Below are 455657 nucleotides of genomic sequence, written 5' to 3' on the forward strand. Positions count from 1 at the left end.
CGCAGGAGGGACGAATCAGGGGTGGTGCGGGGGAACATGGGACTCCGATCGGAATGCGGATGCTCGGCGCTCGCGTGGCATGGTCACACAACAGAACGCGGCTGTTACAAGCACATCAGGATCCAATGGTACGGGTCACTCGCGGTCCCGGGCGGTGGTCCGAAATCAGTTGATGTGGCGCAGTCTCACTCGTTCCGGCGCAGCCTGTGGCGTAGCTGGTGGGTCAAATGATGTGGCGCATCCGGTGTGCCGGAACCCCGGCCGCGGTGAGCCGATTCGCCACCTCCGGACGCGGGTGGTCGAGGAAGACGGCGACCTGGTGGTCGTCACCGAGATGGCAGGCCGCAGCCAGCGTCCCCAGGTTGATCGGGTCGAGTTCGCCCACGTCACCGAGGTCCAGCACCAGCCGCAGCGGGCGGGTGTGGCGGATCGCCTGAATCAGGGTGCGGCGCAGATCGACCGCGTCGTCGTCACCGAGGTCGCCGTGCGGCGCGATGATGACAGTCCCGTCGGAATGGGTGCCGATGTCGACCGTGGCTGCGGTCATTTCGTTACCTTCCGTTACCCGAGGTTTCGTCGAGCGGCCAACGTTAAAGCTACGGGTGAAGATCCGTCGAGGCTTGTGAAAGAAAGTTCATCTGGTCACAGCGCGATCACGTTCACAGGTACTCGAGCTTCGTCGAACATTGCGGGGCCGTACGGTGAACATTGCATTTCGGTCAGGCGACTCAATCGGATCGACAATGCCATGACGTGCTGATTCGGATCGCGAATGCCAGAAATTGGCCGGAATGACGTCCCCTGTGAGAGGGCAATGCTCGATATTTTCGATGGGTGACCTCCAGCAGTGTCGCGGTGCACGAACCGCCGCGGCTGCCGATCCGACACCGGCGATTCTGGTCGCCCTCCTTCCTCAAGGTGTTCGCGCCGCTCGCCACGACGGCCGCGACAGGTCTGGTACTCCTGCTGATCTCCGGCAACCTGGCCCTGCCCTTCCAGCAGGAGCTGACGTTGGAAGGCAAGACCGGCTCCAAGGGTGAGATCTTCGAGGACCCGGAGATGCGGCGTCTCCTGCTGCGGCACCACATCCGCGTGCACATCACCAACACCGGCTCGCGTGAGCTGGCGACCCACGACTTCACCGGGTACGACTTCGTGTTCCCGTCCGGCCGGCCCGCCGCGAACATGGTCCGCCAGCGTCTCGCCCAGACCAGCGGCGGTGTGCCGCAGACCAGCAAACCGTTCGCCACACCGCTCGTGCTCGCCACCTTCCGCCAGTACGCCGAGACGCTCGTCGCCGCGGGTGTGGCCACCACCCAGCGCAACACGCTCGGCGGCACGCCGTACTACTACATCCTCGACACCGCCAAGTTCCTGACGCTGATCAAAGAGGGCCGGACCTGGAACGATCTGCGGCTGGAACGGCAGGCCGACGGTCAGGGCAGCACGATCAGCAACGGCAACCGGGTGATCGCGCACAGCCCCAGCCCGTGTCACGCCAACGCCGGTGAGTCCTTCCTCGCCCTGACCGCCTTCGTCGAGAACGGCACGAATGCCCCGCCGAACGCGGCCGAGGCCCCGGCCGTCACCGCCGCGATCAAGCCGCTGCTCGGCATGCAGGGCATGCACGACCAGGAGTTGTTCGCCTCCTATGTCACCCCCGAGGGCAAGGGCAAAGCCCCGATCGTCGTGGTCTACGAGCATCAGTACCTCGCTTATCAGGTGCGTCAGGCCGAGGCCGGTGGCGCGCCCGACACCGACCGTGTGTTGCTCTATCCGCAGCAGGGGATGCTCACCGACCCGGAGTTCATCCCGCTCAACGCCGGGGCCGACCGCCTCGGCCGCCTCCTCGGCAGCGACCCCGAGCTGCGCCGCCGCGCCATGGAACTCGGCTATCGCGTGCTCGACCCGACGAGCGCAGCGAGCAGCGACCAGCTCTGGAAGTACCTGGCCGAGCGCGGCATCCCCGCGCCGGACAACAGCGGCAACCTCACCAAAGCCGAACTGCCCGTCCTCGACGTGCTGGAGAAAATGATCGGCGAGGTCGGAGGATGCCCCCGATGAGGTGGCGCCCGGCCGCTCTCGCGCTCGGGCTGGTCGTCGCCACCGCGACCGCCTGCACGGCGGAGGAACCGGAACCGATCACCCTGAGGGTGCTCGCCAGCTCGGAACTCGCCGACATGACGCCGATCCTCGCCGACCTGCGCCGGGAGACCGGCATCGACCTGGTCATGGACTATCAGGGCACGGTCGCGGCGAACAGGGCCCTCGACCCGGTGAAATACCGGCACGACCTGGCCTGGCTCTCCGATGACCGGTACCTCAAGCTGACCCTGGACGCCGCCGGATACCACGGCCCGATGCCGCTCTCCACCAAGATCATGGGCTCGCCGGTGGCGATCGGTGTGAAACCGGCGGTCGCCGCCCGGCTCGGCGATCCGACCTGGGCGGACATCGCCGACGAGGCAGCGACGGGCGCGCTCACCTTCGCGATGGCGGATCCGGAACAGGCCGCCAGCGGGCTCGCCGCCCTGATCGGCGTCGCGACGGCGGCCACGGGGGAGGGGCGCGCGCTCCGGCCCGAGGACGTGACATGCGACCGGCTCGGCGGATTCTTCAGCGGGCAGACCCTCACCGCGCCGACCACCGCCGCGCTCGCCGACACCTTCGTCGCCGCGCCGGCCGATGTCCTCATCTCGTACGAGTCGGTGCTCCTCTCCCTCAACGCCAGCGGACGGCTCGCCGAACCCCTGGAGATCCGCTACCCCCGGGACGGGATCGTCCTCTCCGAATATCCGCTGATGCTGCTGCGTCCCGAGCACCGCGCCGCATACGACCGGGCGGTCACCTGGCTGACCAGCGACGCCACGCAGCAGAAGATCATGCGGCAGACCCTGCGCCGCCCGATGAACCCCGCCGTGACCCGTGACCCGCGGCTGACCGCGCCGATCGGCAACTCGCTGTACTTCCCGGACCGGCAGGACGTCATCGACCGGCTGCTGGCGAACTATCGCGCCGAACCCGGCCGGCCCGGACACGTCATCTTCGTCCTCGATTTCTCCGGATCCATGAAGGGGGAACGCATGAACCGGCTCCGGTCGGTCTTCAACGGCCTCAGCGGTGTCGACCGGACCCCGTCCGGCAAGTTCACCCGTTTCCATCGGGGCGAGAAGATCACGCTGATCCGTTTCGGTGAGGGCGTCCTCGGCGAACGCACGTTCACCGTCGACGGCGACGACGACGTCCGGGCCATGCGGGCGTTCCTCGCGGCGGAGGAGTACGACGAGCGGACCGCGGTGTGGTCGGCACTGGAGCACGCCTATCAGAAGGCGCGGGCCGAACCGGATCGCCCGACGTCGATCGTGCTGATGACCGACGGCGAGAGCAACGCCGGCATCGGTCTCGCCGCCTTCCTGTCGAAGCACCGAGCCCTGCCCGGACCGGTGCGCGCCGTTCCCGCGTACATGATCGGTGTGGGCGAGGCGGACGGCAGCGCCCTGCGCACCGCCGCGGAAGCGACCGGAGGGCGCGCCGCGGCGGCGACCACCGACTCGCTCGCGGACGCTTTCAAGGATGTGCGCGGCTGTGGATAGCGCGTGGTGGAGCGTCTGGTGGCCGTGGATGCTGATCTGGGCAGCCACCGTGATCACGCTGGTCGCGACGTGCTGGACCCTGTTCGCCCGCTGGCGGATGCTGCGCGGCCGTGGACAGCCGGTCAGGGGAATCACCTTCTATCTGCATGACGATTCGGTGATGGACCTCTATCTGGGCGGCACCTACAAGAGGGCGCTGCGCGAAGAGGTGCGCGAGGAGATCTCCAGCACCAAGGAGGCGAACGTCAACGCGGCCTTCCAGAACTTCGGCGTCGGCGGCGGCCGGACCGTCGACCGCAAGGTCTTCCGCGACTACATCGAGACCGCCGAGCCGATCACCGTCATCCGGATCATCATGGAGGTGTTGGAGAAGGCCGACGACATCGTCTACATCGACCTGGTCAACGGGGCGATCGAGCCGGGGCGGGCGCTGACGAAGGCGCTCAGGACCACGGTGCTGACCGATCCGGCGTCCTTCACCGTCCGGGAGCTGGGTCAGCTGGAGTCGTATGTGTCGGTCCGTGGCACGTTCCGGATGGCCGCGGAGAGCGGCGACACGGTGATCTTCGAGGCGCCGTGCGGGGAACGCCAGGACGGGGGCGTGGTCCAGGCGCTGTTCCGGTGCTCGGGCAGCGGCATCCGGCGTGACGTGCCGGAGGGGGAGTTCCAGGCGCGGTGCCTAGGCAAGGTGCAGACGTGGGACAGGCAGCGCGAAAAGCTCATCATCGATCCGATCGCCATCTTCCAGTGACGTGTTGCCGGCACTGACCCGAGCTCGGCCCACGCCCCGACGATCCCTGACGCGTGGCACGCATCGGCCAGCACCACGCCGGCCGACCTGGCGCCCTTCACGAAGGAGGACCTGGAGGAAGCCCACAGCCGCCTGACCCGGCTCGCCCAGATCTTCGAGCTCCGGCTCGGCGGCCTCTCCGCCACGGACCTCGACCGCCGCGACGGCGAAGCCTGGTCGGTCCGGCAGATCGCGTTTCACCTGGAGAGCTCCCTCTACTACGCGGAGGCGGTGGGCCGCCTGAGCTGACTCAGCGGCCGAGTGTCATCGGGTGAAGGCTCGGCTCATGCAGCGGGCGGCCGCGTTGCGGGCAGCCAAGCCGGGACGGGTGGCGGGCACGAGCAGCGCGGACGCCCGGCGGACGTTGCGCTGTTTCGGGTCGACCAGGGTGCGGTGGCGTGATTCGTACCGCCGGAAGGCCGTTTTCGGGTCCTCCGGAGTCTCGGCCAGTGCGGTGGCGAGAGTGTCCGCGCCGGTCATCGCCAGCGTCGAACCGTCGCCGAAGAGCGACACGCACGACGCGGCGTCGCCGAGCAGAACCACCCGGTCGCTGCTCCACGACGGCAGGCTGACGCGGCTCACCGCGTCGAACCAGAGGTCGCCGTCGCGCGAAAGCCGGTCCAGCAGCTCGGGAACGCGCCAGCCAACCTCCGCATACGCTTCCATGACCGCCTCGCGGGGAGAGCGGTCCGCGGCCGGCGTCTGGCGGAAGATGAACGCCGCGATGGCCTCACCCCGAGCGGGATGGATCGAGACGAGCCGGCCCGGCGTATTGAAGAGCAGCACCTCGTCGTGCACCTCGGCCGGGCCACCGAGTGGCATGGTGGCGACGCGAAGCCCCAGATCCTCGACCCACGCGGACTCCGGCCCGAACGCGAGCCGCCGGACCGTCGAGTGCAGACCGTCGGCGCCGATGACCACATCGAACCGGCGGGGCGCGGCATGCTCGAACGTCACGTCGACACCTGTCGCGTCCTCGTGCAGGGTGGCGATCGAGTCGCCGAAGATGACCTCGATGTCGTCGCCGGCGACGTCGAGAAGGATCGCGGCGAGGTCGCTGCGACCGATCTCGACCTCGTGGCCGCGCGACGCGGGCATCGGGATGCGGGCGATCCGGCGGCCGGCTCTATCGATCACCCGCATGGCGGCGGCGTGTGTGGCGGCGGCGCGCAGGCGGGGCATGACCCCCATCCGGCCGGCGACGGGCACTGCCGGACCACGGATATCAACAGGGCTCCCGCTGGAACGCGCCGCCGCAGCCCGCTCCACCAGCGTCACCGACCATCCGTGCCGGGCGAGCCAGAAGGCGACTGTGGGACCGGCAACGCCGGCTCCGGAGATCAATGCGGTGTGGTTGGGCATGCCGCCACGCTATCCGCACTGAGTGCAGAATTGCAATGAGTGCGGACTCGCGTTTAATGCTGAATCGCAGTGGGTGCGTATACTGGCGTCGTGTCACTTCGTGATCGCAAGCGGGCCCGCACTCGTGAGGCGCTGATCGCCGCCGCCGCGGAGTTGTTCGAGGAGCAGGGCTACGAGGCGACGACCGTCGCGCAGATCGCCGGCGCCGCCGACATCGGCACGCGGACTTTCTTCAGCTACTTCCCCGGCAAGGAGGACGTGCTCTTCCCGGAGGCCGATCAGCGGGTGCACGCCGCCGTCCACTCGATCGAGGCGCGCGGCCCCGAGGACGGGCCGGCCGAGGTGTTGCTCCGGGCGTTGCGCCAGGTGGGTGACGACAGCGACGACCTCGCCGGCCGGCTCGCCGCCCTGCGTCTGCGGCTGATCCGCACGGTGCCGGTCGTGCGGGGCCGAGCCCTGCAGATCCAGATGGACGCGCAGCGGGAGATCGCCCGGCACCTGGCTGCCGCCTTCCCGGAGCGGCTCGACGAGGTGCGCGCGGCGGCCCTGACCGGCGCGTTCGTCGGCGCGGTCACCGGCGCGCTGCAGGTGCTGCTGGAGGATGAGGGAAGCGCGGACGACCCGGCAGCCGTGCAGCGGGCCGTGGAGGTGGCGGTCGACGCGGCCCTCGAGCCCTGGTTCCGCTGAGCCGCGCCCGGCGGCCCGGCCCGCCGGGCGCTGTCTCGCTCGGCCGGGCTAGGCCGGCAGGCCGGCCGCTGTTTCGGTGAGCCGGATCGGCCTGGCCGCTGACCCGGCTCAGACCCCGACCGGCTCCCGGTGCTCCGCGGCCTGCGACGTGTTCGCCCGGAATGTCCGGAAGCTCACCACCGCCAGCAGCAACCCCGCCACGGTGAGCCCCACGCCCAGCCACGCCGACGACAGATAACCCCAACCGGCCGCGATCGCCGCCCCGCCCAGAGCCGCCCCGATGCTGTTCGCGATGTTGAGCGAGGACTGGTTCACCGCGGCGCCCATCAGCTGGGCGTCGGGCGCGGCGGCGATCAGCAGCGCCTGCAGCGCCGGGACGATGAAGAGGCTGGCCGCGCCGGTCAGGAACGCTCCCAGGAACAGGCCCGCCGGGTGGGCCGCGGTGAGCGCGAAGACCACGACCGAGGCCAGCATCGCGACGAACCCGATCAGCACGGTACGCCGGAGATTCCAGTCGGCCGCCACTCCGCCGATCGCGATGCCCGCGGTCATGCCGAGGCCCATCACGGCCATCACCCACGGAACCGTCCCGGCGGACAGTTCGGTGATCTGCGTGGTGACCGGCGCGACGTAACTGTTGACCGCGAAGAAGCCGCTCGTGCCGATCGCCACGGTCGCGGCCACCAGCCAGACCTGCGGGGAACGGAAGGCGCGTAGTTCGGCGCGGGGCGAGCCGCCGGGAGCGGCCGCCACCGAGGGTACGGTGACGAGCACCGCCACAAGCGTGAGCGCGAAAACGGCAGCGACCGCGAGATAGGCCGCCCGCCACCCCTGCGACTGGCCGAGCGCCGTGATCAGCGGGACGCCGAGCAGGTTCGCCGCGGTCAGGCCGCCGATCACCATGGCAACGCCCTTGCCCTGGTTGCCGGGGCCGAGGATCGTCGCGGCCAGGATGCCGGCCGCGCCGAAGTACGCGCCGTGGGCGAGCGCGGCCACGAACCGACCGGCCAGGACCAGCTCGAACGTCGGGGCGAGCGCCGACGCGGCGGTGCCCGCGACCATGAGGCCGAGCAGGCCGAGCACCAGCCGGCGGCGGGGGGCGCGGGCGGTGAGCGCGGCGATCGAGGGCGCGCCGACGACGACGCCGAGCGCGTAGATGGTGATCATCCAGCCGGCGGTCGCCACGGCGTCCGGCGCGGAGTGGGCGTAATCGGCCGGAAGGAGGTCGCGGGCGATCTCGGGGAGCAGTCCCATGGCGACGAACTCGGTGAGGCCGAGTCCGAAACCGCCCAGGGAGAGGGCGAGCAGGGCTGCCCAGCGGCGGCCGGCGGTCAGGTTGTCCACGGGATCCGACTCTAGAACGTTCTAGTGGGATGTCGGTATAGAACGTTCTAGTCGTCACACCGTACGATCGCGTCTATGCAGTCTGGGGAACGACGCACTACCCTCGCCGACGTCGCGGCAGAAGCCGGTGTGTCGGTCGCGCTCGCGTCGATCGTCATACGCGGCGCCGCGGGCGCCGGGGCGGCCACCCGGGAGCGCGTGCTCGAGGTCGCCCAGCGCCTCGGCTACCAGCCGGACAGCCGTGCTCGCCTGCTGCGCAGCGTACGCACCCGGCTGCTCGGCGTCGTCTTCGACGTGCGGCACCCGTTCCACACCGACCTGCTGACCGGGCTCTACGACGCGGCGGGCGCGGTGGGGTACGAGCTGACGCTGAGCGCCGTGACCCCCCGGCGCGACGAGCGCACCGCGATCGGCGGACTGCTCCAGGACCGGTGCGAGGCGCTCATCCTGTTCAGCCCACGCTCACGCACCGCCGACCTGGCCGCCCTCGCTGCCCGGCTGCCGGTCGTCGCGATGATGCGCACGGTGCGGCAGCGAGCCGTCGACGTGGTGCGCACGGACGACACCCGCGGTTCCGAGCTGGCCGTCGATCACCTGGTCGATCTCGGTCATCGCCGCATCGTGCACATCGACGGCGGGGCGCTTCCCGGCGCGGCCGAGCGCCGGCGGGGATACCAGGATGCCATGAGACGTCATGATCTGGGCGATTTGATCCGGGTGATCCCCGGCGGATCGGGGGAGGACGACGGCGCCCGCGCGGCGGAGCGGCTGCTTCCCGATCCGCCGACCGCAGTGACCGTTTTCAACGATCTGAGCGCTACCGGTCTGCTCGACGTCCTGCGCGGCCACGGGCATCCGGTGCCGGGCGGCGGCGGTCAGCGGTTCCACGGAGGCGTCAGCGTGGTCGGCTACGACGACAGCAGCTTCAGCCGGCTCGCGCACATCAATCTCACCACTGTCGCCCAGGACGTCGCGGCCCTGGCGGCGGGCGCTGTGCGACGCGCGGTCGCGCGCATCGAGGGCACGGACGTCGAGCACCGCGAGGTCGTCATCGAACCCCGGTTGATAATCCGCGGCACGAGCGGCCCAGCCGTGCCGGGGTGACCGCGTCGTGAGGTGCGAGCGGCCTTAGGCGGGCCGCGGTGACCGGGCCGCGTGATTATGGTGCGCTCAGCGCCGTCCGGCCCAGCGCCGCCAGCGTCCCGGTGTCCCGGGGACCCGCCGTGATCACCGCAGCGTGGCGGAAAGCGATCGTGTGCCCACCGGGCGAGCGCAGCGGCGGATGATGTGGGTTCGCGTCATCGTCGACCAGAACGACCGTCGCCGGAGCCGGCACTTCCGCTGCCACTTCCCACGGGCCGTCACCCGTGTAAGAGAGCGCCCCGCGCCAGCGAAGACCGCCGCTCATGGCACCCGCGGCGCCGAACGTCAGGGGTGCGCCGGAGACGTTGGTGAGCGTGTTCTCGAACATCAGCACCCAGCTGTCGTCACCGGTCAGCGCCGCCGTGATCGCTCGCCACTCGTCGAGGACTGGAGCGCCGTCGTGACCGGTCCAGACCAGACGATGGGCCGCCGTCGCGGTGGTGCCGGTGGCGGAGAGCTCGGACAGGGTGTGATCCCCGGCCGGGTGCAGGCGGGGATGCTCGTCGATGTGCGGCGGTGACCAGGTGACGCCCGGCACCGGCTCGTCGGCGAGGGTGCGGACCATGCTCAGCGTGGGCGACGGCCGGTAGGTGTAGGTCAGCAACGGCACGTCACCAGCGGAAACGGTCACCGAGCGTCCCGGATCGTGGCCGACCCGCAGGTCCGGCGTGAGGTCGCCGAGCCAGGCCTCCATCCGGGCGTCGTCCGGGTGAGGGCCCCGTTTGCACGTCCAGGCCTCGCCGCCGGATCGCATGCCCGTCGGTGCCTCGGCGCTCGATCGCATGCCCGTCCCCTGCTCGAATTCAAACAGATCCAGACGGAATTCAACGCCGAAGAACCCATCCCGTCAACCGGACCGCACACGCGCCGGCCGAATGTCGAAGCGCCAACCATAGTGATCTTTCGAATTAAGGCATGCCTATCCTTATGCGCATGCGCGTGCTGGTGCACCTGGACGGGATTTCGGTCCGTCACGAGATCGACGGCGAGTGGGGACCGCCTCGCCCACGGAACGTCACCGCGCGACTGCACGCCGGTGAAGTGGTGCTACTGCTCGGCCCCTCCGGCTGCGGCAAGTCCACCCTCACGCTCACCGTCAACGGGTTGATTCCGCAGGTCATCGATGCGCACATGGACGGTGCCGTCACGGTCGGCGGTCACGACACACGCGCGACTCCGGTGCCCCGGCTCGCCGCCGAGGTCGCCATGGTCTTCCAGGATCCGGATGCTCAGATCGTCACCGCGACCGTTTTCGACGAGGTCTGCTTCGGACCGGAGAACCTCCTGCTCCCGGCCGAGGAGGTGGAGACGCGCGCCGAGGACGCGTTACGCCGCGTCGGCCTCTGGGAGCGCCGCCACGACGAGCCGGACAGGCTCTCCGGAGGCGGGCGTCAGCGCCTCGCGATCGCCTGCGCCCTCGCGCTGCGCACGCCGATGCTGGTCCTCGACGAGCCCACCGCGAACCTCGACCCGGCCGGCGTCGAGGAAGTCTTCCGCACGCTGCGTGACATCACCGCCGACCGCGACCGTGCCGTGCTGCTCGTCGAACACCATCTCGACGCCGCGATCGACCTGGTGGATCGCGTGATCGTTCTCGACGCGGCGGGCCGGGTCGTGCTCGACGGCCCCGCTAGGAGCACACTCGCCGACCACGCGGACCAACTGGTCGAGCTGGGCGTCTGGCTACCCACCGCCGCGCTCGCCGCCCTTCGATTGCGCACGCTGGGCATCGAACTCGACCCCCTGCCGCTCACTCCCCGTGACCTCACGTCGGCTCTGGACGCGATCTCCGCGCTACCACCGCTCCGTCAGCGCGCCGCGCGCGCAATTGATCCACAAACCGCCATCCGGGTACGGGGTCTGAGCGTCCTCCGAGAGTCCACCACGATCCTGCGCGACATCGACCTGGACATCATGTCCGGTGAGTTCGTGGCGATCGTCGGCTCCAACGGGGCCGGCAAGACCACCCTGGCCCAAGCCCTGGCCGGCGTGACCACGGCCCGGCGCGGCACGGTCGTCGTCGACGGCCTGGACCCGGCCACCGCCGATCCGCGGGTGCTCGCCGAGCGGGTCGGTTTCGTCTTCCAGAACCCGGAACACCAGTTCGTCACGAGTCGCGTGGAGGACGAACTCGCCTACGGCCTGCGGGTCCGCAAGACTCCCGAGGACGAGGTCACCACCCGGGTCGAGGAACTCCTGCACCGCCTGGGCCTGCGCGAACTCCGCAGCGTGCACCCTTTCCTGATTTCCGGCGGCCAGAAGCGGCGACTCTCGGTCGGCGCGGCGCTCGTCACCCGCCCCAGCGTGCTGGTGCTCGACGAGCCGACGTTCGGTCAGGACCGCGAGCGCGCCGCCGAGTTGCTGGCCCTGCTCGACGACTTGCACGCGGCCGGCACAACGATCGTAGTGGTCAGCCACGACATGACCCTGGTAGCCGAACACGCCACCCGCGTCATAGTCCTCGCCAGCGCCAGCGCCCACGGCGGCATCAGCGCCAGCGCCCACGGCGGCGTCAGCGCCAGCGCGAGCGCCATCCCGAGCGGCGGCGTCAGCGCCGGCGGGCGATTGATCGCTGATGGACCGCCCGAGCAGATCTTCGCCGACGCAGATCTGCTCGCGGCCGCCGACCTGCGCCCACCGCCGCTCGCGCTGGCCGCCCGGGCGCTGGTCAACCACCCGCAGTGGCACGGCCTGACCCGCCTCGCCGACCTGCCCGCCCTGGAGCCGTCGTCGTGAGCCTGGCGGACGTCACCGACCTGCGCACCTACAACCCGGTGGTGAAGGTGCTCGCCCCGGTACCGGCCATGGTCGTCTCGATCGGGTCGCGCGACCTCCGTACCCCCGCGATCTTCGCCGTGATCGCCCTGACCATGCTGCTCGCCTTCGGACGGCTGCGCGGACGCACCCTGCTCTGGCTCACGCTGGGCCCGATCGGCGTGGTCGCGCTGATGACCGTGTCGTTCGGGGTGTGGACCGATCCGGATCGGGTGAACCACACGACGGCCCTGATCACGGCCGGGCCGTTCACGCTCTGGTCCGGCGCGCTCGTCACCGGGCTCGCGACAGGTCTGCGGGTCGCGTCGGTCATGCTGCTCGCCCTGATCGCCGGCCTCACCACGGACGGGCCCGACCTGGTCCGCTCGATGATCACGCACCTGCGGATGCCGTACCGCGTCGGTTACGCCGGGTTCGCGGCCATGCGGTTCGTGCCGAGGTTCCGTCACGATCTGGAGATCATCCGCCTCGCGCACCGGGTTCGCGGCGCTGACGGCGGGCGCGGGCCACTCGCCGCCGGACGACGGTACGCGGGCTACACCGTACCCCTGCTTGCCGGCGCGATCCGGCACGGTGACCGGGTCTCGCTGGCCATGGAAGCGCGGGGTTTCGGCGCGCACCGCACCCGGACCGAACGTCGCAGCGTGCCGTTACGCCCCCGCGACGCGGTCCTCGCCGCCTGGTTGATCTCCCTCTGTTACCTCGTCCCGCACGTGTCTGGAGTTTGAGATGAAACGAATGACCACCCGCTTCCTGATGGCGTGCGCGGCGATCGGCGCGGCCACCGGCGTCCTGTTGTTACCCGCCAACTTCATCTCCGCGGCCATCGCCGCGGCTGTCCCGCTCGCTTACGCCGCGATGCTCGGCGTCTGGCTGCTCGGCCCGGTCGTGGCCCTCGCGGTGCTGCGGCGCCCCGGTGCGGCCCTGCTCACCATGCTGATTGCCGGGATCATCAACATCCCGTCACCGGCCGGCCCGACCGCGATCGTCACCAACCTGATGATCGGCGTGGCGATGGAACTGGGCTTCCTGGTCACGCTGTACCGCATCTGGAAGCCCTGGCTCTTTCACGTGACTGCTCTCGTCTTCGAGACCTGGTATGCGATCACCGCCTACACCTTCTACAACATCGACGACATGGCGATCGCCGTGCAGGGCGTCTTCTTCGCCCTGATGGCGGCGAGTGCCATCCTGTTCACCTGGCTCGGCCTGCTGATCGCGAGCCGGCTCGAGGCGACCGGCGTGGCCCGGGGAATCGCCCCCGGACGGCGCCCGGCCACCCCACCGCCTGCTCCGGCGGAGAGCTGATCAGCTGCCATCGCTGACCGCTATCCGGACCGCCGCCGGCAGGCCGGCCGCATCAAGATCGAGATGAACGGGGAAGACCCCGTCCCCGATCGACGTCATCGCCATCATGATGTGCGCGCCGCCGACCGCCACCGTGGCTGCCTCGTGCTCGGCCGCGCGCACCGCGGCCATCACCTGCCAGTGGTCCGAATGCGGCCGGAAGTCGAACGCGAACATGACCTCGGGCTCGGCGTGCTGCCGGTGCTGCAGGGCGACGGCTCGCTCATAGGCCTCCTCATCCGGCATGTTCAGCCACCCGAAGACGTCGTCGCCCGGCGTACCGGTGCGGGTGGCGCCGAACTCGGCCGCCACCACCTCCTCGTCGCGGCCCCAGAACACCAGATCGGCCAGGCCGTCCCGGGTGTTCTCGTGCTCCCACGAGCCGAGCGCCTCCACATCGGCGAAGACGAACCGTGCGAAGTCGACGAACATGCTGCCCAGCTGGCGGGTCCGGGCCACCGGCGCCACACCGAACCCGATCTGGATCTCCCGCCAGCCGTGCGCGCCGCGGGTCGCCGTCACCGGCAGCGGACGGTCGGCGGGCACGTTGCCGATCGGCACCACCGGGACGCCCGTGATCAGGAAGTCCGGGTCGCCGGCCGCCAGCGCGCGCCGGAACCGCTCGAGGTGCGGGACCCGGCGTGGGAACAGGCGCAGCGAGGCGTCGTACCCATGGCTCTCGCAGTGTTCCTCGAAGAGCGCGTGGATCTTGGCGACGCCGTGCTGTGGGATGTCGTAGAGGAACAGCCCCGACTGACGGTCGAACGACCGGGCCGCAGCGGCCGCGTCCGGCCCGGCGATCTCGAAGTCGGCGGCCGCGACGGAGCCTGGCTCGGCGGTGTCGTCCGGTGACTGCTCACCGGACCACAGGCCGAGATAACCGCCATCCATCAGGACGAGCTCACCGGACGGGCAAGTGATCTCGCCGAGGCGCACACGTTCCTCCATGGGCGCGGAGTCTAAACAGGCCGAGCCGTGCGAAGCCAGGTCAACCTGTGGGGACGCCCGGGCAAGAACCTGATCGGGGTATCGAACCCCGCCGGTGCGATCGTGGAGACCTGCGGGTTTCGATATCACGGGTGTCCGGCGGCATCGATCCGGCGCTAGCATGGTCGTGGGTGGAGCGCCCGCCCGAGCCCGGCATCTCCGATGTGCCAAGAGTCCCCGACTCAGCGCGTTCCTTGAGTCACTGTGCTTATGAGGGACGTGATGGGGATGTTCGAGCGGTTCACCGACAGGGCGCGGCGAGTGGTCGTCCTGGCGCAAGAAGAAGCGCGGTTGCTCAACCACAACTACATCGGCACCGAGCATGTCCTGCTCGGCCTGGTCCGCGAGGGTGAGGGTGTCGCCGCCCGATCGCTGGAGAGCCTGGGCATCACCCTCGACCGGGTGCGTGAGCAGGTCGAGGCGATCATCGGCCAGGGGCAGTTGCCGGCGAGCGGGCACATCCCGTTCACGCCGCGCGCCAAGAAGGTGCTGGAGATATCGCTGCGGGAGGCGCTCCAGCTGGGACACAACTACATCGGTACGGAGCACATCCTGCTCGGCCTGATCCGGGAGGGCGACGGTGTGGCCGTCCAGGTGCTCACCCGGATGCAGCCCGACCTCAACCGGATCCGCCAGCGGGTGATCCAGCTGCTCAGCGGTTACCCGGAGAAGGAGCCGACCGCCACCGGTTCCGCCCAGCCGACAGGCCCGTCCACATCGCTGGTGCTGGACCAGTTCGGCCGCAACCTGACGCAGGCCGCCCGCGAGGGCAAGCTCGACCCGGTCATCGGCCGGGAGAAGGAGATCGAGCGGGTCATGCAGGTGATGTCCCGCCGGCTGAAGAACAATCCGGTCCTGATCGGCGAGCCCGGCGTCGGCAAGACCGCCGTGGTCGAGGGCCTGGCGCAGTCGATCGTCCGGGGCGACGTGCCGGAGACGCTGAAGGACAAACAGCTCTACACCCTGGACCTGGGCGCCCTCGTGGCCGGCTCGCGTTACCGCGGTGACTTCGAGGAGCGCCTGAAAAAGGTGCTCAAGGAGATCCGGTCCCGCGGCGACATCATCCTGTTCATCGACGAGATCCACACGCTGGTGGGCGCCGGGGCCGCCGAGGGCGCGATCGACGCCGCGTCGATCCTCAAGCCGGTGCTGGCCCGCGGCGAGATGCAGGCGATCGGTGCGACGACCAACGACGAGTACCGGAAGAGCATCGAGAAGGACGGTGCCCTGGAGCGCCGCTTCCAGCCGATCCGGGTCGAGGAGCCCACCCTCGACATGACCATCGAGATCCTCAAGGGGCTGCGCGATCGGTACGAAGCGCACCACCAGGTCAGCATCACCGACGCGGCCCTGGTCGCCGCCGCGTCCCTCGCCGATCGGTACATCTCGGACCGCTTCCTGCCGGACAAGGCGATCGACCTGATCGACGAGGCCGGTGCGCGGATGCGGATCCGGCGGATGACCAGCGCGCAGGCCGGGGGAGAGGTCGGCGAGGAGCAGATCGCCGAGGTGCTGGGGAACTGGACCGGCATCCCGGTCTACAAGCTGACCGAGGAGGAGTCGACCCGGCTGCTGCGCATGGAGGACGAGCTGCACCGGCGGGTCGTCGGCCAGGACGACGCGGTTCGGGCGGTGTCGCGAGCCATCCGGCGTACCCGCGCGGGGTTGAAAGATCCGAAGCGCCCGTCCGGTTCATTCATCCTGGCCGGCCCGTCCGGCGTCGGAAAGACCGAGCTGTCCAAGGCGCTCGCGGAGTTCCTCTTCGGCTCCGAGGACGCGTTGATCCAGCTGGACATGTCGGAGTTCCACGATCGGTACACGGTGTCCCGGCTGGTCGGGGCCCCGCCCGGCTATGTGGGCTATGACGAGGGCGGTCAGCTGACCGAGAAGGTGCGGCGCAAACCGTTCTCGGTGGTGCTCTTCGACGAGATCGAGAAAGCCCATCCGGATGTCTTCAACACGTTGCTGCAGATCCTCGAGGACGGCCGGCTCACCGACGGCCAGGGCAGGATCGTCGACTTCAAGAACACGGTCGTCATCCTGACCACGAACCTCGGCACGAAGGACGCCACGAAAGCGGTGTCGCTGGGATTCCAGGCGTCGGAGGCCTCGGAGAGCTCCTACGAGCGGATGAAGAACGGGGTCAACGACGAGTTGAAGCGCAGCTTCCGGCCGGAGTTCCTGAACCGGATCGACGACACGATCGTCTTCCACCAGCTGCGGGAGGACGAGATCCTGCAGATCGTGGACATCTTCACGGCGCGGATCGAGGCGCAGCTGAAGAACAAGGACATGGGTCTGGAGCTGACCGATCGCGCCAAGAGACACCTGGCGGAGAAGGGGTTCGACCCGGTGCTGGGCGCGCGGCCGCTGCGCCGGACGATCCAGCGGGAGCTGGAGGACACGCTGTCCGAGCAGATCCTCTTCAACGAGCTGCGGCCCGGCCACACCGTGATCGTCGATTGTGAGGAGGGCCGGCTGACGTTCCGGGGAGCCAGCGACAGCGTCCCGGTGGGGTGAATCCCGGCCGATCCCGGGACCGATCGCTCCTGGGATCGGCCGCACGCGGGGACAGCCCGTGCGCGTGGGTGGCCGGTGCCGCCCGGAGGCCGGGTGAGGTCCCACGGACGGCCGTGTGTCGGTGCTGCTCGCCTGGGCAGCGGCGGGCGGCGGGCTCGGTCAGCCGGGGAGCGACTCCTGGCCGGGCGGGACGGCGAGCTCGCCGGCGGCCATGCCGAGGGTGCCGGTGGCGCCGTCGAGCTGGATGCGGTAAGCGATCGGCGGGCCCAGAGCGCCCCAGACCGCTCCGACGATGGTGGCCGTCTTGCTGGTGTGCGGGCCGGCCAGGACGCGCACCCTCGTTCCCGGGGCGTGGCCGTCGTCGGCGACGACCAGCAGGGCGTCGAGGATCTGCCGGACCCCGTCGAAGGGCGGCGACAGCACGAACGGCAGCGTCAGTCGGACGGGTCCCCCGTGCGGTGGATCGAGCGCCTCGGGCGGCGGCGGGGTGGCTGTCAGCTCGGTCGCCACCACGCGCAGGTGGGGATCGGGGCCGGATGCTGCCGCTGCCAGCGCCTGCGCCAAGCGGGGCCGCAACTCGCTGGTGTCGCCCTCCAGCATGGACCTGGCCTGCCGGTCAAGCAGGGCGCACACCATGTCCACCGCCGTCTCCTCGCCCATCTCGGCCACCCACGCGACGTCGGCGGGGTCCGGGACCATGGCCGGGAACTCGACGGCGACCGCGAGGTACAGCATGGTGAGCAGCTCGGGACGGCCCTCGCCGTGGTAGAGCTGGCCGACCCGGCCGCGACCCGGCGGGAAGCGGCCGACGAGATGCTGGGCCCGGCCCTCCGGCAGGACAGCGGCCCGCCGGGTGTCGGCCAGCCGCTCCGCGAACGAGCGGCGGCCGCGCTCGTCGACCACCCGCTGCCGGACCGGGTCGCAGGGGTAGATCGTGCGGCCGTGGGAGGCGATCGACTCGCCGGGCTGCAGCCCGAGCTCGGCGATCACGCGAGCGGCCACCGAGTAGGGCACGCCGGTCCGTGCGGCCTGCTCACGGATGGCTCGTTTGCGGGCGCGGCCGGGGCGTGGATTACGCCGCCGGGGATGGGTGTCGTTCATGATCGCCTCCGAGGCAGCCCCACGCCCTGCACACCGACGGCAGCAAGGACCGGAACGCTGAGTCGGTGACTCTTGGCCCGAACGGGCGGCCAGGCGTGGGCGGCCACCCGAAGGCTCCGGCGGGCGCGCCGCCTGGACTCGACTATAACGCCCGGACGGTGCGCCCCGCGTACACCCGAACCGCGATCAGCGGGGCCCGCCGACGTCGCGGTGGCGTTCTGCGGGGCGCAGCCCCAAAGGTCCACGGAGCTGAATGTGCTTTCCTACTCGTTCGAGGGCGAAACGGGGGAGCGGTGTCGGAGTTCGGTGCTCACCTGCGGGGACTGCGCCAGGCGGCTGGGCTGACGATGGAGCAGCTCGCTGAGGCGTCGGGGGTGAGCGCCCGGGCGATCAGCGACATGGAGCGCGGGCACAGCCGGGCGCCGCAGGCACGCACGCTCGCGGCGCTGGCGGACGGGCTCGGGCTCGACGCGGCGCAGACCGGCGCGCTGCGGGAGGCCGCGCAGGGACAGCGCACGAGCAGCGCCGGCCGGCCACGGATCTGCGAGTTGCCCCGGTCGATCGGGGACTTCGTCGGCCGTACCCCCGAATTGGCTCTTCTGACAGCGCGCGCCGGCGGCGATGCGACCGGGCCCGCACCGGTCGTGGTCGTCCACGGCCAGGCGGGACTCGGCAAGACCACGCTCGCTCTGCGGGCCGCCGAGGATGTGGCCGGAGACTTCCCGGACGGGCAGTTCTACCTGGATCTGCGCGGCACCGACCCGGAGCCGGTGGAGGTCGGCGAGGCGTTGCTGCGGCTGCTGCGCGCGATGGACGTGAGCCCGCGGCGGATCGCCGAGACCGACGAGGAGCGGTCCAGTCAGCTGCGCGCGGTGCTGCGGGACCGGCGCTGCCTGCTCGTGCTGGACAACGCGGGCAGCGAGGCGCAGGTGCGGCCGTTGCTGCCCGACGCGGGCGCCGGTTTCACCATCGTGACCAGCCGGCGGGTGCTCGGTGGCCTGGAGGGCGTGCTGCGGATCGCCCTCGGCCCGCTGCAACCGGCCGAGTCCGCGTCGCTGCTGCGCGGCATCGCCGAGCAGGCCGCGGCACCGAAATCCTGGCACGCGGTCGACGCGGTGGCGCGGCTCTGCGGGCATCTGCCGCTCGCGCTGCGGATCGCCGGCACCCGGCTCGCGACCCGTCCCACCTGGACCGTGGAGACCCTGCAGGACCGGCTCGCCGACACCGACCGGCGGCTCGCGACGCTGCAGACCGGCGATCTCGGGGTGGCGGCCGCGTTCGCGCTGTCGCACGCGCAGCTCTCCGCGCCGGCGAAGGCGCTGTTCCGCAGGCTGGCGCACGTGCCCGGCGTCGACTTCGCGCCGCCGCTGGCGTCGGTGCTCACCGGCACCGGTCTGGACGAGGTGACCGACGGCCTCGACGAGCTGGTCGAACTGGGCCTGCTGCTGCCCGAGGGCGTCGAGCGGTACCGCTTCCACGACCTGATCCGGCTCTTCGCCGAGCAGCAGCTGCGCAACGAGGAATCGGCAGGCGTGCGCAGCGCGACGCACCGCAGCATGGTCGACTGGCTGCTGCAGACGGCGATCGTGGCGGGCCGCTGGTTCGAGCCGGCCTACGGCAGGCTGCCCGACGGCTGGGCCGGGCTGGTCCCGCTCGCCACCATGGAGCAGGCCAGCGACTGGCTGCGGGACGAGACCGACAACTGGATCGGCGCGCTGCGTTCGGCCGCCGCGGACGGCCGTCACCAGTTGGTCGTCGACGTGGCCGAGGCGTTGCACTGGTACTCGGACAAGACGGTGCGCCGCGCGCACTGGTACGACGTGTACCGCCTCTCCCGTGCGGCGGCGAGCGCCCTGCCGGATCGGCGCCAGGAGGCCGTGCACATCAACTACCTGTCGTGGGCGGCCACGCACTGCGCCCGCCGGCCCGACGAGGGCGCCGACGTGGCGATGCAGGGCCACCGGCTCGCCGTCGAGCTCGGTGACGTCAAGGAGCAGGCCTGGGCGCTGCGTTATGCCGGTGACGCCTGGCGCAACGGCGGGCAGAGCGAGCGCGCGCTGGGTGCGTACCGGCAGGCTTGCCGGTTGGCCGATCAGGCCGACGACCACGACGGGTACGTCCAACTGCGTCCCGCCATCGCGATGATGCTCAACTTCCTCGGCCGGCACGACGAGGCGCTGACCGAGTGCGCGGCAGCGCTGCGGGAGATCGACGCCCGGCCGGTCGCGCCGCGTCCCGCGCTCAGCGCCCGGATCTGCGCCCACGCGGTCACGGCGCGGGCCCTCGCCGACGCCGGCCGGTGGACCGAGGCGCTGCACGAGGCGGAACGGGCGATGCCGATGGCGACCGAGTTCGGGTACGGCGGGTACCGCGGCGAGCTGCACCTCACGATGGGCCGCGCCCGGGTCGCGCTGGGACTGATCGAGCAGGCCCGCCCGGACCTCACCCGGGCGGTGGAGCTGCTCGCCGCCGGCTCGTTCCGCAACGACGAGAAGCTGGCCCGGGCGGCCCTGGCCGCACTCGACGCCTAAACCGGCCGGTCGAGCCGCCGCCGTATGCCGCTGAAGTGCTCGGTCAGCGCGGCGACCGATTCCGCCACGTCACCGGCGCGGACCGCGTCGAAGACCCGCCGGTGCCGGGCGGCGATCTCCACGGGCGTCTCGTCGGCTTCGCCGAGCTCGGCGTGCAGCGCGTGGTAGACCTCCCAGAACGCTGAGAGCAGCTGGATGACGAGCGGATTGCCGAGCGGTTCGTAGAGCAGCTCGTGGAACCGCTTGTCGGTCTCCGGGGTGACGCCGCCGGCCCGGGCCTCGGCCTCCATCCGCGCCATCACCTCGGCCAGCTCGTCGCCGCCCGGATCCGTCTCGCCGGTGTCGCGCCGGATCACCTCCTGGATCAGGCCGCACTCCAGCACCTCGCGGATCTGCACGAGATGCCGCAGGTCGTTGCGGCCGGCCTGCAGGGACATCAGGCCGTGGAAGGTGAGCTCGTCGACGAGCGAGACCAGCGACATGGTCCCGACATACATCCCGAAGCCGTGGCGGATCTCCACGATGCCGACCGCCTGCAGGGCCTTGAGCGCCTCGCGCAGCGAGTTACGGCTGACGTTGATCTCGTCGAGCAGGTCCAGCTCGGTGGGCATCGGATCGCCGGCGGTCAGCCCGCGCTCGAGGATGAGCTGCTTGATCTGCTGCTGCACCTCTTCGGTGCGGCTCGGCCGTCGTGCCGTGCCGGCCGCCGGTGGGGTGGCGCGGCGCTTCGCGGGCGGGTTGCCGCGGCCGTCCTGTCCCCGCAGGGAGCGGTTTGCCGAGCTTGTGGCCGCGCCGGACGAGTCGGGATGCCAATCCTGGTTCACGGTGAGGCGGTGCGGCTTGGTCACGGATCGTCCTCCGGAGCGCTCTTGACCCTCTGCGGGCTCGCTTTTAAGGTACCCCATACACGGTACGTCGGACGTAGGACGTCCTATAAATTTATGCGACGTGAGGAAGACTGATGGATAACAAAGGCGTGTCCCGTCGGAATCTGCTGCGCTACGCCGGCATCCTGAGTGCGGCCACGGCCGTCACCGCCGGCCTGGGCGCGTGCGGGGACGGCTCGTCCTCCACCCCCGACACCAAGTCCATCGAGGCCACCCTGGCCTTCACCCTGTCCAGCGGCTTCGACCCGATGAACGCGTCGAGCGCGGTCGCCACCACGGTCAACCAGCACGTCTTCGAGGCCCTCGTCGACCTCGACCCGATCACCCGCGAGCCCTATCCCGCCCTGGCCGCCGCGCTGCCCACCCCCGGCAGTGACGACCTGACCTGGACGGTCACCCTGCGCGAGGGAGCAAAATTCTCCGACGGTACGGCGGTGACCGCCGACGACGTGGTGTGGTCCTTCAACCGGGCGCTCGACCCGGCGAACGCCTCGCTGATGGCCAGCTTCATCTCCTTCGTCGGCTCGGTGACCGCCAAGGACGCGAAGACCGTCGCGTTCACGCTGAAGAGCCCGTTCAGCCTCTTCCCGCAGCGCATCGCCGTCATCAAGATCGTGCCGAAGGCGAAGACCGGCGACGCGGCCGCGAACAAGGCGTTCGACACCGCGCCGATCGGCTCCGGCCCGTTCACCGTGGTCAGCGCGAACGCCACCGCCGGTGTGGTGATGGGCGTGAACACCCACTACAACGGCCCGCGACCGGCCAAGGTCGAGAAGATCACGCTGCGGACCACGCCGGACAACACCGCCCGGCTCAACGACCTGCAGGGCGGCTCGTCCCAGGCGATCGAGGCCGTGCCGTACCTCGACGTGAAGTCGGTCGGCGCGGACCGGACCGTCGATGAGAAGCAGGCCTTCAACCAGCTGTTCCTGATGTTCAACTGCACGGCCGCGCCGTTCGACGACAAGCGGGTGCGCCAGGCGCTGCACTACGCCGTCGACACCCAGAAACTGATCACCACGGCGCTGCAGGGTTACGCCACCCCGGCCACCAGCTACCTCGACGAGAGCAACGCCGGATACCAGAAGGCCGCGACCGTGTACGGCTACGACCCGGCGAAGGCGAAGGCGCTGCTCGCCGAGGCCGGCGTCTCGAACCTCTCGTTCGAGCTGGTCACCACGGACACGGCGTTCGTCAAGGACAGCGCCCCCGTGCTCATCGACGCCTGGAAGGCGATCGGGGTGACCGCCACGCTCAACACCAAGCCCTCGTCGGCGGTCTACGGCACGATCGTGCCCGGCGCCGGGTTCCGGGTGCTCGCGGCCAGCGGCGACCCGACCGTCTTCGGCCCCGACGTGGACCTGCTGCTGCGGTGGTTCTACCTCAACGAGACCTGGACGAAGAACCGGCACCGCTGGGCCGCGTCGCCGGCCTCGAAGCAGTGCGCGCAGCTCGTCGAGGCGGCCGCGAAGACCTCCGGCGCGGAGCAGACCGCCCTCTGGAAGCAGGCCCTCGACCTGGTCGCCGACGAGGTGCCGCTCTACCCGGTCTTCCACGCCAAGATGATCACCGCCTTCGACCCCGCCAGGATCAAGGACTTCGCCGGCGCGTCCACGACCGGCCTCTACTTCCTCGACGCGTCTCGCGCCTGATCCCTCGCCGTCCCTGCGGTCCCGTGCCACGGCCGTCTCCGGGCGGCCGTGCACCGACATGGAAAGGAGCATCGAGTGGACGCGTTTCTCGGCATCATCCTGCGCCGGTTGTCCGCGCTCATCCCATTGATGCTCGGCATCATCCTCTTCATCTTCCTGGTCATGGCGCTGTCACCGAACGACGCCGCCCTCTCGGTACTCGGCGACCAGGCCACCCCGGAGCAGATCGCCGCGTTCAACCAGGTCAACGGGCTCGATCAGCCGCTGCTGGTCCGCTATGCCGACTACCTGTGGGGGCTGCTGCACGGCGACCTCGGGCAGACGTTCTCGCTGAACGCGCCGATCACCGGCATCATCGGCGACGCGCTGCCGGTGACCCTGCAGCTGACCGCGCTCGGCGTCGGCCTGGCCGTGGTGCTGGCCCTGGTCCTCGGCATCACCGGCGCGCTCTACCGGGACCGCTGGCCGGACCAGGTGATGCGGCTGGTCTCGATGGCCGGCATCTCGATCCCGTCGTTCTGGCTGGCCATCCTGCTGATCCAGCGACTGTCCACGATCGGCGGCGGGTCCCTGCCCAGCGGGCACTACGTGGCGCCGTCCGAATCGGTCGGTCAGTGGTTCCAGCACCTGATCCTGCCGGCGATGGCGCTGGCCGTGCCGACCGGCTGCGCGCTGGCCCGGGTGGTGCGCACCTCGATGGTGGAGGAGCTGGACCGGGACTACGTGCGTACCGCGATCGGCGCCGGCCTGCCGCCGGTCGTGGTGGTCGGGCGCAACGTGCTGCGCAACGCCCTGCTGACCCCGCTCACCGTCCTCGGGCTGCAGGTCGGCTACCTGATCGGCGGCGCGGTGATCATCGAAACGATCTTCACGCTGCCCGGCATGGGCACCCAGATCATGAGCGCCGTCCAGCAGAACGACATCGGCCTGGCCCGCGGCGTCGTGATCACCATCGCGCTCGGCTTCGTCGTGGTGAACCTCGTCGTCGACCTGCTCTACCTGGCGGCCAACCCCCGCATGCGAGGAGCCCACTGATGATCGACGCAATCCGGCGGCTCCCGGTGACCGCCAAGATCTGTCTCGGCTTCCTGCTGCTGGTCGTCGCGGTCGCGATCGCGGCGCCCTGGCTGGTCCGCCACGACCCGACCCAGGTCGCCCTCGCCGCCCCGTCGACCGGCCCGAACGGCGACTACTGGTTCGGCGTCGACCGGCTCGGCCGCGACATCTACTCCCGGCTGGTCGCCGGCACGCCCCGCTCGCTGATCGTCGGGTTCGGCTCGGCCGGTCTGGCGCTGCTGGTCGGCGCGGTCCTCGGGGCCGTCGCCGCGACCAGCCGCAAGGCCGTCGACGAGACGGTGATGCGGCTGCTGGACATCGTGATGGCGTTCCCGACCATCGTGCTCGCCGCGATCCTGGTCGTCGCGTACGGCAACGACAGCCTCACGGTCCTGGTCGGCGCGATCGGGTTCGTCCTGATCCCGCAGATCGCCCGCCTGGTCCGCGCCAACGTGGCCGCGCAGTACCAGGAGGACTACGTCGCCGCGGAACGGGTGATCGGCGCCGGCCGCCGGCACATCCTGCTGCGGCACGTGGCCCGCAACTGCGCCGCCCCGATCCTGGTCTACGCCACCATCATGGTCGCCAACGCGATCGTCTTCGAGGCGTCGCTGTCGTTCATCGGCGGCGGGCTGCAGGCCGAGGCGGGTCCGTCGTCGTGGGGCAGCGTCATCGCGTACGGCCAGCAGCTGCTCGCCAGCGGCGGGTGGTGGGCGACCTTCTTCCCCGGCCTGCTGATCCTGCTGACCGTGCTGTGCCTCAACATCCTGGCCGAGGGCATCTCCGACGCCTGGGCCGCGCCCGCCACGCGGCGGCGCTCCGGCGCGGGCCCGGCCGACTTCGAGCCGGCCGGCGGCGACGAGCCGGTCACCGCGCTGCCCGGCCTCGGCGAGGCCGCCGCACGACTGGCGGCCGCCGCGCGGCCGCCGGTCACCGAGGCGCCGATCCTGTCGGTACGCGACCTGCGGGTCGGTTTCGCCGCCAGCCACCGCGGTGTGGACATCGTCGACGGCATCAGCTTCGACGTGCGTCCCGGCGAGGTGCTCGGCCTGATCGGCGAGTCCGGCTGCGGCAAGTCGCTGACCGCGCTCACCGTGATGGGCCTGCAGCCGCGCGGCGCCCGGGTCGGCGGCACGATCGGGTTCGGCGATGCCGACCTGCTCACGATGAGCGCCGCCCAGCGCCGGCAGGTGATGGGCCGCCGGATCTCGATGATCTACCAGGACGCGCTGTCCGCGCTGAACCCGTCGATGACGGTGCGTGCCCAGCTCAAGCAGGTCATCCGGCGCGGCGGTGTGCGTACCGCCGAGGAGCTGATGACGCTCGTCGGGCTGGATCCGGGGCGGACGCTTCCGTCGTACCCGCATGAGTTGTCCGGCGGGCAGCGCCAGCGCGTGGTGATCGCCATGGCGCTGGCCCGCGACCCCGAGCTGGTCGTCGCGGACGAGCCGACCACCGCGCTCGACGTGACAGTGCAGGCCCAGGTGATCCAGCTGCTGCTGCGGCTACGCGCCGAGCTCGGCTTCGCCCTGATCCTCGTCTCGCACGACCTGGCCCTGGTCAGCGACGTCTGCGACCGGATCGCCGTGATGTACGGCGGCCGCATCGTCGAGGAGGGCCGCACCGCGGACGTGCTCGCCGCGCCGACCCACCACTACACCCGCGGCCTGCTCGGCTCGGTGCTCTCGCTCGAGGCGCAGGCGCCCCGGCTGGTGCAGATCCGCGGAACCGTGCCGTCACCCGCCGACTTCCCGGCCGGATGCCGGTTCGCCGACCGCTGTCCCCGGGCCACCCGGGTGTGCGCCGACGAACGGCCCCCGCTGGCCGACGTCAACGGCCACCCGGCGGCCTGCCACCATCCCGCACTGGTTCTCGAGGTGACCCGCCATGACTGAGCCACTGACCGAGCTCACGGGCGTCAGCGTGGAATTCCGCGCGCCCGGCAGCTCGCTGCTCAACCGCGACCGGGTGCACGCGCTCACCGACGTCGACCTGACCGTCACGGCGGGCGAGACGCTCGGCGTCGTCGGCGAGTCCGGCTGCGGCAAGTCCACCCTGGTCAAGGTCCTGGTCGGGTTGCAACGGCCGGTCCGCGGCACCGTGCGCCTCGACGGGGAGGACATCTGGGCGCTGAGCGCGGCCCGGCGCCGGCGTCACGTCGGCAGCCGGATCGGCATGGTCTTCCAGGACCCGGCCACCTCGCTCAACCGCCGCCTGCCCGTCGAGCAGATCATCGTCGATCCGCTCGACGTGCAGCGCTGGCGCTCGCCGCGGGACCGGCAGGCCCGGGTCACCGAGCTGATGGACCTGGTCGGCCTGCCGTCCTCGGCCCGCGACGCGCTGCCCAGCCAGATGTCCGGCGGTCAGCGCCAGCGGGTCGCCATCGCTCGCGCGCTCGCGCTGGAACCGGCCCTGCTGATCGCCGACGAGCCGACCTCGGCGCTCGACGTGTCGGTGCGCGCCCAGATCCTCAACCTGCTGCTCGACCTGCGGGCGCGGCTCGGACTGGCCATGGTGTTCGTCTCGCACGACCTGCAGACGGTGCGCCGGGTCTCCGACCGGATCGTCACCATGTACCTGGGCCGGGTCGTCGAGGAGTTGCCCGCCGGGTCGATCCACGAGGGTCGTCACCCGTACACCCGGGCGTTGTTCTCGGCCGCGCCCGGCCTGCTGCATCCGATGCGGCCGATCCCGCTGAGCGGCCCGGTCCCGTCCGCGGTGCGGCCGCCGTCCGGCTGCCCGTTCCGGACCCGCTGCTGGCGGGCGGCCGACGACTGCGCGGCGGAAATGCCGCCGTACGCCGCCGACGGCCGTTACCGCTGTTTCCACCCCGTCACCACCCCTTCCGATCTGCCCGTTCAGGAGCTCGCATGACCAGCGTCACCGCCACCGCCGCCACCCCGGCCGGAACCCTCGGACCGGCCCTGACCGGAGTGGTCCCGCCGGTGTGCACCCCGCTCACCCCGGATCTGGAGGTGGACGTCGCCTCGCTGCTGCGGCTCGTCGACTTCCAGATCGCCGGCGGCGTCGACGGGCTGTTCATCCTCGGCTCCTCCAGCGAGGTCGCCTTCCTGCCCGACGCCCACCGGGCCGTCGTGGTCGACACCGTGCTGCGGCACGTCGGCGGGCAGGTGCCGGTCCTGATCGGCGCCATCGACATGACCACGCTGCGGGTCCTCGACCACGCCCGGCGCGCGGCCCGCGCCGGGTGCGCCGGCATCGTGGTCACCGCGCCGTTCTACACCCGGACCCACCCGGCCGAGATCGAACGGCACCTGCGCGGCATCGCCGAGCAGTGCGAGGCCCCGCTCTACGCCTACGACCTGCCGGTCTCGGTGCACAGCAACCTCGACCACGAGATGCTGCTCCGGCTGGCCGCCGACGGGGTGCTGGCCGGGCTCAAGGACTCCACCGGCGACGACGCCGGCCTGCGCGACCTGATCGTCGCCCGCAACGACGCCGGACTGACCGGCTTCAGCGTGCTGACCGGCTCCGAACTGACCGTCGACAACGCGCTGCGAATGGGCGCGGACGGCGTCGTGCCAGGTCTGGGCAACGTCGACCCCCATGGGTACGCCACCCTGTACGCGCACGCCCGCGCCGGTGACTGGGACCGTGCCGCATCGGAACAGGAACGGCTCCTGCGCCTGATGCGCATCGTCCGGGCCGCCCCGGCCGGCCGGATGGGCCGAGGCTCGTCCGCGCTCGGCGCCTTCAAGACGGCCCTGCACCTTCGCGGCGTCATCGACCACCCGGTCACCGCGCCGCCGCAGATCCCGCTCGACGAGGCGGAGACCGCGTACGTCCGGCAGATCCTGGTCACGGCGGGACTGCTGTGAGCCCAGCTATGACGACACCGGCCGGGATCGCGGCGGTCGACATCGGCGGCACGAAGATCGCCGTGGCCCTGGTCGACGACGCCGGCGTGGTGCACCAGCGCGTCGACGTCGCCACCCCGCCCGGCGGCTCGGCGATCCTCTGCGTCGTCGCCGAACTCGTCGCCGGCGTGTGCTCACGCGCGGCGGTGCGGGCCGTCGGCGTCGGCGCGCCCGGCGTGATCGACCCGGTGACCGGCGCGGTCCGGTCCGCCACCGACATCCTGCCGGGCTGGGTCGGCACCCCGGTCAAGGAACGGCTCGCCGCCCGGCTCGGCCTGCCGGTCGCGGTCGCCAACGACGTGCGGGCCGCCGCGCTCGGCGCCGCGCACAGCGCTGACGTGCGGGAACACCGGGACATCCTGCACGTCTCGGTGGGTACGGGCATCGGCGGCGCGCTGATCCGCGACCGGCAGATGGTCACCGGTCCGCATGCGGTCACCGGGGAGATCGCGCACCTGCTCGTCCCGGCGACCGGGGCGGTCGCCTGCGGCTGCGGCCGGTTCGATCACCTGGAAGCCGTCGCCGCGGGGCCGGCCATAGCCGCCGCGATCGCCGCGTCGGCCGGTGGTCCGGTGCTGCCGCTCGATCGGATGGCCGTCCTGCCGGAGGCGCGGCCGATCATCGGGGCGGCGGCGAGTGTGCTCGGCCGTACCCTCGCCGGGCTTGTCGCAGCCGTGGACGTGGACGCGATCACCCTCGGCGGCGGCGTCGTGCACGGCATCCCCGAGTTCGCCGGCGTGGTCCGGGAGGCCTTCCAGGCAGAGGCGCTTCCCCCATTGCGTACGGTGCCGGTCCTGGTGCCCGCCGCCGGACCGGATGCCCCGTTGCTCGGCGCCGCCCACCTCGCCCGCCAGATCCTTTCCCGCCAGATCCTCGCCGACCCGGTCCTCGCCCTCCGGATGGGAGCCCGCGCATGAACCTCGACCAGTTCGCCGCCGTGATCAGTGGCCGGCTCATCGTCTCCTGCCAGGCCGGGCCGGACCACCCGCTGCGGGACACCCCGACCATCGCCCGGATGGCCGAATCCGCGGTGCTCGGCGGCGCCTGCGCGATCCGGTGCGGGGGAGTGGGCGGCCTCGACGACGTCCGGGCCGTCGCCGAGGCCGTGTCCGTCCCGGTCATCGGGCTCACCAAACGAGGCCGCACCGGGGTGTTCATCACCCCGACCGTCGACGACGCGCTCGCGGTCCTCGAGGCGGGCGCCACCGTCGTCGCCACCGACGGCACACGGCGTACCCGGCCGGACGGGGCGCCGCTGAACCGCACGATCGACGCGGTCCACACCGCCGGGGGCCTGGTGATGGCCGACGTCTCCACCGAGGCCGAGGGCATCGCGGCCGCCGAGGCCGGCGCCGACCTGATCGCCACCACGCTGTCCGGGTACACCCCGGACAGCCCCGGCCGGCCCGGACCCGACCTCGCCCTGGTCGCCGCTCTGGCCGCCGCGCTGCCCTCCGAACTGATCGTCGCCGAGGGCCGGTACCACGAGCCGGCGCACGTCCGGGCCGCCCGTGACGCCGGGGCGACGGCCGTCGTCGTGGGCACCGCCATCACCGACCCGGCCTGGATCACCAGCACCTTCGCGGCAGCCGTCTGACGATGAGTGCTCGAGACCTGATCGACCCGGAACTGCTTCCAGCGCTGACCGCACGCCTCACCGCCATGCCCGGTGGGGTGCACGCCATCCCGGACCTGGCCCGGCGCCGGGCCGCCGTCGCGGCGATCGGCAGCGACATACCGGATGAGCTGCGGGACGCGGTGCGATGGCACGACAATTCCGTACCGGCGGGGCCGGACGTGCGCGTCTACGTCCCGGCCGGGGCGAGCGGAGCGCTGCCGGGCATCCTCTACATCCACGGCGGCGGCATGGTCGTGGGTACGGTGGGCGGTGCCGATGCCGATGCGGCGGAGCTGTGCGCGCGGGTCGGCGCGGTCGTGGTCTCCGTCGAGTACCGGCTGGCGCCGGAGCACCCCTACCCGGCGGCCGTGGAGGACTGTTACGCGGCTCTGCGCTGGATGGTGTCGAACGTCGACTTCGATACTGGGCGGCTGGCGGTCTACGGTCCCAGCGCCGGTGGTGGCCTGGCCATCGCCACCGCGCTGATGGCACGGGACCGGGGTGGGCCGGCCATCACGTTCCTGATGCCGATCTACCCGATGATCGACGATCGGAACGACACCGCCTCCAGCCGGGAGATCGTCGACGTCGGGGTCTGGGACCGGGCCACGAACATCGAGGCCTGGGCGTGGTACCTCGGCGGGCGGGACGCGGATGCCTATGCGGCGCCGGCTCGGGCGGTGGAGCTGGCCGGGCTGCCACCCACGTTCATCGACGTCGGCACCGTGGACCTGTTCCGGGACGAGAACATCGTGTTCGCGCAGCGGCTGATGGCGGCCGGTGTGCCGACTGAGCTGCATGTTCATCCCGGCGGTTATCACGGAGCCGAGGCGCTGGCGCCGGAGGTGGCCCTGTCCCGGCGGATGAGGGAGCTCAGGTGGGACGCGTTGCGGCGCGCTCTCGCGGCTCCTGCTGCCGCTGTGGCACGCGGTCCGGAAATACGATAAATCCTGGCGCGAGGTCAGGGACTGAGGCGTGCGGTCAGAAGCTGGCGCGCGTGGTCAGGGGCTGGGGCGTGCGGTCAGGAGCGGGCTCGGGCGGCGCTCGCTGCCCGCAACAGCGCCGGCAACTCCGCCATGTCGGTGAAGATGTGTGTGGCACCCGCCTCGACCAGGACCCGCGGCTCGTTGTGCGCGAGGCTGCCGGGTGGGCAGTACCCGTAGACCGTCGCACCAGCCGTCACCCCGGCGACCACCCCGGTCGGCGTGTCCTCCACGACCGCGGCACGCGCCGGATCGACGCCGAGAGCGGCCGCCGCGGCCAGGTAGACGTCCGGCGCTGGCTTGCTGCGCGCCATCTCCATGCCGCTGAAGATCTTGCCGGCGAAGACACCGTCCAGGCCGATTTTGGTCAGCTGGAGCTCGATCTTCGGGCGGTCGGCGCCGCTCGCGCAGGCCACGTTGCCGCCGAAGAGCCGGTCGACCTCGTGCACCGCGGCCACCGCGCCGGGGATCGGCTGCACGCTGCTGGCCAGGGCGGCGTCGCGGCGGCTGCGGAACTCGGCGATCCACTCGGGGGTCACCACGAAACCGGTGTTCGCGGTGATCACGCCGACCTCGTCGGCGAGGGCCCGGCCGACGAAGAGGCGGAAGCTCTCCGCCTCGGTGAGTTCCCAGCCGAGCTCGTGCAGCATGGCGCGGAGGACTCCGTTGGTGATCCGCTCGGAGTCGACGAGCACCCCGTCACAGTCGAAGAGAACAGCGTCGAAGAGCCCCGCGTCGATCGGCATGCCGGTGACCCTATTCGTCGTGACGGCGGCGGCCGCTCTCAGCACCAGCGGCAGCGACAAGCGCCACACCAGCGCCGGAGCCCACACCAGCGCCGGAGCCCACACCAGCGCCGGCGCCCGCATCAGGGCCGGGGTCGGCATCAGCGGCGGAGTCAGCACGCGACGTGGAAGCGGTCATCTCCTCCAGAGTGCCGTCATACGGCCCCACCGCTGACGCCAGCAACTGCGAGTTCGGGATGTTCAGCGGCCCGTCGTCGGTCTCCAGCACGGTGTAGAGCAACCCGGCCGAGAGGATCACGCCGACGTGCGGCCCGTTCAGCGCACCGGACATCACCCGGATCCGGCGCCCCGGCACGTACGGGCGGGCGAAGAGCAGCACCAGACCGGCGAAGAGGTTGCCGAGCACCGGCTGGGCCGCGAGACCCACGACGATGCCGGTGACCGCGCCGCCGACCAGCAGATGCTGGAGCCCGACGCCGAACATGTCGCTCACCGAGGCGATCACCAGGACGTATCCGGCGAGCTGCACCAGCATCCGCAGCGGGGTGCCTGCCTCGTTGCCGGCCCGGGCGACCGCGATGCGGTGCACCTCACGGGCGGCGGAACGGGTCGCGGCCACCCCGAGCAACGCGACGAGCAGGCCACACCCGTACCCGATCCAGGTGTTGCCGGTCTGTGTGCCGAAGACCAGCGCGACCAGGGCGCCCAGGCCGAAACCCACCGCCTTGCGGAAGTCGGGACGGATGTGTTCCTCGATCAGCCGCTTGCGCCACATCGTCAGGTTCCTCCGTGCTGTGGATCTTGCGCGCAAGCGTAACGAGCAGTCGTGTGACGGACGGCAGCGCGGGCTGTGAGTTGAAGACTCGATGGCATAGCCCCCCAACAACGGAGGAAACACCCATGTCGACCACTCCCACCGTCGTGCTCGTGCACGGCGCCTTCGCCGACGCGTCCAGCTTTGCCAAGCTCATCCCGGAACTGCTGGACAGCGGAGTGAAGGTGGTCGCCCCGGCGGTGCCGAACCGCAGTCTGACCGGTGACGCCGCCTACATCGCCTCGGTCGTGCGGCAGATCGACGGCCCGGTCCTGCTGGTCGGCCACTCCTACGGCGGCGCGGTGATCACCGTGGCCGGCACCGAGGAGAACGTGACGGGCCTGGTCTACCTCTCCGGGTACGCCCTCGCGCAGGGCGAGAGCCTCGGCCAGCTGCAGGGTGGCTTCCCCGACTCGGATCTGGCATCCGCGCTGGTCTACACCAAGTTCCCGGTTCCGGGCGCGGAGGACGGCACCGACGTGTCGGTGGACATCGAGAAGTTCCCGGCCGTCTTCGCGCACGACATCGACCCCGAGCTGGCCCGCGTCCTCGCCGTCTCGCAGCGTCCGCTGACCGGTCTTGCCTTCGGTGAGCCGGCGCCCTACGCGGCCTGGAAGACCAAGCCGTCCTGGGGTGTGGTGTCCAGTTCGGATCACACCATCAACCCGGAGGTGGAGCGTTTCGGCTACCAGCGGGCCGGCGCGAAGGTCACCGAGATCGACTCGTCGCACCTGGTGATGCTCTCGCACCCGGTCCAGGTCGCGGACATCATCCGCGAGGCCCTCGCGGTCACGACAGGTTTCCGAGCTGCTGCCGCCGGCTGATCCCGGTCTTGCGGTAGACCCGGGACAGGTGGGTGCCGACGGTCCGCGCGGAGATGAACAGCTGCTCGGCGATCGCGCGGTTGCTCAGCCCCTGCGCGGCCAGCGCCGCCACCTGCCTCTCCTGCGGGGTCAGCGCGGCCGGGCCGTTCTCCGGCGAGGTCGTGCTCTGCACACCCACGGCGATCTCGCGGGCGGCGAGCTCGGCGGCGCCCCTCGCGCCGAGTTCCTCGAAAACCTTTCCCGCGTACGCGAGGACGAGTCGCGCCTCCCGCGGACTGCGATGCCGTCGCAGCCACACGCCGTAGTGCAGGTGAGCGAGCGCCCGCTCGTAGGGGTAGTCACTCTCGGTGACCGCCTGCTGGAAGAGCGCCTCGCCGTCGTTGTCGGCCAGCACCGCCTCGCTGAGCTGCAGCAGTGCCGTGATCCGGCCGCTCGGCCCGGCGCCGGCCGCGTCGCGGACCCGCGCCACCACGGTACGGGCGTCGGCCTGCTGCCCGCAGCGGACCGCGGTGATCGCCAGCTCGGCGACCGCGCGGGACGACAGGTGCGGGTGCAGCGGCCGCCCGTCCGCGTCGAACATCGACCGCAGGTAACGGTAGGCGTTCTCCTGGTCACCGCTGTCCGCCGAGGCCAGCCCGGCGGCCCGCAGCAGCCGGATGTGCGCGGCCCGGTTGCCCTGGATGTCGAGCCGTTCCCAGGTCTCCCGGGCCAGCCGCAGCGCCGCCTCGCTCTCGCCGCGCAGCGCGTGCAGCTGGGCGCGCATGGCGGCCAGCGTGACCCGCATCGCGGGCAGGCCGGTGACCGGTCCCGGGTCGGCGAACCGGTCCGCCCGCTCCCAGTCGCCGGCGTCGATCAGCGCGCTGACAAGCGTGGGAAGCGTCCCGAACGAGGGCGTGGCCGCCGGATCGCCGGCCACCGAGGCGGTCAGCAGCGCGACGGCCAGCGGCGCCCGGTCCTCGACGTAGGCGATCGCCCCGAGCAACCCGAACCGCTGCCGGTCGGCCGGGAGCAGCGCCTGCCCCGGTTCCGGCAGGACGACCGCGTCCAGCAGCTCCCGCCCGGCGTGCCCGGCCGGGTCGATGACCTCACGCACATACGCCGCGGTGGCGCGCTCCGGGTCCGGTCCCGCCGCCGCGAGCAGGGTGGGCAGGCCTCGCCGGTGGTCCTCGTCGCCGGTCACCCAGGCGATCTGGGCGGCGATCAGCGCGAGCTGCGCGGCGACCGCGGGGTTCGCCGGCGGCCCCGCGCGGTGCGCGGCCGTCACCATCGCGTACGCCTCGTCCGGACGTCCCGCCCAGTGCATCGCGGTGGCTGCCGGCCGGGCTGCCGCGGCGAGCACGTCCGCGTCGTCGGTGAGCCGCCACACCTGCGCGTGCAGCTCCGTGGTCCAGGCGGTGTCGCGCAGGTCACGGGCGTCGCCGACGGCCTGGGTCAGGCGCCGGGCGGCGGCCTGCGGCGACGGGGATCGCTCGGCGGCCTGCTGCATCGCGGCCGTCGCACGGTACCGCAGGCCCTGCCGCCGGAAGATCGCCGCGGCGGTCTCCAGCGCGGTGGCGATCTGCTCGTCCGGGCCCGGTTCGGCGGCGGCCAGCTGCAGCGCGTAGTGCTCGGGCCGGTCGGTGAGGGCCGCCGCGAGGTCCCGGTGCACCCGCCGGCGCAGGTGCGCGGAGGCATAGCGGTAGGCAGCCTCGGCAGCGAGCGGATGCCCGAAGAAGATCAGCCCTTCGGTACGGGTGATCAAGCCGCTCTCGACAGCCGGAAGCCAGTGGTCCGCAGCGGCGTCGGAGCCGCCGGCCGCGTCGGCGGCGTCGCTCGGTGGCCCGGCGTCGGCGGGGAAGCCGGCTGCCCTGCTCAGCAGCGCCGCCTCGGCGGGGAAGCCGGCCGCCGCCGCGTAGAGCAACAGTGTCCGGGCCGGCGTGGGCAGGACGGCGAGGGCGTCGGTGAACTCGGCGAGCAACCCGCCCGCCGGCGATCCCGCGCTGCTGAACTCGACGAGCGCGGCCGGATTGCCCGCCGCACGGTGCAGGATCGTCGCCCGGTCCCGGGCGGACGGCATGCGATCGCGGTCGTCCAGCAGCCGCGCCGCGTCGTCCGCGCCGAGCGGCGCCAGCTCCAGCACCGCGAACCCGGCGAGCGCCTCCGGCACCGGCATCCGCCCGGCCGTCAGCACCGCCACCCACGGCCCGGCGGTCAGCTGAGACAGGGTGGCCAGGGCGGCCGGGGGGAGCTCGTGCGCGTCGTCGGCGACGACCAGGATCCCGGTGGTGGCGGCGACCGCGGTGATGGCCGCGCGGACCACGGCGGGCAGGTCGTCGAGATGTGGCGGGGCGTCCGGGGTGAGGCCCAGGAACGCCAGCGCCGGCCCCTTGACCGCCGGCGGCAGGCCCGCGAGATCGTGCCGGATCGCGAGCAGCAGCTGACGCAGCGGCCACGGCCCGTCGCCGCCTCGCAGCAGCAGTACCCGGCGGCCGGCCTCGCGGGCGGCCGCCGCCGCGGCGGTGAGCAACGCGGACTTGCCCGAGCCGCGGGCGCCGGTGACGAAGAGCGACAGGTCACCGCCGGGTTCCAGCAGGCGACCGGCCCGGGCCAGCTCGGCGTCCCGGCCGACGAGCTGTGCGAACGGCATTCCTCAACTCCTGATCAGCGTGCGCAGCTGGTGGCGGCTCCCGACGCCCAGCTCGGCGTAGATGCGGTACAGGTGGGAGCCGACCGTGCGGGGCGAGAGGAAGAGCTTGTCGGCGATCTCCCGGTTGCTCATTCCCTCGGCGGCCATTCTGGCGATCATCTGTTTCTGGGCTGTCAACGCGGCGAACGCGTCCGCCTCGGGCGCCGGCTCGCCGGCGCCGCGCAGGCCCACCGGCAGGCCGCGGTGCGCCTGGTCGGCGTGGCTCGCCGCACCGAGCCGCAGGAACGTGTCGCGCGCCGCGAGCAGGTGCGGGCGGGCGTCGTGCAGCCGGCGACGGCCGCGCAGCCACAGCCCGAGGTTGAGCTGGACCTCGGCGTACTCCAGGGGCCAGCGCAGGGCCCGGCTCGGGTCGGCGAGCGCCTGGTGGAAGTGGTCCTCGGCCCGGTCGGTCTCGTCGATCAGCGCCGCGGCGTGCGCCAGCAGCATCCCGAGCCGGCCGGTCCGCCCGGATTCGCCGGCCGCCGTGGTGGCGAGGGACAGGATCCGCTCGGCTTCGGCGTGGTTGCCGGTCCGCGCGGCGCTCAGCGCGAGTTGCGGCAGGCTGCGCGGGCCGAGGAAGTAGTGCCGGGGCACCCCGTCGTCGTCCCACATCCGGCGGAAGTGCCGGTAGGCCGTCGGGTGGTCACCGGCGGCCAGGGCGGTGAGCCCGGCGGCCCGCTGCCGGAGACTGTCGATCAGCGTGGAGCGGGGCTGGTCGCCGGGCAGGGTGACTTCTCCGCCCGTACCCTCGTGGCGCAGTGCCCGGAGAACGGCCCGCAGGGCCGGCAGAGCCGCGTCGAGCACCGGAACGCGCACGTCGGCGCACTGCTCGGCGCTGTCCAGCAGCCGTTCCGCCTCGCCCCACTTCCCGGCCTCGATCAGCGCGAGCGCCATCGCCGGGAACGAGCCGAGCGCCGCGCCGTGAGCGCCGTACTGCGTGCCCATCTCCCAGACCCCGTGCAGCTCGGCGCCGGCTTTCGCGGACTCGTCCAGCAGGTACGCGATCATGCCGGTGAGCAGCATCCGGGTCACCCCGCCCGGCCCGGTCCCGGTCGGCTGCGGCGCGTGCCCGGACACGGCGAAGGCGGCCGGGTCGGCGATCGCCAGGACGGCGTCCCGGGTGAGCGGGTCCTCTGCCTGGGCCGCCTCGCCGGCCAGGGCCAGCATCCCGGGCAGCTGCTCACGGTGGGCGGGCGACCCGGAGTGCAGCGCCGCCGCGGCCGCGACCAGGGTGGCGGCCAGCGTGACCTGGGAGTTCCGGGCGCCGCCGCGGACCGCCCGGGCGGCGACGTCGAAGGCCTCCCACGGCCGGGCGGAGTGGACCAGGGCGTAACCGGCGCCGCAGGCAGCGAGCCCGGTCACGTCCGGGTCGCCGGTCAGCGCGGTGGTCTTCTCGTAGAGCTCGATGGTCCACTCCGGATCGCCGCTGCGGTGCGCGGCGAAGACGGCTCGGGCGTACCGGCGGGCGGCGGCCTCGTCATCACCGCTGCGCTCGGCCGCCGACTGCAGCGCGCCGGCGGCGGCCAGGTAGTCGCTGCGGGCGATCGAGCCGTCGGCGGCGGCTTCGAGAGCCGCTGCCACGGCCTCGTCACGGCCGGGTGTGCCCTCGGCGAGGTGCCGGGCTCGGTGGTACGGATCATCGGTCGCCACCGCCAGATTGCGGTGTGCCCGCGCCACGTCGCCCGGCGTCTCGACGACCGTGCAGGCCGCCCGGTAGAGCGGGTGGCGGAAGTGTGCCTGCCGGTCCCGCACCGTGATCAGCCCCGCCTGCTCGGCCGGCATCCAGTGCCGCAGGTCCAGGGACATCCCGGCGGCCCGGGTCAGGGTGCCGATGTGCTCGGTGGCGCCGGCCAGCGCCGCGTGCAGCAGCAGCCAGCGGGTGGCCGGCGGCAGGGCGCGGATCGCGGTGGTGAACTCGTGCGGCGGCTGCTCGCGCGGGTCGCTGAGAACCCGCAGGGCCAGCGGGTTGCCGTCGGCCCGCCACAGGATCTCGGCGCGGCTGCGGGCGCCGGGGCGCAGCGGGTACGTGTCGAGCAGCCGGGCCGCCGCCTCGTCGGGGAGCGGGCCGAGCTCGTACCGGGGGATGCCGGGTGTCGCGGTGTCGGGCAGGACGCCGTCGCGGGCGGCGAGCAGTATCGCGATCCGCTCGGTGGAGGTGTTGCGCAGCGCGGAGGCGAGGATCCGCAGTGAGGCCTCGTCGGCGTGGTGGACGTCGTCGGCCACGATCAGCGCCGGTCCGTTGCGGGTCAGCAGGTCGAACGTGAGCAGCAGGGCGGTCACCACCGCCGGCTCGTCGGGCGGCAGCTCCGCGGCCTGCGGCGACCAGAGTCCGGTGATCTGGCGGCGCAGGTGCTGCGGCAGTCCGGCGAGGTCGTTGTTGCCGACTCCGAGCAGGTTGCGCAGCAGGGCGTAGGGCTGGTGCGCGGACGTGGTGGCGTACCGGATCCGGTAGCCGCGGCGGCGGGCGTCGTCCGCGGCGGCCTCGAGCAGTGCGGTCTTCCCCATGCCCGCCGCACCGCTGAGCAGCAGCGACGCCGATCCGTGCCCGGCCGCGCCGACGACTGCGGTGAGGTCGGCCAGCTCCCGTGCCCGGCCGATCAGAACCTCGTCGCCCATATGTCTGCTGCCCCTTTCCTCGAAGGAACAGTGAACTACCCAGTTGCTCTGTTCACCAGGCAGGAAACATGAAGTCTCACGTTTCTGCGTGCCCGGGTACGCGGACTGCGAGCATCGCCACATCGTCGCTGCGCACCCCGGTGAGCAGGCCCGCAGCGGCGGCAAGCACCTCGTGCGGCCGGCCGCCGGCCCGCAGGCGGCGGTAGAGCGTGGCGAAGCTCTCGTCGATGTGCCGCTCCCGGTCCTCCACCAGACCGTCGGTGTGCAGCAGCACCGTCGAGCCGGGCGGCAGGTGGTACGTGTACGTGTGCCGGGGCGAGTTGCGCCGCATCCCGAGCAGCATGTCGTTGCCGGTGAGCGCGTGGACCGTACCGTCGGGGTGAATGACCACCGGTGGTGGGTGACCCGCGTTCGACCAGCGCAACCGATGTCCGCCGCTCGCGGCCGGCTCGACGATCGCGACGACGGCGGTCGCCATGGTCGGCTCGCCGAGCGCGTGGTTCGCGGCTTCGAGGCGGCGCAGCAGCACCGACGGGGGTTCCCGGCGGTCCACCAGGTACGCCCGGAGCATGCCCCGCAGCTGACCCATCTCGGCCGCCGCCCGCAGACCGTGCCCGACCACGTCGCCGATCACGCAGGTGAGGCGGCCGTTCGGGCCGGGCAGCACGTCGTACCAGTCGCCGCCGACCGTCGTGGTGGCGTCCGCCGGCAGGTAGCGCGCGGCCAGCTCGTAGCCGTCGACGTGCGGCAGCTGGGAGCCGATCGCCCGCTGCAGGGTCTCGCTGGCCGCGATCGTGGCGTCGTTGCGCATCGCCCGCTGCAGCGCGCGGGTGACGTAGAGGATAAGGGTGACGATGAAGGCGCGGTCCGGTCCGGTGAAGGCGCGCGGCTGTGACCAGGCCAGCATCAGCGCGCCGGGCATCCCGGGCAGCGGCGCGCAGACCGCGGCCTGCCAGCCGAGGCGCGCCACGTCACCGGCGAGCGCGGGGCGGGCGGCCATCAGCTCGGCCGGTCCGGCGTAGAACCGGGCCAGGCCGTCGCGCTGCACCGGGGCGGTCAGCGCCGCGGCCACGCCGGACGCCGGGCCACGCCCGATCCCGGCCACCACCACCTCGGCGTGCGTGGCGGTGAGCATCTCGCGCATCAGCGCCGGCGCGGCGGCCAGCACGTCGGCGGTGGTCTCGGTGGCGGAGAGCTGTTCGCTCGCCGTCAGCAGCTGGCGGCTGCGCAGGAGCGCGGCATCCGGGGGCACTGTAGTCGTCGGCATGGTCCAGAGACTTCCTGTGCGACCTCCCCGGGTCATCCGTCGAATGACTGCCGCCGCCGCAGGAGCAGTCATTCGACGGATGGCACCGCCTCCGGGGGTGGGCAGTTTTGGTGGCGAGCCGATGCGGGACCGTTCCGCATCACCGGCGCTCACACACCGAGGAGCCAGCCATGCCTTTCATCACCACGGACGACGGAACCGAGATCTTCTACAAGGACTGGGGCAACCCGGACGGGCAGCCGATCATCTTCAGCCACGGCTGGCCGCTGAGCGGTGACGCATGGGACGTCGAGATGAAGCTCGCCGCGGACAACGGTTTCCGGGCCATCGCCCACGACCGCCGCGGTCACGGCCGGTCCACGCAGACCTGGTTCGGCAACGACATGGACACCTACGCGGCTGACCTGGACGCCCTGGTCCGCGCCCTGGACCTGCGCGACATCATCCTGGTCGGCCACTCGACCGGTGGCGGCGAGGTCGTGCGGTTCGCGGCGAAGCACGGCATCGGCCGGGTTGCGAAGATCGCCACCGCCGGCGCCGTCCCGCCGGTGATGGTCAAGTCGGAGACCAACCCGGAGGGCACGCCGATCGAGGCGTTCGACGGCATCCGGGACGGCGTCCTGGCCGACCGCTCGCAGTTCTTCAAGGAGCTCGCGGAGCCGTTCTTCGGCGCGAACCGTCCGGGCGCCAAGGTCTCGCAGGGCGCCAAGGACCAGTTCTGGCGGCTCGGCATGCAGGCCGGCTTCGCCGCGGTCTACGACTGCATCAAGCAGTTCTCGGAGACCGACTTCACCGAGGACCTCGGCAAGATCGACGTGCCGATGTTCATCGCGCACGGTGGCGACGACCAGATCGTCCCGATCGCCGCGGCCGCCGAGAAGACCGTCAAGCTGGTCAAGGACGGCACCCTCAAGGTGTACGAGGGCGCGCCGCACGGTATCGCCGGCGAGTACCAGCAGGAGCTCGACAAGGACCTGCTGGAGTTCTGGAAGAGCTAGTGGTACCGGGTGACGACATCCCGCAGGTGACGGTTCGGTTGGGGGACGAACAGACCGCGGATCTCGGTGAACGGGTTGTTGCCCGGCGGGATGTCGTCCTCGTAACCGGCGCCGGGGTCGTCGGGGAGCTGGACGAACGGGGTCTTCGGCTGGTCCGGGTGCGTGGGCTCGACGGGGTTGCGGTGCCACGAGGTGCCGCAGTTCCGGTTCTGCACCTCGCCGATGTACCAGCCGGGGACCATCACGTCCGGATCCTCGGCCTCCTCGGCGGCGAGCATGTCGTCCCAGCCGCCGAACCGGTCCAGGAGCAGTTTCTCCAGCCGGTCCAGCGACTCGACGGAGAAGTCCCACTGCTGCCCGGTCGCAACCGACCAGGCCGGGAAAGCAGCCTCCTGCCTCGCCAGCCAGGAATTCAGCCTCGGGTTGTCCGTCCAGTCGCTCATGGGAGTCCCTACGTAACGGATTGATATCCATAATCGTCTATCGACCGTATCGGGCTGCGCCGATACGGTCCCGTTCCATATGGTGCCACACGGCGTCGGGAACCAGACGACTACAAACGGGGAGACATCCGGCGTTTCGCTCCCCGGACGGGGACCCACATGAGCTACCTGATGCGCGCGCTGGCTGCCGCCTTCTGCGCGGTGGTGCTGGCCTTCGGCAGCGCGCCGGTCGCCGCCGCGCCGGCTCCGCCGCTGCCGTTCACCGGGCAGCGCTGCGACTCCAAGTTCGACCTGTCCGGCGCCCCGAAGAAACCGGACACCATCCCGGTCGGCGACGCCGGCCGGCTCAAGGCCAACTGGGACACGTACGACTTCACCAACCAGCGCCAGTCGATGGACGGCCTGCCCGCGCCCACGCCCCAGGACCTCGCCGACGCCGGTGACAACCCGGACATCTGGAAGGAGGGCGACAAGCGCAAGGTGTACGCCAGTTACGCCCGCCGCCAGGGCAGCAGCAACCCCTACGGCGGCACGTTCAAGGACTGGCTGAACGAGGTCTACATCGAGAACGCCGCCCGCAACGCCCGCGGCGCCGCGTACCGCAGGAAGGTCGCGTTCGACTTCGGCATGGTCGGCCCGCACTGGCTCTGCGAGGTCCAGATCAAGGACGCCAACGGCAAGGTCATTCGTACCTACGACGCGGTGAACACGAAGACCAAGGAGTTCATCGAGTTCAAGTCCGGCGGCGCGCACACCGGCAACCAGATCCCCGGTGACCGGGCGGTGATGAGCGACAGACGGTTCGCCGAGTACAAGCTCCGGTACATCTTCGGCCAGGAGCAGGAGAAGAAGACCACGACGGCGCTGCGCAACCTGGGCAAGGCCGCCGGGAACACCGCGAACGGGCTTCCGCGGGTCACCGCGTACGAGCACCGCTCCACCCCGATCGTGCGGTTCACGCCCGGGCAGTACACCAAGTTCGACCCCACCCTGAACCCGAACCCGGGCACCGGCTCGGGGTCGCGCGGCGGCCTCAACGACATGCTCAACCAGTCGAAGCCGACCCCGGAGACGATGCGCCAGCAGATCGAGCGGATCCGCGCGAACGACCCCACCGGCCAGCGCCTGCGCGGACCCGGCGGCGTCGACTTCTCCACGCTGGAGCTGCGCTTCGTCGGCGCGCCGGCCAAGGGCAAGGGCCTGGACTACTCGTTCACCGCGAAGAAGATGCCCGACCCGGACGAGAACCCCGGCTTCGGCGGCGAGGCGAAGGCCCAGCTGATCTCCGACTCGTTCTTCACCTGGCTCGCGCTCACCCCGGACAAGTTCTGGGTGAACCTCAACCCGGACGAGCCGAACCGGATCATGGACGCCAAGTTCGCCAAGACCGACGCCGGCCGGGTCCTGCTCGAAGCCGACCTGCAGATGAAGCACGACTTCGCGCAGGCGATGAACCCGGAGAAGCCGCTCGGCAAGAAGTTCTGGGACGCCACCCAGCTGACCGACGGCCTGCCCTGCCTGCACAGCTTCCGCAACTGGATCGAGCCGGCGCCCGCGCAGGTGCGGGAGCAGGACGGCGGCATCTACATCCTGGACGCGCCGCTGAAGGTCAGCTCGGTGCCGCAGAACTACACCAACCTGCCGCCCGGCTCCGACCGGGCGTGCAAGCCGACCGAGGCGCAGATCAAGCACAACCACAAGGCCGTACTGGATGTGATCGTCCCGGAGATCGAGCGGAAGATCAACGAGGACCCGTACTACGCCGACCTGCGCCGGGTCTACACCTCCCGGGTCGCCGCGGAATGGATCCGCCAGCAGGACGCGAAGAAGGCCACCGACTACCGCGCGATCATCAACAGCAACAACGTGGGGAAGTGGCCGATCCGCGACGGCAAGTGGACCACCGACGACCTGTGGAAGCGGTTCCTGAAGTCATGGAACGAGGGCGACTACAAGTTCGAGTGGAAGGCCGGCGGCGAGGTCTACATCTACCAGATGGGCGGCGTCGACTTCTCCAAGTCGCCGAAGAAGAACGCCACCAAGCAGCAGTTCACGGCGAAGCACCAGTACCTGCCGCGCAGCACCAAGGTGTCGGTGCAGACGATGACCGACGACGCCGAGAGCGAGGAGATCCTGCTGCTCGGCGGCAACACCGACGCCAAGCCGACGACCGGCGCCACGAAGCCGCCCGGTGGCGACGGTGGCGACGGTGGTGACGGCAACGGCGGTGACGGCAACGGCGGCGGTGACGACGACGGCGGTGACGACGGGGACGGCAGCGGTGGTGGCGCAACCACGCCGCCCGCCGACGACACCGCGGGCGGTCTGCCGATCACCGGCGACAGCGTGCCGGTTCCGGTGCTCGTCGCCCTGGCGGTCACGTTGATCGCCGCGGGCGCGGCCCTGGTCTGGTGGGCCCGCCACCGGCGCCGCACCTTCGTCAGCTGACCCGTCAGGGGAACGGCGGCGGCACCGGATCTCCGGTGCCGCCGCTTTTCGTCCGGTGGGGCTGACACGTGTACTCCATCCATCGAGGAATCCCGCTCCACGGCGGACGCCGCTAGCCTTTTCGGCATGAGCGAGGAGGAAGAGCTGATCGAGCCCCATCCCGATCTGGTGCGCCTGTGCGAGGCACTCAACCTGCCCAAGCCGGGCCCCTGGACCAGGGCCGAGATGGACGAATTCTGGGAAAAGGAGAAACGCGCCGATGAGGTCGTTGCCGAGATGATGGCTCGCCGGGCCAGGAGAGCCGCGTGAGCATCTCGACGCCGCCGCGAATTCTCGACGCATCCGCGGTCGTCGAACTTGCCGGTGGTCACCCGGAATTGATGCTGTTGTTGCAGCGCGCGGCCGCTGAGCACGTGATGCTCGCCATGCCTGCGCTCGCGGTTGCCGAGGCGAATGCCGTGCTGCGTCTGGAGGAGAACGTCTGGTATCACCTTTTCGCATCCACCAACCTCCACGAACAGAGTTTGTCGTGGTCGGGTGCCGTCGCAGCGGGGGCGATTGCCGCACCTCGCCTCGAGCACCACCCGATGCAGCCTGCCCTGATCGGTCCGATCATGGTGGGGCAGGTTGTCAATGAGGCAATCTCAATGAACGGTGTGATCGTGACCCGTATCCCAGAGGCCTACGGCGCCTATCACGTAAGTGTTCTCGCGCTGGAGTGAATTCACGGGAGCCTGATCCAGGTCTCGTGCGTTGTTCCTGGTGATCGAGAGGGGCGCGCATGCGGGTGGGCATGAGGGACGGACAGCTGGTGGCGTGGGACCAGGTCACCGGCGCCTGGGTGGTGGTCGGGGACGACCTGCTGACGTTTCTGGGTGGCGGGATCGACGCCGTACGGGATGCCGAGCGCGCGTTCGGTGACCCGTACCGGAAAGAGGCCGGCGGCGGACCGATGGGCCTGCCCCTGGAAGCAGCTTCGCTGCGGTGTTTCGCGCTCTGGGAAGAGCACATGATCAACGGCGCGCGCGGGATGGTGGAGCGGTTCGGGTCGCCGGGGATCCGGCGGTTCGCCCGGAGCTTCGAGCGGGTGACCGGACGGGTGCCGCCGCCGATGCGGCCGAGGCCGAACTTCTACCGGGATCCGCAGTTCTACATGGGCAATCATCGGGCCATGCACGCGGACGGGGCGACCGTCGCGTGGCCGTCGTTCGCCTCGGTGCTCGACTTCGAGTGCGAGATCGGCATGATCATCGCCCGGTCGGTGACGGACTGCGACACCACCGAGGGACGGGCGGCGATCGGCGGGTTCGTGATCCTCAACGACTGGTCGGCGCGGGACACCCAGTGGGACGACACCCGGCGCGGGACATTCGGCGGGGTGGTCAAGGCGAAGACGTTCGCCAACTCGATGTCCGCGGTCGTGGTGACGGCCGACGAGGTGCTGCCCCGCTGGCGCGAGCTGACCGGCCAGGTCACCGTGAACGGCGAGATCTGGGCGAAGAGCCAGACCAAGAGCCCCATGTACGACCTGGGCGCCGTCGTCAAATACGCCGCCCACGGCGAGCACCTGCGGCCGGGTGACGTGCTGAGCAGCGGCACCATCCCCACGCTCTGCGGCCTCGAACTCGGCCGTTTCCCGGCCCGGGGCGACGAGGTCCGCCTCGAACTCGACCTGGCCACCGGCGAACCGGTCACACTGACCAACAGAATAGAGGGGTGACCGACGTTCCAGCCCGGGCCCGGGGACGCCGCCCGCCCGCCGGTGACCCGGTCGTCGACCGGGCGCTGTCGCTGCTCTTCGCGTTCGACGCGGCCCACCCGACGCTCACCCTGAGTGAGCTGAGCCGCCGCAGCGACATCCCGCCGAGTTCCGCGCTGCGCCTGGCGAACCGCCTGCTCGCGTGGGGCGTGCTGGAACGCGACACGAGCGGCCGATTCGCGATCGGGTTGCGGCTGTTCGAGGTGGCGTCGCTCGCGCAGCGGGGGCACGGGCTGCGCGAGGTGGCGCTTCCCTACCTGGGCGACCTCGCCGAGGCGACCCACCAGCACGTGCTGCTCGCGGTGCGGGACGGTGACGAGGCGGTGCTTGTCGAGCGGTTCAGCGGGCACGACGCGATCCCGGTGCTGTACCGGGTGGGTGGCCGCCTGCCACTGCACTCCACCGGCGTCGGGCTGATCCTGCTGGCCTTCGCGGACCCGGAGTTCCAGGAGTCGTACCTGGCCCGGCCGTTACGGCGGGAACCGGAGCACGCGGTGATCCCGGCGGCCGAGCTGCGCCGTACCCTCGCCGACGCCCGCCGGGAACGCGCCGTGACGCTGCGCCGGCTGGTTCCCGAGGCGGCGATCTCGGTGGCCTGCCCGGTGCACGGGCCGGGTGACGCGGTGGTCGCCGCGCTCTCCGTGATCGTGCCCGAGGGCTGGCCCGATCCGCGCTCACTGATCCCCGCGCTGCGCACCTCGGCCCGCGCGATCTCCCGCGCCCTCGGCGCTCCCTGACACCGTCTTTGCCGCCCAATGGCAGAGCGGTTGGTTGCGCTCCGTCGCCGGCCGCAAGGTGAGGACCATGACGATCACCACCATGGAGTACGGGGGAATCGACGGGTTCCGCCCCCTCCTGCTCGACCTGCACCTCCCCGAGCCGGCCGAGGTCCCGCCGCCGATCGTGGTGTTCGTGCACGGCGGCGGCTGGCGGCGCGGGTCCCGGCAGATGTTCTGCCCGACCTGGCGTGACTGGCAGCCCGGCCCGTTCGCCCGGCTGGTCGCCGAAGGGTTCGCGGTGGCCTCGGTGGACTACCGGCTCAGCGCGGAGGCGCTCTTCCCGGCCCAGCTCGACGACGTGACGGCGGCGGTCGGCTGGCTGCGCGCACACGCCGGGGAACTGGGCGTCGACGCCGGGCGGATCGTGGCCTGGGGCGAGTCGGCCGGAGGGCACCTGGCAGCCCTGCTCGGGCTGACCGTTCCCGGACTCGCCGGCGTCGTCGACTGGTACGGCCCGTCGGACCTCCGATCCCATCGGGGCGAGCGGGAACTCCAGCTGATCGGCTCACCGGACCGGGCCGCGCAGGCCAGCCCGGTCACCCACGTGCACCCCGGCGCGCCGCCGTTCCACCTGGCGCACGGCACGGCCGATCAGCTCGTCCCGGTGTCACAGAGTGAGCAACTGACGGCGGCTCTGCGGGCTTCCGCCGTACCCGTGGATCTGAAATTGATCTCCGGGGCGGGTCATCTCTGGGTCGACGCGCCCGATCCGGAAGCGATCTTCGCGGCCGCCGTCCGGTTCACGCACGCGGTCACGGACGCCTGACGTGCCACCGCGCTGGAAGACGTTCGTGCTGACCGCCTCGGTGATCCTAGTCTTGCAGAACCTGGTGTCCGCCCTGCTCACGCCGCTGACGACGGGCTGGCCGCCGGTGCTGCGCTCGGCCGTGGTGATCACCGGTGTGGTGGCGCTGATGACCTGGGTGGTGATGCCGCGGCTGACCCGATGGCTGGCCGGCTGGCTGCGACCTGCGCCACAAAAGCCGTTTCATTCAATGGCAAGCCGCTGTGCCGGGGACCACCCCGATGGCGAACCTGTTTCCCATACGTTTCGTGACGGGAGACACCGATGAGCATCCAGTACCTGGCCGGCGACCACCGGGCGCTGCCGGGCTCGCCGCAGCCCTACTTCCTCGCCGCCGGTGAGGGCGAGCACGCCAAACTCTTCGCCGACACGTTCACGGTGTTGCTCAGCGGCGACGAGACCGACGGGCAATTCGGGATGTTCACCTCCCGGTGCGCGGCCGGCGACGTCATCCCGACACATTCACACGCGGACACGCACGAGACCTTCTACATCGTCGAAGGGCTGGTGCGGCTCTTCGTGGAGATGCCCGACGGGCAGAAGGTGAACCGGCTGCTCGGTCAAGGCGACTTCGGATTCGTCCCGGCGGGGGCGGCGCACGCCTATCAGGTGGAGAAGCCGGCGCTGATCCTCGGGGCGGCGACCGGCGGGTTCGAGCGGTTCTTCCAGCAGATGGGCACGCCCGTGGCGTCGGCGTCGAACGACGGGGAGCCTTTCGTGCCGCCGTTCCCCCGGATGCGGGCCGCGGCGGAAGCTCACAACATGAGGTTCATCCCTGACGCGCAGTGGTGATTTGTTCCGGCTGCTTGTTCGGTCAGTTTTCGAGAAGCGGGTGCCGGGGCCGGGGTTTTAGCGTGGCCGGCATGAATGCATGGATTCGGCGGTCTCATCGGTGGTTCGCTGTGGCTTTCACCGTGACGGTGCTGGTCACGGTCGTTGCGTTGGCGCAGGAGGATCCGGTTGTGTGGATTTCCTATCTGCCGCTGTTGCCGCTGGCGCTGCTGTTCTTCTCGGGGTTGTATCTGTTCGCACTCCCGTATCGAGCCCGCCGCCGGGCGGCGCGGTAGCCGTTCCCGTGACGGCGGCCGGCCGGGCGGGTGGGCCGGCGGGGTGGCGTGACGGCTGGGCGGCGGGGTGGCTTGGCGGCGCAGCCGTGGATCTTGGAGTGGTGGACGTCGGCTGGTGCTCAGTGTCGTCTGATCCGGCGCTCAGCAGCACTGTGCGCCAGCCGGTCGGGGCGAGCTGGTCGTGAGTGCTGCTTGCGGGGCGTTCCGGGAGCACTGTGCGCCGGTCGGTCCGGCTGGTCGTGAGTGTTGGTGCTCTGTGTGCCGGCCGGTCCGGCTGGTCGTGAGTGCGGATGCGCTGATTCGGCTGGCGCTCGGTGCTGTCAGGGGAGCGCACCGGTTCGAGGCCCGGTCCATGCTGGGCCAGCGGACCCCCCACAACCTTCCCGGACCGTCGGTGCGCCATCTGAACACACGCCCGGGGAGTAACCACACGGCTACCTTCCGGTAACAAACCTCGGTACCGTGACCGGAGACGAGGGTCAAGGAGGGCACGCCCATGACCACGACGCACGTCTCCGAGAAGCAGGCCCGGCAGACCGCCGAGGCCGCCCGGGAGTCCGAGTGGCGGAAGCCGAGTTTCGGCAAGGAACTGTTCCTCGGCCGGCTCCGGCTCGACCTTATCGATCCACGGCCGGAGATCCCGCCGAGTCCCGATGCCGAGGATTTTCTGGCGAGACTCGGCTCCTTCCTGCGTACCGAAGTGAATGGACCGCAGATCGAGCGCGACGCGCGCATCCCGGATGAAGTGTTCCAGGGCCTCGCGCGGCTCGGCGCGTTCGGAATGAAGATCGACAGGGAGTACGGCGGGCTGGGCCTGTCGAATCTGCACTATTGCAAGGCGCTCACGCTGATCGGTTCGGTCAATGCCTCGGTCGCGGCGCTGCTCTCCGCGCACCAGTCGATCGGCGTGCCCCAGCCGCTGAAGATATTCGGCAGCGCGGAGCAGAAGAAGGCGTTTCTGCCCCGGCTGGCGGCCGGTGAGGTGTCGGCGTTCCTGCTCACCGAGCCGGATGTGGGTTCCGACCCGGCCCGGCTGGGCACCGTCGCCGAGCCGGTCGAGGGCGGTTACCGGCTCAACGGGCTGAAACTGTGGGCCACCAACGGCACCCTCGCGACGCTGCTCGTGGTGATGGCCCGGGTGCCGGAGAAAGGCATCACCGCATTCGTGGTCGAGGGCGATTCGCCGGGGATCACGGTCGAGCGGCGTAACGCATTCCTCGGGCTGCGCGGACTGGAGAACAGCGTCACCCGGTTCCACGACGTGTTCGTACCCGAAGCGAATGTCATCGGCGGACTCGGCAAAGGCTTGAAAATCGCGCTCACCACGCTGAACACCGGCCGGTTGTCGCTGCCCGCGATGTGTGTCGGCGCCGGGAAACGGGCGCTTACGATCGCCCGGGAATGGTCCGCGGACCGGGTGCAGTGGGGCCGTCCGGTCGGCGAGCACGAGGCGGTGGCCACGAAGATCGCCTTCATCGCCGCGACCACGTACGCGATGGAGTCCATGCTCGACCTCTCCTGCCTGATCGCCGACGACGCGAGCAACGACATCCGGATCGAGGCCGCCCTGGTGAAACTGTTCGCCAGCGAGATGGCCTGGAAGGTCGCCGACGAGCTGATCCAGATCCGCGGTGGCCGGGGTTACGAGACCGCGGACTCGCTGACGGCCCGTGGCGAGCGCGGCGCGGAGGCCGAGCAGATCCTGCGTGACCTGCGCATCAACCGGATCTTCGAGGGTTCGACCGAGATCATGCACCTGCTGATCGCCCGGGAGGCCGTCGACGCGCACCTCTCGGTCGCCGGCGACATCATCGATCCCGACGCCGGCCTCGGACGCAAGGCCCGCGCGGGGGCGCGAGCCGGAGCGTTCTACGCACGGTGGCTGCCGACACTCGCGGTCGGTCAGGGCCAAAATCCCACGGGGTACGCCCCATTCGGTCCCCTCGCGCACCATTTACGGTACGTGGAACGCGCGTCCCGCAAACTGGCCCGGTCCACGTTCTACGCGATGTCGCGCTGGCAGGGACGCCTCGAGCGCAAGCAGGGTTTTCTGGGACGGATCGTGGACATCGGCGCGGAGCTGTACGCGATGGCGGCGGTCTGTGTCCGGGCCCGCGCCGAGGGCCGTCCCGAGGGCCGTGAGCTCGCCGACCTGTTCTGCCAGCAGTCCCGGCTGCGGGCCGAGGCGCTGTTCGCGGCGCTGTGGGAGAACACCGATCGGCTGGATGTGAAGGCGGCGTCGCGGGTGCTCGGCGGCCGGTACACGTTCCTGGAGGAGGGTGTGATCGCGCCGGAGGCGCCGGCGGACCAGGCGTGGGTGGCGGCGTGGCAGCGCGGGCCGGCCGAGGTCCCCGACGTTCGCCGTCGCGTCCCGCCCCCGGACTGACCCGGCGCGGGTTCCAAGATCTGGTGGGCGCGTCCGTGTGTCAGCATGACCGCGTGACGACGGACGCGACCTCCAGCCCTGACCGCCCCCGCCGCCGCGACGCCGAGGCCAACCGGACCCGCATCCTGCAGGCCGCCCACACCCTGCTGATCACCGATCCGAACGCCAGCATGGATGACTTGGCCCAGGCGGCGGGCGTGGTCCGCCGTACCCTCTACGCCCACTTCCCGACGAGGGACGCGCTGATCACCGGCCTGGGCGACAAGGCCGCGGCCGACATCCTGGAGGCGCTGAGCCACACCGACCGGACGACCGTGGAACCCGCCGTGGCCCTCGCGGACTTCTCGCTGACCATCTGGACGGCCGGTGACCAGTACCGCCTGCTCATCTCGCTGGCCGAATCCGAATACGGCACCGCCCGTCTCCGCGACCTGCTGGGCCCGATCCGCGCGCAGGGCTTCGACCTGCTGGCCCGCGCCCGCGACACCGGCCGGTTCGCCACCCACCTGCCGCTCGAGGTGCTCAGCGACGCGCTCCAGGCGCTCACCCTGTCGCTGCTGCGCTCGGTGAACGACGGCCTTTGGACGGACTCCGGCGACCGCGCCGCCCGGGCGATTCTGATCGCCGCCGGCCTGCCCGGAGCGGACGCGGACGCGGCGATCGAGCAGGCTAAGCTAACTCGCACATAGCTGTGCAGGTTAGTGGAGGTGGCACGGTGAACTTCACGTTCGCGATCCTCGCGATGGGCGCCTTCGGCGTCTCCGGCACGTCCAAGGTCAGCGGCGCCCCCGACACCCGTCACACCGCCGGCCACCTGGGCTTCTCCCCGGGCGAGTTCCGCTTCATCGGCCTGATCGAGCTGTTGGGCGTGCTCGGCGTGACGGCCGGCCTCTTCGTCACCGGCATCGGCGTCGCCAGCGCGATCACCCTGCTCCTGCTGATGGCCGGCGCCGTCGCCAGCCATCTGATCTGCGGCGACGGCATCCGCGGCGCCCTGCTGCCCACCCTCGCCGCGACGGTCCTGACCGGTTACCTGATCACCCTCACGTGAGCGCCCGCGGGGACGACGACTCAGAGCGTCGCCGCGAGCAGGACGAGGACGCTGGCCCCGATCTCGACGAGCCCCACCCGCTTCGGGGTCAGCGACCGTCCCGGCAGCGACCAGGCCCGGACCAGCAACGCCGTGAACACCACACCCGGCAGGACGCCCACCACGAACCCGCAGAGCGCAGCCACGGCGTGGAAGACCACCGACGCCCGGAGATAGCGGGCGTTCCCCCGTTCCCGGATCATCGTCTTCACGTAGAGGACCGTGCCGGTCAGATACAGCGCCACCACCAGGAACGGCGTGACCACCTCCGCCGCCGGGCGCCCCGCGACGACCGCCACCACGAACACCATGAGGCAGCTCTGTACGACCGACGCCAGATCGTTGATCAGGGCCCGTTCCCGCCGCCGGTAGGCGTACCAGGCGTTCACCGCGAGCAGCGCCGCATACGCCGGCGCGAAGACCAGCAGCCGCGGGCAGGCCAGCAGGACCGGCGCGGCGAGCACCACGGTGACCGGGGCGTACAGCGTGATCTGCGCCCGGTATCGCTGCGGACGCCGTGACTTGATCGCCTGCATGACGAAGTAGGAGAGCAGGTACCCGGCGAGCCAGGCGCCGAGCAGCGGCACGTCCGGCCACCGGAAACCGGCGACGATCGTCCCGGCCAGGTAGGGGAGGAGCAGCATCGCCCAGGCCCCGTGCTGCGGGGGAACGTACTGCCGGCGGACCGGCCGGCGCACAGCGGTGGTCACTCCCGCACGGTATCCGCCGATCGGACGCGCGATCAGGGCCTTAATGCCCCACTACGGCGGCGGCGGTGCTCGCGGGCCAGCTGCCACGTCGCGATCGGAATCCCCACCAGGGCGAACAGCGTCATGCCGGTGGTGAACCAGGCGATCCGATGGTTCTCCGGGACGCGCGTATCCCGTACCTCGGACGTGGGTTTGCGGGGGTCGTAGGTGATCGGGATGGTGTCGCGGACCCGGGTGCCGTCCGCCTCGTCACCCTGACCGACCAGGGTCGAGATCGGCCGGCCGTCGGTCGTGGTGAACTCCACGTGCACCCGGCCCTTGCCGCCGACGTCGGTCACCCGCGCCGTGGTCTCGACGCCCCGGTCGGACAGGGCGAGGTCGTTCGTCCAGTTCTGATAGGTGAGCCAGGAGAAGACGGCCACGACGACCACCCCCATCCCGGCGAAGAGCCACACCGGCGGAAGTCTGCGCGATCTCATGGCCGCCGATTGCCCGGTATCGCCGTTGATCAATCGACGGGAGGGGGTCAATCAGCGAGAGAGGATCAATCAGCGAGAGGGGGCAATCGATCAGAGAGGGGATCAATCGGCGGGATAGGCGCGCGTCTCGGCCGCCTTCACCGCCACCCAGATCTCCATGCCGGGCTCCAGGCGCAGCTGGGCCGCGGCCGCCGGCGTGATGTCGGCGGCCACCGTGATCGGCCCGTCCAGCACCACGCGCAGGTTGTCGCCGTGCCGCTGGATGTCGGCGAGCACGGCCGGCCAGGTGTTGCGCGGGCTGCCGCCGGGCTGCGCCGGGTGCAGCGCGACCGCGGCCGGCGGGAACGCCACGAACGCGTCACCGTGCACGGTGTCCGTGGTGGCGAGCGCGAACCCGTCGACGAGCGTGACCGTGTGCCCGTCGCCGCGGCCCTGGTAGAGGTTGAGCCCGACGAGCCGGGCCACGTAATCGGTACGCGGCCGGGCGGTGATCGTCGCGGCGTCGCCCTCCTGCACCACCCGGCCCTGCTCGACCACCACGAGCCGGTCGGCCAGCACCAGCGCGTCCAGCGGATCGTGGGTGACGAGTAGCGTAGCGCCCGGATGCGCGGCCAGGTGCCGCCGCAGCTCACCGCGGGTCTCCAACCGGGTACGGGCGTCCAGCGCGGCGAGCGGCTCGTCGAGCAGGAGCAGCACCGGGTCGACAGCGAGCGCCCGGGCCAGCGCCACCCGCTGCGCCTGCCCGCCGGAGAGCTGGCGCGGCTTGCGCCGGCCGAACGAGGCCAGCCCGACCCGGTCCAGCCAGCGGTCGGCGATCTCGTGGGCGGCCCGCTTGTCGACGCCGCGCCTACGCGGGCCGAACGCCACGTTGTCCCGGGCGCTGAGGTGCGGGAACAGCAGATAGTCCTGGAACACCACCCCGATCGGCCGGTCCTCCGGCGCGGCATCGCTCAGGTCCTGGCCGGCCAGGCGTACGTGCCCGCCGCTCAACGGGGTGAGCCCGGCGAGGGCGCGCAGCGCGGTGGTCTTCCCGGCGCCGTTCGGCCCGAGCAGCGCGACGGTCTCGCCGGGCGCGATGGTGAGCGCGATGTCCAGGCGGAACGTGCCGCGTTCCGCGACGAGCCGCGCGTCGAGAAGGCTCATGCCGAGGTCAGCCAGCGGTCGCGCAGCGTGGCGAGGATGGTCACCGACACGATCAGCAGGATCAGGCTGAGCACCACGGCTCCTTCCAGGTCACCGCTCTCCATGGTCTGGTAGACGGCGAGCGGCATGGTCTGGGTGATCCCCGGATAGTTTCCGGCGAACGTGATGGTGGCGCCGAACTCCCCGAGCGCCCGCGCCCAGCAGAGCACCGCCCCGGCCGCGATGCCCGGGGCGACCAGCGGCAGCGTGACGTGCGTGAACCGGGTCCAGGGCGCGGCGCCGAGGGTGGCGGCGGCCTCTTCGTACCGGGTGTCGGCGCCGCGCAGCGCGCCCTCCACCGAGATCACCAGGAACGGCAGCGCCACGAACGCCTCGGCGATCACCACCCCGGCGGTGGTGAACGGCAGCGTGATCCCGAACGTCGAGTCCAGCCATTCGCCGATCAGCCCGCGCCGGCCGAGGGCGAGCAGCAGCGCGATGCCGCCGACCACCGGCGGCAGCACCAAAGGCACCGTGACCAGCGCGCGCACCACCCGGCGTCCGGGGAACTCGACGCGGGCCAGCAGCCACGCGAGCGGCACGCCGAGCAGCAGGCAGACCCCGGTGGCGATGGTCGCGGTCACCAGCGACAGGCGCAGGGCGGTCATCACCTCCGGCTCTGCGAGCCGATCAAAAAGAGACGACCATGGGGTACGGGCCAGCAAGCCGATCAGTGGCAGCACCAGAAAGGCGAGCCCCAGCCCGGCCGGGAGAAGAAGAGCCAGGGGTACGCCCCGGCGACCGTTGGACACGATGATCAGGGTGCCTGGAATCCGGCCTCGATGAGAACCTTCGTGCCCTCGGCGGAGAGCACGTAGTCGACGAACGCCTGCCCGCCGGCCGGGTTTCTCGCGGTCTTCAGCACGGCGATCGGGTAGTCGTTCATCGCCGTCGCGGACTCCGGGAACTCGATCGCGTCGATGTCGGCGGCCGAGGCCTTCGCGTCGGTGCGGTAGACCAGGGCGGCGTCCACCTCGCCGAGCTTGACCTTGGCGAGCGCGGCCTTCACGTCCTGCTCCAGCGTGACCGGGGTGATCGTCACGCCGGCCGCCGTGGTGGCGGTTTTCGTGGCGGCGCCGCACGGCACCGCGTCGGCGCAGAGCGCGACCTTCAGGTCCGGCTTGGTCAGGTCGGTCAGCCCGGTGACGCCTTGCGGGTTGCCCTTGCCGACCGCGATGACCAGCTGGTTCCGCACGAACGTGGTGGGCGTGCCGGCGTCCGTCACGGCCTGCATGTTCTTCGGGGCGGCGGAGGCGAAGACGTCCGCCGGTGCGCCCTCGTTGATCTGGGTGGCCAGCGCCGAACTGCCGCCGAAGTTGAACGTGACGGTGCTGCCCGGGTGTGCCGACTCGAACTGCTTGCCCAGCGTGGTGAACGACTCGGTCAGGGAGGCGGCGGCGAACACGGTGACCGGGCCGCCCGCGGATCCCGGCCCGGCCGCCGCCGTGCCGGCGGAGTCGGTGGTCTCCCCGCCGCAGGCGGCCAGGCTCGAGGTGAGAAGCACGGCGAGCCCGGCCACGGCGAAACGAAGGCTATTCACGGTGAGCACTCTAGCCGCTCCGCAGATGCTGCTGAAGAATTCGTTCCGTGTCCGCAGACACCAGGGTGCCGGCGTCGGTGTCTATCGCATCTGCAAACTGTGGGTGATCTGCTCGACCTGACGGCGGATCTCCGGGATCGCGGTCGCCTCCCAGAGCCGGCCGCGCCGCAGCGGGCCGACCAGCCAGAGTCCCGGCGCGACGGCGCCGTCCACGCCGATCGCCCGGCCGCCGGTGTCGGTGTCGATGCCGAGGCCGTGCGGTCCCGGGCGGAGCAGTCCGGCGCGCAGCAGGTCCGCCACGAGCGGGCTGGCCGTGTCCGGAAGTGATCCTGGTCCGGTGCAGTTCACGACGGCGCCGTACCGCTGCGGGGCGTCGCCCTCGACGGTGACGGTCAGGCCGCCGTCCGGGTGCGGGACGATCGAGGTGAGGCGGCCGGCGCGGGTCTCCAGCAGGCCTTCCGCGCGCAGGGTGGCGACCCGGGCGGCGATCGGCGGGGCCATGCGGTGCCGGTGGACCTCCCAGAAACGGTGGCAGTGGCGGAGGAATCGCTGCTGGGCGGACGGGTCGAGGGCGGACCAGAGGGCGTCTGCTCTACCCCGTACCGAATCCATCACCGCGACCCAATCGGCGCCGGCGGCGATCTGCTCCCGGACGCGGCGCAGCAGCGGCCCCAGGGCCGCGGCAGCCGGGAGGTCGAAATCGGTCGTGGCGGGAGGGATTTCCGGCTGCGGGCGGGGCACCAGGCCGCGGCGGGAGATCGCCACGAGCGGGGTGCGGCGGCCGTTCGCGGTGAGCGTCAGCGCCACGTCGATCGCGGTCAGTCCGGTGCCGATGAGCAGCACCGGGAGGTCCGTGGGGATGGCGTCGAGCGCGCCGAAGGCCCACGGGTCGGCGACGTACTCGACGCTGCGGGCGGCCTCCGCGGTGACCGCCGCGGGACGCCGTGACGCGGGGTTGCCGACCGCGAGAATGACCTGGTCGGCATGGGTCTGGCAGCCGTTGTCGTCGGAGATCAGATAACCGCCGGGCCCGCGCTGGATCGCGGTGGCGCTGGCGAGGTGGTGTCGGAATCGGTCACCGGCGGCCTTCGTGGCCTCAGCGAACTGGTCCGCCAGATAGTCGCCGTAGAGCGACCGGGGGAGGAAGTCGGCGGGCTCGGCGGGCAGGCCGCGCTCACGGCACCAATGGACCAGGTGCAGCGGATCCGCGGAATCCACGGTCATCGCCGCGGCGCGCGAGTTGAGCACGTGCCAGGGCTCGGCCGTGCCGTAGGCGACGCCCCGGCCGGGCTGGGAATCCGGCGCGACGAGGACCGTCCGCCATGTGGGATCGGCGAGCAGGGCGCGCGTGGCTAGAGCCCCGCCGGCGCCGCCGCCGATGATCGCGACGGTTCTCGTCTGCGTGCCGGGACGGTTGCCGGGCGCCCGTCCGCGAGCGACGGTGCTGGTCACCGCTCATCCGTCCGGGTCGATGGCCGCCTGGTACAGACGCTTGACATGGTGTCCTCCCGTCGCCGTGGTTTTCCTAGAGAACCATAAAACCTATAGTTTTGGTAGGTTATTCAGCTCTGTGTCGCGGGTATGACGAAGGCTGTTAGGGCGGTGTCATGGGGGCTTCGCCATGATGATGGCATGGCTCGCGCATCTCATGATCACTCAGTCGGCCCTGGCTCGCTCATGCCCTGGTCACGGGCGCATTCGCTGGGTGGTGAGGCGGTGCGGCGATCGGGTCGAACGGTGGTCGCCCCGGCGGCGCGACCCGCCGATGTCGCGGCGGCGACCCACGCGCACGGCCGATCCAGGCGGCTTGGGCCGTGGTGCGAGATTGAAGGTCTTGACGAGAGTGTCTCTACCGGATTACGTTTCTGAAAACCTTTTCGGCGCTGTTAACAGGACGTCTGCAAGCTTCCCACCTGCAATGACCATGCCATCAGCGTCTCTGAGGGCCGACCGCCACCGAAACATGTGAACCGTCGATTCCGGCTGTCCGGGGATCGGTGGAGCTAGGGGAGTGAGCGCGCACATGACCGACAACTCCATCTCCCGCCGGCGACTGCTGCAGTACAGTGCGGCCGCCGCCGGCGCGACCCTGATCGCCGCCGGGACGCCGGCCGAGGCGCACGGCGGGACCGGTGCGCACGGCGGGGGCGGGCATCTGCCGCACGGCGGGACCCGGCCTGTCACGGTCAACGGTTTCCCCGTACCCCCATCGTGGAAGGCCGTGCCCTTCGGCCTTGACCAGGTCGATCTGCTGCCGAGCATCTTCACAGAGAAGCGGGATCGGATCCTCGCCTATGCGCGGGCGTACGACGCGGACCGGATCGTCAGTAATTTCCGGACCGCCGCGGGGCTGGACAACCGGGGCGCGCAGCCGCCGGGTGGGTGGGACGACGCGACCGGGAACCTGCGGGGGCACTACAGCGGGCATTTCATCTCGATGCTGGCGCAGGCGTGGGCGGACACCGGTGAGGCGATCTTCAAGGAGAAGCTCGACTACATCGTGACGGCGCTCAAGGAGTGCCAGGACGCGTGGACCGCGCAGGTCGGCACGCCGGGCACGCCGCCACCGCCCGCGACGTGGACCGCCGGGAAGAGCGGCGGGGGCCTGCAGCTCAGTGGCGACGGGCAGTACGTCGGCCTGCCGGACGCCACGATCGACGGCCTGACCAAGGTGACGATCGCGATGTGGGTGAAGCTGGACGAGCAGCGCACCTGGTCACGGGCGTTCGACTTCGGCACCGGCACGGCTGCCAACATGTTCCTGACGATTCACGACGGCGTCGGGCCACGGTTCGCGATCACCACCGGCGGCAGCGGCGGTGAGCAGCGGATCGGCAGCACGACCCCGCTGCCGATCAACCAGTGGGTGCATCTCGCGGTGACGCTGGACGGTCAGGTCGGCACCCTGTACGTCGACGGGCAGGCGGTCGGCACCAATCCGGCGATGACGCTGACCCCGGCGGCGCTGGGCGCTCCGAAGAACAACTGGATCGGCCGTTCACAGTACGGCGACGCGCACCTGAAGGGCGTCGTCGACGAGTTCCACCTGTTCGACCGGGCGCTGACCGCCGAGGAGATCAGCGGAGAGCTGAGGGGCAACCTCGCCTGGTACCGGTTCGACGAGACCGAGGGCACCACGGTCGCCGACGCGAGCGGCCGCGACTGGGACGCCGCAGTCATCACCGGAGTCGGGGGAGCGCCCGGTCCCAGCCACGCCGGCTTCCTCGCCGCGTACCCGGAAACGCAGTTCGTTCTTCTCGAACAACTCACGACCTATCCGGCGATCTGGGCGCCGTACTACACGTGTCACAAGATCATGCGCGGGTTGCTGGACGCGCACACGCTCGGCGGCAATGCGACGGCGCTCGATGTGGTGCGCGGGATGGGCGAGTGGGCGCACAGCCGGCTCAGTAAGTTGCCCCGTGAGCAGCTTGACCGGATGTGGGCGCTCTACATCGCGGGGGAGTACGGCGGCATGAACGAGGTGATGGTCGACCTCGCCACGCTGACCGGCAACAAGACGTTCCTGGAGACGGCGCGCTTCTTCGACAACACGAAGCTGCTCGCCGACTGCGTGGCCGATATCGACAGCCTCGACGGTAAGCACGCCAACCAGCACATCCCGCAGTTCCTCGGCTATCTGCGGCTCTACGAGAACGGCGCGGACAAGACCTATCGGACCGCCGCGGCGAACTTCTTCGACATGGTGGTGCCGCACCGGACGTACATGCATGGCGGAACCGGTCAGGGCGAGGTGTTCCGCAAGCGGGACGTGATCGCCGGCAGCATCGTCAACACCACGAACGCCGAGTCGTGCGCGGCCTACAACATGCTCAAGGTGGCCCGGAACCTGTTCTCCCACGCGCCGGACGGCCGGTTCATGGACTACTACGAGAAAGCCCTGGTCAACCAGATCCTGGCGTCGCGGCGGGACGTCGACAGCACCACGGATCCGCTCGTCACGTACATGGTCCCGGTCGGTCCGGGCGCCCGCCGCGGCTACGGCAACATCGGCACCTGCTGCGGTGGCACCGGCCTGGAGAACCACACGAAGTACCAGGACACCATCTGGTTCCGGTCGGCGAAATCGGACACGCTCTACGTCAACCTCTACATCCCGTCGACGCTGAACTGGGCCGCGAAGAAGCTCACCGTCACGCAGACCGGCGACTACCCGCGCTCCCCGGAGACGACGCTGACGATCACCGGTAGCGCCCGCCTCGACCTGCGGCTGCGCGTCCCGTCCTGGGCGGACGACGATTTCTCGGTGACGGTGAACTCCAAGATCCAGAGGGTTCGTGCGGGGCGGGACGGTTACGTCAGCCTCGACCGGCACTGGCGGTCCGGGGACACGATCACGGTGAGTTCCCCGTACCGGTTGCACGTCGAGCGCGCCCTGGACGACCCGTCGTTGCAGGCGCTGCTCTACGGTCCGCTCGCCCTGGTCGCCAAGTCGACGAGCACCGACTACCTGCCGATGTCCTGGTACTCGTCCCTGCCGCTGACCGGTGACCTGGCCGGCGTCGTCAAGCCCGGCACACGGCCGAATACGTTCACCGCGGGAGACGTCCCGTTCGAGCCGTTCTACATCGGTGACACGGCCGCCTACCACGCGTACTTCCGCCGCCAGGAGCCGACGATCGTCTTCGCCGGCGTCGACTCGGGCGTCCCGAACCGGGCCGGCGACGACGGAACCACGTTCCTCGACGAGCTGTGGTCGCGGGCCCCGTTCCGTTCCAAGCGCGAGTTCCAGCGGGCGGTTTCGGACACGGCTCGCAGGTGGGAGCGCGCCGGACTGCTCAGCCGGGAGGAGGCCGCCGCGGTGCGAAAGGCCGCGGCCTGACAGGGAGGGGCGCCCTCACGAGGGGCGCCCCTCGCCGCGCTCACCGCATCAGTGGCGACGGGTGTCCGGAGGTGTTGCCGCGCTGAGGCAGGATGGGCCCGGTGAAACGGCTGCTGGCCCTGCTTCTCGTGCCGCTCGTCCTGTCCGCCTGCGGCGCGCCGGGAGAAGGCGCGGCAGGAGAAGCCGCGGCGGGAGAAGCCGCGCCGGAGTCGGCCGAGCGCGCGCCGGGCGTTCCCTATGCGACCTATCCGGAGATCGGGACGCCCGGCCGCCCGGGCCAGGCTGATCACGCGAAGCCGCCGGTGGCCGTCACCTGCCCGCCCTCCGGCGCCGAACTGTGGTTCGGCGAGACCAACGCGGCGATGGGCCTGCGAGCGGTGACCCTGTTCATCGCCAACTGCGGCGACACGACGATTCGCCTCGACGGCTACCCCGCGGTCCGGCCGCTCGACGAGGACAGGAACCCCGTCGCGGTACGGATCACCCACCGTACCGCCGAGATCTCCGCCTCCCTGGAACACTTCGACGTCTCGCCGCGCCGCATCGACCTGCGTCCCGGCGACGAGGCCGCGGCCCCCTTCGCGTGGCGCAACACCTATGACGACATCACGAACCCGCCGGTCACCGTCCCCCTGATCGAAGTCGGACAGCCGGCGCAGCGCGTCATCCTCGACGCGCCGTTCGACCTGGGCAGCACCGGCCGTCTCGGCGTCGGCCCGTGGCAGCCCGTCGAGCCGGCGCCCAGGCCCACCCGGACCGGCGGCGGCACCATCAGCGAGCCGCCGGAGCTACCCCTGCTCTGACGCGACCCGGGCGAGCCGGTCCAGCGAGGCCCGCAGGTTGTCCGCGGTCGTGGACCGGGCCCTCGGGAGGCGGCGCTCGTCGGTGAGGTTCGTCCAGTCGTACGTGTGGGTGACCAGCGTGCGGCCGTCGTCGAGCGGCTCGAGTTCCCATCGCCACAGGTGGCCGGGCGGTGTCTGGCCGGGCTCGGCGGGCGTCCACGCGACGCGGCGGCCCTCGACGAACTCGACCACGTGGTTCTCCCGTACCTTGCCGCTGGTGTTCGTCATGACGAACATGTCCCCGCGGCTGCGGATCCGCTGGCCGGCGGCGGCCTGCGACAGGTTGTCGTTGCCGTCCCAGCGCGGCTGCTGCGACGGGTCGGCGATCAGTTCGAAGATTTCCGGGGCGGCGGCCGCGATCTCGCGACTCGCGCTGACGACACGTTCGGTCATTCCCCCATCCAACACGATGTCACTAGAGTCCAGGTGATCACCGTCGAGCTCGCCACTGTGGAGATCCGATGAGCGTCCTTCAGTCACTTCTTTCCGGAATCAGCGGTGGCACGATCGAGGTGGTCGACCTCACCGCGCCGCTCTCCAGCAGCACGCCGATCCTGCAGCTGCCGCCGCCGTTCGCGAACACGATCCCGTTCCGGCTGGAGGAGATCAGCCGCTACGACGACCGGGGTCCCGGCTGGTACTGGAACGACATCCACACCGGCGAGCACACCGGTACGCACTTCGACGCGCCGGTGCACTGGGCGACCGGGCGGGACGGCGACGACGTGTCGCAGGTTCCGCTGACCCGGCTGATCGCCCCCGCCGTGGTGATCGACGTGACCGGAGAAGCCAGCAAGAATCCGGATTTCCTGCTCGAGGTGGAGCACGTCCGCGCCTGGGAAGCCGAGCACGGGCCGCTCCCGCAGGGTGGCTGGCTGCTGCTGCGCACCGGCTGGGACGCGCGCTCGGGTGACCAGGAGGCGTTCCTCAACGCGAACGAGACCGGCCCGCACACCCCGGGCGTCTCGGTGGAGTGCGCCAAGTGGCTGGCCGAGGAGGCGCCGGTCATCGGCATCGGCGTGGAGACGGTCGGCACCGACGCGGGGGCCGCGCACTCGTTCGACCCGGCGTTCCCGTGCCACTCGTATCTGCTCGGGGCGAACAAATACGGCCTCACTCAGTTGCGCAACCTGGACACCCTGCCGGCCACCGGCGCCGTGGTGATCGCGCCGCCCCTGCCGATCACGGGCGGTTCGGGCAGTCCGGTCCGAGTGCTGGCCCTCGTCGAACGGTGAGGGACAGCACGGGTACGTCGGCTGACGGCGCGTTTGCGGGCGGCGCGGTCGCGGTGGGCACCGTCGCTGACGTCGTCGGGGCGGCCCTTGTCCGGCTGGGAGCCGATCACGTCTTCGGCGTGGTCGGCAGCGGCAACTTCCACGTCACGAACGCGCTGGTCAAGCACGGTGCGCGGTTCGTCGCGACCCGGCACGAGGGCGGCGCCGCGACCGCTGCCGACGCCTACTCCCGGCTCACCGGGCGCCCCGGCGTGGTCACGGTTCATCAGGGTTGCGGGCTCACCAACGCCATGACCGGAATTGCCGAGGCGGCGAAGAGCCGTACCCCGATGATCGTCGTCGCTGCGGAGCCGGCGGCGAGCGCGCGGCTGTCGAACTTCCGGGTGGACCAGGAAGCGCTGGCGCGAGCGGTCGGCGCGGCCAGTGAGCGGGTGCACGGTCCGGCGACGGCGGTGTCCGATACCGCACGGGCGTGGCGGCTCGCTGTGGCGGAGCGGCGCACCGTCGTACTCAATCTGCCTATCGATGTTCAAGCCGCGTCCGCCGAGTTCACTGACCCGCCGGCGGCGCCGTCGATCGAGCCGCCGCGTGCGTCGGACGCTGCGGTGACGGCGCTCGCCGACCTGCTCGCCAACGCGCAGCGACCGGTTTTCATCGCGGGTCGGGGAGCGTTGCACGCGCGCGCCGAACTGGAGACCCTGGCCGCCCGGTGCGGTGCGTTGCTGGCCACGTCGGCGGTCGCGAAGGGCCTTTTCGCCGGCAACGACTGGAACCTGGACGTCTCCGGAGGTTTCGCCACTCCGCTCGCCGCCGAACTGATCTCCTCCGCGGACGTCGTGGTCGCCTGGGGCGCCTCGCTGAACATGTGGACCAGCCGCCACGGCAAGCTGATCAACCCGGCCGCCACCGTCGTCCAGGTCGATATCGATCAGTCGTCGCTCGGCGCGCACCGCCCGGTTCACCTGGGCGTGGTCAGCGACGCGAGGCTCTGCGCCGTCGCGGTCACGCCGCGCTCACGCGCGCCACTCCCGGTTTCCGGACCGATTCGGTACGGGGTGAGCTCCACGCCCGCCGCCGCTGGCGTGACGAGCCGTTCACCGACGACGGCACCGCCGCGCACATCGACCCGCGAACACTCAGCATCGCCCTCGACGACCTGCTCCCGCCGGAACGCGTGGTGGCCGTCGACTCGGGTAACTTCATGGGCTACCCGTCGATGTTCCTGTCCGTTCCCGATCACCGAGGGTTCTGTTTCACGCAGGCCTTCCAGTCGATCGGTCTCGGACTCGCCACCGCGCTCGGCGCCGCCCTGGCCCACCCCGGCCGGACCCCGGTCGCGGCGTGCGGCGACGGCGGTTTCCTGATGGGCATGGCCGAACTCGACACCATCCGCCGGCTCGGTCTCGGCATGCTGATCGTGATCTACAACGACGAGGCGTACGGCGCTGAAGTGCACCATTTCGGGCCGGGCGGCGATCCGCTGGACACGGTCGTCTTCCCGGAGACCGACCTGGCGGCGATCGCTCGCGGTCACGGGTGCGAGGCCGTGACGGTGAGGTCGGTGGATGATCTGGGTCCGGTGCGGGGGTGGCTGGCCGGTCCGCGCGAGGTCCCCATGGTGATCGACGCAAAGGTGACCCGGGACCGCCCGTCGTGGTGGCTGGAGGAGGCGTTCCAGGGCCACTGACGGGGTGAGATCGTCGCGGGTCCGAGCGCGCCCGAATCCGAGCCGTAGCGGACGCAGGTTTCCGGCCGGCCCGACCTGCGCCAGCTACGGCGGGGCGGTCCGAGCCGTAGTCCGTGCCGGCTTCCGGGCCGTTTGAGCTGCGTGGGCTACGGCTCGCGTGCGCTCCGCGCTCCCGGGGCGCCCCAACGCCGTGCCTCCCGCGCCGCCCGTGCCTCCCGTGCCGCCCGTGCCGCCCGCGCCGCCCGTGCCTCCCGTGCCTCCCGCGCCGCCCGTGCTTCCCGCGCCGCCCGTGCCGCCCGCGCCGCCCCGCCGTGCTCTCGCCGCGCCGCTCTGCCTCCGCGCCTCCCCCGCCGGGTGGCGGGGGTGGTGGGGCCGGGTGGCGGGGTTGTGGTGGAGGGGCGGAGGGTGTTCGCTGACCGCCGCCCGACGGACCTTGGGGGCATGATCTTGAACGGCGGCGACGAGGAGGCGTTCCGGGACTTCGTGTCGAGCCGGATGGACGGGTGGCGGCGCGCCGCCTACGCCTTCTGCGGCAACTGGCACACCGCCGAGGACCTGGTCTCGATCACGCTGACGAAGGTCCTGAGGCACTGGGCGACCGTCGCGGCCACCGGCAATCCGGACTCCTACGTGCGGCGGATCCTGATCCGGACCGCCATCGACGAGCACCGCCGCACCTGGCGGGAGAGCCCGATGGGGATCCTGCCGGAGCAGCCCAGCGAGAGTCGCGGGCCGCAGGCCGTCGTCGACCGGCAGGCGATGGTCGGCATGCTGCGGACGCTGTCGCCGGCGAAACGGGAGGTCGTGGTGCTGCGTTACGTCTATGACCTCTCGGTCGAGGAGACCGCGGCCCGGCTCGGATGTTCGTCCGGAACCGTAAAGAGTCAGACCGCTCGGGCCCTGGCGGCGCTGCGGGTACACCTGAAATAAATTCAGGCATGCGTGGAGCGGGGCGGGAGCGGCAGAACATCATCTACCGGGCCGGTGTGCTGGGTCGGCGGCCGGCGGTGCCGACCGATTTCGCGGAGCTGGAGCGGCGGGCGCGCAAGGCGAGCAGCGCGGCCGGCTGGGCCTATGTCGCCGGTGGCGCGGGGGAGGGGCGCACGATGCGCAACAACCGCGCCGCGTTCGACAGGTGGGCGATCGTGCCGCGGATGCTGCGTGACGTGGCGGACCGGGACATGTCCCGTGAGCTGCTCGGCACCCGTCTGCCGGCGCCGCTGCTGCTCGCCCCGATCGGCGCCGGTCAGCTGATCGCCGCGGACGCCGACCTGCACACGGCACGGGCCGCCGCCGCGGCCGGTGTGCCCTACATCTTCACCAATCAGGGTGGCACGCCGATGGAGGAGACGGCGGCCGCGATGGGTGCGGCGCCGCGGTGGGTTCAGCTTTACTGGAGTACGGACGAAGCGCTGGTCGACAGCCTGATCGCCCGCGCCGAGGCGGTGCAGGCGGGCGCTCTCGTGATCACGCTGGACACCACGGTGCTCGGCTGGCGGCCGCAGGACCTGAATCTCGGATCCCTGCCGTTCGCGAAGGGGCTGGGGATCGCCCAGTACACCTCCGACCCGCGATTCCACGATCTCGTGACCAGCCGCGCACGGGAAGGGACGAACAAAAGCGTGGAGATCACGCTGGGCGCCATCCGCTCCCTGATCGAGATCACCCGCAATCACCCCGGGAAGTTCCTCGCCAACCTGCGCAGCCCGCGCCCTCGCGCCTCCGTCGAGACTTTCCTCGACATCTACTCCAACCCCCGCCTGAGCTGGGATCACATCGCCACCTTGCGGACCCGTACCCGATTGCCGATTGTTTTGAAGGGCATCCTGCACCCCGACGACGCCCGGCGCGCCGTCGACGAGGGCGTCGACGCGATCGTGGTGTCCAACCACGGCGGCCGCCAGGTGGACAACGCCATAGCCTCGCTCGACGCCCTGGTGCGTGTCCGCGACGCGGTCGGCCCGGAGCCGACGATCCTGATGGACAGCGGCATCCGTACCGGCGCTGATGTGTTCGTGGCGCTCGCGCTCGGCGCCGACGCGGTGCTGCTCGGCCGGCCGTACATGTACGGGCTCGCGATCGCCGGTCAGCGCGGCGTCGAGGAGGTGATCGCGAACGTGATCGCCGAGCTGGACCTCACGATGGCGCTCTCCGGCGTGCAGAACCTCTCCGAGATCACCCGGGATGTGCTCGTGCCGCAGGGCACACTGAGCGCATGACCAATCACGTGTACCGGCTCAGTGAAGTCGTGGGCAGCAGCCCGGACAGTGTCGAGGACGCCATCCGCACCGCCATCGCGAAGGCGTCGCGGACCGTGCGCAACATCGAGTGGTTCGAGACCAAGGAGATCCGCGGGCAGGTGGTGGACGGCGACGTCGCCCACTTCCAGGTGCGGCTGAAGATCGGTTTCCGGGTCGAGGACTGAGTCCTACTGCCCGACGCGGTCGCCGTGCGGGCCGAACAGGTGCAGGATCTCGGCGGGCTTGTCGTCGGCCGGTCCGAACCAGTGCGGCTCGCTCGCGTCGAAATCGGCGACGTCGCCCGGCCGTAACAGCCGTTCCGTGTCGCCGAGCAGCAGGCGGACCGTCCCGGCCAGCACATAGAACCAGGCATGACCGGCATGGCTCACGCGCACCGGCTGGTCCGGCGACGGCCCGAGGATCTGCTTGAAAACCTGCAACCTTCCCGGGTACGTCGTGAGCGGCACCACCACGGCGTTCAACCGTGTCCGGGTGTCCGCCCGGTGCGGCGTCAGATGCGCGCGGGGGTCCCCGGTCGGCGGGGCGCCGATCAGGTGATCGAGGGCCAGCCGGTAGACCCGGGCCAGGGGGATCAGCAGGTCCAGCGTGGGCCGCCGCTTGCCGGACTCGAGCCGGGACAGCACGCTGACCGACAGCCCGGTCGCCTCGGCGAGGTCGGTCAGCAGCAGGCCGCGGTCCTGACGGATCCGGCGCAGCCGCGGTCCGATGCCGTCGAGCAGCTCTTCCACGTCATCGTCCACCCGACCAGTTTGCGGTTTCCGCAAGTTCGCTGGTCGGGTGGGGTTGACGACCGTGACGATCGTCAACCATGAAGGAGACACGTCCCTGGCTGGTGCTGGCGATCTGCTGCACGAGCATCTTCCTGGTCGGCATGGACACGACCGTGGTCAACATCGCGCTCCCGTCGATCGGGGCGGATCTGGGCCTCGACACCGCCCGGCTGCAGTGGGTCGTCGACGCGTACACATTGGTCCTCGCCAGCCTTTTGATCACCTCGGGTGCGCTGGCCGACAGGCTCGGCCGGCGCCGGGTCTTCCGGATCGGTCTGGTGCTGTTCGCGATCGGCTCGGCCGCCTGCGCCCTCGCGCCGAGCGCCGGGACGCTGGTGGCGGCCCGGGTGATCCAGGGCGTCGGCGGCTCGATGCTCAGCCCGGTCGCGCTCGCCATCGTGGTCAGCGCGATCACCGACGCGCGGCAGCGGGCGCAGGCGATCGGCGTGTGGGCGGCGGTGTTCGGGCTGAGCATGGCGGCCGGGCCGGTGCTCGGCGGGCTGCTGACCGGAGGGCTGGGCTGGCGCACGGTGTTCTGGGCGAACCTGCCGATCATCGCGGTGGTGCTGGTCCTGACCGTCTTCTACGTGCCCGAGTCCCGGTCGCCGCAGGCGCGCTCACTGGACGTTCCCGGACAGTTGCTGCTGATCGCGATGGTCGGCGGGACGGTCGCGGCGCTCATCGAGGGGCCGCTGTTCTGGTGGGTCGCCGGCATCGCCACCGTGCTGTTCCTCCGGGTCGAGTTGTCGCGGGCCGAGCCGCTGATGGACCTGGCGCTGTTCCGGCGGCCGGCGTTCGTGGCGGCGGTCGGCAGCGCGGTGCTGATGTTCCTGGCGCTGAGTGTGACGCTGCTGCTGGGAAGCCTCTATCTGCAGCTCGCGCGGGGGATGAGCCCACTCGTGGCGGGGCTGACCACGTTGCCGATGGCGGTGGCGGCGACGGTTCTCGCCCCGTACTCGGGGCATCTGACCGGTCGGATCGGACCGCGCCTGCCGCTGCGGCTCGCCGGGATCTTCACGTTCGCCGGTGGAGTGATCCTGATCGGACTCGGCGACCGGACGGGTGTGCCGGTGCTGCTGCTCGCCTATCTGCTGCTCGGTGTGGGAATCGGGTTCGCGAACGCGCCGATCACGAACACCGCGGTCAGCGGCCTGCCGCCGTCGCGCTCCGGCGTGGCCGGCGGGATCGCCTCCACATCGAGGCAGGTGGGGACGGCGCTCGGGGTGGCGCTGGCGGGCGTGGTGATCGGCCACGTGGCGCCGTCCGGGGTGGCTCTCGGTGACGTCGCGCCGGACGTGCTGGCCGCGGCGACCCGGCCGGGCTGGGTCCTGGTCGCCGGATGTGGCCTGGTGGTGGCTTTGGCCGCCAGGCTGGCTCCGGTCGCGGAGCGGGCTCCGGTCGCGGCCGCTCCGGCGTCGGCACCGGCGGCGGAGTCGCGCCCCAGCCGGTGACGAATCGGTCGCTGGGGCAACGGTCCACGGCAGCGGGCTCGCGGAGATTCGTCGTTCAGCAGCGGTCGTTTGCTGCCGATCGGGTAAACGTGAACCGCGCGCAGATCACCGATCAGCTCGCTGCCCGCGGGTGGAGTAGCCGTGAGCGAACCACCAGCGGGCAGCGCCCGGTGATCGCGGCCCTGATCGAGGCCGGTTGGGCGACGCCGGGTTGCGGACTGGCCTGGAAGCAGCCGAACGCCGCCGGCCGGGGCCGGCTGAGCCAGCGACAGGGGAAGCAGCTGGAGACATCACGGACCCGGCTGGTCACCTGTCCGGCGCCGCATGCCGCATCGGGTCGCTGAGAGATCGTCTCGTGATGGTTGACACGGTGAGCGAGGCCGACTCGGCGGGGCCGATAGGGCTGTTACGCGACAAGAGGATGCGCCGGCATCTGCTGATAAGCGCCAGTGTCCTTGTTGCCGCGCTGGCGACGTTCCTGCCTCTCTGGTCGCTGACCAGCAGTAACTTCGACGAGGTCGAACATCGTGACGCCGTCCGGCAGGCGGCAGGGTTGCAGGCGGCGTTGAACGCCCAGGCGCAACGGCTGATCGACTTCGGGATCACCAACTCGGTGTGGACCGGCGCGGTCGACGTGATCCGTACCGGCGACTCCGACATGGCGCTGACGAACTTCCCGCCCCACCTGATCGGCGGCGCCTACCATTTCGCCGGACTGATCGCGGTGAACCGGGCCGGGCGGATCCGCGGCGGCGGCCTGGTCGTCGGCGGTGTTTATCAGCGCCTGCCCGGTCAGTTCCCCGAGGCGCCGATCCTGCAACTCATGTGGCAACCCGACGCCGCCGCGGGGACACCGGCGTGCGGTCTGGTCACCGTCGCCCGGGAACCGCACCTGTACTGCGGATTCCCCGCCTACCACACCCACGGCAAAGGCAACAGCAACGGCGGCTTGATCATGCTGAAACCGGTCGACGCCGCCCTGCTCGCCACACTGTCCGAGGCAGCCGACGCCCAGGTGTATCTGAGCACGGACCCCGGAAGGGCCCAGGTAACGCACGGGGAACTTCCCACTCTGCTCGGCCCGATGACGGTCAACACCGACCTTTCCGGACACGCCATGACCGCCCACGCCGTCGTCACCGGCGTCGACGGGCAGATCGTCAGGCTGCACGCCGTCCGGGACCGGCCCATGCGCGAGATGGCCTCCACCACCTTGAGCATGATGTTGCTGGCCGCTGCGGGATTCACCATCGTCATCGTCGTGTTGATGATCGTGTTGGTGCGCAGCAGTGTCCAGGTACAGATCGGCCCACTGCGGCACACCACCGAGAGGATCATGAACTCCGGTGACCTGAGCTTGCGTGTGCCGGCCCTCGGCCGGGGCCACATCGCCGGGCTCGGCAGAACCATCAACGCGATGTTGGGCGCCCTGCAACAACAGGAGCAGCAGATCGTCCAAGCCCATAAACGGGAGGAGCAGCAGCTGAACAACCGCCGGCTGGAAGGTCTCGGCCAACTCGCCGGTGGCGTCGCCCACGACTTCAACAACATCCTGGCGGTGATCAGCAACTACGCAGAAATGATCTCCGAGACCCTCGACTCGCCAGTACCGGATCCGCAGGACCTGGCCGACGCACGTAAAGACATCGGCCAGATCAGCCGCGCCGCCGAGCGCGCCGCCCGGCTGACCAAACAACTACTCGCCTTCGGCCGCCGCGACATCACCCAGGTGGAGGTCCTCGACCTCAACCACGTCATCGGCGACATCGAACCCATGCTGCACCGCACCATCGGCGAGCACATCCACCTGGTCACGAGCCTGGACCCACAGCTGTGGCACACTCAAGCCGACGTCGGCCAGCTCGAGCAGATTCTGCTCAACCTCGTGGCCAACGCCCGTGACGCGATGCCTGGCGGTGGCACGCTGTCCATCGAGACCAGCAACGCCGAGCTCGGCGAATACGACGTCCGCGACGGCTCGCCCCTGCAGGCCGGACGTTACGTCCGGGTACGCGTCAGCGACACCGGCAGCGGCATGCCACCCGAAGTCATCGAACGCGCCTTCGAACCCTTTTACACCACCAAACCGAAAGGCTCCGGCACCGGCCTCGGACTCGCCACCGTGCACGGCATCGTCGCCGCAGCCGGCGGCGACGTGAACCTCTCCTCCGACAGCGGCATCGGCACCACCGTCACCGTCACCCTGCCCGCCGTCGACACGCCGGCGGACACCCTCACACCCGACACCGGCAAACCCGTCGAACCGGTCACCGGTCGCCCGCCGCACGAGACCATCCTGATGGTCGAAGACGAGGGCGACCTGCGAGTCATCACCGGCCGCATCCTCACCCGCGCCGGCTACCACGTGCTCACCGCCCGCGGCGGCGAACAAGCCCTCCACCTTGCCCAAACCCACCCAGGCCCCATCGACCTGCTGCTCACTGACGTGATCATGCCGGAGATGACCGGCAACCAGGTAGCCGCCCGCGTCGAAGCGCTCCGGCCCGGCATCCCGGTGCTCTACATGTCCGGCTACGCCGAACCCGTCCTGGCCGAGAACGGCACACTTCCCGAAGGTGTCACCATCATCGAGAAACCCTTCACCAGCAAGGAACTACTCGACCACATCAGCACCCGCCTCCACCGAGCCGACAGGCTGCCGGGGCCCGCAAACGGCTCCTTCGTCAACCAGTGAAGGCGCTGTCGACGGGCGAGGCCCGGTGGACGACGAGCGGCTGCGGTGGCGGCGGACGGCGTTGCGGTAGTGCAGGTGCCAGCCGCCGGACACGACTGGCGCGTTCACCGCGTCCTGGCTGCTGCTGGCCGGGCTGGCCGGAGCGGCGTTGGCCGGCTCGGCGGGAAAGCCGCCGGGGTCATGATTCCGGAAACGTCCGCGTGATCAGCGCCGCCCTACCTATGGTGGTGCGGTGCTGACCCGTGCTGTCCTCGTCCCGTTCCTGGCGGCCGCCCTGCTCGGCGGATCGGCGACCGCCGCGGTGGCCGTTCCCGCGCCGCCGCCGCTGCTGCAGGGCTGGCTGGTCACCGAGCGCAACCCGGCTCGCTGCCTGACCGGCGGGCCGATCGGCACGGTCCTGTTCACGTCCCCGTGCAAGGCCGGTGATCAGGCGCAGGACTTCTTCCAGACCAGTGAGGGCCGGTTCACCGCGAACGGGAACTGCGTGCAGCCGGTCGGCTCGCGGCTGCGGGTGACGGCCTGCACGTTCACCGGCGACCAGGACTGGTGGTTCACCGGCACGCTGCGGGCCGGGCGGAACGGCAGATGCGTCACCGAGGTCGCCATCGACCGGGGCGGGGTGGGTACGGTCCGGCTCCGCGAGTGCAGCGAGAAGCCGAACCGGAAGTGGCGCAACCACACCCCGTGGTGACGGTCGTCAGGCGCGTCCGCTGATCAGGAACTGCATCTGCACCTCGTGACCGGGCGATACCCCGTACCTCTGATCGAGGTCGTAGATGGTGGTCAGCGGGGTGACCTTGATGTCCTTCAGGCCACCGGCGGCGAGAACCAGGGCGGTCTCGTCGATCGACTTGGCGGTGGCGAGCGGCAGCAGCGACCGCACCTCCTCGTCGTAGAACGCGGTGACGCCCGGCTGGGTCTGTTCGTCGAGACCGTCCGGGAACCAGGTGCTGTCGACCATGGCGACCAGGCCGCCGGGACGCAGCAGGCGGATCCAGTTCGCGACGGCGGTGCCGGGCTCGCGCAGCGTCCACGTCACGTAGCGGCCGACGACGGCGTCGAAGCCGGCGTCCGGGAAGTCCGGCGCGACGGCGTCGCCGAGCCGGAAATCGGGCGCGTTCGTCACCTCGGCGGCGTGGCGGCGGGCCTGCTCCAGCATCCCCTCGGACAGATCGATTCCGGTCACCCGGTGGCCGAGGCCGGCCACCGACATGGCCACGTGCCCGCTGCCGGTGCCGATGTCGAGCACGTCCAGCGGCGCGGGCGGCAGGGCCTGCTTCCAGATCTCCGCCCAGGCCGCCCGGTCGTCGTCGAGCCGTTCCGCCCGCTGCTGGTAGGCGTCGTAGGCGGGCGCCCGTCCGGTCCAGTAGGCGTTGATGCGGTCCTGCGCGGTCATGCGGAGATCTCCTCGTGCTCGTGCTCGTGCTCGTTTTCGTGCAGCGGGTGGAACAGCAGGTGCAGCGAACCCTCGATCTCCAGCCGCCGGATGCCGATGCCGTAGACCGGTTCGAGGATCTCCGGCCGCAGCACGTCGCTCACCTCGCCGGCCGCGACCACCGCGCCCTGGCCGAGCAGCACCAGGTCGTCGCAGTACCGGGCGGCCAGGTTCAGGTCGTGCAGCACCACCACCGCACAGGTGCCGAGGCCGCGGACCAGGCGCAGGATCTCGTGCTGATAGCGGATGTCCAGGTGGTTGGTGGGTTCGTCGAGGAGCAGGTGGGTGGCCTGCTGGGCGAGCGCCCGGGCGATCAGCACCCGCTGCCGCTCGCCGCCGGACAGTCCCGCGAACGAGCGGGCCGCCAGGTGGGTTGCACCGACCCGATCCAGGCAGCGGGCGGCCACCTCGTGATCGGTGGCGCCGGTGCGCTGGAACGTCGACAGGTGCGGGCCACGGCCGAGCAGCACCATCTCGGCGACGGTCAGCGCGGTCTCGCCGCCGGACTCCTGCACCACGACGGCCATCCGGCGGGCGGCCTCGCGCGGGTTCAGCGCGCCGAGCGCGTCGCCGTCGACGGTGACCGTGCCGGTCGGGCTGCGCAGCGCGCCGTGCAGCAGCCGCAGCAGGGTGGTCTTGCCGCTGCCGTTCGGGCCGATCAGGCCGAGCACCCGGCCGGGCCGGGCGGTCACGCCGACGCCGTCGATGACCGGGTTCGCGCCGTAGCGCCAGGAGACTCCGGCGGCTTCGATCATGAGAAGCGCTGCACGATCTTCTCGAGGCCGTCGACGGCGAGCGGGGACGGCGGCTCGGTGAAGTTGAACAGCTGCGGCATGACGTCGCCGTTCGCGACGGCCTTGAGCTTGTCGGCACCGGGCAGCCCGGTGACGGCCTGCTCGACGGCCTTGGGGTCGCCGTCGCTGTAGAGCAGGATCAGCACGTCGGGGTTGCGGCCGAGCAGCTCCTCGAGGGTCACCTCGAAGACGCGCTCCTTGCTGTCGCCGAACACGTTGGTGAACCCGGCCGCCTCCAGCTGCGGCTGCGCCATGCTCGTGGACCCGTAGGCGTAGGTCACGCCGCCGCCGACGGTCGGATAGAGGACCGCAGCCGTACGTACCGTGGACGGCTTTTGAATCTTGGCGAGACGCTCCCGGAGCTGGGTGATCGCGGCGGTGGCCTCAGTCTCGCGGTCGAAGACCGTGCCGTAGGACTCCATCTGCCGGTAGACGCTGTCGAAGCTGGGGACCTCGGTGGCGCCGGGGCACATCGCCGGTTCCTCCAGCAGCGGGATGTCGACCGCGTCGAGGGTCTCCCGGGACAGGTTGTCGACCTGGCCGAGCACCAGGTCGGGCTGCTGGCTGATCACGACCTCTTTGGAGATCTGCAGGTGGCCGCTGGTGTCGGTCTTGTCGGTGAGCAGCGGGATCTTGTCGATCTCGGCCTGGGTGGCGCCGTCGTAGTAGTCCTTCGGGTACTGGCCGGCCCGGGCGGTGACCCGGTCCATGACGCCGAGCGAGTGCAGGTACGGCACGGCGGCGCTCTTGAGCATGACCACGCGCTCCGGGGCCTTGTCGAAGACCACCTCGGCCCCGCAGTTGGTCAGCTTCAGCGGGTACTGGCCGCCGGCGGGTTCGATGCTCGCCTCGGGGTCGACGCAGGCGGCGGTGAGGAGCAGGAGCATCGCCGCAGCAGTGATCATCCGCATGGGGGTGTGCCTTTCAGGAGGCGGTGGCGTACAGACGCCGGATCAACAGGAGCAGGAACGGGGTGCCGACCAGGGCGGTGATGATGCCGATCGGGATCTCCTGCGGGGCGAGCAGCACCCGGGCGATCACGTCCGCCCAGACCAGCAGGATCGCGCCGAGCAGGGCGGCCACCGGGACCACCCGCACGTGCGGGGCGCCGACGATCCGGCGAGCCAGATGGGGTACGACCAGACCGACGAACCCGATGCTCCCGGAGGCGGAGACCAGCACCCCGACGCAGAGCGACACCACCACGAGCAGTCGCAGGCGCAGCCGGTCCGGGGCGATGCCCAGCGTGTGGGCCGTCTCGTCGCCGACGGCCAGGGCGTCCAGGCTGCGGCCGATCACGGTGAGGTACCCGATGGTGCCGCCGATCACCACGGCGGCGACCGCGAGCAGCGCGTCCCAGCGGGCCAGGCCCAGCGAGCCGAGCAGCCAGAACATCACCGATCGGGCGCCTTCGGCACTCCCGGACGCGAAGATCAGGAAGCTGGTGGTGGCGTACAGGGCGTAGCCGACCGCGACGCCGGCGAGCAGCAGGCGGATCGAGGTGACCCGGCCGCCGCTGCGGGCGATCAGGAAGACGCCCAGGGAGGCGGCCATCGCGCCGAGGAAGGCGCTGGTGGAGAGCGCGTACTGGCCGAAGCCCGCGCCCGCTCCGAAGAGGATGGCCGCCGCGGCGCCGCTGGACGCGCCCGAGTTGATGCCGAGCAGGTAGGGGTCGGCGAGCACGTTGCGGACCATCGCCTGCAGGGCCACGCCGCAGACCGCCAGGCCCGCGCCGACCAGGATGCCGAGGATCACCCGGGGGAGCCGGACCTGCCAGACGATGGCTTCCTGCGGCGGGGTCCAGGTGACGTCGCCGATGCCGAGCAGCTGGTGGGCGATGATCCGGGCCACGGTGGCCGGGCTGATGCCGATCGCCCCCGTGCCGACGGCGACCAGCCCGGTCACGACGAGGGCCGCAGTGAGGACCGTCAGCCAGATCGTGGTCCGGCGTCGCTGCACGCCGACGCCGAGCACGTCGGTGGTCACGTTGTTCTTGCTCCCCGGTTGTTGCCAAATATTGGCAACAACCTAACAGCAAGATCTTCAGGGGGTCCAGCCCAGGGCCTCGTCCACTCTGCTCAGCACCGCGTCGTCGTCCTGGCCCACGCCGCGCAGCAGGTCGACGGCTGTCGTGCGGATCTGACCGACGATCATCGTGACCGGCAGCGGCGGCGCCTCGTCCAGAAGCTTCCCGGCGATACGTACCGCTTCCAGCGCGTCCGCGTCGGCCTGCCCGGCGTGCCGATCCGGGTCGTCGCGCCCGGTCAGGTCGGTGGCGAGGGACTCACCGGCCGACCGCACCGCCCCGGCCAGCGCACCGATCGCCCGATTCAGATCAGGCGGGGTCTCGCTGTGCAGACGGGTCAGCGTCACCGCGTTCCGGGCCAGCATCCACACGTTGCCGACCACGTGATCCAACTGGTGGGTGGTCTCCTCGACGTTGCGCACCTGACGCAGCCGGCGCCGCTTGCGCACCCGCAGCCGCAGCGTCTCGCCGGCCGCCAGAGCCGCCGCATGCAGCCTTTCCACACAGACATTCAATTGATGGGTACGGTCGAGAACCGCATCCGCCGCTTTTTCGTCGTGCCGGGTCAGCGCCTCGTTGAGGTCGTCCAGCAGGTCGGCGAGGTCCGCGTAGGTGCGCCGCGCCTCGGCGACCAGCGGAGCGAGTGGCTTGCGCGCCACCAGCAGCTGACTCGCCGCGATCGCCACCGCGCCGCCGATCAGCGCGTCGGCGAACCGGAACGGCACCAGCCGGCCCTGCGGAGCGGCGACCACCACCAGATAGATCGCCGAGATCGCGGAGTTCGTCACGAGGGTGCTGCTCGCCCCGGCCGCGATCATCGGACCGACGGTGAGCAGCAACACCACGAAGAGGCTGAGCACCCCCGATCCGAGCCCCAGCACCACCAGCTCGGCGACCAGCACGCCGGCGGCCACCCCGAAGACGATCTCGGTGGTCTGGCGGAGCTGCCGGCCCCGGGACTCGGCGAGCACGATGAGCGTGGCGGACGGCGCGAAGAGCGGGTCCGGGTGGCCGATCACGTGCGCGGCGAGAAGCCAGGCGACGGTCGCGGCCGTGGCGGCGACGCCCGCCGGCAGCAGTGCTTTGATCTTGAACACGGGAAATCGATCTACCCGAGGCCTCGAAGGGCCAACCATGGGTATGAGATGGCGCATGACAACTCTGCGTGCCGTGGTGCTGGTCTGCACCCTCAAACCGTCGCCCGCCGAATCCAGCGCCGAGCTGCTCGGTCGCGAGGTGCTCACCGCCCTGTCCGACCACGACGTCACCGGCGAGGTGATCCGGGTCGCCGACCACGATGTGAAGTTCGGGGTGTCCACGGACGAGGGTGACGGCGACGAATGGCCGGCCATCCGCGCGAAGATCCTCGACGCCCAGCTGCTGATCATCGCGACGCCGATCTGGATGGGTCAGCCCTCGAGCGTCTGCAAGATGGTCCTGGAACGCCTCGACGCGGAACTGTCCGAGGAACCGCCGACGATTCCGGGCAAGGTGGCGGCGGTCGCCGTGGTCGGCAACGAGGACGGGGCGCATCACGTCACCGCCGAGGTGCTGCAGGCGCTCAATGACGTCGGGTTCACGGTGGCGGGGAGCGCGTCGACGTACTGGGTGGGGGAGGCCATGGGCGGTCTCGACTACAAGGACGCCGGTCCGAAGGCGGACACCACGGGGGCCGCCACCACGACGCTGGCAGCCAACGCGGCGCACCTGGCGCATCTGCTCGCGCGTGAGCCGTACCCTGCTTCCTCGTGACCGATGGTCCGTCCGCTTTGTGCCTGCCGGAACTCGTGCGGCGTTCGTCGGACCAGCGCTGACCGCCAGCCGAGCGCATCGGGCTGGCGGTCAGTGCTGTCGCGGAGGCTCCCGACAGCACTCAGCGCCGGCTGGTCCGGCTGGGCGTGAGTGTCGCTGGTGAGGGGTGATCATGTTCGCGAGACGTTCGCTCCTTTCGGCGCACACGCAACGCCGGCGCCGCGGAGGCGAGGTCACACGCAACGCCTGCGTGGCGATTCATCAACGCCAGGGCCGGGATGGCGGCACACGAACCGCTTCGGTGCGACCTCATCGTGGCCGGCGCGAACGTCGGCGCGCCGCCGGCTGTGCGGCATCCTGCGAACGGGCTGAGCGAATCCCGCACCCCGCACCCCGCACCCCGCACCCCGCACCCCGCACCCCGCACCCCGCACCCCGCACCCCGCGACGAACAGCCGCAGCTCACCCTGATGATCAACTCGAGCTGAGTGGCATTGCGGCTGGTCCGGCTGGTTGTGAGTGTCGCTGGTAAGGGGCGCGAGCAGCACTGGGCGCCGGCTGGTCCGGCTGGTGCTCAGTGCTGTTCGCGCTGCGGGACTGGGCGGGGCCCGGCCCGGCCCCCGTCGCCGGCGGTCGCCGGGCGGCCCTGCGTTGCAGGTGGTCGCGTGGCTTCTCGGGGACTGGTCCGGTGCGGTTGGGGGCGGGGTTATGCGTACAGGATGTGTTCGGAGGTTCGGGAGGCCAGGGCCATGATGGTGATCATCGGGTTGGTGCCGGACGGGGTGGGGAAGGCTGAGGCGTCGCCGATCCAGACGCCGGGGGTGTCGTGGAGTTCGCCTCGCGGGGTGGCGACGCTGGTGGCGGGGTCGGCGCCCATGCGGCAGCTGCCCATCTGGTGTGCGGCGAAGAGGGTGGCGCCGCCGGCCCGGAGCGGGACCGAGGACGCGCGCGCGATGTAGGCCTCGAGGTCCTCGCCCCGCTGCCACGCGGAGAGGCCGTGCGCGAACAGCTGGATGCGGCGGGCGCCGGCGGCGTGGTGGAGGCGGATCTCGGCTTCGATGGCGCGGCGGGTGTTGCGGACGTCGAGGTCGTCGGTGAGGTCGTAGAACGCGACGGTGTTGCCGGACTCGTCGAGGGTGACGCGGCCGTGGCCGTGGTCGCGGATCAGTCCGATGTAGGAGCCGTTGTTGCGGAACGTGGACATCGCCTGTTTGTGGTCCTCGGGCGAGGTGAACGGGATGGAGCCGGCGGCGAGGCCCGTCGTGTACTGGACGCTCTCCATGAGGAAGCCGTAACCGTCCTCGATGGTCGCGAACTCGTTGACCAGGCCGGCCTGCGGGGCGCCCCACCAGGCGCGCATGTCGGTTCCGTAGTCGCCCATGGTGACCGTGCACGGGTGCAGGCGCAGGTAGTCGCCGACGGCGGGGCCGCCGATGCCGGAGCGCAGGAGCACGCCGGGGGATTCCAGGGCGCCGGCGGCGAGGACGACGATCGGCGCGGTGACGGTGACGGTGTGTTTCCCGACCTGTCCGACGGCGCCGGCGGCCCGGCCGTCGCGCGTGAGGATCCGGTCGACCCGGCAGTTGTCGACGACCTGAGCGCCGTGCTCCAGCACCGCCTTCTCCAGGTACACCTTGAGCGTCGACTGCTTCGCCCCGGACCGGTCGCCGAAACCGAGATGCCCGGCGATCGCCGCGTCGTGCCGTTTCTCGTCCCAGTTGCGCTGCACGGTGGCGAACGACCAGCCCAGCTTGTCCGCGCCACGCTGCATCGCCTCGTGGACCTTGTTGAACTCCGAGCACCGATCGTTGACGGACATCTCCCGCCACACGGTGTCGAGGTGCCTGTCGAACTCGGAAGTCGCCACGTCGGTGAGGCCGTGTTCACTGGCCCACTGCTCGCGGACGTGGTCCTTGGTACGCAGGCAGTTCGTCCAGTTGATAACGGTCCCGCCGCCCACTCCGGCGCCCGCCATCAGCGTGATGTTGCCGTCGCCGGTCGGCGTGGGACCGCCGCGCCAGTACGAGCGCTGGTACGCCGGCAGCTCCAGCTGATCGAAGTCGGACTCGGTGCTGTAGCGGCCCGCCTCCAGGACGATCACCCGCTTGCCCGCTGCGGCGAGCCGCCCGGCGATCAGGCCGCCGCCCGCGCCGGAACCGATCACGACGGCGTCGGCGTCCAGTTCGAGGTCGCGGTCCGGGCGCAGCGGGGTGATCCTCCGGTCGTCGGCGGGCACGCGTGCGTCGACGGGTCCGGGGTAGCCGATCGTTGTCCAGAACGGGTTGTGCCCGTTCTCGTCGGTGATCCCGTAGGTGACGAGCAGGATCACCGTGGTCAGCGCGGCGATCCCGGCGGCCGCCTCCGGGGAGGCCTGGGTGACGCCGGCGAGGACCTGCTCGGGCGCCTGGTGGAAGCCGTTCGCGGCGAGCGCGTCGAAGAGGGCGGCGAGCCCGGCCTGCTGCTCGGGTGGCATGCCCGAGATCATCGCGAGGACCCCCTGGTCGGCGCCGACGTCGGTGGCGCGGCGGGCCCAGAAGCCGTCCGGGTCGTCGGGGCGGTCCAGGGACGGGACGATGGTGTCGCAGAGAAGCCGGAGTGTCTGAATCTGGTCAGGGGTCACGGAGCGGTCCTCCTACGTCGCGGTGGTCATCAATCTATGGCTTTCGCTCCATGATTCAGTCAGCCGTTCGTTCATTACGTGATTTCTCGTTAACTTTCCCGGTATGCAGTCGGGTAGTTCTGCATATTCTCCTGCGTGGTGCGCGGGCCGCGGAGCGGGTGGAATGGGGGAACACTCAACGAGAGGGAGCACATGAAGCCCACGATCGTCCTCGTCCACGGCGCCTTCGCCGAGTCCGCGAGCTGGAACGAGGTGATTGCGCAACTGCAGGCCGAGGGCTACCCGGTGATCGCCGCCCCGAACCCGCTGCGCAGCGTCTCCGGCGACGCGGCCGTCGTGTCCGCGCTGCTCGCCACGATCGACGGCCCGGTCGTGCTGGCCGGTCACTCGTACGGTGGTCAGGTCATCTCCAACGCCGCCGTCGGGCACGACAACGTCAAGGCGCTGGTCTTCGTCGCGGCGTTCGCGCCGGAGGCGGGGGAGAGCATCGGGTTCCTGTCCGGCAAGTTCCCGGGCAGCACGCTCGGCGAGACGCTGCGCGAGGTGCCCCTCGCCGACGGCAGCGTCGACCTGTTCATCCGGCCGGAGAAGTTCCACCAGCAGTTCATCGGTGACGTCTCCGCCGAGGTGGCCGCCCTGGCCGCCGCCACGCAGCGCCCGCTGAACACCACGGCGCTCAACGAGGGCTCCGGCGAGCCGGCGTGGAAGAACGTCCCGTCCTGGTTCATCTACCCGGAGCTGGACCTCAACATCCCGCTCGCGGCGCACCGCTTCATGGCGGAGCGGGCCGGCGCGCGGACCACGGTGGAGCTGCCGGGCGCCTCGCACGCGATCCCGGCGTCCGAGCCGGCGGCGGTCGCCGAGACCATCCTGCGGGCGGCGCGCTCGGTGGCGTAACGCGTGACGTAGCGATCTTGGCGATTTCGGGCAGAACGGGGGTGCCGAAATCGCCAAGATCGGCGCAACCCCCGGCTTTCGTCCGGAACGACGAAAGTGTGGACACGTCCATCGAAAGTCATTAACGTCTCTGTCACCAAGCGGAACCCTCCCTCGGTCCCGCTTCCCCGGCCAGGGTCGGTGAGTAGGCGCAGGTCCCGCACCTGGCATCCGTCCAAGAAGTGGACCTGCCATGCGCCTTTTACCGATCGTCGCAGCGTTGCTCCTCATCCCGTCGCCCGCGCTCGCCCACCCGGTCGATCCGGCCGACTTCCAGCAGGTCACGCTCGCCAAAGGTGTCGCCGAAGTCGGTGAGCCGATGGCCATCGCGGTCCTGCCCGACCGGTCCGTGCTGCACACCGCCCGCAACGGGACGCTGCGGCGCACCGACGCCGCCGGCACCACCACGGTGATCGGCACGCTGCCGGTTTACACCCATGACGAGGAAGGTCTGCAGGGCGTCGGGGTCGACCCCGGCTTCGCGACCAACCGCCAGATCTACCTGTACTACGCGCCGCCGCTCTCCACACCGGCCGGTGACGCGCCTGCCACGGGAACGGATTTCTCCGCCTGGAACGGGGTCAACCGGCTGTCCCGGTTCACCCTCAACGCGGACTACACGCTGAACACCGCCGGCGCGGTCACCGTGCTCGACGTGCCGGCCACCCGGGGCATCTGCTGCCACGTCGGCGGGGACATCGACTTCGACGCGGCCGGCAACCTCTATCTCTCCACCGGCGACGACAGCAACCCGTTCGACTCGGCCGGGTACTCGCCGCTGGACGAGCGCACCAACCGCAACCCCGCCTACGACGCGCAGCGGACCGCCGGCAACACGAACGACCTGCGCGGCAAGGTGCTGCGGATCAAGGTCAACGCGAACGGGACGTACTCCATCCCGAGCGGCAACCTCTTCCCATCCGGTACGGCCGGAACCCGTCCCGAGATCTACGCGATGGGTTTCCGCAACCCGTTCCGGATGAGCGTCGACAAGGCCACAGGCATCGTCTACCTCGGTGACTACGGGCCGGACGCCGGCTCCACCGATCCGAACCGCGGTCCGAGCGGGCAGGTCGAGTTCAACCGGATCACCAGTCCCGGCAACTACGGGTGGCCGTACTGCACCGGCACGAACACCACCACCGAGACGTACAACGAGTGGAACTTCAGCACCGGCACGACCGGCCCGAAGTACGCCTGCGCGGGCGGGGCGGCGAACAACTCGTTCCGCAACACCGGGCAGGCCACACTGCCACCGGCCCGGCCCGCCTGGATCCGGTACGCGGGGGACGCCGGAAGCCCGCCCGCGTTCGGCACCGGCTCGGAGTCGCCGATGGGCGGCCCGGTCTACCGCTACGACGCCGCCAGCACCTCGGCCACGAAGTTCCCGCAGTCGCTCGACGGTCACTTCTTCGCCGGTGAGCTGGGCCGGGGCTGGATCAAGCCGATCCACGTCGGCGCGGACGGCGCGGTCGGGGAGATCTCGGACTTCGGTTGGGGCGGCAAGCAGGTGATGGACATGGCGTTCGGGCCGGAGGGCTCGCTCTACGTCCTGGACTACGGCACCGGCTATTTCAACGGGGACGCGAACTCGGCGCTCTACCGGTACGACTACGTCGCCGGCGGCAACCGGGCGCCGACGGCCGTCGCGGCGGGCACGCCGACGTCCGGCCAGGCGCCGCTCACCGTGACGTTCTCGTCCGCCGGGTCGTCGGACCCGGAGGGCGGCGCCCTGACCTACTCCTGGGCCTTCGGCGACGGCACGACATCGACAGCCGCCAACCCCACCAAGACCTACGCGTCGAACGGCACCTACAACGTGACCCTCACGGTGACCGACCCGCAGGGCGCCACCGGCACGGCGAGCGTGCAGATCGGGGTCGGCAACACGGCGCCCGCGGTCAGCATCGGCACCCCCGGCAACGGGCAGCTCTTCTCCTACGGCGACACGGTCCCGTTCACGTTCACCCCGTCCGACCCCGAGGACGGCGCGATCGACTGCGGGCGGGCGAAGATGACCTACGTGCTCGGCCACGACAGCCACGGCCACCAGATCACCTCGGCGACCGGCTGCACCGGCGTGATCACGATCCCGGTCGACGGCGAGCACGACGCGGCGGCCAACATCTTCGCGGTGTTCGACGCCGAGTACACCGACGCGGCCGGGCTCACCACGCACAAGCAGCACATCCTGCAGCCCCGGCACCGGCAGGCCGAGCACTACAAGACGTCGTCCGGGATCAACACGTTCACCAAGACCCCGGCCGAGGGCGGGAAGACGGTCGGCGACATCACCAACGGGGACTGGATCGCGTTCGAGCCGTACCAGCTGGGCAACGTCACCTCGTTCACCGCGCGGGTGTCGTCCGCCGGCGTCGGCGGGACGCTCCAGGTCCGGGCCGGATCATCGACGGGTACGGTCCTCGGCTCGGCCACCGTGCCGGTGACCGGCGCCTGGGACTCGTTCACGAACGTCACCGGCACGATCACCGGCGCGCCGCTCGGCACCACCACGCTGTACCTGACGTTTGCCGGGGCGGCCGGGGCGCTCTTCGACCTGGACTCGTTCACGTTCAGCACGCAGAGCTCGGGGCCGGTCAAGGGCCTGGCGGGCAAGTGCCTGGACATCGCCGGGGCGGCCTCCGCCGACGGTACGAAGGTGCAGCTCTACACGTGCAACAGCACCGCCGCGCAGCACTGGGCGCGCACCGGCCAGACCTTCCGCGCCCTGGGCAAGTGCCTCGACGTGGCGGGTGGCGCCACCCCGAACGGCACCAAGGTCCAGCTCTACACCTGCAACGGCTCGGCGGCGCAGAACTGGACGCCGCAGGCCGACGGCACGATCCGCAACCCGCAGTCCGGACGCTGTCTCGACGTCAGCCAGAACAGCTCCGCGGACGGTCAGCAGATCCACATCTGGGACTGTCACACCGGGGCCAACCAGAAATGGGTGCTGTCATGAGAAGGGCTCTACTGATTTTCGCCATGGTCGCCGCTTCACTCGGCGTCCCCGCTGCCGCGCACGCCGACACCCCCTATGACGTGCTGGTCTTCTCTCGCACCGCCGGGTTCCGGCACGACTCGATCGCGGCCGGCGTGCAGGCCGTCCGCGAGCTCGGCGCCGCGAACGGCTTCACCGTGACCGCCACCGAGGACCCGGCCGTGTTCACCACGGCCGGGCTGGCCGGGTACGAAGCCGCGATCTTCCTGAACACCACCGGCGACGTGCTCAACGCCGCCCAGCAGACCGCGTTCGAGACCTGGATCCGCTCCGGGCGCGGCTTCGTCGGGGTGCACGCCGCCGCCGACACCGAGTACGACTGGCCGTTCTACGGCGAGCTGGTCGGCGCCTGGTTCGCCTCCCACCCGGCGATCCAGCCCGCCACCGTGAAGGTCGAGGACCGGGCGCATCCGGCGACCGCGCATCTGCCGCAGACCTGGAACCGCACCGACGAGTGGTACGACTACCGCACCAACGCCCGTGCCGGCGCGCACATCCTCGCGACGCTGGACGAGACGTCGTACTCCGGCGGCACGATGGGCGCCGACCACCCGCACGCGTGGTGCAAGCCGTACCAGGGTGGCCGGTCCTTCTACACCGGTGGCGGGCACACCGCATCGTCGTACGGTGAAAGCTCTTTCCGTTCGCATCTTCTCGGTGGCATCCGCTATGCCGCCGGCCAGGCGAAAGCGGACTGCCGGCCGGAGACCGGGTACACGCCGCTCTACAACGGATCGACCACCGGCTGGTCACAGGCCGGGCCGGGATCCTTCACCAGCGCCGACGCGACGCTGACCTCCACCGGGGGCATGGGCCTTTTCTGGTACGGGGCCAAGCAGTTCACCAGCTACTCGCTGAAACTGGACTGGCGGCTCGCCGGGGACGACAACACCGGCGTCTTCATCGGTTTCCCGCCCTCGAGCGACCCGTGGTCGGCGGTGGACAACGGTTACGAGGTGCAGATCGACGCCACCGATGCGGCGGATCGCACCACCGGCGCGGTCTACGGGTTCAAGTCGGCCGATCTCGCGGCCCGGGACGCCGCGCTGAACCCGCCCGGCGCGTGGAACACCTATGAGCTGCTGGTCGAGGGGGAGCGGCTGCGGGTGTACCTGAACGGTGCCCTGATCAACGACTTCACCAACACCGATCCGGTACGGTCGCTGGCCGGCCACATCGGCATCCAGAACCACGGTGACGGGGATGAGGCGTCGTTCCGCAACATCCGGATCAAGGAGCTCGGCGGTCCGGCCGCCGCCGGTCCGATCCGCGGCCTGGCCGGAAAGTGCCTGGATGTGGCGGGTGCGGCCACCGCCGACGGTACGAAGGTGCAGCTCTACACGTGCAACGGGACCGCCGCCCAGAACTGGGCCCGCTCCGGCGCCACGTTCCGGGCGCTGGGCAAGTGCCTCGACGTGGCGGGTGGCGGCACCGCCAACGGGACGAAGGCGCAGCTCTGGACGTGCAACGGCTCCGGCGCGCAGAACTGGGCCCCGCAGGCCGACGGCAGCATCCGCAACCCGCAGTCGGGGCGCTGCCTGGACGTCAGCCAGAACAGCTCCGCCGACGGCCAGCAGATCCACATCTGGGACTGCCACGGCGGCGCCAACCAGAAGTGGGCGCTGCCGGCCTGACCGGCAGGTGCTGCCGGCCTCGCTAGCGCAGCTCGCTGAGCAGGGCCTCGACGCGAGTCCTGATCTGGTCGCGGATCGGGCGGACGGCGTCGAGGCCCTTGCCGGCCGGGTCGTCGAGCTTCCAGTCCTCGTACCGCTTGCCGGGGAAGACCGGGCAGGCGTCGCCGCAGCCCATCGTGACGATGACGTCGGACTCCTGCGCGGCGTCCCAGGTCAGCTTGGTCGGGGACTGGTCGGTGATGTCGATGCCGACCTCCTGCATCGCCGCGACCGCGGCCGGGTTGATCGTCTCGGCGGGTGCGGAGCCGGCGGAGCGGACCTCGACGTCGTCGCCGGCGAGGTGGCGCAGCCAGCCGGCGGCCATCTGGGAGCGGCCGGCGTTGTGCACGCAGACGAACAGGACGGTGGGCTTGGTCTCGCTCATGACGGTTCCTCGCGGTGGTGGGGTGGGGCGGGTCAGCGGGCGGTCGCGGGGTGCTCGACGACGATGTCGTCCGCGGCCTCGCCGGCGTCGGGGTAGAGCGCCAGCAGCAGGGCGACGCCGATGAGCAGGCCGACGACCTGGAAGGCGACGAAGCCGGGCACCGAGCCGGGGGCGATGCCGGCGAAGGTGTCGGTGAAGGCGCGGCCGATCGTCACGGCCGGGTTGGCGAAACTGGTGCTGCTGGTGAACCAGTACGCGGCGCCGATGTAGGCGCCGACCGCCGCCGGGGCGACGGCGGCCCGGCCGGACCGGCCGAGCGCGAAGATCAGCAGGAGCAGGCCAGCCGTGGCGACGACCTCACCGAGCCAGAGGTGACCCGCGGACCGGTCCCTGGCCGAGAAGGTGATTGGGGCCAGGTCGAACATCAGGTTGGCGAGGATCGAGCCGCCGATCGCGCCCAGCGTCTGTGCGACGGCGTACCCGGCCAGGTCGGCGCCGGTGATGCCGGTGCCGGTGCGGCGGCCGAGGAACCAGTCGGCGGCCGAGACGACCGGGTTGAAGTGGGCGCCGGAGATCGGCCCGAAGGTGAGGATCAGCGCGCCGAGCGCGAGCGCGGTGGCGATCGAGTTCTCCAGCAGTTGCAGGCCGACGTCGCCCGGCGAGAGCGTGGTGGCCATGATGCCGGAGCCGACGACGGCGGTGACCAGCAGCGCGGTACCGAGGAACTCGGCCAGCATCCGCCGCCCGAGTGTGGTGGTGGGCATGAGGGCGGCTTACCCCCGCGCCGGCTCGTCGACCGCGAGCAGCGTGGACAGCTGCCGCATCAGCTCCCGGCGGGGACGGTAATAGACCCAGCTGGCGCGGCGCTCACCGTCGATCAGGCCGGCCTCGCGGAGCACCTTCAGGTGGTGCGAGATGGTCGTGCCGGAGACGGTGAACGCGGGGGTGAGGTCGCAGACGCAGATCTCCCCGCCCTCGGCGGACGCGATCATCGACATCAGCTGCAACCGGATCGGGTCACCGAGCGCCTTGAACGCCTGCGCGAGCGTGGCGGAGGCCTCAGGCGGGATGCGCACGTCCGCCATCGGCGCGCAGCACGGCGCCCCGTCCGCGGCCGGTGACACGGTCGGTGGTTTCGACATGCGTCGAGGTTGACAGATATCGAATCCGCGTGCAAGTTTGGCTTCGATGGTTGTCGAATCCGCTTCTGTTTCCACGAGGAGTCACCAGCATGATGAGCAACGTTTCCGCAGGTGGATCGATGGATGACCGGCCGGTGGCCGTGATCGGCGCCGGGCCGGTGGGCCTGGCCGCCGCCGCGCACCTGCACGAACGGGGCCTCCCGTTCGTCGTCCTGGAGGCCGGCGACCGGGTCGGCGCGTCGGTGCGGCAGTGGGCGCACGTCAGCGTGTTCAGCCCGTGGCGCTACGACATCGACGCCGCCGCTCGCCGTCTGCTCGACGAGGCCGGCTGGGCCGCCCCCGACGACGAAGGCCTGCCCACCGGCGGTCAGCTCGCCGACGACTACCTCGAGCCACTGGCGAAACTGCCCGCCATCGCGCCGCACCTGCGCCTCGGCGCGCGCGTCACCGCGATCAGCCGCCTCGGCGCCGACCGGGTGCGCACCGCCGGTCGCGACGGCCTGCCCTTCGTCGTGCGGCTCGCCGACGGGACCGAGATCGCCGCGAGGGCGGTCATCGACGCGTCCGGCACCTGGCGCACCCCGAACCCGCTCGGCGTCAACGGCCTGCCCGCCCACGGCGAGCCCGAGGCCGCCGATCTGATCGACCACGCCCTGCCCGACGTGCTCGGCGACGCGCGGGAGGCCCACGCCGGGAAGCACACGGTCGTGGTGGGCTCCGGGCACTCGGCCGCGAACACGCTGCTCGACCTGGCCCGCCTCGCCGAGACCGAGCCCGGCACGCGGATCACCTGGGCGGTTCGCGGAGGGTCGGCGCAGCGGGCGTTCGGCGGCGAGGAGGCCGACGAGCTGCCCGCCCGGGGCGCGCTCGGCAGCGGGCTGCACGCCCTGGTCGACGCCGGCAAGCTCACCCTGGTCACCGGGTTCGGCGTGCACACCGTGCGGCGCGACGGCGACGGGGTCACCCTGATCGCGGCGGACGGGCGCACCCTCGCGGCCGACCGGGTGGTCTCCGCGACCGGATTCCGGCCCGATCACGGCATCACCGGTGAGCTGCGGCTGGACGTGGACCCGATTCTGGGTTGTACCCGTACCCTCGCGGATCTGATCGACCCGAACGAGCACTCCTGCGGCACGGTGAAGCCGCACGGTCACCGCGAGCTCAGCCAGCCGGAGCCGGGCTACTACGCGGTCGGGATGAAGTCCTACGGGCGGGCGCCGACGTTCCTGATGGCCACCGGTTACGAGCAGGTGCGCTCGATCGCGGCCGCGCTCGCCGGGGATCTCGCGGCCGCCGACGACGTGCGGCTCGACCTGCCCGAGACCGGGGTGTGCAGCATCGACGCCGTCTCCTCCGGTGGTGGCTGCTGTTCGTGACCTCCGCCGGCCTCGTCCGGGCGCTGGCGATCACACAGACCATCGGGTACGGGGTACTCCACTACTCCTTCGCCGTGCTCCTCATCTCGATCGCCGCTGATCTGCACACCTCCGTCACGGCGGTGACCGGGGCGTACACCTGCTCGGTCCTGACCTCGGCCGCGCTGGCCATCCCGGTCGGCCGGTGGCTGGACCGGCACGGCGGCCGCCTGCTCATGACCGGTGGCTCGCTGCTCGGCGCCGGGCTGCTCGTCGCGTGGTCGCAGGTCGAAGCGCTGTGGCAGCTGTACGCGGTGCAGATCGGGATCGGGGTCGCCTCGGCGGCCAGCCTGTACGAAGCCGCGTTCGCCGTCGTCATCGCGTGGCATCGGCCGCAGCAGCGGTCGCGGGCGCTGCCGGCGGTGACGGTGGTGGCCGGGTTCGCCAGCACGGCCTGCTCGGCGTGCTGTCCGTCGCCGGGCGGTTGATCACCACCGGGCTGCAACGGCGGTACCGGGCCACCACGATCACCGCCGGGGTCTTCGCCGTCCAGGCCGTGGCCGTGCTGCTGCTCCCGGCCCTCGGTGCCGGCACCGGCGGAGCGATCGTGGCGGTGGTCGGATTCGGGATCGGGTTCGGCGTCGCCACGATCGCGAAACCGGTCATCCCGGCCGAACGGTACGACACCCGCCGCTACGCCACGCTCGCCGGCATCCTCGTCGCCCCGACCACCCTCGCCAAGGCGGGCGCCCCGCTGGCGGCCGCCGCGCTGCATGCCGCCACCGGGTCGTACACCGGGGTGCTCATGGGCGTCGCCGCCTGCTGCGCCATGGCCGCGGTGTCCGTCGCGGTGGTCGGCCGGCAGAGTTCACTTGCGGGACATATCCGGCGTCGGGTGGGGTAATCGCGCTGCTCCAACGCGGGGAAGGAGAGCGCGATGACCAACGTCCAGCAGCCCGAGATCCGGCGCAGCGGCGAGTCGCCGACCACCAAACAGCGCACCGAGGACGCGAATGCGACCGAGGCGCCGCACGGCAGCCACGACAAGACGGGGAACCGGCCGACGCCGGAGGACCAGGTGTCGCCGTACGACCCGTCCGAGAAGTGATCGATCCGGCGGCGGGTGGCGTGGCGCTGCCCGCCGCCGCGGGTCACGGCGCCATGGCTCGGATGCGGCTGGCGATCATACGGCGGCCGCTCGTCGGCGGGCCCAGGTCCGCCTCGTCCAGGGCTGCGCGGAGGGCGGCCCGGTCGGCGTCGGTGAAGTGGCGCAGGTTCTTCTCGGCCAGCTCGAGCGCGTGGTACTGCTCGTTGGCGGTGACCGGCATGGCGATCGCCGAGGTGAGCGTCGTCGCGTCGATGAGTCTCGGGTCGCCCTTCATCAGGCCGAGGAGCAGAACCCGTACCCCCGCGGTGGCTTTGGGAAAAAGCTGTTTGATCTCTTCCGGGTCGAAGTTGCGCTGGCGGGCGAACGCCGACGCCCGGTTGACGAGCTGATCTTGGACCTGCGTGCGGGTCTCCTTGAAGGCGTCGCCCGCGAGCTGGGTGTGCACGACGCCGTAGGCCTCGGCGATCTCGGCCAGCTCGGTGTGGTTGAGCAGGCGGGCGGTCTCCGGGGCGCCCTGGGCGGCGATCTCCCGGACCAGGCGCAGCTCGAAGCCGTCGGCGTTGACCGCGATCGCCTGAAGGTACGGGAGGACGAACGGGCTGATCAGCAAGACCGCGCCGATGATCACCAGGGCGATGAGGGCGGCGCCCGGGTCGGCAGCGAAGTAGATCTTCCAGCCGGCGGCTACCAGGGTGATGAGCCCGATGACGGCTATCGCCCAGAGCAGCCAACGTTTCTCGCCGGAACTCGCCTCTGCGGTCATCACGGCAATCTATCGGTTCGAGCGTCGCGGCGGGGGCGGTGCTTGTGGATCGTGGAGCGCTGCGGGCCGGCTGGTCCTCAGCTGCGGGCCGGCTGGTCCTCAGTGTTGCTGGAGGGCACTCGTGAGAGCACTGGGAGCCAGCCGGGCGGGGTGAGCTGGTCGTGAGTGCTGTGGGTAAGGGGTCCAGACAGCTCTCACGACCAGCCGGTCCGGCTGGTCGTGAGGGCAGTCGCGCTGGGCGCCGGCCGGACCGGCTGGTGGTGAGTGCTGTGGCGCTTTCGGGGCGGGGCGTCGGCCGGGTCGCGGTGGGGCAGCCCGGCCGGCGGGTGGGTCAGGAGGCGTAGGTCTGGAACTCGGCGATCGACGGCGTACCGGAGGAGGTTTTGATGGTGAAGGTCAGCTTGGTGAGGGACGTGGCCGGGAAGGTGATGGCGCCCGTGCCGGTGCCGGACTTCAGGATCGCGCCGGTGGAGCCGTTCCGGAGCTCGTAGGAGCCGATGTTGGCGCCCACGATGGTGACCTTGGAGACCTTGGTGGCGGTGCTCCACTTGATCGAGATGTCGCCGGTGGCGCCGTTCGGGGACCAGACGGTCGCGGTCTTGCCGTCACGGACGTTGCCGTAGCTGGTGCCGGCGGCCTTGCTGGAACCGTCCGCGCCCGCGCCAATGCTCAGGTTGGTGCCGGACGGAGCCGGCGGAACCGAGGCGGTGGGGCCGGCGGACGGCGACGTGGCCGGGCTGGACGACGGCTTCGCCGGGCTGGACGACGGCGCCGCGGTCGGGGACTTGGTGGCGCTGGAGGAGGGAGCCGCGGTCACGGCGCACTTGCCGTCGGAGACCTTCAGGCCGGTGCCCGCGCCGGCCGTCTGGGCGATCACGGTCGGTACGCACGCGGCGGTGTCCAGGGCGAACGTGTACGGCACGGTGACGCTCGTGGTCGACGCCATGGCCGGGCCTGCCGGGTTGTACTCCGCGCTCTTGGCCGACCACGTCACGTTGTCCAGCACGTTGCCCGAGGTCTGCCAGGTGCCGGCCGCGTCGGTGTAGAACGTGCCGAGCACGTCCTTGGAGTCCTCGAAATAGTTGTTGTCCACCTTGGCCTTCGCGCCGGCGCGGGAGTTGATGCCCGACTCGTTCAGCTTGAGGTAGTGGTTGTTGAACATGTGGGCGACACCGCCACGCAGCAGCGGCGTACGCGAGTCGATGTTCTCGTACTTGTTGTGGTGGTACGTGATGAAGCTGTTCCCGGTGTCGGTCTCGCTGGAGCCGACCAGGCCGCCGCGGCCGGAGTTGCGCAGGACGCTGTAGGAGAGCGTCACGTATTGGACGTCGTCCTTCATGTCGAACAGGCCGTCGAAGCCCTCCGACTCACCGCCGGACGCCTCCAGGGTGACGTGGTCGACCCACACGTTGCGGACGGTGCTCTCCATGCCGATCGCGTCGCCGCCGTTGGAGAGCGGCGAACCCGACTTCTTGACGTTCTTGACCGTCACGTTCTGCACGATGATGTTGCGGGCGTCGCGGAGGTGGATGCCGAGCTGGTCGAAGGTGGCGCCGCTGCCCACGCCGACGATCGTGACGTTGCTGACGCCCTTGAGTTCGATCCGGTCGGCGGCGGTGTTGCAGCTGTCACCTGTGACCTTGGTGGTGTTGCCGTGGTTGATCGTGCCCTGCACCTCGATGACGATCGGGGTGTCGACGGCCGCCCGCTTGCACAGCGCCTCGTGGATCTGGGTGCCGGTGGTGGCGCGTACCGTCGTGCCGCCCGCGCCGCCGGTGGTGCCGCCGTTCGCACTGGCGAAGCCGGACGCGACGTTGGTGGCGGCCGAGGCGTTCTCCTGGGGGAGGCCGAGGGCGATGCCGCCGCCGATCGCCGCCACGCCGGCCACCGCGGAGAGCCGCAGCGCGGTAGATCGCTTCATCGTGTTTCACCTGTTTCGTCGTGAAGTACGGGGGAAGTGGGGACGAATCAGAGGTGTGCCGGGATGCCCGAACGGTTGCCCGCGAGCCTGTGTGACCGTCGTCACGGCCGTTGATCGGCTAGCGTGGTCGCGATGACTCGAGACCTGCACGCGGCCCGTGACCTCGCTGCCCGGCTGGCCGTTCGCGCCGGGCGGCTGCAACTGGAACGACGCGACACGCTGGTGATGGGCGCACCCAAGGCGCACGCCAACGACGTGGTCTCCGATGTCGACATCGCCAGCGAGCGCCTGATCGTGGACGCGATCGTGGCGACCTGGCCGGACGACGAGATCCAGGCCGAGGAGGGCAACGGCCGGCCCGGTACGAGTGGCTGGTCCTGGGTCATCGATCCGCTGGACGGCACCCGCAACTACGTGAGCCGGACCGGCCCGTGGTCGGTCTGCGTCGCGCTCTACGACGGTGACCAGCCGCGGATGGCCGTCGTGCACGATCCGGCCGCGGACGAGACGTTCACGGCTGTCGACGGCGGCGGGGCGTTCCTCAACGGTGAGCCGATCGCGGCGTCGAGTGGCCCGCCGCTGGGCGAGGCGCTGATCGGCGTCAGTTTTCAGCCCAATCCCCGTACCAAGGAACGGGCCGGCCGGGTGGTCCGGGAGCTGCTGCCGCTCTCCGGTGACATCCGCCGGGTGCCGGCCGCGCTGAACCTGGTCTATCTGGCCGCCGGCCGGCTGGACGGCGGGCTGGCCCTGGACACGAAACTGTGGGACATCGCGGCGGGCGCGCTGATCGCCCGCGAGGCCGGTGTGGTGCTCGGCGGGCACGGCCCGGATTACTCCACCGAGCTGACGATCGGCGCGGCGCCGGCGCTGTGGGACTCGTTCGCCGAGCGGGTCCGCGCGATCGCCTAGGCCCTTGTGAAAAAAGGCCTAGCGCTCCAGCAGGGTCTCCAGCAGTTCGAGCAGCTGTGTGCGCTGCGCGGTTCCCAGCTGTTCCAGTGACGGTGCGAGGGTTTTCTGGACCTCGCCGTACAGTCGTTCGGTGAGCTCGGCGCCGGCCGGCGTCAGGAACACGTCGACGGCCCGGCGGTCGTCCGGGTTCTTGCCGCGCGCCAGCAGTCCCCGGCGTTCCGCGCGGTCGATCAGGCCGGACATCGTGGACTTGTCGAGCCCCAGGTAGGCGGCCAGTTCGGTGACGCGGGGACGCCTGTCGCGCAGGATGCCGAGCACGCGGAGCTGGGTCAGCGACAGGTCGTTCTCGGCGCCGATGCGGGTGAGGACGCCCGTCACGTGGAAGGTGCTGCGCACGAGCGCGTCGACGAGCGGGTCCTCGGAGGTCATGCCGCCATCCTAGTTGACATGGTTGGTATTACGAACCATTCTCAAGGTAGTTGGTAATACAAACCATCTACCCGGAGGTTTCCCATGCACGCCGCAGTCCTGTCCGCGTTCGACGCCCCGCCCGTCTACCGCGATCACCCCGAGCCGGTTGCGAAAGGCGACAACGAGATGATCGTGGACGTGCTCGCCGCCGGCCTGCACCATCTGACCCGGTCCAAGGCGACGGGCGCGCACTACAGCAGCACCGGAGCTCTGCCGCTGATCCCGGGCGCCGACGCCGTCGTGCGCGATCAGGCGGGGCGGTTGCGCTACGCGGCCCTCGACGACACCACCATGGGTACGTTCGCCGAACGCACCGTGATCGACCTGCGGCGCAGCGTCCCGCTGCCGAACGACGCCGACCCGGTCCGCATCGCCGCCGCGATGAACCCGGGGATGTCCTCCTGGGTTGCGCTGCGCCGTCGCGTCGCGTTCACGGCCGGCCAGCGGGTGCTGATCATCGGCGCGACAGGAAACGCCGGACGGATGGCCGTGCAGATCGCGAAGCTCTTCGGGGCGGCGCACGTCATCGCCGCCGGGCGTGACGAGTCCCGGCTCGCCGCGCTGACCGCGCTCGGCGCCGACGAGACGTGCACCTTCGACCGGATCGAGCGGGCCGCCGACGTCGACGTGGTGATCGACTACGTGTGGGGCGAGCCCGCCGCCACCGCCATGATCCCGATGCTGACCGCCCGCGCCGACCGGGCGGCGCCGCTGACCTGGATCCAGATCGGATCGATCGGCGGGGCGACCGCGCCGATCCCGTCGGTCGCGTTGCGCTCGGCCCGGCTGCAGCTCGTCGGCAGCGGCATCGGTTCCGTCCCGGCCCGGGACTTCATCGCCGAGCTGCCCGCCCTGGCAGCGGCGGTCACCGAGGGCGCGATCGACGTGCGGGCGCGGGCGGTGCCGCTCGCCGACGTCGAGCGGGCGTGGACCACCGACGCCGACGAGCGGCTCGTCCTGGTGCCCTGATCAGCGCTTCCAGGTGCGGACGGCGCTCCTCGTCACGTTGCCGGCGCGGTCGTACACGCGTACCTGGACCTTGATCTTCTTTCCGAATTTCTTGGTCTTGACGGAGAAGGTGTGGGGCGCCTTCACGTCCTTGGCGACGACCTTGCCGTTGATGAGCAGCTCGACCCGGTTGATGCCGTTGCGGTCGGTGGCGGAGACCGCGACCTTGACGGTCCCCTTGACCTTGGCGCGGTCGGCCGGCGCCTTGGTGATCTTCAGTTTCGGCTTGGTGTTGTCCACGACGACGGTCCGCCGGGCCGTGGTTCGGTTGCCGAGCCGGTCGGTGAGGGTCCAGGTCAGCGTCCGCACGCCGTCCGGGCCGGCCGAGGCGAGGACGGTGAACGGCGCCGTGGTCACGCGGTAGGCGTCCAGCAGGTACGCCTCGCGGATGCCGGACGGGTCGGAGCCGCTCACGGTGGTCCGGAACTGGCCGCCGCGGACGAGAGCCCGGTGGCCCGGCGTCATCGCCGTGATCCTCGGTCCGGTGTTGTCGACGGCCACGCGGCGGGTGAGGGTGGTGTGCTGGCCGAGGATGTCGTAGGCGCGGACGTCGAGCACCGCGGTCCGATTCTGACCACGGGTGTCCCAGTCGAAGAAGGGTGCCGGGTACAGGCCGGTCTCCGGGATCCGGTACGTCGACCGCAGCGTGCCGTCCACTCGCCATTCGACCCGGTCCAGCGGTGAGCTGCCGTAGGCGAATGCGGTCAGCCGGGATCTGCCGCTGACCCTGCCGTCGACGACCGGGAACTCCACCCGCGAAATGGTGGGCCCGGTGTTGTCGAGGGCGTAGAACCCGTACAGGAAGGAGGTTTTCCCGGTCTTGTCGGTCAGCTCGAAATGGACCTGCGCGCCGCCGGTGCGGCCCCTGGTGTCCCAGGTCAGCGTCCAGGGGGCGGCGGTGGCCCGGGCGACCTCGCGGCCGGTCGCGTGATCCCACAGGGAGATCAGCGCCAGGTCGCCTGAGACGTCGGTCGCGGTGAACGTGGTGACGCCGCTGATGAAGGACTCGAACGGCGGGGAGATCGTGGCGTGCGGGCTCGCGGCCCGGACGGCGGTGATCGGAGGGACCGGTGCGGCGGCCAGGGCCGGCGCCGACGCGACCGTCGAGGCGAGCAGTGTTGCCACCGTGAACAGATGAACCGAACCCATTGTCGTGCGACCCCCCGAAATATGAATGCGTCCAGATCCTAGGGGGTGATGTGCGCGATGATGACGCTATGGACGATCAAGAGCTGATCAGTTACTTGATCCGGCGCGTCAATGAGGACAACCACGCCTATGCGTACGTCGCACATCAGTTCGGTGGGGAAGCGCTGCTCGACAGCCACCTTCCGATGCTTGACCTGGTCGAAAGCCTTGCACAGGAGTGGCAGGGCATGGACCCCGCTGACGACCGCTACGCCGGCATCACCCACGCGCTGCGCGTGATCGCGCAGGCTTACCCCGGGCCATGTGTTCCCTGATCAGATCAGGGCGCGCGATCGAGTCCCGGGAACTCGAACACCTCGGCCTCGGCCGGGTCGAACCAGGCCGCCGGAGCAACGATCAGGCCGGCCGGATGCTGCACCCAGCCCAGGCTCTCGTCGACCGGCCCGGCGCCCGCGCTGGTCACCGTCGTGAGGGGACGGTCACCAGTCGTCGTACGTGTGGCCACAGGTTGTCGAGCGATCTCGTGTCGCCGGCGAGTTTCGCCAGCAGCACGGCGCCTTCGATCTGGGCGACCACGGCCCGTGCGGTGGCCAGATCGGCGTATTCGGCCGCGACGCTGCCGTCCTGGGCGCCTTCGGTGAGGTTGGCGTGGACCAGTTCGGCTTGTTCGTCGAAGGCGGCGGTGAGCCGCTGCTGAACGGCGGTCTCCTGATTGCTCAGCTCGATCGCGAGGTTGCCCAGGAGGCATCCGTCGATCCGGCCGGTTGCCTGCTGCGCCTCACGTTGGGTCTCGACGAGCCACATGATGAGCCGCTGAAGGCGTCCGGCAGCCGGTTCGGGTCCACCGAGCCGTTCGCGCCACGCTGCCCGCTGCGCCTGCCAGTGGGTGTCGATCACTTCGATGGTGAGCGCCTGTTTGGACTCGAAGAAGTGGTAGAAGCTGCCTTTGCGGACGTCGGCCCGGGCGCAGATCTCGGCCACGCCGACGGCCGCATAGCCGCGGGTGTGCAGCAGCTCACAGGCGCTGTCCCGGAGCCGGTCACGGGCGGTGCTGGTTCGACCCATGCCACGAGTATACGGCCGGTCAACTATCTTTTAGTTGACCGGTCGTCTACCTTCGGGACATCACCTCTCGAAGGGAGAGCGACATGTCCATCACTGTCGCCATCGCGTACCACAGCGGTTACGGGCACACCGCGCGCCAGGCTCAGGCCGTCGCCTTCGGCGCGGCATCGGTGCCCGGCGTCAACGCCGCGCTGCACGACATCGCCGCACTGGACGAGCCGCTGTGGCGGGCGCTCGCCGACGCCGAAGCGATCATCTTCGGCACCCCCACCTACATGGGCAGCCAGTCCGCTGTCTTCCAGACCTTCGCCGAGGCCAGCGGGTCGATCTGGGCGCAACAGGGCTGGCGCGACAAGATCGCCGCAGGGTTCACCACGTCCGCCGGCGTGAACGGCGACAAGCTGAACACCCTGTCGTCGCTGGCGGTGTTCGCCGCCCAGCACGGCATGCACTGGGTCTCGCTCGGCCTGCCCCCCGGCTGGCTCTACACCACGAACGGCGATGCGGAGGACCTCAACCGGCTGGGCGGCTTCCTGGGAGCGATGGCGCAAGCGCCGTCCGACGCGGGCCCGGACGAGGCGCCGACGACAGGCGATCTGCGCACCGCTGAGCACCTCGGTCGCCGGGTCGCGCAGGTCACGGTCGAACTGTGCCACGGCCGGCTGGTCGGTGTGGCATGAGCGCCGCCAGCCTGACCGGTCTCCTCGGCATCGACGTCCCGATCATCCAAGGGCCGTTCGGCGGTGGCCTCTCCAGCGTCGCACTCACGGCCGCGGTCAGCGGCGCCGGCGGTCTCGGCTCGTTCGGCGCCCACCACCTGGACCCCGGCTCGATCACGGCGCTCGTCGCCGAGCTCACGTCGGCGGTGCCTGACGGCCGGCCGTTCAACGTGAACCTGTGGGTACCGCACCCGCAGGAGGCGCGTCTGCGCCCGGCACCCGCGGAGTTCGCCCGGCTGCGGCCGCTCTACCAGCGGCTCGGCACGCCGGTGCCCACCTCGTACACGCCGCCGCCGGCCTTCGAGGATCAGGCGGCAGCGCTCCTGGCGGCGCAACCACCGGTGATCAGTTTCGTCATGGGCGTGCCGCCCGCCGACGTGGTGGACGAGGCACGCCGCCGCGGCATCGTGACGATCGGCACCGCCACCACCGTCGACGAAGCAGTGGCGGTGGAAGCCGCAGGACTCGACATCGTGGTCGCCTCCGGCAGCGACGCCGGCGGGCACCGGGGAGCCTTCCTGCGGCCGGTCGCCGAATCGCTCGTCGGAACCTTCTCGCTCGTTCCCCAGGTCGTCGACGCGGTCAGCATCCCCGTCGTCGCGGCCGGCGGAATCGCCGACCGACGCGGTGTGGCCGCGGCACACGCGCTCGGCGCCGCCGGCGTACAGATCGGCACCGGCTTCCTGGCGACGACGGAGTCCGGAGCCAGCCCTCTGCACAAGGCTGCCCTCACCGGCCCGGACGCTCGGATCACCGTACTCACCCGGCTGTTCTCCGGCCGCCACGCCCGGGGGATCATCAACCCCCTGATCCGGGAACTCGCGGCGGAGGAGAGGAACGTGCCCGAGTACCCGGTACAGAACGCCTTGATGCTGCCCCTGCGCCGAGCCGCCGCCGCACGCAACGACCCGGGATATGTCAACCTCTGGGCGGGACAGTCGGCAGCGCTGTCCCAGCCGGTCACCGCGCGGGAGTACCTCGCCATGCTGACGGCCGACGACGCCAACCGGTTCACCGGCGTCTGATCTGAACGGGGGGACGGAAGGGCCGTTCTCGGTATGCCGCTACGGTGGCTACACCCGCTATGGGTGTAGCCACATCCGCGGTGGGTGTAGCAGCAAAAGGGACGTATCCCGCGAGCTCCATGTTGAGCCGGGCACTACTGCGCCGCGGTCCGATGGCACCGTGAGCAGCTGCTGATCGCCCAGCCGTGTGGAGCAATGAGGACAACCACGCCTATGCGTACGTCACCCACGCGCTTCGCGTGATCGCGCAGGCTTACCGCGGTCCATATGTTCCTGATCAGATCAGGGCGCGCGCCGGGGCGCGGACCTCGGTGACGCGGAGCTCGAAGCGAGGGTGGTCCCGGGGCTCGGCGTCGTCGGAGCGGGCGGCCAGGATCAGGCCCCACTCCTGGTCGAGCCAGAGCAGCATGCGCCGGGAGCTGTGCCGGGAGTAATTCACGGCGAGGGGTACGCAGGGGCGCGCGGCCACATACTCGAGTCCCGGAAACTCGAGCACCTCGGCCTCCGCCGGGTCGAACCAGGCCGCCGGAGCAACGATCAGACCGGCCGGATGCTGCACCCAGCCCAGACTCTCGTCGACCGGCCCGGCGCCCGCGCTGGTCACCGTCGTGGTGTCGCCGGCCAGCAGCGGGATGCCGATCGGTTGTTCGAGCAGCCACCGACCGTGCCCCTGGTGAGCTAGCAGGAACGTGCCACTCTGCGGTTCCCCCAGCGGCGGCCGATTGACCCATGATCCCCGAAGCGTGACCGGGGGCGCGGTAGTGGCCGTCCCGGCGCTGGTTCCGATGAGGGCCCTGTCCGCGCTGTCCACCATGTACACGTCCTATGGTCCCGCCCGTGACCGGAGTGAACCCTGTAGCCGTGGTGCGCGCGGGGTGAAGTGGTCGGGCCGGCACGCGTGACGCCAAGCGGGCTATCAGGGTTCATACACGCCATCAGTTCGCTCGGCCTAAACGGGTGAATGACAGCGCGAAGACAGTCGAGGCAACCCAGCCCAGGATTGTGCACAGGTTCAGTAGCCATTCGAGTAGCCAGCCCCGTTGCTCGGAGATCGGATACCAGGTCGACCTCTGGTGCAGATCGATCAGCGGCACCACGGTGTCGACTGCGTAGAAGAACGGATTGAGGCAGCGAACCTTACCGTCGCCGCAACGACCCGGCACGGCGGTCTCCCCAGGCCTTGGCCGCGCACCGGCCGGCATGAAGACCAGCGCGTTCTGGTCGGTGGCGCGCATCTGCGCCTGGACAACGGGGAGGCTCACCGCGAGGGTGACGGCGGCGATCAGCGCGATTAGCAGGTAGACGGCTCGTTGCGGCCGGAATCCGTAGCGGACGGTCACATCTTGGAGCAGATCGAAGAGTTGGTGCGGCACGGCGCGGGCGGATCGGGCATGCCGGCGCTGCGCGATCAGCACAGTATCCGCGCCGTCCTGATCGCCGGCCGAGCGGAGTACCGCGGCCAAGTGCTCCCAGGCTCGGGGATCGTAGGACCGCATGCGCGACAACCAGGCGATTCGGTCGTTCGCGTTCCAGATCGCCTCTCCGCTCTGAGTACCCGCAAACCGTTCATAGGCGAAGCCGCCTACGTACGAGTCAGCCGGCCAGTCATCCACCGGATCATCTCCGAGGTATGAAGTCGTCGTGCCGGTGAAGTCGACTGACCCCTCGACGAGCCGCCAACCAAGGTCAACGCCGCCCCGGATATCGGCGAACCTGGCTTGGAAAGCAGCACTGCGCGCTGTCGGCGCGACCAGGGGCAATGTTCGCCAGATCATGGTGGCGCCATCGGCACGCAGTCTGCCGTCGACAACGGCGCGATTCAGGTCGACCAACCCGATCGAGTGGAACCGGCCACACAGACGGACATTTCCGGTTGCCCGGGCCATGTAAAGGCTGACCGTGCTGCCACCCGGATTGGTGAGGAATGCATCCTCCAGATTCACCACACCGGTGACCGACGCTCCCCGAAGGTCGAAGGATCCGCTGAGCACCGACAGGCCGCGGCACTGCACGTCACCGGCTACCTTCAGGTTGACGGCGCTGATACAGCGCCGATCAAGCGGCTTCGCGACAGTGGTGTGCTCCATCGTCAGTGGTCCGCTGATGCGGGCATTGTCGAGGCGGACTGTTCCCTCGATCGAAAGCGCGGATGCATGCAGGTCGCCGCCCAAGATGGATTGCTTCAGGTCGAGAGCGACATCGTCTGCGTTCCAGACGGCGCCGGCTAACCGAACGCCGCCGTCGAGCTGGGCACCCGGCATCAAGAGACCGCCGCGGACCACAGTGTCACCCTCCATCACCAACGCTCCACGTACGGTGAGACGCGGGGCGAGGAGGAAGATGCGACTGCCAGTCGGCTCGATGGTGTAGAACTGTCCGCCCTGGCCGGTTGGCGGAGCAGTGAGGTCCGCATTGCGGATGAGAAGCTGCCCTTGGATTATCGAATGCGACATCTCGATACGGCCGCGGATCCGGCAGCGCCCACGCGCGCGGGGCATGTTGAGAAGGAAGAGGCTGTTGCCAATATTCGCCTCGTTTATGTCCAGCGCCCGACCGTCCAGGGGCATGAGCTCCGTGCCGATCAAACCGAGCGATCCGGCCAGGTGCATGGCCGGTAGACGAACTTCGCCTGTAGCCTGGACGCGTTCGAGCCGTATGTTCCCGGCGATCCGGATCCGGTCCGCATGAATCGCACGGCCGTTCGTCGGCAAGATCCACGTGCCGACAACGAGGAGGTTCCCACCGATCTCGGCACCGGTAAGCCAGATACTTGCGGGACGGTTAGCGCTCCCGCCAGCATGGTGATCACCTGAGATCACCATGCCTGACAGGACGAGGTTGTGCGCGACTTGGACGCCTAGGGCAATTAGCCCGGGCAATTTGTCCGGGTGGCTCTTTGGGCGTTCGGCAAAGATCGCCAGCTCCTGCAGACGCGCCCCTTCCACATTGACCGGATCGGTAAAATCGCAGTCTTGAAAGTGCACGGCCACCGGGATCGTGGACGCCCGCAGGTCGAGTGGGCCGACAATTCGAGCGCCAGCGAGTCGCAGGCCGAATTGATCCGCTTCACCTGCGGCCAGACAGGCGGCCCGGACGTCGGCCGCCGCCACCTCCGCGTCCGCACAGTCTAGGCCCCGCTGAGCACGCGACGCCGCGAGCAGTTGCGCGGAGAAGTTCTCATCAGGGCGTAGCGGCACCCATCCAGACTGGTCCACTCGGACCACAGTAAGGGCTGCTGGCACATAGGGTGGCCGGCCACAGGAGCGGACCATCCGCGGGTTTAGCGAGACGCTCAATGGACCGACGCATCGGCCTGGGCGCTGTCGGCGCGTGTCAACCAACCGGCGTCATGCCACCATGGGTGCGGATGCGGCGATGGGATGGAGGAACGGCTGGTACTGCCAGGTGGGGCCGCCTCGCAGGTAGGCGAAGAGGACGGCGTGGAGGGCCGCCGGTGGGCCGGTCAGCATGAGGGGCTCGGTGCCCGGGAAGGTCATCACGCAGCTGGCGTTCTCGAGGTAGTACTCCATCACGGCCGCGTGGTCGAAACGCAACCATCGGCCGTCGATACAGCACCAGGTGGTGGAGGCGGTGACGATCACCCGTACCGTGCGGTGCTCGCGCCATTGGGTCTGCGCCATCGCCGCGGCCCGGGATCGGGCGAGACTGTTGCTGACGAGGTTGCCGATGGCCGCGCCGGCGACGAAGCCGGGGGAGCCGACCGCGACGGTGAAGCCCGGCTGGAACGTCACGTTCATGCCGTAGTAGCGGGCGTAGCCCATCACGGTGTCCAGGTAGACCGGCTCCGGGCTGACGAAGCCGCCGGCGAGGACCTGCTGCGGTGGCAGTCCGCGGCTGAGCGCCGTGTACGCGTTGACCGCCGACTCCCAGCCGAGCTGGTGGGCCTTCATGATCTGCGGGACGGGCAGGGCTCGCCCGATCCCGTAGCCGAGCGCGTACACCAGGAGCGTCGGCGGTGAGCACACGCCCACGACCACGGCGCTGATCCAGCGCCCGGCGGCGAACCGGTAGCGGCGACGGCCCTCCATGATGCCGACGAACAGTGCGACAGCGATGGTGGACAACAGCGGCAGCAGGGCGAGGCCGGCCAGCCCGAACAGGCCGTACTCGGTGCCGCACGGGCCGTCGTACTTCTGCTGCTCCGCGCCGGGATGGGTGGCGATGCACGCCTGCCAGCGATGGATGAGGTACCAGACCACCGGGTTGAGCGGCATGACGACCGCCGTGAAGATCCAGTACCGGCCCGGCCGTCGAACACTCCCCGCTGTCATGGTCGTCGATCATTCCAGACATCGCGGAGCGCAGGGCACTCAGTTGCAGCCGAGGGCGCGGCCGAGTCGGAGACTCCGCCGCGCCCTCGGGATTCCGCCGGATGATCAGTGCGTGCGCGGGTCCACATCGCTGCTGCGGCTGCCGGCCTTCGCCAGGCCGCGGCTGATCATGTAACCGATGGTGAGCAGGGTGATGTACCACCACGCCTTGTCGGCGGCGAAGTAGTCGGCGCCGTTATTGGCACTTCCGTCGCCGACGGTGTAGGAGGCGATCAGTACGCCGATGACCGCGAGCACGTAGACGATCAGCTCAGTGGTCTTGAAAGAAGGCTTGGTCTCCTCGCCCCGGAACCGGGTGCCCTTCACGGTGACGTTCTCGTTGTGGGCGTGAGTGCTGGTAGCCATCGTTATCTCCTTGGGGGGCTTACTGAAAGCTGTCTGGTTCGGACCGTCCGTGACCAGCAACTACCCGGGGTCGCAAGGCGCAATCAAAGCCACACAGCGCGTTTTCAGATTGTTACCAGAAACGCAGGTCCCAGCGTGCGGAATCAGGACGGTGCCTCCGGGCCGGAATCTATCGACTAGCGTCGTTGGGATGCCGACCCCAGTGCGTTATCGCTCGGAGGAAGAGGACAGCGGCCGGTGGATCGATTTCCGGTTTCGGCCCGGGGACGTCGTCATCAGCACCCGGTCGAAGTGCGGCACGACCTGGATGCAGATGATCTGTGCGCTGCTGATCTTCCAGACCGCTGACCTGCCCGCGCCGCTGGCGAGCCTGTCGCCCTGGCTCGACTGGCTGACCAGTCCTCGGGAGCGAATCTACGATCAGCTCGCCGCCCAGCAGCACCGGCGCTTCATCAAGACCCACACACCGTTGGACGGCATCCCGGTCGAGCCCGGCGTGGCGTACATCGTGGTGGCTCGTCACCCGCTGGACATGGCGGTGTCGCTGTACCACCAGGGCGACAACATCGACCGGGAACGGCTGCGCCGGCTCACCGGGCGGCCCGAGGCCGTCGAAGCGCCGCGGCCGCGCCCCGACCTGCGTACCTGGCTGACGCGCTGGATCGAGAGCGCCAGTGATCCGCGTACGGCGCTGGACTCGCTCCCCGGCGTCATGTGGCACCTGACCGGCGCCTGGCAGCGGCGGGCCGAGCCGAACGTGCTCCTGGTGCACTACGACGATCTGCAGACCGATCTGCCGGGGCAGATGCGGTCGATTGCCGCCCGGCTGGGCATCACCGTTCCCGAGGAGCGGTGGCCGGAGCTGGTGCGGGCGGCGACGTTCGGCGCGATGCGCGAGCGGGCCGCGGACTTGGTGCCGGACGCCGGCGGTGTGCTCAAGGATCCGCGGGCGTTCTTCCGGCGGGGCCGGTCGGGGAGCGGGGCGGCCTGCCTGAGTGCCGCGGAGCTCGCGCGCTATCACGAGCGGACCGCGGAGCTGGCGCCCGCGGATCTGCTCGCCTGGCTGCACCGGCTTGCGCGCTAGATCGTAAGCGCGCATACTAGTTTCATGAAGACGATCGCCACCGCCCAGATCACCTCCGACGTCCGGCCCCAGGCGTTCTTCGACCGCTGGGCCGACGTCGGCACCTGGCCGGAGTGGAACACCGACACCGATTGGGTACGCCTCGACAGCCCCTTCCGTGCCGGAGTCACCGGCACGATGAAGCCGAAGGGCGGCCCGGTCACCCGGTTCGTCGTCACCGAGCTCGTCCCGGACCGCGCGTTCACCGACGTCTCCCTGCTGCTGGGCGCGCGGTTGACGTTCCGGCACCTGGTCGAGTCGCACGCCGGCGTCACCACGGTGACGGTCCGGGTCACCATCGAGGGCCCGCTCGCCTTCTTCTGGAACGTCGTGCTCGGCAAGGACATCGCCAAGGGCCTGAGCGGCGACCTCGCCCGCCTCGAGGAGGCCGCCCGCGCGGCCGGGGTGCCGGCGTGAGGCACTGGCTCGGCGTGGTGTGCCGCGATCACGTCCGGCGGGGCGTCGACCGGGGGATCGCCCAGCTCGGTCACGGCAAACGCGCCGGGCTGGCCCGGCTCGCCGCCGGTGACCGGCTGGTCTACTACTCGCCGCGGACCAGCCTGCGCGACGGCGACCCGCTGCAGGCGTTCACCGCCCTCGGCGTGATCGCCGACGACGAGATCTGGCAGGCTGACGAGGGCGATTTCCAGCCCTGGCGGCGCCGCGTCGGCTACCTGCCCGGCGCGGTCGAGACGCCGATCCGGTCGCTGGGCCTGGACTTCACCGCCCAGCCCGGCTGGGGTGTCCAGCTGCGCCGCGGTCTCGTCCCGCTCGGCGAGGACGACTTCGGCCGGATCCACGCGGCCATGCGGGGGTAACGATGAGCCTGGACACCCGGCACGACAGCGCCGACGAAAGCCCCGGTCTGCTGCTCTGGCAGGTCACCAACCGGTGGCAGGCCGCGCAGCGGGCCGCGCTGAAACCGTTCGAGCTCACCCACGTGCAGTTCGTGCTGCTGGCGACGCTCACCTACCTGCAGGAGTCGGGGGCGGTCACCCAGAAGGCCCTGGCCGGCATGGCCGCCACCGACCCGATGATGACCTCCCAGGTGCTGCGCACGCTGGAGGGCCGCGACCTGGTGCACCGGCCCCCGCACCCGACCGATCGGCGGGCGCGGGCGGTGGCCGTCACCGAGTCCGGGCGGGAACTGGTCAACCGGGCCGTGGTCGCGGTCGAGGAGTGCGACGCGACGTTCTTCGCCGCTCTCGGCAGCGGCCTGCCCGCGTTCACCGCGGCTCTGCGCACGATCGCCGGGGCCCGGCGCGCCTAGCGACCGGGGGAGAGGCCGGGCGGGCGCGAGATCAGGCGTCGCTCGGGCCGGGTTCCCAGCCGGTCCGCTGGGCCCACTCGTCGGCACGCTGGATGATCTCCCAGCAGAACGGGGCCTTCGCATCGGTGTAGGCCTGCCCGTCGTGGCGGTGCTGCGCCGCCAGCGCCCGTTTGACGCGCGCGTAGCCGGCGGCCGCGCCCTGATCGACGCGCAGGAAGTCGCGGAACAACAGGGCGAACTGTTCCGAGAAGCTGCCCATCCGGCGCACGTGGATGTGGGTGCGTGGCCGGCCCGGCGCCTCCCTGAAGTAGCGCTTGGTGCGCTCCGGGTTCTCCGCCCGGTAGACCAGGCCCATGCCGACGAGCCGATCACGGAACGGGCTCACCGGCTCCAAGCGATCGACCGACACCTGGATGTCGATGATCGGCTTGGCGGCGAGACCCGGCACCGACGTGGAACCGATGTGATCGATACGCAGCGCCACGTCACCGAGGGCGCGGCGGAGCGCGTCGCCCATCTCGGCGAAGCGTGCCGGCCAGGCCGGATCGTGGTCGGCGATCCGGATGACCCGCCTGCCCAATTCATCGACGTCAGCGCTCATCGAATCATCGTAAGGGGCTAAGCGCACCCGGACGGCTGCCGAACGGTGAGGCATGGCGAGGCAGGGGCGTTTGCGAGGACGGCAGTTCGGCGGACCGGCGTGGACCGGGTACCTCACCGGTGTCGGGGTGCTGATGCTGGTCGGGGTGGTCGCGTACCTGTGTGTCGGCGCGGCTCTGGCACCGCGACAGGCGATCGACCGCACGCAGCACACCCTGGCCCTGCTCTCCGAGGTGCGGGGCGAGTTGGCCGACGCTCAGCGCGGGGAGCAGACGTTCGCTTTCACCGCCGACGAGCACTACCTGCAGCCCTACACCGACGCGGCGGCGCAGCTGCCGGCCTCCCTCGCGGCGCTGCGGGGCAGCGTCGGCGACGGTGCCGCGCAGCAGGCCACCGTCGACGCGCTGGACGCGGCGGCCACCGGCGCGGTTCAGGACCTGGGCAGGGCGGTCACCATGATCCGCACGAACGGCGCCGTCGGCGTCAGCCCCGTCGTGCTCGGCACGGCCGGCACCGAGCTGCTCGCAAACGCGCGCCAGCACCTCGACGTGCTGCAGGGCGAGCAGATCGCCCAGCTGCGCGCCCAGCAGCAGCGAGCCGCCGACGAGACCGCGACCGCCACCGCGGCGGTCGTCGGCGCCGCGCTGCTCGGGTTCCTGCTGCTCACCGCGCGGGCCTGGTGGAGTGCCCGGTCCACGACGGTCCCGGCCGCGAGCGTCGACGCGGCCCCGTCGGTCGTTGCCGACGAGCTGTGGCACGCTCCGCTGCGCGTGCTGCTGGCCGAGGACGAGCAGGTCAACCAGCAGGTGGCCCAGTTCATGCTGGGCAAGCTCGGGCACCGGGTGGACACGGTCGCCAACGGTCTGGAGGCCGTCCAGGCGCTGCGCACCACGGAGTACGACGTGGTGCTGATGGACGTGCAGATGCCGGTGCTCGACGGCCTGGACGCCACCCGCCTGATCCGCGCGGACCTGCCGGCCGACCGGCAGCCGCACATCATCGCGATGACCGCCAGCGTGCGCGTCGAGGACCGGACCGCGTGCCGTGCCGCCGGCATGAACGACTACCTGTCGAAGCCGATCCGGTGCCCCGAGCTGACCGCCGCGCTGACCCCGCTGCTGCTCACCGGCTCCGACGAGCCGGCGGCCGAGGCGGAATCGCCGGTGGCCGGCGCCGATCGGGGCGCCGACATCCGGGCGCGGATGGCCGACATCAGCGACGGGGAGCCGACCGGGGCGGAGCGGCAGTTGCTGGCCCGGCTGCTGACATCGTTCAACCGGCGGATGCCGGGCGGGATCGACGAGCTCGCCGGCCACATCACCGCCGGGGACGTCACCGCCGTCCAGCATCAAGCGCACGCGCTGAAGGGATCCGCGACGAACATCGGCGTCACCGGTCTCGCCCACCTGTTCGCCGAGGTGGAGGCGAACGCCCGCGTCGGCCACCTGCCGGCCGGCCCGGACACGGTCCGCGCGATCCGCGCCGAGTTCGGCCTCACCGCCCCGGTGTGCGAGGACATCGCCCACCAGCTCGCCACGACCGGCTGACCGAGCCGGTCGCGGGGGCGGCGCCGGTCGGTTTCATGTCCACGAGCAGGTGTCGCCGGCCTGGACGCGGCCCTGTCGTTGCACGGTGGCCATCACCCCGAGGGTCATTCGCCCGGTGTCCCGCCGGGTCGTCGGCGGCGAAACGGCGGCCGTCGGGCAGCTCCACGACCGGAGCCGGGGCAGCGGCGTACCCCCGGAATTGGAACAGGCCCGGCATCCGCCGGAATCGGCGGGTGTTCTTGCCGCTGCCGAACTTGCCGTCCGGGTCGCGCACCGCCCACAGCCGATCGCCGTCCAAGCCCCGCTCACCCACCTGGGCAGCCGGTACCCTCTCGCCGAGCATTGACTTCACCGGATAACGACGGATCTCTGCGACCTTCACGAGCCGACAGTAGGAAACCGTGTAAAGCCGGGGTGCGCAATCATCCATCTGACATTGATGTTCGGCTATAAATCGTCATGATGGATCCATGTCGGGTGCCCCTCAGCAGTTCATCACGCTCCTGGGAGTTTTGATCGGTGCGCTAGCGACATTCGCTGGGACGACCTGGATCGAGCGGCTCAAGTGGAGAAGATCCGTTCAGACGAAATGGGATGAGAAAAGGTTCACCGCCTACGTCGAGTATGCGGCGGCCGTCAAGCGATACATAACCGCCCTCCGGCGAGTGGCGGGCGGTATGGGCCTGGACTCGATGGCCCACCCTCTCGATCGTTCCCGTGGCCTCCCCGAGATCGAGAACGCGGAGATGGAGAGGGCCGCGGCCTTCGAGAGCATCCTCCTTCTCGGCGATCAGCCTGCGGTGGATGCCGCACGCGCCTGGCACAGGACCGCGTGGGAGCTGGCCTTCATGATCCAGGGGATAACTCCGGCTGGAACCGAAGAATGGCGGAATGCGATGCAGAAAGTGTGGGCAGCGAGAGCCGAATTCTATAAGTGTGCGAGGCGGGATCTAGGGGTGCAGGACGTTGCTGTATACGACGACAAGAATTGATTGGTTGAAGGATCGTCACCTCTGCGGCGCTTGCCAGCGCTCTTTCCGAAGATCATGGCAAACGGTGGTGTCTCGCAGCCTCGACGGCGACGCAGGCGATTCGCAGAGCTTCAGGCGCTTGCCACCGGAGGTGCTTCGAGGCCTTTGACTAGGCTGATCGGCATCGTCAGCCATCTCTGGAATCGAGGCCGCGTGAACTCCGGTGCCTTGCCCGCTACCGCCGACCCGTCCGCCGCGGACGATGCCCTGGTCGCCCAGCCGATCGGTTACTGGAGCGGCGCCGTGCACAAGGCCGTCATCAAACGGCTGCGCGACTCGATGGCCGGCATCGACGTCACACAGCCGCAGTGGTGGACGCTCACCCGGGTGGGCGCCGGTGGTGGGCTCACCCGTGAGGATGTCGTCGCGCAACTGGCGGACGTGGCGGACGGGCCCGATGAGGTGCCGCGCGCCGTCGACCAGCTGCTGCACCGTGGGTGGATCGACGCGGACGAGAGGGGCCGGCTGCGGCTGACTGACGCGGGACGGGCGGCGCAGGGCCGGGTACGGGACCTGGTGGCCGGACTACGAGCGCAGATTCACCAGGGAATCGCGGACGACGAGTATGTCGCCGCGCTCAAGGTCATGCGCCGGATGATTTCGAACATCGATTCCATGACCGGCTGAACACGCGTTGACGCCCGTCACTACGCTGGCGCGATGATCAACGGGGTGGATCTCGTCATCTTCGATTGCGACGGCGTGCTGGTCGACAGTGAGCGCATCGCCGTGCGCGTCAACGTGGACATCACCGCCCAGCTGGGCTGGCCCCTGACGGCGGCCGAGGTGATCGATCGTTTCATCGGCCGCTCCCACGCGTCCATCGCTGAGATCATCGCTGCGGAACTCGGCGCCGAGGCGGCGGCGACCTGGACAGACCGGTTCGAGACCGAGCTCCGTCAGGCCGTCGACGCCGAGTTGACCGCGGTGGACGGGATCGAGGAGGCGCTGGGCCGGATCACCGCACCGACATGCGTGGCGTCCAGCGGTACGCCCGAGAAGCTGCGCCACACCCTGGGCCGCACCGGCCTGTATCCGCACTTCGCCGGCCGGATCTTCAGCGCCACCGAGGTGCCCCGCGGCAAGCCGGCCCCCGACCTGTTCCTGCACGCCGCGGCACGGATGGGAGTGTCGCCGCAGGGATGCGTGGTGGTCGAGGACAGCCAGTACGGGGTGCAGGCGGCACGTGCTGCAGGCATGCGGTGCCTGGCGTACGCGGGCGGACTCACCGCCGCTGACCGTCTGCAGGGTCCCGGCACGATCGTCTTCGACGACATGCGCGACCTTCCCGCCCTGCTCGACAAGATCTGACACGGCTCCGGAAGAACATGGGCGAGCCTGGGACTGCCACTATGGACCCATGGCGAACACGACTTCGGTCTACGAGCGCACCCTGTCCGGCAGCGTGGAGAGGCTGACCGTCATGGCGTACCTCGGCCATGAGGAGGGTGACGCCGACGAGATCCGGGTGATCCACGACCGTGGTGGCGTCACCGTCGAGGACGGGATCGCCTACCACGGCCGGCAGGGCGTGGCCTGGCTGGAGGACCACCGCCGCGCCAGCCTCGCCGGGGGATACCGGCCGGCCCGACTCGGCTAGCCGGGCCGGATCCGGGCGCGGGCGGTGACCACGGTCCCGCCCGGCCTCCGGATTCTGCTGCCGTCACGCGACCGCCGTGGGGGCGCCGCGGCCGAGTGCTTCCGCCTTGAGCTGCTCGAAGTCGGCCGTGGTGATCGCGCCGGAGTCGAGCAGGGCCTTCGCCGAGGCGATCTGGTCGGTGGCGCTCTGCTTGCCGTCGCTCGTCGCAACCGACCGGATGTACGCCTCCTGCCGGCTCTGCATATCGGCCGCCGAGGCCAGCGCCCGCTCGTGCATGCCGGAGCCCCGGGCGATCAGGTAGACCAGCATGCCGATGATCGGCAGGACGATGATGAACAGCGTCCAGAACGTCTTGGCCCAGCCGCCGATGTCGCGGCTGCGGAACAGGTCGCCGAACAGCCAGAAGAGGCACATGAACCAGGCGCAGAAGATGAAGAACTCGACAAGCGCCAGCAAGAATGATCCGTTGTCGTCGAACATGTGAGATGTCCTCCCGGGGAGCAGTGTTTCCCCAGTACATCGCCGACGGCCGATGGCGGCCTCATCCGCAATGGATTACTTCTCGGCTGTCTGTCAGAACGGCCTGATGGAGATCGCCGCCCGGGTCACGGTCTGCTGAACCGGGTGCTGCGCGAGACCGCCGGCGCGCCGCGGTGAGCTCGGCGCATCAGGTCTGGTGCGCCGCGGCGGTCTTGGGCAGGGCTAGCATCGCCGCCGCCGCCAGGAGATAGGTGGCGACCTGCCACGGCATGACCTTGGCCAGGGCATGCCCGAACACCTCGGCCGGGTCGCCGCTCCCGGTCGACGACAGCGCGTTGAAGAAGACGGTGCCGAGGACGGCGACGCCGACCGCTCCGCCGATCTGGTTCACCGTGGACAGGACGCCGCCCGCCGCGCCGGCCTGCCGCCCGGGGACCCCGGCCAGCACCACGTTGACCAGGATCGGGGCGCTCAGTCCCAGGCCGAGTCCACCGACGAACATCGCCGCGGCGAGCGACCAGTAACCGGGCGTGGCGCCGTCGCGGACCAGCCACCAGAGCAGCGCCTGGGAGGCGGCCAGGGTCAGCGACCCGGTGACCAGCAGGGCGCGCCCGGCCTTGGCCGCCAGAGCGACCCCGGCCCCGGAGGTGATCATCGATCCGATCGCGTACGGCAGGATCACCAGGCCGGTGTCCCACGCGGACCGGCCCGTCCCGGCCTGCAGGTAGATCGACAGCGCCAGGAAGAACGACGCCAGCCCACCGAAGAACAGCACCGACGCGGCGAGTCCCGAGGTGAACGGGCGCACCGACAGCAGCCCGGGGTCCAGCACCGGCTCGCCGCCGCGACGGGCCACGGCCCGCTCGTAGCCGAGGAACCCGGCCAGCAGGGCGACGCCGGCGACGAGCAGTGCCCATCCCCATGCGGGCCAGCCCCAGTCGCGGCCCTGGACCAGCGGCAGCAGCACGAGCAGGACCCCGGCCGCGGCCAGGGCCGCTCCGACCAGATCCAGACGGGCCCGCACCGGGGCGTGGGACTCGGGCAGGACCCGCGCCCCGAGGGCCAGGGCCACGACGGCGACCGGGATGTTGATCCAGAAGATGGTGCGCCAGCCCAGCCCCCACAGGTCGGCGTCGACCAGCGCGCCGCCGAGCAGGGGACCGGCCACCGACGCCAGGCCCTGGACCGCGCCGTAGGCGCCGAACGCCTTGGCCATCATGGCCGGTGCGAAGGAGGACCGGATGATCCCGAAGACCTGCGGGACCATGAAGCCGCCCGCCAGGCCCTGAACCGCGCGGACGGCGATCAGCACCCCGGCGGTCGGCGCCAGCGCGCACGCCGCGGACGCCACCGCGAAGCCCGCCAGCGACACGAGGAAGACCCGGCGGCGGCCGTAGTCGTCGCCGAGCCGGCCACCGGTGATCAGGCCGGACCCCAGGGCCAGGGTGTAGGCCGCGAGCATCCACTGCAGTTGCGCCTCGGAAGCGCCCAGGTCCCGGGCGATGTCCGGGGCCGCGACGGTGACGATGGTGACGTCGAGCAGGTCCATGAACGAGGCGAACAGCACCACGAGCAACGCCAGGGAGGCGGCACGCCCGGCCACGCGCGGCGGATCGGGGGAGTCCACCCGGGGAAGATTCTGCTGCGAAGAGGTCATGACGGCACTCTCGCAGCGGTAGCGGACACCGACTGACCGCTACTTCTGACAGCCTCGCATCATGGCCGACACGTCCGCGCGAATCCTGCGCCTGCTGTCCCTGCTCCAAGCGCGCATCGAATGGGCCGGACCCGACCTCGCCGAGCGGCTCGGCGTGTCGCCGCGGACCCTGCGCCGCGACGTGGACACCCTGCGCGAGCTCGGCTATCCCGTCGACGCGGTCAAAGGCCCCGGCGGCGGTTACCGGCTCGGCGCCGGCGGGAAGCTGCCACCCCTGGTGCTCGACGACGACCAGGCCATCGCCATCGCCCTGGCCCTGCAGACCGCCCCGGCGACCGTGACCGGCATCGACGACGCCGTCACGCGCGCTCTCACCACCCTGCGGCAGGTCATGCCCGCGCGGTTACGGGCGGCCAGCGAGGCGTTCGAGGTCACCAGCCTGCGCAACTACTGGGAGTTCTCGGCGCCGCCGATCGACGTCGCCACCCTGCAGGCCGTCGGCTCGGCGATCCGCACCCGACGCACGCTGAGCTTCGACTACGCGGACGACCAGCCCGGTTTCCGGCCGCCGACCGAGGTCGAACCACACCACCTCGTCGTCTGGGCCGGCCGGTGGTACCTCATCGCCCGGGACCGCGCTCGCCACCACTGGCGGACGTACCGCGTCGACCGCGTCCGTCCCCGGATGCCCACCGGGGTGCTCTTCACCCCGCAGCCCCTCACCCGCGACGATTTGACCAGGCTCGTGGTCCAGAACCCCGACCGCGGCGACACCCCCGGCCGATGGCAGTGCGTCGGCACCGCGACACTGCACCTGCCCGCCGACGTGGTGGCGCGCTGGGCGCCCGGCGGATCCGTCGTCACCCCCGCCGGCCCGGACCGATGCCGGCTGACGATCGGCGGCTGGTCCTGGGCCGGCGTCGCCGGGCTGTTCATCACCTTCGACACCGACCTCGACGACGTGACGCCACCGGCGCTCGCCGACGCCTTCGCCGCCATCCACCACCGGCTCCGGCCGGTGAACGAAGATGGACGGGGTGAGAATCAGATCGGCGACCGTGGATGACGCGGACATGCTTGCCGTCGTCCAGACACGGACCTCGCAGCAGGCGTACCGCGGGGTGATGCCCGACCACCACCTGGCCCGCCTCGATCCCGCCCGGCGCAGCCGGGTCTGGCGGCAGCTGATCGAGTCCGACGTGTTCCCCGCCGGGACGCTCGTGCTGGAACACGAGAGCGACGGCGTGGCCGGGTTCATCAACGTCGCCGCGCACCCCGATGGGGTGGGCGAGGTTCGCGCCGTCTACGTGCTGCCGGAGCACTGGGGGAGCGGCGCCGGCCGGCTGCTGATGGCGGCGGGCCTGCAGCGGCTCGCCGACGCCGGATACCGGGAGGTGGTCCTGTGGGTGCTCGAGGCCAACGAGCGGGCCCGGCGCTTCTACCAGGCCGGCGGCTGGTTCGCCGACGGCGCCACGAAGACCGACGACTCCCGGGGCACGCCCCTGGTCGCCGTCCGCTACCGCTACCGGCAACCGTGAGCACGCGGCGGCCTCCCGCCCTCAGCGCCGACTGTGACGTAACGTCACAGTCGACTGTCGTCCGGACCGGCGGGAGAGCCGATGAGAAGCCTGGTGATCACCGCGCCGTTCCGTGCCGAGGTCGCGGAGGTGCCGGATCCGGTGCCGGGGGAGGGCCAGGTCGTCGTCGAGGTCTCCCACGCGGGTGTGTGCGGGACGGACCTGGAGATCTTCTCCGGTCAGTTGCCGTACTTCGCCGACGGGACGGCGTCGTTCCCGATCCGCATCGGTCACGAGTGGTGCGGGCATGTCGTCGATGCCGGCTCCGGTGTCAACCCGGACTGGCACGGCGCGTTCGTCACCGGGGACACCCAGATCGGATGCGGCACCTGCCGGCACTGCCGTCGCGGGCAGCACAACATCTGCGCCGACCGGTGTGAGATCGGCATCCGTGGTGGCTGGCACGGCGCGCTCGCCGACCGCCTGCTCGTCCCTGAGCCGGCTCTCTTCCGGCTGCCGGCAGGGCTCCCACCGCCCGCCGCGGCGTTCGCCGAGCCGTCCGGCACCGCGGTACGGGCCGTCGCCGTCGCGGATGTCGAGGCAGGGCAGCGGGTCTGCGTGTGGGGACCGGGGACCATCGGGTTGCTCGTGCTGCAGGCCGCGCGGGCCCGGGGCGCGATCGTGGACGTGGTCGGCACCAGGCCTGAGCAGTTGGACCTCGCCCGGCGGCTGGGCGCCCACCGGACGTACACGCCGGACACCGCACCGGACGGCGAACATCTCGTGGTCGTGGACGCCACCGGGGCCGCGGGAGTGCCGGCCCGCACGATCACACAGGTCGACGCTGGTGGGGTGGTCGTGCTCATCGGCGTACCCGGCAGCGCGGCTCTGTCGGATGCGCGCGACGTCGTCCTCAAGGACCTGCGGGTGATCGGCATCCTCGCCGGCTCCGCGGGGCTGGGCTCAGCGATCGATCTGATCGCCGGCGGCGAGATCACTCCGGAACCGTTGATCGGCGAGGTGATCCGGCTGGACGACGTGCCGCGATACCTGCTCGACAAGGGGGCCACCTATCCCAGCGGGGCGACGAAGACCCTGGTGAACCTGCGACTGGGCTAACCGAGCGCCTCGGCCAGAGCGTCGTCGAAAGTGCGGAGCACCCGGGTACGCATGTCGCAACTCGTCTCTGTGATCTCGAACCGGCAGGGGTCTTCCTGACCGAACACCGAGGCACTGACCTGGATCCCGGCGTGCGGCCGACCGGTGTGCAGCGAGACACCCCAGGCCAGGACGTCCCTGGTGAAGGCGCAGGCATCCCTCGGCCCGCCGCCGATGTCTCGTTCCCGCAGCACCTGCGAGGAGCAGAAGCAGCCGTCGCGATCCGTCTCGATGATCGTTCCGTCGACCGAGACCGGCGACACCGCCTGTTTGAGCTGGGTGTCGTGCGGGATCTCTCGGCTGTGCCGGACCAGGTCGCGCATCGACCGCATGGTGTCGAGCGTGTGTCCGGCCCGGCGGGCCTCGTGGCCCGCGCGGACGAAGTCCGGCCACACCGACATGGCCTGGGTGGCGATCCATGCCCAGTACAGCTCCTGCGCGTTCAGCAGGTCACTACCCAGGGAGAAGTTGAACATGTCGAAGAGCGCCGGCTCGGTGTCGTCGGTGAGCAGCCCCTTCTCTCGGCAGATCCGGAAGTCCTGCGAACCGGGGATCGGGTAGAACGGATTGGTCATGAACGGCACGCCGCGCTCCAGCATGGTCGCCGAGTCGTACGCCATCTCGGCCATCTCCTGGCCGGGCAGTCCGACGATCAGTGACGCCGAGGCGGTCACCCCCTCGCTGCGGAACCACGACGCGCCCGCCTGCACCTTGTCGGCGGAGGTGAAACCTTTCTTGATCTGCCGGAGGCGGAACCCGCTGGTGGTCTCCAGGCCGAAGAAGAGCCGCTTGAATCCGGCCTCGGCCATGACGGCGGCGATTTCCCTGGTCATGCCGATGACGGTGATGCCGTTGGGCAGGAACAGCTCCACGTCCATCTTCTCGGCGATCAGTGCGTGGCACAGGCTCAGGACACGATCCATGTCGAAGGTGAAGTTGTCGTCCTCGATGTGGAAGCCGCGAACACCGTACGCCGCCACGGCGTGCCGGATCTCCTCCACGACGCTCTGCACACTCCGGGCGCGGAACGCCTTCCCGACGGTCGCATGGACCGTGCAGAACGAGCAGGAGAACGGGCAGCCGCGGCTGGTGATCAGGGTGCCGTTGCCGGCGTAGTCGGCGAAGTCCACCTGATCGAAAGCGGGCCAGGGCAGCCCGTCCAGGTCCTGGATCCAGGATCGATTCGGCGTGATGTGCCGGCGATGCTCCCCGGCCGGGCAGTCGCAGTAGCCGTCACCGCACCGGAATCCGACACCGTCGAGGCCGGCCGGCTGTTCGCCCCCGGCCAGTGCCAGCAGCAGGCGGGGGAAGGTGCGCTCGGCTTCGCCGAGCACCACCAGGTCGGCTGCCGAGTGGGTCAGGCAGTGCTCCGGCATGGCGGTGGGATGCTGCCCGCCGAGCACGACCGTGGCGTCCGGGACGAGCCGGCGGGCCATGCCGCACGTCTGGTAGGCCGGCTCGTAGTAGGGGGTGAACATGCAGGAGACGCCGACGACGTCCGGCTGCGCGGCCGCTATCGCCGCTGCGATCCGCTCCCAGGACGCCCCCCAGTGCACCAGGTGCTTCCAGTACGGATGGGCGTCCAGCTTGACGCGGTCGGCGACGGTGAGGTCCTCGTCGGCGACCACATGGTTGTCGTCCAGGTAGGCGAGTGAATCGAAGAGGGATACCTCGTGGCCTTCCTTCTTCAGCGCCGCGGCGAGATACATCAGCCCGATCGGCAGGTGCCGGCCGATCTTGACCATGAATGCGCGTACCGGCGGCTTGACGAGCAACACCTTCGTCATCGGTCGCCGGCCAGTCTGCGACGCAGCTCGGGAAGGGCCAGGGCGAGAGCGAAGGCGCTGCCCGGCTGGTATTCGGCGCGCTCGTGCCAGGCGCTCAAGCGCGAGTCCCGATGGTCGATGAACTGCACCGGCGGGGATCCGGGGGTGGGCATGGATACCTCCCAGTTCGCGATGATCTTCTTCTTGAGCGAGGCGCCGAACAGGGCGTCCTCGACGTCGACGAGGACGGCGACCGTGGTGGTGCCGCTCAAGCAGTCGATGCCGATGCCGAGGCAGGTCAGGGTCAGCATCCCGTCCGGTTCGCGGTCCAGCAGGTCCCGGGCCTCGGGGAAGTTCAGGAACCAGTCCGGATCGTGCCGTCGCTCCAGCACCTCGCCGATCAGCTCCTCGTAGTCGAACAGCTCTTCGAGGTACTCCTTGACGAGGTTGTAGCCGATGATGCCGAGCTTGCTGCGGTGGCCGGCCAGCTCGTTCTCCGCCAGCCCGAAGTTCGGGATCACCGCCTTGGCGTTCGGCGCGGTCAGCACCTCACCGCTGCGGGACTGGATGGCGATCTCGTACGAGTGGGAGGTGCGCACGGCGAAGACGGCGAGCACACCGACGGAGAACGGGGCCGGCCGTGCGACGCCGGCTTGCGGAGGACCCGGCAGGAATCGGTCCCGTACCGGGGTCCGGATCCTCCGCCACCACCCGCCTGCCGCGCCGGCGAACGTCTCGTCCTCGAGCGCGATCAGGGACGACGCGAGGGCGAAATAGCGGCAGGGCCGGGTCGCCAGGAGGGTGTCCTCGTCCGGCTGTACGACGTCGAGGTAAAGCGATCGCTGGGATGTCTCGTAGAGCTTCGTGCCCAGCCGCAGGCGCCGTCTGATGGCTCGCATGTCCGGCTGTGGCGGTGACGCGGGCGCCGGTCGCTGGGTGAGCGGCCAGTCCGCCGTCATCTCCAGCCGCCGATTGAAGATCCACTCGTCGGGGGCGATGACCGGGATCGTGGTGGTCGTGCCGTTGATGTCGGCGGTGAACAGCGCGACGCCCCGGCGCGCGTAATAGGTCAGCAGCCAGTCGCGCACCCGCTGACTGCGTAGAAGGTCTCCGCGTCTGCGGGCTGCCCGGCTGCTGCGCAGGGCCCGCAGGCGCCGGGCGGCGGCCGGGACGAGTGCCAGCGCTGCCCCGAACAGTGCTCCGATGAAGGCGAACAGGATCTCGGTCCACACGGGCCAGTCACTCCTCGCGGCGGGGCGGCTTCGTAGTGTTACCCACCCCGAAGTGTGCCGAGCATCGGCAAACTTGGAAAGACGCTCGCCTCGCGAGATTGCGGGGACTGCTTCACGCCGTACTCAGAAAAGGTCTTCCTCCCGGAATTCTCCGGTGGCGTCGGGGCGCTCTCGCAACTCCACCCGGCGGATCTTGCCGGAGATCGTTTTCGGCAGCTCGGCGAACTCGATACGGCGAATGCGCTTGTAGGGCGCCAGATTCTCCCGGCAGTGCAGCAGGATCGCCCGGGCCGTCTCCGCGGTCGGCGACCAGCCCTCGGCGAGCGCCACATAGGCCTTCGGCACCGCGAGCCGCACCGGATCCGGGGACGGCACCACCGCGGCCTCGGCCACCGCGTCGTGCTCGATCAGCACGCTCTCCAGCTCGAACGGCGAGATCCGGTAGTCCGAGGCCTTGAACACGTCATCCGTGCGTCCCACATAGGTGACATAACCGTCCGCATCGCGGGAACCGATGTCGCCGGTGTGGTAGTAGCCGCCGGCCATCGCCTCGGCGTTGCGGTCGGGGTCGCCGTGGTAGCCGAGCATCAGTCCGAGAGGGCGTTCGCGCAGGTCGAGGCAGATTTCGCCCTCGTCGCTCTCGGCGCCGGTCGCCGGGTCGACCAGCGCCACCTTATAGCCGGGCGTCGGCCGGCCCATCGAGCCGGGCTTCACGGTCTGACCGGGGGTGTTGGCGATCTGCACGGTCGTCTCGGTCTGCCCGAACCCGTCCCGGATCGTCACACCCCAGGCCCGCTGCACCTGCTCGATCACCTCGGGGTTGAGCGGCTCCCCGGCGCCGACCACAGTGGCCGGCGGGTTCCGCAACTGCGTCAGGTCGGACTGCACCAGCATCCGCCACACCGTCGGCGGCGCGCAGAAACTCGTCACCCCGCATCTGTCCATCTGTGTAAGCAGACTCGACGCGTCGAAGCGTCTGTAGTTGTAGATGAACACGCATGCCAGCGCGTTCCACGGCGCGAAGACGTTGCTCCACGCGTGCTTCGCCCAGCCGGGGGAGGAGATGTTCAGATGCACGTCGCCGGGGCGCAGCCCGATCCAGTACATCGTCGACAGATGCCCGACGGGGTAGGACGCGTGGGTGTGCTCGACGAGTTTCGGCAGCGCGGTGGTCCCGGAGGTGAAATAGAGCAGCAGCGAGTCGTCCGCCCTGGTCACGCCATCGGGGGTGAACGCCGCATCGGCGTCGTCGGCATCCGCGTATGCGATCCAGCCGGCCTGCGGGGCGCCGACCGCGATCCGCGTGTAATCACCCTTCACGTCCGCGAACTTGCCGGTGTCCGCCGCACCGACGATCACGTGCGCGGCTCGCCCCCGGTCGAGGCGGTCCCGCAGGTCAGCCGGCCCGAGCAGCGGCGTCGCCGGGATCACCACGGCGCCCAGCTTCATCGTCGCGAGCAGGCACTCCCACAGCTCCACCTGGTTGCCGAGCATCAGGATCACCCGGTCGCCGCGCCTCACCCCGAGGCCGCGCAGCCAGTTCGCCACCCGGCTCGACCGCGCGGACATCTCGGCGAACGTGTGCCGCTGCTCCGAGCCGTCCTCCTCCACGATCCACAGCGCCGTCCGCGGCCCCGCCTCGCCGGCCGCCTCCGCGTCGAACCAGTCGATCGCCCAGTTGAAGGTGTCCAGCTGCGGCCACCGGAAATCCCGATAGGCGGTGTCGTAATCGTCGCGGTGCGCCAGGAGGAACTCACGGGCCTGCCGGAACGTGGTCATGGCCTCACCTTATTCGCCGCGGAAGACCGGTGGGCGCCGCTCCAGGCTGGCCCGGATCCCCTCGGAGCTGTCCGCGGTCGCCCACAGCACCTTCTGCTCACTGAGTTCGTGCGCCAGCGCGTCCCGCACCCGCGCGGCCAGATCCCCGCGCAGCGTCGCCCGGATCGACCGCACCGCCAGCGGCGCCGCCTCGGCGATCTGCGCCGCCAGCTCCATCGCCGCCGCACGCACCCGCCCCGGCTCGGCCAGCCGATCCGCCAGCCCGAGACGCAGGGCCTCCTCGCCGCCGACCCGCCGCCCGGTGAGCAGCATGTCCGCCGCGGCCTGCCGCCCGACGATCTCCGGCAGCGTCACGCTGATCCCGAACCCCTGATGGAACCCGAGCCGCGCGAAATTCGCGACGAACCGGCTGGACGGCTCCGCCACCCGGAAATCCGCTGCGCACGCCAGCCCGAGACCACCACCCACCGCGGTGCCCTGCACGGCCGCGATCAGCGGAGTCCGGATCTCGAACAGCTGAGCGGCCTTCTCGTACAGCCGCCGCGCCGCCGTGACATGGTCGGCCGCGAACTCGCCGCTGCCGAAATCCGCGCCACCACAGAAATGCTTGCCCTGGGACGCGAGAACGATGACCCGGCACTGCTTGTCGCCGTCCAGGTCACGCGCCGCATCGACGATCCGGCCGATCAGGGCCTCGTCGAAATGGTTCGCGGGCGGCCGCCGCATCTCCAGTAGGGCGATCCCGTCACCGACGGTCACCGACAGATCAGAACTCACGGCTGATCTTATCGTCGCCGCGGCGGGCGGTCGCTAGCCGCCGCCGGTGCCGGCGCGCTCGACCAGGACGAACACCAGCGCGCCCACGGCCACGATCGCCGCCGTCGCGGCGATCACGACAAGGAGGATCGCCCAACCCCGGTCCTTCGGTTCCGGCTGGTGCCGGGTCCGGGCAATGGAGGGGTACGCGGTGAGCATGCTCGCGGCGGACCGAAGGAGTTCGTCGTGGTTGTGGGGCGGGGGAGGGAGCCGTGAGGTCGGCGGTTTCGTGACGACGGGTGGTGGTGGTGCTGGTTCGGGGGTTGTCCCGGGTCGTTCTGGTTCGTCGGGTTTCTGGGTTTCTTCGGGTTCGTCGGGGGCTTCCGGGTCCCAGAACGGCTCCACGTAGCGGGACTGTGTCCCGTGCTGCGGAGGTGGTTCCGGGTCCTCCATCTCCGGTAGCCAGGCGGGCTCGACTTCCGGTTGCGGGTCTTCGAGCTGAGGGTCTTCGAGCTGAGGGTCTTCGAGCTGCGGGTCTTCCAGCTGGGGATTCTTCTGCTGCGGTTTCTTCTGCTGAAGGGGCGGTGGCTGGGGCGGGACCCGGTACACGCCGGGTGGATCGAGGAGTTGTCGGTTCGGCGGTGCGGCTTCCACCCGTACCGGGGAAGGGTCTTGGAGATAAGCCCGCGCCCGGGCGACCGCCTGGTGTTGCGCGCCGAGGGCCGCCGGGCCGTGCTGGGCGACCCGGGTGAACGCCTTGCGGGCCTCGTGGCGGTTGCCCAGCTCCTCCGCGACCTGGCCGAGGTCGTAGGAGACCCGCAGCATGATCGGGCTCGCGTCACCGTGCCGAGGCCGGCCGGCGGCGTAGGCTTCCTCCAGCACCCGGCGCGCCCCGGCCGGATCACCGATGCGGCGCGAGAGGGCCGCCAGGTGCAGCTGCGTGCTGAGCACCTCGGGGTGATCCTCACCGAGCCGCGTCTGACCCAGCTCCACGGCACGCTCCAGCAGCAGGCGAGCGCCATCCGGATCGCCCGAGGCGACCAGCCGGCGAGCCCGCTCCAGAGCCTGCGTCAGCGGGGGCACGCCCTCATGCTGCCCGTTCCGCCGCGCCCCGGCCACCCCTGCTTTGGGCGCCGTTCAGGGCCGTGTACAGTTCTGACCTGTGCGGCACGAGGGGCAAGCCCCGCGATAAGCTGCATAAGTGCAGGTCCGGGTGGCGGAATGGCAGACGCGCTAGCTTGAGGTGCTAGTGCCCTTTATCGGGCGTGGGGGTTCAAGTCCCCCCTCGGACACGCGTTATACACAAGGCCGAAGTCGTCATTGACGACCTCGGCCTTCAGTGTTTTCAGGCCTGGTTGGTAGGTCATGCAGGCCGATGCGGCTGTACAGCTCGGCGCGGTCGCGGGAGCCTGGCATGTCAAAGCCCACAGTCTTCCGGTACGCCCGGCGAACACTCCCCGGGCGCGCCCGCGACCGTCTGCCTGCTTCCGGCCATGGCGATTGACACGTCCTCATCCCCGGCTCGATCACCGTGGTCCAGCAGCTGCTCGCGGCCGGCCCGATCGACGAACTGCGCCTGCTCGTCCACCCGGTCGCCGGCCGCAAGGGCCAGCGCCTCTTCGACGAGGGCGACAGCGCGTACCACCTCAAGGTGATCGCCACCGAGGCGTACCCGACCGGCGTCATCCGCGTCGTCGACGCCCCGTCTGAGCCGCCCGCGCCGACCGGCTACGACAAGGCCGCCGGCACCGTCAACGAGGGTGCATGACCGCCAATCGATCACCAGTGTCAGGTCGATGACCAGGACCGATCTGTGCCGGGAAGCGCTTCGCGGATCGGTCCCCGGGGCACAAGTGGCCACGGCGTTGTCAGCCAGCGCTCTATATCTCGACAATCAGGACGACCACGCTAAATCCGTCGCTCGCGCTCCCGGCCACCTCATATCCATCGGAGAGCGCGATCGGCGGTGAGTCCGACGCATCGCCGCACGACTACCACGACCTCAGCGCGGGTCGCTGTCCTCGGCGGGCTCCACGAACTCCGGGCTCTCGTCGGCGGCGTCCTCACTGGCCAGTTCGGGGACCGTGCTCTCGTCCCGGACGGCGGCCGCCACCTCGGGCGTCTCCTCGATCGGCGTCCACTGCTGCTCGCTCATACCTCTCCCTTACCCAGGAGGACAGCGTTGCCAACGGCTATCTTGCTCCGACGATTTTCCCCGGTCATGGGGACATGTTCTCGGACGAGGCCGCCGGTGGAGTGCCCGGTGCTGTCAGGCAGCTTGACACGGCGAGCGGCCGGCCGGCCTCCGTGCTGGTGAAACGGGAAGCCCTGGACGAGGGTTCCCATGACGCACATGGGACCACTTCGGCGCAAGACGGTGCTGACTGATGTCGGCCCGGTCGAGATCGTCGTGCCGCGGGATCGGGACGGCTCGTTCGAGCCGCAGATCGTCAAGAAGCGGCAGCGGCGGCTGACCGGGGTCGAGGACATGGTCGTCTCGCTATCGGCGAAAGGCCTGACCACGGGCGAGATCAGCGCTCACCTGGCCGAGGTGTATGGCGCCGAGGGTTACACCGCACCGACTGAGGCCGCTGCGGAGCAGCGGTTCTTGGAGTGCGCCGTATCCGTGCCCTCCGCTAACAGGAGTCTTGTCGGGCAGCCTGCCACGGGCAGACCACGCCGGCCGTCGTCGCGCCCGCCAGGATCCGGCCTGGTAGGGCCGTCCGGTCGTATCGGTCCTGGCTGGTGTGGGGGCGCTGGTGTTCCTGCTGGACATGAACTTCCAGTAGGCGGGGAAAACGCCGTTCGCGATTACGGCTCGCAGCAGGCACGGCCTCTGCGCCGGGCCTCCTCAGTCGCGGCGAGCGTGAGGGGTCAGCAGTGGAGGGCGTCGTGGAGGCGTTTCGCCTCGCGTACCACCCGGGTGCCACCACCACGGTGGGCGACCTCCGCCAGCCCGGGAATCTGCTGTCGTACGCCGACCGCCGAGGCGACCTGTGCGGCGAGCATGAGCAGATCCGGCAGCCCCCGAGGGGCCGGTGCGAGTAGGACCGGAACGGCTGCCGTTAGCAGTTCCCACACCGCGGCGGACGCGCCCGCGGCGTGGGCGTCGCACAAGCCGGGCACCACCCGGGTCAGTTTGACGCTGCCGTCGCCGCACAGGTCGCCGAGGTCGGCGCCGAGCCGGGCCGCGAACGGGGCCGGGCCGGCGGCCAGAGTCAGGAAGGCGTCCACGGCGGCGACCCGGTCGGTGTCGTGGCGGGCTCCCAGCCCGTAGGCGACGGCGAGCGACATCGCCGGGCCGAGTGGGCCGCCGGCGGTGGCGAGCAGTGGCAGCAGGCCGCCTTCCCCACGATTGTCCAGGTCGGCGAGGGCCGCGGTCCGGGGTAGTCCCCACGCGGCGATCACTTCACGGTGGTGGGGCAGCACCATGGTGCGCAGTTCTGCGGCGAGGGTGGGTTCGCGGGCGAACCAGTCCGGCTCCGGTGGGTGGGTCAGGGTGACGAGCCGCGGTTCGAAGCGTAGGCCTCGCATGGCGGTGGCAGCGAGGTTGGCCAGCACCCGGCGTGGTGCGAACGGTGACGTGGCGGAGAGCCGGAACGTCGGCCCGGAGCGTTGTTCCCAGCGGGTGCTGATCGGGTCGGGCAGCCCGCCGGCGGCGATCCAAGCGGCGAACCGGTGGCCGGCGGGGCTGGTCAGCCTCGCCGCCCGGGCCACCAGGCCGCCGGCGACGGTCCGGGGCGTCCGCAGCAGCGCCTGTTCCAGGTCCAGCTGCCAGGGCTGCCAGCCGTCGGCTTCGGCGCGGCACAGCCGGTCGAACAGCGTCTCGGCGGCGAGGTTGCCGTCGACGTGGGTGGGGGTGGACACCAGCATCGGGACCGGTGCGGCCGCGATGTTCATCGCGATCTCGCAGACGCGCAGCGGCAGCACGCCGTCCGGGCCGGTCGGCAGCACCGGTGTGTTCGCGGGGACGGGCCCGCCGTCCCAGGCCGCGCGGACGGCCTCGGTCATCCGTGCCCAGCCGGGGCCGCGCTGGCCGGGCCGCAGGACGGCATGGATCACCTCGCCGAGGAAACCGGCCGGCGCCTGGTGTCGCAGAGGGCCGACCCACAGCTGTGCCGAGCATCGTTTCAGTACCGGTTCGAGGACCGCCGCCAGGTCGTCGCGGGCGACGGTGGCAGCGAGACCCACCAGACCGGCGAGCACCCGTTCCCAGCGCACCGCCGACTCGTGGTGCACGATCGCGACGATCTCCTCGGCGAGTTCGGCAATGTCGGTGATCGGCGGCGGGAACCGGGCCGGCGGTGGCGGTGAAGGCAGCGCCGGCATCCCGGCCGGCGGCAGGACAACGGGCAGCGACGACGGCGGGGCCTGGACGGGAGAAGGGGTGGCGGCCAGCACAGGCCCGAACAGTGCTGCCGCTCGGGCGGCGGCGTCACCGGTGAGCACGGTGGCGGCCTGGGCGAGCCGGGCGGTGGTGGCGGTGTCGAGGCGGGTGCGGTGGCGTGCGATCGCCGCCAGGGCCCGGTCCTGGATGTCGAGGGCCGGGTGTTCGAACGCGGCGGCGGCCGTCTCAAGCACCTCACCGGCCCGGCCCGGCTCGCGGGCGGCCACCTTACCCAGCCAGGTCAGTTGCGCTTTCACGAGGGCTTTCTCCGGGCGGCGCAGGGTGCCCCCGCTCGCCTCGATCAGCGTGTCGATGTCGAGCCGGCCGGCGGCGTCGACGGCGAGCAGAGCCCGCTGCGCGACACCGGCGACCACCGACGGGGCCTCGGCGAGCATCCGGGTGAGCTCGGGCAGGAAACCGGCCAGTTCATCGACGGTGGGTGCGAGGGTGTCGAACTGCACCACGAAGGGCCTCAGGGCCGCCGCCCGGTCGCCGCGGGCGAGCCTGTCGACGGTGGCGGCCAGGATCCGGCGCCGGTCGAGGCGGCCCTCGGCGACCAGCTCGGCCACCACGAGGGGCAGGACCGGCCGGGGATCGTCGCGGTCGGCGGTCGCGTCCCACGACTGCTGGGCCGCCGCGTCACCCAGGCCGTCGATCTCGAAGACGGCGGGCAGCAGCAGGTCCAGCCACGGGTCGTCGCGCAACCGGGTCGCCAGCGGCGGGTGCCGCACGAGGCCGCGGGGCCGCAGCAGGTCCTGGAGCCAGCCCCGCACGACGCCTTCGGTGACCGGTGGCACCGCACCGGACTCCAGCAGCAGCGCCGAGGTCAGCCACCAGCCGCCGCCGCGGGCCGGCAGGCGCTCGGTGAGCCGGACGGCGAGCTCGCCCAGCCACGGAAGCGCGCGGGCCCGGAGGACCCGCAGCAAAGGCTCAGGGTCGTGGACGGCGGAGTTCCACGCGGTGTTCAGCTGCGGCCGGGTCAGCAGGGCGACGACGCGGGCGGTGGACGGCATGCAGGCGAGAGCGGCGAACACGTGCAGGGGCGCCGGGTCGCGGTCGAACGACAGCCCGTTCGGGCGGGTCAGGATCCGGTCCTGCACCTGGTCGGCGAAAGCGAGCCGCTGCTGCTCGCCGGCGGCGACGAACACGTCGGCGAGCTTGCCGAACGCTTTCCGCAGACCGAGCTCCTCGACCGTCTCCCACTCCAGGCTCACACCGTCACCCACCCCATGTCGACCATGACGCCGACCGTAACCGGTGCGTACGACATTTACTTTGATGTAGGGCCTTGAAGATCGATTCGGGGCGTTGCGCCGGGCGCGCATCAGCCAGGACAGTGACCGTTCCACGATGTAGCGCCGTGGCAGCACTGTGAACCCGACGTGCTTCGGTGGCTTCTTCACGACTTTGAAGGCAGGTCTACAAACTCAAACCGCTCCAACCAGCCACGTATCCGACTGCCTCCGTCGGCACGTCCAGCGGATCGGCGAGGAACAAGCCCAACGCCCGCACCACCGGGCGGCCCGCGGCGACCGCTACCTTGTGCGGCATGAACTACAGCTACTTCGCCGCCCGTTCCGACGCTGCCGCCATTGCGGTCCTGGACCGGCCCGGGAGTCCGGGTCAGTCGTTGGCGGACGCCGGCCTGCTCTCCGAGCTGGTCGACGGGGTGGGATTCTCCCAGGCGCTCGGCTACTACGCCGATCTCATCCTGGGCAGCGGCACCGACGTCGACCTCGAAGACTGGGAGCATCGCATCGACGCCACCACGGACGAGCGGAGGGTCATTCTCCGGGTGCCGCCGATCCTGGTCCGGGCCGTCGCAGACACCGACATCGAGCACCTGCACAGGCTGGTCCCGGCCTGGGCGCAGTTCCCGCACTTCGCCGAGCGGAACCCGGACCGCCTCCGCACCTTCGCCACCGACCTGCACCGCCTGTGTCGGACAGCCACCGAGGCGAACGGCGGCGTCTATTCCTACGGATGGGCCTGACCCGCCGGCCCCGTCACGGCGAACGCGCGCCAGCTAGTCGAGTGGACGGTCGAGCACCGCGGCGGTGACTACCTCGACCAGATGCCCTTCTTCGAGAACATGGACGCGTTCCCTACATCGGCCGTACCGAAGCGGTGGGCTTTGATCGACATCGACGGTGAGCCCCTGCCAGGGCGGTACGTGTTCGGTGAACCGGCCGCTCTGCACGCGTTCGGCGGGCGGTTCGGTATCACGTTCGAGGTCTACGCCGCTGGGTGAGGCCACGGCGCGGTCTGGTGGTCCCCAGACGCGAGCGCACCTCGGAAGGTCGTCCGGCCGGTCCGGGGTTGAGGAGGACCGGTACAGCGGTCAGCCCTGCGAATGGTCTTGTGGCGGTGAGATCTCAAGTTGCCGTAGCTGTCCGCGTCGCCGCTGACTGTCCCGACCCGCCGCAGGTCGAGATCCACACGTTCACCGTCGGCCGGATTACATCCACGCCAGCGACCAGCGCCGGGCGCGGATGGGCAACCAACCGTTCGACCGGCGTGGCGACCAGGGCCGGTGCACCGTCGCAATCACCGTGTCGCGGTACCGGTTTGCGATCAACAAGCGTCGTGTACCACGCGCCGAGGCCCTCGCTGCTCCGGTTCCGCATCACTCAGGATCCCCGGTCCGTCGCCGAAGTGGGAGACATGCCGGAGCAGATGTTCTTGCTGGCGAGTATCGTGATCACGTTTGCGTACGCGTCGATCACGGTGGCGATCCTGGGGCCGGTTTCCCGGGCCGGGCAACTGCGGACGAACAAGCTGGCCGTGGCCACCTCGATGATCTTCTTTAGTTGCGCCGTCGGGCATGCTCTCCACGCGATGATGGCCTACCAGGCCATTATCGCAGGGCCGCTGGCGCATCACCTGGCCGGTGAGACGGTCGGCTGGTCGTGGACCTCAGCGCTGTGGGACGCCACTACCGCCGCAGTCGGTGTCTACTACTGGACTTTGCGCCGTGGCTACGGGGTGCTGCTCGGTCCCGGGGGCATCTACGTCGACCCGTGGGGCCAGCACCGCCTCGATGAGGCTGCCGCCCGGGAACGCGCCGCCCGCGATCTCGCCGAAGCGCAACGCGCGACCTTGGCCACGGTGGTCGAGCACAGCGACGACGCGATCGTTGGGCTCACCCCTGAGGGGATGGTCACCGCCTGGAACCGGGGGGCCGAGAAACTGTTCGGCTACACCGCCGAGGAGATGCTGGGCCAGCGCGCCACCGTGCTGGCCGACGCCGCCGGCGCCGAGCACCAGAACGAGGTTCTGGCCGGCGTCCGTCACGGCGAAGGCGCCCGGTCGTACGAGGCACGGCGGTTGCGCAAGGACGGCACCCCGATCGACCTGGCCCTGACCATCACCCCGATCCTCGATCAGGCCGGCACGGTGATCGGTGTCTCGGCGATCGCCCGGGACATCACCGCCGCCAAAGAGGCCGCCGACCACCAGCGCGCGGTGGAGGAGCGCAGCCATCAGGCACAGCGCATGGAGAGCCTCGGCAAGCTGGCCGGTGGTGTCGCGCACGACTTCAACAACATCCTGGCCATCATCGGTAGCTACACCGACTTCGCGATCGAGGAGACCGCCGACCGGCCGCAGGTTCAGGCCGACCTGCGACAGGCCCGCACCGCGGTCGAGCGGGCGAGCAACCTGACACGGCAGCTACTCACCTTCACCCGCGGCGACGCCATCCAGCCTCAGGACGTCGACCTGAACGCTTCGCTCGCCGAGGTCCACGCCATGCTCGATCGCACCATCGGTGAGCACATCACCCTGATCGCCATACCCTGCGAGCAGCCGCTGACCGTGCATGCCGACCCCGGCCAGATCCAGCAGATTCTGCTGAACCTGGCCATCAACGCGCGTGACGCGATGCCGGAGGGCGGCACGATCGTGCTGGAGGTCAACCTCGCCACCCTCGACGGCGATGAGATCAACATGCAGCCGCCGCTGGCTGCCGGCACCTACGCCCGCCTGCTGGTCAGCGACACCGGCCACGGCATGTCGCCCGCCACCGCCGCCCGCATCTTCGAGCCGTTCTACACCACCAAACCCCACGGCAAAGGCACTGGACTCGGCCTGGCCACCGTCTACGGCATCGTCACCGAAGCCGGCGGTAGCATAAACGTCTACTCCGAGATCGACATCGGCACCACCTTCCGCATCTACCTGCCGCTGGTGACAGCACCTACCCGCGCCGGTACGGTCGTCAGCCGGCAGGCGCCATCGCCCGGCGACGGACGTACCGTGCTGATCGTGGAAGACGAACCGGCGCTGGCCCGGGTCGTGGCCCGCATCGTCGGCAACAACGGCTATCACGTCATCGTCGCCACTAACGGTCCCGAAGCCCTGGAACTGTACGAGCAGCACGGCTGCGACCTGCTGCTCACCGACGTGATCATGCCAGAGATGTCCGGGCCCCAGCTCGCCGAGATCCTGCACCAGCACGACCCGGGCCTGCCCGTGGTGTACATGTCCGGCTACAGCAACGGCCTGCTCGGCAAGACCCACGTCCTGGACGAGGACATTACCTTCCTGGAGAAGCCCTTCACCGCTGGCGACCTGCTGCACAAACTGGCGTCGGCCCGGCGGGCGAGCAGCATCGACCGGTAGAAGACACCCATTCCTCAAGGAACAGGACGGGGTGTTCCCCACGGCCCTGACCAGCCTCACCGGCAGCGACTGGGACACCGTCGACGCGGTACGCGAACGCGTCGGCATCCGTATCTCTCCAGCTGGAAGCCGATAGACCGCCGGAGAGTACTGGCGGGGTGCCCGAAACGTCCAGCCGATCGCCTGCTCTGCCGGGACGCGACAGTATTCACCGGCGGCCCGGTATCGGTGGTGATGGCAGTCCGGTGTGGACATAGGCTCGGCCGGTGCGTGGTGATGGGAACACCCGGGGCGGACTGCTCTCGTTATCGGTGAAGATCTTCGCTCTCTGGTTCGTGGCCGCGTTGCTCGCCTGGCCGGCGGTGGTGCTGGTGAGTCCCGGCGGCGCGGATGCTGCCGGTGAACGGCCGGGTACGGCTGTTCTGTGGCTGTCGGTGTCGGCGGCGCTCGCCGTGGCGGTGGCGTGGTGGTATCGGCCGGTGTGGCCGGGTCTGCGGCTTGTTCCGTTGCTGGGGCGGGCTGTTGCGGTGCTGGCGGCGGCCTCGTGCACGGTGTTCGCCTGGCACGCCGCGGGAATGCCGTCCTGGGGAGTGGCGGGACCCGCCGGCGGGAACGCACTGGTAGCCGTGCTCGGGTGTGTGGCGGTGTGGGCGGCGCTGGACCGTCTACCGCCGTCCTGGCTCGCCCTGCTCGGCGCGCTGACGTTGGGTGCCGGTATCGGTCTGGCTCTCGCCGTGGACGCGCGTGGCGCCATAGCGGTGCTGACCGGCGGGGGAACCGGGCCGCAAGCGGGGTTGCGGTGGGGAATGGTGCTGACGACGGTGCAGATCGCGGCGGTGGCGCTGCTCGTCATCGCCGGATGGCGGTTGTTCGATCAATGGCGCACGGGAACACTTGCGCACGCCGGAGACCGTAGTCAGGGCCAGTGGCCACCGAAGGCCGGTCAGGTCTGGTATGCCGATGTGCCGTTCCGGGAGGGTGACGGCGAGTCGAAGGATCGGCCTGTGCTCGTGGTGCGTACCGGCCGACGGCAGGCCGAGGTCCTGAAGATCACGAGTCAGGACAAGTCCCGGTATCCGGAGCACTACCTGTTCCTGCCGTACCCGAAATGGCGGCGGGTGCTGGACAAGAACAGCTGGCTGGAGTTGCGCCCGGTCACCCTGGACTATCACCGCTTCCACAACCTTCGAGGGCTGGCCCGCTACGGCACGGTGCGCACGGTTCGTGAACGGGTGAAGCCGCGTGCCACTTCATGAGCCTGCCGTCCAACAAGCTCGGCAGGGCTTGGTGCCCTAGCTGTGATGGCTCGACGACCTATCAGGCGGGCCGCCCGCCACCGCCGTGCCGACGGCGGATCAGTCAACTCGCGGCGTGGCGACCGGACGTCGATACGGACGTGATGGAGCGCGCTATACACGGGGCCGCGGCCGCGACGGTGCTCTGGTGCCAAGTGGCAACACGGCCGGCGTCTTGACCGGCCCAGCGGCTGTTGCCATGGATCAAGCCACGTGCCGTAGCTGACTGCGCCCTGCGGTGCCGGTCGGGAACCGCCGCAAGCGGGCCGACTGTGTGTGGCGACGTCGGTCCGGTGTTGCAGGCATGAAGCCGATGAGCCGGGATCGCGGTTTTCCTTGGCGGTGGCTTCCGAGGGGTGTTCCTCGCGGGCTTGGCATCCGTTGGTGCGGGGACGGTCGTTCAGTTCGGCGTGGTCCGGCGGCGGTCGGACGCGGCGACTTCCTCGGTGCTGCTGACGGTCCACCGTTCGGTGCGGCTGTTGTAGAGGATGATGCTGCCGTCGTGCAGGACGATCCGGTCGCGATAGCCCTCGGGGTCGGCCGCGGTGGTGGCGTCTCGGTCGTATTCGGCCAGGGCGGGGATGACCTCGGCGAGCAGGATCGTCATCGTCATGGCGGGCTCGTCGAACGCGCGGTTGAGTGTCTCGGCGACGTCGGTGCCGGTGGCGCTCATGTGCGTGACCTTTCCTCGTACGGCCGGGGAGTCGCTGGATCGTCAGGGAAGACGCGGGTTGGTTCGCCCGCTTTCCCTGAGTGCATCGTGCGCCATGCCGTGGCGTGGGGCGTGATGCCTCGCGAGCCCGAATTGCTGAAGGCGCCCGGGAACGCCACGAATGTTCGCCGCTTCACCCGGGCCCGCCGGCGTTGTGACGATGGCGTCGCGGCGCTCGGCTCTGCGGCGGCTGGATGGTCGTGAGCTGCGGACTCAGCGGACCGTCGGCGACACGGCTGAAAGCCTCCACGGCTCGCCGAGAAAATCTATGGCGACGGGACTAGACATTCTTGCCGGGCCTGGTTAGTGTTTCTCTCGTTGACAGCAGAGATCGTTGAAGACGCAGACGAAGACCGAGCGTCAAGCAGGGCCCGGATCGTTTCGTGGCTCGCTCGGCACGGCGGTGGCACAGCATCACCGCACACATGTCAGTAAGGCAGGCGCACGACAAGACCTTGACGTAACTCCAGGTCAGGGCAGACGCAGGTGGGGCCGGTGCAGGTTCAGGGCTCGACCTGATGCAGGAGATCAGCCGTACGTGTGCGGGGCCGTGAAGTTTGCGTGGGGCTCCGACACCGGCAGGTAGTACGACAGCACCACAGGAAATGGAAGCAGAGGAAAGGGAGGGACGAGCACCGTTGGATCGCCCGCCGTCAGAACAGTTCTCGGGTTCTGGGGTGGACACCGCAGTCTCCATCGAACGTGAGGTGGTCTCCGGTCACGCTTATGCGATCCTCGCACCGCAATCCGCGAGAGGCGGCAGGTGCGGAAAAGGCAAGCCGACGAACCTGTCGGTAGATGGTGTTGTGATTCCGTAACCCTGGGCCCCGGCGCTTCTGCGCCGGGGCCCTCGTCATGGAGAGGTGTGTGTGGATGGCCCAACCCGATGACATGCTCGACGACGAGCACTACCCTGCCTACACGATGGGCCGCGCCGCGGAGATCACCGGCGCCTCGCAGGATTTCCTGCGCCGCCTGGAGAAGGCGAAACTGTTAAACCCGTCCCGGTCGGCCGGAGGCCACCGCCGCTACTCGCGTCACCACCTGCGTCTCGCCGCACGGGCCCGGGAGATGGTCGATCAAGGCATCGCCATGGAAGCCGTCTGCCGGATCATCGTCCTCGAGGACCAGCTCCAGGAAGCTCTTCAACGAAACGGGAACCAACCACACCGACAGCAGGCGGACGCCGCCTAATCCGATCGCCTTCACGGTCCTTCTCCGATCATGAGAGAAGGACCGTTTCGCATGGCCCGCGTTCCCCTGACCGTACGTATCACCGACCGAGCGGCTGTTCAGGCGGCAGTGGCGCGCAGCGCGATGGCGATGCCGATGCAGTGGGCGGTGAAGGCTGCGATGGTCAGGGCGTGGAAGATCTCGTGGAAACCGAACGGCGAATCGAACATTCGCTCCCATCGATACGCTCTTGGATGACCGTAACCACTGAAGGAGCCGCGCGAATGGTGGATGCGACTCGGGAGCTGCGCTGGTACTCAGGTCTTGCTCTGATTCTCTTCGGTCTCGGGCCGGCATTCGGCCTGTGGCTGGTGGCCGCGGACGGCGAGAAGGCCATCGAGTGGCTTCCGGTTCTGCTCGCCGCACCGATCAACCTGGCGAGCTCCGTTTTTGTGGTTCTGAGCATGCGGACCAAGGCCCCGAGCAAGTCTTCGCGCCGGCTCGCGCTAGCCGCCGGCCTCGTCTTGCTCGGTGACACCCTGCTGTTCGGGCTCCGCGCGTTGGTGACCTGATGATCGCGACACGGGGAGAAGCCGATGCCCAACCTTCGGTTCTGGTATCGCGTCGGAGGCGTGGATGGAGAGCGCCGGCTCCCGATCGAACGCGTGACCTTGGCTGTGAGCGCTCAGGCTCACCGGGTTCGGCGGGAGCGGGGTCGTTCGGTCGGTGCCCGCCCGGATCTACGAGGCTGCGTCTCCGGGTCGGCGGGCGCATCGACGGCGCCGGGGCTGGAGAACACCATCGGAGTTACGGTGGGGCGCACGTCCGCTGGCGGCGGCCATGGCGACGCCACCATCGCGGCTGCGCTGACGGGCGCCGATGGCGACACCAGGTCCAGTAACTGCTGGGCCTGGCCGGCGTCGATGCCTCGAGCCGGGTCGATTCGCACCCCCGCTGAATCGGCCAGGTCCTCGACATCATGCCTGGTCACGTTCTCGGGGCCCAGATCGCTGAGTCGCCGGGCGAATTCCTGCACACTGATCATGCGTTGTATTCCTCTATAGCTGGTGACACGACAGCGCCGAAAGTTGTCACTCGTTCTCCTCGGCGCGACTGGATCAAGTTAAGGCAGCGATCGAACCTCCTGCGCACTGGCGAGGCGAAGCCGCGGCGACGCTGATCGAGGTAATTGCAGCGCTGGTCCAGGCTCGGCGTTCGACTCGCGCTCCGACAGCGGCCAGCAACTGGCATACCCGGAAGCCGTGCCAGTGAACATACCGGCCCCCGGGCACGCTGTCCCGTCGCCCTGTCACTGCACAACCGCACCGGAAAGTTGACTAGAGAAGCAGCAGCGGCAATCGGCGCGCAAGAGCGAGCGCCGAATTCCTGATTCCGCTGCGCCTCCTGTGGCCTGCGTTCCATGGTCATCAGATGCATCCGGCTGCGGGATTGCCGCCCGCGATCGCCCCCCCGTGCCGGCCACACCCGGCACGGGGTGGACCCCGATTAGTTCCACGCCGTCGAGCAGGGCGGCGACGATGGCGGCCGGGCCCGGCCGGACCAGGGCCGGGGTCCCGAACCAGGGCCGGCCGAGCGCGACGCCGCCCTCAGCGGCGGCGAGCGCGCCGAACGAGGGCATCCCCGCGATCGTCCGGGTACGCGGACAGAGTGTGGCTGATATCCGGCCCGGTCAGGCCGGTGCCCGCCGCCGGTACGGACTCGGCGAGCTAACGGAACGGCCCAGGTCGCGCGACGTACCGGTGGTCAGCCAAATCTTGCTTCTGCGAGCCGGATCACGTTCTTCGAACTTCCGAGGCGCCCCAGCGTCCAGGACACCGAACGCATTAGGGAGCACCGCGGACGGAAGGGAACAAATGTCCAAGCCCGTGAGAAGGAGCGCCGGACTACTCGGGACCACGCTCGTCGTCCTTGCCACGCTGCTGACGGCCGGCGCCGCCCCGGCGCTCGCCGCGCAACCCGGCGAGGAGAGCAACTGGAACCAGGAAATCTCCAACAACCAGCCGTTGCGCTCCGGCGACACCGTCTCGGAGGCCCGCAACCTGAACAACGGCAACCTGCTCCAGGTATGGCGGGGATACGGCAACAACAACCTCTACATCTCGGTGAACCACGGCGTCGCGGTCGCGTGGCCGACCGCCGAAACCCTGGCTGCGCCTCGGGCGGTCTGGACCGAGGACGGCTTCTACGTCTTCCACACCGGGACCGACGGCTACATCTACTACCGCAACGTGCCGATCCTCGCCTCAGGCGGCATCGGCACGCTCAGCCACACCTGGTTCCGCGTGCCGAACAACGCGCGTACCCAGCCGGCCCTGTCTCCGTCGGTCACCTGGTTGCGCGGCAGCGAGATGTACCTGACCTGGGGCGGCGCCAGCAACACGAGCCAGTGGGGGATGTTCTACAACGGGGGCGGGTGGGCGCCCTCCGACCCGCTGCCGCGCGCGCAGAGCTGGACCGCCAACAGCGTCACGTTCAACGAGGGCTGGAACCAACTGGTGTCGATCCACACCGGCACCGACGGAGAGATCTACTGGCAGCGGCAGACTTACGGCACCGGGCGGTGGACGGACCCGGTGCGGCTCGGCGACCTGCCGCACTCGGCGGCCGGCACGCCCGCCGTCGCGCTGACCTCCGGCGGCTCCGGTGAGGTCGCGGTGTGGCTCAGCGGTGGCGCGACCGATCCGAACACCGGCAGCGGGCCGGTCCTGCTCACCGAGATCTTCGCGAACGGTGCTTGGGCCGGCACCTGGTCCGTCGCCACCGGCGTCTCGAGTACCGCGCACAACCTGTGGCTCACCACCGTCCAGAACCGGATCTACCTGTTGAACACCTATTTCACCGGATACGTCTACTGGAAGCGGTCGTTCCAGCGGTGAAACAAGCCGGGCGGCCCGCAGTGGCCGCCCGGTGCTCCGCTCCGCCATCCGGGGCCGACGGGTCGGCGCTCCCGGGAGGCGGGCGCGTGGGCTCGTACGAAGGAAAAGCGTGAGACGGCGGATGGCCCGGCAATTCCTGGCTCGCGGGTTCGCCGCCGGGATGCCGGCCGCGTGGGTGGCCAGGGACGAGGCCCAGGGGCAGGCTGTCCGCAGGCATGCCACCGGCCCCGCCGATCCCCTGCGGTCAGATGTGCTTCAGGGATGCGGCGTGTGCGGGTCGGCGTCAGGCGATGTGCGAGCCTCGAGGGGTGTACAGGAATCGGTCCTCGTTGCCCTTCCCCGCGGAGATCGGCCTGTCGGTCGTCGCCGGTGCGGCCTCCTTCGCGATCTGGACGGCTCTGTGTCTGGTCGCTCCTCGGTTCCACCTGCCCGCTGTGGCTCTCGGCGTGGCGCTGCTGGGCAGCGTGCTCGCGGTCGCGCGCGCCGGCGGCATCCTGTACGCGCTGCCGGTCGGAGCGGGGGCCGTGCTGGCGTACGATTGGTTCGGGCTACCGCCGTTCCGTGAGCTGGACAACAACGCCTTCATGGTGCTCGGCCTGTCCATCACGACGGCGGTGATCGTGGGAGCCGTGGCGACGGCCGCCGGCCAGCGGCTGGTGGAGTCGGATCAGGCTCACATCGCGCTGGCGCAGGAGCAGGCCGCGCTGCGGAGAGTGGCGACGCTGGTCGCCGGCGGCGCCCAGCCCGCCGCCGTGTTCACCGCGGTCGCGGATGAACTGGCCGGTCTGATCGGCGCTGACGCCACCTTCGTGACCCGCCGCGCCGAGCCGGTCACGGGTGAGTCGGAGTCGGTCACCGTGGTCGGTTCCTATGGCGGGGTGACCGCGGATCTGCCGGTTGCGTCCCGCATCGAGCTGAAGCCGGGGATGCTTCTCAGCCAGGTCCTGCACACCGGGGAGGCGGCTCGGATGTCCGGTGCGGCGCTCCGCAACGGACCGCTCGGGGCTCTGGTCGAGAAGCTGGGGGTGCGGGCCACGATCGCCATACCCGTGATGGTCGGCCCGCGACGCTGGGGTGTGGTGGTGGCCGGCACTGCTAAGGAGGACTTCCCGGCCGGCACGGAGGCTCGGATCCGCGACTTCATCGAGCTCGCGGCTCTCGCCATCGCCAATGCCCAGGCCGAACAGGAACTGCGGGTGCTTGCCGAGACACAGGAGGCGCTGCGCCGCTTGGCGCTGCTCATCGCGCAGGGGGTGGCGCCGGAAGTGGTGTTCGCGGCAGTGACCAAGGAGGTGTTGCGCCACTTCGGCAACGGCACGGCCCGGTTGATCCGGTACGAGTTGGACGGCACCGCGACACTGCTGGCCAACGAGGGCACCACCGGTCCGCACGTGCAGGTTGGCCAGGCCTGGCAGGGCTACCCGGCGACCGGGCTCACGGCGGCCGTGCAACGCTCCGGGCAGACCGCCAGGGTGGACGACTACCGGAATCTTCCCGGGGGTGACAAGTATGCCGCTGAGGGACTGATCTCCGCCGTGGGCATGCCCATCCACGTCAACGGCCGGCTGTGGGGCATGATCGCGGTTGGCTCCGGCGAGGGCCGGCTACCGGACGACACCGAGGCGCGGATGGCCGTGTTCACCGAGCTGGTGGCGACCGCGGTGGCGGACGCGCAGAGCCACGCCGAGCTGATCAGTTCCCGGGCGCGGATCGTGGCCGCCGCTGATGAGGCTCGGCGCCGCATCGAACGGGACCTGCACGATGGTGCGCAGCAGCGACTGGTCGCGCTCGCACTGCGGCTGCGCTCGGCAGCGATGGATGCCCAGCAGCGCGGGGACGACCACCGGGAGATGAACGAGGTCGCCGCGGATCTGCTGGGAGTGATCGACGAGCTGCGAGAGCTGTCGCGGGGCATTCACCCGGCGGTGCTGTCCGACTCCGGCTTGCGGTCGGCGCTGAGGGCGCTCGGGCGGCGTTCGCCGTTGCCGGTCGGGATCGAAGTACGCGTCGACGGCCGATTGCCGCAGCCGGTGGAGGTCGGTGCGTACTACGTGGTGTCGGAGATGCTGACCAATGCGGTGAAACACGCGGGAGCGTCGGCGGTCCAGGTGGACGCGGAGGTGACGGACGGCTCTCTGACGCTGCGGGTCTGCGACGACGGTGTCGGAAGTGCCGACCCGGCTCGCGGCACAGGCCTTCTCGGGCTCAAGGACCGCATCGAGGCATTGGGCGGGACATTCGATCTGCACAGTCCGGCGGGCGAGGGCACCACCGTCATCTGCCGGATACCGCTCACGTCGTCCGATGACTCCCGGTAGCAGGAATGCGAACGCGTCGCGGGGCTGCCACCCTGGAGTGGTGACACTGCGTTGCCTGCTTGTGGACGACAACCGCCACTTCCTTGCCGCCGCCCGTGAGCTGCTGGAGCGCGAGGGCCTCGTCGTCGTGGGCGCCGCCACGCACATCACCGAGGCGATAGGGCAGGCCGCAGCGTTGGCACCGGACGTGGCTCTGGTCGACATCAAGCTGGGCGCGGAGAGCGGCTTCCAGCTGGCCCGGCAGCTGTCCGTAACGCCACGGCCCACCCCCGTGATCATGATTTCGACGCACGCCGGTGACGACTACGCCGATCTTGTCGCCAGCAGCCCCGCGATCGGCTTCCTGGACAAGGCCAGCCTGTCGGCCCGCGCGGTCCGCGAACTGTTGTCCACCGTTTAAACGGCGTCGAGGAACGTCAGCACCGCCAGGACCCGGCGGTGGTGGTCGTCGGTCTCCGGCAGGTTCAGCTTCGCCAGGACGCTGCGGACATGCTTCTCCACAGTGCCCTCGGTGATGAACAGCCGCCGGGCGATGCCGGCGTTGGACTGTCCCTGCGCCATCTGAGCCAGCACCTCGCGCTCGCGGGCGCTGAGCACGGCGAGCGGATCGTCGCGTCGCTGTGCACTCACCAATTCCTCGACCAGACCGGGATCAATGATCGAGCCGCCGGCGGCGATGTGCTCGATCGCGGCCACGAACTCGGCCACGTCGGGGACCCGGCTCTTCAACAGGTAGCCGATCCGCCGGCCGCCGGCGAGCAGCTCCATCGCCTGCTCGACGTCGGCGTGCGCGGACAACACCAAAATCCCGGTCTCCGGCAGCTCCCGGCGCAGTTCCCCGGCAGCCCGGAGACCTTCGGTGGTATGCGTCGGTGGCATCCGCACGTCGACCACCACGACGTCCGGCCGGGTACGACGGGCCAGCGCGAGCAACTCGACACCGTCACCGGCCTGGCCCAGAACCTGTAACCCCGAGCGTTCCAGGAGACTGGCGATGCCCTCCCGCAACAGGACGTCGTCCTCCGCCACCACTACCCGCAAGCCGCTCATGATCCTCCTCGAGGGGAAAGACTATTACGACCGGCACGGGCGCCACGGATACCAGCTAGCCGGTACCCGCAGAGTCGCGCTGGCCTCGATGTGCCGGGCGCACGCCCTGCCGAGACTGATGGCATGTGCGAACACTGGTCTCCGTGCCTACCCATCGGCCAGCGGGAGCAGGACACCGCCCGCGCCGAACGGATGGCGGCATAGCCGTGCAGGCCACCACGAACGGCGGCGCGGTGCGGGGCCGCCGCAGGGAGCTGCTCGGCCGCCGGAAGGAACAGCGTGTCCTCGACGAGCTGCTGCGGGATGTCCGTGCCGGGCGAAGCCGCGCCCTGGTGCTTCGGGGCGAGGCAGGCAGTGGGAAGACCGCACTGCTCGACTGCCTGGCCGGGCGCGGGTCGCGCGTACACATTCTGCGCACGTCCGGGGTCGAGTCAGAGTCGGAAATCACTTACTCCGGTGTGCAGAAGCTGTGCGCCCCGCTGCTGAGCCACCTGAAGCGGCTGCCGGAGCCGCAGCGTGCTGCCTTGAACATCGCGTTCGGGCTCAGCGACGGTGCAGCCCCCGATCTGCTGGTGCTCGGGATGGCGACGCTGGGCCTCTTCGCCGAGGCGGCCCTGGAGAAGCCGGTGGTGTGCCTGATCGATGACGTCCAGTGGCTGGACCGGTTGTCCGGGCTGATCCTGGCATTCGTGGCCCGGCGGCTCGACGCCGAATCGGTGGCCCTGGTCTTCGCCGCGCGAGAGCAGGATTGCGGTGACGTCCTGAGAGGGGTTCCGGAGCTGACGGTGCCGGGCCTGCCGGAGTCCGACGCGCAGGCTTTGCTGAACTCGGTGCTGGTGGGGCCGGTCGATGCGCACGTACGGCACCGGATCGTGGCCGAGACGCGCGGCAACCCACTCGCGCTGCTGGAGCTGACGCGCGGGCTGTCGCCGGCGGAGCTGGCTTTCGGATTCGGTGGCCTGAGCCCGGCCCCACTGGCCGGCCGGGTCGAGGAGGGCTTCCGCCGGCGGATCGCCGCTCTGCCACGGGACACACGTACGGTGCTGCTGGCCGCAGCGATTGAACCGGTCGGTGACACCGTGCTGCTGTGGCGGGCGTTGCGGCTGCTCGGCGTCGACCCTGAGGCGGTGATGCCGGCGGAGACCGACGGGCTGATCGAATTCGGCATCTCGGTGCGGTTCCGGCATCCGCTGGTGCGTTCGGCGGCCTGGCGTTCAGGAACCGCGGCCGACCTGCGACAGGTGCATCAGGCCCTGGCCGAGGTGACCGATCCGGTCCGGGACCCGGACCGGCGGGCGTGGCATCGGGCGCACGCTGCTGCCGGCGCGGACGAGGAGGTCGCCGCGGAGCTGGTCCGGATGGCCGACCGGGCGCGGACACGGGGCGGACGGTCGGCGGCCGCAGCCTTCCTGGAACGGGCAGCCGGATTGACCGGGACGCCGGCCCGCCGCGGTGCGCTTCTCCTGGACGCGGCCGCCGCCCGGGCTGCCGCCGGCTCGTACGCTCAAGTCCCGGACCTGCTGGCGATGGCCGAAATGGCGCCCCTGCCCGATTTCGAACGGGCCCGGGCCGAGCGGCTGCGCGCGCACGTGACATTCGCGCTCGAACCCGGCCGCACCGCGGGACCGGCGCTGCTCGCCGCCGCCGACCGTCTCCGGAGGTTCGACCGGGACGCCGCCCGCGACACGTTTCTCACCGCGCTCGGTGCAGCCGTGTACGCCGGCCGGTTCGGTGGACAGGATCTGCGTCGGGCGGCTGAGGCGGCGCGTGACGTGCCGTCCGGGCGGAGCTTCCCCGATTTGCTCCTGGCCGGCCTGGTCTCCTGGGTCCTCGACGGCCACGCCGCGGCGATGCCGGCACTGCACAGCGCCTTGGACGCGATGGGAGCGCCGGAGGACGCCGGCCTGATCTGGCTGGCGTCGCCGGTGGCGCACGAGGTGTACCGGATGGATCTCGCCGACCGGATGAGCGAGCAGGCGGTCTGTTTCGCCCGCGCAACCGGCGCACTCTCGCTGCTCCCTACTGCGCTGGTGTTGCGAGCGGACAGCCTGCTGTCCGCGGGCCGCTTCGCCGACACCGCGAATCTGCTGGCGGAAGTGGACGCGGTCAGCCAGGCAACCGGCGGGCCGGTCCAGCAGTCGGCCCGTCTGACATTGGCCGCCTACAGGGGTCACCAGCGGTCCGCCGCACCGCTGATCGACTCAAAGCTGCGCGAGGCCGCCGAACGCGGTGACGGCCGGCTGCACACGCTGGCCAGCCACGCCAAAGCGGTGCTCGGCAACGGGCTCGGAGATCACCAGGCGGCACTGAACGCGGCCCGGGACGGCGCCTCCCACGAGGATCTGGCCCTGCACGGCCGGCTGCTGAGCGAACTCGTCGAAGCGGCCGCACGAGCCGGGGACGCGGTGACGGCGGCAGAGGCGCGGGATCGGCTCGCCGAGCGGACCGCGGCGGCCGGCACCTCATGGGCACTCGGCGCGCAGGCGGTCGCCGACGCCCTCGCCGGCCCGCCGGGGAAAGCCGAGGAACGTTACCGGGAGGCGGTAGATCTGTTCACCACCGAGACAGCGATCGAGGGCTTCCGGGCCCGGTTGCTCTTCGGTGAGTGGCTGCGCCGCGCCAATCGCCGCACCGAGGCACGGTCGCACCTGCGGGCAGCGCACGACGCGTTCACCGCCATGGGGGCCGAGGCTTTCGCCGAGCGGGCCGGGCGGGAACTGGCTGCGACCGGTGAAACCGGGCGCCAGCACGGTGCGGGGGCGGCCGATACGATGGCTCTGACGGCACAGGAGTCGGCGGTGGCGCGGCTGGCAGCGGCGGGGGAGAGTAACCCGGGGATCGCGGCGATGCTGTTCCTGAGTCCTCGGACGGTCGAGTGGCACCTGCGCAAGGTCTATCTCAAGCTTGGCATCACGTCCCGGCGCGAGCTCGCCGCGAGCCTGCACCCGGGCTGACCCGGCCGGCGCATCACCCGGCGTCGGGAAGGGGCCCCGCGCACCGCGAGGCCCCTTCGGCATGAGATCACTCGGTCTCGCGGGCTGCCCGCTCGATCCGCGCTGTGGTGATGCCCGGGTGCGAGGCGAGGACCAGATGCGGGGCGCCCGGCCCGCTGACGACCTTGGCATGCGCCCGCTGAGCCTTCCCGCGCTGGGCGGCCGGCGGGACGCGGGACTTCGTCGTGCGTGGCATTTCCTACCTCCTTCGATCAGTACGGAGGGCGGTCAGGCGCGCACGGCGGCGACGGCCTGCAGGATCGTGTCGGCGACCGGATCGGGTTGGGAGACCGGCAGGGCGTGCCCGGCGCCGGAGATCTCGATCAACTCCTTGCCGCCGGCGCGTTCGCCCATCCAGCGCAGCGCGGCGGCCGGGATGTTGCGGTCCTCGCTTCCCCAGATGAACCAGCTCGGCAGCCGTCGCCAGGCGGGTTCGTCACCGGTCAGGGCCTCGTTGAGGGCGGCTTCGGTGATCGGCCGCTGAGTGATCGCCATCAGCGCTGCCTGACCCGGGTCGGCATCCGCGGCGAACTGATGCGGGAACTTCGCGGGGGAGATCGAGAGCTCGAGGCCACCGCCGGTCAGCGGGCGGGCGACGACGGCGTCGCCGAGCGTGCTGCCCACGAAGCGGTTGGACAGGACCAGCGCGGTTTCGCCGATCTCGGGGGCGAACGCGGCCACGAACACCAAGGCGCGTACGGCCGGGGCATCGGCGGCGGCCTGGGTGATGACCTGACCGCCGTACGAGTGACCGACCAGAATGACGGGCGTGTCGAGGGACGCGACGACATCACGGACGTAGGCGGCATCGGTGGCGACGCCGCGCAGCGGGTTGGCAACCGTGACGGCAGCGACGTCCGCGGCGGCGAGGCGCTCGATCACGCCGTTCCAACTGGCCGACTCGGCGAACGCACCGTGGACGAGGACGACGGTGACATCGGGCATGGCTTCCTCCGAAAACGCGGTTGGGCTGTGCCGAAAAGACTCGCCGCCCGGGGACACCGTCCGCCCCCGGCGCGGGCCCTGGTCCGCCCCGGCCCGGGACCCTGGCGCGGCACACGCCGCGGCCGGTGACCTGCTGGGCGTAGCGGCGGGCTGCGAACGTCACCCGGGATCCGGCCAGGGTCCGGCCCTGGGGCGTGGCGCCGGTGGCTGGGCCATCGTCGGTGGCGGGTGCCGTACGGGCACCCGGCAGCGATGGGAGTACGACATGGTGGACTTCAAGCTGGAGATCGTAGTGCTGCCGGTCACGGACGTGGACCGGGCGAAGGCGTTCTACACCGGCATCGGGTTCCGGGAGGACGCCGACTTCGCCGGCCCCGGCGGTTTCCGGGTGGTGCAACTGACGCCGCCGGGATCCGCGGGCCACCCCGCCGGCCGAGACGGTGATCAGCCGGGCAGCCCCGCCAGGGCGTTCTGCGGCAGCGCGGTTCGCAGCTCCCGACGGTTGCTGATGCCGAGCTTGGTGAAGACCTTCCGCAAATGCCACTCCACGGTGCGGCCGCTGAGGAACAGCTCGGCGCCGATCTCCACGTTCGACTGCCCGTCGCGGGCGCGCCGGGCAATCTGCCGCTCCTGGGCGGTCAGCTCGGTCGACGCCGCGAGCACCCGGGACCGGGCGGGCGCGCCGGTTGCGGCCAGTTCCCGGCCGGCTCTCTCGGCGAAGGCCTCGGCACCGAAGGACACGAACATCTCGTGCGCCGTACGCAGAGCGGCACGCGCGTCGGAGGTCCGGCCGGCCCGGCGTAGCCATTCGCCGTACACCAGGTGGGTCCGGGCCGACATGAACGCGGCGCGGCACCGGCCCAGCCGCTCGATCGCCTCGCGATAGAGCGGCTCGGCAGCCGCACCGTCGGTGACCAGAGCCCGCGAACGTGCTTCGACGCCGAGCCCCCATTCGCCGCCGCTCGGACCGGTACGGGTGGCGAGCCGCTCCAGAGCCTGAGAGGCAGCCGCCCGGTCACCGCAGCGTTCGGCTGCCTCGACCAGCTCGACCAGCGCCCAGTTCGCGAACCCGGCCTCCGGCGGGTACGACGTCGCGTTTGTCGCCGCGGCATGCGCCTGCGCGTAATGGCCCAGCCCGTTGTGCAGCACCGCGGTGAACATGTGCATGGCCGTCAGCACCGCACCTTGGCCGCGTGCGGTGAGCGTTTCGGTGACACCAGGCAGCAGTCGCGCCACGTCGGCTTCCTGACCGCGCCACGCGGCCACGGCGAGCGCCGCTACGGGCGGCTGGCCGTCACCGGTGGCCACGCCTACCGCGTCGACCTCGTCGATCAGCGCGGCCGCCTGTGCGATCTCACCTTGGTGCAGATGCAGGGCGAGCCGCTGGTAGAGGATGAAGGTCAAACCGCTGAGCGCGCCGGTGGTCCGCGCGATCCGCAGATGCCGGGAGGTCAGTTCCTGCCAGGTCTCGTCGTCCCATACCGTGTGGGCGGCGTGCGACACGACGTAGAACTGCTCGACCATGTCCTGGTCGGTAGCGCTACCGCGAATGCCGTCCAGCGCCCGCCGCACGAGAGGGGCGCCGCCGTCGAACCCGTCGGTGTACAACTGCGCCAGGCCGTCGAGTAGCAGGTCCGGCGCGGCGGCCGCGCCCTCGGGGAGCGGAGCTTTGCTGGCAGCGGCGGCGACCTCGGCCAGCCCCGTGTCGCCGGCGAACCGGCCGACGAACACCGCTCCGGCGAACGCCGCCAGGTATGTCCTGCGGGCCCGGACAACGTCGATGCCCTCGAACCGCTGAGCCGCGTCGAGCAGCAGCCCGGGCGCCTCGGTGCTGCGTGTGGGCGAGGCGAACGCCATCTCCGCGCGCAGCAGGCTGATGCGGGCGCCACGCAGTTCGTCCGGCGGACCGGCGGAAGAACTGGCCAGCAACGCGGTCGCGGCGTCGGGCGACCCGGCACGATAGGTCGCCCGGGCAGCCAGCAGCGCGCGGTCCGCCCGGCGCGCCGGGTCGGCGCTCAACTCGGCCGCCCGTTGCAGGAATGCGGCCGCCGCGGCCAGACCACCCCGTGCCTGGGCACGCCCAGCCGACGCCTCGAGTTTTAGCGCGACCGACTCGTCCTCGCCGATCGTGGCGTGCGCGTGGTGCCACGCATGGCGATCGGGATCCGTTTCCGGCGAGGTGGCGTGGGCGAGGGCCTGATGCGCCCGGCGCCGGTCGGCCGACGACGCCGCGCCGTAGACCGCGGAACGCACCAGCGTGTGGCGGAACACCACGCGCGAGCCGATCTGCAGCAGCCCGGCCGTGCGCAGCGGGTCCCCCGCCTCCGGACTGAGCTGCAGATGAGCGGTAGCTCGCCGAAGCAGGGCAGTGTCGCCGACCGGGTCGGCGGCCGCCAGCAGAAGCAACATCCGGGCATCGGCCGGCAGGATGTCGACGCGGCGCAGGAAACTTTCCTCGATGCGGCCTTGCGGCAGCCCGAATCCGCCGGCCAGTGTGGCCGGTGACCAGGTCTGCGGCAGTTCCAGCAGGGCGAGCGGGTTTCCGCGTGCCTCCGCCAGGATCGCCTCCCTGACATCGACGTCCAGTGGCCACCGCACCACCTCGGCGAGCAGTTCCCGCGCGTCGGCGTCACGCAGCCCGGTGATTCGCAGCTCCGGCAGGCTCCGCAGGATGCTCATGGTCTCTGCGGCCGGCTCCCGGACAGCGAAGATCATGACCACGGACTCGGCCAGCAAGCGGCGAGCGACGAAGGCCAGGGTCCGTGCGGACGCCTGGTCGAGCCATTGCGCGTCGTCGATCACACACACCAGGGGCTGCTCCGCGGCCGCCTCGGCCAGCAGGCTGAGGACCGCGAGCCCGACCAGGAACGGTTCGGGCACGGCCCCCGCCTGCAGGCCGAAGGTGATTTCCAGCGCGTCGCGCTGTGGCTGCGGCAGCCGGTCGATGCGGGGGAGCAGCGGCCCGCAGAGCTGGTGCAGCGCCGCGAACGGCAGTTCCCGCTCCGACTCGATTCCGGCGACCCGGGCGACCGGAAGGTCGCGGGCCGCGGCAACCGCCTCGTCCAGCAGCGCGGTCTTGCCCATGCCCGCGGCGCCCGTCAGCACGACTGCACCGCTGTGGCCGCCACGGGACGCCTCCACCAACCCGGCGAGAACCGCTCGTTCATTGTCTCGGCCCCGCAACAATGTCTTGCCTCCTGTCCGCTGTACTTGACCGGTTCATCGTTGATCGGCCGGGCGCAGACGGACAAGGACCCCAGGGATCAGTCCCGTGGGTACACCAGTGCCTCGCCGGGCTCAGCCCACAGCGTCGAACAGGTGCAGCCAGATCTCGCTGCGGGTCGGAAAAGCGGGAACGGCGTGGCGCAGGCGGCGCATCGGCACCTCGCCGGCGACGGCGATCGTGGCCGCCTGCAGGAACTCGGCCACCTGCGATCCGGTGATCGTCACGCCGGCCAGCACGTCGCGGTCCTCGTCGATGAGGAACCGGGCGGTGCCGCGGCTGCCGCCGGTGAACGCCCCGCCGGCGTTGCCGTCGGTGGGCACGTCCACGACACGTACCCGCAGGCCGGCCGCCGCGGCGGTGGCGGTGGTGTGCCCCACGGCGGCCACCTGCGGGTCGGTGAAGATGACCCGGGGTGCACCCGGGCCGTCGGCGAGGTGTCCGGCGGTCAGGTCTCCGCCCAGCACGTCGGCGGCCGCGATCGCAGCCTGATACTTCGCCATGTGGGTGAACATGGCGCGCCCGTTGAGGTCGCCCACGACATACAGCCAGTCCGTGCCCGGTACCCGCATCCGGTCATCGACCTTGACGAACCCGTTGTCCGGGACACCCACGTGTGCCAGCCCGAGCCCCGCGCTCTGCGGTGTACGACCGGCTGCGATGAGCACCTCCTCGGCGGTGACCGGGTCCCCCTGGTCGAGGGTGACCGTGACGGTGTCGCCGTCGCGTCGTACCGCGGTGGCCTGCCGGCCGGTGCGGATCTCCACACCGAGGTCGGTGAGGCCGGCGGTGATGTGCTCGCGGACGAAGTCCTCCTCGCGCGGCAGCAGCCCACGAGGACCTTCGATCAGGGTGACCCGGGTGCCGAGCCCGGCGTAGGCCTGGCTCATTTCCACCCCGACCACGCCGCCACCGACCACCACCAGCGAAGCGGGGATCCGGGCGGACGTGGTGGCCTCGCGGTTCGTCCACGGCTGGGCCTGCGCGAGGCCGTCGATGTCCGGGATCGTGGCGGCAGTGCCACCGGCCAGGATCACCGCCCGTCTCGCCCGCAGCCGCTGCGGCTGCGCAGCGGAGCCGGCCACCTCGACCAGCCGCTCACCGATCAGCCGTCCCCAGCCCCGGACCAGGTGCACGCCGCGGTCGGTGAGCCAGGGCAGCTGTCCCGCGTCGTCAAGGTGCCCGATCAGGTCGTCACGGCGGCGCAGGACCGCGCCGCGATCCAGGGAACCGGTCACCGCCTCGGCGGCGCCGGGAGTCCGCCGGGCCTCGGCGAGCACGTCGTGCGGGCGCAACAACGCCTTCGAGGGCATACACGCGTAGTGCGAGCACTCACCGCCGACTTTGTCGGCCTCCACGATCACCACTGACAGGCCGGCCTCGGCGAGGCGCCCGGCGGCAACCTCACCACCCGGGCCGGCACCCACCACTACGACATCAAACGTCTGCATGAACGGAATCCTGACGGTCGTCGGTGCCCGGCCACCCCAGGCGTGAGCCCTGGTCCAGGGGGCCAGGGCACACGCCGCGCGGGCCGTGTCCGGTTCACGCCCGGTACGGGCAGCTGTTATCCGGCTTGGCGGAGCAGGGTTTCGATGACCCGCTCGGTCTGGTCGTAACGGCCCTCTCCGGTCGCGATGTAGCGGACTGTCCCGCTGGCATCCACGACGAAAATCGTCGGCCACGCCAGCACGTTCCAAGCCGACCAGCTGGCATAGTCGTTGTCGACGGCGATCGGATAGCCGACGCCGAGCCGGCCGGCCGCCGCCTGGACGCTGCCGATCTCGCGTTCGAAGGCGTACTCCGGCGTGTGCACGCTGACCACCTCGAGACCTTGCGAGTGGTGGTCGCGATACCAGCTGTCGATGTGCGGAATGACATGGCGGCAGTTGATGCAGTCGAAGGTCCAGAAGTCGACCAGCACCACCTTGCCGCGCAGCGCGGCCAGGTCGACCGGCTGCCCGCCGGGCGTGTTCAACCAGCGAGTCACTTGCGGGAACGCCGGCGCCGGCCCGCAGTCCTGCACGTCTTCGGGCGCCTGGTACAGCGAGTCCGCCACACACGCGGCGAGGAGCGGGTCCCCGGTGGACTCGTGCACCGGAGGGCCGAGCCGTTCGATGCCGTGGCTCAGCGCGGCGGTGTAGTCCGGGATGACCCGCTGCACCACGGAGGCGACGTTGAAAGTGAGCGCGAGCGCGAGGCCCAGCACCGCGACCCCGGAGGCGATCCGGATGGCCCGCTGCCGGCGGCGGAACGCGCTGACCCGTTCGGCCACCGCCCGCCCGGCGAGCGCGAAGAGCAGCAAGCTGAGTCCGGTGCCCAGGGCGAAGCCGCCCGTCAGCACAAGCGTGCCGGCGCCGATCCGGCCGGTCGCGCCGGCAACGGCGATGGCGGCCAGTACCGGCCCGGCGCACGGCACGTAGACCGTACCGAGGGCCAGGCCGAGCAGAAAACCGCCGTCCTCGGTACCGACGCGGCGCTGCGGGATCCAGGAGAAGGGTGCCTCCAGCCATCGTTCGACCCTGGGCACGATCAACCCGATGCCCAGCAACACGAGAGCACCCAGGCCCATCCAGCGGATCACCGCCTGCGACAGCGGTAACGCTGCCAGCACCAGCGTGCCGACCAGGGTGAAGACGCTGAAGCTCAGCACCAGGCCGGCCACCACGAGGTACGGGCGGCGCCCGCGGGCGGAGGTGTCGGCGCGGGCGCCCTGTGCGCCGCCGGACAACAGAATCACCGGGAGCACAGGAAGAATGCACGGCGACAGACCCGTGATCACGCCGCCCACGAGTCCGATCAGAGCCAGATTGACGTTCATGAAGGTCACCGTGGCGGATTCACGGGGGGCGGCGCGCCCGGTACGTACCCTGGCCTGGCCCCTGGGCCGCCGCGTGACGGTCGCCGCCCGTGGCCCCCTGGTGGTTCGTGCGACCGCCGCCAGTGCCGGGCCAGGGACTCGCCCTGGCGCGGCCTGAGCTGCTGGCGGACGAAGGTCGAGGAAGTACCTGACACCTCGAGCACAGGGGCATCTGATGGAGACCTTCACCTACCGCCCGGCGGGGTTCGCCGCCCGCCACCGCTACCGCGACCGCGCCCTCTTCGCCCCGGCCATGGGGTACGTCGCGGGAGTCACCGTGCTGTTCGCTGCCGGCGCCTACCTGGGGCGGAACCTCGGCGCCGGTGCCGGCCTCGTCGCGTTCCTCGCTGCTTTCGGGACCCTGATCGGTCTGCGGTTCGCGGTCCGCCGGTCCACCCCGGTCACGGTCGGGCTGCTGATCGTCTTCGGCCTGTTGATGGGGCTCGGGGCCGCGCCTGCGCTGGCCCAGTTCGCCGGCTCCGACCCGCAGGCGTTGTGGCGGGCGGGCGGGGCGACCGCGCTGTTCGTCGCCGGGTTCGGCGCGACCGGCTACGCCGTCCGCCGAGACCTGTCGGGACTGTCCCGAATCCTGTTCTGGGCCCTGGTCGGGCTGATCGGGTTCAGCATCGTTCTGATCTTCGTAAGCATCCCGAACGGCGCGCTGGTCTACGCCGTGCTCGGGCTGGCGATCTTCGCTGGGCTGGTCGTGATCGACTTTCAGCGGCTGCGCTGGTCGACCGATGTCGCATCCGCGCCACTGGTGGCCGCGTCGATCTTTCTGGACATCCTCAACGTATTCCTGTTCTTCCTGCAGATCTTCTCGGGCGGCCGGGACAACAGGTGAAGCCGCGGGGCTGCGGCAACGGGCGGGCATGCGCCTGCCTGACATCCGACGTGGTCCACCGGCACGGTGAAGCGGAGACCCCCGGTGCCGGCCGCGAACGAAGCTGGCACCGGGGGAACGCCGGCTGATCCCGATTGCCGGCTCAGGCGGCTCGGTAGTCGGTCGAGCGGCTCAGGTCCGCCCACCTCGCGGCCTCGGCGGTGCGGGCCGCGCCGGCGGCCAGAGCCGCGGTCAGCGCGTCGGAGCCGAGGGGTAGCCGGCGGGGCGGGTCGTCCAGCGTGACTACCCGGACGATCACCTCGGCGGCCCGGGCCGGATCGCCCGGTTCGGCGCCCTGCGATTCGTCACCGAAACGGTGGCTCCGACCCACGGTGGCCTCGTAGTCCGGACCGGCCGGGTGCCGGACCAGCGAGGAGTCCTGCGACTCGGTGCGGAACGCGCCCGGCTCTACGATGATCACCTTGACGCCGAACGGGCCGGTCTCGGCGGCGAGCACCTCGGAGAAGCCCTCGACGGCGAACTTCGCCGTCTGACAGGCGCTCATGCCGGGGGCGCCGCCGACCCGGCCGCCGATCGACGTGACGTGTACGAACACGCCGGAGCGCTGTGCGCGCAACACCGGCAGCGCCGCCCGGGTCACGTTGACCACACCGAACAGGTTCGCGTCGATCTGGGCACGGAAGCCCTCGTCGGACATCTCCTCGATCGGCGCGCTGTCGGCGTACCCGGCGTTGTTGACGACGACGTCGAGACGGCCGAAGGCTTCCACAGTGGACCGGACCGCCCGGCGGGCGGCGGCCGGATTGGTGACGTCCAGCGCGACGGTCTCGACCCGGCCGGGGTACGCCGTGATCAAGTCGTTGAGTTGATCGGGTTGGCGCGCGGTGGCCATCACCTTCGCGCCGGAGGAGGCGGCGGCTTCGGTGATGGCCCGCCCCAGCCCTCTCGAACTGCCCGTAACCAGCCATATTTTGGGCTCGTCCATTGATGGTGTCCTTCCTGTCGGCAGCTGCGACCCGGACCCAGCGTTTCCGGCGCGCAGCGGTTCTGGCCCCAGGGGCCGCCACTGGTCGCGGCCCTGGAACTGCCACGGCCGGCTGAGGTGTGTCGCGGATCCCCTCGGTGAACGTGGCGACCTGCGGTGCGTCGATCGGAACGAAGCACCAGAGGAAGGACCTTGCTCATGTTGGTTACCCGCATCGCGCCACTCGCCGTGGCAGCGGCGTTCGGCCTCGCCTTCGCCTCACCCTGTGACGGCGAGAAGACCATCGGTGACGCCGCAGCGATCAGCGCCACCGGACCGGACCCGTCGGGGGAGACCCGCTGGCGTCCCTGGGTGGAGCTGATCTCCGTGGCGCCCCGCAGAGCAGAGAAATGAAAGGAAGGCAACCGCGTAGTCGGCGGCGGTGGACGCGCGCCGTGATCGAGGTGCCGGAGTATTCCACCGTGCCGCGCGGACACCGAGGTGAAGTAGGGTCTCGGCAACACGCAGCGCGGCACTGACATTCAGATGCCATGGAAGGGGTAACGATGTCCGGGGTGCCGATCGTTCTGGTGCACGGGTTCTATCACGGAGCCTGGGCCTGGACCGATGTCCTGCACGAGCTCGCGGCGCTGGGCCGCAGTGCGGTCGCGGTGGATATGGCCGGGCACGGGTTGCGGGCCGTGCCGCTCGCCGGCGCCGGCCGCCGCCCGTTCGACCCGGTCGCCTATTCCACTGAGCCTTCCGGGATCGCGGACGTGGGCCTCGATGCCGCCGCCGACCTGCTGATCAGTGATCTGCACCGGATCGGCCGCGGCGGCCCGGTGATCCTTGTCGGGCACAGCATGGGCGGTGCGGTGCTGACGAGGGTTGCGGAGCAGGCACCGGCTCTCGTGACCCATCTCGTCTACCTCACCGCGTACATGCCCGCCTCCGGCACGGCGTGCATCACCTATCCGTCCCAGCCCGAGGGCCAGGACAACCTGTTCATGAAGCTGCTTGTCGCCGACCCGGTCGCCACGGGAGCGCTGCGTATCGATCCGCGCAACAGCGACCCGGCGGAACAGGCGAACATCCGGGAAGCGTTCTACGGAGACGTCGATGAGCGGACCAGCGCCGCGGCGACGGCCCTGCTCACCTGTGACGCTCCGATGGCCATGGGAACCGACAGTACGACGCTGACCGAACGAGGCTGGGGCGCTGTGCCCCGGACCTATGTGACGTGCAGCCGGGATCGCACGATCCCGCTTGCTCTCCAGGAGTTGTTCATCGCCCAGGCCGATGCGGCTTTTCCCGCCAACCCGACCAGCGTCGTAGCACTTGACGCCTCCCACTCGCCCTTCCTGTCAATGCCTGATCGCGTCGCCGAGATCATCGCGGGCGTCGCCTGAGCCCGATCGGGCCGGCGTCGTCGAGGGGCCGTCCTGCTGGTTGACCTCGACGACGCCGACAGCCGCAGGATGGTCTTCGTCACTTCCCGTGAACCCGGTGAAACGATTCGCGTCGTCCGTGGGCATGACCCCAAAAACGGCATACCAGCAATTGGTCGACGTGGTGAACGGCCCGGTGATGTTCCCGGGTGACCCCGGATACGAGGCGGAGTGCCGTACTCAGAACCTCCTCACGCCACTGCGGCCGGCGATCGCCGTCGGTGCGGTCGATGTCAGCGATGTACGGGCGGCGGTGCGGTACGCGAACGTGAACAAGATGGCGGTCGCCATCCGGGGCGGCGGTCACATGCAGCCGAATTCGGCCGAGGGTGCCATGTTGATCACCCTCGACCGGATGGCCGGCGTGACCGTCGACGCGGAGCGGCGGACCGCCCGGGTGACCGGCGGCATCCGCTGGCAGGAGGTCGTCGACGCCACGGCCAAGGAAGGGCTGGCGCCGATGGCCGGTTCGTCCCTCACAGTCGGCGCGATCGGCTACGTGCTCGGCGGCGGGCAGGGCCCGATTCTCGGGCGCCCTTACGGCTACGCCTCCGACCATGTGTCGTCCTTCGACATCGTCACCGCCGACGGTGCCCTGCATACGGTCAGTGACCACAACGAGCCGGACCTTTTTGCGGCGCTGCGCGGCGGCAAGGGCAACTTCGGCGTGGTCACGGCCATGGAGATCGGGCTTTTCCCGGTCAGTACGGTCTTCGGGGGCAGCATCTACTTCCCGGGCCACGCGACCGCCGATGTGCTGAGGACCTGGCGGGACTTCTCGGCGACGCTGCCCGAGCAGGCCACCACCTCGGTCGCAGTGCAGTGGCTGCCGCCGGTCGAGGAACTGCCCGAGCCGCTGCGTGGCGCGCACGTGGTCAACGTCCGCTTCGCCTACCTCGGTGAGCCGGCGACGGGCGCGGAGCTGCTGGCCCCGATCCGGGCGGCTGCTCCGGCACTGATCGACACGGTCGCCGAAGTGCCGTACGTGGTGGCCGCGACGCTGCACAACGATCCCGTTGCCCCCATGCCGTACCACGACCGGAGCCTCGGCCTGAGCGGCCTGCCCGACGCTGCTCTGGCCAAGCTGATCGAGCTGACCGGCCCGGACACCACGATCCCGCTGCCCAGCGTCGAACTGCGCGCCCTGGGCGGAGCGATGGACCGGCCGCCGGCCACTCCCGACGCGGTGCCCAGCCGCGGTCTGGCCTTCCAGATGTTCGCCTTCGCCGTCGGCGTTGATCTGGACGAGCAGGACCGGTACCTGAACCGGCTGATCACCGCCATGCTGCCGTGGGCCGACCCGAAGCACCGCCGGATGCTCAACTTTCTCTCGACCGAGGAGGCGACCGACCCGGAGTCGCTGGCCGAGGTGTACGGCCGGGAGATCTACGACCGGCTTCGCGCGGTCAAACGGCGGGTCGACCCGGACATCATGTTCCGGATGAACCACACCATCCGCTGAGGGGCGAGCCGGGACTCACCAAGCGGCAACGCTGAGTACCCGATGATGCGCGGCGTCGGCCTCGCGGCCGGCATCGAGGCCGCCGCCGTGCGCCCCGCTCGAGGTGATCGCCGGAGTGAAGGCGATCGCGCTGAGCGGCGGGTCGGAGTTCCGCCACGCCGACTCCACCGCCATCGGCCGCACCGGCCAGTCCCTCTCGAAAGGCTGAATGTGACCGTTCTCGTCAATTCGCTGGTCGCGGTCGTGCTCTTCGCGGGGATCGTGCCGATCGTGACCCTGCCGTGGATTCATCGACAGTACCGACGTTTCGGCCGCCTGCACGGGTGGACGGCCGCGGTCGCGGCGGCCGAGGTGCTCTACCTCTGCGGCCTCGCGGCCTTCACGCTGTTTCCGCTGCCGGACGAGACGGCTGCCTTCTGCGCGAGCCGGTCGACTGCGGACTTCCTGAACCTCAACCCGCTCGACGACCTGGCCGCCACACCCGCCGCGGTGGCGCAGATCCTGCTCAACGTGGCGCTGTTCGTGCCGCTCGGGTTTCTGCTGCGCTACCGGTTCCGGCGAAGCCTGGCTGCCACCGGCGGCATCGGGCTCGCCGTGTCGCTGCTGGTGGAGATCACGCAAGGCACGGCGGTGCTGGGGCTGTTCGCCTGCCCGTACCGGGTCGCCGACACCGGTGACCTGATCACCAACACCGCCGGTGCCCTCCTGGGGTGGTGGGTGGCCACAGCGGTGGATCACCGTCTGCCGCCCGCGGAGCCGAGCCGTTCGCCCGACCTGGAACAGCCTGGCCTGATCCGCCGTGGCCTGTCCGTGGGGGCCGACATGCTGATCGGCGTTCTCCTGGTCGAGGCCGTGGTCCTCGCCCTCGACCTGGCCGGCGTGGAGACCGGCCATGCCGTCATCGCGGCGGCGTACGCCGCCGCCTACGTGCTCGGCACGCTCGTGGTGCCGCTCCGCCGCCGCGACCACGCCACCTGGGGGCAGGCGACGTTCTTCTTGGCACCCGACTCGCGGACCGCGGTGTGGCCGCGCTTCCTCGTCTGGTGGCTTCCGGTCATCGCGCTGCAGACGGCCGCACGGCCCGCCGCCGTTTTCGGGGCGGCGCTCGCCATAGGCGTCCTTGCGCGCCTTCGCCCGGACCGGCGCAGCCTGCTCGAAGTGATCAGCGGCACCACCACCGTCACCCGGAGCACGCGGCAGACCGGAACCCGGCACGGGCCTCTCCTGTGATGCTCGGCCGGACCGTCCGCCGCCATGGTCCACAACGGCATGGCGGTGGGCGGTTCAGTTTGTGATCAGGCACGCTGCCGTCCGTATCCCCGGTCTTCCTTGAGATGAAGGCCAGGGTTGTCCACCGGGGCCAAGACTGCTCACGGGCTGTGAGGGTGAGAGGCATGAAGCGACGCCTGAACATCCTGATGGCCGCCGCGGTCCCGGCCACCGCACTTCTCGTGCCGGCCGCGGCCAGCGCCATCACCCGCGACAGCGCCCCGGCGGCGGCCAAGCCCGCCGCGATCTGCAGGACCGTGCCCGTGTCCGCCCCTTCCGGCACCAGAATCGTGTCGATCAACGCCGTGGCGCGGGCGGCCGGGGACTACACGTTCCCGCAGACCCCTGGCCTGCCGCCCGTGCCGCCGATCACCGCAGTACCGGCCTGGTGCGACATCAACGTCGTGGTGACCCACCCGGGCGCCGCGGACACCGTCAACATCAAGATCTCGCTCCCGCAGGATCGCAAGAACTGGAACGGCCGCTTCCAGGCCACCGGTGGCAGTGCCTACTCCGCGGGTGACGTCAGCGAGCTGAGCGTTCCGCTGATCGCCGCGGTCAAGGGGGGCTTCGTCGGAGGCGCCACCGACGCCGGTGTCGGGGCCAAGGGCGCCACGGACGCGAGCTGGGGTCTCAAGCCCGACGGCACCATCAACAAGGGCCTGCTCACCAACTTCGCTTCCCGCTCGGTGCACGACTTGGCAGTCATCGGCAAGAGCGTCACGGCCGGCTTCTACAAGCGCGCCGCGTCGTACTCGTACTTCACCGGCTGCTCGACGGGTGGCCGCCAGGGCTACGCGGAGGCCCAGAACCACCCCACTGACTTCGACGGCATCCTCGCGAACGCCCCGGCGATCGAGTGGAACCGCTTCGAGATCGCGACCCTGTGGTCGCAGGCTGTCTACAACGAGGAGAAGGTCGCACCGTCGCAGTGTGAGCTGGCCGCCTTCAACACCGCGGCCGTCGCCGCTTGCGACACCATCGACGGTGTCAAGGACGGCGTCATCGACAACCCGCAGGCCTGCAAGTGGGACGCCCGCAAGCTGGTCGGCGAGAAGGTCGTCTGCGAAGGGAAAGAGCTCACCATCTCCAAGCAGCTCGCCACCGCCGTCAACAAGATCTGGGCCGGCCCGGTGACGACCTCGGGCAAGAGGCTCTGGTACGGGCAGAACAAGGGCTCGTCGTTCGCCTTCATCGCCAACCCGGGGCAGCCGTTCGCGGTGCCGGACCAGTGGGCCAAGTACTTCGTGACCAGGAACCCGTCGTTCGATGCCACCAAACTCACCTACTCCTCGTTCGCGAAGCTCTTCCACTCGGCGACGCGGCAGTTCGACGGCATCATCGGCGATCGCGACCCCAACCTGTCGAAGTTCGCCAAGGCCGGCGGCAAGCTGCTCACCTGGCACGGCCAGTCCGACCAGCTGATCCCGACGCAGGGCACGGTCGACTACCGCAAGCGCGTCAACGCAACCCTCGGCGGCAGCAAGCGGGTCGACAACTTCTACCGTGTCTTCCTGCTGCCGGGCGTCGACCACTGCGGCACGGCGTTGTTCAGCACCGGTGGCCTCGTTCAGCCCGGCGCCGACCTGAACGCCCTGATCAACTGGGTGGAGAAGGGCGAAGCCCCGGCTTACCTGCCGACCACCGACGGCAACGTCCACCACTCCTGACGAGAGATCGTGCGCCCGTGGCGGCCTTGGCTTCGCGCCAGGGCCGCCACGGTCGTGTGCCGCGTCCGTCGATCACCGGCGGCCGGCCGGACGGCGGAGAACCCCGCTGAGACGGCTGAGCATGACACCCGACACAGGCCCGGCCGTGAACACGAACGGCGGAGATCCGTGGTGGAGGGAGTGAGAAGGGAAGTATCGAGATGAAGTTGCATGCCGCGCTCGCGCGGGCCCTCGCCGCCCATCAGGTCGGCACGATGTTCGGGCTGATCGGCGACGCGAACCTGTTCATGGTGCACAGCTTCGTACACGAGTACGGAGGGAAGTACGTCGGCGCGGCTCACGAGGCGGGCGCCATCTTCATGGGGTTCGGCTACGCCGACCTGACCGGCCGTCCCGGCGTCGTCACCGTGACGCACGGACCGGCCCTGACGAACACGCTGACCGGGCTGGTCGAGGGTGTCCGGGGCCGGACGCCGATGCTGCTGATCGCCGGGGACACCGCCACCGGGAGCCGCGGGAACATCCAGGACATCGCCCAGCGCGACGTGGTTCTGCCGACCGGCGCCGGCTTTGAACAGGCCCGCACACCGGAGAGCACCCTCGAGGACCTGGCCGTCGCACTGCGCCGGGCCGTCATCGAACGTCGGCCGGTCGTGTTCAATGTGCCGTCGGACTTCATGACGGCCGACGTCGATTACCGCGAGATTTCGCTGCGCCTGCCGCAGGAGCAGCTGGCGTTCCCCGACCCGGCCGTGGTGGCCGAGGCGGCCGCCCGGATCGCGGCAGCGAAGCGTCCCGTCGTCCTGGCCGGTCGCGGCGCCATGAACGCCCGCGAGGCGGTGCTACGCCTCGCCGAGCGAATCGGGGCACCGGTCGCCACCACGCTGAAGGCCCGCGATCTGTTCCGCGGTGAGCCGTTCGCGCTGGGCATCTCCGGCAGCCTGGGCGGTCCCGCCACGCAGGAGATCATCGATGGTGCCGACCTGGTGGTGAGCCTGGGCGCGGGGCTCAACTCGTACACCACTCGTCGTGGCGCGCTGCTGGCCGGAGGCCGGGTGATCGCGGTGGACACCCGCGTCGATTCGGTTCCGGCCGAGGCCGGAACCATCGTCGTCGGCGACGCCGGGGTGGTCGCCGACGCCCTCGTCGACGCGCTGGACCTCAGCGGTACGCCGGCGCGCGCTTTCCGTACCCAGCGGATGGCGGCGTCGCTTGCGGCGCAGGAGGTGATGGGGGAGCGCGCGTGCACCGCATCCGGCACCGTCGACGTCGAGGTCGCCCTGCGCCACCTCGACGAGGTGCTGCCCGAACGCCGGTTGGTGGTCAGTGACGGCGGCCGTTTCATGATGGAGTCGCTGCGGCACCTTCATGTCGAGCCAGGAAATTTCGTGCTTCCGGCGAACTTCGGCTCGATCGGCCTTGGCATGGGCACGGCCATCGGCGCCGCGACCGCCGATCCGACCCGTACGACCGTGATGGTCTGCGGCGACGGCGGCTTCATGCACGGCGGCGTCGGCGAGTTCACCACCGCCGTTCGCGAGGGCCTCCACATCATCGTCGTGGTGTGCAACGACGGTGGCTACGGTGCCGAGCACATCCAGTTCACCCGGCGCGGCCTCGACCCGTCCCTGTCGCTCTTCGCCTGGCCCGACCTGGCCGCCGTGGCCCGCGCCGCCGGGGGCGAGGGCTTCACCGTCCGCGACCCGGACGATCTGGCCCAGGTGGACAAGGCCATCGCCGACCGCCAGGGTCCGCTCCTGATCGACTTGCGGCTCGACGTCGAGCACATGACGCCGATGCCTTGAGGGCAGGCAGGCGCGATGGCGACGTTGGGTAGCTCGGCAGGGACTGAGTCAGGGACGGGCGAGCAACCCGGCGTGGTTCGAACGGACGAGTCGCCGGCCGAGGTGCCGGAAAACTAGGCGGCGCACGACCCCCGGCAGGTTGCGAGCGTTGTCGCGCCGGTGGTTCTGCTCGAGCACGAACCGCACGCGCGCCGCGCGCCGGTCGCGATACCGGTTCAGCGCGTCCGGGCCGTCGCCGATCGACGCGGCCAGCACGAGCGCGTCCTCCAAGGCCATCGCGCCGCCTTGAGCCATGCTGGGGGAGCAGGCATGCGCGGCGTCGCCGAGCAGGACCACCTTCCCGTCGACCCAGTCGAAGCCGGCGATCTCGTACAGCGGCGCGAAGTACGCGTTGTCGCCGTGCTGCAGGACGTCGGTGGCGAAGCCGGCGAACAGCTCCCGCCAGTCGCCGGGCGGCGGTGACGGCGTGGCGCTGTCGATGGACGCGAAACAGTAGACCCGGCCGTTGCCGACCGGCACCGTGAGCACGCTGCGGCCCCGGTCGCCGAGAAGGACCGACCAGGTGGTGGACTCGGTGCCGTCGAAGAGGAAACGCCAGCAGACCTGCCCCAGGAACCGTGGCGCCACGGACGGGAAGACGCTGCGTCGCACGGCCGAGTCGATGCCGTCGGCCCCGATCACCACGTCATACCCAGCCCGGGAGCCGTCCGCGAACACAACCGTCCCGTCAGGCCGCGCCGACTGCACGGCGTTGCCCGGAAAGGTGGGCGGGCCGGCGGCGTCGAGCAGTAAGTCGTGCAGGGCGGCACGGCTGATCGCCCGGCTCTCGCCCACGTCGCCCCAGATCTCGTCGAGGCCGTACGACGTGAGCAGGTCGCCGGTGCGGTCGCGGATCTCCTGCCGTCCGACGGGTACGGAGCGTGTCGCGAGCCGGTCGGCGAGGCCGAGATCGCCCAGCGCCCGCACTGCGTTCGCAGGCAGGTAGAGCCCGGTGCCGCCGGCGCGGGGCGCGAGGTCACGCTCGGCCACGTCGGCCCTGACGCCGCGGGCGGCGAGCGCGATGCGCGTGGCGAGGCCGGCGATTCCCGCGCCGGCGATGAGGACACGTGTCATCTGTCGTCCTTGAGGGCCTGCGCCCCGAACTCCCGCTCGATCATCGACCGGAAGGCCGCGCGCACCGACCTTCCGTCGTCGAGGTCGGTGCGGAAGCGGCGGTGCTCCCACTCGTACGCGACGGTGGCGCGGTCAATCGGGTAGGCGGCCTCGCCCAAAGCGACGAGCGCTTGCCATAGGTGCTGCTTCCATCGATTCATGTCGGCCTCCTCAGTGAACGCGACCGCCTCATAACCGCTTGAACGAAACCGTCGCACCCGTGTTCAGGGGTGTGACCGGCGTGGCATGCGGTGAACCGCTTCACGCGAGTGTCGTCGCTGCTGAGGATGCGCTTGCCCGCGCCGCCGAGGCGACTGGCCCCGCAACGTCCACATGGTGTGGCCGCGCCCACCGGGCCGCACCTTCCGGTCCACCAGTGCACCTGCCAGGGATCGGCACGGGTTCGCCCGGTGCCCCTGGACAGCGACGGTGGTCATCACGGCAATCACAAGCTTTGGGGGCGACGTGGCGACCACGGTCAACGACATCTACACCCAGTACAGCCAGGTGCTGACCGGATATCTGAACGGCTTCACGGCGGCTAGCCGGCAGAGCGCGGAGGACCTGCTCCAAGAGACCATGATCCGGGTGTGGCGGCACTGGGACGACCTGCCCACCGAGCCCGAGCGCATCCGACGCTGGCTGTTCGTCGTGGCCCGCAACGTCGGCATCGACGCGATCCGCCGCACCCGGGCCCGCCCGGTCGGCGTCGAACTCATCGACGCGTTCCCGTCGTCGAACGCGGACGACATCACCGACACGGTGGTGGCGCTGGAGTCGCTGAAGGCCGCGCTCGGCTCGCTGAGCCTCATGCACCAGCGCATCCTGACCGAGCTCTACTTCGAGGGCCGTTCCACCCATGAGGCCGCGCAGCGTCTCGGGGTGCCGGTCGGCACGGTGAAGTCGCGCGCCTTCTACGCCCTGCAGTCGCTGCGCCGTTCGATGGCCGGCCCGGACAACGAGCGGCCCCGGACCGGCCGACCGGCAAGCCGCCCGAGACGGTGACGAATCCACCTCCGTTGAGGACGGGCACTGGGGTCCGGCGCCGTTCTCCTCGCCGGCTGCCGGCACCTCGTCGCGCGGATCGAAGCCGTGGCCCCGCGAGTTCATGAACGCGGCCTTCGCTCAAGCCGCCGCGGGCTCGCGCAGCAGGGCCGATATGTCGGCGCGGGCCCGGTCGGTCCACCGGGCGGGCCGGTTCGTCGCCGGATCGATCTTGATGGCGACGCGGTGGCCGTGAGCGTACTGTTCGTCGCCGCTCTGGGAGAGGAGACGGAAGCCGAGGACCATGCTGGTGCCGCCGAGCTTCTCGATCCAGAGGTGCATGAGCAGCGTGCCGAATGCGGTCACCGGGCGGTCGAAAATGATGGACACCTCACGGATCAGCTGGAACCCGTCCTCGTCACGATCGGCGCCGGCGAAACGGTAGCCCCGCGACATCCAGTGCGCGGTCACGGCCCGGTCGAGCAGGTCGACGAAGCGCGGGTGGTAAAGCGTGCCGAGGGGATCCAGGTCGCCCCAGAAGACCTGCACCGGTACGAGGACGCCATGGGGGACGGTCAAATGTTCGCTCACGTCCTTCTATGACGTGGATGCGCACTCCGATCTCATCGCTGTGACGCAGTCCGCACACGTTCCTCCACGGTCTCGCCGAACGCCTCAGGCTCTCCCCGACGGCCGACGTACTCCTGCTCCACCAGGCACCCTGGGGCGGGGCAGGGCCTCCCGCAGACGACACCGCTCACCCCGGCCAGCTCCCGTCGGGCGCGCCGTGCAAGCCCTCGGCACCCACAGTCGCGACGGCGTCACCTGCGTCCCCCCAGTACACGAACGCGACCGGTTCGGTCCCCGCCACGATCCATGTAACCTGCCCACGGGGGATACGAATGCCAGAGAAAACTACGAACACCGAGCTGCGCGGGCGCCACCATGAGCGCGAAGCGCTCGACCAACTGCTGAACGATGTACGGTCCGGCCACAGCCGCGTTCTGGTGCTGCGGGGCGAGGCCGGCTCGGGCAAGACCGCCCTGCTCGACCACCTGGCCGGGCTGGCCACCGGCTGCCTGGTGCTGCGGACCGCCGGCGTCGAGACGGACACCGAGACCGCGTACGCAGCCGTGCAGCAGATCTGCGCTCCCGTCCTCGATCACTCCAGCCGCCTGCCGGAACCGCAGCGCGACGCGCTCGCCGTGGCTTTCAGCCTCAGCAGCGGTCAGCCGCCGGAAGTGCTGCTGCTCGGGCTGTCGGTCCTGGGCTTGCTCGCCGAGGCGGCCGCCGCACAACCGGTCGTGTGCGTCGTGGACGACGCCCAGTGGCTCGACAAGATGTCGGAGACCATCCTCGCCTTCGTCGCCCGCCGGGTCAGCGCGGAGGGCATCGCGATGGTCTTCGGCGTGCGGAGCGACGGGTCGGCCGACCCCCTCGCCGACCTGCCGGACATGGTCCTCGGTGGCCTCTCCGACACCGCCGCGACGGAGCTGCTGGCCTCATCGCTGCCCGGCCCGATCGATCCGTTCGTGCGTGCCCGCATCATCGCCGAGACCGGCGGGAACCCGCTGGCGCTGCTCGAGCTGCCCCGCGGGCTCTCCCCGGCCGAGCTGGCTTTCGGCTTCGGCAGGCACAGCCGGACGCCGGTGGTGGGCCGGGTGGAACAGGATTTCGAACGCCGCATCGCCGCCCTGCCCCCGGCCACCCGGAGGCTGCTGCTGGCCGCAGCGGTCGAACCGGCCGGCAACCTCGCGCTGCTCTGGCAGGCGGCGAAGCTTCTTGGCGTCGAGCCCGAGGCCGCCCTCGACGCTGAGGCGGCGGGCCTCGTCACACTCGGCCCCGGCTTCCGGTTCCGGCACTCCCTGGTGCGTTCGGCCGTGTGGCGCTCTGCTCACCCGGCCGAACTCCGCGAAACTCATAGGGCGCTCGCCGAGGTCACGGACCCGGCCGACGACCCGGACCGGCATGCCTGGCACCGCGCGCACGCCACCGTCGGTCCCGACGAGGAGGTCGCCACCGAGCTCGAGGAGTCGGCCACCCGCGCGCTGGCCCGCGGCGGCCGCGCCGCAGCCGCCTCGTTCCTGCAGCGCGCCGCCGAGCTGACCTTCGACTCGCCCCGGCGGGCCACCCTGCTGCTGGCCGCGGCGCAGGCCTGGTTCGACGCCGGCACCCCCGACCGTGTGCCCCCACTGCTGGTCGCGGCCAGCGCCCCCATGCTCGACCCACTGCTGCGCGCCCGCATCGAGCGGATGCAGGCCCATGTCGCCTTCCTCGTCGAACCGGGACGGGCCTCGGCCGCCCGGATGCTGGCCGCCGCCCAGCGGCTGGAGCCGCTCGACCCGGATGCCGCCCGCCGGGCTTATCTGTTTGCTGTCGGCGCAGCGCTGCACGCCGGTCGCCTCGGCGGAGACGACGCCCGCCGGGCTGCCGACGCCGCCCGGCAGATGCCCGCCAGCGAGGACTTCATAGGCCTTCTGCTCACGGGTCTGACCACCTGGGTGCTCGACGGCTACGCCGAGGCCCAGCCTGCGCTCAGCCGGGCGCTCGCCGAGCTGAACACCGACGAGCACCTGGACATGCTGTGGTTGATTGCGCCTGCCGCCCACGAGCTGTTCCAGGTGCACACCGCATATCGCATCACCGACCAGGCCGTTCGGTACGCGCGGGCCACCGGATCCCAGTCCCTGCTGCCGGTCGCCCTGTCCTACCGCGCCGGCACGCTGCTGTTCATGGGACGTTTCGCCGACGCCACCGACCTGCTCGACGAGGGCTCGGTCATGGCGCAGGCCACCGGCATAGCCTTCCCCCGATTCGCGGCCCTGGCCCTGGTCGCTTTCCGGGGCGACCGCAAGCGGGTCCGGGAGCTGGTCGAGGCCATGTCTTCCCTCGCCAGCCGGCGAGGGGAGGGCCGCCTGCTCGGTCTCAGCGATTACGCCCAGGCGGTGCTCCACAACGGGCTGGGCGAGCATGCCGTCGCGCTGGAGGCTGCCCGCGCCGCTACCGGACACCGCGATGTGGCCATCTTCGGCTGGGCCTTGACCGAGTTGGCCGAGGCTGCGGCCCGAGCCGGTGACCCCGAGGCGGCCGAAGAAGCGCGGATCTGGCTGGCCGAACGCGCCGATGCGGCCGGGACGGAGTGGGCTCGCGGCGCGAGTGCGCTGGCCGAGGCGCTCGCCGACCCTTCCGAGGCGGCCGAGAATCGTTACGTCGAGGCCCTGCGACGGCTCTCCGCCGACGGCCTCGACCTGCTGGTCGCCCGCACCCGCCTGCTGTACGGCGAATGGCTGCGCCGTCGTATGCGGCGCTCAGACGCCCGGGAGCAGCTGCGCCCCGCATACGACGCCTTCGTGGCGATCGGAGCGACCGCGTTCGCCGAGCGGGCCGGCCGTGAGCTGGCCGCGACCGGCTACCGGCCCGCCGCCACCCGGCCTTTCAGCGGGACGCGACCCGAGCTCACGGCGCAGGAGGCGCACATCGCCCGGGCGGCCGTCGCCGGCCGTACCAATGTCGAGATTGCCGCCGCGATGTTCCTCAGCCCTCGCACGGTCGAATGGCATCTCCGCAAGATCTACGCCAAGCTCGACATCAGTTCCCGCCGCGAGCTCGCCCGGGTCTGGGAACTCTCGCCGACGCACTCAATGAACAGCTGACGGTAGCCACCGATCAGAGGAAAGACACTCCGGTCAGCTTCTCGCTGAGATCCCATAGGCGCTTGGCGGACTCAGGGTCTACGGCGTACGGCATGACGCCGCTGATGTCGTTGAAGGCGCTGAGGTCCTGCACGCCGCTTTCGCTGGTCACCGCGAGCTCGGCGATGTCGCAGTTCTCGCAGTACACGCCGCCCAGGCCGGTCAGTTGAGGGCTGGTCGCGCACCACACCGGGGTTGCCGCTCCCTGCTCCGGGGTTTTGAGCTGCTTGTCGGGGTCGAGGATCGGGCTGCCGTCCGGGTTCACCATGCCGGCCGCCGCGAGCTCCGCGGTCGTCAGGTACTGCTTCAGGCCGGTTGCGACGATGCTGCCCGGGTGCGCGGCGAACGCTCGTACGCCATGGGTCTGCCCCCGCCGGTCGAGCTCGACCGCGAACAGCGACATGGCGGTCTTCGACTGTCCGTAACCCAGCCATGGATCGTACGCGCGGGTCTCGAAGTTGACGTCGTCGAAGACGACCGGGGAATGCCGGTGCCCCAGCGAGGTCAGGGTGACGACCCGCGCCTCGCCGGCCGCCTGCAGAGCCGGCCAGAGACGCGCCGCCAGCTGGAAATGCCCGAGGTAGTTGATGGAGAACTGCAGTTCGTTCCCCCGGGCATCCCGGCCGAAGGGCGCTGCCATGATGCCCGCGGACTCCACGAGGATGTGCACGGCCGGCCCGATCCCCTCGGCAGCGGAGTCGATCGAGGTGGGGTCGCTGAGATCGAGCGTGACGAACTCGGCCGTGACCCCGGCGAGCGCGTTCCGGGCGTTCGCGGTGTCCCGGTCCAGGACGACGATCCGCGCGCCGGCCCTGCCCAGCGCTAGCGCCGTCTGCAGCCCGAGCCCGGAGTTGGCCCCGGTCACGACGGCCGTCCGGCCGCTGAGATCGATCGAGGCAGTGATGTCCGCCGTGGTGGACCCGGCTCCGAAACCCGAGTGAATGGGGCGTTGAGGGGTTGTCATGGTGTTCCTTTCACCTGATGTGCGTTTCGTTCGACCCTCGCGCGGGAGCGGATTGGTCGCCCCAGGGGAAAGCCCTGGCTGACGACCAGCCACTACTGGTCCTTGGACGGGAGGCTTGGCTGATCCGCCGGATCCGGCGGCTCAGTTGCGGAGGTTGATTCGGCCGTCGTCCGGGTGGCAGTCAGAGATGGATCGGCGCAGCGCCGTGCGTCTTGGCAGGCCGCTGCTCGTCATCCGCCTGATCGCCGGTGGTCAGCGGATCGACCTGAAGGCGGCGCGGATCTCCTTGGTGAACAATTGGGGCTCTTCCCCAGTACACGCGGGCGGCCGACTCGCCGGTGCCGGTCAGCCAGTAGAGCGAGATGTTGTCGAGGACGTGCTCGCGGGTGAGGTTGCCGGATGGCCTGCCGCCGCGGAAGGCACGGGAAATCTTCTGGTAACTGTCCGTGTCGTGATCGAGCATCCAGGCCGCCAGGGCGACGGGGGAGTCGAGGAGCGCATAGCCGATGGTCTGCGGCCGCGTCGACTGCTGAACCCGGTAGCCGCTGCCGGACGACGCGAAGACGTGAAGCGCGGCGAGCGCGGCCTTCTCCTCGCGAGTGGTCGTCGGCAGGTTGTCGGTGCGGCCCAACGCCGCCACCAGGAGGTTCAGATGAATCCCCAGCAGCACATCTGCATCCTGCAGGTTCCACCAGCGACAACAGAACGATGGTGACTTCGTCACCTGATTGCTCGCTGCGCCGGCAGTGCTACCGGCCCGCGGCGACAGGCCTGCCGCCACCGTCGATCGTGCGTGGTCGATGCCGCTTCCGTGGCGGTCAGAAGACCACTATGCCGACGCCGACCGCGATCGGCACGAGGATTTCGGCCGCCAGCAGCGAGGCCAGGAGCCTCGGGCTGGCCGCCCAGCGGGACACGGTTGCGGTGAACCGGACGGGTGGGCGGCGGGCGGGTGCACCGGGCTGTGACGGCAATTCCGCGAAGCGCACCAGTATGTTGCGGATCTGCGCCGCCGGGATGATGATCCGCTGCCATCCCGGGTCCAAGGCGGTCCAGTCGCCCTCCGTGGGGCGCACCTGCAGGGGTGGCGCCAAGACCAGTTCCCGGTCGGCGAGGGCGGCGTCGGCCGAGTAGGCGTCGCGCACCCCGACGTAGGCACTGCCATCGAGAAGCTCGACCTGCAGCTGGGTCACTATCCTATGCCCCGGCGATACGGTCGTACCGTTGTCGATCAGCCGTTGCGGGAGCCGGCCGAACACCGCCACCCACGCGCTTTCCGGAAAGACCCGGCCGGCCAGACCGGAAGTCGGTGTGACCGCGAAGCACAGCGCCGACAGGGTGGCCGACACGATCAGGAACAGCGTGATGGTCCAGCCGGTCAGCCACAGGTGATTGGCGACGTAGTGGGGGACCGTCCACATCCGGCGCGGATCTGCCAGCACGGCCGGAGTAAGCGTCCGGATGATGCCGAGAAGCACCAGGGTCGCGGCGCTGACGAAGGCACCACCGAGCAGTACGCGTGAGGTCTCCACGAATACGCTGTCCATCCGGCCGGGCCGTGACCGCTGGCGCAGCAGCTCGAGGATGATTCCGGGCAGTAGCAGCAGAATGACGATCGACAGGCTGACGAACGTGGCCGGCATCCGATCACGCGCCGTCAGGCTGCTTGCCGGACGGCGGCGTGTCCTTGCGCTGGGCTGCGGAGGACCGGGCGGGCGTACGTTTCGCCGGCTTCGGAGCGAGCAGGGCGCTGAGGTCGACGGGATTTTCGTCGTCGACGACAAGGCCGCGGTGGATGAGGTCGTCGCTGGGATCCGAGGGCTGAGACGCCTGAGTCATGCGCTTGTCCATTCAGTCAGGCCGAGTCGGCGAGCCGTTCCAACAGGGTCTCGATGACAATCTCGCCGACCGGGTCCAGTCCCGGCCGGACACTGTCGAGATTCCGCTCGCCGCCCATGAGGCGGTGCAGCGCACTGGCAAGGGCCTCCCATTCCGGGTGGCCGTCGAGAAGGTCCAGCACGGGCGTGAGCTCCTGCTCCAGCTGCTCTGCCCGCAGCTGTCCTCCGATCAGAAGCGAGATGAGGGCATCGTTCACCGGGTCCATCTCGCGGTCGTCGGACTCACTCAGCCTCTCCAATGCCCGGCTGACGACGGCGGTGTCTATCGCGTCCAGATCGGCCGTGAGTGAACGGCGGTCGCGGGCTCCTGACCTGATCCGGTGCAGTGCGGGCACTAGCTGCGCCCAGTCCGCCTGCTGGGACAACTCATCGGTCATGATGCGGAACAGCCGGTCGGAGCTGCGACTGCCACGGATGGCCTTGACCAGCTCGGTCAGGATCGGTTCCCACTGGGTGAGCTGGAATTCCTGCTGTCGCGCCAGCTGGTCCGGGACCGGCTGGCGATCGACGTGTCGGATCAGCCGCGTCAGCGTTTCCTGTGCGGCGTTTTCGTCACCGGCGAGCGGTATTGCCAGGTCGGCGAACCGTACGCCCGGCACCTGGCCGACCACATCGGCCAGCTTGGCGAGGGTGTGGATGCGCGCCGTGGCCGGCACAGCGTGCCAGAAGCCCACCAGCGCGGTCAGGCGCACCTCGCGGTCGTGTTCCTGCCCGCTGATCATGACGAGCAGCGTGCCGGCCAGTTGATGTGCGAGTTGGCCGGCCGGGTCCCGCTTCGCCGAGCGCAGGTATTTGGCCAGGTTGTGATGCCCGGCCCCGACGTTGTTGGCGTTCGGGAGCAGATACATCAGTCTGAGGGCGGCACCGGCGAGTTCGATGGCGGCGGCGTATTCTCCACGCTCAGCGGCGAGGTCGGCCCGGGCGCTGATCGTCATGCCGAGCCGCGGCAGATCGTCCTCCTGCTCGAAGATCTCCTGGCACAGGCGAAGCACCGATTCGGCCGCTTCCAGCTGGTCGAGGTGCATCAGTGGGCGGTAGGCGCCGTACATGGTCCGGGCCATCGCGAGGGCGGGTGCGCCACGCTGCGCCAGGCTGGCGATCTCGTCGCGGTTGAAGTCGAGTGCCTCCTGCCACCGCCCGGCTGTCATGGCGGCCTGGCTGCCGAGCCGGAACGTGAACTCCCGGACCCCGGCGGGCACGGCCGCCTCGTCCTCGGTGGAGTCGTCCGCAAGCTCCCGCATGCGTTCGACGATCCGATGAACCTCATCGAGCGCCTGCTCGGGGCCGTGTGTGAACATCAGCAGCCGGGCCAGCTCGTTCTCCACCGAGATCCGGCTCCAGGGTCCGAGGCCGGCCAGCCGGCTGAACTCAAGGTTGCGGTTCAGCAGGCTGTGCGCCTGTTCCAGCTTGCCGGCACCCAGTAGCAGGGTGGCGAGGGAAGCCGCCACATTGAATGCCTCCCGGAAGTCTCGGGCCTCGACCGCGGTGGCCAACGCCCGGCGCAAGTGCGACTCGCCGGCGTCGCGGTCGATGCGGCTCAACGCCTTTCCCAGGATGGCCTGATCGCGGGCCAGGCCCGAGGCCGCCACGATGGGCTTCATGTATCGCACGACGGCCTGTGCCACGTGCGCCGTCTCGTCCCGTTCGACCGCGCGGAACAGTGCCTCAGCGGCGGTGTCCCGGTCGTCCTGGCGGATGAGGTACGGCGCTGCGGACAGTGCCGCGCGCGCTATGAGATAACTGATCTCGCCCGAGCTGCGTCGCTCGGCCATGGCCACCAGACTGAGCCAGTAGGAGGCCAACTCGAGGTCGACCGCTCGACGAACCGGTTGTGGTGTGTCGGCGATGACCGCTTCGATCACCACGGGGTGCATCCGGTACTGGACCGTGTCAGGCCCGTCCGGGTATTGCGCAGGCACGGCGTCCACCAGGGCGGTCGCGGACAACGGCGCCCACGCCGCGCTCAGCTCGGCGGAGGTCTCCGGGATGTCCCATCGCCGGCACAGCTCGGGCCAGGTGCGCTCGAGGACGTACCGCCATCGGTCGTTTTCTTCCAGGCAGGCGAGCGTCCTCAAGAGCAGCAGCGACGTCGACGGCAGGGTGGCCGCCACCGACCCCGTCCAGTACACGAACGCGGGGAGGTGTCCCTGGCCGTCGAGCGGACTTCGCCTGCCGGTGAGGAACGACCCCTCGTCCGTGGGTGCCGCTGTCAGCAGGGTGGCCAGCCGGGCCGGGTCCGCCGCCGCTGCGTCGACCATTTCCAGCAATTTCGGGTGGCCGCGCACCAGTTCGAGCACCCTGCGCAGCTGGGCGCGGTCGTGGTGCGCAGCCGCCTGGTCCACGGCCGGGCTCGGATGCAACAACTGGCGCAGATTCGGCAGTTCCCGCGAGAGCAGAACGGCCTCATCACGCGACAACGCGTGCAGCGTCTCGACGCTCACCGTGGCGTCCAGCGCTGTCGGCACGACGTGACTGGTCAGCACCACCCGTGTGGCGCCGCCGTGGGCGCACAACGTCTGCATGAGGGCCGCCCAGCGGGAATCGCCCCACGCGCCGTCCGGCGACAGGAGGGTGTCGATGTTGTCCATGACGATCAGCACCCGCGAGCGCCGAAGCACCTCGGCGAGCCGTGGCAGTATGACCTCATCGCCGGCCACGATGTCGGGCTCGGCGAGCTGCATCGTGAGGGCCCGGGAGAAATCGGCCAGCGCGTCGGCCCACCGCTGCTCGCTCAGCGTCGCCTGCCACCACAGCACCCGGGAGAAGGTGCCGTGGTGCCGGTACGCGAGTTCGAGCGCACACGACGTCGTACCGATCCCCGGCATGCCATGGAACAGGACCCCGGAGTGCTGAGCATCCGGGGCCAGTGTCCGGCCGGCCCGTGCCATCGCGGCAGCTCGGCCCAGAAAACGTTGCGGTTCCGGCGGAAATGCCGACATCCGTTGCCGTGTGTCGTCCGGCCCGACGGCGCCCTGCGGGGGCTCCAGCCGCAGATCGATTGCCCGGGCGCCGACCAGGGTGGGCGTGGCGATCGAGATCGGCGGCCGGGCTGCCGACGGCGCCGCGCCCGCAGCCTGCGGAACGGCGGTGCGGAAGGCTACGTCAACCGGTACGCCGTCGCGGAACAGCGCCTCGTAGAGCCGGGCGCCCAGCGCGACAGCGAACTCGTCCGCAACCGGGTATCGCATGGCGACGACCGCGCACCGCAGTTCACGGGCCAGCTGTCCGGCGATCCCCGTCCCGCCGACGCCTGTGGCCGACCGGCCGCTGTCGCCATCGAGGCCGGCAGGTGGGGTGCTCGGCGTCTCCGCCTCATCGTCATGCACCGCGTCTGCCTCGTCGTTCAGCTGCAGCCAGCGCAACGCCTCCGCAGTGGTGGCCGCAGCGGAGTCGCAAACCGACAGGACCGCCAGGCGCAGGCGTCCGGCGGGTCGCAGCATTCGCAGAAGATCATCGGAGTCGACCGGATCGGGCCTGCCGTCACTTGTCTCCAGCACGATCTTCCCACTGGCTCCGTGCCCCGACAGGTGCAGCACGTCCGGGCCGCCGTCCGCGCTCAACCGGGCGGCGAGAGCATCCCGTGTCACGCCGTACTGAAGGATCTCCAGCTCCACCACTCGCCGGTCGCGCGTCACCAGCTCGCGCACCATCCGGGCCAGCGCAGACCGTTCCCGGCGCAGGCCCAGCGCGGTCATCTCCGAAGGCAGGCTGAAGACCGCGATCATCCGCAGCGGGCCGGGCGGCGACGGCGCTGCCTCAACCGTGTCCGAGTCGTCGTCACCGGCTTCGAAGACCAGCGTCACATCTCCGCGGCGAGCCAGGGCGGACCCGTCGGCCCACGCCAACTCGAGCGGCATCGTCATGAGGAAACCGAGCCGATCGGGGAGCCGCACGCGTACGGTGACCGGGGCCGCCGCCACGATCGCCGAACCGACGGCCTCGCCCAGCACCTGGGAACCGGTCCATTCGCTGACCCTCTGCACGACCCGAGCCTGCGACGCCACCCGGTCCGTCGGATCGCTGTGCCAGCGTAGATAGCGGTGAAGGTCAGCGAACGCCGGCGACTCGGCTCCGCCGGAATCCAAGTCGACCTCGTGCTGCGCCAGCAGAGCGCCGTCCCCGCCGATCAGCTCCCACCGCCACCGAAGGCGATCAACGACGTCGACCGCACGCAACAGCAACGCCATGGCCTGCCTCCTCAGCCGCGAGCCGGGTGCGCATGAGCGACAGTGTCAGGATGCCCGCTCTCCGTCAACGATCGCCTTTGAAGGCACACCCTAGGGCGAACGGGAGGGCACAGAGCCGGCTGATCAGCGCAGGGCGGCGGCGATCGCCTCGGCAGGGGTGGCGGTCGGCCGCCCGATCAGGCGCCGCAGGTCACCGGAGTCGGTGAACATCTCGTCCTGGCTCATGGCGCGGTCGGCGTCGGCAAGGACGTGCGCCAACTCGGCGGGCACGCCCGCGCCGGTCAGCAGTTGCGCGAACGCGTCGGCCGTCAGGTGGGTGCAGTCGATGCGCCTGCCGGTGGCGGCCGAGATCGCCGTGGCCAGCTCGGCCAGGGTGAAGGCTTCGTCGCCGCCCAGTTCATAGACCTTGCCGTCGTGGCCGTCGGTGGTCAGCACGACCGCAGCGGCGTCGGCATAGTCGGCGCGGGTCGCGGCGCTGATCCTTCCTTGGCCGGCGGCCCCGGCCAAGGCCCCACCTTGCAGCACCTGGGGGAGCTGAGAGGTGTAGTTCTCCAGGTACCAGCCGTTACGCAGCATCACGCTGGGCAGGCGCTCGCGCAGGTACTCCTCCGTAGCGCTGTGGGTGGGGGCAAGACTTGCGGTGGACGTGTCCGCGCGCAGCATGCTGGTGTACGCGACCAGCGACGCGCCCGCCGCCACCGCGGCGTCGATGGCGCGGCGGTGGTTGGCGACCCGCTCGTTCACGGTGGTGGTGGAGATCAGCAGAAGCCGGTCCGCGCCCTCGAAGGCCGCGGGCAGGCTGTCCGGCTCGGCGAAGTCGGCCCGGCGGACCACAACACCACGGTCGGCGAAGTCCTTGATCCTGGTGATGTCACGGCTGGTCGCGACGATGCCGGAGGCGGGCACCCCACGGTTCAGCAGCGCTTCGACGGTGAGCCTGCCCAGCTGCCCGGAGGCGGCGGTAACAACGATCGACATGGTGGTCGTTCCCCCTCTGCCGTGGACCTTTCACGGCGCGGAACCCACGATGACCTGGTCACTCTCCTTTGGTAAGGACGCACTTGCGGGTAAGGTGACCACCCGGACGAAAGCATCGAGGTGAGGCTTGTGACGACCGCCGAGCAAGTGAGCGAGCCCATATCGTCGTGGGATCCGTACACGCGTGGCTGCCCGTCGCGGGACCTGCTCGACCAGATCGGCAGCAAGTGGGCGGTCCTCGTGCTGGGCGAACTCGGCAGGCACGGGCCGTGCCGGTTCACTCAACTGCGGCGACAGCTCGCGGGGGTCAGCGAGAAGATGCTCACCCAGACCCTGCGCACGCTCGAACGCGACGGGCTGCTCCGGCGCACGGTGTACCCGGAAGTGCCGATCCGGGTGGAGTACGAGCTGACACCACTCGGCCAGACCCTGCGAGGCCCCCTGAAAGCCCTCACGGAATGGTCGGTGCAGCACATCGAGGACGTTCTCGAGGCCCGCGAAGAGTACGACGAACGCGCCGGAAGACGTTAGGGGCGCTGTCGCCGATATCTCGGCCTTCTATGTCATAGCTCGGCGATCAGCGGGAATCAATCCCAGGGAATCGCACCTGCGCCGCGTGCATTGGCAAGGAGGGCAAGAACTACCGCGTGCTGATGGCGGAGGACGGTGGAGCTGTGCGGGACGAGGGGCGAGGTCGAGCGCAGGGGGCGGCGGCTGCGTCGGCGGTGCTGGATGTGATCGACGGGATGGCCCGTCGTCTCGAACGCCCGCCGTCGGCGGCTGAGTTCGCAGAGGTGCTGAGCCAGTCGCTGCCGATCGAGGACGACCGGATCGACGTCGAATTTGAGGCGCCCCGGCTCGCGTTGCGCGGCAAGTCAGGTCTGCTGCGTGGCGACGTCGAGGACGTATACGATCTCCCAGATTATCTATTCGACGAGGCCTCCAATCTTTTTGAAGTGCTGCTGGATTCGGTGAACAAGGCGGCCGGCATCGCCGAGTCGGATATTTGTGAAAGCCTTACCGATTTGATCAGGTCGATTCCTGGCGATCGTCTCACCGGGTATAGCAGTGATATGCGGTTTGTCATGGTCGGCCCGCCGGCCAAACATCGGCCCCAGATCGGCGACGTGGTAGCTGTTCCCGTCGGCGCAGGCGCCTATCGTCTAGCGGTGCTCATCGCGAAGAACCGCTTCGGCGTCGCTTTTGGCTTCTTCAGAGGGCGCTTCGCCGAGCCGCGAATGCCGAGGTCGGGGGAAGATGTTCATCCCTTTCCCCTGTATGCGGATGATCGATCCGTGCGCAATGGTAAGTGGCCACTTGTCGGCCACTCCTCCCGTCTGGTCAATCTGTTTCCGGCGGAGCCGGAGATATATCACAAGGTGGGCCTTGCCGAAAACGCGGCGGGTTCGACTCGAGAGATCTCGGACGAAGAGGCTGCGCAGGTCAAACTGAGCCATCCGAGATTCAGGCAAATACATGTCAGCGATTATCTTGCTGATTTCCTGGACTCTGAACTGTTGCCTTGATTTTCGGAGACACGTGAACGCGGCGAGATGCGGCGGAGATCCTGGAACGGCTGGGCGTTGCGACCGGCGCCCGGATCACCGTCAGCGACTGAACGCGCATCGGTACGGGCGGGGACGTGCGCCTTCCCCGCCCGTACCCATGTGGTGTGGTTATCCGGTCGGGCCGTCGAGGCCGTGAACTGCCGGAACCTCCAGCTTCCGGTCGTCGCCGGAGCCGCTCAGGATCACCTTGCGCAGGGAGGTGTTGTTGGTCGTGCTGAGCTCTGCCAGCCGATCCGACGGGTTGGCCTTGACCTCGATGTAGTAGGTGCCGTTCGGCAGGTCGGTGACGTCGAACGACTGGCCGGGCAGGAACTGGGTGTAGGTGTCGCCGTTGCCGATGTCGAGCACCTCACGGACGGCGACGGCGGTGTTGGCGCCGCAGGAACTGGAGAGATCCGTGTTGCTCGGCCGGACCTTGGCGTTCGGAATCGTGTAGTCGACCGCGTCGGTGTTGACCAGGCAGAACGCTTCCTTGCCGCTGCGCACCGCCTCCTGCTGATCCGCGGTGAGCAGGTTGTACTGGGCGAAGTCGGTGAAGTGCCAGTGCAGGTGGCCCTCCCGCTTGTCCCATTCCATGGTGCCCGCGTTGGCCGAGCCGACCTGCTTGCCCTTGGCGTCGTAGAAGTACTGGTAGGCGTCCATCAGGTCGGTGCCGGTGCGGCGGAAGCCGTCGACCACCAGCGGCGAGGTGCCGGCGTTCCACACGGTGGCCCCGAAGACGATGTACTTGCGGCCCGGGACGTCTCCCAGATCCGCGCCGTCGGCCAGGCTGATGCCCCACGCCGGCAGCGAGCGCAGGTCGGGGCGGGGTCCCTTGGGCAGGGCCGCCCGGCTGCGCACCGTCTCCGGACGGCGGGCCGCGGGCCGCAGATCGGGTGAGTAGGCCGAGGCCTGCGCGGTGGCGTCGCCCTCGGTGAGGTGCTCGTGGTTCGCGGCGGGTTGGGTGGCCTTGACCTTCGCCTCGGCGCGGACGCGATCCGCTGCGGAGAGCGCGCCCTCGAAGATGCTCTCGATCGTGATCGTGAGGTTCGTCCCGGCACCTGCGATCTTGAAGTGGTCGCGGTACCGCTGGGTGATGTCGATCCTGGCCTGATAGGTGCCGTCGGGCAGGTCCTCCAGCTCGCTCGGTGCGATGGCGGCCGTCCAGCCGCTCTGGATGCCCCAGACGTTGCCGATCTGGAAGGGGTTGCCGTTGAAGCAGTCCGCCGGGTACGGCGTGGTGTCCGGCGCGTCCGGCCGGGCCCGGCTGGTCTCATAGGTGTTGGGGCAGAAGTCCTGGGTGCCGGAGACCACGGTCGTGCCGTTGGCGTCCGTCATGGTGAGCTCGGTGAAGTCCTGGAGCCCGCTGAAGTCGGTCACCATGCCCGCGGGCAGGGGAGCCTTGGTCTTCCTGCCGTTCCTGGTGGTCACCTGCTGGGCGACGATCGGGTCGGCGTACGACTTGCGTTTCACCTCGATCTCGAACGGATCCTTACCGGCCATCAGATACACGCCGGTGTTCGGGTCCAGGAAGAAGGAGCCGAATTCGTACACGTACCTGGTGAGGGTGACGTCGGTCGCCGTCGTGACCAGACTGAGTGGTGGCGGCGGCGTGGTGTCGGCGTTGGCAACCGCTGAGCCGGTGGCGACAACGGTGGCGCCCAGGGCGAGCGCGACGAACGGACGCCAACGGCGCCCGAAGCGGGCAGTGCCTGTCATGCGAATCCTCCCCGATCAGTGGAACCGAGAGGTCGCAACGAGTCGCCGGACCTGTCGCGTCACGATCACGGTCAGGTCCCCCGGGGCACCGGTGAAGTCGTGCGGTTGTGGCATCGCGATTCCCCCGTAGTCCTCGTCGCGCCACTGACATTGCAACCTGTCGATGTCCACCGTGTCCACCCCCGGTGCACGGGGTGACACGACGGCCTTCTGGTGCGGCGGGCTGACCGGACGGTCCATGCCGTGATCAACCGTCCGGCCTGAGATCCCACGAAAGTCACTCGTGCGAGATCGCCGCGAGCCCCGAGGCTGTTGCGGACAAAAGGGATGAAAAGTACGTTTCGTTCGCAATGAGAGTCGGCTCAGGCCGAGGATCACCCACGTCACCTGACTCCACAAGGGGCCGTCATGCGCAACACCCTCGTCGCCGGTACCACCCTGCTTGCCGCGCTCGCCGCGACAGCCGTGCCGGCAGCCGCCGCCCCCGCGCCGCTTCCGGTCGACAAGATGGTCATCGACGTCGTCGCCGCCAACGGTTCCGGCTGCCCGCTCGGCACCGCCGACGTGACCGTGTCGCCGGACAACAAAGCCTTCACCGTGACCTACAGCGAATTCACCGCCCAGGTCGGTGTCGGCGCCAGACCGCTGGACTTCCGTAAGAACTGTCAGCTTGCCCTGAACGTCGACGTTCCCCAGGGCTTCACGTACGCCATCGCGCGCACCGACTATCGCGGCTTCGTCCGGCTGGAGAAGGGCGCGTCGGCCACTCAGTCGTCGTTCTACTACTTCCAGGGCGACCTGCAGACCCACAAGACGCGGCACGACTTCACCGGCCCGGCCGACGGCGACTGGCAGCGCACCGACACGATCGGCATCAGCTCCGTGTCGTTCCTGCCGTGCGGCGAGCGGCGCTTCCTCAACGTCAACACCGAACTCCGGGTCAACGCCGGGTGGTCCGACAGGAAGAAGACCACCAGCTTCCTCACCATGGACTCCACCGACGGCAACCTCGACACCGTTTACCACGTGGCCTGGAGGAAGTGCTGACCTGTCGATGCCGACGAGACGTGTGCCCGGCCGGCCCGAGGGCCGGGCCTGCTCTCACGCCGGGATCGGTGACTGTGGTGGCGCGGCAAGCCAGTTGGTCGGCGCTGTGCCGAGGTGCTGTGAGAACACGCGCGAGAACGAGGACGCGTTGGCGTATCCGAGCTCGGCCGCGATCGTGGACACGGCGGCGCCGGCGCGTAGGCGCTCCTGGGCGATGGTGAGCCGCCATTGGGTCAGATATTGCCCCGGCGTCGAGCCGATGACCTCTTTGAAGTGGGCCGCGAAGGCGCTGCGTGACATTCGTGCCTCGCGGGCCATGCTGTCCAGCTTCCAGTCCGCTTCCGGTGATTCGTGCAGCGCGATGAGTGAGGGGGCCAGGCGCGGATCGGCCAGGCCGGTCAGGATGCCCGAGGGTATGCCCAACTCGCCGGCGTGGTCGAGGATCCAGCGCAGCAGCCGGATGAGGACGACCTCGAAGAGCCGGTCGGCGACGAGCCGCTGACCGCAGCGAACACTGTCGACCTCGTCGAACAGCAGCTGCAGGAGCGGCTCCCATCCGGCCAGCGCGTCGAGTGGGATGGTGAGCACGGGTGGCAGCGTCCGCATGAGGGGGTGCGTCGCCCCGCCCTCGACGTCGAGCGACGCGCACGTGAAGTCGGAGACGTCGCTCGGCGCGTTGTGGAAGACGTGTTCGAGGGGCTGCGGGTAGAACAGCAGGGTCGGCCGGTCGATCTCGATCCGCCGCACCGCGCCGCCGGGTTCTCGATGGGTGGCAGCCATTTCTCCCTGCCGCAGGATGTGCAGGAAACCACGGCCGGGCCGGGCCGCGAACGTCGTCACACCGCAGAGTGGGCCGGCGTGAAACAGCTGGGTGGTGACCCGGAACCGGTGCAGCAGCGGGGTGAGCCGGTCAGAAGACTCCATGCCGCCACTCTATGGACGATCCGCTAAGAATCAAAGACTTTCTGATACGCATCGTACGTAGGTGAAGGGCAGGCTTGGTGGCACGAGCCCCGCCCGTGGGGCGCTCACCTCAGATGGGAACCAGTCATGGCAAACGTGCCCCTGATCGACCGTGATTCCGCCAGCGGCGAGGTGAAGGAGCAGCTGGACCAGATCCACGCCGCCTTCGGTGCCGTGCCCGCGATGTTCAAGGCAGTCGCGAACTCTCCTGCCGCGCTCAAGAGCATGTGGGGGTCGTTCGGTGCGTTCTCCGGCGGCACGCTCGGTGCGGCCCTGGGCGAGCAGATCGCCGTGGCTGTCGCGAACCACAACTCGTGCGAGTACTGCCTGGCCGCGCACACCGCACTCGGCAGGAAAGCGGGCCTGAGCCGCGAGGACCTCACCGCCGCGCAGGCCGGCGAGTCCGGCGACGCCCGTACCGCCGCTCTGCTCCGCTTCGCCCTGAAGCTGGTCGATGAGCACGGCCAGGTCTCGGCCGAGGACGTCGCGGCCGTCCGCGCGCAGGGCTGGAGCGACGAGCAGATCGTCGAGACGATCGCCCAGGTCGCCCTCAACCTGTTCACCAACTACGTCAACATCGCCCTCGGGGTGCCGGTCGACTTCCCGACCGTGGCGCTGCGCCGGGCACGCTGACCCCGGAGCCGGCGCGGCCGGTGCGCTTCGCCTTGTCGATGCGCACCGGCCGCGAGGCTATCCGAGCGGCTGCCAGGTGCTCGGGTCGGACAGCTCGGTGAACCTGAGTTCGCGCAGGATGCGCCGGACGTCGTCGATGGACAGACCTCGGCCGACTCTCTGCAACTCGGCGAAGTACTCGCCGTTGATGACCATCGTGCAGTAACCGTCAGCGTCGATGCACTTGATGTCCTGGCCGTTTCCGGGCGCGTTGGACGGCTTCGGCCGGCCGTGGTGAATCGTCAGCTGTCCGCCGCCGGGGTAGTAATCCAGCGGGGCCACCAACTCCGCCCCGGTCGGAAGCTGCCTGTCGAGCACGACCTTGGAGACCTGCGGATCCCGGTCAGCGGCGTTCCATTGCGCCGCGGTCACCCGCCAGCCCGCCGGCAGCCAGCCGAAGGTGTACGGCGCCCGGATCGACTCGGCGGGCTGCGGCACCAGCGCCTCGACGATGGCCAGCGAGTCCTCGCGACTGAGCGGATCGCGGCTGCGCCACGGCAGGAACGTGGCCCAGGACGTGCCGTCGAACTGCCAGGCGAGGGCCGTGCGGGTGAAGGATTCGGTTCTGATGCTCGGGTCGTTGGGCTTCATGCCGGGATTCGCCGCGAGTTTGGCCCGCAGATCAACAAGATCAGGCATTTCGTACGTGTATGCGCGCTCGATCCCGGGTCGGCCGGCGACCGTGACCGTTTTCGGGGGACCGTACTTCTCGGTCGTCCGGTCGGTGGTGCCGAAGTCGGCGATGTCGTACCGGCCCGGCCGGTGCAGGGTGATGACGGCGTCCGGGAGCGGATACGGCACACCGTCGACGTCCAGCGTCCGGCCGTCCCGGTACACCGGGATCTCCTGGTAGCCGTAGGTCACCGAACGCGCCGGACCGATCTGCCAGGCGCCGGCCCGGGACGTGCCGGCGGTGAATCGCAGGCCGGTGGGCTGGCGGAACTCTCTCGGCGCGGCGGACGTGGTCGGCGTGGCGGCGGCCGGCGGATTCGGGTCGGAGGCGCGGGGCACCGTACCGGTGATCGTGGCGACGACCGCGACCGTCAGCAGGGCCGCGCTTCCCGCACCGGCGACGGCGCCCCAGCGCCGCCGGCGCCGGATCCGATGCGCGGCCGCGATGATGTCCGCGGTGCTCGTCCGCGGCGCCGGCGCCCCCTCCTGGACAGCTTCAAGCACGTCCTCGATGTGATACGACACGGTCCTGCCCCCTCTCGGTGATCTCTGCCGCCAGGACGGCGCGCAGGGTGTCCAGGCCACGGCTTGTCTGACTTTTCACGGTGCCCGGCGAGCACCCGAGGATTTCGGCCGTCTCGTCGACGCTGAGGCCTTCCAGGAACCGGAGGACCAGGGCAGCGCGTTGCCGGGGCGGCACGTGCTGCAACGCGGCCCGCATCCGCAGCCGCTCGTCGATATCGCCGGAGCGGTCCGGGATGGGCGTGTCGAGAAAGGCCGCGTCCACGGCGCGTTCCCGGTGCCAAGGCCGTCGTTTCTCGCCGATCGCGGCGCGCACGACCGCCTTACGCGCGTACGCGTCAGGCGAGCTCACCTTGTCCCACCTCAGGTACAACCGGGCCAGCGCACCGGACACCGCGTCCTCGGCCGTCTGCCAGTCTCCGCACGTGACGTACGCGAGCGCCCTCAGCGGTCCGATCCGGGCCTGCGCGAAGTCCCGGAACATCTCTTCCGACTCGGCATTCACCAGCCGGTCTCCTCTCGTCGAGAGCAAGAGGAGGAGACCCGCGCCCCGGGTTGCACCGATGCTCGACCTTTCTGCTCCGGCGGGCCGGGCACGGATCGGGACGCCGCCCAGCCGTCTGGGCTGAGCCCAGTGCCATGCTCCACCTGCGATCGGCTCGGGCGAACGGATCCCGTGGCGATCCAGTGGCGCAGGGCGGGGGCGACCGGACGCTCGATCAGGCGGTGGACCAGCCAGGCGGCCACGATCAGGATCGCCGCCACGGCGACGATGAGGACGGGCACCGGTACGCCGGTGCGGTCGTAGGCGTACCGGATCAGGGTGTATCCGATGCGGGGGTGCAGCAGATAGAGAGGGTAGGAGATGGCGCCGGCCACGGCCAGCCAGCGCCACCGCCAGCGGTCGGTGACGCCAAGAGCGATGGCCAGCAGCGCGATGTACGCGAGCGTGATGATCAGCCACGCCGGCCAGACCGGCACCGGGAAGCCCGGGTTCGCGAAGAGCACGCGCTCGCGTACCCGGAAAAGGCTGAGCGCCCAGGCCGCGGCCAGCAGGGCCCACAACGGCCACGCGGGTCCGTGGCGGCGGATGAGGTAGATCGCGATACCCGCGACGAAATAGGGGGCGAACTGGGGCATGACCAGCTCGGCGAGCGACGCCCCGGCCGGGACGACGACGGAGAGGGTCAGCCAGCCGGCGCCGATGGCGATGACGCGGCGGCGGGTGGGGCCGATCAGGACCAGGAGGGCGAACAGGGCGTAGAACCGCAGCTCGTACCAGAGGGTCCAGTAGACGGTGTCGACGTAGGGCACGTTGAACGGTTCGGCGACCATGGTGAGGTTGACGGCGATGTCGGTGGCGGTCAGGCCGTGCGGCAAGGGGATGCCGTCGGTGAGCGGCAGGAAGGTCATGACCGCCGTGGTGATCAGGACGCAGGCCCAGAAGGCGGGGTAGAGCCGGGCGGCGCGGGAGGCGAGGAAGTCGCGCGGGGTCCGGTCCCAGCCGCTCATGCAGATGGCGAAGCCGCTGATCATGAAGAAGATCTCGACGCCGAGGAAGCCGTAGATCAGTATCGAGTTCACTTCTTGCGGCAGGTACGCGGTGGTCGGCCGGACGCCGTCGACCGACCACGCCATGCCGAGGTGATGGAAGGCCACTGCCAGAGCACACAGCAGTCGCAGGCCGTCCAGGGCCAGCAGACGGTTCGTTTTCGCAGCCATGATCGGCCGCCTCCTCAGCACGGGTCATCGCCGCGAGTGGCACGGCCGCTCACGGTGGGGGATGGAGGGGATGTCAGGTGGGCAGGCGCAGGGTGAAGGTGCTGCCGTGACCGAGCCGGCTGGTGGCGGTGACGGTGCCGCCGTGGGCCTCGGCGAGTTTGCGGACGATGGACAGGCCCAGGCCGCTGCCGCCGGTGCTGCGGTTGCGCGACTTGTCGGCGCGCCAGAAGCGGTCGAAGACGTACGGCAGGTCGTGCTCGGCGATGCCGTGTCCGGTGTCGGCGACCTCGATCACCAGGTGGTCGCCGTCGAGCCGGGAGCGGACGGTCACGGTGGCACCGGGCGGTGAGTGCCGGACAGCGTTGGAGAGCAGGTTGCCGACTGCCTGCCGGATCCGGCTCGGGTCGAGCATGACCTCCGGGTCGCCCACCGCCTCGACCTCGATCGTGACGCCGTCGGCGCTGCCGGCGTACGCCGCGGCGATCTGACCGAGCAGCTCGTTGATGTAGACCGGCTCGGGGTGCAGGCGGAGCCGGCCCGCGTCGGCGGCGGCCAGGTCGCTGAGATCGTCGATGACGTGCTGGAGCAGCTCGGCCTCGTCGGCGAGCAGGTCCAGCAGCTCCCGATCGGGTTCGGCCACGCCGTCGCGGGCGGCCTGGAGCCAGGCGCGGATGTTCGTCAGCGGGGAGCCGAGTTCGTGGGCGATGTCGCTGATCATCGTGCGTCGTTGCCGTTCGACGGTCTCCCGGCGCTCGGAGAGGTCGTTGAACGCGGCCGTGAGCCGGCCGATCTCGTCGCGGCCCCGGACCGGGAGTTCGCTCGCACCGCTTTCGACGGCGTGGGTGAGCGCGCGCAGCGGCCGGGAGATCCGCAGGCCGACCGTCAGGGTGACCGCGAACGCGACGGCCAGGACCAGCCCGGCCACGGTCGCGACCCGTGAGGTGCCGGCCCGGGAGAGGTCGAGCACCGTGCCGGCCTCCCGGTCCGGGCCGGCGACATAGAGGTAGGCGGGCGGGGCCACGTACGGCGCGAGCTGCTTGCGCCGGGACTGACTGATGCAGTCCTGCGGCTGGCCGGGGTCCAGGCGGGCCCGGCCGGTCGGCTTCCAGGTGAAGCCGGGCAGCACGGTGACCACGGGCTCGGCTGCGGGCCCCACCAGGCACACGTTGGTGAGCGCGGTCAGCTGGGCCAGAGCCGCACGTTCGGTGTCGGTGACCACGTCGGCGCCGGACTTGCGATAGCAGTCGGCCAGTTGCGCGGAGACCAGGTCGGCACTGGTGAACAGCGGGGTCAACGTCGGCCGGCCCGGGCTGGAGGTGTCGGCCCCGACGGCCACGCCCTGCTCGGTCATGCACTCCTCCGCGCTGATGAGCCGGCCGGACAGCATGCGGTGCTCGGCGGCGGTCAGGCGGTACGGACCGAGCACCCGATGGTAGACACCACTGGGGTCCGATTCTCCGGAGGCGAGGGATCCCTCCACGTAGAGGGGGTCGACCAGCGCCGACCGCCGGGCCGGAAGATCCGGCCGCTCGCCCTCGGAACTGGCCAGGAAGGTGCCGTCCTCACCGGTGAGCGTGATCTCCCGGCCGGTCAGCCCGCCCAGCTCGGCCAGCATCGGCTGCACACCGGACCACGTGGTGTGCACGGCGGCGTACCCGAGCACCTCCTCATAGATCCGGGCGTCGAACCCGATGCCCTGGCCCAGCTCCTGCCGCAGCTGGGACGTGGTGCTGTTCACGACCAGCCACGTGGTGGCCAGCACGGCACAGAGCATCACCAGCAGTGACAGGGCAAGCAGGCGCCCCACCAGGCTTCGGGATCTCACAGCGACCCGTCCGTGAGCTTGTAGCCGATGCCGTACACGGTCAGCAGGTACGAAGGCCGCCGCGGATCCGGCTCGATCTTGCGGCGCAGCTTCACCACATGCATGTCGACGGTCCGGTCGGTCGCCGAGACCTCGAACCCCCGGGTCTTCTCCAGCAGCTGAGCCCGGGTGAACACCCGGTCCGGGGCGGCGGCCATCGCGGCCAGGATCTCGAACTCGCCGGGCGTGCAGTCGACCCGGCGCCCACCGACCGTCACATGATGGCCGGGTACGTCGACCGCGACCTCTCCCACCCGCAGCGGGCCATCCGGCGCCCATGCGTTGCGGCGCAGCATCGTCCGGATCCGCGCCATCAGCTCCCGCGGGTTGTACGGCTTCATCAGGTAGTCGTCCGCGCCCGCCTCGAGCCCGAGGATCAGGTCGTCCTCGTCGCGCCGGGCGGTCAGCATCAGCACCGGTACGTTGCTCTCCCGGCGCAGCGCCCGGCAGACCTCGATCCCGTCCGGCCCCGGCATCATCACATCGAGCACCAGCAGTTCCGGCCGGGACCGGAGAACCAGCTCGATCGCGCTCCGGCCGTCGTGCACGACCGACGCCCGGTAGCCGGCCGCCCGGAGGTAACGCCGGACCACCTCGGCCTGCCGTACGTCGTCCTCAGCGACCACCACGTGCGCGTTCATGGCATGGACTATAGGAACGCCCGGCGGCCTGACCGGCGAACACTGACATTGCCGAGACAAGTGACCTCATCGTTCCCGGCCGGCTGATCCGCGCGAGCAGTGCGAGACCGCACCGCAGCGGGAGTGACGGCTCAGAGCAGCGTTGTCAGCACGCCTCCGTCGACGCGCACCGCCGATCCGTTGATCGCGGACGCGGCAGGACTGGCGATGAAGGTCACCGCATTCGCGATCTCGCCCGGCTCGATGAAACGCCCCAGTAGGGACGTCTCGTTGGTGCCGATGATCGCCGCCTTCATCTGCTCCTCGCCGATGGACTGCGCCCCGGCCAGAGCTTTGACCGTCCGGGCGACACCGTCGGAATACGTCGGGCCGCCCAGCACCGCGTTGACAGTCACCGCGGTGCCCTTCGTGAGCTTCGCGAGGCCGTTACCCACCGAGAGCATCGCTGTCTTGGACGTGCCGTAGTGGATCATGTTGGCGGGGATGTTGACGCCCGACTCGCTGCTGACGAACACGATCCGGCCCCAGCCTCGCTCCAGCATCCCCGGCATGAGCCGCCGAGCAAGCCGGACCCCGCTGAGCACGTTCACCTCGAAGTAGAGCCGCCAGTCGTCGTCGGAGATGAGTTCGAACGGCTTGAGTTCGAAGAGCCCAACGTTGTTGACCAGAATGTCAACGCTCGGAATCCGCTCGCACACCCGGTCGATGTCGTCGGTGACCGCGAAGTCGGCGGCCAAGCCGCTGACGGATACGCCGGGAGCCGCACGACGCAACACCTCGACGGCCCGGTCCAGCTTCGCCGCGTCGCGACCGTTGAGAATCACGTCCACGCCTTCGCCGGCCAGAGCCTTGGCGGTCGCGTAACCGATGCCCTGGCTCGATCCGCTGATGAACGCGGTCTTGCCCTTGAGCTGCAGATCCATTGATTCTCCTCATGAACGGCTGCCGGCCGGAGCGGAACTTCGCATCCCCGGCGCACCATCAGCAGCGACTGATCTGATGATGCCGCCAGCCAATGAGCATTCGATGAGTGAACCCAGCACGAGCGGCCGAGGTGGCCCGCGCCCAGTCGATGCCGGAGCGGATCTTTCACACTCAATTTGAACCACGCGCTGGCAGGGGCGTTTCTGATCGAACCTGACGAGTTCCTGATCATTGCTCGTCAGGCTGTCCGGCGCGGCGGGGACCGTCCTCGCCGGACAGGAGATCACCATGCGCAGGAATGCCGGGCTCATGTTCGCCGCAGTCGCGCTCATCGCGCTGCCCGGTTGCGGGTCGTCGGGCGGGCAGGAGAAGACGGACGCGGGGGGCGCACCGCGGGTGGCGACGTTGCAGAGCGGTCCCGCTACGCCGTCGGCGGCGGCGCCGGTGAAGACGGAGCGGCCCCGCGAGCGGCTCGACATGACGGCCGAGGAGTACGAGGTACTGCTGGAGCCGTACAACAAGTGCATGCGGGAGCAGGGCTTCGATCCGGTCGGCTCCCGGAAGAAAGCAGGGCTGGCGGCCGAGCCGTCGGACGGGGAGAAGGCGAAGGCGGCCGAGCGGGCGAACCAGGTCTGCGAGCCGCAGTTCCTGCCGTTGCCGCCGTGGGAGAAGGACCCGGCGAACCCGGAGGCGCGAGACTTCGCCCTCGACGTGGTGAAGTGCCTCAAGCGTGAGGGCGTCAAGTTCGTCGAGGTCGGCGAGGATGGCGTCTCGATCGCGCTGGGCGGCGACCGGAACGACAAACGGTCGATCACGCTGGGCATGGACCGGATCCCCGACTGCGAGCGGGAGGTCGCGGCGAAGAGCTGAGACTCACGGCAACGGCGGCCCGGGACGTCCCGTCCCCGGGCGCCGTTGCCGTGACGATTCAGTGCAGGGCTTGCGCGGGCGGTAGACGGGCCGCGCGGACGGACGGATACACCCCCGCCAGAACGCCGATCACCACGGCGCCGCCCACCCCCAGGGCGGCGGACTCGACGGGCACCACGATCGGCCAGGCCTGCCAGTGGGCGTAGGCGAGCGTGGCCATCAGCCCCAGCGCGGTTCCGGCCACGCCACCGGCGGTGGACAGCACCATCGACTCGGTGAGGAACTGGCCGCGGATCTGCCCCCGGGTGGCGCCCAGCGCCCGCCGCAGGCCGATCTCCGAGCGGCGTTCCAGCACCGACACCACCATCGTGTTCGCCACCCCGATCCCGCCGATGACCAGGGCCACGCCGGCCAGAGCCAGGAACAGCACCGAGAAGCTGCTCTCGGTGGCCCGTTTGGCGGCGAGCGCGTCGGAGGGCCGGGTGACCATCACCTGGCCGGGACGCTCCGGATTGATCGACTCGGCCAGCACCGAGCGGACCATCTCCACTTGAGTCTCATCGGCACGCAGGTATAGGACCGTGGGCCGGCCGTCGAAGCCCAGTTCGGTACGGGCCGATTCCCAGCCGACGAGCACCGACCGGTCGATGTCGGGGGAGAGCGGGGTGGTGGCGAGGATGCCGACGACGGTGAACCAGCGGTCGCCGATCATCACCTGAGGGGCGGCGGTCACGATGGTCACGCCGAGCCGGGTGGCGGCGACCGAGCCGAGGACGACGGCCGGGAACTCGGCGGTGGCCGTGGTCAGCCAGCGGCCGGAGGCGACCGTCGCGTTGATCACCGGCAGTAGGTCGAGGCGGGCGGCCAGTACGGTCATGCCCGTGCCGCTGCTGGGTTCGGCGCGGTCGCTACGGCGTACCGCGGCATGGGTGTTGCCGACCGCGCTGGCCGCGCGGACCGGGCCGATGCGTTTCGCCATCGCCACCGCTGATTCCGGCAGCCGCGCCGGTGGCTGCTGGTCGGGGAGCGGCATCGCCTGGAGTGTGTCGGTGCCGAGGGCGGTGAGTTCGCGGACCAGGGCGGCCTGGCTGGAGGCGGGGATGCCGGTCACCACGATCATGGTGGCGATGCCGATGGCGATGCCGAGGCCGGAGAGCAGCGCTCGCAGCGGCCGGGTCCGTAACCCGACGACACCGAGGGCCAGCAGGTCGATCGGGCTCATCATGCGACAAGCCGCCCGTCGCGGATCTCCAACCGGCGGGGCAGCGTTGCCGCGATCTCCCTGTCGTGGGTGATCAGGACGATCGTGGCACCTTCGGTGTTGAGCCGGCGCAGCAGGGCCAGGACGCTCTGCCCGGTGGCGGTGTCCAGGGCGCCGGTCGGCTCGTCGGCGAGGATGAGGGCCGGGTTGTTGACCAGGGCGCGGGCGATGGCGACCCGCTGGCGTTCGCCGCCGGAGAGTTGGTGCGGCCGGTGGTTCGCGCGGTGGGTGAGGCCGACCCGGTCGAGGGCCTGCAACGCCAATGCCCGTCGCCCGCCCCGGGGCGTTCCGGCGTAGAGCAGGCCGGTGGCGACGATGTCGGTGGCGCTGAGCCCGTCGGTCAGGTGGAACTGCTGGAAGACGAATCCGATCTCGCGGGCCCGCAGCGCCGACAGCCGCCGGTCGGACAGGGTGGTGACGTCCTGACCAGCGATCCGGACGGTGCCGGAGGTGGGCCGGTCCAGCGTGCCGATGATGTTGAGCAGGGTGGATTTGCCGGAGCCGGAGCGGCCGACGATCGCCACGAACTCGCCGGCGTGGATGTCGAGGCTGACGCCGGCGAGGGCGGTCACACCGCCGGGGTAGACCATGCCCGCGCCGCGGACCGAGAGCACCGGAGAGCTCATGACGCCACCACCACGTGGGTGCCCTCGGTCAGGCCGTCACCGGTGATCTCCACCCAGCCCTGCGCGAACATTCCGGTGGTCACGGCGACAAGGCCCTGCGGCGTCTGTACGGCGTAGCCGCCCTCGGCCAGGGCGATCAGTGCTTCGATCGGCGCGGCCAGCACGTCCTCGCTGACCTTGCCGGCGAAGCTGACGGTCACCTCCGCTGAGTCGATCTTCTTGAGGGTGGCCGGATCGTCGACGGTCACGGTGACAGTCAGTTGCGCGGTGCTGTCGCCGATGCTGCCTTCCGGGGCGGCCAGGGTGCGGCCCATCGACAGGACGTGGGCCGGGACCTCCTTCTCGTCGGGCAGGATCACGGTGACGGCCGCGCCCTGTTCCATCGACGCGGCCTCGGCCATCGACGCGGCCTCGGCCATCGTCGCGGCCACGGTGATCACCTTGCGGGTGGACGTGACCGACATGAGCGGGCCGTTCGCGGGGGCGCCGGGCTGCACGGCCACCGCCTCGACGCGGACGGCGCCGGAGAGTACTTCGACGTCACCGACCGCGATGGCGCCGGTCTCGGGCAGGCCCACGTCGCGCTGCCACCTGTTGATCGCCTTGATCAATCCGGTGGTGAGGACGGCCTCGCCCTTCCTGAGCCGCACCGGGGTTGGAGGTGGCACAGGGGCGGACGACGCCGGGGGAGCCGACGACTCCGGACGCGACGGCACTGCGGGCGGTGACACCCACTCTCCGGCGCGAGGCCGGTAGCCGAGCGAGTAGCCCAGTTCTTCCAGATTGTCGGCGATGATGCGCACATCCCGCCCGACCAGGCCCTTGCCCTCGATCGCGCGGTAGAGCGGCATCTCACCGTAGAACAGCGGAACCGGCCGATCGTCGGCCCGGTACAGCTGCTGGCCGCGTTTGATGCTCGCTCCCGGTGCGGGCAGCCACGTGACGGTCGCCTCTTTATGGCCCTCGACGGCGTGCGGGGTTCCGTACCCGATGGTCCCGGATATGGTTTTTGACGTGCTCAGATCCCGCCGTTCTAGTGTGGCGGTGGCGGCCGTGTCCGTCGCCGCGGGCGACGGATGAGCCTGAGATCGTGGCTGCGACCAGAAGAAGGCACCGGCGGCGAGCGGCAGAAGGATGGCAAGCCCGAGCCCGGTGCGCCGCAGGTGAGAGTGAGCAAGCATGGCGCAGAGCCTGTGCGGAGATCGTTAGAAAGCTGTCAGGTCTGCTCAGGCGACGGGCTCAGAGGTGGCACGCGCACCTATAGTCGCCGCCATGTGTGCACATGTGCTGGTCGCCGATGACGACCGGCGGCAGGCCGAGGTGATCCGGCGGTATCTGCAGGCCGACGGTCACGAGTTGACCGTCGTGCACGACGGCCGGCAGGCGCTGGAGCAGGCCCGTCGGCTGCGCCCCGACCTGCTGGTGCTGGACGTGATGATGCCGGAGCTGGACGGTCTGCGCGTGTGCCGGACGCTTCGCGCGGAGTCCGACGTGCTGGTGCTGATGCTCACCGCCCGTACCGGCGAGGAAGACCTGCTGCTCGGCCTGGAGCTCGGCGCCGACGATTATGTGACGAAGCCGTACAGCCCGCGGGAGCTGATGGTCCGGGTGCGGACGTTGCTGCGCCGCGCGAACCGGCCGGCGCCGCCGGCCGGTTCGCTCAGCATCGGCCGGGTGACGCTCGATCCGGCCACCCACCGGGTGACCGTCGACGGCGAGCCGGTCGTGTGCACGCGAGGCGAGTTCGCGATCCTGGCGGCGATGTGCGAGCAGCCGGACCGGGTGTTCAGCCGCGCCCAGCTGCTGCATCACACGCGCGGCGTCGACCGCAGCTCGACCGAGCGGACCATCGACGTACACGTGATGAACCTGCGCCGCAAGATCGAGGCCGACCCGCAGCGGCCGGTGCAGCTGCTCACCGTCTACGGGGTCGGCTACCGGCTGACGGCGGGCGGCGGCGCATGAACCGGGTGCCGTGGCGGCACAGCCTGGTGACCCGCCTGCTGGCCACGTCGGTGCTGATCGCGATCGCCGCCATCGGGTCCACCGCCTGGCTGGCGGTACGCACCGCGACCCGCGTGATCAGCCAGGAGCAGGGCCGGTCTCTCACCGACGACAAGGGTGTCTACGACATGCTCGTCGCCTACGCGGCCGGGCATCCGGACTGGTCGCAGGCGTCGGAGCTGATCCGGGAGCGGGCCGCGACGCTGGGCCGCCGGATCACCCTGATGACCGAGGACCGCCAGGTGATCATCGACTCGGGGCCGGGCGCGTCGCTCGCCACCGCCCGCCCGTCGGCCGTCGTCGACCCGCTCAACCTCGACCTCGGTCTGAACGGCGGCACCGAGCGCATCGACCCGCGCGCAGCCGGGCCGTACCGCCTGCCCGCCGCCGAACGCGCCGAGCTGCGCGCTCACGCGAAGAGGGCGATGGAGTGCCTGGCCAGCGCCGGTGTGTCCGGCCGGGTTGTCGACACCGCGAGCGGCCGTCCGTCGGTAGAGCTGACCGCGCCCGACTCGAGCGGGGCATTGGCCCGGTGCACGACCGACCTGGCCACGACGGCCACCCGCACCGAGGAGAAGGCCCTGCGCACGCTCGGCAAGCTGACCGACGCCTGCCTCGGTGGCGTCATCGGCGGAACCGTTCTGGTGTCGCCGCAGTTCAGCGCTTTCGTCCTCTCCCCCGAGGAGATCGCCGACCGTACCGTGGTGCCGCTCGATTTCGCCGACTCCAAGGGGGCGGTGCAGGGCCGCACCGCCCGGGTCCGGTCCTGTCTGGAGAAGTCGCGTCGCACCCAGCTTCAGCCGTTCGTCGCCCCGCCCGCCCTGCTGTTCGTCACCGACCCGGACACCGGCGCCGACCAGACCACATTCACGCTGTCCCGGGAGAACACCGTTCGGATCGTCACGGTCACCGGGGCCGTGCTGTTCGTGACCATCGCGGTGACCATGCTGGCCGGCCGCCGCTTGGTCCGGCCGCTGCGGGCGCTGACCGAGTCCGTCGACCGGCAGGCGCCCGTGGTGATCTCCGGGCGGGACGAGATCGCCCATCTGGCGCGGGCATTGCACACGTCGGCGGAGCAGCGTCGTGCCATGGTCAACGACGTGGCGCACGAGTTGCGGACGCCGCTGACCAACATCCGCAGCTGGCTGGAGGCCGCCCAGGACGATCTGGCACCCACCGACGCCCAGCTCGTGAACCTGCTCCACGACGAGTCGGTGCAGCTGCAGCACCTGATCGACGATCTGAGCGATCTCGCCTCCGTGGACGCGGGCACGTTGCGGCTGCATCCGGAGCCGATCAGGCTCAGCGACGTGGTGGAGCAGGTCACCGACGCCCACCGGGGCAGCGGGCCGGTGCGGCTGGAGACGACGATCGAGGGTGATCCGGTAGTACTTGCCGACCCGGTTCGGCTTCGGCAGGTGCTCGGCAACCTGGTCTCCAACGCGATCCGCTACACCCCGAAGGGTGGGGCCGTCACCGTAGCGGTACAGCAGAGCACCATCACGGTACGCGACACCGGCATCGGCATCAGCGACGACGACCTGCCCCGGGTCTTCGACCGGTTCTGGCGCGCCGACGGGTCCCGGAGCCGGACGACCGGCGGCAGTGGTCTGGGCCTGGCGATCACCCGCAAGCTGGTCGAGGCACACGGTGGAACGATCGAGGTGGCGAGCACCCTCGGTGTGGGAACGACGTTCACCGTACGTCTGCCCAGCTGAACCACCACAGGGAGCTCTCCTCTGCCACGGGCCGGAGCCGGCGCCGCACCTCACCGGGTGCGGCGCCTTGGTGCGTGCCGGGCAGTACGGCAACAGGACCTCAGTCGACGGCCAGGGCCGCGACCGGGCTGACGCGGGCCGCCCGGCGTGCCGGGAGCAGGCCGGTCAGGACGGTGATCGCGGCTATCGCCAGCACGATCGAGGCCAACTGCGCCGCCGGGAAGGTCAGCGGCAGATCCAGGCGCAGCGACTCCAGCGTCAACCAGGCCATCGGCACGCCCAGCACGATGCCGAGGACCGCGCCGATCAGCCCGTACAGTCCTGCCTCCAGGCTGACCATCGTTCGCAGCCGGGCCCTGGTCAGGCCCAGCGCGCGGGCCAGGCCGAACTCGCGGGTGCGTTCCAGCACCGACAGGCCGGTCGTGGTGCCGACCCCGACCACGGCGATCAGCACGGTCAGACCGAGCAGGCCCAGTGCGGCCGCGAACAGCGACGACACCTCACCCTCGGCCTTGTCCCGCTCGTCGGCCAGGACCGCCACCTCGGCTCCGGCGGGGGCACCGATCCGCCGGAACGCGGCGAGTGCCTCATCGCGGGTGCCAGAGCCAGCGCCAGACCCGGCACCCGGGCCAGAGCCGGAGCCGGGGCCGGGGCCAGCGCCGGAGCCGGAGCCGGCGCTGGTGTCGATGTCGGCCAGCAGACCGGCTGACGCTCCGCCGAGTGCCACCAGATCGCCGTCGTTCAGCACCGCACCGGACCGCAGCGGGCCCTCGCCGGTCAGCACGGCCACGACCCGCACCCGGACCTTCGCCGCGTCATCGGCGCCCGGCACGGCGGTTCGCGACAGGGTCACCACGTCACCCACCCCGGCCGAGAGATCCGCGGCTGCCACCGATGACAGGATCACCCTGCCGGGACCCAGCGCCGCGACGTCCCCGGAAGCCGCCGACAGTGTCCGCAGCGCCGCCATCGCGGTCATGTCGATCGCGATGGCGCTGTGCGAGAATCCGCCCGGCCCGGCGTCGAAATCGGTCATCCGGAACGGAGTCACGTCCCGGAACCGCGGATCCGCCCGGACACCGGACACCACCCGATCGAAACCGGTCGGCGACTCGGCGATCATCGCGAGGTCGGCCGGTGTGCGCGCGGCCATCGTGCGATCGGTCCACAGCCGTAGGCTGCTGATCCCGACGACCGTGCCGGCCAGCATGGTCACGCCCAGCGCCACGACCACCGACACCGCGGCGGCCCGCCGTGGGGTGCCGCCGATGCCGCTGACCGCGAGCCGCCCGGTCGCGCCGAGCCACCGCAGCGGCCACCCGGCCACCGCCAGGACCGGGCGGATCAGCAACGGTCCGAGAAGGATCAGCGCGCCGAACGCCAGCGCACCCACGCCGACGAGGTAGAGCAACGCTTCCGAGGACCCCATCGCACGGACGGTCAGCCATCCCGTGCCGCCGGTCGCGGCGAGCAGCAGCAGGCCTCCCACCAGGCGGGGCGTGGCGATGCCCGGCTCCGCGGCCAGCGTGCTCGCCGACCGCAGCGCCTGCAACGGGGAGACCCCGGCCGCGGCGAACGCCGGGGCCAGCACGGCGCCGGCGGTCAGCAGCGTGGCTCCGGCCACCACCGCCACGGCGGCGGCAAGAGAGAGATCAGGGCCCGTCAGCGTCCGCCCGAACGCGCTCGCGACAGTGGCTGCCGACTGGCCCGCGAGCTGGGCGAGCACGACACCCGCCGTGCCGGTGACCAGCCCGGTCACCGCGCCCTCGACGGCCAGCGCCACGACCAGCTGACCGCGCTGGGCGCCGATCGCGCGCAGCAGGGCCAGCTGCCGCAGACGCTGAGCGAACATGATCCGGAACGTGGACGTGGCGACCAGGGTGGCGGCCACCACGGCGATCGCCACGAACATCGCCACCAGCGCGAAGATCTGGTCGAACTGGCGTACGGCGGCGCGCGCCTCCCGTACCCGCATGGATTCGCCCGTGGTGATGCTGATGTACGCCATCGGATCCCGGAGCAGCCGCTCGGACAGCCCGTCCATCATCGCCGGGACGTCAGCGTCGTCCGCGACGAGGACGTCGAACCGTGAGACGCCCGGGTCGCCGCTGATCGCCGCCACGGTGCCGTCCGGCGCCCAGGCCCGCTCGGTGCTGTCCCGCGGCCCGTCGACCACCCCCGTCACGGTCACCGTCACCGGTTTCCCGTCATGGTCGCCGGGGTGCAGGCGCAGCGTGCCGCCCACGGTCGCGCCGAGCCGTGCCGCGGCCCGCCGGTCCATCGCGATCTGCCGCTTGCCGCTCGGATAGGTGCCGGACACCAGGCTGACCCGTGACAGCGGGCCGGTACCGGGGTCGGCCAGGAGGTCCAGGTCGTTGCCGGCCACGGCATCGCCGACCGTGAACGAGGCGGTGACACGGCCGGTCGAATCACGGACCCCGGCAGTCCTGCGGACCTCGGCGACCTGGTGCGGGCTCAGCGGCTGCCCACCGGCCGCGTACACCACCAGGCCGACCGCCTCCGGGGTCTCGCTGAACGTGTCGAGCGTGGTCCGGGTAACGATCGAGTACGCCAGCACCGTGCCGAACACCACGAACGCCGCCACCAGCACCGACAGCCCGGTCAGCAGCACCCGCCCGGGACGGCGCAGCACCCCGCTGAGCTGAGTACGCAGCACGCCGCCGCTCATGCGCCGGTGTCCCGCACGATGCGGCCGTCGGCGAGCACGAGCACGCGGTCGGCGTACCCGGCGGCCTCCGGGTCGTGGGTGACCATGACGACGGTCTGGCCGAGCCGGTGCACCGAGTCGCGCAGGAACCCGAGCACCTCGGCGCCCGACTTCGAGTCGAGGTTGCCGGTCGGCTCGTCGGCGAAGACCACGTCGGGCCGGGTACTCAGCGCCCGGGCCAGGGCCACCCGCTGCTGCTGGCCGCCGGAGAGCTCGGGCGGCCGGTGCCCGAGCCGGTCACCGATGCCCAGCACGCCGACGACGTGCTCGAACAGGTCGGAGTCCACCGCCCGGCCGGCCAGCTCGGCGGGGAGCGTGATGTTCTGCCGCGCGGTGAGCTGCGGCAGCAGGTTGAACGCCTGGAACACGAACCCGATCCGGTCGCGGCGCACGGCGGTCAGCGCCCTGTCGGACAGCCCGGTCACCTCGGTGCCGCCGATGCTGATCCGGCCGCTGGTGACCGTGTCGAGCCCGGCCAGGCAGTGCATGAAGGTCGACTTGCCGGACCCGGACGGCCCCATGATCGCGGTGAACCGGCCGCGGGTGAAGGTGGCCGACACCCCGTCGAGGGCACGGACCGCGCCACGGCCGGTCCCGTAGACCTTGACCAGGTCGGTCGCGGTGACGGCGGCCATCACAGGGCGATCTTCGGGATACGCAGATCGACGCCGCTGTCCTCGCAGTGCCCGGCGGCCAGCTCGTAGATCTCGTCGAGTTCCCCCGTGCCCGGGCGTACCGACTCGCCGGTCGCCCTGGCCTTCTGCCAGCGGACGTAGCGGCCGACCTCGGTGCTGATCCCGTCGTTCTCGAGCCGGGTGTAGCGGACCTGCCGGATCTGCTGCTCCCATTTCTCGGCCTCGGCGACGTCAGCGGGCGGCGTCTGGGCCTTGTCGATCAGCTCCTGGGCGAGCCGGCAGTCGGCAGCCGACGCGGCGGTCGGGCCGAAGCGTTTGTCCCACAGGTAGTTCACCCCGAAGGCCACACCGGCCAGGATGATCGCGGTCAGGATCCCGAAGGTGACGTGTCTGCTGTTCACGGTGACGATTCTTCGGCGTGCGGAGGCTCCGGCGCATTGACGCCAGATCAGATTCAAAGGCCGCCGATGTACGACTCAGGTCTTACGCACCGGGCTTGACCAGCCCGATCTCGTACGCGAGCACGACGGCCTGCACGCGGTCGCGTAGTTCCAGTTTAGTCAGGATACGACCGAAATGAGTCTTCACCGTGCCCTCGGCCACGAAGAGCCGGGCGGCGATCTCGCCGTTCGACAGCCCGGCCGCGACGAGCTCCAGCACCTCGCGTTCCCGGTCGGTCAGCGACGCCAGCCGCTCGTCGGCGCGCCCCGGCAGGGTCAGCTGCCCGGAGAATCGGTCCAGCAGCGTCCGGGTCACGCGCGGCGCCACCACCGACTCGCCGGCCGCGACCACTCGGATCGCGTCGAGCAGCTGCTCGGGCGGCGCGTTCTTCAGCAGGAACCCGCTCGCCCCGGCCTGCAGCGCCGCGAACGCGTCCTCGTCGGTGTCGAACGTGGTCAGCACCAGCACGCGCGGGCCGTCCGGCCCGGCACAGATCCGCCGCGTCGCCTCCACCCCGTCCATCACCGGCATGCGGATGTCCATCACCACCACGTCGGCGCTCGTACGGGCCAGCAGGGCCAGGGCCTCGGCGCCGTCACCGGCCTCGCCGACCACCTCCATGTCGGCCTGCGCAGACAGCACCATCCCGAACCCGGCGCGGACCAACGCCTGGTCGTCGACAAGCACGACCCTGATGCTCATGGTTCCTCCTTGACCGGGATCATGGCACGGACCAGCCATCCGCCGTCCGGGCCCGGCCCTGCCGACAGCTCCCCGCCGTGCACGGCCACCCGCTCACGCATGCCGATCAGGCCGTTGCCGCCACCCGTGGTGGCCGGCGCCGCACCCGTGCCGTCGTCGCGCACCTCCAGCACCGCCCGTCCGGACTCGACGGCCAGGCCGACCGCCACCCGGGTGCCCGGTCCGGCGTGCCGCAGCGCGTTCGTCAGCGACTCCTGCGCGATCCGGAAAACGGTCAGTTCCTCGGCCGGCGACAGTCGCTCCACGTCGCCGTCGATCCGTGACTCGACGTCGAGACCCGCCGCCCGGGCCCGCTCCACCACCGTGCCGAGCTGCCCGAGACCCCGCCGGCGGCGGTCCTCGGGATTCTCCTCGCCTCCCGTGCCGCGCAGCACCGCCACGATCCGGTGCATGTCGTCCAGCGCTTCCCGCCCGGTGCCGGCAACAGTGCCCATGGCCTCCCGTGCGCGCTCGGCGTCGGTGTCAAGCACATAGCGGGCGCCGTCGGCCTGCGCGATCATCACGGCCAGGCTGTGCGCCACCACGTCGTGCAGCTCACGAGCGATGAACGTCCGCTCGTCGGCCGCCGCCAGACGGGCCAGCTGGTCGCGCTCGCGCTCCGCGGCGACGGCCCGCTCGGCCAGCACGACGCCGCGTTCACGGTTGGTCCGCAGCACGTAGGCGATCAGCCACAACGCTCCGCCGGCGGCCAGGATGACGGCCTGTTCGGCGAGGTACGGGTAGTCGAGGACCGATCCCGACCAGGCAGCGTCGATCCGGACCAGGGAGGCGACGACGCTGCCGGCCGCGACCACGAGGCCGGACAGGTACACCGCCCTCTGGCCGGGGGAGTGGGTCACCACCGCCAGCATCGCCACGAGCAGCGCCACGTCGTACCCCGCCGGAACCGCCGAAGCGGACACCACCTGCACCGCGCCGAGGACGGCGATAACCGTGAAGACCCGGACCGGCGCGTGGCGCCGGGCGATCAGCGCGACCGCCATGGCGATGCCGATGACAACGTCCCACGCCGAGTAGTCGCGGTACTGCACGGCGACGGTCGCCACCACCGTGACGATGATCAGGTCCCACAGGAGAAGCAGTTGCGGGGTCCACCGGCCGAACATCCCGCCACGATAGACGGCTCGATCACCGCCGTGGGAGCGCAGAGACGCTGCCCCTCCGCCGCCGGGCCGACGGAAGGTCCCAGAGCGCAGCCGTTGCCGAAGTCGGCCGGCGTGCCCGCTGCCGTGACAATCCGGGCCGGTGCCAGCCGGCATTATGGAGGGCGGCATAGAGCGGTTCGCGCACCTTACCGGTGGCAGATCGGAGCGTTCGTGTTCGAGTTCGCTGGAGACGCCGCTCGTCAAGAAGACCAGTCTGGGAGATCCATCGATGTTCCGACAAAACGGGCTTTGTGCGCCGTCGCGGAGGTCGGCATCTTTGTGATATTGAGTTTCCGCTGAAGTTGCCCCCTGCTGCCACAATGCATCCATGAGCACCTCTTGGGGCTGGGCGCTTTCGCTGGTTTCGGCGCTCGCTGCCACGCTGACGGGAGTCGTTGTTGGCGCCCGACTGAGCCAGCGTTGGCAGTTGGCGCAATGGTCCCGGGCGTCCTCGTTGGAGGCGTGCACCGGACTCCTCCGAGCGTACGCCGCCGTTTATGACGGCATGAGTCACGGATGTCGCCATAGGATCGAGCCATCAATAGATTGGACCAACTGGAATCAAGCATTGGCGGCTGCCAGTCTCTCGGCGACCGCGCAGATAGTGGAAGCTGCAGTCGCTCTTGACGACGTGGTCTGGGCGGTTGATGCCAAGATCGTGAAGGGCCATAACGGGCTGGACGAGTGGCTGGTTCATCGTAAATTGCTTGAGAGTGCCAGATTGAACTTTATCAACGTTGTCCGAAGCGAATTGGCTGTGGATCACAAAATACTCGATCGCGCGGTCGGCTCAAATCGCGGGTCCGGCCATTCGAGCGACAGATATGAGCGACCCGAGACGGGTGCGGAGTAGTTTTTCACTGCCTCGGAATGGAAGCCATCGTCCCTCCGGGGATGCGCCGTGCGGCAGCACTCTCGAACACTCGCTGAGGCATCGGACGGGGAACGGCTGGCCGCGCCGCCGTCATCTGGTGCTTATCCCCATGCCGTGGTGTGCCGTGCCCGCGAGCCACCGGCTGGTGATTCGCTGGGGCGTTCGTGGGTGGGGTTGCGGGACACCTCGACGGACGACGAGTTGTGGGACCTCAACCGGGGCCGCTGCTGCGCGGTCAGTGGGCCACGGGCGGCCGCGCAGGCGGTATCGAACCGGGAGACCGAGTCTTCTTCCTGCGCCAGGGTGAGGAACCGCGTGATGTCATCGGTTTTGAGCATGTGGTCCAGGGACACGAGCAAGTCTTGCCGCAACAGGCGCCCCCGGAGGAGTGACCGTTGGCCGCGGAGGGCTCCGGATCGACGGTGCCCGCGCAAACACCTCCGGCGTCGGCCACCCGGCATCCCCTCCCGCCAGCAGCGAGAGGGGCCGGTGGGTCAGACGCAGGGTGGCACATAGCGGTCGAACCGCAGGCCCCGGAACTCGATCTCGTTGGCCGTCTTGCCCACGAAGACGAGGCCGCGCGCCTCGCTCAGTGCCGAGGCGAAGGTGTGCGCCGGAACGCCCAACTCGGGCACGGCTGCCCAGGCCTGCGGGCGGAAGCTGAAGAACCTGGTCACCAGCCGTCCGCCGGTCGACGGAATCGTGGTGGCCCACTGAGCGCCGCCACTCCAGTGCGATGCCGGCCGCAGCTGTACCCACAGGTCTTCGGTGGCGCTGTAGGTGAGTCGGAACCCGGCCGACCGCGTCAGGTCGGCCTGCGCCTCGAACCGGTTCCCGAGCCACACCACGACGACGTGCCACTCGGCGTTGACGAATGCCACCTGGGCGGCGTACCGGGGCTTGCCGTGGTGTCCGCCGCGGAGCGGGACGAGCAGGCTGCCGTTGGCCGGCACGGTGGTGCCCTCGCCGCTGGCCAGCCACTGCTGCAGGCGGTCGATCGACGGGGTGGCGCACTCGCGGAGGCCGGGGCCCGTGGCGTGCGCGGCGCCGGGAGCCAGCAGCACGCCGGTGATCAAGCCGGCGAGAAGAGTTCGTGCCCGCATGGGAAGGCCTCCACTTCAGTAAAGTTTGTTAAATTTTGGCGATCAGGGCGAACGCAGTCAAGAACATAGATACGTTTTCGTGGTGTGCGGCGGTGGCGGTGGACTGCCAGGACCCGGCCGATGCCGTCGCAGGCCCGGTGGATTCGGGTGGTATTTACTGACTATGACGCGTGCGCTGATCACTGTCGGACACGGTGCAGCAGGGCAAACTGAACTAACGGCCCTGCTGCGCGGTGCCGGGGTCGCTCGTCTGGTGGATGTCCGGCGCTACCCCGGGAGCCGGGCGCATCCACACGTCAAGCGTGAAGCGATGCGGGACTGGCTGCCGGAAGCCGGCATCGCCTACCGCTGGGACGAACGTCTGGGCGGCCGGCGACGCCTACCCGAGTCGTCCCCGGATCTGTGGTGGCAGGTCCCATCGTTCCGTGCTTACGCAAGCCACATGCGGAGCCCGGAGTTCGCCGATGCCGTCACCGACCTGCTCGACGACCTGGACACCGATGTAACGGCGATCATGTGCAGCGAGAGCCTGTGGTGGCGTTGTCACCGCCGGCTGATCGCCGACTTCGTGACCAGCGCGCGCGGACGCGCCGTCGTCCACCTACTGCACAACGGCAGACTGACCGAGCACTCGCTCGCCGAGGGTGCCCGGTTGTCGACCGACGGCCTGCTCTACTACGACCGCGTCTGAGCCTTGCGAGCGTGGGCCTGACCGGAAACCGGCCAGCCGCGACAAGGTGGCACTGCGAGCAGGCCTGGCTCGACCCCGAGGCAGGCAAGGTTTTCTGCCCGGGCGCCGGCTCATCGGGGGGTGTGGCGCAATCCGGTAGCGCAGCGGCCTCCAAATCCGAAGGTTGCAGGTTCGAAGCCCATGCCGGAGTAGCTCACCGGGTAGAGCGCGCCGCTCATGACGGCGAGGTAGACGGTTCGAGCCCGTCCTTCGGCACGAAGTTTTCGGAAATTGGTTCCGTTCGGCGTACGAGAAAGGCCCGTGTAGCCCAATTGGCAGGAGGCATCCCGTTCAGGGCGGGAGTAGTGCGCGTTCGAATCGCGCCACGGGTACGACGTGGGTTCATGCCGGCGTAGGGAGTTCGCTTGATCGCGGGTGGGGCCGCCCGCCTGCTGAGCGGGTCCTGCGGGCACTCCGGTTCGATTCCGGCCATGGCCTCGTAATCCGGCTCGTCGCGTTCGCGCAGCGGAGCCTTTCCGCAGCCACGCCGAGGAGGCCTCGCGTGCAGCCGGTTCCGACTCCACGCGGACCTGGTGCGGACCCGCGTTCCGACGGTGACCAGGAAGGTTACCTCCTGGTTACCCGGTCACTTAAAAGTGCGTTCTTCCCTGCTCAGCTCTCATCTCTTACGGTTCCCTGGTAACCGAAAGAGAGCACGGAGGCACCATCATGGCCGTAACCCTGATCAACCCGAACGGGCTGCCCGAGATCCCGATCTACCGGCAGGTGTCGGTGGCGACCGGCTCGAGGCTCGTCCACGTCGCGGGTCAGGTCTCCTGGGACGAGAACGGCGCGCCGGTCGGCGAGGGCGACCTGGCGGCCCAGGTCGAGCAGTGCTATCTCAACGTGGGCAAGGCCCTGGCCGGCGCCGGTGCCACGTTCGCTGATGTGGTGAAGCTGACCATGCACGTCGTCGACTGGCGGCCCGAGCAGATGCCCCTGGTGCTGGACGGGATCAGCCGCGCGGCAGCGAAGCTGGGCATCACTCCGGCGGCGCCGGCTTCGCTGTTCGGCATCGTGGCGCTGGACGTGCCGGAGCACCTGGTGGAACTGGAAGCCGTCGCCGTTCTGGACTAACCGTCGGCCGGGTTGCGGAACCGGCGGCGGGACGCCTCGATGTGTTCGAGGTGCTTCTGCGTCCAGCCGCATATGCCGTCGACCACCTGGCGCAACCCCTCGCCGGCCTCGGTGAGGGTGTATTCGACGCGTGGCGGGATGGTGGGGTGAACGGTGCGCCGCACCAGCCCGTTGCGTTCCAGCATGCGCAGGTTCTGGGTGAGCATCTTGTGGCTGATGCCACCGATCTCGTTGCGGAGCTCGCTGAACCGCAGCGTGTCCTGGCCCAGGAACTCGATGATCAGGAAAGCCCACTTGTTGGCCACGTCGGAGAAGATCTCCCGTGCCAGCGAGTCGGCTCGGGCCAGGTCGGCTTCGGGAGGGAGCGCACTGATCTCGTTGCGGGTTCCCATTCTGCGCTCTCCTTCGGTTCCTTGGTAACCGTCAGAGAGTATCGCCGATCAGCGTTCTCCGGGGCGGCGGGTCAGGACGTGCGGACCCGCCGCCGTGCGTGAGCCGTGCGCCGAGCGGATCGTCCAGCCATCCCGATCGAACCGCGCGGACGGCGTTCGGGATGTGTCGCCCAGGCGTCCACCGGGCCGGGCGGCGGCGATGCCGGCTTCCAGCACCTGCTCGGTGGCCTCAATGCGGGGGCGGCAGGAGGTAGCCGTCGCCTGGCCCCAGGGCGCGCGGTCGCCCGCCGTTGCCGCCTTCGTGCGCGCCGCTTTCCGGAGAGCCGCACCTGCCAGGCCGATCGCCGGCACCGACCTCGCGGGCAGCAGTAACCCGATCATCGCCCTCGAGGGCAGTCGAACCTTGCTCAGGCCTACCATGTCGCCACCCGGTCGTCCGAAGTAGAGGACTTCGCCGGCCCGCGTACATCGGAAGCGCAGCGCGAGGTGGTCGATTTTCTTGATACCGTCCGATGACCTCGGTCATCGACAGATGGACATGCATGAGATCCTTTCTGGCGCGATCCGCCACCGCCCTCGCCACCGCCCTGATGCTCAGCGCCGGCGGCCTCTGCGCCGTCGCGACACCGGCCGCCGCTGCCGTGACGTCCTACATCCGCCTCAACCAGGTCGGTTACCCGGCCGACCAGCCGAAGATCGCCTACCTGATGGGCACCACCGCACAGGCCGGTGCGACCTTCTCCGTGATCGCCGCCGACGGCAGCACCGCGGGCAGCGGCACGGTCGGCGCCAGCCGCGGCGGCTGGAACAGCGGGTACACCGCCGTGCTGCCGATCGACTTCTCGGCGGTGACCACCCCCGGCACCTACACGATCCGGATCGCCGGCGTCACCACCTCGCCGTCGTTCGCGGTCCGCGCGCGGGCCGATCTGTACGCCCCGGTCGCCGGCACCATGACGCAGTTCTTCCAGACCCAGCGCGACGGCGCCGACGTCATCCCCGGCCTGCTCGGCCGCCGGCCCTCGCACCTCGACGACGCGTCGGCGACGGTCTACCAGGTGCCCGCCTACGCCGGCACCGAGGACTGGGACGACACCATCGACGGTGGCCTCACGCCGATCAGCGGCGTGCCCCCGGTCGATGTCGCCGGCGGCTGGTTCGACGCCGGCGACTACCTGAAATTCACCCACACCACCGCGTACGCGGCCGGCGCCCTGCTGCTGGCCCAGCGCTCCGGAAGCGCGGACACCGCGCGCGCCGCCGAGATCGAGCACGCGATGCAGTGGCTCGGCAAGATGTGGGACGAGGACACCGGAGTCCTGTACGCCCAGGTCGGCATCGGCGGCGGCAACAGTGACGGCGACTTCGTCGGCGACCACTGGGTGTGGCGGCAGCCGCAGGCCGACGACGCGGTCACCGATCCGCCCGGAACCGGCAAGTACTACCTGCGGCACCGTCCCGTACTGCGCGCCAACGCGCCGGGCGCGCCGCTGAGCCCGAACCTGGCCGGACGGGTCGCCGCCGCGTTCGCCCTCTCCGCGCAGACCCACGCGGCCACCGACCCGGCGCGGGCCCGCGCCGACCTGGACACCGCCGCCGCCATCTACGCGAAGGCGCAGACCACCGGCGTCGGCGAGCTCGTCACCTCGTTCCCGAAGGGGTACTACCCCGAGTCGACCTGGCGGGACGACATGGCGTTCGGCGCGACCGAGCTGGCGCTGGCCGGCCGCGCTCTCGGCGACGGGCGGGCCGGCGGCTGGCTCACCCAGGGCGCTTCCTGGGCCCGGGCCTACCTGGACGCCGGCGCCCGGGACACGCTCAACCTCTACGACGTCAGCGGGCTCGCCCTGACCGACCTGAGCACCGCGATCACCGCGGCCGGCGCGACCGGGCTGGCTGTCACCGCCGACCAGTTGCTGGCCGATCAGCGCGCGCAGCTCGACGCGGCGGTCAGCCGGGCGGAGGCGGACCGGTTCCGGGCCGCCGCCGACTACACCACGTTCGACGCCACCTCGCACGCGCTCGGCCTGATCGCCCAGGCGGCCCGGTACGACGCGATCACCGGCACCGCCCGGTACGCGCAGTTCGCCCAGGCCCAGGCGAGCTGGGTGCTCGGTGGCAATCCGTGGGGCGTCTCGCTGATCATCGGGGCCGGCACCACGTTCGCGAAGTGCCCGCACCACCAGGTGGCGAACCTCGGCGGCAGCACGACCGGCTCCGGAGCGATCCTGGCGGGCGCCGCCGTGAACGGGCCGAACGGCGAGGCCGTCTTCGACGGGCTGGAACCCGGCGACACCACGCCGTGCCCGGCCGGCGGCGCCGACCCGTACGCGGCGTTCACCGGCAACGGCGCCCGTTTCATGGACGACGCGGACGCGTGGATGAGTGTCGAACCGGCCATCGACTTCACCTCCACCGGCCTGCTGGCGTTCGCGCTGCTCGGCGCCGGCAGTTCCGGGCCCGGCCCCGAGCCGGAGCCCGAGCCGGTGATCAAGCGGGACACCATCGGCGTGTACCGGCCGTCGAACAGCACCGCCTACCTGCGTAACAAGCTCGAGGGAGGCGCCTCCGACATCCCGGGGTTCGTGGTCGGCGCGCCCGGCGACGTGCCGCTGGCCGGTGACTGGGACGGTGACGGCGTCGACGGCATCGGTTACTGGCGCCCGTCGACCCGGCAGTTCTGGCTGCGGAACTCGCTGTCCGTGGGCGACCCGGACCGCTTCTACACCGCCGCCTGGGCCACCACCTCCGACATCCCGCTGGTCGGTGACTGGGACGGCGACGGGGACGACTCGGTGGCGACGTGGCGGCCCGGCGACCAGACCGTGCGGATCCGGTACGACAACACCTCCGGCGCCGCCGAGGTCGGGGTCAAGTTCGGCTCCGCCGGCGACACCATCCTGGTCGGTGACTGGGACGGCGACGGGTACGACAGCCTGGGCTACTACCGTCCGTCGACGCGCGAGTTCAAGCTGCGCAACCAGCTCACCGGAACGGCCGCGCCGGAGACCGTGGTGGTCTACGGCAGCACGGGTGACAAGCCGCTGGCCGGTGACTGGAACGGCGACGGCAAGGACACCGTCGGCGTGTTCCGGCCCACGGGGCACCAGTGGCACCTGCGCGACACCAACACGAGCGGCACTGCGGATCACTCCTTCAGTTACGGCCAGGACACCGACCGGCCCCTGGTCGGCGACTGGCTGGCCGACACCGCGGGCACCCCGGCGCAGGTGGCGGCGGTCAACGGCTTCTACGCCGACCCGCAGTTCCACCCGACCCAGTGGGTGAACGCCAACCCGGGCGACCCGCGGGCCGCCGCGATCCGCACGGCGATGGCCGGCAAGGCCGGCGCGGCGTGGTTCGGCAACTGGAGCGGGGACATCCGGACAGCGGTCGACGCCTACGTCAGCGGGGCCGCCGCGGCCGGGCAGGTGCCGATCCTGGTCGCCTACAACGTCCCCGGCCGGGACTGCGGCGGCGAGTCCAGTGGCGGCGCCGGCAGCCCCGCGGCCTACCGGCAGTGGATCAGCGATTTCGCCGCCGGGGTGGCCGGGCGGACCGCGATCGTGATCGTCGAACCGGACGCGGTCGCGCTCATCGACTGCCTGACCGAGGCCGAGCGGACGACCCGGTTCGGTCTGATCGCGTACGCGATCAATGCCTTCAGCGGCCGGACCTGGGCCTACGTCGACGGCGGCAACGCGAGCTGGGTCGACGCCGACACGATGGCGGCCCGGCTGGTCCAGGCCGGGGTCGCCGGCGCCCGCGGCTTCGCGGTCAACGTGTCGAACTTCTTCACCACCGCCGAGTCGTCCGCGTACGCCGACGCCGTCAACGCCGGCCTGGCGGCGCGCGGCCAGCGGGCGTTGCCCTATGTGGTCGACACCAGCCGCAACGCCAACGGCGGCACGGCCGGTGACTGGTGCAACCCGGAGGGCGTCAAGCTCGGCGTGACCTCGCGGGTGAGCACGACGGGCCCTGAGTTCCTGCTCTGGATCAAGGTGCCGGGCGACTCCGACGGCGACTGCGGCCGGCTGGAGGATCTGCCGGCCGGCACGTTCAGCCCGGACCTGGCCACCTGGCTGATCAGCGGGACCTGAGATCGCGGGGCCCGCCGCTCGCCGGCGGCGGGCCCCGCGTACCGAGTACCAGCGTGTCATCGATCGACAGCGGCTGCCGTTCGTGTGCGGGGCCGGGGGAGGAGCGCGACGTGGGACTGTCGTTCAGGGGCGGGCTCGCCGTCGTCACCGCGGCCACGATGCTTGTCGCGTCGGCGGTGGCGCCGCAGCCGGCCACCGCCACGCCCGTCCGTGCGCCGGGACGCGCGCCGGCCTCCGTCGCGGCGGCCGGTGACCTGCGGGCCCAGGTGATGACAGCCTGGCGGTCCGGCGGCCCGGAGGTGCAGGCGGCGGCCGAGCGGGCGTTGCTCGGCACCGACGCGGACCTGGCGGCCTTCGTCGACACCGAGTGGGAGCCACGGCAGGCGACCGATGAGCGGCTGGCGATCACGCGGATGATCTCCGGGGGCGGGCCGAGCGTCCGGCAGGCCGGCCAGCAGGCACTCGCCTCCACCGACCCGGACGCGATAGGCGATTTCGTCGAGGTCGGCTGGGAACAGGCCGAGGCGGTCGACCAGCGGATCCGGGTCAGTCAGGTGATGGACGCCGGGGGAGCGCAGGTGAAGGCGGCCGGGCAGGCGGCGCTCACCGCCGGTACGCCGCAGGCGCTGAACACGTTCATCGAGTCCGGCTGGCAGCGGCCGTACGAGGTGGACCAGCGCGTCCGGATCGCGCAGATCCTGACGGCCGGCGGCCCGGAGGTCCGGCGGCTCGCGCAGCGGGCGCTGCAGGCCGGCACGATCGACGCGTACGCCCGGTTCACCGAGGTCGAATGGGCGATCGGCGCGGCCCGTGACCAGGAGACGAAGGCGATCACCGACCTGGCCGGCGCCGCGGCCGCGGCGGCGGAGGAGGCCACCGCCCAGACGGTTGTCGCGCAGGAGCAGGCGCTGCGGGCCCAGGCGGCGGCCGAGGCCTCGAAGAAGGCGGCCGAGTTCGCCAAGGCGGCCGCGCAGCGGGCCCAGAGCGACGCGATCGAGGCGGCAGCCGCGGCGCGCCAGGCCGCCGACGCGGCGGAGAACGCCGCGAAGGCCGCCCGGGAGGCGATCACGGCGGCGAACGCGGCGATCCGGGCGGCCCAGGTCGCGGCGAACGCGGCTGCGCGGGCGGCGTCGGCGGCCACGATGACCCAGCGGGCGGCGTCGCGGGCCCAGCAGGCGGCGGCGAACGCGGCCACCGACGCGACGAAGGCCGGCGCGGCGCGCGATGCGGCCGTGGCGGCCCGCAACGCCGCGCAGACCGCGAAGAAGGCGGCCGACGCCGCCGGCAAAGCCGGTGACGTGGCCCGGCAGGCGCAGTCCGCCGCTCGCTCCGCCGGGTCGGCCGGCGCGCAGGCGATCCTCGCGGTGCAGGCGGCCGACGAGGCGGCGGCGCTGGCCCAGCGAACCGGCGTGAACACGGCACAGGCCGTCGCCGCGGCCAACCGGGCCCGGGCCAACGCCAACCGGGCCAACCGGGCCGCCGCCGCGTCGGCGACCTTCGCCGGGCAGGCCGCGGATGCCGCGCACCGGTCCCGGGACGCCGCGTTGAGCGCGGTCGCCGCTGCCACCGCGGCCGCGGCGGCAGCCGACGAGGCCGCCGACCACGCCGGTGAGGCGGCCCAGGCCGCGGCGCGGTCCACCGCGGCCGCCAACGCCGCGACCACCGCCGCGAACCAGGCGGTGACCGCCGCCCAGGAGGCGCATCAGATCTATGACCAGGCCCGGGCCGCGGAAGCCGAGCGCCTGGCGGTGGCGCTGGCCGAGGGCCGTGCGGCGGCCGCCGAGGCGACGGCTTCGCTGGACCGTTATAAGCAGAAGGCCGCCGCCGACACCCAGGAGGCGGCGAAACGCGGCGCCGAGGTCGACGCGCTGATCGCCACCGCGAACAACCCGGCCACCCCGCGGGCGGAGGCGGTGCCGGCGGCCCGGAAGGTCGCGCTCGCTCTCACCCGGGCGCAGGGGACCTGGACCTCGACGGCGGCGTACGACGCTTTCGCCGGCAGCGACGACGTGGTGCTCGCGTTCGTCCGGGACGGGATCGCCCGGTCCGCCGCGCAGGACGACCGGGTGATGGTCGCCAGCCTGGCCGCGGAGGGCAGCGAGGCGTTCGCCGCCGCCGCGGAGACGGCGCTGGCCGGCACGGACGCGCAGGTGGCGGCGTTCCTGCGGGACCAGACCTACCCGCAGCGGGCGCAGGAGGACCGCACGGCGGTCACCCGGGTGCTCACCGCCGCCCAGGACGCCGGGAACACGGTGCTGGCCGAGCGTGCGCAGCAGGTGCTGGCCGACGGCACGGCCCCGGTCAGCCGCCGGTTCCTGACGGTGGAGCAGTTCGACCTGGCCGCGGTCGGCGACCGGGTGCGGACCACCCGGCTGCTGGAGGACGACGCCAGCGGACCCGAGGTACGCACGGCCGCGCAGATCGCGCTGGAGAACACCCCCGCCGCGCTGCGCCACTTCCTCGACCAGGGGCAGTACGAGGCGCGGCAGGCCGACCAGGAGGCGGCCGCGCACGAGGCGCAGATCCTGGCGCTGCTCACTCAGGCGGACACAGCCGCCACCACCGCCACCCAGCAGGCGCAGGAGGCGCAGGCGGTGGCGGCGACCGCGCGCGGCAGCGCCGCCGAGGCGGCCCGGTACGCGTCCCAGGCGCAGGCCTCGGCGCAGGCGGCGGCCACCTATGCGGCCCAGGCGACCGCGTCGGCCGACCGGGCCCAGCAGTCCGCGGACAAGGCGGCGGCCTCGGCGAAGACCGCGGCGCAGGCGGCCGCGACGGCGAACGCGGCGGCGAACCGCGCGGCTCGATCGGCGGCCTGGGCCCAGGACTCCTACCGGCGCGCCGGGTACTGGGCGGAACAGGCCTACGAGTCGGCGGTCGCCGCGCGCAAGTCCGCGATCGCGGCCGGCAAGTCCGCCCAGGAGGCGATCGACGCCTACAACACGGCGTACGACGCGGCGGTGCGCCTGGCCGAGGACGAGCGTCGTGCCGAGAACGCCCGTCAGGCGCTGATCTGCCAGGCGGAGAACATCCCCGGCTCCGAGGCGTACAAGAACTGCAAGTACCACGTGACCACCTCGGACAGCGCCAAGCTCGGCCAGGCGATGGTCAACGCCGAGATGTGTCACCTGCTGGCGGCACCGGGCAGCGTCTATCACCAGAACTGCATGTACGACACGTTCAACCCGAACTTCGGGCTGAACCGGCAGATGGACTTCGCACAGCTCTACAGCCAGGCGATGCTCAGCTTCGCGGTGGGCACCGCCGCCGCGCTGGCCGTCTTCCTGACCGCCGTCGCCTGCAGCGAACTGTGCGGCACGGTGCTGGCCATCATGGGCGGCGCCGAGGCGCTGATGGGCGTCGGCGGCTTCGTCGACCTCTGGCTGACCTCACAGCTGGTCAACGTCGCCGCCGGAGTCACCGCCAGCACCCGCGCGCTGATCGAGATGAAGGCGCTGTCCGGACTGCGGATCCCGGCGATCTTCCAGCGGGTCACCGTCAGCAACCAGGCCGGCAAGGCGCTGCTCGGGCGCTACACGCTCGGACTGCGCCGCTGCCTGACCGGCAACAGCTTCACCCCGGACACGCCGGTGCTGCTCGCCGGCGGCGGGACCCGGCCGATCGGGCAGATCAGGGAGGGAGACCGGGTCCTGGCCACCGACCCGCTGACCGGCGTCTCCGGTCCGCAGACCGTGACCCGGACGATCTCCGGGACCGGCGACAAGGACCTGGTCGAGATCGCCGTGGACGGCGGCACGGTCACCGCCACCGCGAATCATCCGTTCTGGGTGGCCGGACCGGACCGGTGGGTGACCGCGGGGAACCTCCAGACCGGGCAGTGGCTGCGGACCAGCGCGGGCACCTGGGTGCAGATCACCGCGCTGGACCGCGACCGCGCCGCCGCGACGGTGCACAACCTCAGGGTCACCGGCCCGCACACCTTCTATGTGGCGGCCGGTGGCGTGCCGCTGCTCGTCCACAACGAGAGTGACTGTGACGTGGCGCTCGGTTACCGCCAGAGCGGGCTGGCGGACTGGGCCAACCAGCTGGGATACCGGCACTACATCAAGCCGGAGTACAACCCCGGGAACAAGAACGCCAAGGACTGGGTGGGCCCGGTCATGAACGACATCGCGACGCCAACGGTCCGCTTGCATGTACGCATGGACGGATTCGCCGCGGTCACGGGCGACAACACGGCTATGAACCGGTTCCTCTGGATGGCGTTCATGGGCGCCAAGCTGCGGCATGAAGCACGCGGGACGGAACGGGAGATGTCCTGGATCGCACAGGCCGTGTGGAAGAAGGAACGGTCCTGGGATTCGATCCGGTTCTACCAGGACAACAAACAGATCTACCTTGGTCCCGAGCCCGACTGGGTGAACCTCATCGCGGACAAGGTGGAGGTCCACGGTGTCACCATCACCAGACGGGACTGGCTGCGTTTCCTGGACCCCTTGGATCCTCCGCTGTGAAGCTGGGCGCCCCGCGCGACGCGGGGCGCCCAGCCCTTGCGGCTCAGCTCGGGGGGTAGCGCAACTCGACGAGCGCCGACTCGGCGCCGCCCTCCTCGCCGATGCCGACACCCCGGTACTGGCCGGCGCCCACGGTCACCGTCGTGGTTCCCGTCGCTGACCGGCTGGTCGCCGCCAGCGCGCGGCCGGCGTCGGCCCGTACCAGGAACGTCTTCGGCAGATCCAGGGTGAGCACTCCGGCCGTACCCCGGGCCTTGAAGCAGAAGCGCGGGAAGCCGAGGCCGGCGTCGTGGGTCTCCACGACGATCAGATCCGCCGCTGGTGTTCCGGCGCCGCAGTCGGCGAGCAGGATGTGCCCGTCGCCGCGGCCGAGCGAGATGTGCTGCGTGGCCTCGATCGTGGCGGCGCCCGGATAGCGGTAGTCCTCCACCAGTGTGCCGCCGTTGGTCTCGGTCGGCGCCTCGCCGCTCGGCGCGGGCACCGCTGCCACCGGCCCGGCCGGGGCACCGGACGGAGCGGGGCCGCCCGGCGCGTACCAGCCCTGCAGATCGGCGAGCAGGTGGGCGGTGCCACTGCTGACGTTGCGCAGCCTGATCCGCCCGTCCGTGCCGACCGGAACCGTGGCCAGCGCGGAGCGGGCGCCGGAGCCGGGCGGGGCGTAGTTGGCGAACGACGGCGCCGGCTCGGCGCCACCGACCGGCCAGGCGTGCAGGTGGCCGCTCTGGGTGTTGGCGACCGAGGTCAGGTTCAGCACCGCTGTCGCGCCGGCGGGCAAGCCGGTGGAGATGTCGGCGGTGCCCTGCGCGGCCACGGGGGTCCCGGTGCCGGAGATGCGGGTGTCGAGCAGCCGCCGGGCGGTCAGCGTCCGCAGCCCCGCGGTTCCCGAGCCGGGAACGTAGTAGCCGGTGACGGTCAGCACCAGGTGGATCGCGTACCCCCGGTTGGTGATCGTCACCCGGCCGTCGCTGCCGAGCTGGATCGCCACCCCGTGCGCGGTGTTGCCGGCCACGTAGTCCATCACACTGCGGTTGGCGGCGACGCCCGGCGGCGCGGCGGCGAGCCAGCCGGGGCCGGTGGCGCCGACCGCGATGACGTCGGCGAACACCGCCGTCGCACCGACCGGGACGACCCCGCCGGTCAGCGTGAACGTGCGGCTGCCGTTGCCCGGGATCGTGCCGGTGCTGCCGCCGGTGCCGTTGCGGGTGTCCACCAGCCAGGTCGGCGCCACCGGCACGAATCCGGCGCCGGCGCCGCGGACGTAGTAGCCCTGCACGTCCGCGAGCATGTGCCCGCCGGTGTTGTTGTACACCGACAGCCGCCCGCTGGCCGGCAACGGCACCACCACCGTGTTCGACAGGGTCTGTTCCGAGGTGTTCAGCATCGACAGCGCCGGGTCCCGGGTGCCGCCCTCGGGGAAGACGGTCAAGTAGTTGCCGGTCGCCGAGATAGCGGTCAGGTCGAGCAGCACCGCGCTCACCCCGCCGGCCGGCACCCCGGCCACGCCGGCGACCTGGAACGTGGTGATGCTGCGCGCCGCCGGTGCGGCCGGGCCGCCGCCGAGCCCGCTGCGGGTGTCGAGCACCTGGCCGCTGGTGGGCAGCCGGACGAACGCGCCGCCGCGGATCGTCTCCCGCGCCCAGGCGGCCACATCGTCGAGCCGGGTCTCGGTGGTCGTGCTCCGGGTCTCGGTCGCCTCGGTCTCCAGGCAGCCGCCCTGCCACGACGCGGAGTGCAGGGCCACCAGCGCGACCGCGTTGCCGGTCACCCGCAGCGCCGGCCCGCCGGTGTCGCCCGCGCACAGTGCGGCCGGTGCGCCGGTCAGGCCCAGCCGTCCGGTCGCGACGCTCTGCACCCGCAGATCGGCGACATGCAGCTGGTCGGGAACCCAATCCGTGCCGGTACGGCCGTAGCCGGCCACCGTGAGCGTCTCGCCGACCACCGGGGCGGTCGTCCCGAACGGCACCGGCGCGATGTCGGTGATCGGCGTGGCCAGCTTCGCCAGCACGATGCCCCGGCTCGGGTGCCGGACCGTCTCGGTCGCGGCCCGGACCTGCCCGGTGCCGGCCGCGGCCCGGTCGGTGCGCCCGACGGTGATCCGCAACGACGTGGCCGGCAGGTCGGCGGGCACGCAGTCGGCCGAGGTCACCACCCACTCCGGATCGACCAGCGCGCCCGAGCACCCGCGGGTGCCGTCCGCGGCCCGGATCTCGGCGACGAACCCGTATCCACTGGTCACCGCCGTGCCACCGGTCACCGCGGCGGCCGGCGCCGGTGGCGCGGCAGCCGCGATGAGGACCGCGGCGCCGGCCGCGGTCACGAGGCGTCTCATCATGTTCTCCCCGCATCCTCGAATAGACGTCTTCATATGTATGGATACCGTAGGTGATCGGATGCCGGTTGCCGCTCAGCGCTCCGTGTGGTGTCGTTCTGCCGGATCCATGACCTGGGCCGGTGAGAGGAGCCAGTTCGCCATACGGCGCAGGCTTCGGACCGCGCCCGGATCGTCCGGTTCGTTGAGATGGCCGCGGTCAATCTTCCGCGTCTGCAGCCGCGGTGGTTCGCCTGACGACCAGGGTGGGTGACAGCTTCACCTGGGCGGTGCGGCGTTCCCGGTCGGTGATGCGCTCGACGAGCAGGCGGGCGGCGTCGATGCCCATCTGCCGGCCGTCCTGATCGACGCTGGTCAGCGAGATCGGTCCGAAGGCGGCCAGGGCGCTGTTGTCGTAACCGGCCACCGAGATGTCGCCGGGCACCGACAACCCGGCTTCCGCGATGGCTTCCAGCGCGCCGAGCGCGACGACGTCGGCGCCCGCGAAGATGGCGGTGGGCCGCACCGGGCGAGCGAGCAGTTGCTGGGCGCCGAGGTAGCCGCCGGTTTGGGTGTAGCTGGTCGAGGCTATGTCGATCTCCGCCTCGAGGCCGTGGAGAATCATCGCGTCGCGGTAGCCGCGGGCGCGCTGGGCGTTGGGCATCTCGGCGAGCCGGACCCGGTCGGTCTCGTGGTGCTCGATGTGGGCGATGCGGCGGTGGCCGAGGCCGGCGAGGTGCTCGACGACCAGAGCGGCGCCGGCGATGTCGTCGTCGGTGACGGTGTCGTAGGCGGGGGAGGCGCCGTGCCGGCCGACGACCACGGTCGGGACGCTGCGGGCGACCTCGTTGAGGCGGCTCTTCGCCGAGACCGGGGCGATCAGCACGAGGCCGTCCATGCTGCGGTCCATCATCGCGTCGATCACGCGCGCTTCGGCTTTCTCGCCGTTGCAGCCGGGGGCGAGCAGCACCTGGTAGTCGCTGTCGCCGAGCTGTGCGGTGATGCCGTCGAGGATGTCGGCGAAGAACAGGTTGCGCAGCTCGGGGAGCATCACCCCGATGGTGTAGGTCTGCCCGCGCAACCCTCGGGCCGCGGCGGACGGACGGTACCCGAGCTCGGCGATGGCCTGCTGCACCTTGCTGCGCATAGCGGGGCTGGCGCCGTACGCGTTGCGCAGCACCTTCGACACGGCGGTGGTGGACACCTGGGCGTGACGCGCGACGTCGACGATGGTGACGCGCCGGGGCACGGGCTTGTCCACCGGGGCTCCTTCTTCGGTAGGGGTGCAGTAGAGCGTACTGATCAACGTGCCGGACGGACGTGCCTCGTACGACAGGCGTGGGGGACGGCAGCACCTGCGCGGCCGGGCGGTCCGGATCGGTGATGCGCTCGAGAAGCAACCGGCCCGCGGTGGCGCCGATGTGGTGCCCGGCCTGGTCGACGGTCGTCAAGGAGATCGGCAGGAACCCGGCCAGGGTGATGTCGTCGTAACGCGTGGGGCATCTCGGCGAGCCGGACCGCGTCGGCCTTGTGGTGCTCGATGTGCGCGATCCGGCGATGGCCCAGGCCGGGCGCATGCTGGGCCACATCCACGATCGTCACCCTTGGGGCGGTCGTCGGTCGTTGGTGCATGCGCTCTCCCCGCTTTGTGAAACGTTACCCACCATAGGGTTCGGGACGCCGCTGGGGAAGCGCGCGGCGAGCGAATCGCTGAACCTGAGTTGCCGGGCACGAACCCCTTGACGCTGTTCGGCACGCGCTCGTAAGGTCGGCGAAACATTTGGAAAACGTTACCCACATCACCCGGCGACCGGACATGCTGCCTCGCGCGGCACGGGTGCCGCCGTCGTTCCACCTGATCATGAAACGATTCAGCAAGGTGGGGTTTCCTGTGACACTCGATCTGCAACAGCGACGCTCACGCCGAGTCGTCGCGGCGGCCCCGCCGCGCCGCCGGGCACACGCCGCGCCGCCCTGGTGGTTCACCGTTCCGGCGCTGCTGCTGTTCGCCTTCGTGGTGCTCGTCCCGAGCGCCCGCGGCGTCTACTACGCCTTCACCGACTGGGACGGCCTGGACCCGCAGTTCGCGTTCATCGGCCTGGACAACTTCACCGCCATGGCCGACGACCCGGACGCGCTGGGCGCCATCTGGCACACCCTGCTGATCGCCGTCGCGATCACGGTGATCCAGAACGGCATCGGCCTGCTGCTGGCCCTCGGCGTCAACACCACGATCAAGAGCCGCAACTTCCTGCGGGTGCTGCTGTTCGCCCCGGCCGTGGTCACCCCCATCGTCACCGCATACCTGTGGCGCAACCTGCTCGGCCCCGACGGCGCGGTGAACAGCCTGCTCGGCGTGTTCGGCGTCGAGGGCAAGAACTGGCTCGGCGACCCCGGTCTCGCGCTGTGGATGATCGTGCTGGTCGTGGTCTGGCAGTTCGCCGGCTACTCCATGGTGATCTTCCTGGCCGGCCTGCAGTCGATCCCGCGCGAGATCTACGAAGCCGCCGCGATCGACGGCTCCGGACCGGTCCGCCGTTTCTGGTCGATCGTCCGTCCGCTGCTCGCCCCGGCCATCACGATCAACCTGATGCTCTCGATCATCGGCGGGATCAAACTCTTCGATCAGGTGTACGCGCTGACCGGTGGCGGTCCCGGGCACGCCACCGACACCATCTCCACGCTCATCTACAAGGACGCGTTCACCCTCGGCGAGTTCGGCTACAGCATCGCCCTCGCGGTGGTGCTCACCGCGATCGTCGCGGTCATCTCCGCCGGCCAGTACACCGTCCTTTCCCGCAACGAGAAGGCGGCGTCATGACCCGCTACACGACGAAGACGTTCGCCCTCGAGATGCTGATGATCGCGGTCGCCATCGTCTTCGCCTTCCCGGTCTACGTCCTGGTCAACCTCGCGATCCGATCACCGAGCGACACCTCCTCGCCGATCGCGCTCACCCAGAGCCCGACGCTCGCCAACTTCAGCCAGGCGTGGCAGGAGGGCGGCCTCGGCGGCGCCCTGATCAACAGCGTGATCGTCACCGCGGTCAGCGTGCTGATCGTGCTGGTCGTGTCGTCGCTGGCGGCGTATCCGCTCGCGCGGTCCACCGCGCACTGGTCCCGCGGCACCTTCCTGGTGATCATGCTCGGGCTGATCCTGCCGTTCCAGCTCGCCGCCCTGCCGCTCTACCAGACCATCCGCGACCTCGGCCTGCTCGGCTCGGTCTGGTCCCTGGTGCTGTTCTACGCCGGCCTGCAGGTCCCGTTCACGACCTTCCTGTACGTCGGTTTCCTGCGGGCGCTTCCCCGCGACTTCGAGGAGGCCGCGACCATCGACGGCTGCGGGCCGCTCACCGCGTTCCGCTACGTGGTCCTGCCGATGCTCAAACCGATCACGGTCACCGCGCTGGTCCTCAACACGGTCAGCGTGTGGAACGACTTCTTCACCCCGCTGCTCTACCTGTCCGGCAGCGACCAGCAGACCATGCCGGTCGCGGTCGCCGGATTCGTCGGCCAGTTCGTCTCCGACTGGAACCTGATCTTCGCAGCCCTGCTGATCAGCATCGTCCCGGTCCTCGCCGTCTACCTCTCGCTGCAGCGCAGCATCATCAACGGATTCGCCGGAGGGCTCAAGGGATGATCATCTATGGTCTGACCACCGAACAGCGCACCGAACCCCTCGGTCTCGGTGAGACGCGCCCCCGGCTGTCCTGGAAGTTGCGCGGTGATCGGCACGGTGCGGCGCAGACCGCGTACCGGATCACCGCGGCCGAACGCGCCACGGATCTGGACGTGCCCGCCCGGCTGGTGTGGGACAGCGGCCGCCGGGAAAGCCGCGAGACGCTGCTGATCGCCTGGGACGGCCCGGCCCTGCGCTCGGCCATCCGCTATCACTGGCGCGTCGAGGTCTGGGACGAGACGGGCGCGAGCGCTGCGACGGCGCAGAGCTGGTTCGAGACCGGTCTGCTGCACCGCGAGGACTGGACGGCGGTATGGATCGGCCGCAACCCGGTGGCTCTGCCGCCGGTGGACCCGCCGACCGACGACGACCTGGTCTCGCCCGGCCCGCAGGAGGCGGCACTGCACCTGCGGCACGAGTTCCGGCTGCCGCAACGGCCGGTGCGGGCCCGGCTCTACGCCACCGCCCGCGGCGTCTACGAACCGCAGCTCAACGGCGAGCGCGTCGGCGACCGGGAACTCGCCCCCGGCTGGACCGAATATCACCATCGGATCCAGTACCAGACCTATGACGTCACCGATCAGCTGACCGCCGGCGGGAACACGATCGCCATGATCGTCGCCGACGGCTGGTGGAGCGGTTATGTCGGGTTCGACCCGCGCCGCCCGGCCCGCCACTACGGCGAGGCACCCGGACTGCTCGCCCAACTGGTGGTGGACTTCGCCGACGGCTCGCAGAAGGTGATCGCGACCGGCAGCGACTGGATCGAGAGTGACGGCCCGATCCGGTCCGCCGACCTGATGATGGGACAGTACGTCGACGCCCGCCGCACCGTGACCGGCAACCGGCCGGTCGTGGTGCTCGATACCGAGCCCGGGCCGCTGGTCGCCGAACCCGACGAGCCGATCCGGGTCACCGCCGAACTCGCGGCGGTGTCGGTCGAGCGGCGCGAGGCCGGCCGCTGCATCGTCGACTTCGGGCAGAACCTGGTCGGCCGGGTGCGCCTGCGGGTGCGAAACGTGGAAGAAGGCCGCCGGATCGTGCTGCGGCACGCCGAGGTCCTGGAGAACGGCGAGCTCTACACCGAGAACCTGCGCCGCGCCGCCGCCACCGACGTCTACGTGGTAGCGGGGCAGGACAGCGAGGTCTTCGAGCCGCAGTTCACGTTCCATGGCTTCCGCTACGCCGAGATCACCGGTTACACACCGGCCGACGGTGACGTCACCGCGCGGGTGCTGCACAGCGACACCCCGTGGACCGGCACCTTCGACTGCGACGACCAGGTGGTCAACCAGCTGCACGCCAACATCGGCTGGGGCCAGCGCGGCAACTTCGTCGCGGTGCCCACCGACTGCCCGCAACGCGACGAGCGGCTCGGCTGGCTCGCCGACGCCCAGGTCTTCGCCCCGACGGCGACCCGCAACGCCGACGTCTCCGCGTTCTTCGCCCGCTGGATGCGCGACGTCGTCGACGGCCAGAACGCCGACGGCGCGTTCCGCGACGTCGCCCCGATCATCGCCTTCGAGCGCGAGGGCGCCCCGGCCTGGGGCGACGGCGGCGTGATCATCCCGTGGCTGCTGTGGAAGACCTACGGCGACCGGCGCGTGCTGGAACACAGCTTCGCCGCGATGACCGCCTGGGTGCGGCACATCCACCGGCACAACCCGGACCTGCTGTGGCAGCACCGCACCGGCAACTCCTACGGCGACTGGCTCCAGATCGACGCCGACACGCCCCGCGATGTTCTCGCCACCGCCTACTTCGCGCGCAGCACCGAGATCGTCGCGGCAGCCGCCGACGTCCTCGGTGAGCCGTCCGCCGCGTGGCACGAGCTGCACGCCGGGATCAAGCGGGCGTTCCAGGACGCGTTCGTCGGGGACGACGGCAGTGTCAAGGGCGCGACGCAGACCTCGTACCTGCTGGGCCTGGCCTTTGATCTTGTGCCGGAAAGCCTGAAAGAGGCAGCCGTCGCCCATCTGGCCGCCGACATCGAGAGTCGCGGCAATCGGCTGACCACCGGGTTCGTCGGCGTGTCACTGCTGTGCCCGGTGCTCACCGAGCACGGTCGCGGCGATCTCGCCTACGCGCTGCTGCACCAGGACGCCTACCCGTCCTGGAACTACTCGATCCGGCACGGCGCCACCACGATCTGGGAGCGCTGGGACGGCTGGACCGAGGAACACGGATTCCAGTCCGCCGCGATGAACTCGTTCAACCACTACAGCCTCGGCAGCGTCGGCGACTGGCTCTACGGCCGCGTCGCCGGCATCGGCCAGACCCCCGCCTCGACCGCGTACTCCGAGCTCCTGCTGCGTCCCACCCCGGACCCGACGGGCCGGATCACGCGGGCGCGCGCGTCTCAGGAGACGGTGCGCGGGCTGGTCGAGTGCGGCTGGTCCCGCGAAGACGGCCGGCTCACCGTGACCGCCACGGTGCCGCCGGGAAGCACCGCCATCCTCCTGATCCCCACCAGCGACCCCGGCAGTGTGCACGCTGCCGGAACGCCCGGGGTTCTGCGGGCCGAACCCTCCGCCGGCGGTCTGACCGTGCGGCTGGTGTCCGGCCGATACACCTTCACCACCCCCCTCTGAGTCGTCTCCAACGCAGGAGAAGATCATGAAACGAGTCCTCGCCGCGCTCGCGGCAACCACCCTCCTCGCCGCCTGCTCCAGCGGCACCAACTCCGGCTCCGGTGACAGCGACAACCAGACCCTGACGATCGCCTCCGTCGACCAGGGTTCGGTCGAGAAGGTCGTCGACGCGTTCAAGGCCGCCAACCCCGGCGTCACCGTGAACCTGACGACCAGCGGCGCCGACCAGTACCAGCAGCAGATCCGTACCCAATTGGCGTCGGGAACCGCCCCGGACGTGATGACCGTGTGGCCGGGCAACGGCAACCCCGGCGCCACCTACGTGATCGCCAAGCCCGGCTACCTGCTCGACCTCTCCGACCAGCCGTGGGCCGCCCAGCTGCCGGACGCCTTCAAGAAGGTCGCCCAGTACGAGGGCAAGACGTACAACGCGCTGTTCGGGCTCAACGGCATCGGCGCGGTCTACAACGACGAGGCGATGACGAAGGCCGGCCTGAAAGCGCCCGGCACCTGGACCGACCTGCTCGCGTTCTGCAAGGCCGCGGCGGGCAAGGGCACCCCCGCCTTCGCGCTCGGCATCCAGGACAACTGGGTCACCCAGATCGCCCTGTACGCCCTGGTCGCGACGGCGGTCTACAGCGGCGACAAGGACTTCGACACGAAGATGGCCGCCGGTCAGGCCACCTTCGCGACCTCGCCCTGGACCACGGCGATGGCGAAGTACCAGGAAATGAACAGCGCCGGCTGCTTCCAGAAGGACCCGCTCGGCACCAGTTACGAGGCCAGCCAGACCCTCGCCGCGACCGGCAAGACGCTCGGCATCATCCAGGGCAACTGGATCATCGGGCTGCTCAAGCAGAAGAACCCGAACGGGAAGTTCACCATGAAGGCGCTGCCGGCCACCGACGACCCGGCGCAGTTCATCATGCCCGCCGCGGCCGGCGCCGGTTACGGCGTCAACGCCAAGGCGAAGAACAAGGACCTCGCGCTGAAGTTCATCACGTTCGTGATGAGCCCGGAGGGCATGAAGACCTTCAACGAGGCGCAAGGCAGCCTGCCCACGCTGCCCGGCGCCGGCACCACCGTGGACCCCGGCCTGGCCGAGCTCACCGCGTTCGTCGAGGGGAACAAGACCGTGCCGTTCATGGACCAGCTCTGGCCCAACGCCAAGGTCCAGCAGACCATGCTCAGCGGTCTCCAGGAGGTCTTCAGCAACCAGGCAGGCGCCGACGAGGTCCTCAAGGACATGGACACCGACTACAAGGCCGGCTCGTGAAGCGCCGCACGGCCCTCGGGCTGTCCCTGGCCGTCCCGTCCGCGACCCTGCTGGCCGGCAGTCCCGCCTCCGCTCACGGCTTCGACGGCGGCCTGCGAGTGGTCGGTCTGCGCGTCGACGGCCGCGAGGACCAGCCGCTCGGCCTCGACTCCCCGGTTCCGGTGCTGAGCTGGCGATTCGCCGAGACCTCGTCGCCCGCCGCGGACAAGCAGACCGCGTACCAGATCCGGGTTTTCGACGTCGATCGTGACCGGCTGCTCTGGGACTCCGGCAAGGTGAACTCGGCCGTCCAGTCCGGTGTCCGCTACGGCGGCCGGCCGCTGACCTCCCGGCAGCGGGTCAGCTGGCAGGTCCGCGCCTGGGACGCTGCCAAGAAGGCCACCGACTGGAGCCGGGCGTCCACCTGGGAGACCGGCCTGCTGGACCAGAGTGACTGGGGAGCGGCGCGCTGGATCGAGTACCCCGGGCGGGCCGAGACCCAGCCGATGCCGATCTTCGCCCGGCAGTTCACCATCGACGCGCACCGCAAGGTGGTCCGCGCCCGGCTCTACCTCTCCGGCGTCGGCATGCACCTGGCCACCGTCAACGGCCGGTCGCTGACCGACGAGGTGCTCGCCCCCGGCTACTCGAACTACCAGCTCTCCAGCGAGTACCGGGTCTACGACGTCACGGATCAACTGCGTAGGGGCAGGAACACCCTGGGGGTACGCCTGGGCAATGGTCCCGCGTATGTGCGGCGCAGTGTCACCAACCCGGCCGTCGGGCGTACCGCGCCGTACTCGTGGTGGCAGAGCCAGCTCAAGGGCAACGGCACCCTGGCCGGCGGCGCCGACGCGGGGGCCGCCACGGTCACCCTGAGCAGCGTGACCGGCTATCACGTCGGCGGCACGGTCAACGTCGACACCGGTGGCGGCGGCGATAATCTGGAGTCCCGGGTGATCACCGCGATCGGCGCGGACAGCGTCACGTTCACCCCCGGCCTGTCGAAGCCGCACCCGGCCGGCGCCACGGTCACCGGCTCCGGCAACAACATCGCGGCCAGCGACGCCAGCGCCGGGGCGGCCGTCACACCCCGGTTCATCGCGCGACTCGAGATCACGTACGCGGGTGGGAAGGAAACGGTGATCGTCTCGGACCGTGCGTGGCGCACCGCGCTCGGCCCGCTGATCACCGATGCCTGGTATTCCGGCAGCGACCACGACGCGCGCCGGGACCAGCCCGGCTGGGATCGGGCCGGATCGGATCTGTCGGCGGCGGCGAAGCGGCGCGACGGCACCGTGACCGGCTGGATCGCCGCCGGGATCGCCCCGCCGCCGAACCTCGCGACGAAGCTCGTCGGCCGCACCGCGCCACCCATCGTGATCGCCGACCGTTACGAACCGGTCGCGATCACCAACCCGGTCCCGGGTACGTGGGTGTTCGACTTCGGCCAGAACATCGTCGGCTTCCCTCTCCTGAAGGTGCGCGGCCTGCCGGCGGGCACCACGATCCGCGTCTCACCGGCCGAGTCCCTGGCCGCCGACGGCACCGTCGACCAGGCATCGCTCAAGGGCGGTGGCGGCAGTCGCGGCGTCGACCTGTTCAACACCTACACGACCGCCGGGCTGCGCGGCGGCGAGACGTGGCGGCCGGACTTCAACTACTTCGGCATGCAGTGGGTGCAGGTCACCGGCCTGCCCGCGGACTACGTGCCGACGAAGGAGACGGTCACCGGGTTGCGGGTGCAGGCCGAAACCCCGGTCGCGGGGGCGGTGAGCACGTCGAACGCCCGGGTCAACCGGATCCACAAGATGGCCTGGTACTCGTTCGCCGGCAACATCATGAGCGTCTTCACCGACTGTCCCGGGCGGGAGAAGCTGTCCTACCCGGCCGACTACACGATGCCGATGGGCTCGATCCACCGGAACTTCGATCTGTCGGCGTACCTGCGCACCCACGAACACCACCTGGTCGAAGGGCAATCGGTCGCTGACACCCCGATGCGCGGCAACGTGGCGCTCAAGACCCCGGTCTACGACTGGGGCTACACCGGGCGGTTCGGCGACGAGATCAACTGGGGTAACGCGATCATTCTGGTGCCGGGGTTCCTCCGGCAGCTGTACGGCGACACCGAGACCGCGGCCCGCTACTACGAGCCGATGGTGCGGTTCGCCGATTACATCGCCCGGCAGAAGGCGGTCGGCAACATCGTCGACGCTGCCCTGGCCGACTGGGTGTCGGCCGAACCGGTCTCCGGAAAGATCACCGGCACCTGGGGCTACTACCTGATGATCAAGGAGCTGGCCGAACTGGCGCGGCAGACCGGACATCAGGCGGACGCTGCCAGGTACACGGCCCTCGCAGCCGACATCAAGACGGCGTTCAACGCCACCTTCTGGGACCCGGCGCGGCGGCTCTACGCCGACAACGGCGCCGTCTCACAGTCGGCGCAGGCCCTCGCGCTCGACGCCGGCCTGGTGCCCGAGCCGGAGCGGCAGGCGGTTCTCGATGGGCTGATCGCGATGATCTACGCCTTCCACCCCAACGGCGGCGGCCCGCACTTCAGCGGCGGCACCATCGGCATGGCCCCCACCGTGCGGGCACTGTCCGCCGGGGGCCGCGACGACGTGCTCTGGGACCTCATTCACTCCGATGAACAGCCCAGCTACGGCTACTTCATGGAGTCGACCGTCGCGAACCCGGGCGGCATGACGACCATGGGGGAGCGGTGGAACCGCGGCGACTCCAAGAACCACATGATCCTGGCCCAGATCGAGGAGTGGTTCCACGCCGGTCTGGCCGGCATCCGGGCCGCGGACGGCACGGTCGCCTACCGCGAACTGGTGATCCAGCCGAAGGTGGTCGGTGACCTGACGTTCGTGAAGGGCCACTACGTCACACCGCAGGGCACCGCCCGCTCGGAGTGGAAGCGCGACGGCAACCGGCTGCGGCTGACCGTCACGGTCCCGCCGAACACCACCGCGACCGTCCACGTCCCCACCCTGGGCGGCCGGGTGACCGGCACCCCGCACCGCGCGAAGTTCCTGCGCAATGCCGGCGGCTACGCCGTCTACCAGGTGCCGTCCGGCACCTACGCCTTCACCACTCGCTGACCGTCCTGGCCCGGCTGCTTCCGGCAGCCGGGCCCCCATCAAGGGGTCTTATGCCGACATTTCCGGACGGCTTCCTGTGGGGCAGCGCCACCTCGGCCCACCAGGTCGAAGGCGGCAACACCAACAACGACTGGTGGGACTTCGAACAGAACCCCGCCTCTGCCGCGAGGTGGTCGTCCGGCGACGGCATCGATCACTTCCACCGGTACGCCGACGACTTCGCGCTCCTGGCATCCCTCGGACACACCGCCCACCGGCTGTCGCTGGAATGGTCCCGGATCGAACCCGCCCCCGGGCAGGTCAGCCGGGCCGCCATCGCCCACTACCGGCGGGTGCTGACCGTCCTGGCCGGCACCGGCATGACCGGGTTCGTCACCCTGCACCACTTCACCCTGCCGCGCTGGCTGTCCGCCCGTGGCGGCTGGCTCGCACCCGACGCCGCCGAGCTCTTCTCCCGTTACTGCGCGCGAGTGACCGCCGAGCTCGGCGACCTGATGCCGTTCATCTGCACCATCAACGAGCCGCAGATGATCGCCCTGCACGGTTACCTGGAGGGTTACCACCCGCCCGGCGTCACCAACCCCACGCTGTGGCGCCGCGTCGGCGGCGTGCTGCTCGACGCGCACCTGGCCGCCGTCGCCGCGATCCGCTCGGCCGGTGGGACGCGGATCGGCCTGGCCGTGCAGCTGCCGCTGCTCGCCGGCTCCGAGCCCTTTCTCAGCCTGATGCGCCACGAGATCGTCGACCGTTACCTCGACGGCCTGACCGGTGTCGACGGCGGCGACTGGCTCGGCGTGCAGTACTACCGCAAACAGTGGGTCGACGCCGCGTCACCGTTCTTCTTCGCCCCGCCGCCCGCCGGTGTCCCGCTGACCCAGATGGGCTGGGCCGTGCACCCGGACGGGCTGCGCGAGATGCTGCACCGCGCAGCCCGCCCCGGGCTGCCGCTGTACGTCACCGAGAACGGCATCGCCACCGAGGACGACACCGAACGCGTCGCGTACCTGCGCTCGCACGTCGCCGCGGTGGGTCAGGCGATCGCCGAGGGCGTCGACGTGCGCGGGTATCTGCACTGGTCGGCCTTCGACAACTTCGAGTGGAGCGAAGGGTACCGGCCGAAGTTCGGGCTGATCGCCGTGGACGACGACTTCACCCGCCGGCCCAAACCCAGCGCCGCCGAGTTCGCCCGCATCATCCGCGCGTCGAAAGAGGACTGATCATGGAACGTGGAGTCTCCCGCCGTACGCTGATCGGTGGTTCCCTGTCGGCGGCAGCCGCACTCGGCGTCGCGTCGCCGGCGCGGGCGCGCCCGGCCCGCCTCACGGCCGAGGCGGCGACCCCGTACGGCCGGGTCCGCGGCCGCCGGCAGGACGGCATCGTCAAATTCCTCGGCGTCCCCTACGCCACCCCGCCGCTCGGCAAGCTGCGCTTCCAGGCACCGCAGCCGCTGCGACCGTGGCGCGGCGTCCGTGACGCGGTGGACTTCCCGAACCCCGCCTTCCAGGTCGCCGGCGGTGAGATGGGCCCGGACGGCAACGGCCGGATGCCGGCGCCGTCCGAGGACTGCCTCTACCTCAACATCTGGACCCCGGCCGTCGACGGCAGGCGCCGGCCGGTCATGTTCTACAACCACGGCGGCGGCTACATGATCGGTTCCGGGTCGGCGACCGGACAGGACGGCACCCGCCTGGCCAAGCTGTACGACGTCGTGGTGGTCGAGTCCAACCACCGGCTCGGACTGCTCGGATACCTGTATCTCGGCTCCGGTTACGCGGCCAACCAGGGGATGCAGGACATCCTCGCGGCGCTGCGCTGGACTGCCGAGAACATCGAACACTTCGGCGGGGACCCGGACAACATCATGGTCTGGGGTGAGAGCGGCGGCGGCGCCAAGACGGCGGCCGTCTACACGATGCCGTCCGCCGCGAAACTGTTCCACAAGGCGTCGATCGAGAGCGCCGCGCCGCTGCGGTTCCCGACCCGCGACGGCGCCGTCGCCCGCGCCGACCGCACGCTGCACCTGCTCGGACTGACCCGGCGCGACGTCCGCAAACTGCACGACATCCCGGCCGCACGGCTCCTCGAGGTCCAGGTGTCCGAGGCCGCGAACGGTGTCGCGCCGTGGGGCGATCCCGACCCGGTGCTGCCGGGGTTCGGCGCGTTCGTCGACGGCCGGATCATTCCGCGGCACCCGTTCGCCGACGGTGCCGCGCCGTGGTCGGCCGGTAAACCACTGATGCTCGGCACCACCCGCGACGAGACAGTCTTCTTCAGCCTGTTCGGGCCACCCGACATCTTCCGCATCGACGACGCCGGCCTGCGCAGCCGGCTGAGCGGCACCTATCAGGGCGCCGAACTCGACCGGATCATCGCGGTGTTCCGCCGCTCACGGCCTCAGGCGACCCCGGCACAGTTGTACTTCGCGATCACCACGTCGCCGATCCGGCGGGACGCCATCAGGATCGCCGAGGCCAAGGTGGCGCAGCGCCGCGCACCGGTCTACATGTACCAGCTCGCTTATCCGGATCCGACGGTCGTGCCGGGCACCGACTTCCCGCTCGGGTCGCCGCACGCCTCGGACATCCCGCTCAAGTTCGCCAACACGGCGTCCACCCGACCGGCAGGCGAGCGGGGGACCGCCCGGCACATGAGCGCGCTGTGGGCCGGTTTCGCCCGCGACAGCCGCCCGAACGCGCCGGGCGTGCCGCGGTGGCCCGCCTACACCCGCAAGGACCGGGCCACGATGTGGATCGACGCCACCTGCCGGATCGTCAACGACCCGGACCAGAGCGAACGGCTGTACTGGGAGAAGCCGGCGTAGACGTCGGAGAGCCCGTCGCGGCGCAGGAGCGTCGCGCCGGGCGTCACGGCGGTGCTGCTCGCCGCCGCGGAGCCCGGCGGAACCAGGTGATGCCCACCCACGCCGCCGGGCCGTCGGCGCCGTCTGAAGCCGGCCCGGGCCCGGCCGGCGTGGCGCGAGCGTAGTCAGCCGGTGGTGATGCCCATGGCGGCGAGAAGCGCGTCGGAGGGATTGGTGGCGGAGAGGACGCTGACCGTCACCACCAGCAGGAGCAGGCACGCGGTGAGAGTCATGATGACAGTGAGGGTCCGGTGCATGAACCGGACTCGTGCGTCGCCGGGGACACGCCGCTTCCGGAGAGCCGCAGCTGCCAGGCCGATCGCCCCCAGCACGATCGCGGCAACGACGACCATGACCCAGTGGTAACGCTCCACCTCGCCGAGGAGCACTGTCAACGCGGGCGAACCGGCCGGCTCCGTCAGCGCTTCGCGCATCTCCCGCGAAGTCTCATCGATGTCGCTGCCTGGTGCGCTGCCCGCCAGCAAAGGCAACAACGCGACCACCGGTACGGCCGTCGACTGGATGTTCACGATCAGAAGTCCCGTCGCGAGGACCGTGAAAACGGTCGCCCCGATCGCGCCCACCGCGTACCCGGCCGCGTCGCGCAGGTATCGCCGCCACAGCGCGACGGCGAGCAGAGCGAAGACGACGAGCATCATCGAGGTGATCACGACTTTGATCGCATGCCATCGGAACCAGTAATCGACCAGCCTCCCCAGGAGCGCGGGGAACTGTGGTTCGCCACCTCGCCAGTATTCGACGAGACCTCGTCCCACCGCGCCCTGCAACGCCGCCCCGTCGTCGAAATCGCCGTAGGTGCCGCGGAGGAGGGCGGCGGGGGCGAGCACGAATGCCGCCACCAGCGCTGACCCCGCGGCCAGCAGTAACCCGATCATCGCCCTCGAACGCAGTCGAACCGTGCTCGTGCCCGCCATGTCGCCACCGGATGTCCGAAGTAGAAGATCTCGTCGGCTTGAGTACATCAAGAGCGCAGGTCGAGGGCACTGCAGCAGACCCCCGAGGCCCTGGTACGGATAGCCCTACCTCGCGGCCGGCGGAACTGAGCACGGAGCAGGGTGCGGGGTCGTCAACAAGCCACCCAGCAGTAGAGCCGGTCCCTCGTGCCTGCCGCGGCCCTGGCGAGCTCGGCGATCCTGGACATGAGGACCACCGCAGCATCCACATCGATTTCCGTGCCGTCTGCCACCACAGCCGGAACCCATGCCTCGGCAACGTCACGCAGTTGGTGGAGGGACGCCTTGATCAGACCGGTGACAAGCTCGTCGGGCAGGGCGAACACGGCGCTGCCGTCGTTGACGAAGTCCGCCACCATGCGCGGGTCATCCCGCTCAGACAGAGGGGGACCGGCGCGGCCGGTCAACAGATTCCGCCACGCGATCACTGCGTCATCGGCATCGAAATAGACGTTGCTGGCGTCTACCACCGCATACCTTGTGGCTGGGCCCCGGGTTCGTACGGCAGCCGCAGCGGCGTCACTGGGAGCGGCGAAGAACTCGATGTACTGACTCACCGGCGGATCCTCCCACTCCGTCGGCGCGCGAACGAGTAGCGGTGCGGCGATGAGTTGCCGGCCGTGCTCGAGTCTGAATGTCGGTATGGGCGGACGGAAGGCAGGCCCATACCGGCATCATCGACCTGAGTCGGACTTTAGGGGGCGTTGTGAGCGGTGCCAGGGTGTTGGTGGCGGGGGCAAGCATCGGCGGGCCGGCGCTGGCCTACTGGCTGCGCAGACGGGGGGCCGAGGTGACCGTGGTGGAGCGGGCTCCCGCGTTGCGTCCCGGTGGACAGGCGGTGGACGCCCGCGGGGTGGCCAAGGAGGTCATCCGGCGCATGGGGCTGGACGCGGCGGTGCGGGCGGCCCGCACCGAGACCGCCGGTGGGCACACGGTCGACGTCGACGGGACCGTGCTGGAGACCTTCCGCGCGGACGACGATGGCGGCGACGGGTACATCTCGGAGATCGAGATCCTGCGGGGGGATCTGTCTCAGGTGCTCTACGACGTCACCCGCGACGGTGTCGAGTATGTGTTCGGCGACCGGATCGCCGAGCTCACCCAGGATGAGGACGGGGTCGATGTCACCTTCATGAGCGGCGTCCGGCGGCGCTTCGACCTGGTGGTCGGAGCCGACGGGTTGCACTCGTCGCTGCGGGCGATGGTCTTCGGGCCGCATGAGCGATTCGTCCGTCACCTCGGCCTCGTGCTGGCCTTCTACGGTGTGCCCAACGAGTTCGGGGTGGACCGCTGGCTGATCGACTATCAGGACAAGGGGTCCGGGCGTTCCGCCGGCCTGCGGCCTGTCCCGGACGTCACCCGGGCGATGGCCATGCTCTCCTTCCCCGCGCCCGACTTCGTCATCGACTACCGCGACGTCGCGGCCCAGAAGGACCTGTTGCGGGAGCGGATGGCCGGCTTGGGCTGGTTGACCCCGCGCATCCTCGCGCACCTCGACGACGCCGAGGACTTCTATCTCGATCAGGTCGCCCAGGTCGTGATGGACCGCTGGCACAGCGGCCGGGTGGGGCTGCTCGGGGACGCGGCGTTCAGCTCGTCGCCGTTCTCCGGCGGGGGTACGGGGATGGCCTTGGTCGGGGCGTACCTGCTGGCCGGAGAGCTGGCCGCCGCAGGATGGGACCCGCGCGCCGGGTTCGCCGGCTACGAGCAGCGGATGCGTCCGTTCGTCGAGGCCAACCAGGAGATCGGCCGGCTGCACGTGCAGAGCCGCGCGGTCTCCGGCCCGGACGCCGAGGCCGCCCCGGAGCCGGACATGGAGGCGCTCATGGCGGTCGTCGAACGCGCGATCAACGGCGTCGACCTGCCCGACTACGCAGGTGTTCCGGGCTCCGAGGTCCCCGCCGGATCGTAGGCCGGGAGCGGAAAGACGGGGCGCGGCGCGGCTTGGACGGCGGTGGCGGGTGACGGCGGTGGTGCCGGCGAATGCGAGCGCGGCGACGAGCTCAGGTGAGTGACCTGCTCCGTCTTTCGGCGCGCCGGCCCACGAGCGCGCAGACCGCGATGGTCAGCAGGACCACCACCCCGGCGTAGAAGCCCCATCCGGCGGTTCCGGAGGGCAGGGAGTCGCGGACGATGTCACCGATCTGCCGCCCGTCGCCGGTCGCCGGCACCACGGCGTAGGTCCCGCCGGTAGCGCCTTGCTCGAGGATGATCGCGAGCCGCGTGCCGACGGTCGTGGCGACGGCGGCGACAGCCACGGTGGACACGAAGGCGGACCGCCGAGGACGGGGGAGCGGCTGCGGCCACCAGAGCCAGCCGATCACCGCGACCACCCCGAGCACGATGCCCACGGACCACCCGGTCGATGCCGTCCACGCCGACGCGGTGGTGACGTGCTCGGTGACTTCACCGCTGCCGTACCGCATCGACGTCCACCGTACGGTCCACCACGGGGCGAAGCTGACGAGCAGCAGTGCGACCGCCGCACACGCCATGACTGTTCGCAGACGACTGTCGTTCACGGCTGTCACCGTACCGGTGCGGTCGAATACCTCCGAGCATCCTGTGCGGGCACCCGCGCCTCACAGGTCGCCGTGTCGGCGTTGCGGGCCGTCACGGCGGAGGCGGCGGCCTCCGCCGTGACGGTGGTGGCGGGCAGCGTAGTGGTCTCAACGCCGTTCCCCGGCCTTCTGCAACCGCTGCAGCACCGCCTCCACCGTGGTCCGTTTGAATCCCGCGGTGATGATGGCCATCGGCGCGCTGCCGTGCCGGTGGAGTTCGAGCCGGTAGAAGTTGTACAGGATCGACTGGCCGGACATCTCCCGTACGCCGGCCACCTCGTCCCACGTGATCACATCCCGCTGTTGGGCGAACAGGTTGGTGGCGTACACGCCGTTCTCGTGGAGGCGGTACCGGTTGACGCCGAGCCGGGCGGTGACGGCACGCCAGGCGAAGTGCAGGCCGAACAGTGGGGCGAGGACGAGGATCGCCCTCGGAAGGACCGTGGAGAAAGCCGGATCATCGCCGTCGGCCAGGCTGACGACGACACCGAGGACGAAGAGTCCGATCGCGAACCTCCGCAGAAACTGACCGAGCAGCGCGCCGATCCCTCCGGCCGGATAGTCACCGATTCGCTCACCGAGCCTGCTGATGTCCATGGTCAAGCCTCTTCCAGATCGAGTCAGGTCTACATCGGAGCGGCCGCGGACATGATGCTAGGGCTCCGCGAGGTATCCCAACCAGCGATTGGTTCGCATAGGATCCATGCACTTCGGGAATGGGAGCGCCGTTGTTCGACATCGATGCCCTGCGGCTGCTCGTGGCCGTCGCCGAAGCCGGCTCGTTCACACGAGCGGGCGGTCAGCTGAATTACACGCAGTCAGCGGTGTCCCGGCGGATCGCCGCCCTCGAACAGCAAGCCGGCGGGCCCCTGTTCGAACGACTCCCGCGCGGCGTACGCCTCAATCCGGCCGGTCGGGCCCTGCACCGCACCGCCACCGAAGTCCTCGACCGGCTCGCCCGAGCCGAACACCAGTTGGCCGTCCTGCACGCCGGGCACGGCGGCCTGCTGCACGTCGGCGGGTTCGGCACCGCCAACGTGTCGCTGATGCCGACCGCGCTACGGTCGTTCCGCGACACCGAACCAGACGTCGAGGTCGTGGCGTTCGAAGGCCCCACCGCCACACTGATGGCCCGCCTCGAGGACGGAACCCTGGACCTGGCCGTCGTCAGCGACTACCCCTACGGCCTGCCGACCGCCGAAGGCGTCACGACGACCGTCCTGTGCGAGGACGAGCTGCTCGTCGCGTTGCCCCGCCGGCACCGCCTGGCCGGCGCGACGACGATCGCCCTGAGCGACCTGCGGGATGAGGCATGGGTGCAGAACGCGTACGGCGACCGGCCCACCATGCTCGCCGACGCCTGCGCCCGGGCCGGTTTCAGCCCTCGAAAGATCATCCGTATCGCCGAGTGGACCGGCAAGTTCGGCTGGGTCGCCGCGGGCCTCGGTGTGGCCCTGGTGCCTTCGCTGGCAGCCTGGGCCCTCCCCACCGAACTGGTCCTGTGCCGGCTCGACGACCCGGCGTTACGCCGCACGATCCACGTCGCCCTGCCCGCCGCACCGTTACCCGCGGCCCTCACCCTGGCCCGCCTGCTCCGCGACGCCGTCAGCGCTCCGTCCCCCGCCGGCTAATGGGAGCTGGTTCGGCAGCTACCCGGTCCCCGCGCCCGGACAGTGGATCGGGTCGTCGCCGGCGATCAGGTGGCGGACAACGCCTCGACCGGCGCCATCCTGGCCGCACGGACCGCCGGGTAGACGCCGGCGAGGACACCGACCGCCACCGCTGACCCGATCCCGCCCGCGGCGGCCGGCAGCGGCAGCACCGGTGTCCACTCCTGCCACGCGGCATAGCCGGTGACGCCGGCCAGACCCAGCACGGTTTCACGCTGCGCCTGCCGGCTCCCCGTCCGTGATGCTGCACCCGGCCGGCCGGGTGCAGCATCCTATCGGCGGGACGGCAGATGACTGACCTCGGCGGTCACGCCGGGCACCGGCCACGGAACCGGGGCGTGACCTGGTGGCCGGTGCGAGTCTCGACGAAGGCGTCTGCCAGCGGGCCGGTGCCATCGGCCGCGAGCCGGCGCCACAGGGCGAGGTGCGTGTTGAGCAGATGCGCCCGCTCGGCCGCGGTTCCCAGCCGCGCGTTGAGGCCGTTGGCGCTGATCGGCACGACGACGAATCCGCGACGGGCGAGGGCCTCGCCGAGGTAGTCGTAGCCGCGATAGCTAGGGACCGGGCGGACACCGGGCGGACAGGGCCACCCGGCCTCCAGCGCGTCGATGGCGCAGTGCGCCGCCTGTCCGTGCAACTGGATTATCAGTGGCGCCGGGCCGGGCAGGTCGGCGGGATAATGCACCTGGGCGGCGATTTCGGCGCGTCCGGACCAGGGTGGGTCCTGGAACGCGGTGTCACCCAGGTCGTACTCGGCGACGCCCACCCGCAGCGCCGCCACGGCCACGCCTCGGTGGGTCGACGGGACGGTGCCGCATCCGGTGAGCACGGCCGCCGCGGTGACCACGGCCACGATCAAGACTTGACGCATGCCCGGCACCCTGCCCGATGATCGTCAGCATCCTGTGGTGATCGTGTAGCGGGCTTGTTCTCATCCAGTTCCGCGCCGGCGCCGGCGCGGCTCAGGTCTGCGCCGCGGCCGTCGATTCTGAGATTGTGAGTCTTCTGCGGCGGCTGCGTGCCAACGCCGGGGATCCCCACCCCGCGACGGTCAGTGGATTCACCGTCGGCGCGATGTTCTGCCTGTGCGGGCTGTACACGTTCTTCACGATCCTGCTGCCGACTCCACCCGGCTTCCATGTCGGCGCGGTCAGCCTGATCGGGCTGTCGGCCGTGCTCGGCGGGCCGGTGCTGATGGCGTTGCCGTGGGCGCGGATACCGACGGCGGCACGTCTCATGATCGCCCCGGTGGCGATGACGTTGATCGCGTTGCACAACGTGGCGGCCGGCACCGACGCGTTCCGCTACGGCATGTTCTTCTTCCTGGTCTTCGTCTGGTTCGGCTTGGGCGAGCCGCGCGGAACCAGCCTGCGGATGAGCCCGCTGCTGGTGATCGCCTACTTGACGCCGCTGATCATGCGACACGCGTCGCCGTCGGACCTGGCGTCGCTGAGTTACACGCTGCCGCTCTACCTCACCGTCGGTGAGCTGCTGGCGTGGCGAACCGACAGGCTGCGTCAGCTGCAGGAGCGGCTCCGGCGCCTCGCCGAACACGATTCGCTGACCGGCCTGCCCAACCGGGCCGCGTTCATGGCGGCGCTGCAGGACCGCTGTGCCGCCCCCGGCCCGGTGGCCGTGCTCTTCTTCGACCTCGACGGCTTCAAGCAGATCAACGATCGGCTCGGCCACGCTGCCGGTGACGACGTTCTGGTGCAGGTCGCCGGGGCGTTGCGGGACATCGCCCGGCCCGGTCTCGACCTGCCCGCCCGGCTGGCCGGCGACGAGTTCGTGATGCTGCTCCCGGAGACGTCCGCGGCCGAGGCGCAGGCGGCGGCCGGCCGGGCCGTGCGCCGCCTCGGCGAGTTGCGCGCCGTGGACGGCACGCCGGTGCGAGCCAGCGTCGGCGTCGCCGCCGGTCAGGGCATCGCCGCGGATCAGCTTCTCGCGCGGGCCGACACGGCGATGTACGCGGCCAAGCACCGCCCGGAGTCGGCTGCCTGATCGCGGCGCTGCCGGCCGTCACATCGAGATCGGCGGGTGGCGCGACCTCGGCGGTGTCCGGGTGGGCCGGGCGGGTCGTGTGCGCGGCGCGTCCTGATCACCGGTGACGCGCCCGGCGACCATCGGGGCGGACGCTGAGCCGATCCGCAACTCGAGCGGCCGTTCCTGATTGCAGATGGTGATAGATCGCCACGGATAATAAATATTGATTCATTTCCATGTTTCACTCTCGCGGTCAACTCACGGGGGGAGTGAACCATCTATGCATGCCGATAAGTGGGCGCGCGCTCGCTGGCTGGCGGCGTTCTGCGCGTTCCTGCTGACAGCGACCCTGGCGCCGCCGGCCGACGTGCCGGCCCGCGCCGAGCCCGGCGAAGTCCCGGCCGTCACCGCGGGCGCCGGCCCGCAACCACGTGGCATCCCGGCCAACGCGGCCCCGGATGCCGCGGTTCCCGAGGATCAGCGGCCCCCGATCGTACCCCCGGGGGTGGAAGCCGGCGGCGAGGCGCGCAAGGTCGGCCGGGCCGCCGTCGCCCGTGCGGCCGAGGCGGCCCCGGGCGAGGCGTTCACCGATGTGCTGCTGCGGCCCGGATTCGTGGTCGGCGACACCTCGCTGGTGACCTACTTCAACCTGAAGGACCAGGGCTTCGAGCGCTGGCGGGTGGATCTCTTCGAGACCGGCTCGCAGACCCGGCAGGAGTCCGTCGAGCTGGGCAAGGACCAGCTGAAGAACACCGGCTGCGGCGCCCTGCGCACCTACTGCAAGTCGCTGGGCGCGGCCGAGGGCTGGCAGCTGGACGCGACGAAGAACTACTTCGTCACGATCACCGCGCTCTATCCGGACGGTGAGGTGCCGTCGGCGAACTCCGACGACGCCCAGCCGCGCACGACGATCGACCCGCCCGCCATTCCGGCCCGGCAGGCCGCCGGCTGCGGGTGCAGTGGCGCGCTCGGCATGACCGGCGCGAGCCAGGCGACCCGCGGCATCGGCGTGAACACCGGCACCGGCGCCTTCACCCGGACCGAGCAGGACCAGGGCATGGCCTCGTTCGGTGTTCCGTTCTCCTCGACCCGCGCCTACTCCTCGGGCAACATCGGGCCGTCGGCGCTCGGCTCGGGCTGGGCCTGGGTCTACGACATGAAGGTCACCGCCACCGAGGGCGGCGCTCTCGTCCGGGCCGAGGACGGCTCCGACACGGTGTTCGCCGCGAACGGCGACGGCTACGTGCGGCCGCCGGGTGTGCGGTCCACGCTGCGCCGGGCCGGCGCCGGCTGGGAGCTGGTCACCCGCAACAACATCGTGTTCGCGTTCGACGCGCAGGGCCGGCTGTCCTCGATCCTCAACCCGCGTCAGGTGGGCCTGCGGTTCGCGCACACCGACACGAGCATCACGGTCACCGACGCGTCCGGGCGCAAGGCCGTGGCGAAACTGGTCGCCGGGCTGATCGAGTCGATCACGCTGCCGGACGGCCGCAAGACCCAGTACTTCTACACCGACGGCCTGCTCACCAAGGTCCGCGACGCGGCGGGGGAGTACTGGCAGTACCGGTACGACGCGGCCGGCCGGCTCCTCCAGGTGATCCAGCCGGACAAGATCGTCGCGCTGACCAACGAGTACGGCGCGGACGGCCGGGTCGCCCGGCAGCTCGACGCGCTCGGCGCCGCCACCACCTTCGCCTGGGACCCGGGCAAGCAGGAGTCCACGACGACCGACGCGGACAACGTGGTGGTCTGGGACGGCTACAAGGGCAACGTGCTGCTCTACTCGCAGCGCGGCAACGGCGACACGAACAACCACCGCTACGACGGCGCGCTCAACCGCAGCCTGGTGGTCAACGCCAACCAGAACCAGCACGAGTCGGCGTACGACCCGGCCGGCAACCTGGTCGAGCAGTTCGCGCCGCAGCGCCGGTTCAGTGAGAAGACCAGCTACGACGCGCGCAACAACCCGACCAGCCACGTCGACGCCGAAGGGCAGACGTGGAAGGACGAGTACAACCAGTTCGACGAGCTGGTCACGAGCACTGACCCCGAGAACCACTCGATCACCTACACCTACGACGGCCGCGGCCTGCTGCTGACGATCACCGACCAGCGCGGCAAGGTCACCCGGACCGAGAACATCGCGGACGGCCAGCCGAACGCGGGTCTGCTGAACGCGCAGATCTCGCCGGAGGGGCGCCGCACCGAGTTTGGCTACGACAAGGTCGGCCGGCAGGTCACGGTGACCGACCCCCGGGGCACGGTGGCCGGGGCGAAGCGGGAGACCTACACCACCCGGACCGTCTACGACGCCCTGGACCGGACCGTCGCCCTGTACGCGCCGGGCAAGAAGAACCCCGACGCCGCCGACTTCGACGCCGTCGGCCGGCTCCGGAAGACCACCACCGCCGGTGGAGTGAGCACCTCGTACACGTACTTCGACAACGGTCTGCCGAAGGCGACCTACGAGGCGCGCCGGACGATGCTCAACACCTACACGCCCGCCGGTCGGCGGCTCACCTCGGCGATCGACATGAAGCACGAGGCCGATCTGGTCACCAGCTGGGCGTACAACGCCAAGGGCCTGGTGCAGTCGACGACCTCGCCGCGCGGCAACCTGCCGGGGGCGAACAAGGCGGACTTCACCACCACGTACGTCTACGACAACAACGACAACATCATCCAGCTGCGCCGGCCGTACCCGAACGGGCAGGTGGTGACCCGGGACTACAAGGTCGACGACCTGGACCGCAGCGTCGAGACCGTCGACGAGTTCGGTAAGTCCGCGAAGTTCGACAGGTCCAACAGCGGGCAGGTGCGCGCCACCACCGACGCTCTCGGCCGCAGCACCGCGATGTCGTACGACCGGAACGGACGCCAGACCGGGATCACCGACCCGAAGGGAGGCCAGACCCGCACCGAGTACGACGCGGCCGGCAACAAGATCAAGCAGATCTCGGCGACCGGCGGCATCACGACCTACGAGTACACCGACGACGGCTTCGTGTCCGCGGTGACCGAGCCGCGCGGCAACGTCGCGGGGGCCGACAAGGAGCGCTTCACCGCGCACTTCGAGTACGACCTGGCCGGCAACCAGATCCGCGGCATCGACGCGCTGGACAACGTCACCACGCGCAAGTACGACGCGCTGAACCGGACGGTCTCGGCCACCGACGCCAACAACCACACCACCCGGTACACCTACACCGACGACAACCAGCCCCGGACGGTCACCGCGCCGGACGCCGAGTACGACGCGGACGACCCCGAGGAGGACTCGACCCGCTACGAGTACAGCGAGGACGGGTCGCTCTCCGCGATGACCGACCCGCGCGGCAACCGCTCCACGCTGTACTACGACGAGGCCGGCCGCCTGGTGCGCAGCACCGATCCGCTGGAGCGCAGCACCTACGCGAAGTACGACGCGGAGGGCAACCGCATCCAGGCGATCACCCTCGACGACGACGAGGAGATCGAGGACCTCAGCGCGAAGGAACGCGCCAAGCGGACCATCGTCGACACGTACGACATAGCCGGCCGGCGGGTGCAGCGTGCGCTCGGCTCGGAGGGCCCCGCCTACAGCTGGGGTTACGACGCCAAGGACCGGATCACCTCGTACGGCGACCCGACCGGCCGGCGTGACGTGGCCTACGACGACGAGGACCAGGTCCGGACGGTCACCCGCAAGACCGCCGACCGCCCCGACGAGGTCTTCAGCTACGACTACGACGAGCGCGGCAACGTCACCAACCGGCAGTACCCGGACGGCACCACCGTCTCCTACGGCTATGACGCGGCCAGCCGGATCACCTCGCTGAGCGCACAGGGCGCCGCGTGGAGCTTCGGCTACGACGTGGCCGGCCGGCGCACCAGCACCACGCTGCCCGGCCCGACCGGGCTGACCGAACAGCGGGCCTACGACGACGCGGGCCGGCTGACCTCGATCGGCACCGAGCGCACCGGCGGGGCCGTTCCCGGGGTGCAGGACCCGATCTCCCGGTACGAGCTGACCCTGGACGCGGTCGGCAACCCGAACCGGGTGGTCACCACCCGTGGCGGGGTCGCCGAGTCGGTGGCGTACAGCTACGACAAGGCGGACCGGATCACCTCGGCCTGCTACGCCGTCGCGTCCTGCGCCGACAAGAACGCCAAGCCGGCCGGGCGGATCGACTACCGGTACGACCTGAACGGCAACCGCACCAAGCAGGTCCGCACCGGTACGGCCGGCAACGACGTCACCGAGTACGAGTACGACGACGCCGACCAGCTGACCGAGGAGGAGGTCGAGGGCCCCGGCCACGAGCGCGAGACGGAATACCGGTACGACGCCCGCGGCAACCAGATCAAGGCCGGCGGCGACCGTCTCGAGTACAACCTCGACAACAGCCTCGCCAAGGCGACCCTCGCCTCCGGGCAGAGCACGACGTTCAACTACGACGCCGTCGGGCTGCGGGTCGGCTCCACCTCGACGTTCCAGAACGAGACCTCGACGCAGCGCTGGTCGTGGGACGTGGCCGGGACGCTGCCGCAGATCGCCATCGACACCGTCGAGAACGGCGCCGGCGCGATCGTGGAGAAGCGCGGTTTCACCTACGGTCCGGACGACGAGCCGCTCGCCCTGCTGGACCCGGCGTCGGGCGTGCACTCCTACACCCACGACTGGCTCGGCGGCACGGCGAACCTGCTGACGCCGTCCGGCACGGTCGAGGAGGGCTACGACTACGACCCGTTCGGCAACCCGCGCGAAGGGCCGACCCTGACCGGGCAGAACCTGCCGGGCCAGAGCATCGAGAACCCGATGCAGTTCACCGGGCAGTACCAGGACTCCACCTCCGGTGACGGCAACTACTACCTGCGGGCCCGCAACTACGACCCGGGCACCGGCCGGTTCAGCAGCCGCGACCCGCTGCCCACCGGCCAGGGCGCCACGTCGGCCTACACGTACGCCTCGAACAACCCGGTGGCGTACACCGACCCGACCGGCATGGTGCCGGAGGCCGGCGACACCACCGGCGCGGCGCCGGTCGTCCAAGGCCCGTCCCCGGAGGACCTGGCCCGGGCCAACCAGATCCAGTCCAAGAGCACGCTGGACGTGATCCTGGAGGCCGGCGGCCAGATCCTGATGGAGTTCCTCGGGATCAACGACATCCTCAACTGCCTCAAGGGCGACCTGGTCGCCTGCGTCTCGATGGTCGTCGGCGCCCTGCCCTGGGGCAAGATCTTCAAGGCCAAGAAGATCGGTGAGGCGATCTTCCGGGCCGGCAAGGCCGTGGTCACCTTCTTCCAGGAGCTGAAGTGGGCCCGGGCCATCATCAAGGGCGCCGCGGACGCGGCCGAGGCGGCCAGGAAGGCGGCCGCCGCGGCCGCCAAGGCCGCAGCGGAGAAGGCCGCGGCAGCCAAGCAGGCGGCGGAAGCGGCAGCCAAGAAGGCCGCCGCCGAAGCCGCGGCGAAGGCCAAGGCCCTCGCCGCGAAGGCCAAGGCGAAGACCCGCAAGTCGGCGGCGGACAACGGGGGCGACGCGCCCTCCTGCCCGATCCGGCGGCACAGCTTCGTGGCCGGAACCACGGTGCTGCTGGCCGACGGGTCCAGCAAGCCGATCGAGGAGCTGGAGCCGGGCGACACCGTCCAGGCGGCCGATCCGGAAACCGGGGAGTCCGGGGCCCGGCAGGTCACCCACACCATCCGCACCGACGACGACAAGCACTTCGTCGACGTCACCGTGGCCGGTACGGACGGCGAGCAGCACACCATCACCACCACCGACACGCACCCGTTCTGGTCGGTGACCCGTGGCGAGTGGGTGAAGGCGGGCGACCTGAACAAGGGCGACCTGCTGCGCACCTCGGCGGGGACCTACGTCCAGCTGTCCGCGGTCCGGTCGTACACCCATGGTGGGCGGACCTATGACCTCACCGTCGACGACCTGCACACGTACTTCGTCAACGCCGGTGGCGCAGCGGTCCTCGTCCACAACAACGACGACATCCTCTGCGAGACCTCGGACCTCTTCGACGAGTTCGACGTCACCCCCGGTGAGGGATTCGATCCCACGGTGCCGTCCGCCGGCAACCGCAGCTACATCACCTACGCGTTCCGCAACGAGGCGGACGAGGTCACCTATGTCGGCCGGGCGTCCGGTCGCGGAAACCCGGCACAGGTCCTCGCGGGCCGGCTGAGCCGGGGACACGATCACTTCACCGAAGGGCTGACCCCCGAGGTGATCGCGGTGCAGGGGAGTTACGCGTCCAACCGCGGAGCGGAGGAGTTCTTCATCCAGGGTTACCTCCAGCGCGGTGCTAGCCTCACCAACAGTGATCCCGCGGTGGGCTTCAGCAAGACCGCGCGCGGGAAGAAGTCCGTGGGATACATAGACGCCTTCTTCACCGAGTTGCTGGGGTGACGATGCCTTACTTCGTGGACGTGTACTTCCCGCCCGGTCTGCCCGTCGACCGGGACGAGATCGAGGACGAGCTGAGCGAACTCGACGGATTCGAGGTCGTCGGCGCGGGCACCGGTGAGTCCGGTTCCAACCTCGACCTCGAGGTCTCCTCCGACCTGGCGTCCGGCGATGCCGTCCGTCAGGTCACCGAGATCCTGGAACGGCTGGGCGTCGCGCCCGGCGCCCGGATCAACGTCAGCGACTGAACGGCGCATCGGTACGGGTGGGGAAGCGCACCTTCCCCGCCCGTACCCCTGTGGTGGGGTTGCCCTCACCTCGGCCGATTCTCACAGGGAAGTGGCAGCCGTGCGGCAGGAGCACAAGACCTTTCAGGCGATCGAGGTCGGCGACGGCGGCGACGGGCGATGGGCCGCTCACGCCCGGGGCCTGTGGCGGGAGATGGAGGGTCTGCTGACCGAGGAGGGCCGGACCCCGGAGGGCGCGGATCGTGTGCGGGCGCTGTTCCGTGCGCACATGCCGGAGCTGGTCCCGGTTCTGGAGCGCCTGGCCGGCCAGCTCGACCGGCCGGAGGCGGACGTCTTCCTCACCCACGCGGCTCTGCGGCCGTTCTCCCAGGCGTGCACCCAGATCGGCCGGAACGGCACTCTGCTGCGCAACTATGACCTGCGGCCCGATCAGTGCGAAGGGACCATCGTCTCCTCCTGCTTCCTGCGCCCCGTCATCGGGATGCAGGACATGCTGTGGGGCTTGCTGGACGGGATGAACGACGCCGGTCTCGCGGTCTCGCTCACCTGGGGCGGACGTTCCGTCTACGGAGGCGGTTTCGCTGTTCTCATCGTGGTGCGCTACCTGCTGGAGACGTGCGACACCGTCGACGAGGCGGTCGGCAGGCTGCGATCTCTGCCGATCGCCGTCCCCCAGAATCTCACCCTTGTCGATCCCGCCAAGGAGGTGACGGTGTTCGTGGGGCCGGACATGCCACCGACGGTGGCGCCGGATGCCTGCGCCGCCAACCACCAGCACCTGCCGGTGACCGACGAGCAGGAACGGACCATGCGGACGCAGGAGCGGCTGCGGGCCATCCGCGCCGCGGGCACGGACGTGGCGGCGATGCTGAAGCCGCCGCTGTACCGATCCGCCGACGAGCAGGGGTCGAGAACGCTCTACACAGCTCACTACCGGCCCGTCGACGGCCGGGTGACCTACTACTGGCCCGGTGAGTCCTGGCAACAGTCCTTCGGCGACTTCACACCCGGATCCCGCACCGTGACGCTGGGCCGGGCCGCTGTCGGTGCTGGCGGTGACCGGCTGGATCTGCCGCCGTCCTGACCACCTAGCGGCAGGAGAGGAAGTTGATCGTCGGGCGTCGCGAAATCGCGGTGATCATGGGGTGGTAACAGCGATTTCGTGACGCTGGACGATCAACAGTATCGCGGCTACTTGATGAACCAGCCGGCCAAGTCCCGGATCAATCTGCTCGGCACCCGGCTCGTAGCCATCCGCACCCTGGTCCTCGACATGCCGCCGGCCATCGCGGCACAAGCCCTCGGCTACACCGCCGAATGCGCCGAAGGCCACGCCACCCTGGCCGGAGCCACCTGGGCCAGCTACGCCACCCACCGGTGACGACCCGGCGATCGTGAGGCATGAACCCCTTGACCACGGCTGCGCTCGACGGACGCGGGTCGCGGCAGCAGCAGGCGCATACGGAAGACTGACGAATTCACGACGCTTCAATACGCGATGACGTCGTTATTTTCGCAGCTAGCGCTGATGATGACCTGTCGGACCACGCCCGAGGCGGCGTCGCGGCGAGCGGGAGTCAGCCTTGGTGGAGGCCGGCGGTATGAGGCGGAGCGAGCAGGCCATCGATTGCGGCATGAAACTCGTTCAACGTGTGGATCTGGCCGACCATGTCGAGGTAACGGCGAAATGCTTGACTGAAGTGGTCGGCCAGATGGTCGACCTGTCGGGTCTCATGGGGCGTCTTGACGGTGAGGTAACTCCTGGGGAAGGCGCCGCATTCGCGGTCTACCGCCATGTCGACGAAGATCTCGCCGGGCTCCAGGATGGCGGCCAGGTCGGGGCGGTCGATCTGGCTGAGCGCGGCGGCAAGGGTGTCTCGCCTGCCTGAACGGTGGAGGGCGAACACTGTGAGTTCGGAGCAGGTGTCGCCGGCGAGCATGCGGTCGATGTCGGTGAGCTGCTGGAAGCTGTTCAGCTCGAACAGGCCGGCGAATCCGACGTGATCTGAGTCCCAGGTGTCCTCAGATGGGCGCAGGAAGCTGTTGGTGCGAGCGGGGACGAACCCGTAGTCAGCGGTTTCCCGGTCCGGCAGCTCGATGTCAACCTCGTACTCCCATCGAACCAGCTGTATGGCGCTGCGGTCGACGCCCAGACATTGCGCCACCTCGTCACGGAGGTAGCAGGGAATGACATACCGGCTCCGGCCTGCGGTCAACGCCCAGGTCAGCGCACGCCAGACCGCGAGCGATTCCCCGTACCAGTTGTTGATTCCGTGTCGGTGCCACGGATTCAGGCCCGGATCTTCCGAGTAGTGGTCATGTTTCTGCAAACCTGGCCATACCGGGCTAGGAAGATCCGACTGATCGACGGCGACCGTGTAGGAATGCAACCCGTCTCGGTACCCGTGCTCGAACTTGAGAAAGCGCTCCGGATCTGCCACGTCCCCAGGATGCCGGATCATCCTGCGATCAAGCCGGCGGCAGGTCGCGGTTGTAGGGGTGGCCCGTGGCAAGAAGGTTGCCTGGACCGTCGGGGACAGGTCGGAGGCTGACGAGACGAACCGGCCCACCGCGCTCGCCCCGGACACCCCGGGGGTACTGTCGTCAGCGTGTTGGCACCGTTCACCGCCGGCGGCGTCGTCGATGTGCGGCCCGCGTTCGAGCGCGCCCCTCGAATCCCTGTAGTGAGTCGATGAACCCGGGTGACCACCGGCGCGGCGAGACGGTGCGGGTCGTGCTGGGCGAGGATCTTGCCCTGCTTCGTCACGGTCTCATCCGGATGCTGGAGTCGTCCGGCTTCGACGTGATCGCCTGGGCCGACAACGGTCCCGACCTCAAGGCGGCCCTCATCGAGCACCGGCCCGACGTGGCCGTGGTCGACGTGCGGATGCCTCCCGACCGCACCGACGACGGGCTGCGCGCCGCCATCGAGGCCCGGGCCGTGGTGCCCCGGCTGCCGGTGCTGGTGCTCTCGCAGTTCGTCGAGCCGCTCTACGCCAAGGAGCTGCTGTCGGACGGCCAGGGCGCGGTCGGCTATCTGCTGAAGGACCGGGTCCTGGAGGTCGATCAGTTCATCGAGGCGGTCCAGCGGGTGGCGGCCGGCGGCACCGCGATGGACCCCGAGGTGATCGCCCAGCTGCTGACCGGGCGGTCGCGGGAGCGGTCTCTGGAGCCGTTGAGCCCGCGGGAGCGGGAGGTGCTCTCGCTGATGGCCGAGGGCCGATCCAACGTCGCCGTCGCCCGGCGGCTGTTCATCACGGAGAAGGCCGTCGCGAAGCACATCAACAACATCTTCACGAAGCTCGGCCTGCACCTGTCCGAGGGCGACAACCGCCGTGTGCTGGCGGTTCTCGCGTACCTGGGCGGCTGAGCGGCCGCCCGCTTTCCCGGAGGGCGGCGGGCAAGTCCTGGTCGCCGCGCTGGTGGAGGCGATCGAGCACGCCAACGTCCAGGTGATGACCGTGTGCCACCCGGCTACGGCGACGGCACCGGCACCTCGATGACCAGCGTGGTGCCGCTCACCGGGTCCGGGGCCGGCGTCAGGACGCCGTCGAAGGCGGCCAGCCGCTGCCGGATGCCGTCCAGGCCGCCACCGGGGCGGACCACCGCGCCACCGCGACCGTTGTCACCGACCTGCAGGCGCAGCATGTCGTCCGCCCAGCTCCCGCGCACCCAGGCCCGGGTCGCGCCGCTGTGCTTGACCGTGTTGGCCAGCGCCTCGGAGATCGTGAAGTAGGCCGCCGTCTCGACCGGCTCGGGCAGCCGGCCCGGCACGTCGAGCTCGATGTCGATCGGCAGCGGGATGCGGAGGGCCAGCGACTCGACCGCTCCGATCAGACCGCGGTCGTTGAGCACCTGCGGGCGGAGGCCGGTGATCAGCGCACGCAGCTCGGAGATCGCCTGGGCGTTGTGGGCCCGCGCCTCGGCGAGCAGCTCCCGCGCGGCCGGGTCATGACGGACCAGGTTCTCCACCATGCCCAGGCTCATGCCGAGCGCCACCAGGTGGGCCTGGGCGCCGTCGTGGAGATCACGTTCGATGCGGCGCAGCTCGCCGGCCTGGGCGTCGACGGTCTGCGCCCGGCTGGAGGCCAGGTGTTCCACCCGCTCGGTGAGCAGCCATCGGTCGCCGGGACGCAGCAGGGCCGCGGTCAGCCGGCCGTACGCCCGCATCACCACCGGGGTGAACAGCCAGAAGACGGCCAGACAGGCGATGCCCCACGGCACGCCGATGGTGACCGCGTCGACGGTGTCCTCCACCGTCGCGCCGAAGGGGTAGTCCAGCGCGGCGCCGTCCGGCAGCAACAGCCACAGCAGCGGCAGAGTGAGGCTGAGCGCCCCGGCGGCGAAGGCGATCACCGGTACGGCCAGCAGCACCAGCCCGGCCGTCATGTCGACGAGCATCCAGCGCATGTCACGCCACGTGGCGGGGTCACGCAGCGCGGTGGTGAACCGTGCCCACCAGCCGGTGGCGGGCAGCGGCCGGTAACCGTCGGCGACCGGCATGCCCAGCTCGCGGTCCAGCCAGGCGCGCCGGTGGCCGGCCAGCGCACGGTTCGCGAGGACCGCGCCGGTGAACAGCGGAGCCGTGATCCACAAGAGAGAGAGCGTCAGCGCGGACAGCGCCCAGGTCAGCATCACCAGCTCGCCCAGCACCACGAGGATCAGGACGGCAGCCCAGCCGAGCAACCGCCGCCGGCCGGCGATCAGGCGCGCCAGTTGGTTCGTCATGCCGCTGATTATCCGGATGCGGCGGCGGGTGCGAACGGGACTTAAGTCCACCTTCGCGGTGGGGTTCCTGTACCCCTGACTCCCCGCACCCGGCGCACCAGAATTCGAGACGTCCCCAGTGGAACGTGCTCAGAGAGGCCGCGGTTTTGAGAAAGCGACAGGTCACCGTACGAATCGCCCGGTGGAGCGCCAAGCGCCCGTGGACCGCCATCGGGCTGTGGACCCTGTTCGTGGCGGTCTGCCTCGGCGCCATGTCGATGGGCTTCACCCTGGCCACTCCCACGGAGATCGGCCAGGGCGAGTCAGGCCGCGCCGCGCAGACGCTCGACGACAAGTCGATGGTTCCGGCGACGGTCGAGAACATCCTGATCAGCGCCGATGGGGGAACCTTCGACCGGGCGGCGGCGACCCGTGCCGCCACCGCGGTGCGAGACAGAGCGCGCGGCCTGGCCGAGGTCGAGTCGGTCGGTGAGGCCGTTCCCGCACGCGACGGTGCGTCGTTGCTCGTCCCGGTCACCCTGTCCGGCGACCCGGTCACCGCCGACCAGCGCATCCAGCCGGTGCTCGGCGTGGTGGAGGAGGTGCGCGCCGACTTCCCGGCGCTGCGCATCGACCAGGCCGGTGCGGCTTCCATCCAGGCCGGCATCAACGACCAGCTGGGCGCCGACTTCGTCAAGGCCGAGGTGCTCAGCATCCCGGTCACCCTGATCATCATGATGGTGGCCTTCGGTGCGATCATCGCCGCCGGTGTGCCGGTGCTGCTCGCCCTCACCTCGGTCGGCGCGGCGATGGGCCTGTGGGCGATCTGCTCCCAGGTCATGCCCGACCCCGGCCAGGTGCCCAACATGATCCTGCTGATGGGTATGGCAGTCGGGGTCGACTACTCGCTGTTCTATCTGAAGCGGGCGCGACAGGAACGGGCCCGCGGCGCCGGCCCGATCGACGCCATCGAGATCGCCGCCGCCACCTCCGGGCACTCCGTGGTCGTCTCCGGCCTCGCGGTCATCGTGTCGATGGCAGCGCTCTACCTCTCCAACGACCTCATCTTCAGCTCCCTGGCCACGGGTTCCATCCTGGTCGTCGCGGTGGCCGTGGTGGGCTCGCTGACCGTGCTGCCGGCCCTGCTCGCCAAGCTGGGCCGCTGGATCGACAAGCCGCGGGTGCCGATCCTCTGGCGCATCAACGGCCGCAACAGCGAGCCGCGGCTGTGGCCGGCGCTGCTGCGCCCGGTGCTGCGGCACCCGGCCATCACCCTGGTGCTGTCCGTCGCTGCGTTGCTGGCGATGGCGTTCCCCGCCCTCGACCTGCAGCTGAAGTCCGCGGACATCGACGACTACCCGCGCTCGATCCCGGCGCTCTCCGCCTACGACCGGGTCACCGAGGCGTTCCCGGCGAAGGGCACCAGCCACGAGGTCGTCGTCACCGCCGAGGCGGGCGACGCGTCCGCCGTCGAGGCGGCGCTGGTCCGGCTGACCGACCGGGCGCAGACCTCCGACCTGTTCGCACCCGAGCAGGACCCGCAGCCGCGCACCTCGGCCGACGGTACGGTCCATGTGATCAACCTGGCCACGCCGTACCCGGCCAACACCGCTGAGGCGGAGCGTTCGGTGCGGCTGCTGCGTGACGAGCTGATCCCCGCCACGGTGGGGCAGGTCGGTGGCGCTCGCACCGACGTCGGCGGCGAGGTGGCCAACAGCATCGATTACTCGGCCAACGTCGCGGCGAAGCTGCCGTGGGTGGTCGGGCTGGTGCTGCTGCTCACCTTCATCGTGATGATCGTGTCGTTCCGCTCGGTGGTGGTCGGCCTGGTCGCTCTGCTGGTCAACCTGCTGTCGGCGGCGGCAGCGTTCGGGTTGCTCGTGGCGATCTTCCAGAACGAGTGGGCCGAGGGCATCCTGGACTTCCGGTCCAACGGGGCGATCGTCTCCTGGATCCCGCTCTTCCTGTTCGTCGTTCTGTTCGGGCTGTCGATGGACTACCACGTCTTCGTGGTCAGCTCGATCAAGGAAGCCGCGCAGACCGGCGTCAGCATCCGGCAGGCGGTCTCCGAGGGGATCAGCCGCTCGGCCGGCATCGTGACCAGCGCGGCGATCGTCATGGTCTCGGTGTTCGCCATCTTCGCGACGCTGAGCCTGATCGAGTTCAAGCAGCTCGGTCTCGGCCTGGCCCTGGCCGTCCTGCTGGACGCCCTGGTGATCCGGGGAATCGTCCTGCCGGCACTGATGACGCTGCTCGGGCGCGGTAACTGGTGGCCGGGCAAGCTGCCGGTCGCGCCGTCAGCACCTCCTGATCGGCGACGGCGTCCGGACGCGCTGCCCGCTGGACGGGGGGTGAAGAGCAGTCACTTGACTGACGGCGGCGCTCACGATGCCGGGCACCATGGTGGTTGATCATCGGCGCATCGAGTGCGTTCGCCGAGGTCAACGACACCACCGCCGGGTTCTGAGGAGACCACCGTGACCGCAACTCTTCCGGCGAAAGATCCGCTCTCCCGCGGCGCGGTCTACACGGCCCGGCCGCGCCGGCGCTACGGCTGGCTCGCCGCAGCGGGGGTGCTGGTGCTGATCCTGGCTGTCGCGGCGGTGGTCCTGTCGAAACGCCGTCCCGCCGTGGTCCCGGCCGGCCGTACCGTCGCCGGGGTCGAGGTCGGTGGCCTGAGTGAGCGACAGCTCCGCGGGGTGATCGAGTCCACGGTCCGGTCCCGGGTCGAGCAACCGATCACGGTACGGCTCAGCGGCGCCCGCCGAACCTTCACCCTCGAGCCGGTGGCGGCCGGCGTCCGGCTCGACGTGGACGCGACGGTCCGAGCAACCCTGTCCGGGGCGAGCTCCGCGGTGATGACCGTGGACACCGCCGCGTTGCGCGCGGTGCTGGCTCGCCACGACCGGGCCGCCGTCGACACGCGTGTCGAACTGGCGGCCCCCGCCACGCGCCTGGACGACAAGGGTGACGCGTCGTTCACCGCCTCCACCGCGGGCGTCGAGCGGAAGGCCGGCACCGACGGCTGGTCCGTCGACACCACGGCCGCTGTGGCGGCGCTCACCGCGGCGGCCGGATCCGGCCGTCCCGAGGCGACCATCCCCACCACCCGGCGACCGGCCGGAACGCAACCGGCGAACCTGGCGGGAGTGGACCAGCTGATCGGCTCGTTCACCACGTACCACGGCTGCTGCCAGCCGCGGGTCACCAACATCCACCTCATCGCGCGGACGGTCGACGGCACCGTGGTCGCGCCGGGCGCGACGTTCTCCCTCAACGAGCGGGTCGGTGAACGTACCCGGGCCAAGGGTTATCTGCCCGCACCGGCCATCGTCGCAGGCCAACTGCACGACGAGCTCGGCGGCGGGATCTCCCAGTTCTCCACCACGCTGTACAACGCCGTCTGGTTCGCCGGGCTGCCCAGCCTGAAACACCAGCCGCACACGAAATACATCTCCCGCTACCCGGCCGGGCGGGAGGCCACCCTCGACTGGGGCAACATCGAGAACATCTTCCGCAACGACACTTCGGCGCCGATCGTCATCCGCGCCCGGACCACGGCGACGTCGGTGACGGTCGCCCTCTACGGCCACACCGGTGACCGCCGGGTCGACTCGGTCACCGGCCCGCGCACCCCGGTCGGTCCCGACGGCGGGTTCTCCGTGAGCGTCACCCGCACCGTTCACGACAACGACCGCGAAACCGGCACGACGACGACGCACTGGACCTACAACGGCCTCGACTGAATCCCCGGCAGCGGGGATCGGCCGTGCCGGCTCAGGAGACCGCTCGCCAGATCAGATTGATGGAGAACATTAGTGCGCCGAACCAGCTGATCGCTCCGACCGCGAGGAAGAGAACGAGCAGGGGCTCCGTCTCCGGTTTGCGCTGAGCGGAGCGCCGGCCGGCCGAATCCGGCGCGGTGCCGTCCGCCGGGAATCTGAGGAAGACCACACCGGTGATCGCCAGGACGGTCAGCCCGGTGAGCGCGAAGCCGAGGAAGAGCGGATAGTTGGCCGCCGGGTCGTACCTGCCGTAGGAGGGATCCGGCTCCGGCGAGACTGCGGCGAGGGGGATGGCGACCACCGCCACCAGCACATGGTGGGTGACCAGCGCTGCCACGCTGGTCCAGCCCGCGCCGACCCGGCCTCGCAGGATCACCGCCGACGGGGTCTGCAGCAGAGCTCCCACCAGGACAGCCGCGATGTTCAGAACCACGAGCGTGTACCCGGCCCAGTGCAGGTCGTCACGCAGGGACATCCATGGCCCGGGCTTGTCGGCCAGGTCGTGAGCGGCCATCGTGAGGGCGGTGGCGGCGGCGATGGTGACCGGAACGGCCAGCCACCGCCAGGCCATCGCCATCCCGATCAGCGCTGTGCGCCCCGCTGGTGCGTCGTGCTGCGAGTGCCCGGCGGCGTCCGGTGGAGCCTCGGGCGGCTGCCAGGTGGTGACGAACGGGGGCTGTGGCGCGGCGGCGAGCGGTGGCGCCGCGGGCGGTCGCTCGGACGGGGCGCCGGGCTGCGAGCTCACCGCCGGGTCGAAGGCCGCCGATCGCAGATGGATCGGTGGGCGGGATCGCACGCCGTCGCCCTCAGGCCCGGCGGCCGACGGTATGGGAGATCGTTCACTCATCGCACCCCGCCTGGATCATCGCCACGCTGATGACGATAGCCACGGTGATCGAGGGGCATACAGCGGCGAAGCCCGGGTCAGGTGAGGCCGTGGTAGAGCACGGAGATCAGGGACATCAGGCCGCCGATCCAGCCGAGCCCGCCCAGCATGACCAACGGCAGGACGATGCCGTCCACGCGTCGCTTCGGCGGTTTGTTGTACAGCGGTGACCGGTCGGCCGACACCTTGGGAGTGTCCCGGAAGAAGACGAGCCCGGTCATGGCGACCAGGGTGAGCCCGGTCAGCACGAAGCCGAGGAAGACCGGATAGTGCGTCGAGGGGTCGTACCGTCCGTAGTCGGGATCGGGCTCCGGCGCGATCGCGGCGATCGGAACTGCCACCAGTGCCACCAGCAGATGGTGCGCGAGCAGCGCCGCCACCGTTATCCATCCGACTCTGACCCGGCCGCGCCTGATCACGGCCGGCGGGGTCTGCAGCAGCGCGCCGACGAGCAGGCACGTCACGTTCAGCACCACGAGGGTGTAACCGGCCCAGTGCAACGCGTCCCGCAGCGACCGGAACGGTTCGACGCTCCCGGCGAGGTCGTGCGCGGCCATCGTGACGAGGACGCCGATGACGGCGGTGAGCGGGAAGGCCAGCCAGCGCCCGATCTGTGCGATCCGGAGCAGCTGCGGCCGCCGATCCGACGCCACGCCGGGTCCGGGAGGCACCGACAGTGCCGGTGAACGCTCGTCGGTCATGTCGCCCCTTGTGGGTCTCTCTACGGGCCGCGAACCATATCAAAGTGCCGGTCAGGGGGATGCCCGCGGCTTTCTTCTGCGGCTGTCTGACTCGGATCAGGCCTGGTGCTCGAAAAAAGACTCTCGGCGGCCGCAAAGGTCTAGAGTGGACGGATGCGGGGAGTCGTCGCGGCCGCGCTCGGCGGTCCTGAGGTGTTGCAGGTGACGGAGTTGCCCGACCCCGAGGCGGAGCCCGGTCAGGTGGTGGTCCGGATCCGCGCGGTCTGTGTGCACCCAGCCGACCTCGCCGCCACCACCGGGCGGATTCCCGGCGGGCCCGTGCAGCCGCCGTTCTCGCCCGGGTGGGACATCGCCGGCGAGGTGGTCGCGGCCGGCCCCGGCGCGACGGACCTCGGGGTGGGTGATCGTGTCGTCGGGATGATCCCGTGGTACCTGACGCGGGGTACGCCCGGTGGCTATGCCGAGCTCGTGGCCGCCGACACGGACTGGTTGGTGCGGCTGCCGGACGAGCTCGACTTCGTGTCCGCGGCCACGGTGCCGCTCAACGCCCAGACGGCACACCAGGGGCTGTCGCTGATGTCGCCGGCCGGTGGCAGCATCCTGATCACCGGTGCCAGCGGTGGTGTCGGCGGCTTCGCCACCCGGCTCGCCCTCCGCGCCGGCTTCCGTGTCGTGGCCCAGGCAAGCCACGACGACGAGCAATGGGTACGGGGTCTCGGCGCTCACGAGGTGATTCCCCGTTCCGTCGATCTGGCCTCGGTGGGGCCGGTGGGCGCGGTGTTCGACGCGGTCCCGCTCGGCGAGGCCGCGGCCGCTGCCGTCGAGGACGGGGGAGTCGTGGTGACGACCCGGCCCACGCCGCCCATCGATCCGGCACGTGGCGTGCGCCAGGAGGTGCAGCTCATCCGGCTCGACCGCGAACTGCTGGCCGAGCTGGTGGGGCAGGTGGCGTCAGGGCAGCTGAGCACGCGCGTGGCGGCCACGATGCCGTTGACCGAAGCGGCCGCCGCCCACCGGCGGGTGCTGGCGGGCGGGCTGCGCGGAAAGCTCGTGCTGACGGTGGGCTGACCCGCCATGGCGGGTCAGCGCATGGCGGGTCCCTTGCCGTGTTCAGTACAACGAGGCCGGATCGAATCCCAGGGCGTTGAGGATGCTCGTCACCGCCACCGCGATACCCATCCCGGCCGCGACCAGCACGGCGATCACGAGTGCCGCCGTCGCGATCCCCTTTCCGGCGCCCGTCAGGTCGGTGATCATGATCTTGCGATAGTCGGTTCGCGGCCACTCGATCGGCGGGAGCTTCCGGCCGCCGGCCGGGACCGTGGTCGACCCGGTCCGTACCGGGGCATCGTGACTCGCCCCGACCCGGAAACCATCCCCGGAACCACGGGCCGAACCGTCCCGACCTGAGCGTTGAACCTGCGTGGGTGCCTGCACCATGATGTCGCCTCCTTCGGCCACAACTAGCGCTGTGTTTGCTGTGCTCATCGGCAGCCCGTACCAGCATATGAGAGGACTTTCGGCCTGTTCTGCGGCCGACCGGGTGTGCCGGCCCCGGCGTAACGTCCGTCTCATTGCGGTTTGAGTCCTCGCCGCCCGGGCACTCCCGGGCTCCCGCAGGCTTGGAAGGACCCCGCAGTGGATATCGACGTGTTTCTGACCGGAATCGAACACGGGGCCCGGCTCCACGGCCGCCGCGAAAGCCTGCGGGCGGTCAGCGGCGTACTCGGCGCGCTCGCCGACGTCCTGCCGCCCCGGGCGTCGGAGCTGCTCGAGCCCCACCTTCCCAGCGAGATCCGAACCGGGCTGGCCGGGCGCGCGCGGATCGAGACCCCGGCCTCCTGCCGCGCCTTCCTCGACCGGATCACCGCGATCCTGTACGTGGACCAGCCGGACAACGCGTTCCTGGCGCGCGTGGTCCTGGAACACCTCAACGCGTCCCTGCGGGTGATCAGCCCGGCCGCGTTCGCGCACCTGGTCGCCGCCGATCTGCGCCCGTTGCTGCAGGCGGGGCGCCCGCCTGTCGCCCGTACCCAACCGGCTGCCGGAGCTCTCGTGGACCGCATCCAGGTGCCCGCAGCCGTGCCGGTCCTGCGCAAGCAGCTGGCTTAGGACCCGCGCCGGGCCGCCTCGCCCACATCACCCGGTAGCCGCACGACAGTGCCGCCTGACCCTCCCCGAGGCGGGTGCAGGCGGCGTCGCCCGATGCGGGAGCGTGGCTGACCTCGGCCGCTTCTTGCGGAGCTTGCTGGGAGGCGGCCAGCAGGGCGGCGGAGTCCGCTCCGCGGCGATGAACGGGGTCTTCTATGCGAGCGAAGCCGTCGGTATCTCACGAAAGCGCCCTCCCGCGTTGTCCCGACGATGCCGCCCTGAACAATGGGCAGCGGCCCCGCCGTACAAGGAAAGGTCTTGATCATGGGTTGGAACACCTCGGTGCTTTTCCGTCAGGACGTGACGGCGGACGAGGCTGTGGACGACCTCGCCATCACCGAATTCAGCGGCGAACTGGTCGGAGCCGACCAGGCTACGAGCGCCCTCAAACCCGACGCCCTCTATGCCGCCGAGTCGGGTGGCTGGGTGCAGGTCTGGAACCCGATGATGGATGTGGTCATGGGCTGGGAGCCGACCGACCCGGCCGACGCTTTGCTGGTCTTCTTCAGCAGCGTTTCGAGCACGTACGGCTTCACGCTGTTCACGAATGGCGAACGCACTCGGCATTACGTCTACGCCGACGGTGTGGTGGTCGAGAACGAAGGAACACCCCTGCCGGTCGAGGCCGAGATTGCTCTGCCGTCCTGGGGCCCGGACGAGGACTTCCTCTGGTCGATCATCACGGCGGTCACCGGTCTGCGGTACGACGAAAAGCTGCAGTACCGCGTCTACCCGGTGTGACGGCGTATGCGACGGGCTACCGAGCCGGGTCGATTGTTGCGAGTCCCGCCCCCCGCGGCACCTGAACCGTGATCACCGCGGCGGCGGGAGCTGGCCGGTCCCGACAGCGTGCTGGAGCACCGGTTACGCACCCTGCCGGCGAACGACGGTTGAGCGGGCCGAGCGCGCGAATCGCGGCATGAGAGGACGTCGCGCCAGCATGGGCAGGACATTCTTTACCGTGATGTCGTGCCTTGAAGGTATCGACGATCATGGCCGGCGAGCTTTCCGCTGGAGCTGTTGCTGGACGCCGCCGCCGACCGCGCCGAAGCCGACGCCCAGGCCGTCAAGAAGGCAACCGACAGCGCCGCCGCCCTGGGCGCCTGGGCGGCGGCGCTCGGGCCGGGAGGTGAACGCCGCAGGCGAGGCCACCGGCACATGCGATCATGCGCGGGTGGGACTTCGATGGGCGGCCATGGGCTGCAGCATGCTGGCGATCGTGGCGACGGCCGGCTGCGCCACCCGGCACTTCGAGAAGCAGGCCGAGCTAACGGCACACCGGACCGAGTCGCACGGCGACGGCTATCGGAGTGCCGACGAGCCGGAGGCGATCGTACAGCTGGTGGAGAAGTACGCCGAGGAGAACGGCGGGCAGGTGCTCGGCACCGAGGTGGAGCACGGCGATCGGCCGGGCGGCCGGGTGGACGTGCTGTTCTTCGCCGAGGCCGCGAAGTGGGAACCCGAGGGGCCGGAATGCTGGCGGTTCAGCTTCCGCCAGCCACCGAACGACCCCTATGTCCGCGACATCCTGCACTCGGTGATCGACTGTCCCGAAGACGTCGTGCCCGCGAAAAGGAGCTGACATGTCGTCTGGAGGTACTGGACCGTGTATGAATCGCTGTTCGGCCTCTGGCCGCCGAGTCGAAATTCCTTAGCTTGCGCTTTAGCCTCCGGCCCCAGCCGCGCGTCGCCGCGGAGGACCCGCTGCGTCACCGAGGCCGGCTACGCTACCGTGCCGGTAGGCGAGCCGATGCGTGTTGAGATCGAAGCGGAGCGCGCTTTGTCTGCGGCAATTGAGTGCGTTGAACGCCGGACGTGGATCAGGAAGCGTCTTCTTGTGGCCGGAGTGCGTGCAGGAGGCTATCGAGCTGACCGCGGGCCCGTGCACTGGCGATATGGTGGATATAGTCTCGCGACTCGACAATCAGCCCATCACGGATGCGCATCACAAAGACGCACGGCACCGTGAACTCCTCGCCCGTCTCTTCGACTCGTCCCTGATAGGCGAACTCGGCAACAATCACTTCCGGGTCGGCGGTTTCATGGATCACAATGTCGACCGGTTTACGGTTCAGCGTCCGGGTGATCAGAGGCGGCGCGGTGAAGTGCTCGTGCAGTTCCCTGCGGCTGTGCAACGGCGGTGCGTCGAGTGGATGAAACGGGTGTGTGACCAGCGTCTGTTCGGCGTACAAGTCGGCCAACTCCTCGTACGGGCCGTCGCAGACACCGTGTACCAGTTTGAGAAAGGTTTCGCGCGGGCTGCTCATGCCGTGCTCTCCCCGAATCGGCGACTTCTCTTGCGCGCCACGCCGATATATCCGGCTGGCCGACTCACATTGACGTACCCTACCGAACTTGCAGTGCGCTGTACGGCCCGACGAGCCGGGCATGACCGGCTCGAGCGCACTCACATCGGCACGACAGGATGCTGGCGGGCATGACCACCATCGGCTGTGACTGGGCATCCCGCCAGTGCGCGGAAGGCGGCAGCAGAGTGCGCTGCCGTCTTTGTTCTCTCACCTGTTGGTGAGCGAGACGACGTGGCCGATCTCCCGCATGTGCAGACCTGCGTAGAGCCTGCGTGGCACCGGATGACCGGCATCGCCGCGCGCTCACGATTGCCTGTGTGGCGCCGAGGTTGCGGCGGACGGGCTCGAACAGGACTGATCTCGTCCGCGGGTCGAGCCGGCCCAACCCGGACGCGGCGAACGATCCGTCCGCCGCTTCCGCGACGAGATCACGCTCTTCGCGACGGGGCGGCGTGCTGATGACCGCGAGATGTTCGTCGGCCGCGTGGCTGGAGCCATGTTCGGCGGACCGCACGGACGCGGTAACCAGGGGAAACGGGATGGGCATGCAGGTCCGGCAGATCGGTGAGACTTCGCCGCAACTGCGCGGACCACAGGGCGGGACTCGGCCGAAAAACCTCGCTCGGTGAGCACGCGGAGAGCCTTTTCAAAGACGTGGAGTCGGACCGTCAGAGCCGTTCGAACCGGACTCGGCTGAGCCATCCCGGGTAGTCGCTGAGCACGTACAGCTCGCCGTGCACGTCGGCGGCGATCGCGGTCGGCTGGGTGGGGAACGTGCCGATCGTCGCGGTCTCGTAGCCGCCTCCGCGCTGGGGCCGCACGGCGTACACCCGGGGTGCGCAGTAGTCGCTCGCGACGTAGGTTCCCCACGCCTCGGGGGTCCGCGACCCTCGGTACACCACCCCGCCGATCACCGAGCAACTCTCCGTGAGGAAGTGTTCGTATTCGAAGACGGGGTCGACGTACCGCACGCCTGGCCGGCATTGCTCCTGGTCGAACACCGGGGTGCCCTCCTTGCAGGACCAGCCCAGGTTCGATCCGCCCTGCCAGGGGCGGATGTGGTTGATCTCTTCGACCAGACCCTGGCCGACGTCGCCGATCCACAGCGAGTTGTCGACCGGGTCGACCGAGAACCGCCACGGGTTGCGCAGCCCGTAGAGCCAGATCTCCGGCCGTGCGCCCGGTGTGCGGACGAACGGGTTGGTGGCGGGCACGCAGTAGGGTTTCGCCCCGCAGGCGCGGCTGACGTCGATCCGCACGATCTTGCCGAGCAGGGTGCTGAGGTCCTGACCGGCTTTGAAGGGGTCGTTCGCGTGGCCGCCGTCGCCGGTGGACCAGTAGAGGTAGCCGTCACGCCCGAACGCGACCTGCCCGCCGTTGTGGTTGCCGTACTCGGCGTGCTCCTGGGTGAGCAGCACCTGCAGCCGTTCCGGGGCGGCGAGGGGCAGCCGCGCCAGTGTCAGCGCGCCGGCCGGCAGGCTCGTGTAGGCGACGTAGAGCATCCCGGTCCGGGCGAAGTTCGGCGCGGGCGTGATGCCGAGGAGGCCTCGTTCGTTGTCCGACGTGTCGATGCGGGCGGTCAGGTCGAGCACCGGCTCGGCCGCCAGGCCGGTGTCGGGGTGGTAGGCGCGGACGGTGCCGTTCTTCTCCGCTATCAGCATCCGGCCGTCCGGCAGCCCGGTGAGCGCGATCGGGCGCTGCAGACCGTAAGCGACCTGTTCCGACACCACGCTCAGTTCGCTGAGTGGCACCGCGTGGGTGGCAGCTGGGCCGGCTGCGGCGGTGCCGGTCGCCGACACCGAGGTCAGCAGCAGCGCGGACGAGGCGAGAACGAGCAGACGGGCCAGGATGGTGGCCGGGCGGCGTCGCGACATGTCCAGCTCCTTGAGCAGAGTGGCCGATCGGTCCGGGAGCGCTCCCATCGTACATCGAAGATTGGCTATGGGTTGGGAACGGCCGCCGGTCAGCGGGAGAACTCCCAGCGCAGCTCCGCGGACTCGGCGACGACCAGCACGCGCGGATACTGGTCGTCGGGACGCGCGCTGATGAGGAAATATCGCCCACCGGAGTACTGCAGCAGGCGCAGGCCGTCGTATCGGTAGCGGTAGCCGGAGTCATCCGGGCCGAGGCGGGTCTCCGTGACGTCCGGGGCCTGCAGCCACAGGCGATCGGAGCTGTAGATGGTGACGGCCGCCAGCTCGTCGGGGTCAGCCGTGATCCGGGCGGCGTACGCCGAGCCGACCGCGCCCGCCAGCCGCTCGACGTCCCAGAACACCGCCAGGGTGAGCGCCACCAGCAGCAGCCCCCGCACCGCCGGCGCCAGGCGCTCCCGCGGCGCCAGGCGCCGCCGCAACAGGTCGGCGTAGGCCGTCGACAGCAGCGCCCCGGTCAGGCACACCGGCAGCGCCAGCCAGCGCAGGCGGGGAAAGAACAAGAGCATTCCCAGGTACGCCGTGAGCCAGAGCGGCCAGGAGAAGGCGGCGAAGCGGGCGACCCACAACACCCGGGCGCGCAGCGGCGGCTGGTGGTCCGCGCGGGCCAGCAGGCGGTGGTGCGCCCAGGCCAGGACGAGGGCGGCGAGCACCGGCACCAGCAACGGTACGTACAGGACCAGCACGCTCTTCATCACGAAGTCCTGCACCGACATGCCGGTGACGGCCACGTCGTAGCCGAGAGCACGCGTCTCGGCGCGGGTGCGTATCCAGCCGAAGTAGAACATCAGCGCCGTGGCCAGAGCGATCGGCGAGCCGACGACCGCGACGGTGTGCAACAGGCCGGCGCCGTCGGGTCCGGTGCGGACCGGGCCCGCCGGGTCCGGTCGTGGACGCAGACCCGGGCGCCGGCCGGGCGTCCGCATTCAGCCACCCTCCGGTACAGGGCTGCCGCTGCCGGCCGCCGTCACCGATGGTTCCCGGTATTCGTAGGCGCCGATCGACGCCCAGGAGTAACCGGACACCGAGACGTCGATCCATCCCGGGTCGTCGCCGGCCGGGGTGACCACGGTCGCGGTGGTGCCGCCGGGGCCGGGCACCGCCGCGACGCTGGTCACCCCGAAGTCGACACTCTCCGCCTCCTGCAGGTTGACCCCGGTGACGACGACCGTCTCACCGCCGGCCAGGGAGCCGTGATCGGGCTCCACCGCCGTGATCCGCGGGCACGTCGTCGGAGCGGTGGAGTCCTCGGGCGCGGTCACGATCCTCGTACCCGGTGATTGGTGGTGGATCCGCACCAGCGCGGCCAGCATCGCTCGGGCGTCGTCGTCGAAGCACTCAAAATCCGCGGGGTCGGCGGACTCCAGTCGCCGCAGGCCGTCCTCCGCCTGCGCCCAGAGGTCCGGGCGATCGCGGAACGCCGCGGAGCAGGCGGCGCCGGCGCTCGCATAGAGCGTGCGGCCCGGCTCGTCCAGCCCTTCGGCGGTCGCGGTGACGTCGTCGCAGGAGGTCACCGAGAAGGCGTCGTAGGCGGCAAGGGTCGAGTCGCCCGACCCGCCCGGCGCGAAACGCACGAGCCAGTCGATGATCTGTGACCCCTTGGTGGCCGGTCCGGACGAGCCCGGCAGAGTTGCCGCGGGCGAGGTGGTCGCCCTGGTGGTGGAGGGGATGGCCGTACCCGACGAGGGTCCGGTCGTCTTGTCGGCCGGGCCGGTAGGAGTGGTACGACGCGAATTGCCGCCGATCCCGATGCGCGGAGATCCGGACGGCGTCCCGGCGGTGGGCGATCCCGAGGACGGCGTCCCCGGCCTCAGTGAGCCGGACGACGGCGACCCGGACGGCGGCGACCCGGACGGCGGCGACCCGGACGACGGCGACCCGGACGACGGCGTCCCGGCGGTCGTCGACGGCTTCACCGCGCAACGTGCCAGGGCGGCCACCAGCAGGATGACAGCGAGCAACGCCGCACCGGCGGCCGCTGCCACCGGAGGTTTCCGCAGATCGACGTGGTGAAGCACCGCATCCGGCTTCCGCCCATGGGGCCACCGCCCGGTGCGGCGGCTCCCACGTTGAGCATCACCCGGCCGGGCCAGGACGGGACCGCTCTGCTCAACATCCGACGCTCACCGCCGATGATGCTGTCGGGGCTCAGCAGCTTGATGGTCGAGCCGGCGGCTGCTTGGGGACGCGGTTCCGGGCCCCGTCAGGCCACGATCGACCCGGCGAGGACGTAGCGCTTGCCGCCGATGCCGCGCACTCCCGGCATGGTGATGGCGGCGAGGCACTCGTGCGGCAGCGAGCTCTGCCCGAACCGGACGTGTGCCTCCTCGTCGACCCACTCGGCCCAGTTGAGCACGCGGGTGCCGTCGACGCTGAGGTGGAAGTGGGACGAGATCAGCCCGGGAAACGGCTTGCCCAGCGGCCCGTCGACCAGCGCGTCCGCCGACCGCCGCTGCCGGTCCCGGCCGTCCACGTCGAAGACCGGAGCGACCAGGAGACCGGGGACGCTGCCCGGCTCCAGGACGTTGCCGCGATACAACCGGTAGCGCACCGGCTCGGCCATCTCCTCGTCGGGCTCTCCGTGGCCCCCGCCGGAGACGAAGGCGCGGTAGGCGTCGTCGCTGGTCCACTGTGCATAGGTCAGCACGTTCTCGTCGTCGGTGCTGACGAAGGCGCTGACGGACAGGAAGCCGTCAGGCAGAGAGGGACCCCGGTACGGCGCCATGACCCGTTCGACCTCGGCGCGCTGCGCGTCGGCGGACCCGACATAGCGGGGGGCCACGAGGACGACGCCGACGCCGGGCCGGTTGACGTCGGGGAACGTGTCTGCGGGTGCGGTCATGGTGTCATCCTCCACGTTGGTCGATCGACATGAGCCGGGAGCCGGGACGCGGCCGGGTTCGCCGCGCGGCGGATCAGCCCGGATACGGAGTGCGGTGCCTCGCGTCCCGCAGCGCTCCCGCCCACCACGACAACTGGCGCATCATCTGATGCAGCGCCGCGGTGGCGGCCTGGTCGGGGTACTCGACCCGCGGGTCCTCGGCCGGCCCCCACGGGTTGTGCAGGCTGACCGAGTCACGGACGGTGACCGCGTGCAGCTCGGCGAAGACCAGCCGCAGTGCCTCCACGGCGCGCAGGCCACCGGCCATCCCGCCGTAGGAGACGAACGCGACCGGCTTGGCGCGCCACTGTTCGCGCACCGCATCGATGGCGGTCTTCAGCGGGCCGGGGAAGCTGTGGTTGTACTCCGGCGTGATGATCAGGATGGCGTCGGCCTGCCCGATGGCGCCGGCGAACGAGGCGCTGTCCGGATGCGGGCTCATGTCGGCGGGTATCACCAGGTCACACAGGTTGATGACGTCGGTGTCGACGCCCGCCTCCACCAGGCTCTTGTGGACCCAGGCGCCGACCCGGGGAGCGAAGCGTCCTTCGCGGACGCTGCTGTTGATGACGGCGACGCGGGGCGGCGCTCCGGGGTCGGGCGTGGTCATCGCTGGTCTTCCCTTTCATGTTGAGCTGCTTGTCGCCGTCGGTGACCGCGGGCGATCACGGGCGTGGCAGGAGAGGCCGGCACCGTATGTTGTGTCGACCAATATTGGTTCACTCAACATAGTGGCGAGGGCGATTCTCCGGCAACCGGGTGACGTAAAATGGCGGTCATGATCTGGCCCGACCGCCTGGCCCGGCTGGACGCCTTCGTCGCCTGGCACGCCGCTCAACGAGCGCACCGCCTGCTCTGCGACCACCTGGACACCACCGGGCTGCGCATGCAGCACTACCGCGTGCTGGCCGGCATGCTGGAGCTGGGGGAGTGCACCCAGGCCGAGCTCAGCCGCGCGTTGGAGCTCGACGCCGGCAACCTCGTCCTGCTTCTCGGCGAGCTCGAGCAGCGCGAGGCCGTCACCCGTACCCCTGATCCGGCCCACCGCCGGCGCAACCTCGTGCGTCCCACGGACCTCGGCCGCCAGATGTTCTCCGAGATGGACAAGGCCGTCAACCAGGCCAACGATCTCTTCCTGGCGCCGCTGGACGAGGCCGAGCGGGCCCAGTTCCGCAGCATGCTGACCCGCCTCGTCGGCGACGCCGGCTGACCCTCACCGCCCGGCTCGCCGCGCGTTGACCAGCGCCGTTCCCGGCGGCGCCCGACGTGACCCGCGGCGGCCTGGAACGCTGAGCAGGAACCGCAGGCCGGCGTCCCGGCAACCCGTCGTCGTCAGAGTGGCGTGCCCGGCAGGTGGCTGCCGTGCACGGCCACGCGTTCCACCGTCGACTCACCCGTCAGGAAGCCGGCGGCCGTGATCCGTGCGACGGTCTCCCGGTAGGCCGGTGACGTCTCGAGCGCGTCCGCGGCCGTCGCGTCCTGCCAGAGCGTGACGACGGTGCACCGCTCGCCGTCGCGGCCGAACAGCAGGCCGCGGAAGCCGGGCTGCGCGGCGAACATCGGCAGTGACTGCTCGGCGGCGAAGCGCTCGTACTCCCCGGCGCGGCTCTCGTCGACGCGGGTGCGCCAGATTCGCATAATCATGATCAGATCGTGCCCCAGCGGCGACTACCCGGACACCACCGATCCGCCACCGATATCGCCCTGGCCGATCCCGCCGACCGTCACCCTTGCGGCACAGTAGGCCTGCGCAGGTCACCCGCGGGGCAGTACGCCCAGCAGGGTGGCGGTCAGAGCCTGCCGCAAGTAGTCCTTCGGGTCCAGGTGGAGGGCGAGCAGGCCGCGGCGCGGATTCCCACGACATGGCCGTCCAGCAACGGTTGTGGGCCGTCTCCGAAGACCTCACCGGCGTGACGTTCCCCGCCGTCCTGCACCGTGACCCGCTCGGCGAGCGCTGCGCCGCCTGATCAGCGGCGCTGAACGCCGGTGCGATCGGCTACCGGGGACGGTGCTTCCCGCGTACCAATGAATCATGTTTCTCGCGGAAATCCGGCTGGACGTGGCGCCGGACGAAGGCCATCCGTTCGATCTGCCGGTGGTGCGGGCGCTGCGGGACGGCCGCGGGCTGCGGTTTCGCACGCCGGTGACGTTGCTGGCGGGTGACAACGGCAGCGGCAAGTCGACGCTGATCGAGGCGATCGCGGTGGCGGCCGGGTTCAATCCCGAGGGCGGGACGACGGCGTTCCGCTTCGCGACGCGGGCCACCGAGTCGTCGCTCGGTGAGCATCTGACGCTGTCGCGGGTGGCGGGGCGCAAGCCGCGGACCGGGTTCTTCCTGCGGGCGGAGTCGTTCTACAACGTCGCGACCGAAATCGAGCAGCTCGGGGTGGTCGGCTCCTACGGTGGGGTGTCGCCGCACGAGCGGTCGCACGGTGAGTCGTTCCTGGATCTGGCGGTGCATCGGTTCGGGCCGGGCGGGCTGTATCTGCTGGACGAGCCGGAGGCGGCGCTGTCGGTGAACGGCTGCCTGGCGCTGCTGGTGCGCATCGCCGAGCTGGTGGCGCAGGGCAGCCAGTTCGTCATCGCCACGCATTCGCCGGTGCTGCTGGCCTGCCCGGAAGCCACGATCCTGGAGATCGGCGGGGACGGGCGGATCGGCGAGGTGGATTACGACCGGGCCGAGGCGGTCGCGCTGACCCGCACGTTCCTGGCCGATCCGCAGCGGATGCTGCGGCGCCTGCTGCAGGACGATCGGTGACACCCGGGTGGACGACCTGTGGTTCTCTGACCGTTTCTGGTCATTACGGGCGGCCGAAGTGGGCGGTGAGCGCGGCGCGCAGCGTGCCGTCCGCGGTGTTCCCGCCGGCCGTGCCGTCCGGGGTGCCCTTGCCGGTTGTGCCGTCCGTGGTGTCGTTGCCGGTCGTGCCGTCCGGGGTGCCCTCGCCGGCTCCGGCGGACCAGGCGACGAAGCAGTCGGGCCGCACCAGCATCGCGGTCGCGGCCGTGCCCTCCAGCGGTCCGGTGACCACGTCGACCCGGTCCCGCCACGGCGCGGCGACGGCGGCGTAGGCGCCCGTGGCGTCCAGCAGCAGCGGCCGCGCGGCGCGGGTCAGCTCGGCCAGCCGGACCGGGCCGCCGCTGCCGTGCACGACCAGGTCCGGAGCGGTACGCCCGGCGAGCGGGCCGGCGGCGACGGCCGGGTAGCTGACGTCCGCGCCGGACATCAGCGCCGCGATGTGCCCGGTCACCTGCGGTGTGCGCAGCAGTTCGGTGAAGAGCTCCCGCAGCCCGGTGATCTCCTCGCCGGGGCCGATCAGCGCGGACTGCGCCAGGGTGGACATGACGACGCGGTCGGCGACCGGGCGGCGCTCGGCCTCGTACGTGTCGAGCAGGTCGTCCGGTGCCCAGCCGCGTACCGTGGCGGCGAGTTTCCAGCCCAGGTTGGCGGCGTCCTGCAGGCCCAGGTTGAGGCCGGGTCCGCCGATCGCCGGGTGCACGTGGGCGGCGTCGCCGAGCAGCAGCACCCGGCCGTCCCGGTACCGGTCGGCGATCCGGGTGTTGCCGCCGGTCAGCCGGCGCAGCAGGCCGGGCCCGTCGGGCGGGCCGATCGGCAAACCGGCACCGAGCACCCGGGCCACGCTGGCGCGCAGCTCCGCCAGGCTCATCGGCTCCGCCGGGCCCGCCGGCTGCGGAGCGGACCCCGGGGTGCCCGGCCACTCTGTGGTGGTCAGCACCGCCGGGCGGCCGGGGAACGGGGCCCAGGCGATCAGGCCGCGAGGGGTGCGGGTGTGCTGGAACGGCGGGACGACGCCGTAGCCGGGGACGCGTAACCCACCGGTGGCGGGGTCGAGGAACGATGCGGGGACGGTGACCGTGGCGGTGCGCGAGACCGACCGGTCGTCGGTGACGCCGGGGAAGCCGATCCCGGCGAGGCGGCGCACCGTGCTGTGCCCACCGTCGGCGCCGACCAGGAAGCGACAGGTGAGCCGCGTACCGTCGGCGAGGTCGACCTCGACGGCGTCGGGGCGCTGACGCAGGCCGATGATCTCGTGGCCGCGGCGCACGTCGACGCCGAGTTCGGTGGCGCGGGCGGCGAGCTCGGCCTCCAGCCGGGCCTGCGGCACACCGAGTACGTAGTGCGGGTTGTCCGCGAGCATCGTGAGGTCCAGCGGGAGCGCCCCGAACGTGAACGCCGGCAGCGGTGCCGGCGGGGTGCTCTCGCCGCTGAGCCGGGTGTAGAGGCCGCGCCTGTCGAGCAGCCGGACTACCTGGCCGACGAGGCCGTTGGCGCGGGGTTCGCCGGTCGGTTCCAGGCGGCGTTCGAGGACGACCGGGTGGACGCCGGCGAGCGCGAGTTCGCAGGCCAGCATGAGACCGTTGGGGCCGGCACCGGCCACCAGGACATCGATCATGATCGTGTTCCTCTCGGGACGTGCGTCATCGCCACGGCAGTCCTGCCGTGGTGGTGACGTGAGCGAGGGTCAGCGGGGTGGAACCGGCAGGCCGGCGGCGATCTGGGTGAAGGCGTCGGTGATGAGCTGCTCGATCGGGGCGGGCGGGTCGGCGCTGTCCAGGAAGTGCCCCATCGCGACGGCGACGGCGGCGCTGGCGGCGGCCGCGACAAGCCGCGGGTACATGTCGGTGGCGAGGTCGGTGCCGGTGCGCTCCGCCACGGCGGCGGCCAGCTCGGCCTCGGCGGTCGCGGCGGCGCGGAGCCGCTCACCCTGCAGCGCGGGCTCGGCGAGCATGGTCCGCACGCCGGCCGCCCACTGGGCGTGTGCGGGCGACGGCATCGCCTCGACCTCGGGCCCACGGGTGAACTGCTCCAGCGCGGCGGCGGTGAGCGCCGCCCAGAGCGGCTCGCCGGCGGGCCGCTCGCGCAGCGCGGCGGCGGTGCGCAGGCTGCGGTCGAGGTGGCGCGAGGCGATCGCCTCGGCCTTGCTGGAGAAATAGTTGTTGAAGGTACGCGGGGAGACACCGGCCGCCTCGGCGATGTCCTCGACGCGGACGTTGTCGTAGCCGCGCTCGGCGGTGAGATGGATGGCGGCCCAGCCGAGCGCGGCCCGGGTCTCGGCCTTCTTGCGCTCCCGCAGCCCTGTCATGTCGTCACCGTAGCAAAACCTGCGTGTCACGCAAAGATGCGTGGCACGCAAATTTCAGGTGCCGGGGGATCGGAGCCCGGTGAACAGGTCGAGCACGCCGGGGGCAGGCCACGAACTGGACAGTGCGATCGTCAGTCACACGACCGGAGGGTCCCGGGTGCGCTAACCCATCGATAGTCTTGCCCGATGCTCTGCGCGTTGTGTGGCCTCGACAACGACCCGTCCGCCGAGTTCTGCGCCCGCTGCAACGCGACGCTGGCGAAGCGCACGCCGGAGGTCCATCCGGCGCCGCGCACGGTCGAGTCCAGCGATCCACGGCCGGTGCCGGTGGCCGACGACACGGCGCCCCTGCTGCAGCCGCCGGCCGAGGAGCCGACCAGCGTTCTCGGGCCGCCGGTGGGCAGCACGGCGTACCCGATCCCGCGGCCCGGCAGGCGCGGGGCCTCACCGCTGCCGCTGATCGCCGCGGGTGTGGTCATTCTGCTGCTGATGGTCGTGGTCGGGATCGTGATGGCCGGCCGCGACCCGGATCCGGGTCCGGACGACACGGTGGCCAGGCCGGTCCCGACGACGCCGGCCGAGACCACCCCGACGACCACTACTCCGGCCTCCACTCCGTCCTCCAGTCCGGCCGCGACGCGGGCCACCACACCGGCCGCCTCCGCGCAGGAGCAGGCGGCTGCCGTCGACGCCCTGCTGAACCGCAGCGTCGCGAGCCGGAAGAAGCTGAACGGCGCGATCGACAAGGTCCGTCGCTGCACCGGCGTCAGCGGTGCGCTCGCCGACATGCAGGAGGTCGGGGTCGAGCGCACCGAACAGATCAGTGAGATCAACGCCGCGGACCTGTCGGCGCTCGGCAACGGCGAGACCCTGCGGTCGTCGCTCAGCACCGCGCTCGGGCACTCGCTCGACGCCGACCAGCACTTCATCGGCTGGGCGCAACCGGCGGCGGACGGCGACTGCGGTGAAGTGGCGAGCCGCACCGCAGCCTGGGAACGCGGCCAGTCGTCGTCGAAGCTGGCGCAGGCCGCGAAGAAGCAGTTCCTGAGCGCGTGGAACCCGGTCGCCGGCTCCTACGGCTACCAGACGCGCACGAACCTCGACATCTAGAACGGCCAGTTCGCGGCGACGATCACGCTGATCGCGGCGATCGCCTCGGCCGCCGTGCGCGCGTCGCCGGTGGACTCGGCCAGGCGGGTCAGGGCGCGCTCCAGGCGGTTGCGGTTCTCCGGCGTCGGCTCGTTCAGACCCTGTTCGATCTCCGCGATCTCGCGTCGGGCCAGCACCGGGTCGGGGTGTTCGCTGCGGATCGTGGTCAGTCGGCTGTCGACCTGCTCGCGCGGGGAAAGGGCGGCGTAGTTGGTCTGGCTGACCGTGTTCTCGTTCCCGAAAATCTGCTGTCCGCCGTCGAAGTTCGCGTTGCCGAAGTTGAACTGAGGCTCAGGCATGTCAGGCGCCGCCCTTGGTCTGGTTGGTCTGATTCACGACGTTTCCGGTTCCGAAGATGGCCTGCCCGCCGTTGAGGACCAGGCTGCCGAAGGTGAAATTCTGCACGTTCGCCTCGAAGTCGCTGGTGTCGACGCCCTGCTCGCGCAGGTACCCGATGACCGCCTCGGTGACTGTCCTGTCGACGAGCTTGATGTACTTCGTGGCGTCCAGCTGCTGCATCGATTTGCGGATCCGCAGCACGGACCGGTCGCCTTCACGGAAGCGCAACTTCGTCTGCGCCGCCATGTCCCGCACGCTGAACCGCGCGCCGTAGTCGTAGAAGCGGTACTCGTCGGCGTTGCGGCTCGACCGGGCCATCCGCGCGGACAGGAACAGCGCGTCCCAGCCGACGCTGAGCAGGTACCACGGGCCACGCAGATTGTCCTCCACGTAGTAGCGCATGGTGTCCAGCCAGGAACGGGACAGCACCCGGTCCGCGCGCAGATTGTCGGCGATCCGGTACTCGTCGCGCAGCGGAAGCAGCACGTGCGCCACGAACTCCGTATAGAGCAGGCCGCCCTCGACCGCGAGGTGCACAAACGCGGTCACCGAGATGCCGGAGTCCTGCGCCGGGAGGATCGGGCCATCCGGGCCCATGATCCGCTTGCCGCTGGCGGGAACGACGACGCGCAGGTAGTGCCGCAGACCGCCCTGCGGGCAGGCTTCGATGGCCGCGATCGTCCCGGCCGAGGCCATCGTGAGCGGCACGCGGGTCTGCCGGTCGATCAGCGGATCGTCGCTGCGCCGGGAGCCGTCGGCGGCGACGTACGCCACCGTGTAGATGTTCGGGATCCGCTCGCCGTCCCGCAGCCTGGTGTCGCGCATCCCGAGGATCGCCGCGTTCACCCGCCGGTTGAGCTCGTGCTGGTCCAGAGACACCCGCTCGTTCTCGTCCTCGCGCTTCTTCAGCGTGATCGCGAACGACCAGCCGTGTTCAACGTCGCCGGCGCCGGCGAACGGGTTCGTGTCGTGCACCGCTATGTTGCCGCGCTGCATCCGCGCGACGGTGGCGATCCGCTGTTCCACCCGATCATTGCGGGAGCGCGGCGCGACCGCCCGGTTCTGCGGCGCGAGCTCGGTGAACATGATGTTGTAGGCGAACCAGCGAGAGATGAAGAGCGTCCCGGCCATCGCCACGATCAGCGCGATCGGCACCAGCAGCGAGGCGCCGTAAAAGCCGATGATCGCCTGCTCGATGACGTTCATCATGGTCGGCGACTCGGCGATCCGGAGCAGGCGTTCACCTAGCCAGTTCGGCACGGCGCTCATCATCTGACCGAGAATGAGCACGAGAATGGTCAGCAGGAACAAGCCGCTGAAGATGAGGCCGGCAAGCGTGAAGAGGGCGAACCGCAAGGTGCGCAGGCGGCTCCCGCGCCCGGCCCGGACCATCAGGATCACCGCGCACAGCGCCAGCCACCAGAACGTCCACCAGCTGCCGAGACACATGCCGGCCACGAGGATCGCGGTGACCAGGGCGTACCTGATGATGAGCAACCGGCGGGCGCGAAGGCAGTGCCGGACCACCGGGTCAAGGTCGAAACCGAACGACGGCGGCACCGCCTTGCGCTCTGACTCCAGGACCTCGCCGATCACGGCGTTCGCGTACTCGATGTCGACGTAGGCCGCGCTCGCCAGCCCTCGGGTGGTGTCGCTGTACTGCTCGGCGGGCAGGTAGTCTGGCATGCTCAGCGGCGTCTCGGGTCGGTCCACCGATCGACCATATTGGGAGTACATCATTAATCAACAGGCCCGGATGTCTGGTTCCGGACATGGAATGTGAACCGATGATGGCGGGCTCGGAGAGCGGCGGCGGGACGGCGGGTTTCGTGGTGCAGGTCGAACGGCGCTTCACGGCCGTACAAGGGCTGCCGTCACCGGTACGCGCGCGGCGCGGCCTTCCGCTGATTGCTCCTGGCGCGGGCATCGACGTGATCCTTCGGATCGGTGTCGCGTTCACCGAGGAGCAGCTGACCGGCCGAGGATGGTTCTTCGACACCGACGCGGCCGCGGAGATCGTCGAGCGATACTGCGCGGATCTGGGCGCACGTCCCTGGACCGAGCTTTTCGTGTTTCGCCCGACCTTCGAGCTGGTGGCCCGGCACCTGTACCGGCAGCTGGCGGACCGGATCCCGCAGCTCACGTTCGTCGAACTGCGCGACGAAACGTTCGGCGTGACCACCCGGTACACACCGGCCGCCGGAGCCCGGCCGTGATCCACGCCCCTGTGCTCCCTGTGGCGGAGCGGCTCGTTCAGCTCCCGATGCGCAGGGCCGCGACTAGGTCGCGGTACAGGTCGTCGCGGGTGAGGAGGTCACGGTGTGTGCCGGCGGCGCGTACCGTTCCCTTCTCCATGAGCAGGATGGTGTCGGCGTCGATCACCGTGGAGAGCCGGTGCGCGATGGTGATCACGGCGCTGTGCTGTGCGAGGTCGGTGATGATTCTCTGGACGGCGGCTTCGGTGAGGCCGTCGAGTTGTGAGGTGGCCTCGTCGAGCAGCAGGATGGCGGGCCGGGTGACGATGGCCCGGGCGAGGGCGACGCGTTGGCGCTGCCCACCGGAGAGTCCTGCCTGTGCCGCGGGTTCGGCAAGGCCGGCCGGGAGTTTCCGGACGTGGTCGGCGAGCCCGACGGCGTCGAGGGCCTGCCAGATGATCTGGTCGTCGGTGTCGGGGGAGCGGAAGGCGATGTTGTCGCGGATGCTGCCGGGCAGCAGCGGCGTCTCCTGCTGTACGTAGGCGATGTGGTGGCGGACGGCCGCGATGCTGAGGGTTCGGTGGTCGGCGCCGTTGAGCCGGATGACGCCGGTGTCGGGGTCGTAGAAGCGCAGGAGCAGGGAGAAGACGGTTGTCTTGCCGGATCCGGAGGGCCCGACCAGCGCGGTGTGGCCGCGGCCGGGGATGTCGGCGGTGAACCCGGTCAAGGCGGGGTGGGCGCTGCCGGGGTAGGTCATGGTGACGTCGGTGAAGCTCAGCCCGGCGGTTGCCGCGTCGGCGGCCGGGACCGGGGCGCCTGCGTCGAGGAGTTCGGTGCGGATCGATTCGGCGTCGCGGATGCGTGCGGCCGCGGCGATGCCGGCCTGCAGCTGGGTGACGTTGAGGGTGATCTCGGAGACCGGCGCGACGAGCCCGAAGGCGTACAGCAGGAAGGCGATGAGCGTCGAGACCGGGAGGTCGCCGGTGCTCACCCGCCAGGCGCCGAACGCCAGGATCGCGATGATGGCGAGTTGAATGCCGCCGTCAGCGGCCGACCAGGCGGCGGCTTCGGTGCGGACGGCCTTGATGCTGTGCCGGGCCGAGGCCTCGGCGTGCATCACGACCCGCTGGGTCTGGCGGTCCTCGGCGCCGTCGGCCTTGACGGTACGGACGGCGTCGAGCCCGGCGGCGAGCACGCCCCCGAGTTTGCCGATCTCGTCCTGGGCCCTGCTCTGTGCTTCGGCGATCGGCCGCATCAGGGCGGCGACGAGCAGTCCGACCACGGTGACCGCGGCCAGGGTGACGCCCAGCAGCGGCACGTCCAGCACGGCCATGAGGACGATGGTGCCGGTGAGCGAGACCGCTCCGTTGATCAGGTTGACGAGGCTCGTCGAGGAGGCTTCCCGCAGCAGCACGGTGTCCGCGACGACGCGGGAGACCAGTTCGCCGGAGGACCGGCGCTGCAGGTCGGGCAGGCGCCCGCGGAAGAACCGGCGGACCAGCGAGGTGCGCACGTCGAGCACGACGTTCTCGGCGACCGTTCCGAGCAGGGTGGCCTGGGCGTATCCGAGCACCACACCGAGGACGAGCAGCCCGAGCAGGGCGGCCACCGGTGCGGTCAGGGAGGCGGACGTGCTGACCGAGTCGAGGATCATCTTCGTCACCAGCGGGGTGGCCAGCGCGGAGGCGGCGACGCCGAGCCCGAGCAGCAGGCCGGCCAGGAGCCGGCGGCGGTGCGGACGGACGAAGGAAGCGAGCAGGGCGAGGTTTCCGCCGCGGGAACGGCGAGGCGATGACATGGCGTGCGGGTACCAGATTCTTCGGGGAGATCGGTCAGGGTGTGGGCAGCGTCTGAGGGCGCCTGCGGCGGCGCCGGTACGCGACGAGTTCGGTGACGCCGGTGACGGACAGGGCGATCGCGATGCCGGCGACCACTCCGTAGATCGGGTGCTCCTCGAAGGCGGTTCCGCCGATGAAGCCGATCATGGTGGCGAAGGTCGCCCACAGCAGCGCGGCGATCGAGGCGTAGACCGTGAAGCGCCTGATCGGGTAGTGGGTGGCACCGCAGGCTGCGGTGGTCGCGATGCGGCCGCCGGGTACGAACCTGCCGGTGATGATGAGGTTGCCGCCGCGGCGGCGCAGCAGGGGCGTGGCTCTGGCGATGAGCTGGGCGAGCTTCGATGCGGGCCGGCGGCGTGTGATACGACTGCCGATCGCGTACATGATGTGGTCGCCGGCGACGATGCCGAGCGCGGCGCTGAGCACGACCCCCAGCACGTCGGGTTCACCGGTCGCGGCGAAGGCGCCGGCCGCGACGATGACGGCTTCCGACGGCATGACCGGCAGGACCGCGTCGACCAGGGTGAAGGCGAAGATCAGCAGGTAGACGGCCGGTGAGGTCATCACGGTGTCGGCGATCTGCAGGAGGTTCACCGATCGGCTCCCTGTGCCGGGTGGCGGGCGTTGCGGTACAGCTGGTCGAATTCGGCGGCGGTGAGCCGCTGGTCGTGGTGCCCGGCCAGCTCGCGGGCGTTCAGGCCGAGGGTCGCGGTGCGGAACGGATCGGTGAGCAGCTCGACGAGCCGTCCGGCGAGGGCGCCAGCGTCGCCCGGCGGGAACAGCAGCCCGGCCCGGCCCTGTCGCATCAGTCCCGGTACCGCCGCCGCGTCCGGGCCGACGATGGCGCGACCGCACGCCATCGCCTCCAGCAGCGTGCCGGCACGCAGATGGGCGGCGCCCGCGGTGGCGAAGACGGTCATGGCGGCGTACGCCGCCGGTAACTCGGCCTCGGGAACGAACCCCGTGAACACGACGTGGCCGGCGAGGCCGAGCCGTCCGGCGAGCGCCTGCAGCCGAGGGCGTGCCGTGCCGTCGCCGACCACCAGCAGCCGCGCGTCGACGTGGGCCCGGACGGAGGGCAGCGCCCGGATCAGGACATCGAGGCACTTGTCCGGGTCGAGCCGGCCGACGAACCCGATGGTCGGTCCGGCGGGCACTCCGTGGCGGGCGCGGAAGGCGTCGGCGGCGATCCCCGGCCGGAACCGCGCCAGGTCGACACCGGTGGAGACCAGGTGCACGGGACGGATCCCGGCGACGGTGACCAGTGCTGCCGCGTACGGTGTCGGAGCGGTGACCACGTCCGCCTGCGCGAGCGAACGTGCGGCGTTGCGCCAGAGCCACTCCTGTGCCACGGCCCGGCCGCCACCGCCGAGCAGCACACTGTCGGCCAGCGCTTCGGGAGTGAGGTGGCTGGTCGCCACGACGGCGATGCCTCGGTCGTGGGCGGCTTCGACCAGGGTTCGGCACAGCGACAGCTGGCCGAGCACGTGGACGACGTCGGGCCGGACCCGGTCGAGGATCTCGCGGACGCGCCGGCGACGGCCGATCGGCACACTGATCCGCCGGTTGCGGCGGCCGACCAGCGGCATCGACCGGATCGGGTGTTCGGTGACGCCGGGTGCCGCTATCGCGGGAGCGTCCTGGCGGTTCGCCGCGGGGCGGACGACGTGGACGTCGTGGCTGACGGCGAGAGCACTCGCGAGGCGGTTCCCGAGCTCCCACGCGGTCTCCGAGCCGGTGGCCCGGATGTCGGTGCCGATGAGGATGCGCATGACTGCTCCGCGAGGGTCGGCCGGCTGAAGGCCGGTGGCGTCGTCCCCCCAGCGTCGGGGTGTGGTTACCGGTCCTGCGTCCCTCCGCGGAGCCGGATGGGATCACTCGCCGGTAGGGGGTGGCATACCTCCGGGGAGTGACGTGACCAGCCCTCAAGATCGGTAACGTGGGGCCGATGCGCTGGTGGGAGGCGGTGACGGCTTATGGACAGGACTGAGCTGCGGAAGCTGGCATGGCTCGGCGCGGCGGCCACGGTGCCGCTCGTCATCACCGCGACCGCCAACGCGTACCTCTTCGAACTGCCCGTCGTCATCGCGTTTCTGGTGTCGGCCATGCAGTCCGCCGCGCTGCCCCTGGCGCTGACCCGGCCCTGGCCGGCCACGCTGCTCCAGTTCGCGGCGATCGGCCTGTGCGCCCGCTTCCTTCCCGCGTACGGGGAGATGTGGCCGCTGCCGGTGCCGCTGATGATCCTGCTGATCGCGCACATCGGGCTCGTCGGCCTGAGGTCACGGTGGCCGGTGGCCCTCTCGGTGTGGGTGGCAGCCGCCCTGTTCAGCACCGGAACGGCGCTCTTCGGTCCGGGCGGACAGGAGGAATACACCCTTGCCACACTGGGCGTCTATCTCACCAACTCCGCGTTCGCGCTGCTCGGGGCGCTGCTGTGGGGCCAGCGCACCAGGGTCAGCCGGCAGTTGGCCGAGGTGCGCCGGGACTTCGCCGCCGAGCACGCACAGCGGATGATCGTCGAGGAACGCAGCCGCATCGCCCGGGAACTGCACGATGTCGTCGCGCACGGCATGTCGGTGGTGCACATGCAGGCCACCTCCGCCCCGTACCGGATCAAGGGTTTGAATGTGGAGACGGTGACCGAGTTCAAACAGATCGCCGCCGGCACGCGCAGCACCATGCACGAGATGCGGCAACTGCTGGCGGTGCTGCGCGACGAGACCGCGGACGTGCCGGTACGCCCGGCATCCGGGCTGGGCGATCTCGGCGAACTGGCCGAGTCGGCCCGGCGGGGCGGAGTCCCGGTGCAGATGGAGATCTCCGCCGCCCTCGACGCGTCGAAGATTCCGGACGCTCTGGGGCTGGTCGCCTACCGCATCGTGCAGGAGTCGCTGAGCAACGTGATCCGGCACGCTCCGGGGGCGGCCACCCGGGTGACCGTCACCGTCGGCGGCGGCGAGCTCCTCGTCGAGGTGGCCAACGAGGAGGCGCCGGCTCGTGCCGGTGCTCCGCCTCCGGTCGACGCCGGCGAGCGGACCGGGCACGGGCTGGCGGGCATGCGCGAACGCGCCCGGCTGGCCGGGGGGACGCTGACGGCCGGACCTCTCAGCACCGGAGGATTCCGGGTCGCCGCCACGCTGCCGTTGCCATCGCCGGTGCCACGCCAGGAGGACGGGCTCTGATGATCCGCATTCTCATCGTCGACAACCAGCCGATGATCAGAGCCGGCATCCACGCGATCCTCGCCTCCCAGAACGACATGTCGGTCGTCGGAGAGGCGGAGAACGGCCGGATCGGTGTCGAACGGGCCCGCAGCCTGCGCCCCGATGTCGTGCTCATGGACGTGCGCATGCCGGAGCTGGACGGGCTGGCCGCGACCGCGGAACTGCTCGATCCGCGCCGGGCCGGGGAGCGCCCGCCGAGGGTCCTGATGCTCACCACCTTCGACATCGACGACTATGTGTACGCGGCGTTGCGGGCCGGGGCCAGCGGGTTCCTGCTCAAGGACACCGAACCGGAAGAGCTGATCCAGGCGGTCCGGGTCATCGCCGCCGGGGAGGCGCTGCTCTCACCGAGCGTCACCCGCCGCCTGATCGAGAACTTCATCGGCTCCCAGCCGGTCACCCCGGCGAGCACGGTCCTCAACATCCTGACCGACCGGGAGCGCGAGGTGCTGCGGCTGATGGCCACCGGATCGTCCAATGCCGAGATCGCTGCGACGCTCTTCATCGCCGAACAGACCACCAAGACGCACGTGAGCCGGATCCTGAACAAGCTGGGCCTGCGGGACCGGGTGCACGCTGTCGTGTTCGGCTACGAGAACGGCCTGGTCACCCCGGGCCGGAGAAATCCGGGCTAGACCGCTGATGTACGACTCAGGTCGTACTCACGGGTTCATCATCGCGGTGGACGCCTGCGCCTCCCCGCTTGCCTAGCGTCGAGGACGACCTTGATCGTCCATGTCGCTGGGAGCTGTCCGTGTCCGTGCCACCGTTGCTCGTCGCCGACGACGTCAGTAAGTCGTTCGGGGCCACGCCCGCCCTGAAGGGCGCGTCGTTGCAGGTCTTTCCGGGTGAGGTGCTGGCGTTGACCGGCCCCTCGGGCTCCGGCAAGTCCACGCTGTTGCACTGCCTGTCCGGCATCCTCACCCCTGACTCCGGCCGGATCAGCTACGAGGGCCGGGACCTGAGCGCGCTGCCGGACGGTGAGCGCAGCGCGCTGCGGCGCGGCGCGTTCGGTTTCGTCTTCCAGTTCGGGCAGCTGGTTCCCGAACTCACCTGCCTGGAGAACGTCGCTCTGCCGCTGCGGCTCTCCGGTGTCCGCCGCAGGCAGGCCGAACGGTCAGCGGGGGAGCTGCTGGCGCGTCTGCAGGTGGCTGACGTCGCCGGCAAACGGCCCGGGCAGGCGTCGGGCGGACAGGGGCAGCGGGTGGCGGTGGCTCGTGCGTTGATCACCGCTCCCCGCGTGGTCTTCGCCGATGAGCCGACCGGCGCGCTCGACTCCCACAACGGGGAGCAGGTGATGCGGTTGCTCATCGCCGCGGCCAGGGAGCGTGGCAGCGCGGTGGTGCTGGTCACCCACGAGGCCCGGATCGCGTCGTGGGCCGACCGCGAGGTCATGTTCCGCGACGGCGCCGCCGACACCCCGGCGGTGTCCCGATGAGGGCCGTCACCGCTGACGCCGGCCGGAGGTCGTTCGCGTGGATGCAGGACCTGGTGCTGGGGGTACGGCTGAGCGTGGCGGGCGGGCGCTCCGGCTGGTTGCGGCTGGCGCTGATCGCCGCCGGGGTGGGCCTCGGTGTGGGGATGCTGCTGGTGCTGGCGGCCGCACCGACCGCGACGGCTGCTCGCGAGCAACGCCGCGCCGATCGCGCGATCGGCGCGACCGTGCCGCAGGCGAGGCCGGACACCCTGCTCGCGCTGACCGTCGAGACCCGGTTCCGCGACGAGGTGATCCGTGGCCGGATCCTGCGCCCCGACGGTGATCGTGCGCCCGCGCCACCCGGGGTGACCCGGGTGCCCGCCGCGGGAGAGATCGTCGTTTCGCCGGCCCTGGCCGCGCTCCTCGATGGCCCCGACGGCCGGGTGCTGGCCGGCCGCTGGTCCGCGCGGGTGGCCGGGATCATCGCGCCGGCGGGCCTGTCCGGTCCCGACGAGATGTGGTACTACCTGGGCTCGGGCACGCTGAGCAGCGATGACGGGGCGCAGCGGATCGCCTCGTTCGGCGGCGGCACACCGTCGGGAACCGACGCGATGACAGTGGTCCTGGCCGTCGTCGGAGCGGTGATCCTTCTCCTGCCGGTGCTGGTCTTCGTGACGACAGCGGTGCGTTTCGGCAGCGCGAGCCGGGACCGGCAACTCGCCGCGATCCGGCTCGTCGGCGCCGACAGCCGGATGACACGTCGCATCGCGTGCGGGGACACCCTGATCGGCGCGGTCATCGGGCTCGCCACCGGCGGCCTTCTCTTCCTGGGTCTGCGCCATGTCGTGGGCGGGCTGCTGCCGGCCGACTTCACCCCGTACCCGTCGGATCTGCGCCCGGTGCCGGCGCTGCTGGCGCTGATCCTGATCCTGGTGCCGGTCGGCGCGGTCCTGGTGACGCTGTCGGCGTTGCGCCGGGTCGTCATCGAACCGCTCGGCGTGGTGCGGCAGAGCGGTGCCCGCCGGCGACGGCTCTGGTGGCGACTGGTCCCGCCGGTCACCGGCGCCGCCCTGCTGTACCCGCTGGTGGGTGGACTGCCCGGCGAGGTGGGCGGCGGCACCCGCGCCCAGCTGGCTGCCGGAGCGATCCTGCTGCTGACCAGCGTCGTCGTCCTGCTGCCCTGGCTGGTCCAGGCGGTGGTGCGGCACCTCGGCGGCGGCAGCGTCGCCTGGCAGCTCGGCGTCCGGCGGCTGCAACTGGACAGCGACACCGCCGTACGCTCGGTCTCCGGTATCGCGGTGTCCGTGGCCGGCATCATCGCCGTCCAGGGGCTGCTCGGCGCCTCCATCGCGGCCACCAGCGGCGTGCAACCACCGGCCGACCGCTTCCAGATCGCCGCCTACACCAACGGCGCCGACGGCACCGGCTGGCGCGACGCCCTGACGAACACGCCCGGTGTGACGGCGGTGCGCACCTCCGGCTACGTGTCCCTGCGCACCGGCACCGACGATCAGACCAGCGCCAACGTACGGGTGGGTGACTGCGACGTGCTGCGGCAGTACGCGCCGCTGCCCGCCTGCGCCGACGGTGACGCCTTCCGGACCGTTCAGCCCGGCTGGGACGGTGCGGCCCTGGCCGCCGGGACCACGGCCCGGGTGTACGGCACCGACGACACGACCCCTCTCGCGCGGTGGCGGGTGCCCGCCGACCTGCCGGCCGTGACGGCGTACCCCAGCGAAGCCGGTCCGATGGAGTACCTGGCCACGCCGGCCGCCCTGAAGGCACGTCCCGATCTGCGCGGCGTCATCACCGACGCCTACCTGCTGCGGCTCGATCCCGCCGACCCGGATGCCGTCGAACACGTCCGCACCACCATGATCCGGCTCGCTCCGGCCGCACCCCTGCAACTGTTCGGCGACGACCGGATCGGTGACCAGTTCGGCGGCGCACGCCGGCTGGCGCAGGCCTGCGGCCTCCTGCTGCTGTTGTTCATCGGCGCCAGCATGCTGGTCAACGTGACCGAGCAGCTGCGCGAACGCCGGCGAGTGCTGGCGGTGCTCGTCGCGTTCGGGACCCGCCGGCGCACGCTGGCCGCGTCGCTGCTCCACCAGGTCGCGGTTCCGGCGGCGGTCGGGCTGGTGCTGGCGGTGGTCATCGGCGGCAGCCTGTCGGCCGTCCTGCTCGCGGCGACCCGGGCGCCGGTCACCCTCGACTGGCCGGCGCTCACCGCGATGACCGGTGCGGTCGCCGCGATGATCATCGCGGTCACGGCAGCCGGTCTGCCGCTGCTGTTGCGCCTGTCGCGGGTCCAGGAGCTGCGCAGTGAGTGAAGCTCCTCCGCTGACCAGCAGGAGGGTGCGTCCGGCGGCTCGCGGCGTGCCGAAGTCTTCAGCTTAGGATCCTAGGAAGCATGAGGGGTTGTGGCCTCGGACGTTGTGGCCGGCTTTCGGCAGTCCTTCACATCGGGCGGGACGCCGTTACGGTTCGTGCATGCGGTAACCCGCGCCACGTACCGTCTCGATGGTGTCGCGGCCGATTTTCTTGCGCAGGTAGCCGACGTAGACCTCGACGATGTTGGGGTCACCGTCGAAATGGGCGTCCCAGACGTTCTCGAGAATCGCTGTCTTCGTCATCGCCTGCCCGCGGTGGCGCATCAGGAACTCCAGCATCGCGAATTCTCGTGGGGTGACGGCGATCTCCTGCTCGCCCTTGCGGAGGGACCGCGAGGCGGGATCCAGGGAGAGGTCGCCGGCGCGCAGCACGGCGGGTCGTTCCGGGGCGCCGCGGCGGATCAGCGCCCGCAGCCGGGCGATGAGCACGACGAACGAGAAGGGTTTGATCAAGTAGTCGTCGGCGCCGAGGTCGAGGGCGTCGGCCTGGTCGTACTCGCCGTCCTTGGCGGTCAGCATGAGGATCGGCGTCCAGACGCCGCGTTCGCGCAGCCGGCGGCATACCTCATAGCCGCTGAGGCGGGGCAGCATGATGTCGAGCACGATCACGTCGTAGGCGCCGTACGGCTGCTCGGTGGCCGTCCACAGGCCGTCCACCCCATCGTGGGTGACGTCGACGGTGAACCGCTCCCGGACGAGCCCGTCACGGATGGTCTCGCTCAGCGAGACCTCGTCCTCGATCACCAGCACCCGCACTCGCGCCTCCCGTCCTGCTGCCCGACTCGCCAGCATGGCGGAGCAGACCTGAGAAATCGCTGACCAGTTCAGGAAGAGCTCCGCTTTCAACGAATCTTAAGGTCGTCGTTCGTACCGTCGGCGGCTATGACGGTCTTGCTGCACTTCGTGGACTCGGCGCCTGAGTGGCTCGCCTACTCACTCGTCGGGTTGCTGGCGTTCGTGGAATCAGCGGCGTTCGTCGGGCTCGTCTTTCCGGGTGAGGCGGCGTTGCTGGTGGGTGGCGTGCTGGCCGGCACCGGTCGGCTCGCTCTCCCGGTCCTGCTGGTGGTCGCGGCTCTCGCGGCGGTTCTGGGTGACTCCGCGGGCTACGAGATCGGCCGGCTCGGCGGGAACGCCATCACGTCCAGCCGGCTGGGCCGGCTCATCGGGGAGCGGCGCTGGGCGCGGGCGGAGTCCTTCATGCGCCGGCACGGCGCCTGGGCGGTTCTGCTCGGCCGATGGGTGGGACTGATGCGCGCTCTCGTGCCGGCGCTGGCCGGCATGACGCGTATGCGTTACCGGACGTTCCTCGTCTTCAACGCGATCGGCGGCACCCTGTGGGCGGTGGCCGTGGTGCTCGCCGGCTACTTCGCGGGAACGTCGTGGCATCAGGTCGAGCATGCGCTGGGCGATCTGTCGTCGGTGGCGGTCGCTGCGGCGGTGGTGGCCGGAGGTGCGTTCGTCGCTGTGCGGCACTGGAAGCGCGTGCGGACCCCGGCATCGCGATCGACACCTTAATCATCACTCTTCTGTCGGTATTGTGTTTTTGCCTGATCTGTTAGCGCCGGGGGACGCGTCGGATGGTATTGACTTTGGTGGTGATGGCGGCGGTCGCCGCAGGATGGTCGCTGGTGGCCGGGCGACTGGAGCGATGGCACATACGCACCCCGCAGGTCATGGTGCTGGCCGGCGTCGTGGTCGCGCTCGTCACCGAGGCGTTCATCGACACGGTCAATTCCACGGTCGCCCAGCACGTCGCCGAGGTGATCCTCGCGGTTCTGCTGTTCGTCGACGCCACTGAGGTCCGTGGCGGGCGACTCTTCGGCGAGGAACCCGGGCTCGCCGCTCGCGCCCTGCTGATCGCCATGCCCCTGAGCCTCGCGCTCGCCGTGGTGATCGGCTGGCCGCTGCTGCCGTCGGCCCTGGGCTGGCCGGCACTGCTCGTGATCGCCTGCATCGTCGTGCCGATCGACCTCGCGCCCGCCGAGTCGCTCGTGCGCGACCGGTCGGTGCCCGAGCGGGTGCGCGGGCTGCTCAACGTGGAGAGCGGCTACAACGACGGGATCATGTCCCCCCTGTTCCTGTTCGCGCTCGTCCTGGCCGGGACATCCTCGTCGGCCGACACACCGCTCGAAGCGCTGGGCACGGCCGTGCCCAGCGCGGTCAAGGCGGTCCTGGCCGGTCTCTGTTTCGGCCTGCTGATCGCGTGGCTGATGAACACGACCGAACGTCTCGGCTGGACCACCGACCAGTCCCGGCGCATCACGATGGTCGCGGCTCCGCTGCTGACCTACACCGTCACGGTCGCCGTCGGCGGCAACGGTTTCGTCGCCGCCTTCGTCTGCGGCATCGCGTTTCGCTTCCTGCGTCAGGTCGCACCCAGTCAGCGGGTCAAGCGGCGGGTCCGTACGCCGGACATGCAACTGCTGGAGGACACGGCGGCGATGGCCACGATCGCCATGTGGTTCTATCTCGGCAACGCCGCGGTGCTGACCCTCTGGCACGGGATCAGCTGGCAGCTCCTGTTGTACTGCCTCGCCGTCCTGACCGTGGTGCGCATCGTTCCGATGCTGCTGGCGCTGACCGGCTCGTCGATGCCCTGGCGTGAACGCCTCATCGTGGGCGCCATCGGCCCCCGCGGCACCACGTCGATCGTCTTCGGGCTGCTGGCTTTCAACGACCTGCCCGAGGGCGACCTCGCGGATACCGCGCTGGCCGCCATGACGATCACCGTGATCGCCAGCGTCCTGCTGCACGGGCCGGGCTCCTTGCTCGTCGGCCGTGTTCCCTGGTCGAAGCGGCGCGCAACGGCGTGACCGGCGGTCAGCGCGCCGCAGCCGGCGGTGGCGGCGCCGCGGAGTCGCTGAGCTGTTCGCGGACGTACGCCCAGACGGTGCCGATGATCGCCGCCAGGGGGACAGCGAGCAGAGCACCGACGATGTCGTACAGCGAGCTGCCGAGCAGCACGGACAGGATCACCACGGCGGCATGCAGGCCGAGACCCCGACCCTGCACCATCGGCTGCAGCACGTGGCCCTCCAACTGCTGGACCACCACGATGACGGCCAGCACGGTCAGGGCATCGGTCACGCCGTTGTAGACCAGCGCTATGAGAACGGCGACGAAACCGGCGAACAACGCCCCGACGACCGGGACGAAGGCCGCCACGAAGGTGAGAGCCGCCAGCGGCAGGGCCATCGGGACACCGACGATCCAGATTCCGACGCCGATGAGGACGGCGTCCAGCAGGCCGACGACCGCTTGAGCACGCACGAACGCCCCCAGGGTGGCCCAGCTGCGGTCGGCGATCGCCGGCAGGTCGCGGGCGAGCCGGCCGGGCAGTTGCCGCGCCAGCCAGGGCAGGAACCTCGGGCCGTCCTTGAGGAAGAAGAACATCAGGAACATCGCCACCACCGCCGTGACGAAGCCGTTGACCACGGTGCCGCCCACGCTGATCGTGGTCGTGGCGATGCTGCCGGCGCTGCTCTGGATGCGCTTGACAAGCGTGTCCAGCGCCGAGTTCAGCTGGCTGTTGCTGATGTTCAGCGGCGGGCCCTGGACCCAGTTCCACATCGTGTTGATGCCGCTTGCCACACCGTTGGTCAATTCGCCGGCGTGGGAGGCCACCGGTGCGACGATGACGATCGCCGCGGTGACGGCGAGTACGACGAAGAGCGCGGTGATCAGTGCCGCCGCCGGCGCCGGCCGCCAGCGGTGCCGGCGCAGGAAGCGCACGGGAGGCCAGGTCAGCGTCGTCAGCAGCAGAGCCACGGCGACAGGCCACAGGGCGGGCCACGCCACCCCGAGCAGGCGCAGTGCCGCCCACGCTGCCAGCCCGAGGATCAAGATGTGCGCTGAGGCGCGCGCCGACGTCCGCAAGGCCGCCCGAGCCTTGGTGGCGCTGACGGTATGGCTCATGTGATCACCTTAGGAAGCGCGGAGCATCCCCCGACGCCGAATGGCGATCAAGTACGGGCCGGCCGAGAGCGCCTACGACCCCCGGTTCAGCGGCTTCTCAGCGACCTCGGTGCAGTCTGCGCGTCGAACTGATGCGACAGGAGACCGATCGTGCGTGTGCTGGTGGTGGAAGACGATGTGACCATGGCGGAGACGATCCGCGACGGCTTGGCTCTGCAGTGCTTCACGGTCGATCTCCGTCATGATGGGGCGGCCGGGCTGTCGGCAGCCTCGGGCGATGCCTACGACGTGATCGTTCTCGACATCATGCTGCCCCGGATCGACGGTCGTGAGGTATGCCGGCAGTTACGGGAGCGGAATGTCCGGACGCCGATATTGATGCTCAGCGCCACCAGCCCCGAGGACGTGACCGGCGATGTGCTCGCGCTCGGCGCCGACGACTTTCTGGGCAAGCCGTTCTCCTTCCCCGTGCTCGTCGCCCGGCTGCGGGCGCTGTCCCAGGAATAGACTTTGGTTTCCGGCGATAGACCTGGGGCTCATGCGCCGGACGGGCCGGTCCTGGGATGTTGAGGCCATGACGAGGTTCCCGGCGCTGCTCATCCTTCTCGTCGCGCCGTTCTTCGGTGAGGGCCTGTCGGGCTCCAGCCCGCCCCTGGAGCTTCTGACGCCGTGGAAACTCGCGTACATGGCGGCCCTGTACGGCTGCGGGGCGCTTGTCTGCCGGGAGGTCGCCCATCGATGCCGCTTTCGCTTCGCCGGGCTGGTCATGCTCGGCGTCGCGTACGGCGTGTGGGAGGAGGCGCTCGTCGACCGGTATTGGTTCTTCCCCCAGTTCTGGGCGGACTCCGGCATCGGCGCCTACAGCGTCGTCCGGCACACGAACGTGCTCCTCGCCGGCCACCTCACGGTGTTCCACGCGGCGATCAGCATCTGCGCATCGGTCCTCGTCGTCGAGTGGCTCGTCCCCCGGGCGAGACACCGCCCGTGGGCCGGCCGTCCCGGTCTCGCCGTGGCCGGCCTCGTGCTCGCGGTGACGCCGGTAATCTACGGCGAGTTCGACAAGCGTCCGCCGGCCACCGTCCTCGTCGCCGCGGGGATGCTGCTCGCCGCGGTCGTGGTGACGGCGTTCCTGCTCGGCCGGCGTCCGGTGGCCGTGCCGTCCAGGGGCCGGGGATCGCGACCGCGACGAGGCCTCGGATGGCTTGCCTTCGCCTGCGTGTGCGCGCACTGGGTCCTGACCTACACCGTCGCGGAGACCGGACTGGCGTGGCCCCTCGGCGTCGCGCTGTCGCTGCTTCCCGTCGCCGCCGGCCTCCTGCTGATCCCGCGTGTCGCGGTGACGGGCCCGTACGGCAGCGACGGCGTCCGCGTGGTCGTCGGACTGCTCGCGTTCTTCGTGCTCCTCGACCTGCTGGTCACGGTGCTGGGCCGCTACGACATGATGCTCAGCGCGGTCGTGGCCGCCTGGCTCGCGCGGCATCTGTACCGACGACGCGACGCCGTCGAGCAGCACGCGCCGGCACTCTCATGACAGCGGGACGGGCGTCGGGCGGTGGAACGGGAAGGCGAGGGTGGCCCGGATCGGCATGCCGGTCAGGAGCATCACGATGCGGTCGACGCCGAGGCCGAGGCCGCCCGTGGGTGGCATCGCGAACTCCAGGGCGCTGAGGAAGGCCTCGTCGATCTGCATCGCCTCGGGGTCGCCGGCGGCGGCCTTCAGCGATTGCGCGGTGAGCCGCTCCCGCTGATCGACCGGATCGATCAGTTCGGAGTACGCGGTCCCGAGCTCCATGCCGAAGGCGACCAGATCCCAGCGTTCGGCCAGCCGGGGGTCGTGGCGATGGGTGCGGGTGAGCGGCGACGTCTCCAGCGGGAAATCGGTGTAGAAGGTCGGATGGGTGGTCTGCTTCTCGACCAGGGCGTCGTAGAGCTCGAGGACGAGCTCGCCCGCGGTGGCGCCGGCCGGCGCGTGCACGCCCCGGCTGTCGCAGACCGCGCGCACCTGCTCCACACCGGTGGCCGAGTCGAGCGGTGTCCCGGTGGCCCGGCTGACGGCGTCGTGCACGGTGATCACCGGCCACGGCCCGCTGAGGTCGACCGGGCCGTCCGGGCGCATCGCGACGGGCCGGCCGTGCACGGCGGTGGCCACCTCGAGGATGAGGTCGCGGGCCAGCTCGCGCATGGTGGTGTAGTCGGCGTACGCCTCGTACGCCTCCAGCGAGGTGAACTCGGGGTTGTGGGTGGCGTCGACTCCTTCGTTGCGGAAGTTGCGGTTGAGTTCGAAGACCTTCTCCATGCCGGCCACGCACAGGCGCTTGAGGTAGAGCTCGGGGGCGATGCGCAGAAACAGTTCCATGTCGTAGGCGTTGATGTGGGTGCGGAACGGGCGCGCGGCCGCGCCACCGTGGACCGCCTGCAGCATGGGGGTCTCGACTTCGGCGTACCCCCGGTGGGTGAAGGCGTCGCGCAATGCCTTGACCGCGGCACTGCGGTGCCGCAGGACCTGCATCGCGTCGGGGTTGACCAGCAGGTCGAGGTGGCGCTGGGCGACCCGGGCCTCGGGATCGCTGAAGCCGGCGTGGGTGTCGGGCACCGGGCGCAGGCATTTGGCGGCCATCGTCCATTCCTCGACGCGGATCGACAGCTCACCGCGGCGCGAGGTGACGACCTCGCCGGTGACGCTGACGTGATCGCCGAGGTCGACGGTCCGGCGCCACCGATGACGCAGGGACGCGGGGGTGGCCTCCGCGGTGAGCATGGCCTGGAGCAGGGTGTCGCCCTCGCGCAGCGTGGCGAACAGGACCCCGCCGAGGTCGCGCAGCGCGTGGACGCGGCCGGTGACCGAGACGCGCTGCCCGGTGCGGGTGTCCGGCGCCGGGCCGGGGTGCGCCCGGCGGACCTCGGCCAGCGTGCACGTGCGCGGCACCGCCACGGGATAGGGTTCCACGCCGTCGGCGATCAGGCGGTGCATCTTCTCCAGGCGCACCCGTTGCTGCTGGCTGAGTCGCCGTTGCGGGCGGGGTGGGCGCAGCAGACGTTCCTCCTGGGCGCGCACCGCCTCGACGAACGCGACGCCGCCGACGGTCTCGGTGGCGTGGTCCGGCGCGGGCGGCGCGAGCGTGGGCAGGAAGCCCTCGGCTTGGCCGGCGGCGAGGGCGGCTCGGCTCAGGGTCAGCGAGGAGTCGAAGCAGAGGAACCGGGGAACCCAGGCCGGCAGGTACTTCGCGTTCGCCCGGTACAGCGACTCCAGCTGCCAGAACCGCGAGGCCACCGACAGGACCGCGTCGGTCACCCGGATGACCGGGCCCGCGCCGACGGTGTCGGAGGAGCTGAAGACCGACCGGAACATCGCGAAGTTCATCGAGATCCGGTGGATCCCCAGATCGGGACAGGCGTCCACGAGGCCGGCCACCATGAACTCGGTGAGGCCGTTCTCCGCTGTGCGGTCCGCGCGCATGAGGTCGAGCGACAGGCCGCGGCTTCCCCACGGTACGAAGGTGAGCACGCCCCGCGGCCGACCCTGGGGATCGTGTGCGGTGACCACGACGCATCGCCCGTCCGCCGGGTCGCCGAGCCGGCCCAGCGCCATCGAGAAGCCACGTTCGGCGCCGTCGCCGCGCCAGGTGGCGGCGAGCCGGTCCAGCTCCTGCAACTCGTCCACGCCGAGGGCGGCCTGACGGCGTACCTGGCAGGAATAGCCCGCGCCCTGGACGCGGGTGACCGCGCGGCGGACCGGACGCATCGCCCTGTCCTGGAGCGTGAAGCTCGCAACCTCGAGGATCGCCTCGTCGCCGATGGACAGCGCTTTCATCCCGGCGGCGACGTACGCGGTGGCGCCGGCTTCGCTGGCGGACAGGACCGCGGGGAACCAGCCGTGCCGGCGAGCCTCGGTCTGCCACGCGTCGATGGCGGCCGGCCAGGAGCTGACCTGCCCGATCGGGTCCGCGCTGGCCAGGCTCACCGAGGCGACCACCCGATAGGTGATCGCCGCCCGGCCGTCCGGAGAGAAGATCACCGACTTGTCGCGACGGGTGGCGAAGTAGCCCAGGGAGTCGCGTTCGCCGTCGGTCAGGACGAGCTGACGCAGATGCACCTCGGCCTCGGCGGTCAGGTACTGCTTGGCGCGAGCCGAGCGGAGGAAGACGCTCACCGCGACGAGCAGCACCAGCGCCGACAGCGTCGACGCGGCGACGGAGACCCAGTGGTGGCCCTGATGGCCGTGCAGTCCCGTGTTGCTGCCGGCGACGGTGAGACCCAGCGCCGAGCGGTTCGCCCAGATCACGCGTTCGCCGACGCCGCGCAGCGTGTCGGGGAAGAGCAGCGTGAGGCCGAACGCGAGGACCCAGGAGGCGGCCAGCCCGCCGATGAGGACCGCACCCGATGTACGGCGTGAGCCGCGCGCCAGCCGTGCCGGGAAGGCGGCACGGGCCCGCCACAGCTGGACGATCACCACCACGCCGATCGGTGTCGAAGCGGCGCTGAGGAGGATGTCGAGGCGCGACAGGCCGAGGTCGATCTCGCTCGGGTCGTGCCAGTACGTGAACCCGATGACGCTCAGGACCGCGTTGAGCAGCGTGGCGCTGACCTGGTACACGAGCAGCAGCAGGTAGGCGGCCCGCAGCCGCCGCCGCAGCGCGCTGCCCATGAGCAGCAGCACCGCGGCGATGAACACGTTCGGCTCGGCCGGCATGTTGATCAGGCTGAACGCGTAGTCGACCCACCGCGTCCAGGAGAACATGCGCAGGGGGAAGCTGATCAGGACCCAGATGCCGGCGATGGTGACGATCCGGCCCCACCAGGCGGCGACGTAGTCGTGCCGGTCCCGCGGTTTGTTGTCGGCGCTTGCCACAAAGATCACCTTATGCAGCGTTTTATTGATACGTCGGTAATGCGAGAGACAGCGGCACGCCGCTGCCATGGCGGTGTGCGACGTCCGCCGGCACCGTAGTGAGGCAGGCCTGAAGACGGGCTGAAAGCTCTTCAGGAAATCTTCAACCTCCGTCCGCGACGATGGTCGCCTCATGATCGAAGCCATCGTCACCGCCGCGGCCGCCCTCGGGGGCGCGCATGCCGGCCCCGCCCTCGCCGTCTTCGGGCCGCTGCGCCGCTGCGTGCTGCCGAAGCGGCTGTCCGGGATCGGCCGGCCCGGCCACGTCGCTCTCACGTTCGACGGCGGCCCCGACCCGCAGGTGACTCCCGAGTTGTTACGGGTGCTCGGCCGCCATCACGTCCGGGCGACGTTCTTCCTGCTGGGGGAGAACGTCGAGCGACACCCCGCGCAGGCCCGGGACATCGTCGGCGAAGGCCACGAAGTCGGTGTGCTCGGCCATCAGCACCGCCTGCTGCTCCGCCGGCTGCCCCACGCCGTCGCCCACGACCTGTCTCGGGCGACGGCGGCGATCACCGCGGTCACCGGGCGGCAGCCGTCCTGGTGGCGTCCGCCGTACGGGCTGGCGAGCAGCACGGCGCTGTTCCAGGCCCGCTGCCTGGGCCTGACCCCCGTCCTGTGGACCTGCTCAGCGCGGGAGTGGACTCGAGCGGCTGCCCCGCCGGCGGTGTCGCGCCCGGGTCTGCGTGGGGGCGGCACCATCGTGGTGCGCGACCGCGATCGTGGCACGCTCCCGGAGATTCTCCGGGACTGTCACGCCCGGGGACACGTGGTCGGACGGCTGCGTGATCACGGTGTGCCGGGCGCCGGGGCGATGCCATGAGTCTTTCCCCGTACGCGACGGCGGCAGGGGAGTCATGTCGCTGACCGGATGGCCGCTGATCGTGCTGACGGCCCTCATGACCCTCCTGGCGCTGGCCGCCACCGTCTTCTGGTGGGGGCGGGCCGGTCGCCTGCGCGTCGTCGTACGCCCGCTGACGCTCCTGCTCACCGAGGCCCTGCTGGTGGCGACTGCCGGCGTCTGGTTCAACCGGACGCAGCAGTTCTATCCGACGTGGTCGGCGCTGCTCGACGACACCGAAACGGTGGACACCGCCGCCGAGACGACCGGCGGAGGTCTCGACGCCTGGTTGTCCCTCCACGCGCCGGCCGGGACAGCCCGGGCGCGGACGTTCATCTGGCATCCGGCGGAGCATGGCCTTCCGCGTACCCTGACCGTCGGCCTCCCGGACGGCTACCTGACGCACCCGGAGCTGCGCTATCCCGTCGTGGTGATCATCGGCGACCGGGACGCGACCGTGGCGCGGGGGCTTGCCGGGGTCGTGTCGGTCAGTGTGCCGACGGCCGGTGTCACGGCGGCCGGTGTCGCGGTGGCTCTGCCCCGGGCTCTGGAGACCGATCTGCGGGTGACGAGGCAGCGCTGGGCGATGGTCGCCCCGGCCGCTCAGGCCCCGGTTCTGTTCTCGGCGATCACCCGGGCGCCCGGGCGCTTCCCCGTGCTGGCGTTCGTGGGTTCCGCAGCGATCCCGACGCCGCACGCCGGGATCGAGGTGCATCGTGCCGGTTCCCGGGCGGACGCCGTCGATTGGGCCGTCGGCCAGACGCCCCTGCCAGTGGAGGTGTCAGATGTCGCCGGATAGTCCCGTCCTTCAAGCGGTCGCCGCGGTGCTCGCCGTCGCGGCCGCCGTCGCACTGGGCTGGGCGTGGGATCGCGGCAACTGCCGGAGCCGGTTGCTGTACCGGCCGGCGCTTCTCGCGCTGTGCCTGATCAGCGCGGCCGCCACCGGTCTGGTGTGGCTCAACCGGCAGGTCGACACGTATCCGACCTGGGCCAGTCTGGTCGGCGCCAAGGCCGCTGCCGCCGAAGCGGTTCCGGTTCACGACCGGCCCGGCGGCGGCCGCATCCTCTCGCTCACCGTCGCCGGCGCCGCCAGCGGGCTCACCATGCCGATGTACGTCTATCTGCCCGCGGATGCCGAGCAGCACGGCGAACGCCGCTATCCCGTCATCGAAGCCCTGCACGGCTATCCGGGATCGCCGCTGCAGTGGCTGAACAAGCTGGGCGCGGCCGAGATCCTCGATCGCGAGATCGCGTCCGGGCGGATGGCGCCGACCGTGGTGCTGTTCCCCTATCAGACGCCGCGGCCCTCGCTGGACACCGAATGCACGAACCTGGTCGGCGGACCGCAGACCGAAACGTTCCTCACCGTCGACGTTCCCGCGTTCGCGAAGACCAGGCTTCCGGTACGCACCGGACCCGGCACCTGGGGGCTCATCGGCTACTCGGCGGGAGGGTACTGCGCGACCAGTCTCCTGCTGCGGCACCCGGGACAGTACGCGGCCGCGGCGAGCCTGTCCGGCTACTCCGGTCCGGGTATCGCGGTCGGCGACGGCAGCGAGCACACCACGTACGACAATGCCTGGCGCCTGCGGCATCTCCCCGTTCCCGCCGTCGCGCTGTACCTGGCGTCGGCGAGGACCGATCGGGCCGCGATGCGGGGTACCACCGCGATCGCCGACCTGGTCAGGGCGCCGATGTCGGTGACGACGGCATTCGTCCGGACCGGCGGCCACAATGCCGGGACGTGGCGTGCGATGGAGCCGCCCGCCTTCGCGTGGCTCTCCCAGCACCTCGCACGCCCGACGACACCATGAGCGGGCCCGACTGCACGAAGCGGCGATGCTGCGTTGGCGACGTGCCGGCGTGCCGGCCCCCGAGAATGCCGGGGGACCAAGCACGCCGGCGTAGCGGCGGCAGGGCGACGACGACCGGGCGTCAGCCCCGGCTCGACCGCCCGCCGCGTCCGCGGGTACGCCGCCGGCGGCCGCCCGGACGGCTGCCGGCGGAGGGAATCGCCGGGCGGGGCGCCCGGCGATCACGCACTCGCGGGCTCCAGGACGCGGCCGAGGCGCGTGGCCACCTCGCTCGCCGCCCGCCGGCCCGACAGGATCGCGCCGTTCATGGTGCCGGACGTCTCGTCGGCGGTCTCGGTGCCGGCCCAGTGCACGAGTCCGACCGGTTCGCGCAGGAACCGTCCGAAGGTCGTCCAGGCCTTCGGCCCCACCGCCGGGTTCGGCCCGCCGGGAGCGAACGTGTCGTTGCCCCAGGAGAAGTCGGTGTAGTCGAGGGCGTGGCGGGCGGGCTCGCCGTACAGATGAACGAGGTGCCTGATGACCCGGCGGCGGCGCTCGTCCTCGTCGTAGGCGTCGAATCCGCGGGCGTCGCAGAACGCCATGAGGATGCCGGGGCCGTCGGCGGAAGGGCTGACGTCAAAGGTGAGGAAGACCGTCTCGTCGTCGGACATGGCCTGCCCGGACAGACCCTCGTCGCGCCAGAAGGGGCGCCGGTAGGCGACGAACGCCTTGCTGAGCGCACCCAGCCGCCACGTGCGGGAGAGCCCGTAGTGGGGCTCCGGGAGGGCGGGCGTGAACTCGATCGTCGAGCGGTGGACCGGCGACGCGGTCACGATGGCGTACCGGGCCTCGATCGTGTGCGCGCCGGTCTCGATCGTGACCCGTTCACCGGTCGTGGTGATGCGCTCGACGGGGGAGCCGAGCAGCACGCGGGGCTCCAGCGTGCCGGCGAGCCTGTTGACCAGGTTGTATGTCGTCCCCAGGATCCGGTCCTGCTGGTCACCGCCCTCGACGGCGAGCATGTGCTCGATACCGCCGAGGTTCTTGATGTACCGCAGCACGTTGAGCAGTGACACGTCGCCGACCGGTGCGCCCCAGTGCACCAGGCTGAGCATCGTCATGAACTTGCGGGTGTCCTCGAGGGCGTACTGCCCGGTCAGCCACTCGCCGAACGACATCGCGTCGAGCCGGGCGGCATCGGGGTGTTCCCAGGGGGCCGAGACGGGAAGGCCGTCGACCAGCTTCTGCACCTTGTTGAGGACGCGCCAGAGATCGACCATCGACCACGGCGCGAGGGCGGTGATGCTTTCGATCCTGCGCCGGCCCCCGAACGAGAGGACGCCGTTGCCCTGATGGAACTGGGGCACGAACTCGCCGCCGAAGCGGCTCACGAGGTCGCGCATCGCCGTGTGGCCGGGCGCCACCCAGGTCGCTCCGGCGTCGACGGGCACGCCCGCGATCTCGGTCGTGAGGATCCGGCCGCCGACGCGATCGCGCCCCTCGACGACGAGGACGTCATATCCCGCGCGGACGAGTTCGTCCGCTGCCGTGAGCCCTGCGAGCCCGGCGCCGACGACGACGACGTCGGCGGATCGGGTGCTGACAGTGTTCATGGTCGTCCTCCGTTTACCTGTGTGGCCTCCCGGCCACCCTGCTTCATCCCCAAAACTGTACTGACTTGTCAGTACAGTTCCCAAGGTAGGTGAGATCACTCACCGGCCGCCCCGGCCTTTTCGCTACGAAGCGGTGACGGTGAGCTTCTCCAGCTCGAACCGGAGCGCGGCGAGTTCGGCGCGATCGGGTTTCAATCCCCATCCGGTCATCAGGCCGGCGCCGTCCACGGCGTTCAGGATGACGGTGCGTGCCCCCAGCGAAAGCCCGTCGTCAGCCATGTCAGCCTTCCAGCGGGCCCCGTCCTCGGCGGCGATCTCCGGAACCCCGGGCGTGACGCCGAGAGCGGCCAGCAGGAACAAACGCTCGCCGACAGCCTCGATCTCGTCACCCTCCAGTGACGCGCGGATGTAGGCGCGCGCCAGGCGACCGGGTGCGGGGCCGTCCTCGAGGCGGTCCTGCACCGCCTGGCGGAATTGGGCGATCATGTCGCGGACGAGCGCGATCCACAACGCGTTCTTCGAGCTGTAGTGGTAGATCACCGCGCCGCGGGTCAGGCCGACCGCCGCCGCCACGTCATCCATGGTCGCCCGGGCGCCCTGCGCCACGACGACACTCCGCGCGGCGTCCAGAATCAACCGCTTGGTGTCCTCGGGCCCTCGTCCTGCTGTGCGTCCCATCGATCTCTCTCGCTCGCCGTTGCGTGACTGGTCGCTGTTGCGTGACTGGTCGCTGTTGCGTGACTGCTCGCTGTTGCGTGACCGCTCGGCGAACAGTGTGCCCGGCGAGTCCGTGACGTCATGACAAGCCCATGGTTGGCCGGACCGGGCGGCGACGCGGTCAGCGTGGTCCCGGCCGGTGTTAGCGTGGGGCGAAGACATGTCCCACACCGGGTCCGTCGGTTGGGCCAGGGGAGTGGAGAGCGTGTGGACGTGCCGTCCAGCCGGGTGATCGACCGGGCGTCACGAGCCAAGGTCGGTCGCCCCCGGGTCGCCTCGCCGGCTGAGCTGGAGCGCATCGGCTTCGAGTTGTTCGAGCGCGACGGGTTCGAACAGACCACGGTCGACGACATCGCGGCGGCGGCCGGTATCGGACGACGCACCTTCTTCCGATACTTCGCGTCGAAGAACGACCTCGTCTGGGGCAACTTCGAGGAACAGCTCGTCTACTTCCGGGACCATCTGGCGGCGGTGCCGGCGAACGTGCCGCTGATGCGAGCGCTGCGCGAGACGGTGGTGGAGTTCAACAACTTCGATCACGACGTGGTGCCCTGGCATCGCCGGCGCATGGAACTGATCCTCAGGGTCCCGGCGCTGCGTGCCGATTCCACGTTGCGGTACGACTCGTGGCGTGAGTTGATCACCGATTTCGCCGCGGAACGCACCGGAGTCGCGGCCTCCGCGCCGGAGCCGCGCCTCATCGGCCACCTGGCGCTGGCCGCGTCCATCACCGCGTACGAGCTGTGGCTCGACGACGAGTCGGTGGACCTGTCCGACGCGCTCAACGCCACGTACCGGCGTCTGGAGACCGGCTTCTGACGGCGACCGGCTGCGGTGCGCGGTCTTTTGGCATCTAGTGTCAAAATAATGCGGCGGGGCATTCACCGGCTCGAGGAGCTCTCATGACGAGGATCGACGCTCCCCGGATCTTCGGAAGCGGGAAACCCGACGTGATCGTCGTCGGCGCCGGCGGGGCGGGCGCCGTGCTCGCCGCGCGGCTCAGTGAGGATCCGGACCGTACCGTTCTCGTTGTTGAAGCAGGAACCGTCCCCGCCGACCCCGAGCAGCTGAGCACGGATCTGACCGACGCCCGGCGGGTTCCCGGAGCACGACTGGCGCACGCGGCCGTGGCGGCACACGAGGTGCACCTGACGGCGCACCGTCGCTGGCAGGTTCCGCGCGGCCGGATCCTCGGCGGTTCCACCACCATCAACGGCGGATACTTCGTCCGGGCCCGCCGGGCGGACTTCGCCCGGTGGGCCGCCAGGGGCAACCCGGCGTGGGCGTACGACCGTGCGCTGCCGCTGCTGCGCCGGCTGGAGACGGATCTCGACCACCCTGCCTCGGCGCTGCACGGCGGCGACGGGCCGATGCCGGTCAGCCGGACCGACATGCGGCACCCCGCAGCGGCCGCCTTCCACGACACCGCCGTCGCCATGGGCTTTCCCGCCGATCCGGACAAGAACGACCAGCAGGCGCCGGGGATCGGTCCCGTTCCGTGCAACGTCCGGAGCGGCGTCCGGCACAACACCGGGATGAGGTACCTGCCCGCCGCAGTGCAGGCCCGGCCCAACCTCACCGTGATAGGGGACTGCCGGGCGACGCGGATCCTGACCGATCGTGGCCGGGCCATCGGGGTCGCCGCCGACTACGCCGGACGACCCGTCGACCTTCACGCCGGCCAGGTCGTGCTCTGTGCCGGCGCGTTCGCGACAGCGGAGCTTCTCCTGCGATCCGGGATCGGGCCGCGAGAGGATCTCGAACGGCTCGGCATTCCGGTCATCCGCGATGCGCCGGCGGTCGGCTCCGGATTCAGCGATCACCCGCAGCTGGTGATTCCCTGGCACCCGGCCGATCGGCTCCCTGATCGGACGGCGTCCTGGCTGGGTGGGTGCCTGCACCTGTGCTCCAGCGGCGACCCCGGCGGCCCCGGCGACCTCGAGATCCTGCAGGCGCTGATCCCGCTGCCGCGCCTGGCCGACCCGGGCGTGGCCGACGCGTCACCGCTGGCCTTCCTGGTCGCCGACCAGTCCCCGCGCCCGACCGGCCGCCTGCGGCTGGCCGCGGCAGCCTTACATGTCGCGCCGGTCATCGACTACGGCTACCTCCGTACCCCCGACAGTTACCGGAATCTCCGGGAGGCGGTGCGCACCACTGCCGCGCTGCTGGATACGCGGCCCCTGGCCGGCCTGCATCGCGGTCTGCTCGACCCGCCTCCCTCGATCCTCGACGACGACCGGAGTTTGAATCGCTGGATCCGCGACCATCTGGGGACCTCGCAGCACACGTGCGGAACCGCACCGATGGGCGACCCGGATGATCACCGGACCAGCGCCGCCGACCAGTACGGTCGCGTCCACGGCGTGCGCGGCCTGCGGATCGCCGACACCTCGCTCTTGCCCGACGCGCCGTTGCGCGGACCGGCAGCGACCGCGGTCCTGATCGGTGAACTCATCGCCGACGCCCTCCGCAACGAGCTGACCTGAGCTCTGCAGCCGGGCGCACGAGCGGCAGCGCTGGCGTCCGTCCTTGATCAAGTGGCGCGCGCTCTCTATGGCTCACCGAACGCGGCCCAGGACAGTGGTGGACGTGCTGCCGGCCGCCCTCGCGGTCTCCTTCCCGCGCATGCCCGAAAGGAAGGCCCGTTCATGAGTCTTTACGCCGTCACCGACCCGCGAACCCTGGAGGAGCTGCAGTCGTACCCGACTGCCGCCGACTGGCAGATCGAGGCCGCCATCGACGGGGCACACACGGCGTACCGGAACTGGGGCCGCAGCACCGGCACCGCCGAGCGCGCCGCCCTGCTGCTCGAGGTCGCCCGGCTGTACACCGAGCGCGCCGACGAACTCGCCCGCACGGTCGGCCTGGAGATGGGCAAGGACTTCGACCAGGCGCTGGCCGAGGTGCACTTCAGCGCCGCGATCTACCAGTACTACGCCGCCTCGGCGGAAGCCTTCCTCGCCGACGAGCACATCGAGCCCTACGCCGGCGGCGGCACCGCGGTGATCCGGCGGTCGGCGCTGGGAGCGCTGCTGGGCATCATGCCGTGGAACTTCCCGCACTACCAGGTCGCCCGGTTCGCCGCGCCGAACCTGGCTGCCGGTAACACGATCGTCCTCAAACACGCACCGCAGTGTCCGGCCTCCGCCGCGGCCATCCAGCGCATCTTCCAGGACGCCGGCTTTCCCACCGGGGCCTACGTCAACGTCTACGCGACCGACGACCAGGTCGCCAGGATCATCGCCGATCCCAGGGTTCAGGGCGTGTCGCTGACCGGCTCGGAGCGAGCCGGCTCCGCGGTCGCCGAGATCGCCGGCCGGCACCTGAAGAAGGTGGTCCTGGAACTCGGCGGTTCCGATCCGTTCATCGTCCTGGACACCGCTGACATGGCCGCAACGATCGAGGCGGCACTGATCGGCCGGCTCGGCAACAACGGGCAGGCCTGCAACGCCGCGAAGCGCATCATCGTGGCCGATCACCTCTACGACGACTTCGCCGCCGGGTTCACCGCGGCCATGCTGGGCGCCGGATCGCTGCCTCTGGCCTCGGTGGAGGCGGCCGAGCGCCTCGATCGGCAGGTCGCTGACGCGGTTGCCGGCGGCGCGCGGCTGGCCAGTGCCGGTGAGCGGGACGGCGCGTTCTTTCCCTGCAGTGTGCTGACCGAGGTCGACCCGCGCAGTGCCGCCCACCGGGAGGAGTTCTTCGGGCCGGTGGCGATGCTGTTCCGGGCCCGGGACGAGGATCACGCGGTGGAGATCGCCAATGACACGCCGTTCGGGTTGGGCGCTTACGTCTTCAGCAGCGACGCGCAGCAGGCCGCCCGGGTCGCCGACCGGATCGAGGCCGGGATGGTGTTCGTCAACAGCGCCGGCGCTGTCGGGGTCGAGTTGCCGTTCGGCGGGATCAAACGGTCGGGCTTCGGCCGGGAGCTGGGCCGGCTCGGTATCAACGAGTTCGTCAACCGCAAGTTGATCCGCACGGTGGGCTGAGGCGGCGCGAATTCACCGACGCGCGGTCACCCCACCGCCGCGTTGATCATGGTGATGAGCGTGGTGCGCATCCGATCCCGTACCCCGGCAGGCATACCGAAGGTCCGCAACGGTGGCCCGCCGAATCCGTTGGCGGCCGCGATCACCAGGTGCCGGGTCTCTGCCGGCACCCCGTCTCCGGCCAGATCCCGTTGCCAGCGGTGGTGGTCGGCTGCGGCGATCTCCGCGACGGCGGGCACGGTCATCAGTTGGGCGATGACGGCGAACCGCGCCCGGGTCTCCTGATCGTCGGCGGGCCTGAGGCTGGCTCGCACATAAGCGCGTGTCAGCCGCCCGGCCCTCCCCTCGGTAGCGTCGATGCGGGTCAGGACGGATTCCCGGAACGCCTCGAGCTCTCGTTGAGCCAGGGCGATGAGAAGAGCCTCTTTGGAGGCGAAGTGGTGGGCCAGACCGCCCTTTGACACACCGGCTTCTCTAGCGATCGCGTCGAGTGAGGCCGCCACGCCTTTCCGGCGCACGAGGCGTGCGGCCGCGGCGAGCACCAGACGCCGTGTGGTGTCGGCATCGCGGTCGGTCGTGCCACCCGCCATCGGTCCCCCTTCTTCGCGTAATCAGAGCAGGCACCGAGAATTCGACGAACCTGAACCGTTGTCCCGTTGATTTTAAAGTGTCGGTATCGACGATCGCACAGCTCTGACGCGTTGCCGCTATCGGTTGGCGCGGAAACCCGATTCTCCGTCGACGGACGATGCCAGAATCGGGCTTTGAAGCGGTAGAGATAAATGTTCCCGCTATGTCGTGGCTCGTTGATTCCACCGAAAAGCCGGAACTCGCAGATCCGTTCCAGATTCGACCAGCGACTCGTTCGTCGGCCCGATTCCGTCCTGAAGGAGATCCGATGAGAACACAGGCAGCCGTCGTCTACGAGGCCGGCAAGCCGATGGAGATAGTCGAGCTCGAGCTGGAGAAGCCCCGCGAGGGGCAGGTCCTCATCCGGTACCTGTTCGCCGGGCTGTGCCACTCGGACGTCCACATCGCGCACGGTGACATGCAGGCGCGGCTGCCCATGGTCCTCGGGCACGAAGGCGCCGGCATCATCGAGGAGGTGGGGCCCGGCGTGACCCGGGTGAAACCCGGTGACCATGTGGTCGGCTCGTTCATCCCGTCCTGCGGCAGCTGCAGGTACTGCGCCACCGGCAGGCAGTCGATCTGCGACATGGGCGCGACGATCCTGGAGGGCTGCCTGCCCGGCGGCCACTATCCGATCAGCGGGCCGGCGCGTCATCCGGGCGATTCCACCGAGTACGGCGCGATGTGCATGCTCGGCACGTTCAGTCAGTACGGGGTCGTACACCAAAGCTCCGTGGTCGCCGTCGACGACGACATCCCCCTGGACAAGGCCGCCCTCGTCGGTTGCGGCGTGCCCAGCGGCTGGGGCTCGGCGGTCAACACCGCCGAGGTCAGGGCCGGCGACACCGTTGTCGTGATCGGTGCGGGCGGTCTCGGCGTCAACGCCGTGCAGGGCGCGGCCTACGCCGGCGCCAAACACGTCATCGCCATCGACCCGCTGGCCAACAAGCGTGATACGGCCCGGGAGTTCGGGGCGACCCACGTGTTCGCGAACGCGGGTGAAGCCCTGCAGACGATCAGCGAGCTGACGCGGGGCCAGATGGCCGACGCCGCCATCCTGACGCCGGGGCTGATGACCAGTGAGCTCGTCACGGACGGATTCAACGCCGTCGGCAAGGGCGGCAAGGTGGTGCTCACCGCGCTCAACAGATTCGAGGAGCTCAACGTCAACCTGCCCGGCAGCGAGCTGACGCTGTGGCGCAAGCAGGTCCGCGGCAGCGTCTTCGGCGACTGCAACCCGACCACCGACATTCCGCGGCTGCTCGGTCTCTACAAGGCCGGCAAGCTCAAGCTCGACGAGCTCATCACCGGCACCTACCGGCTCGCTGACATCAACAAGGGCTACGAGGACCTGCTCAACGGCACGATCGTGCGCGGCGTGGTGGTGCACGAACACTGACCACGAACCGGCAACGAAGCCCGCCGACGACGAGCACCTCCGAGGAAGGCAAGGATCCGCCCGTGGCAGGTCACATCATCAAGCACCCCCAGCGCTACCACGAGTTCGACGGGCAAGGCGTCATCTACAACGCCTGGTACCCGGCGTGGTTCGACGAGGCGTTGACGCGGTTCTTCGAACATGCCGGCATCACGCCCGACGACATGGCGTCCGAGGGTTTCGACTACCAGCTGGTGCACTCCGAGATCGACTGGCGCTCGGGCGTGCGCCGCGGCGACGACGTCGAGATCCATGTGCAGCCGGGAAAGATCGGCACCACCAGCTTCCAGGTCCATTACTCGGTACGCCGTAACGGCACCGAATCCTGCGCCGCCCGTGTCGTCTACGTCTCCGTGGCCCGGGACGGGTCGGGCAAGACGCCGGTACCCGGACGGTTCCGCAGGGCGCTGGAATCGGCGATGGGCGACACCGCGGGACGCGTGACTCCTGCCGACCCGCACCGATAAGGCGCACCGAAGGTGGAGTACGACCAGTGACCGCGGGCCCTGGAATGCAACGCGATCCGCGATCCGCTGTCCTGACCTCCCCGCCATTCCTGATCCTGCTGCTCTGCTCACTGCTGTATTTCACGGCGCTGGGCGTGCTGGCCGTGGCCCTGCCGCTGTACGTCGCGAACGTGCTGCACGGCACCAGCTTCGCGGTAGGCCTGGTCGTCGGGGCCGTGACGGTGACCGCCATCGTCCTGCGCCCGGCCGCGGGGCGGCTGACGGCAGTCCGGGGCAGCCGGGTCGTCGTGCTGGCCGGCCTGCTCGTCGTGACCGCCTCCATCTTCTGTTACACCGTGGCCGACTCGGTGGCCGCGCTGGTGCCTCTGCGGATGGTGACCGGGATCGGCCAGGCCGCCGCCTACGTGGGCCTCGCCCGGCTTGCCTTCGACCTGGCGCCGCCGGACCGGGCCGCGGAGGCGGTCTCCTATTTCACGGTCGCCCCGTACGCGGGTTTCGCCGCCGGCCCGGTGCTCGGCACCGAGCTGCTCGACGTCTCGGGTTACCCGATGACGTGGATCGTGGCCGGGGCGGTCGGTGTCCTGGCGCTGGTGTGTGCGCTGTTCCTGCGGGAACCTCCGGCCGAGCCGGGGACCGCCGCACCCGGTGAGCGGGGCTCACCGGCTGCCAGGACGCCACGCCGCTGGCTGCAGCGTGACACGGTCGGGCCGGCGGTGGTGTTGCTGCTCTCCCTGGCCGGGTACGCCGCGTTCGCCACGACCGTTCCCCTCTACGCCGGATCTCTCGGTATCGATGCGGGTCTGATCCTGGCGGAGAGCTCGATCGTCGTGCTGACGGTGCGGCTGCTCGGCGGGAGGCTGCCCGACCTGCTCGGGCCCGTGACCGGGTCCCTGGTGTCGATCGCGGTGCAGGCCGCCGGCTGGGCGATCGTGGCCGCGGTGCCCACCGCGATCGGGCTGCACAGCGGGGTGGTGCTGATGTCGCTCGGAGTGTCCCTGCTGTATCCGGCGCTGTTCACGTTCGCATTGCGGCGGGCTCCGGTGGCTCAGCGGGGCGACGCGGTCGCGACGATCACGATGTCGTTCGACGTGGCGTACGGACTCGGCCCGGTGCTGCTGGGCGCCGTCGCGGCGAGCACGTCCTCGCACCGCAGCGCGTTCGTGGCCGCGACCGTTCTCAACGTGCTGGCCTTCGCGGTGGTGCTCAGCCGGGCACGTTCCTGGCGCCGATCGGCTGTGGCGCCGCAGCGCGAATCCACCACCGCGGGGTGACGAGCCGGCCGGGCCGGCCCTGAGACGTGACCTCAGAGCCGGCCCGGCCGTGGTCGCTCAGACGGTGCTCTCAGCGCCGAGCACGAGGGTGGCCGCGGCTTCGAACATGCCACCGTTGCCGAGCACCACGGAGATACGAGGATCGGTGACCTGGGCGGCGGCCTCGCCGCGCAGCTGACGTACGGCTTCCAGGACGGCGAACATGCCGTACATGCCGGTGTGGGTGTAGGACAGGCCGCCACCGTTGGTGTTCAGCGGCAGGCTGCCGCCGGGGGAGGTGTGCCCCTCGGCGATGAATGCCCCGGCCTCGCCGCGTTTGACGAAGCCCATGTCCTCCAACCCGTAGAGCGGAAGATGGGCGAAGGCGTCGTAGATCATCAAATGATCGACGTCGCCGACACCGATGCCGGCCTGGGCGAACGCCGCCTGGCTGGAGAGCCGGAACCCCCGCGAGCTGGTCAGATCCTGCATCTGGGACACCATCGGCGAGTCCATGGCCTCACCGGCGCCGAGCACATGAACGCGAGGGTGGCGCTTCGGCAGGTCACGGGCGCGCTCGGCCGAGGTGATGACGAGCGCGCCACCGCCGTCGGTGACCAGACAGCATTCCAGGCGGTGGAAGGGGTAGGCGATGACCGGAGACGCGAAGACGTCCTCCACGGTGATCTCCTGCTGATACAACGCCCGGGGGTTCCTCGCCGCCCACCGGCGCTGGGCGACCGCGACCATCGCCATCTGCTCCCGTGTCGTGCCCGTGTCCTGCAGGTAGCGCAGCGCCGGCAGGGTGAACAGCGAGGGTGATCCGGTGATGCCGTACGGCGCTTCGAACTGTCCCAGCAGGGAGGACGGGTCCCGATGGTAGGGCGGTTCGCCGATCTGGGACCGCCCGGACTCGCCGTGCGTGATCAGCACGGTGGTGCACAGCCCGGCGGCGATGGCCGCGGCGGCATGGCGGACGTGGAACAGGAAGGAGGTCCCGCCGACGCTCGTCGTGTCGATCCAGGAGGGGGTGATGCCCAGCGCGTCCGCGACGGTCAGAGCACCCGGTGCCGCCACGGTGGCGATGCCGTCGATGTCGGCGACGCCGAGGCCCGCGTCGGAGAGCGCGTTGCGTGCCGCTTCGACGTGCAGCATGAGGGTGGAGTGCGTGGGGAGTCTGCCGATCCGGTCGGTCTCCGCGGCGCCGACGATCACTGCTGTGCTGGTCATGCCGTCACCTCGTGGGCCGGCGTGAACACCGGAACGGCCACGTCGCCGCGCTGCTCGAAGCGGACCTGCAGGGGCATGTCCAGCCGCAGGGCGTCGGGGTGCGGCTGGACTCCCACGATGTTGGTGGTCAGACGCGGTCCTTCGGCCAGGGTCACGATCGCGATGACGTACGGAGCGGTGAAGCCCCGCGCGGCGCGGTGATTGATGATGTACGAGGTGAGGGTGGCCTGCCCGGATGCGGTGAACCACGCGACGTCGTCCGACCCGCACCCCGGGCAGGAGATCCGCGGATAGAAGAAGGCGTTGCGGCAGGTGTGGCAGCGCTGGATCCGTAACTGCCCGGCCTTCGCTCCTTCCCAGTACGGCATCGTCTCGGGAGTGGGTACCGGTGTCGCCTTTTCGGACATGAAGCCTCTCAGGAATCTCGTGCTGGCGGGTCGCAGGGGGCCGGAACGGCCAAAGGGGGGAGCGGCGGCCTGGCAGCGCGCCGCATTCTAGAATGAATTCTAGAATGAACTTGTAGCATAGGGGAGGACGGTCTGCCAGCGGTGACCCGGCGAAGCCGGGCGTAGGCTGTCTGCTCAGCGACCTGACCGGGCCGGACGGATGGAGATGGCGGCATGACCGCGGAGGACCGCACCGCCGTTGATCCGCCTGTGCGGACACCCCGCCGCTGGTCACGCACGGCGCAGACACGCGCCGCCATTCTCGCTGCGGCGCGCACCGTCTTCCTTCAGCAGGGATACGCCGACGCCAACGTCAGTGACGTGGTGGAGCTCGCCGGCAGCAGCAGCGGCAGCATCTATCACCACTTCGGCGGCAAACCCGAGCTCTACGTGGCGCTGTGGGAAGAGCACGAGCAGCGCTTGTACGACGCTGCCCGCAGTGCTGTGCAGATCGCGCGGAGCCGCGACGAGTCCGATCCGGTCCGGCTCTTCCTCGCCGGTGCGCGTGCCTATCTCGAGCAGTCCTGGCTCGATCACGGCATGTCCCGGTTGTTCTTCGCCGATGACAGCCCGCCGGGTTTCGAGCGGCTGCGCCGCACCCGCGCCCAGGCCTGGATCAGGGACAACACCCAGCTGCTCGGCGCTTCGGGGGAACCGGCCGGCCGCGTACTGGTGTCCGTGCTGTCCTCGATCGTCGCGGACGGCGCCTGGGAACTCTCCGGTGTCGACTCGCGCACCGAGGCGGAAGCGATCATCGAGGCCACGCTCGGATTCATCGGCAAGGTCGCCGGCTGACCGGCTGACCGGCTTTCGCCGCTGAGCCCCGTCGCGGCGCGAGGACGCGCCGCTTGCCTCCGCGTGCTGCCTCAGATTCCTACCTGTGGTGCGGGTCACACCGCTGAGGCATTCCAATTCTAGAGGAAATTCTAGAACCTTCTCGGGTATCGGCTGTTACCGTCGGCATCCGCAACGACCCTTGCGGACCGCGCACGCCGGCTGAGGCCACGCCGAGCCGATGACCAGTCCCGGGAGCGGACTGCGCCGGCACCTCTTGTGCCCCCGCTCGCGGTGGGCTCGCGATCGAAGGAGCTCGCATGACCGATCTGACCGGCAAAGTCGCTGTCGTGACCGGCGCGGCCCGGGGCATCGGGGCGGCCACCGCCCGCCGCCTCGCGGCCGACGGCGCCGCCGTCGCCGTCGCCGACCTCATCGAGGCCGATCTGAAGGACACCGTCGACGCCATCACCTCCGCGGGAGGCACTGCCGTACCCGTGACCTGCGACGTCGCCGACGAGGCAGCCGTCGCCGCCGCTGCGCGGCAGGTCGTCACCGACCTGGGTTCCATCGACGTCCTGGTCAACAACGCGGGCGTGCTGCGCGACAACCTGCTCTTCAAGATGTCGGTCGAGGACTGGGACACCGTCATGGGGGTGCACCTGCGGGGCAGCTTCCTCTGGGCACGAGCGGCGCAGAAGACCATGGTCGACAACCGCTGGGGAAAGATCATCAACCTTTCCAGCACCTCGGCGCTCGGCAACCGGGGCCAGGCCAACTACTCGGCGGCCAAGGCTGGGCTGCAAGGCTTCACCAGAACCCTGGCGATCGAACTCGGCCCGTTCAACATCAACGTCAACGCCGTCGCGCCCGGATTCATCGTCACCGACATGACCAGGGCCACCGCGCAGCGCATGGGCATCGACTTCGACGACATGGTGACGCGCTCCGAACAGCACATCCCGTTGCGCCGCAGTGGCCGGCCGGAGGACATCGCCGGTGTCGTGTCCGCGCTGTGCGGCGAGGACACCTCCTACGTCACCGGACAGGTCATCTACGTCTCCGGCGGCCCCGGCGCCTGATCAGAACGACCGCGCACGCCCCCTGCCAGTACCCGACGAAAGGCCCACCATGATCGACTTCTCGCTCTCCGACGAGGAAATCGCCGTCCGAGACACCGTCCGCACCTTCATCACCCGCGAGGTCATGCCGCTGGAGGAGCAGGTCCTGCGCAACGAGCGCGCCGGGCGTCCCGCGCTGGATCCCGACCAGCGCGCCGACCTGCAGGCCAAGGCCAAGGCGAACGGGCTGTGGGGGATCGACACCCCGGAGGAGTACGGCGGCGCGGCCCTCGGGCCGATCATGTCGGTCATCACCGAGATGGAGGCGGGGCGCACCTTCGTGCCGTTCCGGTTCGGCGGCAGCGCCGACAACATCCTGTACGCGGGCAACGAGGCCCAGAAACAGGAGTACCTGATCCCGACCATCAACGGCGATCGGCGCAGCTGCTTCGCCATCACCGAGCCCGGCGCCGGCTCCGACGCCCGCAACATCCGGACCCGGGCCGTACGCGACGGCGACGACTGGATCATCAACGGCGAGAAGATCTTCATCACCGGCGGCAACGAGGCCGACTTCGTGATGGTCTTCGCGGTCACCGACCCGGACAAGGGCGCCGACGGCGGCGTCACCTGCTTCCTCGTCGACCGCAGCATGGGCTGGACCTCCCAGCCGATCCCCACGATGGGCCAGTGGGATCCGGCGTCGCTGTCGTTCGACAACGTCCGCGTTCCCGCCCGCAATATCCTCGGTGAGGAGGGGCACGGCTTCAAACTCGCCATGCAGTGGATCGGCAACGGCCGCTTCCTCATCCCGGCCGGTGCCATCGGAGCCGCCGAGCGACTGCTGGAGATGGCGATCGAACATGCCAAGAACCGGGTCTCGATGGGCCATCCCATCGCCGACTACCAGGCCATCCAGTGGCAGATCGCCGACTCCCACCTGGAGATCGAGGCGGTCAAGCTGCTCACTCTGCGCGCCGCCTGGGAACTGCAGCACGGCAAGGACAACCGGCACACCTCGTCGCTGGCCAAGCTGTCGGGCTCGCTGATGGCCAACCGGGTCGTCGACCGGGTTCTGCAGATCCACGGCGGCATGGGTTACACCAAGGAGCTGCCGATCGAACGCTGGTACCGCGAGTTGCGCCTGCTGCGCATCTTCGAGGGCACCGACGAGATCCAGCGCCGTACCATCGCCCGCAACCTGCTCAAGGGACACGTCAAGATCGGGGAGATCGGGTGATCGAGCACCAGGTCGCCGGCCTCTTCAACCCGCGGGCCATCGCGCTGATCGGCGCCACCGACAAGTCACTGTGGTCGGCCAGCACCTACGCGAACCTGATGAGCTACGGGTTCACCGGTCCCGTCCACCTCGTCAATCCCAAGGGTGGCACCGTTCACGGGACGCAGGCGTACCCGACCATCGGGGACCTGCCCGACGGTGTCGACCTCGCCTTCGTCATGGTCCCCACCCATGCCGTGCTCGGGGTGCTGGAACAGGCGGCCGACAAGGGCATCACGTCCGCCATCGTGCTGACCGCGGGATTCGCCGAGGTCGGCGCCGAGGGGGCCCGGCTGGAAGCCGAGATCGTCGCCCTGGCCCGCCGCCGCAGGATGGTGATCCTCGGCCCGAACGGCAACGGCTTCATCAACGCGGCTCGCAGCATCACGCCGTACGGCATCGGCATCGTTCCTCCGCTGCTGCGCGGCCCGGTCGGCATCGTGCTGCAGAGCGGCGCCCTCGCCTCCTACGTCCTCGGATTCGCCAGGGCGCGCAACATCGGCATCAGCCTGATGGTGTCGATGGGCAACGAAGCCATGATCGGCCTCACCGACGCCGTCCGGTACCTGGTGCGTGATCCCGACACCAAGGTGCTGGCCCTGTTCATCGAATCCATCCGCGATCCCGCCGAGTTCGTCGCGATCGCCCGGGAGGCACTCGCGGCCGGCAAACCGATCGTCGCGCTCAAGGTCGGCCGCAGCCAGAAGAGCGAGAGCATCGCCAAGGCCCACACCGGGTCGCTGGTGGGCGACGACAACGTCGTCGACGCGGTGTTCCGGCAATGCGGTGTCATCCGCGTGGACGCCCTCGAAGACCTGGTCATGACGGCGGGCCTGCTCGCCCGGACCGGGCCGCTGCCCGGCAAGCGGATCGCTTTCGTGACCGCCTCCGGCGGCACCTGTGAGATCGCCGCCGACCGGGCCGACGACGAGCGGCTGGAGATCCCGGACTTCGCTCCGGCCACCGTCGAGCGGCTCACGCGGATCCTGCCGTCCTTCGCGACGGTGCAGAACCCCCTCGACGTGACCGGGTACGTCCTGGTCAACACCAACCTGCTGAGCGAGGCGCTGACGATCGTGGACGCCGACCCGGGCGTCGACATCATCGTCCTGGCCACCGACCTTCCCCGGGAACAGCCGGCCGACGAGGCCACGGCCACCAGTGACATCGACCTGGCCCGCGGCACCGCCGAGGCGATCGCGGCGTGCACCAAGCCGGTGGTCGTCATGGGAACCACACTCACCGACATCACCGCCTGGGGCCGCCACGTCGCCGAGGCCGTCGACTTTCCCGGAGTCCTCGGCGGCATCCACCACACCGCCACCGTCCTCGGCCGAGCCGTCGCCTGGTCGGACCACTGGCGCAAGGCACGCAACGTCCCGGCCGGGCCGGCTGAGCTCCCGCCGCCACTGGAGGTCGACGCCGTACCCGGCAGCACCTGGACCGAGCACCGAGCCGCCACCTTCCTGGCCGCCCACGGTGTGCCGATGGTGGACCAGCAACTGGCCTCCTCCGCGGAGGAGGCCGTCGCGGCGGCAGAACGCATCGGCTATCCCGTGGTGGTCAAACTGGCGGCCGATGTCGCCCACAAGAGCGACATCGGGGGAGTGGCGCTGGGACTGGCCGGCCCGGACGCCGTCGCGCAGGCGTTCGCCGCCGTCACGCACGCCGGTGAACGCGCCGGCGCCACCGTGCACGGCGCCGTGGTGCAGCCGATGCGCGACAGCGGTGTCGAGCTGCTCGTCGGTGTCATCCGCGATCCGGCCTGGGGACTCGTGCTCGCTGTGGGGCTGGGCGGGCTGTGGGTCGAGGTTCTGCAGGACACCGCGCTACGCCTGCTGCCGGTCGATCACCAGGAAGTCCTCGCCGCGCTGCGGGAACTACGCGGAGCGAAACTGTTCGACGGCGCCCGGGGCACCGAGAAGGTCGACCTCGACGCCGTCGCCGCGACTGTCGTCGCCATCGCCACCGTGGCGCATCGGCTCGGCGACCGCCTGGAATCGCTCGAGATCAACCCCCTTCTGGTTCACGGCGCACGGACCGAAGCCCTCGACGCGCTCATCAATTGGAGGTGAGCCATGCCGATGAACCTTGACGCGGTCGGCGCGTCGACCGGACCGACACGTATCGCATGGACCGAGACCGACGCCCTGCTCTACGCCCTCGGCGTGGGCGCGGGCCAGGAGGACGCGCTCGGCGAACTGGCCTACACGACGGAGAACACCGCGGGCGTACGGCAGCGGGTGCTGCCCACCTTCGGTGCGGTTCTCGCCCAGTTCCGTGCGCCCGCCGACGGCTCGCCCCGGCCCGAGCTGGACATCGGCACCTACGACCCGGCACAGCTGGTGCACGCCGAGGAGGCCGTCACCCTCGCCCGCCCGATCCCCGCGGCCGGGACCATGGACGTCACCACCACCCTCGCCGGCATCTACGACAAGGGATCCGGCGCGCTGGTGGTGTCCGACACCGTCGGACGGCTACCCGGCGACCCGCCGGACTCCCCGACCCTGCTCGTGCGCTCCTCCCTGTTCATCCGCGGAGAGGGAGGCTTCGGGATCCCCGGCCCGAAACAGCCGTGGGGTACGCCCGACCGGCGTCCCGACATGGCACTCGAAGTGGGCACCCGAGCGGATCAGGCGCTGCTCTACCGGCTCAGCGGCGACCGCAACCCCCTGCACACCGATCCCAAGTTCGCCGCCCGCGCCGGGTTCACCCGTCCCATCCTGCACGGCATGTGCACGTTCGGTGTGGTCGGCCGGAGGCTTCTCAGCGCGCTCGGCGACGACGATCCGGAACTGTTCGTGTCCATCTCCGGCCGCTTCAGCCAGCCGGTCTACCCCGGCGACAAGCTGAGCATCGTGGTCTGGTCCGACGGACCCGAGGCCCGCTTCCGTGTCCTGGGGCCCGAAGGCTGGGTGGTCCTCGACCGGGGAACCTTCGTCACGCGCCCCCGCTGATGCGGCGCACGAGGCACGGCGCTGGGCTCTCGCCGCAGAGGCTCAGCGCCGCGCTCCTCCCGTCCCACCACGAACAACGCATCCTCAGGCTGATTCCGGCAGCCGGCGCAGACGCGTCGAGACGACTCGGTCCCGCCCGGCTGCCTTGGCCTCGTAAAGGAATTGGTCCGCGAGCAGGGTGAGCCGGCCCGGATCGTCGACGTCCGTGGGCAGGCAGGCGACGCCGGCCGATACCGTCACGTCGACCTCGACGTCCGGGCCGGCAGAGCAGGGCCGGTCCCGGACGGCGGCGTGCATCCGATCCGCGACGGCCAGCGCCTGGTCGTGCGTCGTGGAGGACAGCAGGATCGCGAACTCCTCGCCGCCGTAACGGGCCGCGAGGTCCCCGCGCCGGACCGCGCCGGCCAGTCGGAGCGCCACCTCTCGCAGCACCCGGTCGCCGCCGTCGTGGCCGTAGGTGTCGTTGATCCGCTTGAAATGGTCGATGTCCAGCAGAACGACGGCCGTGCCGCGGTCCGGATCCGGCAGGTTGTGCAACTTCTCCTGGAAGTAGCGGCGGGTACGCAGGCCGGTGAGCTCGTCGGTCACCGCCATCTGGCGCTGAACCCTGACCAGCGCCGCCAACCGGCCGATCACCAGGAGCAGGATCAGCGCGCAGCAGGCGCAGATGAGCGGGATGTGCAGCGGGGCGTCCCGCAGGTATTGCACGAACAGTGTGGCCGGGGCCAGCAGCGACGCCAGTGCCAGGCCGGCGAGCTGCCCCCATCCCGCGTCCGGGGAACCGGCGGGCTTCGGCGCGTCGAGGTCGCGCATCGACGGATGCAGCCCGAGCAAGCCGACCAGCAGGGCGGCGGCGAGCCACATCACGGTCGAGACATTCCACATCCGGGCGATCCACGGGTCCTGTGGCAGCAGATCGTGAAGGGCGGTCAGGACGTCCGGCAGGATGGACAGCAGCAGGTAACAGGCGAGCACCCGGGCGGCCACCGAAGGACGGCCGCCACCGAGGAACAACCTCGTGGCGAGAGCCACCAGCAGCACGTCGCCCAGCGGGTACGCGATGGAGAGCAGCCGCATCGCCGGATGCCGGTCCGAGACGTCCAGTATCGGACCGATCAGGAAGACCCATGACAGAAGACCGGCGGCGATGGTGACGATGGCGGCGTCGATCACGCCGGGTAGATCCCAGTCCGGCGTCCGCCGCCGGACGACGAGCACCAGCGCGAGCACATTGAGCAGGTAATACAGCAGATAGAGAGGTTGTGTCACCGGCCAGGCGCCCGCCGGTAGCAGCGTCACGATCAGGTTCACGGCAACGCCGCCGGCCAGCAGCCGCGGCCACCATGCCGAGCTGTCGTTCACCCGGATCCCGAGAAGCATGCCGACGAGGCCGGCGGTCACCCCGGTGGCGAACACCGGGGTGGCCACCATCGTGGGGCCGTCGTTGAGGACCACGAGCGTGTAGAGGCCGAGAAGACAGGCGCCGGCGGCGGCATACCAGGCCCACAGGGGCACGCTCATCCACGGCGCCGACCGGTTCGCCGTGGCGGCCATGGTTCCCCCTCTGCGCGTCCTTCTCCAGAGATCTCGTCGGCAGCGCACACGGGCAACCGAGTCGTCCACCGGTGCATATCGGTTGCAGTACGCGCCAAAGCCGCCGCCAACCGGACAACCGGTCATCTTCGTGACCGGCGTCAACGGTCGATGCCGTGGCACGGCGGCACAATCGGGACGGCACGCCGGCGCAGCAGACTCGACAGGTGAGGCATTCAGCTTCGCCGTTCCGCGGAGCCGCGCGGGAATTGGGAGACCACCACGATGCAGATGGCCCCGGCCGACCTCCGATCCCAGCCGAAGTCCTGGGAGTTACGACAGATCTACGGGTGTTTCCCCACGGGCGTGGCCGCGGTCTGCGCCGCCGGCGCGCGAGGCCGGCCGATCGGAACGGCCGTCACCGGCTTCACGCCGGTCTCCCTGGACCCGCCACTGGTCGGAATCAACGTGCTGATGACGTCGACCACGTGGCCGCGGCTGAAGGCCGCACCGAGGATCGGCATCAGCGTCCTGTCACAGGACCATGATCGCGCCGCTGTCCTCCTCGCGGCCGGCGCCTCCGACTGGGTCACCGAAACGCCGCACGTCATCACCGCGGGCGGAGCCGTGCTCATCGACGGGGCGACTGCCTGGCTGGAATGCGCCGTCGACGCCCAGCACCGCGCCGGCGACCACATGATCGTGCTGCTGCGGGTGCTGTCCTGCGCCGGTGACCCGTCCCACCACCCCCTGGTCGTGCACGGCAACCGCTTCCATCGGCTGCGGGAGCTGTGATGCTCACGCTCCGGCCGCGGACCATCGGCGTCCCTTGGCACGCCGGTAAGCCGAGGGCGTCACACCGAGCATCCGTTTGAAGTCCGAGATGAACTGGCTGGCATCGGCATACCCCCAGCGCATCGCGATGGTCTGCACCATGTCGTCGGTGGCGACGACGTCGTGCAGCGCACGTTCCAGACGCCGGCGGCGCACCATCGAGCCGAAGGTCTCCCCGGTCCCGGTGTACAGCCGGTGCAGGGAACGTACCGATATGCCGTGGGCGTCGGCGGCCTCGGCAGGTGACGGCGACCCCAGACTCAACCGGTCATCGACCCACTGGCCGATCGACAGCCGCATGCCGTCATTGACCGCGAGACTCGACCGGGGGCGCCGGGTCTCCAGGACACTGATCAGCAGCTCGACGACCGCGTTACGCGAGGCAGCAGCGGCTGCCGCGTTGAGCCGGTCCGCTTCGGCGGAGATGCCGAGCAACAGGCTCTTGAGGATCTGCAGGGAGGGGTGCGTGGGATTCTCGCTGATCTCGCCCATCAGGGCGGCGGTGTCCGCGCCCCGCAACGGCAGCGCCCGCTTGGGAATCAGCGCCGTGATCTGAGCCATCGGCGTGAGCACCTCGGCCTGGGACACCAGCGCGCCGTCCCACACGTCCATCTGCTGGCAGATCAGGTGTTCACTGAAATCACCGAAGGTGACACGTTCGGTGAACTCGCGGGTGTTGACCGAGACCCCGATGTAGTGGGCCGCCGGACTGTCGCGTCCCCACCGCGTACCGAACGGCCCGGCCTCCAGGTTGATCACCGAGACATCGGCCAGCGGGTAGCGGTGCAGCCGGCCGGTGAAGGTTCCGCTCTCGAGCGGAAACCACACCGCGTCGGCCAGCAGGCTCGCGATGAGGGCGTTGCCCCAGGACTGCACGGACGCCGAGCTGATCGGTCCGTCGGCGTGCACCTTGCCGATCGTTTCCATGGCTACCTCCCAAACGCCCTGAATCCGAGCAGAACATGAAGAATGCGGGAGTGCGGGTTCATAATTTGCTGCGCATATTACGGGGAAAGACGGCTCATCGTTAGTGGCAGGTAAATCGAGAATTGGCCGCCACCGCCTGGCATGCAAAGCCGATCAGATGGCGCGGTCGCTCAATTGGGCTCGTGACTGTTACGGGAGATTGAACCCACCGGCGTCCGCGGCCATCGAACGTCAAGGATCCGGTAACGAAGTCTTCAGTTCTCACGTCCGGAATGCGGTGCCGATCCCGCCGCGGACGGCCGACCCGGCCCACCCTGTTCTTGCGGTCGATGGTGCCCGCCGGGCCCACGGCGAACGCCTCTATGTCTTCGACAACCCCGAACCGTTCATGACGGGCCAGCCCGCTGTGGGGAGCGCGATGAGCAGTTTCGATACACCTCCGACTGACCTCCCGGATCCATCCGGTCGCGGCGTCGTCGCGGCCGACGGCGCCACGGTCGCGCCGGCTGCCGCCGATCTGCCGCGCGTGAGCAAGAAGTTCATCATCGCCTACTCCCTGGCGTCGCTCGCCACGGCGACCGCGGTCAACACACCCATCTTCATCACGCTGGCGCTGCGCATCGCGGAGATCGCCCCCGATGACAAGACCATCGATTATTCGATGCTGTCGAGCGCGGGCATGCTGGTAGCCACGCTCTGCATCCCCGTGGTGGGCACCCTCAGCGACATGACCCTGAGCCGTTTCGGCATGCGCCGTCCGTGGTTTCTGTTCGGCCTGCTCGGGACGTCCATCGGCTCGGTGCTGGTCGGTATGGCCGGCAGCATTCCGACATTGGCGGTCGGCTACCTCGTGATGTGCGCGGCCGGTACGGCCATCACCATCCCGCTGCTGGCGGTGATCGCCGACCGGGTCCCCGAACACCAGCAGGGTGTGCTGAGCGGGGTGGTCGGCGGCGGCAACCTGATCTCCTCGATGCTGGGCAGCATCGTCGTCGCGCTGATTCCGAGCAGTTCCTTCTGGCAGGTCAACCTGCCGATGGTCGTCTGCGTCGTCGCGGTGCTGGCCTTCGCCCTCTTCCGGGACAAGACCTTCGCCGAGCAGCGGCCCAACGGCCCGCACATCGGCATGCGGTGGAGTGACGTGCTCGACAACATGTACTTCCGCCCGCGTGAGGCGCCCGACTTCGCCCGGGTGCTCGGAGCGATGTTCCTGGTGACGATCGGCGTGGCCCTGTCGTCCACGTACACCGTCTACTCGCTGCAGGACCACGTGAAGGTCGACTCGTCCGACCTCAACAACAGCGTTGCCTTCGTGACCATCTTCGCGACCCTGCCCGCCCTCGTGCTCTCCCCGCTCGCCGGGTCGCTCGCCGAGAAGTACGGCCGATGGCGGCCATACTTCGCAGCGGGCGCCCTGATCGCCGCACTCGGCGTGCTGATCTCCTTCGGCGGCCGGACGCTGCCGTGGTACTACACGGGCGCGTTGATCAACGGCGTCGGCACCGCCCTCTACAGCGGCGTCTACGTCGGCTACGCGATCACCACGATGGGCGACACCGAGCACAAGGCCAGAAACCTCGGCCTGACGAACATCGCGTTGTCGCTGCCGCTGGCGATCGCGCCGTTGCTCGGCCCGATCTTCCTGAACATCGGCCCCGGTGCGGGCGACAACTACGTCAGCCTGTCGCTGGCCGCCTGCGTGTTCATGGCGGCGAGCGTCCCGGTGCTCTTCCGGATCCGCAGCGTGCGCTAGACCGCTGCGGCGAGACCGCGGCAGGTCAGGGGACCGCTCGGCGGTCACCTGACCTGTTCGCGTGAGCGTCCGCATCAGCGCCCCCGGACGACCGGTTTCACCGGGTGTGCGGGCGCGCCCGCACGGCGGATCTCCGGCAGCAGCGCCGCGACGGAACGGCCGCGGGCCGCCGAGAACCAGACCCCGGCGCCGTAGGCGAGATCGTCGAGGCGGCGGGCGACGCCGTACCGGACCGGGTCCAGATCGATACCACCGCGCGCGTACTCGGTGCCGTACTCCAGAACGACGTCGGCGACGGCGGCGACCGCGGCCGCCCGCCTGACCCGCCGGGAGACGAGACAGCCGGCGACGGTGACCGGCCACCAATGCCGGGTGATCAGCGCGCCCGCCTGCTGCAAGGCATTGACCACGCCGCCCCCGGCCAGGCGTGCTCCCAGTGCGGCCGCATTCTCGACGTCCAGCTTCCGGGAGATCCGCACCGCGGTGCCGGTGAAGATCAGTGCTGCCACGGGCAGCGACCAGCGCCGCTGCGCCAGCAGCGCCACTGTGAGAGCGGCGCTCCAGGGCGGCAGGATCGCGGGCGCCACCGACTGCGGATGACGCTCGGCCAGCGGATGGGCGCCGGTCCCGTATTCCGCTTTGCGGACGAGCCAGTCACCGAACCGGCTGCGATGCTCATGCGCGGCCGCGACCGCCGGTTCGAACCGGACCCGCCAGCCGCGGGCGACAGCGCGCCAGCCGAAGTCCACGTCCTCGCCGACGCGCATCCGTTCGTCGAAGCCGTCACCGATGGCGCTCACCCGGGCGACCAGGCAGGCGGTGGAGACCCACGAGACGTACGAGCCCGGCCGCACCGACGCCGGCCGGGCGCCCAGATCGAGCGAGGACCGGGACTGTTCGAAACGACCGATCCATGTCTGTGACTGCGCGGTGCGCAGACCCGTGATCCGGGGAACCGCGACGGCGGTGCGGGGGTCGGAGAAGTGCCGGAGCAGCGTCGGCACCGTGTCCTCGTGCAGGACGATGTCGGAGTCGACGAAAGCGACGAACGGCGTCCGTACCAGCCGCAGACCGGCGTTGCGGGCACCGGCCGGCCCCACGTTGCGGGGGAGGCAGACGATGCGTGCGCCGTGCTGGGCCACGACCTTCTCGATGCTCGCCGGATCCTCCGAGGCGTCGTCCACGACGATGACCTCGCTGCCGGCCGGGATGCTGCCCAGTAAGCGGTTCAGCTGATCGGGCCGGTCACGCACCGGGATGACATAGGTGCAGCGGGCGTCGGAGGGCGGGCTGAGATCAGCGACGAGTGGGTGAGCGAGGGCCAGGTCCAGCAGCCGCTCGGCGAGCGCGGCGCTGGCCGCGTCGTGAACCCGCAGGATGCACCCGCGCAACATCTGCCGCGCTCGCGGCTTGAGTCGCAGCAGGTGGGTGGTCGGCGCGCCACCGAGCAGCGCACGGCCGTTGTCGACGCGCCGGGTCTGCCGGTCGAGCACCACGGCGAATCCCGGCGGCAGCGCGGCCGAACTCGGAGCGCTCATGACCGTTGTGCCTCTCTGTCCTTGCGGTTCGCCGGATAGGTCAGGCGCCCGCGATGGTCCGGACTGAAGACGCGAATCCGCCGGAGCGTCGTGTTGACCACGGCCTCTATCAGGATCATTCCCTCGTAGGCGTTCGCTCCCGCAGGATCGCCCAGCACGCCGTTGGGGGAGACGGCTCGAACGCCGTCCTCCATCAGCAGCGGCATCAGTTGCTCGATCGGCCGGGTGTCACCGGCGGCCGCCAGTGACATCCGGACGTGCGCGGGCGCCAGGTAGAGCATCGCCGAGGTCTCGGATCTGCCGGCATGGGCGTCGCCGCCGGGGAACGCGCAGCCGGTCCACGCGACGTCATGGCCCTCCGCGCGCATCTGAGCGACAGCGTCGTCGAGAGCCCGGGCGTTGCCGCCGTGACCGTTGATCAGGACGATGCGCCGGGCCCACAGGGCCAGCGAGCGCACGGTCTCGATGATGACCGTGCGCAACGCTTCGTACCCGATGGACATGGTGCCGGGGAAGCCGGCGTGTTCGCCGCTGTTGCCGTAGGCGATCGGCGGCGCCACCACGGTCCGCTCCGGCAGCTGCCTGGCAACCATGTCGCTGACCGCCGTGGCGATGGCGGTGTCGGTGGTCAGCGGCAGGTGCGGGCCGTGCTGCTCGGTGGAGCCGACCGGCACCAGAACGAATCCCGCGGAGGTGGGAACGTCCGGCCAAGTGGCACGGTCCAGTGAGATGATCATCGGTCGGCGGGTGAGTGGCGGGGTTCGGCCGCTCCCAGCGTGCGGGTGAAGCCGTCCGGGATGGACAGATCATCCGGGCTGAGGCCGGCGACCTCGGAGTGGCCCAGACCGAGGACGGCCGAGTCGAGGCCGCTACGGAGGACGTCCAGGACGTTCTCGACGCCCGCCTGCCCGTTGGCGGCCAGACCCCACAGGTAGGCCCGTCCGATCAGCACGGCATGGGCGCCGAGCGCCAGAGCCTTGGCGACGTCGCCACCGCGCCGGACACCGCCGTCGAGCAGCACCTCGATCTGATCGCCGACGGCGTCGGCGATGGACGGCAGGATGCGGATGGTGGCGGGTGTGGTGTCGAGGTTGTTGCCGCCGTGGTTGGAGACCGAGATCGCTGAGACACCGGCGTCCACCGCGCGGCGGGCGTCGTCGACCCGGCTGACGCCCTTGAGCAGGAACGGCCCTCCCCACTCCTTGGCGAGCCAGCTGACGTCCTCCCAGGTCGGTGGCGTGGTCTGCATCCACTCGCCGTAAGCGCCGAAGAAGGTGGGCGCCTGTCCGCCCGGTGGCTGCAGGTTCGGCGTGGTCAGGTCCGGCAGCCGGCCGGTCTTGGCGAACCGCCACAGCCAGCCCGGGCGTGGCAGCACGTCCGGGGCGAGCTTGACCATCGTCTTCAGGTCGATCTTGTCGGGGATGGTGGGGCTTCCCCAGTCCCGGCCGTGGGAGAAGGACCAGTCGAGGGTGAGGATCAGCGCCTTGCACCCGGCCTGACGTGCGCGTTCCATGCGCTGGACCATGGTGTCGCGGCTGCCGCTCCAGTAGAGCTGGAAGGCGGTGTTGGGGTTGGCGGCCACGACGTCCTCGACCGGCTTGGACGCGAACGAGCTCAGCCCCATGATCACGCCGCGGTTCGCGGCGGCACGGGCGACGGCGACCTCGCCGTCGGGGTGGACCGCCTGAACGCCGGTCGGGGAGATGACGACCGGCATCGCCGACGGCATGCCGAGCACGGTGGTGCCCAGGTCACGGACGCGGTGATGGCCCACCACCCGCGGTGCGAAGCCGAGCTCGGCGAAGGCGCTGGTGTTGTCGTCGATGGTGCGCCCACGCTCGGAACCGGCGATCAGCGCGCCGTAGACCACGTACGGCAGGCGCTTCTTGGCGCGGCGCTGTGCCTCGGTGACCGTCTCGAACCAGGGGTTTCTGAACATGAAGGGGGCCTTTCGTGTTTCGAGGTCCGAGCGCCTTCTACAGAGCGCGTGTCTCGGCCAGCGGCGACTCTGCGCACGGGCTGGCGGGGGGCCGGGTCAGCTCGGCGCGGCGGCTGATGCTCACCGGCACCGCTCGTGCGGAGCGGCTCGCCGGTGCGGTGCGGTGCGAGTGATCGCCGGACGGCTTGGGCACCTCGCCGCGGGCGGCGAGCAACGGCTCGCCGTAGCCTTGGACGCACTCCGGGTCGGGACCGTCCAGCGGGAGGCCGGTGAAGAACTTGGCGGCCATGCAGCCGCCCTTGCAGGTGTCGAAGAAGGCGCACGAGCTGCACGCGCCGCCCTGCTGGGGTTCCCTCAGCCGGCGGAACAGCTCGGATTCGCGCCACACGTGCGCGAACCCGCCGCGATCGCGGACATTGCCGGCCAGGAATTCGTCGTGGATGGCGAACGGGCAGGCGTAGACGTCACCGATCGGGTCGATCAAGCAGACGACCCGGCCGGCTCCGCACAGGTTGAGGCCGGGAAGCGCCGCGCCGAAGGCCGACAGGTGGAAGAACGAGTCCCCGGTCAACACGTTGTCGCCGTGCGCCACCAGCCAGTCGTAGAGTTCCCGCTGCTGTGCCGGCAGGGGATGCAGGTCGTCCCAGACGTCGGCGCCCCGCCCGGAGGGGCGCAGCCGGGTCAGGCGCAGCTGGGCGCCGTACCGGTCGGCGATCTGTTTGAAGGCGTCGAGCTGCGGGATGTTGTGACGGGTGCAGACGACCGAGAGCTTGAAGTTCTTCATCCCGGCGTCGGCGAGGTGGCTCATGGCACGGATGGCGGTGTCGTAGGAGCCGTTGCCGCGCACCGCGTCGTTGACGTCGGCGGTGGCGCCGTCGAGGGAGATCTGCACGTCGACGTAGTCGTTGCCGGCCAGCCGGCGGGCGATCTCCGGTGTGATGCGCACGCCGTTGGTGGAGAACTTGACGCCCACCTGGTGTGCGGTGGCGTAGTCGAGCAGCTCCCAGAAGTCCGGCCGGACGGTGGGCTCGCCACCGCCGATGTTGACGTAGAAGATCTGCATGGCCTGCATCTCGTCGATGACCGCCTTGGCCTCGGCGGTGCTGAGCTCCCGGGGGTCTCGGCGCCCGGAACTCGACAGGCAGTGCGAGCAGGACAGGTTGCAGGCGTAGGTGAGTTCCCACGTCAGGCAGATCGGTGCATCGAGCCCGTGTTCGAACAGGTCCACCAGCCGTTCGGCGGTCGCGGTCATGGGGTGAGGTTCCTTTCGGCGAGCATGGACGATCTGGCGAGCGCGGCGAGTGCTCGCGCGTAACGGGGCAGGTCGTCCTCGGTGACGCCGGCGGCGTGGCAGGCGGCGCGGGCGGTGTCGGATTTCTCGAGGTTCTGCACGATCGTCAGCAGCCGGCGTTCTTTCAAGAAGGACAGTTGCCTGGTGCTGAAGTGGTAGAGCAGGGCGCCGAACGGCTCGGGCCGCACCGAGACCTGCGGGTGCAGGTCCCAGGCGCGGTCGAGGTCCAGGACGGCCGCCGTCACGGGTCGCATGTCGACGGGCCTGGTCGGCGGCTCAGTAGACGCCGCACATGCCGTCGATGGAGACCTCTTCGATCAGCTCGTCGGTCTCGACGAGGGAGTCGACCGGGGTCGTCTCGACGCTGGTGTCGGGTGCCGGCTGCGGGGTCTGTGTGTCGTCCATGGGTCGCTCCTAGGTGAGGGAAACGGTGGCGCCGCTGTGACCGGCGTCATGCGAAGGAGGTTAATGGCATCAAGTGCCAAAATAAAAGGGCACCTGGTGCCAAAATTGCGACCTCATCGTCTGTCCGGCACCGCTCACCTGCCGTGGCGTCAATCGTCGACAGCGTGGCGCGCGTTCCCTATGCGCCCGGATCCGCTGCCACGACAGTGGAGTTGCTCCCGGCCGGCCGGCGCATCGCCGACGAGGACCCGGTGCGGGTCATCCGGTCGGGCAGTCCCCTGCTCCACGCCGCCCGGGCTGCCGCCGACGTTTCGGCTCGAGCCGGCCGGCGGATGAGTGATCACTGAGGGAACGCGAGGAGAACCATGGAGATCGGCCTTTTCTACGCCTACCAGTTGCCGGACACGACGCCCTCGGAAGGGTTCGAGTGGGATCTGCAGACCGCCCGGTGGGCTGACGGCTACGGCTTGACCGAGGCGTGGTTCTCCGAGCACTACACCGTCGGGTACGAGCGGTGGTGCTCGCCCGAGCTGCAGATCGCCGCGGTCGCCCGCGAGACGACCTCCCTGCGGCTGGGCACGGGCGCGAACCTGATCCCGTACCACCACCCGGTCGCCCTCGCGTACCGGCTGATGATGCTCGACCACATGACCAAGGGCCGGCTGATGGTCGGGTTCGGCGCCGGCGGCTTCTCGACCGACGCGCACCTGTTCGGCACGCAGATGCCGGCCCAGAACCACGAGATGCTGGAGGAGGGGCAGCAGCTCATCCGCCAGATCTGGGCCAACGAGGGCGAAGCGCTGAAGGTCGCCGGCAAGCACTTCTCGGTGGACATCCCCGCGCTGGAGCAGCCGCTGCATCTCGGTAGCCACTGGCGGCCGTATCAGCCGGGTGGCCCGCGGGTGGCGGTCGCCGGGTTCACCCCGGCGTCGTCGACCATCCGCGAGGGCGGTGCCCGCGGTGACATCCCGATGTCGATCGCCTTCACCAACGAGTACCTGGCCAGCCACTGGGCGGCGTACTGCGAGGGGGCGGCCCGCACCGGCGTGACGCCGAACCGGGAGGACTGGCGCATCGTGCGGGACGTGGTGGTGGCCGACACCGACGAGGCCGCGTGGGAGCTGGCGTACTCGGAGCCGTACCGGCGTGTCTACGAGGAGTGGGTGATCCCGCACAACATGCCCATGCTGCTGAAGATGATGCCGGGGGTGCGGCCGGAGGACATCACCTTCGAGGCCTTCAGCCAGGGCTGGATCGTGGGCTCGCCGGAGACCGTGACCGAGGCGCTGGTCGCCGAGCAGCAGCTGACCGGCGGGTTCGGCAAACTCCTGGTCCACAACATGGACTTCCACCGTGAGCCGGACGGCTACCGGCGACACCTCGAGCTGCTCGGCACCGTGGTCGCCCCGGCCGTCACCGAGCGCACTGCTGCCCTGTTCGCCGCCAAGTGACACCCGGCCGCTGACATTCCTCTGATGGAAAGGAACACCATGGGTCTTCTGGACGGCAAGGTTGTGCTCATCACGGGGGCGGCCCGCGGGCAGGGACGCGCCCACGCGGTCGAGTCCGCACGGCACGGAGCGGATGTCATCATCACCGACATCGCCGCCCCGGTTGACAGCATTCCCTACGACCTGGCGGTCAAGGAGGACCTCGAGGAAACCGCCCGGCTGGTGCAGGAGCAGGGCCGGCGCGCGATGACGAGCGTCGTCGACGTCCGCTCCCAGCAGGCCTTGGACGACGTCGTGGCGCGGGGCGTGGCCGAGTTCGGCAAGATCGACTGTTTGATCGCCAATGCCGGGATTCTGAGCATCGGCACTCTGTGGGAGATGGACGACAAGACCTGGCAGGACATGATCGACATCAACCTGACCGGCGTCTGGCGGTCCGCCAAGGCGGTTCTGCCGCACATGGTCGAACGCCGGAGCGGTTCGATCGTGATGATCGCTTCGAGTAACGCCGACGACCCGGATCCGGGCATCGGCCACTACACGGCGGCGAAGGCCGGAGTCGTCGGCCTGATGAAGAACTTCGCCGTGGAGGCCGCGCCCTTCAGCGTCCGGTGCAACGCCATCAAGCCCGGCTTCGTCGGCACCACGATGGTGGGATGGCAGGGCATGCTCGATCGTTACGCCGGTGGCGAGGGCGGCACCCTCGACCACATGTACGCGGCCGGGTACTACTACAACGCCCTGCCCACCCCGATGCTCGAGCCGGATGCGGTCGCCCGGGTCGCGGTGTTCCTCAACTCTGAGCTCGCTGAATTCGTCACCGGTCAGCACTTCTTCGTCGATGCCGGGCACTCGGTGCTGCCGCGTTCCAACATGGCCGCCGAGATCCCCACCGACTGACGGATCCGCCCGATACCCCTGAAGTGGCCCCCTGGGCAAGCGGCGCCGAGCGGTATCCGCTCGGCGCCGCTTCGCCATCCCCGCGGCGTGCCTGCGCCGTTGCCACCGATCGAAGCCTCACCGGCCCACCGGGACCTGGGCCGGCCCCTCACCGCAGCCCTCCCGAAGTGAAAGGCGTCCTGAGATGACGTTTCCCGGCGCCGGCCTCCGCGCCGCCGTGGTGTCACACGACAACCTGACCGTATCGACCGGGATCGGAGCCTGGGCATGACCGCGAACCGGTACGAGCGTTCGAGGGCCGAGCTGGAGCGCGCGTACCGCAGCATCGGTGGTGCGGTCGGCTCCGGGATGCGGCGCTCGATGAAGCCGCATCAGTTGTTCTTCGACACGGCTGAGGGCAGCCGCGTCGTCGACGTCGACGGCAACGAGTACGTGGACTACGTCCTCGGCTGGGGCCCGCTCCTGCTGGGACACCGCCACCCCCGGGTGGTGGCCGCGGTGACCGACCAGCTGCAGCGCGGCGACATGTTCGGCGCCGGCCACCGCCTCGAGTACGTGGCCGCGGAGAAGTTGCTGACCGCCCTCGGCTGGGCCGAGCGTCTGCTGTGGAGCAACACCGGCACCGAGGCGGTGCAGTCCGCACTGCGCCTGGCCCGCGCCGCGACCGGCCGCAATCTCGTGATCAAGATGGGCGGCGGCTACCACGGATGGCATGACACCGTCCTGGCCAGCATCTATGACTACTCGGAAGCGCCTAAGCCGACCCCGCACTCACTGGGCCAGGCGCCGTCGTCGCTGCTCGACCTGCGGGTGGCCGCGTACGGCGATCTGGACGCCGCCACCGCGCTGTTCGAGGCCGAGCGGGGCAATGTCGCGGCCGTGCTGGTCGACCCGGTGTCGTCGAACACCGGCACCGTGACCCCGCCGCCCGGATATCTCGAAGGTCTGCGGGAGCTGTGTGACACCCACGGCGCATTGCTGATCTTCGACGAGGTGGTCACCGGTCTGCGGACCGGGCTGGCCGGCGTGGCCGGTCGTCCGGGCGGCGTCGTGCCGGACCTGGCCACCTACGGCAAGGCCATCGGCAGCGGGTTCCCGGTGGCAGCGGTGGCGGGCCGGGGCGAGGTGATCGATCTGGTGGTCGAGGGGGTGTCGCACTCGGGCACCTACAACTCCCACCCGCTGTCGATGGCCGCGGTGGCGGCGACCATCGACGTGTTGTCCGAGCCCGGCGTCTACGACCGCCTGAACAGCACGGCGAGCCAGCTCGTCGCCGGCTTCACCGCGGCGGCGGCCGAGACCGGCCACACGATCGCGGTGAACGCGCTGGGCACGATCGTCCAGGTGGTCGCCGGCGTCGATCAGATCAACAGTCCGTACGACTACCTCGTGGGTGACTGGGAGTACGGCGATCTGCTCAACGAGGAACTCACGGCACGTGGCGTGTTCTGCCTTCCCGGCGGCCGGTTCTTCCTCTCGACCGCCCACACCGCCGGCGACATCGCGCACACCGTCGACGCCGTCCGGTCCGCCATGCAGGCGATCCGCAAGCCGCACCGGGCCGGGTGAGGTCGCGGGCGCATGTCGATTCCAACCATCTTCCCTACGCACCAGCGGCCCCGAGGAGCATCCACCATGCCGACGAACGAACCCCCTGCCGACGCGAACCGGTCGGCGGACCGGTTCCTGGAGAACCGCAGACCTCACCCGGCGATGCCGGCCGGCGCCGCGGGCTGAGGGGCGCAACCATGTCTGTTGACAACGCCACGCCGGTGGCGGACAGCGGCACCACCATCGACCGGCAGGGGTCGGTCGACGTGAACGGCCGTACTGTTCGGTACTTCACCTCCAGCGGATTCGGCGAGGACCGCTCCCCGGTCGTTCTGGTCCACGGCACGGGTGGCAGCACCTACAGCCACTTCCCGTTCCTGTTCCCCATGCTGGCCACCGCGCAGCCGGTGATCTCCGTCGACCTGGCCACCCCGGACGGGCCACCGGAAGAGGGCGCCGTCCGGCTGGCGGAACAGGTCGCCGCGGTCATCGAGGAGACCGCGGGGGGCCGGCCGGTGACCCTGGCCGGTTATTCGCTCGGCTCGGTCGTGGCGGCGGCCACGGCCGCCTCGCGGCCTGATCTTGCCGGGGGACTGATCATGTTCTCGGGCTGGCTCAAGACCGACGCCCAGCAACGCCTCCGCAACGATCTCTGGCATCGCCTGCGGGCCGACGACCCGGATGCGCTGCGGAGCTTCCACGTCTACTGCGCCTTCAGCGCCGGATTCCTCGCCGTGTGTGCGCCCAGCGACATCGAGGCCCTGATCGCGTCCGCTCCGTTCGACGACGACACCGCCAAGCAGATGGAGATCAACCGGGCCGTCGACCTGACGCCGATCGTCGGTGACATCGCCTGTCCGACACTGATCGTCGCCGGCACCGAAGACCAGATGACGCCGTACCGCCAGTCGAAAGCGTTGTTCGGGGCGATCACCGACGCGCGCTTCACGGACGTCACCTCCGGGCACGCCATGGTTCTCGAACGGCCGGCCGAGATGTTGCATCTGGCCACCACGTTCAACGCCGACCCGCACCGGTTCCCGGCCGGAACCATCCTTCCCCGCCGTCACCCGTAACCTGTCGCGACCGTAGGAGCTCGCCATGCCCGAACACTCCCAGTCAGCTGACGACCCGCTGCGCGACGTCGAGATCATCGTCGTCGGCGCGGGCTTCTCCGGCCTCGGCCTCGGCATTCAGCTGAAACGCCGCGGGCACGAGTCGTTCGTGATCCTGGAGCGCGCCGACGACGTCGGAGGATCCTGGCGCGACAACACCTATCCCGGTGTCGCCTGCGACGTCCCGTCGCCGCTGTACTCCTTCTCGTTCCGTACCAATCCGTCGTGGTCGCGCATGTACTCGCCGGGCCCGGAGATCTTCGACTACCTGAAGGACGCAGCCGCAGAGGAAGGCCTGCGGCCGCACCTGCGGTTCGGCGCCGACATGCTCGACGCCCGGTGGGACGAGAACGCCAAGCGCTGGACCGTGCGGACCCCGCGCGGAGAGTTCCGCAGCGAGATCCTGGTGTCCGCCACCGGGCACCTCACCGATGTCAAATACCCCGAGATCCCCGGCCTGGACACCTTCCCCGGTGACCTGTTCCACTCGGCGCGCTGGAACCACGACATCCCGCTCGAGGGCAAACGGATCGGCGTCGTCGGCACCGGTGCGTCGGCCGTGCAGATCGTTCCTCAGCTGGCCGGGCTTGCGGAGCGGCTGGTCGTCTTCCAGCGCTCGGCGCCGTACATCCGGCCGCGCAACGACCGAGCCTTCAGCGTCGCCGAGAAGCGGCTGTTCCAGCGGGACGAGCGCAGCGTCGAGGAGTTGCGCGAACTGCTGTTCTGGACCAACGACTACTTCTTCGCCTCACGACGGATGCTTCCCGGGTTCATCGACGAGATGCGCGCGCACACGCTGAACCACCTGGCCACCCAGGTCCCCGACCCGGACCTGCGTGCCAAGCTGACGCCCGACTACGAGGTCGGCTGCAAGCGGGTGCTCGCGTCGGACGACTACTATCCCGCCCTGCTCAAGCCGAACGTCGAGCTCGAGGCGGCGGCGTTCGACCGCGTCGAGGGACAGACGGTCGTCAGTTCCGCGGGGAACTCGTTCGACCTCGACGTGCTGGTCTTCGCGACCGGATTCGAGACCTACGACCTGCCGTCCGCGCACCGGATCCACGGCCGCGGAGGTCTCGCGCTCAGCGACCACTGGGCCGGCGGCATGCAGGCGTACAACTCCACCGCGGTGACCGGCTTTCCCAACATGTTCCTGGTCAACGGGCCGGGTACAAGCTTGGGGCACAACTCCATCATCTACATGATCGAGGCGCAGGTCGATCACATCCTCGCGGCGCTGGAGTGGCGCGCGCTCAACGGCGGGGCCGTCCTGGAGGTCAGCGCCGAGGCCGAGGAGCAGTACGCCCACCGGCTCGACACCCTGGCGGCCGGGACGGTGAACCTGCGCGGAGGGTGCAGCAGCTGGTACGTCGACCCCCGGAACGGGCGCGCGACGCTGACCTGGCCCGACGTGGCACACCGGTTCCGTGACCAGTGCGCCGCGTTCGACGCGACGGCCTACGGAGTCGCCGCTGCCGCCGACCGGAGCTGATCGACCGGGTTCGGGCACGCATCGCTGATCGGCGTCAGCACATCGCAACCGGCAGGAGACGGGCCGGCCCTGAGTAACCGCGCAGGGCCGGCCCGCTGCCGTACGGCACCGATGGTCGACCTCATGGCGTGCGCACACAATCGCGGTGGATACGCGCTCGACCACACTCGTTTCTGCAGCACAGACCACGCGCAGAATTCTTTGGAGCTGGCGAAATGCAGATCACGACGGCACATTTGAGCAGCCGCACCGAGCCACTTGAGCTCCGCCGCGTCTACGGTTGTTTCCCCACGGGCGTGGCCGCGGTCTGCGCTCTGGGTGAGGACGGCACCGCGAACGGCATGGCGGTCAGCTCGTTCACCACCGTTTCTCTCGACCCGCCGCTGGTCTCGGTCAGCATGCAGTCGACGTCGACCACCTGGCCCGTGCTGAGGCAGGCGCCCACGCTCGGCGTCAGTGTCCTCGCCCATGGGCAGAAGGCCGCCGCTGCGGCGTTGGCCGCCCGGGGTATCGACCGGTTCGCGAACGTACCGCACCTGACGACACCGTCCGGGGCTGTTCTGATCGATGGCGCCACCGCCTGGATGGAGTGCGCTGTCGAAGCCGAGCACGTGGCCGGGGATCACACGATTGTTCTGCTGCGGGTGCACACCAGCGCAGGCGACCCGGCGCGGGCTCCGCTGGTCTTTCACGGCAGCCGTTTCCACGGCCTACAAGAACTGTGAGCCGGAGTCTTCGGCGGGGAGCACTGGCATCCGCGTCGTAGGCGTTGGCACCCCACACCAATCCTGAGCAGGGTCACCCCTTGCACAGTTGCCTGCGACACCGGATGACCGGTGGCGCACGGGTCCGAGCGGAAGAGACAGAGCGCATGGTGAGTGGAAGCTTCAGGCCGGCCGAGATGGCACTCGAGCCGTACCCGACCGACCCCGGCCGCCTCAGCCACGGTGCTGAGATCAACGCCGCGATGCTGTGGCACCGTGACAACGGCGAGCTCGGCGCGGTGTGGGAGATGACGCCCGGCGTCCTCGACGACGTCGACGGCGACGAGTCGTTCGTCATCCTGAGCGGGAAGGCGCGCATCGACTTCCCCGACGGGCGCGTCCTCGACCTCGGCCCCAGCGACGCCGCGGTCCTCAGCAAGGGCGACCCCTGCCGGTGGACGACCCTGGAGACCGTACGCAAGGTGGTCGTCTTCCGCCTCGCCTGATTCGGCGGGCCGCCGCGCTGTCCGGTGACATCCCGGACGGGCAGCGCGGCGATGGCACCTCACACCGATCGCCTGGCATGCTTCCTCTATCCGGTGCCTCCGCGGCTCGTGACACTGAAGTCGCCGTGGCCGCCATGCGAGGAAGGCGAACGATGACGGATCTGCACGAAACAGCTCCTTCGCCGTCGCGCCAGGCGCCGTTGCCCCCGGGAATTCCGCGCCGAGTCCCGGCGATCGCGCTCACCGTGCTTCTGAGCCGTTTTCAGCACCTGCTCATGCCGCTGCTGCACCGTCGCTACGGCGACCTCTTCCACATGCGGGTGTTCCCGGAGGGCGACGTCGTGCAGATGTGCGACATCGAGCAGATCAAGCAGGTGTTCTCCGGACCGGCCTCGGTGTTTCACGCGGGGGAAGGCAACATCGCGCTCAAGCCGATCATGGGGGAGCACTCGGTTCTCGTCACCGACGAGGACGTGCATCTGCGCGCTCGCAAACTGTTGATGCCCGCTTTCAACGGTGCGGCGCTGCGTGGATACCGCACCATGATGACCGACGTCGCCGAGGCCGAGGCGGACACCTGGCGTGCCGGACGCCCCTTCAGCGCGCACGACCGGATGCGAGCGCTCACCTTCGAGATCATCTTGCGCGTCGTCTTCGGGGTCAGCGAAGGACCGCGCCTCGACGAACTGCGCGCGCTGCTGCTGTCCGTGACGCAGATCGGCACCCTCCAGGTCCTCGCCTGGCAGAGTCCTCGGCTGTATCGCTTCGGCCCGTGGCGCGCCCTCGCCGAAAAGGAACAGCGGAGCAACGAACTGCTTCTCGACGAGATCCGGGAACGGCGTACCGCCCCGGACCTGGCCGCACGCACCGATGTCCTGTCGAAGCTTCTGACGGTGCCGGCGGACGGTTCGCCGATGTCCGACCAGGAACTGCGCGATCAGCTGATCACCTTGCTGCTCGCCGGGCACGAGACCACCGCCACCGCACTGGCCTGGGCATTCCACGAACTGGCACATGACCCGGCGCGGCTCGATCGCGCTACCGCCGCCGCCGACACCGGCGATGACGCTTACCTGGAGGCGGTCGTCAAGGAAGCGATGCGGCTGCGCCCGGTCGTCAGCGAGGTGGGACGCAAACTCACCGAGCCCGTCGAGATCGGCGGCTATCGTATCCCGGCCGGCTGGACCGTCATGCCGTCCATCCAGCTGGTGCACCAGGATTCCCGGCACTACGACGACCCGGGCGAGTTCCGGCCGGAACGATTCCTCGGCGCCGACGCCCCCGCATCGGGAGCCTGGTTTCCCTTCGGCGGTGGAGTACGCCGCTGCCTGGGTGCGGGCTTCTCCCTCATCGAGGCCACTGTCGTGCTCCGCGTGATCCTGTCGCGTTTCACGATCACCCCCGACCGGCCCCGCCGTGAGAGCGCCCGGCCGCACACCATCGGTGTGGTGCCGGCACGCGGTTCCCGTATCGTCGTGCGTCCCCGGTAGACCATTCCGGCGATCCATTGCCGTCCCGATTCATAAATGCAACCGAACTCTGTCCCGGTGTCGCTGCGGGTGGATTTCCTGGCAGCTCGGCCCAATCGTCACCTGTCTTCGCGCGCACATACTTCCGAGAGGCGTCACATGGCCCCTCATCGAAGGATTCAAGATGGCACAGCGAATGCAAGGAAAGATTGCGCTCGTCAGCGGGGCGGCCCGGGGGCAGGGGGCGTCGCACGCTCGTTTGCTCGCTGCTGAAGGAGCCGCCGTCCTCTGCACCGACATCCTCGACGATCTCGGTCAGGGAACGGTTGCTGCCATCCGTAAGGATGGCGGCGTGGCCGAGTTCCTGCACCTCGACGTCCGGTCGAGTGCAGATTGGGAGGCTGCCGTCGGGTATGCCGAGAAGACCTGGGGAAAGCTGGACGTTCTGATCAACAACGCCGGCATCGTGGCGATGGCGGGCGTTGCCGACTGCTCCGACGAGGAGTGGACGAACACCATTGCGGTCAACCAGACCGGCCCGTTCCTCGGCACGCGCGCGGCGATCCCGGCGTTCCGCCGCGCGGGCGGTGGCGTCATCGTCAACACCGCCTCCATTCAGGCGGTGCGTAGTTCCTGGGGTTATGCCGCCTACCAGATTTCCAAGGCCGCCGTGATTTCTTTGACCAAGACGACGGCGATTGAGTACGGCATCGAGAACATCCGTGCCAACGCCGTCTGCCCCTCCGCCGTCGATACCGCGATGCTGGCCTCAGAAATGGAGATCTTCGCGGACAATCCGTATTTCGACTTCGAGCGCGACTACCTCTCCCGTGTGCCGATCGGTAATCGAGTGGCGCAGCCTGAGGAGATCTCGACGGTTGTCCTTCACCTGGCGTCGGACGACTCGGCTTTCACCACCGGCCTGGTGTACCAGGTTGACGGCGGCTTCGGGATCTGAATCCTGCCTCGATCGTGAAGAGACCTGGTGAGGTGCGTTCATCGCGGTGGTCGTGGCCACCGCGATGAACACTCCAGACGCGTCAGGGACGACGCGCGAGACTCACGCCGGGTCGGGTTCGGCGAGCTCGAGCAGCGCGGCCCGCGTCAGAGCGAGGTCGTCGGCGGTGATGTAGGCGATCTCGGTCGTGATCGCGGCGGCGACGCCCTCGGCGGCGAAGCGGACGCTGTGCGTTCGGGCGGCCGGCAACCCGTCGTCGAGCAGCGCGGTGCGCCACCACGCGGCATCGGCGCGCAGAAGCTCCGCGATCTCGGGGATCTCCTCGATGCCGGCCCAGTGGGTGAAGGGGGCGAACACCTGAACGGCCTCGTCGCTGCCACCGCAGAGCGCGCGGACGTAGCCGCGCAGCAGTTTGCCGGCGCGGTTCTCGGTGATGTCGGTGTGCCGCATCACCTCGCTGTGAAAGCGTGCGATGGCGTGCTCGACGACGGCGACCAGGAGCGCGTCGCGATTGGTGAAGTGGTAGAGCACCCCGCCTTTGGAGATCTCGGCGGCCGCGGCGACGTCGGCGATGCTGAATCGCATTCCGCGCTCCTGCACCAGCCGTTCGGTGGCGGCGATGACAGCCTGGCGGGTGCGTTCCTTGTCGCGTGTCGCAGGTCGTCTAGTGGTGTCGGTCATGCGGGGGGTCCACTTCCTTGGTCGACGGGATCAATCGCCACGCGACGGCGGATGCCACCAGCAGGAGCGCCGCGGCGACCAGGGAGGTCACCTGCATGCTCTCGGTGAAGGCGTCTTTCGCGGCCTCCATGATGGCAGCAAGCTGGTCGCCGGTCTGCGCGGCGATGGCGGCACCGGTGGCGAGGGAGTCGTGGAAGGCGCTGCGCACCTGGTCGGGCAATCCGGCGGGCAGATCGAGGTGAGTCCGGTAGAGGACGTTGTGCAGTGACCCGAGCACGGCGATGCCCAGGGCGACTCCGAGTTCGTACGCGGTCTCCGAAACCGACGACGCGGCGCCGGCCCGCTCCTTCGGCACGGCGCCGACCACGGCGTCGGTGGACAGCGTCATGCTCAGACCGGCGCCGAGACCGCAGATCGAGAGCGCGGCGCACAGCAGCCAGTAGCCGGGCGTGTGCTCGGCGACGGCCAGCAGCGCGAGACCGGACGCGGAGACGATCATCGACACGGCGATGGCGCGGCCGCGGCCCAGGCGGGTCAGCACGGCGGCGGCGATGGCGATGACGAGCATCGACGCGATCGTGGCGGGCAGCTCCACCAGGCCGGCCTGCAGAGGGCTGAGACCGCGTACGAGCTGCAGGTACTGCGAGAAGAAGAACAGCAGACCGATGAAGGCGAAGACCGCGATCGTCTCCGCCGCCACCGCTCCGGCGAACGCCGGGACCCGGAACAGGGAGATGTCCACCAAAGGATGTTCGAGCCGGCGTTGCCGACGGAGGAACATCACGCCCGCCACGAGGCCGATCACCGCGGTGACGGCGACGGAGAGGCCGATGCCGTCGCTGGCCGCGTGCTTGATCGCGTAGACGATCGGGATGATCGTCGCGACCGACAGCACGGCCGACGCCATGTCGATGCGCTGGCCCGCAGGATTCCTCGACTCCGGTAGCAGCAGAATGCCGCACACCACGACGAGGATCATCACGGGCACGTTGATGAGGAACGCCGAGCCCCACCAGAAGTTCTCCAGCAGTGCCCCGCCCACGAGTGGGCCCACCGCGGCGCCGCCGGTCGCGCCGGCCGCCCACACCGCGATCGCGCTCGCCCGCTGTCTGGGGTCCTCGAACATGTTCCGCAGGATCGACAGGGTCGACGGCATGATCGTCGCGCCGAACACGCCCAGCAGTGCTCGCGTGAGGATCAGCACCTCCGGGTTCGGGGCGAAGGCGGCGGCCACCGAGGTGAGCCCGAACCCGACCGATCCGATCAGCAGCAACTTCTTGCGCCCGATCCGGTCCGCGAGGTTGCCCATCGTCACCAGCAGCCCGGCGAGCATGAACGAGTAGATGTCACCGGCCCACAGCACCTGCGTCGCGGTCGGGAGCAGGTCGGCGGTCAACGCCGGGATCGCCAGCACGAGCACCGTGCCGTCGACTGCCAGCAGCACCACGGCGAGCGTGAGCACGATCAGCGACAGCCATTCACGCCGGCCGGCGCGTTTGAGGGTGGTTTTTGCAGTCACGGGGAGCAACTGTACCATCCGAATAGTTCAACCGACCAACTGGTCAGTTAGGGGTACGGGATGCGCGTGTTGGTGGTAGGGGCAGGTATCGCGGGCAGTGTGGCGTCGTTGTCGATGCGCCAGGCCGGGCATGAGGTCACGGTCGTCGACGCCATCGCCGAGCCCTACCGTGGCGGCTATCAGATCCAGCTCGATCAGACGGCTCGGCAGCTGCTCGAGGGTCTGGGCGCCGGGGATGTCGTCGCAGAGGTGAGCGCGGCCTCCCCGGACATCCGGATCCTGCGGAAGGGGCGAAGTCTCGGCAGACTGCGCCCGGTCGGTTACCGGCTCGCTCGCCGTGGCGAGCTGGTGAGCGCGGTCTCCCGGTACGCCGCGACGGTCGTTCCCGTCCGGTTCGGCTGCCGCCTGGCGTCGATCGAACAGCGCGCCGAGCAGGTCGTCGCGCACTTCGACGACGGCACCAGCGACACTTTCGATCTGATCGTCGGTGCGGACGGCTTGCGGTCCACGGTCCGGCGCCTCGTCTTCGGTGCTGACGACCCCTTCTTCTACCGCAACGGTTACCGCAGCGTCTGGATCGATGTGCCGGCCGACGCCGCGCAGCACGAGGGCGCCGACCTGCTGGCCGGTCCCGGCGCAACGGCGCAGATCTTCCCGTACCCCGGCAAGGAAGAAGTTCTGCTGCTCACCTCCCTGAGCACCGGTGAGTACCGCTCTGAAACAGGCCGGTTGCTTCCCGGTGTGAGGCAGCTCCTGAACGCGAACGGCCCGCGGTTCAACGGTCTGCGGGACTACACCCACATTGTCGACCCGGACCGGATCCGCGTCACCCGCTTCACCCAAGTCCGCATGCCTCGCTGGCACGCGGGGCGCGTCGTGCTCATCGGCGACGCCGCTCACTGCGTCGACCCGCTCTCCGGTTCCGGAGTGCACGCGTCACTGCTCAGCGCCAGAACCCTCGCCGACGAGCTGCGCACCACCCCGCGCAACCTCGAGGCCGCGCTGTGCCGCTACGAAGCGCGGGTCCGGCCGAGTGTGAAACTCCTGCAACATGCCACGGCCGGCCTGCTCGAAGGTCTCATCGGCCGGCATCTGCGCGAACGCCTCGGCGCCATCCCCGAGCTTCTGCGGGCCACGGCGAACGCCATCCCCGCCACCATTCCGCGGTCCCGCTCGCTCAACCGCGGCAACCTCGCGGGCATCAATCCCTAGCACCGCGGCCGAACTGTCGGCGAGGTCCCCGGGATATAGCCGAGGAGCATGCGGTACGCCGGCGAACGCATGCGTCTCGGCTGACCGCTTCCCCAGAGGCTCGCCGTCAGGGCAGGGTGACGACCTGGGCCGCGTACGCAAGGCCCGCCCCGAACCCCACGAGCAGCGCGGGACCCGTCGTGTCGGGCAGGGCTGCCATCGCCTGCGGGATGGAGGCCGCTCCGGTGTTGCCGTTGGTGACGATGTCGGTGGACACCCGGACGTGCGGGCCGAGTTCCAGGGCCTTGGCCGTGGCCGAGGTGATGCGCAGGTTGGCCTGGTGAGGGATGAAGGCTGCCAGGTCGGAGGCGGAGATGCCCGCCGCGTCCAGCGCGCGCCGGGCGACGTCGGGAACGATGGCGGTCGCCCAGCGGAAGACCTCGGGGCCTGCCATCCGCAGGATGCCCGCCTCGTCGTACCGCAGCACCTCGCTGCGGGAGCCGTCGGCGCCCCACACCACCGGGCCGATCTGGGGCGTCTGCGCCGGGCCGACGACGACCGCGCCGGCGCCGTCGCCGAAGAGGAACGCCGTGCCGCGGTCGCGTTCGTCGATGATGTCGGTCATCCGCTCGGCGCCGACCAGGAGCACGTAGCCGGCCGCGCCGCCGCGGACGAGCGCGTCGGCGGTGGCCAGCGCGTACGGGAAGCCGGCGCACGCCGCCCCCAGGTCCATCGCGGCGGCGGCGGTGGCGCCCAGCGCGTCGGCCACCAGGGGCGCGACGGTGGTCGCGCGGCCGCGGTGGGACATCGTCGCCACCAGGACGGCCGAGACGTCGAGCGGATCGATGCCGGCGCCGGCGATGGCCTTGGAGCCGGCCGCCACGGCCATCGTGACCAGGTCCTCGTCGGGTGCGGCGCGCCGGCGTGACTCGATGCCGCAGCGCCGGCGGATCCACTCGTCGCTCGAGTCGATCAAGGCGGCGATCGTCTCGTTGCCCACCTCGGTCCGCGGCCGGTAGGAGGCGACGCTCACGATGCGCGAACCGAGGTGACCGGTGTGGCGCGGCGAAGGGTTGACCATGACAAACGATCTAAGCATGCCCGGCTGGGGGCCCTCGGAAAGTTACATTCCTCGCCGGTAACCAGGGGTGTGAGCAGGTAAAGCCGGGCGAGCGAACACGCGGTCGTGCCACCGGCGCAGCGGGGCCGGCGCCCACCAGTTCCAGTCGCCGAGCAGGCTCATGACGGCGGGCAGGAGCAGGCCGCGGACGACGGTGACGTCGAGCAGCAGCGCCACCGTCATGGCGAAACCGATCTCCTTGACCGCGATCAGGTCGCCGAGCAGGAAGCCGAGGAACACCACGCCGATGCAGAGGGCGGCGGCGGTGACCACCGGCCCGGACCTCTCGATGCCGGCCTGGACCGCCCGGTCGCCCTGGCCGCGATCCCGTTCCTCCCTGATCCGGGCGAGCAGGAACACCTCGTAGTCCATCGACAGCCCGAAGACGAACACGAACAGCAGGACCGGTGTGGTGACGTCGATCGCGCCCCACGAGTCGAACCCGAGCAGCGCGTCGCCGGCGCCCCACTGGAACACGACCACCAGTGTGCCGAGCGTGGCGAGCAGGACCAGCGCGTTCATCAGCAACGCCTTGACCGGGATCACCAGCGAGCCGGTCAGCACGAACAGCAGCACCGTGGTGGAGAGCAGCACGATCAGCAGGGCGATCGGAAAGCGGGCCGCCACCGAGTCGCGGTAGTCGACGAGTTCCGCGGCGGCGCCCCCGACCAGCACCGGGAACGGGGTCTCCACGGCTCGGACGGCGCGCACCGCGTCGCGGGCCGCTTGACCCGCGGTCTCGCCCCGCGGCGTGACGTCGACGATGGCGACCGGCCCGGCGATGTCGGGGCGCGGCTCGATCCGCAGCACACCGTCGAGTGTGTTGAGCGCGTTCAGATAGTCACGGACCGCGGCGTCGGCCGGGTCGGTCTCCACGACCACGACGATGGGTTCGGCCTGACCGGCACGGAAGTCGCGCTGCACCGCCTCCTGCAGCCGGCGGGCCTCCGCGGAGGCGGGCAGGGCGCGGGCGTCGGAGTTCTCCAGGTTGACCGCGAACAGGAACGGCGTCGAGAGCGCGAGCAGGCCGGCCGTCACCGCGAGCGCCACCGGGCCCGGCTTGAGCTGCGCGAATGCGGCGAGGCGGGCGAGCATGCCCGGTCCGGACACGGTGCGGCGCGGCGACGGGACGGGGATGCGGCGATGGGCGACGGCGATCAGCGCCGGTACGGCGGTCAACCCGCCCGCGGTGGCGAGGAGCACCGCGATCGCGCCGCCGAGCGCCATCGCGCCGAGCAGCGGTTCGGCGAACGCGGACAGGCCGGCCATCGTCACGGCGACGGCGAGCCCGGAGATCAGCACGGTGCGTCCGGCGGTCGCGACGGTACGGGCGAGCAGCTCCGCCACGGGCGCCCCGGGCTCGGCGTCGCGCTCCTCCCGGAACCGGGCGATCACCAGCAGCGCGTAGTCGACGGCGAGCCCGATGCCGAGCAGCGTGACCACGTTGACGGTGAATTCGCTGACCTCGGTGAGCGCGGTCAGCCCGAACAGGCCGAGAAGCGTCACCGTCACGGTGGACAGGGCGGCGGCGAGCGGGATCAGCCCGGCGACGAAACCACCGAGGATCACGGTCAGCACCAGCAGCAGGACGACCAGCGCCACCGTCTCGCCGACGGCGGTGTCCGCGACGGCCTGGTCGGCGAACGCGCGCTCGGCCAGCTTCTCGCCGCCGACCAGCACCTCGGGCGCGTCGATGCGGTGCAGCGCGGCCGCGACCGCGTCCTCCAGGCGTTCCCGCCGGTCGTCCGGCAGGCCCTCGGCCAGCTCGACGCGGATCATCGAACGCCGGGTGTCGGCGCCGATCTGGCCGCCCGGCGCCCCGTACAGGTCCTCGACCTCCCGGACGCCGTCCATCGCGCGGATCTCGCCGGTGATCGCCGTGACGCCGGCGACCAGCGCCGGATCCCACACGTCGCGCCCGCCCACGACGGCGATGACCATCGGGCCTTCGGGCTGCAACCGGTCGACCCGTGCCTCCGCGCGCTGCGACTCGGCGTCCGGCCGTACGCTGCCGGTGGTGGTGAGCCGGTCGAAGACCGATCCGCCGGCGATCAGCCCGGCGGTGATCAGAACCAGCCAGACGCCGAGCACCATCCGCCGGTGGCGAGCGCACTGACGACCGAGTCCAGCCAACATCATCGGGACATGCAAGCACGAACGCCGCGGACCTATCGACGGGCATCAGCCGGACGTACGAGCAGGTGTGTCCGGTCGGCGGGCGGTCGAGTCGGACAGCCGACGGCCTCATCGATCGTCGTCCAATTAGGATTCTTCAATCTTTCCGGGGTGGTCGTGTGTGTGGGGGAGGTGCATGTCCGTGTTCCGGCGTGCGCTCAGTGGATTCGTCGCTCTGGCGACCGTGGTGGCGGTCTCGTCGTTCGTCGGCGCACCGGCGGCGACCGCTGTCGCGCTGCCGGCCGGCTTCCAGGAACAGGTCGTCTTCAGCGGGCTGAGTTCCCCCGTCGACCTGGAGTTCGCCCAGGACGGGCGCATCCTGGTCGCCGAGAAGGGCGGCCGGATCAAGGTCTTCGACGACCTCGCCGACACGAGCCCCACGGTCTTCGCCGACCTGTCGGCCAACGTGCACAACCAGTGGGACCGGGGCCTGCTCGGCATGGCCCTGGCGCCCGGCTTCCCCGCCGACCCGTACGTCTACGTGCTCTACACCTACGACGCGCCGCCCGGCCAGAGCGCCCCGGTCTGGAACGACGTCTGCGCCAACGCCAACGACGGCCGGTGCGTGGTCACCGGCCGGCTCTCCCGGCTGCGGGCCGACGGCAACACGATGACCGGCGCCGAGCAGGTGCTGCTGCACGACTGGTGCCAGCAGTTCCCCAGCCACTCGATCGGCGACATCGCGTTCGGCGCCGACGGGATGCTCTACGTCGCCGCCGGTGACGGCGCCAGCTTCAACGCTGTCGATTACGGCCAGTTTCCCTCCGGGGCGCCGACCAACCCGTGCGCCGACCCGGCCGGGGAGGGCGGGGCGATGCGGGCGCAGGACATCCGCACACCGGCCGACGAGACCCAGCTGGACGGGACGCTGCTGCGCCTCGACCCGGCGACCGGCGCCGCGGCGCCCGGTAACCCGAACATCGGCGCCGCCGACCCGGACACCCGCCGGATCGTCGCCACCGGCCTGCGCAACCCGTACCGGATCACCATGCGGCCGGGCACCAACGAGACCTGGATCTCCGACACCGGGTGGACCACGTGGGAGGAGGTCAACCGGGTCACCGACCCGACCGCGGGCGTGACCAACTTCGGCTGGCCCTGCTGGGAGGGCAACGCCCGGCAGCCCGGGTACGACAACGCCAACCTGGGGGTCTGCGAGGCCCTCTACACCGCACCGGCCGGCACGCACACCGCGCCGTTCGTCGCCTGGAACCACTCCAGCAAACTCGTCGCGAACGAGGCCTGCCCGACCGGCAGCTCGTCGTCGACAGGCGTGGCGTTCTACCCGGCGGCCGGCGGTCCGTACCCGGCCGCGTACCACGGCGCCGTCTTCTTCGCCGACTACTCGCGCGGATGCGTGTGGGCCTCGCTCCCGTCCACGCCCGGCGGCCTGCCCAACCCGGCGAACCTGCAGACCTTCGTGTCCGCCGCCGCCAAGCCGGTCGATCTCGAGGTCGGCCCCGGCGGCGAGCTCTACTACGCCGACCTGGGCGGCACCATCCGGCGGGTGCGCTACTTCCCGGGCAACCAGCCGCCGAGCGCGGTCATCGACGCGACGCCGACGCAGGGCCCGGCGCCGCTGACCGTGACGTTCAACGGCACCGGCTCCACCGACCCGGACCCGGCCGACGAGGGGCGCCTGCGGTACGCCTGGGACTTCACCGGCGACGGCGTGACCGACTCCACCTCGGCGACGGCGACGTTCACATACGCCACGGCCGGCACCTACACCGCGCGGCTGACCGTGACCGACACCCTGGGCGCCACCCACACCAGCACGATCGCCGTCACGCCCGGCAACGAGGCGCCGACCGCGACCATCGACACGCCGGCCGTGGGCACCACCTGGAAGGTCGGCGACACGATCGGTTTCACCGGCCACGCCACCGACCCCCAGCAGGGCACGCTGCCGGCGTCCCGCCTCGACTGGAACCTGGTCATGCACCACTGCTCGGCGCCGGACACCTGCCACGAGCACGCCATCCGCAGCTGGACCGGCGTGGCGTCCGGATCGTTCGAGGCGCCGGATCACGAATATCCGTCCTACCTGGAGCTGACGCTCAAGGCCACCGACCAGGAGGGCCTGACGCACACCGTGACCCGCCGGCTCGACCCGAAGACGGTCGACCTGACGTTCACGACCGTGCCGGCCGGACTCCCGCTCACCGTCGGCCCGGCGTCCGGCGTGACGCCGTTCACCCGTACCGTGATCCAGGGATCGACCAACTCGGTGTCCGCGCCGTCGCCGCAGGGCTCCTCGACATTCGCGTCCTGGTCCGACGGCGGATCGCAGAGCCACGTCATCACCGCGCCCACGACCGCGACGACGTACACCGCGACCTACACGACCGCCCCGGTGCAGCAGCGGATCGGCCACACGGCGGCCGGCGCGTCGCTGGACAGCGGCGCCATGAACCACATGAACGGCTCGCGATTCGTCACCGGGGCCGACCCGGCATCGGTGACGTCCATGTCGGTCTACCTGAGGTCCGTGCAGGCGGCGCCGAACAACCAGTACCAGCTCGCCGTCTACACCGACGTGAACGGCTCACCCGGCGCCCGGGTGGCCACCAGCGCCTCCGCCGCGCTGACCGCGAACTCGTGGAACACCAGCCCGATCGCCGCGACACTGGCGCCGAACACGGCGTACTGGCTGATGTACAACACCAACGGCGACAACAACCTGAGCTACGACACCGGCAGCGCCAATCAGGGCGCGTGGAGCGGCACCACGGCCTTCGGCACCTGGCCGGCGACGTTCGGCTCGGCCAGCCGGTGGAACGCGAAGTTCTCCATCTACGCGACCGCCGGCGTCGACGACACGGCGCCGCGGGTGACCGTCACGAGCCCGTCCGGCGGGGCCACCGGGGTGTCGGTGAACGCGCCGATCACCGTACGGTTCAGTGAGGGCCTGGCGGCCGGCACGGTCACCGCGGCGAACCTGGAGTTGCGCGGCCCGGGCGGCACGCTCGTCGGCCGGACCGTCACCTATGACGCGGCCGAGCAGGCGGCGACGATCACGCCGTCCGCGCCGCTGGCCGCCGCCACCCGCTACACGGTCACCGTCCGGACCGGCGTGACCGACGCGGCGGGCAACGCGCTCGCCGCCGACCACCAGTTCTCGTTCACCACCGCCGACCCCGGAGCTCCGCGATTCGGGTACGACCAGGTCGGTGGCTCCCTGGACTCCGGCGCCGCGAACTACATGAACGGATCGAGGTTCGTCAACGGCGGGTCGGCGACGACGATCAGCCAGATCTCGGTCTACCTCAGGAGCGTCGCGGCGGCGCCGGCCAACCAGTACCAGGTGGCGATCTACGCCGACGCGAACGGCTCGCCGGGCGCCCTGGTCGCGTCGAGCACGTCCGGCACGCTGACCGCGAACGCGTGGAACAGCCGCCCGGTCGCCGCGACACTGGCGCCGAACACGGCGTACTGGCTGATGTACAACACCGACGGCGACAACAATTTGAGCTACGACACCGGCAGCGCCAACCAGGGCGCCTGGAGCGCGCCGCGTCCGTTCGGCACCTGGCCGGCGTCGTTCGGCACGTCGTCGCGCTGGACCGCGAAGTTCTCCATCTACGCCTCCTGACGCCGGTCTGGAGGCCTAGCGGGCGTCGATGAGACGGTGCCGCTTCGCCCAGTCGGTGATGGCCTCGGCGATGGCCGCCGGTTGGTCCTCAGGGGCGTGGTGGCCGGCGGGGCCGCAGTGCCGGGTCTCGAGCCGGGTGACGTTCGCGGCGCACCACCCGGCCATCTCTGTGCCGATCGAGAGCGTCGGTGAGGAGTCGAAGGTGAGCAGCAGCTTGGGCACCTCATGGCTGTCGGCGAGCCACTTGTCGTACTGCTCGACCCGGTGGGTGACCTCGGGCGGTTGCCCGTCCAGCGGAAGGGAGCGAGCCCATTCCAGGATGGGGCGCCGGCTGGTCCGGGTGGGATACGGGGCGAGGTAGGCCAGCAGATCCTGCTCGGCGACGGGGTTCAGCACGCCGCCGGTGAAGGCCGACTCCACGAACGCGGTCCGGTCGAGGGCCAGATCCTCACCGTGCGGTCCGCGCATGGCCCGAGCGCGGGATCGGGGCCCGTCACCGAGTTCGGCCCAGGTCATGGGCCGCATGATGGTCTCGAAGAACGCCACGCCGCGGACTCGGTCGGGGTGCCGGGCCGCCCAGTCGAAGGCGAGTGCCCCGCCCCAGTCGTGGCCGACAAGGACGGCTTCGTCGAGGCGCATCCGGTCGAACCATGCCTCCAGGTAGCGGGCATGGTCGGCGAACTGATAGGCGATGTCGGGTTTACCGGAGCGGCCCATGCCGATCAGGTCCGGCGCGATCAGGCGAGCCGGCAGGCCGGTCGCGGGCAGCACGTTGCGCCACAGATGAGACGAGGCCGGGTTGCCGTGCAGGAAGACGACGGGTGTGCCGTCACCCGGCACTTCCTGGTAGTGCATGAACGAGTCCAGCACGTCGATGTTCACCACGAGAGCCCCAATCGTTCGTCTGACTAACGTTCAGACCGTAAGTCGTTAGGGCCACTAACGCAACGGGTATGCTGCGGACGTGACTGGCGGCATACCTGACAAGGCGTCCGGGGCGCCGGGACCGAGTGGCCCGATGGCCGGCGCCGCCCGGCTGCGCAGACTCCCGACTCGGCTGCTCTCCTTGGCCGCGACCGAATCTGATCGCCGCGTCAACGAGAAGCTCGCGCTGATCGGCGCCCGCCGGTGGCACTACGCCGTGCTTGCCACGCTTGACGAATTCGGTCCCGAGAGCCAGGCGGAGCTGAGTTCGCGTACCGGCATCTACCGCAGCGACGTGGTAGCGGTGATCAATGAGCTGGCGGAGCGCGGGTTCGTCGAACGGACACCGGACCGCGCCGACCGGCGTCGAAACCTGATCACGCTGACCGAGCCGGGTCAGCAACAGCTGTACACGTTGGATCGGTTGCTGGCCGAGGTGGAGGACGAGGTGCTGGCTCCGCTCACCGCGGCGCAACGAGACCAGTTGGCTCAGTTGCTGACCGTCCTGGTGAACCACCACGGCCGTCAGATGTGACCACGTGCCCGGGAATCACGGGGTGACGAGGCCGGTCCGGTACGCGACGATCACCAGTTGGACGCGGTCGCGGGCGTCGAGTTTGGTCATCAGCCGGCCGACGTAGCTCTTCACGGTGGGCGTCGTGATGTGCATCCGTTCGGCGATCTCGGCGTTGGTGGCGCCCTGCCCGATCAGGGTCAGCACCTGACGCTCCCGCCCGGTGATGCCGTTCAGCGGAACCGGCCCGCCCGGCGCCGGCGAGGGATGCCGGGCCACCATCGCGATCAGGCGCCGGGTCACGCTCGGGGCGATCAGCGCGTCCCCGGTCGCGACCACCCGGACGGCGGTGACGATCTCCTCGAGGGCCATGTCCTTGACCAGGAAACCGGATGCACCGGCGCGCAGTGCCCCGTACACGTATTCGTCGTCGTCGAAGGTGGTGAGCACGACGACGTGGGGACCGCCGGGTTCGGCGGTGATGCGGCGGGTCGCCTCGATGCCGTCGAGGCCGGGCATGCGGATGTCCATCAGCACCACATCGGGATGCAGCTCACGGCTCAGCCGTACGGCGTCGGCGCCGGTCTGCGCCTCACCGGCCACCTCGATGTCGCCGGCGTCGGCGAGAACCATGTGCAGGGCGCTGCGGATCAACGCGTGGTCGTCGGCGAGCAGCACCCGTATGGTCGTCATGCCCCGACCGGCAGCCGCGCTGCGACCTGGAAGCCGCCGCCGCGCCGTGCGCCCGCGGTGAGGGTGCCGTCGAGCAGGGCGACCCGTTCGCGGAGGCCGGTCAGACCGAAGCCTCCGGTGGCCGGGTCACCGCCGCGGCCGTCGTCGCTCACCTCGATGGCGAGTTCGCCGGGGCGGTAGTCGACCGCGATCCGGCAGGTCTCGGCGTGCGCGTGCCGCAGCACGTTGGTGAGCGACTCCTGGATGATGCGGTACGCGGAGAGTTCGACGTCGGCGGCGAGGGACCGCCGCTCGCCGCTGACGATGAGGTCGACCGCGACGCCTGCGGCCGCGGCGGTCGCGACGAGGTGGTCCAGGTCGGCGAGTCCGGGGGCGGGCCGCAGTGGTGCTTCCGTGGCGTGCCGGAGGCCGCCGAGCATGCGGCGCAGCCCGGCCAGGGTGTCCCGGCTGGTGGCCTCGATGGCCAGCATCGCCTCGCGGGCCCGGTCCGGCTGGGTGTCCATCACCCGGGCGGCGGCCCCGGCCTGCAGCGCGATGACGCCGACGCTGTGCGCGACGTGGTCGTGCAGTTCCCGGGAGATGCGCAACCGTTCGGCCATCACGGCCTGGTCAGCGGCCTGCTCGCGGAGCCTGCGGGCGTATTCCCCGGCTTGCCGGACCGTGTAGCCGAGCAAGCCGGCGACCAGAGCGGGCAACACCACGTACGCCAGCCAGAGGGTCCCGTCGATGGCGACACCGACGTCGTCGCCGGGGAAGGGCTGCCGGAACACCACCCGCAGCAGTGCGGCGGCCGGCAACGAGACGAGCACGGGGAGAAGCGCGACGCCCCACGTCCAGGCCCGCCGGGTCATGACGACACGGGCGAGCACCAGGTCGGCGGCGAGGAGGAACAGGCCCAGCATCTGGTCCGGGTGGGCGGCCAGGCCCGGCGGGCCCACGGCGAGCAGGATCGCGAGGGCGCAGACCACCAGCAGGTACAACGCTGTCAGGGGGCGGCGGCGTATCCGGGTGCTCGCACCGAGCCCGGTCATAGCCGCGGCGGCGACGACGGCCCAGCACCAGGCCGGGCGCGGGGACATCACGGACGGCAGGCCGGGCAGGCCGGAGTAGCCGCGCAACGCCCAGAACACGGCGATCGACCAGAGCAGCGCCACCCAGCCGCCCGGCGACAGGCGGCGCGGCGGGATCGGCATGCGGCGAGCCTATCGGCGCGCCCGCGGCGCGGGCATCCGACCGTGGTCGTACGCCCACGGTCGGCACCTGCCGGGGGACCGTGGTCCGATGACCCGGCCGGCGGCAGCCGCAACAGTGATCGGCATGATTGAAGTTGACCAGCTGACCAAACGATACGGGCCCACCACCGCGGTCGCCGGGCTGTCGTTCACCGCCCGGCCCGGCCGGGTCACCGGGTTCCTCGGCCCGAACGGCGCCGGCAAGACGACCACGCTGCGGGTGCTCCTCGGTCTCGACACCGCATCCAGTGGCACCGCCACGATCGGCGGAGTGCCGTTCCGGTCGCACCGGCGCGGTCTGCGGCACGCCGGCGCGCTGCTCGACGCCCAGCAGGCGCATCCCGGTCTGACCGCCACGGCGCACCTGGCGGCGCTGGCCCGCAGCAACGACCTGCCGGGAAGACGGGTCGACGACGTACTCGCCGAGGTCGGCCTCACCCCGGTGGCGCACCGGCGCGTCGGCGCCTACTCCCTGGGCATGCGGCAGCGGCTCGGCGTGGCCACCGCCCTGCTCGGTGACCCGCCGGTGCTCATCTTCGACGAGCCGGTGAACGGGATGGACCCGGAGGGAGTCCACTGGGCGCGCGGGCTGTTCCGCCGGCTCGCGGCCGAGGGACGCACCGTCTTCCTCTCCAGCCACCTGATCGGTGAGATGGCGGCGACCGCGGACGACATCGTCGTGGTCGGCCGGGGCCGGCTGCTCGCGGCGGGCCCGGTCGCCGCGATCACCGGATCCGGCGGCTCGCTGGAGGACGTGTTCCTGCGGCTGACCTCCGCCAGCGTCGACTACCGGGCCGGGGGTGCGTGATGCGCGACGTGATCGCGGCCGAATGGCTCAAAGTGCGTTCGTTGCGCTCCACCCGGTGGACCGTGGCGGGGATCGTGCCGGCGGTGGCGGGCGCGGCGGCGGCGGACGCGTACACGAACCAGCCGGGGAGCCGGTTCGAGCTCGGCGACGCCTTTCCGCCGGCCGGTTTCCTGGTGTTGATCGTGGTGGCGACGGGCTTCGGCGCCTCGACGATGCTCGGCGAGTACAGCAGCGGCCTGATCCGGGCCACCTCGGTCGCCGTCCCGGCCCGCGCGGCGGTGATCGGGGCCAAGGCCGCCGTGCTCGTCGCCCTCTGGACGGTCGCCGGCACGGTCATCGCCGCGAGCTCGTTCGCCGTCGCCGGGCTCGTCCTCGGCGATGTGACGCTCAGCCGGCCCGGAACGGGCGCCGCCCTGCTCGCGGCGATCCTGATCGGGCCGGTGTGCGCTCTGATCGGTCTGAGCCTGGCGGTGCTCGTGCGCCATCCCGGCGCCGTGTACGTCTCCGGGATCGTGCTGCTGGTCCTGGCGCCGCAGATGGTCAGCACCCGCCGGGAGCTGCCGCGGGCGATCAACCATGCGATGCTGCTCCCGGCGTGGCAGCGACTGACCCAGGCGTACGGGACACCGGAGGCGGCCGGCGACATCTACACCACCGCCGTGCAGGCCTGGCTCGTGTACGCGCTGTGGCCGCTGACCCTTCTCGGCGCCGCGGTATGGGTGCACCGGCGCCGCGACGTGTGACGGGGAGCCTTCGCGAAGGACCGCGCCAGGGGGCCGGTCCGGCTTCCGGGGCGGGATGGCCTCCGGGGCGAGTCGCGGTTGACCGACGCCTGCCCGTCGACAATAGTAAGGCGCGTGCCTAAGTATCATGATGAGCTCGACGCCGTGCTCCGCGCTCTCGCGGATCCGACGCGCCGGGCCGTCGTGGAGCGGCTGGCGAAGTCACCGGCCGTCGTGTCCGAACTCGCGGCGCCGTTCTCGATGGCGTTGCCGTCCCTCATGCAGCACCTGCGCGTGCTCGAGAACGCGGGACTGATCACGTCGCAGAAGCAGGGACGCGTCCGCACGGTGAGCCTGCGACCGGGTGCCCTCGACGTCCTGCATCTGTGGCTCGGCGAGCAGCGCACCCCCGCAGAACGCCACGCCGACCGGCTCGGCATCCACCTGGCCCGCACCGATCGTAAGGAGACCTGACATGGCCCGCGTCCGCATCGACCTGTTCGCCTCGCTCGACGGCTACACCGCGGCCGGCCCGACCCCGGACAACCCGATGGGAGAGGACTGGGGACGCCTCACCGCGGCTTACGCGGCGACCCGCACCTTCCACGAGCGCGTCTTCGGCGACACCAGCGGCGCCGGCACCACGGGCGTCGACGAGGCCTACGCCGCCGCGCATTTCGAGGGCATCGGGGCCGAGATCATGGGCGCGGCCATGTTCGGCCTTCACACCTTCCCCGACGATCCGGACTGGAAGGGCTGGTGGGGTGACCAGCCGCCGTTCGGCACCCCGGTCTACGTCCTGACACACACCGCGCCGCGCCCGTCGATCCCGATGCCGGGCGGAACGACATTCCACTTCCGTAACACCGCCATCGAGGAGGTGCTCGCCGAGGCGTCCGAGGCGGCCGGCGGCCTCGACGTGCGCGTCGGCGGCGGGGTCAGCACCGCGCGCGACTTCCTGCGCGCCGGACTGGTCGACCACCTGCACGTCATGATCGCCCCGATCGTGCTCGGCCGCGGCACCCGGCTCTGGGACGACCTGCGCGGTCTCGACCTCACCCACAAGGTGACGACGGAAGTGGCCGAGAGCGGCACGATCCACGTCACCTTCACGCGATAGGACCCACCGATGACGATCGAACGCCGGCTCGCGCACGCGGGGTTCACCCTCACCCGTGACTACCCCGTTCCCGTCCCGCGCGTCTGGGACGCGTTCGCCGACGAGCAGCAGAAACAGGCCTGGTGGGGCGCCGGCGACGCCATCGAGCCCGGCGAGTGGGCGTTCGACTTCCGCGTCGGCGGCCGCGACGTCGCCGAGGGGACATTCCACGACGGGCCGGTCTCGCGGTACGAGGCCACGTACACCGACATCGTCGAGCACGTCCGCATCGTGACCACGTACGACATGTGGCTCGACGGGATCCACATGTCGACGTCGGTGGCTTCGCTGGAGTTCGAGCGGATCGACGAGGGCACCCGGTTCACGCACGTCGAGCACGGCGTGTTCTTCGACCGGTTCTGGGCCGACGGGCCGAACCGCGAGCAAGGCACCGGGGGACTGATCGAGGCTTTGGGCGAATATCTCGCGTGACGCTTTCCGGGGGCCCCGCAGCATGACATCATTGTTGTCATGTCGCAGGGTCGCGGTTCCCGCCTCTACCAGGTTCTCCGGCAGGTCCGGCCGCTCGTGCTCAACTCCGCCAGGGTGGTCGAGGCATCGCTGAAGCCGATGGGCCTGACCGTCGGGATGCGTGCCGTCCTCGAAGTGCTCGCCGAGCACGGACCCGCCACGGTCCCCGCCATCGGGCAACGCCTCGACCTCGCCCGGCAGGGCGTGCAGCGCCACGTCGACGACCTGATCGAACGCGGTCATGTCGAGAGCCGCGCCAATCCCGGTCACCGGCGGTCCGTCCTCATCGCGCTCACCGGGAGCGGCGCCGCGCTGATCGATCGGGTCAGCGACGACGAGCGACGACACCTGTCGCGGATGGCACCGGACTGCACCGCCGAGGAGATCACCGCGGCCGTCAAGGTGCTCGAGGCGCTCAACCGCGACGTCCGCCGGCGCGCCCAGCAACTCCACGACCCCATCGGAGAAACTCATGACCAGTGACCAGGAGATCTACCTCTGGACCACCCGCAATCGGCTGACGATCGCCGACCTGCTCGCATCGCTGGACGGCGCCGGCTGGGACGCGCCCACGCTGTGCTCCGGATGGACCGTGCGCCATCTGGCCGCCCACCTCACCCAGCACGTCTTCGTCGGTTTCGGCCGGTTCTTCCTGACCGCCCTGCGCTACCGCGGCGACACCGACCGGACCGTCGACCACTTCGCCCGGCGACTCGCCCGCAAACCCCCGGCGCAGCTCGTCGCTCTGCTGCGCGAGCACGCCTCCGACCGGGTGAACCCGGCGCGAGTCGGTCCCTTCGGCCCGTTCGCCGAGACCTGCGTCCACCTGCGCGACATGGCGAGACCGCTGGGCCTGACCGCTGACGTGCCGGTCGAGCACTGGCGCGCCCTGCTCGACTATCTCGCCTCACCCGCGGCCGCCCCCGCGCTCGCCCCGGCGGGCCGGCTGAGCGGACTCACCCTCACCGCCACCGACACCGACTGGACGACCGGCCACGGACCCGAGGTGCACGGCCCCGTCGAGGCCTTGGCGATGGCCGCCGCCGGACGATCGGCCGCCATCGCCGATCTCCGCGGACCGGGCCTGCCCGTCCTCGCAGGCCGGCTGACCTCGCGGTAGTGGCCCGTTGACCGGACTAACGCATATCACCACGAGTGTCGCCCGCGTCGTGCCCTCCGACGCCCGGTAGCTGTCAGCGCAGCTGACAGGAAGGGCTGCGTGATGGTGTTCGACGGTGGTGATGTGCGTCGTGTGGAAGTGGTGCGGTTGCCTGAGATCGGTCGAGATCGTCCCCCTGCTGCAGATCGTTCCCTCCAAGAGCAACGAAGAGCGACTGCTGCTGGTTGGCCCCGAACTGGCCAGTGTCGTGGCCACGATCGTCACCCGGGTCCGTGCCGACAACGGCGGCACCGTCCCGCTCGTGGCGCGCTATGACCACCATGAACCCGTCATGGGGCCGCCTCTGCCGCACCTGTTCCAACGCACGTCGGCCCGCCATCACCAATCTCGAGTGATCAGCCCTCGGTCCGTCGCCGACCTGCTCAACACCACGCTGGTACGCATCGGGCTGACCGACGCCGCCGGGGCATCGCTGCGCTTCACACCACACGACTTCCGGCGCATGTTCGCCACCGAGGCCGTCACCGGTGGCCTGCCCATCCACATCGTCGCCCGGCTGCTCGGACACGCCAACCTCGCCACGACCAAGGCATACACCGCCGTGTTTCAAGACGACTTGGTCCGCTCCTACCGCGCCTTCCTCGATCAACAGCGATCAGTTCGACCCGAGGCCGAGTACCGCGAGCCCACCGATACGGACTGGCACGAGTTCCATAGCACTTCGAGTTGCGCAAACTGGAGCTGGGCACCTGTGCGCGACCTTACGGCAGTCCCTGTAAGCACGAACACGCCTGCATCCTGATTCTGACGGCCTGCTGTGGCCCCCACCCGGACGGCTTGAAGTGGCCCCTGCGGGGCTGAGATCTGCGATGGAGTGACGGCTCGATTTGGCCCCACCGGACCCAGAGGCGAGAGCCCCGTCTAGTAACGGAACGTCAACGCCGGTGCAGCAGATGACCCCTGAGTCGTGGAAAGATCCTGTACGTTGCGGCGCAAGATCATCGCTGGGAGAGGTGCGCGAAATGGCCTGGTTGGGGCGTTCCGAAGCGTTGCCATCGGCGGCTGGGCCGTTCGATCGGTGGCTGACGCCCCGCCTGGAGATGTCGTGGAGACCCAGCAGCGCTCCGATCGACGGACCGATCGCGAAGCTCGGCGGCCAGCCATTCTGGTCAGGTGAACCGTTCTGGCCGGTGTCGCGGGGATCCGGTGAACTGATGACGTTCATTGGGCAGTTCCCGTTGCCGGGACCGGGTGCCGGGATGGCCTACTTGTTCGTCAGCGACGAAGACGGCACCTTCGAACTGGAAGGTGGGGAGAACTTGCTTCTGGTTCAGCCGGATGGGCGCGTGCCGTCGTTTGTCCACGGCGAGACGCGACCTACCGGCCCGGCGTTGTGGCGGCGAGGCACGGATTGGTTCGCGCGGGAGCCGGTGGAGTTGTATCTCGACCTCAATGCGCCGGACAGGACTGCGGCTGCGGTGTTCGAGCGGTTGCTCGTCGACCGTGATGCTGCGCTGAAGGGCATGGTGATAGAGGAAGAAGACGATCTTCCTGACCTGGACTGTCGCAGCTATGTGGGCGGCGAGCCCTTGTTCTGGCAGCCGTGGACACCTCCTGAGATTGGTGACTCGTGGCGGTTCTTCTTTCAGTTGGACGGCGCGGAGGGCGTGGGTGACGACGCGTTCGCGCTCAACTTCGGCGGTGGCACCGGTTACGCGTTCTTGAGTGAGGATCAACGGGAGGGGCGGTTCTTCTGGGACTGCGTCTGACTGCACTTTCATGCCGCGATCACTCCGTGGCCATGGCCAGATTTTTCTGGTGAGTGTGGGCCAGACGGTAGGATTCGGTCCCGGTCTCGATGATGTTGCCGCCGAAGGTGAGCCGATCGACAATCGCAGCGCATAGCCGCGGGTCGGTGAAGGTCTTGGTCCAGCCGGAGAACGACTCATTCGACGCGATCGCCACCGAGTTCGTCTCCTCGCGTTCGGTCAAGACCTGGAACAGCAGCTCGGCCCCGTGCCGATCGAGTTCCATATAGCCAAGCTCGTCGATGCAGAGCAGATCGACGCGGCCGTAGCGGGCAATGGTCTTGTTCAGGACCTTCTCGTCGGTGGCCTCGACGAGCTCGTTGACCAGCTTCGCGGCCGGCACGTAGCGGGCCCGGAAGCGTCGACCCTCAACAACGCCCACCCCTCATCGCGATCATCCGCAACCTCAGCGATCGCATCACCGAAGCGCGCCAGAACGGCTGGTTGGGCGAGGTTGAAGGACTCCAGATCGGCCTCGACGCTGCCCGCGCCAAACTCGTCTCGCTCGACCGCGCCAAGCCGACGCCGGCACCCAGCACCACGGACCTCGGCATTCCAGTCATCCGCAGCCGTTGATGGGGGCCCTCAACGATGGGTGACAAGCCGTCGATTCAGTTCGGCGAGCAGCGCCGACGGTCCGGGCGTCATCAGGCCGACGTCGACGATGAAGGCGGCGGCGCCCGAGCGTCGACGTACCCGTGGTGCCCACGCCGGAACGGCGGCGACGGTAGCGGCGTTCAGGCTGGTGGGCGTTACCAGCAGTTCGGTCAACGGGCCGGTGAAGCGCAGCCGGACCGAATGAACCGCCGGCCACGGCAAGAACACCGGTGTGCGGCGGGTAGCCGCGAACTCCAGGCCGGCGGCCGAGGCGCGTATCCAGCCGAGATTGCGGCCGGCGCCGAGGACGGCCCCGGTTGCTCCCGCAATCGCCGTCAGCAGCACCCAGATCACCGTTTCAGTGAAGTCCCACTCCTCCAGCGAGAGGCCGATCGCGATCCCGCGCATCAGCAGAAACACGGGCATGAAGAGCAGTGCCATCCTCAGCCACAGCCGCGACCGGTGCAGACGGAATGTCACCGCGTCGCCGGCTGGTGCGGGGATGAGGTCAACGGTCGACATCAGGGAAGTATCCACAGCCCGGCTTGTCATTGGATCAGCCGAATGATCACAGCCGGAGCTGCGGTCCCAGGTCATTGTCGGTTTTCGGCGTATTCTGTCGGCCTCCTCGAAGACGACCACCGACCTGTCACAGCACGGGATCTCCTTACCGTCGAGAACCCACCCATGCTGGAACCGTGACGTTAGCGGAGGCTACGGATCCATAGATGATCTTCGTAGTTTGGTATAGCTGGCACTACCACCGTGGTGCGGCAGGCGGGACGATCAATTGGCCAGGAGCCGGGATCGATCCCGACGCTGATCCTGGGCAGGATCGATTCATGACCAACAAGACAAAAAACCGCGCCATCGTACGGGGGACAGCCCTCGCCCTCGCGGCATCCGTCGCGCTGACCGGCACCGGAGCGACCGCCGCCATCGCCGCCGACCGGGCGCAGCAGGCAGTCACCGGCGGCTCCGGCGTGAACGACGCCCTGCAGCGCGAGGTCGCCCGGCACGTGCTCGACGCGGGCCCTCCCGGCTACCTCGCCCGCATCGACGACGGGCGCCGCGTCCACACCCTGGCCGCCGGGGTCGCCGACCGGCGCACCGGCCGGCCGATCACCGTCCGGGACCAGTTCGAGGCGGGCAGCAACACCAAGACCTTCACCGCCGTGCTCATCCTGCAGCAGGTCGACCGCGGCCGGATCACGCTGGATGCGCCGGTCGAGAGGTACCTTCCGGGCGTCGTCCCCAACGGGGAGAACATCACGGTCCGGATGCTGCTCAACCACTCCAGCGGCCTGTTCAGCTACACCGGCGACCCGGACTTCTTCGTCGACATGGAGAAAGACCCGCAGCATGTGTACTCCGACGCGGAGCTGCTGGCCATCGCGTTCGCCCACGAGCCGTACTTCCCGCCCGGCAAGGGCTGGGAGTACTCGAACACCAACTACACACTGCTCGGGATGATCCTGCAGAAGCAGACCGGCAAGAGCATGCCGGCGCTGGTGAGACAGCGCATCACCGGCCCGCTCGGCCTGAAGCACACGTACTACGCCGACCCCCGGGCGACGAACACCGGTCCCGGCTACGCCCACGGCTACGCCATCAAGTTCGCCAGTGGCACCCCGCAGTACACCGACACCGCCCGCTGGCCGCTCGGCGGCTGGGCCGGCGCCGCCGGAGCGATGATCACCACCGCCGACGACCTGTCCCGCTTCTTCTCCGCGGTGCTACAGGCCAAGCTGTTCTCCCGGGCGCAGCTGAAGCAGATGAAGACCACCATTCCGTTCTCGGCGGACTTCCCCATGCAGGGCGGCTACGGCCTGGGCCTGATGCGCCACGACACACCGTGTGGCACGGTGTGGGGCCACGGCGGTGACACGATGGGCCACCACAGCACCGCCGCCGCGACCGAGAACGGCAGGCGTACGGCGATCACCGACGCCACCGGCGAACCCGCCGACCTGACCGAGAACCCCGGGGTGCAGAGGTTTTACCAGGCGATCCTCTTCGGCGCCGACACCGTGACCGCCTGCCAGATGCTCGGCAAGCCGGTGCCCGCCGAGGTCCTCGCCAACCTCCGCGGCGACACTCCCGCCACCGACGTCACCAAGTGACAGTCTGACCGCCGCTCCGCCCGCGCCGGCACCCACCGGCGCGGGCGGCCCCGGCGGACCTGCCCGTCGATTGCGTGCGGCTCAGCCGGGTGAGGCCGTGCGGGGACCGGGACGAGCACCTACGGTGATCCAGTGCCTCTCTCGACAACGGCCCGCTCCACGAGCCGGCGGGTGCGGGCATTGCCGCCGCTGCTGGCAGGTGCACCCCGGTGGCTGCTCGCGGTCGCTGGTGTGACGACCACGGCGCTCGGTGTGCTTCTGGTGGTGCGACCGCTGAGCTCGCTGACACTGCTGGGCGTCTATATCGGCGTCAGCTGCGTCATGTCCGGCTTCGGTGACCTGCTCGCCCGCCGCGGCGAGCGGGGAAAGGGCACGCGGCTCGCCGCGATCGTCTGGATTCTCGCGGGCGTGACGGTATTGGCGTGGCTGGGTCGCAGCCTGCAACTGCTGGGCCCGTTCGTGGCGCTGCTGCTCCTCCTCACTGGAGCCTGCCGGCTTCTGGGGATGCGTCGCGGCGAGGGTGTCGAACGGGTGCTGACGGGGGTGTTCGCGCTCGCGCAGGTCGCTTTCGGTCTGGTCGCGTTGCTGTGGCCGGATGTCACCCTGCTAGTCGTCGCGTTCCTCTTCGGCGTGCGTACCACCGGTTTCGGTCTCGCACTGCTATGGCGAGCGGCAACGACCGCCGGCGAGAGCCGGTCCGGCAGCGGCGCCGGCGGGGCGCCCTCGCGCCTCACCGAGTACACCGGGCGGCTTGCAGTGCGGTGGGTGGCGGCAGCGGTCGTGCTGCTCATGGCTGCGGTCAGCGTCGTGGTCAGCGTGCAGCTGCGGCGGGGGATCCCGGTGCTCGACGACTTCTACGACGCACCGGCGGCTGTTCCCCCGGTGCCGGGGCGACTGCTGCGGGCCGAGCCGTACGAGGGGGATCTGCCCTCGGGGTTGAGCGCGCAGCGGATCCTCTACACCACCACCGCCGAGGACGGGGTTCCGGCGCTGGCCAGTGCGGTGCTCGCCATGCCCACCGCAGCGACCGGCCGGCCGATGCCGCTGATCGCCTGGGCGCACGGCACGGTCGGCGTGGCGCGGGCGTGTGCGCCGAGCCTCGGGCGCGACGCCATCTCCACCGAAGGCATGCCTGCCATGGATTCATTGGCACGCAACGGCTGGGCCATGGTCGCCACCGACTACACCGGACAGGGCACCGAGGGCGCCTTCCCGTACCTGATCGGGCAGGGTGAGGGACGCTCGGTCCTGGACGCCGTGCGGGCCGCGCACCAGGTCGACGGCCTCGACCTGGCCGGCGAGACGGTGATCTGGGGGCACTCCCAGGGCGGGCACGCCGCGCTCTGGGCGGGGCAGCTGGCCTTGGCGTACGCGCCGGAGCTGAACGTCGTCGGCATCGCTGCGCTGTCGGCGGCCAGCGACCCGCTGGCTCTGGCGGAAGTCGTCACCGCCAACCCCGGGGCGCTGGGCGCCAGCCTGGCCATCTCGTTCGTGCTGACCGCCTACAGCCGGACCTACCCGGACGTCTCCCTCGACGACGCCACTCCCGCCGCGCGCACGCTGGTGCGGGAGGCGGCCGCCCGCTGCACCAGTGAACCGGGGACGCTGGTCACCGTCCTGACCGGCGTCGCCGTCTCCAAGGACACCCCCATCCTGGCTCGGGATCCGGCGACCGGGGCGGTGGGGCGCCGGCTCCGGCAGAACGTCGCTCACGGACCGTGGGCCGCCCCGCTGTTCATCGGGCAGGGCAGCACGGACGAGGTCATCCCCGCCCGGCTGCAGGACGACTACGTGGCCCGGTTGTGCGCCGCCGGCCGTCCCCTCCGCTACACGCGGTATGCCGGGAGGTCGCACATGGGCGTGCTCGAGCGCGATTCGCCGCTCAACGCCGACCTGGAGCGGTGGACGAAGGATCGGCTCGCCGGCCGGCCCCACCAGGACGACTGTGCGTGACGAGGTTCCGCGCCCGTCCACCTTGCCGAGTTCGCCGGACGGTGACCGATGTGGTTGGTGCCGGCATGATCGGGAATACCAGCCCTGTGCTAGAGGACGCTCGTGGCGCTGTTGATGTCGGAACCGCCGTCGGCACCGTTCCAGGACGGGATCCGCGACGTCGGTGGTGGATCCTCGTCGCGGCCGGTGCCGTCCTGCTCGTAGGGTCGTATGCCGGGTTTGTTCTGACCGCGACGGGACAGGCCCTGGAGAATGCCGCGCTGCGCGGGGCCGACCAGGTCGCCCCGCGCAGTCTTGCCGAGTCCGACGACGCACTCGCGGGCATCACGGTCGCCTCGCTCGCGGTGGCATGCACGGTGATCGTCATGGCGGGGCTGCTGCGGAGATCCGTGCCGCTGGCGGCGGCCGCGGTGGGAACGGTGGTCGTCGGTCAGGTCGTGACGCAGGTCCTCAAGCAGTTCATCCTGCCGCGCCCTGCTCTGGTCACGGCATCCGAGGCCTACACCGGTAACAGCTTCCCGAGCGGGCACACGGCTATCGCGCTGACGGTGCTCGCCGCCACGCTCATGCTCGTGACATGGCGCGTGCGCGGTGTCGCGCTGTTCGTCGTGGCGAGCTGGGCGGTCGCGATCGCCGGTTACACGCTGGAGTCCAAGTGGCACCGGCTCAGCGACACGCTCGGTTCGGCGGCGGTGACCCTCGTCGTGGCGTCGCTCGCGTCGCTGTGGCTGCACAGGCGTGGGCTCGTCCGCACGGTCGGCACCGGCGGTCACCGCGCGCGGATCGTGCTGGTAGCCGCGCCGCTCGCGATCGGGGCCGTCGTCTCGGCTGCGCTCGGTGTGTTTCTGCTTGTCGCGTCGGACGACGTGCTCGGGGTCAACCCGGTGACCGAGTACAACGTGTACCTGGCACTCCAGTCGCTGGCCGCGGCCGGGTCCGCCGCGACCGCCCTCGCCCTGTGGTGGAGCTGGCACCGCATCGAGGTCGTCACCCCACCCTGGCGGCGCACCAGGAACGTGGCCGCGCGGGACTGAGCGAGATCCTCGGCAGCCGCTTGCGGGTGTTGTGGATCCGTGAGCGCAGACGCTGCTGCTGATCGCCACCGACCCGGCACTACGCCACGCGTACCTCGACACCCCCGCCGAGATCGAGCCACCACTCACCACCCGGCCCGCTCCGGGGAAGTCCCGGCGTGAACAGCGATTGACCACGAACCGACCTGGTAGGTGAGCACCCGCACGACCGACTCTGGGCACCCACCGCATCACCGCCCGGAGGCGCACCATGCTCCGATCGCCCGCTTCACCGGTGAACACCGCCGGCAACCCGACGATCTCGCCGCTCGCCGCCTGGACCACCAGCATCGCGGCCACCGCGGCCTCCACCTACGCGCTGGACGCCTGCGCGGCGGCCGCCGGAGCCGTCCTGGTCGCCTCCGGGCTGCTCGCCGATCTCGGTCATCGATCGGTGGTGGTGTTCCTCCTCGCGACCTACGGCCCAGCGCGGCGCGCACGGCTACGGTGCGGTCCTGCTGTGCCGGGCAAAATCTAAGGCACCGGATTCCAGTACGCCGGGGGCAGGCCGACCGTATCGGTCCGGGCGGTGAACAGTCGCCCGGAGTCCGGGTGTCGCGCCAGGTCGTCGCTGGTCAGGCCGGTGGTGGCGGTGGTGATGACGAGGGTGTCGAGGGCGGGCCCGGCGAACGCGACGCTGGACGTGTGCGGGGCGTCGACGGCGACGGTGGCGAGCAGCCGGCCCTCCGGGGTGCGGCGTTCGACGCGGCCGCGGCCCCAGATGGCGATCCACAGGTTGCCGTCGGCGTCGGCGCACATGCCGTCGGGGTGACCGTCGGTGACCGTGAACGCTTCCTGGCGAGGGCCGGTGCCGCCGGTGGCCGGGTCGTAGTCGCGGACCCACACCGTGCCGGGGACGGTGTCGATGCTGTAGAGCCGGTCACCGGCCGGGCTCCAGGCCAGGCCGTTGGAGAGGGTCAGGTCGGCGTCGAGCGTGGTCAGGCCGTCGTCGCCGAGCCGGACCAGGACCTCGGCGCCGGATTCCTCCCGCGGGTCGAGGCTGCCGACCAGGAACCGCCCGGCCGGGTCGACCGCGCCGTCGTTGAGCCGGCTGCGGCTGCCCTCGGGCAGCACCCGTGCCAGTTCGGTGCGCGTGCCGTCGAGGTCCACGCGGGTCAGGGTCGCGCGCTCGGCGACGATCAGCTCGCCGGTGGCGGCCACGGCGACCGCGCCGGTCTCGGCGGTGAACGACCACGACCCGGTGGCGGTGATCCGCCCGGAGCCGGGGTCGAGCCGGCCCCGGTGGACGGTGTGGCCGTCGATGTCGACCCAGAGCAGCCGGTCCCGGATCGGATCCCAGACCGGTCCCTCGCCCAGCGCGAAGACGCCGGCGCCGGCGGGCCGAGCGGTGCAGGTGAGTGTCACAGCAGCTCCGTAGGGTCGGCGAGGCGCTACCTGCTCAGCCTCGTCTCCATCCAGGCGATGGCGAAGTCGACGACCTCCGCGGCCTCGAACAGGTGGCTCTCGGCGGCGCCGACGTTACCCGTCCGGCCGATCCCCGCGGCGAGCATGTCCCGGGCGATGGCTTCGAACGGGTCCATCCCGGCGGGCACCACGGCCGCGTAGTCGAACGCCCCGTCCTCCGAGTCGATGTCGTGGAACCGGCGCCAGACCCGCTCACCCCGTACCAGGATGGGTTGTTCGTAATCCACGAACCGCTTGCCGGGGGCCTCGGCGAGCGCCTCGGCGTGGTGCAGCAGCGTCATGGTGTCCAGCGGGGCGCCGAGCAGCAGGACCCGGCCGCGGAGGGCGGTCAGCCGGGCGAGGGGACTGCCGGGACCGTGCGGATCGTCCCACGGGTGGTCGGCCATCAGGTCGGCTGCCGCTGCTCCCAGGGCCGCGAAACTGACATCCGGGTGACGGCTGCGGACGGCGCCGGGCCAGCGGCGCAGCGCCTCCGGGAGACGGCCGTTGTTGTGGTCGGCCTCGCTGATGGCAGGGTCGTAGGCGGGGTGCTCCGCGCGTACGGCGTCCTGCCACTCCTCGGGCCAGGTGACGAAGTCGTAGGGCGGCGCGTCGTTCCAGCCGCAGGTCACCATGAGGGTGCCCGGTGTGCCCACGACGTCCTGGAGAGCGCCGATGATGGTGGGTGACCCGCCTGCCACGTACCCGATGGCGGACATGCGGGTGTGGAACATGACGACGTCGCCGGTTCCGAGGCCGAGCGCGGCCAGGTCGCGGCTGATCCGGCTGCGGGTCACGGGACCGCCGGAACGCTTGAGCAACTCCATTTCGTCCATGGTCGGAAACCCTTCCCTGAGCCGCGAGCCGTGAGCAACCGCATTAGGTTCGGTGCCGGGAGGTCCCGTGCCGCCGGGACCTTCGTCTCTGCCGTCCGGCGGCCCGCGAGACGATGCTGACAGCGACGGAGGGGGTCTCGATGCTGTGGTTGGTTCTCATCATGCTCACTCTGATCATCGCCGGTGGCCTGCTGATGTGGACCGAGAAGGATCAGCTCGCCGGGAAGGACTCGCCGGCCGGGGGCAGCGGTGCGGAGGACGCCGGCGCGGCGGCCGTGCCGACCACGCTGGAGGGCGCCCTGGTGGTGCAGCTCCTCGGCGGAGCGATCACCCGGGCGCAGTACCAGGCGGCGCTGACCCGGCTGGCCGAACGCGACGACGATCGCGATCCGATGTCCGTGCCGGACGCCGATCCGCCGGAGGCGTGCCCCTGACGGCTGTCCGTCTCCCGGTCATCGGACTCCCGGCACGTCGTGCCGGCTCGTGGAAATCGACCTATCCCGCGGACTTGAGCGACCGGGCTACCTCAGCGAAGCCGTAGTCGAGCATCTCCGTCTCGTAGGCGCGGACCGCTTCCAGCAGCGCCGCTCCCTCGGTGAGCCTGCGGCACAGCAGCCCCGCGTCCCGCAGGGCCACCGCTGCGCTGGTGCCCTGGGGGATCATGGTGTGGATGGCGTCGCCCATGAGGGTCACCGGCACGGTCGTCCAGTGCTCCAGCGGCTGGGCCGTCCGCGCGGTCGTGAAGTGCACGCTGCCCGGCTCGCCGAGCCGCACCACCGCGGACAGACTCGGATGCCAGTCCGTGACGAACTGCGCCGCAGCCTCCCGCATCGCGTGCTGATCCAAGGTGGACACGTCGGCCGGGAAGCGAGCGGCGGGCCCGCCGACGACCCACATCACGTAATCGTCGCCGCCGAAACGGAACCGGTGCGCGGCCAGCGGCATGAACCGGCCGTCGCCGCCCGCGACCATGCAGAACCCGTCGAGTGCGGCGGCCGGCAGCAGCGCACGGACCTCGTCGGTGAGCATCGTCTTGCCGTAGAGCTCCCACGTGCCGGTCTCGATGACCCGCGCCTGCGGCAGCAGCTGCGCCCGGATCCGCGAGTGCGTGCCGTCGGCAGCCACCAGCAGGTCGCCTTCCGCGCTCGCCCCGCCCGCGAACTCGGCCCGGACCCGACCGTCCGGCAGTAACGCGAAGCGCTCGAATGCGGCCCCGTACCGCACGTCCAGCCCTGTCAGCAGGATCCGCCGGAGGGTCTGCCGGTCGACGGTCAGGTGCCGGCCACCGGGCCCGTCGGCGTCTGCCCGCTGCGGTACCAGATGCTCCTGAATGGTGCGCAGTTGCGGATCAAGCACCCGCCAGCCCGAGCCTGGCAGCCCGGACGTCGCCAGCACCTCGGCGTGCAGCTCTGGCGGCAGGCAATCGCGCATGGCCAGCTCGCCCTCCGGGGCGATGTGGATGCGGTATCCCTGGCTGAGCTGATCCGCCCGGTCCCGCTCGAACACGGTGGCGCCCACCCCCGCACGTCGCAGCCCTTGCGCGAGCAGCGGCCCGGCGAGACCTGCTCCGATGATAATGATGTCCATAAATCGAGACTATCTGAACACAGATTGTCTGTCATCGCCCGTCCGCGGCGTACATTGGTGCGGTGAATGAGAGCGCTGAGATTGGCGGCCAGCTCTACCTGGCCCACCGATACGCCCGTGCCGCCGCCAACCGGGCCCTGCAGGTGCACGGCGTCGAGTTGCGCCACCTCGGCGTCCTGGGCGTGCTCGCGCAGGCGGGCCCGCTCAGCCAGGCGGCCCTGATCGCCCGGCTGCAGCTCGACAAGTCGTCAATGGTGTACATCGTCGACGAGCTGGAACGGCAGGGCCTCGCCGAGCGCCGCCGTAACGAGCGCGACCGCCGCAGCTACGCCGTCAGCCTCACCGAGGCCGGCCGCCAGCGCCTCGTGGCAGCCACCGCCACCACCGACGCGGCGATGGCGGAGCTGTTGGCGCCGTTCACGGCGGACGAGCGCGTGCAGCTGCACGGCCTCTTGGCCCGGTTCATCAACCACGCGGCCGACGCGTCGTAACCGGGTACGGGGATCCCGACCCCCGACCGGGCGCCCGGGCCGGGATCCGGTCACCCTCGCGTGCGGCTAGGGTGACCGGAGCGGTGCGTCAGCCCGGCCGCTTGGCGCCCGAGCGGACGAACACCGGCATCGTGTCCAGCGTCGTGGTGATCGTGGCGGTGGTGCCGCCGCGGTACTTCTTGCCGGTGAAGTAGTCGGTCCAGGTGCTGCCCGGCGGGAACCACACCGTGGTCGACGCGGTCGTGCCAGGCGTGGTCACCGGCGCCACCAGCAGATCCGGTCCGTACAGGTACTGGCTGCCGGCGGTGGCGTACGCCTCCGGCTCCTGCGGGTACGCGAGGTACATCGCCCGGGTGATCGGGGTTCCGGTGCGGGTGGCCTCGACCGCCGCCGCGTACGTGTAGGGCTGGAGCTTCCTGCGCAGGTTCAGGAACTTCTTCGCCGACGCGTTCGCCGCCTCGCCGTACTGCCAGGGCAGCCGGTCGCTGTGGTTGGAGTGCAGCCGGTCGATCGGCTGGAACGTGCCGGCCTGCACCCACCGGGCGTACAGGTCGTCGGGCAGTTTCGTGCTGCCCGGCTCGCTGCCCGGCTCCTGGAGCCCGCCGGTGTGCCCGCCGATGTCGTGGCTGATCGCGGCCAGGCCGGTGGCCGCCGACTCCGCGGGGGTGTAGCCGACGGTGAACCGCAGCGTCTCCCAGTTGGAGATGGTGTCGCCGGTGAAGTGCAGCGTCGTGCGCTTGTCGGCCCAGGGACCGGTCGGCACGGGGCCCGGGTTGCCGTAGCCGCCGGCCTGCAACGATCCGTACGCCCGGGAGAACGCGAAGCCGGTGCGTTTCGCGTACTCCTGGTTGATCAGTGTGTCCGGGGTGATGTCGGTCCGCGAGGAGCGGGCCGCGTCGCAGCACCAGTCCAGCCACCAGAAGTCGACGTCGGCGTTCATCTGGTCGTGCAGCCAGAAGTACGCCTTGAGCTGGTCGGCGTCACCGAAGTCGAAGATGTGGCAGTCGGGTCCGCCGTTGCAGCCGGTGCGCTGGAGTTTGCCCTTGGCGATCTCCTGCGCCCGCGGGAACAGCGGGTCGGAGCCGAGGATGCTGGGGTGGATGTTGAGGCCGGTGCGGATGCCCTTGCGGCGCAGCTCCCCGGCGAACGCGTTCCAGTCCGGGAACCGGGTCTTGTCGATCGACCAGCCGTTCCACTTGTCCGGGGCCTTGAAGTCGGTGTCCACCACGAGCACGTCCAGCGGCACGCCCTCTGCCTTGAACCGGGCCACGATGTCCTGGAACTCGGCGGCGGTCCGGTCGTAGTACTCGGAGTACCAGACGCCGTACGCCCACTTCGGCAGCAGCTTGGTGGGACCGGTCAGCGTGGACAGTTCACGCAGTGCGCGGCGGTAGTCCTGGCCGTACGCGAAGACGTACCCGTCCTGGTGTGCGGCCGTGGTGTGGACCGCGGAGTCGTCGAGCAGCGACCAGCCGTCCTGGAACAGCAGACCGGCATACGTGCGGGTGCCACCGTCGACCCCGTCCAGGCCGCGCCGGTACCCACCGAGCGGCGCGTGCGGCGCCAGCAGCGGGGCGGTGCGGGCGGTGACCGCGACCGTGTCCACGTTGACGTGGCAGCCGGCCTCGGTCGGGCACCCGAGCGCCACGGTGTTCGTCCCGGCCCGCAAAGAAACCGGAACTTCCTGGGTACGCCAGAAATCCCACCCGCTCGTCGGCGCCAGGGTGGCCGTGACGGCGGGTCCGTCGTTCGCGGTCACCGACACGGTGCGGCTCTGCACCGGCTGGCTGCCGGCCTGCCCGTTGGCGTAACGCAGCTGGACCCGGTAGTCGCCGGCGGCCGGCACCCCGGTCACGGTCAGCGCCACCCCCGCGTCGGTCCGCTCCAGGCCGGCCAGGAAACCCTCGCCGGAGTATCCGTTGTGGTCGTCGGCGGACTTCGCTCCACCGGCACGCGCGCCGGTGTCGGCCTCACAGAGCGTGCCGAACGCGCACGGCTGCGGACGCGGCGGCACGGGTACGGGGTACGCCCCGCCCGGCGGGAGCAGCGCGAGGCTGTCGATGTTCACGTTGCCGGAGTCGGCCGGCGTGCGGACCAGCGCGATCTCGTGGCGGCCGGCCGGCAGCTCCAGCGGCGCCGAAGCGAGCGCCCAGGTGCCCCAGTTCGCCGTCGGCGGCAGGGTGAGGGTGCCGGCGGCGGCGCCGTCGACCGTGACGGTCAGTGTGCGGCTCACGTTCTGGCCGTCGCCGCCGGTGCTGTTGGCGTAGCGGACGGTCAGCTGCTGGGCGCCCGCGGCAGCCGGGGTGACGGCGAAGGTGAGCGCCGAGCCGGTGCCCTCGAAACCCGCCGCGAAGCCCTGCCCGGTGTAGTCACCGTGGTTGGCGGCCACGCTCAACCCGGCGAGAGCCAGGTCCTCGGCCTCGCACAGCGCGCCGGCCGCGCACTCGGGCGTGCCCTGACCCGCCCACGGCGCTGCGGTCACGTGCTGTCGTCCGGCGGTCAGCCGTACGGTGAGATTGTCCTTGCCGAACGGCCCGGAACCGACCTGGTAGCGCAGCGTGGCAGCGCCCGTGTCGATGGTCAGCCAGCCCTTGGAGATCCGCTTCGTGAAGCGGGTGGGCCGGAATTCGTCGCGGCCGATCACGTTGTGGGTGTCCTGGTCGGCGAAGCGGCCGCCGGGGGAGTACTCGGTCCTGATCAGCGTGGGCGAGAGGATCTGGAATCGGGCGTCACCCGTGATCACGGTCTGTGACTGGCGGATGGTGGTGGTGTGGGCGTTTGCGGGTGAGGCAGGGGTCAGCGCCAGGCTGCCCGTCACCAGGGCGAGGGAGGCCGCGACGGCGACCCTCCGTCGAACACGATCGCGCACTATCGCTCCCCATCGGTCGCGAACGAAACCTATCGATCACCAACCTGTCATCGACGCGAAACGATTGTCAATGGATCAAACAAACCCCCTGGTTCCGGAACGACGGCAGGAGGGTGAGGCCGGGCATGCCTGCGTCAGGCGGCGGACACGAGACGGATGCTCAGCTGCGTACCCCGATGGGCTAGGCGTCGGGCCGCTCGGTCTTCCGTACCACAAGGATCGCTTTTTCGGGGTTCTCGCCGACCGGGCGGTTGTCCGTGGGCTGCTGGACGGCCCTCGCCACCGGTTCGAGGCGCTGGCTGATCGTCAGGGAGTGCAGAGCCTCCTGATGCCGGCCGAGACGGCTCAGGGCGAGAGCCCGGTGCTGGTAGTAGAGCGGATGATCCCAGCCGCCGTCGAGGCCGGTGTCGAGCGCCTCCAGTCCTTCGGCGAAGCGCCCGATCTGCACCAGGCTCAAACCCTTGTTCAGGTACGCCCTGAGCAGCTCGGTGCGATCGCCGTACACATCCGTGGCAGGAATCGCGATCGCCTCGTCGAAAAGCGCCAGAGCGCTGTCGTCCCGCCCCAGCTGGAACAGCAGCTGTGCCGCGTTCACATAGGCGCCGCGCGCCGACGGGTCCGCGATGATCGCCTGCCGGTAGGCGGCGAGGGCCTCCGCCGGCCGTCCCGCGTCGGCGTGGATCTCACCGAGCAGCCGATGCGCGGCGGAGTGTCGCGGGGAGAGGCGGACAGCGTGGTCGAGCGCCGTGACGGCGGTCGGGTTCTGCCCCAGCGCGCGGAGGCTGAGACCGATCCGGTAGAACGTCTCGGCGTGGCCGGGCTGCAGGCGGGTGACCTCCAGGAACGCAGCGATCGCATCCTCGTTGCGGCCCGCTGCGGCCAGGCGTGTGCCGGTCTCGAACGCGTCCGCCGCCCGCGGGTCGCCGGGACCGTCCGGGCTGCTCGTCATCGCTGCTCCCGGGTCTGGGCCGCGCCGGTGGCGGGGAAGTCGAAATCCCAGTCCAGCTCCCAGAGGCGGGCCGTGTCCCCGTCCCTGACCAGGACGAACCGTTCGGCGCGGCCGGCGGCGACCGACTGGCCCCGGCCCAGCCCGATGAGTTCCCGGCCGGCGTGCAGATCCCACGTCCGCACGACGCCGTCGGGGCCGGTTGAGACGGCGAAGCGGTCGCCGGCCACGAGGTGGACCTTGGCGCTGCGGGTGTCGAGGGGATAGCGCGCGGAGACACGGGTCGTCTGGAGCACGGTCCGTATCACCTCGTCGTCCGGCGCCCGCGGCGCCTCCTCCTCCGCTGTCGCGTCGGCATGGCCAGGATGGCCGGGCAGGACGTGCCGGCATCGGCCGGAATCGGTGTCCCACACCCGCAGCGAACCGTTCGCGTCCGCGGTCACGGCGGTGCGCCCGTCGGCGCTCAACCGGCCGGCGGTGATCGGGCCGGGGTGCCCGGTCAGGCGGGAGACGGTCCGGCCGGTGTCGAGATCCCATACCCGCAGCCTGCGGCCGTTCGGCTCGCGTGCCAGCAGCAGCCGGTCGTCGGCGGAGAGCGCGAGCGGCCGCCCCCCGCCCGTGCTGTCCGGATCGGGACGGAATCGCCGGGTACGCGGCTCCCAGACGTGGAGTCCCGCCGCATCGGCCACCACGACGAACTCGCCGTGGGCGGCCGGGAGAGCCGCGCGGATCGGCGCCCGCAGCCCGGGCGGCGGATCCAGCCGGCGTCCGGCGACCGGGTCCCAGAGACGCAGACCGCCGTCCTGGTTACGGGTGACCGCGAGCCGGCCGTCCGGGCTGATCACGATCGACTGGACGATGTCGCCCGCGCCGGGCAGCGCGTGCCGGCAGCGCCCGGTCTCCGGATCCCACACGCCCAGCACCCCGTCGCGGCTCGCGGTGAGCACCATGGCGCCGGCGTCGTCGCACGCGATCGCGGTGATCTCGTACGGCCGCACGTCGATGGTGGTCCGCACGGCGCCGGCGCGGGTGTCCCAGACGTCGGCGGTCTTGGCGCCCGCGGTGACGGCGCGGCGGCCGTCGCCGGTGACCGCGACCTGCCCGGTCAGGACGATGACGGGGTTCTCGCCGTCCTCGTAGTGGGTGGCGACGGCCGGCGCCGCGAAGCCGCCGGCGGTGAGCTCACGGACCGGCCAGGCGTCGAGCAGCGCCACCCGGTGACCGAGCTTTCCCAGCCGGACCCAGAGGTCCAGCAGTTCCGGATCGCGGCGGTGACCCGGTACGGCACGGGCGGCGCGCAGCACGGCGACGGCCGCGCCCGTTGCGGCCGGCTCCCGCGACCCGGCTGCGGTCGCCTCCAGGGCTCGTCGCACGGCCGCGGCCTCGGTGTTCAGGCTCATCGCGGAGTGCGGGCGGGCGTACCACCACGGCGCGGCCGGTCCCCGAGCCGTCAGGTTCGACCAGAGCCGGACCGATCCGGGTGGCCCGCCGGTCACGCCCGTCGCGCCGTCGGCGCTGAGCGCCGTCGGGTACGAGCTCGTGGCATCCGTCTGCAAGGTGCGCAGGACCCGCCGGGTAGCCGGCTCCCACAGCAGGCAGACACCCTGGTGGCCGAGGAGCGCCTGCCGTCCCGCCGCGTCCACCGCCCCTCCGTCGGGCCGGACGGGCGGAGGCGGCGCGGTGTGCCGGCGACGGGCGTCCGCCAGGTCCCACACCTCGGTCCCGCCGTCCCAGGTCAGGACGGCGGTGGCGCCGTCGGCGCTGAGCATCACGGAACGCCGTCCGCTCTGGCCGGCCGCCATGCCGACCGGATACGAGCCGCTCAGGAAGCCGGTCGCCAGTTCCCAGCTGCGGACCCGGCCGCGGCTGTCGGTCCAGCGGAAGGCGCCGGCCGCGGCGTCGAAGCGCAAAGCGGTGTCGACGAAGGAGCCGGACCGCCCGTACGGGTCCGGGCGCTGCAGCCGGTGGCGGGGACGCCCGCCGGCGACATCCCAGGTCATCACCGCGCAGTCCTCGGTGGCCACGGCGACCACCCCGCCGTCGGAGCTGAGGGCGACGGCGCTCGGGTCGTCGGTGAGCGGGACGGCGGCGCGGCGGCGCCCGGTGCCGACGTCCCACACGTACGCCCAGCCGCCCGAGACGCCACAGGCCACCGTGGAACCGTCGGCGCTGAGCGCCAGCGGCTCGAGAACGACGGTCCCGATCGTCCCCTCGATCGGCGCCTCGACGCGGCAGAGCCGCCGGCCGTCCCGTGCCCAGACCTCCACGATGCGGGGATCGTGGCTCGGGTCCGGGCAGCTGGTGGCTGCCGCGAACCGGCCGTCCGGCGTGACCGTGACCGCCATCAGGCGGCCGGCGGACGTCTCGATGGCGACCTCGGTGTGGCCGGTGGTGGTGGCGGCGACGCGCTCGGCGGCGGCCCGGTACTCGGCGGCGCCGGGTGCGATCCGGGCCGCCCGGGACAGCAGCATCCTCGCTGCGGGAAGGTCGCCGCTCTCCAACCGGACCAGGCCGGTGAAATGGTCGTGCACGGCGTCGTCGGCCCGGCCGTCCGCGGCCGCCTCCAGCTCGGCGACCAGGGCAGCGTCGGTGATCCGGCCGGAGCGCCAGCGCCGCAGGCCGAGGTTGTAGACCGACGGGCGGTGGTGTGGCTCGACGCGCAGGGCCTCCGCCCAGATCCGCTCGCTCTCCTCGCCCTGGCCGAGGTCCAGCCGGGACAGGGCGCGGTTGTTGAGGCCGTCGGCGCGCAGCCGGGCCGCGGTGGGTTGGGTTCGGGCGTACGCCGAGCCCGTCACGTCCCGGTACGCCTCGACCAGCACCGTCACCATGTCGTCCAGCTGCACGGCGCGGCGAGCCGGCTCCGGTTCGAGACAGCGGCCCAGCAGGTCGGCGAGCCGCGGGGGCAACGCGTCGGCGTACCGGCCGAGCGCCTGCCCGGCGGCCGGTCCGGTGGATGTCACGCGCTCTCCGGCGAAGAGTTCCAGCACGGTCACGGCCCAGGACCAGACATCGGTGGCCCGGGTCAGCTCCAGGACTGCGCCGCGTCCCGCGCGGTCCTGCTCCGGGGAGCAGTAGGCGGGCGTGTGACCGCCGTAGGTGGCGGCCAGTGTCGCATCCGGACCGGCACCCGTTCCGGCGCCGGCCAGAGCCCGCCCGCGGGCCAGCCCGAAATCGGTGATCTTGGCAGTGCCGTCCGCGGCCAGCAGGATGTTCGCCGGCTTCAGGTCCTGGTGGATCAGGCCGGCGGCGTGCGCGTGCCGCAGACCCCACACGATCTGAACGGCGAGATCCAGCAGCCGTGCCCACCGCTGGCGGTTGTCGCCGGCGTACAACCGGCGGTCCGCGATCGCCTCGGCCAGGCTGCCGCCGGGCACCCATTCTGCGAAGACCAGCGGAAGGTTCTCGTGCCGGCGGACATAGGCGCAGCTCACCGTGTGCGGGTGCGGGCCGAGACCGACCCATGACTCGGCCTCGCGTTCGAAGAAGCGACGCCCGGCGTCCGAGGAGAGCAGTTCCGGGCGGGGCGCCTTGACCGCGAGGTCGGTGTCCCACCCGAGGTGGCGCACCCGGTAGACGATGCCCATACCGCCGGAACGGATGACCTGGTCGACCCGATAGAGATCGAACATGATGTCACCGGGTTGCCACTCAGCGACCATGGGATCAGCGTACGTAAATGGAGCAACAGGGGAGTGCGATGTCGTTCCAGTACTTCGTCTACATCAGCGACGCCAAAGTGGACATGCTGGTGCAGCAGATCGAACCGGGGCGGCTGAACAAGCGCAGCTCGGAGGCGGGCATCGACCTCAAACTGGTCAAGGCCAAGCGGGTCGTGGACACCACGGCCGGCGCCGAGCGTGTCGGCCGCCTCCAGCGGGTGATCCGCCACCTCGCGGACTTCGGCGACCTCGGTGACGTGGACGCCCCGGGGCAGTTCTTCGGCGGCATGCTGCCCCTGCGGTGGGGGCCGATGGTCGGCCGCGACGGGTACCCGCTGGCCTACTTCGGCGGGCACACCGGCACGACAGTCGTCGGGCTCGGCGGCTCCCGGACGCACCTGGTCGGCGGTTCACACCTGCCCGAGCAGGACTCGCCGTCCGGCCGCTCCCACCTGCCGGCGCTGCTGCAGGGCCTCACACCCCCGTTCACCGGTGACGACGAGGCCGCGCTGGTGGCGGTGGCCCGCGAGGACGACGAGGCGGCGCTGCGGCGGGACGAGGAGGAGGCCCTCACCGTCGTGCACCGGGCGACGACCAGCCTGCGCGGGCCCGCCCAGAACATGGAGTTCGTCGCGAAGCGCCTGCTGCACGGCCCCGGTCCCGAGGGCCGGCCGGTGCTGCTCGGTACCCCGCTCTACGTCGCCCTCGTCGACTGACCCGGAGAGCTACCGAGGTGAGTGCGTGTGACGGACCGCCGGCAGCGCGCGGGCCGGGGTCAGCGCTTCTCGCAGGCGATGCCGTCCTTGTCGCGGTCCATCCTCTTGTTCGCCTTGTAGAGGGCGTTCGACACCTTGAAGTTGGTGACCCGCTTCGTCTTGCCCCGTACCTTGTCCTTCGCGCCCTTCTTGCCGACGCCGTGCTTGTAGACCTTGTTCAGGGCGGTGCAGTTCTTGTACGACTTCGCCGCCGCCTCGACCGGGGTGGCGGTGATGGCGGTGGTGCCGCCGAGCGCAAGCGCGGCGACGAGCACGCCGCGGGCGATGGTGTTGAGCATGATTTTCCGTTTCCTCAGGTGGTACGGGGCACGGCTGGGCCGTCGCTGGTCGCCCCGGCTCAACCGGCCAAGATCGTAAACTCACGGCGCCACCCGCCGGCGCCCTGGGGATCGGTGAGTGACCTGCGTCCGCTTCAGGCGGTGCGGGAACGCACGGCGAGGGTGGCGTGGACCTGGGCGAGCTGCGTGGTGGCGGTGAGCATCGCCAGGTCGGCGCCGGGAACGTAGGGCTCCTCCGAGTGGTCGTCCTCGTTGATGTTCGTCTGGTAGTCGACCAGGCAGATCTGGTAGAGGCGTTCAGCCTCGGCGAGGAGTTCGGCGGCGCGGGCGGCGTGTTCGTCAGCGGTCATGCCGATCATCGTGGCATCCGGGCCGGTCGCGTCAGCCCGTCGGGCGGGCCGCCGCCGCAGCCAGGCAGCACCGTACGAAATCGTGGATGACCGGATCAGTGTCGGCGCTCGGCGGCCACACCACGGCGACACGGCTGGGGCTCACCCCGTCCACCGGCCGGTAGACGACGCCCGGCCGGGCGTAGAACCGGGCCGCCGACGCGGGAGCGAGTGCGACGCCGTAGCCGTTGGCGATGGCCTGCAGCCAGTCGTCGGGCTGGTCCGTGGTGGCGCCGATGCGCACCGGGCGCCCGTCCCGTTCGTCGGTCGCCAGCCAGTAGTCACGCCAGCGGCCGGTCTCCGGCGGGGCAGCGACGAACGGCTCGTCCCACAGTCGCGCGAACGGTATGGCGGCGCATCGGGCGAGCGGATGCGCGGCGGCCAGCGCCACCCAGCGCGGCTCGGTGAGCAGAACCTCGACCCGGAATCGCTCCTGACCCGGGAACGGCAGCCGCAGCAGCGCGGCGTCGACCTCCCCGTCGGCGAGGCCGGCGGACGGGTTCGACCAGTTCGCCTGGCTCATCCGGACCTGCCATTCCGGGCGGATCCGGCGGAACCTGCCGATGATGTCGGGCGTCGCCTCGTTCGCGGCGTTGGCGAGGAAGCCGATCCGGAGCAGGCGGGCCTCCCGGCTCGCCGCGCCCTTCGTCGCGGACAGCGCCTCGTCGCACGCTGCCAGCAGGGCCGGCGCGCGCTGCACGAGGGCCTCGCCCGCGGCGGTCAGGGTCATTCCGATCCGGGTACGGCGGAACAACGTCACGCCGAGCCGGGCCTCCAGCTGACGTACCTGCTTGGTGAGCGCCGGCTGAGAGATGAACAGCCGCTCGGCGGCGCGGGTGAGCGTGCCCTCCTCGGCGACCGCGACGAACGACCGGAGCAGCCGGGTGTCGACGTCCATGCCGAAAGGTTATCGATGCTGGTATTGGACGGGGCAGCTCTGTTCAGCGACGGTGAAAACGGAAAGGATTCCCGTGTACACCGCTTACCTCGCCGTGACCGTCGTGACGGCTGCGCTCAACCTGGCCGCGGCCGCAGCCGACTTCCTGTGCGCCGCGTGGGTCCTGGACAACCTGCGGCGGTACGGGTTGCCGAGGTCCTGGATCGTTCCCCTGGGCTGGGCCAAGGCCGCCGGTGGGGTGGGTCTGTTGGCGGGCTTGGCCGTGCCCGTGCTCGGCGCCCTCGCCGCCGTCTGCCTCGTCGGGTACTTCATCGGTGCGGTCGGCGTGGTGGCTCGGGCCCGCTGCTTCTCCCACCTGCCGGCCCCCGGGCTGTTTCTGCTGTCGGCGGTGGCCGTCCTGCTCCTTCAGCGGGGCGCGTCATGACGAGGGAGGCCGTGCCGTGATACCTACCCTGATCCTGTTCGGTCTGGTGTTCGGGCGCTGGTGGGGGTGGTCGCTCGTCGCCGCCGCGGTGGGCTGGCCGGTCCTGCTCGCCGCCACCGGTGTGATGCCGGTCGGGGCGGCGTTGCTGGGCGCGTCCGCGCTCGCCGTCACGAACACCGCCGTGGGAGTGTGCGTCCACCAGGTGACCGCGCGGATCATCCGGCGGCTGCGGCGTCATTCCCGGTAGCGGCCGAACCGTTCGAGCATCGCCCGGCGTCGCACCGGTTTCTAACGTTGTTAGGGTTACCGTGGACGATCTCAAGCGAGGTGACAACTGTGCCGACCGGCACCCGGCGGGCCCGTGAACGGGCGAGGACGCGTGAACGGATCATCGAGGCCGCGCTGCATGTGCTGGAGAGCGAGGGCGCCTCGGCGCTGACGATCCGGCGCATCGCCACCGACGTCGAGTACACCGCGCCGATCGTCTATCAGCACTTCGCCAACAAGGACGCGCTCGTGCTGGAGCTCATCGCCCACGGCCACCACCTGATGATGGCCGACCTCGAGCGCGCGGCGGCCGAGGAGCCCGACATCGACGGGCGGATGACGCGGCTCGCCTCCGAGTACGTCCGGTTCGCCGGCCGGCACCCGCACCTCTACCAGGCGATGAACGGCGATGCCGTCGACGCGGAAGGGCGCCGTCGAGCGGCGGCACCTGCCATCGGTGTCCTGACCGAGCTGCTCACCGCCTGGTCGCAAACCCACGACGTGGTCCTGACCGATTTCGACGATGCCTGCGACATCGTCTGGGCCACCCTGTACGGCGTGGCCTCGCTCGGCGCCCTCGGCGTGCTCGGCGGCGAGCGCGCTGAGCGGCTCGCCCAGGCCGCGCTGCGCACGCTGCTCCGCGGCTGGCAGACCGGCCTGCCCGCAAACGCATAACGCCGGCAAAGCTCCGGCCCGGCTCCGCACGGGCGGAACCGGGCCGAACCCGCTCACCTCAGAACAACATCAAGCGCCGGCCGGGGTCCAATCAGTGGGCAGCCCCGAATCGCTCAAGATCTCCCCTCGGTTGTAGTAGTCCTCGCTCGACCGGATCAGACCGCCGCGCAGCCGCAGCACGGTCGCCGCCGGCACCGCGAACGGACGAGGCGCCCCGACGATGTGGCCGCTGAACACGCCCTGCACCACCGCCTCGTCACGCCCGCCGAACCCGCCGGTCACCTCGAACCGGAGACCGTCGATGAGCTGATGGGACCCGGTCTCCCACTCGGTGACCCCGTCGCGACCGTGGAAAACCAGGCCGAGAGCACGGTCGGTGTAGACCGCGTCCTTCGTGTACAGGCGAGCGAGATCGCGGGTGTCGGTGGTCAGCCACGCGGCGGCCCAGCGCCGCCCGATCGCCGGCACCTGCTCGGCGCCCTGCCGCGTCGCAGCAGCCGGCGCGGTGTGCTCCCGCGAGGCTGCGGCCGAGGGTGCCGCCAAGCCGGCGAGAAGCGCCGCAGACGCCGCCAAACCAGAAACGAAGGTACGTGTACGCATGGGAATCCTCCCGAGATATAACGACGTTAGAAGTTCTAACAACGTTAGATTAGGCGCGCCAAGAGGCGGCGTCAACGGGGTGTGTTTCTCAGGAACTCATGCGAGGTGCCATGGAAAGCACGCTTCCCAGGGTTTCCCATGGCCGTGATGAGGCCGCCGTCATGCTGATCGGGCGCCCGGAGTCCGGGCGGTCACCAGCCCCTGGTCCCCGGGCCGCCCTTGAACGGGCCGGTGATCTCCGGGGTGATCCAGCCGCCGTAGAAATCGCCCTCCTGCGGCACCACCCGCTCGCCACCGACCCGGCACTCGTCGACGCGGCTCGGATAAAAGGCGACAAAACCCTCAATCTCCGCGTACGCCGGGACGGGCCGCTCATAGGACCAGCCGGCCTGTGGCACGCGGGTCCCGCCGACGACGAGATCCCAGTACCCGGCGACACCCTTGAACTCGCAGTACGACCGTCCCTCGCCCGGCTCCAGCACGCCCTCGGCGATGTCGTCGCGGGGCACGTAGTAGACCGGCGGATGCGAGGTCTCCAGCACCCGCAGGCAGCGGTCGCTGTCGACGATCGTCTGCCCGGCATGCACGATCGTCACCCGCTTGCGGACCGGTTCGACGCGGGGTGGACGTGGATAGTCCCACACTGATTCCATCCGTCCAGCGTGCCAGCATCGCGGGCGGCAGCCCGTCGCTACCGGCCGGCGGCGGCGTCAGGTGTAATCACCGGCATGCCGCACGTGCCTTCGCTGACCGATCTGATCGACCGTTACCTGCCACCGGCCACCGAGGCGTGCCCCACGTTCACCGAGAACTCGCGGTTCGAGCCGATCATCGACGGGGTCACCTACTTCACCGAGCTGGCCGGGCACATGGAGGCGCTCGGGCCGGGCGACGCCGTCTACATCGCCGGCTACCAGGCGGACCCGCACCTCGATCTGACCGGCCGGGTCGCCGGTGACGCCGGCTACCGGCCGTTCACCGACGTGCTCGCGGAGAAGGCCGCGGACGGCGCCGATGTACGGATCGTACTCAGCGCGGCCGAATATCCCGGTGCTGGCCCGTGGCTGCCGATCGGCCCGTTTTTGGCCAACACCCTCGCCGCGCGGGTGATCCGGGCGTGGAAGCCGTCCACCCGCGAGTCCGGGCCGACGCTGGAGAACCGGGTGCTGCTGGACTGGTCCGGCCCGGTGCTGGGGTCCAACCATCAGAAGCTGGTGGTGTTCAGCCATGATGGGGTGCTCACGGCGTACGTCGGCGGACTTGATCTTTCGCCCTCCCGGTTCGACCACTCGCCGCATCGGCGTCTGCGGCTCGGCGAACACCGCTGGGGCTGGCACGACGCGGCCGCCCGCCTGCACGGACCGGCCGCCGCCCGGGTCCGGGAGACGTTCCAGTTCCGCTGGCAGAACACCGCCGCCCTGCCGCCCCGGTTCGCCACCACGAGCCTGCTGTCCTCCGGCGAGCGGACCGTGCTCAACCCGCCGGACTCGCCGGTCGAGCTGCCGCCGGCGCCGGAGCAGCCCGAGCACCCGGCGGAGGGGACCGCGGTGCAGGTGGTGCGCTCCTACCGGCCGTGGAGTCTGTACCGGCACCGCGGGTGGCGGCGGATGCGCCGGGCGAACGTGGTCCGCGCCGGCATCCAGGAGATCTATCACGCGATGGCCACCGCGATCGGGGCGGCGCAGAAGTACATCTACCTGGAGGACCAGTATTTCCACGAGGCGCCGGGCGGCGATCCACGGTTCCAGTTGTACGGGGGTCTGCGGTCCGCGGCCCGCCGTGGCGTCAAGGTGATCCTGATCGGTTCCGGACGCAAGGACCCGGCCGACGGCGGCGACAGCACGGTCCGCCCGGTGATCACGCGCGACCTGCGCCGCCGGGTCCTGGACCGGCTGCCGCCCGCCGACCGGCGCAACGTGGTGATGTACCGGATCGACAACCTGACCGTGCACACCAAGCTGATGCTCGTCGACGACGTGTTCGCCAGCATCGGATCGGCGAACTTCTTCAGCCGGTCGATGGTCGGCACCGACAGCGAGATCACCTCCACCCTGGTCACCACCGGCGATCTGGTCCGTGACCTGCGGGTGCGGCTGTGGGCCGAACATCTGCGGGCGCCGGTGACCGAGCAGCTCGTCCCGGCGCTGACCGACCTGGACACCGCCCTGGGCATCTGGCGCCGGGAGTGGCTGCCGACCGGGCATCCGCCGCAGACCTGGCGCCGGCACGGCCTGCCGGCCGGTTTCGCCCCGGCCGAGTGGGCGCTGACCCCGGCCCGTTACTCCGCCGCGGTGCTGCGCCGGGAGCGGTGGCGCCACTGAGCCCGCGCTTCGGTGGAAACAACTCCCGGTTCGGGCTCAGCGGTAGTACCGGCTTTCCCAGTAGCGGTCGTCCGGGCCGTGGGGGGCACCGTAGAACAGCCACGCCAGGAAGTAGAGGACGGCGGCGCCGATGATGATGCCCGCAGTCCACCGCGCCCAATAGGGATAGCGGAGCGGGCCCGGGTCGCGATAAATGTGGTCGCCCAGCAGGAAAGCGCGGAACGGCCGGGGAGAGTAGGTCCATGTGTCGAACCGGATCCGCCCGTCGTCGGAGACAAAGACGGCCGAACACTCGGTCGACACGGTGCCCTGGTTGTCCAGCAACCGGGCCTTGCAGTCGTGGATGCCCTCGATCCGGCCGGGCACGCCATGCGCCGCCGCGTTGCGGTCGTCGGCCTCGTGGACGCGGTCCAGCCCGTACTGCGCGGCTCCGGCGATGAGCACCAGAACCGCGACGACGAAGGCGGTGATCAGGTTCCGCAGCGCGGGAGGCATGCACCGACCATACGACCCAGCCGGGGATGAGCTGATTGAGGTGGGTGAATCGTTGCACTCAGGCTGCTTGATCGGCCCGGAACGGTAGAGGGCGGAGGACGGCAGGTAGTGTACTGCCCCGGCCCGATCGTGCTGGTGGTCGTCGCCGACATCGGGTAGCGGCGCGAATACCGGCGGAGCCTGATCGCAGACGTCTTGCGGCAACGCCTACGTACTCGCGGCTCTGGCGTTCGCCACCGGAACCGGCGCCACCTGCGTCAATACGCGGAATAACACTTTTCCCGGAAATAATCTCCGCGGTTCCTATTCGGGTAATCGCTGATCATTTGTTATCGACATATTGACGAGCGGCAACACCGGGGTAACAATTCCGTCCAGAGAGCGCTCTCCGACCCGTTGTTCCCCCGTCCGAACAGGCAGGTCCATGACACCTCCGACGCTGACCTCCCCGCCGCCGCACCCACGCCGTCACCGCGGGCGGATCGCGCTGAGCGCCGCCCTCGCCGCGGCCCTCGGCGCCACCGTCCTCTCCGCCGCCTCCTCCGCCAGCGCCGCGGACGCCCCGATCTCGCAGGGCAAGCCGGCCACCGCCTCGTCCGTCGAGAGCGCCGCCTTCCCGGCCTCCGCCGCGGTCGACGGCGACGCCGGCACCCGCTGGTCCAGCACGTTCGCCGACCCCCAGTGGTTGCAGGTGGACCTGGGCAGCACCCAGTCGATCAGCCAGGTCGTGCTGAACTGGGAGGCGGCCTACGCCTCGGCGTTCACCATCCAGACGTCCGCGAACGGCAGCACCTGGACGACCATCAGCCCGGTCACCGCGGGTAAGGCCGGGGTGCAGACCCTCACCGTCACCGGCAGCGGCCGGTACGTGCGGATGAGTGGCACCACGCGCGCCACCCCGTACGGATATTCGCTCTGGGAATTCCAGGTCTTCGGCACCGGAACCACGCCGACGCTGCCCACCTCGGACACCCCGGACTTCGGCCCGAACGTGCGGATCTTCGAGCCGTCCACGCCGGCGTCGACCATTCAGACCGCGGTGGACCAGGCGTTCAACGCGCAGTTGCGCAGCCCGGCCGCGCAGTTCGGCAGCCAGCGCCACGTGTTCCTGTTCAAGCCCGGCAGCTACGGCAGGGTGTGGGCCAACGTCGGGTTCTACACCACGATCGCCGGTCTCGGCGTCAACCCGGACGACGTGACGATCAACGGCGCGGTCAACGTCGACTCCGGCTGGAACTACGGCGACGAGAAGAACGCGACCCAGAACTTCTGGCGCAGCATGGAGAACCTGTCGATCGTGCCCGAGGGTGGCACGAACCGGTGGGCCGTCTCCCAGGCCGCGCCGATGCGCCGGGTGCACATCAAGGGCAACCTGACCCTGGCGCCGTCGAACCAGGACAACGGGCAGGGCTACTCCAGCGGCGGCTACCTCGCCGACTCGGTCGTCGACGGCGTCGTCTCGTCCGGCTCCCAGCAGCAGTGGTACACCCGGGACAGCCGGATCGGCCGCTGGGACGGCGGGGTGTGGAACATGGTCTACTCCGGCGTGCAGGGCGCCCCGGCCAACGCGTTCCCGAACCCGCCGCACACCACCCTCGCCACCACCCCGGTGACACGGGAGAAGCCTTATCTGTACGTCGACAGCGCCGGCCTCTACCGCGTGTTCGTCCCCGGTCTGCGGCGTAACTCGGCCGGTGCCACCTGGCCCAACGCGGCCGGCACCTCGATCCCGATGCGGGAGTTCTACGTCGCCAAGCCCGGTGACAGCGCCGCCCGGATCAACCAGGCTCTGGCCCAGGGCCTGAACCTGTTCTTCACCCCGGGCACGTACTCGCTCAGCGAGACCATCCGGGTCACCCGCGCCAACACCGTGGTGACCGGCATCGGTTTCCCGACGCTGATCCCGACCGGCGGGGTCGAGGCGCTGAACGTCGCCGACGTCGACGGGGTCAAGGTCAGCGGCCTGACCTTCGACGCCGGGACGACCAACAGCCCGACGCTGATGAGTGTCGGACGGGCCGGCGTGCACACCGACCACGCCGCGAACCCGATCAGCCTGCAGGACGTCTTCTTCCGCATCGGCAGCAGCGTCCAGGGCCGGGCCACCACCACCCTCGCCGTGCACGCCGACGACACGATCATCGACCACATCTGGGCCTGGCGGGCCGACCACGGCGGCGCGCCCACCGGCTGGACGGTCAACACCGGTGACACCGGCCTGATCGTGAACGGTGACGACGTCCTCGCCACCGGCCTGTTCGTGGAGCACTACCAGAAGTACGAGGTGATCTGGAACGGCAACCGCGGGAAGACGATCTTCTTCCAGAACGAGAAGCCGTACGACGTGCCCAACCAGGCTGCCTGGATGGGGCCGCGCGGGAACGGTTACGCCGCCTACAAGGTCGCCGACTCCGTCACCGACCACGAGCTCTGGGGCGGCGGCTCGTACTGCTACTTCAACGTCAACCCCAGTGTCCGGGTGGACCGGGCGTTCGAGGTGCCGAACCGGTCCGGTGTCCGGCTGCGCAGCGTCCTGACCGTCTCGCTCGGTGACGTCGGCACCATCGCCAACGTCGTGAACGACACCGGTGGCGCCGTCCCCAACCCGGCCGGCAACACCACGCCGCGCACCGTCGTGGCGTACCCCTGATCCATCGGTAGGGCGACGCGGGGCGCGGTGTTGCCGGCCCCGCGTCGCGCTGCTATCGGCGCACCGCCAGCGCGGACAGGATCTCGTAGACGGTGTGCGCCGCCGCGATGCCGGTGATCTCGGCGTGGTCGTAGGCCGGCGCCACCTCGACGACGTCCGCGCCGACCAGGTTGAGCGTGCCGAAGCTGCGCAGGACCGCGAGCAGTTCCCGGCTGGTCATGCCGCCCGCCTCCGGGGTGCCGGTGCCGGGCGCGAACGCCGGGTCGAGCACGTCGATGTCGATGGAGAGATAGACCGGGCGCTCACCCACCCGGTCCTGGATGCGTTCGGCGATGCCGCGCGCGCCCAGGTCGTCGATCTCGACGCTCGGCACGATCTGGAAGCCCAGTTCGGCGTCGTCGGTGAGGTCCCGGGTGGAGGCTGATGTCCACGCCGCCGGCGACATCGCGCAGCGGACCCTCGATCAGCGGCGGATAGTTCGCGAAGAGCAGCCCGAGGATCGCGGCCGGGATCCACGCCGCCATGCCGCGCCAGTTCACGCCGCCGGAGAGGCCGCCGAGGAACGCCACGGCGATGAGCAGCACGGCGTACCAGGCGGGGGAGATGTTGATCAGGGCGACGATGTAGTCGGCCTCGCCGGGTGTTGCGTACCAGGGGATCTTTGTTTCGTGGAAAGGTCAGGAGCGAAAAACATGCGTGTACGCCGGATCGTCGACCTGTCCGTGCCCGTCGGCCCCCAGACGCAGGTCTACCCGGGTGATCCGGTGCCGCGGCTGACCACCCACGCGACGGTCGAGGCCGACGGCTTCAACCTGCTGCACCTGGACATGGGCTCGCAGACCGGCACCCACGTGGACGCGCCGTTCCACTTCGACTCGACGGCCCCGCGGCTGCACGAGCTCGACCTCGCGCTGTTCACCGGCCGGGGCGTCGTGCTCGACGTGCGCGGCCTCGCCCCGCGGGCCCCGATCACCTGGGACCTGCTCGACCCGGCCGGGCTCGGACCCGGCGTCATCGCGCTGATCTGCACCGGCTGGTCCGCGCAGTACGGGACGCCCGGGTACTTCGATCACCCGTACCTCGATGCCGGCGCCTGCCGCCGGATGCTCGACCTCGGCGTGCGCACGTTCGCCATCGACGCCATCAACATCGACGAGACGCCGTCCGAGATCGGTTACCCGGTGCACCACCTGATCGCCCGGGCCGGCGGCGTCATCGGCGAGAACCTCCGCGGCCTCGAGCGGGTCGACTTCCCGGACCCCCTGGTGTCCCTGCTGCCGATCGCCTTGGAGAATGCGGACGGGGCGCCGGTCCGGGCGGTCGCGATGCAGCTGGAGAAATGATGGCAGGCCAGGTACGACGCGTGGCCCAGCCGCCGGCCTCCGCGGCGGCGATCGGCGGACGGCTGCGCGCCGCCCGCCAGGCCCGCGGGCTCACCCTGCAGCAGGTCGCCGATGCCACCAGCCTGAACAAGGGTTTCATCAGCCGGCTGGAACGCGACGAGGTCTCCCCGTAGGTGGCGTCCCTCATCGCGATCTGCGAGGTCCTCGGCATCCGGGTCGGCACGCTGTTCGAGCCACCGGCCACCTCCCTGGTCCGCGCCGGCGAGGGCCGCCCCATCAACTTCGGCGGCAGCAAGGTCAACGAGCTGCTGCTGACCCCCGGCACCCAGTCGCATCTGCAGGTCATCCACTCGACGGTCGAGCCCGGCGGCAGCGGCGGCGACGAGCTGTACACGCTCGACTGCGACGTCGAGTTCGTCTACGTCACCCGTAGCCGGCTGCGCCTCACCCTCGCCGAGGAGTCGGTGCTGGTCGACGCCGGCGACGCCTTCACCTTCCCCGGGCGCGAGCCGCACACCTGGGCCAACGCGGGTGACGGCGACGAACAGTGCCAGGTCATCTGGGCGCTCGCCCCGGCGCCCTGAGCCGGCCGGGCCACGGCTCGCCGGGGGCGGCGACCGCGATGCAACCGATGTGCCACTAAGTGGGGTGACGACTCCGGTCGATCTGTCTGTCGACGGGACTTCCGCGAACGACGGGAACGGACACCATGACCACAGCCACAGCACGTCGCCCCTGGGGAGACCTCCCGGTCGGTGTCAAGATCATGACCGCGGTGCTGGTGGCTGTGGGTGTCTCCGCCGGCGCGACCGGCGCGACCCTCTACGAGACGCACCGGGTCAGCGACGCGGGCAACGAGATCTACACCGACAACGTGCAGTCCATGGTGGTCGCCTCCGACCTGCGTGACACGTTCCGTCTGCTGCGCCTCGATCAGAACGGTCTGGCGCTGCTCGCCGGCGACAAGGAGGCCATGGCGGAGAAGGCCCAGGACATCGAGGACGACATCGCCGCCCTCGACGACCTGCTCACCGAGTACAGCCCCGGCGCGGCCTCGCAGGAAGCGGTCGCCGGATTCACCGAGCAACTCGCCACCTACACCGGCATCGCCGAGAGCAAGATGATCCCGGCCGCGCTCGCGGGCGACATCGCCACCTACGTCGCCCTCAAGGACGGCGAGGCCAACGACTCCTACGAAGCGTGCAAGGCGCTGCTCAAGGAGATGCTCACGGCCGAGCAGACCCAGGCGGCCGCGCGGGCAGCCGAGCTCAACGACACCTACCGTACGGCGATCGTCGTCTCGCTCTCCACGCTCGCCCTCGCGCTGCTCGCCGGCGTCGTCCTCGCGCTCTGGATCGCCCGTGGCATCAGCCGTCCGCTGCGGGCGGTGGCCGCCTCGCTCGGCCGGGTCGCCGAGGGGGACCTGACCGCGGAGGTCATCGATCCCGGAACGCGCGACGAGGTCGGCACCATGGCCCGCGGTCTCAAGGCCTCGCTGGACTCGATGCGGGCCAGCGTCGCCGAGGTGCTGGAGCAGGCGGGCCGTCTCGCCGCGGCCTCCGGCGACCTGAACCACGTCGCCGGGCAGATCGAGAAGGACGCCGCGGGCAACGCGACCCGCTCGGAGACCGCGGCGAACGCCGCCAACGACGTCGCGCTGAGCGTGAGCACCGTCGCGGCGGCGAGCGAGGAGATGACCGCGGCCATCGCCGACATCTCCCGCAGCGCGGCGGGCGCGGTCGAGGTCGCGCAGCAGGCGCTCACCACCGCGGCGCAGACCAACGCGTCGGTGGCCGCTCTCGGTGAGGCCAGCATGGAGGTCGGTGACGTGGTCAAGGTGATCAACAGCATCGCCGAGCAGACCAACCTCCTCGCGCTGAACGCGACGATCGAGGCGGCCCGCGCCGGCGAGGCCGGTAAGGGCTTCGCGGTGGTGGCGACCGAGGTCAAGGACCTGGCGCAGGAGACCGCCAAGGCGACCGACGAGATCAGCCGCAAGGTGCAGGCCATCCAGAACAGCAGCCGTGAGGCGGCGGACGCGCTCGGCCAGATCAGCGGAATCTTCGAGCGGATCAACGAGCACCAGATGACTGTCGCCTCCGCGGTGGAGGAGCAGACCGCCACCACCCAGGAGATCACCCGCAGCGTCGGTCAGGCGTCCAGCGGTGTGGACGACATCGCCCGCAGCGTCGGCGAGGTCTCGGCCACCGCCGAGCAGTCCCGCGCGAACGCCGGCCGTGCCGCCGGAGCCGCCGGGGACCTCGCCGCGCTGGCGGCCTCCCTGGACCGGGCCGTGTCCCGCTTCCGCGTCTGACCCTGTTGATCCCCGGCTACGGTGGCGGTTGCCGCCGTGGCCGGGGCCTCAGCGTTCCGGGATGTCCAGGGCGCGCAGCCGCTCGGTGGCGTCCCGGTCGATGCTGGTCCGCACGACGGAGCCGTCCGCCGACGGGACGCCGCCGTCGAACATGCTCACGATCATGACGATGATCAGCAGCGGCATGAGGACGGTCCGCAGCAGCATCGCCCAGCAGGCCTTCCGGCCGATGCGGCCGCCGTCGCGCACCCGGACCAGCCGCGTGCCGGTCAGGATCGCGCCGAGCCCGCGGCCGTTGCCGTAGCACAGCCCGTAGAGCATCGGGACGATCACCAGCAGCGTGAGCGCCAGCAGGGTCACCGTGGTGTCGGACAGGTCGGCCGAGGCGGTCGCGCCGGCCATCACGACGAAAGCGGCCGCGACCCCGGCGGCGAACACCAGAAAATCGACGAACCACGACAGGGTACGGGCGATCAGGCCGGCCTCGACGTACAGCTCACCGGTCTCGAAGGCGGCGATCCGCTTGGCGGCCCGGCGGCCGAGAACCGGCGCGGCCAGCTCCTGGGCGATCTCCAGCCGGGTCTGGCGTGCGGTGCCGGAAACCGTCACGGCTCTCCTCTTTCCTCGCGACAGGCTGATCCGGCGACAGGCTAGTGCAGCCCGGCAACGCCCCGGCGCTCGCCGTGCGTAAGGGTGGCGGGCGGCGGGTACCGGAAAGCATGTTCACCGGCCGGGTCCTCCCGGCCGGGGTGTCAGCGACCGAGAGGAACCCGCCATGAACTCCGCCGTGAGCACTGCCGTGCGGACCGGACTGCCGCTGGTGACCAGCGCGGCCACCGCTTTCGTGATGCGCAAGACCCGCCTGCCGGTCATCGCCACCCCGGTGGTCAGCCTGGTCGTCGGCGGCGCCGTGGCGAAGCTGGCCCAGCGCATCCGCTGACGCCCCGGATGTCAGCGGTCATCGCCCGGCCCCGACCGCGACGACGCGGTTGGTCAGCGTCCCGAGTTGCGGGCAGTGGATCTCGATGGTGTCGGCGGGGCGGGCCGTGAAAGCGGCGTCGGGCACCACGCCGGTGCCGGTCAGCAGCACCGCCCCGGCCGGGAAGCTCAGCGCCCGGAACAGCCAGCCGGCCAGGTCGGTGAAGCTGCGCGCCATCGCCGCGGTGGTGGTCGTGGCGGCGTACGCCTCCCGGCCGTCGCGCAGCACCCGCAGGCCGATGTCGAACGGGCCGGGTCCGGCCGCCCAGCTCGGCACGATCGCCGGGCCGAGCGCGCAGGACCGGTCGTAGATCTTGGCCTGTGGCAGGTAGAGCGGGTTCTCACCCTCGATCGACCGGCTGCTCATGTCGTTGCCGAGGGTGTAGCCGAACACCTCGCCGGCCGCGTTGAGCACCAGGCCGATCTCGGCTTCGGGCACGTCCCAGCCGGAGTCGGCGCGGATCCCGACCGTGTCCTGGTCGCCGACGACGCGCCACGGGCTGGCCTTGAAGAAGATCTCCGGGCGGTCGCTGTCGTAGACGTGGTCGTAGAGCGCGCCGTGGCCGGACTCCTCCCGGCGCCCGTCGCGGCTGCGCCGGTAGGTGACCCCGGCCGCCCAGATCTCCTGCCGGTCGACGGGTGGGAGGCAGGCTCCCGGCGGGAAACCGCCCGCGCCGGGGACGGCGGCCTCGACCATGGCCCGGGCCTCATCGAGCGGCCCGGCGAGCAGGTCGGCCAGAGTGCCACCGAGCTCCGCCCAGCCGCCGTCCTGGCACACTGTCCAGCGTGACCCGGCGCCAACACGCAGGTGGTGAAGGGATATCGGCATGTGACCCTCCGAAAGGACTATCGACGTGGCCCGTGTGGTACCGGCGGTCATCCGCGCGCTCGACATCCTCGAACTGTTCCTGGACCGGCCGGAGCTGTCGGCCCGTGAGGTGACCGAGCGGCTCGACCTGCCCCGGACCACCGTCCACGAGCTGCTGGTGACGCTGGTGGAGCGGGGATATCTGATCGTCGTCCCGGGGCAGCCGGTGCGGTACCGGCTCGGCATGCCGTTGTTCCAGCTCGGTTCGGCGTTCGCCGGGCGGCTCGATCTGGTCCGCGAGGCGCAGAGCGTGACACGGGACGTGGCGGCCGCCTGCGACGAGGCGGTTCACGTGGCCGTGCTGGACGGCGCCGACGTCGTCTATCTCGTCAAGGTGGACAGCACCCACCCGGTGCGGATGGTCTCCGCGGTGGGGCGCCGGCTGCCCGCCCACTGCACGGCGGTCGGCAAGATCCTGCTGGCGGCGCTCGACCGGCCGGCGCTGGACGGCGTGCTCGCGAAGGGCCCCCTCGCGAGCATGACGCCGGCCAGCATCACCGACGCGGAGCGGCTGCGGGCGCATCTCGAGCAGGTCCGCGCCGAGGGCGTCGCGGCCGACGTCGGCGAGTCCGACACCGCGATGCGCTGCGTCGCCGCGGGGGTCCGGGACCACGCGGGCCGGGTGGTCGCCGCGATGAGCGTGTCGGCGCCGATCATCCGCTGGACCCCGCAGTCGCCGGAGAAGTGGACCGCTCTGGTGCGCGAGGGGGCGGCCACGCTCTCCGCCCGGCTGGGGTATCGCACCACTTCGCACTGATCGGATTCGCACTGATCGAAACATTGACACCTCTCGTAGGTGTGTCCTAGCGTCGCGTCCACCTGGTTCGGTATATCGAACCACGTTCGAAATCTCGAACAAAGGGGTGAGCGGCCATGGAGAGACGCGACTTCCTGGGAATGGGCATCGGGGTGCTCGGCGCGGCAGGCCTGGCCGCGTGCGGCAGCGGGTCCGAGTCCCCGTCCCCGGCCCCGGCGGAGGTGCCGAAGGAACTGCTCGACGCCGCCGCGGGACTCAAGGGCTCCGCGATGGGCATGCTGTCGCAGAAGCTGTACTCGACGGCGGCCAACGAGGCGCTCGACGCCTCGATCCGGAAATTCGCCGAGGCCAGCGGGACGAAGATCGAGAACAGCCTGGTCCAGGCCGACGCCGGCGACGTGGTCGCGAAGATCGACGCTGAGGTCAAGGGCGGTGTGGCCCGCGACCTGGCGTTCATGACCGACTCCCGGTTCATCGCGCAGTTCCACGCGCTGGGCGACCTGGAGGACGTGACCGAGACCGTCGAGGCGCTGACCGCCCGGTACGGCGAGCCCTGCGCCGAGGCCAAGAACTTCTGCGTCTTCGACGGCAAGTGGTACGCGATCCCGTACCACTTCATCGGGATCGGATCGTTCCTGCGCAAGGACTGGATGCAGGAAAAGGGGATCACGCCCAAGGACTCCTACAGCTGGGAGGAGCTGCGTGACGTCTGCCTGGCGATCTCCGACCCGGGCAAGCGCCGCTTCGGCTGGGGGATGTCCGTCAACCGCTCCGGCGACGGCAACGGCATGATCGAGGCGCTGATCAACGCGTACGGCGGGGCGATCGCCTCCAACGACGGCCGCAAGGTCACCTTCGACTCCCCGGAGACCGTGCAGGCGGTCACCTTCCTCGGCGACATCTACACCGACCCGAAGTACAAGCCGATGCTGCCGCCCGGCGTGGACAGCTGGACCGACACCAGCAACAACGAGAACTGGCTGGCCGGCGTCCTCGGATACACCCGCAACAGCTTCAGCGTCTACGCCGACTCCAAGACCAAGAAGAACCCGGTGTACGACCGGACGCACGTCTTCTCCGACTGCACCGGCCCGGCCACCGACACGTCGCTGCTGCTCGGCCAGTCGCAGGGCTTCGTCGTGTTCAAGGGCGCGAAGAACGGCGCCCTGGCCCGGCTCCTGGCGCAATACCTGATCACCGCGCCCGCGCTGGTCGGCGTCGCGAAGGAGGCGCCCGGCCTGGCGATGCCCGCCTGGGCGAAGGTGTGGGACGCCGACCCGTTCTTCGCGAGCGGCGACCCCGCGTTCCCGATGCTGCGCACCATGTCCCAGCAGTCACTGCCGCTCAAGACCGCGAACGGCCTGAGCTTCCCGCAGAAGGCCAGCGCCGGGCAGCAGGCCGTCATCGCGGCCTACGTGCTGACCGACATGATGCAGCAGGTCGTGCAGGGGGCGGCGCCCGCGAAGGCGGTCACCGACGCGGACGCCAGGATGAAGCAGATCTTCGCCCAGCAGGGGCTGCCGCAGTGAGCTCGGTCCGCACCCCACCGGCCCCGGTGGTGAGGGAGCCATTACCACCGGGGCCTGGCTCCCTCACCCCGGCCGAACGGCGGCTGGGCCGCGACTGGCGGCTCGCGGCGCTGTTCCTGACACCCACCGCCGTCCTCGTCGGCGCGCTGGTGCTGGTGCCGATCATTCAGTCGTTCGTCACCAGCACCACCGAGCGGCACGGCGCGGCGAGCGTCTTCGTCGGTCTCGACAACTATCGGGCGCTCGCCGGGGACGCGCAGTTCCGTACCGGCGTGGTGAATTCGTTCGTCTTCACGGCGTACGCCGAAGTCTTCAAGGTCGTTCTGGGTCTGGCCGCGGCTCTGCTGCTGCACCGGGTGCGCCGTGGCCGCGCGCTGCTGACCGGGCTGCTGCTGGTGCCGTGGGTGGTGCCGACGGTGGTCACGGCGTTCAGCTGGCGCGCTCTGCTCGACCCGATCTTCGGCAGCGTCAACACGCTGCTCACCGCCTCGGGCATCGGCCCGCTGCTGGCGAGTCTGCATCTGGTGGACAGCTGGCCGGCCGGCTGGCTGTCCGACCCGGGGCTGGCCATGCCGTCGGTGATCCTGGTCAACGTCTGGAAGGGGGTGCCGTTCTTCACCGTCTGCTTCCTCGCCGGGCTCAAGGCGATCCCGGCCGAGCACTACGAGGCCGCCACCATCGACGGGGCCTCGTCGTGGCAGCAGCTGCGGCACGTCACGCTGCCCGGCCTGCGCCACGTGATCACCGTGACGGTCACCCTGTCGTCGATCTGGACGTTCAACAACTTCGACCTCATCTGGCTGCTCACCCAGGGCGGCCCGGGTGACGTGACAGCGCCGTACGTGCTGGTCGCCTACTCCAAGGCGATCCTGCAACTGCAGTACGGCGCGGGCGCGGCCGCCACGCTGATCATGCTGCCGATCATCGCCGGCCTGGTGTTCGTCCTGGTCCGGCTGCTGCGCCAGGACTCCGGCAACCGGCCACCACGACTGTCCGGCCGCACCCGCGCGGCGCTGAAATGGGGCGTCACCGCGCTCGTCACGGGCCTGCTCCTCGGGGCGTCGCCGGAGATCTTCTGGCGGGCCGCGGTGGTCCTCGCGGTGATCCTGCTGATCGCGGCCGCGGTCGGGCGGGCGGCGTCCGCATCCCCGGCGCTGTCGCGAGCCGGGTCGGCGCTCGCGCTGGCCGGGCTGCTCGTCTTCGTGCTCGGTCCGATGTACTGGATCGCGGTCACCGCGTTCAAATCGGAGAGCCAGATCGTCTCGCGCGTCAGCGACCTGTGGCCGGCGCCGTGGACCCTCGAACAGTTCGGCGCGCTCGTCGCCAACCAGCCGTTCGGCCGCTGGTACCTCAACACGATCATGGTGTCGGCGGCGTCGACCGCGGTGGCGCTGGTCTGCGCCGCCCTGGGCGGGTACGCGCTGGCCCGGCTGCGGTTCCGCGGCGCCCAGGGCTTCACCGTGACGGTACTGCTCACCTACGTGATGCCCGGCGCGCTGCTGTTCATCCCGCTCTACCAGCTGCTCATCGAGACCCGGCTGACCGACTCGCTGTGGTCGCTGGTGCTCACCTACCCGACGTTCACGCTGCCGTTCGCCACCTGGCTGCTGACCGGCTACTTCGCGTCGATCCCGGTCGACCTGGAGGAGGCGGCGCTGGTCGACGGCAGCACCCGCTTGCAGGCGTTCCGCCGGGTGGTGCTGCCGCTGGCCAAGCCGGGCCTGCTCGCGGTCGGGCTGTTCACCCTGACCAACGCCTGGAACGAGTTCCTCTTCGCCTTCGTGTTCATCACCAAGGACGAGTTCAAGACGCTCCCGGTCGGCATGCAGTCGATGATCGCCGGGGACGTCGTGCCGCAGGGTCAGCTCGCCGCCGCGTCGCTGCTGGTCAGCATCCCGGTGGTGGTCATGTACGCGTTCGGGCAGCGCTTCCTCACCGAGGGGCTCACGGCGGGCGCGGTGAAGGGCTGACCATGGGGATCAGCCCTTCCGATCGCCGGTGCTCAGCGGCGCGGCGCGCCGGCGGCGAGCGCCAGGTCCTGCTGCAGGACGTGGTACTGGCCCTTCGGGTTCAGCTGCTCGTCGTAGATCAGGGCGGCGCCCTCCTGCGGGTCGTCGAACCAGCCCGGCACCCACGAGTACGCGTCACCGAAGCCCCACGGCGTGAAGGAGATGCAGGCGCGGACGGCCAGGCAGGCCTTCAGCGTCCGCGACCAGTAACTCTCCTGGGCGTACGAGGCCAGCGGGTTGACCGGCTCGTTGACCGCCTCGGGCTTGGTGGCGGTGCGCACGTCGACCTCGGTGAGCGCGACCTTCTGTCCCAGCGCGGCGAACCGTTCCAGGTTGTTCTGCAGGTCCGGGTATCCGTACTGGGTGGAGAGGTGACCCTGGAAACCGACGCCGTGGATCGGCACCCGCTGCGCCTTGAGCGACCTGACCAGCTCGTACACCGCGTTGCTCTTGGGCCCGGTGAACTCGAGGTTGTAGTCGTTGTAGAACAGCAGCGCCTTCGGGTCGGCCTGGTGCGCCCAGCGGAACGCGTCGGCGATGTAACCGGTGCCGCCCCACGCCTTGTACCAGATGGTCTGGCGCGGCTCGCCGTTGTCGTCGAACGCCTCGTTGACCACGTCCCACTGCCAGATCTGGCCCTTGAAGTGGCGCATCTGCGCGAAGATGTGCTTCTTGAGGGCCGCCTTCACCTCGTCGTCGGACAGGGTGGTGGTGTAGCCGTCGCTGGACAGCCAGGCGGGCAGCTGGTTGTGCCAGAGCAGCGTGTGACCGCGGACCAGCTGACGGTTCTTCTTGGCGAACGCGACGAGCTGGTCGGCCTTCTCCCAGGTGTAGACGCCGCGGACGGCCTCCACCTCGGCCCACTTCATCACGTTCTCCGCGGTGACGCTGGAGAACTGCTCGGCGGCGATCCGCGTGTACTCCTCGTTGGCGCCGAGCTCGTCGGCGTTGATGGCGGTGCCGATGCGCAGGCCGGTGCGCGCGCCGAGCGCCCGCAGCGAATCGGCCGGGTAGGCCGGCCCGGCCGACGGGCGGTCGGCGGCCGGGCCGGGGACCGCGGTGGCGGAACCGGCGAACGCGAGCTGTCCGGCCAGCAGCACGGCGGCGCCGGCTATGGGGGCGAGAAGTCGATGACGACGCATGGAAGCTCCTTGCGATTTCGTCCGGAAGTTTCGGTGGTTTTCCGGAAGCAACGATCGCAATCTATGCACGAGCGGGGAAGTGGTCAAGGATGGACCTACACAGGCCCCGGAAGTTACGAAGGAGGCTGGCGATGCAGCGACGCAGTGCACAGTGGTACGCCGGTGACGACCGGAACAGCTACATCCACCGCGCCTGGATGCGCCGGGGCCTGCCGGCCGACGCGTTCGACGGGCGCCCGCACATCGCCATCGCCAACACCGCCTCGGACCTGACCCCGTGCAACGCCCACTTCGACGAGGTCGCCCGCAGCGTCGCCGACGGCATCCACCGGGCGGGCGGCGTCGCGCTGAACCTGCCCGTCGTGTCGATCGGCGAGACCCAGGTCCGGCCCACCGCGATGCTGTGGCGAAACATGGCCGCGATGGCGATCGAGGAGATGCTGCGCGCCAACCCGATCGACGGCGTCGTCCTGCTCGGCGGCTGCGACAAGACCATCCCCGCGCTGCTCATGGGCGCCGCCTCGGTCGACCTGCCGGCCGTCGTGATGCCCGGCGGCCCGATGCTGACCGGCACCTTCCGGGGCGTGCCGCTCGGCTGCGGCACCGACGTGTGGAAGCTGAGCGAGGAGGTCCGGGCCGGCACCCTGAGCGCCGCCGAGTTCACCCGCTCCGAGTCATCGATGATCAGGAGCAAGGGCCACTGCAACACCATGGGTACGGCGTCGACCATGGGCCTGCTCGCCGAAGTGCTCGGCATGACCCTGCCGGGGGTGGCCGGCACGCCCGCCCCGGACAGCCGGCTGCTGGAGGCCGCCCACGCGACCGGGGTGCTCGCCGTCGGCCTGGTCGACGCGGACCGCCGCCCGAGCCAGGTGATGACCCGCGGCTCGTTCCTCAACGCGATCGTCGCGCTCGCCGCCCTGGGCGGCTCCACCAACGCCGTCGTGCACCTGCTGGCCATCGCCGGCCGGCTCGGCGTGCCGCTGTCCCAGGACGACTTCGACACCACCGGCGCCGACGTTCCGCTGCTGGTCGACCTGCTCCCGGCCGGCCGCTTCCTGATGGACGACCTCTACCGCGCCGGCGGTCTGCACGCCGTCCTCGCCGAGGTCCGTGACCTGCTCGACCCGTCCGCGATCACGGTCACCGGCCGGCCGCTGACCGAGCACCTCGGCGACGCCCGCGTCCACGACCGCGAGGTGATCCGGCCGCGGGCCGAACCGTTGCTGCCGCACGCCGGGATCGCGGTCCTCTACGGCAACCTGGCGCCGGACGGCGCGGTCGTCAAACCGGCCGCCGCGTCCGAGCACTTGCTGCGCCACCGGGGTCCGGCCGTGGTCTTCGACTCCGTCGAGGACCTGCACGCCCGGCTCGACGACCCGGACCTGGACGTCACCGCCGACTCGGTGCTGGTGCTGCGCGGCTGCGGTCCCAAGGGCTATCCGGGCATGCCGGAGGTGTCCAACATGCCGCTGCCGGCGAAACTCCTCGAACAGGGGGTCCGCGACATGGTCCGGGTCTGCGACGGGCGGATGTCGGGTACGGCGTACGGCACGGTGGTCCTGCACGTCGCCCCGGAAGCCGCGGCGGGCGGGCCGCTCGCCCGGGTCCGCACCGGCGACATGATCATCCTCGACGTCGCGAACCGGCGCCTCGACGCCGACGTCCCGGCCGAGGAGTGGGCCGCCCGCGAGCCGTCACCGGAGGCGGCGAAAGCCTACGCGGCGCCGTCCCGCGGCTGGGAGCGTCTCTACGTCGACACCGTCGGCCAGGCCGACACCGGCGCCGACTGCGACTTCCTGCGCGGCGCGAGCGGCGACCGCGTCTCCCGCGAGTCCCACTGACCTAGTGGTGGCTCCGCGCCACCTGACGCGGCGCAGAGGGCCTGGGCGCCTTCGCCGCCTTCTGGGCGTACATCGCCAGGTCGGCCTCGTGCAGCAACGCGTCACCGCTGCACCCGGCGTCACCGATGGCCACGCCGATGCTCGCGCCGACCCGGACCTCCTGGCCGAGGACCATCATCGGCAGCCCGATCGCCGCGGCCAGGTCGGCCGCCCGGGCACGCGCCTCGTCACCGGTCAGCGGCTGCGTCCAGAGCATGCCGAACTCGTCACCACCCAGCCGGGCCGCGACGTCGCCGGGCCCGGTGAACTCGCGCAACCGGAGCGCCACGGCCGCGAGCACCGCGTCGCCGGCGGCGTGCCCGTACGTATCGTTGATCGGTTTGAATCCGTCGAGGTCGATCAGGAGAACGACACGGGCGTCGGTGTGCTCGTCGAGGCGCCGCTGGAACATCGCGCGATTGGCGAGACCGGTCAGCGCGTCGTGGAACGCGCGATGCTCCATCTCCGCCGCGAGACGGTTCACCTCGGCGACCTTGGCGTCGACGATCCGCAGCAGTCGGGCGTTGTCGGCGAACGCGGTCAGCTGCCGCACCACCACCAGCGCCGAGCTCACCGCCGAACCCGCCACCACGATCCAGGTGGCCGTCTGCCAGCCGGTCACCGCGAGCACCCCGATCAGCAGGGCGAAACTGCGGAAGACCACGACCGCCCCGCCCCGGCGATGCCGGCAGCGCCCGCCGTCACCGCGTAGTAGCAGCCCAGCGTGGCCGCGAACGTCAGCACCGTGGCCGCGTCGAGCAGGAACCGCACCCGTTCACGCCGGGTGGCGAACCCCATCGGCATGGCGAGCAGCGCGACGACCATGCAGGCGGTCCCGGCGAAGATGCCGATGCTGTACGCCGGGCCGCCGATCAGCGCCGCCATGCTCGTGGGCGCGCGCAGGTAGGTGCCGAACTGCCAGGCGTCGCTGACGAAGAAGACCGCGCCGGCGAGGCTGACCGAGCCTCACATCCGCCGTTCCACGGCCGTGGCGTCCGGGTTGGGCCAGATCCGCCGGCCGTTGATCGCGGTGATCGCGGTCAGGATCATCAGCATCGGCCAGACCACCGCCGCCATGACCCGGCCGGATCGGTGTCAGAGGCGGCTCCAGCGCTGGTTGGCGGCGGCGGTGCAGGTCCACAGGATGATCGGGCTGTTGTTGGCGGTGGCGGCGGCGTTCACGTCGAGGCATTTGCCGGACCGGGCGCCGCGGACCGTGCCGTCGGACTGCAGCGTCCACTGCTGGTTGGCGCCGGATCCGCAGGTCCAGAGGATCACCCGGGTGCCGTCGGTGACGCCGTTCTGCTCGGCGTCGAGGCATCTGCCGCCGATGCGCAGCTGTCCCGACGCGCTGGTGATGATCTGGGTGATGCCGCCGTTGCAGTCCCAGACGACGGCCTGCGCGCCGTCGGCGGGGGCGCCGCCGAGCACGTCCAGGCAGCGCCCGGAGCCCGCGCCGCGCAGGCTGAACGTGGGGGTCGGCTCGGTGGAGCCGGTCCGGACCCGGTACATGACCACGCCGTGCGGCGGGACTGTCGCGCTGATCGCCGACGAGGTGTTGCGTGCGGCCTTGGTCCAGACGTCGAACAGCTGGTATCCGCTCGCCGCGCCCAGGCCGGCCTCGGCGGCCGTGGTGGAGACCGTGGCAGCGCTGTTCGACCGGTTGAGCAGGGCGACCGCCGCCGACCCGTCACTGAGCGTCTTCGCCCAGACCTCGGTCTCACCGGAGTCGCGGACCCGCTGGGCCTGCCGGCCGGCGCTGTCCTGGTTGATCGCCAGCACGTCCGGGTTCGTCAGCACCGAGCGCACGTCGGCGCTCATGGTGGTGATGTCGTTGCCGGCGATCAGCGGCGCCGCCATGATCGCCCACATGCTGAAGTGCGCCCGGTTCTCGGTCGGGGTGAACGTGCCACGGACGCCGACCTCGAGCATGTCCGGGTCGTTCCAGTGCTGCGGCCCGGCCCGGGGGTACAGCGGGGCCTGCACGTCCAGGATCTCGGTGACGCCCATGAAGCAGTCGGCGCGGCAGCCGCTGGTCCACGTGTCGGTGATGTCCTCGGTGGTGCGCCACATGTCGGCGATCGGGCCCCAGTCGTAGGAGGGGCCGGTGTTGGTGTGGGCGCTGTTCGAGTTGATCGAGTAGACGATCGGCCGTCCGGTGGCGCGCAGCGCGTCACGCATCGTGGTGAAGCCGGCGATCTGGTCGTTCAGGGTGCCCCACGGCGAGCACCAGTCGTACTTGAGGAAGTCGACGCCCCAGGACGCGAAGGTGGTCGCGTCCTGCCGCTCGTGGCCGAGCGCGCCTGTCGCGCCGCCGAGGGCGTTGAAGTACTGGGCGCAGGTCTCCTCGCGCGGCGCCTGGTAGATGCCGAACTTCAGGCCCTTGCCGTGGATGTAGTCGCCGAGGGCCTTCATGCCGGACGGGAACCGCACCGGGTCGGAGCGCAGGTTGCCGGCGGCGTCGCGGGTGGTGGCCTGCCAGCAGTCGTCGACGACGACGTACTGGTATCCGGCGGCCTTCATGCCGGAGCTGACCATGGCGTCGGCGGCCGCGCGGATCTTGGCTTCGGAGATGTCGCAGCCGAAGGTGTTCCAGCTGTTCCAGCCGAGCGGCGGCCGGACCGCGGGGCTGCCGGGAGCGGCCGCGGCCGGTGCGGGCGCGGTCAGCGCGAGCGCCGCCGCGCCGAGGGCGGCGATCACCGCGACGGTACGCGTCATCGGCTCAGCAGACACGGAAGGTCGCGTCCTGCCGGTCGGTGGCGCTCGCGCTCGCGCTGAGCGGGTCGATGCGCAGCACGTACCCGGAGTGCCGCAGGTAGCGGTCCGGGACGTTGTAGGAACGGAACGACGACCAGGTGCTGTCGGCGAGGCCGGCGACCCGGGTGAACGTGGCATCGCCGCGGAACGTGGCGGTGCCGTCGCTCGCGTCCAGGCGGATCGCGTAGTCGCTGTGCCGCAGGAAACGGCCCGGGAAGTTGACCGACTCGAAGGAGACAGCGGCTGAGTCGGCCAGGCCGGGAACCATCCGCCACAGCTGGTCCTGGTGCGGGTCGAACGGGTACGCGTCGATGCGGCCGATGTTGTCGGCGTGGCGGACGAACCGGTCGGGGAAGTTGTACGACTTGAGCCGCACCCAGGCCGGCAGTCCCCACCGGGTGACCAGCCCGTCGTACTCGGCGGAGGTGATGCCGACGATCGAGCCGTGCTTGGCGTTCAGCGGCGGCGTGAAGTCGCGCTGGCCGAGCGGTGTCCACGCGTTGCCGCCGATGTTGCCGGTGGACCAGGCGTAGTAGTCGTTGTTGACCGGGCTGAACGAGTCGCCCCACAGCCGCCACCCGCTGCCGGTGTTGTTCTTGATCAGCAGCGGCGCCTCGATGGCGCTGCCCTGGCGCAGGCCGCTGGTGTAGGTGCTGTAGCTGTTCGGGTTGCCGGTCGACGAGCGGGCGCCGTAGAGCAGGCCGTCGTTGAGGTTCTTGTAGTACATGTAGAACGTGGACCCGTCGGCCACGATGTCCGCGTCCAGCACCGGGTATCCGGGACTGAAGTAGACCTGGTTGGCGCTGACCGTACGGAAGTCGGACGTGTAGTTGACCATGAACACGTCCTGGCCGTTGTTGGCCGAGTAGACGATGGCGTACTCGTTGCGGGCCGGCACCCAGAACGCGGTGGGCGCCCACGTGTGGGTGTTGAGCCCGTGCATCCGGATCCGGCGGTACCCGGTGAAGCTGCGCAGGTCGGGGGAGTCCCACACGTGCAGGTACTGGTTGTTGAGGTTGAAGATGCGGCCCTTGAGGTCGGTGGCGAGCACGACGAACGTGCCGTCCTGTTTACGCAGGATGAACGGGTCACGCAGGCCCTGGGTGCCGGCGGTCGGTGTGGCCACCGGGTTGTTCTGGTTCAGCGGCCGCCAGCTCAGGCCGTCGGTGCTGACGGCGAGGTGCAGGGCGTAGCTGTCGCCGCTCTGGTCCTGGGTCTCCTTGAAGTACCCGAAGGCGTAGGCGGCGTTGGCGGCCAGAGCGGGGGACGGCGTGCCGAGCAGCGCGCCGCCGCCGGCGGCGGTGGTCAGCGCGCCGAGGGTGGCGAGGCGAGTGAACTCTCTTCGGGACAGAGGCACGGCTGTTGCCTTTCCGCAGGGGACGGACGGCTTCGCTGAGCGAATGGGGGCGGGGCGGGGATGCTCAGCGTGTTACGGCCAGGTTTCCGGCCGCTTCCTGGGAAGTGTTATCGCTCACATGGATGACTGTCAAGATGTGGCCGAGCTAGTCGCTGAGCCGCCCGAGGAGCAGATCGCCGACGGTGTTGGCGTGGATCCGCGGCTCGGCCCCGGAGCTGTGAGCGGCGACGACGGCCCGCACATGCCGCTCGGCGGGGGCGGCCAGCCCGTCGTAGACGGCGGCGAAGACGTCCCGGGCCGGCTGCCTGAGCCACGACTCCGGAAGGAGCTTGTCCGGCAGCCGGGGGTCGATCGTGGAGAACCGGCGGTAGGCGTCGATGATCTCCATGCGGGAGCGCACCGCGTCCGGGCCCGGGACCCGCCCGGCCCGGATGTCCGGGACGGCCGGCAGCCAGCGCCGCAGGAACGCGTCGTACTGGGCGGCGATGGCGTCGATGTCCCAGGCGTCGAGGGGGTGGCGGCCCGACCCGTTCATCAGGTCGACGTGCTGGGCCCGGAAGATCGTCACCGCGTCGGGGGTCACCCCGGTGAGTGCGGTCCAGGCCTGCTCGGAGAACTCCCGGGGCGAGATCCACAGTGCGTCGTACAGCGGCGCGTAGCCCATCCAGCGCAGGTGGTTGCGCAGGGCGCGACGCTGGGTGGTGGCCTCCTGGGGCAGCGAGAACGCGAGGAGCGTCCACCTGTCGTCCCACGTCTCGGCGTCGGTTCCGTAGGAGGCGATCCAGCGTCCGCCGGCGACCAGGTCGGCGGCGGCGGCGGGGGCGAGCCGGTAGTGGGTGTTCCGGCCCTGGCGGCCGGCGTCGAGGACGCCGCGGCGGGCGAGACGGCTCACCGCCGCGCGGGCGCCGGCCGTGCTCACGCCGGACTCGGCGAGCAGCGCCACGATCGCGGCCGACGGCAGCCAGGCCCCGGTGTACGCGGTGTAGTCGGCCAGCAGCGTGAGGGTCAGATCCTGCGGTGACCCGCCGGCCTGACGCCGGGGCAGCCGGACCGATTCCGCCGGGAAGATCTGTTCGATGTCGAACGGGTAGGTCACCGGCTGCTCCGCGGGGATCGATGGTGTCGGCTCCCGTCATTATCGCTGGTCCCGCCCGTTCCCGACCGACTTTGACCCACATCGATTGACAGTTGTGCGTCCGGCAGGCACAGTTAGTGCCGCGTATGGCGTCCCCGGTGTACAGCCGGGCCGGATGCCCCGCATCATGGCGCATTTTGTTAGCGCTAACATCCCTGCTGCCCGTCCCCGTCCGCATCCCCCGGCAGGCGGAGACACCCCTCGAACGGAGGAAACATGCCGAGCAACCGGATTCCCCGCCGGGCTCTCCTCGTCATCCCGGCCGCCGTCGTCACCGTCCTGTCCGGCGTGGCGCTGCACGCCGAAGCCGCGGTACGGCCGGATGCCGTCGCCGTGAACCGGGCGGCGCCCGTGGTGGCCGCGGCGACACCGACCACACCCCCGGGCTCCTACCCCAACCCCGGCGCCGTGTCGGGCGCCGTCGGCACCCACGACCCGACGATGGTCAAGACGCCCGCGGGCTCCTACATCGTGGCGCAGACCGGCGACAACATCCGGCTGACCACGTCCACCGATCGCACCACGTTCCGGGAGGCGGGGGCGGCGTTCCCCGGCGGGGCGCCGTGGACCACCGCCTACACCGGCGGCAGCCGCAACCTGTGGGCGCCGGACATCTCGTACCGCAACGGCCAGTACTACCTGTACTACTCCGCTTCGACGTTCGGCTCCAACCGCTCGGCGATCTTCCTGGCCACCAGCCCCACCGGCGCGTCCGGCAGCTGGACCAACCGCGGCCTGGTGATCGAGTCACGCAGCTCGGACAACTTCAACGCGATCGACCCGAACCTGATCGTGGACGCCAACGGCCGGTGGTGGCTGAACTTCGGCTCGTTCTGGTCCGGTCTGCAGCAGATCGCCCTGAACCCCTCCACGGGACTGCGGGCCGACTCGTCGATCCGTCTGATCGCCGGTCGTAACGGCGGCGCGATCGAGGCGCCGCACATGTTCCGGCACGGCTCCTACTACTACCTGTGGGTCTCGTTCGACCGCTGCTGCCAGGGCGCGGCCAGCACGTACCGGATCATGGTGGGCCGTTCGACCAGCCCCAACGGGCCGTTCGTGGACCGCAGCGGCAAGGCCATGACCGCCGGCGGCGGCACCCAGATCCTCGCCGGGCACGGCAGCATCCACGGCCCCGGCCACAACGCCGTCATCGCCGACACCGACGCCGAGGTGCTCGTCTACCACTACTACGCCGACAACGGCGCGTCCCGGCTCGGCGTCAACCTGCTCGGCTACGACGCGGCCGGCTGGCCGTTCGTCTACTAGGAGGCCGGCCATGAGAAACCGTCTCGTGATCGCGGCCGCCGCGATGCTCGCCGCGCTCGCCACCACCGCCGTCGTCACGACCTCCGCCGAGGCCGCCACGGTCCGGACCGACACCCCGTACGTGCTGGTCAACCGCAACAGCGGCAAAGCCCTCGACGTCTACAACCTGGCCACCACCGACGGCGCGCCGATCAACCAGTACACCCGCAACGACGGCGCCTGGCAGCAGTGGACGTTCCTCGACTCCGGCTCCGGCTGGTACCGGCTGCGGTCGGCGCACAGCGGCAAGGTCCTCGACCTGCCGTCCAGCACCGACGGCGTCCAGCTGGTGCAGAACGCCGATCGCAACGACGCCCGCCAGCAGTTCCGGCTCGCCGACTCGGCGGGCGGCCAGGTGCGGCTGATCAACCGGGCCAGCGGCAAGGCGCTCGAGGTCTGGGAGTGGTCCACCGCCGACGGCGCGAAGGTGTCGCAGTACCAGGATCTCGACGGCGCCAACCAGCAGTGGCAGCTGGTGCCGCTGGGCGCCGCCGCCCGTACCTTCACCAACCCGATCAAACGCGGCGGCCCGGACCCCTGGTTGCAGCACTACAACGGCTACTACTACCTCGCCACCACCACGTGGAACTCGACGATCACCATGCGCCGGTCCACCACACTGGCCGGCCTGGCGACCACCGCCGACCAGGTGATCTTCAACCTGGCCGGGCGGGCCAACGGCTGCTGCAACATGTGGGCGCCGGAGTTCCACCTGATCAACGGGCGCTGGTACTTCTACTACACCGCCGGGCAGAACGTGTCCGACTACAACCCGACCCAGCGGCTGCACGTCCTGGAGTCCGCCGGCCCCGACCCGATGGGCCCGTACACGTTCAAGGCCGACCTCGGCACCGAGTGGGCGCTCGACGCCAGCGTCCTGAAGGTCGGCAGCAACCTGTACCTGATGGGCACCTACAACGCCGGCGGCTCCTACGGGCAGAGCAACTTCATCCAGCGCCTGACCAACCCCTGGACGCTCACCGGCTCCCGGGTGCGGCTCAGCTCGCCGACGCTGTCATGGGAGCGGCAGACCGGCGCGGTCAACGAGGGGCCCGAGCCGCTGTACCACAACGGCAAGGTCATGGTCGTCTACTCGGCGTCGGCCTGCTGGGGACCCGACTACAAGCTCGGCCTGCTCACCCTCACCGGCGCCGACCCGCTCAACCCGGCACACTGGACCAAGAGCCTGAACCCGGTCTTCCAGCGCAACGACGCCAACGGGGTCTACGCGCCCGGCCACAACGGATTCTTCAAGAGCCCGGACGGCACCGAGGACTGGATCGTCTACCACGCCAACGACTCGGCCGGCGGCGGCTGCGACATGAACCGCTCCACCCGGGCCCAGAAGTTCACCTGGAACGCCGACGGAACCCCGAACTTCGGCGCCCCGGTACGGCTCGGAGCAACCCTCACCGCCCCCTCCGGCGAGTGATGTCCCCCTGCAGACGAGGTCCGGTCGCTGATGCGCACTCCCGCATCAGCGACCGGGCGCGCCAGTCGATCCGCCGGACTGCGTGTCAGCGCTGAATGCGCCGGTCGTAGTCGCGCTGGCAAGCCTGGATCTCGGTCGCGTTGGCGACGGTCCAGTCGTAGAGGTGGCCGAACGGCTCGCGCAGGGATTCGCCCAGCACGGTCAGCGAGTATTCGACGCCGACCGGCGAAGTCGGCAGTACACGGCGCTCGATCATCCCGTTGCGTTCCAGGCGGCGCAGTGTCTGCGTCAGGACGCGCTGGGTCACACCCTCGAGGCGGCGCTTGATCTCGTTGAACCGGCGTGGCTCAGCCAGGACCGCCATCACCATCATCGACCACTTGTCGGCGATCTGGTCGAGGATCGGCCGGCTCGAACAGTCGGACCGGAATTCGAGGTCATGCTCGGCGATGGCTCGATATACGGGCTCAGAAGCGGCCACGACGGTATCCTCCATGATCCCTGGGATCCCTAAAGTGCGTTATTGACCCAGCTCAGAGCCGGTTTCAGAGTAGGTATACATCAGGAACCAAGATCCTGGCGAATACCGCGGAGGAACCCCATGAATCACGACGCATACCGGACCTTACGGGTCAGCCGCCAGGACGGAATCGCCCGCGTCACGATCGACAACCCGCCGATCAACGTCCTCAGTGTCGCCGTCATGACCGAGCTGCGGCACCTGCTCACCACGCTGGCCGGCGACGACACCGTACGCGTGATCGTGTTCCACAGCGCCGACCCGGACTTCTTCCTTGCCCACGTCGACATGACCGCCACCCCCGAAGCCCTCGCCGGGCTGATGGCGGGCCTGCCGGACGGCGTCAATGTCTTCCAGGCCGTCGGAGAGCAGTTACGCCGTCAGCCGCAGGTGACCATCGTCAAGCTCGCCGGCAAGGCCCGCGGCGGCGGAGCCGAATTCGTCGCCGCTGCCGACCTGGCGTTCGCTGCTATCGGGCGGGCCGGACTCGGTCAGATCGAAGCTCTCATGGGCATCGTCCCCGGCGGCGGTGCCACGCAGTACCTCACTGAGCGCATCGGCCGCAACCGTGCCCTGGAAGTCGTGCTCGGCGCCGAACTGTTCGACGCCGAGACCGCCGAGCGATACGGCTGGATCAACCGCGCCGTCCCCGCCGGCGAACTGGACGAGTTCGTCGACCGTCTAGCCGGCAACATCGCCGCGCTGCCGGACGGCGTCGTCGCGGCGGTCAAGCATGCCATCGTCCCTCGTGAGCACACCGAGGGCTTGGCCCGTGAGAACGAGGCGTGGGCCGGACTCGTCCTCCGCCCCGGAACAGCGCAACTCATGGGCGCGGGGCTGGCACACGGCGCGCAGACCCGTGACGGCGAACAGGACCTCGAAGGTCTGTTCCGAAGCCTGCTGCGATGCCACTCAGCCTGAGTTGATCTCCCGTTCGGGCGGTGGACGAGGGGTGGCTCACGGTGGGCTCGTGCGGGGGTGGCGGCTCACGGTGCGCTCGTGCGGGGGTGGCGGCTCCCGGTGCGGCTCTGTCACGGCGGCGGCGTACCGACATTCGCGTTGGCCGCGATGAGGTCGCACGGAAACGGTTCGTGTGTCTTCATCTCTGCCCTGGCGTTGATGGATCGCCACGGAGGCGTTGCGTGTGGCCCTGTCCATGCGGCGATGGCGTTGCGTGTGGCCTCATCCACGCCACCGCCGCCGCCACCGCTCTGCTTGAGACCACCATCCCCTCCACGGTTGCATCACCGGCCGGACAGGCCGGTGATGATGGTGTCGGCGTTGAAGCGCATCATCGCCAGGTAACTCGCCGCTTCTCCGCCTTCGTCGCTGAGTGACTCGGAGTAGAGGCCGACCACCCGTACCCGAAGGCCCGCCTCCGCGGCGAGGACCTGAGCCAGCCGGTCCGGCTGCGCGGTGTCGGCGAAGATCGCCGGCACCCGGTGTTTCTCGATCGCGGTGACCAGTGACGCCAGGTCGGACGCGCTGGGTGAGGCGAGGGTGGTCCCGCTCGGCAGGATCGCGCCGACCACGGCCAGCTCGTAGCGCTGCGCCAGATAGCCGAAGACGTGATGGTTGGTGACGAGCACGCGACGTTCTGCCGGGACCGCCGCGAAACGCGCCGCCAGGTCGGCGTCCAGAAGTTCCAATTGCCGGGTGTACGCGGCCGCGCGCTCCCGCACCACGACCGGGTCGACCCCGTCGACGTGCGTGACGATCTGTTCGGTGAGCAGCTTCACGGCCGTGACCATCCGCGCCGGATCGGTCCAGAAGTGCGGATCGGGCGCACCGGCGGCGTCGCCGTCGGCATACTCCATCGGCTCGATCGCGGCGCCCACCTCGACGGCCGGCACGTTCTCGCCCTTCGCCGCCTCGACGTGCTGCAGTACGCCCTCCTCGAGGCCGAGCCCGTTGTAGACGACCAGGTCGGCGCTCTGCATGGTGTGCGCCTCGCGGGCCGAGATCGCGAAGGAGTGCGGGTCGGCGTCCGGTTTCATCAGCACCGTCACGCCGGCCTGGTCACCGGCGATCTCGCGGACCACGTCACCGAGGATGTTCGTGGTCACCACGATGCTGGCGTCGTCGCGGGTGGTGCAGGCGGCGCCGCCGGTCAGCAGGAGCGCAACGGCGGCGGCCGCGGCTGTCAGGCGCCTCATCGGCCGACCTCCACCGCGAGATCGGGCTGGTCGGTGGCGCGCAGCGTGCGGGCGACGCGCAACCGGTCCCGGTAGTCGACCTCGTGGATGACCCGGGCCTGCGGCTCGGCGAGGTAGGCGCGGTTGACGTCGAGCGTCAGCGTCGTGGCACGCAGCGCCGACTCCGCGACCTTCTTCCCGCTCACCACGTCGTAGCTGATCAGCGTGCCGGAGGCGTCCAGGGCGAGCACCATGTCGCCGTCGGACGGGGAGGCGGCGGCGATCAGGTCACGGCCGCCCGCGGGCAGGTGCCGCACGGTGGCCTTCGCGGCGTTCACCGACCAGATGCCGCCGCGATCGGCGGTGGCCGCCTCGTTGCTGCGCGGGCGGTTGCCGAAGCCGGTCGACGGGACCGGGCCGCCCGGCGCGTCGATCACGTCAGCCGCCGGTGTGTCGTTGACGAGCTTCACCCGTACCAGGGAATCGTCGCAAGCGATGACCGCGCCGCCGCGCAGGACCACCCACCCGCGTGGCGCCCGGCAGGGGGTCTGGAGGGCGCCGGTCTCCCGGCCGTCGGGGCTCATCGCCACGATCCGGGTGGCCGGCTGATTCCGATCATCGCCAACGGCGACCAGAAGGCCTTGACCGTACGGGACGGCCAGTGCCGTGGAACTGCCGGAGTCGATCGTCGCGACCTCCGCGATCCGGCCCTCCTCCAGCTGACGACGGTCCAGGATCCGGATCGTGCCGCCGGTGGTCCCGACCGCGGTGTGCGCGCCGAACCCGGCCACCGACGCGATCGGGGCGTCGAAGGTGACAGTGCCCACCGTGCGGGCGGGCGCCCGGTAGTAGTGCACGTGGTCGGTGTGGTCGACCGACCACACCCCGGAGTCGACGATCTCCAGCGTGCGATCGCCGTCGCTGACGTAGACGAACCGCCCGTCCTCGGTGAGCCGCTGCGCGCCGACCGTGAGACCGACCTGTTTCTCCTGCTCGGTGCCGAGGTCGAGCAGCCGCAGCGACTGTCCGCCGCGGGCGGCGTAGGCGATGGCCGACTGCGCCTCGGGCAGCTCCTCGGCACCGGCGACGTAGCCGTGCGGCGTTGCGGCGGGTTCGGGTTCCGCGCCGCATCCGGCCAGCGCGAGGGCGGCGGCCAGGAGGGCGCTGAGGCTGATTCTGATCACAAGGGGGGTCCTTCCGGTGAGGGGCGGGGTGGAGGTCAGCGGGGGCCGGCGGCACTCGTCGCCGCGGATATGGCCCGGGCGCTCACGTCGCTTCGGACGTGGCCCGGGCGCTCACGTCGCCGCGGCCATGGCCCGGCGCGCTGTCGTCGCCGCGGCCGTGGCCCGGCGCGCTCCGAGCAGGACGAAGAAGATCAGCACGGTGACGGCGGCGATCGTGGCGCTCGCGGCGGTGCCGGCGAACCAGGAGATCCAGAGGCCGATCACGGTGGCGGCCGAGCCGATCGCGAAGCTGGTCAGCATCACCGCGGGCAGCCGCCGGGCGACGAGCATCGCGGCCGCCGCCGGGGCGATCAGCATGCCGAAGGCCAGCAGCGTGCCGACCACGCTGAACGCGACGGCCATCGTCACGGTGAGCAGGACCATCATCAGGACGTTCGCGGCGTCCGGGCGCAGGCCCAGCGTGCGGGCCTTGCGCGGGTCGAAGGTGAGCGCGAGGAACGGCCGGTACGCGACCGCCGACACCGCCGCGACCAGCACGAGCGCACCGCCCAGCAGGATGAGGTCGGGCAGGCGGATCGCGAGCACGTCACCGAAGAGGAACGCGGTCAGGTCGGTGGCGAACGACCGGGAGTGCGACACCAGGATCACGCCGGCCGAGAGCATGCCGACGAACAGCAGCCCGATCGTGGTGTCGCGGCCGAACTCGCGGCTGTTGCGCAGCGCGGTGACGCCGCCCGCCATGGCGAGGGCGCTCGCGGCGGCGCCGACGACCAGGTTGCCGCCGACCAGTGAGGCGATCGCGACGCCGGGCAGCATGCCGTGGCTCATCGCCTCGCCCAGGAAGGTCATCCCGCGGGCGATCACCCACACCCCGACCAGGGCGCACACCGCGGCCAGCAGCACGCCGCCGACCAGGGCGCGAAGAACGAAGGAGACGGTGAACGGCTCGAGAAGTGACGTCAGCACCGGGCCGAATATACTGCAACTGAAAATCATTACCGATAGGGGAACCGATGCTGACCGCCTCCCACCTCGGCTTCCGATATGCCGGAGTTCCCGTGCTGCACGACGTGAACCTGCACGCCGAGCCGGCGTCCATGACCGCCGTGACCGGCGCCAACGGCTCCGGCAAGAGCACCCTGCTGCACCTGCTCGCCGGCATCACCGCGCCCGCCGAGGGCGCCGTGCGCCGCGGCCCCGGCGTCCGCGTCGCCCTGCTGCCCCAGCGCACCAGCGAGATCGACGCCCTCCCGCTCACCGTCGCCGAGTGCGTCCGGATCGGCCGGTTCACCCCCGGTGGCCTGCTGCGCCGCCTCACCGGTCAGGACCGTGCCACCGTCACCGGCCTGATGGAACGCCTGGACATCGCCCACCTGGCCCGGCGCCGCCTGCGCGAGCTCTCCGGCGGTCAGCGGCAGCGGGTGCTGATCGCGCAGACCTTCGCCCAGGACGCCGGCGTCCTGATCCTCGACGAGCCCACCGCAGCCCTCGACACCACCAGCCGCCGCAGCATCCATGACCTGCTCACCGACCGGGTCCGCGAGGGCGCCGCCGTGATCATCGCCACGCACGACGACGAGGAGGCCGCGCTGGCCGGCGGGACCCTGCATCTGACGGCGGCCGAGGGGCTCTGACGGACGAGCCGGGCCGGCGCCGGGATTCGGCGCCGACCCGGCTCGGGCCGGTAGGACGGGAAGGGGTGTCAGTGGCCGGAGACGGTGCCGCTGATCTCGTTCGGGATGGCGTCAAGCGTGCCCGAGGCCACGACCTTGCCGGTGGTCAGGTCGACGTGGTGCACCTTCTTGGTGGCCGGCTCCGTCACGTAGGCGTCGGCGCCGCGGACGAACAGCGCGGGGCGCGGCTTCTGCCAATCCAGCGGCTCGGACCAGGGGGCGACGACCGGCACCGAGCTGGTGATCTTCGCGGTGGCGGGGTCGATGACGTGCAGCTTGCCGTCGGTGCCGAGGATCAGCGCCTCACCCTGGGGGCCGCGGCCCAGCGAGCGGAAGGTGTAGGTGACGCCCTTCGGCATCGGCACCACGGTGATCTTGTTGGTGGTGGTGTCGATCAGGGAGAAGTTCTCCGGCCGCTCCAGTTCGGCGTCCTTGTCGATTTTGAAGTCGCCGAGCAGGATCGGGGACGCGTCGCTGCCGGCCTGGTTGCCGATGCGGCTGTATTCGCGGCCGCTGGCGACCTTCTCGAATGTGCCGTTCTTGAACAGCAGGACGCCGTCCTCGCAGCCGAGCGCGACGACGTCGCCCTTGGCGACGGCCTCGCCGTGCACGCCGGGGCACTGCTCGTTGCGGGCGATCTCCTTGCCGCTCGCGTCCAGGGCGAGGGCGCCCGACCGGGACTCCTCGGTGCCGAGGGTGACGATCATGGTGCCGTCGGCGAGCTCGACCGCGACGCCGTGGTGCGGCCGGGCGGTCTTGTACTGCCGGGCCTGCGGCTTGCCCTGCGCCAGGTCCTTGGGGTTGAAGCTGCTGACCTCGCCGGTGCCGTCGGTGAACAGGATGGTCTTGTCGCCGTGCCGGACCACGTGGCCGGGCTTGGCGCCGGGCCAGGTGATGTCGGTGAGCTTGCCGGCGGCGGCGTCGAGGACCTGGAAACCGGCGGCCGTGGAGACGAAGACGCTGCGGTCGTCGCCGGCCGGGTTGACCCGGTTGAAGCCGTCGAGCGCGACGCTGTGGGCGACCTTGAGGGTCTCGCCGTCGAGGACGTAGATGCCGGCGTCGTGGGTGATGGCGAGCGGTTCGGTCACGGTCGGAGCGGCCGAGGCAGGGGTCGTCGCCTCAGGCGCGGCGGTCGTCTCGTTGCCGCAGGCCGCGAGGGCCAGCGATGCGGCCGCGATTGAGGCGATGCCACGTCGGTTCACAGTGTGTTCTCCCCATAGCGAAACGAAACTCATTTTCAATAACGCTAGCGGAGTGCTGCCGGGGAGCGCGCGCAGGGGTCGGGCGAATCCGCTCGCTGCACTTGTGACCAGGGACAACGCGGTCGTGGCCGGCCCGTGGAACCGGGCCGGCCACGACGATCAGCGGATCAGGAGAGGTTGATGTAGTCGAGTTCGGCGTACCCGGTGCCACCGGCGTAGTTGGGCGACCCCTTGGCCAGGCGGATCATGTTCCATCCGGCCTTGAGGGTCACCGTGGTGTTGACGGTGGTGCCGAAGACGCCCCACGCCGCGGTGGGCGGGTAGGTCACGGTCTGGAAGGCGCCGCCGTTGTAGGCGAGACCCTGCGTGGCCGTGGCGCCCGTGCCGTTCGCGTACCCGATGGTCATCGTGTAGTTGCGGGCGGAGGGCACGTTGACCAGGAAGTCGACGAACGACTGGTTGCGGGAGTTGGCCGAACCGTCGATCTGCCCGACGTAACCGCCGTTGGAGGCGGAGCCCGCGGAGAACCGGTTGGCGTTGACGACCGTGGCGTTCTCCGCCTCGTACCGCTGCTGCCAGGTGGGCACACCCGAGGTCGGGGTGACCACCAGCTGGTACGAGTCCCAGGCGTGCATCGCGTTCACCGGGACGCTGATCGTCCCGCCGGACACCGTGTAGGTGCCGGAGGAGACGGCGATCGGCGCGCTCTGGTTGGTGGTGCGCCCCGTGGTGCCGCTGCGCACGACGGTCGCCCTCACCTGGGAGCCGAGGGCGCCCAGCCCGGTGACCCGGACCGTGTTGTTGCCGCTGTCACCGCCGAACACCACGTTCACCATCTTGCGGGTGCTGTCGTAGGCGGCGACGCCTTCCAACCATGAGCCGGGGACCGTCCGGACGATGTTGCCCGACTGGTCGCCGTACCACTTGTAGGTCCAGTACGACGAGGTCGGCAGGTTGTTGTGGAGCAGCCCGTTGAGGGTGCCGGCCTCGTACCAGTAGGCGCGTTCCGCCGAGCGGATCCCGTGTCGCTCGAAGACCGCCATGTAGTGCACCGCGACGCTGGGGATGTCGACCTGGGACGGCGACGCGTACTCGTTGATCGAGATCGGCCGGGGAGTGATGCCGAGTGACGTCTCGATCGCCCGGTAGTCGGCGACGTGTGCCGCGACGTCGAGGTACCTGTCGTTCTCCAGCTCGTGCCAGACGATCACGTCGGGCAGGGTGCCGGTGTCGCGGGCGTTGGTGAGGAAGCTGACCATCCAGTCGTGGTTGTAGACCGAGTGGCTGGGCCCGACGATCGGGGTGACCGTGTCGAGTGAGCGGATCAGCTTGTGGGTGCGCGTCCAGCCGGCGTTGAACGACCCGGCCGACGCGGTGTTCCACGTCCAGTCGGGCTCGTTCCAGAGCTCGTAGCCGTCGACGTTGGTGGTCGTCGTGGCGCTGAGCCGGGCGTTGACCATGGTGCGGACCTTCGACTCCCAGTCGGCCCAGCTGACCCACTTGTACGGGAAGTCCTTGTACACGTCCGGCAGTCGCCAGAACTGCTGAGCGCCGGCGCTTGTCACCTTTCCGGCCACCTTGAGTCCGTCGCAGCACGGCGTGGTCGCGCCGTTGCCGAGCTGCTGGACGCCGGGCGGCGGCTGGGTGAGGTGGTTGAGCCGCAGCGGGTACATCTGCTCCAGCGGCGGTTTGGTGCCGGTGTCGGTGGCGTAGAGGCCGCCGGCCGCGACGTGCGTGACCGGACGGACGACGGTACCGACGTCGACGGTGAGGGTGTTGCCGGCGGCCTGCGCCGGGCTGGGGACGGTCAGCCCGGCGAGGACCAGCAGGGGGACGAGTGCTGCTTTTCGATGTCGCACTGTTCACCTCGGTGGAAGGTGGGGATGGGGGACGGTGTTACGCCTCCTGTGCGGCCAGCGGGATCCAGACCCGCATCGGGCCCGGCTCGCGGTTGGCCCATAGGAAGTAGGGGATGGCGGTGACCGTGGCGGTCGCTGCCGGCGGTGTGCCGGTGGAGTTCAGATCCCGGTAGAGGGGAGCGTCGCCGCGGTTCTGCAACCGGAGCGGGATCTGCAGGGTGACCGGGGCGAGTCCGCTGCTGTGGTACGCGACCGACACCGGTGATCCCGTGTCGAGTTCCAGATCCTCGAAGCAGTGCCCGGCGAAGGGCCCGGTGGCAGGGATGTCGGCGTGTTCGAGGCAGTGGACGATCGGGCCGCGGACCAGGGCGGCGGTGCCGCGGGTGGCGTCGACCCGCGGGTGCGCGGCGACCAGCCGGGCCGGCATCGCCAGGGTGAGCACGACCCGGTCACCCTCGTGCCAGATCCGGTTGAGGCGCAGGTACCCGTCGTGGATCTGGGGCCCGGCCGGGGCGGCCGTGCCGTTGACGGTGAGCCGGACGTCGTCGCACCAGGCCGGGATCCGCAGTGACAGGGTCCACGGGTCGTCCGGCGACGACGTGACGGTGACGGTGATCTGCTCGTCCCACGGATAGCGGGTCTCGACCTCGACGGACCGGTTCGCTGACGTGAACGTTCCGCTGCCGTACAGGTGCAACTCAAGGCCGCCGGCGTCGCCGGTGGCGGCGTACGTGTGCAGCGACGCCATCAGCCGGGCCAGGTTCGGCGGGCAGCAGGCGCATTCGTACCAGTCGAGGCGGTGACCGGGGGCGTTCTCGCCGCCGCCGTCGTGGCCGGTACGCCGTTGCAGCGGCTGGGAGTAGAAGAACGCCTTTCCGTCGACGGCGGTGCTGGCGGCGATCGCGTTGTAGAGCACGCGTTCCATCTCGTCGGCGTACTTCGCGCTGCCGGTGGCCAGCAAGAGGCGGAATCCGAGCTGGAAGCTGGCGATCGCGGCGCAGGTCTCGGCGTACGCGCGGTCCGGCGGCAGCTCGTAGGCGTCGCCGTATGCCTCGTCACGGTGCCGGGATCCCTGGCCGCCGGTCAGGTAGGTGCGGCTGTCGATCGCGGAGTCCCACAGCCGCTCGGCGACGGCCAGCAGTTCGGTGTCGTGCGTTTCCACGGCCACGTCGACGGCGCCGGCCAGCAGGTAGAGCTGGCGGACCACATGGCCGGTCACCTCCTCGGTCGAGCGCAGGGGCTCGTGGTCCTGGAAGTAGGCGGCGCCGAACCGGCCCTCACCCAGCGTCCCGTGGCCGCGGTTCTCGATGAACCGGGCGGCGAGATCGAGGTACGGCCGGTGGCCGGTCACCCGGTACAGCTCGGCCAGGGCGGTCTCGACCTCGGGGTGCCCGTCGGTCTCCTTCGACGTGGCGTACCGCTGGACCAGAAGGTCGGCGAAGCGGCGCGCCACCGCGACGACCTGCTGGGCGGCGGGGTCGCCGGGCGCCGATCGGGCCGCCGCGACGGCTGCCTGGATGAGGTGGCCGGCCGTGTACATCTCGTGGCTGAAGTGCAGCTCGGCCCATTGCTGCGAGCGCCGTGCCGGGTCCTGGTAGTACGAGTCCAGGTAGCCGTCCGGGTCCTGTGCCTTCTCCAGCAGCGCTGCGGTGTCGGCGGCGAAGTCGGCGGCGGTCCCGGACCAGAACGCCGCCTCGAGGGTCTTGTGCACGTCGGTGTCGGCGAACCAGAAGCCGCGGAACGCGGTGTCGGCGTCGCCGGTGACGCGGCGCAGGTTGTCCAGGTTGCCTTCGGTACTGAGCCGGGTGACGCAGTGCGGCAGGGTGGCTTCGGTGTTACGGGTCTGCCAGCCGCCGAGCAGCCCGTCGGCGGCCAGCCGGACCGCGTCCGCGGGCAGCGGCCGCAGCACGCCGAGAGCGTCTGACGTGGGCACGACGGGGCCGTGCGAAACAAAGCTCATGATGTTCCTTTAGTCCTTGACGGCGCCGGCGGTCACACCGGCGGCCACGTAACGCTGGGCCAGGATGAGCAGCAGCGTCGCGGGGATGGACGCCACCACGGCGGTCGCCATGATCGCGTTCCACTGCTGGTTGTTGTTGCCGATGTAGTGGTAGATGCCGAGGGTGATCGGCTGTGCGTCACCGCCGCCGTCGAGCGTCGTGGCGAAGACGAAGTCCGACCAGGCCCAGAGGAAGGCGAACAGCGACACGGTGACGATGGCGTTGCGGGAGATCGGCAGGATCACCGAGACGAATGTGCGCCACTTCGACGCGCCGTCGATCAACGCCGCGTTGATCAGCTCGTCCGGGATGCCGGACATGAACGCCGTGAAGATCAGGACGCCGAACGGGACGGCGATGGTGGAGTCGGCGAGGATCAGCCCGCCGACGGTGTTGAGCACGCCGAGGCGCAGGTAGATGGCGTAGAAACCCATCGCCATGATGATGCCGGGGATCATCTGCGCGATCAGCAGCACGAAGCTGAGCGTGCCGCCGCCCTTCGGGCGCAGTTTCGCCAGGGCGAACCCGGCCGGGGCGGAGATCAGCAAGGTCAGGATGACGGTGCCGAGCCCGATGAACAGGCTGGTGCCGAGGTACGGCATCTGCTGGTCGATGACCGCCCGGTAACCCTCGAGGGTCCCGTCGAAGGGGAACAGGTGCGGCGGGTCGGCGCGCATGTCCGTGTCCTTGGTCAGCGACACGTTGATCATCCAGTAGACCGGGAACAGCATGATCGCCGTGAAGATCAGCCCGAGCCCGGTCTTCGCGTGCTGCTTGATCATGAGTCGAGCCTCTTCTGGAATCGGATGTAGAGCAGGCCGAAGAAGAGCGCCATGATGATCAGCAGGTTGCCGACGGCGGCGCCGGGGCCGAACTCGGGCAGCAGGCTGCCGAAACTGAATCGGTAGGACCAGGTCGCGAACGTGGTCGAGGCATCCGCCGGCCCGCCCTTCGTCATGATCCAGATCAGGTCGAAGACCTTGAGGGTGTACACCAGCCCGAGCAGCAGAGTGATCGCGGAGACCGGCCGCAGCAGTGGGAAGGTGACCCGCCAGAACCGCTGCCAGCTGTTCGCCCCGTCGATCGCCGCGGCTTCGTAGACCTCGGCCGGGATGGCCTGCAGGCCGCTGTAGAGCACGACCAGGTTGAATGGGATGCCGATCCAGATGTTGGCGATGATCACGCTGGTCAGCGCCCAGTCCGGCGACGTCAGCCAGTTCACCGGATCGACGCCGACGAGCCCGAGCGCGTGGTTGACGATCCCGGAGTCACTGTTGAGCATCCACGACCAGGTGGAGGCACTGACGATCAACGGCAACAGCCACGGTACGAGGAACAGCGCTCGCAACGTGCCGGACAGCCGGAAGTTCTGGGCGAAGAACACCGCGAGGGCGAGCCCGATGGCGAACTGGAAGGCGATCGACACGAAAGTGAAGGCGAGGGTGTGCACCAGCGCCGGCCCGAAGGCGGCGTCGTCGAACACGGTGCGGTAGTTGTCGAGCCCGGAGAATGGGGCGTCGCCCTGAACGAACGAGCGCACCGTGTAATGACGCAGGCTCAGGTCGAGGTTGCGGTAGAGCGGATAGGCATAGAACGCGAGCAGGTAGATCACGATCGGGGCCAGGAACGCCCAGGCCGCCCAGCTCCCGCGCTTTCTCGGGCGGGGGGACCGCGCCCCCGCGCCCGCCGGAGCGGGAGCGGGAACGCGTGTCATGACGTCGTGTGCCATCGTCACTTGGTGGCTGCGGCGGCCGTGGTCTGCGCCGTCTTCAGCGCATCCGAGGAACTGGCCGAACCGCTGAGTGCGGCCTGGAACGCGGTCCACATCGGCTGGGAGATCTTCGGGTACTTGGTGCCGAGGTCGTCACTGGTACGGCCCTTGGCCGCCTTGACCGCCTCGACCCAGACCTTCAGCTCGGGGTTGTCGGCGACCTGCTTCTGCTGCACCGCGTCGGTGGCCGCGATGTAGGACAGCGTCGTGTCGGTGGTGTAGGCGTTGTCCGCGCTGGTCAGGCAGGCGACCAGCTTCTCGGTAGTGGCGTAGCGGGCCGTCTCGGTCTGCACCGGCGCGGTCACGAACTCGCCACCGGTCGGCGCGGGAGCGACGCCGCCGGCCTGCGACGGGATCGGGATGATGCCGTACTCGAAGCCGGCTTTCTTGGCGTTGGCCAGCTGCCAGGTGCCGTTCTCGCTGAACGCGAAGTCGCCGGTGGCGAACTCCTGCCAGCTCGTGGTCTGGGTGTTGTTGAGTACCGAGTTCGGCGCCAGTCCGTCCTTGAGCCAGCCGGTCCACAGGTCCAGCGCGGCCACGCCCTGCGCCGAGTCGAGCTGGGTCAGGTTCGCGCCGGAACCCCAGAACCAGGGCAGGAACTGGAACGAGCCCTCCTCGGTGCCGATCGCGGAGAAGGTGATGCCCTTCTTGCCGGCTGCCTTCACCTTCTTCAGCGCGTCGGTGAGCGAGGCCCAGTCCTTGATCGCGGTCGGGTCGACCTTCGCCGCGTCCAGAACCTTCTTGTTGTAGTACAGCGCGAGGGTGTTGGCGCCGATCGGGATGCCGTAGGTCTTGCCGCCGATCTGCCCGGCCGCGAGCAGGTTCGGCGAGACGGCCGACGTGTCGATCTTCATCTCGTCGCTGGTGGTGAGCACCCCGGCGTCGGCGAGCGTGGAGACGACCGGGTTGTCGACGATGAGCACGTCCGGCGAGTTGCCCTGCTGTGCGGCAAGCAGCGCCTTGTTGGTGAGGTCGGTGGTGTCGTAGCCGGTGCGCTTGACCGTCACCCCGGCGTCGGTGCCGCACTTGGTCAGCAGCTTCACCCAGTCCGAGCTGTCGTCGAACTGCGGGTACGGGTCCCAGATCTGATACTCGCCGCCGGCGGCGGAGCCGGTGCCCTCGGCGGCGGTGTCGGTGGACGTGGAGCAGCCGGCCAGCAGGCAGACGGCGACGGTGAGAGCCGCTGCGGCGCGCAGACGTCCCCTGGTTGCGGTCATATCGTGTTCCCCTTGCACATGGAGGAGGTGTCGCGGGAGGGGCTCGCGTGCCGGTTGGTCGCACGCAAGGAAATCGATTGCGTAGAAGCTAGGCAGCGCCTTGCTCGCATGTCAAGGGCAAGTTACGGTCACATGAAGCGAACCTAGGTAGTTCGCTGCGCAACTGGGGAGGAAACGCTGAGCATCATGGATCGCGCCGTCACGATCAGCCACGTGGCCGCGCTCGCGGGGGTCTCCACCGGGACGGCGTCCAAAGCGCTCAACGGCCGGGGCGCGATGAAGCCGGAGACGCGATTGCGCGTGCAGCAGGCCGCGGAGCAGCTCGGTTTCGTCGCCAACGCGGCAGCGCGCAGCCTGCAGACCGGCCGCACCTACACGGTCGGCATGATCACCACCGACAGCATCGGCCGGTTCAGCATCCCGCTGCTCATCGGCGCCGAGGACGCTCTGGGCGCCGGCCAGATGTCGATCTTCCTCTGCGACGCCCGCGACGACCCGATCCGCGAGCAGTACTACCTGCGTACGCTGCTCAGCCGCAAGGTCGACGGGATCATAGTGACCGGGCGCCGCACACAGGCCCGCACGCCGATCGGCGTCGGCCTGCCGGTGCCGGTGGTGTACGCGTTCATCAGCTCCACCGACCCGCAGGACTGCTCCGTGGTTCCCGACGAGGCCGACGGCTCACGCCGGGCCATCAAGCACCTGCTGGCAGTCGGCCGCAAGCGCATCGCCCATGTCACCGGACCGGAACATCACCATTCGGCGACCGTCCGGGCCCGGGCCGCCGACGAGGCGCTGGCGGCTGAGGGGCTGAGCGCCGGGTTCCCCACGCTGTACGGCGAGTGGAGCGAGGCGTGGGGCCGGCAGGCCGCCGGCATCCTGGTCAACGCCGGTGCCGGCGTCGATGCCGTGTTCTGCGGCAGCGATCAGATCGCGCGGGGCCTGGCCGAAGGCCTGACCAAGGCGGGCAAGGACGTTCCCCGTGACATCGCCCTCGTGGGCTTCGACAACTGGGATGTGATGGTCGAGGGCTGCCAGCCGGCCCTGACCAGCGTCGACATGGACCTGGAGGGCATCGGCCGGTCGGCCGCCGAGCAGTTGCTCGCCGCGATCAACGGCAACCCGGCGCACGGCCAGCACGCGCGTCCCTGCCGGTTGATACCCCGCGCCTCGACGGCGGTGTGACGCGGCCGTGGGAACCGTGCTCAGACAATCGATTTCCTAGGAGCCATTGACGGGTCTGGCTTGAGTTCGTAACCTACCGGAAATCCCTCGTTGACCGAACGCGCAATCGATTGCGCCGCGTTCGTTTGTTAACGCTCACATCTCCGCCTTGGAGCGATGTATGAGAGCTTGGAAGATTCTCCTGGTCACGGGCCTTCTCGCCACCTATCCCGCCACCCCCGCCCTGGCTGCCGGCGACCTCCCCGCGCCGGTGCTGGCCTACGAGTTCGAGGATGACACCACCACCGGCGGTGTCATCGAGGACAGCTCCGGCAACGGCCTGAACGGCACCCTCGTCAACGGCTCCACCGCCGGCCTGACCGACGGCGCGCTGACGCTGCCCGGCGGCTCGCCCACCGCCAACGGCGCCTACGTCACGATCCCGCGCGCCGCACTGGAGGGCCGCACCGAGCTGACTGTCGCCACCCGCGTGAAATGGGACGGCACCACCGCCCCCTGGCAGTGGATCTACGCGCTCGGCAAGGACACCAGCCGGTACCTGTTCAGCACCCCGTACAACGGTGACGGCAAGCTGCGCACCGCCGTGACCAAGGACTTCGCCGGGGCCGAGGCGCAGGCCACCGGCTATGCGGCACTGCCGGCCGGCACGTGGAAGACGCTGACGGTCACGCTCGGCTCGGGACGGATCACCACGTACCTGGACGGTGTCGCCGTCTCGTCGGCCGCGACCACCGCCACCGCCGCCGACCTGCTGGACACGAGCACCACCGTGGCCGGGTACATCGGCAGGTCCTTCTACGCCGACCCGCTCTTCGACGGCGCCATCGACTCGTTCAAGATCTACGGCGCGGCGCTCACCGCCGCTCAGGTGGCCGAGGACTTCGGCGGCAGCCCGCCGGCGGTCACCGGACTGGCCTCGACCGCCTTCGACGTGCGGACCACCATCGGCACCGCGCCGGCGCTGCCGGCTTCGCAACGGGCGACCTTCTCCGACTCCTACGACCGCGACGTCCCGATCACCTGGGCTGCCGTCGACCCCGCACGGTACGCCCAGCGCGGTACCTTCACCGTCTCCGGAACCGCGGCCGGCCGGGCCGTGACCGCCACCGTCACGGTGATCCGCGAGGGCGAGCTCACCGTCGACCTCGGCCGGACGACCGGCGCCTTCCACGGCGGAGCCTCCGGCACGCTCTACGGCCTCTACGGTGACGGCCTGCCGACCAGCAATCTGATCGAGGGCATGGGCCTGCGCACTGTCTCGACCAAGGCGCAGGACGGGCCACAGCACCCCGGCGCCGACGCCCTGGAGGTGGTGAAGCCGCTCGCCGACGCGACCGACGGCGATGTCTACATCTACATGACCGACATCCACCGCGGCTTTCCGTACCAGTGGCCGGGCAGCACGCCCCAGGAGAAGCTGAGCCTCTTCAAGGAGAAGATCGCCAAGCAGGTCGACCAGGTCCGCCGGCTCGACGAGCAGTACCGGGACAACATCGTCTTCGTGCCGTTCAACGAGCCGGAAGGCAACATGTTCGGCACCGGCGAGTGGAGTTACGACGGGGTCAGCTGGCTCACCGACCCGGACGACTACTTCCAGGCGTGGGACGACGTCTACGCGATCATCAAGAGCAGCATCCCGTCCGCGCGCATCGCCGGTCCGAACACCAGCATCCTGTTCGACCAGGTCAAGGGCTTCCTCACGCACGCCAAGGCGGCGGGGACGGTGCCGGACGTGATCACCTGGCACGAGTTGAGCCACCCCGAGGCGGTCCGTGACAGCGTCGCGAAGTACCGCACCTGGGAGAAGGAGATCCTCGGCAGGCAACTGCCGATCAACATCAACGAGTACGCGTTCAACTACCACACCTCGGTGCCCGGCCAGATGGTCCAGTGGATCTCGGCGATCGAGGAGTCCAAGGTCGACGCGGACATCGCCTACTGGAACATCGACGGCAACCTGTCCGACTCGGCGGTGCAGGCCAACCGGGGCAACGGGCAGTGGTGGCTCTACAACGCCTACTCCCAGATGACCGGCGACACGGTGAAGGTGAACCCGCCGTACCCGGGAAGGAATTATTCGCTGCAGGGGGTCGCCACCCTCGACCGGAACAAGAAGCAGGCCCGGACGATCTTCGGTGGGGCCACCGGCGCCGGGTACATCCGGTTCGCCAACGTCCCGAAGTACCTCGGCAAGACCGTGCACGCGTGGATCCGCGAGATCCCGTGGACCGGGCAGATCGGTGACTCGGCGCCGCCGCGACTGATCGCCGAGAAGAACCTCGCGGTGCGGGGCGGGGAGGTGGCCGTCGAGTTCGATCAGCTCAACGAGTCCTCCGCCTACGAGATCGTCCTCGGCCCCGCCGTGAAGACCTCCGCCGGCAAGAGCCCCACCCTCTGGCAGGGATCCTTCGAAGCCGAAGCGGCCACCTACACCGGCAGCGGCTACAGCAAGAACGGTCCGGAGGGCTCACCGTCGGACGTCTCGAAGTTCTACACCTCGGGCGGCTACAACGTCGGCGGCCTGCGCACCGGCAGCGACGGCGTCCTCGACTTCACCGTCGACGTCCCCGCCACCGGGACCTACGACCTGAGTGTGTTCGCGAACTCGCTCAACACCTTCGACCTGGTCAAGGAGCAGGGCCCGACCAACGTGTTCCTGCGTGTCGACGGCGCCGCCGAACAGGAGATCTTCCTGCCCCTGGGCTACAAGTGGGTGGTCTGGGACCACACCGACACCAAGGTCGCCCTGACCAAGGGCACGCACACCATCTCGCTCGCCGCCAAGAGCCTGGACGGCACGAAGGTCACCAAGGGCGACGCGATCCTCGACCGGATCACGCTGGCCCTGCCGAACCCGGCCGCCGCGACCGCCGTCTACGAGGCCGAGCTGGCCACGCTGGACGGCGCCAAGGCCGTCGCCGGTGGCGCCGAACTGGGACGCGGTGGATCCGCCACGTTCTGGGTCTACTCGGCGGCCGACGCCACGTCGATCGTCGAGACGGTCGGCCGCGACGTGAAGGTCACGGTCAACGGCATCCCGGTCGGTGGACGCAAGGCAGCGGTCTCGCTGTCCGGCGGCGTCAACAAGGTCGTCGTCTCCGGCGCCTCGAGGCACAGCGAGATCGATCGGATCACCGTGCGTCAGGCGCCGGACGCGCTGCCGTCGGTTTCCTACGAAGCCGAGGACGCCACCCTGGCCGGCACGGCCACGGTCACGGCGAAGTCCCTGGCCAGCGCCGGTGAAGTGGTCACCGGTGTGGGCGGTGAGCCCGGCAACGCCAACACGTTGACGTTCCGGGTGAAGGCCGACAAGGCCGGCGCCTACGCGCTGCGTATCCGGTACTCCAACCCCGAGCAGGCGGAAGCCACGCACTACAACCCGGACCCGCTCGCCCGGCACGCCGACATCTCGATCAACGGCGCCACGGCGAAGCGGACCCTGTTCCCGCACAGCTTCCACGACAACAACTTCTGGGAGCTCACCGTGCCGGTGACGTTGAAGCGGGGCCAGAACACGGTCACCTTCTCGTCCGCGGAACTGCCGAACTTCGACGGGACGACGTACGCCTCGGACACCTGGCCGGGCGTGCTGCTCCGCTCGAAGTACGCCCCGCTGATCGACAAGGTCACGGTCGCGCCTTACAGCACCGTTCGCTGACCGGTCGCGGGTCTCGGCTTGTCGGACTCTGCGCGACTGCGGTGAGCGGCCATCACCGGCCGCTCACCGCAGTCGCGGCCGATCGATCAGATGGCGGTCAGGGTGAGGGTGCCGGTGTAGGCGCCGGCGGCGGTGTCGGTCGGCACGCTGAGCCGCAGCTCCGCGTCGAGCCGTGCGGTGCCCCGCCCGGCACCGGCCGGAGCGGTCGCCAGCACCGCGCTGTCCCCGAGACCGGTTCCCGGCCGCCCGGGCACGGAGGGCACGGCCACCGGACCCGCCTGCACGCACTGCCGGTCGGCCTGCGCGACGACCGTGGGCGCCCAGCCGAGGTAGCTGCCCGGGAAGGCCGCACCGCCCTCGGTACGGAAACCGCCGGCCACCTGCCCGGACGCGGTCCAGCCGGGGCCGCCGGACCGGGTGTCGGTGACCGTCACGGGCTTCAGCGCTCCGCTGCTCTCCCAGCGGTCGCCCGCGCTGCTCAGAGCCGCCGCCGGAAGCGTGACGTCCCGATCGCCGGGAGCGACGCTGATCACCAGCGCGCCCTCGGTCTCGCTGATCGTCGCGGTCACCGTCTTGGCGGCGTCGCTGCCCTGCGGTGGCGCCGCCACCGTCAGCGTCACCGCCGGGCTGGTCGCCGCGACGGTCTCGCCGTCGTAGAGCTTGACCAGCAGTTCGGTGCCGTGCAGATCCCGGGTGGCGGTGAAGCTGTACGCCGCCGAGGTCTCCCCGGTGACCGGCTCGAACGCGGCGGTTCCGGGCCGCTTGGCGAACCACTGGTAGGCGGTCAGCGGGCCCTGCGGCGTCTGCACGGCCTGCACCGTGACGGTGTCGCCGGGCTGGTACTCGCCGTCGTTCAGACCGGAGACGGACAGTGCCGGGTCACCCGGCTGCGTCGATCCGTCCACGTGCACCACGATCGGCGCGGACTCGGCGTACGTGCGGCCGTCGTCGAACGTGAGCCGGGCGAACACGCTCGCGCCGTCGTCGGCCGCCGACAGCGTCAGCGACGAGCCGTGCTGGCCCGGCGCCGGCTGAGCGGTGTCGGCGCCGCGCCGCTGCACGTGCCACTCCCAGCGGGTCAGCACGGAGGCCGGGCTCACCGTGGCGGTCACCCGGTCGCTGCCGGCCGCCTGCTCGACGGTCACCTTCTGCTGCGGCGCCGCGCCGTGGTCGTCGACGTGGATGGTCGACGGCTCGCTGGTGGCCAGCAGCTCGCCGCCGGCCGTGCGCAGTTCCGCCTTGACCTGCGTGCCGTCGAGGGCCTGCTCGGCCCGTACCTCGTGGGTGGCGGTGGTGGCCTTCTCGATCGTGGCGAAGTCGCTCTGGTCGGGGCGTTTCCACAGCCAGCGGTACGTGTCGGTGTCGCTGGCGACCGGATCGGCGGAGGCCTTGAGCCGGATCGTGTTGCCCTGGTGGTAGTGCCCGGACAGCGAGTCCAGGAACAGCAGCTGGTCACCCGGCGCGGCGTCGGTGACCCGCAGTCGCTGCTGGGCGCCGCCGACGTGGTGGCCGGTGGCAGCGTCGGTGACGCTCAGATACAGGGTCCGGCCGTCGAGGTCCGCGGTGACCGGCAATTCCAGCGAGGACGACACCGCGCCGGGAATGGGCACAAGGTCGTTGCCCTCGGCGAGCGCCCACTCGTAGGAGACACCGCCACGGGCCGGGTACAGCTCGGATGCCGCCTGCAGCGTGTCGCCGGCGCGGTAGACCGTGCGGATCCCGGACAGCTGGAGCTCCCGGTTTCTGATCGTGCTGGTGAGCGCGGGGGAGCGGCCGATCACGGCGCCGTCCGCGGCGACGATCTCGTACGCCCACTCGACCTGGTTGAGCCACGAGGTGTCGATCAGGTACGCGTCGCCGATCCGCTTCGGCGCGGACCATTCGTTCGTCTCGTCCCACGTGGTCGCGCTGGGCAGGAAGCGGTTCACCCAGCGGCCGGTCTCGCCGGCGGTGAGGGCCCGGTGGGCGACGGTGACGCGTACCGGGTCGCCGTTGTAGTAGCTGTCGCCCATGCCGGTGACGGTGACCTTTTCGCCCGATCCGATGTTGGGACCGTCGACGTGCAGGCCGCGGTAGGCGGTCTCCTGGACGGCCTTGTTGGCGGCGTCCACGATCTGCACCTTGATGTCGGCGCCGTCGAGGGCGACGGTGGCGTCGCGGGTGTACCGGTCGCCGGTGCCGACGAGGTACTCGGTGCTCTGCCCGGCGGGCCGCAGGAGCCACCACGCCTGGTGGCCGCCGGGGACGGTGGCACCGATGAACCGCAGGTCGATCTGCTCACCGGCGCGGTACCGATCGGCGAGCCCGGCGATCGCGAAGACCTCGCCGCCGGGCTTCTCGGTCACGGTGACGCCGACCGGCTCGGACGCCGAACGACCGAACTCGTTGAGCACGTGCGGCACGAACCGGGCGGTCAAGGACCGGCTGCCCAGCGGCAGGGTGGTCACCGCGAGACCGGCGCCCCCGCCGGAGACGGCGGCGTGCCCGAGGACGGCCGAGCCGTCGAGGAACTCCACATATCCGCCCGCGCCGGCCGGGGTGACCGTCGCGTCCAGCGTCACCCGGTCGCCGGCGACGACGCTGGTGGCGCCGGCGGTCAGCGTGGTGACCGTCGCGGTGGCCGAGGGCAGCGGGCCGACGACGAACGTGTAGGTGGCGTCGGCGCTCTGCCGTTCACCGGACACGGTCATCGTGGCGCGCACGCCGATCCGGTACGTGCCGGCGGCGGTGAACGCCCAGTTCGCGTGCATGTGGGTGCGCCCGACCGTGAACGACTTCGGGCCGTCCGAGGAGGACCAGAGCCGTTTGACGCCGCCGAACCCGGCCGAGGTGAACAGCTCCAGCCGGCCGGGACCGTCCAGCGCGGTCAGGACGAAGGTGGTGTCACCGGCCGGCGTCGACTCGGTGGAGAAGCCCGGCCACAGCCGGCCCGCTCCCGGGTTCGATTCGGGCGCGATCCACACCCGGCTGCCGCTCGGAGCGAGGAACTCGTAGCCGGCCGGAACGGTCAGCTCGGCGTCTCCGGCGAGATGGAACCGGATGTCGTCGGCGGCGAACCGGGTGCCGTTGCCCTCGTCGACGTCGGCCTTCGAGCCCAGCGCGAGTCTGCCGTCGTCGAGGAAGGTGGACACCGCGTCGGTGTGGACCCCGGCGATGATCCGGTGTTCCCGCGGTGGCGGGGCGGGCCCGTCGGCCGCGGTCGCCGGCGAGGCCGGGGCCAGCACGGCGGCGACCCCGGCGGTGAGTATCGCCAGCACCACCGCGGTACGGCGCGGTGGGGATGTGACGGTCACGAATGGTCCTTTCAGGTGGCCAGGCGCGCGAGCATGCCGTGGCGAGGGGCGAACAGATGGGCCAGCAGGAACGCCGCCGTCAGGGTGAGCACGACGGTGCCGCCGACGGGCAGGTCCCAGGACCAGGACAGGTAGAGGCCGATCAGCGCGCATCCGGCGCCGACGGCCGGGGCGAGGGCCATCATCACGGGCAGGCGGTCGGTGAGCAGGCGGGCGGTCGCGGCGGGGGTGACCAGCAGCGCCAGGACGAGGATGTTGCCGATGGTCTGCACGGCCATCACGACGGCGAGGGTGACCAGCACGTAGAGGACCAGGTCGAGCCAGAAGGCCCGCAGCCCGAGCGCGCGCGCCATCTCCCGGTCCAGGGTGACGGCGACGAACTCCTTGTGCAGCAGGAACACCGCGAGCAGCACGACGATCGTCGTGCCGCCGACGACGTACAGGTCCCGGTCGGGGATGCCGGTGATCGAGCCGAACAGGAACTGCTGCAACGAGCCGGCGTACCCGGGCGCCCGGGAGATGATCACGATGCCGAGCGCGAACGCGGCCACGAAGAAGATCCCGATGACCGAGTCCTCCTTGAGGCGCCGGTTCTGCGCGAACACCGTCACCAGCAGGGCGGTGACGACGCCGGCCACCGTGCCGCCGACCACCAGGCTGCCGGAGAAGAGGAAGGCGATCGCCAGGCCGGGGAAGACGGCGTGCGCGACGGCGTCACCGATGAACGCCATGCCGCGCAGCACGACGTAACAGCCGACGACGCCGCACATGACCGCTGACAGCACCGCGATGGTCAGCGCTTTGGGCAGGAACGCGAGGTCCGGGTTGGCCAGGTCGGCGAGGAACTGCAGCGGCGACATCTCAGGCCACCACCAGGTCGAGCGCCTTGAGCAGGTGGCTGCCCGGTCCGACGTCGAAGGTCCGCATCCACAGGTCCGGGTCCTTCAGGTCCGCGGGCGGACCGGCGGCGATCACCGTGCGGTTCAACAGAAAAAGACGATCACAGGTGTACGCCGCCGCGGTCAGATCATGGGTGGCCATGAGGACGGCCCGTTCCCTGGCGATCTCGGTGAACAGTTCGGTCAGCGTCTCCTGAGCCGGCATGTCGAGACCGGTGAACGGCTCGTCGAGCAGCAGCACCGACGGCTCCACGACGAGCGCGCGGGCCACCAGCACCCGCTGCCGCTGCCCGCCGGAGAGCTCACCGACCGGCCGCCCGCGCAGGTCGGCGAGGCGCACCTGATCGAGGGCGGCCCACACGGCCCGCCAGTGGGCGACCGTAGGACGGCGGAACATCCCGATCCGGCGGACCAGGCCGCTGAGCACGGCGTCCTGCACGCTGGCGGGGAAGTCCCAGGTGAACTCGTGGCGCTGCGGGACGTACCCGGTGCTGCCCGCGGTGACCGTCCCGGCACGCAGTTTGATCAGTCCGAGGGCGGCGCGCATCAGGGTGGTCTTGCCGGCGCCGTTCGGGCCGAGCAGGGCGGCGAACTCCCCGGCGTCCAGGCGCAGGTCCACGTCGCGCAGCACCGGGCGGCCACCCAGGTCGGCCGCCACCCCGGTCATCTCCAGAGCGGTCACGGGGCGCTCTCCCGTTCGGCGCGGCGGCGCACCGACGACTGGCGCCAGACCAGCGCCGCGACGATCAGCAGGGCGGCGACAAGCGCGATCGCCACGAACAGCAGGGCGTCACCCGTACCCCCGGAAGGCTCTTGATCGGCGGCCGCGGCAGCGGCAGAGGCGCGAGCGGACGGCAGGGCGGCCGTGAAGGCGGTGTCGAAATCGGGCTCGGTGGTGTCACCGACCGCGAGGCGCAGAACGGTGCCCGCGGACGCGGTGGAGCCGTCGGCGAGGTCGGCGGTGACCTCGACGGCCAGCAGGTAGACGCCGGGTTTGCCGAACACCCAGTTGGCGTGGGTGTGCGTGTTGGTCTCCACCCACAACGGCTGCGGGTACGCCTTCGCCGAACTCCACAGCACCTGCGGCGCACCCAGGTTGCCCGACTGAAGGAAAACGGTCACGGCGCCCGGACCTTGGACCCCGCGCAGGTTCAGCGTGACGCCCCTGTCGATCGCGCCGAGCACGCCCGGATCCTGGGTGTTCCAGCCGATCCACACCACGCCGGTCTTCTCGGTCTGCGGCACCACGTGCACCGGCGTGCCGGGCTGCTCGCCGAGGAACGCGTACGCCTCGTCCTCGGGCACCTGCTGCACCGCGGTGTCGCGGACCCGCAGCACGGTCTCCGCCGGATCGCGCCACACCGGCGGCACCGCGTGATCGTCGTGGACCTGGATCGTCCACTTGCCGTCGCGCAGCCGGGGGCCGATGTCGACGTGGCCGGTCTCCAGCACCGCCCGGCCGGTCGCCTGCGCCTGGCCGGCGTCGAGCGTCTGATCGAGGCCGGCGGTGGGGGTGGGCGTCACCGCGAGGGTGAGCGCCAGAAGTGCGTTTATCAAGGATCTTCCCTAGTCAGGTACCACTCAGGACAGGCAGGTTCGGAGGGAGTCGGCGTTGAACCGCATCAGCGCCGTGTAATCGGTGGCCCGGTCGTCGAAGGCGTCGCCGTAGATGTCGCAGACCCGCACGTCCTCCTGCTCGGCGACCTCGACGAGCGTCGACGAGCGGGCACGCAGATTCGGTTCCAGGAACACCGCTCGGACGTGCAGGTGGCGCAGTGTCTCGGTGAGGCGGCGGCGGTCGGCGAGGCTCGGTTCGACGGCCGGGTTCGGGGTGACGAAGCCGGCCACCGGGATGCCGTAGGCCTTCGCCAGGTAGGCGAACGCGTCGTGGGTGGTCACCAGGTGGCGGTTCGGCGGCGGGATGCGGTCGATCTGCTCCTGGACGTACGCGTCGAGCGCGCTCAGTTCGGCCAGGTAACGGTCGGTGTTGGCGTGGTAGTCCGCGGTGCCGGCCGGGTCGGCGGCGATCAGGGTGTCGCGGATCAGTTCGGTGTACGCCTGGGCGTTGCCGACGTCCTGCCACAGGTGCGGGTCGATCTCGCCGTGCACGTGCCGGCCCAGCACTGCCTGCGGCAGCTGGTAGATCTTCGTTCCCGGCCGTCCGAGGAAGCGGAACCCCGGTCCGGCGGGAACCTCCTTCAAGGCCTTGGCCGGGACCTCGATCACGGTACGGGCGGGATCGTGCCGCTTCTCGCCGGCGTCCTGGTCTTCCCGGAGGTAGATCTCGCCGCTGTCGATGTCGGTGGTGACGTCGGTGTGGCCGCCGCGCAGGACCGTCACGCCGGGCGTCAGGTGCGGGTCCACGCCGACGGCGAAGGTGAGCGTCTGGTCGCCGAGCGGAATCGGTTTGCTGTCGGCGGTGACCACGAGTTCCGCGCGCATCGTGACCCGGTAGACGCCCGGTTCGGTGAACGCCCAGCTCATGTGGGTGTGCGCGTCCGGCGGGAGGATCATCGTGTCGTCCCGGAAGCCGTTCGCCGGATCGAAGCCGTCGCCGGAGTCGAGGAACGTGTCCGGGTTGCCGAACGACTCGGTCAGGTACGCCGTCATCCGGCCCGGTCCGGTGACGCCGGTGGCGGAGACCCGGACGTCCGAGGATCGGGTCACCCGGTGCGCGGCGCCGTCACCCTTGGCGCGCATGCCCAGCCAGATGGTGTCCAGGGAGACGTCCTCCACCAGCGGGATGATCTCGGCGGCGTACTTGGTGGCGCCCTCGGCGAGCGAGATCTGCTCGACCCCGTCGGGCAGATTGGCGTCCAGGGTCTTGATGACGTTCTGCGCCTCGAGCATCAGGTAGTTGCTGAAGGCCAGGTCGGCGTAGACGATGTTGCGCACGTCGCGCAGGGTCGGCTCGTAGGCGTGCGCGTCGGCGTTGTCCGGGACGATCGCGTCGACCAGCACCCGGTCGCCGCCGACGTTGCGGACCAGGTCGGCCAGGATGCCGGTGGTGGTGACGACCTGGATGCGGCCGTCGGTGTCGGTGAGCGCGGGCGGTGGCGCGCATCCGGCGATCAGCGGCAGGATCGAGAGGCCGGCCAAGGCGTTTCGGAGGAGCTTCATCCGTTCTCTTTCCGGCGGCGGCTGAGCGCCACGGTGGCGGCGCCGGCGGCGATCAGCAGGGCGCCGCCGCCGGCGATCGAGACGATGTTCATGCCGGTCATGGCCAGGTCACCGCCGCCGCCGCCGTTGCCGCTGCCGTCGCCGCCGCCTTCACCGCTGCCGTTGCCGGTTCCGGAGCCCGCGCCGGCGCTCGCGCTGGGACCCGGCTCGGCGCCGTTGCCGCCTCCGGTGTCTCCGCCGCCGGTGTTCGCCGCGTCGCCGACCGCGAGGGTCAGCGTCTTCGTGTCCGACACGCTCGTGCCCGCGGTCGTGGTCGCGGTCATCTCCACGGTGAGCTTGTAGACCCCGGCCTCGGTGAACGCCCAGTTGCCGTGGGCGTGGGTGTTCGGGGCGATGCCGAGCTGCTGCGGCAGCTTCTTCGCCGAGTCGAACAGCACCTCGGGCGTGCCGAACGAGCCGGTCAGGAACAGCTTGAACTCGCCCGGCCCGTCGACCTGCTTGAGCCGCCAGACCACGTTGCCCCGGGTGCCCTTCACCACCGACTCGTGCTGGGTGTTCCAGCCCGGCCAGACGATGCCGGACTGCTGCGACTGGGGCAGCAGGTGGACCTTCTCGCCGGCCTTGCCGAGGAAGGCGTACCCGGCGCCGGCCGGGACGTCGATCCGCGCCTTGTCGGTCACCTTGAGCGTGACGTCGGACAGTTCGCGCCAGGTCGCCGGCGTGGTCGTGTCGTCCTTGATCCGGATCGTCAGCTTGTTGCCGCTGAGCTGCGGTCCCATGTCGACGTGCCCGTCCGAGATGACTTTGCGGCCGGCCGCGGCTGCCGCTTTCGGGGCGGACGCGGGCGCTTGTTCCGCGGCGGCCTTGGCGGTCTGCTTCTGCTCCCCGGTAGCCTGTTTCTGCTGCGTGGCGGCCTGTTTCTGCCGCGTGGCGGTCTGCTTCTGTCCTGCCGCGGCGGGCACGGACACCGTGTAGAGCGCCTCGTCCTTCAGCGTCCGCGACCCGCTGCGTTTGCTCGCCCGCACCGTGACCCGGTACTCCCCGGTGGCGTCGAACAGCCACACCACACCGCCCAGCCGTTGCCCGGCCGGCAGCGTCGCACGGGTACGGTCGTCGCTGTCCAGCAGCAGCGTGGGCCGCCCCCACGGCGACAGCGTGTACGCCGCGAACGACCCCGGCCCGTCCACGTCGGCCAGTTCCAGGGCCACCGTCCCCTCGTCGATCCCGGTGGTGTCGAGGGTGGAGAACGGGGAGCCCTCCTGCAGCGACCACACCGGCGCGCCGGGCCGCCCGAGGAAACCGAACGCGGGATCGTCCGGGATCACGCCGGTCGGTGTCCCGGACGTGGTGAGCCGCACCGATTGCGGATCCGTGGCGGCCTGTCCGGGACCGCGGAAACTCATCCGGAGCTGGCCGGACTCCACGGACAGGGCGATCAGGTCAGCGCCGTCGGCCGGCGGCGCCGCGAGCGCGGGCCCGCCGGCCGTCAGCACCACGGCGAGCGAGGCCGTCGCCAGGGCGGCGATCCGGGTCATGGGGTTCCCTCCTTGGTCGGGGTTGCGCTCGCCTGCTCACGCCCGCGCTGCTCGGCAGCGGCCAGCGCGGCGCGCATGCGGCGTCCGCGTCGGCGGCGGGTCGCCAGCCAGGCCAGGACGAGGACGGCGGCGAGCGCGAGGAGCGCCAGCTGCGGCCACGGGACGAGCCAGAGGGCGTGCTCGGAGATCGCCCGCACCGGCGCGGGATCGATGGGCCGGCCGTCGGCGGGCGCCGGCAGCACGTCGATCGTCAGGTTCTCCCGGAACAGCGCGGGAATCGCGTCCAGCGTGATGGCCGAGGTCAGCGAGCCGCCGGGCAGGATCTCCGGGAACCCGGTGCCGGCGCCGGTGCGGCCGCCCCACCCGAACGGGCCTTCGATCCGTGCGGCAGGTGCGCCGCTCAGGCGTACGTTGCCGGTGTTGGCGATGGTGAAGGTGGCCGTGACCCGCGGCAGCCGCAGCGGGTTCCACGTGGTCGCGGCCTTGATCTCGACGTCGCGCAGGGTGAGCGCCGGTTGCAGCGGCCCGGTGACGCGCAGGTAGGCGCGGGTGCCGACCCGATGGTCCACGGAGACCCGGTTGCCGGCGGCGTCGGTGGTGTCGGCCAGCAGGGAGGCGACGACGCCGGCGGCGTGATCGCCGGGGGTGGCGTTGTCCGGGACGCTCACCGTGATCGGCACGACGACGCGCGAGGTGGCCGGGACGGTGAGGCGGTCCCGGCGCGGCTTGATCCACCGACCCGCGTCCTCGGGTGCGGCGCTGCCGGCGCGCAGGTCGTAGCCGCCGTTCGCGGTGGTGAACGCGTCCTGGGCGTAGAGGCGCAGGGTGAGCGGTTGCTTCGAGTGGTTGGTGACCGCGACATGGTCGGTGACGGTGGCGCCGGGGTCCAGTTTGTAGTCGAGCGCCGGCCGCCCGTTCGGTCCCTTCGGGCCCGACGGTGTGACCGACCAGGTCAGCGCGTCTGCGGGCGCGGCCTGGGCGGGCGCCGGCGTGAGTGCGGCGGCGACGGCGAGGAGGATGGCGGCGATGCGGGTACGCATGAGGATCTCTCGTGGGAAGCCGGAGTCGCGGGGCGGCGGCCCGCCCCGCGACCCGCTCTAGATGGCGGTCAGGGTGAGGGTGCCGGTGTAGGTGCCGGCGGCCGTGTCGGTCGGGACGCTGAGCTTCAGCGCCGCGTCCAGCTGGGCGGTGCCCAGACCTCTGCCGTTCGGGGCCGTGGCCAGGACGGTGCTGCCGCCCAGGCCGGTCTGGGCCTGGACGGTGCCGTACGGCGACGACACCGGACCCGCGACCACGCCCTGCTGGGTGCCCTGCGAGGTGATGCTGGGCGTCCAGCCGAGGTAGCCGCCCGCGAACGTCTTGCCGTCCTCGGTGCGGAAACCGTCGGCGACCTGGCCGGACGCGGTCCAGCCCGGCTTGGCGGCGCGGGTGTCGGTCACCGTGACCGGCTGCAGGGCGCCGCTGCTCTCCCACCGGTCGCCGGCCGGTGACAGCGCGGCCGCCGGCAGGGTGACGTTGCGGTGCTCGGGATCGACGCTGATCACGAGTGCGCCGTCGGCGGCGTTGATGGTGGCGGTCACCGTCTTGGCCGTGCGGCTGCCCTCCGGCGGGAAGGCGACCCAGAGCCAGGACTCCGGGCTGGTCGCCACGACCTTCGCGCCGTCGTAGAGCTTGACGACGTACTGGCTGCCGTTGAGGGCCCGCGTCGCGGTGAAGCTGTACGACGCGCCGGTCTCGCCCTCGATCGGCGTGAAGTCCTCCTCGGCCGGCTTCTTGCTGAACCACTGGTACTTCGTCAGCGCGCCCTGCGGGGACTGCACCGCCTGCAGCGTGACGGCGTCGCCCGGCTGGTACTCGCCGTCCGCCATGCCGGTGATGCTCAGGCTCAGGTCGCCGCCACCGGGCTGCAGGTCACCGACCACGAACCGGTAGTCGACCGGTCCGGTGCTCAGCGTCGTGCCGTTGCTCAGTGTGGCGTCGGCCTGGAACTTCAGCGTGTAGGCGCCCTCCTTCGAGAACACCCATCCGGCGTGGGCGTGGGTGTGCACCGGGACGTCGAGCCGATCGGGCAGCCCGTCGTTGCTGCGGAACTTGATGCTCGGCGTGCCGAGGGAGTTGGTGTCGAAGAGGGTCACGTCGCCGGGACCGTCCACACCGACCAGGCTGAGCGACACCCTGTCGCCGGCGAAGACGCCGGACTTCAGGGTGGTGGTGTTCCACCCGGGCCAGAGCAGGCCGGCGTCCTGGACCTGCGGCAGCATCCAGACCTTGGAGCCGGGCGCGCCGAGGAACGTGAACGCGGGCAGGTCCGGCACCGTGGTCTCGGCGGCGGGCAGGACCTGGAACGTGACGTCGGCCGGGTCGCGGACGACGGCGGGGCTGACAGTGTCGTCCTTGACCTTCAGCTTCAGCGCGCCGTCCTCGTAGTGGACGTCGACGGCGTCGGTGTGCCCCTTGGCGAGCACCACGGCCTCGGCGGCCAGCGCGGGAGAGGGGGCGAACAGGGCGGTGACGGCGGCCAGGGTGAGACCGGTGATCGCGGTCGTGACCCGTAAGCCGGATCTCTGCACAGCATCCTCCTTTCTGGACAGAAGCGTTAACGAAAACGACTCTCATTTTCGGCAGGACGCTAGCATGCGAGGAAGGCGGGCGCGATCCCGGACATGGCGACGGCCGGCGCCCCGCGGGGCTCCGGCCGTCGTGTCGTTTCGCTGTATGTGCAGGTGGGGCGGCCATCCGCGCCCACCGGCTTGATAATGACAATGGTTTTCATTATAGGATCGCGGCATGTCGTTCGTCTGTGACGTGACCGGCGCGAAGCCCAGCTTCGGCAACGCCGTGTCGCACTCCCATCGCCGCACCCGCCGCCGCTGGAACCCCAACATCCAGCGCCGCCGCTTCCGACTCGCCGACGGCCGGACCGTCCGCCTGAGCGTCAGCACCACCGGACTGAAGATCATCGACCGGGACGGCATCGACTCCGTCGTCGCTCGCCTGCGCGCCCGGGGGGTGAAGCTCTGATGGCCCGGAGCACCGACGTCCGCCCCGTGATCAAGCTGCGCAGCACCGCGGGGACCGGATACACCTACGTGACCCGCAAGAACCGCCGCAACGACCCCGACCGCCTCGTGCTGCGCAAGTACGACCCGATGGTCCGCAAACACGTCGACTTCCGGGAGGACCGCTGATGGCCCGCCGCAGCCTCACCGAGCGCGAGAAGCGCCGCGCCGAGCTGGCGGACCGGTACGCCGACCGGCGCGCCACGCTGAAGACCGCGATCTCCGCCCCGTCGACCGACCCGGAGGAACGGGCGGCCGCCGTGCGCGCGCTCGCCGCACTGCCCCGCGACTCCAGCCGCTCCCGGCAGCGCAGCCGCGACCAGATCGACGGCCGGCCGCGCGGCGTGCTCAGCCGGTTCGGCCTCTCCCGCGTCCGGTTCCGCGAGCTGGCCCTGCGCGGCGAGCTGCCGGGCGTGCGCAAGGCCTCCTGGTGACCGCCGTCGCTCTCACGTTATGGGCGCGGACTCCGCGGTGACCGGCTGGCGGAGGATGGTGCGCTGTTTCTCGGGCGCCGTCCGCCGCCGGTCACTGAGGTAGATCTCGTGGTGCTTGCCCGTCATCCGCAAGCCCTGCCCCGGGATGACGTCGTCGTGCAGCTGCGCGAGCACGTCCGCCTCCTCGTCGAAGGCCCCGATGTGCAGGGTCTGCACGCACCTGCCCTCCGACAGGGTCTCCAGGCGGAGGTCGGCGAGACGCGCCGGCCGGTCCTTCGCGCCGGCCCGCTCGACGGCGGCGGCGACCATCTCCGCGCCGATCCAGTCCGGGGTCATGAGCAGCAGCGTCCAGTCCCAGCGTGACTTGTCGCGGGCCGTGGTGAAGGAGTCCATGTCGTCGGCCCACCACAGACCCTCCAGGGGCGGGACGACGTAGTCGCGGCCGAGCTCGGTCTTGCTGGCGAACTTCAGCGTGTACGCCACCGGGTAGAGCGCCTGCAGTGCCTCGGCGAAGGCGGGGGAGGTGTTCGGGTCCCCGTGGCCGTCGATCGCCAGGTACTGCATGTCGGGCACCTCCACGACCCGGAACCGGCCCGGCCGCGCCTGATAGGCGTCGAGGCTCTTCTTGAAATCAGTCTTGATCATCGGTCACCCTCGTCATCGGACACCTGGACTCGACTCGCGAGCCACTGCCTTTCCGCCTGCATGAGGCTCAATGAGTACGAGAACACCTCACGGGCGACCCGATCCTGTTGCGCCTCCGCGGCGGCCCGGACCCCGGCGATCCGCGCGTCGATCGCGGTCAGCCTGGTGCGCAGCGCCTCGGCGTAGTCCCGCTCGGTGAGCAGGCGCAGATTGGCGACGCCCACGAGCAGCGGGACCGGGACCGGCTGCGGCTCGGCGACCAGCGCCAGCGCCACCCGCGCGGCCACCTCACGGCCCTCGGCGGTGGCGTGCAGGACGCGGCGCGCCTTCCCGCTCGCCGGACCGCCGGGCGCGTGCAGCAAGCCACGCTTCTCCAGCTTGCCGAGCAGGTAGTAGATCGAGGAGAAACCGATGTCCGTCCATTGCCGGATGCCGCGTTGCTCGATCACCTGCTCCAGGTCGTAGCCGTGCTGCGGGCGTTCGATGATCAGGCCGAGCACGGTGAGCTCGGCGGGCGTCAGCTCCACGCCGCTATTCTAGCACTAGAATAGCGGCGTGGATCAAGCGTTCGACGCTGGGCTCAGGCGACGGTGCAGGTCAGGGCCGGCGTGGTGGCCGCGCTGCCGGCGGCGAGCAGGCCGAACGTGGTGCCGGCACCGGGTGCGACGGACCCGTTGTAGGACGCGTTCGTGACCGTGACGGCGCCGCCGGTGGTGGTCAGCGAGCCGTTCCAGACCTGGCTGACCGACTGCCCGGCGGGCGGCGTCCAGCTCACCCGCCAGCCGGTGACGGCGGCGGTCCCGGTGTTCGCGACGGTGACCTCGGCCTGAAAGCCGCCCTGCCAGCTGTTGACCACCCGATAAGCCGCGGAGCACCCGCCGGGCGACGACGGGCCGGGGGATGAGGGGCCGGGCGACGACGGGCCGGGCGACGACGGGCCGGGCGACGACGGGCCGGGCGACGACGGGCCGGGGGAGGACGGCGTCGGCGACGACGGGGTGGTGCTCGGCAGCTGGGAGAAGAACTTCCAGATCTCGCCGCCGGTCCACGTCCGGGCGCCGCTCGTGCCGGTCGATCCGTCCACCGGTTCCGGCGTGTGGTCACCGTCGAAGGCGGCCCACACGACCGGGTATCCCGGGCGGCAGCCGCTGTAGGCGGTCACGATGTGGGTCAGGCTGCCCCGGGCCGGCTCCGGCGGGTTCTGCGCGGCGCAGCCGTTGGCGCGGACGAACGTGTCCCGGATCGATCGCCCGAGGGAGATGCCCAGGACGCTGTCGTGGGTGCCGTGGATGCCCAGGTAGGCGACCGGCTGGGTGCCGCCGGCGCAGCCGCTGAGGTTGGCGCCGGAGAGCACGGCTACGGCGCGGAACACCGTCGGGCGGGCGCACGCGACGGCGTAGCTCATGGCGCCGCCGTAACTCCACCCGAGGGCGAACAGCTGGGAGGTGTCCACGCACAGGTCGCCCTCGATCAGGGCGGTCAGGTCGTCGACAAGGGTCAGGTCCCGGCCGCCGGTGTTCGCCCAGCCGTTGTCGATGCCCTGCGGCGCGACGAGGATCGCGCTGTTGTCCGACAGCCGCTGCTGCCCGTAGTAGGCCCAGGTGGCGCCGGCCGCGCCGCCGCTCGCGACATCGGCGGCCGTCCCGTTGAGCCAGTGGAAAGCGAAGATCAATTTGTACGGGCGGTTGCGGTCGTAGCCGTCCGGAACGCGCAGGATGTAGGAGCGGTTCTGACCGCCGCTGCGAATCGTGCGGGTGCCGCTGGCCAGGGTCGGCGCCTTCCCGCACCCGGCAGTGGCCGCCGCGGCAGCATCCGGGGCCGCCATCACGCCGGGAGCGCCAAAAACGCCGGGAGCGCCGGGAGCGCCGGGAGCGCCGGGAGCGCCGAGAGCGCCAGGAGCGCCGAGAGCGCCAGGAGCGCCAGGAGCGCCAGGAGCGCCCAGGACGCCGGAGAGCATCGCGGCGGCCAGCGCCAGAGCGGAGAGGATCGCGGTCAGCGGTGCGAGACGTCGTCGTGACATCGGAGATCTCCCTTCCCCGGCGCCGGCCGCGGGGCCGGCGCCGGGACGTGCGTCAGGCGGCCGCGCAGGCCGGGGTGGCGGTGGGACCGGCACCGGTGCCCTGGAAGCCGAACTCGGTGACCGCGCCCGCGGCGAGCCGCCCGTTGTAGGACACGTTGCGGAAGGTCACCGCACCGGTGGCGCCGCTGCCGGTGGCGCTCCAGACGTTTGTCACCGCGCTGCCGGAGGGCAGCGTCACCGCGGTGGTCCAGCCGGTGAGGCCGGCCGATCCGGCGGTCACCTTGACGGTTGCGACGAAGCCGCCGTTCCACGAGTTCAGCGAGACCGTCGCGGTGCAGTCCCCACCGGGCACCGGCGGCGTGCTGGTGCTGGGCGACGGGGATGACGGCGAGGGTGAGGTGGTGCCACCGGCGTTGAGGGCGTTGAGGACCGAGGTGTACGCCGCCTTCTTGTTGCCCGAGTTGTCGAACAGCAGCGGGTTCTCCCCGGTACGCCACGAGTCGCTGTCCCGGATGCCCCAGACGGTGATGCCGGTGCAGCGCGACACCGCCATGCAGGCGCGGGTCACGCCGGCGTAGATCGCGGCCTGGTTGCCGCCCTGGGCGACGTCGAGCTCGGTGATCTGCACGTCGACGCCGAGGTCGGCGAAGCGCTGCAGGTTCGCCTGGTAGTCGCCGGGCAGGCCGGCGCCGAGGTGGGACTGGAACCCGACGCAGTCGATCGGCACGCCGCGGGACTTGAAGTCGCGGACCATGGTGTAGATGCCTGTCGACTTCGCGTTGATCCCGTCGGTGTTGTAGTCGTTGTAGCAGAGCTTGGCGTTCGGGTCGGCGGCGCGCGCGGCGCGGAACGCCGCTTCGATCCAGTCGTTGCCGGTGCGCTGCAGGTTGGAGTCGCGCCGGCCGCCGCTGCCGCCGTCGGCGAACGCCTCGTTGACCACGTCCCAGGCGTAGATCTTGCCCTTGTAGTGCGACGCGACCTGGGTGACGTGGTTGATCGCGGCGCTGCGCAGCGCGCTGCCGGACAGCGCCTGTGCCCAGCCGGGTTGCTGGGCGTGCCAGAGCAGCGCGTGGCCGCGGACCTTGGAGCCGTTGGACAGGCCCTGGTTGAGGATGCGGTCGCCGTTGGTGAAGGTGAACCGCCCCTGGGACGGTTCGGTGGCGTCCCACTTCATCTCGTTCTCCGGGGTGACCGAGTTGAACTCGCGGGTCAGGATCCCGGTGTAGGTGCTGTCGCCGAGCCGGCCGGCGGCGATCGCCGCGCCGAAGTAGCGACCCGACTGGGCGGCCGAGGCGCCGAGCGTGCTGGCGGCCTCGGCGGTGCCGACCACGGTGACACCGGCCGCGACGGCGAGGCCCGCGGCGGCCGTGGCCAGCAGCAGGGAACGGCTTCTGGGGAACAGGGGCATGGGGGAGACCTTTCACGTGGGAGCGTTCCCACCAAGGGTTGAGCGCATTTCACGGAAAGGCAAGACGCGACCATCGGCCCGGCGCCGGCATAACGATTACTACGTGCCGAATCGACGCGAAAATACTGGATCAAGAAGTGTTATATGAGCCGGTGCTGACGAGTCGCAAACGGCTTGAACTGGCGATACGCAGGACGTACAAAAGAACCTCTTGAATGTGCGGAAACATCCTGGCAATCTTCGGAATCAAGTTGTTAGCGCTCTCATCCCCGCTTGGAATATCCAAGGAGGCGTAACGCCATGCCCCGAAGAAGCCGGCTCCCAAGGAGACCGTGGCTGCTCGCCGCAGTCCTCGCCGCCGCCCTGACCGCCCTCGGCGTCACCGCCACCCCCGGCGTCGCGGCCGCGGAGTCCAACGGCGGCACCCGTGTCATGCCGCTCGGTGACTCGATCACCGAGGGCACCCAGGTGCCCGGCGGCTACCGCATCGGGCTCTGGCAGCGGATGGCGGCCGCCGGGTACCGGGTGGACCTCGTCGGATCGGCGTTCAACGGCCCGGCCGGCCTCGGCGACCACGATCACGAGGGGCACCCGGGCTGGCGGATCGACCAGATCGACGCGAACGTCACCGGCTGGCTGCGCGCCACCACGCCGCGCACGGTGCTGCTGCACATCGGCACCAACGACATCCTGCAGAACTACAACGTCGGCGGCGCGCCGGGCCGGCTGTCCACCCTGCTCGACCGGATCAGAGCCGCAGCGCCCTCGGCCGACGTCTTCGTGGCGACCCTGATCCCGCTGGCGAACCCGGGTCAGGAGGCCGCCGCCCGTACCTTCAACGCCGCCCTGCCCGGCATCGTGAACGGCAAGGGCTCGCGGTTCCACCTGGTCGACATGCACGCCGCGCTCACCACCGCCGACCTGATCGACGGCGTCCACCCGACCGCCGGCGGCTACGACAAGATGGCCGCCACCTGGTACGCGGCCCTGCGATCGGTCCCCGGAGTGATCGGTGACCCGGCCACCGGCACCGGCGCCGCCCTGGTCGGCGCCGGATCCGGCCGCTGCCTGGACGTCCCGAACGGCAGCACCGCCAACGGGACCCAGCCGATCATCTGGGACTGCAGCGGCGGGACCAACCAGCGCTGGACCTACGACGGGCAGACGCTGCGGGCGGTGGGCAAGTGCCTGGACTCGCCGACCGGCGCCACGGCCGGCGCCAAGGCCCAGCTCTGGGACTGCAGCGGCGCCGCCAACCAACGGTGGACCTTCGTCTCCGGCTCGACGGTCCGCAACGCGCAGTCGGGCCTGTGCCTCGACGTCACCGGCAACGCAACCGCCAACGGCACCGCGGTCGGCCTCTGGACCTGCACCAACTCCTCCAACCAGCGATGGACAAGCAGATGATCAGAAAACTGGCGATGACGCTCGCAGCTGCCCTGCTCGTGCTGCTGCCGCTGCCCTCCGGACCGGCCCACGCGCTCGACAACGGTGTTGCCCGTACCCCTCCGATGGGATGGAACAGCTGGAACACCTTCGGCTGCAACATCAACGAGGGACTGATCCGCGGCATGGCCGACGCGATGGTCAGCAGCGGCATGCGCGACCTCGGCTACCAGTACGTCGTCGTCGACGACTGCTGGTTCAACCCGAACCGGGACTCCGCCGGCAACCTGCAGGGCGACCCGACCCGTTTCCCCAGCGGCATGAAGGCGCTCGGCGACTACCTGCACGGCAAGGGCCTGAAGTTCGGCATCTACCAGGGGCCGCTCGACAAGACCTGCGCGCAGTACTTCAACAGCTATCCCGGCGCCACCGGCAGCCTGGGTCACGAGGCGCAGGACGCGCGCCAGTTCGCCGCGTGGGGCGTCGACTACCTCAAGTACGACTGGTGCTCACCGACCGGGACGATCAACGACCAGGTCGCCACGTTCGCCAAGATGCGTGACGCGCTCGCCGCCACCGGACGGCCGATCGTCTACAGCATCAACCCGAACAGCATCCACGCCAAGACCGGGCCGCAGCGCAACTGGGGCGACGTCGCGAACATGTGGCGCACCACCGAGGACATCAGCGACGCCTGGGACACCGGGCAGACCAACGGCTACCCGATGGGTGTCAAGAACATCGTGGACGTCACCGTGCCGCTCGCCGGTTACGCCCGGCCCGGCGGTTTCAACGACCCGGACATGATGGAGGTCGGCCGGGGCGGGATGACCGACACCGAGCAGCGCAGCCACTTCGCGCTCTGGGCGATGATGGCCTCGCCGCTGATCGCCGGCAACGACCTGCGCTCGATGAGCACGGCCACCCAGACCATCCTGAAGAACCCCCGGCTCATCGCCATCAACCAGGACACGCTCGGCCTCCAGGCCAACCAGATCTCGTACGACGGGACGCGTCGCGTGCTGGCCAAGCGGCTCGCCAACGGCGACGTGGCGGTCGCCCTCTTCAACCAGGGCTCCGCGGCGACCACCGTCTCGACCACCGCTGCCGCGATCGGCAGGAGCGGCAGCGCGTTCACCCTCCAGGACGCCTGGACCGGCGGCACGACGACCACCTCCGGCACGATCAGCGCCACGGTCCCCGGCCACGGCACGGTCGTCTACCGGGTCAGCGGCGGGACGACCAGCCCCTCCACCACGACCACGCTCGTCAGTGCCTCGTCGGGACGCTGTCTCGACGTACCCAACGGAAATGCCGCCAACGGCACGCAGCCGGTCATCTGGGACTGCAACGGCGGCGCCAACCAGCGCTGGACCACCTCCGGCGCGAGCATCCAGGCCCTCGGCAAGTGCCTGGACGCGCCGATCGGCGCGACCGCCGGCGCCAAGGTCCAGCTCTGGGACTGCAACGGGCAGTCCAACCAGCAGTGGACGATCCAGTCCGACGGCACCGTCCGCGGCGCCGCCTCGGGTCTCTGCCTGGACGTCGACCACAACCTGACCGCCAACGGCACACGCGTCCTGCTCTGGACCTGCGGGACGGCCGCCAACCAGCGATGGAGCCGGGTCTGATGCTGAGAAGGCTTCTCGGGGTCGTCGCCCTGATCTGCGCCGGCATCGCCGTCCCGGCCGCCGCGCACGCCGACAACCCGATCGTGCAGACCGTCTACACCGCCGATCCGGCGCCGCTGGTTCACAACGGCCGCGTCTACCTCTACACCGGCCACGACGAGGACAACTCCACCTACTTCACCATGAAGGAGTGGCGGGTGTACTCGTCGGCCGACATGGTCAACTGGACCGACCACGGCTCGCCGATGAGTCTCACCACGTTCAGCTGGGCCAGCGCGAACGCGTGGGCCGGGCAGGTCGTCGCCCGCAACGGCAAGTTCTACTGGTACGTCCCGGTCACCAACCGCGCGACCGGGCGGATGGCCATCGGGGTCGGCGTGGCGACCAGCCCGACCGGCCCGTTCACCGACGCGATCGGCCGCCCGCTGGCCGAGAACGGCGAGATCGACCCGACGGTCTTCATCGACGACGACGGCCAGGCCTACCTCTACTGGGGCAACCCCAACCTCTGGTACGTCCGCCTGAACCCCGACATGATCAGCTACACCGGCGCGGTGACCCGGATCCCGCTCACCACCAGCGGATTCGGCACCCGCACCGGCAACACCGCCCGGCCCACCCTGTACGAGGAAGGGCCCTGGGTCCACAAACGCAACGGCCTCTACTACAACGTCTTCGCGGCCAAGTGCTGCTCGGAGTTCATCGGTTACTCCACCGCGCCCGGCCCGACCGGCCCGTGGACCTACCGCGGCACCGTCATGCCGACGCAGGGCAGCAGTTTCACCAACCACGCCGGCGTGATCGACTTCAAGGGGAGCTCGTACTTCTTCTACCACAACGGCGCGCTGCCCGGCGGTGGCGGATACACCCGCTCGGTGGCCGTGGAGCGGTTCAGTTACAACGCCGACGGGACCATTCCGACCATCACGATGACGACCGGCGGCGCGCCGCAGAACGGGACGCTCGATCCGTACGTCCGGCAGGAGGCCGAGACGATCGCCTGGAGCACGGGCGTCGAGACCGAACGCGCGAGCGACGGCGGCATGAACGTCGGCTACGTCGACAACGGTGACTACATCAAGGTCAAGGGCGTCGCCTTCGGATCCGGCGCCACCTCGTTCACCGCCCGGGTGGCGTCCGCGACCGCCGGCGGCCGCATCGAACTGCGGCTCGGCAGCCCGACCGGCACGCTCGCCGGCACCTGCACGGCGCCGGCGACCGGCGGCTGGCAGACCTGGACCACGGTCAGCTGCCCGGTCAGCGGCGCCACCGGCTCCCGCGACCTGTACCTGCGGTTCACCGGCGGCAGCGGATACCTCTTCAACGTCGATTGGTGGCGATTCGCATGACAGCCCGGCGCCTGCTCGCCGCCGCCCTGACCGCCCTGCTGGGCGCGGCGCTCACCCTCGTGGCCGGCGCCGCTCCGGCGTCTGCGGCGACGATCGACACCAGCGCGTCCTACGTGCTGGTCAACCGCAACAGCGGCAAGGCCCTCGACGTCTACAACCTGGCCACCAACGACGGCGCGAAGATCGTCCAGTGGGCCCGTAACGACCAGGCCCAGCAGCAGTGGCAGTTCGTCGACTCCGGCGGCGGTTACTACCGGCTCAAGTCCCGGCACTCCGGCAAGGTTCTCGACGTCTCCGGCGCCTCCACCGCGGACGGCGGCGCGATCGTGCAGTGGACCGACAACAACGGCGCCAACCAGCAGTTCAGCGTCCAGGACGTCGACGGCTACATCCAGCTGATCAACCGGAACAGCGGCAAGGCGGTCGAGGTGCAGGGCGCGTCGACCGCGGACGGCGGCGCGGTCGTGCAGTACAGCGACTGGAACGGCGCCAACCAGCAGTGGCAGCTCGTGAAGGCCGGTGGCGGCACGCCCTCCACCGGGACCTTCACCAACCCGGTGGTGTGGCAGGACTTCGCCGACGGCGACATCATCCGGGTCGGCGACGCCTACTACTACTCCGCGTCGACCATGCACTACTCGCCCGGCGCGCCGATCCTGCGCTCCTACGACCTGGTCAACTGGGAGTACGCCGGACACTCCGTCCCCCGGCTGGACTTCGACTCGGGCGCCTACGACCTGAGCGGCGGCCGGGCGTACGTGAAGGGCATCTGGGCGTCCGCCTTCAACTACCGGCCCAGCAACAGCACCTACTACTGGCTGGGCTGCACCGAGTTCAACCGGACGTACGTCTACACCGCGACGGCGGTCGACGGGAACTGGTCGAAGAAGGCGCGGATCAACAACTGCTACTACGACGCCGGCCTGATGTTCGACAACGACACCCCGTACGTGGCGTACGGCAACGGCACGATCAGCGTCGCCCAGCTGTCGCCGGACCTGACGTCGCAGGTGCGGGCGCAGACCGTCTACACCACGCCGTCCAGCATCGGCACGCTCGAGGGCGCGCGGATGTACAAGCGCGGCAACTACTACTACATCTGGCTGACCCGCCCGGCCAACGGCCAGTACGTGCTGCGCTCCACCAGCCCGTTCGGCCCGTACGAGCAGCGCCAGGTGCTCCTCGACCTCCCCGGGCCGATCTCCGGCGGTGGGGTCCCGCACCAGGGCGGCCTGGTGCAGACCCAGAACGGCGACTGGTGGTACATGGCGTTCACCGACGCCTACCCCGGCGGCCGGGTGCCGACGCTCGCCCCGATCACGTGGAGCAACGACTGGCCGGTTCTGACCACCGTCAACGGGCGGTGGGGGAACACGTACCCGAAACCGAACATCACCACCGCGAAGACCGTGCAGCCGATGATCGGCCCGGACACCTTCACCGGCAGCACGCTGGGGCCGCGCTGGGAGTGGAACCACAATCCCGACACGAGCCGGTTCAGCGTCGGCAACGGCCTGCGGCTCTCCACCGCGACGGTCACCAACGACCTGTACAACGCCCGGAACACGCTGACCCACCGGATCCAGGGGCCGTCGTCGACCGCGACCATCGAGCTCGACTACTCCGCGATGGCCAACGGCGACCGGTCCGGCCTGGCCATGCTCCGCGACTCCTCGGCCTGGATCGGCGTGCGCAAGGACAACGGCGTCACCCGGGTCTCGATGACCAGCGGCCTGACCATGAACTCCGGCTGGGCCACCACCGGCACCGGCAGCGAGGTGGCCGGCGCCCCGGTCAGCGGCGGCCGGATCTGGCTGCGGGCCACCGCCGACATCCGGCCCGGCTCCGGGCGCACGGCCACCTTCTCCTACAGCACGAACGGCAGCACCTTCACCACGCTGGGCCCGGCGTTCACCCTCACCAACGCCTGGCAGTTCTTCATGGGTTACCGCTTCGGCATCTTCAACCACGCCACCCAGGCCCTGGGCGGTTCGGTCACGGTTCGCCGCTTCGACCTGACCACCCCCTGATGTACGGCTCCAACCCCCAACCCATCCCCGATCCGTCCTCAAGGAGCATCCGCATGCACGTACCCAAATGGCTTGTCGCTCTTGCCCTGATCGCGTCCGGTGGCGCAGTGGCGGTGACCGCCTCGCCGGCCGCCGCGGCGACGATCGACACGAGCGCGTCGTATGTGCTGGTCAACCGCAACAGCGGCAAGGCGCTCGACCTCTACAACCTGGCGACCAACGACGGCGCCCGGATCACCCAGTGGACGCGCAACGACCAGGCGCAGCAGCAGTGGCAGTTCGTCAGCTCCGGTGGTGGTTACTACCGGCTGAAGTCCAAGCACTCCGGCAAGGTCCTCGACGTCTACAACCTGTCGACCGCCGACGGTGGCGCGATCGTGCAGTGGACCGACAACAACACGACGAATCAGCAGTTCAGCGTGCAGGACATCGACGGCTACATCCAGCTGATCAACCGGAACAGCGGCAAGGCCGTCGAGGTGCAGGGCGCGTCCACCGCGGACGGTGCGAACATCGTGCAGTACAGCGACTGGAACGGCGCCAACCAGCAGTGGCAGCTCGTCAAGGTCGGCAGTTCCGGTGGTGGCGGCGGGGCCTGTTCGCTGCCGTCGACCTACCGCTGGTCGTCGACGGGCGCGCTGGCCCAGCCGCGGTCGGGCTGGGTGTCACTGAAGGACTTCACGGTCGTGCCCTACAACGGCAAGCACCTGGTCTACGCGACCACGCACGACACCGGCTCGTCCTGGGGCTCGATGAACTTCAGCCCGTTCACCAACTGGTCCGAGATGGGCTCGGCCAGTCAGAACGCGATGAACCAGGGCACCGTGGCGCCGACGCTGTTCTACTTCGCGCCGAAGAACATCTGGGTGCTCACCTACCAGTGGGGTGGGACGGCGTTCTCCTACAAGACCTCCAGCGACCCGACCAACCCCAACGGGTGGTCGTCGGCGCAGCCGCTCTTCACCGGCAGCATCTCCGGGTCCGGCACCGGGCCGATCGACCAGACGATCATCGGTGACGGGACGAACATGTACCTCTTCTTCGCCGGTGACAACGGCAAGATCTACCGGGCGAGCATGCCGATCGGGAACTTCCCCGGCAACTTCGGCTCCTCCTACACCACGATCATGAGCGACTCGACGAACAACCTGTTCGAGGCGCCGCAGGTCTACAAGGTGCAGGGGCAGAACCAGTACCTGATGATCGTCGAGGCGATCGGCAGCCAGGGCCGGTACTTCCGGTCGTTCACCGCCACCAGCCTCAGCGGCTCGTGGACGCCGCAGGCCGCGACCGAGAGCAACCCGTTCGCGGGCAAGGCCAACAGCGGCGCCACCTGGACCAACGACATCAGCCACGGCGAGCTGATCCGGGTCACCGCCGACCAGACGATGACCGTCGACCCGTGCAACCTGCAGCTGCTCTACCAGGGTCGGTCGCCGAACTCGGGCGGGGACTACGGGCTGCTGCCGTACCGGCCGGGTGTGCTGACGCTGCAGCGGTAAGCGCCTCGCGGTGATCTCGTCGCCGGGCCTCGCGTGCGCCGCTCACGGTGCGCGCGGGGCCCGGCGACGGCGGCTGTTCCGGTTGAGGTTGCCGGATATGGGCAACCAGGAGGCGGTCCGCTGCTGAGCTGAGGAGTTTGCTGTGCGTTCTTTGTTGACGGCGCTGGCCGTGGTGGCCGTGGTGCTGATCCTGCTGGGGTTGCTCGTCAAGGCGGTGAAGTGGCTGCTGATCATCGGGGTGATCGCGCTGCTGGCGTCGATCGTGCTGGGCGTGGTGAAGGGGCGTCAGAAGCTGCGATGACCCCGGCGGCCGGCTCCTGATCCGCCTGCCGCCGCTGGCGGCTGCTGAGCCGCCTGCCCGCGCCGGCGGCTCTTGATCCGCCCTCCCCGCCGACGCGGGCCGGAAGGCCCTGCCCGCTCCGGCGCCACCGGGGGAAGCTGATCACTGAACGGCAACAGATCAGGAGAACGCCATGAAGGACCCCGCCCCGACCACCGAGAACCTCGACCGCTGCCCGGCCTGCCACGGCCGTGGCGAGGGCTGCACGGCGACGGTCTGTCACGGCCTCGACTCCGACTGATCACGACCCGCAGGCCTGCGGTGGAGTTGGCGGCGGAAAACCGGTTAAGCCGGCTCCTCCGCGGAAATAACTCATCCATGTCGATTGATGAAGCGGAACTGATGACCTGTCCGGCCCGCATCACGCTCGACGCGGCGCAGCAAAAGTTCGTCGACAGCCTGCCCGCGCCGGCACCGGCCGTACAGTCGGAGCTGGGCTGTGAGCTCGAGCGAGGCCACGACGGATCGCACGCCGCGCTCGTGCAGCAGGTCGGCGAAACGATGTGGTGGGCGCAGTGGACGCTCAGCGCGTCCGAGATCAACCCGTACACCTGGTGCCCGGTCCGGCAGGAACCGCCGGAGGTGGAACCGGACTGCTCGCTGTTCGAGGGGCATCCGGGCCGGCACTCCTCGTCGGACCGTTACTGGATCACCGGCGACGCGGACTGAACCGGTTCACGCTGCCGACCGGCGGGCCTGGCGCGTCGCCCGTGCCATCCGCTTCACGCTGCCGCACGGCGGGCCTGGCGCGTCGCCCGTGCCATCCGTAGCAGGAACGCCGGGCTGGGCGGAACCCAGCCGAGCTGGCGCGCCAGGCCCATGTCGTCCCGGTTGGCCCAGTGCTCGACGACCTGGCCGTCCTTCATGCGGAACCAGTGAGTCTGCGTGATCGCGAACCGGCGGCCGGTGGCCGGGAACGCCTGGGCCACCGCGCCGCGCTCGTCGTACGCCACGAACGGCCCGACCTGACGCCCGGACATCGTGCAGTGCACGACGGTGAGGTCGCCGTCGGTCACCGCGTCGTGCACGTCGAACGTGAGGTCGGCGAAGGCGGACCGCAGCCAGTGGGCGGTCGCCACGAACGCGGCGGGTCCCTGCCCGCGGCAGGCCGGCGGCTCGTCCTTCGCCTCCCGGTTGGTGGCCCGGGGATGAACCACCCGGCTCAACTCATCGAGGTCACCGGACCCCATGATGGTCATGGAACGGATGCAGGTCTCCGCATCGATGGTGGACATGATCCCTCCGAAGGTATTGACTACACTCCCGAAGTATTCAATGCCATGGAGCGGTATTCAATGTCTCGTCGCGTCTACGACAACACCCGCCGCGCCGAGCAGGCCCGGCTCACCCGCCGCCGCATCCTGGACGCGGCCCGGGAGTTGCTCGTCGACCTCGGCCCCGCGGCGGTCACCATGCGCGCGGTGGCGACCCACGCGGACGTCTCGGTCGAGACGGTCCGCAAGACCTTCGGCACCAAGGCAGCCCTGATCAAGGACGTCTACGACGTCACGCTCGCCGGCGACGACGAGCCGATCCCGATGATCGACCGCCCGGAGATCCAGGCGGTGTTCACCGCGGCCGACCCCCGCGACAAACTGGCCCGGTACGCGTTCGCCGCCCGCCGGGTCGGTGAACGCGTGGGCCCGCTGCTCGCCAAACTGCTCGCCGGCGCCCGCGGCGGCGACCCCGACCTGACCCGCTTCCGGGAGACCACCAACCACGAGCGGATGATCGGCGCCGAGGGCGTGGTGCGCCACCTCGCCGCCACCGGGGGCCTGCGTCCCGGCCTCGATGCGGAGCGGGCGCGCGACATCGTCTGGACCCTCATCTCCCCCGAGGTGTTCGACCTGTTCGTGGGGGAGCGGGGCTGGTCACCCGACGAGTACGAGCAGTGGCTGGCCCGCGCCCTCGCCGACGCCCTGGTCACGCCCTGACGCACAGACCTTCCAGGAAGGCCAGGGTGCCGTCGATGGCCTGGTCGAGGTACCCCTCGGCGTGGGCCGTGCCGGGGATCAACTGCAGCGTGCTGGCGACACCAGCCGCGGTGAGCGCGCGCTGCATCGCCGTGGGGTCGCTGACCGGCACGAACTCCGACAGCGAGTTCGCCAGGTAGACCGGGCCGGCCTCGGCGGTGACGTGCCCGACGGTGGAGGCGCGGGGCAGCAGCGACCGGTCGCCGCCCACCTCCTGCAGGATGCACCAGCGCAGGAAGGCGTCGTCGCGCCCGGTCTGGTCGATGTCGGCGCTGCGCATCGCGTCGAGATCCTGGCTGGTGGGGGTGGCGGCGGCGGTGCCGTCGGTCGTCTCGACGAACGACGCGAGGTCGAAGATGCCCGACCAGCTCACCGAGGGACGGCCGGTGGCGATGCCCGCCTCGACCGCCAGGTTGCCGCCGGCTGATCCGCCCACGAATGCGAGCCGGCCGGGGCCGACGACATCGCCGGCCCAGGCGGCGACGGTCAGGATGTCGTCGCGCCCGGCGGGAAACGGATGGGCGGGGGCGAGCCGATAGTTGGGGACGAAGACCGCGAAACCGGCCTGGGCCAGAATCGTTGCCAGCCGCTCCTCCTTCGACTTGTCCCCGCGGAACCAGCCGCCGCCGTGCACCAGCACCACAGCCGGAGAGTTCTCGTCCGCTGTGCCGTAGACGTCGAGGCGGTGCTCGGCGGCCGGTCCGTACGCGAGGTCATGCTTCGTCATCGCACTCATGACCCCACCCTCCCCGCGGTCCCGCTGCTTGCCGTCGGTCGAACGACTCACCGCGCCGGTCGGGCCTGCCGGCCGACGCGCGGGCGTGGTTTGCTGGGACGATGGCGCACATCGATCTTCCCCCGCTGCCAGGCATCGCCGGACTGCTCGCTGCGCACCCGCACACCGCGGGTCCGCTCAACCAGCTCGCCGAAGCCCTGCTACGCGGCCCGTCGCCGCTCACCCCCGCGCAGCGGGAGACGATCGCCGCGCACGTCTCGCGGGAGAACGGGTGCGAGTTCTGCGCCCGTACCCATGGGGCTGTCGCACGCGAACTCGGCGGCGCCGACGCCACCGACGCGACGTTGCGGTCGTTGCTCGTCATCGCCGATCGGGTACGGGTGGACGGCCGCTCGGTCAGCCCGGAGGACGTGGCCGCCGCCCGGGAGGCGGGAGCCGACGACCGGGCGATTCATGACACCGTCCTGATCGCGGCGGCCTTCTCGATGTTCAACCGCTACGTCGACGGCCTGGCCACGGCGCTGCCCGCCGACCCGGCCGACTACGACAGGCACGCGCGCGCCCTCGCCACCGGCGGTTATCTGCAGAGCCCCGGCTAACTGTCCGAGGGGACCGTCGTCGCGTTGACGATCTCGCGGAGGGCGGCGACATGCCCCTCGTACGCCTTGCGCCCCGCACGCGTCATCGACAGCCACACGCGGCGGGTGTCGGCGCCGAGTCGTTCCTGCTTGACGTATCCCGCGTCGACGAGTGCGGCGACCTGTTTGCTCAGCGCGGACGGGCTCAGGTCCAGATGGTCCTTGATGACCGACAGTTCCACGGTGCTCCCGGCGACGAGCATCGCGCAGATCCGCAGCCGGTGCGTCGGGTGGATGATCGGGTCGAGTTCGGCTGTCACCGGGGCGCGCCCGTCGAGCGCCGGTGCACCACGCCGGCGACCAGGTAGAGGACGGTCGCCGCGACGGCGAGCACGATGATCGGCCAGGACCGCGTGGTGATCTCGGAGACGACGAAGGCGGCGGCCAGGCAGCCCATCGCGGTGAAGACCAGGGCGAGGAAGGTGCGGCTGGTGGGCAGGGTGTACGGCGTGCCCATCCGGTACCCGGTGAGCACGTTGATCGCGAGGAGCGCGGCGCCGGTGGCGAAGAAGTAGGTGCGGCCGTCGTCGCCGAGCGCGAAGGTGAGTGTCATGGCCCCCAGCAGGAGAGCGTTGACCGGGTAGATCCAGGTGGGCCACGGCGTGTCCCGCACGGCGCGCTGGGCGCTGTCGATGGTGGCCAGCGCCTCACGGGCCTCGGCGGGGTCCGGAACGTGCGAGTCGTTTTCCATGACGGAAACTATTGCAGATGTTTTCCATCATGGCAACCTTCAACCGCACGGAAAATATCTGGCGCGTCCGCCTGCCTTGACCTCAACCGTCGTTGAGGTACGAGGCTCGGTCCGTCCGCCAACGGAAAGGACTGCCACCGATGACATCCCGACCCGTCGTCCTCGTCACGGGAGCGACCGGCCGCGTCGGCCGCCTCGTCGTGGACGCTCTGCTGAGCAGCGGCGCTCACGTGCGTACCCTCGTCCGCTCTCCCCAGGTCGCCGACCTCCCCGCGCGCGCCGACGTCGCCGAGGGTGATCTGCGGGAGCCGGCGACGGTGGCGAAGGCCGCCGCCGGCGCCGATGCCGCGTTCCTGGTGTGGCCGGGCTTCTCGGCCGCCGGCGCCGAACCGGTGGTCGAGGCGCTGACCGTGCAGGTTCCGCATCTGGTGTACCTGTCGGCGGCCCGATTGCAGCGCGACGAGCACGGCCCGATGCCGGGTGTGTGGTCCGACGTCGAGGGCATCATCGAGCGGTCGCCGGGGACCCGCACGTTCGTGCGCAGCGGCGGGTTCGCCGCCAACACACTGGAGTGGGCGCAGCAGGTGCGCGGCGGCGACGTGGTGCGGATGCCGTATCCGGGCGCCGTCCGGTCGCTGGTCCACGAGCGGGATCTGGCCGATGTCGCGGTGCGGGCGCTGCTGGATCCCCGGCACGCCGGCCGCGCCTACGTGGCCACCGGTCCGGAGGCGCTCAGCAGCCAGGATCAGGTCCGCGTCATCGGTGAGGTGCTGGGGCGCCGGCTGCGGGTCCTGGCCCAGCCGCTGGACCAGGCCCGCGAGGAGCTGAGCCGGGTGATGGGTGAGTCGACCGCGGAGCAGTCGCTGCGGTACTGGGCCGGGCTGGCCGACGAACCGGAACGGGTCACCACGGACGTCGAGGAGGTCACAGGTCACCCGGCGAGGTCCTATCAGGCATGGGTACGTGATCACGCCCCCGACTTCCGCGGAGACTCCCGGTAGGGTCCGGTGCGTGCTGGACGACACCCTCCGCCCGGCGCCCCCTCGGCGGGGCGGATGGGCGGCCCCGGCCGCGCTGGTCAGCGTGACGCTCGCGGCGATCGCCGGGTTCCTGTTCCTGATGATGGTCACCGGCGGGCTGCTCCGCTGGAGCCCGCTGCCACCCGGATCGCCGGCGGACACCTCCGGCCGGGTGAGCCTGCCGGCCGAGGTGGGCGCCCCCGGCATCTGGACTCCCGACGCGATGGCGCACCCGATCCCGGCCGCCGCCGTTCTCATCAGCGGCAACACCTGGTACGCCGACGACTCGGAGTTCTACGGCGGCCTCGTCGGCGCCGGCGCTGACGACTACCGGGTCCTCGACAACGAGGGCGCGGCCGGCATGGCCTCGGTGCTGTCGCCCGACGGTCGCCGGCTGGCCTCCGGCGACGGCATCCTCGACATCGCAGCCGGGCGCCGGACGCCGTACCCGCGAGCGTGGACGGATCGGGAGATCGCGGCTCAGGCGTGGTCGCCGGACGGCACGCGGCTCGTGGTGACCAGCCGGCCCGTGGACGACGAGCCGTACGCGGCGCCCGAGTCCCTCGCCCTGCTCGACACCGGGATCGGCGCGATCACGGAACTCGAGGGCAGCAGCCCCGGACTCGACGGCTGGACGGCGGCGTTCTCACCGGACGGCGCCCGGCTCGCGTATCCCGCCGGTGGCCGGATCCGGATTCTCACCCTGGCCTCCGGGGCGATGCTGGACATTCCGACGCCCGGCGGGGCGATGCCGGCCGGCAAAGGCGCCTGGACCCGGGACGGCCAGGGTCTGCTGACGGTCGCGGGGGAGCACTGCGACACCTGCGGCGATTACCCGGTCAGCTGGACGGTCACCACCCTGTCGGCGTCGACCGGTGCCATCGCCGGCCCGCAGTACCGGCTGGACGGGGTCTACGCGGTCCGGGTGCTCGGCTGGTGGCCGTCCGGCAGGCCGGTGGCTGTCGCCTACGCCCCGGCGCCGGGCACCCCGGCGACGCTGTTCGACGACCCCGGCACGCAGGCGGGCCTGAGCGGTCTCACCACGGTCGGGACCGTGCGGGTGCTGGAATTGACGCCGGGCTCGGATCATGCCGAGCTGGCCGCTGCCGCTACGGAGAGCATCGATGTCGCGGACGATGTGCTTGCCGCGGGCACGCTGCGCGACGGGCGGCGGCCGCTGACCTCGGTGGACCGGCTGGCGACGGGCGTCGCGTGGTTCGTCGGGCTCACCGCGGCGGCGGCGCTGCTGACCGGGGCCTACGCGGTGGCCCAGAGGGCGAGCAGGCGCAGGTCGCCGGGCATGTCCACCGGCATCGCGGACAGCGTCTGACGGCACGCGCTCACGACGCGGCCCACCCGCTCCAGCGGCTCACCTCGATCGACACGATCGGGCCGTGCGGGCGCCGCTCGACGTAGGCCGAGTAGCGCGCTGCGAGCGCGTCCACCGCCGTCTCGTCGGTGTCCAGGACCCGGGCGGCACCGTCGGCACGGGCCCACCAGAGTCGCGACCAGTCCTCGTCGTAGGCGTCGGCGAGCAGGCACACCTTCGGCCGTGCCCGGATGTTGTCGAGCCGCCGCAGGTGGGTGGTGCTCTTCGGCTTGTGGTCGACGGCGAACACGATCCGCTCGCCGAGGACGGCGAACGTGACGGGCACCAGGTGCGGTTCCCCGCCGGCCGCGACGGTGGCCAGGCGAGCGACCCGGGCGGCGGCGAACCGGCGGCGGGCCTCCTCCACGGGGAGCCGCATGGGTGACGAACCTCCAGGTCAGGCGAGGTCCGACTATACGTGGCGCCGACCGCTCCAGCGGCTCCCGTGACGACCGGTAGTACGAAGCGGAGGCGCGCGATCGTGCCCGAGGCCCGGACGGTTCAGGAGATCTTCACTTTACATTGGTGATCTTGGTTGTTTGGATTCCTGTGTCCCACGGGGAAAGCAGGAGGCTCTCATGACGTTCGTACGCGGCCGGCGAGTGCTCACGATCGCTATGGCGATGGTGCTCGCAGGTCTCACCCTGATCGCCGGCGCGGCGCCCGCGCAGGCTCGGCGGGCCGGGCTGGCCCAGCCGGCGATCACCTTGCCGGGCGGGTCGCAAGCTGTCGCCGGCGGCACGGTCACCGTCACGTTCGACGCCGGTGGGGATCGCCGGGTCACCGGCTTCCGATACAGCTTCGGTTCGGCAACCCTCGATGCCAGGGTTGCGGCCGGCGTCCGCGGCGGCACGGCCACCGTCGACCTCGCGGTCGGTGACATCACCGGTGACCGTCCGCTGTACGCGGCTGTGGTCGACCGCTTCGGCCGGGTCGGCCCGCTGAACCAGGCCACGGTCACCGTCACGCCGGTTGCCGGCGGCGAGCTCACCGGCAGGGTGCTGAACGGGTACACCTGGCTGCCGATCGCGGGCGCCGCCGTCACCCTGTCGCCGGGCGGGCTTCAGGTCAGCACCGGCGACGACGGCGCCTTCAGCGTCGGCGGCGTCACGCCGGGCGTCTACGCGGTGACCGCCGCGGTGGGCGGTGACTGCCCGGCCACGTCGACGCAGACGCTGGAGATCGACGGGCAGGGCCTCGCCGTCGAGTTCTACCTGTTCCCGGAGTGCGCGCCGGAGCAGTGACGACGCGGGGAAGGGGCGCGGACCGTGACGGTCCGCGCCCCGTGCTCACCGCGAGTCGGATCAGGGGAGGTTGATCGGGCGCAGGACCCGGTCGATGCCGTGACCGATCTGACGGTTGCCCTTGTTGATGTCGAACCGGTTGATCCGCGGGTTGCGGTCGCTACGGTCCGCGTCGATCAGGGAGATCCGCTTGTGCCAGCGCGGACCGTACACATTGACCTTGATCTTGGAACCGGCCGCGGTGGCGAGCTTGGCGTTGTCGGACTTGAGCGCGGCCTTCTTGGTGATCGTGGCGCCCGGGACGACGTGGTAGAGCAGGACCGACTCGACGGTGTTGATGCCGAGGCCGGCGACCGCGGTGAACGCCTTCTTCTCGCCCGGGAGCTTCTTCGACTTGGTGATGTCCTTGACCAGCAGCTGGAAGGCCCGGTCGTTCGGCAGGAACGCGGTCAGGGCGACCTTGCCGTCGGCGAGGACGCCGACCTTGCTGCCCGGCTTGGCCTTCAGCACCGCCTTCACCGCGGCGGCCAGGATGTCGTAGTCGTGGCCGTTGTGGTCGAAGCCCTTCTTGTCCGCGGTCAGCACCGCGGCGAGGGACTTGGTCTTGAGCGGCTTCTTGCCGGCGGCCTGCGCAGGTCCGGCGCCCAGTGCGGAGGCGACGATCGCGGCGGTGGCGACAGCGGCGGCCTGCTTGCCGAGACGGGTGAACCTCATCTTCGAGCCTCTTTCCGATCGGTACGGGTGGTGGCTCCGACAGCCACCACCCGTACTTCGCTCGGTCCCGTACGGATGGATGCAGTTAATTCGTGAGAGTTCCGCGCAGCAGGCTCTTGCCCGAATGAGTGGCGTCGCCGTCGTGCGGTTCGTCGCTGACGTCGACGAGCCGGTACCGGTTCAGGTCGGTGCCCGGCGGCACGGTCAGCAGGGCCTCCGTGCCGGGCAGATTCCCGACGGCCACCATTTTGCCGGGCGTGTCCGGGTCCAGCAGCCACACCTCATGAAAACCCGAGGTCAACGGCAGATTGCGTACGTCGATGCGCAGCTGCCCGCCGGAGAGCACCCGCACGTCTCCGCCGGCGGCCGGGGGAACCGTGGGCAGCGGGGCGAGCGTCGCCCGGGCCGTCACCTGCTCGGCCGGTGCCCGGTCGATGAGCCGGTCGACACCGATCGTGCCCGCCACCGCGAGCACGGCCGCCGCCGCCGCGGTGAGAACCGGAGCGAGCCAGCGCGGCCGGGAGCGCCGCGCCCGGTGTTCCGCCAGCTCGGCGACGGGCGCCGGCTGCTCGGCGGGTGGGCGTGTGGACGCGATGTCCGCCTGGACGGCATGCCACACGTGGTCCGGGGGAGGGGGCAGGTCGCGCAGCTCAGCGGTCTGCGCGCCGACCTCGGCGACGTGGCGCAGCGCCTGCATCTCGTGCCGGCAGGTGGCGCAGCCTTCCAGGTGATCGAGTTCGGTCAGCTCCTCGAGTTCCTCAGAGAGTGCGAGAAGGACCAGTCGATCGGGATCCAGATGTTGCACCGTCCACCTCCCAACGGCGTCGCAGGTTCGCCATCCCCCGCCGGAGATGGCTCTTGACCGTGCCGAGCGGCAGCCCGGTGGCCTCCGCTATCTGCGGATGGGTCAGATCGTCGAAGAACGCCAACTCCAGTGTGCGTCGCTGTTCGCCGGGCAGCCGCTCCAGCTCGTCGGCGACCAGCAGCCGGTCGACGATGCGCTCCGGTGACTCCTCGACCGGCGGCACCGAGGGCTGCGCCTGCACGGTCTCGGCCGTGCGCTGGTCACGGGCCGACGACCGGATCCGGTCCACCGCCTTGCGCCGGGCGATCCCGAGCAGCCAGCCCAGCATCGTGCCGCGCTGCGGATCGAATCCGTCCCGGCCGGTCCAGGCCGCCACGAACGTCACCTGGGTGACGTCCTCGGCGTCCGCCCGGTTGCCGAGCAGCCGCTGAGCCAGATAGAGCACGGCCGCGCCGTGCCGGTCGTACACCTCACGCAACGCTGTCTCGTCGCCGGCGCGTAAGCGCCTGGCGAGCTCATCGTCGGAACTCATCGACCTCCTTCCGTCACTGACACTTCGCTTCCCGGGCCACCGCCGGTTGCAGATGCGCATTCTGCCTCACCGCCGCCGTCTCCCAACTTGCCGACACAGTGTCGGTATAGTTCCCGACATTCTGTCGGCAAGATATCGGAGGAGTCATGTTCCTGGCGGTGCGCGAACTGCGGTTCGCGCGTTCGAGGTTTGCGTTGATGGGCGCCGTGGTGGCGCTGATCGCGGTGCTCATGGTGCTGCTGTCCGGGCTGTCGTCCGGATTGGTGAACGACGGCGTGTCCGGGCTGCGGCGGATGCCGGTCACCGCGTTCGGGTTCGCCGAGGGCACCCGGGTGGACGGTGCGTTCTCGCGCAGCGTCGTCGACGCGCAACAGGTCCAGGCCTGGCGCGGGCAGCCCGGCGTGGAGGCGGCCGAGCCGTTCGGCAACGTGCTGGTGAACGCGCACAGCGGCGCCGGGACGCCGATCGACCTGGCGCTCTTCGGCGTCCGGCCCGGCTCGTTCCTGGATCCGGCGCCCGCCGACGGATCCCGGCTGGGCAGCGCGGACGGGCTCGTCGTCTCGCGCACACTGCTCGACGCCGGGCTGCGCCTCGGTGACACGGTCACCGTCGATCGGACCGGCGTGCGGCTCACCGTGGTCGGAGCGACGGCCGATCAGCGTACGTTCGGGCACGTCGACGTGGCCTACCTGCCGCTCGACACCTGGCGCCGGATCCACACCGGCGCCGACGCGGAGGCGACCGCGGTGGCGATCAGGGCCCGCGAGGGCGCCACGCTGGACCTCGCGGCCGGGGACGCCGCCGCGGGCACCACCAGCATGACGCTCGCCGACGCGTTTGCGACCTCGCCCGGCTACACCGCGGAGACCTCGACCCTCACGCTCATCCAGGTCTTCCTCTACGCCATCTCGGCACTGGTCGTGGGCGCGTTCTTCACGGTGTGGACCATCAACCGCCGGCACGAGCTGGCGGTCCTGCGGGCGATCGGCGCGTCCCGGGCGTACCTGCTGCGCGATGGCCTCGCCCAGGCGCTGCTGATCCTGCTGGCCGCCTGCGCCGTCGGAGTGCTGGCCGGTGTCGGCGTCGGCGCCCTGATCGCAGGCGGGGACGTGCCGTTCGCCCTGGAGACGCCGGCCGTCCTGACCGCGGCCGGGCTGCTGATCACGCTCGGGCTGCTCGGCGCGGCGACCGCCGTCGTCCGTATCGCCACGGTGAACCCGCTGGCCGCCCTGGGAGCACAGCGATGACGATCGACGCCACGACCCGTACCGGATTGTGCCTTGCCGGAGTCACCCTGCGCCTGGGTGATGGCGACGACACCATCACCGCGCTCGACGCGGTCAGCCTGACCGTCGCGCCCGGCGAGCTGGTCGCGGTGGTCGGCCCGTCCGGCGCCGGCAAGTCCAGCCTGCTCGCCGTGGCCGGCGGGCTCACCGTGCCGGACCAGGGCAGCGTCACCGTCGACGGCAGCGACCTGACCGCGATGAAGCCGGCGGCACGCACCGCCCACCGGCGCGAACACATCGGCTTCGTCTTCCAGAGCGGCAACCTGATCCCGGCGCTGACCGCGCTCGACCAGCTGCGGCTGATCGGTCACCTGAACCGCCGGCGGACCGGGACGCGCGACGCCGAGCAGTTGCTCGCCGAGGTCGGGATGGCCGGCAAGGCGCACCGGCGCCCGCACCAGCTCTCCGGCGGCGAACGGCAGCGCATCGGCATCGCCCGCGCGCTGATCGGCGGCCCGTCGCTGCTGCTGGCGGACGAGCCGACGGCCGCGCTCGACCGGGCGCGCAGCCACGAGGTGGTCGAGTTGCTGGCCCGCGAGACCCGGCGCGCCGCGGTGGCGACCGTGATGGTCACGCACGACACTGACGTGCTGGAGCACTGTGACCGGGTGGTAGAAATGGTCGACGGACAGTTGTCCGGCTAGGCGACCCGAAGGAGGCACGGTGCCGCGCATCTCGGCGCCCACCGTCGCCGAGCACCGCGCCGCCAAGCACCGCGCGCTGCTCGACGCGGCCCGTGCCATCCTGGCCGAGGAGCCGGGCGCCGCCCCGTCACTGGCGGCGGTCGCCGGGCGTGCCGGTCTGGCGCGCTCCTCGGCGTACGAGTATTTCCGCTCCCGCCAGGACCTGCTCGACGCCCTCATCCAGGACGTGTTCCCGCGCTGGTCGAAACGGGTGACCGACGCGATGGCCGCGGCGGGCTCACCCGGCGCGCAGGTGCTGGCATATGTGGACACCAACCTGGAGCTGGTCGCCGAGGGCGAGCACGCGGTGGCCCGCGCCCTCGCCGCCATCGCGCCCGGTCAGCAGCTGGACGACAGCAGCCGGGTCATGCACCGGCAGCTGTCGCATCCGCTGATCGACGCGCTGCGGGCGTTGGGCGTGCCCGACCCGGCCACCACCGCCGAGATGATCAACGCGATCGTCTACAGCGCGTCCAGCCTCATCGAGGCGGGCGGAGACCCCGCCGGCATCCGCTCCCGCGCCGAGGAGCTGCTCGGGCCGTTCCTGCGCGACCCGGGGTGACCGGACCCGGCGTCCCGGAAGTAACTGATGGCGCCCTTGCCGCGCGCCTTCGCGTCGTACATCGCCAGGTCGGCCTCCCGCAGCAGCCTGTCCAGGCTGTCCGCGGTCCCCGGCTGTGACGGCGTGATGCCGATGCTGACCCCGACGGCCACCGTCGACCCGTGAATCGTCATCGGCGCGCTGATGGTCGTCAGCAGGCGCTGGGCCAGGCTCGTGGTGTCGGTGTCGGAGATGTCGGTGACCAGGACGGCGAACTCGTCACCGCCCAGCCGGCAGACGACGTCCTCCGGGCGCAGCGCCGCGGCCAGCCGGTGGCCGACGGTCACCAGCGCCTCGTCGCCGCCGGAGTGGCCCAGGGAGTCGTTGATCGGCTTGAAGCCGTCCAGGTCGAGCAGCAGCAGCGCGACCCGGTCGGCGTCGCTGATCGCCGCGGCGCCGCGTTCCCGGAAGGCGGCCCGGTTGGGCAGGCCGGTCAATGGGTCGTGATGTGCCTGGTAGGCCAGGTGCGCCTTCTGTTCCTGCAGCGTGACGGCCATGCTGCCGACCATCACCAGTGACGTCAGCTGCCGGAGCAGCACCAGGCAGAAGGTGCCCAGGAGCAGCCACACCAGGACGGCCCCGAGCTGTCCGGTGACCACCTGCACCACCGCTACCGCCGCCACGGCGAGGATCACCGGGATGTACGGCAGGACCGCCCACACGCTGATCACCATCCGGCGGACGTCGGCCTCGCCGGACGCGGGGAGTTCGTGCCGGCTGGAGAGAGCCATCAGGATCGCGCCGAGGACGAAGCCCGCGCCGACGCCGTGCTCGTACCAGAGCGAGCCCCGTACCCCGTTGTGGACGACGATCATCATCGTCACCGCCAGCACCGCCGCCGCGCCGGCCAGCAGGTGCAGCGCGTGGGCGTTCCGGGTCGGCGCGCTGGTCGACGCCGTGACCAGCGCCAGGGCCACGGCCAGCGCCTCCGGGACGAGGAAGTGGACGTCCGCGATGATCACGGACAGGTCGGTGGTGGCGACGGCCGGGGCGAGGATGAACTGCCACGCCAGGATCAGGATGGCGCCGGCCACCGCGGCGATGTCGATGAGCCGCCGGACCCGGGCCAGTCCCCGGGCCGGGGCGGCGATCAGGATCAGCCCCACCGGGAGCAGCATCGTGGCGAGCAGGGAGAGCAGCCCGCCGATGTCGGTGCCGGCGGTGCCGAGCAGCGAGGACCGGGTCAGCAGGAACAGGCCGTTGCCCAGGCTCCACAGACCAGCGGAACAGGCGCCGACGACCATCGCGGCGCGTGCCCGGCCGGCATGCCGCCGGGCGCCGCGCCAGTACCCCACGCTGGCGTAGGCGGCCGTCAGCATGATCAGGAAGTCGGAGAGGGTGTAGCCCCAGACGGGCGGCAGGTGAGGCACCGCAGCCTGGAACCCGAAGGCCACAGCCACCGCGAACAGCAGTGCGGACGGAAGGCTGGTTCGCATGCCGTCCCCAACGGCGGATGACCGTCCACGGGCGAGAAGAACCCGGGTTGCGTCCGGGTTGCGGATCGGTTGCCGGCGTGCGTAACGCACCTTGAAGTGCGTACTTCCCGATGGAGAGTTACCGAACGATAGTGGAGCAGCCCCACCCGAGGCCCTTCACGAAACAGAGGTTCGAGCATGTCTCTCTCCCTTCCCGGCGGCACCTGGACCCTGGGCGACCTGACCGTCACCCGGTTCGGCTACGGCGCCATGCAGCTCGCCGGCCCGTGGGTCATGGGACCGCCCGCCGACCACGACGGCGCGCTTGCGGTCCTGCGCGAGGCGGTCGCCCTCGGCATCACCCACATCGACACCGCCGACGCGTACGGCCCGCGGTTCACCAACGAGGTGATCCGGGAGGCGCTCCACCCGTACCCGGCGCCGCTGCACATCGCGACGAAGGTGGGCGCGCTCCGCGACGAGCGGGGCGGCTGGCCGCCGGCCCGCCGTCCCGACCAGCTGCGGCGTGCGGTGGACGACAACCTGGAGGCGCTTGGTCTCGACACCCTGGACCTGGTCAACCTGCGCCTGGGCGACGCGCAGGGCCCGCAGCCCGGATCGCTCGCCGAGGCCTTCGAGACGCTCGCCGACCTGCGGCGGCAGGGCCTGATCCGGCACCTCGGCGTCAGCAACGCCACCCCGGAGCAGGTCGCCGAAGCGCAGTCCATCGCGCCGATCGTCAGCGTGCAGAACATGTACAACCTCGCGCACCGCCACGACGACGAGCTGATCGACCGGCTGGCCGCCGAGAACATCGCGTACGTGCCGTTCTTCCCGCTCGGCGGGTTCACGCCGTTGCAGTCCGGCGCGCTGTCGGCCGTGGCGGCCCGGCTGCACAGCAGCCCGATGGCGGTGGCGCTGGCCTGGCTGCTCCAGCGCTCGCCGAACATCCTGCTGATCGCGGGCACGTCGAGCGTCGCTCACCTGCGGGAGAACGTCGCCGGCGCCGGGATCACCCTCTCCGCCGAGGACGTGGCCGAGCTGGACCGGATCGGCGGGAGATAGCCTTCGACGAAAACAGGTGACCGGGGAGGCGGGATGGCGACCACGACGGCGGCCACGGCGAAAGCACAGGCCAAGGCGGATTACAACGCCTTCCTCGCGGTGTGCCCGAGCCACAAGGTGCTGGAGCGGATCTCCGGGAAGTGGGTCACCCTCATCCTGTCCGCCCTCGGCAGCGGGCCGGACTGCGCCGGCGACCCGCGCCCCATGCGCTATTCGGAGCTGTCCCGGGTGCTGGCCGGCGTCAGCCAGAAGATGCTCACCCAGACCCTGCGGTCCCTGGAGCGCGACGGCCTGATCAGCCGCACGGTGACGCCGACCGTGCCCGTGACGGTCGCCTACGAGCTGACCGACCTGGGCCTGTCCCTGCACGCGACGATGCAGGGCTTGAAGGCCTGGGCCGAGTCGCACATCGACGAGGTGTCCGAGCACCGCGCCGCCTACGACGACGCCGTCAGTCCAGCTTCGGCTGCTCCATGAGGTCGCGTGCGGACAGGTCCGCCACGGCGCTGCCGTCGGTGAGGCGCAGCGTCAGCGAGGTGCTGTTGGTGCTCGACTCCTCGAGTCCTTCGGGGTACCACGCGGCGAAGAACCCGTCGTTCACCGTCGCCCGGATCGTCGGGCCGGCCGCGCCGTCCCGGTCCCGCACGGTGATCTCGACGGCGTCGACCCGCGAGCCGAGGCGTCCGGCCATCAGCCGCGCGTAACCCTCGTCGGTGTGGACCTGAGGCCAGGCGTACAACTCGATGCCCCGGGCACCGAGGGCGGCCGCGTCGACCGGGGCGGCGAGGATGCTCGTGTCGTGCACCCGGCCGTCCCGGTCCCGGAAACACGTGACGCTCCCGCCGTCGGTGAGGACATTGACGTACGCGTAATCCCCGCGCCGTTCCCCGATCGCGACCCGGGTGCCGGGCGTGCCGGGCGCGGGGAGGCACCGGCTCGCGATGTCCTGCGCCTCGGCGGCGGGCAGCGGGCTCGGGTCGGTGGTCCAGGAGGCGTACGCCCGGTCCGCGCCGACGGCGTTGACGGCGAACACGGTGGCGGCGGCCAGGGTGAGGGCGGCGCCGGCCATGACCAGCCGCGGCCGCCGGCGCCGCGCGGCAATCGTGATCGGCTCGGCCGGTGTGGCCGGGTCGGAGCGCAGGACGCCGTCGAGGAGGGCCTGCGCGGACGGCTGCCGGGTGCGGGTGGGTACGGGTTCGGCCGCGCTGCGCAGAGCCTGGTCGAGATCGCGGTGGTGGGTCATGCGGAGACTCCTGCTGCGGTGGTGGGGTGGGCGGGCGGCTGGGGTTCGGGCATCCGGGCGTCGAGGTGCGGGCGCAGCAACCGGTGCAGGCGCCGGCGGGCCCGGAGCAGGCGCAGGCTGAACGCGGGCCGGGAGATGTTCAGCAGGGCGGCCGCCTGGGCCCCGGTCAGGCCCTCGAAGACGGTGAGCGTGAGTGCCTCCTGGTCCTTCACGGGCAGGCGGTTCCAGGCTCGGGTCAGGTCGACGCGGGCGGCCACCTCATCGGCTTCGGCGTGCCCGGGATCGTCCGGTTCCCGCAGGATCCGCAGCGTGAGGTTCTGCCGGCGCTGCTCACTGCGCTGCCGGTTGCGCAGCGTGTGGTGCGCGGCGGTGAACAGCCACGCACGGGCGTCGCTCAGTGTGTCGGGCACGTCGTCGAAGCGGCGCCAGGCGGTGAGGAAGACCTCGGCCACCACGTCGTCGGCGACAGCGGGATGAGTGCGGCGTTCGACGAAGCAGAGCAGATCGTCGTACGACGCCTCGAACAGCTCGCGGAACGCCGCCTCGGCGTCCGAAGGTGGTTTCATACTTCCCTCATGTGCGGCCGGGCCGCCGCTGCTACATGTTGCTTCCGTCGTCCGCCCGACCCATCGTGGGGTACGGGCGGCGAACAGCCCATGCCGGGTACGGGGTATACGCGCGCCACCGTCGGCAGGCAGGATGTCCACAGGTGACAGTCCCGGTGGAGCCGCCGGGTATCGCATCGAGGGGGATGCCTCCATGAGAGCCTTGTCCGTGCGCCTCGCCGCAGCGGCGGTCGCCGCCGGAGTGGTCGTCGCCGGCGCCGCCGTGCCATCACCGGCCTCCGGATTCGAGCGTGATCGCGGCTACGCGGCGCTGATCCGCCGGGCGTCGTACGGTGTCCCGCACATCACCGCCGGTAACTTCGCCGGCCTCGGCTTCGGTGTCGGTTACGTGCAGGCCGAGGACAACATCTGCGTCATCGCGGAGGACGTGGTGACGGTCAGCGGCGAGCGGTCCCGCTGGTTCGGGGCGGCCGGGCCGGACGACGCCAACGTGCGCAGCGACCTGTTCCACCGCAAGGCGATCGACGAACGGGTCGTCGACCGGCTGCTGGAGGGACCTCGCGACGGTGTGCGGTCGCCGTCCGACGACGTCCGTGACCAGATGCGCGGATTCGTCGCCGGCTACAACCACTTCCTGCGCCGCACCGGCGTGCAGAACATCACCGACCCCGCCTGCCGGGGCAAGGCATGGGTACGGCCCCTGACCGTCACCGACGTCTGGCGTACCTCGTGGGCCAGCATGGTCCGGGCCGGCTCGCGGGCGCTGCTCGACGGCATCGTCAGCGCCACTCCGCCGGCCGCAGCCGGGTCCGCGACAGCAGCCGAGGCGCCTGATGCCGCCGCGGTGGTCGCCGCGCTTGACGGGGCGAGCGCCGGCATCGGCAGCAACGCCTACGGTCTCGGCGCGCGGGCCACCACGAGCGGCAACGGCATGGTGCTGGCCAACCCGCACTTCCCGTGGCAGGGCAGTGAACGCTTCTACCGGATGCACCTCAAGGTGCCCGGCCGCTACGACGTCGAGGGCGCCGCCCTGATCGGCGACCCGATCATCGAGATCGGGCACAACCGTACGGTGGCCTGGAGTCACACCGTCTCCACGGCGCGCCGGTTCGTCTGGCACCGGCTGAGCCTGGTGCCGGGGGACCCCACCTCCTACTACGTCGACGGCCGGCCGGAGAAGATGCGCGCCCGCACGGTCACGGTCCAGGCCGGGGCCGCCGGCGCGGTCAGCCGGACCCTGTACGACACCCGCTACGGGCCGGTCGTCGTGGTGCCGGGCACCTTCGACTGGACGGCGGGCACCGCGTACGCCATCACCGATGTCAACGCGGGCAACAACCGTTCCTTCGACGGATGGTTGCGGATGGGCCAGGCCAAGGACGTCCGCCAGCTCAAGGCGGTGCTCGACCGGCACCAGTTCCTGCCGTGGGTCAACGTGATCGCGGCCGACGCGCGCGGCGAAGCCCTCTACGGCGATCATTCGGTCATCCCGCGGGTCACCGACGCGCTCGCGGCGGCCTGCATCCCGGCGGCGTTCCAGCCGCTCTACGCCGGCAGCGGGCAGGCGGTCCTGGACGGCTCCCGCTCGGACTGCGCGCTGGGCCGGGACCCGGACGCCGCGGCTCCGGGCATCCTCGGCCCGGCGAATTTGCCGGTGCGGTTCCGCGACGACTACGTGACGAACTCCAACGACAGTCACTGGCTGGCCAACCCGGCCGCGCCGCTGGAGGGCTACCCGCGGATCATCGGCAACGAACGCACCGAGCGCAGCCTGCGCACCCGCCTCGGGATCGACCAGATCCAGCAGCGTCTGGCCGGGACGGACGGCCTGCCCGGCAAGCGGTTCACCACCGAACGGCTCTGGCAGACCACGTTCGGCAACCGGGTGCACGGCGCCGAACTGGTCCGCGACGACCTGGTCGCCCTCTGCCGCCGGGAGCCCCTCGCGACCGCGTCGAACGGCGCGACCGTCGATCTGACCGCGGCCTGCGAGGCGCTGGCCCGCTTCGACCTGCGCGTCAACCTGGACAGCCGGGGAGCGCACCTGTTCAGCGAGTTCGCCCTCGCCGGCGGGATCCGGTTCGCCGACACCTTCGACGTGAGCGATCCGGTGCGTACCCCGCGCCGTCTGAACACCCAGGACCCGAGGGTACGCACGGCGCTCGCCGACGCCGTGCAGCGGCTCGCCGGCATCCCGCTCGACGCGAAGCTGGGCGACATCCACACCGACACCCGCGGCCACCGCCGGATCCCGATCCACGGCGGCCGCGGCGAGGCCGGCGTCTTCAACGTGATCACGAACCCGCTCGTGCCGGGCGTCGGTTACCCGAAGGTCGTGCACGGCTCGTCGTTCGTGATGGCCGTCGAGCTAGGCCGGCACGGCCCGTCGGGCCGCCAGATCCTGACCTACTCCCAGTCGACGAACCCGAACTCACCCTGGTACGCCGACCAGACGAGCCTCTACTCCCGGAAGGGCTGGGACACCATCAAGTACACCGAGGCCCAGATCGCAGCCGACCCGAACCTGCGCACCTACGTGGTCGCCCAGCGCGGCCACTGACGCAGCAAGGCCACGGCGTCCACGCGATAGGTAGACTCGACCGAAGTAAGATCTCATCTAGCTTCGGATAGGGCACCGATGTTCGTAGGACGCCGTGACGAGCTCGACCTGCTGGCGAAGGCCCTGGGCCGCGTCCGGCGGACCGGTGAGGGCCGTTCGG

The 455657-nt window shown here is 70.5% G+C and carries 411 protein-coding genes, 3 tRNA genes and 8 pseudogenes (2 of these 422 cut by a window edge); 224 read left to right on the top strand and 198 right to left on the bottom strand.

The window, feature by feature from the left end:
- Nucleotides 1-38, bottom strand: partial view of a polyamine ABC transporter substrate-binding protein gene (locus AMIS_RS12060; protein ID WP_014442553.1) — the start only. Its footprint begins 1213 nt before the window's first position; 38 of the gene's 1251 nt are visible here — the first part of the coding sequence; it begins with the start codon at nucleotides 36-38; its stop codon lies beyond the left edge, outside the window.
- A gap of 185 nt (nucleotides 39-223) precedes the next feature.
- Nucleotides 224-547: an STAS domain-containing protein gene (locus AMIS_RS12065; RefSeq protein ID WP_014442554.1), complete on the bottom strand. Its 324-nt coding sequence runs from the start codon at nucleotides 545-547 to the stop codon at nucleotides 224-226.
- A gap of 287 nt (nucleotides 548-834) precedes the next feature.
- On the opposite strand from AMIS_RS12065, the gene AMIS_RS12070 reads away from it, so the two are divergent.
- The 3 genes from AMIS_RS12070 to AMIS_RS12080 are packed head-to-tail and all read left to right on the top strand — an operon-like array spanning nucleotide 835 to nucleotide 4344.
- On the top strand, nucleotides 835-2064 hold the full coding sequence (locus tag AMIS_RS12070) for a hypothetical protein (RefSeq protein ID WP_014442555.1): 1230 nt from the start codon (nucleotides 835-837) through the stop codon (nucleotides 2062-2064).
- Nucleotides 2061-3593, top strand: a complete 1533-nt coding sequence (locus AMIS_RS12075) for a VWA domain-containing protein (RefSeq protein WP_014442556.1) — start codon at nucleotides 2061-2063, stop codon at nucleotides 3591-3593. The genes AMIS_RS12070 and AMIS_RS12075 overlap by 4 nt, the downstream gene beginning before the upstream one ends.
- Nucleotides 3586-4344: a hypothetical protein gene (locus tag AMIS_RS12080; protein ID WP_157434825.1), complete on the top strand. Its 759-nt coding sequence runs from the start codon at nucleotides 3586-3588 to the stop codon at nucleotides 4342-4344. Before AMIS_RS12075 ends, AMIS_RS12080 begins: the two co-directional genes overlap by 8 nt.
- Before the next feature lie 303 nt (nucleotides 4345-4647).
- On the opposite strand, the gene AMIS_RS12085 is transcribed toward AMIS_RS12080, so the two are convergent.
- Nucleotides 4648-5745 (bottom strand): FAD-dependent monooxygenase, encoded by a 1098-nt coding sequence (locus AMIS_RS12085; protein ID WP_014442559.1) that lies wholly within the window; start codon nucleotides 5743-5745, stop codon nucleotides 4648-4650.
- Nucleotides 5746-5835: 90 nt separating this feature from the next.
- On the opposite strand from AMIS_RS12085, the gene AMIS_RS12090 reads away from it, so the two are divergent.
- Entirely contained in the window at nucleotides 5836-6432 is a 597-nt protein-coding gene (locus tag AMIS_RS12090) for a TetR family transcriptional regulator (protein WP_157434826.1), read from the top strand.
- Nucleotides 6433-6540: 108 nt separating this feature from the next.
- Here the strand turns inward: AMIS_RS12090 and AMIS_RS12095 are convergent, their stop codons facing one another.
- Complete coding sequence (locus AMIS_RS12095; RefSeq protein ID WP_014442561.1) at nucleotides 6541-7776, bottom strand: MFS transporter; 1236 nt, start codon at nucleotides 7774-7776, stop codon at nucleotides 6541-6543.
- Nucleotides 7777-7851: 75 nt separating this feature from the next.
- On the opposite strand from AMIS_RS12095, the gene AMIS_RS12100 reads away from it, so the two are divergent.
- Nucleotides 7852-8880, top strand: a complete 1029-nt coding sequence (locus tag AMIS_RS12100; protein ID WP_014442562.1) for a LacI family DNA-binding transcriptional regulator — start codon at nucleotides 7852-7854, stop codon at nucleotides 8878-8880.
- Between the two features lie 55 nt (nucleotides 8881-8935).
- Here the strand turns inward: AMIS_RS12100 and AMIS_RS12105 are convergent, their stop codons facing one another.
- Nucleotides 8936-9703: a DUF6807 family protein gene (locus tag AMIS_RS12105; RefSeq protein ID WP_014442563.1), complete on the bottom strand. Its 768-nt coding sequence runs from the start codon at nucleotides 9701-9703 to the stop codon at nucleotides 8936-8938.
- 149 nt (nucleotides 9704-9852) lie between these two features.
- Between AMIS_RS12105 and AMIS_RS12110 the strand changes: the two genes are divergently transcribed.
- Genes AMIS_RS12110 through AMIS_RS12120 form a run of 3 tightly spaced genes read left to right on the top strand, consistent with a single transcriptional unit; the run spans nucleotide 9853 to nucleotide 13002 of the window.
- Nucleotides 9853-11655: an ABC transporter ATP-binding protein gene (locus AMIS_RS12110; RefSeq protein WP_231859288.1), complete on the top strand. Its 1803-nt coding sequence runs from the start codon at nucleotides 9853-9855 to the stop codon at nucleotides 11653-11655.
- Nucleotides 11652-12422 carry an energy-coupling factor transporter transmembrane component T gene (locus AMIS_RS12115; protein WP_014442565.1) on the top strand — a complete coding sequence of 257 codons (771 nt, stop codon included), beginning with the start codon at nucleotides 11652-11654 and terminating at the stop codon, nucleotides 12420-12422. The genes AMIS_RS12110 and AMIS_RS12115 overlap by 4 nt, the downstream gene beginning before the upstream one ends.
- Before the next feature lies 1 nt (nucleotide 12423).
- Nucleotides 12424-13002 carry an ECF transporter S component gene (locus AMIS_RS12120; protein WP_014442566.1) on the top strand — a complete coding sequence of 193 codons (579 nt, stop codon included), beginning with the start codon at nucleotides 12424-12426 and terminating at the stop codon, nucleotides 13000-13002.
- Here AMIS_RS12120 and AMIS_RS12125 read toward each other — a convergent pair whose 3' ends face one another.
- Entirely contained in the window at nucleotides 13003-13989 is a 987-nt protein-coding gene (locus AMIS_RS12125) for a hypothetical protein (protein ID WP_014442567.1), read from the bottom strand.
- 267 nt (nucleotides 13990-14256) lie between these two features.
- On the opposite strand from AMIS_RS12125, the gene AMIS_RS12130 reads away from it, so the two are divergent.
- Nucleotides 14257-16548, top strand: coding sequence for an ATP-dependent Clp protease ATP-binding subunit (locus AMIS_RS12130; protein ID WP_014442568.1), 2292 nt, complete (start codon nucleotides 14257-14259; stop codon nucleotides 16546-16548).
- Nucleotides 16549-16707: 159 nt separating this feature from the next.
- Here the strand turns inward: AMIS_RS12130 and AMIS_RS12135 are convergent, their stop codons facing one another.
- A complete protein-coding gene (locus AMIS_RS12135) occupies nucleotides 16708-17649 on the bottom strand; it encodes a hypothetical protein (RefSeq protein ID WP_014442569.1) in 942 nt (313 codons plus the stop codon).
- Between the two features lie 293 nt (nucleotides 17650-17942).
- Between AMIS_RS12135 and AMIS_RS12140 the strand changes: the two genes are divergently transcribed.
- Nucleotides 17943-20180, top strand: a complete 2238-nt coding sequence (locus AMIS_RS12140) for an ATP-binding protein (RefSeq protein ID WP_014442570.1) — start codon at nucleotides 17943-17945, stop codon at nucleotides 20178-20180.
- On the opposite strand, the gene AMIS_RS12145 is transcribed toward AMIS_RS12140, so the two are convergent.
- Nucleotides 20177-21028, bottom strand: a complete 852-nt coding sequence (locus AMIS_RS12145) for a FadR/GntR family transcriptional regulator (RefSeq protein WP_197538003.1) — start codon at nucleotides 21026-21028, stop codon at nucleotides 20177-20179. The genes AMIS_RS12140 and AMIS_RS12145 overlap by 4 nt on opposite strands.
- Nucleotides 21029-21156: 128 nt before the next feature.
- Between AMIS_RS12145 and AMIS_RS12150 the strand changes: the two genes are divergently transcribed.
- From AMIS_RS12150 to AMIS_RS12185, 8 genes are all read left to right on the top strand, one after another.
- Nucleotides 21157-22719 carry an ABC transporter substrate-binding protein gene (locus AMIS_RS12150; RefSeq protein WP_231859289.1) on the top strand — a complete coding sequence of 521 codons (1563 nt, stop codon included), beginning with the start codon at nucleotides 21157-21159 and terminating at the stop codon, nucleotides 22717-22719.
- Nucleotides 22720-22794: 75 nt separating this feature from the next.
- The gene (locus AMIS_RS12155; protein ID WP_014442573.1) at nucleotides 22795-23754 is read left to right on the top strand and encodes an ABC transporter permease; all 960 of its coding nucleotides are present in this window, start codon (nucleotides 22795-22797) and stop codon (nucleotides 23752-23754) included.
- Nucleotides 23754-25670 carry a dipeptide/oligopeptide/nickel ABC transporter permease/ATP-binding protein gene (locus tag AMIS_RS12160; RefSeq protein WP_014442574.1) on the top strand — a complete coding sequence of 639 codons (1917 nt, stop codon included), beginning with the start codon at nucleotides 23754-23756 and terminating at the stop codon, nucleotides 25668-25670. The genes AMIS_RS12155 and AMIS_RS12160 overlap by 1 nt, the downstream gene beginning before the upstream one ends.
- Nucleotides 25663-26649 (top strand): ABC transporter ATP-binding protein, encoded by a 987-nt coding sequence (locus tag AMIS_RS12165; protein ID WP_014442575.1) that lies wholly within the window; start codon nucleotides 25663-25665, stop codon nucleotides 26647-26649. The genes AMIS_RS12160 and AMIS_RS12165 overlap by 8 nt, the downstream gene beginning before the upstream one ends.
- A complete protein-coding gene (locus AMIS_RS12170; RefSeq protein WP_014442576.1) occupies nucleotides 26646-27614 on the top strand; it encodes a dihydrodipicolinate synthase family protein in 969 nt (322 codons plus the stop codon). The genes AMIS_RS12165 and AMIS_RS12170 overlap by 4 nt, the downstream gene beginning before the upstream one ends.
- Before the next feature lie 8 nt (nucleotides 27615-27622).
- On the top strand, nucleotides 27623-28570 hold the full coding sequence (locus tag AMIS_RS12175) for an ROK family protein (RefSeq protein ID WP_051041924.1): 948 nt from the start codon (nucleotides 27623-27625) through the stop codon (nucleotides 28568-28570).
- Complete coding sequence (locus AMIS_RS12180; protein WP_014442578.1) at nucleotides 28567-29250, top strand: N-acetylmannosamine-6-phosphate 2-epimerase; 684 nt, start codon at nucleotides 28567-28569, stop codon at nucleotides 29248-29250. The genes AMIS_RS12175 and AMIS_RS12180 overlap by 4 nt, the downstream gene beginning before the upstream one ends.
- A gap of 2 nt (nucleotides 29251-29252) precedes the next feature.
- On the top strand, nucleotides 29253-30218 hold the full coding sequence (locus AMIS_RS12185) for an alpha/beta hydrolase (protein WP_014442579.1): 966 nt from the start codon (nucleotides 29253-29255) through the stop codon (nucleotides 30216-30218).
- A 74-nt stretch (nucleotides 30219-30292) separates the two neighbouring features.
- Here AMIS_RS12185 and AMIS_RS12190 read toward each other — a convergent pair whose 3' ends face one another.
- Nucleotides 30293-31000, bottom strand: a complete 708-nt coding sequence (locus tag AMIS_RS12190) for an HAD family hydrolase (RefSeq protein WP_014442580.1) — start codon at nucleotides 30998-31000, stop codon at nucleotides 30293-30295.
- 10 nt (nucleotides 31001-31010) lie between these two features.
- Nucleotides 31011-31775 carry a mechanosensitive ion channel domain-containing protein gene (locus AMIS_RS12195; protein WP_014442581.1) on the bottom strand — a complete coding sequence of 255 codons (765 nt, stop codon included), beginning with the start codon at nucleotides 31773-31775 and terminating at the stop codon, nucleotides 31011-31013.
- A 125-nt stretch (nucleotides 31776-31900) separates the two neighbouring features.
- Between AMIS_RS12195 and AMIS_RS12200 the strand changes: the two genes are divergently transcribed.
- Nucleotides 31901-32638, top strand: a complete 738-nt coding sequence (locus AMIS_RS12200) for an alpha/beta fold hydrolase (RefSeq protein ID WP_014442582.1) — start codon at nucleotides 31901-31903, stop codon at nucleotides 32636-32638.
- On the opposite strand, the gene AMIS_RS12205 is transcribed toward AMIS_RS12200, so the two are convergent.
- From AMIS_RS12205 to AMIS_RS12215, 3 genes are all read right to left on the bottom strand, one after another.
- On the bottom strand, nucleotides 32604-35264 hold the full coding sequence (locus AMIS_RS12205) for a helix-turn-helix transcriptional regulator (protein WP_014442583.1): 2661 nt from the start codon (nucleotides 35262-35264) through the stop codon (nucleotides 32604-32606). The genes AMIS_RS12200 and AMIS_RS12205 overlap by 35 nt on opposite strands.
- Before the next feature lie 3 nt (nucleotides 35265-35267).
- Nucleotides 35268-37919 carry a LuxR family transcriptional regulator gene (locus AMIS_RS12210; RefSeq protein WP_014442584.1) on the bottom strand — a complete coding sequence of 884 codons (2652 nt, stop codon included), beginning with the start codon at nucleotides 37917-37919 and terminating at the stop codon, nucleotides 35268-35270.
- Nucleotides 37920-37995: 76 nt separating this feature from the next.
- On the bottom strand, nucleotides 37996-39186 hold the full coding sequence (locus AMIS_RS12215) for a PP2C family protein-serine/threonine phosphatase (RefSeq protein WP_014442585.1): 1191 nt from the start codon (nucleotides 39184-39186) through the stop codon (nucleotides 37996-37998).
- 170 nt (nucleotides 39187-39356) lie between these two features.
- Here AMIS_RS12215 and AMIS_RS12220 point away from each other — a divergent pair, with 170 nt between their 5' ends.
- Nucleotides 39357-40184 carry an alpha/beta fold hydrolase gene (locus tag AMIS_RS12220; RefSeq protein WP_014442586.1) on the top strand — a complete coding sequence of 276 codons (828 nt, stop codon included), beginning with the start codon at nucleotides 39357-39359 and terminating at the stop codon, nucleotides 40182-40184.
- Here the strand turns inward: AMIS_RS12220 and AMIS_RS12225 are convergent.
- On the bottom strand, nucleotides 40181-40627 hold the full coding sequence (locus AMIS_RS12225) for a hypothetical protein (RefSeq protein ID WP_014442587.1): 447 nt from the start codon (nucleotides 40625-40627) through the stop codon (nucleotides 40181-40183). The two genes, AMIS_RS12220 and AMIS_RS12225, sit on opposite strands and share 4 nt — an antisense overlap.
- 159 nt (nucleotides 40628-40786) lie before the next feature.
- Here AMIS_RS12225 and AMIS_RS12230 point away from each other — a divergent pair, with 159 nt between their 5' ends.
- The 12 genes from AMIS_RS12230 (at nucleotide 40787) to AMIS_RS12280 (ending at nucleotide 50922) form a co-directional block, all read left to right on the top strand.
- On the top strand, nucleotides 40787-43075 hold the full coding sequence (locus AMIS_RS12230; RefSeq protein WP_014442588.1) for a hypothetical protein: 2289 nt from the start codon (nucleotides 40787-40789) through the stop codon (nucleotides 43073-43075).
- 126 nt (nucleotides 43076-43201) lie between these two features.
- Complete coding sequence (locus AMIS_RS12235; protein ID WP_014442589.1) at nucleotides 43202-43384, top strand: hypothetical protein; 183 nt, start codon at nucleotides 43202-43204, stop codon at nucleotides 43382-43384.
- On the top strand, nucleotides 43381-43797 hold the full coding sequence (locus AMIS_RS12240; RefSeq protein WP_014442590.1) for a hypothetical protein: 417 nt from the start codon (nucleotides 43381-43383) through the stop codon (nucleotides 43795-43797). Before AMIS_RS12235 ends, AMIS_RS12240 begins: the two co-directional genes overlap by 4 nt.
- A gap of 71 nt (nucleotides 43798-43868) precedes the next feature.
- On the top strand, nucleotides 43869-44795 hold the full coding sequence (locus AMIS_RS12245) for a fumarylacetoacetate hydrolase family protein (protein WP_172666580.1): 927 nt from the start codon (nucleotides 43869-43871) through the stop codon (nucleotides 44793-44795).
- Nucleotides 44792-45571, top strand: coding sequence for an IclR family transcriptional regulator (locus AMIS_RS12250; RefSeq protein WP_014442592.1), 780 nt, complete (start codon nucleotides 44792-44794; stop codon nucleotides 45569-45571). The genes AMIS_RS12245 and AMIS_RS12250 overlap by 4 nt, the downstream gene beginning before the upstream one ends.
- A 67-nt stretch (nucleotides 45572-45638) precedes the next feature.
- Nucleotides 45639-46379: an alpha/beta hydrolase gene (locus AMIS_RS12255; protein WP_197538004.1), complete on the top strand. Its 741-nt coding sequence runs from the start codon at nucleotides 45639-45641 to the stop codon at nucleotides 46377-46379.
- 1 nt (nucleotide 46380) lies between these two features.
- Entirely contained in the window at nucleotides 46381-46686 is a 306-nt protein-coding gene (locus tag AMIS_RS42565; RefSeq protein WP_014442594.1) for a hypothetical protein, read from the top strand.
- Nucleotides 46683-47210, top strand: a complete 528-nt coding sequence (locus AMIS_RS12260) for a quercetin 2,3-dioxygenase (RefSeq protein ID WP_014442595.1) — start codon at nucleotides 46683-46685, stop codon at nucleotides 47208-47210. The genes AMIS_RS42565 and AMIS_RS12260 overlap by 4 nt, the downstream gene beginning before the upstream one ends.
- A gap of 110 nt (nucleotides 47211-47320) precedes the next feature.
- The gene (locus AMIS_RS12265) at nucleotides 47321-47485 is read left to right on the top strand and encodes a hypothetical protein (RefSeq protein ID WP_231859290.1); all 165 of its coding nucleotides are present in this window, start codon (nucleotides 47321-47323) and stop codon (nucleotides 47483-47485) included.
- A 496-nt stretch (nucleotides 47486-47981) separates the two neighbouring features.
- A complete protein-coding gene (locus AMIS_RS12270; RefSeq protein ID WP_014442597.1) occupies nucleotides 47982-49871 on the top strand; it encodes an acyl-CoA dehydrogenase family protein in 1890 nt (629 codons plus the stop codon).
- Nucleotides 49872-49924: 53 nt separating this feature from the next.
- The gene (locus AMIS_RS12275; protein ID WP_014442598.1) at nucleotides 49925-50560 is read left to right on the top strand and encodes a TetR/AcrR family transcriptional regulator; all 636 of its coding nucleotides are present in this window, start codon (nucleotides 49925-49927) and stop codon (nucleotides 50558-50560) included.
- Between the two features lie 26 nt (nucleotides 50561-50586).
- Nucleotides 50587-50922, top strand: a complete 336-nt coding sequence (locus AMIS_RS12280; protein WP_051041929.1) for a DoxX family protein — start codon at nucleotides 50587-50589, stop codon at nucleotides 50920-50922.
- A 20-nt stretch (nucleotides 50923-50942) separates the two neighbouring features.
- Here the strand turns inward: AMIS_RS12280 and AMIS_RS12285 are convergent, their stop codons facing one another.
- From AMIS_RS12285 to AMIS_RS12310, 6 genes are all read right to left on the bottom strand, one after another.
- On the bottom strand, nucleotides 50943-51671 hold the full coding sequence (locus tag AMIS_RS12285) for a YwiC-like family protein (RefSeq protein ID WP_014442600.1): 729 nt from the start codon (nucleotides 51669-51671) through the stop codon (nucleotides 50943-50945).
- Nucleotides 51672-51703: 32 nt separating this feature from the next.
- Nucleotides 51704-52126, bottom strand: a complete 423-nt coding sequence (locus AMIS_RS12290; RefSeq protein WP_041829712.1) for a DUF3592 domain-containing protein — start codon at nucleotides 52124-52126, stop codon at nucleotides 51704-51706.
- 126 nt (nucleotides 52127-52252) lie between these two features.
- Nucleotides 52253-53293, bottom strand: a complete 1041-nt coding sequence (locus AMIS_RS12295; RefSeq protein WP_014442602.1) for an ABC transporter ATP-binding protein — start codon at nucleotides 53291-53293, stop codon at nucleotides 52253-52255.
- Nucleotides 53290-54084: an ABC transporter permease gene (locus tag AMIS_RS12300; protein ID WP_014442603.1), complete on the bottom strand. Its 795-nt coding sequence runs from the start codon at nucleotides 54082-54084 to the stop codon at nucleotides 53290-53292. Before AMIS_RS12300 ends, AMIS_RS12295 begins: the two co-directional genes overlap by 4 nt.
- A gap of 5 nt (nucleotides 54085-54089) precedes the next feature.
- Nucleotides 54090-54836, bottom strand: a complete 747-nt coding sequence (gene modA / locus AMIS_RS12305) for a molybdate ABC transporter substrate-binding protein (RefSeq protein WP_386932675.1) — start codon at nucleotides 54834-54836, stop codon at nucleotides 54090-54092.
- A 117-nt stretch (nucleotides 54837-54953) separates the two neighbouring features.
- A complete protein-coding gene (locus AMIS_RS12310; protein ID WP_014442605.1) occupies nucleotides 54954-56324 on the bottom strand; it encodes an FAD/NAD(P)-binding protein in 1371 nt (456 codons plus the stop codon).
- Between the two features lie 571 nt (nucleotides 56325-56895).
- Here AMIS_RS12310 and AMIS_RS12315 point away from each other — a divergent pair.
- The gene (locus tag AMIS_RS12315) at nucleotides 56896-59715 is read left to right on the top strand and encodes a beta-L-arabinofuranosidase domain-containing protein (RefSeq protein ID WP_014442606.1); all 2820 of its coding nucleotides are present in this window, start codon (nucleotides 56896-56898) and stop codon (nucleotides 59713-59715) included.
- 101 nt (nucleotides 59716-59816) lie between these two features.
- Nucleotides 59817-60518 (top strand): DUF4232 domain-containing protein, encoded by a 702-nt coding sequence (locus AMIS_RS40445; RefSeq protein ID WP_051041933.1) that lies wholly within the window; start codon nucleotides 59817-59819, stop codon nucleotides 60516-60518.
- Here AMIS_RS40445 and AMIS_RS12325 read toward each other — a convergent pair.
- Nucleotides 60504-60950 carry an SRPBCC family protein gene (locus AMIS_RS12325; RefSeq protein WP_014442608.1) on the bottom strand — a complete coding sequence of 149 codons (447 nt, stop codon included), beginning with the start codon at nucleotides 60948-60950 and terminating at the stop codon, nucleotides 60504-60506. The two genes, AMIS_RS40445 and AMIS_RS12325, sit on opposite strands and share 15 nt — an antisense overlap.
- A 68-nt stretch (nucleotides 60951-61018) precedes the next feature.
- Here AMIS_RS12325 and AMIS_RS12330 point away from each other — a divergent pair, with 68 nt between their 5' ends.
- From AMIS_RS12330 to AMIS_RS12350, 6 genes and pseudogenes are all read left to right on the top strand, one after another.
- Nucleotides 61019-61792: a cyclase family protein gene (locus AMIS_RS12330; RefSeq protein WP_014442609.1), complete on the top strand. Its 774-nt coding sequence runs from the start codon at nucleotides 61019-61021 to the stop codon at nucleotides 61790-61792.
- Between the two features lie 119 nt (nucleotides 61793-61911).
- Nucleotides 61912-62724 (top strand): annotated as a pseudogene (locus tag AMIS_RS44060) (thiamine pyrophosphate-binding protein); the annotation flags it as partial.
- A gap of 284 nt (nucleotides 62725-63008) precedes the next feature.
- Entirely contained in the window at nucleotides 63009-63479 is a 471-nt protein-coding gene (locus tag AMIS_RS43645; protein WP_231859291.1) for a thiamine pyrophosphate-dependent enzyme, read from the top strand.
- Nucleotides 63480-63920: 441 nt separating this feature from the next.
- Nucleotides 63921-64409: a SigE family RNA polymerase sigma factor gene (locus AMIS_RS12340; RefSeq protein WP_014442612.1), complete on the top strand. Its 489-nt coding sequence runs from the start codon at nucleotides 63921-63923 to the stop codon at nucleotides 64407-64409.
- Between the two features lie 8 nt (nucleotides 64410-64417).
- Nucleotides 64418-65698, top strand: a complete 1281-nt coding sequence (locus tag AMIS_RS12345) for an alpha-hydroxy-acid oxidizing protein (RefSeq protein WP_014442613.1) — start codon at nucleotides 64418-64420, stop codon at nucleotides 65696-65698.
- Nucleotides 65695-65904 (top strand): dodecin, encoded by a 210-nt coding sequence (locus tag AMIS_RS12350; protein ID WP_014442614.1) that lies wholly within the window; start codon nucleotides 65695-65697, stop codon nucleotides 65902-65904. The genes AMIS_RS12345 and AMIS_RS12350 overlap by 4 nt, the downstream gene beginning before the upstream one ends.
- A gap of 3 nt (nucleotides 65905-65907) precedes the next feature.
- Here AMIS_RS12350 and AMIS_RS12355 read toward each other — a convergent pair whose 3' ends face one another.
- Nucleotides 65908-66480, bottom strand: coding sequence for a helix-turn-helix domain-containing protein (locus AMIS_RS12355; RefSeq protein ID WP_014442615.1), 573 nt, complete (start codon nucleotides 66478-66480; stop codon nucleotides 65908-65910).
- 68 nt (nucleotides 66481-66548) lie between these two features.
- Here AMIS_RS12355 and AMIS_RS12360 point away from each other — a divergent pair, with 68 nt between their 5' ends.
- The 3 genes from AMIS_RS12360 (at nucleotide 66549) to AMIS_RS12375 (ending at nucleotide 71347) form a co-directional block, all read left to right on the top strand.
- Nucleotides 66549-67961, top strand: coding sequence for an MFS transporter (locus AMIS_RS12360; protein WP_014442616.1), 1413 nt, complete (start codon nucleotides 66549-66551; stop codon nucleotides 67959-67961).
- A 370-nt stretch (nucleotides 67962-68331) separates the two neighbouring features.
- Nucleotides 68332-70656 (top strand): ATP-binding protein, encoded by a 2325-nt coding sequence (locus AMIS_RS40450; RefSeq protein ID WP_172666581.1) that lies wholly within the window; start codon nucleotides 68332-68334, stop codon nucleotides 70654-70656.
- Between the two features lie 232 nt (nucleotides 70657-70888).
- The gene (locus tag AMIS_RS12375) at nucleotides 70889-71347 is read left to right on the top strand and encodes an RICIN domain-containing protein (protein WP_014442619.1); all 459 of its coding nucleotides are present in this window, start codon (nucleotides 70889-70891) and stop codon (nucleotides 71345-71347) included.
- Between the two features lie 6 nt (nucleotides 71348-71353).
- Here the strand turns inward: AMIS_RS12375 and AMIS_RS12380 are convergent, their stop codons facing one another.
- From AMIS_RS12380 to AMIS_RS12400, 5 genes are read right to left on the bottom strand one after another with little or no spacing between them, the layout of a single operon-like run.
- Complete coding sequence (locus AMIS_RS12380; RefSeq protein WP_014442620.1) at nucleotides 71354-72052, bottom strand: class I SAM-dependent methyltransferase; 699 nt, start codon at nucleotides 72050-72052, stop codon at nucleotides 71354-71356.
- Nucleotides 72049-72846 (bottom strand): ABC transporter ATP-binding protein, encoded by a 798-nt coding sequence (locus AMIS_RS12385; protein ID WP_014442621.1) that lies wholly within the window; start codon nucleotides 72844-72846, stop codon nucleotides 72049-72051. Before AMIS_RS12385 ends, AMIS_RS12380 begins: the two co-directional genes overlap by 4 nt.
- The gene (locus tag AMIS_RS12390) at nucleotides 72843-73790 is read right to left on the bottom strand and encodes an ABC transporter substrate-binding protein (protein WP_197538006.1); all 948 of its coding nucleotides are present in this window, start codon (nucleotides 73788-73790) and stop codon (nucleotides 72843-72845) included. The genes AMIS_RS12385 and AMIS_RS12390 overlap by 4 nt, the downstream gene beginning before the upstream one ends.
- A gap of 19 nt (nucleotides 73791-73809) precedes the next feature.
- Nucleotides 73810-74871, bottom strand: coding sequence for a FecCD family ABC transporter permease (locus AMIS_RS12395; protein ID WP_014442623.1), 1062 nt, complete (start codon nucleotides 74869-74871; stop codon nucleotides 73810-73812).
- Between the two features lie 57 nt (nucleotides 74872-74928).
- A complete protein-coding gene (locus AMIS_RS12400) occupies nucleotides 74929-76008 on the bottom strand; it encodes an FUSC family protein (protein ID WP_014442624.1) in 1080 nt (359 codons plus the stop codon).
- 55 nt (nucleotides 76009-76063) lie between these two features.
- Here AMIS_RS12400 and AMIS_RS12405 point away from each other — a divergent pair, with 55 nt between their 5' ends.
- Nucleotides 76064-76663: a flavodoxin family protein gene (locus AMIS_RS12405; RefSeq protein WP_014442625.1), complete on the top strand. Its 600-nt coding sequence runs from the start codon at nucleotides 76064-76066 to the stop codon at nucleotides 76661-76663.
- Nucleotides 76664-77369: 706 nt separating this feature from the next.
- Here the strand turns inward: AMIS_RS12405 and AMIS_RS12415 are convergent.
- Nucleotides 77370-79283 carry a GMC family oxidoreductase N-terminal domain-containing protein gene (locus AMIS_RS12415; protein WP_014442627.1) on the bottom strand — a complete coding sequence of 638 codons (1914 nt, stop codon included), beginning with the start codon at nucleotides 79281-79283 and terminating at the stop codon, nucleotides 77370-77372.
- A gap of 192 nt (nucleotides 79284-79475) precedes the next feature.
- Here AMIS_RS12415 and AMIS_RS12420 point away from each other — a divergent pair, with 192 nt between their 5' ends.
- From AMIS_RS12420 to AMIS_RS12430, 3 genes are all read left to right on the top strand, one after another.
- The gene (locus AMIS_RS12420) at nucleotides 79476-80180 is read left to right on the top strand and encodes an alpha/beta fold hydrolase (RefSeq protein WP_051041939.1); all 705 of its coding nucleotides are present in this window, start codon (nucleotides 79476-79478) and stop codon (nucleotides 80178-80180) included.
- A 232-nt stretch (nucleotides 80181-80412) separates the two neighbouring features.
- On the top strand, nucleotides 80413-83181 hold the full coding sequence (locus AMIS_RS12425) for a PQQ-dependent sugar dehydrogenase (protein ID WP_014442629.1): 2769 nt from the start codon (nucleotides 80413-80415) through the stop codon (nucleotides 83179-83181).
- Complete coding sequence (locus AMIS_RS12430; protein WP_014442630.1) at nucleotides 83178-84854, top strand: ThuA domain-containing protein; 1677 nt, start codon at nucleotides 83178-83180, stop codon at nucleotides 84852-84854. Before AMIS_RS12425 ends, AMIS_RS12430 begins: the two co-directional genes overlap by 4 nt.
- Before the next feature lie 22 nt (nucleotides 84855-84876).
- On the opposite strand, the gene AMIS_RS12435 is transcribed toward AMIS_RS12430, so the two are convergent.
- From AMIS_RS12435 to AMIS_RS12445, 3 genes are read right to left on the bottom strand one after another with little or no spacing between them, the layout of a single operon-like run.
- Nucleotides 84877-85278 carry an arsenate reductase ArsC gene (locus AMIS_RS12435; protein WP_014442631.1) on the bottom strand — a complete coding sequence of 134 codons (402 nt, stop codon included), beginning with the start codon at nucleotides 85276-85278 and terminating at the stop codon, nucleotides 84877-84879.
- A 32-nt stretch (nucleotides 85279-85310) separates the two neighbouring features.
- Nucleotides 85311-86042 carry an aquaporin gene (locus AMIS_RS12440; protein ID WP_014442632.1) on the bottom strand — a complete coding sequence of 244 codons (732 nt, stop codon included), beginning with the start codon at nucleotides 86040-86042 and terminating at the stop codon, nucleotides 85311-85313.
- A 9-nt stretch (nucleotides 86043-86051) separates the two neighbouring features.
- Nucleotides 86052-86420, bottom strand: coding sequence for an ArsR/SmtB family transcription factor (locus tag AMIS_RS12445; protein WP_041829716.1), 369 nt, complete (start codon nucleotides 86418-86420; stop codon nucleotides 86052-86054).
- Nucleotides 86421-86539: 119 nt separating this feature from the next.
- Between AMIS_RS12445 and AMIS_RS12450 the strand changes: the two genes are divergently transcribed.
- From AMIS_RS12450 to AMIS_RS43335, 4 genes are read left to right on the top strand one after another with little or no spacing between them, the layout of a single operon-like run.
- Complete coding sequence (locus AMIS_RS12450) at nucleotides 86540-87796, top strand: FAD-dependent oxidoreductase (RefSeq protein ID WP_041829717.1); 1257 nt, start codon at nucleotides 86540-86542, stop codon at nucleotides 87794-87796.
- Complete coding sequence (locus AMIS_RS44065) at nucleotides 87793-88263, top strand: MFS transporter (protein ID WP_014442635.1); 471 nt, start codon at nucleotides 87793-87795, stop codon at nucleotides 88261-88263. Before AMIS_RS12450 ends, AMIS_RS44065 begins: the two co-directional genes overlap by 4 nt.
- Nucleotides 88239-88679 (top strand): MFS transporter, encoded by a 441-nt coding sequence (locus AMIS_RS44070; RefSeq protein WP_051041941.1) that lies wholly within the window; start codon nucleotides 88239-88241, stop codon nucleotides 88677-88679. Before AMIS_RS44065 ends, AMIS_RS44070 begins: the two co-directional genes overlap by 25 nt.
- A gap of 33 nt (nucleotides 88680-88712) precedes the next feature.
- Nucleotides 88713-88883, top strand: coding sequence for a hypothetical protein (locus tag AMIS_RS43335; protein WP_014442637.1), 171 nt, complete (start codon nucleotides 88713-88715; stop codon nucleotides 88881-88883).
- A gap of 43 nt (nucleotides 88884-88926) precedes the next feature.
- On the opposite strand, the gene AMIS_RS12460 is transcribed toward AMIS_RS43335, so the two are convergent.
- Together AMIS_RS12460 and AMIS_RS12465 are read right to left on the bottom strand one after the other, a co-directional pair.
- Complete coding sequence (locus AMIS_RS12460; protein ID WP_041829718.1) at nucleotides 88927-89646, bottom strand: hypothetical protein; 720 nt, start codon at nucleotides 89644-89646, stop codon at nucleotides 88927-88929.
- A 331-nt stretch (nucleotides 89647-89977) separates the two neighbouring features.
- Nucleotides 89978-91567 (bottom strand): pectate lyase family protein, encoded by a 1590-nt coding sequence (locus AMIS_RS12465; protein WP_014442639.1) that lies wholly within the window; start codon nucleotides 91565-91567, stop codon nucleotides 89978-89980.
- 132 nt (nucleotides 91568-91699) lie between these two features.
- On the opposite strand from AMIS_RS12465, the gene AMIS_RS12470 reads away from it, so the two are divergent.
- Nucleotides 91700-92476, top strand: coding sequence for an inositol monophosphatase family protein (locus AMIS_RS12470; RefSeq protein WP_041830768.1), 777 nt, complete (start codon nucleotides 91700-91702; stop codon nucleotides 92474-92476).
- A gap of 18 nt (nucleotides 92477-92494) precedes the next feature.
- Here AMIS_RS12470 and AMIS_RS12475 read toward each other — a convergent pair whose 3' ends face one another.
- Nucleotides 92495-92905, bottom strand: coding sequence for a MarR family winged helix-turn-helix transcriptional regulator (locus AMIS_RS12475; RefSeq protein WP_014442641.1), 411 nt, complete (start codon nucleotides 92903-92905; stop codon nucleotides 92495-92497).
- 84 nt (nucleotides 92906-92989) lie between these two features.
- On the opposite strand from AMIS_RS12475, the gene AMIS_RS12480 reads away from it, so the two are divergent.
- Entirely contained in the window at nucleotides 92990-93916 is a 927-nt protein-coding gene (locus AMIS_RS12480) for a quinone oxidoreductase family protein (protein ID WP_014442642.1), read from the top strand.
- Here the strand turns inward: AMIS_RS12480 and AMIS_RS12485 are convergent, their stop codons facing one another.
- A complete protein-coding gene (locus AMIS_RS12485; RefSeq protein WP_014442643.1) occupies nucleotides 93917-95104 on the bottom strand; it encodes an Ig-like domain-containing protein in 1188 nt (395 codons plus the stop codon).
- Nucleotides 95105-95172: 68 nt separating this feature from the next.
- Between AMIS_RS12485 and AMIS_RS12490 the strand changes: the two genes are divergently transcribed.
- Nucleotides 95173-95418, top strand: a complete 246-nt coding sequence (locus tag AMIS_RS12490; RefSeq protein ID WP_041829719.1) for a hypothetical protein — start codon at nucleotides 95173-95175, stop codon at nucleotides 95416-95418.
- 5 nt (nucleotides 95419-95423) lie between these two features.
- Here the strand turns inward: AMIS_RS12490 and AMIS_RS42575 are convergent, their stop codons facing one another.
- Both AMIS_RS42575 and AMIS_RS12495 read right to left on the bottom strand, forming a co-directional pair.
- Nucleotides 95424-95567: a hypothetical protein gene (locus AMIS_RS42575; RefSeq protein ID WP_014442645.1), complete on the bottom strand. Its 144-nt coding sequence runs from the start codon at nucleotides 95565-95567 to the stop codon at nucleotides 95424-95426.
- Complete coding sequence (locus AMIS_RS12495) at nucleotides 95564-96169, bottom strand: TetR/AcrR family transcriptional regulator (RefSeq protein ID WP_014442646.1); 606 nt, start codon at nucleotides 96167-96169, stop codon at nucleotides 95564-95566. Before AMIS_RS12495 ends, AMIS_RS42575 begins: the two co-directional genes overlap by 4 nt.
- An 83-nt stretch (nucleotides 96170-96252) precedes the next feature.
- Here AMIS_RS12495 and AMIS_RS12500 point away from each other — a divergent pair, with 83 nt between their 5' ends.
- Nucleotides 96253-96849 carry a flavodoxin family protein gene (locus AMIS_RS12500; RefSeq protein WP_014442647.1) on the top strand — a complete coding sequence of 199 codons (597 nt, stop codon included), beginning with the start codon at nucleotides 96253-96255 and terminating at the stop codon, nucleotides 96847-96849.
- Nucleotides 96846-97913 carry an NAD(P)H-dependent flavin oxidoreductase gene (locus AMIS_RS12505; RefSeq protein ID WP_014442648.1) on the top strand — a complete coding sequence of 356 codons (1068 nt, stop codon included), beginning with the start codon at nucleotides 96846-96848 and terminating at the stop codon, nucleotides 97911-97913. The genes AMIS_RS12500 and AMIS_RS12505 overlap by 4 nt, the downstream gene beginning before the upstream one ends.
- Before the next feature lie 277 nt (nucleotides 97914-98190).
- On the opposite strand, the gene AMIS_RS12510 is transcribed toward AMIS_RS12505, so the two are convergent.
- The 4 genes from AMIS_RS12510 to AMIS_RS12525 form a co-directional block, all read right to left on the bottom strand.
- Nucleotides 98191-98727 (bottom strand): hypothetical protein, encoded by a 537-nt coding sequence (locus AMIS_RS12510; protein WP_014442649.1) that lies wholly within the window; start codon nucleotides 98725-98727, stop codon nucleotides 98191-98193.
- A 121-nt stretch (nucleotides 98728-98848) separates the two neighbouring features.
- Nucleotides 98849-101128 carry a hypothetical protein gene (locus AMIS_RS12515; protein WP_157434830.1) on the bottom strand — a complete coding sequence of 760 codons (2280 nt, stop codon included), beginning with the start codon at nucleotides 101126-101128 and terminating at the stop codon, nucleotides 98849-98851.
- 132 nt (nucleotides 101129-101260) lie between these two features.
- Nucleotides 101261-102205, bottom strand: coding sequence for a hypothetical protein (locus tag AMIS_RS41590; RefSeq protein WP_014442651.1), 945 nt, complete (start codon nucleotides 102203-102205; stop codon nucleotides 101261-101263).
- Between the two features lie 105 nt (nucleotides 102206-102310).
- A complete protein-coding gene (locus AMIS_RS12525) occupies nucleotides 102311-102610 on the bottom strand; it encodes a hypothetical protein (protein WP_014442652.1) in 300 nt (99 codons plus the stop codon).
- A 190-nt stretch (nucleotides 102611-102800) separates the two neighbouring features.
- On the opposite strand from AMIS_RS12525, the gene AMIS_RS12530 reads away from it, so the two are divergent.
- Genes AMIS_RS12530 through AMIS_RS12545 form a run of 4 tightly spaced genes read left to right on the top strand, consistent with a single transcriptional unit; the run spans nucleotide 102801 to nucleotide 105003 of the window.
- Nucleotides 102801-103694, top strand: coding sequence for a sulfotransferase domain-containing protein (locus tag AMIS_RS12530; RefSeq protein ID WP_014442653.1), 894 nt, complete (start codon nucleotides 102801-102803; stop codon nucleotides 103692-103694).
- A gap of 24 nt (nucleotides 103695-103718) precedes the next feature.
- A complete protein-coding gene (locus AMIS_RS12535) occupies nucleotides 103719-104150 on the top strand; it encodes an SRPBCC family protein (protein WP_014442654.1) in 432 nt (143 codons plus the stop codon).
- Nucleotides 104147-104551, top strand: a complete 405-nt coding sequence (locus AMIS_RS12540) for an EVE domain-containing protein (protein WP_014442655.1) — start codon at nucleotides 104147-104149, stop codon at nucleotides 104549-104551. Before AMIS_RS12535 ends, AMIS_RS12540 begins: the two co-directional genes overlap by 4 nt.
- Before the next feature lie 2 nt (nucleotides 104552-104553).
- Complete coding sequence (locus tag AMIS_RS12545; protein WP_014442656.1) at nucleotides 104554-105003, top strand: MarR family winged helix-turn-helix transcriptional regulator; 450 nt, start codon at nucleotides 104554-104556, stop codon at nucleotides 105001-105003.
- Between the two features lie 31 nt (nucleotides 105004-105034).
- On the opposite strand, the gene AMIS_RS12550 is transcribed toward AMIS_RS12545, so the two are convergent.
- Nucleotides 105035-105604: a GrpB family protein gene (locus tag AMIS_RS12550; RefSeq protein WP_014442657.1), complete on the bottom strand. Its 570-nt coding sequence runs from the start codon at nucleotides 105602-105604 to the stop codon at nucleotides 105035-105037.
- Between the two features lie 70 nt (nucleotides 105605-105674).
- On the opposite strand from AMIS_RS12550, the gene AMIS_RS40470 reads away from it, so the two are divergent.
- Nucleotides 105675-107150 (top strand): response regulator, encoded by a 1476-nt coding sequence (locus AMIS_RS40470; protein ID WP_051041943.1) that lies wholly within the window; start codon nucleotides 105675-105677, stop codon nucleotides 107148-107150.
- 109 nt (nucleotides 107151-107259) lie between these two features.
- On the opposite strand, the pseudogene AMIS_RS44840 reads toward AMIS_RS40470, so the two are convergent.
- Nucleotides 107260-107532 (bottom strand): annotated as a pseudogene (locus AMIS_RS44840) (MOSC N-terminal beta barrel domain-containing protein); the annotation flags it as partial.
- A gap of 88 nt (nucleotides 107533-107620) precedes the next feature.
- On the opposite strand from AMIS_RS44840, the gene AMIS_RS12560 reads away from it, so the two are divergent.
- The 4 genes from AMIS_RS12560 to AMIS_RS12575 all read left to right on the top strand — a co-directional run bounded on the left by AMIS_RS12560 (nucleotide 107621) and on the right by AMIS_RS12575 (nucleotide 109781).
- Entirely contained in the window at nucleotides 107621-108142 is a 522-nt protein-coding gene (locus tag AMIS_RS12560) for a hypothetical protein (protein WP_014442660.1), read from the top strand.
- 192 nt (nucleotides 108143-108334) lie between these two features.
- Complete coding sequence (locus AMIS_RS12565; RefSeq protein WP_014442661.1) at nucleotides 108335-108808, top strand: MarR family winged helix-turn-helix transcriptional regulator; 474 nt, start codon at nucleotides 108335-108337, stop codon at nucleotides 108806-108808.
- Between the two features lie 33 nt (nucleotides 108809-108841).
- The gene (locus AMIS_RS12570; RefSeq protein ID WP_014442662.1) at nucleotides 108842-109492 is read left to right on the top strand and encodes an HAD family hydrolase; all 651 of its coding nucleotides are present in this window, start codon (nucleotides 108842-108844) and stop codon (nucleotides 109490-109492) included.
- Between the two features lie 49 nt (nucleotides 109493-109541).
- Nucleotides 109542-109781, top strand: coding sequence for a hypothetical protein (locus AMIS_RS12575; protein WP_014442663.1), 240 nt, complete (start codon nucleotides 109542-109544; stop codon nucleotides 109779-109781).
- Nucleotides 109782-109844: 63 nt separating this feature from the next.
- Here the strand turns inward: AMIS_RS12575 and AMIS_RS12580 are convergent, their stop codons facing one another.
- On the bottom strand, nucleotides 109845-110261 hold the full coding sequence (locus AMIS_RS12580) for an SHOCT domain-containing protein (protein WP_014442664.1): 417 nt from the start codon (nucleotides 110259-110261) through the stop codon (nucleotides 109845-109847).
- A 187-nt stretch (nucleotides 110262-110448) separates the two neighbouring features.
- The gene (locus tag AMIS_RS12585; RefSeq protein WP_014442665.1) at nucleotides 110449-111918 is read right to left on the bottom strand and encodes an MFS transporter; all 1470 of its coding nucleotides are present in this window, start codon (nucleotides 111916-111918) and stop codon (nucleotides 110449-110451) included.
- Between the two features lie 61 nt (nucleotides 111919-111979).
- Between AMIS_RS12585 and AMIS_RS12590 the strand changes: the two genes are divergently transcribed.
- The 3 genes from AMIS_RS12590 to AMIS_RS12600 all read left to right on the top strand — a co-directional run bounded on the left by AMIS_RS12590 (nucleotide 111980) and on the right by AMIS_RS12600 (nucleotide 114554).
- A complete protein-coding gene (locus AMIS_RS12590) occupies nucleotides 111980-112984 on the top strand; it encodes a helix-turn-helix transcriptional regulator (protein ID WP_014442666.1) in 1005 nt (334 codons plus the stop codon).
- Nucleotides 112956-113456: a GNAT family N-acetyltransferase gene (locus AMIS_RS12595; protein WP_014442667.1), complete on the top strand. Its 501-nt coding sequence runs from the start codon at nucleotides 112956-112958 to the stop codon at nucleotides 113454-113456. Before AMIS_RS12590 ends, AMIS_RS12595 begins: the two co-directional genes overlap by 29 nt.
- An 81-nt stretch (nucleotides 113457-113537) precedes the next feature.
- A complete protein-coding gene (locus tag AMIS_RS12600) occupies nucleotides 113538-114554 on the top strand; it encodes a zinc-dependent alcohol dehydrogenase (RefSeq protein ID WP_014442668.1) in 1017 nt (338 codons plus the stop codon).
- On the opposite strand, the gene AMIS_RS12605 is transcribed toward AMIS_RS12600, so the two are convergent.
- The 5 genes from AMIS_RS12605 to AMIS_RS40475 all read right to left on the bottom strand — a co-directional run bounded on the left by AMIS_RS12605 (nucleotide 114551) and on the right by AMIS_RS40475 (nucleotide 121209).
- Nucleotides 114551-116380: a B12-binding domain-containing radical SAM protein gene (locus AMIS_RS12605; protein WP_014442669.1), complete on the bottom strand. Its 1830-nt coding sequence runs from the start codon at nucleotides 116378-116380 to the stop codon at nucleotides 114551-114553. The genes AMIS_RS12600 and AMIS_RS12605 overlap by 4 nt on opposite strands.
- Nucleotides 116377-117591 (bottom strand): hypothetical protein, encoded by a 1215-nt coding sequence (locus tag AMIS_RS12610; protein WP_014442670.1) that lies wholly within the window; start codon nucleotides 117589-117591, stop codon nucleotides 116377-116379. The genes AMIS_RS12605 and AMIS_RS12610 overlap by 4 nt, the downstream gene beginning before the upstream one ends.
- 123 nt (nucleotides 117592-117714) lie before the next feature.
- On the bottom strand, nucleotides 117715-119370 hold the full coding sequence (locus AMIS_RS12615; protein ID WP_014442671.1) for an AMP-binding protein: 1656 nt from the start codon (nucleotides 119368-119370) through the stop codon (nucleotides 117715-117717).
- 9 nt (nucleotides 119371-119379) lie between these two features.
- The gene (locus AMIS_RS12620) at nucleotides 119380-120147 is read right to left on the bottom strand and encodes an enoyl-CoA hydratase/isomerase family protein (protein WP_014442672.1); all 768 of its coding nucleotides are present in this window, start codon (nucleotides 120145-120147) and stop codon (nucleotides 119380-119382) included.
- A gap of 33 nt (nucleotides 120148-120180) precedes the next feature.
- On the bottom strand, nucleotides 120181-121209 hold the full coding sequence (locus tag AMIS_RS40475; RefSeq protein WP_172666582.1) for a tetratricopeptide repeat protein: 1029 nt from the start codon (nucleotides 121207-121209) through the stop codon (nucleotides 120181-120183).
- 124 nt (nucleotides 121210-121333) lie between these two features.
- Here AMIS_RS40475 and AMIS_RS12630 point away from each other — a divergent pair.
- Nucleotides 121334-121418 (top strand) — tRNA-Leu (locus tag AMIS_RS12630).
- 215 nt (nucleotides 121419-121633) lie between these two features.
- Nucleotides 121634-121894: pseudogene (locus AMIS_RS12635) on the top strand (dihydrofolate reductase family protein); the annotation flags it as partial.
- A 234-nt stretch (nucleotides 121895-122128) separates the two neighbouring features.
- Here the strand turns inward: AMIS_RS12635 and AMIS_RS43340 are convergent.
- The gene (locus tag AMIS_RS43340; protein WP_014442675.1) at nucleotides 122129-122281 is read right to left on the bottom strand and encodes a hypothetical protein; all 153 of its coding nucleotides are present in this window, start codon (nucleotides 122279-122281) and stop codon (nucleotides 122129-122131) included.
- Between the two features lie 210 nt (nucleotides 122282-122491).
- On the opposite strand from AMIS_RS43340, the pseudogene AMIS_RS41600 reads away from it, so the two are divergent.
- Nucleotides 122492-122689 (top strand): annotated as a pseudogene (locus tag AMIS_RS41600) (transposase); the annotation flags it as partial.
- A gap of 311 nt (nucleotides 122690-123000) precedes the next feature.
- Here AMIS_RS41600 and AMIS_RS12640 read toward each other — a convergent pair.
- The gene (locus AMIS_RS12640) at nucleotides 123001-125727 is read right to left on the bottom strand and encodes a DUF6493 family protein (protein WP_157434831.1); all 2727 of its coding nucleotides are present in this window, start codon (nucleotides 125725-125727) and stop codon (nucleotides 123001-123003) included.
- Between the two features lie 335 nt (nucleotides 125728-126062).
- Between AMIS_RS12640 and AMIS_RS12645 the strand changes: the two genes are divergently transcribed.
- From AMIS_RS12645 to AMIS_RS40480, 4 genes are all read left to right on the top strand, one after another.
- Complete coding sequence (locus AMIS_RS12645) at nucleotides 126063-126506, top strand: hypothetical protein (protein WP_014442677.1); 444 nt, start codon at nucleotides 126063-126065, stop codon at nucleotides 126504-126506.
- A gap of 81 nt (nucleotides 126507-126587) precedes the next feature.
- Nucleotides 126588-126764, top strand: coding sequence for a hypothetical protein (locus AMIS_RS42580; RefSeq protein ID WP_014442678.1), 177 nt, complete (start codon nucleotides 126588-126590; stop codon nucleotides 126762-126764).
- A gap of 413 nt (nucleotides 126765-127177) precedes the next feature.
- Nucleotides 127178-129136, top strand: coding sequence for a PAS domain-containing sensor histidine kinase (locus AMIS_RS12650; RefSeq protein ID WP_014442679.1), 1959 nt, complete (start codon nucleotides 127178-127180; stop codon nucleotides 129134-129136).
- Nucleotides 129137-129447: 311 nt separating this feature from the next.
- Nucleotides 129448-130392: a type II toxin-antitoxin system PemK/MazF family toxin gene (locus tag AMIS_RS40480; RefSeq protein WP_051041949.1), complete on the top strand. Its 945-nt coding sequence runs from the start codon at nucleotides 129448-129450 to the stop codon at nucleotides 130390-130392.
- 439 nt (nucleotides 130393-130831) lie between these two features.
- Here AMIS_RS40480 and AMIS_RS12660 read toward each other — a convergent pair whose 3' ends face one another.
- Nucleotides 130832-131104 (bottom strand): hypothetical protein, encoded by a 273-nt coding sequence (locus AMIS_RS12660; protein WP_014442681.1) that lies wholly within the window; start codon nucleotides 131102-131104, stop codon nucleotides 130832-130834.
- Nucleotides 131105-132016: 912 nt separating this feature from the next.
- On the opposite strand from AMIS_RS12660, the gene AMIS_RS12665 reads away from it, so the two are divergent.
- Nucleotides 132017-132337, top strand: coding sequence for a helix-turn-helix domain-containing protein (locus AMIS_RS12665; RefSeq protein ID WP_041830778.1), 321 nt, complete (start codon nucleotides 132017-132019; stop codon nucleotides 132335-132337).
- 263 nt (nucleotides 132338-132600) lie between these two features.
- Nucleotides 132601-132888 (top strand): hypothetical protein, encoded by a 288-nt coding sequence (locus AMIS_RS12670; protein ID WP_014442683.1) that lies wholly within the window; start codon nucleotides 132601-132603, stop codon nucleotides 132886-132888.
- Between the two features lie 119 nt (nucleotides 132889-133007).
- Here AMIS_RS12670 and AMIS_RS42590 read toward each other — a convergent pair whose 3' ends face one another.
- Nucleotides 133008-133361: a hypothetical protein gene (locus tag AMIS_RS42590; RefSeq protein ID WP_157434832.1), complete on the bottom strand. Its 354-nt coding sequence runs from the start codon at nucleotides 133359-133361 to the stop codon at nucleotides 133008-133010.
- A gap of 829 nt (nucleotides 133362-134190) precedes the next feature.
- Between AMIS_RS42590 and AMIS_RS12675 the strand changes: the two genes are divergently transcribed.
- The 3 genes from AMIS_RS12675 to AMIS_RS12685 all read left to right on the top strand — a co-directional run bounded on the left by AMIS_RS12675 (nucleotide 134191) and on the right by AMIS_RS12685 (nucleotide 137931).
- Nucleotides 134191-135213: a hypothetical protein gene (locus tag AMIS_RS12675; RefSeq protein ID WP_014442684.1), complete on the top strand. Its 1023-nt coding sequence runs from the start codon at nucleotides 134191-134193 to the stop codon at nucleotides 135211-135213.
- 308 nt (nucleotides 135214-135521) lie between these two features.
- Entirely contained in the window at nucleotides 135522-137531 is a 2010-nt protein-coding gene (locus tag AMIS_RS41605) for a sensor histidine kinase (RefSeq protein WP_231859292.1), read from the top strand.
- Nucleotides 137532-137571: 40 nt separating this feature from the next.
- Nucleotides 137572-137931: a response regulator gene (locus tag AMIS_RS12685; protein WP_041830780.1), complete on the top strand. Its 360-nt coding sequence runs from the start codon at nucleotides 137572-137574 to the stop codon at nucleotides 137929-137931.
- On the opposite strand, the gene AMIS_RS12690 is transcribed toward AMIS_RS12685, so the two are convergent.
- Nucleotides 137928-138572, bottom strand: a complete 645-nt coding sequence (locus tag AMIS_RS12690) for a response regulator (RefSeq protein WP_197538100.1) — start codon at nucleotides 138570-138572, stop codon at nucleotides 137928-137930. The two genes, AMIS_RS12685 and AMIS_RS12690, sit on opposite strands and share 4 nt — an antisense overlap.
- Before the next feature lie 215 nt (nucleotides 138573-138787).
- Here AMIS_RS12690 and AMIS_RS12695 point away from each other — a divergent pair, with 215 nt between their 5' ends.
- The gene (locus AMIS_RS12695; protein ID WP_014442688.1) at nucleotides 138788-141535 is read left to right on the top strand and encodes a helix-turn-helix transcriptional regulator; all 2748 of its coding nucleotides are present in this window, start codon (nucleotides 138788-138790) and stop codon (nucleotides 141533-141535) included.
- Nucleotides 141536-141602: 67 nt separating this feature from the next.
- Here the strand turns inward: AMIS_RS12695 and AMIS_RS42595 are convergent, their stop codons facing one another.
- From AMIS_RS42595 to AMIS_RS12715, 5 genes are all read right to left on the bottom strand, one after another.
- On the bottom strand, nucleotides 141603-141770 hold the full coding sequence (locus AMIS_RS42595; protein WP_014442689.1) for a hypothetical protein: 168 nt from the start codon (nucleotides 141768-141770) through the stop codon (nucleotides 141603-141605).
- Between the two features lie 32 nt (nucleotides 141771-141802).
- Nucleotides 141803-142519, bottom strand: a complete 717-nt coding sequence (locus tag AMIS_RS12700) for an alpha/beta fold hydrolase (RefSeq protein WP_041829724.1) — start codon at nucleotides 142517-142519, stop codon at nucleotides 141803-141805.
- A gap of 444 nt (nucleotides 142520-142963) precedes the next feature.
- Nucleotides 142964-145705, bottom strand: coding sequence for a helix-turn-helix transcriptional regulator (locus AMIS_RS12705; protein ID WP_041829725.1), 2742 nt, complete (start codon nucleotides 145703-145705; stop codon nucleotides 142964-142966).
- A gap of 111 nt (nucleotides 145706-145816) precedes the next feature.
- Complete coding sequence (locus tag AMIS_RS12710; RefSeq protein ID WP_014442692.1) at nucleotides 145817-147193, bottom strand: dihydrolipoyl dehydrogenase family protein; 1377 nt, start codon at nucleotides 147191-147193, stop codon at nucleotides 145817-145819.
- Nucleotides 147194-147309: 116 nt separating this feature from the next.
- On the bottom strand, nucleotides 147310-148533 hold the full coding sequence (locus AMIS_RS12715) for a cytochrome c biogenesis protein/redoxin (protein WP_172666583.1): 1224 nt from the start codon (nucleotides 148531-148533) through the stop codon (nucleotides 147310-147312).
- 244 nt (nucleotides 148534-148777) lie between these two features.
- On the opposite strand from AMIS_RS12715, the gene AMIS_RS12720 reads away from it, so the two are divergent.
- Complete coding sequence (locus AMIS_RS12720; protein WP_014442694.1) at nucleotides 148778-149446, top strand: Bax inhibitor-1/YccA family protein; 669 nt, start codon at nucleotides 148778-148780, stop codon at nucleotides 149444-149446.
- A 142-nt stretch (nucleotides 149447-149588) separates the two neighbouring features.
- Here the strand turns inward: AMIS_RS12720 and AMIS_RS12725 are convergent, their stop codons facing one another.
- On the bottom strand, nucleotides 149589-150431 hold the full coding sequence (locus tag AMIS_RS12725) for an SDR family oxidoreductase (protein ID WP_014442695.1): 843 nt from the start codon (nucleotides 150429-150431) through the stop codon (nucleotides 149589-149591).
- A gap of 198 nt (nucleotides 150432-150629) precedes the next feature.
- Between AMIS_RS12725 and AMIS_RS12730 the strand changes: the two genes are divergently transcribed.
- The 3 genes from AMIS_RS12730 (at nucleotide 150630) to AMIS_RS12740 (ending at nucleotide 153320) form a co-directional block, all read left to right on the top strand.
- Nucleotides 150630-150824 carry a hypothetical protein gene (locus tag AMIS_RS12730; protein WP_041829726.1) on the top strand — a complete coding sequence of 65 codons (195 nt, stop codon included), beginning with the start codon at nucleotides 150630-150632 and terminating at the stop codon, nucleotides 150822-150824.
- Between the two features lie 152 nt (nucleotides 150825-150976).
- Nucleotides 150977-151819 (top strand): alpha/beta fold hydrolase, encoded by an 843-nt coding sequence (locus tag AMIS_RS12735; RefSeq protein ID WP_041829727.1) that lies wholly within the window; start codon nucleotides 150977-150979, stop codon nucleotides 151817-151819.
- A gap of 97 nt (nucleotides 151820-151916) precedes the next feature.
- Nucleotides 151917-153320 (top strand): FAD-binding oxidoreductase, encoded by a 1404-nt coding sequence (locus tag AMIS_RS12740; RefSeq protein ID WP_197538008.1) that lies wholly within the window; start codon nucleotides 151917-151919, stop codon nucleotides 153318-153320.
- Nucleotides 153321-153335: 15 nt separating this feature from the next.
- On the opposite strand, the gene AMIS_RS43345 is transcribed toward AMIS_RS12740, so the two are convergent.
- Nucleotides 153336-153494: a hypothetical protein gene (locus tag AMIS_RS43345; protein ID WP_172666584.1), complete on the bottom strand. Its 159-nt coding sequence runs from the start codon at nucleotides 153492-153494 to the stop codon at nucleotides 153336-153338.
- A gap of 36 nt (nucleotides 153495-153530) precedes the next feature.
- On the opposite strand from AMIS_RS43345, the gene AMIS_RS40485 reads away from it, so the two are divergent.
- The 3 genes from AMIS_RS40485 to AMIS_RS12755 all read left to right on the top strand — a co-directional run bounded on the left by AMIS_RS40485 (nucleotide 153531) and on the right by AMIS_RS12755 (nucleotide 158064).
- Complete coding sequence (locus AMIS_RS40485; RefSeq protein ID WP_014442699.1) at nucleotides 153531-154550, top strand: VanZ family protein; 1020 nt, start codon at nucleotides 153531-153533, stop codon at nucleotides 154548-154550.
- A 164-nt stretch (nucleotides 154551-154714) separates the two neighbouring features.
- Entirely contained in the window at nucleotides 154715-156259 is a 1545-nt protein-coding gene (locus AMIS_RS12750; RefSeq protein ID WP_014442700.1) for a tannase/feruloyl esterase family alpha/beta hydrolase, read from the top strand.
- A 200-nt stretch (nucleotides 156260-156459) separates the two neighbouring features.
- Entirely contained in the window at nucleotides 156460-158064 is a 1605-nt protein-coding gene (locus tag AMIS_RS12755) for a thiamine pyrophosphate-binding protein (RefSeq protein WP_014442701.1), read from the top strand.
- 48 nt (nucleotides 158065-158112) lie between these two features.
- Here the strand turns inward: AMIS_RS12755 and AMIS_RS12760 are convergent, their stop codons facing one another.
- Together AMIS_RS12760 and AMIS_RS42600 are read right to left on the bottom strand one after the other, a co-directional pair.
- Entirely contained in the window at nucleotides 158113-159177 is a 1065-nt protein-coding gene (locus tag AMIS_RS12760; protein ID WP_014442702.1) for an FAD-dependent monooxygenase, read from the bottom strand.
- Entirely contained in the window at nucleotides 159174-159377 is a 204-nt protein-coding gene (locus tag AMIS_RS42600; protein WP_014442703.1) for a hypothetical protein, read from the bottom strand. Before AMIS_RS42600 ends, AMIS_RS12760 begins: the two co-directional genes overlap by 4 nt.
- 304 nt (nucleotides 159378-159681) lie before the next feature.
- Here AMIS_RS42600 and AMIS_RS12765 point away from each other — a divergent pair, with 304 nt between their 5' ends.
- On the top strand, nucleotides 159682-160221 hold the full coding sequence (locus tag AMIS_RS12765) for a sigma-70 family RNA polymerase sigma factor (RefSeq protein WP_014442704.1): 540 nt from the start codon (nucleotides 159682-159684) through the stop codon (nucleotides 160219-160221).
- A 120-nt stretch (nucleotides 160222-160341) separates the two neighbouring features.
- Here the strand turns inward: AMIS_RS12765 and AMIS_RS12770 are convergent, their stop codons facing one another.
- Nucleotides 160342-160791: an acyl-CoA thioesterase gene (locus AMIS_RS12770; RefSeq protein WP_014442705.1), complete on the bottom strand. Its 450-nt coding sequence runs from the start codon at nucleotides 160789-160791 to the stop codon at nucleotides 160342-160344.
- A 311-nt stretch (nucleotides 160792-161102) separates the two neighbouring features.
- Between AMIS_RS12770 and AMIS_RS12775 the strand changes: the two genes are divergently transcribed.
- Entirely contained in the window at nucleotides 161103-163853 is a 2751-nt protein-coding gene (locus AMIS_RS12775) for a helix-turn-helix transcriptional regulator (protein WP_014442706.1), read from the top strand.
- A gap of 13 nt (nucleotides 163854-163866) precedes the next feature.
- On the opposite strand, the gene AMIS_RS12780 is transcribed toward AMIS_RS12775, so the two are convergent.
- The 6 genes from AMIS_RS12780 to AMIS_RS12805 form a co-directional block, all read right to left on the bottom strand.
- On the bottom strand, nucleotides 163867-164856 hold the full coding sequence (locus AMIS_RS12780) for an SDR family NAD(P)-dependent oxidoreductase (protein WP_014442707.1): 990 nt from the start codon (nucleotides 164854-164856) through the stop codon (nucleotides 163867-163869).
- A 181-nt stretch (nucleotides 164857-165037) separates the two neighbouring features.
- The gene (locus tag AMIS_RS44845) at nucleotides 165038-165637 is read right to left on the bottom strand and encodes a hypothetical protein (RefSeq protein ID WP_331429002.1); all 600 of its coding nucleotides are present in this window, start codon (nucleotides 165635-165637) and stop codon (nucleotides 165038-165040) included.
- A 37-nt stretch (nucleotides 165638-165674) separates the two neighbouring features.
- A complete protein-coding gene (locus tag AMIS_RS12790; protein ID WP_014442709.1) occupies nucleotides 165675-166499 on the bottom strand; it encodes a DUF6338 family protein in 825 nt (274 codons plus the stop codon).
- A 4-nt stretch (nucleotides 166500-166503) separates the two neighbouring features.
- Nucleotides 166504-166695, bottom strand: a complete 192-nt coding sequence (locus AMIS_RS12795) for a hypothetical protein (RefSeq protein WP_157434835.1) — start codon at nucleotides 166693-166695, stop codon at nucleotides 166504-166506.
- A 16-nt stretch (nucleotides 166696-166711) separates the two neighbouring features.
- A complete protein-coding gene (locus AMIS_RS12800) occupies nucleotides 166712-170941 on the bottom strand; it encodes a CHAT domain-containing protein (protein WP_014442711.1) in 4230 nt (1409 codons plus the stop codon).
- A 123-nt stretch (nucleotides 170942-171064) separates the two neighbouring features.
- Nucleotides 171065-171919 carry an NmrA family NAD(P)-binding protein gene (locus tag AMIS_RS12805; RefSeq protein ID WP_014442712.1) on the bottom strand — a complete coding sequence of 285 codons (855 nt, stop codon included), beginning with the start codon at nucleotides 171917-171919 and terminating at the stop codon, nucleotides 171065-171067.
- A gap of 120 nt (nucleotides 171920-172039) precedes the next feature.
- On the opposite strand from AMIS_RS12805, the gene AMIS_RS12810 reads away from it, so the two are divergent.
- Nucleotides 172040-172450, top strand: coding sequence for a winged helix-turn-helix transcriptional regulator (locus AMIS_RS12810; protein ID WP_014442713.1), 411 nt, complete (start codon nucleotides 172040-172042; stop codon nucleotides 172448-172450).
- 116 nt (nucleotides 172451-172566) lie between these two features.
- Nucleotides 172567-173445, top strand: a complete 879-nt coding sequence (locus tag AMIS_RS12815) for a hypothetical protein (RefSeq protein ID WP_041829729.1) — start codon at nucleotides 172567-172569, stop codon at nucleotides 173443-173445.
- A gap of 150 nt (nucleotides 173446-173595) precedes the next feature.
- Here the strand turns inward: AMIS_RS12815 and AMIS_RS12820 are convergent, their stop codons facing one another.
- Nucleotides 173596-175185, bottom strand: a complete 1590-nt coding sequence (locus AMIS_RS12820; protein ID WP_014442715.1) for a lysyl oxidase family protein — start codon at nucleotides 175183-175185, stop codon at nucleotides 173596-173598.
- A gap of 408 nt (nucleotides 175186-175593) precedes the next feature.
- Between AMIS_RS12820 and AMIS_RS12830 the strand changes: the two genes are divergently transcribed.
- Nucleotides 175594-176232 carry a DUF4360 domain-containing protein gene (locus tag AMIS_RS12830; RefSeq protein WP_014442717.1) on the top strand — a complete coding sequence of 213 codons (639 nt, stop codon included), beginning with the start codon at nucleotides 175594-175596 and terminating at the stop codon, nucleotides 176230-176232.
- A gap of 54 nt (nucleotides 176233-176286) precedes the next feature.
- On the opposite strand, the gene AMIS_RS12835 is transcribed toward AMIS_RS12830, so the two are convergent.
- Nucleotides 176287-177156: an AraC family transcriptional regulator gene (locus AMIS_RS12835; protein WP_014442718.1), complete on the bottom strand. Its 870-nt coding sequence runs from the start codon at nucleotides 177154-177156 to the stop codon at nucleotides 176287-176289.
- Between the two features lie 126 nt (nucleotides 177157-177282).
- Here AMIS_RS12835 and AMIS_RS12840 point away from each other — a divergent pair, with 126 nt between their 5' ends.
- Nucleotides 177283-177828: a carboxymuconolactone decarboxylase family protein gene (locus AMIS_RS12840; protein WP_014442719.1), complete on the top strand. Its 546-nt coding sequence runs from the start codon at nucleotides 177283-177285 to the stop codon at nucleotides 177826-177828.
- Between the two features lie 57 nt (nucleotides 177829-177885).
- On the opposite strand, the gene AMIS_RS12845 is transcribed toward AMIS_RS12840, so the two are convergent.
- The 6 genes from AMIS_RS12845 to AMIS_RS12870 form a co-directional block, all read right to left on the bottom strand.
- A complete protein-coding gene (locus AMIS_RS12845) occupies nucleotides 177886-179043 on the bottom strand; it encodes a hypothetical protein (RefSeq protein WP_014442720.1) in 1158 nt (385 codons plus the stop codon).
- The gene (locus AMIS_RS12850; RefSeq protein ID WP_014442721.1) at nucleotides 179036-179566 is read right to left on the bottom strand and encodes a SigE family RNA polymerase sigma factor; all 531 of its coding nucleotides are present in this window, start codon (nucleotides 179564-179566) and stop codon (nucleotides 179036-179038) included. Before AMIS_RS12850 ends, AMIS_RS12845 begins: the two co-directional genes overlap by 8 nt.
- Nucleotides 179563-180783 carry an acyltransferase family protein gene (locus tag AMIS_RS12855; protein ID WP_014442722.1) on the bottom strand — a complete coding sequence of 407 codons (1221 nt, stop codon included), beginning with the start codon at nucleotides 180781-180783 and terminating at the stop codon, nucleotides 179563-179565. The genes AMIS_RS12850 and AMIS_RS12855 overlap by 4 nt, the downstream gene beginning before the upstream one ends.
- A 73-nt stretch (nucleotides 180784-180856) precedes the next feature.
- Complete coding sequence (locus tag AMIS_RS12860; protein ID WP_014442723.1) at nucleotides 180857-182608, bottom strand: sensor histidine kinase; 1752 nt, start codon at nucleotides 182606-182608, stop codon at nucleotides 180857-180859.
- Nucleotides 182605-183288 carry a response regulator transcription factor gene (locus AMIS_RS12865; protein ID WP_014442724.1) on the bottom strand — a complete coding sequence of 228 codons (684 nt, stop codon included), beginning with the start codon at nucleotides 183286-183288 and terminating at the stop codon, nucleotides 182605-182607. Before AMIS_RS12865 ends, AMIS_RS12860 begins: the two co-directional genes overlap by 4 nt.
- Before the next feature lie 131 nt (nucleotides 183289-183419).
- On the bottom strand, nucleotides 183420-184211 hold the full coding sequence (locus AMIS_RS12870) for an SDR family NAD(P)-dependent oxidoreductase (RefSeq protein ID WP_014442725.1): 792 nt from the start codon (nucleotides 184209-184211) through the stop codon (nucleotides 183420-183422).
- Between the two features lie 289 nt (nucleotides 184212-184500).
- Between AMIS_RS12870 and AMIS_RS12875 the strand changes: the two genes are divergently transcribed.
- The gene (locus AMIS_RS12875) at nucleotides 184501-185082 is read left to right on the top strand and encodes a hypothetical protein (protein WP_014442726.1); all 582 of its coding nucleotides are present in this window, start codon (nucleotides 184501-184503) and stop codon (nucleotides 185080-185082) included.
- 58 nt (nucleotides 185083-185140) lie between these two features.
- Here AMIS_RS12875 and AMIS_RS12880 read toward each other — a convergent pair whose 3' ends face one another.
- The 3 genes from AMIS_RS12880 to AMIS_RS12890 are packed head-to-tail and all read right to left on the bottom strand — an operon-like array spanning nucleotide 185141 to nucleotide 188150.
- Nucleotides 185141-186307 carry an ABC transporter permease gene (locus tag AMIS_RS12880; protein ID WP_014442727.1) on the bottom strand — a complete coding sequence of 389 codons (1167 nt, stop codon included), beginning with the start codon at nucleotides 186305-186307 and terminating at the stop codon, nucleotides 185141-185143.
- Complete coding sequence (locus tag AMIS_RS12885) at nucleotides 186304-186969, bottom strand: ABC transporter ATP-binding protein (RefSeq protein WP_014442728.1); 666 nt, start codon at nucleotides 186967-186969, stop codon at nucleotides 186304-186306. Before AMIS_RS12885 ends, AMIS_RS12880 begins: the two co-directional genes overlap by 4 nt.
- Entirely contained in the window at nucleotides 186966-188150 is a 1185-nt protein-coding gene (locus AMIS_RS12890) for an efflux RND transporter periplasmic adaptor subunit (protein ID WP_014442729.1), read from the bottom strand. The genes AMIS_RS12885 and AMIS_RS12890 overlap by 4 nt, the downstream gene beginning before the upstream one ends.
- A 91-nt stretch (nucleotides 188151-188241) precedes the next feature.
- On the opposite strand from AMIS_RS12890, the gene AMIS_RS12895 reads away from it, so the two are divergent.
- Both AMIS_RS12895 and AMIS_RS12900 read left to right on the top strand, forming a co-directional pair.
- Nucleotides 188242-188934, top strand: coding sequence for a response regulator transcription factor (locus AMIS_RS12895; protein ID WP_041829731.1), 693 nt, complete (start codon nucleotides 188242-188244; stop codon nucleotides 188932-188934).
- Nucleotides 188931-190691, top strand: coding sequence for a sensor histidine kinase (locus AMIS_RS12900; RefSeq protein WP_014442731.1), 1761 nt, complete (start codon nucleotides 188931-188933; stop codon nucleotides 190689-190691). Before AMIS_RS12895 ends, AMIS_RS12900 begins: the two co-directional genes overlap by 4 nt.
- Before the next feature lie 100 nt (nucleotides 190692-190791).
- On the opposite strand, the gene AMIS_RS12905 is transcribed toward AMIS_RS12900, so the two are convergent.
- From AMIS_RS12905 to AMIS_RS12925, 5 genes are all read right to left on the bottom strand, one after another.
- Complete coding sequence (locus AMIS_RS12905; RefSeq protein WP_231859293.1) at nucleotides 190792-193368, bottom strand: FtsX-like permease family protein; 2577 nt, start codon at nucleotides 193366-193368, stop codon at nucleotides 190792-190794.
- 8 nt (nucleotides 193369-193376) lie between these two features.
- On the bottom strand, nucleotides 193377-194054 hold the full coding sequence (locus AMIS_RS12910) for an ABC transporter ATP-binding protein (RefSeq protein ID WP_014442733.1): 678 nt from the start codon (nucleotides 194052-194054) through the stop codon (nucleotides 193377-193379).
- On the bottom strand, nucleotides 194054-194455 hold the full coding sequence (locus AMIS_RS43650; protein ID WP_014442734.1) for a hypothetical protein: 402 nt from the start codon (nucleotides 194453-194455) through the stop codon (nucleotides 194054-194056). The genes AMIS_RS12910 and AMIS_RS43650 overlap by 1 nt, the downstream gene beginning before the upstream one ends.
- 82 nt (nucleotides 194456-194537) lie before the next feature.
- Nucleotides 194538-195197 (bottom strand): response regulator, encoded by a 660-nt coding sequence (locus AMIS_RS12920; protein WP_014442735.1) that lies wholly within the window; start codon nucleotides 195195-195197, stop codon nucleotides 194538-194540.
- A complete protein-coding gene (locus tag AMIS_RS12925) occupies nucleotides 195194-196363 on the bottom strand; it encodes a sensor histidine kinase (RefSeq protein WP_014442736.1) in 1170 nt (389 codons plus the stop codon). The genes AMIS_RS12920 and AMIS_RS12925 overlap by 4 nt, the downstream gene beginning before the upstream one ends.
- 367 nt (nucleotides 196364-196730) lie before the next feature.
- Here AMIS_RS12925 and AMIS_RS42605 point away from each other — a divergent pair, with 367 nt between their 5' ends.
- Complete coding sequence (locus AMIS_RS42605) at nucleotides 196731-197255, top strand: hypothetical protein (protein WP_157434837.1); 525 nt, start codon at nucleotides 196731-196733, stop codon at nucleotides 197253-197255.
- A 122-nt stretch (nucleotides 197256-197377) separates the two neighbouring features.
- Here AMIS_RS42605 and AMIS_RS42610 read toward each other — a convergent pair whose 3' ends face one another.
- Entirely contained in the window at nucleotides 197378-197614 is a 237-nt protein-coding gene (locus AMIS_RS42610) for a hypothetical protein (protein WP_157434838.1), read from the bottom strand.
- Nucleotides 197615-197770: 156 nt separating this feature from the next.
- Complete coding sequence (locus AMIS_RS12930) at nucleotides 197771-198379, bottom strand: hypothetical protein (protein ID WP_014442738.1); 609 nt, start codon at nucleotides 198377-198379, stop codon at nucleotides 197771-197773.
- 163 nt (nucleotides 198380-198542) lie between these two features.
- Between AMIS_RS12930 and AMIS_RS12935 the strand changes: the two genes are divergently transcribed.
- From AMIS_RS12935 to AMIS_RS12950, 4 genes are all read left to right on the top strand, one after another.
- Nucleotides 198543-199070 carry a DUF488 domain-containing protein gene (locus tag AMIS_RS12935; protein ID WP_014442739.1) on the top strand — a complete coding sequence of 176 codons (528 nt, stop codon included), beginning with the start codon at nucleotides 198543-198545 and terminating at the stop codon, nucleotides 199068-199070.
- A 182-nt stretch (nucleotides 199071-199252) separates the two neighbouring features.
- Nucleotides 199253-199325 (top strand) — tRNA-Met (locus AMIS_RS12940).
- Between the two features lie 41 nt (nucleotides 199326-199366).
- Nucleotides 199367-199441 (top strand) — tRNA-Leu (locus AMIS_RS12945).
- Between the two features lie 337 nt (nucleotides 199442-199778).
- Nucleotides 199779-200186: a RidA family protein gene (locus tag AMIS_RS12950; RefSeq protein ID WP_014442740.1), complete on the top strand. Its 408-nt coding sequence runs from the start codon at nucleotides 199779-199781 to the stop codon at nucleotides 200184-200186.
- Here the strand turns inward: AMIS_RS12950 and AMIS_RS12955 are convergent.
- A complete protein-coding gene (locus AMIS_RS12955) occupies nucleotides 200183-200578 on the bottom strand; it encodes a winged helix-turn-helix transcriptional regulator (protein WP_014442741.1) in 396 nt (131 codons plus the stop codon). The two genes, AMIS_RS12950 and AMIS_RS12955, sit on opposite strands and share 4 nt — an antisense overlap.
- Nucleotides 200579-200626: 48 nt before the next feature.
- Nucleotides 200627-200812: pseudogene (locus tag AMIS_RS42615) on the bottom strand (type I methionyl aminopeptidase); the annotation flags it as partial.
- 308 nt (nucleotides 200813-201120) lie between these two features.
- Here AMIS_RS42615 and AMIS_RS43655 point away from each other — a divergent pair.
- Together AMIS_RS43655 and AMIS_RS40490 are read left to right on the top strand one after the other, a co-directional pair.
- Nucleotides 201121-204678 (top strand): glycoside hydrolase family 9 protein, encoded by a 3558-nt coding sequence (locus AMIS_RS43655; protein ID WP_197538009.1) that lies wholly within the window; start codon nucleotides 201121-201123, stop codon nucleotides 204676-204678.
- A gap of 110 nt (nucleotides 204679-204788) precedes the next feature.
- Nucleotides 204789-209150, top strand: coding sequence for a polymorphic toxin-type HINT domain-containing protein (locus AMIS_RS40490; RefSeq protein WP_051041953.1), 4362 nt, complete (start codon nucleotides 204789-204791; stop codon nucleotides 209148-209150).
- Nucleotides 209151-209193: 43 nt separating this feature from the next.
- Here the strand turns inward: AMIS_RS40490 and AMIS_RS40495 are convergent, their stop codons facing one another.
- The 3 genes and pseudogenes from AMIS_RS40495 to AMIS_RS44080 all read right to left on the bottom strand — a co-directional run.
- The gene (locus AMIS_RS40495; RefSeq protein WP_172666586.1) at nucleotides 209194-211479 is read right to left on the bottom strand and encodes a trypsin-like serine protease; all 2286 of its coding nucleotides are present in this window, start codon (nucleotides 211477-211479) and stop codon (nucleotides 209194-209196) included.
- Between the two features lie 199 nt (nucleotides 211480-211678).
- Complete coding sequence (locus AMIS_RS12980) at nucleotides 211679-212719, bottom strand: LacI family DNA-binding transcriptional regulator (protein WP_014442745.1); 1041 nt, start codon at nucleotides 212717-212719, stop codon at nucleotides 211679-211681.
- Nucleotides 212720-212834: 115 nt separating this feature from the next.
- Nucleotides 212835-213047, bottom strand: a pseudogene (locus tag AMIS_RS44080) (hypothetical protein); the annotation flags it as partial.
- A gap of 302 nt (nucleotides 213048-213349) precedes the next feature.
- Between AMIS_RS44080 and AMIS_RS12985 the strand changes: the two are divergent.
- The 7 genes from AMIS_RS12985 to AMIS_RS13015 are packed head-to-tail and all read left to right on the top strand — an operon-like array spanning nucleotide 213350 to nucleotide 224916.
- Nucleotides 213350-214279 carry a carbohydrate ABC transporter permease gene (locus AMIS_RS12985; RefSeq protein ID WP_041830795.1) on the top strand — a complete coding sequence of 310 codons (930 nt, stop codon included), beginning with the start codon at nucleotides 213350-213352 and terminating at the stop codon, nucleotides 214277-214279.
- Nucleotides 214276-215097: a carbohydrate ABC transporter permease gene (locus AMIS_RS12990; protein ID WP_014442747.1), complete on the top strand. Its 822-nt coding sequence runs from the start codon at nucleotides 214276-214278 to the stop codon at nucleotides 215095-215097. Before AMIS_RS12985 ends, AMIS_RS12990 begins: the two co-directional genes overlap by 4 nt.
- Nucleotides 215094-217727: an alpha-L-rhamnosidase gene (locus AMIS_RS12995; RefSeq protein WP_014442748.1), complete on the top strand. Its 2634-nt coding sequence runs from the start codon at nucleotides 215094-215096 to the stop codon at nucleotides 217725-217727. Before AMIS_RS12990 ends, AMIS_RS12995 begins: the two co-directional genes overlap by 4 nt.
- Before the next feature lie 25 nt (nucleotides 217728-217752).
- Nucleotides 217753-219003 carry an ABC transporter substrate-binding protein gene (locus AMIS_RS13000; protein ID WP_014442749.1) on the top strand — a complete coding sequence of 417 codons (1251 nt, stop codon included), beginning with the start codon at nucleotides 217753-217755 and terminating at the stop codon, nucleotides 219001-219003.
- Nucleotides 219000-222095 carry an alpha-L-rhamnosidase gene (locus tag AMIS_RS13005; protein ID WP_014442750.1) on the top strand — a complete coding sequence of 1032 codons (3096 nt, stop codon included), beginning with the start codon at nucleotides 219000-219002 and terminating at the stop codon, nucleotides 222093-222095. The genes AMIS_RS13000 and AMIS_RS13005 overlap by 4 nt, the downstream gene beginning before the upstream one ends.
- Nucleotides 222096-222145: 50 nt before the next feature.
- Entirely contained in the window at nucleotides 222146-223312 is a 1167-nt protein-coding gene (locus AMIS_RS13010; RefSeq protein ID WP_014442751.1) for a glycoside hydrolase family 1 protein, read from the top strand.
- A 2-nt stretch (nucleotides 223313-223314) separates the two neighbouring features.
- Nucleotides 223315-224916: a carboxylesterase/lipase family protein gene (locus tag AMIS_RS13015; protein WP_014442752.1), complete on the top strand. Its 1602-nt coding sequence runs from the start codon at nucleotides 223315-223317 to the stop codon at nucleotides 224914-224916.
- Nucleotides 224917-225080: 164 nt separating this feature from the next.
- Here the strand turns inward: AMIS_RS13015 and AMIS_RS13020 are convergent, their stop codons facing one another.
- Nucleotides 225081-225851 (bottom strand): hypothetical protein, encoded by a 771-nt coding sequence (locus tag AMIS_RS13020; RefSeq protein ID WP_014442753.1) that lies wholly within the window; start codon nucleotides 225849-225851, stop codon nucleotides 225081-225083.
- A gap of 191 nt (nucleotides 225852-226042) precedes the next feature.
- On the bottom strand, nucleotides 226043-226486 hold the full coding sequence (locus AMIS_RS13025) for a hypothetical protein (RefSeq protein ID WP_014442754.1): 444 nt from the start codon (nucleotides 226484-226486) through the stop codon (nucleotides 226043-226045).
- Between the two features lie 170 nt (nucleotides 226487-226656).
- Here AMIS_RS13025 and AMIS_RS13030 point away from each other — a divergent pair, with 170 nt between their 5' ends.
- Nucleotides 226657-227841 carry an FAD-dependent monooxygenase gene (locus tag AMIS_RS13030; protein WP_231859294.1) on the top strand — a complete coding sequence of 395 codons (1185 nt, stop codon included), beginning with the start codon at nucleotides 226657-226659 and terminating at the stop codon, nucleotides 227839-227841.
- 91 nt (nucleotides 227842-227932) lie between these two features.
- Here the strand turns inward: AMIS_RS13030 and AMIS_RS13035 are convergent, their stop codons facing one another.
- On the bottom strand, nucleotides 227933-228451 hold the full coding sequence (locus tag AMIS_RS13035; RefSeq protein WP_157434839.1) for a hypothetical protein: 519 nt from the start codon (nucleotides 228449-228451) through the stop codon (nucleotides 227933-227935).
- A 147-nt stretch (nucleotides 228452-228598) separates the two neighbouring features.
- Nucleotides 228599-229087 carry a hypothetical protein gene (locus AMIS_RS13040; RefSeq protein WP_014442757.1) on the bottom strand — a complete coding sequence of 163 codons (489 nt, stop codon included), beginning with the start codon at nucleotides 229085-229087 and terminating at the stop codon, nucleotides 228599-228601.
- 119 nt (nucleotides 229088-229206) lie between these two features.
- On the opposite strand from AMIS_RS13040, the gene AMIS_RS13045 reads away from it, so the two are divergent.
- A complete protein-coding gene (locus tag AMIS_RS13045) occupies nucleotides 229207-230121 on the top strand; it encodes a LysR family transcriptional regulator (protein ID WP_014442758.1) in 915 nt (304 codons plus the stop codon).
- Between the two features lie 65 nt (nucleotides 230122-230186).
- Here the strand turns inward: AMIS_RS13045 and AMIS_RS13050 are convergent, their stop codons facing one another.
- Nucleotides 230187-230366 carry an ABC transporter permease gene (locus AMIS_RS13050; protein ID WP_014442759.1) on the bottom strand — a complete coding sequence of 60 codons (180 nt, stop codon included), beginning with the start codon at nucleotides 230364-230366 and terminating at the stop codon, nucleotides 230187-230189.
- 101 nt (nucleotides 230367-230467) lie between these two features.
- A complete protein-coding gene (locus AMIS_RS13055) occupies nucleotides 230468-231031 on the bottom strand; it encodes an alpha/beta hydrolase (protein ID WP_014442760.1) in 564 nt (187 codons plus the stop codon).
- Nucleotides 231032-231156: 125 nt separating this feature from the next.
- Here AMIS_RS13055 and AMIS_RS13060 point away from each other — a divergent pair, with 125 nt between their 5' ends.
- From AMIS_RS13060 to AMIS_RS13080, 5 genes are all read left to right on the top strand, one after another.
- Entirely contained in the window at nucleotides 231157-232161 is a 1005-nt protein-coding gene (locus AMIS_RS13060) for a GGDEF domain-containing protein (RefSeq protein ID WP_014442761.1), read from the top strand.
- Nucleotides 232162-232423: 262 nt separating this feature from the next.
- Complete coding sequence (locus AMIS_RS13065; RefSeq protein WP_014442762.1) at nucleotides 232424-238543, top strand: polymorphic toxin-type HINT domain-containing protein; 6120 nt, start codon at nucleotides 232424-232426, stop codon at nucleotides 238541-238543.
- Between the two features lie 2 nt (nucleotides 238544-238545).
- The gene (locus AMIS_RS13070) at nucleotides 238546-238788 is read left to right on the top strand and encodes a hypothetical protein (protein ID WP_041830801.1); all 243 of its coding nucleotides are present in this window, start codon (nucleotides 238546-238548) and stop codon (nucleotides 238786-238788) included.
- Nucleotides 238789-238888: 100 nt separating this feature from the next.
- Nucleotides 238889-239872, top strand: coding sequence for a C45 family autoproteolytic acyltransferase/hydolase (locus tag AMIS_RS13075; protein ID WP_014442764.1), 984 nt, complete (start codon nucleotides 238889-238891; stop codon nucleotides 239870-239872).
- A 78-nt stretch (nucleotides 239873-239950) separates the two neighbouring features.
- The gene (locus tag AMIS_RS13080) at nucleotides 239951-240169 is read left to right on the top strand and encodes a hypothetical protein (protein ID WP_014442765.1); all 219 of its coding nucleotides are present in this window, start codon (nucleotides 239951-239953) and stop codon (nucleotides 240167-240169) included.
- A gap of 196 nt (nucleotides 240170-240365) precedes the next feature.
- Here the strand turns inward: AMIS_RS13080 and AMIS_RS13085 are convergent, their stop codons facing one another.
- On the bottom strand, nucleotides 240366-241229 hold the full coding sequence (locus AMIS_RS13085) for a hypothetical protein (RefSeq protein WP_231859295.1): 864 nt from the start codon (nucleotides 241227-241229) through the stop codon (nucleotides 240366-240368).
- Nucleotides 241230-241480: 251 nt separating this feature from the next.
- Here AMIS_RS13085 and AMIS_RS13090 point away from each other — a divergent pair, with 251 nt between their 5' ends.
- Complete coding sequence (locus AMIS_RS13090) at nucleotides 241481-242158, top strand: response regulator transcription factor (protein ID WP_014442767.1); 678 nt, start codon at nucleotides 241481-241483, stop codon at nucleotides 242156-242158.
- Between the two features lie 104 nt (nucleotides 242159-242262).
- Here the strand turns inward: AMIS_RS13090 and AMIS_RS13095 are convergent, their stop codons facing one another.
- Nucleotides 242263-243516, bottom strand: a complete 1254-nt coding sequence (locus tag AMIS_RS13095) for a sensor histidine kinase (RefSeq protein WP_014442768.1) — start codon at nucleotides 243514-243516, stop codon at nucleotides 242263-242265.
- Nucleotides 243517-243662: 146 nt separating this feature from the next.
- Between AMIS_RS13095 and AMIS_RS13100 the strand changes: the two genes are divergently transcribed.
- Both AMIS_RS13100 and AMIS_RS40500 read left to right on the top strand, forming a co-directional pair.
- The gene (locus AMIS_RS13100; RefSeq protein WP_157434840.1) at nucleotides 243663-245906 is read left to right on the top strand and encodes an MMPL family transporter; all 2244 of its coding nucleotides are present in this window, start codon (nucleotides 243663-243665) and stop codon (nucleotides 245904-245906) included.
- Nucleotides 245907-245972: 66 nt separating this feature from the next.
- Complete coding sequence (locus AMIS_RS40500) at nucleotides 245973-247241, top strand: VanW family protein (RefSeq protein ID WP_014442770.1); 1269 nt, start codon at nucleotides 245973-245975, stop codon at nucleotides 247239-247241.
- Between the two features lie 31 nt (nucleotides 247242-247272).
- On the opposite strand, the gene AMIS_RS13110 is transcribed toward AMIS_RS40500, so the two are convergent.
- Both AMIS_RS13110 and AMIS_RS13115 read right to left on the bottom strand, forming a co-directional pair.
- Nucleotides 247273-248076, bottom strand: a complete 804-nt coding sequence (locus AMIS_RS13110; protein WP_014442771.1) for a hypothetical protein — start codon at nucleotides 248074-248076, stop codon at nucleotides 247273-247275.
- Nucleotides 248077-248204: 128 nt separating this feature from the next.
- Nucleotides 248205-248867 carry a hypothetical protein gene (locus AMIS_RS13115; protein ID WP_014442772.1) on the bottom strand — a complete coding sequence of 221 codons (663 nt, stop codon included), beginning with the start codon at nucleotides 248865-248867 and terminating at the stop codon, nucleotides 248205-248207.
- Between the two features lie 153 nt (nucleotides 248868-249020).
- Between AMIS_RS13115 and AMIS_RS13120 the strand changes: the two genes are divergently transcribed.
- Entirely contained in the window at nucleotides 249021-249935 is a 915-nt protein-coding gene (locus tag AMIS_RS13120) for an NADP-dependent oxidoreductase (RefSeq protein WP_014442773.1), read from the top strand.
- Between the two features lie 42 nt (nucleotides 249936-249977).
- On the opposite strand, the gene AMIS_RS42620 is transcribed toward AMIS_RS13120, so the two are convergent.
- Nucleotides 249978-250124, bottom strand: a complete 147-nt coding sequence (locus tag AMIS_RS42620; RefSeq protein ID WP_157434841.1) for a hypothetical protein — start codon at nucleotides 250122-250124, stop codon at nucleotides 249978-249980.
- Between the two features lie 381 nt (nucleotides 250125-250505).
- On the opposite strand from AMIS_RS42620, the gene AMIS_RS13130 reads away from it, so the two are divergent.
- From AMIS_RS13130 to AMIS_RS13140, 3 genes are all read left to right on the top strand, one after another.
- Nucleotides 250506-250979: a DUF2267 domain-containing protein gene (locus tag AMIS_RS13130; RefSeq protein ID WP_014442775.1), complete on the top strand. Its 474-nt coding sequence runs from the start codon at nucleotides 250506-250508 to the stop codon at nucleotides 250977-250979.
- 264 nt (nucleotides 250980-251243) lie between these two features.
- Entirely contained in the window at nucleotides 251244-251759 is a 516-nt protein-coding gene (locus AMIS_RS13135) for a hypothetical protein (RefSeq protein ID WP_014442776.1), read from the top strand.
- A 433-nt stretch (nucleotides 251760-252192) separates the two neighbouring features.
- Nucleotides 252193-252600 (top strand): hypothetical protein, encoded by a 408-nt coding sequence (locus AMIS_RS13140; protein WP_157434842.1) that lies wholly within the window; start codon nucleotides 252193-252195, stop codon nucleotides 252598-252600.
- A gap of 238 nt (nucleotides 252601-252838) precedes the next feature.
- Here the strand turns inward: AMIS_RS13140 and AMIS_RS13145 are convergent, their stop codons facing one another.
- From AMIS_RS13145 to AMIS_RS13160, 4 genes are all read right to left on the bottom strand, one after another.
- On the bottom strand, nucleotides 252839-253285 hold the full coding sequence (locus AMIS_RS13145) for a nuclear transport factor 2 family protein (RefSeq protein ID WP_014442778.1): 447 nt from the start codon (nucleotides 253283-253285) through the stop codon (nucleotides 252839-252841).
- A gap of 710 nt (nucleotides 253286-253995) precedes the next feature.
- Nucleotides 253996-255201, bottom strand: coding sequence for a PQQ-dependent sugar dehydrogenase (locus AMIS_RS13150; protein WP_041830805.1), 1206 nt, complete (start codon nucleotides 255199-255201; stop codon nucleotides 253996-253998).
- 89 nt (nucleotides 255202-255290) lie between these two features.
- The gene (locus AMIS_RS13155; protein WP_014442781.1) at nucleotides 255291-256184 is read right to left on the bottom strand and encodes a hypothetical protein; all 894 of its coding nucleotides are present in this window, start codon (nucleotides 256182-256184) and stop codon (nucleotides 255291-255293) included.
- Entirely contained in the window at nucleotides 256185-256832 is a 648-nt protein-coding gene (locus AMIS_RS13160; protein ID WP_014442782.1) for an IPT/TIG domain-containing protein, read from the bottom strand.
- A 10-nt stretch (nucleotides 256833-256842) separates the two neighbouring features.
- Here AMIS_RS13160 and AMIS_RS13165 point away from each other — a divergent pair, with 10 nt between their 5' ends.
- Nucleotides 256843-257271, top strand: a complete 429-nt coding sequence (locus tag AMIS_RS13165; RefSeq protein ID WP_014442783.1) for a hypothetical protein — start codon at nucleotides 256843-256845, stop codon at nucleotides 257269-257271.
- Between the two features lie 190 nt (nucleotides 257272-257461).
- On the opposite strand, the gene AMIS_RS13170 is transcribed toward AMIS_RS13165, so the two are convergent.
- Together AMIS_RS13170 and AMIS_RS13175 are read right to left on the bottom strand one after the other, a co-directional pair.
- Nucleotides 257462-258100, bottom strand: a complete 639-nt coding sequence (locus tag AMIS_RS13170; RefSeq protein WP_014442785.1) for an antibiotic biosynthesis monooxygenase — start codon at nucleotides 258098-258100, stop codon at nucleotides 257462-257464.
- 73 nt (nucleotides 258101-258173) lie between these two features.
- Nucleotides 258174-258749: an NADPH-dependent FMN reductase gene (locus AMIS_RS13175; protein ID WP_014442786.1), complete on the bottom strand. Its 576-nt coding sequence runs from the start codon at nucleotides 258747-258749 to the stop codon at nucleotides 258174-258176.
- 168 nt (nucleotides 258750-258917) lie between these two features.
- Between AMIS_RS13175 and AMIS_RS13180 the strand changes: the two genes are divergently transcribed.
- Nucleotides 258918-259349, top strand: a complete 432-nt coding sequence (locus AMIS_RS13180) for a MarR family winged helix-turn-helix transcriptional regulator (protein WP_157434843.1) — start codon at nucleotides 258918-258920, stop codon at nucleotides 259347-259349.
- Nucleotides 259350-259471: 122 nt separating this feature from the next.
- On the opposite strand, the gene AMIS_RS13185 is transcribed toward AMIS_RS13180, so the two are convergent.
- Nucleotides 259472-259783, bottom strand: a complete 312-nt coding sequence (locus tag AMIS_RS13185) for an antibiotic biosynthesis monooxygenase family protein (RefSeq protein WP_014442788.1) — start codon at nucleotides 259781-259783, stop codon at nucleotides 259472-259474.
- 388 nt (nucleotides 259784-260171) lie between these two features.
- Here AMIS_RS13185 and AMIS_RS13190 point away from each other — a divergent pair, with 388 nt between their 5' ends.
- Nucleotides 260172-260897, top strand: a complete 726-nt coding sequence (locus tag AMIS_RS13190; RefSeq protein ID WP_014442790.1) for an AAA family ATPase — start codon at nucleotides 260172-260174, stop codon at nucleotides 260895-260897.
- Between the two features lie 43 nt (nucleotides 260898-260940).
- On the opposite strand, the gene AMIS_RS13195 is transcribed toward AMIS_RS13190, so the two are convergent.
- A complete protein-coding gene (locus AMIS_RS13195; protein WP_014442791.1) occupies nucleotides 260941-262551 on the bottom strand; it encodes an FAD-dependent monooxygenase in 1611 nt (536 codons plus the stop codon).
- Nucleotides 262552-262620: 69 nt separating this feature from the next.
- On the bottom strand, nucleotides 262621-263241 hold the full coding sequence (locus AMIS_RS13200) for a TetR/AcrR family transcriptional regulator (protein WP_014442792.1): 621 nt from the start codon (nucleotides 263239-263241) through the stop codon (nucleotides 262621-262623).
- 186 nt (nucleotides 263242-263427) lie between these two features.
- On the opposite strand from AMIS_RS13200, the gene AMIS_RS13205 reads away from it, so the two are divergent.
- The gene (locus AMIS_RS13205; RefSeq protein ID WP_014442793.1) at nucleotides 263428-264351 is read left to right on the top strand and encodes a hypothetical protein; all 924 of its coding nucleotides are present in this window, start codon (nucleotides 263428-263430) and stop codon (nucleotides 264349-264351) included.
- On the opposite strand, the gene AMIS_RS13210 is transcribed toward AMIS_RS13205, so the two are convergent.
- Complete coding sequence (locus AMIS_RS13210; protein ID WP_014442794.1) at nucleotides 264348-264689, bottom strand: hypothetical protein; 342 nt, start codon at nucleotides 264687-264689, stop codon at nucleotides 264348-264350. The two genes, AMIS_RS13205 and AMIS_RS13210, sit on opposite strands and share 4 nt — an antisense overlap.
- Before the next feature lies 1 nt (nucleotide 264690).
- Nucleotides 264691-266442 carry a hypothetical protein gene (locus AMIS_RS13215; RefSeq protein WP_041829736.1) on the bottom strand — a complete coding sequence of 584 codons (1752 nt, stop codon included), beginning with the start codon at nucleotides 266440-266442 and terminating at the stop codon, nucleotides 264691-264693.
- 59 nt (nucleotides 266443-266501) lie between these two features.
- Here AMIS_RS13215 and AMIS_RS13220 point away from each other — a divergent pair, with 59 nt between their 5' ends.
- Nucleotides 266502-266945, top strand: coding sequence for a hypothetical protein (locus tag AMIS_RS13220; protein ID WP_014442796.1), 444 nt, complete (start codon nucleotides 266502-266504; stop codon nucleotides 266943-266945).
- 37 nt (nucleotides 266946-266982) lie between these two features.
- Here the strand turns inward: AMIS_RS13220 and AMIS_RS13225 are convergent, their stop codons facing one another.
- The 3 genes from AMIS_RS13225 to AMIS_RS13235 are packed head-to-tail and all read right to left on the bottom strand — an operon-like array spanning nucleotide 266983 to nucleotide 270534.
- Nucleotides 266983-268722: an ABC transporter ATP-binding protein gene (locus tag AMIS_RS13225; protein ID WP_014442797.1), complete on the bottom strand. Its 1740-nt coding sequence runs from the start codon at nucleotides 268720-268722 to the stop codon at nucleotides 266983-266985.
- Nucleotides 268723-268756: 34 nt separating this feature from the next.
- The gene (locus AMIS_RS13230; RefSeq protein WP_014442798.1) at nucleotides 268757-269356 is read right to left on the bottom strand and encodes a DedA family protein; all 600 of its coding nucleotides are present in this window, start codon (nucleotides 269354-269356) and stop codon (nucleotides 268757-268759) included.
- The gene (locus AMIS_RS13235) at nucleotides 269353-270534 is read right to left on the bottom strand and encodes a glycosyltransferase (RefSeq protein WP_014442799.1); all 1182 of its coding nucleotides are present in this window, start codon (nucleotides 270532-270534) and stop codon (nucleotides 269353-269355) included. The genes AMIS_RS13230 and AMIS_RS13235 overlap by 4 nt, the downstream gene beginning before the upstream one ends.
- Nucleotides 270535-270738: 204 nt before the next feature.
- Between AMIS_RS13235 and AMIS_RS13240 the strand changes: the two genes are divergently transcribed.
- From AMIS_RS13240 to AMIS_RS13255, 4 genes are all read left to right on the top strand, one after another.
- Nucleotides 270739-271944 carry a sensor histidine kinase gene (locus AMIS_RS13240; RefSeq protein ID WP_014442800.1) on the top strand — a complete coding sequence of 402 codons (1206 nt, stop codon included), beginning with the start codon at nucleotides 270739-270741 and terminating at the stop codon, nucleotides 271942-271944.
- Nucleotides 271944-272621 (top strand): response regulator, encoded by a 678-nt coding sequence (locus AMIS_RS13245; RefSeq protein WP_014442801.1) that lies wholly within the window; start codon nucleotides 271944-271946, stop codon nucleotides 272619-272621. The genes AMIS_RS13240 and AMIS_RS13245 overlap by 1 nt, the downstream gene beginning before the upstream one ends.
- Before the next feature lie 125 nt (nucleotides 272622-272746).
- A complete protein-coding gene (locus tag AMIS_RS13250) occupies nucleotides 272747-273424 on the top strand; it encodes an ABC transporter ATP-binding protein (RefSeq protein ID WP_157435312.1) in 678 nt (225 codons plus the stop codon).
- Nucleotides 273421-275733, top strand: a complete 2313-nt coding sequence (locus AMIS_RS13255) for an FtsX-like permease family protein (protein ID WP_014442803.1) — start codon at nucleotides 273421-273423, stop codon at nucleotides 275731-275733. The genes AMIS_RS13250 and AMIS_RS13255 overlap by 4 nt, the downstream gene beginning before the upstream one ends.
- A gap of 147 nt (nucleotides 275734-275880) precedes the next feature.
- Here the strand turns inward: AMIS_RS13255 and AMIS_RS13260 are convergent, their stop codons facing one another.
- On the bottom strand, nucleotides 275881-276549 hold the full coding sequence (locus tag AMIS_RS13260) for a response regulator transcription factor (protein WP_014442804.1): 669 nt from the start codon (nucleotides 276547-276549) through the stop codon (nucleotides 275881-275883).
- A gap of 126 nt (nucleotides 276550-276675) precedes the next feature.
- Between AMIS_RS13260 and AMIS_RS13265 the strand changes: the two genes are divergently transcribed.
- Both AMIS_RS13265 and AMIS_RS13270 read left to right on the top strand, forming a co-directional pair.
- Nucleotides 276676-277308 carry a DedA family protein gene (locus AMIS_RS13265; protein WP_014442805.1) on the top strand — a complete coding sequence of 211 codons (633 nt, stop codon included), beginning with the start codon at nucleotides 276676-276678 and terminating at the stop codon, nucleotides 277306-277308.
- 62 nt (nucleotides 277309-277370) lie between these two features.
- Nucleotides 277371-278606: a cation:proton antiporter gene (locus AMIS_RS13270; protein ID WP_014442806.1), complete on the top strand. Its 1236-nt coding sequence runs from the start codon at nucleotides 277371-277373 to the stop codon at nucleotides 278604-278606.
- 7 nt (nucleotides 278607-278613) lie between these two features.
- Here the strand turns inward: AMIS_RS13270 and AMIS_RS13275 are convergent, their stop codons facing one another.
- Complete coding sequence (locus AMIS_RS13275) at nucleotides 278614-279708, bottom strand: AI-2E family transporter (RefSeq protein ID WP_014442807.1); 1095 nt, start codon at nucleotides 279706-279708, stop codon at nucleotides 278614-278616.
- 150 nt (nucleotides 279709-279858) lie between these two features.
- Here AMIS_RS13275 and AMIS_RS13280 point away from each other — a divergent pair, with 150 nt between their 5' ends.
- On the top strand, nucleotides 279859-280215 hold the full coding sequence (locus AMIS_RS13280) for a response regulator transcription factor (RefSeq protein WP_083888623.1): 357 nt from the start codon (nucleotides 279859-279861) through the stop codon (nucleotides 280213-280215).
- A 67-nt stretch (nucleotides 280216-280282) separates the two neighbouring features.
- Entirely contained in the window at nucleotides 280283-281239 is a 957-nt protein-coding gene (locus AMIS_RS13285; protein ID WP_157434845.1) for a hypothetical protein, read from the top strand.
- On the opposite strand, the gene lysX is transcribed toward AMIS_RS13285, so the two are convergent.
- The gene (gene lysX, locus AMIS_RS13290) at nucleotides 281234-284566 is read right to left on the bottom strand and encodes a bifunctional lysylphosphatidylglycerol synthetase/lysine--tRNA ligase LysX (RefSeq protein WP_014442810.1); all 3333 of its coding nucleotides are present in this window, start codon (nucleotides 284564-284566) and stop codon (nucleotides 281234-281236) included. The genes AMIS_RS13285 and lysX overlap by 6 nt on opposite strands.
- 163 nt (nucleotides 284567-284729) lie before the next feature.
- Between lysX and AMIS_RS13295 the strand changes: the two genes are divergently transcribed.
- Genes AMIS_RS13295 through AMIS_RS13305 form a run of 3 tightly spaced genes read left to right on the top strand, consistent with a single transcriptional unit; the run spans nucleotide 284730 to nucleotide 287251 of the window.
- Nucleotides 284730-285419, top strand: a complete 690-nt coding sequence (locus AMIS_RS13295; protein WP_014442811.1) for a polysaccharide deacetylase family protein — start codon at nucleotides 284730-284732, stop codon at nucleotides 285417-285419.
- Nucleotides 285420-285453: 34 nt separating this feature from the next.
- The gene (locus AMIS_RS13300) at nucleotides 285454-286236 is read left to right on the top strand and encodes a hypothetical protein (protein ID WP_014442812.1); all 783 of its coding nucleotides are present in this window, start codon (nucleotides 285454-285456) and stop codon (nucleotides 286234-286236) included.
- Entirely contained in the window at nucleotides 286223-287251 is a 1029-nt protein-coding gene (locus AMIS_RS13305) for an alpha/beta hydrolase (RefSeq protein WP_041829738.1), read from the top strand. The genes AMIS_RS13300 and AMIS_RS13305 overlap by 14 nt, the downstream gene beginning before the upstream one ends.
- A 221-nt stretch (nucleotides 287252-287472) precedes the next feature.
- Here AMIS_RS13305 and AMIS_RS13310 read toward each other — a convergent pair whose 3' ends face one another.
- On the bottom strand, nucleotides 287473-288843 hold the full coding sequence (locus AMIS_RS13310) for a flavin monoamine oxidase family protein (RefSeq protein ID WP_014442814.1): 1371 nt from the start codon (nucleotides 288841-288843) through the stop codon (nucleotides 287473-287475).
- Nucleotides 288844-288966: 123 nt separating this feature from the next.
- Nucleotides 288967-289521, bottom strand: a complete 555-nt coding sequence (locus AMIS_RS13315; protein ID WP_014442815.1) for a TetR/AcrR family transcriptional regulator — start codon at nucleotides 289519-289521, stop codon at nucleotides 288967-288969.
- Nucleotides 289522-289767: 246 nt separating this feature from the next.
- On the opposite strand from AMIS_RS13315, the gene mftR reads away from it, so the two are divergent.
- The 3 genes from mftR to AMIS_RS13330 all read left to right on the top strand — a co-directional run bounded on the left by mftR (nucleotide 289768) and on the right by AMIS_RS13330 (nucleotide 293549).
- Nucleotides 289768-290379, top strand: a complete 612-nt coding sequence (mftR, locus tag AMIS_RS13320) for a mycofactocin system transcriptional regulator (protein WP_014442816.1) — start codon at nucleotides 289768-289770, stop codon at nucleotides 290377-290379.
- 83 nt (nucleotides 290380-290462) lie between these two features.
- On the top strand, nucleotides 290463-292046 hold the full coding sequence (gene mftG / locus AMIS_RS13325) for a mycofactocin dehydrogenase MftG (RefSeq protein ID WP_014442817.1): 1584 nt from the start codon (nucleotides 290463-290465) through the stop codon (nucleotides 292044-292046).
- Nucleotides 292047-292208: 162 nt separating this feature from the next.
- The gene (locus AMIS_RS13330; protein WP_014442818.1) at nucleotides 292209-293549 is read left to right on the top strand and encodes an NAD-dependent succinate-semialdehyde dehydrogenase; all 1341 of its coding nucleotides are present in this window, start codon (nucleotides 292209-292211) and stop codon (nucleotides 293547-293549) included.
- Between the two features lie 26 nt (nucleotides 293550-293575).
- Here the strand turns inward: AMIS_RS13330 and AMIS_RS13335 are convergent, their stop codons facing one another.
- A complete protein-coding gene (locus tag AMIS_RS13335; RefSeq protein ID WP_197538011.1) occupies nucleotides 293576-294091 on the bottom strand; it encodes a TetR/AcrR family transcriptional regulator in 516 nt (171 codons plus the stop codon).
- 356 nt (nucleotides 294092-294447) lie between these two features.
- On the opposite strand from AMIS_RS13335, the gene AMIS_RS13340 reads away from it, so the two are divergent.
- The 3 genes from AMIS_RS13340 (at nucleotide 294448) to AMIS_RS13350 (ending at nucleotide 297355) form a co-directional block, all read left to right on the top strand.
- Nucleotides 294448-295578: an NDMA-dependent alcohol dehydrogenase gene (locus tag AMIS_RS13340; RefSeq protein ID WP_014442820.1), complete on the top strand. Its 1131-nt coding sequence runs from the start codon at nucleotides 294448-294450 to the stop codon at nucleotides 295576-295578.
- Nucleotides 295579-295640: 62 nt separating this feature from the next.
- Nucleotides 295641-296084 (top strand): acyl-CoA thioesterase, encoded by a 444-nt coding sequence (locus AMIS_RS13345; RefSeq protein WP_014442821.1) that lies wholly within the window; start codon nucleotides 295641-295643, stop codon nucleotides 296082-296084.
- Nucleotides 296085-296128: 44 nt separating this feature from the next.
- The gene (locus AMIS_RS13350) at nucleotides 296129-297355 is read left to right on the top strand and encodes an MFS transporter (RefSeq protein ID WP_014442822.1); all 1227 of its coding nucleotides are present in this window, start codon (nucleotides 296129-296131) and stop codon (nucleotides 297353-297355) included.
- A gap of 57 nt (nucleotides 297356-297412) precedes the next feature.
- On the opposite strand, the gene AMIS_RS13355 is transcribed toward AMIS_RS13350, so the two are convergent.
- Both AMIS_RS13355 and AMIS_RS13360 read right to left on the bottom strand, forming a co-directional pair.
- Nucleotides 297413-298564: a thiolase C-terminal domain-containing protein gene (locus AMIS_RS13355; protein ID WP_014442823.1), complete on the bottom strand. Its 1152-nt coding sequence runs from the start codon at nucleotides 298562-298564 to the stop codon at nucleotides 297413-297415.
- Nucleotides 298561-298971, bottom strand: a complete 411-nt coding sequence (locus tag AMIS_RS13360) for a Zn-ribbon domain-containing OB-fold protein (protein WP_014442824.1) — start codon at nucleotides 298969-298971, stop codon at nucleotides 298561-298563. The genes AMIS_RS13355 and AMIS_RS13360 overlap by 4 nt, the downstream gene beginning before the upstream one ends.
- Nucleotides 298972-299184: 213 nt before the next feature.
- On the opposite strand from AMIS_RS13360, the gene AMIS_RS13365 reads away from it, so the two are divergent.
- From AMIS_RS13365 to AMIS_RS13385, 5 genes are all read left to right on the top strand, one after another.
- Nucleotides 299185-299805 (top strand): TetR/AcrR family transcriptional regulator, encoded by a 621-nt coding sequence (locus tag AMIS_RS13365; protein WP_014442825.1) that lies wholly within the window; start codon nucleotides 299185-299187, stop codon nucleotides 299803-299805.
- Nucleotides 299806-300104: 299 nt separating this feature from the next.
- The gene (locus AMIS_RS13370) at nucleotides 300105-300866 is read left to right on the top strand and encodes an SDR family NAD(P)-dependent oxidoreductase (RefSeq protein ID WP_014442826.1); all 762 of its coding nucleotides are present in this window, start codon (nucleotides 300105-300107) and stop codon (nucleotides 300864-300866) included.
- A 52-nt stretch (nucleotides 300867-300918) separates the two neighbouring features.
- Complete coding sequence (locus AMIS_RS13375; RefSeq protein WP_041830817.1) at nucleotides 300919-302085, top strand: acyl-CoA dehydrogenase family protein; 1167 nt, start codon at nucleotides 300919-300921, stop codon at nucleotides 302083-302085.
- Nucleotides 302082-304199: an acetate--CoA ligase family protein gene (locus AMIS_RS13380; protein WP_014442828.1), complete on the top strand. Its 2118-nt coding sequence runs from the start codon at nucleotides 302082-302084 to the stop codon at nucleotides 304197-304199. The genes AMIS_RS13375 and AMIS_RS13380 overlap by 4 nt, the downstream gene beginning before the upstream one ends.
- Before the next feature lie 3 nt (nucleotides 304200-304202).
- The gene (locus AMIS_RS13385) at nucleotides 304203-305081 is read left to right on the top strand and encodes a MaoC/PaaZ C-terminal domain-containing protein (protein ID WP_014442829.1); all 879 of its coding nucleotides are present in this window, start codon (nucleotides 304203-304205) and stop codon (nucleotides 305079-305081) included.
- Nucleotides 305082-305165: 84 nt separating this feature from the next.
- Here the strand turns inward: AMIS_RS13385 and AMIS_RS13390 are convergent, their stop codons facing one another.
- Nucleotides 305166-306635, bottom strand: a complete 1470-nt coding sequence (locus tag AMIS_RS13390) for a GGDEF domain-containing protein (protein ID WP_014442830.1) — start codon at nucleotides 306633-306635, stop codon at nucleotides 305166-305168.
- A gap of 264 nt (nucleotides 306636-306899) precedes the next feature.
- Here AMIS_RS13390 and AMIS_RS13395 point away from each other — a divergent pair, with 264 nt between their 5' ends.
- A complete protein-coding gene (locus tag AMIS_RS13395; protein ID WP_014442831.1) occupies nucleotides 306900-307409 on the top strand; it encodes a flavin reductase family protein in 510 nt (169 codons plus the stop codon).
- Nucleotides 307410-307412: 3 nt separating this feature from the next.
- Here AMIS_RS13395 and AMIS_RS13400 read toward each other — a convergent pair whose 3' ends face one another.
- Complete coding sequence (locus AMIS_RS13400; protein ID WP_014442832.1) at nucleotides 307413-308375, bottom strand: AraC family transcriptional regulator; 963 nt, start codon at nucleotides 308373-308375, stop codon at nucleotides 307413-307415.
- A 418-nt stretch (nucleotides 308376-308793) separates the two neighbouring features.
- Here AMIS_RS13400 and AMIS_RS13405 point away from each other — a divergent pair, with 418 nt between their 5' ends.
- Nucleotides 308794-310128 (top strand): MFS transporter, encoded by a 1335-nt coding sequence (locus AMIS_RS13405; protein ID WP_014442833.1) that lies wholly within the window; start codon nucleotides 308794-308796, stop codon nucleotides 310126-310128.
- Nucleotides 310129-310202: 74 nt separating this feature from the next.
- Here the strand turns inward: AMIS_RS13405 and mftF are convergent, their stop codons facing one another.
- The 6 genes from mftF to mftA are packed head-to-tail and all read right to left on the bottom strand — an operon-like array spanning nucleotide 310203 to nucleotide 315301.
- Complete coding sequence (gene mftF / locus AMIS_RS13410) at nucleotides 310203-311666, bottom strand: mycofactocin biosynthesis glycosyltransferase MftF (protein WP_014442834.1); 1464 nt, start codon at nucleotides 311664-311666, stop codon at nucleotides 310203-310205.
- A complete protein-coding gene (mftE, locus tag AMIS_RS13415; RefSeq protein ID WP_014442835.1) occupies nucleotides 311663-312403 on the bottom strand; it encodes a mycofactocin biosynthesis peptidyl-dipeptidase MftE in 741 nt (246 codons plus the stop codon). The genes mftF and mftE overlap by 4 nt, the downstream gene beginning before the upstream one ends.
- Nucleotides 312400-313605 carry a pre-mycofactocin synthase MftD gene (gene mftD / locus AMIS_RS13420; protein WP_014442836.1) on the bottom strand — a complete coding sequence of 402 codons (1206 nt, stop codon included), beginning with the start codon at nucleotides 313603-313605 and terminating at the stop codon, nucleotides 312400-312402. The genes mftE and mftD overlap by 4 nt, the downstream gene beginning before the upstream one ends.
- 37 nt (nucleotides 313606-313642) lie before the next feature.
- Complete coding sequence (gene mftC, locus AMIS_RS13425) at nucleotides 313643-314857, bottom strand: mycofactocin radical SAM maturase (RefSeq protein WP_014442837.1); 1215 nt, start codon at nucleotides 314855-314857, stop codon at nucleotides 313643-313645.
- A complete protein-coding gene (gene mftB / locus AMIS_RS13430; RefSeq protein ID WP_014442838.1) occupies nucleotides 314854-315150 on the bottom strand; it encodes a mycofactocin biosynthesis chaperone MftB in 297 nt (98 codons plus the stop codon). Before mftB ends, mftC begins: the two co-directional genes overlap by 4 nt.
- Before the next feature lie 22 nt (nucleotides 315151-315172).
- The gene (mftA, locus tag AMIS_RS41200) at nucleotides 315173-315301 is read right to left on the bottom strand and encodes a mycofactocin precursor MftA (RefSeq protein WP_014442839.1); all 129 of its coding nucleotides are present in this window, start codon (nucleotides 315299-315301) and stop codon (nucleotides 315173-315175) included.
- 365 nt (nucleotides 315302-315666) lie between these two features.
- Here mftA and AMIS_RS13435 point away from each other — a divergent pair, with 365 nt between their 5' ends.
- The 9 genes from AMIS_RS13435 (at nucleotide 315667) to AMIS_RS13475 (ending at nucleotide 325447) form a co-directional block, all read left to right on the top strand.
- Nucleotides 315667-316752: an LLM class flavin-dependent oxidoreductase gene (locus tag AMIS_RS13435; RefSeq protein ID WP_014442841.1), complete on the top strand. Its 1086-nt coding sequence runs from the start codon at nucleotides 315667-315669 to the stop codon at nucleotides 316750-316752.
- A gap of 24 nt (nucleotides 316753-316776) precedes the next feature.
- A complete protein-coding gene (locus tag AMIS_RS13440; protein WP_014442842.1) occupies nucleotides 316777-317652 on the top strand; it encodes a mycofactocin-coupled SDR family oxidoreductase in 876 nt (291 codons plus the stop codon).
- A 267-nt stretch (nucleotides 317653-317919) separates the two neighbouring features.
- Nucleotides 317920-319221 (top strand): aspartate aminotransferase family protein, encoded by a 1302-nt coding sequence (locus tag AMIS_RS13445; protein WP_014442843.1) that lies wholly within the window; start codon nucleotides 317920-317922, stop codon nucleotides 319219-319221.
- 179 nt (nucleotides 319222-319400) lie between these two features.
- Entirely contained in the window at nucleotides 319401-320279 is an 879-nt protein-coding gene (locus tag AMIS_RS13450; protein ID WP_014442844.1) for an alpha/beta fold hydrolase, read from the top strand.
- A 25-nt stretch (nucleotides 320280-320304) separates the two neighbouring features.
- Entirely contained in the window at nucleotides 320305-321810 is a 1506-nt protein-coding gene (locus tag AMIS_RS13455) for a flavin-containing monooxygenase (protein ID WP_014442845.1), read from the top strand.
- A 215-nt stretch (nucleotides 321811-322025) separates the two neighbouring features.
- Entirely contained in the window at nucleotides 322026-322535 is a 510-nt protein-coding gene (locus tag AMIS_RS13460; RefSeq protein WP_014442846.1) for a flavin reductase family protein, read from the top strand.
- 176 nt (nucleotides 322536-322711) lie between these two features.
- Nucleotides 322712-323020 (top strand): cupin domain-containing protein, encoded by a 309-nt coding sequence (locus tag AMIS_RS13465; RefSeq protein ID WP_041829741.1) that lies wholly within the window; start codon nucleotides 322712-322714, stop codon nucleotides 323018-323020.
- A 134-nt stretch (nucleotides 323021-323154) separates the two neighbouring features.
- Nucleotides 323155-324510 (top strand): cytochrome P450, encoded by a 1356-nt coding sequence (locus AMIS_RS13470; RefSeq protein ID WP_083888802.1) that lies wholly within the window; start codon nucleotides 323155-323157, stop codon nucleotides 324508-324510.
- A 163-nt stretch (nucleotides 324511-324673) separates the two neighbouring features.
- Nucleotides 324674-325447: an SDR family NAD(P)-dependent oxidoreductase gene (locus AMIS_RS13475; protein WP_014442849.1), complete on the top strand. Its 774-nt coding sequence runs from the start codon at nucleotides 324674-324676 to the stop codon at nucleotides 325445-325447.
- Between the two features lie 102 nt (nucleotides 325448-325549).
- Here the strand turns inward: AMIS_RS13475 and AMIS_RS13480 are convergent, their stop codons facing one another.
- Both AMIS_RS13480 and AMIS_RS13485 read right to left on the bottom strand, forming a co-directional pair.
- Nucleotides 325550-326128, bottom strand: a complete 579-nt coding sequence (locus AMIS_RS13480) for a TetR/AcrR family transcriptional regulator (protein ID WP_014442850.1) — start codon at nucleotides 326126-326128, stop codon at nucleotides 325550-325552.
- Nucleotides 326112-327647, bottom strand: a complete 1536-nt coding sequence (locus AMIS_RS13485) for an MFS transporter (RefSeq protein WP_231859296.1) — start codon at nucleotides 327645-327647, stop codon at nucleotides 326112-326114. Before AMIS_RS13485 ends, AMIS_RS13480 begins: the two co-directional genes overlap by 17 nt.
- Before the next feature lie 60 nt (nucleotides 327648-327707).
- Between AMIS_RS13485 and AMIS_RS13490 the strand changes: the two genes are divergently transcribed.
- On the top strand, nucleotides 327708-328859 hold the full coding sequence (locus AMIS_RS13490; RefSeq protein ID WP_014442852.1) for an FAD-dependent oxidoreductase: 1152 nt from the start codon (nucleotides 327708-327710) through the stop codon (nucleotides 328857-328859).
- A gap of 106 nt (nucleotides 328860-328965) precedes the next feature.
- Here AMIS_RS13490 and AMIS_RS13495 read toward each other — a convergent pair whose 3' ends face one another.
- On the bottom strand, nucleotides 328966-329919 hold the full coding sequence (locus AMIS_RS13495) for a beta-ketoacyl-ACP synthase 3 (RefSeq protein WP_014442853.1): 954 nt from the start codon (nucleotides 329917-329919) through the stop codon (nucleotides 328966-328968).
- A gap of 42 nt (nucleotides 329920-329961) precedes the next feature.
- Nucleotides 329962-332097, bottom strand: a complete 2136-nt coding sequence (locus AMIS_RS13500) for an MMPL family transporter (RefSeq protein WP_231859297.1) — start codon at nucleotides 332095-332097, stop codon at nucleotides 329962-329964.
- A 172-nt stretch (nucleotides 332098-332269) separates the two neighbouring features.
- Here AMIS_RS13500 and AMIS_RS41205 point away from each other — a divergent pair, with 172 nt between their 5' ends.
- The gene (locus tag AMIS_RS41205; RefSeq protein ID WP_014442855.1) at nucleotides 332270-335728 is read left to right on the top strand and encodes a PQQ-dependent sugar dehydrogenase; all 3459 of its coding nucleotides are present in this window, start codon (nucleotides 332270-332272) and stop codon (nucleotides 335726-335728) included.
- Nucleotides 335729-335743: 15 nt separating this feature from the next.
- Here the strand turns inward: AMIS_RS41205 and AMIS_RS13510 are convergent, their stop codons facing one another.
- The gene (locus AMIS_RS13510; protein ID WP_014442856.1) at nucleotides 335744-336613 is read right to left on the bottom strand and encodes a haloalkane dehalogenase; all 870 of its coding nucleotides are present in this window, start codon (nucleotides 336611-336613) and stop codon (nucleotides 335744-335746) included.
- A 133-nt stretch (nucleotides 336614-336746) separates the two neighbouring features.
- Between AMIS_RS13510 and AMIS_RS13515 the strand changes: the two genes are divergently transcribed.
- Nucleotides 336747-337187, top strand: a complete 441-nt coding sequence (locus AMIS_RS13515; protein WP_014442857.1) for a MarR family winged helix-turn-helix transcriptional regulator — start codon at nucleotides 336747-336749, stop codon at nucleotides 337185-337187.
- A gap of 15 nt (nucleotides 337188-337202) precedes the next feature.
- Here the strand turns inward: AMIS_RS13515 and AMIS_RS13520 are convergent, their stop codons facing one another.
- Complete coding sequence (locus tag AMIS_RS13520) at nucleotides 337203-337859, bottom strand: response regulator transcription factor (protein ID WP_014442858.1); 657 nt, start codon at nucleotides 337857-337859, stop codon at nucleotides 337203-337205.
- The gene (locus tag AMIS_RS13525; protein ID WP_014442859.1) at nucleotides 337856-339052 is read right to left on the bottom strand and encodes a sensor histidine kinase; all 1197 of its coding nucleotides are present in this window, start codon (nucleotides 339050-339052) and stop codon (nucleotides 337856-337858) included. The genes AMIS_RS13520 and AMIS_RS13525 overlap by 4 nt, the downstream gene beginning before the upstream one ends.
- A 124-nt stretch (nucleotides 339053-339176) precedes the next feature.
- On the opposite strand from AMIS_RS13525, the pseudogene AMIS_RS13530 reads away from it, so the two are divergent.
- The 9 genes and pseudogenes from AMIS_RS13530 to AMIS_RS13570 all read left to right on the top strand — a co-directional run.
- Nucleotides 339177-339830 (top strand): annotated as a pseudogene (locus AMIS_RS13530) (ABC transporter ATP-binding protein); the annotation flags it as partial.
- A 68-nt stretch (nucleotides 339831-339898) separates the two neighbouring features.
- Nucleotides 339899-340642, top strand: a complete 744-nt coding sequence (locus AMIS_RS13535) for an ABC transporter permease (RefSeq protein WP_063711213.1) — start codon at nucleotides 339899-339901, stop codon at nucleotides 340640-340642.
- A 114-nt stretch (nucleotides 340643-340756) separates the two neighbouring features.
- Nucleotides 340757-341095 carry an ArsR/SmtB family transcription factor gene (locus tag AMIS_RS13540; RefSeq protein WP_014442862.1) on the top strand — a complete coding sequence of 113 codons (339 nt, stop codon included), beginning with the start codon at nucleotides 340757-340759 and terminating at the stop codon, nucleotides 341093-341095.
- 1 nt (nucleotide 341096) lies between these two features.
- Nucleotides 341097-341741, top strand: a complete 645-nt coding sequence (locus AMIS_RS13545) for a dihydrofolate reductase family protein (protein ID WP_014442863.1) — start codon at nucleotides 341097-341099, stop codon at nucleotides 341739-341741.
- Nucleotides 341742-341750: 9 nt separating this feature from the next.
- The gene (locus AMIS_RS13550) at nucleotides 341751-342212 is read left to right on the top strand and encodes an SRPBCC domain-containing protein (RefSeq protein WP_014442864.1); all 462 of its coding nucleotides are present in this window, start codon (nucleotides 341751-341753) and stop codon (nucleotides 342210-342212) included.
- A gap of 39 nt (nucleotides 342213-342251) precedes the next feature.
- Nucleotides 342252-342734 (top strand): MarR family winged helix-turn-helix transcriptional regulator, encoded by a 483-nt coding sequence (locus tag AMIS_RS13555; RefSeq protein WP_014442865.1) that lies wholly within the window; start codon nucleotides 342252-342254, stop codon nucleotides 342732-342734.
- Nucleotides 342724-343371 (top strand): maleylpyruvate isomerase family mycothiol-dependent enzyme, encoded by a 648-nt coding sequence (locus AMIS_RS13560; RefSeq protein ID WP_014442866.1) that lies wholly within the window; start codon nucleotides 342724-342726, stop codon nucleotides 343369-343371. The genes AMIS_RS13555 and AMIS_RS13560 overlap by 11 nt, the downstream gene beginning before the upstream one ends.
- A gap of 121 nt (nucleotides 343372-343492) precedes the next feature.
- On the top strand, nucleotides 343493-344173 hold the full coding sequence (locus AMIS_RS13565) for a tyrosine-type recombinase/integrase (RefSeq protein ID WP_014442867.1): 681 nt from the start codon (nucleotides 343493-343495) through the stop codon (nucleotides 344171-344173).
- Between the two features lie 151 nt (nucleotides 344174-344324).
- The gene (locus AMIS_RS13570; protein ID WP_231859390.1) at nucleotides 344325-345140 is read left to right on the top strand and encodes a hypothetical protein; all 816 of its coding nucleotides are present in this window, start codon (nucleotides 344325-344327) and stop codon (nucleotides 345138-345140) included.
- Nucleotides 345141-345159: 19 nt separating this feature from the next.
- Here the strand turns inward: AMIS_RS13570 and AMIS_RS13575 are convergent.
- Nucleotides 345160-345537 (bottom strand): annotated as a pseudogene (locus AMIS_RS13575) (ATP-binding protein); the annotation flags it as partial.
- 227 nt (nucleotides 345538-345764) lie between these two features.
- On the bottom strand, nucleotides 345765-346298 hold the full coding sequence (locus AMIS_RS13580; RefSeq protein ID WP_014442871.1) for a hypothetical protein: 534 nt from the start codon (nucleotides 346296-346298) through the stop codon (nucleotides 345765-345767).
- Nucleotides 346299-346618: 320 nt separating this feature from the next.
- On the opposite strand from AMIS_RS13580, the gene AMIS_RS13585 reads away from it, so the two are divergent.
- From AMIS_RS13585 to AMIS_RS13600, 4 genes are all read left to right on the top strand, one after another.
- Nucleotides 346619-347899 carry a serine hydrolase domain-containing protein gene (locus tag AMIS_RS13585; RefSeq protein WP_014442872.1) on the top strand — a complete coding sequence of 427 codons (1281 nt, stop codon included), beginning with the start codon at nucleotides 346619-346621 and terminating at the stop codon, nucleotides 347897-347899.
- A gap of 132 nt (nucleotides 347900-348031) precedes the next feature.
- The gene (locus AMIS_RS13590) at nucleotides 348032-349852 is read left to right on the top strand and encodes a lipase family protein (protein ID WP_063711144.1); all 1821 of its coding nucleotides are present in this window, start codon (nucleotides 348032-348034) and stop codon (nucleotides 349850-349852) included.
- 65 nt (nucleotides 349853-349917) lie between these two features.
- A complete protein-coding gene (locus tag AMIS_RS13595) occupies nucleotides 349918-350886 on the top strand; it encodes a phosphatase PAP2 family protein (RefSeq protein ID WP_014442874.1) in 969 nt (322 codons plus the stop codon).
- A 250-nt stretch (nucleotides 350887-351136) separates the two neighbouring features.
- A complete protein-coding gene (locus AMIS_RS13600) occupies nucleotides 351137-351403 on the top strand; it encodes a hypothetical protein (protein WP_157434849.1) in 267 nt (88 codons plus the stop codon).
- Here the strand turns inward: AMIS_RS13600 and AMIS_RS13605 are convergent.
- Nucleotides 351400-352290: an SMP-30/gluconolactonase/LRE family protein gene (locus AMIS_RS13605; protein WP_014442875.1), complete on the bottom strand. Its 891-nt coding sequence runs from the start codon at nucleotides 352288-352290 to the stop codon at nucleotides 351400-351402. The genes AMIS_RS13600 and AMIS_RS13605 overlap by 4 nt on opposite strands.
- A gap of 26 nt (nucleotides 352291-352316) precedes the next feature.
- A complete protein-coding gene (gene aac(3), locus AMIS_RS13610) occupies nucleotides 352317-353165 on the bottom strand; it encodes an aminoglycoside 3-N-acetyltransferase (protein WP_014442876.1) in 849 nt (282 codons plus the stop codon).
- A gap of 161 nt (nucleotides 353166-353326) precedes the next feature.
- Here aac(3) and AMIS_RS13615 point away from each other — a divergent pair, with 161 nt between their 5' ends.
- Entirely contained in the window at nucleotides 353327-353599 is a 273-nt protein-coding gene (locus AMIS_RS13615; protein WP_157434850.1) for a hypothetical protein, read from the top strand.
- A 61-nt stretch (nucleotides 353600-353660) separates the two neighbouring features.
- Here the strand turns inward: AMIS_RS13615 and AMIS_RS13620 are convergent, their stop codons facing one another.
- Nucleotides 353661-354752, bottom strand: coding sequence for an FAD-dependent oxidoreductase (locus AMIS_RS13620; protein WP_014442878.1), 1092 nt, complete (start codon nucleotides 354750-354752; stop codon nucleotides 353661-353663).
- Nucleotides 354753-354814: 62 nt separating this feature from the next.
- Between AMIS_RS13620 and AMIS_RS13625 the strand changes: the two genes are divergently transcribed.
- Nucleotides 354815-355243 carry a MarR family winged helix-turn-helix transcriptional regulator gene (locus AMIS_RS13625; RefSeq protein ID WP_014442879.1) on the top strand — a complete coding sequence of 143 codons (429 nt, stop codon included), beginning with the start codon at nucleotides 354815-354817 and terminating at the stop codon, nucleotides 355241-355243.
- Between the two features lie 88 nt (nucleotides 355244-355331).
- On the opposite strand, the gene AMIS_RS13630 is transcribed toward AMIS_RS13625, so the two are convergent.
- The 3 genes from AMIS_RS13630 to AMIS_RS40505 all read right to left on the bottom strand — a co-directional run bounded on the left by AMIS_RS13630 (nucleotide 355332) and on the right by AMIS_RS40505 (nucleotide 362717).
- Entirely contained in the window at nucleotides 355332-358112 is a 2781-nt protein-coding gene (locus AMIS_RS13630; protein WP_014442880.1) for a TIM-barrel domain-containing protein, read from the bottom strand.
- A gap of 181 nt (nucleotides 358113-358293) precedes the next feature.
- Nucleotides 358294-359061 (bottom strand): tetratricopeptide repeat protein, encoded by a 768-nt coding sequence (locus tag AMIS_RS41635; RefSeq protein ID WP_014442881.1) that lies wholly within the window; start codon nucleotides 359059-359061, stop codon nucleotides 358294-358296.
- Entirely contained in the window at nucleotides 359058-362717 is a 3660-nt protein-coding gene (locus AMIS_RS40505) for a WD40 repeat domain-containing serine/threonine protein kinase (protein WP_051041968.1), read from the bottom strand. Before AMIS_RS40505 ends, AMIS_RS41635 begins: the two co-directional genes overlap by 4 nt.
- A gap of 17 nt (nucleotides 362718-362734) precedes the next feature.
- Here AMIS_RS40505 and AMIS_RS13645 point away from each other — a divergent pair, with 17 nt between their 5' ends.
- Entirely contained in the window at nucleotides 362735-363433 is a 699-nt protein-coding gene (locus tag AMIS_RS13645; RefSeq protein ID WP_014442883.1) for a DUF7019 family protein, read from the top strand.
- 59 nt (nucleotides 363434-363492) lie between these two features.
- On the opposite strand, the gene AMIS_RS13650 is transcribed toward AMIS_RS13645, so the two are convergent.
- From AMIS_RS13650 to AMIS_RS13660, 3 genes are all read right to left on the bottom strand, one after another.
- Nucleotides 363493-363771: an excalibur calcium-binding domain-containing protein gene (locus tag AMIS_RS13650; RefSeq protein WP_014442884.1), complete on the bottom strand. Its 279-nt coding sequence runs from the start codon at nucleotides 363769-363771 to the stop codon at nucleotides 363493-363495.
- Between the two features lie 134 nt (nucleotides 363772-363905).
- Nucleotides 363906-364121: a hypothetical protein gene (locus AMIS_RS13655; RefSeq protein ID WP_231859298.1), complete on the bottom strand. Its 216-nt coding sequence runs from the start codon at nucleotides 364119-364121 to the stop codon at nucleotides 363906-363908.
- Nucleotides 364122-364152: 31 nt separating this feature from the next.
- A complete protein-coding gene (locus AMIS_RS13660) occupies nucleotides 364153-365058 on the bottom strand; it encodes a LysR family transcriptional regulator (RefSeq protein WP_014442886.1) in 906 nt (301 codons plus the stop codon).
- Between the two features lie 73 nt (nucleotides 365059-365131).
- On the opposite strand from AMIS_RS13660, the gene AMIS_RS13665 reads away from it, so the two are divergent.
- The 3 genes from AMIS_RS13665 (at nucleotide 365132) to AMIS_RS13675 (ending at nucleotide 366424) form a co-directional block, all read left to right on the top strand.
- Complete coding sequence (locus AMIS_RS13665; protein WP_014442887.1) at nucleotides 365132-365482, top strand: DoxX family protein; 351 nt, start codon at nucleotides 365132-365134, stop codon at nucleotides 365480-365482.
- Nucleotides 365483-365498: 16 nt separating this feature from the next.
- Nucleotides 365499-365729, top strand: coding sequence for a hypothetical protein (locus AMIS_RS13670; protein ID WP_014442888.1), 231 nt, complete (start codon nucleotides 365499-365501; stop codon nucleotides 365727-365729).
- Nucleotides 365730-365818: 89 nt separating this feature from the next.
- Nucleotides 365819-366424 (top strand): TetR/AcrR family transcriptional regulator, encoded by a 606-nt coding sequence (locus AMIS_RS13675; protein WP_014442889.1) that lies wholly within the window; start codon nucleotides 365819-365821, stop codon nucleotides 366422-366424.
- A 69-nt stretch (nucleotides 366425-366493) separates the two neighbouring features.
- Here the strand turns inward: AMIS_RS13675 and AMIS_RS13680 are convergent, their stop codons facing one another.
- Together AMIS_RS13680 and AMIS_RS13685 are read right to left on the bottom strand one after the other, a co-directional pair.
- Complete coding sequence (locus tag AMIS_RS13680) at nucleotides 366494-367024, bottom strand: nuclear transport factor 2 family protein (RefSeq protein ID WP_041829748.1); 531 nt, start codon at nucleotides 367022-367024, stop codon at nucleotides 366494-366496.
- A 191-nt stretch (nucleotides 367025-367215) separates the two neighbouring features.
- Nucleotides 367216-367677: a DUF427 domain-containing protein gene (locus AMIS_RS13685; RefSeq protein WP_014442891.1), complete on the bottom strand. Its 462-nt coding sequence runs from the start codon at nucleotides 367675-367677 to the stop codon at nucleotides 367216-367218.
- A 75-nt stretch (nucleotides 367678-367752) separates the two neighbouring features.
- On the opposite strand from AMIS_RS13685, the gene AMIS_RS13690 reads away from it, so the two are divergent.
- Complete coding sequence (locus AMIS_RS13690) at nucleotides 367753-369345, top strand: phospholipase D-like domain-containing protein (RefSeq protein ID WP_014442892.1); 1593 nt, start codon at nucleotides 367753-367755, stop codon at nucleotides 369343-369345.
- Between the two features lie 36 nt (nucleotides 369346-369381).
- On the opposite strand, the gene AMIS_RS13695 is transcribed toward AMIS_RS13690, so the two are convergent.
- Nucleotides 369382-369840: a hypothetical protein gene (locus AMIS_RS13695; RefSeq protein ID WP_014442893.1), complete on the bottom strand. Its 459-nt coding sequence runs from the start codon at nucleotides 369838-369840 to the stop codon at nucleotides 369382-369384.
- Between the two features lie 424 nt (nucleotides 369841-370264).
- Here AMIS_RS13695 and AMIS_RS13700 point away from each other — a divergent pair, with 424 nt between their 5' ends.
- Nucleotides 370265-372490, top strand: coding sequence for a discoidin domain-containing protein (locus AMIS_RS13700; protein ID WP_014442894.1), 2226 nt, complete (start codon nucleotides 370265-370267; stop codon nucleotides 372488-372490).
- 52 nt (nucleotides 372491-372542) lie between these two features.
- Here AMIS_RS13700 and AMIS_RS13705 read toward each other — a convergent pair whose 3' ends face one another.
- A complete protein-coding gene (locus AMIS_RS13705; protein ID WP_014442895.1) occupies nucleotides 372543-372935 on the bottom strand; it encodes an arginase family protein in 393 nt (130 codons plus the stop codon).
- A 247-nt stretch (nucleotides 372936-373182) separates the two neighbouring features.
- On the opposite strand from AMIS_RS13705, the gene AMIS_RS13710 reads away from it, so the two are divergent.
- The 4 genes from AMIS_RS13710 (at nucleotide 373183) to AMIS_RS13720 (ending at nucleotide 376147) form a co-directional block, all read left to right on the top strand.
- Nucleotides 373183-373833: a cyclase family protein gene (locus AMIS_RS13710; RefSeq protein ID WP_014442896.1), complete on the top strand. Its 651-nt coding sequence runs from the start codon at nucleotides 373183-373185 to the stop codon at nucleotides 373831-373833.
- A gap of 20 nt (nucleotides 373834-373853) precedes the next feature.
- A complete protein-coding gene (locus AMIS_RS43660) occupies nucleotides 373854-374006 on the top strand; it encodes a helix-turn-helix domain-containing protein (protein WP_014442897.1) in 153 nt (50 codons plus the stop codon).
- Entirely contained in the window at nucleotides 374007-374417 is a 411-nt protein-coding gene (locus AMIS_RS13715) for a cupin domain-containing protein (RefSeq protein ID WP_014442898.1), read from the top strand.
- Nucleotides 374418-374542: 125 nt separating this feature from the next.
- Nucleotides 374543-376147 (top strand): methyl-accepting chemotaxis protein, encoded by a 1605-nt coding sequence (locus AMIS_RS13720; RefSeq protein WP_014442899.1) that lies wholly within the window; start codon nucleotides 374543-374545, stop codon nucleotides 376145-376147.
- Between the two features lie 48 nt (nucleotides 376148-376195).
- Here the strand turns inward: AMIS_RS13720 and AMIS_RS13725 are convergent, their stop codons facing one another.
- A complete protein-coding gene (locus AMIS_RS13725) occupies nucleotides 376196-376756 on the bottom strand; it encodes an RDD family protein (protein WP_014442900.1) in 561 nt (186 codons plus the stop codon).
- Nucleotides 376757-376922: 166 nt separating this feature from the next.
- On the opposite strand from AMIS_RS13725, the gene AMIS_RS42630 reads away from it, so the two are divergent.
- Entirely contained in the window at nucleotides 376923-377087 is a 165-nt protein-coding gene (locus AMIS_RS42630) for a hypothetical protein (RefSeq protein ID WP_014442901.1), read from the top strand.
- Between the two features lie 18 nt (nucleotides 377088-377105).
- Here the strand turns inward: AMIS_RS42630 and AMIS_RS13730 are convergent, their stop codons facing one another.
- Entirely contained in the window at nucleotides 377106-377954 is an 849-nt protein-coding gene (locus AMIS_RS13730; RefSeq protein ID WP_041829749.1) for a fumarylacetoacetate hydrolase family protein, read from the bottom strand.
- Between the two features lie 25 nt (nucleotides 377955-377979).
- Here AMIS_RS13730 and AMIS_RS13735 point away from each other — a divergent pair, with 25 nt between their 5' ends.
- The 3 genes from AMIS_RS13735 to AMIS_RS13745 all read left to right on the top strand — a co-directional run bounded on the left by AMIS_RS13735 (nucleotide 377980) and on the right by AMIS_RS13745 (nucleotide 382249).
- Complete coding sequence (locus AMIS_RS13735) at nucleotides 377980-378750, top strand: IclR family transcriptional regulator (protein WP_014442903.1); 771 nt, start codon at nucleotides 377980-377982, stop codon at nucleotides 378748-378750.
- 116 nt (nucleotides 378751-378866) lie between these two features.
- Nucleotides 378867-380279, top strand: coding sequence for an extracellular solute-binding protein (locus AMIS_RS13740; protein ID WP_014442904.1), 1413 nt, complete (start codon nucleotides 378867-378869; stop codon nucleotides 380277-380279).
- A 29-nt stretch (nucleotides 380280-380308) separates the two neighbouring features.
- The gene (locus AMIS_RS13745) at nucleotides 380309-382249 is read left to right on the top strand and encodes an ABC transporter permease (protein WP_231859299.1); all 1941 of its coding nucleotides are present in this window, start codon (nucleotides 380309-380311) and stop codon (nucleotides 382247-382249) included.
- Between the two features lie 32 nt (nucleotides 382250-382281).
- On the opposite strand, the gene AMIS_RS13750 is transcribed toward AMIS_RS13745, so the two are convergent.
- Nucleotides 382282-383430 carry an endo-1,4-beta-xylanase gene (locus AMIS_RS13750; protein WP_014442906.1) on the bottom strand — a complete coding sequence of 383 codons (1149 nt, stop codon included), beginning with the start codon at nucleotides 383428-383430 and terminating at the stop codon, nucleotides 382282-382284.
- A 131-nt stretch (nucleotides 383431-383561) separates the two neighbouring features.
- Between AMIS_RS13750 and AMIS_RS13755 the strand changes: the two genes are divergently transcribed.
- Nucleotides 383562-385274 carry an IlvD/Edd family dehydratase gene (locus tag AMIS_RS13755; protein ID WP_041829750.1) on the top strand — a complete coding sequence of 571 codons (1713 nt, stop codon included), beginning with the start codon at nucleotides 383562-383564 and terminating at the stop codon, nucleotides 385272-385274.
- A 1-nt stretch (nucleotide 385275) separates the two neighbouring features.
- Here the strand turns inward: AMIS_RS13755 and AMIS_RS13760 are convergent, their stop codons facing one another.
- From AMIS_RS13760 to AMIS_RS13780, 5 genes are all read right to left on the bottom strand, one after another.
- Nucleotides 385276-385977, bottom strand: coding sequence for a GGDEF domain-containing protein (locus AMIS_RS13760; protein ID WP_051041976.1), 702 nt, complete (start codon nucleotides 385975-385977; stop codon nucleotides 385276-385278).
- On the bottom strand, nucleotides 385950-386198 hold the full coding sequence (locus AMIS_RS13765) for a hypothetical protein (RefSeq protein WP_014442909.1): 249 nt from the start codon (nucleotides 386196-386198) through the stop codon (nucleotides 385950-385952). Before AMIS_RS13765 ends, AMIS_RS13760 begins: the two co-directional genes overlap by 28 nt.
- A gap of 210 nt (nucleotides 386199-386408) precedes the next feature.
- Nucleotides 386409-388031 (bottom strand): glycoside hydrolase family 27 protein, encoded by a 1623-nt coding sequence (locus AMIS_RS13770; RefSeq protein WP_014442911.1) that lies wholly within the window; start codon nucleotides 388029-388031, stop codon nucleotides 386409-386411.
- A gap of 4 nt (nucleotides 388032-388035) precedes the next feature.
- The gene (locus AMIS_RS13775; RefSeq protein WP_014442912.1) at nucleotides 388036-389427 is read right to left on the bottom strand and encodes a glycoside hydrolase family 43 protein; all 1392 of its coding nucleotides are present in this window, start codon (nucleotides 389425-389427) and stop codon (nucleotides 388036-388038) included.
- Nucleotides 389428-389572: 145 nt separating this feature from the next.
- Nucleotides 389573-390523: a PaaX family transcriptional regulator gene (locus tag AMIS_RS13780; RefSeq protein ID WP_014442913.1), complete on the bottom strand. Its 951-nt coding sequence runs from the start codon at nucleotides 390521-390523 to the stop codon at nucleotides 389573-389575.
- Between the two features lie 255 nt (nucleotides 390524-390778).
- On the opposite strand from AMIS_RS13780, the gene AMIS_RS13785 reads away from it, so the two are divergent.
- Together AMIS_RS13785 and AMIS_RS13790 are read left to right on the top strand one after the other, a co-directional pair.
- Nucleotides 390779-391831, top strand: coding sequence for an arabinan endo-1,5-alpha-L-arabinosidase (locus AMIS_RS13785; RefSeq protein ID WP_014442914.1), 1053 nt, complete (start codon nucleotides 390779-390781; stop codon nucleotides 391829-391831).
- 10 nt (nucleotides 391832-391841) lie between these two features.
- Complete coding sequence (locus AMIS_RS13790; protein WP_014442915.1) at nucleotides 391842-393302, top strand: family 43 glycosylhydrolase; 1461 nt, start codon at nucleotides 391842-391844, stop codon at nucleotides 393300-393302.
- Between the two features lie 85 nt (nucleotides 393303-393387).
- Here AMIS_RS13790 and AMIS_RS13795 read toward each other — a convergent pair whose 3' ends face one another.
- Complete coding sequence (locus AMIS_RS13795) at nucleotides 393388-393798, bottom strand: winged helix-turn-helix transcriptional regulator (RefSeq protein WP_014442916.1); 411 nt, start codon at nucleotides 393796-393798, stop codon at nucleotides 393388-393390.
- Between the two features lie 105 nt (nucleotides 393799-393903).
- On the opposite strand from AMIS_RS13795, the gene AMIS_RS13800 reads away from it, so the two are divergent.
- A complete protein-coding gene (locus AMIS_RS13800) occupies nucleotides 393904-394743 on the top strand; it encodes an enoyl-CoA hydratase/isomerase family protein (protein WP_014442917.1) in 840 nt (279 codons plus the stop codon).
- A gap of 323 nt (nucleotides 394744-395066) precedes the next feature.
- Here AMIS_RS13800 and aztC read toward each other — a convergent pair whose 3' ends face one another.
- The 3 genes from aztC to aztB form a co-directional block, all read right to left on the bottom strand.
- Nucleotides 395067-395978 (bottom strand): zinc ABC transporter substrate-binding protein AztC, encoded by a 912-nt coding sequence (aztC, locus tag AMIS_RS13805; protein WP_014442918.1) that lies wholly within the window; start codon nucleotides 395976-395978, stop codon nucleotides 395067-395069.
- A complete protein-coding gene (locus AMIS_RS13810) occupies nucleotides 395975-397141 on the bottom strand; it encodes a WD40 repeat domain-containing protein (RefSeq protein ID WP_014442919.1) in 1167 nt (388 codons plus the stop codon). Before AMIS_RS13810 ends, aztC begins: the two co-directional genes overlap by 4 nt.
- Nucleotides 397142-397252: 111 nt before the next feature.
- Entirely contained in the window at nucleotides 397253-398107 is an 855-nt protein-coding gene (gene aztB / locus AMIS_RS13815; RefSeq protein WP_014442920.1) for a zinc ABC transporter permease AztB, read from the bottom strand.
- 47 nt (nucleotides 398108-398154) lie between these two features.
- Here aztB and aztA point away from each other — a divergent pair, with 47 nt between their 5' ends.
- Nucleotides 398155-398775: a zinc ABC transporter ATP-binding protein AztA gene (aztA, locus tag AMIS_RS13820; RefSeq protein WP_014442921.1), complete on the top strand. Its 621-nt coding sequence runs from the start codon at nucleotides 398155-398157 to the stop codon at nucleotides 398773-398775.
- A gap of 68 nt (nucleotides 398776-398843) precedes the next feature.
- Here aztA and aztD read toward each other — a convergent pair whose 3' ends face one another.
- The 6 genes from aztD to AMIS_RS13850 form a co-directional block, all read right to left on the bottom strand.
- Nucleotides 398844-400016: a zinc metallochaperone AztD gene (aztD, locus tag AMIS_RS13825; protein WP_041829751.1), complete on the bottom strand. Its 1173-nt coding sequence runs from the start codon at nucleotides 400014-400016 to the stop codon at nucleotides 398844-398846.
- A gap of 167 nt (nucleotides 400017-400183) precedes the next feature.
- Entirely contained in the window at nucleotides 400184-401875 is a 1692-nt protein-coding gene (locus tag AMIS_RS13830) for a CBM35 domain-containing protein (protein ID WP_014442923.1), read from the bottom strand.
- Nucleotides 401876-401912: 37 nt separating this feature from the next.
- Nucleotides 401913-403808 carry a glycoside hydrolase family 127 protein gene (locus AMIS_RS13835; RefSeq protein WP_231859300.1) on the bottom strand — a complete coding sequence of 632 codons (1896 nt, stop codon included), beginning with the start codon at nucleotides 403806-403808 and terminating at the stop codon, nucleotides 401913-401915.
- 36 nt (nucleotides 403809-403844) lie between these two features.
- The gene (locus AMIS_RS13840) at nucleotides 403845-404657 is read right to left on the bottom strand and encodes a carbohydrate ABC transporter permease (RefSeq protein ID WP_014442925.1); all 813 of its coding nucleotides are present in this window, start codon (nucleotides 404655-404657) and stop codon (nucleotides 403845-403847) included.
- Nucleotides 404654-405604 (bottom strand): carbohydrate ABC transporter permease, encoded by a 951-nt coding sequence (locus AMIS_RS13845; protein WP_014442926.1) that lies wholly within the window; start codon nucleotides 405602-405604, stop codon nucleotides 404654-404656. Before AMIS_RS13845 ends, AMIS_RS13840 begins: the two co-directional genes overlap by 4 nt.
- Nucleotides 405605-405606: 2 nt before the next feature.
- Entirely contained in the window at nucleotides 405607-406863 is a 1257-nt protein-coding gene (locus AMIS_RS13850; RefSeq protein WP_014442927.1) for a sugar ABC transporter substrate-binding protein, read from the bottom strand.
- Between the two features lie 186 nt (nucleotides 406864-407049).
- Between AMIS_RS13850 and AMIS_RS13855 the strand changes: the two genes are divergently transcribed.
- Both AMIS_RS13855 and AMIS_RS13860 read left to right on the top strand, forming a co-directional pair.
- Nucleotides 407050-408048, top strand: a complete 999-nt coding sequence (locus AMIS_RS13855) for a LacI family DNA-binding transcriptional regulator (protein ID WP_014442928.1) — start codon at nucleotides 407050-407052, stop codon at nucleotides 408046-408048.
- Between the two features lie 160 nt (nucleotides 408049-408208).
- Entirely contained in the window at nucleotides 408209-411706 is a 3498-nt protein-coding gene (locus AMIS_RS13860; RefSeq protein ID WP_014442929.1) for a LamG-like jellyroll fold domain-containing protein, read from the top strand.
- 86 nt (nucleotides 411707-411792) lie between these two features.
- Here the strand turns inward: AMIS_RS13860 and AMIS_RS43350 are convergent, their stop codons facing one another.
- From AMIS_RS43350 to AMIS_RS13900, 8 genes are read right to left on the bottom strand one after another with little or no spacing between them, the layout of a single operon-like run.
- Entirely contained in the window at nucleotides 411793-414999 is a 3207-nt protein-coding gene (locus AMIS_RS43350) for a choice-of-anchor M domain-containing protein (protein WP_014442930.1), read from the bottom strand.
- 11 nt (nucleotides 415000-415010) lie between these two features.
- Nucleotides 415011-415859 carry an anchored repeat-type ABC transporter permease subunit gene (locus tag AMIS_RS13870; protein WP_014442931.1) on the bottom strand — a complete coding sequence of 283 codons (849 nt, stop codon included), beginning with the start codon at nucleotides 415857-415859 and terminating at the stop codon, nucleotides 415011-415013.
- 1 nt (nucleotide 415860) lies between these two features.
- Nucleotides 415861-416580, bottom strand: coding sequence for an anchored repeat-type ABC transporter ATP-binding subunit (locus AMIS_RS13875; RefSeq protein WP_014442932.1), 720 nt, complete (start codon nucleotides 416578-416580; stop codon nucleotides 415861-415863).
- Nucleotides 416577-417455 (bottom strand): choice-of-anchor M domain-containing protein, encoded by an 879-nt coding sequence (locus AMIS_RS13880; protein ID WP_051041978.1) that lies wholly within the window; start codon nucleotides 417453-417455, stop codon nucleotides 416577-416579. Before AMIS_RS13880 ends, AMIS_RS13875 begins: the two co-directional genes overlap by 4 nt.
- A 24-nt stretch (nucleotides 417456-417479) precedes the next feature.
- Nucleotides 417480-419018 (bottom strand): anchored repeat ABC transporter, substrate-binding protein, encoded by a 1539-nt coding sequence (locus AMIS_RS13885; RefSeq protein WP_014442934.1) that lies wholly within the window; start codon nucleotides 419016-419018, stop codon nucleotides 417480-417482.
- The gene (locus AMIS_RS13890; protein WP_014442935.1) at nucleotides 419015-420553 is read right to left on the bottom strand and encodes a TIGR03773 family transporter-associated surface protein; all 1539 of its coding nucleotides are present in this window, start codon (nucleotides 420551-420553) and stop codon (nucleotides 419015-419017) included. The genes AMIS_RS13885 and AMIS_RS13890 overlap by 4 nt, the downstream gene beginning before the upstream one ends.
- A complete protein-coding gene (locus tag AMIS_RS13895) occupies nucleotides 420550-421593 on the bottom strand; it encodes a WxL protein peptidoglycan domain-containing protein (RefSeq protein WP_014442936.1) in 1044 nt (347 codons plus the stop codon). Before AMIS_RS13895 ends, AMIS_RS13890 begins: the two co-directional genes overlap by 4 nt.
- A gap of 57 nt (nucleotides 421594-421650) precedes the next feature.
- Nucleotides 421651-423123, bottom strand: a complete 1473-nt coding sequence (locus tag AMIS_RS13900) for a choice-of-anchor M domain-containing protein (RefSeq protein ID WP_014442937.1) — start codon at nucleotides 423121-423123, stop codon at nucleotides 421651-421653.
- Between the two features lie 217 nt (nucleotides 423124-423340).
- Here AMIS_RS13900 and rpmB point away from each other — a divergent pair, with 217 nt between their 5' ends.
- The 3 genes from rpmB to rpsN are packed head-to-tail and all read left to right on the top strand — an operon-like array spanning nucleotide 423341 to nucleotide 424046.
- On the top strand, nucleotides 423341-423574 hold the full coding sequence (rpmB, locus tag AMIS_RS13905; protein WP_014442938.1) for a 50S ribosomal protein L28: 234 nt from the start codon (nucleotides 423341-423343) through the stop codon (nucleotides 423572-423574).
- Nucleotides 423574-423741 carry a 50S ribosomal protein L33 gene (rpmG, locus tag AMIS_RS13910; RefSeq protein WP_014442939.1) on the top strand — a complete coding sequence of 56 codons (168 nt, stop codon included), beginning with the start codon at nucleotides 423574-423576 and terminating at the stop codon, nucleotides 423739-423741. Before rpmB ends, rpmG begins: the two co-directional genes overlap by 1 nt.
- Nucleotides 423741-424046: a 30S ribosomal protein S14 gene (gene rpsN, locus AMIS_RS13915; RefSeq protein WP_014442940.1), complete on the top strand. Its 306-nt coding sequence runs from the start codon at nucleotides 423741-423743 to the stop codon at nucleotides 424044-424046. Before rpmG ends, rpsN begins: the two co-directional genes overlap by 1 nt.
- 12 nt (nucleotides 424047-424058) lie before the next feature.
- Here the strand turns inward: rpsN and AMIS_RS13920 are convergent, their stop codons facing one another.
- From AMIS_RS13920 to AMIS_RS13935, 4 genes are all read right to left on the bottom strand, one after another.
- A complete protein-coding gene (locus AMIS_RS13920) occupies nucleotides 424059-424691 on the bottom strand; it encodes a GyrI-like domain-containing protein (RefSeq protein ID WP_014442941.1) in 633 nt (210 codons plus the stop codon).
- Nucleotides 424688-425218 carry a PadR family transcriptional regulator gene (locus AMIS_RS13925; protein ID WP_014442942.1) on the bottom strand — a complete coding sequence of 177 codons (531 nt, stop codon included), beginning with the start codon at nucleotides 425216-425218 and terminating at the stop codon, nucleotides 424688-424690. Before AMIS_RS13925 ends, AMIS_RS13920 begins: the two co-directional genes overlap by 4 nt.
- A 53-nt stretch (nucleotides 425219-425271) precedes the next feature.
- Nucleotides 425272-426516, bottom strand: coding sequence for a cellulose binding domain-containing protein (locus AMIS_RS13930; RefSeq protein WP_014442943.1), 1245 nt, complete (start codon nucleotides 426514-426516; stop codon nucleotides 425272-425274).
- A 247-nt stretch (nucleotides 426517-426763) separates the two neighbouring features.
- On the bottom strand, nucleotides 426764-428119 hold the full coding sequence (locus tag AMIS_RS13935) for an endo-1,4-beta-xylanase (protein WP_014442944.1): 1356 nt from the start codon (nucleotides 428117-428119) through the stop codon (nucleotides 426764-426766).
- A 300-nt stretch (nucleotides 428120-428419) separates the two neighbouring features.
- Between AMIS_RS13935 and AMIS_RS13940 the strand changes: the two genes are divergently transcribed.
- From AMIS_RS13940 to AMIS_RS13965, 7 genes are all read left to right on the top strand, one after another.
- Nucleotides 428420-429526 (top strand): ricin-type beta-trefoil lectin domain protein, encoded by a 1107-nt coding sequence (locus tag AMIS_RS13940; protein ID WP_014442945.1) that lies wholly within the window; start codon nucleotides 428420-428422, stop codon nucleotides 429524-429526.
- Nucleotides 429523-431136, top strand: a complete 1614-nt coding sequence (locus AMIS_RS13945; protein WP_014442946.1) for a glycoside hydrolase family 27 protein — start codon at nucleotides 429523-429525, stop codon at nucleotides 431134-431136. Before AMIS_RS13940 ends, AMIS_RS13945 begins: the two co-directional genes overlap by 4 nt.
- Entirely contained in the window at nucleotides 431136-432485 is a 1350-nt protein-coding gene (locus AMIS_RS13950) for a glycoside hydrolase family 43 protein (protein WP_014442947.1), read from the top strand. The genes AMIS_RS13945 and AMIS_RS13950 overlap by 1 nt, the downstream gene beginning before the upstream one ends.
- The gene (locus tag AMIS_RS13955; protein WP_014442948.1) at nucleotides 432482-434515 is read left to right on the top strand and encodes a family 43 glycosylhydrolase; all 2034 of its coding nucleotides are present in this window, start codon (nucleotides 432482-432484) and stop codon (nucleotides 434513-434515) included. The genes AMIS_RS13950 and AMIS_RS13955 overlap by 4 nt, the downstream gene beginning before the upstream one ends.
- Before the next feature lie 53 nt (nucleotides 434516-434568).
- The gene (locus AMIS_RS13960; protein WP_014442949.1) at nucleotides 434569-436017 is read left to right on the top strand and encodes a non-reducing end alpha-L-arabinofuranosidase family hydrolase; all 1449 of its coding nucleotides are present in this window, start codon (nucleotides 434569-434571) and stop codon (nucleotides 436015-436017) included.
- Nucleotides 436018-436159: 142 nt separating this feature from the next.
- Nucleotides 436160-436318 (top strand): hypothetical protein, encoded by a 159-nt coding sequence (locus AMIS_RS43360; protein ID WP_014442950.1) that lies wholly within the window; start codon nucleotides 436160-436162, stop codon nucleotides 436316-436318.
- 357 nt (nucleotides 436319-436675) lie between these two features.
- The gene (locus tag AMIS_RS13965) at nucleotides 436676-437026 is read left to right on the top strand and encodes a hypothetical protein (protein WP_157434852.1); all 351 of its coding nucleotides are present in this window, start codon (nucleotides 436676-436678) and stop codon (nucleotides 437024-437026) included.
- 53 nt (nucleotides 437027-437079) lie between these two features.
- Here the strand turns inward: AMIS_RS13965 and AMIS_RS13970 are convergent, their stop codons facing one another.
- On the bottom strand, nucleotides 437080-437592 hold the full coding sequence (locus AMIS_RS13970; RefSeq protein WP_014442952.1) for an ester cyclase: 513 nt from the start codon (nucleotides 437590-437592) through the stop codon (nucleotides 437080-437082).
- Between the two features lie 60 nt (nucleotides 437593-437652).
- Between AMIS_RS13970 and AMIS_RS13975 the strand changes: the two genes are divergently transcribed.
- Entirely contained in the window at nucleotides 437653-438291 is a 639-nt protein-coding gene (locus tag AMIS_RS13975; RefSeq protein WP_157434853.1) for a TetR/AcrR family transcriptional regulator, read from the top strand.
- Here AMIS_RS13975 and AMIS_RS13980 read toward each other — a convergent pair.
- On the bottom strand, nucleotides 438281-439066 hold the full coding sequence (locus tag AMIS_RS13980; RefSeq protein WP_014442954.1) for an alpha/beta hydrolase: 786 nt from the start codon (nucleotides 439064-439066) through the stop codon (nucleotides 438281-438283). The two genes, AMIS_RS13975 and AMIS_RS13980, sit on opposite strands and share 11 nt — an antisense overlap.
- Before the next feature lie 101 nt (nucleotides 439067-439167).
- On the opposite strand from AMIS_RS13980, the gene AMIS_RS13985 reads away from it, so the two are divergent.
- On the top strand, nucleotides 439168-439665 hold the full coding sequence (locus AMIS_RS13985) for a carboxymuconolactone decarboxylase family protein (RefSeq protein ID WP_014442955.1): 498 nt from the start codon (nucleotides 439168-439170) through the stop codon (nucleotides 439663-439665).
- On the opposite strand, the gene AMIS_RS13990 is transcribed toward AMIS_RS13985, so the two are convergent.
- Both AMIS_RS13990 and AMIS_RS13995 read right to left on the bottom strand, forming a co-directional pair.
- Nucleotides 439662-439964, bottom strand: coding sequence for a transcriptional regulator (locus tag AMIS_RS13990; protein WP_014442956.1), 303 nt, complete (start codon nucleotides 439962-439964; stop codon nucleotides 439662-439664). The genes AMIS_RS13985 and AMIS_RS13990 overlap by 4 nt on opposite strands.
- Nucleotides 439961-440395, bottom strand: a complete 435-nt coding sequence (locus AMIS_RS13995) for a hypothetical protein (RefSeq protein ID WP_014442957.1) — start codon at nucleotides 440393-440395, stop codon at nucleotides 439961-439963. Before AMIS_RS13995 ends, AMIS_RS13990 begins: the two co-directional genes overlap by 4 nt.
- A 140-nt stretch (nucleotides 440396-440535) precedes the next feature.
- Here AMIS_RS13995 and AMIS_RS14000 point away from each other — a divergent pair, with 140 nt between their 5' ends.
- On the top strand, nucleotides 440536-441396 hold the full coding sequence (locus AMIS_RS14000) for an NmrA family NAD(P)-binding protein (protein WP_014442958.1): 861 nt from the start codon (nucleotides 440536-440538) through the stop codon (nucleotides 441394-441396).
- A gap of 10 nt (nucleotides 441397-441406) precedes the next feature.
- Nucleotides 441407-442744: a WD40 repeat domain-containing protein gene (locus AMIS_RS14005; RefSeq protein WP_014442959.1), complete on the top strand. Its 1338-nt coding sequence runs from the start codon at nucleotides 441407-441409 to the stop codon at nucleotides 442742-442744.
- 10 nt (nucleotides 442745-442754) lie between these two features.
- Here AMIS_RS14005 and AMIS_RS14010 read toward each other — a convergent pair whose 3' ends face one another.
- Complete coding sequence (locus AMIS_RS14010) at nucleotides 442755-443162, bottom strand: TIGR03668 family PPOX class F420-dependent oxidoreductase (RefSeq protein ID WP_014442960.1); 408 nt, start codon at nucleotides 443160-443162, stop codon at nucleotides 442755-442757.
- A 199-nt stretch (nucleotides 443163-443361) separates the two neighbouring features.
- Here AMIS_RS14010 and AMIS_RS14015 point away from each other — a divergent pair, with 199 nt between their 5' ends.
- Nucleotides 443362-444027 (top strand): carboxypeptidase-like regulatory domain-containing protein, encoded by a 666-nt coding sequence (locus AMIS_RS14015; RefSeq protein WP_014442961.1) that lies wholly within the window; start codon nucleotides 443362-443364, stop codon nucleotides 444025-444027.
- A 60-nt stretch (nucleotides 444028-444087) separates the two neighbouring features.
- Here AMIS_RS14015 and AMIS_RS14020 read toward each other — a convergent pair whose 3' ends face one another.
- The 3 genes from AMIS_RS14020 to AMIS_RS14030 all read right to left on the bottom strand — a co-directional run bounded on the left by AMIS_RS14020 (nucleotide 444088) and on the right by AMIS_RS14030 (nucleotide 446078).
- A complete protein-coding gene (locus tag AMIS_RS14020) occupies nucleotides 444088-444741 on the bottom strand; it encodes a fasciclin domain-containing protein (protein ID WP_014442962.1) in 654 nt (217 codons plus the stop codon).
- An 85-nt stretch (nucleotides 444742-444826) separates the two neighbouring features.
- The gene (locus AMIS_RS14025; RefSeq protein ID WP_014442963.1) at nucleotides 444827-445546 is read right to left on the bottom strand and encodes an anti-sigma factor; all 720 of its coding nucleotides are present in this window, start codon (nucleotides 445544-445546) and stop codon (nucleotides 444827-444829) included.
- Entirely contained in the window at nucleotides 445500-446078 is a 579-nt protein-coding gene (locus tag AMIS_RS14030; protein ID WP_041829759.1) for an RNA polymerase sigma factor, read from the bottom strand. The genes AMIS_RS14025 and AMIS_RS14030 overlap by 47 nt, the downstream gene beginning before the upstream one ends.
- Nucleotides 446079-446275: 197 nt before the next feature.
- Here AMIS_RS14030 and AMIS_RS14035 point away from each other — a divergent pair, with 197 nt between their 5' ends.
- The 3 genes from AMIS_RS14035 to AMIS_RS14045 are packed head-to-tail and all read left to right on the top strand — an operon-like array spanning nucleotide 446276 to nucleotide 448609.
- Complete coding sequence (locus tag AMIS_RS14035; RefSeq protein WP_231859301.1) at nucleotides 446276-447325, top strand: ABC transporter permease; 1050 nt, start codon at nucleotides 446276-446278, stop codon at nucleotides 447323-447325.
- Nucleotides 447322-448008 carry an ABC transporter ATP-binding protein gene (locus AMIS_RS14040; RefSeq protein ID WP_014442966.1) on the top strand — a complete coding sequence of 229 codons (687 nt, stop codon included), beginning with the start codon at nucleotides 447322-447324 and terminating at the stop codon, nucleotides 448006-448008. Before AMIS_RS14035 ends, AMIS_RS14040 begins: the two co-directional genes overlap by 4 nt.
- Nucleotides 448009-448027: 19 nt before the next feature.
- Nucleotides 448028-448609 carry a TetR/AcrR family transcriptional regulator gene (locus AMIS_RS14045; protein WP_014442967.1) on the top strand — a complete coding sequence of 194 codons (582 nt, stop codon included), beginning with the start codon at nucleotides 448028-448030 and terminating at the stop codon, nucleotides 448607-448609.
- Here the strand turns inward: AMIS_RS14045 and AMIS_RS40515 are convergent.
- On the bottom strand, nucleotides 448510-450084 hold the full coding sequence (locus AMIS_RS40515; protein WP_014442968.1) for a GGDEF domain-containing protein: 1575 nt from the start codon (nucleotides 450082-450084) through the stop codon (nucleotides 448510-448512). The two genes, AMIS_RS14045 and AMIS_RS40515, sit on opposite strands and share 100 nt — an antisense overlap.
- A gap of 177 nt (nucleotides 450085-450261) precedes the next feature.
- Between AMIS_RS40515 and AMIS_RS14055 the strand changes: the two genes are divergently transcribed.
- Both AMIS_RS14055 and AMIS_RS14060 read left to right on the top strand, forming a co-directional pair.
- A complete protein-coding gene (locus AMIS_RS14055; RefSeq protein WP_014442969.1) occupies nucleotides 450262-451128 on the top strand; it encodes an aldo/keto reductase family oxidoreductase in 867 nt (288 codons plus the stop codon).
- 33 nt (nucleotides 451129-451161) lie between these two features.
- Nucleotides 451162-451605 (top strand): winged helix-turn-helix transcriptional regulator, encoded by a 444-nt coding sequence (locus tag AMIS_RS14060; RefSeq protein WP_014442970.1) that lies wholly within the window; start codon nucleotides 451162-451164, stop codon nucleotides 451603-451605.
- On the opposite strand, the gene AMIS_RS14065 is transcribed toward AMIS_RS14060, so the two are convergent.
- Complete coding sequence (locus tag AMIS_RS14065; protein ID WP_014442971.1) at nucleotides 451580-452371, bottom strand: hypothetical protein; 792 nt, start codon at nucleotides 452369-452371, stop codon at nucleotides 451580-451582. The two genes, AMIS_RS14060 and AMIS_RS14065, sit on opposite strands and share 26 nt — an antisense overlap.
- The gene (locus AMIS_RS14070) at nucleotides 452368-452937 is read right to left on the bottom strand and encodes an RNA polymerase sigma factor (RefSeq protein ID WP_014442972.1); all 570 of its coding nucleotides are present in this window, start codon (nucleotides 452935-452937) and stop codon (nucleotides 452368-452370) included. The genes AMIS_RS14065 and AMIS_RS14070 overlap by 4 nt, the downstream gene beginning before the upstream one ends.
- 193 nt (nucleotides 452938-453130) lie before the next feature.
- On the opposite strand from AMIS_RS14070, the gene AMIS_RS14075 reads away from it, so the two are divergent.
- Together AMIS_RS14075 and AMIS_RS14080 are read left to right on the top strand one after the other, a co-directional pair.
- Entirely contained in the window at nucleotides 453131-455497 is a 2367-nt protein-coding gene (locus AMIS_RS14075) for an acylase (RefSeq protein ID WP_014442973.1), read from the top strand.
- 78 nt (nucleotides 455498-455575) lie between these two features.
- On the top strand, nucleotides 455576-455657 hold the 5' end (the start) of the coding sequence (locus AMIS_RS14080; RefSeq protein WP_014442974.1) for an ATP-binding protein. 1367 nt of this gene lie beyond the right edge of the window; the window shows 82 of its 1449 coding nt (coding positions 1-82); the start codon lies at nucleotides 455576-455578; its stop codon lies off the right edge, out of view.

The organism is Actinoplanes missouriensis 431, from assembly GCF_000284295.1.
Taxonomy (GTDB): domain Bacteria; phylum Actinomycetota; class Actinomycetes; order Mycobacteriales; family Micromonosporaceae; genus Actinoplanes; species Actinoplanes missouriensis.

What these genes read in the sequence shown, in the direction of transcription:
- AMIS_RS12780 (WP_014442707.1), bottom strand. Translation starts at nt 164,856, where the DNA reads ATGACAACCCCTCAACGCCCCATTCACTCGGGTTTCGGAGCCGGGTCC.
- AMIS_RS13115 (WP_014442772.1), bottom strand. Translation starts at nt 248,867, where the DNA reads ATGACCGACGAGCGTTCACCGGCACTGTCGGTGCCTCCCGGACCCGGC.
- AMIS_RS13135 (WP_014442776.1), top strand. Translation starts at nt 251,244, where the DNA reads ATGGGCAGCGGCCCCGCCGTACAAGGAAAGGTCTTGATCATGGGTTGG.
- AMIS_RS12440 (WP_014442632.1), bottom strand. Translation starts at nt 86,042, where the DNA reads ATGCCCACCACCACACTCGGGCGGCGGATGCTGGCCGAGTTCCTCGGT.
- rpmB (WP_014442938.1), top strand. Translation starts at nt 423,341, where the DNA reads ATGTCGTTCGTCTGTGACGTGACCGGCGCGAAGCCCAGCTTCGGCAAC.
- AMIS_RS13240 (WP_014442800.1), top strand. Translation starts at nt 270,739, where the DNA reads ATGGACAGGACTGAGCTGCGGAAGCTGGCATGGCTCGGCGCGGCGGCC.
- AMIS_RS12875 (WP_014442726.1), top strand. Translation starts at nt 184,501, where the DNA reads ATGCGCAGGAATGCCGGGCTCATGTTCGCCGCAGTCGCGCTCATCGCG.
- AMIS_RS12220 (WP_014442586.1), top strand. Translation starts at nt 39,357, where the DNA reads ATGCCTTTCATCACCACGGACGACGGAACCGAGATCTTCTACAAGGAC.
- AMIS_RS12775 (WP_014442706.1), top strand. Translation starts at nt 161,103, where the DNA reads ATGCCAGAGAAAACTACGAACACCGAGCTGCGCGGGCGCCACCATGAG.
- AMIS_RS13995 (WP_014442957.1), bottom strand. Translation starts at nt 440,395, where the DNA reads ATGGAAAACGACTCGCACGTTCCGGACCCCGCCGAGGCCCGTGAGGCG.
- AMIS_RS41590 (WP_014442651.1), bottom strand. Translation starts at nt 102,205, where the DNA reads ATGACAGCGGGGAGTGTTCGACGGCCGGGCCGGTACTGGATCTTCACG.
- AMIS_RS12645 (WP_014442677.1), top strand. Translation starts at nt 126,063, where the DNA reads ATGAACTACAGCTACTTCGCCGCCCGTTCCGACGCTGCCGCCATTGCG.
- mftF (WP_014442834.1), bottom strand. Translation starts at nt 311,666, where the DNA reads ATGAGCGCTCCGAGTTCGGCCGCGCTGCCGCCGGGATTCGCCGTGGTG.
- AMIS_RS12360 (WP_014442616.1), top strand. Translation starts at nt 66,549, where the DNA reads ATGAAGGAGACACGTCCCTGGCTGGTGCTGGCGATCTGCTGCACGAGC.
- AMIS_RS42580 (WP_014442678.1), top strand. Translation starts at nt 126,588, where the DNA reads ATGCCCTTCTTCGAGAACATGGACGCGTTCCCTACATCGGCCGTACCG.
- AMIS_RS12065 (WP_014442554.1), bottom strand. Translation starts at nt 547, where the DNA reads ATGACCGCAGCCACGGTCGACATCGGCACCCATTCCGACGGGACTGTC.
- AMIS_RS12900 (WP_014442731.1), top strand. Translation starts at nt 188,931, where the DNA reads ATGAACCGGGTGCCGTGGCGGCACAGCCTGGTGACCCGCCTGCTGGCC.
- AMIS_RS12800 (WP_014442711.1), bottom strand. Translation starts at nt 170,941, where the DNA reads ATGGCGTTGCTGTTGCGTGCGGTCGACGTCGTTGATCGCCTTCGGTGG.
- AMIS_RS12215 (WP_014442585.1), bottom strand. Translation starts at nt 39,186, where the DNA reads ATGCCGACGACTACAGTGCCCCCGGATGCCGCGCTCCTGCGCAGCCGC.
- AMIS_RS12615 (WP_014442671.1), bottom strand. Translation starts at nt 119,370, where the DNA reads ATGACCACGTTCCGGCAGGCCCGTGAGTTCCTCCTGGCGCACCGCGAC.
- AMIS_RS13170 (WP_014442785.1), bottom strand. Translation starts at nt 258,100, where the DNA reads ATGACCGCACCCGCAGACACGTTCCCCGACGTCAACCGGCCCGGCGTC.
- AMIS_RS13350 (WP_014442822.1), top strand. Translation starts at nt 296,129, where the DNA reads ATGCAACGCGATCCGCGATCCGCTGTCCTGACCTCCCCGCCATTCCTG.
- AMIS_RS12470 (WP_041830768.1), top strand. Translation starts at nt 91,700, where the DNA reads ATGACTCGAGACCTGCACGCGGCCCGTGACCTCGCTGCCCGGCTGGCC.
- AMIS_RS12550 (WP_014442657.1), bottom strand. Translation starts at nt 105,604, where the DNA reads ATGAGCGCTGACGTCGATGAATTGGGCAGGCGGGTCATCCGGATCGCC.
- AMIS_RS13340 (WP_014442820.1), top strand. Translation starts at nt 294,448, where the DNA reads ATGAGAACACAGGCAGCCGTCGTCTACGAGGCCGGCAAGCCGATGGAG.
- AMIS_RS12925 (WP_014442736.1), bottom strand. Translation starts at nt 196,363, where the DNA reads ATGTTCGGCCGGTGGACCCCGCAACTGCTTCTCCTGTGGGACCTGATC.
- AMIS_RS12195 (WP_014442581.1), bottom strand. Translation starts at nt 31,775, where the DNA reads ATGTGGCGCAAGCGGCTGATCGAGGAACACATCCGTCCCGACTTCCGC.
- AMIS_RS12260 (WP_014442595.1), top strand. Translation starts at nt 46,683, where the DNA reads ATGAGCATCCAGTACCTGGCCGGCGACCACCGGGCGCTGCCGGGCTCG.
- AMIS_RS12480 (WP_014442642.1), top strand. Translation starts at nt 92,990, where the DNA reads ATGCACGCCGCAGTCCTGTCCGCGTTCGACGCCCCGCCCGTCTACCGC.
- AMIS_RS12890 (WP_014442729.1), bottom strand. Translation starts at nt 188,150, where the DNA reads ATGCTTGCTCACTCTCACCTGCGGCGCACCGGGCTCGGGCTTGCCATC.
- AMIS_RS12380 (WP_014442620.1), bottom strand. Translation starts at nt 72,052, where the DNA reads ATGACCGCGCAGGACCGCATCAACGCCTACTGGACCGGACGGGCGCCC.
- AMIS_RS13660 (WP_014442886.1), bottom strand. Translation starts at nt 365,058, where the DNA reads ATGGACGTCGACACCCGGCTGCTCCGGTCGTTCGTCGCGGTCGCCGAG.
- AMIS_RS13885 (WP_014442934.1), bottom strand. Translation starts at nt 419,018, where the DNA reads ATGAAGCTCCTCCGAAACGCCTTGGCCGGCCTCTCGATCCTGCCGCTG.
- AMIS_RS13460 (WP_014442846.1), top strand. Translation starts at nt 322,026, where the DNA reads ATGCAGATCACGACGGCACATTTGAGCAGCCGCACCGAGCCACTTGAG.
- AMIS_RS12995 (WP_014442748.1), top strand. Translation starts at nt 215,094, where the DNA reads ATGATCATCTATGGTCTGACCACCGAACAGCGCACCGAACCCCTCGGT.
- AMIS_RS12485 (WP_014442643.1), bottom strand. Translation starts at nt 95,104, where the DNA reads ATGGGTTCGGTTCATCTGTTCACGGTGGCAACACTGCTCGCCTCGACG.
- AMIS_RS12190 (WP_014442580.1), bottom strand. Translation starts at nt 31,000, where the DNA reads ATGCCGATCGACGCGGGGCTCTTCGACGCTGTTCTCTTCGACTGTGAC.
- AMIS_RS13360 (WP_014442824.1), bottom strand. Translation starts at nt 298,971, where the DNA reads ATGTCCGAAAAGGCGACACCGGTACCCACTCCCGAGACGATGCCGTAC.
- AMIS_RS12570 (WP_014442662.1), top strand. Translation starts at nt 108,842, where the DNA reads ATGATCAACGGGGTGGATCTCGTCATCTTCGATTGCGACGGCGTGCTG.
- AMIS_RS12910 (WP_014442733.1), bottom strand. Translation starts at nt 194,054, where the DNA reads ATGGCCGCCGTCACCGCGACCGACCTGGTCAAGGTCTACGGGACCGGC.
- AMIS_RS12390 (WP_197538006.1), bottom strand. Translation starts at nt 73,790, where the DNA reads ATGATCACTGCTGCGGCGATGCTCCTGCTCCTCACCGCCGCCTGCGTC.
- AMIS_RS13190 (WP_014442790.1), top strand. Translation starts at nt 260,172, where the DNA reads ATGTTTCTCGCGGAAATCCGGCTGGACGTGGCGCCGGACGAAGGCCAT.
- AMIS_RS12790 (WP_014442709.1), bottom strand. Translation starts at nt 166,499, where the DNA reads ATGCCGGCCACGTTCGTCAGCCTGTCGATCGTCATTCTGCTGCTACTG.
- AMIS_RS13765 (WP_014442909.1), bottom strand. Translation starts at nt 386,198, where the DNA reads ATGGCGGCGCTGATCGGCGGCCCGGCGTACAGCATCGGCATCTTCGCC.
- AMIS_RS13845 (WP_014442926.1), bottom strand. Translation starts at nt 405,604, where the DNA reads ATGGCACACGACGTCATGACACGCGTTCCCGCTCCCGCTCCGGCGGGC.
- AMIS_RS43345 (WP_172666584.1), bottom strand. Translation starts at nt 153,494, where the DNA reads ATGGCGGTGGAGTCGGCGTGGCGGAACTCCGACCCGCCGCTCAGCGCG.
- AMIS_RS12205 (WP_014442583.1), bottom strand. Translation starts at nt 35,264, where the DNA reads ATGCCGTTCGCACAGCTCGTCGGCCGGGACGCCGAGCTGGCCCGGGCC.
- AMIS_RS13920 (WP_014442941.1), bottom strand. Translation starts at nt 424,691, where the DNA reads ATGATCAAGACTGATTTCAAGAAGAGCCTCGACGCCTATCAGGCGCGG.
- AMIS_RS12460 (WP_041829718.1), bottom strand. Translation starts at nt 89,646, where the DNA reads ATGACCGCAGAGGCGAGTTCCGGCGAGAAACGTTGGCTGCTCTGGGCG.
- AMIS_RS12445 (WP_041829716.1), bottom strand. Translation starts at nt 86,420, where the DNA reads ATGTCGAAACCACCGACCGTGTCACCGGCCGCGGACGGGGCGCCGTGC.
- AMIS_RS13055 (WP_014442760.1), bottom strand. Translation starts at nt 231,031, where the DNA reads ATGCGTCAAGTCTTGATCGTGGCCGTGGTCACCGCGGCGGCCGTGCTC.
- AMIS_RS12560 (WP_014442660.1), top strand. Translation starts at nt 107,621, where the DNA reads ATGTCGGGTGCCCCTCAGCAGTTCATCACGCTCCTGGGAGTTTTGATC.
- AMIS_RS13145 (WP_014442778.1), bottom strand. Translation starts at nt 253,285, where the DNA reads ATGAGCAGCCCGCGCGAAACCTTTCTCAAACTGGTACACGGTGTCTGC.
- AMIS_RS14020 (WP_014442962.1), bottom strand. Translation starts at nt 444,741, where the DNA reads ATGAGGTTCACCCGTCTCGGCAAGCAGGCCGCCGCTGTCGCCACCGCC.
- AMIS_RS42620 (WP_157434841.1), bottom strand. Translation starts at nt 250,124, where the DNA reads ATGATCACCGACCTGACGGGCGCCGGAAAGGGGATCGCGACGGCGGCA.
- AMIS_RS13165 (WP_014442783.1), top strand. Translation starts at nt 256,843, where the DNA reads ATGATCTGTGACCCCTTGGTGGCCGGTCCGGACGAGCCCGGCAGAGTT.
- AMIS_RS13965 (WP_157434852.1), top strand. Translation starts at nt 436,676, where the DNA reads ATGTCGATTGATGAAGCGGAACTGATGACCTGTCCGGCCCGCATCACG.
- AMIS_RS12820 (WP_014442715.1), bottom strand. Translation starts at nt 175,185, where the DNA reads ATGACAGGCACTGCCCGCTTCGGGCGCCGTTGGCGTCCGTTCGTCGCG.
- AMIS_RS14055 (WP_014442969.1), top strand. Translation starts at nt 450,262, where the DNA reads ATGTCTCTCTCCCTTCCCGGCGGCACCTGGACCCTGGGCGACCTGACC.
- AMIS_RS13095 (WP_014442768.1), bottom strand. Translation starts at nt 243,516, where the DNA reads ATGACGAACCAACTGGCGCGCCTGATCGCCGGCCGGCGGCGGTTGCTC.
- AMIS_RS14060 (WP_014442970.1), top strand. Translation starts at nt 451,162, where the DNA reads ATGGCGACCACGACGGCGGCCACGGCGAAAGCACAGGCCAAGGCGGAT.
- AMIS_RS13245 (WP_014442801.1), top strand. Translation starts at nt 271,944, where the DNA reads ATGATCCGCATTCTCATCGTCGACAACCAGCCGATGATCAGAGCCGGC.
- AMIS_RS13555 (WP_014442865.1), top strand. Translation starts at nt 342,252, where the DNA reads ATGTCGCAGGGTCGCGGTTCCCGCCTCTACCAGGTTCTCCGGCAGGTC.
- AMIS_RS13220 (WP_014442796.1), top strand. Translation starts at nt 266,502, where the DNA reads ATGGAATGTGAACCGATGATGGCGGGCTCGGAGAGCGGCGGCGGGACG.
- AMIS_RS13860 (WP_014442929.1), top strand. Translation starts at nt 408,209, where the DNA reads ATGAGAGCTTGGAAGATTCTCCTGGTCACGGGCCTTCTCGCCACCTAT.
- AMIS_RS13400 (WP_014442832.1), bottom strand. Translation starts at nt 308,375, where the DNA reads ATGGAAACGATCGGCAAGGTGCACGCCGACGGACCGATCAGCTCGGCG.
- AMIS_RS13855 (WP_014442928.1), top strand. Translation starts at nt 407,050, where the DNA reads ATGGATCGCGCCGTCACGATCAGCCACGTGGCCGCGCTCGCGGGGGTC.
- AMIS_RS13015 (WP_014442752.1), top strand. Translation starts at nt 223,315, where the DNA reads ATGGAACGTGGAGTCTCCCGCCGTACGCTGATCGGTGGTTCCCTGTCG.
- AMIS_RS12700 (WP_041829724.1), bottom strand. Translation starts at nt 142,519, where the DNA reads ATGCCCGATGTCACCGTCGTCCTCGTCCACGGTGCGTTCGCCGAGTCG.
- AMIS_RS13705 (WP_014442895.1), bottom strand. Translation starts at nt 372,935, where the DNA reads ATGTCGCCGGCGGCGTGGACATCAGCCTCCACCCGGGACCTCACCGAC.
- AMIS_RS13020 (WP_014442753.1), bottom strand. Translation starts at nt 225,851, where the DNA reads ATGATCGGGTTACTGCTGGCCGCGGGGTCAGCGCTGGTGGCGGCATTC.
- AMIS_RS13235 (WP_014442799.1), bottom strand. Translation starts at nt 270,534, where the DNA reads ATGCGCATCCTCATCGGCACCGACATCCGGGCCACCGGCTCGGAGACC.
- AMIS_RS13710 (WP_014442896.1), top strand. Translation starts at nt 373,183, where the DNA reads ATGCGTGTACGCCGGATCGTCGACCTGTCCGTGCCCGTCGGCCCCCAG.
- AMIS_RS12880 (WP_014442727.1), bottom strand. Translation starts at nt 186,307, where the DNA reads ATGATGAGCCCGATCGACCTGCTGGCCCTCGGTGTCGTCGGGTTACGG.
- AMIS_RS42590 (WP_157434832.1), bottom strand. Translation starts at nt 133,361, where the DNA reads ATGATCAGTGTGCAGGAATTCGCCCGGCGACTCAGCGATCTGGGCCCC.
- AMIS_RS13895 (WP_014442936.1), bottom strand. Translation starts at nt 421,593, where the DNA reads ATGCGTACCCGCATCGCCGCCATCCTCCTCGCCGTCGCCGCCGCACTC.
- AMIS_RS12185 (WP_014442579.1), top strand. Translation starts at nt 29,253, where the DNA reads ATGAGTGCTCGAGACCTGATCGACCCGGAACTGCTTCCAGCGCTGACC.
- AMIS_RS13545 (WP_014442863.1), top strand. Translation starts at nt 341,097, where the DNA reads ATGGCCCGCGTCCGCATCGACCTGTTCGCCTCGCTCGACGGCTACACC.
- AMIS_RS12865 (WP_014442724.1), bottom strand. Translation starts at nt 183,288, where the DNA reads ATGAACGCGCACGTGGTGGTCGCTGAGGACGACGTACGGCAGGCCGAG.
- AMIS_RS12575 (WP_014442663.1), top strand. Translation starts at nt 109,542, where the DNA reads ATGGCGAACACGACTTCGGTCTACGAGCGCACCCTGTCCGGCAGCGTG.
- AMIS_RS12075 (WP_014442556.1), top strand. Translation starts at nt 2,061, where the DNA reads ATGAGGTGGCGCCCGGCCGCTCTCGCGCTCGGGCTGGTCGTCGCCACC.
- AMIS_RS12510 (WP_014442649.1), bottom strand. Translation starts at nt 98,727, where the DNA reads ATGGTGGACAGCGCGGACAGGGCCCTCATCGGAACCAGCGCCGGGACG.
- AMIS_RS13955 (WP_014442948.1), top strand. Translation starts at nt 432,482, where the DNA reads ATGACAGCCCGGCGCCTGCTCGCCGCCGCCCTGACCGCCCTGCTGGGC.
- AMIS_RS40505 (WP_051041968.1), bottom strand. Translation starts at nt 362,717, where the DNA reads ATGGTCGCTGAGTGGCAACCCGGTGACATCATGTTCGATCTCTATCGG.
- AMIS_RS13730 (WP_041829749.1), bottom strand. Translation starts at nt 377,954, where the DNA reads ATGCCGATATCCCTTCACCACCTGCGTGTTGGCGCCGGGTCACGCTGG.
- AMIS_RS13980 (WP_014442954.1), bottom strand. Translation starts at nt 439,066, where the DNA reads ATGAGTGCGATGACGAAGCATGACCTCGCGTACGGACCGGCCGCCGAG.
- AMIS_RS43335 (WP_014442637.1), top strand. Translation starts at nt 88,713, where the DNA reads ATGACCAACGTCCAGCAGCCCGAGATCCGGCGCAGCGGCGAGTCGCCG.
- AMIS_RS13655 (WP_231859298.1), bottom strand. Translation starts at nt 364,121, where the DNA reads ATGACCGCTGACGAACACGCCGCCCGCGCCGCCGAACTCCTCGCCGAG.
- AMIS_RS14000 (WP_014442958.1), top strand. Translation starts at nt 440,536, where the DNA reads ATGACATCCCGACCCGTCGTCCTCGTCACGGGAGCGACCGGCCGCGTC.
- AMIS_RS13155 (WP_014442781.1), bottom strand. Translation starts at nt 256,184, where the DNA reads ATGCGGACGCCCGGCCGGCGCCCGGGTCTGCGTCCACGACCGGACCCG.
- AMIS_RS13565 (WP_014442867.1), top strand. Translation starts at nt 343,493, where the DNA reads ATGTGCGTCGTGTGGAAGTGGTGCGGTTGCCTGAGATCGGTCGAGATC.
- AMIS_RS13450 (WP_014442844.1), top strand. Translation starts at nt 319,401, where the DNA reads ATGTCTGTTGACAACGCCACGCCGGTGGCGGACAGCGGCACCACCATC.
- AMIS_RS13070 (WP_041830801.1), top strand. Translation starts at nt 238,546, where the DNA reads ATGCCTTACTTCGTGGACGTGTACTTCCCGCCCGGTCTGCCCGTCGAC.
- AMIS_RS13790 (WP_014442915.1), top strand. Translation starts at nt 391,842, where the DNA reads ATGAGAAACCGTCTCGTGATCGCGGCCGCCGCGATGCTCGCCGCGCTC.
- AMIS_RS13840 (WP_014442925.1), bottom strand. Translation starts at nt 404,657, where the DNA reads ATGATCAAGCAGCACGCGAAGACCGGGCTCGGGCTGATCTTCACGGCG.
- AMIS_RS13500 (WP_231859297.1), bottom strand. Translation starts at nt 332,097, where the DNA reads ATGATGTTGGCTGGACTCGGTCGTCAGTGCGCTCGCCACCGGCGGATG.
- AMIS_RS13330 (WP_014442818.1), top strand. Translation starts at nt 292,209, where the DNA reads ATGAGTCTTTACGCCGTCACCGACCCGCGAACCCTGGAGGAGCTGCAG.
- AMIS_RS13045 (WP_014442758.1), top strand. Translation starts at nt 229,207, where the DNA reads ATGGGAGCGCCGTTGTTCGACATCGATGCCCTGCGGCTGCTCGTGGCC.
- AMIS_RS13495 (WP_014442853.1), bottom strand. Translation starts at nt 329,919, where the DNA reads ATGGTCAACCCTTCGCCGCGCCACACCGGTCACCTCGGTTCGCGCATC.
- AMIS_RS13440 (WP_014442842.1), top strand. Translation starts at nt 316,777, where the DNA reads ATGGAAAGGAACACCATGGGTCTTCTGGACGGCAAGGTTGTGCTCATC.
- AMIS_RS12200 (WP_014442582.1), top strand. Translation starts at nt 31,901, where the DNA reads ATGTCGACCACTCCCACCGTCGTGCTCGTGCACGGCGCCTTCGCCGAC.
- AMIS_RS12590 (WP_014442666.1), top strand. Translation starts at nt 111,980, where the DNA reads ATGGCCGACACGTCCGCGCGAATCCTGCGCCTGCTGTCCCTGCTCCAA.
- AMIS_RS12420 (WP_051041939.1), top strand. Translation starts at nt 79,476, where the DNA reads ATGAAGCCCACGATCGTCCTCGTCCACGGCGCCTTCGCCGAGTCCGCG.
- AMIS_RS12325 (WP_014442608.1), bottom strand. Translation starts at nt 60,950, where the DNA reads ATGACCGAACGTGTCGTCAGCGCGAGTCGCGAGATCGCGGCCGCCGCC.
- AMIS_RS13395 (WP_014442831.1), top strand. Translation starts at nt 306,900, where the DNA reads ATGCAGATGGCCCCGGCCGACCTCCGATCCCAGCCGAAGTCCTGGGAG.
- AMIS_RS12315 (WP_014442606.1), top strand. Translation starts at nt 56,896, where the DNA reads ATGACCGACAACTCCATCTCCCGCCGGCGACTGCTGCAGTACAGTGCG.
- AMIS_RS12670 (WP_014442683.1), top strand. Translation starts at nt 132,601, where the DNA reads ATGGTGGATGCGACTCGGGAGCTGCGCTGGTACTCAGGTCTTGCTCTG.
- AMIS_RS12895 (WP_041829731.1), top strand. Translation starts at nt 188,242, where the DNA reads ATGTGTGCACATGTGCTGGTCGCCGATGACGACCGGCGGCAGGCCGAG.
- AMIS_RS12835 (WP_014442718.1), bottom strand. Translation starts at nt 177,156, where the DNA reads ATGGAGTCTTCTGACCGGCTCACCCCGCTGCTGCACCGGTTCCGGGTC.
- AMIS_RS13295 (WP_014442811.1), top strand. Translation starts at nt 284,730, where the DNA reads ATGATCGAAGCCATCGTCACCGCCGCGGCCGCCCTCGGGGGCGCGCAT.
- AMIS_RS13695 (WP_014442893.1), bottom strand. Translation starts at nt 369,840, where the DNA reads ATGCCTCCCGCGCTGCGGAACCTGATCACCGCCTTCGTCGTCGCGGTT.
- AMIS_RS14075 (WP_014442973.1), top strand. Translation starts at nt 453,131, where the DNA reads ATGAGAGCCTTGTCCGTGCGCCTCGCCGCAGCGGCGGTCGCCGCCGGA.
- AMIS_RS12665 (WP_041830778.1), top strand. Translation starts at nt 132,017, where the DNA reads ATGGCCCAACCCGATGACATGCTCGACGACGAGCACTACCCTGCCTAC.
- AMIS_RS12255 (WP_197538004.1), top strand. Translation starts at nt 45,639, where the DNA reads ATGACGATCACCACCATGGAGTACGGGGGAATCGACGGGTTCCGCCCC.
- AMIS_RS13120 (WP_014442773.1), top strand. Translation starts at nt 249,021, where the DNA reads ATGCGGGGAGTCGTCGCGGCCGCGCTCGGCGGTCCTGAGGTGTTGCAG.
- mftE (WP_014442835.1), bottom strand. Translation starts at nt 312,403, where the DNA reads ATGATCATCTCACTGGACCGTGCCACTTGGCCGGACGTTCCCACCTCC.
- AMIS_RS13770 (WP_014442911.1), bottom strand. Translation starts at nt 388,031, where the DNA reads ATGACGCGTACCGTCGCGGTGATCGCCGCCCTCGGCGCGGCGGCGCTC.
- AMIS_RS12405 (WP_014442625.1), top strand. Translation starts at nt 76,064, where the DNA reads ATGACAACTCTGCGTGCCGTGGTGCTGGTCTGCACCCTCAAACCGTCG.
- AMIS_RS13970 (WP_014442952.1), bottom strand. Translation starts at nt 437,592, where the DNA reads ATGTCCACCATCGATGCGGAGACCTGCATCCGTTCCATGACCATCATG.
- AMIS_RS13985 (WP_014442955.1), top strand. Translation starts at nt 439,168, where the DNA reads ATGGCGCACATCGATCTTCCCCCGCTGCCAGGCATCGCCGGACTGCTC.
- AMIS_RS13945 (WP_014442946.1), top strand. Translation starts at nt 429,523, where the DNA reads ATGATCAGAAAACTGGCGATGACGCTCGCAGCTGCCCTGCTCGTGCTG.
- AMIS_RS14065 (WP_014442971.1), bottom strand. Translation starts at nt 452,371, where the DNA reads ATGACCCACCACCGCGATCTCGACCAGGCTCTGCGCAGCGCGGCCGAA.
- AMIS_RS13645 (WP_014442883.1), top strand. Translation starts at nt 362,735, where the DNA reads ATGGAGCAACAGGGGAGTGCGATGTCGTTCCAGTACTTCGTCTACATC.
- AMIS_RS13515 (WP_014442857.1), top strand. Translation starts at nt 336,747, where the DNA reads ATGGCCGGCGCCGCCCGGCTGCGCAGACTCCCGACTCGGCTGCTCTCC.
- AMIS_RS13175 (WP_014442786.1), bottom strand. Translation starts at nt 258,749, where the DNA reads ATGACCACGCCCGACCCCGGAGCGCCGCCCCGCGTCGCCGTCATCAAC.
- AMIS_RS13195 (WP_014442791.1), bottom strand. Translation starts at nt 262,551, where the DNA reads ATGATCGATGTCCTGGTGGCCGGTGCCGGCCCCAACGGTCTCATGCTG.
- AMIS_RS13600 (WP_157434849.1), top strand. Translation starts at nt 351,137, where the DNA reads ATGCTCCGATCGCCCGCTTCACCGGTGAACACCGCCGGCAACCCGACG.
- AMIS_RS13355 (WP_014442823.1), bottom strand. Translation starts at nt 298,564, where the DNA reads ATGACCAGCACAGCAGTGATCGTCGGCGCCGCGGAGACCGACCGGATC.
- AMIS_RS40515 (WP_014442968.1), bottom strand. Translation starts at nt 450,084, where the DNA reads ATGCGAACCAGCCTTCCGTCCGCACTGCTGTTCGCGGTGGCTGTGGCC.
- AMIS_RS12385 (WP_014442621.1), bottom strand. Translation starts at nt 72,846, where the DNA reads ATGATCGAAGCCGCCGGAGTCTCCTGGCGCTACGGCGCGAACCCGGTC.
- AMIS_RS12230 (WP_014442588.1), top strand. Translation starts at nt 40,787, where the DNA reads ATGAGCTACCTGATGCGCGCGCTGGCTGCCGCCTTCTGCGCGGTGGTG.
- AMIS_RS12935 (WP_014442739.1), top strand. Translation starts at nt 198,543, where the DNA reads ATGACGCGTGCGCTGATCACTGTCGGACACGGTGCAGCAGGGCAAACT.
- AMIS_RS12720 (WP_014442694.1), top strand. Translation starts at nt 148,778, where the DNA reads ATGGAGACCTTCACCTACCGCCCGGCGGGGTTCGCCGCCCGCCACCGC.
- AMIS_RS13570 (WP_231859390.1), top strand. Translation starts at nt 344,325, where the DNA reads ATGACCCCTGAGTCGTGGAAAGATCCTGTACGTTGCGGCGCAAGATCA.
- AMIS_RS14040 (WP_014442966.1), top strand. Translation starts at nt 447,322, where the DNA reads ATGACGATCGACGCCACGACCCGTACCGGATTGTGCCTTGCCGGAGTC.
- AMIS_RS12525 (WP_014442652.1), bottom strand. Translation starts at nt 102,610, where the DNA reads ATGGCTACCAGCACTCACGCCCACAACGAGAACGTCACCGTGAAGGGC.
- AMIS_RS13305 (WP_041829738.1), top strand. Translation starts at nt 286,223, where the DNA reads ATGTCGCCGGATAGTCCCGTCCTTCAAGCGGTCGCCGCGGTGCTCGCC.
- AMIS_RS13850 (WP_014442927.1), bottom strand. Translation starts at nt 406,863, where the DNA reads ATGACCGCAACCAGGGGACGTCTGCGCGCCGCAGCGGCTCTCACCGTC.
- AMIS_RS13560 (WP_014442866.1), top strand. Translation starts at nt 342,724, where the DNA reads ATGACCAGTGACCAGGAGATCTACCTCTGGACCACCCGCAATCGGCTG.
- AMIS_RS13475 (WP_014442849.1), top strand. Translation starts at nt 324,674, where the DNA reads ATGGCACAGCGAATGCAAGGAAAGATTGCGCTCGTCAGCGGGGCGGCC.
- AMIS_RS12175 (WP_051041924.1), top strand. Translation starts at nt 27,623, where the DNA reads ATGACGACACCGGCCGGGATCGCGGCGGTCGACATCGGCGGCACGAAG.
- AMIS_RS14030 (WP_041829759.1), bottom strand. Translation starts at nt 446,078, where the DNA reads ATGAGTTCCGACGATGAGCTCGCCAGGCGCTTACGCGCCGGCGACGAG.
- AMIS_RS12435 (WP_014442631.1), bottom strand. Translation starts at nt 85,278, where the DNA reads ATGAGCGAGACCAAGCCCACCGTCCTGTTCGTCTGCGTGCACAACGCC.
- AMIS_RS13010 (WP_014442751.1), top strand. Translation starts at nt 222,146, where the DNA reads ATGCCGACATTTCCGGACGGCTTCCTGTGGGGCAGCGCCACCTCGGCC.
- AMIS_RS12330 (WP_014442609.1), top strand. Translation starts at nt 61,019, where the DNA reads ATGAGCGTCCTTCAGTCACTTCTTTCCGGAATCAGCGGTGGCACGATC.
- AMIS_RS13520 (WP_014442858.1), bottom strand. Translation starts at nt 337,859, where the DNA reads ATGACGACCATACGGGTGCTGCTCGCCGACGACCACGCGTTGATCCGC.
- AMIS_RS43655 (WP_197538009.1), top strand. Translation starts at nt 201,121, where the DNA reads ATGAGATCCTTTCTGGCGCGATCCGCCACCGCCCTCGCCACCGCCCTG.
- AMIS_RS13385 (WP_014442829.1), top strand. Translation starts at nt 304,203, where the DNA reads ATGCCGATGAACCTTGACGCGGTCGGCGCGTCGACCGGACCGACACGT.
- AMIS_RS13225 (WP_014442797.1), bottom strand. Translation starts at nt 268,722, where the DNA reads ATGTCATCGCCTCGCCGTTCCCGCGGCGGAAACCTCGCCCTGCTCGCT.
- AMIS_RS40495 (WP_172666586.1), bottom strand. Translation starts at nt 211,479, where the DNA reads ATGAGACGCCTCGTGACCGCGGCCGGCGCCGCGGTCCTCATCGCGGCT.
- AMIS_RS12210 (WP_014442584.1), bottom strand. Translation starts at nt 37,919, where the DNA reads ATGGGCGACGAGGTTCTGATCGGCCGGGCACGGGAGCTGGCCGACCTC.
- AMIS_RS13800 (WP_014442917.1), top strand. Translation starts at nt 393,904, where the DNA reads ATGAATCACGACGCATACCGGACCTTACGGGTCAGCCGCCAGGACGGA.
- AMIS_RS13255 (WP_014442803.1), top strand. Translation starts at nt 273,421, where the DNA reads ATGAGGGCCGTCACCGCTGACGCCGGCCGGAGGTCGTTCGCGTGGATG.
- AMIS_RS12605 (WP_014442669.1), bottom strand. Translation starts at nt 116,380, where the DNA reads ATGACGAAGGTGTTGCTCGTCAAGCCGCCGGTACGCGCATTCATGGTC.
- AMIS_RS12580 (WP_014442664.1), bottom strand. Translation starts at nt 110,261, where the DNA reads ATGTTCGACGACAACGGATCATTCTTGCTGGCGCTTGTCGAGTTCTTC.
- AMIS_RS12100 (WP_014442562.1), top strand. Translation starts at nt 7,852, where the DNA reads ATGCAGTCTGGGGAACGACGCACTACCCTCGCCGACGTCGCGGCAGAA.
- AMIS_RS13315 (WP_014442815.1), bottom strand. Translation starts at nt 289,521, where the DNA reads ATGGGACGCACAGCAGGACGAGGGCCCGAGGACACCAAGCGGTTGATT.
- AMIS_RS12530 (WP_014442653.1), top strand. Translation starts at nt 102,801, where the DNA reads ATGCCGACCCCAGTGCGTTATCGCTCGGAGGAAGAGGACAGCGGCCGG.
- AMIS_RS12125 (WP_014442567.1), bottom strand. Translation starts at nt 13,989, where the DNA reads ATGGAGGAACGTGTGCGCCTCGGCGAGATCACTTGCCCGTCCGGTGAG.
- AMIS_RS12730 (WP_041829726.1), top strand. Translation starts at nt 150,630, where the DNA reads ATGTTGGTTACCCGCATCGCGCCACTCGCCGTGGCAGCGGCGTTCGGC.
- AMIS_RS13785 (WP_014442914.1), top strand. Translation starts at nt 390,779, where the DNA reads ATGCCGAGCAACCGGATTCCCCGCCGGGCTCTCCTCGTCATCCCGGCC.
- AMIS_RS12225 (WP_014442587.1), bottom strand. Translation starts at nt 40,627, where the DNA reads ATGAGCGACTGGACGGACAACCCGAGGCTGAATTCCTGGCTGGCGAGG.
- AMIS_RS12120 (WP_014442566.1), top strand. Translation starts at nt 12,424, where the DNA reads ATGAAACGAATGACCACCCGCTTCCTGATGGCGTGCGCGGCGATCGGC.
- mftA (WP_014442839.1), bottom strand. Translation starts at nt 315,301, where the DNA reads ATGGACGACACACAGACCCCGCAGCCGGCACCCGACACCAGCGTCGAG.
- AMIS_RS12340 (WP_014442612.1), top strand. Translation starts at nt 63,921, where the DNA reads ATGATCTTGAACGGCGGCGACGAGGAGGCGTTCCGGGACTTCGTGTCG.
- AMIS_RS13740 (WP_014442904.1), top strand. Translation starts at nt 378,867, where the DNA reads ATGGAGAGACGCGACTTCCTGGGAATGGGCATCGGGGTGCTCGGCGCG.
- AMIS_RS13870 (WP_014442931.1), bottom strand. Translation starts at nt 415,859, where the DNA reads ATGTCGCCGCTGCAGTTCCTCGCCGACCTGGCCAACCCGGACCTCGCG.
- AMIS_RS13930 (WP_014442943.1), bottom strand. Translation starts at nt 426,516, where the DNA reads ATGGCGGCCCCGGATGCTGCCGCGGCGGCCACTGCCGGGTGCGGGAAG.
- AMIS_RS14015 (WP_014442961.1), top strand. Translation starts at nt 443,362, where the DNA reads ATGACGTTCGTACGCGGCCGGCGAGTGCTCACGATCGCTATGGCGATG.
- AMIS_RS13185 (WP_014442788.1), bottom strand. Translation starts at nt 259,783, where the DNA reads ATGATTATGCGAATCTGGCGCACCCGCGTCGACGAGAGCCGCGCCGGG.
- AMIS_RS13650 (WP_014442884.1), bottom strand. Translation starts at nt 363,771, where the DNA reads ATGCTCAACACCATCGCCCGCGGCGTGCTCGTCGCCGCGCTTGCGCTC.
- AMIS_RS12805 (WP_014442712.1), bottom strand. Translation starts at nt 171,919, where the DNA reads ATGTCGATCGTTGTTACCGCCGCCTCCGGGCAGCTGGGCAGGCTCACC.
- AMIS_RS13265 (WP_014442805.1), top strand. Translation starts at nt 276,676, where the DNA reads ATGACGGTCTTGCTGCACTTCGTGGACTCGGCGCCTGAGTGGCTCGCC.
- AMIS_RS13680 (WP_041829748.1), bottom strand. Translation starts at nt 367,024, where the DNA reads ATGCGTACACGTACCTTCGTTTCTGGTTTGGCGGCGTCTGCGGCGCTT.
- AMIS_RS13310 (WP_014442814.1), bottom strand. Translation starts at nt 288,843, where the DNA reads ATGAACACTGTCAGCACCCGATCCGCCGACGTCGTCGTCGTCGGCGCC.
- AMIS_RS12840 (WP_014442719.1), top strand. Translation starts at nt 177,283, where the DNA reads ATGGCAAACGTGCCCCTGATCGACCGTGATTCCGCCAGCGGCGAGGTG.
- AMIS_RS13000 (WP_014442749.1), top strand. Translation starts at nt 217,753, where the DNA reads ATGAAACGAGTCCTCGCCGCGCTCGCGGCAACCACCCTCCTCGCCGCC.
- AMIS_RS13690 (WP_014442892.1), top strand. Translation starts at nt 367,753, where the DNA reads ATGCCGCACGTGCCTTCGCTGACCGATCTGATCGACCGTTACCTGCCA.
- AMIS_RS42630 (WP_014442901.1), top strand. Translation starts at nt 376,923, where the DNA reads ATGAACTCCGCCGTGAGCACTGCCGTGCGGACCGGACTGCCGCTGGTG.
- AMIS_RS13090 (WP_014442767.1), top strand. Translation starts at nt 241,481, where the DNA reads ATGAACCCGGGTGACCACCGGCGCGGCGAGACGGTGCGGGTCGTGCTG.
- AMIS_RS12795 (WP_157434835.1), bottom strand. Translation starts at nt 166,695, where the DNA reads ATGACTCAGGCGTCTCAGCCCTCGGATCCCAGCGACGACCTCATCCAC.
- AMIS_RS13390 (WP_014442830.1), bottom strand. Translation starts at nt 306,635, where the DNA reads ATGGCCGCCACGGCGAACCGGTCGGCGCCGTGGATGAGCGTGCCCCTG.
- AMIS_RS13700 (WP_014442894.1), top strand. Translation starts at nt 370,265, where the DNA reads ATGACACCTCCGACGCTGACCTCCCCGCCGCCGCACCCACGCCGTCAC.
- AMIS_RS12495 (WP_014442646.1), bottom strand. Translation starts at nt 96,169, where the DNA reads ATGGGTCGAACCAGCACCGCCCGTGACCGGCTCCGGGACAGCGCCTGT.
- AMIS_RS13975 (WP_157434853.1), top strand. Translation starts at nt 437,653, where the DNA reads ATGTCTCGTCGCGTCTACGACAACACCCGCCGCGCCGAGCAGGCCCGG.
- AMIS_RS13465 (WP_041829741.1), top strand. Translation starts at nt 322,712, where the DNA reads ATGGCACTCGAGCCGTACCCGACCGACCCCGGCCGCCTCAGCCACGGT.
- AMIS_RS13275 (WP_014442807.1), bottom strand. Translation starts at nt 279,708, where the DNA reads ATGAGCCATACCGTCAGCGCCACCAAGGCTCGGGCGGCCTTGCGGACG.
- AMIS_RS14035 (WP_231859301.1), top strand. Translation starts at nt 446,276, where the DNA reads ATGGGCGCCGTGGTGGCGCTGATCGCGGTGCTCATGGTGCTGCTGTCC.
- AMIS_RS13525 (WP_014442859.1), bottom strand. Translation starts at nt 339,052, where the DNA reads ATGCCGATCCCGCCGCGCCGCCTGTCGCCGGGCGGCTGGGTGGCGCTG.
- AMIS_RS13470 (WP_083888802.1), top strand. Translation starts at nt 323,155, where the DNA reads ATGCGAGGAAGGCGAACGATGACGGATCTGCACGAAACAGCTCCTTCG.
- AMIS_RS12505 (WP_014442648.1), top strand. Translation starts at nt 96,846, where the DNA reads ATGAGCGCCGCCAGCCTGACCGGTCTCCTCGGCATCGACGTCCCGATC.
- AMIS_RS13720 (WP_014442899.1), top strand. Translation starts at nt 374,543, where the DNA reads ATGACCACAGCCACAGCACGTCGCCCCTGGGGAGACCTCCCGGTCGGT.
- AMIS_RS12450 (WP_041829717.1), top strand. Translation starts at nt 86,540, where the DNA reads ATGGATGACCGGCCGGTGGCCGTGATCGGCGCCGGGCCGGTGGGCCTG.
- AMIS_RS12660 (WP_014442681.1), bottom strand. Translation starts at nt 131,104, where the DNA reads ATGAGCGCCACCGGCACCGACGTCGCCGAGACACTCAACCGCGCGTTC.
- AMIS_RS42605 (WP_157434837.1), top strand. Translation starts at nt 196,731, where the DNA reads ATGAGCACCTCTTGGGGCTGGGCGCTTTCGCTGGTTTCGGCGCTCGCT.
- AMIS_RS13615 (WP_157434850.1), top strand. Translation starts at nt 353,327, where the DNA reads ATGCTCACTCTGATCATCGCCGGTGGCCTGCTGATGTGGACCGAGAAG.
- AMIS_RS12675 (WP_014442684.1), top strand. Translation starts at nt 134,191, where the DNA reads ATGTCCAAGCCCGTGAGAAGGAGCGCCGGACTACTCGGGACCACGCTC.
- AMIS_RS12475 (WP_014442641.1), bottom strand. Translation starts at nt 92,905, where the DNA reads ATGACCTCCGAGGACCCGCTCGTCGACGCGCTCGTGCGCAGCACCTTC.
- AMIS_RS12650 (WP_014442679.1), top strand. Translation starts at nt 127,178, where the DNA reads ATGCCGGAGCAGATGTTCTTGCTGGCGAGTATCGTGATCACGTTTGCG.
- AMIS_RS12350 (WP_014442614.1), top strand. Translation starts at nt 65,695, where the DNA reads ATGACCAATCACGTGTACCGGCTCAGTGAAGTCGTGGGCAGCAGCCCG.
- AMIS_RS13585 (WP_014442872.1), top strand. Translation starts at nt 346,619, where the DNA reads ATGACCAACAAGACAAAAAACCGCGCCATCGTACGGGGGACAGCCCTC.
- AMIS_RS12725 (WP_014442695.1), bottom strand. Translation starts at nt 150,431, where the DNA reads ATGGACGAGCCCAAAATATGGCTGGTTACGGGCAGTTCGAGAGGGCTG.
- AMIS_RS13180 (WP_157434843.1), top strand. Translation starts at nt 258,918, where the DNA reads ATGATCTGGCCCGACCGCCTGGCCCGGCTGGACGCCTTCGTCGCCTGG.
- AMIS_RS13960 (WP_014442949.1), top strand. Translation starts at nt 434,569, where the DNA reads ATGCACGTACCCAAATGGCTTGTCGCTCTTGCCCTGATCGCGTCCGGT.
- AMIS_RS13620 (WP_014442878.1), bottom strand. Translation starts at nt 354,752, where the DNA reads ATGGACATCATTATCATCGGAGCAGGTCTCGCCGGGCCGCTGCTCGCG.
- AMIS_RS13455 (WP_014442845.1), top strand. Translation starts at nt 320,305, where the DNA reads ATGCCCGAACACTCCCAGTCAGCTGACGACCCGCTGCGCGACGTCGAG.
- AMIS_RS42595 (WP_014442689.1), bottom strand. Translation starts at nt 141,770, where the DNA reads ATGCCACGCACGACGAAGTCCCGCGTCCCGCCGGCCGCCCAGCGCGGG.
- AMIS_RS41635 (WP_014442881.1), bottom strand. Translation starts at nt 359,061, where the DNA reads ATGACGAGCAGCCCGGACGGTCCCGGCGACCCGCGGGCGGCGGACGCG.
- AMIS_RS13480 (WP_014442850.1), bottom strand. Translation starts at nt 326,128, where the DNA reads ATGACCGACACCACTAGACGACCTGCGACACGCGACAAGGAACGCACC.
- AMIS_RS12295 (WP_014442602.1), bottom strand. Translation starts at nt 53,293, where the DNA reads ATGAGCCTTCTCGACGCGCGGCTCGTCGCGGAACGCGGCACGTTCCGC.
- AMIS_RS12535 (WP_014442654.1), top strand. Translation starts at nt 103,719, where the DNA reads ATGAAGACGATCGCCACCGCCCAGATCACCTCCGACGTCCGGCCCCAG.
- AMIS_RS12950 (WP_014442740.1), top strand. Translation starts at nt 199,779, where the DNA reads ATGGCCGTAACCCTGATCAACCCGAACGGGCTGCCCGAGATCCCGATC.
- AMIS_RS13270 (WP_014442806.1), top strand. Translation starts at nt 277,371, where the DNA reads ATGGTATTGACTTTGGTGGTGATGGCGGCGGTCGCCGCAGGATGGTCG.
- AMIS_RS12585 (WP_014442665.1), bottom strand. Translation starts at nt 111,918, where the DNA reads ATGACCTCTTCGCAGCAGAATCTTCCCCGGGTGGACTCCCCCGATCCG.
- AMIS_RS13205 (WP_014442793.1), top strand. Translation starts at nt 263,428, where the DNA reads ATGCTCTGCGCGTTGTGTGGCCTCGACAACGACCCGTCCGCCGAGTTC.
- AMIS_RS12750 (WP_014442700.1), top strand. Translation starts at nt 154,715, where the DNA reads ATGAAGCGACGCCTGAACATCCTGATGGCCGCCGCGGTCCCGGCCACC.
- AMIS_RS12710 (WP_014442692.1), bottom strand. Translation starts at nt 147,193, where the DNA reads ATGCAGACGTTTGATGTCGTAGTGGTGGGTGCCGGCCCGGGTGGTGAG.
- AMIS_RS43645 (WP_231859291.1), top strand. Translation starts at nt 63,009, where the DNA reads ATGTTCCTGTCCGTTCCCGATCACCGAGGGTTCTGTTTCACGCAGGCC.
- AMIS_RS12490 (WP_041829719.1), top strand. Translation starts at nt 95,173, where the DNA reads ATGGACGATCAAGAGCTGATCAGTTACTTGATCCGGCGCGTCAATGAG.
- AMIS_RS12600 (WP_014442668.1), top strand. Translation starts at nt 113,538, where the DNA reads ATGAGAAGCCTGGTGATCACCGCGCCGTTCCGTGCCGAGGTCGCGGAG.
- AMIS_RS12245 (WP_172666580.1), top strand. Translation starts at nt 43,869, where the DNA reads ATGAGGGACGGACAGCTGGTGGCGTGGGACCAGGTCACCGGCGCCTGG.
- AMIS_RS13940 (WP_014442945.1), top strand. Translation starts at nt 428,420, where the DNA reads ATGCCCCGAAGAAGCCGGCTCCCAAGGAGACCGTGGCTGCTCGCCGCA.
- AMIS_RS13795 (WP_014442916.1), bottom strand. Translation starts at nt 393,798, where the DNA reads ATGGAGGATACCGTCGTGGCCGCTTCTGAGCCCGTATATCGAGCCATC.
- AMIS_RS12500 (WP_014442647.1), top strand. Translation starts at nt 96,253, where the DNA reads ATGTCCATCACTGTCGCCATCGCGTACCACAGCGGTTACGGGCACACC.
- AMIS_RS12955 (WP_014442741.1), bottom strand. Translation starts at nt 200,578, where the DNA reads ATGGGAACCCGCAACGAGATCAGTGCGCTCCCTCCCGAAGCCGACCTG.
- AMIS_RS12990 (WP_014442747.1), top strand. Translation starts at nt 214,276, where the DNA reads ATGACCCGCTACACGACGAAGACGTTCGCCCTCGAGATGCTGATGATC.
- AMIS_RS14010 (WP_014442960.1), bottom strand. Translation starts at nt 443,162, where the DNA reads ATGCGGCTCCCCGTGGAGGAGGCCCGCCGCCGGTTCGCCGCCGCCCGG.
- AMIS_RS12855 (WP_014442722.1), bottom strand. Translation starts at nt 180,783, where the DNA reads ATGGCTGCGAAAACGAACCGTCTGCTGGCCCTGGACGGCCTGCGACTG.
- AMIS_RS13550 (WP_014442864.1), top strand. Translation starts at nt 341,751, where the DNA reads ATGACGATCGAACGCCGGCTCGCGCACGCGGGGTTCACCCTCACCCGT.
- AMIS_RS13950 (WP_014442947.1), top strand. Translation starts at nt 431,136, where the DNA reads ATGCTGAGAAGGCTTCTCGGGGTCGTCGCCCTGATCTGCGCCGGCATC.
- AMIS_RS14070 (WP_014442972.1), bottom strand. Translation starts at nt 452,937, where the DNA reads ATGAAACCACCTTCGGACGCCGAGGCGGCGTTCCGCGAGCTGTTCGAG.
- AMIS_RS43340 (WP_014442675.1), bottom strand. Translation starts at nt 122,281, where the DNA reads ATGAGCGAGCAGCAGTGGACGCCGATCGAGGAGACGCCCGAGGTGGCG.
- rpmG (WP_014442939.1), top strand. Translation starts at nt 423,574, where the DNA reads ATGGCCCGGAGCACCGACGTCCGCCCCGTGATCAAGCTGCGCAGCACC.
- AMIS_RS12130 (WP_014442568.1), top strand. Translation starts at nt 14,257, where the DNA reads ATGTTCGAGCGGTTCACCGACAGGGCGCGGCGAGTGGTCGTCCTGGCG.
- AMIS_RS42610 (WP_157434838.1), bottom strand. Translation starts at nt 197,614, where the DNA reads ATGCTCAAAACCGATGACATCACGCGGTTCCTCACCCTGGCGCAGGAA.
- AMIS_RS12430 (WP_014442630.1), top strand. Translation starts at nt 83,178, where the DNA reads ATGAGAAGGGCTCTACTGATTTTCGCCATGGTCGCCGCTTCACTCGGC.
- AMIS_RS13935 (WP_014442944.1), bottom strand. Translation starts at nt 428,119, where the DNA reads ATGCCCCTGTTCCCCAGAAGCCGTTCCCTGCTGCTGGCCACGGCCGCC.
- mftC (WP_014442837.1), bottom strand. Translation starts at nt 314,857, where the DNA reads ATGACCGCGACCGCCGAACGGCTGGTGGACCTGTTCGAACACGGGCTC.
- AMIS_RS13445 (WP_014442843.1), top strand. Translation starts at nt 317,920, where the DNA reads ATGACCGCGAACCGGTACGAGCGTTCGAGGGCCGAGCTGGAGCGCGCG.
- AMIS_RS42600 (WP_014442703.1), bottom strand. Translation starts at nt 159,377, where the DNA reads ATGAATCGATGGAAGCAGCACCTATGGCAAGCGCTCGTCGCTTTGGGC.
- AMIS_RS13755 (WP_041829750.1), top strand. Translation starts at nt 383,562, where the DNA reads ATGCAGCGACGCAGTGCACAGTGGTACGCCGGTGACGACCGGAACAGC.
- AMIS_RS12165 (WP_014442575.1), top strand. Translation starts at nt 25,663, where the DNA reads ATGACTGAGCCACTGACCGAGCTCACGGGCGTCAGCGTGGAATTCCGC.
- AMIS_RS12085 (WP_014442559.1), bottom strand. Translation starts at nt 5,745, where the DNA reads ATGCCCAACCACACCGCATTGATCTCCGGAGCCGGCGTTGCCGGTCCC.
- AMIS_RS13365 (WP_014442825.1), top strand. Translation starts at nt 299,185, where the DNA reads ATGACCGCGGAGGACCGCACCGCCGTTGATCCGCCTGTGCGGACACCC.
- AMIS_RS12235 (WP_014442589.1), top strand. Translation starts at nt 43,202, where the DNA reads ATGAGCGAGGAGGAAGAGCTGATCGAGCCCCATCCCGATCTGGTGCGC.
- AMIS_RS12830 (WP_014442717.1), top strand. Translation starts at nt 175,594, where the DNA reads ATGCGCAACACCCTCGTCGCCGGTACCACCCTGCTTGCCGCGCTCGCC.
- AMIS_RS13490 (WP_014442852.1), top strand. Translation starts at nt 327,708, where the DNA reads ATGCGCGTGTTGGTGGTAGGGGCAGGTATCGCGGGCAGTGTGGCGTCG.
- AMIS_RS13435 (WP_014442841.1), top strand. Translation starts at nt 315,667, where the DNA reads ATGGAGATCGGCCTTTTCTACGCCTACCAGTTGCCGGACACGACGCCC.
- AMIS_RS12345 (WP_014442613.1), top strand. Translation starts at nt 64,418, where the DNA reads ATGCGTGGAGCGGGGCGGGAGCGGCAGAACATCATCTACCGGGCCGGT.
- AMIS_RS12160 (WP_014442574.1), top strand. Translation starts at nt 23,754, where the DNA reads ATGATCGACGCAATCCGGCGGCTCCCGGTGACCGCCAAGATCTGTCTC.
- AMIS_RS13200 (WP_014442792.1), bottom strand. Translation starts at nt 263,241, where the DNA reads ATGACAGGGCTGCGGGAGCGCAAGAAGGCCGAGACCCGGGCCGCGCTC.
- AMIS_RS12885 (WP_014442728.1), bottom strand. Translation starts at nt 186,969, where the DNA reads ATGAGCTCTCCGGTGCTCTCGGTCCGCGGCGCGGGCATGGTCTACCCC.
- AMIS_RS12170 (WP_014442576.1), top strand. Translation starts at nt 26,646, where the DNA reads ATGACCAGCGTCACCGCCACCGCCGCCACCCCGGCCGGAACCCTCGGA.
- mftG (WP_014442817.1), top strand. Translation starts at nt 290,463, where the DNA reads ATGACGAGGATCGACGCTCCCCGGATCTTCGGAAGCGGGAAACCCGAC.
- AMIS_RS12105 (WP_014442563.1), bottom strand. Translation starts at nt 9,703, where the DNA reads ATGCGATCGAGCGCCGAGGCACCGACGGGCATGCGATCCGGCGGCGAG.
- AMIS_RS12920 (WP_014442735.1), bottom strand. Translation starts at nt 195,197, where the DNA reads ATGAGCATCAGGGTCGTGCTTGTCGACGACCAGGCGTTGGTCCGCGCC.
- AMIS_RS12110 (WP_231859288.1), top strand. Translation starts at nt 9,853, where the DNA reads ATGCGCGTGCTGGTGCACCTGGACGGGATTTCGGTCCGTCACGAGATC.
- AMIS_RS12755 (WP_014442701.1), top strand. Translation starts at nt 156,460, where the DNA reads ATGAAGTTGCATGCCGCGCTCGCGCGGGCCCTCGCCGCCCATCAGGTC.
- mftD (WP_014442836.1), bottom strand. Translation starts at nt 313,605, where the DNA reads ATGTTCAGAAACCCCTGGTTCGAGACGGTCACCGAGGCACAGCGCCGC.
- aztC (WP_014442918.1), bottom strand. Translation starts at nt 395,978, where the DNA reads ATGAGGCGCCTGACAGCCGCGGCCGCCGCCGTTGCGCTCCTGCTGACC.
- AMIS_RS12135 (WP_014442569.1), bottom strand. Translation starts at nt 17,649, where the DNA reads ATGAACGACACCCATCCCCGGCGGCGTAATCCACGCCCCGGCCGCGCC.
- AMIS_RS12870 (WP_014442725.1), bottom strand. Translation starts at nt 184,211, where the DNA reads ATGGATCTGCAGCTCAAGGGCAAGACCGCGTTCATCAGCGGATCGAGC.
- mftB (WP_014442838.1), bottom strand. Translation starts at nt 315,150, where the DNA reads ATGCGACCCGTGACGGCGGCCGTCCTGGACCTCGACCGCGCCTGGGAC.
- AMIS_RS12270 (WP_014442597.1), top strand. Translation starts at nt 47,982, where the DNA reads ATGACCACGACGCACGTCTCCGAGAAGCAGGCCCGGCAGACCGCCGAG.
- AMIS_RS12545 (WP_014442656.1), top strand. Translation starts at nt 104,554, where the DNA reads ATGAGCCTGGACACCCGGCACGACAGCGCCGACGAAAGCCCCGGTCTG.
- AMIS_RS13405 (WP_014442833.1), top strand. Translation starts at nt 308,794, where the DNA reads ATGAGCAGTTTCGATACACCTCCGACTGACCTCCCGGATCCATCCGGT.
- AMIS_RS13065 (WP_014442762.1), top strand. Translation starts at nt 232,424, where the DNA reads ATGCATGCCGATAAGTGGGCGCGCGCTCGCTGGCTGGCGGCGTTCTGC.
- AMIS_RS13210 (WP_014442794.1), bottom strand. Translation starts at nt 264,689, where the DNA reads ATGCCTGAGCCTCAGTTCAACTTCGGCAACGCGAACTTCGACGGCGGA.
- AMIS_RS13750 (WP_014442906.1), bottom strand. Translation starts at nt 383,430, where the DNA reads ATGCGTCGTCATCGACTTCTCGCCCCCATAGCCGGCGCCGCCGTGCTG.
- AMIS_RS13150 (WP_041830805.1), bottom strand. Translation starts at nt 255,201, where the DNA reads ATGTCGCGACGCCGCCCGGCCACCATCCTGGCCCGTCTGCTCGTTCTC.
- AMIS_RS12760 (WP_014442702.1), bottom strand. Translation starts at nt 159,177, where the DNA reads ATGACACGTGTCCTCATCGCCGGCGCGGGAATCGCCGGCCTCGCCACG.
- AMIS_RS13890 (WP_014442935.1), bottom strand. Translation starts at nt 420,553, where the DNA reads ATGACCCGGATCGCCGCCCTGGCGACGGCCTCGCTCGCCGTGGTGCTG.
- AMIS_RS12735 (WP_041829727.1), top strand. Translation starts at nt 150,977, where the DNA reads ATGTCCGGGGTGCCGATCGTTCTGGTGCACGGGTTCTATCACGGAGCC.
- AMIS_RS12930 (WP_014442738.1), bottom strand. Translation starts at nt 198,379, where the DNA reads ATGCGGGCACGAACTCTTCTCGCCGGCTTGATCACCGGCGTGCTGCTG.
- AMIS_RS13580 (WP_014442871.1), bottom strand. Translation starts at nt 346,298, where the DNA reads ATGTCGACCGTTGACCTCATCCCCGCACCAGCCGGCGACGCGGTGACA.
- AMIS_RS12465 (WP_014442639.1), bottom strand. Translation starts at nt 91,567, where the DNA reads ATGAAGCGATCTACCGCGCTGCGGCTCTCCGCGGTGGCCGGCGTGGCG.
- aztA (WP_014442921.1), top strand. Translation starts at nt 398,155, where the DNA reads ATGCTGACCGCCTCCCACCTCGGCTTCCGATATGCCGGAGTTCCCGTG.
- AMIS_RS13040 (WP_014442757.1), bottom strand. Translation starts at nt 229,087, where the DNA reads ATGGACATCAGCAGGCTCGGTGAGCGAATCGGTGACTATCCGGCCGGA.
- AMIS_RS13595 (WP_014442874.1), top strand. Translation starts at nt 349,918, where the DNA reads ATGATCGGGAATACCAGCCCTGTGCTAGAGGACGCTCGTGGCGCTGTT.
- rpsN (WP_014442940.1), top strand. Translation starts at nt 423,741, where the DNA reads ATGGCCCGCCGCAGCCTCACCGAGCGCGAGAAGCGCCGCGCCGAGCTG.
- AMIS_RS13285 (WP_157434845.1), top strand. Translation starts at nt 280,283, where the DNA reads ATGACGAGGTTCCCGGCGCTGCTCATCCTTCTCGTCGCGCCGTTCTTC.
- AMIS_RS13300 (WP_014442812.1), top strand. Translation starts at nt 285,454, where the DNA reads ATGTCGCTGACCGGATGGCCGCTGATCGTGCTGACGGCCCTCATGACC.
- AMIS_RS13685 (WP_014442891.1), bottom strand. Translation starts at nt 367,677, where the DNA reads ATGGAATCAGTGTGGGACTATCCACGTCCACCCCGCGTCGAACCGGTC.
- AMIS_RS41205 (WP_014442855.1), top strand. Translation starts at nt 332,270, where the DNA reads ATGTCCGTGTTCCGGCGTGCGCTCAGTGGATTCGTCGCTCTGGCGACC.
- AMIS_RS12425 (WP_014442629.1), top strand. Translation starts at nt 80,413, where the DNA reads ATGCGCCTTTTACCGATCGTCGCAGCGTTGCTCCTCATCCCGTCGCCC.
- AMIS_RS13370 (WP_014442826.1), top strand. Translation starts at nt 300,105, where the DNA reads ATGACCGATCTGACCGGCAAAGTCGCTGTCGTGACCGGCGCGGCCCGG.
- AMIS_RS13535 (WP_063711213.1), top strand. Translation starts at nt 339,899, where the DNA reads ATGCGCGACGTGATCGCGGCCGAATGGCTCAAAGTGCGTTCGTTGCGC.
- AMIS_RS12180 (WP_014442578.1), top strand. Translation starts at nt 28,567, where the DNA reads ATGAACCTCGACCAGTTCGCCGCCGTGATCAGTGGCCGGCTCATCGTC.